This is a genomic window from Mycobacterium sp. NTMscope_MAC_269 (assembly GCF_976985695.1).
Genome location: NZ_OZ335668.1, coordinates 3,912,730 through 4,364,896, shown reverse-complemented (window position 1 = coordinate 4,364,896; position 452,167 = coordinate 3,912,730). Strand labels below are relative to the sequence as shown.

Annotated in this window: 444 protein-coding genes, 4 tRNA genes, 1 other RNA gene, 6 pseudogenes, 1 riboswitch and 1 other annotated feature (2 of these 457 running past the window's edge); of the genes and pseudogenes, 245 read left to right on the top strand and 210 right to left on the bottom strand. The window is 68.3% G+C overall.

Annotation, left to right across the window (positions count from 1 at the left end; genetic code table 11):
- The 3 genes from ACZ50Z_RS20690 to ACZ50Z_RS20680 all read left to right on the top strand — a co-directional run.
- On the top strand, positions 1–239 hold the 3' end of the coding sequence (locus ACZ50Z_RS20690) for a glycoside hydrolase family 3 N-terminal domain-containing protein (protein ID WP_464485218.1). It extends 916 nt beyond the left edge of the window; 239 of the gene's 1,155 nt are visible here — the last part of the coding sequence; the start codon falls outside the window, past its left edge; the stop codon is at positions 237–239.
- 65 nt (positions 240–304) lie between these two features.
- Complete coding sequence (locus ACZ50Z_RS20685; protein WP_464485217.1) at positions 305–949, top strand: TetR/AcrR family transcriptional regulator; 645 nt, start codon at positions 305–307, stop codon at positions 947–949.
- 27 nt (positions 950–976) lie between these two features.
- Positions 977–2,230 carry a chloride channel protein gene (locus tag ACZ50Z_RS20680; RefSeq protein WP_464485216.1) on the top strand — a complete coding sequence of 418 codons (1,254 nt, stop codon included), beginning with the start codon at positions 977–979 and terminating at the stop codon, positions 2,228–2,230.
- Positions 2,231–2,243: 13 nt separating this feature from the next.
- On the opposite strand, the gene ACZ50Z_RS20675 is transcribed toward ACZ50Z_RS20680, so the two are convergent.
- Both ACZ50Z_RS20675 and ACZ50Z_RS20670 read right to left on the bottom strand, forming a co-directional pair.
- On the bottom strand, positions 2,244–3,086 hold the full coding sequence (locus ACZ50Z_RS20675) for a MaoC/PaaZ C-terminal domain-containing protein (RefSeq protein WP_464485215.1): 843 nt from the start codon (positions 3,084–3,086) through the stop codon (positions 2,244–2,246).
- Between the two features lie 16 nt (positions 3,087–3,102).
- Positions 3,103–4,467 carry a 3-oxoacyl-ACP reductase gene (locus ACZ50Z_RS20670; RefSeq protein WP_464485214.1) on the bottom strand — a complete coding sequence of 455 codons (1,365 nt, stop codon included), beginning with the start codon at positions 4,465–4,467 and terminating at the stop codon, positions 3,103–3,105.
- Positions 4,468–4,618: 151 nt separating this feature from the next.
- Between ACZ50Z_RS20670 and ACZ50Z_RS20665 the strand changes: the two genes are divergently transcribed.
- Complete coding sequence (locus tag ACZ50Z_RS20665; RefSeq protein ID WP_464485213.1) at positions 4,619–5,965, top strand: acetyl-CoA C-acetyltransferase; 1,347 nt, start codon at positions 4,619–4,621, stop codon at positions 5,963–5,965.
- Between the two features lie 287 nt (positions 5,966–6,252).
- Here ACZ50Z_RS20665 and ACZ50Z_RS20660 read toward each other — a convergent pair whose 3' ends face one another.
- Entirely contained in the window at positions 6,253–8,088 is a 1,836-nt protein-coding gene (locus tag ACZ50Z_RS20660) for an acyl-CoA dehydrogenase (RefSeq protein ID WP_464485212.1), read from the bottom strand.
- Between the two features lie 160 nt (positions 8,089–8,248).
- Between ACZ50Z_RS20660 and ACZ50Z_RS20655 the strand changes: the two genes are divergently transcribed.
- Together ACZ50Z_RS20655 and ACZ50Z_RS20650 are read left to right on the top strand one after the other, a co-directional pair.
- Positions 8,249–9,319: an isopenicillin N synthase family dioxygenase gene (locus tag ACZ50Z_RS20655; protein WP_464485211.1), complete on the top strand. Its 1,071-nt coding sequence runs from the start codon at positions 8,249–8,251 to the stop codon at positions 9,317–9,319.
- A 95-nt stretch (positions 9,320–9,414) separates the two neighbouring features.
- A complete protein-coding gene (locus tag ACZ50Z_RS20650) occupies positions 9,415–9,903 on the top strand; it encodes a flavin reductase family protein (RefSeq protein ID WP_464485210.1) in 489 nt (162 codons plus the stop codon).
- Positions 9,904–9,930: 27 nt separating this feature from the next.
- Here ACZ50Z_RS20650 and ACZ50Z_RS20645 read toward each other — a convergent pair whose 3' ends face one another.
- From ACZ50Z_RS20645 to ACZ50Z_RS20625, 5 genes are all read right to left on the bottom strand, one after another.
- The gene (locus ACZ50Z_RS20645) at positions 9,931–10,095 is read right to left on the bottom strand and encodes a hypothetical protein (RefSeq protein WP_464485209.1); all 165 of its coding nucleotides are present in this window, start codon (positions 10,093–10,095) and stop codon (positions 9,931–9,933) included.
- Between the two features lie 123 nt (positions 10,096–10,218).
- Positions 10,219–10,965, bottom strand: coding sequence for a succinate dehydrogenase/fumarate reductase iron-sulfur subunit (locus ACZ50Z_RS20640; protein ID WP_464485208.1), 747 nt, complete (start codon positions 10,963–10,965; stop codon positions 10,219–10,221).
- The gene (locus tag ACZ50Z_RS20635) at positions 10,966–12,894 is read right to left on the bottom strand and encodes a fumarate reductase/succinate dehydrogenase flavoprotein subunit (RefSeq protein WP_464485207.1); all 1,929 of its coding nucleotides are present in this window, start codon (positions 12,892–12,894) and stop codon (positions 10,966–10,968) included.
- A gap of 45 nt (positions 12,895–12,939) precedes the next feature.
- On the bottom strand, positions 12,940–13,767 hold the full coding sequence (locus ACZ50Z_RS20630) for a hypothetical protein (RefSeq protein WP_464485206.1): 828 nt from the start codon (positions 13,765–13,767) through the stop codon (positions 12,940–12,942).
- Positions 13,768–13,861: 94 nt separating this feature from the next.
- Positions 13,862–14,176: a hypothetical protein gene (locus ACZ50Z_RS20625; protein ID WP_464485205.1), complete on the bottom strand. Its 315-nt coding sequence runs from the start codon at positions 14,174–14,176 to the stop codon at positions 13,862–13,864.
- A 105-nt stretch (positions 14,177–14,281) separates the two neighbouring features.
- Between ACZ50Z_RS20625 and ACZ50Z_RS20620 the strand changes: the two genes are divergently transcribed.
- Positions 14,282–15,043, top strand: a complete 762-nt coding sequence (locus ACZ50Z_RS20620) for an isocitrate lyase/PEP mutase family protein (RefSeq protein WP_464485204.1) — start codon at positions 14,282–14,284, stop codon at positions 15,041–15,043.
- Positions 15,044–15,109: 66 nt separating this feature from the next.
- Here ACZ50Z_RS20620 and ACZ50Z_RS20615 read toward each other — a convergent pair whose 3' ends face one another.
- Complete coding sequence (locus ACZ50Z_RS20615) at positions 15,110–15,550, bottom strand: Hsp20/alpha crystallin family protein (RefSeq protein WP_464485203.1); 441 nt, start codon at positions 15,548–15,550, stop codon at positions 15,110–15,112.
- Positions 15,551–15,777: 227 nt separating this feature from the next.
- Between ACZ50Z_RS20615 and nirB the strand changes: the two genes are divergently transcribed.
- Positions 15,778–18,372, top strand: coding sequence for a nitrite reductase large subunit NirB (gene nirB / locus ACZ50Z_RS20610; RefSeq protein WP_464485202.1), 2,595 nt, complete (start codon positions 15,778–15,780; stop codon positions 18,370–18,372).
- Positions 18,369–18,737 (top strand): nitrite reductase small subunit NirD, encoded by a 369-nt coding sequence (nirD, locus tag ACZ50Z_RS20605; protein WP_464485201.1) that lies wholly within the window; start codon positions 18,369–18,371, stop codon positions 18,735–18,737. The genes nirB and nirD overlap by 4 nt, the downstream gene beginning before the upstream one ends.
- A gap of 13 nt (positions 18,738–18,750) precedes the next feature.
- Here the strand turns inward: nirD and ACZ50Z_RS20600 are convergent, their stop codons facing one another.
- The 8 genes from ACZ50Z_RS20600 to ACZ50Z_RS20565 form a co-directional block, all read right to left on the bottom strand.
- Positions 18,751–19,203 (bottom strand): TetR/AcrR family transcriptional regulator, encoded by a 453-nt coding sequence (locus ACZ50Z_RS20600; protein ID WP_464485200.1) that lies wholly within the window; start codon positions 19,201–19,203, stop codon positions 18,751–18,753.
- Between the two features lie 31 nt (positions 19,204–19,234).
- Complete coding sequence (locus ACZ50Z_RS20595) at positions 19,235–19,990, bottom strand: sirohydrochlorin chelatase (protein ID WP_464485199.1); 756 nt, start codon at positions 19,988–19,990, stop codon at positions 19,235–19,237.
- A complete protein-coding gene (locus ACZ50Z_RS20590) occupies positions 19,981–21,132 on the bottom strand; it encodes a uroporphyrinogen-III synthase (RefSeq protein WP_464486331.1) in 1,152 nt (383 codons plus the stop codon). Before ACZ50Z_RS20590 ends, ACZ50Z_RS20595 begins: the two co-directional genes overlap by 10 nt.
- A gap of 89 nt (positions 21,133–21,221) precedes the next feature.
- Positions 21,222–22,670, bottom strand: a complete 1,449-nt coding sequence (locus tag ACZ50Z_RS20585; RefSeq protein ID WP_464485198.1) for a nitrate/nitrite transporter — start codon at positions 22,668–22,670, stop codon at positions 21,222–21,224.
- Positions 22,671–22,937: 267 nt separating this feature from the next.
- Positions 22,938–23,855 carry a 5-oxoprolinase/urea amidolyase family protein gene (locus tag ACZ50Z_RS20580; protein WP_464485197.1) on the bottom strand — a complete coding sequence of 306 codons (918 nt, stop codon included), beginning with the start codon at positions 23,853–23,855 and terminating at the stop codon, positions 22,938–22,940.
- A 74-nt stretch (positions 23,856–23,929) separates the two neighbouring features.
- The gene (locus ACZ50Z_RS20575; RefSeq protein ID WP_464485196.1) at positions 23,930–24,604 is read right to left on the bottom strand and encodes a 5-oxoprolinase subunit B family protein; all 675 of its coding nucleotides are present in this window, start codon (positions 24,602–24,604) and stop codon (positions 23,930–23,932) included.
- A 102-nt stretch (positions 24,605–24,706) separates the two neighbouring features.
- Positions 24,707–25,711: an ABC transporter substrate-binding protein gene (locus ACZ50Z_RS20570; protein ID WP_464485195.1), complete on the bottom strand. Its 1,005-nt coding sequence runs from the start codon at positions 25,709–25,711 to the stop codon at positions 24,707–24,709.
- Between the two features lie 105 nt (positions 25,712–25,816).
- Positions 25,817–26,770 (bottom strand): alpha/beta fold hydrolase, encoded by a 954-nt coding sequence (locus ACZ50Z_RS20565; RefSeq protein ID WP_464485194.1) that lies wholly within the window; start codon positions 26,768–26,770, stop codon positions 25,817–25,819.
- A gap of 380 nt (positions 26,771–27,150) precedes the next feature.
- On the opposite strand from ACZ50Z_RS20565, the gene ACZ50Z_RS20560 reads away from it, so the two are divergent.
- Complete coding sequence (locus ACZ50Z_RS20560; RefSeq protein ID WP_464485193.1) at positions 27,151–28,542, top strand: MFS transporter; 1,392 nt, start codon at positions 27,151–27,153, stop codon at positions 28,540–28,542.
- Here the strand turns inward: ACZ50Z_RS20560 and ACZ50Z_RS20555 are convergent.
- On the bottom strand, positions 28,539–29,804 hold the full coding sequence (locus tag ACZ50Z_RS20555) for a DNA polymerase domain-containing protein (protein ID WP_464485192.1): 1,266 nt from the start codon (positions 29,802–29,804) through the stop codon (positions 28,539–28,541). The genes ACZ50Z_RS20560 and ACZ50Z_RS20555 overlap by 4 nt on opposite strands.
- A 68-nt stretch (positions 29,805–29,872) precedes the next feature.
- On the opposite strand from ACZ50Z_RS20555, the gene fadD2 reads away from it, so the two are divergent.
- Positions 29,873–31,561, top strand: coding sequence for a long-chain-fatty-acid--CoA ligase FadD2 (gene fadD2 / locus ACZ50Z_RS20550; protein WP_464485191.1), 1,689 nt, complete (start codon positions 29,873–29,875; stop codon positions 31,559–31,561).
- Between the two features lie 2 nt (positions 31,562–31,563).
- Here fadD2 and ACZ50Z_RS20545 read toward each other — a convergent pair whose 3' ends face one another.
- Positions 31,564–31,926, bottom strand: coding sequence for an ATPase (locus ACZ50Z_RS20545; RefSeq protein ID WP_464485190.1), 363 nt, complete (start codon positions 31,924–31,926; stop codon positions 31,564–31,566).
- A gap of 545 nt (positions 31,927–32,471) precedes the next feature.
- On the opposite strand from ACZ50Z_RS20545, the gene ACZ50Z_RS20540 reads away from it, so the two are divergent.
- Complete coding sequence (locus ACZ50Z_RS20540; RefSeq protein WP_464485189.1) at positions 32,472–32,795, top strand: hypothetical protein; 324 nt, start codon at positions 32,472–32,474, stop codon at positions 32,793–32,795.
- 125 nt (positions 32,796–32,920) lie between these two features.
- Here the strand turns inward: ACZ50Z_RS20540 and ACZ50Z_RS20535 are convergent, their stop codons facing one another.
- The 3 genes from ACZ50Z_RS20535 to ACZ50Z_RS20525 form a co-directional block, all read right to left on the bottom strand.
- Complete coding sequence (locus ACZ50Z_RS20535; RefSeq protein WP_464485188.1) at positions 32,921–35,131, bottom strand: acyl-CoA dehydrogenase; 2,211 nt, start codon at positions 35,129–35,131, stop codon at positions 32,921–32,923.
- A gap of 428 nt (positions 35,132–35,559) precedes the next feature.
- The gene (locus ACZ50Z_RS20530; RefSeq protein ID WP_464485187.1) at positions 35,560–36,708 is read right to left on the bottom strand and encodes an alpha/beta hydrolase family protein; all 1,149 of its coding nucleotides are present in this window, start codon (positions 36,706–36,708) and stop codon (positions 35,560–35,562) included.
- A complete protein-coding gene (locus ACZ50Z_RS20525; RefSeq protein WP_464485186.1) occupies positions 36,692–37,342 on the bottom strand; it encodes a TetR/AcrR family transcriptional regulator in 651 nt (216 codons plus the stop codon). The genes ACZ50Z_RS20530 and ACZ50Z_RS20525 overlap by 17 nt, the downstream gene beginning before the upstream one ends.
- Positions 37,343–37,438: 96 nt before the next feature.
- On the opposite strand from ACZ50Z_RS20525, the gene ACZ50Z_RS20520 reads away from it, so the two are divergent.
- From ACZ50Z_RS20520 to ACZ50Z_RS20505, 4 genes are all read left to right on the top strand, one after another.
- Positions 37,439–38,020: a VOC family protein gene (locus ACZ50Z_RS20520; RefSeq protein WP_464486330.1), complete on the top strand. Its 582-nt coding sequence runs from the start codon at positions 37,439–37,441 to the stop codon at positions 38,018–38,020.
- A gap of 34 nt (positions 38,021–38,054) precedes the next feature.
- Entirely contained in the window at positions 38,055–38,603 is a 549-nt protein-coding gene (locus ACZ50Z_RS20515) for a hypothetical protein (protein WP_464485185.1), read from the top strand.
- 404 nt (positions 38,604–39,007) lie between these two features.
- On the top strand, positions 39,008–40,483 hold the full coding sequence (locus tag ACZ50Z_RS20510; protein ID WP_464485184.1) for a condensation domain-containing protein: 1,476 nt from the start codon (positions 39,008–39,010) through the stop codon (positions 40,481–40,483).
- 2 nt (positions 40,484–40,485) lie between these two features.
- Positions 40,486–41,841 carry a hypothetical protein gene (locus tag ACZ50Z_RS20505; RefSeq protein WP_464485183.1) on the top strand — a complete coding sequence of 452 codons (1,356 nt, stop codon included), beginning with the start codon at positions 40,486–40,488 and terminating at the stop codon, positions 41,839–41,841.
- A 15-nt stretch (positions 41,842–41,856) separates the two neighbouring features.
- Here ACZ50Z_RS20505 and ACZ50Z_RS20500 read toward each other — a convergent pair whose 3' ends face one another.
- The gene (locus tag ACZ50Z_RS20500; RefSeq protein WP_464485182.1) at positions 41,857–42,519 is read right to left on the bottom strand and encodes a TetR/AcrR family transcriptional regulator; all 663 of its coding nucleotides are present in this window, start codon (positions 42,517–42,519) and stop codon (positions 41,857–41,859) included.
- An 82-nt stretch (positions 42,520–42,601) separates the two neighbouring features.
- On the opposite strand from ACZ50Z_RS20500, the gene ACZ50Z_RS20495 reads away from it, so the two are divergent.
- Positions 42,602–43,510, top strand: coding sequence for an oxygenase MpaB family protein (locus ACZ50Z_RS20495; protein WP_464485181.1), 909 nt, complete (start codon positions 42,602–42,604; stop codon positions 43,508–43,510).
- A 92-nt stretch (positions 43,511–43,602) separates the two neighbouring features.
- The gene (locus ACZ50Z_RS20490; protein ID WP_464485180.1) at positions 43,603–45,186 is read left to right on the top strand and encodes a PPE domain-containing protein; all 1,584 of its coding nucleotides are present in this window, start codon (positions 43,603–43,605) and stop codon (positions 45,184–45,186) included.
- Here ACZ50Z_RS20490 and ACZ50Z_RS20485 read toward each other — a convergent pair.
- From ACZ50Z_RS20485 to rpmB, 5 genes are read right to left on the bottom strand one after another with little or no spacing between them, the layout of a single operon-like run.
- The gene (locus ACZ50Z_RS20485) at positions 45,183–45,572 is read right to left on the bottom strand and encodes a hypothetical protein (RefSeq protein ID WP_464485179.1); all 390 of its coding nucleotides are present in this window, start codon (positions 45,570–45,572) and stop codon (positions 45,183–45,185) included. The two genes, ACZ50Z_RS20490 and ACZ50Z_RS20485, sit on opposite strands and share 4 nt — an antisense overlap.
- Positions 45,569–45,832 carry a 30S ribosomal protein S18 gene (rpsR, locus tag ACZ50Z_RS20480; RefSeq protein ID WP_009952527.1) on the bottom strand — a complete coding sequence of 88 codons (264 nt, stop codon included), beginning with the start codon at positions 45,830–45,832 and terminating at the stop codon, positions 45,569–45,571. Before rpsR ends, ACZ50Z_RS20485 begins: the two co-directional genes overlap by 4 nt.
- Positions 45,832–46,137 (bottom strand): 30S ribosomal protein S14, encoded by a 306-nt coding sequence (rpsN, locus tag ACZ50Z_RS20475; protein WP_464485178.1) that lies wholly within the window; start codon positions 46,135–46,137, stop codon positions 45,832–45,834. Before rpsN ends, rpsR begins: the two co-directional genes overlap by 1 nt.
- 2 nt (positions 46,138–46,139) lie before the next feature.
- Positions 46,140–46,304 carry a 50S ribosomal protein L33 gene (gene rpmG / locus ACZ50Z_RS20470; RefSeq protein WP_003873955.1) on the bottom strand — a complete coding sequence of 55 codons (165 nt, stop codon included), beginning with the start codon at positions 46,302–46,304 and terminating at the stop codon, positions 46,140–46,142.
- On the bottom strand, positions 46,304–46,540 hold the full coding sequence (rpmB, locus tag ACZ50Z_RS20465) for a 50S ribosomal protein L28 (RefSeq protein ID WP_464485177.1): 237 nt from the start codon (positions 46,538–46,540) through the stop codon (positions 46,304–46,306). Before rpmB ends, rpmG begins: the two co-directional genes overlap by 1 nt.
- Positions 46,541–46,644: 104 nt before the next feature.
- Here rpmB and mrf point away from each other — a divergent pair, with 104 nt between their 5' ends.
- From mrf to eccE, 14 genes are all read left to right on the top strand, one after another.
- A complete protein-coding gene (mrf, locus tag ACZ50Z_RS20460; protein ID WP_464485176.1) occupies positions 46,645–47,844 on the top strand; it encodes a ribosome hibernation factor-recruiting GTPase MRF in 1,200 nt (399 codons plus the stop codon).
- A complete protein-coding gene (locus tag ACZ50Z_RS20455) occupies positions 47,841–48,095 on the top strand; it encodes a type B 50S ribosomal protein L31 (protein WP_464485175.1) in 255 nt (84 codons plus the stop codon). The genes mrf and ACZ50Z_RS20455 overlap by 4 nt, the downstream gene beginning before the upstream one ends.
- 81 nt (positions 48,096–48,176) lie before the next feature.
- Entirely contained in the window at positions 48,177–49,082 is a 906-nt protein-coding gene (locus ACZ50Z_RS20450; protein ID WP_464485174.1) for a class I SAM-dependent methyltransferase, read from the top strand.
- Between the two features lie 521 nt (positions 49,083–49,603).
- On the top strand, positions 49,604–51,457 hold the full coding sequence (gene eccA3 / locus ACZ50Z_RS20445; protein ID WP_464485173.1) for a type VII secretion system ESX-3 AAA family ATPase EccA3: 1,854 nt from the start codon (positions 49,604–49,606) through the stop codon (positions 51,455–51,457).
- Positions 51,454–53,073, top strand: a complete 1,620-nt coding sequence (eccB, locus tag ACZ50Z_RS20440) for a type VII secretion protein EccB (RefSeq protein ID WP_464485172.1) — start codon at positions 51,454–51,456, stop codon at positions 53,071–53,073. The genes eccA3 and eccB overlap by 4 nt, the downstream gene beginning before the upstream one ends.
- A complete protein-coding gene (gene eccCa / locus ACZ50Z_RS20435) occupies positions 53,070–57,050 on the top strand; it encodes a type VII secretion protein EccCa (RefSeq protein WP_464485171.1) in 3,981 nt (1,326 codons plus the stop codon). The genes eccB and eccCa overlap by 4 nt, the downstream gene beginning before the upstream one ends.
- Positions 57,051–57,052: 2 nt before the next feature.
- Complete coding sequence (locus ACZ50Z_RS20430) at positions 57,053–57,361, top strand: PE family protein (protein WP_067165003.1); 309 nt, start codon at positions 57,053–57,055, stop codon at positions 57,359–57,361.
- A 2-nt stretch (positions 57,362–57,363) separates the two neighbouring features.
- Positions 57,364–58,851, top strand: a complete 1,488-nt coding sequence (locus tag ACZ50Z_RS20425) for a PPE domain-containing protein (RefSeq protein WP_464485170.1) — start codon at positions 57,364–57,366, stop codon at positions 58,849–58,851.
- 64 nt (positions 58,852–58,915) lie between these two features.
- Positions 58,916–59,209: a type VII secretion system protein EsxG gene (gene esxG, locus ACZ50Z_RS20420; protein WP_008261664.1), complete on the top strand. Its 294-nt coding sequence runs from the start codon at positions 58,916–58,918 to the stop codon at positions 59,207–59,209.
- Between the two features lie 43 nt (positions 59,210–59,252).
- The gene (locus ACZ50Z_RS20415; RefSeq protein WP_008261663.1) at positions 59,253–59,543 is read left to right on the top strand and encodes a WXG100 family type VII secretion target; all 291 of its coding nucleotides are present in this window, start codon (positions 59,253–59,255) and stop codon (positions 59,541–59,543) included.
- Positions 59,544–59,563: 20 nt separating this feature from the next.
- Positions 59,564–60,487 (top strand): ESX secretion-associated protein EspG, encoded by a 924-nt coding sequence (locus tag ACZ50Z_RS20410; protein ID WP_464485169.1) that lies wholly within the window; start codon positions 59,564–59,566, stop codon positions 60,485–60,487.
- Between the two features lie 78 nt (positions 60,488–60,565).
- On the top strand, positions 60,566–61,990 hold the full coding sequence (gene eccD / locus ACZ50Z_RS20405; RefSeq protein WP_464486329.1) for a type VII secretion integral membrane protein EccD: 1,425 nt from the start codon (positions 60,566–60,568) through the stop codon (positions 61,988–61,990).
- Positions 61,987–63,405 (top strand): type VII secretion-associated serine protease mycosin, encoded by a 1,419-nt coding sequence (gene mycP, locus ACZ50Z_RS20400; protein WP_464485168.1) that lies wholly within the window; start codon positions 61,987–61,989, stop codon positions 63,403–63,405. The genes eccD and mycP overlap by 4 nt, the downstream gene beginning before the upstream one ends.
- Positions 63,402–64,430 (top strand): type VII secretion protein EccE, encoded by a 1,029-nt coding sequence (gene eccE / locus ACZ50Z_RS20395; protein ID WP_464485167.1) that lies wholly within the window; start codon positions 63,402–63,404, stop codon positions 64,428–64,430. The genes mycP and eccE overlap by 4 nt, the downstream gene beginning before the upstream one ends.
- On the opposite strand, the gene ACZ50Z_RS20390 is transcribed toward eccE, so the two are convergent.
- Positions 64,420–65,607: an alpha/beta hydrolase family protein gene (locus ACZ50Z_RS20390; RefSeq protein ID WP_464486328.1), complete on the bottom strand. Its 1,188-nt coding sequence runs from the start codon at positions 65,605–65,607 to the stop codon at positions 64,420–64,422. The two genes, eccE and ACZ50Z_RS20390, sit on opposite strands and share 11 nt — an antisense overlap.
- 175 nt (positions 65,608–65,782) lie before the next feature.
- Here ACZ50Z_RS20390 and ACZ50Z_RS20385 point away from each other — a divergent pair, with 175 nt between their 5' ends.
- Positions 65,783–66,562, top strand: coding sequence for a trans-aconitate 2-methyltransferase (locus tag ACZ50Z_RS20385; RefSeq protein ID WP_464485166.1), 780 nt, complete (start codon positions 65,783–65,785; stop codon positions 66,560–66,562).
- Between the two features lie 121 nt (positions 66,563–66,683).
- On the opposite strand, the gene ACZ50Z_RS20380 is transcribed toward ACZ50Z_RS20385, so the two are convergent.
- Entirely contained in the window at positions 66,684–68,123 is a 1,440-nt protein-coding gene (locus ACZ50Z_RS20380; protein ID WP_464485165.1) for a sulfatase family protein, read from the bottom strand.
- A gap of 69 nt (positions 68,124–68,192) precedes the next feature.
- Positions 68,193–68,861 carry a 5,6-dimethylbenzimidazole synthase gene (gene bluB, locus ACZ50Z_RS20375; protein ID WP_464485164.1) on the bottom strand — a complete coding sequence of 223 codons (669 nt, stop codon included), beginning with the start codon at positions 68,859–68,861 and terminating at the stop codon, positions 68,193–68,195.
- A 48-nt stretch (positions 68,862–68,909) separates the two neighbouring features.
- Between bluB and ACZ50Z_RS20370 the strand changes: the two genes are divergently transcribed.
- On the top strand, positions 68,910–69,194 hold the full coding sequence (locus ACZ50Z_RS20370) for a hypothetical protein (RefSeq protein WP_464485163.1): 285 nt from the start codon (positions 68,910–68,912) through the stop codon (positions 69,192–69,194).
- Here ACZ50Z_RS20370 and ACZ50Z_RS20365 read toward each other — a convergent pair.
- The gene (locus ACZ50Z_RS20365) at positions 69,178–69,660 is read right to left on the bottom strand and encodes a hypothetical protein (protein WP_464485162.1); all 483 of its coding nucleotides are present in this window, start codon (positions 69,658–69,660) and stop codon (positions 69,178–69,180) included. The two genes, ACZ50Z_RS20370 and ACZ50Z_RS20365, sit on opposite strands and share 17 nt — an antisense overlap.
- A gap of 79 nt (positions 69,661–69,739) precedes the next feature.
- On the opposite strand from ACZ50Z_RS20365, the gene ACZ50Z_RS20360 reads away from it, so the two are divergent.
- Positions 69,740–70,420, top strand: coding sequence for a phosphatase PAP2 family protein (locus tag ACZ50Z_RS20360; RefSeq protein ID WP_464485161.1), 681 nt, complete (start codon positions 69,740–69,742; stop codon positions 70,418–70,420).
- A gap of 60 nt (positions 70,421–70,480) precedes the next feature.
- Positions 70,481–71,140: a L,D-transpeptidase family protein gene (locus tag ACZ50Z_RS20355; RefSeq protein ID WP_464485160.1), complete on the top strand. Its 660-nt coding sequence runs from the start codon at positions 70,481–70,483 to the stop codon at positions 71,138–71,140.
- Positions 71,141–71,144: 4 nt separating this feature from the next.
- Here ACZ50Z_RS20355 and ACZ50Z_RS20350 read toward each other — a convergent pair whose 3' ends face one another.
- Both ACZ50Z_RS20350 and ACZ50Z_RS20345 read right to left on the bottom strand, forming a co-directional pair.
- Positions 71,145–71,621 carry a nuclear transport factor 2 family protein gene (locus ACZ50Z_RS20350; protein ID WP_464485159.1) on the bottom strand — a complete coding sequence of 159 codons (477 nt, stop codon included), beginning with the start codon at positions 71,619–71,621 and terminating at the stop codon, positions 71,145–71,147.
- 105 nt (positions 71,622–71,726) lie between these two features.
- A complete protein-coding gene (locus ACZ50Z_RS20345; RefSeq protein WP_464485158.1) occupies positions 71,727–72,362 on the bottom strand; it encodes a TetR/AcrR family transcriptional regulator in 636 nt (211 codons plus the stop codon).
- Positions 72,363–72,400: 38 nt separating this feature from the next.
- Between ACZ50Z_RS20345 and ACZ50Z_RS20340 the strand changes: the two genes are divergently transcribed.
- The 4 genes from ACZ50Z_RS20340 (at position 72,401) to ACZ50Z_RS20325 (ending at position 77,742) form a co-directional block, all read left to right on the top strand.
- Positions 72,401–73,630, top strand: a complete 1,230-nt coding sequence (locus tag ACZ50Z_RS20340) for a hypothetical protein (RefSeq protein WP_464485157.1) — start codon at positions 72,401–72,403, stop codon at positions 73,628–73,630.
- Between the two features lie 154 nt (positions 73,631–73,784).
- The gene (locus ACZ50Z_RS20335; RefSeq protein WP_464485156.1) at positions 73,785–75,776 is read left to right on the top strand and encodes an Hsp70 family protein; all 1,992 of its coding nucleotides are present in this window, start codon (positions 73,785–73,787) and stop codon (positions 75,774–75,776) included.
- A gap of 133 nt (positions 75,777–75,909) precedes the next feature.
- A complete protein-coding gene (locus ACZ50Z_RS20330) occupies positions 75,910–77,289 on the top strand; it encodes a DUF7159 family protein (RefSeq protein ID WP_464485155.1) in 1,380 nt (459 codons plus the stop codon).
- Positions 77,290–77,355: 66 nt separating this feature from the next.
- Positions 77,356–77,742: a hypothetical protein gene (locus ACZ50Z_RS20325; RefSeq protein WP_464485154.1), complete on the top strand. Its 387-nt coding sequence runs from the start codon at positions 77,356–77,358 to the stop codon at positions 77,740–77,742.
- Positions 77,743–77,756: 14 nt separating this feature from the next.
- On the opposite strand, the gene ACZ50Z_RS20320 is transcribed toward ACZ50Z_RS20325, so the two are convergent.
- A complete protein-coding gene (locus tag ACZ50Z_RS20320) occupies positions 77,757–78,407 on the bottom strand; it encodes a DUF3060 domain-containing protein (RefSeq protein WP_464485153.1) in 651 nt (216 codons plus the stop codon).
- A gap of 57 nt (positions 78,408–78,464) precedes the next feature.
- On the opposite strand from ACZ50Z_RS20320, the gene ACZ50Z_RS20315 reads away from it, so the two are divergent.
- Both ACZ50Z_RS20315 and ACZ50Z_RS20310 read left to right on the top strand, forming a co-directional pair.
- Positions 78,465–79,484: an NADP-dependent oxidoreductase gene (locus tag ACZ50Z_RS20315; protein WP_464485152.1), complete on the top strand. Its 1,020-nt coding sequence runs from the start codon at positions 78,465–78,467 to the stop codon at positions 79,482–79,484.
- Positions 79,485–79,599: 115 nt separating this feature from the next.
- Positions 79,600–80,427, top strand: coding sequence for a glycoside hydrolase family 16 protein (locus tag ACZ50Z_RS20310; protein WP_464485151.1), 828 nt, complete (start codon positions 79,600–79,602; stop codon positions 80,425–80,427).
- A 3-nt stretch (positions 80,428–80,430) separates the two neighbouring features.
- Here ACZ50Z_RS20310 and ACZ50Z_RS20305 read toward each other — a convergent pair whose 3' ends face one another.
- Positions 80,431–81,966: a glycosyltransferase family 39 protein gene (locus ACZ50Z_RS20305; protein ID WP_464485150.1), complete on the bottom strand. Its 1,536-nt coding sequence runs from the start codon at positions 81,964–81,966 to the stop codon at positions 80,431–80,433.
- Positions 81,967–82,039: 73 nt separating this feature from the next.
- Between ACZ50Z_RS20305 and ACZ50Z_RS20300 the strand changes: the two genes are divergently transcribed.
- From ACZ50Z_RS20300 to ACZ50Z_RS20290, 3 genes are all read left to right on the top strand, one after another.
- Positions 82,040–82,345, top strand: a complete 306-nt coding sequence (locus ACZ50Z_RS20300) for a hypothetical protein (RefSeq protein ID WP_464485149.1) — start codon at positions 82,040–82,042, stop codon at positions 82,343–82,345.
- A 37-nt stretch (positions 82,346–82,382) separates the two neighbouring features.
- Positions 82,383–83,057, top strand: a complete 675-nt coding sequence (locus ACZ50Z_RS20295; RefSeq protein ID WP_464485148.1) for a GAP family protein — start codon at positions 82,383–82,385, stop codon at positions 83,055–83,057.
- A 66-nt stretch (positions 83,058–83,123) separates the two neighbouring features.
- Positions 83,124–83,795, top strand: a complete 672-nt coding sequence (locus ACZ50Z_RS20290; RefSeq protein ID WP_464485147.1) for a GAP family protein — start codon at positions 83,124–83,126, stop codon at positions 83,793–83,795.
- Here the strand turns inward: ACZ50Z_RS20290 and ACZ50Z_RS20285 are convergent.
- Positions 83,783–84,556 carry a hypothetical protein gene (locus ACZ50Z_RS20285; RefSeq protein ID WP_464485146.1) on the bottom strand — a complete coding sequence of 258 codons (774 nt, stop codon included), beginning with the start codon at positions 84,554–84,556 and terminating at the stop codon, positions 83,783–83,785. The two genes, ACZ50Z_RS20290 and ACZ50Z_RS20285, sit on opposite strands and share 13 nt — an antisense overlap.
- Positions 84,557–84,597: 41 nt before the next feature.
- Between ACZ50Z_RS20285 and ACZ50Z_RS20280 the strand changes: the two genes are divergently transcribed.
- Entirely contained in the window at positions 84,598–86,106 is a 1,509-nt protein-coding gene (locus ACZ50Z_RS20280; protein ID WP_464485145.1) for a diacylglycerol kinase family protein, read from the top strand.
- On the opposite strand, the gene ACZ50Z_RS20275 is transcribed toward ACZ50Z_RS20280, so the two are convergent.
- From ACZ50Z_RS20275 to ACZ50Z_RS20260, 4 genes are all read right to left on the bottom strand, one after another.
- Positions 86,042–87,481 (bottom strand): FGGY family carbohydrate kinase, encoded by a 1,440-nt coding sequence (locus tag ACZ50Z_RS20275; RefSeq protein WP_464485144.1) that lies wholly within the window; start codon positions 87,479–87,481, stop codon positions 86,042–86,044. The two genes, ACZ50Z_RS20280 and ACZ50Z_RS20275, sit on opposite strands and share 65 nt — an antisense overlap.
- A complete protein-coding gene (locus ACZ50Z_RS20270; RefSeq protein WP_464485143.1) occupies positions 87,478–88,881 on the bottom strand; it encodes a mannitol dehydrogenase family protein in 1,404 nt (467 codons plus the stop codon). The genes ACZ50Z_RS20275 and ACZ50Z_RS20270 overlap by 4 nt, the downstream gene beginning before the upstream one ends.
- Before the next feature lie 44 nt (positions 88,882–88,925).
- On the bottom strand, positions 88,926–89,270 hold the full coding sequence (locus ACZ50Z_RS20265; protein WP_464485142.1) for a DUF732 domain-containing protein: 345 nt from the start codon (positions 89,268–89,270) through the stop codon (positions 88,926–88,928).
- A 144-nt stretch (positions 89,271–89,414) separates the two neighbouring features.
- On the bottom strand, positions 89,415–89,753 hold the full coding sequence (locus ACZ50Z_RS20260; protein WP_464485141.1) for a DUF732 domain-containing protein: 339 nt from the start codon (positions 89,751–89,753) through the stop codon (positions 89,415–89,417).
- Between the two features lie 415 nt (positions 89,754–90,168).
- Here ACZ50Z_RS20260 and ACZ50Z_RS20255 point away from each other — a divergent pair, with 415 nt between their 5' ends.
- Positions 90,169–90,666: a hypothetical protein gene (locus ACZ50Z_RS20255; RefSeq protein ID WP_464485140.1), complete on the top strand. Its 498-nt coding sequence runs from the start codon at positions 90,169–90,171 to the stop codon at positions 90,664–90,666.
- Between the two features lie 151 nt (positions 90,667–90,817).
- On the opposite strand, the gene ACZ50Z_RS20250 is transcribed toward ACZ50Z_RS20255, so the two are convergent.
- From ACZ50Z_RS20250 to ACZ50Z_RS20240, 3 genes are all read right to left on the bottom strand, one after another.
- On the bottom strand, positions 90,818–91,624 hold the full coding sequence (locus tag ACZ50Z_RS20250) for a L,D-transpeptidase (RefSeq protein WP_464485139.1): 807 nt from the start codon (positions 91,622–91,624) through the stop codon (positions 90,818–90,820).
- A 121-nt stretch (positions 91,625–91,745) separates the two neighbouring features.
- Complete coding sequence (locus ACZ50Z_RS20245; RefSeq protein ID WP_464485138.1) at positions 91,746–92,912, bottom strand: serine hydrolase domain-containing protein; 1,167 nt, start codon at positions 92,910–92,912, stop codon at positions 91,746–91,748.
- Positions 92,909–94,384, bottom strand: a complete 1,476-nt coding sequence (locus ACZ50Z_RS20240) for a biotin carboxylase (RefSeq protein ID WP_464485137.1) — start codon at positions 94,382–94,384, stop codon at positions 92,909–92,911. The genes ACZ50Z_RS20245 and ACZ50Z_RS20240 overlap by 4 nt, the downstream gene beginning before the upstream one ends.
- Before the next feature lie 511 nt (positions 94,385–94,895).
- On the opposite strand from ACZ50Z_RS20240, the gene ACZ50Z_RS20235 reads away from it, so the two are divergent.
- Entirely contained in the window at positions 94,896–95,954 is a 1,059-nt protein-coding gene (locus ACZ50Z_RS20235; protein ID WP_464485136.1) for a restriction endonuclease, read from the top strand.
- Between the two features lie 93 nt (positions 95,955–96,047).
- On the opposite strand, the gene ACZ50Z_RS20230 is transcribed toward ACZ50Z_RS20235, so the two are convergent.
- Together ACZ50Z_RS20230 and ACZ50Z_RS20225 are read right to left on the bottom strand one after the other, a co-directional pair.
- On the bottom strand, positions 96,048–96,296 hold the full coding sequence (locus ACZ50Z_RS20230) for a hypothetical protein (RefSeq protein WP_464485135.1): 249 nt from the start codon (positions 96,294–96,296) through the stop codon (positions 96,048–96,050).
- 9 nt (positions 96,297–96,305) lie between these two features.
- A complete protein-coding gene (locus tag ACZ50Z_RS20225; RefSeq protein WP_464485134.1) occupies positions 96,306–97,382 on the bottom strand; it encodes a hypothetical protein in 1,077 nt (358 codons plus the stop codon).
- A gap of 364 nt (positions 97,383–97,746) precedes the next feature.
- Here ACZ50Z_RS20225 and ACZ50Z_RS20220 point away from each other — a divergent pair, with 364 nt between their 5' ends.
- From ACZ50Z_RS20220 to ACZ50Z_RS20185, 8 genes are all read left to right on the top strand, one after another.
- Positions 97,747–97,917: a hypothetical protein gene (locus ACZ50Z_RS20220; RefSeq protein WP_464485133.1), complete on the top strand. Its 171-nt coding sequence runs from the start codon at positions 97,747–97,749 to the stop codon at positions 97,915–97,917.
- Positions 97,914–98,501: a hypothetical protein gene (locus ACZ50Z_RS20215; RefSeq protein ID WP_464485132.1), complete on the top strand. Its 588-nt coding sequence runs from the start codon at positions 97,914–97,916 to the stop codon at positions 98,499–98,501. Before ACZ50Z_RS20220 ends, ACZ50Z_RS20215 begins: the two co-directional genes overlap by 4 nt.
- Positions 98,502–98,817: 316 nt before the next feature.
- The gene (locus ACZ50Z_RS20210; protein WP_464485131.1) at positions 98,818–99,087 is read left to right on the top strand and encodes a hypothetical protein; all 270 of its coding nucleotides are present in this window, start codon (positions 98,818–98,820) and stop codon (positions 99,085–99,087) included.
- 296 nt (positions 99,088–99,383) lie between these two features.
- Positions 99,384–99,626, top strand: coding sequence for a hypothetical protein (locus ACZ50Z_RS20205; RefSeq protein WP_464485130.1), 243 nt, complete (start codon positions 99,384–99,386; stop codon positions 99,624–99,626).
- Between the two features lie 121 nt (positions 99,627–99,747).
- Complete coding sequence (locus tag ACZ50Z_RS20200; protein WP_464485129.1) at positions 99,748–102,048, top strand: AAA family ATPase; 2,301 nt, start codon at positions 99,748–99,750, stop codon at positions 102,046–102,048.
- Positions 102,049–102,407: 359 nt separating this feature from the next.
- On the top strand, positions 102,408–103,031 hold the full coding sequence (locus tag ACZ50Z_RS20195; protein WP_464485128.1) for a hypothetical protein: 624 nt from the start codon (positions 102,408–102,410) through the stop codon (positions 103,029–103,031).
- A gap of 96 nt (positions 103,032–103,127) precedes the next feature.
- Entirely contained in the window at positions 103,128–103,790 is a 663-nt protein-coding gene (locus ACZ50Z_RS20190) for a recombinase family protein (RefSeq protein WP_464485127.1), read from the top strand.
- Positions 103,791–103,894: 104 nt separating this feature from the next.
- Positions 103,895–105,328, top strand: a complete 1,434-nt coding sequence (locus tag ACZ50Z_RS20185; protein WP_464485126.1) for a tyrosine-type recombinase/integrase — start codon at positions 103,895–103,897, stop codon at positions 105,326–105,328.
- 10 nt (positions 105,329–105,338) lie between these two features.
- Here ACZ50Z_RS20185 and ACZ50Z_RS20180 read toward each other — a convergent pair whose 3' ends face one another.
- Entirely contained in the window at positions 105,339–105,872 is a 534-nt protein-coding gene (locus ACZ50Z_RS20180) for a CGNR zinc finger domain-containing protein (protein ID WP_464485125.1), read from the bottom strand.
- 40 nt (positions 105,873–105,912) lie between these two features.
- Here ACZ50Z_RS20180 and ACZ50Z_RS20175 point away from each other — a divergent pair, with 40 nt between their 5' ends.
- A complete protein-coding gene (locus tag ACZ50Z_RS20175) occupies positions 105,913–106,917 on the top strand; it encodes a hypothetical protein (RefSeq protein WP_464485124.1) in 1,005 nt (334 codons plus the stop codon).
- Here ACZ50Z_RS20175 and ACZ50Z_RS20170 read toward each other — a convergent pair.
- Positions 106,914–108,158, bottom strand: a complete 1,245-nt coding sequence (locus tag ACZ50Z_RS20170; protein WP_464485123.1) for a TRM11 family methyltransferase — start codon at positions 108,156–108,158, stop codon at positions 106,914–106,916. The two genes, ACZ50Z_RS20175 and ACZ50Z_RS20170, sit on opposite strands and share 4 nt — an antisense overlap.
- 223 nt (positions 108,159–108,381) lie before the next feature.
- A tRNA-Gly gene (locus ACZ50Z_RS20165) sits at positions 108,382–108,455 on the bottom strand.
- A gap of 173 nt (positions 108,456–108,628) precedes the next feature.
- On the opposite strand from ACZ50Z_RS20165, the gene ACZ50Z_RS20160 reads away from it, so the two are divergent.
- The 6 genes from ACZ50Z_RS20160 to ACZ50Z_RS20135 all read left to right on the top strand — a co-directional run bounded on the left by ACZ50Z_RS20160 (position 108,629) and on the right by ACZ50Z_RS20135 (position 116,370).
- Complete coding sequence (locus ACZ50Z_RS20160) at positions 108,629–109,264, top strand: hypothetical protein (RefSeq protein WP_464485122.1); 636 nt, start codon at positions 108,629–108,631, stop codon at positions 109,262–109,264.
- 29 nt (positions 109,265–109,293) lie between these two features.
- The gene (gene dcd, locus ACZ50Z_RS20155) at positions 109,294–109,866 is read left to right on the top strand and encodes a dCTP deaminase (RefSeq protein ID WP_464485121.1); all 573 of its coding nucleotides are present in this window, start codon (positions 109,294–109,296) and stop codon (positions 109,864–109,866) included.
- A gap of 106 nt (positions 109,867–109,972) precedes the next feature.
- Positions 109,973–112,105, top strand: coding sequence for a DUF7159 family protein (locus ACZ50Z_RS20150; RefSeq protein ID WP_464485120.1), 2,133 nt, complete (start codon positions 109,973–109,975; stop codon positions 112,103–112,105).
- 146 nt (positions 112,106–112,251) lie between these two features.
- Complete coding sequence (locus ACZ50Z_RS20145) at positions 112,252–113,349, top strand: DUF7159 family protein (protein ID WP_464485119.1); 1,098 nt, start codon at positions 112,252–112,254, stop codon at positions 113,347–113,349.
- 164 nt (positions 113,350–113,513) lie between these two features.
- On the top strand, positions 113,514–114,947 hold the full coding sequence (locus tag ACZ50Z_RS20140; protein ID WP_464485118.1) for a DUF7159 family protein: 1,434 nt from the start codon (positions 113,514–113,516) through the stop codon (positions 114,945–114,947).
- A 97-nt stretch (positions 114,948–115,044) separates the two neighbouring features.
- A complete protein-coding gene (locus ACZ50Z_RS20135; RefSeq protein ID WP_464485117.1) occupies positions 115,045–116,370 on the top strand; it encodes a UDP-glucose dehydrogenase family protein in 1,326 nt (441 codons plus the stop codon).
- A 54-nt stretch (positions 116,371–116,424) separates the two neighbouring features.
- Here ACZ50Z_RS20135 and ACZ50Z_RS20130 read toward each other — a convergent pair whose 3' ends face one another.
- The gene (locus ACZ50Z_RS20130; protein ID WP_464485116.1) at positions 116,425–117,081 is read right to left on the bottom strand and encodes a class I SAM-dependent methyltransferase; all 657 of its coding nucleotides are present in this window, start codon (positions 117,079–117,081) and stop codon (positions 116,425–116,427) included.
- A 107-nt stretch (positions 117,082–117,188) separates the two neighbouring features.
- Here ACZ50Z_RS20130 and ACZ50Z_RS20125 point away from each other — a divergent pair, with 107 nt between their 5' ends.
- From ACZ50Z_RS20125 to rfbA, 3 genes are read left to right on the top strand one after another with little or no spacing between them, the layout of a single operon-like run.
- Positions 117,189–117,944, top strand: coding sequence for a maleylpyruvate isomerase family mycothiol-dependent enzyme (locus tag ACZ50Z_RS20125; RefSeq protein ID WP_464485115.1), 756 nt, complete (start codon positions 117,189–117,191; stop codon positions 117,942–117,944).
- 29 nt (positions 117,945–117,973) lie between these two features.
- Positions 117,974–118,348: a nuclear transport factor 2 family protein gene (locus tag ACZ50Z_RS20120; protein WP_464485114.1), complete on the top strand. Its 375-nt coding sequence runs from the start codon at positions 117,974–117,976 to the stop codon at positions 118,346–118,348.
- 35 nt (positions 118,349–118,383) lie between these two features.
- Positions 118,384–119,259, top strand: coding sequence for a glucose-1-phosphate thymidylyltransferase RfbA (rfbA, locus tag ACZ50Z_RS20115; RefSeq protein ID WP_464485113.1), 876 nt, complete (start codon positions 118,384–118,386; stop codon positions 119,257–119,259).
- Here rfbA and ACZ50Z_RS20110 read toward each other — a convergent pair.
- The 5 genes from ACZ50Z_RS20110 to ACZ50Z_RS20090 all read right to left on the bottom strand — a co-directional run bounded on the left by ACZ50Z_RS20110 (position 119,256) and on the right by ACZ50Z_RS20090 (position 127,494).
- Positions 119,256–120,530, bottom strand: coding sequence for a YibE/F family protein (locus tag ACZ50Z_RS20110; protein ID WP_464485112.1), 1,275 nt, complete (start codon positions 120,528–120,530; stop codon positions 119,256–119,258). The two genes, rfbA and ACZ50Z_RS20110, sit on opposite strands and share 4 nt — an antisense overlap.
- Positions 120,531–120,562: 32 nt before the next feature.
- On the bottom strand, positions 120,563–121,867 hold the full coding sequence (locus ACZ50Z_RS20105; RefSeq protein ID WP_464485111.1) for a pyridoxal phosphate-dependent aminotransferase: 1,305 nt from the start codon (positions 121,865–121,867) through the stop codon (positions 120,563–120,565).
- Between the two features lie 32 nt (positions 121,868–121,899).
- Entirely contained in the window at positions 121,900–124,926 is a 3,027-nt protein-coding gene (locus ACZ50Z_RS20100) for a (Fe-S)-binding protein (RefSeq protein WP_464485110.1), read from the bottom strand.
- A 253-nt stretch (positions 124,927–125,179) separates the two neighbouring features.
- Complete coding sequence (locus tag ACZ50Z_RS20095) at positions 125,180–126,856, bottom strand: Hsp70 family protein (RefSeq protein WP_464485109.1); 1,677 nt, start codon at positions 126,854–126,856, stop codon at positions 125,180–125,182.
- A 95-nt stretch (positions 126,857–126,951) separates the two neighbouring features.
- Positions 126,952–127,494 (bottom strand): hypothetical protein, encoded by a 543-nt coding sequence (locus tag ACZ50Z_RS20090; protein WP_464485108.1) that lies wholly within the window; start codon positions 127,492–127,494, stop codon positions 126,952–126,954.
- Between the two features lie 780 nt (positions 127,495–128,274).
- Between ACZ50Z_RS20090 and ACZ50Z_RS20085 the strand changes: the two genes are divergently transcribed.
- Positions 128,275–129,624, top strand: coding sequence for a sugar porter family MFS transporter (locus ACZ50Z_RS20085; protein WP_464486327.1), 1,350 nt, complete (start codon positions 128,275–128,277; stop codon positions 129,622–129,624).
- A 47-nt stretch (positions 129,625–129,671) separates the two neighbouring features.
- Here ACZ50Z_RS20085 and ACZ50Z_RS20080 read toward each other — a convergent pair whose 3' ends face one another.
- The 5 genes from ACZ50Z_RS20080 to ACZ50Z_RS20060 all read right to left on the bottom strand — a co-directional run bounded on the left by ACZ50Z_RS20080 (position 129,672) and on the right by ACZ50Z_RS20060 (position 133,746).
- Positions 129,672–130,409: a hypothetical protein gene (locus ACZ50Z_RS20080; protein WP_464485107.1), complete on the bottom strand. Its 738-nt coding sequence runs from the start codon at positions 130,407–130,409 to the stop codon at positions 129,672–129,674.
- A gap of 116 nt (positions 130,410–130,525) precedes the next feature.
- Positions 130,526–131,254 carry a hypothetical protein gene (locus tag ACZ50Z_RS20075; RefSeq protein WP_464485106.1) on the bottom strand — a complete coding sequence of 243 codons (729 nt, stop codon included), beginning with the start codon at positions 131,252–131,254 and terminating at the stop codon, positions 130,526–130,528.
- Complete coding sequence (locus ACZ50Z_RS20070; protein ID WP_464485105.1) at positions 131,254–131,820, bottom strand: hypothetical protein; 567 nt, start codon at positions 131,818–131,820, stop codon at positions 131,254–131,256. Before ACZ50Z_RS20070 ends, ACZ50Z_RS20075 begins: the two co-directional genes overlap by 1 nt.
- Before the next feature lie 11 nt (positions 131,821–131,831).
- The gene (locus tag ACZ50Z_RS20065) at positions 131,832–133,037 is read right to left on the bottom strand and encodes a putative alpha/beta hydrolase (RefSeq protein ID WP_464485104.1); all 1,206 of its coding nucleotides are present in this window, start codon (positions 133,035–133,037) and stop codon (positions 131,832–131,834) included.
- A gap of 115 nt (positions 133,038–133,152) precedes the next feature.
- The gene (locus ACZ50Z_RS20060; RefSeq protein WP_464485103.1) at positions 133,153–133,746 is read right to left on the bottom strand and encodes a hypothetical protein; all 594 of its coding nucleotides are present in this window, start codon (positions 133,744–133,746) and stop codon (positions 133,153–133,155) included.
- Between the two features lie 318 nt (positions 133,747–134,064).
- Here ACZ50Z_RS20060 and dnaK point away from each other — a divergent pair, with 318 nt between their 5' ends.
- Genes dnaK through ACZ50Z_RS20040 form a run of 4 tightly spaced genes read left to right on the top strand, consistent with a single transcriptional unit; the run spans position 134,065 to position 138,191 of the window.
- Positions 134,065–135,930: a molecular chaperone DnaK gene (gene dnaK / locus ACZ50Z_RS20055; protein WP_464485102.1), complete on the top strand. Its 1,866-nt coding sequence runs from the start codon at positions 134,065–134,067 to the stop codon at positions 135,928–135,930.
- Positions 135,927–136,568 carry a nucleotide exchange factor GrpE gene (grpE, locus tag ACZ50Z_RS20050; protein WP_464485101.1) on the top strand — a complete coding sequence of 214 codons (642 nt, stop codon included), beginning with the start codon at positions 135,927–135,929 and terminating at the stop codon, positions 136,566–136,568. The genes dnaK and grpE overlap by 4 nt, the downstream gene beginning before the upstream one ends.
- A 49-nt stretch (positions 136,569–136,617) precedes the next feature.
- On the top strand, positions 136,618–137,796 hold the full coding sequence (gene dnaJ / locus ACZ50Z_RS20045) for a molecular chaperone DnaJ (protein ID WP_464485100.1): 1,179 nt from the start codon (positions 136,618–136,620) through the stop codon (positions 137,794–137,796).
- Complete coding sequence (locus ACZ50Z_RS20040; protein WP_464485099.1) at positions 137,796–138,191, top strand: heat shock protein transcriptional repressor HspR; 396 nt, start codon at positions 137,796–137,798, stop codon at positions 138,189–138,191. The genes dnaJ and ACZ50Z_RS20040 overlap by 1 nt, the downstream gene beginning before the upstream one ends.
- On the opposite strand, the gene ACZ50Z_RS20035 is transcribed toward ACZ50Z_RS20040, so the two are convergent.
- Together ACZ50Z_RS20035 and ACZ50Z_RS20030 are read right to left on the bottom strand one after the other, a co-directional pair.
- Positions 138,188–138,826 (bottom strand): HEAT repeat domain-containing protein, encoded by a 639-nt coding sequence (locus tag ACZ50Z_RS20035; RefSeq protein ID WP_464485098.1) that lies wholly within the window; start codon positions 138,824–138,826, stop codon positions 138,188–138,190. The two genes, ACZ50Z_RS20040 and ACZ50Z_RS20035, sit on opposite strands and share 4 nt — an antisense overlap.
- The gene (locus ACZ50Z_RS20030; RefSeq protein ID WP_464485097.1) at positions 138,823–140,133 is read right to left on the bottom strand and encodes a putative toxin; all 1,311 of its coding nucleotides are present in this window, start codon (positions 140,131–140,133) and stop codon (positions 138,823–138,825) included. The genes ACZ50Z_RS20035 and ACZ50Z_RS20030 overlap by 4 nt, the downstream gene beginning before the upstream one ends.
- Positions 140,134–140,221: 88 nt before the next feature.
- Here ACZ50Z_RS20030 and ACZ50Z_RS20025 point away from each other — a divergent pair, with 88 nt between their 5' ends.
- A complete protein-coding gene (locus tag ACZ50Z_RS20025; protein ID WP_464485096.1) occupies positions 140,222–141,346 on the top strand; it encodes a hypothetical protein in 1,125 nt (374 codons plus the stop codon).
- On the opposite strand, the gene ACZ50Z_RS20020 is transcribed toward ACZ50Z_RS20025, so the two are convergent.
- A complete protein-coding gene (locus tag ACZ50Z_RS20020; RefSeq protein ID WP_225324444.1) occupies positions 141,321–141,611 on the bottom strand; it encodes a WXG100 family type VII secretion target in 291 nt (96 codons plus the stop codon). The two genes, ACZ50Z_RS20025 and ACZ50Z_RS20020, sit on opposite strands and share 26 nt — an antisense overlap.
- 3 nt (positions 141,612–141,614) lie before the next feature.
- Positions 141,615–141,935: a WXG100 family type VII secretion target gene (locus tag ACZ50Z_RS20015; protein WP_464485095.1), complete on the bottom strand. Its 321-nt coding sequence runs from the start codon at positions 141,933–141,935 to the stop codon at positions 141,615–141,617.
- Positions 141,936–141,957: 22 nt separating this feature from the next.
- Between ACZ50Z_RS20015 and ACZ50Z_RS20010 the strand changes: the two genes are divergently transcribed.
- Positions 141,958–142,392, top strand: coding sequence for a hypothetical protein (locus ACZ50Z_RS20010; RefSeq protein WP_464485094.1), 435 nt, complete (start codon positions 141,958–141,960; stop codon positions 142,390–142,392).
- A gap of 3 nt (positions 142,393–142,395) precedes the next feature.
- On the opposite strand, the gene ACZ50Z_RS20005 is transcribed toward ACZ50Z_RS20010, so the two are convergent.
- From ACZ50Z_RS20005 to ACZ50Z_RS19990, 4 genes are read right to left on the bottom strand one after another with little or no spacing between them, the layout of a single operon-like run.
- Positions 142,396–142,743, bottom strand: coding sequence for a YbaB/EbfC family nucleoid-associated protein (locus ACZ50Z_RS20005; protein ID WP_464485093.1), 348 nt, complete (start codon positions 142,741–142,743; stop codon positions 142,396–142,398).
- Between the two features lie 9 nt (positions 142,744–142,752).
- Positions 142,753–143,655 (bottom strand): aldose 1-epimerase, encoded by a 903-nt coding sequence (locus ACZ50Z_RS20000; protein WP_464485092.1) that lies wholly within the window; start codon positions 143,653–143,655, stop codon positions 142,753–142,755.
- A 2-nt stretch (positions 143,656–143,657) separates the two neighbouring features.
- On the bottom strand, positions 143,658–144,860 hold the full coding sequence (locus tag ACZ50Z_RS19995) for an FAD-binding oxidoreductase (RefSeq protein ID WP_464485091.1): 1,203 nt from the start codon (positions 144,858–144,860) through the stop codon (positions 143,658–143,660).
- Between the two features lie 32 nt (positions 144,861–144,892).
- Positions 144,893–145,330 carry a DUF3060 domain-containing protein gene (locus ACZ50Z_RS19990; protein ID WP_464485090.1) on the bottom strand — a complete coding sequence of 146 codons (438 nt, stop codon included), beginning with the start codon at positions 145,328–145,330 and terminating at the stop codon, positions 144,893–144,895.
- 133 nt (positions 145,331–145,463) lie between these two features.
- Between ACZ50Z_RS19990 and clpB the strand changes: the two genes are divergently transcribed.
- The 8 genes from clpB (at position 145,464) to ACZ50Z_RS19950 (ending at position 154,779) form a co-directional block, all read left to right on the top strand.
- Positions 145,464–148,010: an ATP-dependent chaperone ClpB gene (clpB, locus tag ACZ50Z_RS19985; RefSeq protein ID WP_464485089.1), complete on the top strand. Its 2,547-nt coding sequence runs from the start codon at positions 145,464–145,466 to the stop codon at positions 148,008–148,010.
- Positions 148,011–148,164: 154 nt separating this feature from the next.
- On the top strand, positions 148,165–149,043 hold the full coding sequence (ttfA, locus tag ACZ50Z_RS19980; RefSeq protein WP_464485088.1) for a trehalose monomycolate transport factor TtfA: 879 nt from the start codon (positions 148,165–148,167) through the stop codon (positions 149,041–149,043).
- Between the two features lie 57 nt (positions 149,044–149,100).
- Positions 149,101–149,871, top strand: a complete 771-nt coding sequence (locus ACZ50Z_RS19975; protein ID WP_464485087.1) for an SDR family NAD(P)-dependent oxidoreductase — start codon at positions 149,101–149,103, stop codon at positions 149,869–149,871.
- Positions 149,858–150,397 (top strand): orotate phosphoribosyltransferase, encoded by a 540-nt coding sequence (gene pyrE / locus ACZ50Z_RS19970; protein ID WP_464485086.1) that lies wholly within the window; start codon positions 149,858–149,860, stop codon positions 150,395–150,397. The genes ACZ50Z_RS19975 and pyrE overlap by 14 nt, the downstream gene beginning before the upstream one ends.
- A gap of 177 nt (positions 150,398–150,574) precedes the next feature.
- Entirely contained in the window at positions 150,575–151,489 is a 915-nt protein-coding gene (locus tag ACZ50Z_RS19965) for a hypothetical protein (RefSeq protein ID WP_464485085.1), read from the top strand.
- On the top strand, positions 151,486–152,133 hold the full coding sequence (locus ACZ50Z_RS19960) for a TrmH family RNA methyltransferase (RefSeq protein WP_464485084.1): 648 nt from the start codon (positions 151,486–151,488) through the stop codon (positions 152,131–152,133). Before ACZ50Z_RS19965 ends, ACZ50Z_RS19960 begins: the two co-directional genes overlap by 4 nt.
- 160 nt (positions 152,134–152,293) lie before the next feature.
- Entirely contained in the window at positions 152,294–153,433 is a 1,140-nt protein-coding gene (locus ACZ50Z_RS19955; RefSeq protein WP_464485083.1) for a glycoside hydrolase family 76 protein, read from the top strand.
- Positions 153,430–154,779: a 3-oxoacid CoA-transferase gene (locus tag ACZ50Z_RS19950; RefSeq protein WP_464485082.1), complete on the top strand. Its 1,350-nt coding sequence runs from the start codon at positions 153,430–153,432 to the stop codon at positions 154,777–154,779. The genes ACZ50Z_RS19955 and ACZ50Z_RS19950 overlap by 4 nt, the downstream gene beginning before the upstream one ends.
- A 14-nt stretch (positions 154,780–154,793) precedes the next feature.
- Here ACZ50Z_RS19950 and ACZ50Z_RS19945 read toward each other — a convergent pair whose 3' ends face one another.
- Positions 154,794–155,486 carry a DedA family protein gene (locus ACZ50Z_RS19945; RefSeq protein ID WP_464485081.1) on the bottom strand — a complete coding sequence of 231 codons (693 nt, stop codon included), beginning with the start codon at positions 155,484–155,486 and terminating at the stop codon, positions 154,794–154,796.
- Between the two features lie 83 nt (positions 155,487–155,569).
- Here ACZ50Z_RS19945 and fbaA point away from each other — a divergent pair, with 83 nt between their 5' ends.
- Positions 155,570–156,601: a class II fructose-bisphosphate aldolase gene (gene fbaA / locus ACZ50Z_RS19940; protein WP_464485080.1), complete on the top strand. Its 1,032-nt coding sequence runs from the start codon at positions 155,570–155,572 to the stop codon at positions 156,599–156,601.
- 84 nt (positions 156,602–156,685) lie between these two features.
- On the opposite strand, the gene ACZ50Z_RS19935 is transcribed toward fbaA, so the two are convergent.
- Positions 156,686–157,558, bottom strand: a complete 873-nt coding sequence (locus ACZ50Z_RS19935) for an Rv0361 family membrane protein (RefSeq protein ID WP_464485079.1) — start codon at positions 157,556–157,558, stop codon at positions 156,686–156,688.
- A gap of 123 nt (positions 157,559–157,681) precedes the next feature.
- On the opposite strand from ACZ50Z_RS19935, the gene ACZ50Z_RS19930 reads away from it, so the two are divergent.
- The gene (locus tag ACZ50Z_RS19930; RefSeq protein WP_464485078.1) at positions 157,682–158,095 is read left to right on the top strand and encodes a DUF3151 domain-containing protein; all 414 of its coding nucleotides are present in this window, start codon (positions 157,682–157,684) and stop codon (positions 158,093–158,095) included.
- 4 nt (positions 158,096–158,099) lie between these two features.
- Here ACZ50Z_RS19930 and ACZ50Z_RS19925 read toward each other — a convergent pair whose 3' ends face one another.
- The 3 genes from ACZ50Z_RS19925 to ACZ50Z_RS19915 are packed head-to-tail and all read right to left on the bottom strand — an operon-like array spanning position 158,100 to position 160,404.
- On the bottom strand, positions 158,100–158,996 hold the full coding sequence (locus ACZ50Z_RS19925; protein WP_464485077.1) for a cation diffusion facilitator family transporter: 897 nt from the start codon (positions 158,994–158,996) through the stop codon (positions 158,100–158,102).
- Positions 158,997–159,036: 40 nt separating this feature from the next.
- Complete coding sequence (locus ACZ50Z_RS19920; RefSeq protein WP_464485076.1) at positions 159,037–159,819, bottom strand: site-2 protease family protein; 783 nt, start codon at positions 159,817–159,819, stop codon at positions 159,037–159,039.
- Between the two features lie 9 nt (positions 159,820–159,828).
- A complete protein-coding gene (locus tag ACZ50Z_RS19915; protein WP_464486326.1) occupies positions 159,829–160,404 on the bottom strand; it encodes a peptidase M50 in 576 nt (191 codons plus the stop codon).
- 308 nt (positions 160,405–160,712) lie between these two features.
- Here ACZ50Z_RS19915 and ACZ50Z_RS19910 point away from each other — a divergent pair, with 308 nt between their 5' ends.
- The 6 genes from ACZ50Z_RS19910 (at position 160,713) to ACZ50Z_RS19885 (ending at position 166,835) form a co-directional block, all read left to right on the top strand.
- Positions 160,713–161,594 (top strand): histidine phosphatase family protein, encoded by an 882-nt coding sequence (locus ACZ50Z_RS19910; protein WP_464485075.1) that lies wholly within the window; start codon positions 160,713–160,715, stop codon positions 161,592–161,594.
- Between the two features lie 263 nt (positions 161,595–161,857).
- Entirely contained in the window at positions 161,858–163,156 is a 1,299-nt protein-coding gene (locus ACZ50Z_RS19905) for an adenylosuccinate synthase (protein WP_464485074.1), read from the top strand.
- On the top strand, positions 163,153–163,809 hold the full coding sequence (locus ACZ50Z_RS19900) for a PaaI family thioesterase (protein ID WP_464485073.1): 657 nt from the start codon (positions 163,153–163,155) through the stop codon (positions 163,807–163,809). The genes ACZ50Z_RS19905 and ACZ50Z_RS19900 overlap by 4 nt, the downstream gene beginning before the upstream one ends.
- A 61-nt stretch (positions 163,810–163,870) precedes the next feature.
- On the top strand, positions 163,871–165,076 hold the full coding sequence (gene purT / locus ACZ50Z_RS19895) for a formate-dependent phosphoribosylglycinamide formyltransferase (RefSeq protein ID WP_464485072.1): 1,206 nt from the start codon (positions 163,871–163,873) through the stop codon (positions 165,074–165,076).
- 75 nt (positions 165,077–165,151) lie between these two features.
- Positions 165,152–165,592, top strand: coding sequence for a rhodanese-like domain-containing protein (locus ACZ50Z_RS19890; RefSeq protein WP_464485071.1), 441 nt, complete (start codon positions 165,152–165,154; stop codon positions 165,590–165,592).
- 7 nt (positions 165,593–165,599) lie between these two features.
- Entirely contained in the window at positions 165,600–166,835 is a 1,236-nt protein-coding gene (locus ACZ50Z_RS19885) for an O-succinylhomoserine sulfhydrylase (protein ID WP_464485070.1), read from the top strand.
- A 16-nt stretch (positions 166,836–166,851) separates the two neighbouring features.
- On the opposite strand, the gene ACZ50Z_RS19880 is transcribed toward ACZ50Z_RS19885, so the two are convergent.
- The gene (locus ACZ50Z_RS19880; protein ID WP_464485069.1) at positions 166,852–168,246 is read right to left on the bottom strand and encodes an NAD(P)/FAD-dependent oxidoreductase; all 1,395 of its coding nucleotides are present in this window, start codon (positions 168,244–168,246) and stop codon (positions 166,852–166,854) included.
- On the opposite strand from ACZ50Z_RS19880, the gene ACZ50Z_RS19875 reads away from it, so the two are divergent.
- On the top strand, positions 168,245–168,406 hold the full coding sequence (locus ACZ50Z_RS19875; protein WP_464485068.1) for a hypothetical protein: 162 nt from the start codon (positions 168,245–168,247) through the stop codon (positions 168,404–168,406). The two genes, ACZ50Z_RS19880 and ACZ50Z_RS19875, sit on opposite strands and share 2 nt — an antisense overlap.
- Positions 168,407–169,052: 646 nt before the next feature.
- Here ACZ50Z_RS19875 and ACZ50Z_RS19870 read toward each other — a convergent pair.
- From ACZ50Z_RS19870 to ACZ50Z_RS19850, 5 genes are read right to left on the bottom strand one after another with little or no spacing between them, the layout of a single operon-like run.
- The gene (locus ACZ50Z_RS19870; RefSeq protein ID WP_464485067.1) at positions 169,053–169,691 is read right to left on the bottom strand and encodes a hypothetical protein; all 639 of its coding nucleotides are present in this window, start codon (positions 169,689–169,691) and stop codon (positions 169,053–169,055) included.
- 5 nt (positions 169,692–169,696) lie between these two features.
- Complete coding sequence (locus ACZ50Z_RS19865) at positions 169,697–170,359, bottom strand: TetR/AcrR family transcriptional regulator (RefSeq protein ID WP_464485066.1); 663 nt, start codon at positions 170,357–170,359, stop codon at positions 169,697–169,699.
- 9 nt (positions 170,360–170,368) lie between these two features.
- Positions 170,369–171,514, bottom strand: coding sequence for an acyl-CoA dehydrogenase family protein (locus tag ACZ50Z_RS19860; protein ID WP_464485065.1), 1,146 nt, complete (start codon positions 171,512–171,514; stop codon positions 170,369–170,371).
- Positions 171,514–172,701, bottom strand: coding sequence for an acyl-CoA dehydrogenase (locus ACZ50Z_RS19855; protein WP_464485064.1), 1,188 nt, complete (start codon positions 172,699–172,701; stop codon positions 171,514–171,516). The genes ACZ50Z_RS19860 and ACZ50Z_RS19855 overlap by 1 nt, the downstream gene beginning before the upstream one ends.
- Before the next feature lie 27 nt (positions 172,702–172,728).
- A complete protein-coding gene (locus tag ACZ50Z_RS19850) occupies positions 172,729–173,475 on the bottom strand; it encodes an SDR family NAD(P)-dependent oxidoreductase (protein WP_464485063.1) in 747 nt (248 codons plus the stop codon).
- Between the two features lie 69 nt (positions 173,476–173,544).
- On the opposite strand from ACZ50Z_RS19850, the gene ACZ50Z_RS19845 reads away from it, so the two are divergent.
- Genes ACZ50Z_RS19845 through ACZ50Z_RS19835 form a run of 3 tightly spaced genes read left to right on the top strand, consistent with a single transcriptional unit; the run spans position 173,545 to position 175,325 of the window.
- Positions 173,545–173,916: a DUF3054 domain-containing protein gene (locus tag ACZ50Z_RS19845; protein WP_464485062.1), complete on the top strand. Its 372-nt coding sequence runs from the start codon at positions 173,545–173,547 to the stop codon at positions 173,914–173,916.
- A 7-nt stretch (positions 173,917–173,923) separates the two neighbouring features.
- A complete protein-coding gene (locus ACZ50Z_RS19840; protein WP_464485061.1) occupies positions 173,924–174,814 on the top strand; it encodes an SAM-dependent methyltransferase in 891 nt (296 codons plus the stop codon).
- Between the two features lie 7 nt (positions 174,815–174,821).
- Positions 174,822–175,325, top strand: a complete 504-nt coding sequence (locus ACZ50Z_RS19835; protein WP_464485060.1) for a GNAT family N-acetyltransferase — start codon at positions 174,822–174,824, stop codon at positions 175,323–175,325.
- 90 nt (positions 175,326–175,415) lie between these two features.
- On the opposite strand, the gene ACZ50Z_RS19830 is transcribed toward ACZ50Z_RS19835, so the two are convergent.
- Complete coding sequence (locus ACZ50Z_RS19830; protein ID WP_464485059.1) at positions 175,416–176,168, bottom strand: MBL fold metallo-hydrolase; 753 nt, start codon at positions 176,166–176,168, stop codon at positions 175,416–175,418.
- Between the two features lie 58 nt (positions 176,169–176,226).
- Between ACZ50Z_RS19830 and fgd the strand changes: the two genes are divergently transcribed.
- The 3 genes from fgd to ACZ50Z_RS19815 are packed head-to-tail and all read left to right on the top strand — an operon-like array spanning position 176,227 to position 180,505.
- Positions 176,227–177,237 carry a glucose-6-phosphate dehydrogenase (coenzyme-F420) gene (gene fgd / locus ACZ50Z_RS19825; protein ID WP_464485058.1) on the top strand — a complete coding sequence of 337 codons (1,011 nt, stop codon included), beginning with the start codon at positions 176,227–176,229 and terminating at the stop codon, positions 177,235–177,237.
- Positions 177,238–177,248: 11 nt separating this feature from the next.
- Positions 177,249–179,354 carry a phosphate acetyltransferase gene (gene pta / locus ACZ50Z_RS19820; RefSeq protein ID WP_464485057.1) on the top strand — a complete coding sequence of 702 codons (2,106 nt, stop codon included), beginning with the start codon at positions 177,249–177,251 and terminating at the stop codon, positions 179,352–179,354.
- Positions 179,351–180,505 carry an acetate kinase gene (locus ACZ50Z_RS19815; RefSeq protein ID WP_464485056.1) on the top strand — a complete coding sequence of 385 codons (1,155 nt, stop codon included), beginning with the start codon at positions 179,351–179,353 and terminating at the stop codon, positions 180,503–180,505. Before pta ends, ACZ50Z_RS19815 begins: the two co-directional genes overlap by 4 nt.
- An 84-nt stretch (positions 180,506–180,589) precedes the next feature.
- On the opposite strand, the gene ACZ50Z_RS19810 is transcribed toward ACZ50Z_RS19815, so the two are convergent.
- The 4 genes from ACZ50Z_RS19810 to glnX form a co-directional block, all read right to left on the bottom strand.
- On the bottom strand, positions 180,590–181,447 hold the full coding sequence (locus ACZ50Z_RS19810; RefSeq protein ID WP_464485055.1) for an endonuclease domain-containing protein: 858 nt from the start codon (positions 181,445–181,447) through the stop codon (positions 180,590–180,592).
- A gap of 251 nt (positions 181,448–181,698) precedes the next feature.
- The gene (locus ACZ50Z_RS19805; RefSeq protein ID WP_464485054.1) at positions 181,699–183,996 is read right to left on the bottom strand and encodes a serine/threonine-protein kinase PknG; all 2,298 of its coding nucleotides are present in this window, start codon (positions 183,994–183,996) and stop codon (positions 181,699–181,701) included.
- Positions 183,996–184,973, bottom strand: a complete 978-nt coding sequence (locus ACZ50Z_RS19800; protein WP_464485053.1) for a glutamate ABC transporter substrate-binding protein — start codon at positions 184,971–184,973, stop codon at positions 183,996–183,998. The genes ACZ50Z_RS19805 and ACZ50Z_RS19800 overlap by 1 nt, the downstream gene beginning before the upstream one ends.
- Entirely contained in the window at positions 184,973–186,292 is a 1,320-nt protein-coding gene (gene glnX / locus ACZ50Z_RS19795) for a protein kinase G-activating protein GlnX (RefSeq protein ID WP_464485052.1), read from the bottom strand. The genes ACZ50Z_RS19800 and glnX overlap by 1 nt, the downstream gene beginning before the upstream one ends.
- A gap of 153 nt (positions 186,293–186,445) precedes the next feature.
- Here glnX and ACZ50Z_RS19790 point away from each other — a divergent pair, with 153 nt between their 5' ends.
- Positions 186,446–187,078, top strand: a complete 633-nt coding sequence (locus ACZ50Z_RS19790; RefSeq protein ID WP_464485051.1) for an NUDIX hydrolase — start codon at positions 186,446–186,448, stop codon at positions 187,076–187,078.
- Here ACZ50Z_RS19790 and thiE read toward each other — a convergent pair.
- The gene (gene thiE / locus ACZ50Z_RS19785) at positions 187,050–187,733 is read right to left on the bottom strand and encodes a thiamine phosphate synthase (RefSeq protein WP_464485050.1); all 684 of its coding nucleotides are present in this window, start codon (positions 187,731–187,733) and stop codon (positions 187,050–187,052) included. The genes ACZ50Z_RS19790 and thiE overlap by 29 nt on opposite strands.
- Positions 187,734–187,895: 162 nt before the next feature.
- On the opposite strand from thiE, the gene thiO reads away from it, so the two are divergent.
- From thiO to ACZ50Z_RS19765, 4 genes are read left to right on the top strand one after another with little or no spacing between them, the layout of a single operon-like run.
- Entirely contained in the window at positions 187,896–188,918 is a 1,023-nt protein-coding gene (thiO, locus tag ACZ50Z_RS19780; RefSeq protein ID WP_464486325.1) for a glycine oxidase ThiO, read from the top strand.
- Entirely contained in the window at positions 188,915–189,112 is a 198-nt protein-coding gene (thiS, locus tag ACZ50Z_RS19775) for a sulfur carrier protein ThiS (protein WP_464485049.1), read from the top strand. Before thiO ends, thiS begins: the two co-directional genes overlap by 4 nt.
- Positions 189,105–189,863 (top strand): thiazole synthase, encoded by a 759-nt coding sequence (gene thiG, locus ACZ50Z_RS19770; protein WP_464485048.1) that lies wholly within the window; start codon positions 189,105–189,107, stop codon positions 189,861–189,863. Before thiS ends, thiG begins: the two co-directional genes overlap by 8 nt.
- The gene (locus ACZ50Z_RS19765) at positions 189,860–190,627 is read left to right on the top strand and encodes an SGNH/GDSL hydrolase family protein (RefSeq protein ID WP_464485047.1); all 768 of its coding nucleotides are present in this window, start codon (positions 189,860–189,862) and stop codon (positions 190,625–190,627) included. The genes thiG and ACZ50Z_RS19765 overlap by 4 nt, the downstream gene beginning before the upstream one ends.
- Positions 190,628–190,630: 3 nt before the next feature.
- On the opposite strand, the gene ACZ50Z_RS19760 is transcribed toward ACZ50Z_RS19765, so the two are convergent.
- A complete protein-coding gene (locus ACZ50Z_RS19760; protein WP_464485046.1) occupies positions 190,631–191,161 on the bottom strand; it encodes a serine/threonine protein kinase in 531 nt (176 codons plus the stop codon).
- A 337-nt stretch (positions 191,162–191,498) separates the two neighbouring features.
- Here ACZ50Z_RS19760 and ACZ50Z_RS19755 point away from each other — a divergent pair, with 337 nt between their 5' ends.
- From ACZ50Z_RS19755 to ACZ50Z_RS19735, 5 genes are read left to right on the top strand one after another with little or no spacing between them, the layout of a single operon-like run.
- Positions 191,499–191,846, top strand: coding sequence for a CD225/dispanin family protein (locus ACZ50Z_RS19755; RefSeq protein WP_464485045.1), 348 nt, complete (start codon positions 191,499–191,501; stop codon positions 191,844–191,846).
- Positions 191,847–191,858: 12 nt separating this feature from the next.
- Positions 191,859–192,287: a DUF2752 domain-containing protein gene (locus ACZ50Z_RS19750; RefSeq protein WP_464485044.1), complete on the top strand. Its 429-nt coding sequence runs from the start codon at positions 191,859–191,861 to the stop codon at positions 192,285–192,287.
- Positions 192,288–192,340: 53 nt separating this feature from the next.
- Complete coding sequence (locus ACZ50Z_RS19745) at positions 192,341–193,825, top strand: M28 family metallopeptidase (RefSeq protein WP_464485043.1); 1,485 nt, start codon at positions 192,341–192,343, stop codon at positions 193,823–193,825.
- Positions 193,822–195,294, top strand: a complete 1,473-nt coding sequence (locus ACZ50Z_RS19740; protein WP_464485042.1) for a M28 family peptidase — start codon at positions 193,822–193,824, stop codon at positions 195,292–195,294. The genes ACZ50Z_RS19745 and ACZ50Z_RS19740 overlap by 4 nt, the downstream gene beginning before the upstream one ends.
- 37 nt (positions 195,295–195,331) lie before the next feature.
- Positions 195,332–196,264 carry a 13E12 repeat family protein gene (locus tag ACZ50Z_RS19735; RefSeq protein ID WP_464485041.1) on the top strand — a complete coding sequence of 311 codons (933 nt, stop codon included), beginning with the start codon at positions 195,332–195,334 and terminating at the stop codon, positions 196,262–196,264.
- Between the two features lie 39 nt (positions 196,265–196,303).
- Here ACZ50Z_RS19735 and ACZ50Z_RS19730 read toward each other — a convergent pair whose 3' ends face one another.
- Entirely contained in the window at positions 196,304–197,536 is a 1,233-nt protein-coding gene (locus tag ACZ50Z_RS19730) for an IS256 family transposase (protein WP_464486090.1), read from the bottom strand.
- Between the two features lie 117 nt (positions 197,537–197,653).
- On the opposite strand from ACZ50Z_RS19730, the pseudogene ACZ50Z_RS19725 reads away from it, so the two are divergent.
- Both ACZ50Z_RS19725 and ACZ50Z_RS19720 read left to right on the top strand, forming a co-directional pair.
- Positions 197,654–198,193: pseudogene (locus ACZ50Z_RS19725) on the top strand (HNH endonuclease signature motif containing protein); the annotation flags it as partial.
- A 119-nt stretch (positions 198,194–198,312) separates the two neighbouring features.
- Positions 198,313–199,761 carry a neutral zinc metallopeptidase gene (locus tag ACZ50Z_RS19720; RefSeq protein WP_464485040.1) on the top strand — a complete coding sequence of 483 codons (1,449 nt, stop codon included), beginning with the start codon at positions 198,313–198,315 and terminating at the stop codon, positions 199,759–199,761.
- Between the two features lie 16 nt (positions 199,762–199,777).
- Here the strand turns inward: ACZ50Z_RS19720 and ACZ50Z_RS19715 are convergent, their stop codons facing one another.
- The 5 genes from ACZ50Z_RS19715 to thiC all read right to left on the bottom strand — a co-directional run bounded on the left by ACZ50Z_RS19715 (position 199,778) and on the right by thiC (position 204,356).
- Positions 199,778–200,653, bottom strand: a complete 876-nt coding sequence (locus ACZ50Z_RS19715) for an LLM class F420-dependent oxidoreductase (RefSeq protein ID WP_464485039.1) — start codon at positions 200,651–200,653, stop codon at positions 199,778–199,780.
- Positions 200,654–200,671: 18 nt separating this feature from the next.
- The gene (locus ACZ50Z_RS19710; RefSeq protein WP_464485038.1) at positions 200,672–201,106 is read right to left on the bottom strand and encodes a MarR family winged helix-turn-helix transcriptional regulator; all 435 of its coding nucleotides are present in this window, start codon (positions 201,104–201,106) and stop codon (positions 200,672–200,674) included.
- A gap of 46 nt (positions 201,107–201,152) precedes the next feature.
- Complete coding sequence (locus ACZ50Z_RS19705; protein ID WP_464485037.1) at positions 201,153–201,785, bottom strand: alpha/beta hydrolase family protein; 633 nt, start codon at positions 201,783–201,785, stop codon at positions 201,153–201,155.
- Positions 201,785–202,612 (bottom strand): bifunctional hydroxymethylpyrimidine kinase/phosphomethylpyrimidine kinase, encoded by an 828-nt coding sequence (gene thiD / locus ACZ50Z_RS19700; protein WP_464485036.1) that lies wholly within the window; start codon positions 202,610–202,612, stop codon positions 201,785–201,787. The genes ACZ50Z_RS19705 and thiD overlap by 1 nt, the downstream gene beginning before the upstream one ends.
- 103 nt (positions 202,613–202,715) lie before the next feature.
- On the bottom strand, positions 202,716–204,356 hold the full coding sequence (thiC, locus tag ACZ50Z_RS19695; RefSeq protein ID WP_464485035.1) for a phosphomethylpyrimidine synthase ThiC: 1,641 nt from the start codon (positions 204,354–204,356) through the stop codon (positions 202,716–202,718).
- A riboswitch (TPP riboswitch) is annotated at positions 204,349–204,459 on the bottom strand. It overlaps the preceding gene by 8 nt.
- Positions 204,460–204,564: 105 nt before the next feature.
- Here thiC and ACZ50Z_RS19690 point away from each other — a divergent pair.
- The gene (locus tag ACZ50Z_RS19690; RefSeq protein WP_464485034.1) at positions 204,565–205,260 is read left to right on the top strand and encodes a PAS and ANTAR domain-containing protein; all 696 of its coding nucleotides are present in this window, start codon (positions 204,565–204,567) and stop codon (positions 205,258–205,260) included.
- A gap of 136 nt (positions 205,261–205,396) precedes the next feature.
- Positions 205,397–205,744: an STAS domain-containing protein gene (locus tag ACZ50Z_RS19685; RefSeq protein ID WP_464486324.1), complete on the top strand. Its 348-nt coding sequence runs from the start codon at positions 205,397–205,399 to the stop codon at positions 205,742–205,744.
- 37 nt (positions 205,745–205,781) lie between these two features.
- Here ACZ50Z_RS19685 and ACZ50Z_RS19680 read toward each other — a convergent pair whose 3' ends face one another.
- Complete coding sequence (locus ACZ50Z_RS19680) at positions 205,782–206,057, bottom strand: hypothetical protein (RefSeq protein WP_464485033.1); 276 nt, start codon at positions 206,055–206,057, stop codon at positions 205,782–205,784.
- Positions 206,058–206,120: 63 nt separating this feature from the next.
- Between ACZ50Z_RS19680 and ACZ50Z_RS19675 the strand changes: the two are divergent.
- Positions 206,121–206,198: pseudogene (locus ACZ50Z_RS19675) on the top strand (hypothetical protein); the annotation flags it as partial.
- Here ACZ50Z_RS19675 and ACZ50Z_RS19670 read toward each other — a convergent pair.
- From ACZ50Z_RS19670 to ACZ50Z_RS19650, 5 genes are all read right to left on the bottom strand, one after another.
- Entirely contained in the window at positions 206,179–210,621 is a 4,443-nt protein-coding gene (locus ACZ50Z_RS19670) for an HAD-IC family P-type ATPase (RefSeq protein ID WP_464485032.1), read from the bottom strand. The pseudogene ACZ50Z_RS19675 and the gene ACZ50Z_RS19670 sit on opposite strands and share 20 nt — an antisense overlap.
- A 33-nt stretch (positions 210,622–210,654) precedes the next feature.
- Positions 210,655–211,128, bottom strand: coding sequence for a hypothetical protein (locus ACZ50Z_RS19665; RefSeq protein ID WP_464485031.1), 474 nt, complete (start codon positions 211,126–211,128; stop codon positions 210,655–210,657).
- Between the two features lie 127 nt (positions 211,129–211,255).
- Entirely contained in the window at positions 211,256–212,062 is an 807-nt protein-coding gene (locus ACZ50Z_RS19660; RefSeq protein ID WP_464486323.1) for an exodeoxyribonuclease III, read from the bottom strand.
- Between the two features lie 67 nt (positions 212,063–212,129).
- A complete protein-coding gene (locus ACZ50Z_RS19655) occupies positions 212,130–213,014 on the bottom strand; it encodes an N-acetylglutamate synthase, CG3035 family (RefSeq protein WP_464485030.1) in 885 nt (294 codons plus the stop codon).
- Entirely contained in the window at positions 213,014–213,607 is a 594-nt protein-coding gene (locus ACZ50Z_RS19650; RefSeq protein WP_464485029.1) for a peptide deformylase, read from the bottom strand. Before ACZ50Z_RS19650 ends, ACZ50Z_RS19655 begins: the two co-directional genes overlap by 1 nt.
- A gap of 203 nt (positions 213,608–213,810) precedes the next feature.
- Between ACZ50Z_RS19650 and ACZ50Z_RS19645 the strand changes: the two genes are divergently transcribed.
- The 7 genes from ACZ50Z_RS19645 (at position 213,811) to ACZ50Z_RS19615 (ending at position 219,099) form a co-directional block, all read left to right on the top strand.
- Complete coding sequence (locus ACZ50Z_RS19645; RefSeq protein ID WP_008261362.1) at positions 213,811–214,119, top strand: DUF3263 domain-containing protein; 309 nt, start codon at positions 213,811–213,813, stop codon at positions 214,117–214,119.
- 19 nt (positions 214,120–214,138) lie between these two features.
- Positions 214,139–214,609, top strand: a complete 471-nt coding sequence (locus tag ACZ50Z_RS19640) for a LytR C-terminal domain-containing protein (RefSeq protein ID WP_464485028.1) — start codon at positions 214,139–214,141, stop codon at positions 214,607–214,609.
- Positions 214,610–214,797: 188 nt separating this feature from the next.
- A complete protein-coding gene (sodC, locus tag ACZ50Z_RS19635; RefSeq protein WP_464485027.1) occupies positions 214,798–215,481 on the top strand; it encodes a superoxide dismutase[Cu-Zn] in 684 nt (227 codons plus the stop codon).
- Positions 215,471–216,601, top strand: a complete 1,131-nt coding sequence (locus ACZ50Z_RS19630) for a glutamate--cysteine ligase (RefSeq protein WP_464485026.1) — start codon at positions 215,471–215,473, stop codon at positions 216,599–216,601. Before sodC ends, ACZ50Z_RS19630 begins: the two co-directional genes overlap by 11 nt.
- Positions 216,601–217,239: an LON peptidase substrate-binding domain-containing protein gene (locus tag ACZ50Z_RS19625; protein ID WP_464485025.1), complete on the top strand. Its 639-nt coding sequence runs from the start codon at positions 216,601–216,603 to the stop codon at positions 217,237–217,239. The genes ACZ50Z_RS19630 and ACZ50Z_RS19625 overlap by 1 nt, the downstream gene beginning before the upstream one ends.
- Positions 217,240–217,261: 22 nt before the next feature.
- Positions 217,262–218,284: a TIGR03617 family F420-dependent LLM class oxidoreductase gene (locus tag ACZ50Z_RS19620; protein ID WP_464485024.1), complete on the top strand. Its 1,023-nt coding sequence runs from the start codon at positions 217,262–217,264 to the stop codon at positions 218,282–218,284.
- The gene (locus tag ACZ50Z_RS19615) at positions 218,281–219,099 is read left to right on the top strand and encodes an enoyl-CoA hydratase-related protein (RefSeq protein WP_464485023.1); all 819 of its coding nucleotides are present in this window, start codon (positions 218,281–218,283) and stop codon (positions 219,097–219,099) included. Before ACZ50Z_RS19620 ends, ACZ50Z_RS19615 begins: the two co-directional genes overlap by 4 nt.
- 11 nt (positions 219,100–219,110) lie before the next feature.
- Here the strand turns inward: ACZ50Z_RS19615 and ACZ50Z_RS19610 are convergent, their stop codons facing one another.
- Together ACZ50Z_RS19610 and ACZ50Z_RS19605 are read right to left on the bottom strand one after the other, a co-directional pair.
- The gene (locus tag ACZ50Z_RS19610; protein WP_464485022.1) at positions 219,111–220,031 is read right to left on the bottom strand and encodes an SDR family NAD(P)-dependent oxidoreductase; all 921 of its coding nucleotides are present in this window, start codon (positions 220,029–220,031) and stop codon (positions 219,111–219,113) included.
- 10 nt (positions 220,032–220,041) lie between these two features.
- Positions 220,042–220,866, bottom strand: a complete 825-nt coding sequence (locus tag ACZ50Z_RS19605; protein ID WP_464485021.1) for a hypothetical protein — start codon at positions 220,864–220,866, stop codon at positions 220,042–220,044.
- Positions 220,867–220,887: 21 nt separating this feature from the next.
- Here ACZ50Z_RS19605 and ACZ50Z_RS19600 point away from each other — a divergent pair, with 21 nt between their 5' ends.
- Positions 220,888–221,484, top strand: a complete 597-nt coding sequence (locus tag ACZ50Z_RS19600) for a TetR/AcrR family transcriptional regulator (RefSeq protein ID WP_464485020.1) — start codon at positions 220,888–220,890, stop codon at positions 221,482–221,484.
- Here ACZ50Z_RS19600 and ACZ50Z_RS19595 read toward each other — a convergent pair.
- The 3 genes from ACZ50Z_RS19595 to ACZ50Z_RS19585 are packed head-to-tail and all read right to left on the bottom strand — an operon-like array spanning position 221,458 to position 225,193.
- Positions 221,458–223,617 (bottom strand): AAA family ATPase, encoded by a 2,160-nt coding sequence (locus tag ACZ50Z_RS19595; RefSeq protein ID WP_464485019.1) that lies wholly within the window; start codon positions 223,615–223,617, stop codon positions 221,458–221,460. The two genes, ACZ50Z_RS19600 and ACZ50Z_RS19595, sit on opposite strands and share 27 nt — an antisense overlap.
- A complete protein-coding gene (gene pssA, locus ACZ50Z_RS19590; protein ID WP_464485018.1) occupies positions 223,614–224,474 on the bottom strand; it encodes a CDP-diacylglycerol--serine O-phosphatidyltransferase in 861 nt (286 codons plus the stop codon). Before pssA ends, ACZ50Z_RS19595 begins: the two co-directional genes overlap by 4 nt.
- The gene (locus tag ACZ50Z_RS19585) at positions 224,471–225,193 is read right to left on the bottom strand and encodes a phosphatidylserine decarboxylase (protein WP_464485017.1); all 723 of its coding nucleotides are present in this window, start codon (positions 225,191–225,193) and stop codon (positions 224,471–224,473) included. The genes pssA and ACZ50Z_RS19585 overlap by 4 nt, the downstream gene beginning before the upstream one ends.
- A 65-nt stretch (positions 225,194–225,258) precedes the next feature.
- Between ACZ50Z_RS19585 and ACZ50Z_RS19580 the strand changes: the two genes are divergently transcribed.
- Positions 225,259–226,470, top strand: coding sequence for an MFS transporter (locus ACZ50Z_RS19580; protein WP_464486322.1), 1,212 nt, complete (start codon positions 225,259–225,261; stop codon positions 226,468–226,470).
- 9 nt (positions 226,471–226,479) lie between these two features.
- Here the strand turns inward: ACZ50Z_RS19580 and moeA are convergent, their stop codons facing one another.
- From moeA to ACZ50Z_RS19565, 3 genes are all read right to left on the bottom strand, one after another.
- Positions 226,480–227,685 (bottom strand): molybdopterin molybdotransferase MoeA, encoded by a 1,206-nt coding sequence (gene moeA / locus ACZ50Z_RS19575; protein WP_464485016.1) that lies wholly within the window; start codon positions 227,683–227,685, stop codon positions 226,480–226,482.
- A gap of 19 nt (positions 227,686–227,704) precedes the next feature.
- On the bottom strand, positions 227,705–228,655 hold the full coding sequence (locus tag ACZ50Z_RS19570; RefSeq protein WP_464485015.1) for an SDR family NAD(P)-dependent oxidoreductase: 951 nt from the start codon (positions 228,653–228,655) through the stop codon (positions 227,705–227,707).
- A 118-nt stretch (positions 228,656–228,773) separates the two neighbouring features.
- Complete coding sequence (locus ACZ50Z_RS19565) at positions 228,774–229,265, bottom strand: cupin domain-containing protein (RefSeq protein ID WP_464485014.1); 492 nt, start codon at positions 229,263–229,265, stop codon at positions 228,774–228,776.
- Between the two features lie 29 nt (positions 229,266–229,294).
- Between ACZ50Z_RS19565 and ACZ50Z_RS19560 the strand changes: the two genes are divergently transcribed.
- From ACZ50Z_RS19560 to ACZ50Z_RS19550, 3 genes are all read left to right on the top strand, one after another.
- Positions 229,295–229,987 carry a M24 family metallopeptidase gene (locus ACZ50Z_RS19560; protein WP_464485013.1) on the top strand — a complete coding sequence of 231 codons (693 nt, stop codon included), beginning with the start codon at positions 229,295–229,297 and terminating at the stop codon, positions 229,985–229,987.
- Positions 229,988–230,220: 233 nt separating this feature from the next.
- Entirely contained in the window at positions 230,221–231,846 is a 1,626-nt protein-coding gene (gene groL, locus ACZ50Z_RS19555; protein WP_008261313.1) for a chaperonin GroEL, read from the top strand.
- 324 nt (positions 231,847–232,170) lie between these two features.
- Entirely contained in the window at positions 232,171–232,995 is an 825-nt protein-coding gene (locus tag ACZ50Z_RS19550) for an SDR family NAD(P)-dependent oxidoreductase (protein WP_464485012.1), read from the top strand.
- Here the strand turns inward: ACZ50Z_RS19550 and ACZ50Z_RS19545 are convergent.
- From ACZ50Z_RS19545 to ACZ50Z_RS19530, 4 genes and pseudogenes are all read right to left on the bottom strand, one after another.
- The gene (locus ACZ50Z_RS19545; RefSeq protein WP_464485011.1) at positions 232,984–233,547 is read right to left on the bottom strand and encodes a carboxymuconolactone decarboxylase family protein; all 564 of its coding nucleotides are present in this window, start codon (positions 233,545–233,547) and stop codon (positions 232,984–232,986) included. The two genes, ACZ50Z_RS19550 and ACZ50Z_RS19545, sit on opposite strands and share 12 nt — an antisense overlap.
- Positions 233,548–233,598: 51 nt before the next feature.
- On the bottom strand, positions 233,599–234,000 hold the full coding sequence (locus ACZ50Z_RS19540; RefSeq protein WP_464485010.1) for a pyridoxamine 5'-phosphate oxidase family protein: 402 nt from the start codon (positions 233,998–234,000) through the stop codon (positions 233,599–233,601).
- Between the two features lie 62 nt (positions 234,001–234,062).
- A pseudogene (locus tag ACZ50Z_RS19535) lies at positions 234,063–234,683 on the bottom strand (PPE family protein); the annotation flags it as partial.
- Positions 234,684–234,722: 39 nt separating this feature from the next.
- The gene (locus tag ACZ50Z_RS19530; RefSeq protein ID WP_464485009.1) at positions 234,723–236,453 is read right to left on the bottom strand and encodes an N-acyl-D-amino-acid deacylase family protein; all 1,731 of its coding nucleotides are present in this window, start codon (positions 236,451–236,453) and stop codon (positions 234,723–234,725) included.
- 47 nt (positions 236,454–236,500) lie between these two features.
- On the opposite strand from ACZ50Z_RS19530, the gene ACZ50Z_RS19525 reads away from it, so the two are divergent.
- The 3 genes from ACZ50Z_RS19525 to ACZ50Z_RS19515 are packed head-to-tail and all read left to right on the top strand — an operon-like array spanning position 236,501 to position 238,266.
- The gene (locus ACZ50Z_RS19525; protein WP_464485008.1) at positions 236,501–236,872 is read left to right on the top strand and encodes a VOC family protein; all 372 of its coding nucleotides are present in this window, start codon (positions 236,501–236,503) and stop codon (positions 236,870–236,872) included.
- A 10-nt stretch (positions 236,873–236,882) separates the two neighbouring features.
- A complete protein-coding gene (locus ACZ50Z_RS19520) occupies positions 236,883–237,401 on the top strand; it encodes a mycothiol transferase (RefSeq protein WP_464485007.1) in 519 nt (172 codons plus the stop codon).
- Between the two features lie 10 nt (positions 237,402–237,411).
- Positions 237,412–238,266, top strand: a complete 855-nt coding sequence (locus tag ACZ50Z_RS19515) for a hypothetical protein (RefSeq protein WP_464485006.1) — start codon at positions 237,412–237,414, stop codon at positions 238,264–238,266.
- An 8-nt stretch (positions 238,267–238,274) separates the two neighbouring features.
- On the opposite strand, the gene ACZ50Z_RS19510 is transcribed toward ACZ50Z_RS19515, so the two are convergent.
- Positions 238,275–240,011 carry a cytochrome c biogenesis protein CcdA gene (locus tag ACZ50Z_RS19510; RefSeq protein ID WP_464485005.1) on the bottom strand — a complete coding sequence of 579 codons (1,737 nt, stop codon included), beginning with the start codon at positions 240,009–240,011 and terminating at the stop codon, positions 238,275–238,277.
- A gap of 124 nt (positions 240,012–240,135) precedes the next feature.
- Between ACZ50Z_RS19510 and ACZ50Z_RS19505 the strand changes: the two genes are divergently transcribed.
- The 3 genes from ACZ50Z_RS19505 (at position 240,136) to ACZ50Z_RS19495 (ending at position 244,381) form a co-directional block, all read left to right on the top strand.
- Complete coding sequence (locus tag ACZ50Z_RS19505; protein WP_464485004.1) at positions 240,136–240,822, top strand: TetR/AcrR family transcriptional regulator; 687 nt, start codon at positions 240,136–240,138, stop codon at positions 240,820–240,822.
- Positions 240,823–240,938: 116 nt separating this feature from the next.
- A complete protein-coding gene (locus ACZ50Z_RS19500) occupies positions 240,939–241,454 on the top strand; it encodes an MmpS family transport accessory protein (protein WP_464486321.1) in 516 nt (171 codons plus the stop codon).
- Positions 241,451–244,381: an MMPL/RND family transporter gene (locus ACZ50Z_RS19495; protein WP_464485003.1), complete on the top strand. Its 2,931-nt coding sequence runs from the start codon at positions 241,451–241,453 to the stop codon at positions 244,379–244,381. The genes ACZ50Z_RS19500 and ACZ50Z_RS19495 overlap by 4 nt, the downstream gene beginning before the upstream one ends.
- Positions 244,382–244,473: 92 nt before the next feature.
- On the opposite strand, the gene ACZ50Z_RS19490 is transcribed toward ACZ50Z_RS19495, so the two are convergent.
- The 4 genes from ACZ50Z_RS19490 to ACZ50Z_RS19475 all read right to left on the bottom strand — a co-directional run bounded on the left by ACZ50Z_RS19490 (position 244,474) and on the right by ACZ50Z_RS19475 (position 248,308).
- Positions 244,474–244,926, bottom strand: coding sequence for a DUF5078 domain-containing protein (locus ACZ50Z_RS19490; RefSeq protein ID WP_464485002.1), 453 nt, complete (start codon positions 244,924–244,926; stop codon positions 244,474–244,476).
- A gap of 79 nt (positions 244,927–245,005) precedes the next feature.
- Entirely contained in the window at positions 245,006–245,911 is a 906-nt protein-coding gene (locus tag ACZ50Z_RS19485) for a crotonase/enoyl-CoA hydratase family protein (protein WP_464485001.1), read from the bottom strand.
- A gap of 2 nt (positions 245,912–245,913) precedes the next feature.
- Positions 245,914–246,240 (bottom strand): hypothetical protein, encoded by a 327-nt coding sequence (locus tag ACZ50Z_RS19480; protein ID WP_464485000.1) that lies wholly within the window; start codon positions 246,238–246,240, stop codon positions 245,914–245,916.
- Positions 246,241–246,250: 10 nt separating this feature from the next.
- Positions 246,251–248,308 carry a prolyl oligopeptidase family serine peptidase gene (locus ACZ50Z_RS19475; protein WP_464484999.1) on the bottom strand — a complete coding sequence of 686 codons (2,058 nt, stop codon included), beginning with the start codon at positions 248,306–248,308 and terminating at the stop codon, positions 246,251–246,253.
- A 65-nt stretch (positions 248,309–248,373) separates the two neighbouring features.
- Here ACZ50Z_RS19475 and exaC point away from each other — a divergent pair, with 65 nt between their 5' ends.
- Genes exaC through ACZ50Z_RS19445 form a run of 6 tightly spaced genes read left to right on the top strand, consistent with a single transcriptional unit; the run spans position 248,374 to position 253,008 of the window.
- Positions 248,374–249,906 carry an acetaldehyde dehydrogenase ExaC gene (exaC, locus tag ACZ50Z_RS19470; protein WP_464484998.1) on the top strand — a complete coding sequence of 511 codons (1,533 nt, stop codon included), beginning with the start codon at positions 248,374–248,376 and terminating at the stop codon, positions 249,904–249,906.
- A complete protein-coding gene (locus ACZ50Z_RS19465; RefSeq protein WP_464484997.1) occupies positions 249,906–250,412 on the top strand; it encodes a DUF779 domain-containing protein in 507 nt (168 codons plus the stop codon). Before exaC ends, ACZ50Z_RS19465 begins: the two co-directional genes overlap by 1 nt.
- A gap of 19 nt (positions 250,413–250,431) precedes the next feature.
- Positions 250,432–250,710, top strand: a complete 279-nt coding sequence (locus ACZ50Z_RS19460; RefSeq protein ID WP_464484996.1) for a putative holin — start codon at positions 250,432–250,434, stop codon at positions 250,708–250,710.
- Entirely contained in the window at positions 250,703–251,272 is a 570-nt protein-coding gene (locus ACZ50Z_RS19455) for a hypothetical protein (RefSeq protein ID WP_464484995.1), read from the top strand. The genes ACZ50Z_RS19460 and ACZ50Z_RS19455 overlap by 8 nt, the downstream gene beginning before the upstream one ends.
- A 49-nt stretch (positions 251,273–251,321) precedes the next feature.
- Positions 251,322–252,719, top strand: a complete 1,398-nt coding sequence (gene lpdA, locus ACZ50Z_RS19450) for a dihydrolipoyl dehydrogenase (protein WP_464484994.1) — start codon at positions 251,322–251,324, stop codon at positions 252,717–252,719.
- A gap of 7 nt (positions 252,720–252,726) precedes the next feature.
- The gene (locus tag ACZ50Z_RS19445) at positions 252,727–253,008 is read left to right on the top strand and encodes a hypothetical protein (protein ID WP_464484993.1); all 282 of its coding nucleotides are present in this window, start codon (positions 252,727–252,729) and stop codon (positions 253,006–253,008) included.
- On the opposite strand, the gene ACZ50Z_RS19440 is transcribed toward ACZ50Z_RS19445, so the two are convergent.
- Together ACZ50Z_RS19440 and ramB are read right to left on the bottom strand one after the other, a co-directional pair.
- On the bottom strand, positions 253,003–253,563 hold the full coding sequence (locus tag ACZ50Z_RS19440) for a carboxymuconolactone decarboxylase family protein (protein WP_464484992.1): 561 nt from the start codon (positions 253,561–253,563) through the stop codon (positions 253,003–253,005). The genes ACZ50Z_RS19445 and ACZ50Z_RS19440 overlap by 6 nt on opposite strands.
- A gap of 50 nt (positions 253,564–253,613) precedes the next feature.
- A complete protein-coding gene (gene ramB, locus ACZ50Z_RS19435; RefSeq protein WP_464484991.1) occupies positions 253,614–255,041 on the bottom strand; it encodes an acetate metabolism transcriptional regulator RamB in 1,428 nt (475 codons plus the stop codon).
- 181 nt (positions 255,042–255,222) lie between these two features.
- Here ramB and ACZ50Z_RS19430 point away from each other — a divergent pair, with 181 nt between their 5' ends.
- From ACZ50Z_RS19430 to ACZ50Z_RS19415, 4 genes are all read left to right on the top strand, one after another.
- Positions 255,223–256,020, top strand: a complete 798-nt coding sequence (locus tag ACZ50Z_RS19430) for an acyl-ACP thioesterase domain-containing protein (RefSeq protein ID WP_464484990.1) — start codon at positions 255,223–255,225, stop codon at positions 256,018–256,020.
- Between the two features lie 268 nt (positions 256,021–256,288).
- Positions 256,289–257,575 (top strand): isocitrate lyase, encoded by a 1,287-nt coding sequence (aceA, locus tag ACZ50Z_RS19425; RefSeq protein WP_202376737.1) that lies wholly within the window; start codon positions 256,289–256,291, stop codon positions 257,573–257,575.
- Positions 257,576–257,756: 181 nt separating this feature from the next.
- Positions 257,757–258,620, top strand: coding sequence for a 3-hydroxybutyryl-CoA dehydrogenase (locus ACZ50Z_RS19420; RefSeq protein WP_036454013.1), 864 nt, complete (start codon positions 257,757–257,759; stop codon positions 258,618–258,620).
- A gap of 100 nt (positions 258,621–258,720) precedes the next feature.
- Positions 258,721–259,581, top strand: a complete 861-nt coding sequence (locus tag ACZ50Z_RS19415; RefSeq protein WP_464484989.1) for a cyclopropane mycolic acid synthase family methyltransferase — start codon at positions 258,721–258,723, stop codon at positions 259,579–259,581.
- A gap of 60 nt (positions 259,582–259,641) precedes the next feature.
- Here ACZ50Z_RS19415 and pcaA read toward each other — a convergent pair whose 3' ends face one another.
- Positions 259,642–260,505 carry a cyclopropane mycolic acid synthase PcaA gene (pcaA, locus tag ACZ50Z_RS19410; protein WP_464484988.1) on the bottom strand — a complete coding sequence of 288 codons (864 nt, stop codon included), beginning with the start codon at positions 260,503–260,505 and terminating at the stop codon, positions 259,642–259,644.
- 181 nt (positions 260,506–260,686) lie between these two features.
- Positions 260,687–261,373, bottom strand: a complete 687-nt coding sequence (locus ACZ50Z_RS19405; RefSeq protein WP_464486320.1) for a TetR/AcrR family transcriptional regulator — start codon at positions 261,371–261,373, stop codon at positions 260,687–260,689.
- A 190-nt stretch (positions 261,374–261,563) separates the two neighbouring features.
- Between ACZ50Z_RS19405 and ACZ50Z_RS19400 the strand changes: the two genes are divergently transcribed.
- The 6 genes from ACZ50Z_RS19400 to deoC all read left to right on the top strand — a co-directional run bounded on the left by ACZ50Z_RS19400 (position 261,564) and on the right by deoC (position 265,774).
- Positions 261,564–262,946 (top strand): DUF445 domain-containing protein, encoded by a 1,383-nt coding sequence (locus tag ACZ50Z_RS19400; RefSeq protein ID WP_464484987.1) that lies wholly within the window; start codon positions 261,564–261,566, stop codon positions 262,944–262,946.
- 83 nt (positions 262,947–263,029) lie between these two features.
- Entirely contained in the window at positions 263,030–263,446 is a 417-nt protein-coding gene (locus ACZ50Z_RS19395; protein WP_464484986.1) for a helix-turn-helix domain-containing protein, read from the top strand.
- Positions 263,447–263,653: 207 nt separating this feature from the next.
- Positions 263,654–264,271, top strand: a complete 618-nt coding sequence (gene hbhA, locus ACZ50Z_RS19390) for a heparin-binding hemagglutinin HbhA (protein WP_464484985.1) — start codon at positions 263,654–263,656, stop codon at positions 264,269–264,271.
- A gap of 87 nt (positions 264,272–264,358) precedes the next feature.
- Complete coding sequence (locus ACZ50Z_RS19385) at positions 264,359–264,646, top strand: DUF2516 family protein (RefSeq protein WP_067248943.1); 288 nt, start codon at positions 264,359–264,361, stop codon at positions 264,644–264,646.
- Positions 264,647–264,650: 4 nt separating this feature from the next.
- The gene (locus ACZ50Z_RS19380) at positions 264,651–265,100 is read left to right on the top strand and encodes a DUF2599 domain-containing protein (RefSeq protein ID WP_464484984.1); all 450 of its coding nucleotides are present in this window, start codon (positions 264,651–264,653) and stop codon (positions 265,098–265,100) included.
- Positions 265,097–265,774 (top strand): deoxyribose-phosphate aldolase, encoded by a 678-nt coding sequence (gene deoC / locus ACZ50Z_RS19375; protein ID WP_464484983.1) that lies wholly within the window; start codon positions 265,097–265,099, stop codon positions 265,772–265,774. Before ACZ50Z_RS19380 ends, deoC begins: the two co-directional genes overlap by 4 nt.
- A gap of 13 nt (positions 265,775–265,787) precedes the next feature.
- On the opposite strand, the gene ACZ50Z_RS19370 is transcribed toward deoC, so the two are convergent.
- From ACZ50Z_RS19370 to ACZ50Z_RS19360, 3 genes are read right to left on the bottom strand one after another with little or no spacing between them, the layout of a single operon-like run.
- Positions 265,788–266,843, bottom strand: a complete 1,056-nt coding sequence (locus ACZ50Z_RS19370) for an LmeA family phospholipid-binding protein (RefSeq protein WP_464484982.1) — start codon at positions 266,841–266,843, stop codon at positions 265,788–265,790.
- Positions 266,840–267,667 carry a carbon-nitrogen hydrolase family protein gene (locus tag ACZ50Z_RS19365; protein WP_464484981.1) on the bottom strand — a complete coding sequence of 276 codons (828 nt, stop codon included), beginning with the start codon at positions 267,665–267,667 and terminating at the stop codon, positions 266,840–266,842. Before ACZ50Z_RS19365 ends, ACZ50Z_RS19370 begins: the two co-directional genes overlap by 4 nt.
- 35 nt (positions 267,668–267,702) lie before the next feature.
- Positions 267,703–268,227: a DUF2505 domain-containing protein gene (locus ACZ50Z_RS19360; RefSeq protein WP_464484980.1), complete on the bottom strand. Its 525-nt coding sequence runs from the start codon at positions 268,225–268,227 to the stop codon at positions 267,703–267,705.
- Positions 268,228–268,253: 26 nt separating this feature from the next.
- Between ACZ50Z_RS19360 and ACZ50Z_RS19355 the strand changes: the two genes are divergently transcribed.
- Together ACZ50Z_RS19355 and ACZ50Z_RS19350 are read left to right on the top strand one after the other, a co-directional pair.
- The gene (locus ACZ50Z_RS19355; protein ID WP_464484979.1) at positions 268,254–269,381 is read left to right on the top strand and encodes a UDP-N-acetylmuramate dehydrogenase; all 1,128 of its coding nucleotides are present in this window, start codon (positions 268,254–268,256) and stop codon (positions 269,379–269,381) included.
- A 71-nt stretch (positions 269,382–269,452) separates the two neighbouring features.
- Entirely contained in the window at positions 269,453–270,787 is a 1,335-nt protein-coding gene (locus ACZ50Z_RS19350; RefSeq protein ID WP_464484978.1) for a L,D-transpeptidase, read from the top strand.
- Here ACZ50Z_RS19350 and ACZ50Z_RS19345 read toward each other — a convergent pair.
- Complete coding sequence (locus ACZ50Z_RS19345; protein ID WP_464484977.1) at positions 270,771–271,520, bottom strand: SDR family oxidoreductase; 750 nt, start codon at positions 271,518–271,520, stop codon at positions 270,771–270,773. The genes ACZ50Z_RS19350 and ACZ50Z_RS19345 overlap by 17 nt on opposite strands.
- A gap of 259 nt (positions 271,521–271,779) precedes the next feature.
- Between ACZ50Z_RS19345 and ACZ50Z_RS19340 the strand changes: the two genes are divergently transcribed.
- The 6 genes from ACZ50Z_RS19340 to regX all read left to right on the top strand — a co-directional run bounded on the left by ACZ50Z_RS19340 (position 271,780) and on the right by regX (position 277,838).
- Positions 271,780–273,030 (top strand): ROK family protein, encoded by a 1,251-nt coding sequence (locus tag ACZ50Z_RS19340; protein ID WP_464486319.1) that lies wholly within the window; start codon positions 271,780–271,782, stop codon positions 273,028–273,030.
- 54 nt (positions 273,031–273,084) lie between these two features.
- On the top strand, positions 273,085–274,359 hold the full coding sequence (gene mshA / locus ACZ50Z_RS19335; RefSeq protein ID WP_464484976.1) for a D-inositol-3-phosphate glycosyltransferase: 1,275 nt from the start codon (positions 273,085–273,087) through the stop codon (positions 274,357–274,359).
- Positions 274,356–274,874, top strand: coding sequence for a type III secretion system chaperone family protein (locus ACZ50Z_RS19330; RefSeq protein WP_464484975.1), 519 nt, complete (start codon positions 274,356–274,358; stop codon positions 274,872–274,874). Before mshA ends, ACZ50Z_RS19330 begins: the two co-directional genes overlap by 4 nt.
- 95 nt (positions 274,875–274,969) lie before the next feature.
- Positions 274,970–275,719, top strand: a complete 750-nt coding sequence (locus ACZ50Z_RS19325) for a phosphoglyceromutase (protein ID WP_464484974.1) — start codon at positions 274,970–274,972, stop codon at positions 275,717–275,719.
- Positions 275,720–275,875: 156 nt separating this feature from the next.
- On the top strand, positions 275,876–277,105 hold the full coding sequence (locus ACZ50Z_RS19320; protein WP_464484973.1) for a sensor histidine kinase: 1,230 nt from the start codon (positions 275,876–275,878) through the stop codon (positions 277,103–277,105).
- A 49-nt stretch (positions 277,106–277,154) separates the two neighbouring features.
- On the top strand, positions 277,155–277,838 hold the full coding sequence (gene regX, locus ACZ50Z_RS19315) for a two-component sensory transduction protein RegX (RefSeq protein WP_464484972.1): 684 nt from the start codon (positions 277,155–277,157) through the stop codon (positions 277,836–277,838).
- Positions 277,839–277,841: 3 nt separating this feature from the next.
- Here regX and ACZ50Z_RS19310 read toward each other — a convergent pair whose 3' ends face one another.
- Positions 277,842–278,645 (bottom strand): DUF3109 family protein, encoded by an 804-nt coding sequence (locus ACZ50Z_RS19310; protein ID WP_464484971.1) that lies wholly within the window; start codon positions 278,643–278,645, stop codon positions 277,842–277,844.
- A 119-nt stretch (positions 278,646–278,764) separates the two neighbouring features.
- Between ACZ50Z_RS19310 and ACZ50Z_RS19305 the strand changes: the two genes are divergently transcribed.
- The 9 genes from ACZ50Z_RS19305 (at position 278,765) to ACZ50Z_RS19265 (ending at position 286,309) form a co-directional block, all read left to right on the top strand.
- Complete coding sequence (locus ACZ50Z_RS19305) at positions 278,765–279,781, top strand: Ppx/GppA family phosphatase (RefSeq protein ID WP_464484970.1); 1,017 nt, start codon at positions 278,765–278,767, stop codon at positions 279,779–279,781.
- Positions 279,778–280,734, top strand: coding sequence for a hypothetical protein (locus tag ACZ50Z_RS19300; protein WP_464484969.1), 957 nt, complete (start codon positions 279,778–279,780; stop codon positions 280,732–280,734). Before ACZ50Z_RS19305 ends, ACZ50Z_RS19300 begins: the two co-directional genes overlap by 4 nt.
- 15 nt (positions 280,735–280,749) lie before the next feature.
- Positions 280,750–281,592, top strand: coding sequence for a sugar phosphate isomerase/epimerase family protein (locus ACZ50Z_RS19295; protein ID WP_464484968.1), 843 nt, complete (start codon positions 280,750–280,752; stop codon positions 281,590–281,592).
- A 25-nt stretch (positions 281,593–281,617) separates the two neighbouring features.
- Positions 281,618–282,454, top strand: coding sequence for a thioesterase family protein (locus ACZ50Z_RS19290; protein WP_464484967.1), 837 nt, complete (start codon positions 281,618–281,620; stop codon positions 282,452–282,454).
- 27 nt (positions 282,455–282,481) lie between these two features.
- Positions 282,482–283,357 carry a pyrroline-5-carboxylate reductase gene (proC, locus tag ACZ50Z_RS19285; RefSeq protein ID WP_464484966.1) on the top strand — a complete coding sequence of 292 codons (876 nt, stop codon included), beginning with the start codon at positions 282,482–282,484 and terminating at the stop codon, positions 283,355–283,357.
- A gap of 139 nt (positions 283,358–283,496) precedes the next feature.
- Positions 283,497–283,754 (top strand): cell division/environmental response transcriptional regulator, encoded by a 258-nt coding sequence (locus tag ACZ50Z_RS19280; RefSeq protein ID WP_464484965.1) that lies wholly within the window; start codon positions 283,497–283,499, stop codon positions 283,752–283,754.
- A gap of 147 nt (positions 283,755–283,901) precedes the next feature.
- On the top strand, positions 283,902–284,003 hold the full coding sequence (locus tag ACZ50Z_RS19275) for a 30S ribosomal protein bS22 (protein WP_003402602.1): 102 nt from the start codon (positions 283,902–283,904) through the stop codon (positions 284,001–284,003).
- A gap of 108 nt (positions 284,004–284,111) precedes the next feature.
- Positions 284,112–285,239 (top strand): SDR family oxidoreductase, encoded by a 1,128-nt coding sequence (locus ACZ50Z_RS19270; protein ID WP_464484964.1) that lies wholly within the window; start codon positions 284,112–284,114, stop codon positions 285,237–285,239.
- Complete coding sequence (locus tag ACZ50Z_RS19265) at positions 285,221–286,309, top strand: lysophospholipid acyltransferase family protein (protein ID WP_464484963.1); 1,089 nt, start codon at positions 285,221–285,223, stop codon at positions 286,307–286,309. The genes ACZ50Z_RS19270 and ACZ50Z_RS19265 overlap by 19 nt, the downstream gene beginning before the upstream one ends.
- Positions 286,310–286,373: 64 nt before the next feature.
- Here ACZ50Z_RS19265 and ACZ50Z_RS19260 read toward each other — a convergent pair whose 3' ends face one another.
- From ACZ50Z_RS19260 to ACZ50Z_RS19230, 7 genes are all read right to left on the bottom strand, one after another.
- A complete protein-coding gene (locus ACZ50Z_RS19260; protein ID WP_163712771.1) occupies positions 286,374–287,297 on the bottom strand; it encodes a cyclopropane mycolic acid synthase family methyltransferase in 924 nt (307 codons plus the stop codon).
- The gene (locus ACZ50Z_RS19255; RefSeq protein WP_464484962.1) at positions 287,298–287,819 is read right to left on the bottom strand and encodes an FAS1-like dehydratase domain-containing protein; all 522 of its coding nucleotides are present in this window, start codon (positions 287,817–287,819) and stop codon (positions 287,298–287,300) included. It lies immediately after the preceding gene.
- A gap of 44 nt (positions 287,820–287,863) precedes the next feature.
- Positions 287,864–288,775 (bottom strand): HAD family hydrolase, encoded by a 912-nt coding sequence (locus ACZ50Z_RS19250; RefSeq protein WP_464484961.1) that lies wholly within the window; start codon positions 288,773–288,775, stop codon positions 287,864–287,866.
- 250 nt (positions 288,776–289,025) lie between these two features.
- Complete coding sequence (locus ACZ50Z_RS19245) at positions 289,026–289,691, bottom strand: hypothetical protein (RefSeq protein ID WP_464484960.1); 666 nt, start codon at positions 289,689–289,691, stop codon at positions 289,026–289,028.
- A 34-nt stretch (positions 289,692–289,725) separates the two neighbouring features.
- Positions 289,726–292,365, bottom strand: coding sequence for a TNT domain-containing protein (locus ACZ50Z_RS19240; RefSeq protein WP_464484959.1), 2,640 nt, complete (start codon positions 292,363–292,365; stop codon positions 289,726–289,728).
- A 4-nt stretch (positions 292,366–292,369) separates the two neighbouring features.
- Positions 292,370–292,660, bottom strand: a complete 291-nt coding sequence (locus ACZ50Z_RS19235) for a WXG100 family type VII secretion target (protein ID WP_464484958.1) — start codon at positions 292,658–292,660, stop codon at positions 292,370–292,372.
- Positions 292,653–292,961 (bottom strand): WXG100 family type VII secretion target, encoded by a 309-nt coding sequence (locus tag ACZ50Z_RS19230; protein WP_464484957.1) that lies wholly within the window; start codon positions 292,959–292,961, stop codon positions 292,653–292,655. Before ACZ50Z_RS19230 ends, ACZ50Z_RS19235 begins: the two co-directional genes overlap by 8 nt.
- Positions 292,962–293,020: 59 nt before the next feature.
- Here ACZ50Z_RS19230 and ACZ50Z_RS19225 point away from each other — a divergent pair, with 59 nt between their 5' ends.
- From ACZ50Z_RS19225 to ACZ50Z_RS19195, 7 genes are all read left to right on the top strand, one after another.
- Entirely contained in the window at positions 293,021–293,290 is a 270-nt protein-coding gene (locus ACZ50Z_RS19225; protein WP_464484956.1) for a glutaredoxin family protein, read from the top strand.
- A gap of 115 nt (positions 293,291–293,405) precedes the next feature.
- Positions 293,406–294,776 (top strand): glutamyl-tRNA reductase, encoded by a 1,371-nt coding sequence (locus ACZ50Z_RS19220; protein WP_464484955.1) that lies wholly within the window; start codon positions 293,406–293,408, stop codon positions 294,774–294,776.
- A gap of 13 nt (positions 294,777–294,789) precedes the next feature.
- Positions 294,790–295,737: a hydroxymethylbilane synthase gene (gene hemC, locus ACZ50Z_RS19215; protein ID WP_464486318.1), complete on the top strand. Its 948-nt coding sequence runs from the start codon at positions 294,790–294,792 to the stop codon at positions 295,735–295,737.
- A gap of 23 nt (positions 295,738–295,760) precedes the next feature.
- Positions 295,761–297,416, top strand: a complete 1,656-nt coding sequence (locus tag ACZ50Z_RS19210; RefSeq protein WP_464484954.1) for a bifunctional uroporphyrinogen-III C-methyltransferase/uroporphyrinogen-III synthase — start codon at positions 295,761–295,763, stop codon at positions 297,414–297,416.
- A 109-nt stretch (positions 297,417–297,525) separates the two neighbouring features.
- Positions 297,526–298,509 (top strand): porphobilinogen synthase, encoded by a 984-nt coding sequence (gene hemB / locus ACZ50Z_RS19205; protein WP_464484953.1) that lies wholly within the window; start codon positions 297,526–297,528, stop codon positions 298,507–298,509.
- Positions 298,510–298,564: 55 nt separating this feature from the next.
- Positions 298,565–299,095 carry a DUF3093 domain-containing protein gene (locus ACZ50Z_RS19200; RefSeq protein ID WP_464486317.1) on the top strand — a complete coding sequence of 177 codons (531 nt, stop codon included), beginning with the start codon at positions 298,565–298,567 and terminating at the stop codon, positions 299,093–299,095.
- Complete coding sequence (locus tag ACZ50Z_RS19195) at positions 299,092–299,352, top strand: hypothetical protein (protein ID WP_464484952.1); 261 nt, start codon at positions 299,092–299,094, stop codon at positions 299,350–299,352. Before ACZ50Z_RS19200 ends, ACZ50Z_RS19195 begins: the two co-directional genes overlap by 4 nt.
- Here ACZ50Z_RS19195 and ACZ50Z_RS19190 read toward each other — a convergent pair.
- Positions 299,336–299,776 (bottom strand): STAS domain-containing protein, encoded by a 441-nt coding sequence (locus tag ACZ50Z_RS19190; protein ID WP_464484951.1) that lies wholly within the window; start codon positions 299,774–299,776, stop codon positions 299,336–299,338. The genes ACZ50Z_RS19195 and ACZ50Z_RS19190 overlap by 17 nt on opposite strands.
- A 355-nt stretch (positions 299,777–300,131) precedes the next feature.
- Here ACZ50Z_RS19190 and ACZ50Z_RS19185 point away from each other — a divergent pair, with 355 nt between their 5' ends.
- Positions 300,132–301,370, top strand: a complete 1,239-nt coding sequence (locus tag ACZ50Z_RS19185; RefSeq protein ID WP_464484950.1) for an acyltransferase family protein — start codon at positions 300,132–300,134, stop codon at positions 301,368–301,370.
- Positions 301,371–301,460: 90 nt separating this feature from the next.
- On the top strand, positions 301,461–302,147 hold the full coding sequence (locus ACZ50Z_RS19180; protein WP_464484949.1) for an Rv0518 family GDSL lipase: 687 nt from the start codon (positions 301,461–301,463) through the stop codon (positions 302,145–302,147).
- 193 nt (positions 302,148–302,340) lie between these two features.
- On the opposite strand, the gene ACZ50Z_RS19175 is transcribed toward ACZ50Z_RS19180, so the two are convergent.
- Together ACZ50Z_RS19175 and ACZ50Z_RS19170 are read right to left on the bottom strand one after the other, a co-directional pair.
- Positions 302,341–304,464: an acyltransferase family protein gene (locus ACZ50Z_RS19175; protein ID WP_464486316.1), complete on the bottom strand. Its 2,124-nt coding sequence runs from the start codon at positions 304,462–304,464 to the stop codon at positions 302,341–302,343.
- A gap of 49 nt (positions 304,465–304,513) precedes the next feature.
- The gene (locus ACZ50Z_RS19170; protein WP_464484948.1) at positions 304,514–305,377 is read right to left on the bottom strand and encodes an alpha/beta hydrolase; all 864 of its coding nucleotides are present in this window, start codon (positions 305,375–305,377) and stop codon (positions 304,514–304,516) included.
- Between the two features lie 273 nt (positions 305,378–305,650).
- On the opposite strand from ACZ50Z_RS19170, the gene ACZ50Z_RS19165 reads away from it, so the two are divergent.
- Positions 305,651–307,021, top strand: coding sequence for an amino acid permease (locus ACZ50Z_RS19165; protein WP_464484947.1), 1,371 nt, complete (start codon positions 305,651–305,653; stop codon positions 307,019–307,021).
- 75 nt (positions 307,022–307,096) lie between these two features.
- Here the strand turns inward: ACZ50Z_RS19165 and ACZ50Z_RS19160 are convergent, their stop codons facing one another.
- Genes ACZ50Z_RS19160 through ACZ50Z_RS19150 form a run of 3 tightly spaced genes read right to left on the bottom strand, consistent with a single transcriptional unit; the run spans position 307,097 to position 309,599 of the window.
- Complete coding sequence (locus tag ACZ50Z_RS19160) at positions 307,097–308,014, bottom strand: ketopantoate reductase family protein (RefSeq protein ID WP_464484946.1); 918 nt, start codon at positions 308,012–308,014, stop codon at positions 307,097–307,099.
- Positions 308,011–309,192: an enolase C-terminal domain-like protein gene (locus ACZ50Z_RS19155; RefSeq protein WP_464484945.1), complete on the bottom strand. Its 1,182-nt coding sequence runs from the start codon at positions 309,190–309,192 to the stop codon at positions 308,011–308,013. Before ACZ50Z_RS19155 ends, ACZ50Z_RS19160 begins: the two co-directional genes overlap by 4 nt.
- Before the next feature lie 11 nt (positions 309,193–309,203).
- Entirely contained in the window at positions 309,204–309,599 is a 396-nt protein-coding gene (locus tag ACZ50Z_RS19150) for a nitroreductase family deazaflavin-dependent oxidoreductase (protein WP_464484944.1), read from the bottom strand.
- Positions 309,600–309,700: 101 nt separating this feature from the next.
- Between ACZ50Z_RS19150 and hemL the strand changes: the two genes are divergently transcribed.
- From hemL to ACZ50Z_RS19115, 7 genes are all read left to right on the top strand, one after another.
- On the top strand, positions 309,701–311,050 hold the full coding sequence (gene hemL, locus ACZ50Z_RS19145) for a glutamate-1-semialdehyde 2,1-aminomutase (RefSeq protein WP_464484943.1): 1,350 nt from the start codon (positions 309,701–309,703) through the stop codon (positions 311,048–311,050).
- Positions 311,050–311,658 (top strand): histidine phosphatase family protein, encoded by a 609-nt coding sequence (locus tag ACZ50Z_RS19140; RefSeq protein ID WP_464484942.1) that lies wholly within the window; start codon positions 311,050–311,052, stop codon positions 311,656–311,658. Before hemL ends, ACZ50Z_RS19140 begins: the two co-directional genes overlap by 1 nt.
- Positions 311,659–311,707: 49 nt before the next feature.
- Positions 311,708–312,301 carry a TlpA disulfide reductase family protein gene (locus ACZ50Z_RS19135; protein ID WP_464486315.1) on the top strand — a complete coding sequence of 198 codons (594 nt, stop codon included), beginning with the start codon at positions 311,708–311,710 and terminating at the stop codon, positions 312,299–312,301.
- On the top strand, positions 312,298–313,089 hold the full coding sequence (locus ACZ50Z_RS19130) for a cytochrome c biogenesis CcdA family protein (protein WP_464484941.1): 792 nt from the start codon (positions 312,298–312,300) through the stop codon (positions 313,087–313,089). The genes ACZ50Z_RS19135 and ACZ50Z_RS19130 overlap by 4 nt, the downstream gene beginning before the upstream one ends.
- 47 nt (positions 313,090–313,136) lie before the next feature.
- Positions 313,137–314,738 carry a cytochrome c biogenesis protein ResB gene (locus tag ACZ50Z_RS19125; protein WP_464486314.1) on the top strand — a complete coding sequence of 534 codons (1,602 nt, stop codon included), beginning with the start codon at positions 313,137–313,139 and terminating at the stop codon, positions 314,736–314,738.
- A complete protein-coding gene (gene ccsB, locus ACZ50Z_RS19120; protein WP_464484940.1) occupies positions 314,735–315,712 on the top strand; it encodes a c-type cytochrome biogenesis protein CcsB in 978 nt (325 codons plus the stop codon). Before ACZ50Z_RS19125 ends, ccsB begins: the two co-directional genes overlap by 4 nt.
- 73 nt (positions 315,713–315,785) lie before the next feature.
- Complete coding sequence (locus ACZ50Z_RS19115) at positions 315,786–317,084, top strand: MinD/ParA family ATP-binding protein (protein WP_464484939.1); 1,299 nt, start codon at positions 315,786–315,788, stop codon at positions 317,082–317,084.
- A gap of 51 nt (positions 317,085–317,135) precedes the next feature.
- On the opposite strand, the gene ACZ50Z_RS19110 is transcribed toward ACZ50Z_RS19115, so the two are convergent.
- The gene (locus ACZ50Z_RS19110; RefSeq protein WP_156660575.1) at positions 317,136–317,297 is read right to left on the bottom strand and encodes a hypothetical protein; all 162 of its coding nucleotides are present in this window, start codon (positions 317,295–317,297) and stop codon (positions 317,136–317,138) included.
- A gap of 46 nt (positions 317,298–317,343) precedes the next feature.
- On the opposite strand from ACZ50Z_RS19110, the gene ACZ50Z_RS19105 reads away from it, so the two are divergent.
- Positions 317,344–317,715, top strand: a complete 372-nt coding sequence (locus ACZ50Z_RS19105; RefSeq protein WP_464484938.1) for a DUF4229 domain-containing protein — start codon at positions 317,344–317,346, stop codon at positions 317,713–317,715.
- Between the two features lie 4 nt (positions 317,716–317,719).
- On the opposite strand, the gene ACZ50Z_RS19100 is transcribed toward ACZ50Z_RS19105, so the two are convergent.
- Entirely contained in the window at positions 317,720–318,727 is a 1,008-nt protein-coding gene (locus ACZ50Z_RS19100; RefSeq protein WP_464484937.1) for a beta-ketoacyl-ACP synthase III, read from the bottom strand.
- 82 nt (positions 318,728–318,809) lie between these two features.
- The gene (locus ACZ50Z_RS19095) at positions 318,810–319,682 is read right to left on the bottom strand and encodes a 1,4-dihydroxy-2-naphthoate polyprenyltransferase (RefSeq protein ID WP_464484936.1); all 873 of its coding nucleotides are present in this window, start codon (positions 319,680–319,682) and stop codon (positions 318,810–318,812) included.
- An 84-nt stretch (positions 319,683–319,766) separates the two neighbouring features.
- Between ACZ50Z_RS19095 and ACZ50Z_RS19090 the strand changes: the two genes are divergently transcribed.
- Both ACZ50Z_RS19090 and ACZ50Z_RS19085 read left to right on the top strand, forming a co-directional pair.
- Entirely contained in the window at positions 319,767–320,552 is a 786-nt protein-coding gene (locus ACZ50Z_RS19090; RefSeq protein ID WP_464484935.1) for an S-methyl-5'-thioadenosine phosphorylase, read from the top strand.
- On the top strand, positions 320,549–321,577 hold the full coding sequence (locus tag ACZ50Z_RS19085) for an NAD-dependent epimerase/dehydratase family protein (RefSeq protein ID WP_464484934.1): 1,029 nt from the start codon (positions 320,549–320,551) through the stop codon (positions 321,575–321,577). Before ACZ50Z_RS19090 ends, ACZ50Z_RS19085 begins: the two co-directional genes overlap by 4 nt.
- A 4-nt stretch (positions 321,578–321,581) precedes the next feature.
- Here ACZ50Z_RS19085 and ACZ50Z_RS19080 read toward each other — a convergent pair whose 3' ends face one another.
- Positions 321,582–323,291, bottom strand: a complete 1,710-nt coding sequence (locus tag ACZ50Z_RS19080; protein WP_464484933.1) for a DUF7937 domain-containing protein — start codon at positions 323,289–323,291, stop codon at positions 321,582–321,584.
- A 307-nt stretch (positions 323,292–323,598) separates the two neighbouring features.
- On the opposite strand from ACZ50Z_RS19080, the gene ACZ50Z_RS19075 reads away from it, so the two are divergent.
- From ACZ50Z_RS19075 to ACZ50Z_RS19065, 3 genes are read left to right on the top strand one after another with little or no spacing between them, the layout of a single operon-like run.
- Positions 323,599–325,281 carry a DUF7159 family protein gene (locus tag ACZ50Z_RS19075; RefSeq protein ID WP_464484932.1) on the top strand — a complete coding sequence of 561 codons (1,683 nt, stop codon included), beginning with the start codon at positions 323,599–323,601 and terminating at the stop codon, positions 325,279–325,281.
- A gap of 3 nt (positions 325,282–325,284) precedes the next feature.
- Positions 325,285–325,947 (top strand): glycosyltransferase family 2 protein, encoded by a 663-nt coding sequence (locus tag ACZ50Z_RS19070; protein WP_464484931.1) that lies wholly within the window; start codon positions 325,285–325,287, stop codon positions 325,945–325,947.
- Complete coding sequence (locus ACZ50Z_RS19065; RefSeq protein ID WP_464484930.1) at positions 325,944–326,609, top strand: TIGR04282 family arsenosugar biosynthesis glycosyltransferase; 666 nt, start codon at positions 325,944–325,946, stop codon at positions 326,607–326,609. Before ACZ50Z_RS19070 ends, ACZ50Z_RS19065 begins: the two co-directional genes overlap by 4 nt.
- Positions 326,610–326,615: 6 nt before the next feature.
- Here ACZ50Z_RS19065 and ACZ50Z_RS19060 read toward each other — a convergent pair whose 3' ends face one another.
- From ACZ50Z_RS19060 to ACZ50Z_RS19015, 10 genes are all read right to left on the bottom strand, one after another.
- Positions 326,616–327,980, bottom strand: coding sequence for a hypothetical protein (locus tag ACZ50Z_RS19060; protein WP_464484929.1), 1,365 nt, complete (start codon positions 327,978–327,980; stop codon positions 326,616–326,618).
- Positions 327,981–327,991: 11 nt separating this feature from the next.
- Positions 327,992–329,077, bottom strand: coding sequence for an o-succinylbenzoate--CoA ligase (menE, locus tag ACZ50Z_RS19055; RefSeq protein ID WP_464486313.1), 1,086 nt, complete (start codon positions 329,075–329,077; stop codon positions 327,992–327,994).
- Positions 329,078–329,145: 68 nt separating this feature from the next.
- A complete protein-coding gene (locus ACZ50Z_RS19050) occupies positions 329,146–329,448 on the bottom strand; it encodes a DUF3349 domain-containing protein (protein WP_464484928.1) in 303 nt (100 codons plus the stop codon).
- A gap of 68 nt (positions 329,449–329,516) precedes the next feature.
- On the bottom strand, positions 329,517–329,828 hold the full coding sequence (locus ACZ50Z_RS19045; RefSeq protein WP_464484927.1) for a hypothetical protein: 312 nt from the start codon (positions 329,826–329,828) through the stop codon (positions 329,517–329,519).
- On the bottom strand, positions 329,825–331,063 hold the full coding sequence (locus ACZ50Z_RS19040; protein WP_464484926.1) for an anion permease: 1,239 nt from the start codon (positions 331,061–331,063) through the stop codon (positions 329,825–329,827). The genes ACZ50Z_RS19045 and ACZ50Z_RS19040 overlap by 4 nt, the downstream gene beginning before the upstream one ends.
- 97 nt (positions 331,064–331,160) lie before the next feature.
- A complete protein-coding gene (locus ACZ50Z_RS19035; RefSeq protein WP_464484925.1) occupies positions 331,161–331,568 on the bottom strand; it encodes a VOC family protein in 408 nt (135 codons plus the stop codon).
- Positions 331,569–331,607: 39 nt separating this feature from the next.
- The gene (locus tag ACZ50Z_RS19030) at positions 331,608–332,504 is read right to left on the bottom strand and encodes an SDR family oxidoreductase (RefSeq protein WP_464484924.1); all 897 of its coding nucleotides are present in this window, start codon (positions 332,502–332,504) and stop codon (positions 331,608–331,610) included.
- An 88-nt stretch (positions 332,505–332,592) separates the two neighbouring features.
- Positions 332,593–333,495 carry a 1,4-dihydroxy-2-naphthoyl-CoA synthase gene (locus tag ACZ50Z_RS19025; RefSeq protein WP_464484923.1) on the bottom strand — a complete coding sequence of 301 codons (903 nt, stop codon included), beginning with the start codon at positions 333,493–333,495 and terminating at the stop codon, positions 332,593–332,595.
- Between the two features lie 13 nt (positions 333,496–333,508).
- Entirely contained in the window at positions 333,509–333,964 is a 456-nt protein-coding gene (locus tag ACZ50Z_RS19020; RefSeq protein WP_464484922.1) for a nitroreductase family deazaflavin-dependent oxidoreductase, read from the bottom strand.
- Between the two features lie 11 nt (positions 333,965–333,975).
- Positions 333,976–334,911: an aldo/keto reductase gene (locus ACZ50Z_RS19015; protein ID WP_464484921.1), complete on the bottom strand. Its 936-nt coding sequence runs from the start codon at positions 334,909–334,911 to the stop codon at positions 333,976–333,978.
- Between the two features lie 86 nt (positions 334,912–334,997).
- Here ACZ50Z_RS19015 and ACZ50Z_RS19010 point away from each other — a divergent pair, with 86 nt between their 5' ends.
- Positions 334,998–335,537: a TetR/AcrR family transcriptional regulator gene (locus tag ACZ50Z_RS19010; RefSeq protein ID WP_464484920.1), complete on the top strand. Its 540-nt coding sequence runs from the start codon at positions 334,998–335,000 to the stop codon at positions 335,535–335,537.
- 96 nt (positions 335,538–335,633) lie between these two features.
- Here the strand turns inward: ACZ50Z_RS19010 and fadD8 are convergent, their stop codons facing one another.
- On the bottom strand, positions 335,634–337,235 hold the full coding sequence (gene fadD8 / locus ACZ50Z_RS19005) for a fatty-acid--CoA ligase FadD8 (protein ID WP_464484919.1): 1,602 nt from the start codon (positions 337,233–337,235) through the stop codon (positions 335,634–335,636).
- Between the two features lie 216 nt (positions 337,236–337,451).
- Positions 337,452–337,853 (bottom strand): hypothetical protein, encoded by a 402-nt coding sequence (locus ACZ50Z_RS19000; RefSeq protein ID WP_464484918.1) that lies wholly within the window; start codon positions 337,851–337,853, stop codon positions 337,452–337,454.
- Positions 337,854–338,041: 188 nt separating this feature from the next.
- On the opposite strand from ACZ50Z_RS19000, the gene ACZ50Z_RS18995 reads away from it, so the two are divergent.
- The 6 genes from ACZ50Z_RS18995 to ACZ50Z_RS18970 are packed head-to-tail and all read left to right on the top strand — an operon-like array spanning position 338,042 to position 344,837.
- Positions 338,042–339,646 carry an amidohydrolase gene (locus ACZ50Z_RS18995; protein WP_464484917.1) on the top strand — a complete coding sequence of 535 codons (1,605 nt, stop codon included), beginning with the start codon at positions 338,042–338,044 and terminating at the stop codon, positions 339,644–339,646.
- A 50-nt stretch (positions 339,647–339,696) separates the two neighbouring features.
- Positions 339,697–340,614 carry an o-succinylbenzoate synthase gene (locus ACZ50Z_RS18990; RefSeq protein WP_464486312.1) on the top strand — a complete coding sequence of 306 codons (918 nt, stop codon included), beginning with the start codon at positions 339,697–339,699 and terminating at the stop codon, positions 340,612–340,614.
- A complete protein-coding gene (locus ACZ50Z_RS18985; RefSeq protein WP_464484916.1) occupies positions 340,611–341,396 on the top strand; it encodes an alpha/beta fold hydrolase in 786 nt (261 codons plus the stop codon). The genes ACZ50Z_RS18990 and ACZ50Z_RS18985 overlap by 4 nt, the downstream gene beginning before the upstream one ends.
- Before the next feature lie 49 nt (positions 341,397–341,445).
- The gene (menD, locus tag ACZ50Z_RS18980) at positions 341,446–343,095 is read left to right on the top strand and encodes a 2-succinyl-5-enolpyruvyl-6-hydroxy-3-cyclohexene-1-carboxylic-acid synthase (RefSeq protein WP_464484915.1); all 1,650 of its coding nucleotides are present in this window, start codon (positions 341,446–341,448) and stop codon (positions 343,093–343,095) included.
- Between the two features lie 11 nt (positions 343,096–343,106).
- Complete coding sequence (locus tag ACZ50Z_RS18975; RefSeq protein WP_464484914.1) at positions 343,107–343,631, top strand: DUF3592 domain-containing protein; 525 nt, start codon at positions 343,107–343,109, stop codon at positions 343,629–343,631.
- A gap of 51 nt (positions 343,632–343,682) precedes the next feature.
- Positions 343,683–344,837 (top strand): glycosyltransferase family 4 protein, encoded by a 1,155-nt coding sequence (locus ACZ50Z_RS18970; protein ID WP_464484913.1) that lies wholly within the window; start codon positions 343,683–343,685, stop codon positions 344,835–344,837.
- Between the two features lie 4 nt (positions 344,838–344,841).
- On the opposite strand, the gene ACZ50Z_RS18965 is transcribed toward ACZ50Z_RS18970, so the two are convergent.
- Positions 344,842–345,666, bottom strand: coding sequence for an SDR family oxidoreductase (locus tag ACZ50Z_RS18965; RefSeq protein WP_464484912.1), 825 nt, complete (start codon positions 345,664–345,666; stop codon positions 344,842–344,844).
- Positions 345,667–345,721: 55 nt separating this feature from the next.
- On the opposite strand from ACZ50Z_RS18965, the gene ACZ50Z_RS18960 reads away from it, so the two are divergent.
- Positions 345,722–346,414 carry a demethylmenaquinone methyltransferase gene (locus ACZ50Z_RS18960; protein ID WP_464484911.1) on the top strand — a complete coding sequence of 231 codons (693 nt, stop codon included), beginning with the start codon at positions 345,722–345,724 and terminating at the stop codon, positions 346,412–346,414.
- A gap of 7 nt (positions 346,415–346,421) precedes the next feature.
- Here the strand turns inward: ACZ50Z_RS18960 and ACZ50Z_RS18955 are convergent, their stop codons facing one another.
- Positions 346,422–346,832, bottom strand: coding sequence for a DUF732 domain-containing protein (locus ACZ50Z_RS18955; RefSeq protein ID WP_464484910.1), 411 nt, complete (start codon positions 346,830–346,832; stop codon positions 346,422–346,424).
- A 103-nt stretch (positions 346,833–346,935) separates the two neighbouring features.
- Positions 346,936–348,186 carry a menaquinone reductase gene (gene menJ / locus ACZ50Z_RS18950; protein WP_464484909.1) on the bottom strand — a complete coding sequence of 417 codons (1,251 nt, stop codon included), beginning with the start codon at positions 348,184–348,186 and terminating at the stop codon, positions 346,936–346,938.
- Positions 348,187–348,208: 22 nt separating this feature from the next.
- On the opposite strand from menJ, the gene grcC1 reads away from it, so the two are divergent.
- From grcC1 to ACZ50Z_RS18935, 3 genes are all read left to right on the top strand, one after another.
- A complete protein-coding gene (grcC1, locus tag ACZ50Z_RS18945; protein ID WP_464484908.1) occupies positions 348,209–349,225 on the top strand; it encodes a nonaprenyl/(2E,6E)-farnesyl/geranylgeranyl diphosphat synthase in 1,017 nt (338 codons plus the stop codon).
- Positions 349,226–349,321: 96 nt separating this feature from the next.
- Positions 349,322–350,185, top strand: a complete 864-nt coding sequence (gene htpX / locus ACZ50Z_RS18940) for a zinc metalloprotease HtpX (protein ID WP_067166923.1) — start codon at positions 349,322–349,324, stop codon at positions 350,183–350,185.
- A 69-nt stretch (positions 350,186–350,254) separates the two neighbouring features.
- Positions 350,255–350,515 carry a helix-turn-helix domain-containing protein gene (locus ACZ50Z_RS18935; RefSeq protein WP_464484907.1) on the top strand — a complete coding sequence of 87 codons (261 nt, stop codon included), beginning with the start codon at positions 350,255–350,257 and terminating at the stop codon, positions 350,513–350,515.
- A 22-nt stretch (positions 350,516–350,537) separates the two neighbouring features.
- Here the strand turns inward: ACZ50Z_RS18935 and ACZ50Z_RS18930 are convergent, their stop codons facing one another.
- From ACZ50Z_RS18930 to ACZ50Z_RS18915, 4 genes are all read right to left on the bottom strand, one after another.
- Complete coding sequence (locus ACZ50Z_RS18930) at positions 350,538–352,076, bottom strand: SulP family inorganic anion transporter (RefSeq protein ID WP_464484906.1); 1,539 nt, start codon at positions 352,074–352,076, stop codon at positions 350,538–350,540.
- A 245-nt stretch (positions 352,077–352,321) separates the two neighbouring features.
- Positions 352,322–353,347, bottom strand: coding sequence for an NAD(P)H-dependent glycerol-3-phosphate dehydrogenase (locus ACZ50Z_RS18925; protein WP_464484905.1), 1,026 nt, complete (start codon positions 353,345–353,347; stop codon positions 352,322–352,324).
- Between the two features lie 60 nt (positions 353,348–353,407).
- Positions 353,408–354,919 carry a flavin-containing monooxygenase gene (locus ACZ50Z_RS18920; RefSeq protein WP_464484904.1) on the bottom strand — a complete coding sequence of 504 codons (1,512 nt, stop codon included), beginning with the start codon at positions 354,917–354,919 and terminating at the stop codon, positions 353,408–353,410.
- Positions 354,920–355,104: 185 nt separating this feature from the next.
- Positions 355,105–355,596, bottom strand: coding sequence for a YajQ family cyclic di-GMP-binding protein (locus ACZ50Z_RS18915; protein ID WP_464484903.1), 492 nt, complete (start codon positions 355,594–355,596; stop codon positions 355,105–355,107).
- Positions 355,597–355,665: 69 nt separating this feature from the next.
- On the opposite strand from ACZ50Z_RS18915, the gene ACZ50Z_RS18910 reads away from it, so the two are divergent.
- Both ACZ50Z_RS18910 and ACZ50Z_RS18905 read left to right on the top strand, forming a co-directional pair.
- Positions 355,666–355,749 (top strand) — tRNA-Tyr (locus ACZ50Z_RS18910).
- Positions 355,750–355,953: 204 nt separating this feature from the next.
- On the top strand, positions 355,954–356,163 hold the full coding sequence (locus tag ACZ50Z_RS18905) for a hypothetical protein (protein ID WP_464484902.1): 210 nt from the start codon (positions 355,954–355,956) through the stop codon (positions 356,161–356,163).
- 143 nt (positions 356,164–356,306) lie between these two features.
- Here ACZ50Z_RS18905 and ACZ50Z_RS18900 read toward each other — a convergent pair whose 3' ends face one another.
- Positions 356,307–358,292 (bottom strand): molybdopterin-containing oxidoreductase family protein, encoded by a 1,986-nt coding sequence (locus ACZ50Z_RS18900; RefSeq protein ID WP_464484901.1) that lies wholly within the window; start codon positions 358,290–358,292, stop codon positions 356,307–356,309.
- Positions 358,293–358,378: 86 nt separating this feature from the next.
- Between ACZ50Z_RS18900 and ACZ50Z_RS18895 the strand changes: the two are divergent.
- Positions 358,379–358,558, top strand: a pseudogene (locus tag ACZ50Z_RS18895) (hypothetical protein); the annotation flags it as partial.
- Here ACZ50Z_RS18895 and ACZ50Z_RS18890 read toward each other — a convergent pair.
- From ACZ50Z_RS18890 to ACZ50Z_RS18880, 3 genes are all read right to left on the bottom strand, one after another.
- Positions 358,537–359,862 (bottom strand): hypothetical protein, encoded by a 1,326-nt coding sequence (locus ACZ50Z_RS18890; RefSeq protein WP_464484900.1) that lies wholly within the window; start codon positions 359,860–359,862, stop codon positions 358,537–358,539. The pseudogene ACZ50Z_RS18895 and the gene ACZ50Z_RS18890 sit on opposite strands and share 22 nt — an antisense overlap.
- Positions 359,863–360,150: 288 nt before the next feature.
- Positions 360,151–361,380: a cytochrome P450 gene (locus tag ACZ50Z_RS18885; protein WP_464484899.1), complete on the bottom strand. Its 1,230-nt coding sequence runs from the start codon at positions 361,378–361,380 to the stop codon at positions 360,151–360,153.
- 154 nt (positions 361,381–361,534) lie between these two features.
- Positions 361,535–362,416, bottom strand: coding sequence for an NYN domain-containing protein (locus ACZ50Z_RS18880; protein WP_464484898.1), 882 nt, complete (start codon positions 362,414–362,416; stop codon positions 361,535–361,537).
- An 80-nt stretch (positions 362,417–362,496) separates the two neighbouring features.
- Here ACZ50Z_RS18880 and ACZ50Z_RS18875 point away from each other — a divergent pair, with 80 nt between their 5' ends.
- Positions 362,497–363,366 carry an alpha/beta fold hydrolase gene (locus ACZ50Z_RS18875; RefSeq protein WP_464484897.1) on the top strand — a complete coding sequence of 290 codons (870 nt, stop codon included), beginning with the start codon at positions 362,497–362,499 and terminating at the stop codon, positions 363,364–363,366.
- Positions 363,367–363,437: 71 nt separating this feature from the next.
- Here the strand turns inward: ACZ50Z_RS18875 and ACZ50Z_RS18870 are convergent, their stop codons facing one another.
- The 3 genes from ACZ50Z_RS18870 to ACZ50Z_RS18860 form a co-directional block, all read right to left on the bottom strand.
- Positions 363,438–364,604, bottom strand: coding sequence for an FAD-binding domain (locus ACZ50Z_RS18870; RefSeq protein WP_464484896.1), 1,167 nt, complete (start codon positions 364,602–364,604; stop codon positions 363,438–363,440).
- Positions 364,601–364,723: a hypothetical protein gene (locus ACZ50Z_RS18865; protein ID WP_464484895.1), complete on the bottom strand. Its 123-nt coding sequence runs from the start codon at positions 364,721–364,723 to the stop codon at positions 364,601–364,603. The genes ACZ50Z_RS18870 and ACZ50Z_RS18865 overlap by 4 nt, the downstream gene beginning before the upstream one ends.
- 88 nt (positions 364,724–364,811) lie before the next feature.
- The gene (locus ACZ50Z_RS18860) at positions 364,812–367,040 is read right to left on the bottom strand and encodes an FUSC family protein (protein WP_464486311.1); all 2,229 of its coding nucleotides are present in this window, start codon (positions 367,038–367,040) and stop codon (positions 364,812–364,814) included.
- A 148-nt stretch (positions 367,041–367,188) separates the two neighbouring features.
- Here ACZ50Z_RS18860 and galT point away from each other — a divergent pair, with 148 nt between their 5' ends.
- The 3 genes from galT to ACZ50Z_RS18845 all read left to right on the top strand — a co-directional run bounded on the left by galT (position 367,189) and on the right by ACZ50Z_RS18845 (position 370,264).
- Positions 367,189–368,283, top strand: a complete 1,095-nt coding sequence (gene galT / locus ACZ50Z_RS18855) for a galactose-1-phosphate uridylyltransferase (RefSeq protein ID WP_464484894.1) — start codon at positions 367,189–367,191, stop codon at positions 368,281–368,283.
- Entirely contained in the window at positions 368,280–369,371 is a 1,092-nt protein-coding gene (locus ACZ50Z_RS18850) for a galactokinase (protein ID WP_464484893.1), read from the top strand. The genes galT and ACZ50Z_RS18850 overlap by 4 nt, the downstream gene beginning before the upstream one ends.
- A gap of 203 nt (positions 369,372–369,574) precedes the next feature.
- Positions 369,575–370,264: a PAS and ANTAR domain-containing protein gene (locus ACZ50Z_RS18845; RefSeq protein WP_464484892.1), complete on the top strand. Its 690-nt coding sequence runs from the start codon at positions 369,575–369,577 to the stop codon at positions 370,262–370,264.
- A 4-nt stretch (positions 370,265–370,268) separates the two neighbouring features.
- On the opposite strand, the gene ACZ50Z_RS18840 is transcribed toward ACZ50Z_RS18845, so the two are convergent.
- The gene (locus tag ACZ50Z_RS18840; protein ID WP_464484891.1) at positions 370,269–370,754 is read right to left on the bottom strand and encodes a hypothetical protein; all 486 of its coding nucleotides are present in this window, start codon (positions 370,752–370,754) and stop codon (positions 370,269–370,271) included.
- A gap of 124 nt (positions 370,755–370,878) precedes the next feature.
- Here ACZ50Z_RS18840 and ACZ50Z_RS18835 point away from each other — a divergent pair, with 124 nt between their 5' ends.
- A complete protein-coding gene (locus ACZ50Z_RS18835; RefSeq protein WP_464484890.1) occupies positions 370,879–373,515 on the top strand; it encodes a GH92 family glycosyl hydrolase in 2,637 nt (878 codons plus the stop codon).
- A gap of 7 nt (positions 373,516–373,522) precedes the next feature.
- Here ACZ50Z_RS18835 and ACZ50Z_RS18830 read toward each other — a convergent pair whose 3' ends face one another.
- Positions 373,523–375,898, bottom strand: a complete 2,376-nt coding sequence (locus ACZ50Z_RS18830; protein WP_464484889.1) for a lysylphosphatidylglycerol synthase domain-containing protein — start codon at positions 375,896–375,898, stop codon at positions 373,523–373,525.
- A gap of 144 nt (positions 375,899–376,042) precedes the next feature.
- On the opposite strand from ACZ50Z_RS18830, the gene ACZ50Z_RS18825 reads away from it, so the two are divergent.
- The gene (locus ACZ50Z_RS18825) at positions 376,043–376,987 is read left to right on the top strand and encodes a class I SAM-dependent methyltransferase (protein WP_464484888.1); all 945 of its coding nucleotides are present in this window, start codon (positions 376,043–376,045) and stop codon (positions 376,985–376,987) included.
- 308 nt (positions 376,988–377,295) lie between these two features.
- Here the strand turns inward: ACZ50Z_RS18825 and ACZ50Z_RS18820 are convergent.
- Both ACZ50Z_RS18820 and ACZ50Z_RS18815 read right to left on the bottom strand, forming a co-directional pair.
- Positions 377,296–377,448, bottom strand: a pseudogene (locus ACZ50Z_RS18820) (hypothetical protein); the annotation flags it as partial.
- Positions 377,397–378,637 (bottom strand): IS3 family transposase gene (locus ACZ50Z_RS18815; RefSeq protein ID WP_464482219.1). Its coding sequence is split into 2 segments (ribosomal slippage): positions 377,397–378,352 and positions 378,352–378,637, totalling 1,242 coding nucleotides; the frame shifts between segments, so codons are not numbered across the junction. The gene ACZ50Z_RS18815 and the pseudogene ACZ50Z_RS18820, both read right to left, overlap by 52 nt.
- Positions 378,246–378,362: a sequence feature (AL1L pseudoknot), on the bottom strand. Its footprint overlaps the gene before it by 117 nt.
- Positions 378,638–378,683: 46 nt before the next feature.
- Between ACZ50Z_RS18815 and ACZ50Z_RS18810 the strand changes: the two are divergent.
- Together ACZ50Z_RS18810 and ACZ50Z_RS18805 are read left to right on the top strand one after the other, a co-directional pair.
- Positions 378,684–378,764, top strand: a pseudogene (locus ACZ50Z_RS18810) (hypothetical protein); the annotation flags it as partial.
- 171 nt (positions 378,765–378,935) lie between these two features.
- Positions 378,936–379,397, top strand: coding sequence for a DUF2834 domain-containing protein (locus ACZ50Z_RS18805; protein ID WP_464484887.1), 462 nt, complete (start codon positions 378,936–378,938; stop codon positions 379,395–379,397).
- A gap of 235 nt (positions 379,398–379,632) precedes the next feature.
- Here ACZ50Z_RS18805 and ACZ50Z_RS18800 read toward each other — a convergent pair whose 3' ends face one another.
- A complete protein-coding gene (locus ACZ50Z_RS18800; protein WP_464484886.1) occupies positions 379,633–380,703 on the bottom strand; it encodes an ATP-dependent DNA ligase in 1,071 nt (356 codons plus the stop codon).
- Between the two features lie 26 nt (positions 380,704–380,729).
- Here ACZ50Z_RS18800 and ligD point away from each other — a divergent pair, with 26 nt between their 5' ends.
- The 3 genes from ligD (at position 380,730) to ACZ50Z_RS18785 (ending at position 386,116) form a co-directional block, all read left to right on the top strand.
- Positions 380,730–381,761 carry a non-homologous end-joining DNA ligase gene (ligD, locus tag ACZ50Z_RS18795; protein WP_464484885.1) on the top strand — a complete coding sequence of 344 codons (1,032 nt, stop codon included), beginning with the start codon at positions 380,730–380,732 and terminating at the stop codon, positions 381,759–381,761.
- 1,031 nt (positions 381,762–382,792) lie between these two features.
- The gene (locus ACZ50Z_RS18790) at positions 382,793–384,787 is read left to right on the top strand and encodes a glycoside hydrolase family 172 protein (protein ID WP_464486310.1); all 1,995 of its coding nucleotides are present in this window, start codon (positions 382,793–382,795) and stop codon (positions 384,785–384,787) included.
- Between the two features lie 126 nt (positions 384,788–384,913).
- The gene (locus ACZ50Z_RS18785) at positions 384,914–386,116 is read left to right on the top strand and encodes a cytochrome P450 (RefSeq protein ID WP_464484884.1); all 1,203 of its coding nucleotides are present in this window, start codon (positions 384,914–384,916) and stop codon (positions 386,114–386,116) included.
- 6 nt (positions 386,117–386,122) lie between these two features.
- Here the strand turns inward: ACZ50Z_RS18785 and ACZ50Z_RS18780 are convergent, their stop codons facing one another.
- Positions 386,123–386,707: a TetR/AcrR family transcriptional regulator gene (locus ACZ50Z_RS18780; protein WP_464484883.1), complete on the bottom strand. Its 585-nt coding sequence runs from the start codon at positions 386,705–386,707 to the stop codon at positions 386,123–386,125.
- Positions 386,708–386,865: 158 nt separating this feature from the next.
- Between ACZ50Z_RS18780 and ACZ50Z_RS18775 the strand changes: the two genes are divergently transcribed.
- Positions 386,866–387,255, top strand: a complete 390-nt coding sequence (locus tag ACZ50Z_RS18775; RefSeq protein WP_464484882.1) for a PPOX class F420-dependent oxidoreductase — start codon at positions 386,866–386,868, stop codon at positions 387,253–387,255.
- 12 nt (positions 387,256–387,267) lie between these two features.
- Here ACZ50Z_RS18775 and ACZ50Z_RS18770 read toward each other — a convergent pair whose 3' ends face one another.
- The 3 genes from ACZ50Z_RS18770 to ACZ50Z_RS18760 are packed head-to-tail and all read right to left on the bottom strand — an operon-like array spanning position 387,268 to position 389,150.
- Complete coding sequence (locus ACZ50Z_RS18770) at positions 387,268–388,254, bottom strand: NAD-dependent epimerase/dehydratase family protein (protein ID WP_464484881.1); 987 nt, start codon at positions 388,252–388,254, stop codon at positions 387,268–387,270.
- A gap of 6 nt (positions 388,255–388,260) precedes the next feature.
- Positions 388,261–388,977 carry a cutinase family protein gene (locus ACZ50Z_RS18765; RefSeq protein WP_464484880.1) on the bottom strand — a complete coding sequence of 239 codons (717 nt, stop codon included), beginning with the start codon at positions 388,975–388,977 and terminating at the stop codon, positions 388,261–388,263.
- On the bottom strand, positions 388,977–389,150 hold the full coding sequence (locus ACZ50Z_RS18760; RefSeq protein ID WP_464484879.1) for a CsbD family protein: 174 nt from the start codon (positions 389,148–389,150) through the stop codon (positions 388,977–388,979). The genes ACZ50Z_RS18765 and ACZ50Z_RS18760 overlap by 1 nt, the downstream gene beginning before the upstream one ends.
- A gap of 61 nt (positions 389,151–389,211) precedes the next feature.
- Here ACZ50Z_RS18760 and ACZ50Z_RS18755 point away from each other — a divergent pair, with 61 nt between their 5' ends.
- Together ACZ50Z_RS18755 and lipL are read left to right on the top strand one after the other, a co-directional pair.
- Positions 389,212–389,370: a hypothetical protein gene (locus ACZ50Z_RS18755; protein ID WP_464486407.1), complete on the top strand. Its 159-nt coding sequence runs from the start codon at positions 389,212–389,214 to the stop codon at positions 389,368–389,370.
- Positions 389,371–389,409: 39 nt separating this feature from the next.
- A complete protein-coding gene (gene lipL, locus ACZ50Z_RS18750) occupies positions 389,410–390,687 on the top strand; it encodes an esterase/beta-lactamase LipL (RefSeq protein WP_464484878.1) in 1,278 nt (425 codons plus the stop codon).
- On the opposite strand, the gene ACZ50Z_RS18745 is transcribed toward lipL, so the two are convergent.
- The 3 genes from ACZ50Z_RS18745 to ACZ50Z_RS18735 form a co-directional block, all read right to left on the bottom strand.
- Entirely contained in the window at positions 390,682–391,743 is a 1,062-nt protein-coding gene (locus ACZ50Z_RS18745) for an NAD(P)H-dependent amine dehydrogenase family protein (RefSeq protein ID WP_464484877.1), read from the bottom strand. The two genes, lipL and ACZ50Z_RS18745, sit on opposite strands and share 6 nt — an antisense overlap.
- A 67-nt stretch (positions 391,744–391,810) precedes the next feature.
- Positions 391,811–392,611 carry a hypothetical protein gene (locus ACZ50Z_RS18740; RefSeq protein ID WP_464484876.1) on the bottom strand — a complete coding sequence of 267 codons (801 nt, stop codon included), beginning with the start codon at positions 392,609–392,611 and terminating at the stop codon, positions 391,811–391,813.
- A gap of 90 nt (positions 392,612–392,701) precedes the next feature.
- A tRNA-Ser gene (locus tag ACZ50Z_RS18735) sits at positions 392,702–392,790 on the bottom strand.
- Between the two features lie 64 nt (positions 392,791–392,854).
- Between ACZ50Z_RS18735 and ffs the strand changes: the two genes are divergently transcribed.
- From ffs to ACZ50Z_RS18720, 3 genes are all read left to right on the top strand, one after another.
- Positions 392,855–392,951, top strand: an RNA gene (ffs, locus tag ACZ50Z_RS18730) — signal recognition particle sRNA small type.
- Positions 392,952–393,086: 135 nt separating this feature from the next.
- Positions 393,087–394,379: an aspartate aminotransferase type Ic gene (locus tag ACZ50Z_RS18725; protein WP_464486309.1), complete on the top strand. Its 1,293-nt coding sequence runs from the start codon at positions 393,087–393,089 to the stop codon at positions 394,377–394,379.
- Between the two features lie 185 nt (positions 394,380–394,564).
- Positions 394,565–396,415: a DNA polymerase III subunits gamma/tau gene (locus tag ACZ50Z_RS18720; RefSeq protein ID WP_464484875.1), complete on the top strand. Its 1,851-nt coding sequence runs from the start codon at positions 394,565–394,567 to the stop codon at positions 396,413–396,415.
- A gap of 7 nt (positions 396,416–396,422) precedes the next feature.
- Here ACZ50Z_RS18720 and ACZ50Z_RS18715 read toward each other — a convergent pair whose 3' ends face one another.
- Complete coding sequence (locus ACZ50Z_RS18715; RefSeq protein WP_464484874.1) at positions 396,423–397,733, bottom strand: class I SAM-dependent methyltransferase; 1,311 nt, start codon at positions 397,731–397,733, stop codon at positions 396,423–396,425.
- Entirely contained in the window at positions 397,730–399,133 is a 1,404-nt protein-coding gene (locus tag ACZ50Z_RS18710; protein ID WP_464484873.1) for an FAD-binding oxidoreductase, read from the bottom strand. The genes ACZ50Z_RS18715 and ACZ50Z_RS18710 overlap by 4 nt, the downstream gene beginning before the upstream one ends.
- Positions 399,134–399,214: 81 nt before the next feature.
- Between ACZ50Z_RS18710 and ACZ50Z_RS18705 the strand changes: the two genes are divergently transcribed.
- Positions 399,215–399,652 carry an SRPBCC family protein gene (locus ACZ50Z_RS18705; protein ID WP_026071057.1) on the top strand — a complete coding sequence of 146 codons (438 nt, stop codon included), beginning with the start codon at positions 399,215–399,217 and terminating at the stop codon, positions 399,650–399,652.
- A 16-nt stretch (positions 399,653–399,668) separates the two neighbouring features.
- Here the strand turns inward: ACZ50Z_RS18705 and ACZ50Z_RS18700 are convergent, their stop codons facing one another.
- A complete protein-coding gene (locus ACZ50Z_RS18700) occupies positions 399,669–400,430 on the bottom strand; it encodes an Rv3717 family N-acetylmuramoyl-L-alanine amidase (protein ID WP_464484872.1) in 762 nt (253 codons plus the stop codon).
- Positions 400,431–400,528: 98 nt separating this feature from the next.
- Here ACZ50Z_RS18700 and ACZ50Z_RS18695 point away from each other — a divergent pair, with 98 nt between their 5' ends.
- Positions 400,529–400,873, top strand: a complete 345-nt coding sequence (locus ACZ50Z_RS18695; RefSeq protein WP_026071056.1) for a YbaB/EbfC family nucleoid-associated protein — start codon at positions 400,529–400,531, stop codon at positions 400,871–400,873.
- A gap of 13 nt (positions 400,874–400,886) precedes the next feature.
- Positions 400,887–401,498, top strand: coding sequence for a recombination mediator RecR (gene recR / locus ACZ50Z_RS18690; protein WP_067173162.1), 612 nt, complete (start codon positions 400,887–400,889; stop codon positions 401,496–401,498).
- A gap of 6 nt (positions 401,499–401,504) precedes the next feature.
- Here recR and ACZ50Z_RS18685 read toward each other — a convergent pair whose 3' ends face one another.
- The 3 genes from ACZ50Z_RS18685 to ACZ50Z_RS18675 are packed head-to-tail and all read right to left on the bottom strand — an operon-like array spanning position 401,505 to position 403,877.
- Entirely contained in the window at positions 401,505–401,927 is a 423-nt protein-coding gene (locus ACZ50Z_RS18685) for a hypothetical protein (protein ID WP_464484871.1), read from the bottom strand.
- Between the two features lie 11 nt (positions 401,928–401,938).
- Positions 401,939–402,646 (bottom strand): type 1 glutamine amidotransferase, encoded by a 708-nt coding sequence (locus tag ACZ50Z_RS18680; RefSeq protein WP_464484870.1) that lies wholly within the window; start codon positions 402,644–402,646, stop codon positions 401,939–401,941.
- On the bottom strand, positions 402,639–403,877 hold the full coding sequence (locus ACZ50Z_RS18675; RefSeq protein ID WP_464484869.1) for a MurT ligase domain-containing protein: 1,239 nt from the start codon (positions 403,875–403,877) through the stop codon (positions 402,639–402,641). Before ACZ50Z_RS18675 ends, ACZ50Z_RS18680 begins: the two co-directional genes overlap by 8 nt.
- Before the next feature lie 80 nt (positions 403,878–403,957).
- On the opposite strand from ACZ50Z_RS18675, the gene ACZ50Z_RS18670 reads away from it, so the two are divergent.
- Positions 403,958–404,938: a DEDDh family exonuclease gene (locus ACZ50Z_RS18670; protein ID WP_464484868.1), complete on the top strand. Its 981-nt coding sequence runs from the start codon at positions 403,958–403,960 to the stop codon at positions 404,936–404,938.
- On the opposite strand, the gene leuA is transcribed toward ACZ50Z_RS18670, so the two are convergent.
- Entirely contained in the window at positions 404,939–406,738 is a 1,800-nt protein-coding gene (gene leuA, locus ACZ50Z_RS18665; protein WP_464484867.1) for a 2-isopropylmalate synthase, read from the bottom strand.
- 294 nt (positions 406,739–407,032) lie between these two features.
- Here leuA and ACZ50Z_RS18660 point away from each other — a divergent pair, with 294 nt between their 5' ends.
- The 11 genes from ACZ50Z_RS18660 (at position 407,033) to egtE (ending at position 418,221) form a co-directional block, all read left to right on the top strand.
- Entirely contained in the window at positions 407,033–408,298 is a 1,266-nt protein-coding gene (locus ACZ50Z_RS18660; RefSeq protein WP_008263260.1) for an aspartate kinase, read from the top strand.
- Positions 408,299–409,345 (top strand): aspartate-semialdehyde dehydrogenase, encoded by a 1,047-nt coding sequence (locus tag ACZ50Z_RS18655; RefSeq protein ID WP_464484866.1) that lies wholly within the window; start codon positions 408,299–408,301, stop codon positions 409,343–409,345. It abuts the gene before it with no gap.
- Positions 409,346–409,379: 34 nt separating this feature from the next.
- Positions 409,380–410,510, top strand: coding sequence for a DUF4185 domain-containing protein (locus tag ACZ50Z_RS18650; RefSeq protein ID WP_464484865.1), 1,131 nt, complete (start codon positions 409,380–409,382; stop codon positions 410,508–410,510).
- Positions 410,511–410,645: 135 nt separating this feature from the next.
- Entirely contained in the window at positions 410,646–411,047 is a 402-nt protein-coding gene (locus ACZ50Z_RS18645; protein ID WP_464486308.1) for a hypothetical protein, read from the top strand.
- 141 nt (positions 411,048–411,188) lie between these two features.
- Positions 411,189–411,725, top strand: a complete 537-nt coding sequence (locus tag ACZ50Z_RS18640) for a hypothetical protein (RefSeq protein ID WP_464484864.1) — start codon at positions 411,189–411,191, stop codon at positions 411,723–411,725.
- Positions 411,726–411,844: 119 nt separating this feature from the next.
- Positions 411,845–412,507, top strand: coding sequence for a sensor domain-containing protein (locus ACZ50Z_RS18635; protein ID WP_464484863.1), 663 nt, complete (start codon positions 411,845–411,847; stop codon positions 412,505–412,507).
- A 180-nt stretch (positions 412,508–412,687) separates the two neighbouring features.
- Positions 412,688–413,989 carry an ergothioneine biosynthesis glutamate--cysteine ligase EgtA gene (egtA, locus tag ACZ50Z_RS18630; RefSeq protein ID WP_464484862.1) on the top strand — a complete coding sequence of 434 codons (1,302 nt, stop codon included), beginning with the start codon at positions 412,688–412,690 and terminating at the stop codon, positions 413,987–413,989.
- 98 nt (positions 413,990–414,087) lie between these two features.
- Positions 414,088–415,404 (top strand): ergothioneine biosynthesis protein EgtB, encoded by a 1,317-nt coding sequence (gene egtB, locus ACZ50Z_RS18625; RefSeq protein ID WP_464484861.1) that lies wholly within the window; start codon positions 414,088–414,090, stop codon positions 415,402–415,404.
- Complete coding sequence (egtC, locus tag ACZ50Z_RS18620; RefSeq protein ID WP_464484860.1) at positions 415,404–416,114, top strand: ergothioneine biosynthesis protein EgtC; 711 nt, start codon at positions 415,404–415,406, stop codon at positions 416,112–416,114. Before egtB ends, egtC begins: the two co-directional genes overlap by 1 nt.
- Positions 416,114–417,079, top strand: coding sequence for an L-histidine N(alpha)-methyltransferase (gene egtD / locus ACZ50Z_RS18615; protein ID WP_464484859.1), 966 nt, complete (start codon positions 416,114–416,116; stop codon positions 417,077–417,079). The genes egtC and egtD overlap by 1 nt, the downstream gene beginning before the upstream one ends.
- A gap of 47 nt (positions 417,080–417,126) precedes the next feature.
- On the top strand, positions 417,127–418,221 hold the full coding sequence (gene egtE, locus ACZ50Z_RS18610) for an ergothioneine biosynthesis PLP-dependent enzyme EgtE (protein WP_464486307.1): 1,095 nt from the start codon (positions 417,127–417,129) through the stop codon (positions 418,219–418,221).
- Positions 418,222–418,269: 48 nt separating this feature from the next.
- On the opposite strand, the gene ACZ50Z_RS18605 is transcribed toward egtE, so the two are convergent.
- Positions 418,270–418,950 (bottom strand): class I SAM-dependent methyltransferase, encoded by a 681-nt coding sequence (locus tag ACZ50Z_RS18605; RefSeq protein ID WP_464484858.1) that lies wholly within the window; start codon positions 418,948–418,950, stop codon positions 418,270–418,272.
- A gap of 9 nt (positions 418,951–418,959) precedes the next feature.
- Positions 418,960–420,444, bottom strand: a complete 1,485-nt coding sequence (locus ACZ50Z_RS18600) for a glutamate-cysteine ligase family protein (RefSeq protein ID WP_464484857.1) — start codon at positions 420,442–420,444, stop codon at positions 418,960–418,962.
- Positions 420,445–420,579: 135 nt separating this feature from the next.
- Here ACZ50Z_RS18600 and glpK point away from each other — a divergent pair, with 135 nt between their 5' ends.
- Complete coding sequence (gene glpK / locus ACZ50Z_RS18595; RefSeq protein WP_464484856.1) at positions 420,580–422,106, top strand: glycerol kinase GlpK; 1,527 nt, start codon at positions 420,580–420,582, stop codon at positions 422,104–422,106.
- A gap of 31 nt (positions 422,107–422,137) precedes the next feature.
- Here glpK and ACZ50Z_RS18590 read toward each other — a convergent pair whose 3' ends face one another.
- Positions 422,138–422,869: a PadR family transcriptional regulator gene (locus ACZ50Z_RS18590; RefSeq protein ID WP_464484855.1), complete on the bottom strand. Its 732-nt coding sequence runs from the start codon at positions 422,867–422,869 to the stop codon at positions 422,138–422,140.
- A 200-nt stretch (positions 422,870–423,069) separates the two neighbouring features.
- Between ACZ50Z_RS18590 and ACZ50Z_RS18585 the strand changes: the two genes are divergently transcribed.
- The gene (locus ACZ50Z_RS18585) at positions 423,070–423,459 is read left to right on the top strand and encodes a hypothetical protein (RefSeq protein WP_464484854.1); all 390 of its coding nucleotides are present in this window, start codon (positions 423,070–423,072) and stop codon (positions 423,457–423,459) included.
- Positions 423,460–423,584: 125 nt separating this feature from the next.
- On the opposite strand, the gene ACZ50Z_RS18580 is transcribed toward ACZ50Z_RS18585, so the two are convergent.
- Entirely contained in the window at positions 423,585–424,460 is an 876-nt protein-coding gene (locus ACZ50Z_RS18580) for an RDD family protein (RefSeq protein ID WP_464484853.1), read from the bottom strand.
- A 91-nt stretch (positions 424,461–424,551) separates the two neighbouring features.
- Here ACZ50Z_RS18580 and ACZ50Z_RS18575 point away from each other — a divergent pair, with 91 nt between their 5' ends.
- Positions 424,552–425,544 (top strand): stage II sporulation protein M, encoded by a 993-nt coding sequence (locus ACZ50Z_RS18575; RefSeq protein ID WP_464484852.1) that lies wholly within the window; start codon positions 424,552–424,554, stop codon positions 425,542–425,544.
- An 11-nt stretch (positions 425,545–425,555) separates the two neighbouring features.
- Here the strand turns inward: ACZ50Z_RS18575 and ACZ50Z_RS18570 are convergent, their stop codons facing one another.
- Genes ACZ50Z_RS18570 through ACZ50Z_RS18550 form a run of 5 tightly spaced genes read right to left on the bottom strand, consistent with a single transcriptional unit; the run spans position 425,556 to position 430,838 of the window.
- Positions 425,556–426,878, bottom strand: a complete 1,323-nt coding sequence (locus ACZ50Z_RS18570) for a DUF58 domain-containing protein (RefSeq protein WP_464484851.1) — start codon at positions 426,876–426,878, stop codon at positions 425,556–425,558.
- Positions 426,878–427,855 (bottom strand): AAA family ATPase, encoded by a 978-nt coding sequence (locus ACZ50Z_RS18565; protein ID WP_464484850.1) that lies wholly within the window; start codon positions 427,853–427,855, stop codon positions 426,878–426,880. The genes ACZ50Z_RS18570 and ACZ50Z_RS18565 overlap by 1 nt, the downstream gene beginning before the upstream one ends.
- On the bottom strand, positions 427,852–428,991 hold the full coding sequence (locus ACZ50Z_RS18560; RefSeq protein WP_464484849.1) for a DUF4350 domain-containing protein: 1,140 nt from the start codon (positions 428,989–428,991) through the stop codon (positions 427,852–427,854). The genes ACZ50Z_RS18565 and ACZ50Z_RS18560 overlap by 4 nt, the downstream gene beginning before the upstream one ends.
- Positions 428,991–429,644, bottom strand: coding sequence for a DUF4129 domain-containing protein (locus ACZ50Z_RS18555; protein ID WP_464484848.1), 654 nt, complete (start codon positions 429,642–429,644; stop codon positions 428,991–428,993). Before ACZ50Z_RS18555 ends, ACZ50Z_RS18560 begins: the two co-directional genes overlap by 1 nt.
- Positions 429,645–429,668: 24 nt before the next feature.
- Positions 429,669–430,838 carry a DUF7847 domain-containing protein gene (locus tag ACZ50Z_RS18550; RefSeq protein WP_464484847.1) on the bottom strand — a complete coding sequence of 390 codons (1,170 nt, stop codon included), beginning with the start codon at positions 430,836–430,838 and terminating at the stop codon, positions 429,669–429,671.
- 150 nt (positions 430,839–430,988) lie between these two features.
- On the opposite strand from ACZ50Z_RS18550, the gene ACZ50Z_RS18545 reads away from it, so the two are divergent.
- From ACZ50Z_RS18545 to ACZ50Z_RS18520, 6 genes are all read left to right on the top strand, one after another.
- Positions 430,989–431,453, top strand: a complete 465-nt coding sequence (locus ACZ50Z_RS18545; RefSeq protein ID WP_464484846.1) for a GatB/YqeY domain-containing protein — start codon at positions 430,989–430,991, stop codon at positions 431,451–431,453.
- A gap of 56 nt (positions 431,454–431,509) precedes the next feature.
- The gene (locus ACZ50Z_RS18540; protein ID WP_464484845.1) at positions 431,510–432,496 is read left to right on the top strand and encodes an LLM class F420-dependent oxidoreductase; all 987 of its coding nucleotides are present in this window, start codon (positions 431,510–431,512) and stop codon (positions 432,494–432,496) included.
- Between the two features lie 12 nt (positions 432,497–432,508).
- The gene (locus tag ACZ50Z_RS18535) at positions 432,509–432,883 is read left to right on the top strand and encodes a malate dehydrogenase (RefSeq protein ID WP_464484844.1); all 375 of its coding nucleotides are present in this window, start codon (positions 432,509–432,511) and stop codon (positions 432,881–432,883) included.
- A gap of 38 nt (positions 432,884–432,921) precedes the next feature.
- Complete coding sequence (locus ACZ50Z_RS18530) at positions 432,922–433,476, top strand: type 1 glutamine amidotransferase domain-containing protein (RefSeq protein WP_464486306.1); 555 nt, start codon at positions 432,922–432,924, stop codon at positions 433,474–433,476.
- A gap of 107 nt (positions 433,477–433,583) precedes the next feature.
- The gene (locus ACZ50Z_RS18525; RefSeq protein WP_464484843.1) at positions 433,584–434,273 is read left to right on the top strand and encodes a HemK2/MTQ2 family protein methyltransferase; all 690 of its coding nucleotides are present in this window, start codon (positions 433,584–433,586) and stop codon (positions 434,271–434,273) included.
- On the top strand, positions 434,270–434,518 hold the full coding sequence (locus ACZ50Z_RS18520; RefSeq protein ID WP_464484842.1) for a CDGSH iron-sulfur domain-containing protein: 249 nt from the start codon (positions 434,270–434,272) through the stop codon (positions 434,516–434,518). Before ACZ50Z_RS18525 ends, ACZ50Z_RS18520 begins: the two co-directional genes overlap by 4 nt.
- Here the strand turns inward: ACZ50Z_RS18520 and ACZ50Z_RS18515 are convergent.
- The 6 genes from ACZ50Z_RS18515 to ACZ50Z_RS18490 all read right to left on the bottom strand — a co-directional run bounded on the left by ACZ50Z_RS18515 (position 434,466) and on the right by ACZ50Z_RS18490 (position 440,101).
- On the bottom strand, positions 434,466–435,467 hold the full coding sequence (locus tag ACZ50Z_RS18515; protein ID WP_464484841.1) for an iron-containing redox enzyme family protein: 1,002 nt from the start codon (positions 435,465–435,467) through the stop codon (positions 434,466–434,468). The two genes, ACZ50Z_RS18520 and ACZ50Z_RS18515, sit on opposite strands and share 53 nt — an antisense overlap.
- A 78-nt stretch (positions 435,468–435,545) precedes the next feature.
- Complete coding sequence (locus ACZ50Z_RS18510; protein WP_464484840.1) at positions 435,546–437,771, bottom strand: SpoIIE family protein phosphatase; 2,226 nt, start codon at positions 437,769–437,771, stop codon at positions 435,546–435,548.
- On the bottom strand, positions 437,768–438,394 hold the full coding sequence (locus ACZ50Z_RS18505) for a SpoIIE family protein phosphatase (protein ID WP_464484839.1): 627 nt from the start codon (positions 438,392–438,394) through the stop codon (positions 437,768–437,770). Before ACZ50Z_RS18505 ends, ACZ50Z_RS18510 begins: the two co-directional genes overlap by 4 nt.
- Positions 438,387–438,797: an anti-sigma regulatory factor gene (locus ACZ50Z_RS18500; RefSeq protein ID WP_464486305.1), complete on the bottom strand. Its 411-nt coding sequence runs from the start codon at positions 438,795–438,797 to the stop codon at positions 438,387–438,389. Before ACZ50Z_RS18500 ends, ACZ50Z_RS18505 begins: the two co-directional genes overlap by 8 nt.
- Positions 438,787–439,176 (bottom strand): STAS domain-containing protein, encoded by a 390-nt coding sequence (locus tag ACZ50Z_RS18495; RefSeq protein WP_464484838.1) that lies wholly within the window; start codon positions 439,174–439,176, stop codon positions 438,787–438,789. Before ACZ50Z_RS18495 ends, ACZ50Z_RS18500 begins: the two co-directional genes overlap by 11 nt.
- 22 nt (positions 439,177–439,198) lie before the next feature.
- A complete protein-coding gene (locus ACZ50Z_RS18490) occupies positions 439,199–440,101 on the bottom strand; it encodes an STAS domain-containing protein (protein WP_464484837.1) in 903 nt (300 codons plus the stop codon).
- A gap of 169 nt (positions 440,102–440,270) precedes the next feature.
- Here ACZ50Z_RS18490 and ACZ50Z_RS18485 point away from each other — a divergent pair, with 169 nt between their 5' ends.
- Together ACZ50Z_RS18485 and ACZ50Z_RS18480 are read left to right on the top strand one after the other, a co-directional pair.
- Entirely contained in the window at positions 440,271–440,639 is a 369-nt protein-coding gene (locus ACZ50Z_RS18485; RefSeq protein WP_008263316.1) for an STAS domain-containing protein, read from the top strand.
- Between the two features lie 20 nt (positions 440,640–440,659).
- Complete coding sequence (locus ACZ50Z_RS18480; RefSeq protein WP_464484836.1) at positions 440,660–441,160, top strand: DUF6328 family protein; 501 nt, start codon at positions 440,660–440,662, stop codon at positions 441,158–441,160.
- Here the strand turns inward: ACZ50Z_RS18480 and ACZ50Z_RS18475 are convergent, their stop codons facing one another.
- Positions 441,161–441,856, bottom strand: coding sequence for an HAD family hydrolase (locus ACZ50Z_RS18475; protein ID WP_464484835.1), 696 nt, complete (start codon positions 441,854–441,856; stop codon positions 441,161–441,163).
- Between the two features lie 314 nt (positions 441,857–442,170).
- Here ACZ50Z_RS18475 and ACZ50Z_RS18470 point away from each other — a divergent pair, with 314 nt between their 5' ends.
- Both ACZ50Z_RS18470 and ACZ50Z_RS18465 read left to right on the top strand, forming a co-directional pair.
- Entirely contained in the window at positions 442,171–442,473 is a 303-nt protein-coding gene (locus ACZ50Z_RS18470) for a DUF4193 domain-containing protein (protein WP_464484834.1), read from the top strand.
- Between the two features lie 122 nt (positions 442,474–442,595).
- On the top strand, positions 442,596–443,225 hold the full coding sequence (locus ACZ50Z_RS18465; protein ID WP_464484833.1) for a restriction endonuclease: 630 nt from the start codon (positions 442,596–442,598) through the stop codon (positions 443,223–443,225).
- Between the two features lie 54 nt (positions 443,226–443,279).
- On the opposite strand, the gene ACZ50Z_RS18460 is transcribed toward ACZ50Z_RS18465, so the two are convergent.
- From ACZ50Z_RS18460 to ponA2, 5 genes are all read right to left on the bottom strand, one after another.
- On the bottom strand, positions 443,280–443,969 hold the full coding sequence (locus ACZ50Z_RS18460; RefSeq protein WP_464484832.1) for a GAF and ANTAR domain-containing protein: 690 nt from the start codon (positions 443,967–443,969) through the stop codon (positions 443,280–443,282).
- 244 nt (positions 443,970–444,213) lie between these two features.
- Positions 444,214–444,290: transfer RNA gene (locus ACZ50Z_RS18455), tRNA-Pro, on the bottom strand.
- A 61-nt stretch (positions 444,291–444,351) separates the two neighbouring features.
- Positions 444,352–445,467, bottom strand: a complete 1,116-nt coding sequence (cds1, locus tag ACZ50Z_RS18450) for an L-cysteine desulfhydrase Cds1 (RefSeq protein ID WP_464484831.1) — start codon at positions 445,465–445,467, stop codon at positions 444,352–444,354.
- Positions 445,464–446,399, bottom strand: a complete 936-nt coding sequence (locus ACZ50Z_RS18445) for a metallophosphoesterase (protein ID WP_464486304.1) — start codon at positions 446,397–446,399, stop codon at positions 445,464–445,466. The genes cds1 and ACZ50Z_RS18445 overlap by 4 nt, the downstream gene beginning before the upstream one ends.
- 170 nt (positions 446,400–446,569) lie before the next feature.
- Positions 446,570–449,002, bottom strand: coding sequence for a transglycosylase/D,D-transpeptidase PonA2 (ponA2, locus tag ACZ50Z_RS18440; protein WP_464484830.1), 2,433 nt, complete (start codon positions 449,000–449,002; stop codon positions 446,570–446,572).
- A gap of 351 nt (positions 449,003–449,353) precedes the next feature.
- Between ponA2 and ACZ50Z_RS18435 the strand changes: the two genes are divergently transcribed.
- Complete coding sequence (locus ACZ50Z_RS18435; protein WP_008263340.1) at positions 449,354–449,704, top strand: WhiB family transcriptional regulator; 351 nt, start codon at positions 449,354–449,356, stop codon at positions 449,702–449,704.
- Positions 449,705–449,780: 76 nt separating this feature from the next.
- Here ACZ50Z_RS18435 and bagB read toward each other — a convergent pair whose 3' ends face one another.
- The 3 genes in view from bagB to ACZ50Z_RS18420 are tightly spaced (at most 9 nt apart) and all read right to left on the bottom strand, a layout consistent with a single transcriptional unit that may run on beyond the window.
- Positions 449,781–450,938 (bottom strand): ATPase BagB, encoded by a 1,158-nt coding sequence (gene bagB / locus ACZ50Z_RS18430; RefSeq protein WP_464484829.1) that lies wholly within the window; start codon positions 450,936–450,938, stop codon positions 449,781–449,783.
- Complete coding sequence (gene bagA, locus ACZ50Z_RS18425; RefSeq protein ID WP_464484828.1) at positions 450,935–451,954, bottom strand: ATPase BagA; 1,020 nt, start codon at positions 451,952–451,954, stop codon at positions 450,935–450,937. Before bagA ends, bagB begins: the two co-directional genes overlap by 4 nt.
- 9 nt (positions 451,955–451,963) lie before the next feature.
- Positions 451,964–452,167: the 3' portion of an IS481 family transposase gene (locus tag ACZ50Z_RS18420; protein ID WP_464484411.1), read on the bottom strand. Its footprint extends 786 nt past the window's final position; 204 of the gene's 990 nt are visible here — the last part of the coding sequence; its start codon lies beyond the right edge, outside the window; its stop codon occupies positions 451,964–451,966.

Below are 452,167 nucleotides of genomic sequence, written 5' to 3'. Positions count from 1 at the left end.
GCGACGACCTGTCCAGCATGGCCGCCATCTCTGACCGTTACGGCGTGTCGGAGGCGGTGCTGCGCAGCCTGCGCGCCGGCGTCGACGTCGCGCTGTGGGTCACCACCGACGAGGTGCCTGCGGTCCTGGACCGGTTGCAACAGGCGGTGGCATCCGGCGACCTCCCGGCCAAGCAGGTCGACGATTCGTTGGTGCGGGTGGCGACGATGAAGGGTCCCGGCCCGACCTGCGGGCACTAATCGCTGTGCGGCCCGGCGGCATTGCTTACTCTTGAGTCAGATAGACGGGCTAGAGAGGCGCAGCGATGGCGGGTGGTACCAAGCGGTTACCGCGTGCCGTCCGCGAGCAGCAGATGCTCGACGCCGCCGTACAGATGTTCTCGGTCAACGGCTACCACGAGACGTCGATGGACGCCATCGCCGCGCAGGCGCAGATCTCCAAGCCGATGCTCTACCTGTACTACGGCTCCAAGGAGGACCTGTTCGGCGCCTGCCTGAACCGCGAAATGAGCCGGTTCATCGACGTGGTGCGCGCGGACATGGACTTCGGGCAGAGCCCGAATGACATGCTGCGCAACACGATCGTGTCGTTCATGCGCTACATCGACGCCAACCGGGCGTCCTGGATCGTGATGTACACCCAGGCCACCAGCTCCCAGGCGTTCGCCCACATGGTGCGCGAAGGACGCGAGCAGATCATCGACCTGGTGGCGGGGCTGGTGCAGGCCGGCAGCCGCACCCCGCGGCCCGACCGTGAGCACGAGATGATGGCCGTGGCGCTGGTGGGCGCCGGCGAGGCGGTGGCCAATCGGCTGTCCACCGGCGACATCGATGTCGACGAGGCGGCCGAGCTGATGATCGACCTGTTCTGGTACGGCCTCAAGGGCTCGCCGGAGGAGCGGGAAGCGGCCCGGTCCCAGCCAGGTGGCCCGGACGCGGCCGGCGACTAGACTCCCCTTCTTCGTCAGGTGGCCCGAATGCCCGTCCCCCGCACGGACCGCGGCAACCTCGACTTCTTTTGCGCCGTAATCATCGTCGGGTTGCTGGCCGGCGTCGCCGGCTTGGCGACGACGTTCGTGCTGCGGGCCGTCCAGCACGCCACCTACCACTACAGCTTCGGCACGCTGCTGGCCGGCGTCGCCGCCAGCAGCCCGATCCGCCGAGTCGTCGGCCCGATGATCGGTGCCGCACTGGCCGCGCTCGGCTGGTGGCTGCTACGGCGCTGCACCGACGTGCCACCCCTGGCGGAAACCATCACCCGCCGCGAACGCGTGCCGCGGCTGTCCTGGAGCATCGACGCGCTGCTGCAGGTGGTGCTCGTCGGGTCGGGGGCATCGCTCGGGCGCGAAGGGGCGCCACGCCAATTCGCCGCGGCACTTGGCGATTTGGCGACCGGATGGCTCAAGCGGCTCTCCCCGCGCGACCGCGAGGTCCTGCTGGCCTGCGCGGCGGGGGCGGGGCTGGGCGCGGTGTATGCGGTTCCGCTGGCCGGGGCGCTGTTCTCGATCCGGATCCTGCTCACCACGTGGCAGCCGCGTGCGGTGGGCGGGGCGTTCCTGTCCTCCGGCTTGGCGGTCGCCGTCGGCTCGGCCATCACGCGTGATCAACCCAATCTGGCGTGGCCGATCGGGGAGTCGACTTATCTGCTGACCGCGCACGGATTGCTGTTGGCGCCGGTGGCTTTCGCGGTGGGGTGGGCCTTCAACCGGTTGACGGCCGCGGCGCGGCCCGCGCGCCCGATGCGAAGCTGGGTGCTGATCCCGGCGCTGGCCGGGGCGGGCCTGGTGATGGGTGTCTGTTCGCATTGGTGGCCCGAGTTACCCGGCAACGGCCGCAGCATCCTGACGGTCAGCCTGGACAGCGGCATGACCTTGGTGTCGGCGCTGGCGATCCTGGTGCTCAAACCGCTTCTGACAGCGCTGTTCCTGCGCGCCGGCGGGGCCGGCGGACTGTTGACACCGTCGCTGGCCACCGGCGCAGCCGCTGGAGCGGCGTTGGTGCTGGCGATCAACTGGGCGAGCGGGACGCATCTGCACGTGCCGGCGGTGTCGCTGGCCGGGGCCGCCGGCGTGCTTGCGGTGACCCAGGGCTCGCCGATCTGGGCGGCGATCTTCGTCTGGGAACTCGCGCGCCCGCCGCTGTGGTTGTTTGCGCTGTTCCTGCTGACCGCCACCGCCGCCCACGCGCTGAAAGTGCTTGCCTGCGGCCGTAGTTCGACGCACGCGGGCTAGCGGATCCCCGGCGCTAGAGCGGCCGGACCGTGCCGGTCAGGTGTGGGTAACCCTTGGCGATGTTGCGCAGCGAAAGGTCCCAGCCGTCGTCGTGTTCGTCGATGTAGAGGCCCGCCGTCGCGGGCAGCACCAACGGCTTGCCAAAGCGCACCGAGTACCGCACCGCATCGGGAATCTGCGCTTCGACATTGGCCAATACGGCTGCCGCGGTGAACATTCCGTGCGCGATCACCGTCGGGAACCCGAACAGCTTGGCCGCGACCGAGTTGGTGTGGATCGGGTTGTGATCGCCCCCGACGTCGGCGTAGCGCCGGATCAGCCCCGGGCTGATGCGCAGCACGGTGGACGGCGGAGCCAGCTTGGGCTGCTTCTGCGGGGGCGGCTTGGGTCCGTCGGACAGGCTGGTGCGCTGCTGGTGCAGGAACGTCGTCACCTGATGCCAGGCGGTGTCGTTGCCCACGCTGACGTCGGTCACCAAATCGACCAACAGACCCTTGCGGTGCTCGCGCAGGTTCTCGGCGTGCACGCGCACGCCGACGGTGTCGGTGACCGCGATCGGGCGGTACTGCGTGATGTGGTTCTCGGTGTGCACCGATCCCATTGCGGCGAAGGGGAAGTCGAAACCGGTCACCAGCGACATCAGCGCCGGAAAGGTCAGCGCGAACGGGTAGGTCAGCGGGACGTGATTGCCGTAGCGCAGGCCGGTCACCCCCGCGTACTCGGCCACATTGGCGCGCTCGATCGGCAGTTCCTCGATGGTCACCGTGCGGGTGGGCAGCTCGTTTCCACGGGACACCACCGGGAGCGCCCCGGCGGCCGCGCGCAGCATGTTCTTCAGACCGCTTGGCTGGTTCATCACTGTCTCCTGACGCTCAGGCGCCCAGCATGGCCTGGCCGCAGACGCGAATGACGTTGCCGGTCACCGCGTTCGACGCCGGGCTGGCGAAATAAGCGATGGCCTCCGCGACGTCCACCGGCTGGCCGCCCTGCAGCAGCGAGTTCATCCGGCGGCCGACCTCGCGGGTGGCCAGCGGAATGGCGGCCGTCATCTGGGTTTCGATGAATCCCGGTGCGACGGCGTTGATGGTGATGCCCTTGTCGTAGAGCTCGGGCGCCAGCGCCTGCGTCAGGCCGATCATCCCGGCCTTGGTGGTGGCGTAGTTGGTCTGGCCGCGGTTGCCCGCGATGCCGGCCATCGACGACAAACCGACCACCCGGCCCCCCTCGCCGATGCTGCCGTTGGCGACCAGGCCCTCGGTAAGGCGCAGCGGCGCAAGCAGATTCACCGCCAGGACGGCGTCCCAGCGCGCGTCGTCCATGTTGGCCAACAGCTTGTCGCGGGTGATCCCCGCGTTGTTGACCAGCACGTCGGCGCGGCCGCCGTGGTGCTCGCGCAGGTGCTCGGTGATCTTGTCGACGGCGTCGGGGGCGGTGACGTCGAGCCACAGCGCGGTGCCCCCGACCCGGCTGGCCGTCTCGGCCAGCGCCTCGGCGGCCGATTCGACGTCGATCGCGACGACGCGGGCGCCGTCGCGGGCGAACACCTCGGCGATCGTCGCGCCGATGCCGCGGGCCGCGCCGGTCACGATCGCGACCTTGCCGTCCAGCGGCCGCTCCCAGTCATTCGGGGGTGTGGAGTCCGCCTCCCCGACGTAGAAGACCTGGCCGTCGACGTACGCGGACTTGGCCGACAGGATGAACCGCATGGTCGATTCCAGGCCCGTCGCAGCGGGTTTGGCGTCCGGTGACAGATACACCAGCGCCACCGTGGTGCCGTTGCGCAGCTCCTTGCCCAGCGAGCGGGTGAAGCCCTCCAGGGCGCGCTGCGCGATCCGCTCGTGCGGGCTGGCGGCGCCGTCGGGCGTGGTGCCGACCACGGCCACGCGTGCGGAGTGGCCCAGGTTGCGCAGCAAGGGGGTGAAGAACTCGTACAGCCCCTTGAGCCCTTCGGGCGTGGTGATGCCGGTGGCATCGAACACCAGGCCGCCGAACTTGTCGGCCCAGCGCCCGCCCAGGTTGTTGCCCACCAGGTCGTAGTCGGCGTCCAGCGCCGCGCGCAGCGGCTCGACGACTCTGCCCTCCCCGCCGATCAGCAGCGACCCGGCCAGCGGTGGATCACCGGCGCGGTAGCGGCGCAGCGTCTCGGGTTGGGGGACACCGAGCTGCTTGGCGAGAAATGAGCCAGGACCGGAGTTGACGATCTGAGAGAACAGATCGGACGAGACCTTGGGAGCCACCGGAGCTACCTTCCATGTTCTTGCGAAGTCGGGGTATGCCTACACCACAACGGTATCGAGGACGAACTTACTGCAGAGTAAGAACAGTGGGTAGTATGGCCCCAGACGGGCGAATCCCAAACCAACAGACCGCGAAAGCACGGAGAAGACAGTGGCACCTGCAAGTTCTGAGGCAAGTACACCGGCTGCTCAGCGCAGCTCCGAGCGGCGTCGCGTCGCCATCCTGGGTGGGAACCGCATCCCGTTCGCCCGCTCCGACGGCGCCTATGCCGAGGCGTCCAACCAGGACATGTTCACCGCGGCGCTGGGTGGCCTGGTGGATCGCTACGGGCTGGCCGGGGAGCGGCTCGGCGTGGTGGTCGGTGGCGCAGTGCTCAAGCACAGCCGGGACTTCAACCTGACGCGCGAATGCGTGCTGGGTTCGCAGCTCGCGTCCTACACGCCGGCGTTCGATCTGCAGCAGGCCTGCGGGACCGGGCTGCAGGCGGCGATCGCCGCCGCCGAGGGGATCGCGGCCGGCCGCTACGAGGTGGCCGCCGCCGGTGGGGTGGACACCACCTCCGACGCGCCGATCGGCCTCGGTGACAACCTGCGTCGCACCCTGCTCAAGTTGCGCCGGGCCAAGTCGAACGTGCAACGGCTGAAGCTGGTGGGCACGCTGCCCGCGACCCTGGGTGTGGAGATCCCGGTCAACAGCGAACCGCGCACCGGGCTGTCCATGGGGGAGCACCAGGCGATCACCGCCAAGCAGATGGGCATCTCCCGCGTCGCCCAGGACGAGCTGGCCGCCGCCAGCCACCGCAACATGGCCGCCGCCTACGACCGTGGCTTCTTCGACGATCTCGTCACCCCGTTCCTGGGGCTGTACCGCGACGACAACCTGCGTGCGGACTCGTCGGCGGAGAAGCTGGCCAAGCTGCGGCCGGTGTTCGGCGTGAAGGCCGGCGACGCGACGATGACTGCGGGCAACTCGACCCCGCTGACCGACGGCGCGTCGGTGGCACTGCTGGGCACCGACGAGTGGGCGCAGGCGCACTCGCTGACCCCGCTGGCCTACCTGGTGGACTCCGAGACGGCGGCGGTCGACTACGTCAACGGGCGCGACGGCCTGCTCATGGCCCCGACCTACGCGGTGCCGCGGCTGCTCGCCCGCAACGGCCTGAGCCTGCAGGACTTCGACTTTTACGAAATCCACGAGGCATTCGCGTCGGTGGTGCTGTGCCACCTGCAGGCCTTCGAGTCCGAGGAGTACTGCAAGGGGCGGCTGGGCCTGGACGCCGCGCTGGGCTCGATCGACCGGTCCAAGCTCAACGTCAACGGCTCCTCGCTGGCCGCCGGCCACCCGTTCGCCGCCACCGGCGGGCGGATCCTGGCGCAGGCCGCCAAGCAGCTCGCGCAACGCAAGGCCGAGCAGAAGGGCGCGGGCAAGCCCGTGCGCGCCCTGGTCTCGATCTGCGCGGCGGGCGGCCAGGGAGTGGCCGCGATCCTGGAAGCCTGACCGCTGGGGCCCATGAGATGGGTCACATCGGGTTAGCGATCAGAGGCGACGGGTATCCGTGACCCCGGATAGCCCCGTGTTGTGGTCTGACCCCCCGACCCCGACGGCAATACGGGGCATCCCCCGGAACGACCGCCTGTCAGCCTTTGCCGACGGGCGTACGAAAAGGGCCGCCGCTGGAGTGAGGGGATCCAGCGGCGGCCTTTTTGGCTTTTCGGACGGTCGGCCTACGCAAAATCCCCCGCCTCGCACGCGAAGCGGGGGATTTGTGCGTGCTGTCGAGCGGCCTAGAAGGCGGCCTCGTCGAGCTCCATGATGTCGTTGTCCAGCGCCTCGACGACCTCGCGGGTGCTGGTCAGCATCGGCAGGAAGTTCTTCGCGAAGAACGATGCCACCGCGATCTTGCCCTCGTAGAAGGACTTCTCCTCGCCGCTGGCGCCGGCATCGAGCGCCGCCACGGCCACGGCCGCCTGGCGCTGCAACAACCAGCCGATGACCAGGTCACCGACGCTCATCAGGAAGCGCACCGACCCCAGGCCCACCTTGTACAGGCTGGTCACGTCCTCCTGGGCCGCCATCAGGTAGCCGGTCAGCGAGGCCGCCATCGCCTGAACGTCGGTCAGGGCCTTGGCCAGGTACTCCCGCTCGGTCTTCAGCCGCCCGTTGCCGGACTCGCTGTCGACGAACTTCTGGATCTGCTCGGACACGTGGGCCAGTGCCACACCCTTGTCGCGGACGATCTTGCGGAAGAAGAAGTCCTGCGCCTGGATGGCGGTGGTGCCCTCGTAGAGCGAGTCGATCTTGGCGTCGCGGATGTACTGCTCGATCGGGTAGTCCTGCAGGAAGCCGGACCCACCGAAGGTCTGCAGGCTCTCGGTGAGCTTGGCGTACGCCTGCTCGGAGCCCACACCCTTGACGACCGGCAGCATCAGGTCGTTGACCTTGACGGCCAACTCGGCGTCCACACCGTGCAGGGCCTCGGCGACGGCCGAGTCCTGGTAGGTGGACGTGAACAGGTACAGCGCGCGCAGACCCTCGGCGTAGGCCTTCTGGGTCATCAGCGACCGGCGCACATCGGGGTGGTGCGTGATGGTCACCCGCGGTGCGGTCTTGTCGGTCATCTGGGTCATGTCCGCGCCCTGGACGCGAGACTTCGCGTACTCCAGCGCGTTCAGGTAGCCCGTCGACAGGGTCGCGATGGCCTTGGTGCCGACCATCATGCGGGCCTGCTCGATCACGTCGAACATCTGCGCGATGCCGTTGTGCACCTCGCCGACCAGCCAGCCCTTGGCGGGGACGTCGTGCTGGCCGAAGCTCAGCTCGCAAGTCGCCGACACCTTCAGGCCCATCTTGTGCTCGACGTTGGTGACGAACACGCCGTTACGCTCGCCCAGCTCACCGGTCTCGAAGTCGAACAGGAACTTGGGAACGAAGAACAGCGACAGCCCCTTGGTGCCGGGTCCGGCGCCCTCGGGGCGCGCCAGCACCAGGTGGAAGATGTTCTCGAACAGGTCGCCGGAGTCGGCGGAGGTGATGAATCGCTTCACACCGTCGATGTGCCATGAACCGTCGTCCTGCTTGACGGCCTTGGTCCGCCCGGCGCCGACGTCGGAGCCGGCGTCCGGCTCGGTGAGCACCATGGTCGAACCCCAACCGCGCTCGGCGGCCAGGACGGCCCACTTCTTCTGCTCCTCGGTGCCGAGGTGGTACAGGATGTTGGCGAACCCCGCGCCACCGGCGTACATCCACACGGCCGGGTTGGCGCCCAGGATGTGCTCGTGCAGCGCCCACAGCAGCGACTTGGGCATCGCCACGCCGCCGAGGGCCTCGTCGATGCCGACCTTGTCCCAACCGGCCTCGATGACGGCGTGTACGGACTTCTTGAAGGATTCCGGCAGCGTCACCGAGTGCGTCTTCGGGTCGAAGACCGGCGGGTTGCGGTCGCCCTCGACGAACGAGTCGGCGATCGGCCCCTCGGCCAGTCGGCTGATCTCGTTCAGCATTTCGCGGGCGGTGTCGACGTCCAGGTCGGCGTATTCGCCCTGGCCTAACGCCTTGTCAACGCCCAACACCTCGAACAGGTTGAACGCCTGGTCGCGGACGTTGCTCTTGTAGTGGCTCACTACGGTCCTCCTCGTTGAGAATGCCACTTGTGGTTGGGTACTAGGTCTAAGTTACCCACCAGTAACAACACCTAAAATATCGTTAGCGTCAGTGGGATGCAAGCCGATGTGACCTAGATTTCATTGCCTAATTAACCAACCGGTTGGGAAGGACGTGCTGATGCCGGCGAAAACCGGATTTACCTGCGGTGACGGCGGCGGCACGACCGGTGTGCGAGGCGTCACTGCGGTGCCGACCGTCGACCTGCGGGACGATCCCGGGCGGCTACGGGATGGTCTGCGCGACGCCGGGCACCGGGTCGGATTCTTCTATCTGACCGGCCACGGGGTGCCACCGGAATTGGTGACGCGGGTGCTCGAGGCCGCGCGCCGGCTCTTCGAGCTGCCGCAGCGGGACAAGGACTCGGTCGCCATGGTGAACAGCCCGCATTTCCGCGGCTACACCCGGCTCGGTGGCGAGGTGACCCGCGGCGAGGTGGATTGGCGCGAGCAGATCGACATCGGGCCGCAACGGCCGCCGATCGGCGGGCTGGGTAGGTCCGACTACCGGTGGCTACAGGGCCCGAACCAGTGGCCGGCCGCGCTGCCCGAACTGCCCGGAATCGTCGAGGAGTGGGATGCCGCGCTGTCCTCGGTGGCGCGCACCCTGCTGCGACATTGGGCGGCCGCACTGGGCAGTCCGGCCGACGTGTTCGACCCGGCCTTCGCCGCCACCCCGGCCACGCTGATCAAGATCATTCGCTACCCGGGACGCGCGGCCAGCGCCCAGGGGGTGGGTGCGCATCGGGACGCCGGGGTGCTCACGCTGCTGCTGGCGGAGCCGGGCAGCCGGGGGCTGCAGGTGCGGCGAGGCGCCGACGACGACTGGATCGACGTGCCCCCGCGCGAGGGCGCGTTCATCGTCAACATCGGTGAGCTGCTGGAGGCGGCGACGCGCGGCTACCTACGGGCCACCGAGCACCGGGTCAACCTGGAGGGCCCGGCCGGTGTCCGGATCTCGGTGCCCTACTTCTTCAATCCGCGCCTCGACGCGCGGATACCGGTGCTGTCGCTGCCCCCGGAGCTACGGGCGCTCACGGCGCGCACCGACCGACCTTGGACGCCGTCGGACGATCCCGACGACCCCATCTTCTCGGTCTACGGCCGCAACGCCTGGAAGAGCCGACTGCGTTCGCACCCCGATGTCGCCTCCGCGCACGGATTTTCGGCTGGCCCGGACGAGCCGGAATGACGCAGAATGACTCAGGGTGGCTGCGACGGCGCGACGCGCGCCGGGTAGGGTCACACCCGTAAATACGTCTGGGGCTCTAGGGGCGAAAAAGTCCGGTGAACTCGAACAACAAGCTGACAGCGTCGTCACTTCGTGAGGCCTTCGGTCATTTCCCGTCAGGTGTGGTGGCGATCGCCGCCGAGGTGAACGGAACCCGCGAGGGCCTGGCCGCCAGCACCTTCGTTCCCGTCTCGCTGGACCCGCCATTGGTGTCGTTCTGCGTGCAGAACACCTCGACGACGTGGCCCAAACTCAAGGACCTGCCCATGCTGGGCATCAGCGTGCTCGGCGAGGAGCACGACGAGGCCGCCCGCACCCTGGCCGCCAAGACCGGCGACAGGTTCGCCGGGCTGGAGACGGTCTCCAAGACCACCGGCGCGGTGTTCATCAAGGGCACCGGACTCTGGCTGGAAAGCGCGATCGAGCAACTCATTCCGGCCGGGGATCACACGATCGTGGTGTTGCGGGTCAGCGAGGTGACCGTGGACGCCGAGGTGGCGCCCATCGTGTTCCACCGGAGCAATTTTCGCCGTCTCGGCGCCTGACGCGGGCTTTTCGGTTCCGACGGGCCGCTAGGGGCGGTGGCTCAGTTCTTCCCGAAAGCCTTGGATGCGGGTCTCGAGTTCGGCGGCGTCGTTGTGCCTGCCCTCTTTGTGTGCGAGCTGGGCGCGCACCGACAATTGCCTGATCGCGGTCCGAATGTTGTTGATGCTGGCGGTCTCTCGCCTCAGTTCCATGAGCTGCCTTTCCGGTCGTGGTCACATGGCCGCCTGGGGCGGCCCGACAGGATGCAGTTTGGTTACCCGGGTACCGCGGCGGCCTAACCCCGCGGATCGGGTGGGCGCGCGCGGCGCCCGCGCTCAGCGACGGAACAGCTTGTTACCGAGCCAGACCACCGGGTCGTACTTGCGCCCGGCGACGCGCTCCTTCATCGGGATGATCGCGTTGTCGGTGATCTTGATGCCCTCGGGGCAGACTTCGGTGCAGCACTTGGTGATGTTGCACATCCCGATGCCCGCGTCCTCCTGGGCGAGGTCGCGGCGGTCCCCGGTGTCGAGGGGATGCATCTCCAATTCCGCGATGCGGATGAAGAAGCGGGGACCGGCGAACGACTTCTTGTTGTCCTCGTGGTCGCGGATCACGTGGCACACGTTCTGGCACAGGAAGCACTCGATGCACTTGCGGAATTCTTGGGACCGCTGAACATCCTCCTGCGCCATCCGGTACTCGCCGGGCTGCAGGTCCTTGGGCGGCGCGAAAGACGGTATCTCGCGGGCCTTCTCGTAGTTGAACGAGACGTCGGTGACCAGGTCCCGGATCACCGGGAACGTCCGCATCGGCGTGACGGTGACGACCTCGTCCTCGGCGAACGTGGACATCCGGGTCATGCAGAGCAGTCGCGGATAGCCGTTGATCTCCGCCGAACACGAGCCGCACTTGCCCGCCTTGCAGTTCCACCGGACCGCCAGGTCGGGCGTCTGGGTCTGCTGCAGGCGATGGATGATGTCGAGGACGACCTCACCCTCGTTGACCTCGACGGTGAAGTCCTGCAGACCACCGTTGGCATCGTCGCCGCGCCACACCCGCATCGTCGCGTTGTAGGTCATTTACTTCTCCGTCCTGGGGGTCCGCCCTGGGTGCCCGGCGAGTTCCTCGTCGGTGTAGTACTTCTCCAGCTCGGCGATCTCGAACAGCTCCAGCAGATCGGGTCGCATGGGCGTCTGATCCTTCTTCGTGATGGTGATGTCGGGAATCACCTCGTCGCCGCCGGCCGCCTCGCAGACCAGCAACAGCTTGCGCCACGACGAGTCCATCGACGGGTGATCGTCGCGGGTGTGCCCGCCGCGGCTCTCGGTGCGCTGCAGCGCGGCCTTGGCGACGCATTCGCTGACCAGCAGCATGTTGCGCAGGTCGAGGGCCAGATTCCAACCCGGGTTGTAGCGGCGTTGCCCCTCCACGTACAGGTTCTTGAACCGCTCCCGCAGTTTGTCGAGCCGGGCCAGGGCCTCGGCGATCTCGTCGGCATTGCGGATGATGCCCACCAGGTCGTTCATCGACTGCTGCAGTTCGAGCTGCAGCGTGTAGGGGTTCTCGCCGGGGGCGCCGCCCGCCGGTGCCTCGAAGGGGGCCAGCGCCCGCTTCGCCGCCGTGTCGACGGCGCCTTCGCCGATCGTCGGACGGCTGCTCAGTGCCCGCACGTAGTCGGCGGCGCCCAGGCCGGCGCGCCGGCCGAACACCAGCAGGTCCGACAGCGAGTTGCCGCCGAGCCGGTTCGAGCCGTGCATACCGCCGGAGCATTCGCCGGCGGCGAAGAGCCCGGGCACGGTGGCCGCGCCGGTGTCGGCGTCGACCTCGATGCCGCCCATCACGTAGTGGCAGGTCGGCCCGACTTCCATCGGCTCCTTGGTGATGTCGACCCCCGCCAGCTCCTTGAACTGGTGGTACATCGACGGCAGGCGCCGGTTGATCTCCGCCGGCGTGAGCCGCGACGCGATGTCGAGGAAGACGCCGCCGTGTGGGCTGCCCCGGCCGGCCTTGACCTCGGAGTTGATCGCGCGCGCGACCTCGTCGCGCGGCAGCAGGTCAGGGGTGCGGCGGGCCGAGTCGTTGTCCTTCAGCCACTGGTCGGCCTCTTGCTCGGTTTCGGCGTACTGCCCCTTGAACACCGGCGGGATGTAGTCGAACATGAACCGCTTGTCGTCGGAGTTCTTCAGCACCCCGCCGTCGCCGCGGACACCCTCGGTGACCAGGATCCCTTTCACACTCGGCGGCCACACCATGCCCGTCGGGTGGAACTGGACGAACTCCATGTTGATCAGCGACGCGCCCGCCCGCAGCGCCAGCGCGTGGCCGTCGCCGGTGTACTCCCACGAGTTCGACGTGACCTTGAACGACTTGCCGATACCGCCGGTGGCCAGCACCACCGCCGGCGCCTCGAACAAGATGAAGTTTCCGCTTTCGCGGATGTAGCCGAACGCCCCCGCGATCGCGTCGCCGTCCTTGAGCAGCTCGGTGATCGTGGTTTCGGCGAACACCCTGATGCGCGCCTCGTAGTCGCCGAGTTCGGCGTAATCCTCCTGCTGCAGCGAGACGATCTTCTGCTGCATGGTGCGGATCAGCTCCAGGCCGGTGCGGTCACCGACGTGCGCCAGCCGCGGGTAGGTGTGCCCGCCGAAGTTGCGCTGGCTGATCTTGCCGTCCTTGAGGCGATCGAACAGCGCGCCATAGGTTTCCAGCTCCCAGACGCGGTCCGGGGCCTCCTTGGCGTGCAGTTCGGCCATGCGCCAGTTGTTGAGGAACTTCCCGCCGCGCATGGTGTCGCCGAAGTGGGTCTGCCAGTTGTCTTTCGGGTTGGTGTTGCCCATCGAGGCGGCGCAGCCGCCCTCGGCCATCACCGTGTGCGCCTTGCCGAACAGGGACTTGGACACCACCGCGACGCGCAAACCCCGTTCACGCGCTTCGATGACCGCGCGCAATCCCGCGCCGCCGGCGCCGATGACGACTACGTCGTAGGCATGCCGCTCGACATCAACCATGAAACCCTCGCTAGCTAAATTCTGATTCTTACGTCAAATGGCTTTTCAGCCAACAAATCGCAGGTCGGAAATGGCGCCGCTGGCCACCAGTGCGACGTAGAAATCGGTGAGCATCAGGGTGCCTAGCGTGATCCACGCGAACTGCTTGTGCCGGGTGTTGATGATGCTGACTTTGCTCCAGATCCAGTACCGCACAGGGTTTTTGGAGAAGTGCTTGAGCCGCCCGCCGGTGACGTGCCGGCACGAGTGGCAGGACAGCGTGTAGAACCACAGCATGATGACGTTGCCCAGCAGGATCAGATTGCCCAGACCGAAGCCGAATCCGCCCGGCCCGCTGTCGGAATGGAACGCGACGACTGCGTCGTAGCTGTTGACGATCGAGATGAGGCACGCGATATAGAAGAAGTATCGGTGGGTGTTTTGGACGATCAGCGGGAATTTGGTCTCGCCGCTGTAGTGCACGCGGGGCTCGGCCACCGCGCACGCGGTGGGCGACTGCCACACCGTGCGGTAGTAGGCGCCGCGGTAGTAGTAGCAGGTCAGCCGGAACAGCAGCAGGAACGGCAGCGACAACGCCGCATACGGCAGCCACCACACGTCCGGCAGGAACTGCGGCCAGATGTCGCCGGCCTCACCGCAAGCCTTGCTGACGCACGGCGAGTAGAACGGCGTCAGGTAGTGGTACTTCGGGACGAAAAAGTAATCCTGCTGAAACGCCCGGGCCGTCGCGTAGATGATGAATGCGGCGAAGCCGAGGTCGATCCTCAGCGGCGACATCCACCACCGGTCGGTACGTAGGGTCCGTTGCTGGATACGGGCGCGCGTGGGTGAAAAGACACCGGACGCAGGACGGTTCGCCGTGGGTGCGCTCATCTAGTTGTTCCTCTTCGAACGGGCTGTCTGTCGAAGGGTACACAGATGCAAGCCCCCCTCCTGAGGGGGGCTTGGGTCGGGGTGTTCGGCTAGTTCAGGACCTGTTGTGACCGCCGACGCCCTCGTCGTCGACATCACGCCAGAATTCGCTGTCGTACTGGGTGTCGGGAATGACGATCTTCTCGCCGGACTGCTGCACGGTGGCGCCGGCCAGGTCCAACTCCGACACGTCGGTGTCGAGCAGATCGACGTCGGACAGGATGCGGTCGGCGTCGATGACGATGCGACGCATCGCGGGGCTGTCGCCGTATCGCGACCGCAGGGAGCTCACGCACCGCCGCAGTCCGCCGATCAGGTCGTGCAGTTCGGCGAATTCGGTCGTGCCAGTGGTGGTCGGCGTGCTCCTCAAGGGATCTCCTCGGCAGTGTTTCGGATCACAGTACGTCCCCAATACTATCCACGGCACAGGCCGACGTCAGACCATTGAGCCCGGACGCCAAGGGAGCAAACACTTATGACGGGCCCCACCACGCCGGCCGAGCGCGCCGCCACCCTGTTGAAGCTGCACCGGCCGGGTGACCCGGTCATCCTGCCGACCGTGTGGGACGCCTGGTCGGCGCGGCTGGCCGCCGGCGCCGGGTTCGCCGCGCTGACCGTGGGCAGCCACCCGATGGCCGACTCGATCGGCAAACCCGACAACGAGGGCATGTCCTTCGACGACGTCCTCACCCGCGTCGCGCAGATCACCGCGGCTGTCGACGTCCCGGTGTCGGTGGACATCGAATCCGGCTACGGGCTGCCGGCGGAGCGCCTGATCGAGGGGCTGCTGAGCGTCGGGGCCGTCGGGCTGAACATCGAGGACACCGTGCACTCGGAGGGCCGGCGGCTGCGCTCGGCCGACGAACACGCCGAACTGGTCGGCGCGCTGCGGTCCGCCGCCGACGCGGCCGGAGTGCACGTGGTCATCAACGCCCGGACCGATCTGTTCCTGCGCCAAGACGGCGAGGAGTCTGATCGCATCGACCGCGCCGTGGCGCGGCTGAATCAGGCGGCCGCCGCCGGCGCCGACGTTCTGTATCCGGTCGGCCGCCACCACCCCGACACGTTGCGGCGCTTGACCGCGGAGTTGGCGTTGCCGGTGAACGCGATCGCGCTGCCTGACCAGGACGACCCGGCGTCGTTCGGTCCGCTGGGCGTGGCACGGATCAGCTTCGGCCCCTTCCTGCAGGCCGCGCTGACGGGCCGGGCCAACGAGCTGCTCGCCCGCTGGAGCTGAGGGCGAACAGACACAAAAGCCCCCGACACGCGGTGCGCGCGGGGGTCTTTGCGTCTTGGCGGCGACTTACTTAGTAATGGAGATGCGCTGCGCCTGGTTCCCGGCATACACACCGGCGACCCGCACCGTCAGCACACCGGCGTCGTAGGACGCCGTGATGGCGTCTCCGGTGACGTGGGCGGGCAGCTGGAACGACCGGCGGAACGAGCCGTACCGGATCTCCCGCAGCGTGCGGCCCTCTTTCTCTTCCGAATGTTCGTCGCGGTGTTCCCCGTGGATGACCAGACGGCCCCGGTCGACCTCGACGTTCACGTCCTGGTCGACGTCAACGCCCGGGAGCTCGACCCGTACGATCGCGTCGTCACCGTCCTTGACGATCTCGGCGGCGGGCTTGAAACCGCTGCTCGCCGGGGTATTCCAGTCCGCCGCGGCGGCGGGGCCGAAGAAGTCGCGCAGCCACCGGTCGGTGTCCCAGGCCGGTCGCGACCACAGTGCGAGGTTGCTCATGGTGCTTCCCTTTCAATTCCTTGATCTTCGTTGTGAGATTCCTGTGACCGGCGCTCCGACGACCGGCTACTAGTAGAAACATGAGTCGACCACGCTTAAGTTCCAGCTGGCCGTTCGCCGGCAGCGAACGATCAATCACAGCCGTCCCTGTGAGTTGTGAGATCCTCGTCATAGGACTGTCACATTGCGCGAAAAAGACGTAATTTCTGGCCGTTACTCTCAAAGCCATGTCTGCAGACGGGATTTCGCGCGCAAGCTGTGCGCCGCGTCACATCATCGTAGTCGGACATGGGATGGTGGGCCACCGGTTTGTCGAGGCGCTGCGCGCCCGCGACGCCGAGGGGCTTTGGCGCATCACGGTTTTCGCCGAGGAGAACGACGCGGCCTATGACCGCGTGGGGCTGACCTCCTACACCGACAGCTGGGATCGCAAGCTGCTCGCGCTGCCCGGCAACGAGTACGACGGCGACGAGATGGTCCGGCTGGTGTTGAACCAGCGGGTCACCGAAATCGACCGCGCGACAAAGTCGGTGCTCACCGCCGACGGCCGGCGCCACGGCTACGACACGCTGGTCCTGGCGACCGGGTCCTACGCGTTCGTCCCGCCGGTGCCCGGCCACGACCTGCCCGCGTGCCACGTGTACCGGACCCTCGACGACCTCGACGCCATCCGCGCCGACGCCGAGCGCGCGGCGAAAACCTCGCACGCGACCGCGGGCGTGGTCATCGGTGGCGGGCTGCTCGGTCTCGAAGCCGCAAATGCGCTGCGCCAGTTCGGGTTGCAGACGCACGTCATCGAGATGATGCCGCGGCTGATGGCCCAGCAGATCGACGAGGCCGGCGGTGCGCTGCTGGCCCGGATGATCGGCGACCTGGGTATCTCGGTCCACGTCGGCACCGGCACCGAGTCGATCGAATCGGTCGACCACCCGGACGGGTCCACGTCAGTGCGGGTACGCCTGAGCGACGGCCAGGTGGTCGACGCCGGCCTGGTGATCTTCGCGGCCGGCATCCGACCGCGCGACGAACTGGCGGTCGCCGCGGGGCTGACTCGCGCCGAGCGTGGCGGGGTGCTAACCGATGTGTCCTGCCAGACAAGCGATCCCGACATCTACGCGATCGGCGAGGTCGCCGCGATCGGCGGCCGGTGCTATGGCCTGGTGGGTCCGGGCTACACCTCGGCCGAGGTGGTGGCCGACCGCCTGCTGGACGGCGTCGCCGAGTTCGGCGAGGCGGACCTGTCCACGAAGCTCAAACTGCTGGGCGTCGACGTCGCCAGCTTCGGCGACGCGATGGGGGTCACCGAGAACTGCCTCGAGGTCGCCATCAACGACGCGGTCAACCGGACGTACGCGAAGCTGGTGCTCTCCGACGACGCCAAGACGCTGCTCGGGGGCGTCCTGGTCGGCGACGCCTCGACCTATGGGGTGCTGCGGCCGATGGTCGGCAGCGAACTGCCCGGGGATCCGCTCGCATTGATCGCGCCCGCGCAATCCGGCGGCGGTGAGGTGTTAGGCATTGGGGCGCTGCCGGATTCGGCCCAGATCTGTTCGTGCAACAACGTCACCAAGGGCGATCTGAAATGCGCGATCGCCGACGGCTGCGCTGACGTTCCCTCGCTGAAGTCGTGCACCTCGGCCGGGACGTCATGCGGCTCGTGCGTGCCGCTGCTCAAGCAGCTGCTGGAAGCCGAGGGCGTCGAGCAGTCCAAGGCATTGTGCGAGCACTTCAGCCAGTCGCGCGCCGAGCTTTTCGAGATCATCTCGGCCACCGAGCTGCGGACCTTCTCCGGGCTACTGGAGCGCTTCGGCCGCGGAAAGGGTTGCGACATCTGCAAACCCGTGGTCGCCTCGATCCTGGCGTCCACGGGCTCGGACCACATCCTCGAGGGTGAGCAGGCCTCGCTGCAGGACTCCAACGACCACTTCCTGGCCAACATCCAGAAGAACGGCAGCTACTCGGTGGTGCCCCGGGTTCCCGGCGGCGACATCAAGCCCGAACACCTGATCCTGATCGGCCAGATCGCCCAGGACTTCGGCCTTTACACCAAGATCACCGGGGGCCAGCGGATCGACCTGTTCGGCGCCCGGGTGGACCAACTGCCCGAGATCTGGAAGCGCCTGGTCGACGGCGGCATGGAATCCGGGCACGCGTACGGCAAGGCGCTGCGCACGGTGAAGAGCTGCGTGGGCACCGACTGGTGCCGTTACGGGCAACAGGATTCGGTGCAACTGGCGATCGACCTCGAACTGCGCTACCGGGGCCTGCGCGCGCCGCACAAGATCAAAATGGGCGTCTCGGGTTGCGCGCGGGAGTGCGCCGAAGCCCGCTCCAAGGACGTCGGTGTCATCGCCACTGAAAAGGGCTGGAACCTCTACGTCGGCGGCAACGGCGGGATGACCCCCAAGCATGCGCAGCTGCTGGTGAGCGACCTCGACACGGAGACGCTGGTCCGGTACGTCGATCGTTTCGTCATGTACTACATCCGGACCGCCGACCGGCTGCAGCGCACCGCGCCCTGGGTCGAGTCGCTCGACGGCGGTCTGGACCACGTGCGCGAGGTCGTCTGCGAGGACTCGCTGGGCCTGGCAGAAGAATTCGAGGCCGCAATGGAGCGGCATGTGCAGAACTACAAGTGCGAATGGAAGGGGGTGCTCGACGATCCGGACAAGCTGTCGCGCTTCGTGTCGTTCGTCAACGCCCCCGACGCCGTCGATTCGACGGTGACATTCACCGAGCACGCCGGGCGCAAAATCCCTGTGTCCATTGGCATGCCGACAGTGCGCGAGGAAAACTCCGAAGGAACGAGGAAGGTATCATGACGCTTCTCAACGACATTGCCGTGTGGACGAGTGCCTGCTCCTATGACCACCTCATTCCGGGCCGCGGCGTCGGCGTACTGCTCGACGACGGTTCCCAGGCCGCCTTGTTCCGGCTCGATGACGGGTCTGTGCATGCCGTGGGAAACGTCGACCCGTTCTCCGGGGCGGCCGTGCTGTCCCGCGGCATCGTCGGCGACCGCGAGGGCCGCGTCACGGTTCAGTCGCCGATTCTCAAGCAGGCGTTTTCCCTCGAAGACGGTTCCTGCCTGGACGATCCGACCATTTCGGTGCCGGTGTACCCGGTGCGGATCACCGCCGACGGCTTCGTCCAGGTCGCGCGGGACGACGAGGCCCGCGCCGCCTGAGCGCGCCGGCGACTCACCGGGTGATGTCGCCGACCAGGTAGCGCTGCATCGTCGGGCCGATCGCGTCGACGAGCGCGTCCACCGGCATCGAGTGCAGCGGCTCGGAGCGGATGCCGTAGCGCATGATGCCCAGCCCCACGAGCTGGGAGGCGCACAACGAGGCCCGCGTGGCGGCCTTGTCCGCGCCAAGGATTTGCAGCAGCGGGCCGAAGACCGGGCCCACGAAATTGGTTTGGACGATTTCGGCGGTCTTGGCCATGCCGGTGGACGCGACGGCGCTGGCCGCGAACGGCCCACCCCCGGCGGCATCCCAGGTGGTGATCAGCATCGCCAGGGTTCGGCGGCCAACCTGGTTGACCCCGCCGGTGACGATCCGGTCGATGAATTCCGGTGTGCCGAACGGCAACCGCAGCACCTTGGCGACCGGGTCAAGGAGCCCACGCGACGGCTCTTCGCGACGGGGCATGGTGTCAGGATCGCCGGTCGGAGCCCAAAGATCAAGGAATTGGCCGCAACGTGCGCATCTGGGGGGCCGATCGGCGGGGCGCATGCCGGGCCGTGGCGGCCAGGGCCGGCGGCAGCGCGCGGCGGAATCGATTCGCGATCAGGCGCGCCAGGCCGGGATGGGTGCCCAGCGGCTGACTGACCAGATCGGCGCCGCAGCCGTGCAGCCGTTGTTGGAACAGGCCGTCGGCCAACAGGTAGGAGGCAACCACCACGCGTCCACCGTTTCCGTGACGCCTCGCCTGGTCGACAGCCTCGTGCAGCGGCGGATCTCCGGTGGCCGCGAACGCCAGGCTGACCCGCGATCCGGTGAGCGCCGACACCAACGTCGCCGCGGTGTGCAGGTCGGTCCGGGCCTTGTCATCCGAGGTGCCTGCCGCAGCCAGGACCACCGAATCACCTGGCCGCCAACCGCATTTGAGCAGCTGATCGCCGACGATCCGCGCGACCTGGCCGCTCGGGCCCAGCGCGGGCGTCACGGTCACGTTCGGATGCCCGCTGATCGAGACGTGCGCGGGCAGGTCGGCGCGGACGTGATATCCGCGCGACAGGAACGCCGGCACCACGATCGCCGGCCGGCCGGCGGACTTCGCCTCGGCGAGCACCTCGCTGGGGGTGGGGCCCACCACATCCACGAACGCGACGTCGACCGTGTTTCCGACGAGCGTACTCACTTGTGCCGCAAGGTCTTCGATCATCGCCACGCCGCCGGGCTTGCGGGTGCCGTGCGCGACCAGGATCAGTGCCATGGGGACTCGCCCGGATGGTCGATCGCGAGCCGGTAGCCACGCTTGACCACCGTCGCGATGATGTTCTTGTCGCCCAGTGCCGTTCGCAGCCGCAGCACGGCCGTATCGACGGCGTGGGGATCGTTGCTGTTGCCGGGGAGCACCCGCAACAAGTCGTTGCGCGCGACAACGTCCCCGGGCCGCTCCGCCAGCGCCCGCAGTGTCGCCATTCCCGATCCCGACAGCGACCGCGGCGCCCCGTCGACCAGCACGCAGGTCCCCCGGATCTCCATCTCGTGACCGGCCGCGCGGATGGTGCACGACCGCAGCAACGGAAGCTCCTGGGCGATGTGACGGGCCAACGCCCCCAACCGCATTCGTTCGGGCGACGACGTGGGAACGCCGGCGCGGACCAACGGCTGCGCGGTGACCGGGCCCACGCACATCGCGTGTACGTCGCTGCGAAGCGCTTGCAGCAGTTGGTCTTCGACGCCCAATTCGCGGCCGCGCTCCAGCAGCGCCGCCCCGGCGGGCGCCGAGGTGAAGGTCACCGCGTCGAACTGTCGCCGGGCAATCGAGATGACGAGTTGGTCGAAGTCGCCGCCGGCCGGCGTTGGCTTCCAGCGGTATACGTGGATGGGAACCACCTCGGCGCCCGCGGCCCGCAGTCCGTTGAGGAACTCCGGGAACGGGTCCCAGCCGTCGGCGGCGCCGTGCAGCTGGACGGCGATCCGCTTGCCGGCGACATTCGACTCGAGCAGGTATCGCAAGACCTCGCGCGACGATTCGGATTTGGGGGACCACTCCTCGTGCAATCCCGCGGCGCGCAACGCGCCGGTCGCCTTCGGCCCGCGGGCCACGATCCGCGCCCGGGACAGCGACGCCAGCAGCTGGGTGGCCAGGCCCCAGCCGTCGGCGGCGGCCACCCAGCCGCGGAAGCCGATGCCGGTGTGCGCCACCAAGATATCGGGAGGCTGAGCGATGACCGCTTCGGTGTGGCGCTGCAGTTCTTCGTCCTCGGGCAGCGCGATGAGGTTGATGGCCGCGGCGCTGGACACCTCCGCGCCGTTGCGGCGCAGCAACGCGCACAGCTCTTCGGCCCGGTTCGCCGACGTCACGGCGATCCGGTAGCCGGTCAGCGGCGCGGAGTCTGGTGGGGCCAGTTGGGGGGCCATATGAAGTGTGTATGCCTGTGAGGTTTCGGTTGCGTTACCGAGCAATTGCTGTGGCATTGCCCGTGTTGCGAGTCCGCTCACACATGCGCGGCCTCGGCTTCCACTTGCGCGTCCGGCAGGCCCGGGGCCGTGACGGGACGCCGGACGTAGACCATCCAGGTCATGATCGCCACACCGACATAGGAGGCCAAAAACGCCCAGTACGCCGCCGTTTCGGTGCCGGTGCTCAGATAGGACTGCCGCAGCGCCAGGTTGATTCCCACGCCGCCGAATGCGCCGACCGCGGAGCAGATGCCGATCAGCGATCCCGACTGCGCGCGCGCCCAATGACGACGGTCGTCCTCGCTCATGTCCAGCCCGCGGCTACGCGCCTCGTAGACCGAGGGGATCAATTTGAACACCGACCCGTTTCCCATGCCGGACAGGACGAACAGCACCATGAAGCCGACGACGCAGCCGATCATGCTGACGGGGCCTGCCACGGCGTGGCGATCCTCGAGGGCGCTGATGGTGACCAACAGCGCGGCCCCCAGGGTCATCCCGGCGAGGACGCCGAGCGTGACGCGGCTGCCACCGACGCGGTCGGCCAGCCGGCCACCGTAGATGCGCGCCAATGAGCCCAACAGCGGGCCGACGAAGGCCACCTGCGCGGCGTGCAGGGCGGCGTGCTTGGCGCTTTCCCCGCTCTCCAGGAAATGCACCTGCATCACCTGCCCGAAGGCGAAGGAGAAGCCGATCCAGGAACCGAAGGTGGCGATGTAGAGCAGCGAGATCACGTGGGTATCGCGCTCGAACAGAATCGAGCGCATGGTGCTCAGCCCAGTGCCGTGGTGGATGTTGTCCATGACCAACGCGGCCGCGATCCCCACCGCGACCAAAAACACCAGGTAGATCGCGCACACCCAGTAGGGGGCCTGGTGCCCGGCGGTGGCCAGCACCAACAGACCGACCAGCTGGATCACCGCCACGCCGAGGTTGGCGACGCCGGCGTTGATCGCCAACGCGGCGCCCTTGAGGCGCTGCGGGTAGAAGGCGTTGACATTGGCCAGCGAGGCCGCGTAGTTGCCGCCGCCCAGCCCGGTCAGGGCGGCGCACGCCACGAAGAGCCATAGGGGCAGACCGGGATTGGCCAGCAACGCGATCGTGCCCGCCGTCGGGATCAGCAACACGAACGCCGAGAACGTGGTCCAATTGCGGCCGCCGAAGGCGGCGATACCCAGGGTGTAGGGGATCCGGGCGCAACCGCCCACCAGCGTGGCGACCGCGCCCAGCAGCAGCTTGTCGCCGGCGGAGAACCCGTAGACGGCCGCAGGCATGAACAACGCCATGACGGGCCACAGCGTCCAGATCGAGAAGGCCACGTGGTCACCGGCGATGGTGCCGAGCAGATTGCGCCGGGCGATCTTCTTATTGCCGGCCTCCCAAGCCGCCGCGTCTTCGGGATTCCAGTCCGCGATGTAGTGGTTGCGGTGTCGCAACGAAACCGCTTGGGCGCGTTGGTCTATCGACGTAGCGCGTGCGTGCATGCCGATCCCTCTCCTCGGAAGCAGGTCGGGGTCTGGCCGGCGACGCGTGTGGGCGCCCAGCGTGAAGGGGCATTCCCCGCCGTAGGCTCCGATGCTCACATCTAGGACGCGAGCGGGTCAACCGGAATCGGCCGATATGGGCTGTTAGTTGATTACCAGTTGTCTGGTAAGTCCCTGAAGGGGGCGAGTGCGCGAATATCGACCGCCGCCAAGTGATCTCACGCCGGTGCGCGCGCCGTTGTGAGCTGTTTTACAGCCGGACTTGCATCAGCCGAACGGCCAACTCGCTGCGCCGGCGCCGGCCACTGCGCCGACCGGAATCCGTGGCCGCGCCCAGTGCAGTCGCACCGATTGGCCGGGCCGCACCTGGGCGATCTTGTCGACGTCCCCGTCGACCACCACGCCCACCACCGGGTAGCCACCGGTGACGGGATGATCCGGACCCAGGATCACCGGTAATCCGTTGGGCGGCACCTGGATTGCACCGCGGGTGGCGCCCTCGCTGGGGAGCTGCCGGTCCGGGTGCAGGCATTGCAGGGGGCGGCCGACCAACCGCGTTCCGACCCGGTCGCTGCGATCGGACGCCACCCACGCGGTGCGCACCAGCGCATCGGGATCGAGGAACCAGTCATCGCGCGGCCCGGGCACCACGGACAGCTCGACGACGGTGCCGGTGATGGCCGCCACCGGCGCCTGGTCCAGCTCGGGGTAGTCCGCGGTGTGCTCGCCGATCGGCAGCCGGTCTCCAGCCTGCAGGGGCGCCGGGCCGATGGCCGACATGACGTCATAGCTGCGCGAGCCCAGCACCGGCTCCACACAGATCCCGCCGCGGACCGCGAGGTAGCTCCGCAAACCTGCACGCGGCGCGCCCAAGGAGATCACCTGGCCGTCGCGCACGTGCTGAATGCTGTTGGTGCCGAACTTGATTCCGTCGACGGTCGGATCGGCGTCGGCGCCCGTCACCGCGATGTCGACGTCGCAGCCCCGGACCCGGGCCGCGAACCCGCCGAACGTCACCTCCACGGTGGCGCGATCGTCGGGGTTGGCCACGAGCCGGTTGGCCAGTCGGTGCGCGCCCAGGTCGGCTGCGCCGGACCGGCTGACGCCGAGGTGCGCCAGTCCCGGCCGGCCGAGGTCTTCGACGACGGCGAACGGCCCGGTGCGGAGAATCTCCAGGATCGCCACGGTTGCCTCCTTGGTTATGGTGGTGATCCGCTTCGCCCGGCCGCGCCGCGCTCGCGATCACCACGGCTAGATGGCTAGACGGCTCGGAACTGAACCCACATGCCCTGCATCAGCAGCGCCGGGTCGGGGCGTTGCAGGTCCCACATGACCGCGTCGGTGTGGCCGATGAGTTGCCAGCCGCCGGGTGACTGCCGGGGGTAGATCGCACTGAATTCACCGGCCAGCGCGACGGATCCGGCCGGCACCGCGGTCCGCGGCTCGGGGCGCCGGGGCACCCGCAGGCGTGGGTCGCCGCCGACCAGATACGCGAAACCGGGGGCGAATCCGCAGAATCCGACCCGCCACGGGGTGGCCGTGTGGGCGTCGATCACCTGCGGGATGGTCAGCCCGGTGTGGCCGGCGACCTCGGGGAGGTCGGGACCGTCGTAGACCACGTCGATCACCACGTCGGCGCCGCGCTCGGACGGGGCCTGCTGCGTGGCGGTGACGCGCATGGTGCGCAGCCGCCGGCGGATGACACCCTGGCGGCGCGGGTTGTCCAGCTTGACCAGCACGGTGCGCGCGGCCGGCACAACATCGACGACGCCCGGCATCGGCTCGGAGCGCAGCGCGGCCGCCCACGCCAAAACCTCTGCGGCACTGCCACATTGCACCATCAGCGCTCGGTCGCCGTAGTCCAGGACGGTGTTGCCGGCCAGGTCGGTCGGCAGGTCGTGGGCCAGGTCGCTGCTAAGGTCCGTCACGCTCATTACTCGACGGTAACCCCGGCATCGGGGCTCGTGCGAGGGGCGGCGGCGGGATTTTCGAGCACTGCCAGAGCTGCCTTAGCAAACGCTCAAACAGCCGCGATGCTAGCCCAGGATTTTGGTGAGCAGCGGGGGCAACTGGTCGGCGACGAGCGGGTAGCTCAGCGGTGAGGCGAAGGCGATCGCGCCGGCCTGTTCCGGGGTGGTGAAGATGTGGCGGTTTCGCGCGGTGGTCAGCGACCCGGCCACCTCGGGGTCGGCCAGCAGCGCCTTTTGGTCGTCGGGGTTGCGGGTGGTCCAGATGACCACGTCGGCCGAATCGAGCACCGACTTGATCTGATCGCGCGGGATGACGGCGCGCTGATCGGTGCCGAACGCCTTGATGCTGTCGGCGATGACCAACCCCATCTGGTTCAGGAAATCCGTGCGCCAGCCCGCCATGGTGGCGACGACGGTGCCCTGCCACAGCGCGCCGTGCATCAGCAGCGCCTTCTTGCCCGTCCACTGCGGGTTCTTCTTGCCGATGTCGGTGAACCTCTGATCGACGCCGTCGATCAACGACTTCATCTGGTCCGCCTGGAACACCGCCTGCCCGACGGCGGTGGCCTGCTCTTTCCACGGCTCGAAGAAGGCGTCCCCGCCGGATTGCGCCACGGTTGGGGCGATCGCGGAGAGCTTCTGGTAGGTGTCGGCGTCCAGGCCGGCGTTGACGGCCACGATCAGGTCCGGTTTCAGGCCCGCGATCTGGTCGACCGGGATGCCGTTGTCCAGGTTCAACACCGCCGGCCGAGCCCCGCCGAGCTTGGGTGCGGCCCACGGCCAGACCGCGAACGGCTGGTCACCGAACCAGTTGGTCACCGCGATCGGCACCACACCGACGGCGAGCAGGTCGTCCTGCTCGGTGAAGCCGGCGCTGACGACGCGCTTTGGGGGTTCTTTGACGACGGTCTGACCGAACAGGTGGGTCAGCGTCACCGAGCCCGGGGTGGCTCCCGGAGCCGGTTTGCTCGACGAACACCCGGCCGAAAGCGCCGGGGACCCGGCGATCGCGGCGACGCCGGAAGCCCCTGCGAGCTGCAAGAATCCTCGTCGATTCCATCGCTGTCGCATCGCGTGAGAGTATCGCGTTCCGCCCGCGCAGGTGCACCGCCGCGGCGAACACCCAGCCTTCGAAATCGTCTGCTGCGCGGCCGGTCTTGATCCGCCGCACTCGTGTCAGCGGTCTGTCTGCGCCCCAACGATGCCGTCGGGCCGCGGCGCCGCGGTGGCCGCCGCCTGGCTGGCGAATTCGACGGCGGCGCGCACGGCCCTGGGGTAGCGCAGGATGCGGTAGTGCGCGAGGCGCCCAAGGCCGTGCGTGGCGGTCAGGCTCGCCCCCGGCCACGCGGAGGCCAACTCTTCGCTCATCGCGAAGGGACTGTCGGGGTCGTCCGGGTCGTGCAGGATCAGCAAGGGAGGCGGACCGTCGATGCACGATGCCAGGTGCATCAGGTCGGAATGCAGCAGTGGGAATCCCAGCCGGCGATCGAGTCGCTGGTGCAGGGCGTCGCGGATGCGTGGTCCGAAGCCGTGTCGCTGCGCGAACCAGTCGAGATAGAACATGAAGCCGCCCATCGGTGCCAGGAAGACCAGGCGGTCGGCGGATGCGCCCCACGACAGCGCCAGTGCGGTGGCTTTGGCGCCGAGCGAATGCGCGATGATCGCCCGCGCGGGCCCGTGGGCGTCCACCATGGCGTGCACCGCTCGGGCACACTCGGCGATCGTCGTGCGGCCCGGCGCCAGTCCGCCCGGCTCGGAGTCCTGGTGGCTGGGCAGGTCGAAGGCAATGACACGATGGCCGGCCGCCACCAGGGGCTTGACGAAGACTCCGAGGTGCGCGCGGCATCCGCCCCAGCCGTGTACCAGGTACACTGGCGGCCCCTGTCCCCAGGCTTCGCCGACGATTCGATGACCGGACCATGACGCTTCCACCGGTTGACTCGCGCTCAGACCGGGCGGCATCCGAGACGATGTCGTCTCGGGCGGCGTGCACCACAGTTCGATCGCCCAGCGCGCACCCAGGCGAGGGGCCAGCCGCTCCAGGATGCTGAATGCCTTGCGCACCCGGGGCGAGACGGGCGGCTCCAGACCCGATCCGTCGCCCGCGCGTGGGGCATCGCAATCGCTCATGACCGCAGTTCCCATCCGGCTACCTGCAATCGGGCCTCCTGCGAGGTGCGCACCGCATGGCGTGACAAGCCATGACGGTGCCGGAGAAGCGGGTCAGGCGCATCCGGTTCGCTCACCTGCCTGTCCTACGTCACATCACCCCGATTAGCAAACAAGCACTCAGGACACGACGCCCTGGGCGGCTCGCAATGCCGATGGTCGCGCCCATCTCGACTGTCGCGTTGCAGAGTTCTGACAAACGGGCACGGGCCGTTGCGATTTCTGCGTATCGCCCGCGTAACTGCGCACACCCGGACCGGTAACAGTGCGTCTCTAGCGTCAGGTGTCACCGCCCGGCGCGCGTTCACCCGCGCGCCTCGTCCGCAAGGGAGCCCCATCCGATGACCACAACCATCAGCCCGGCAGCGCAGCCCGCGCCGACGCGCGAGCGTCCCTCGGGACGGCACTGGATCGACGACTGGCGGCCCGAAGACCCCGAGTTCTGGGCGGCGACCGGTAAGGCCATCGCGCGCCGCAACCTGATCTTCTCGATCTTCGCCGAGCATGTCGGGTTCAGCGTGTGGATGTTGTGGAGCATCGTGGTGGTGCAGATGACCGCGGGCGCGCACGGGCAGCCCGCCGCGTCCGGGTGGGCGCTGACCGCCAGCCAGGCGCTGTGCCTGGTCGCCGTCCCCAGCGGTGTCGGCGCCTTCCTGCGGCTGCCCTACACCTTCGCGGTCCCGATCTTCGGCGGCCGCAACTGGACGACCGTCTCGGCGGCGCTGCTGCTGGTCCCGTGCCTGCTGCTGGCCTGGGCGGTCAGCCATCCCGGCATCCCGTTCGCGGTCCTGGTAGGCGTCGCGGCGACCGCCGGCTTCGGCGGCGGCAACTTCGCCTCGTCGATGGCCAACATCTCCTTCTTCTACCCGGAGAAGGACAAGGGCTGGGCGCTGGGCCTGAACGCGGCCGGCGGCAACGTCGGCGTCGCCGTGGTGCAGAAGATCATCCCGCCGATCGTCATCGCCGGCGGCGGGGTGGCCCTCTCGCGCGCCGGACTCTTCTATGTGCCGCTGGCCGTCGTGGCCGCGGTCTGCGCGTTCGGATTCATGAACAACCTGACCGAGGCCAAAGCGGACGTGAAGCCCGTGTGGCAGTCGCTGCGTCACCCCGACACCTGGGTCATGTCGCTGCTCTACATCGGCACGTTCGGCTCCTTCATCGGCTACTCGGCCGCCTTCCCGACCCTGCTCAAGACGGTGTTCGGCCGCGGCGACATCGCGCTGACGTGGGCCTTCCTCGGCGCGGGCATCGGATCGGTGATCCGGCCCCTCGGCGGCAAGCTGGCCGACCGGATCGGCGGGGCGCGCATCACCGCCGCCAGCTTCGCGCTGCTCGCCCTCGGGGCGGCGGCCGCGCTGTGGTCGGTGCGGGCGGTCAACCTGCCGATGTTCTTCGCCAGCTTCATGTTCTTGTTCGTCGCCACCGGCATCGGCAACGGCTCGACCTACCGGATGATCTCGCGGATCTTCAAGATCAAAGGCGAGCTGGCCGGCGGCGATCCCGACACCATGGTGCAGATGCGCCGCCAGGCCGCCGGCGCGTTGGGCGTCATCTCGGCGGTGGGCGCGTTCGGCGGGTTCATCGTGCCGCTGGCCTACGCGTGGTCGAAGTCGGAGTTCGGCAGCATCGAGCCGGCGCTGCGCTTCTACATCGCGTTCTTCCTCGCCCTGCTGGGTGTCACCTGGTACTGCTACCTGCGCAGGCACAACGCGGTCACCCGGGTGGGGATCTAGTTCGAGGGCCGCTGCCTGCCGCCATACGTCTCCCAAGGGCTGTAGTCGGCGATCAGTTCTTCCTGCGGTGGCCGCTGGCCCTCCGGAACATGCTGCAGGTTGATCCGGATCCGGTACCAGATCGAGCTGGGCCCGCGCATGCCGTCGACGAGGACGTCGACCGGCTGCAGCCGCTCGGCGACCGCGGGATAGCGGTCGCGCCAGGTGTCCAGCGCCGCCATCGCCTCGTCCTTGGTCTTGGTGCGGGCGATCTCGATCAGCGGCATCTTGGATTGTCTCCGGCCCGCCGCTCCGCTGCCGCGCTTGCCCGACCCTTTGGGCGCGCGCTCGGGGGGCCCCATCTCCTCGGTCAGCACCAGTAGACGGTCCAGCTCGCCGACCGCGTCGTCCATGCCCGCCCAGGGATCACCGATCTCGGCGAACCGGGCGGGCACGGTATCGATGGTGAAGGCCTCGGGGGCGCAGCCGGCGACCTCGTCCCAGTGCAGCGGCGTCGAGACCCGGGCGTCGGGGGTCGCCCGCACCGAATAGGCCGACGCGACAGTGCGGTCCTTGGCGTTCTGGTTGAAGTCGACGAACACACCCTCGCGTTCCTCCTTCCACCACCGGCTGGTCGCCGCCTCCGGAACGCGCCGCTCCACCTCCCGGGCGACGGTCTGCGCGGCCAGCCGCACCTGGCGAAACTCCCAGCGCGGGGCGATGCGGGCGTAGATGTGGAAGCCGCGCGACCCCGATGTCTTCGGCCAGGCGGTCAGGCCGTAGTCCTCGAGCACCTCGCGGGCCACCAGCGCGACGTCGACGATGCGCCGCCAGGAGACCCCGGGCATCGGATCCAGGTCGACGCGCAGTTCGTCGGGGTGGTCGAGGTCGTCGGCGAGCACCGGGTGCGGGTTCAGGTCGACGCAGCCCAGGTTGATCGCCCACGCCAGGCCCGCGGCGTCGCGGATGACCGCCTCCGCTGCGGAAGTGCCTCGCGCGTAACGGAGTTCGGCGACGTCGACCCAGTCCGGCCGGTTCGCCGGCGCGCGCTTCTGAAATACGGCCTCTTCGGAGATGCCCTTGACGAACCGCTTCAGGATCATGGGACGCCCGGCCACACCGCGCAGCGCGCCGTCGGCCACCGACAGGTAATAGCGGACCAGATCGAGCTTGGTGTGGGGGCCTGAGGTTTTGTGGCCCTCCGCGCGGGGGAACACGACCTTGTCGGGATGGGTGATGGTGACCTCGCGCCCGGCCACCTCCAGCAAAACCGGACGGGTCATGGGAGTTCATGTTAATTCGCCAGAATTTTCTGGCCGAGCTGAGACGGACGTCACATATGGTGGATTCCATGCCTAACCTCCTCGGCCTGCCCGGTCAGGCCTCTAAAGCGGTAGCAAAACTGCACCAGTACGTCGAGCGCGGCTCCGCCGAACTGCACTACGTGCGCAAGATCTTCGAGTCGGGCGCGTTCCGAATCGAGCCGCCGCAGAACTACGCCGCGATGGCCGCCGACATCTACAAATGGGGCGAGTTCGGCATGCTGCCCGCCCTCAACGCGCGGCGCCATCCCGACCGCCCGGCGTGCATCGACGAAGAGGGCGAATTCTCCTACCGGGAACTCGACGAGGCGGCGCACGCGGTGGCCAACGGGTTGATCGACAAGGGCGTCAAGGGGGGCGACGGCATCGCCATCCTGGCCCGCAACACCCGCTGGTTCCTGATCGCCAACTACGGGGCGGCGCGGGTCGGCGCCCGCATCATCCTGCTCAACAGCGAATTCTCCGGCCCGCAGATCAAAGAGGTGTCCGAGCGCGAGGGCGCCAAGCTGATCATCTACGACGACGAGTACACCAAGGCCGTCAGCAAAGCCTCGCCGGAGCTGGGCAAGCTGCGGGCGCTGGGGAACAACCCCGACAGTGACGAGCCGTCCGGCAGCACAGATGACACGCTGGCCGATCTGATCGAGCGCAGCAGCAAAGATCCCGCTCCCAAAGCGGCCAGGCACGCGTCGATCATCATCCTGACCAGCGGGACCACCGGCACGCCCAAGGGCGCGAACCGCAGCACCCCGCCGACCCTGGCGCCGGTCGGCGGAATCCTGTCGCACGTCCCGTTCAAGGCCGGCGAGGTGACATCACTGCCGGCGCCGATGTTCCATGCGCTGGGCTATCTGCACGGCACCATCGCGATGTTCTTGGGCTCGACGCTGGTACTGCGCCGCAAGTTCAAGCCGCCGCTGGTGCTGCAGGACATCGAAAAGTACAAGGTGACGGCGATGGTCGTGGTCCCGGTGATGCTGTCGCGGATCCTCGAAGCGGTCGAGAAGATGGACAAAAAGCCCGACCTGTCCAGCCTGAAGATCGTGTTCGTGTCGGGCTCGGCGCTCGGGGCCGACCTCGCGGAACGGTCGCTGAAGGACCTCGGCCCGGTGATCTACAACATGTACGGCTCGACCGAGATCGCCTTTGCGACCATCGCCGAGCCCAAGCACCTGGAATACAACTCCTCGACCGTCGGGCCGGTCGTCAAGGGCGTGCGCGTCAAGATCTACGACGACAACGGCAAGGAGCTCCCGCAGGGCGAGGTGGGCCGCATCTTCGTCGGCAACGCCTTCCCGTTCGAGGGCTACACCGGCGGGGGCAAGAAGCAGATCATCGACGGGCTGTTGTCGTCAGGCGATGTCGGCTACTTCGACGAGAACGGTCTGCTCTACATCAGCGGTCGCGACGACGAAATGATCGTCTCCGGCGGCGAGAACGTGTTCCCGGCCGAGGTCGAGGACCTCATCACCGGGCACCCGGACGTCGTGGAGGCCACCGCGATCGGCGTCGACGACAAGGAGTGGGGCCACCGCCTGCGCGCCTTCGTGGTGAAGAAGGACGGCGCCGACCTCGACGAGGACACCGTCAAGCACTACGTGCGTGATCATCTGGCCCGCTACAAGGTGCCGCGCGAGGTCGTCTTCCTCGAGGAACTGCCGCGCAACCCGACTGGCAAGATCCTCAAGCGCGAGCTGCGCGAAATGGAGATCGACTAGCCTCAGCGGCGTTCTTTGATGGCCCGGGTGATCTGGGCCGTCAGTTTGGGGTCGACCAGGAGCTGGTCGATCAGCGCGGTGAGCACCTCTTGCCCGGTCACCCGGGCGACGCCGAGCCGGTCGGCGGCTTCGCGCTGCCAGATGTCGAGGGCCCGGTGGGTGGCCGCCGCGAGGTCGACGGTCCGGCGGGTCCGCTGGGTGCGCCCCGCCTGGTTGGCCGATGGCTGGCTGGTGATCCGCTGGCCGCGTGGCTGCCCGAGGCTGAGGCGCTCGGTCGGCGCGGCGTCTCCGGCGGGGCCGCCGGCCGAGGTGGGGGCGCGAAAGGATCCGGCGCCGGGTCCGTTGGGACTGGGCTTGAAGTTCACTTCGGTGTCTTCCTCCGTGAGTGCGAATCAGTAAATCAGCGCTCGTCGCCTGTGTGTCAATACTGATTCTCTCACCGACGCCACCCTAAGTCGCGTCGCCGGGCCGCGGAGGGGTCGGGTGGGGCGTCGACGGATTGCGTGCGGTTGGACGCCTCGGTGTCCAGCTGAAACAGCAAATTATGCGTGATAGCTGATTCGGGTATAAAACGGCGCGTGGTGTCCAGATATATGTGGCTGACAATTCAGCACTGAATCAGTGGATCTGGCAAGGCGTAAATCCGGGTTTCAGTAAGTACGGCCCGGCGCGCAGTATATCAGTAGATGGCGTATCACCTGCGAATATTCTCGAAAATCCATCGTCGGCTCAGTATTCGCGGACAATTTAATTGCGGAAATACGGATTGATGTCGCCTTTCATAGGTGTCGCGGTAAGTCGCCTTTGTTGCGTAATTCACACCGCGAATAGACCGAATTAGCTTGTTTGCTTAGAAATGTCCGGTTAGCGTTTTAAGCATCGAATCGAGTCTTTGGAAGGAGCGCTCTCGATGATCTCGTCACCATCGCTACGCGGCGCGGCCGCAGGTGTTTTGGGCGCCGGGGCCCTGGCGGGCGCGTTGCTGTTCGGCGGCGCCCCGGTGGCTCAGGCTGCGCCCGGTCCGAGTCCCTCCACGAGTTTCTCCAGTGCCGGCCCGCACAGCGGACCGGGCTTCATTCCCGACCGCCCCGGCGGTCACGGATGGGGCGGCCATGATGGTCGGGGAAATGGCGGCTGGGGAAACGGCTGGGGGAACGGCTGGGGCAATAGCGGCTGGGGCCACGGAGGTGGCTATTGGGCCCACCCCCAGCACTGGGTGAACTGGTGGTGGTGACCACCATCTCCGCGCGGTAGCCGGCCATCACGACACGCCAACCCTCGGGATGGACGGCCCGCGTATGGGGGGACCCATGCCGGCTTGACTCAGGTCAGGCCGGCATGGCCCTTTTCAGGCCCGGTTTACGGATCGCGTGGCAGCCCCAACAACCGCTCGGCGATGATGTTCAGCTGCACCTCGGACGTTCCGCCGTAGATCGTGGTCGCGCGGCTGGCCAACAGGTACTCGCCCCATCTGCCGGGCAGTTGGTCGGTGTCGCCGATCGCGGCGTCGGTGCCGAACGAGGAGACCGCGAATTCGGCGTAACCCTGACCGGTACGCATCGACAGCAGCTTGGAGATCGCCGCCGACGGCATCGCGTCCCCGCCCGCCAGCGTCAGCAGCGTGGAGCGCAGGTTCAGCACCTTGGCCGCATGACCCTCGGCGATCAACTGCCCCGCACGGTGCTGCGCGACCTGATCGAACTGCCCGTCACGAACGAACTCGACGAACTGCGAGAGCGTGGCCAGGAAATTCGCCTCACTGCTGCCGATCGACACCCGTTCGGCGGTCAGGGTGTTGCGACTGACCTCCCAGCCCCGGTTCACTTCGCCGAGCACGCACTCGTCGGGCACGAACACGTCGTCGATGTAAACGGTGTTGAACATCGCGTTGCCGGTGAGCTCGCGCAGCGGCTTGACGTCGACGCCCTCGCTCTTCATGTCCAGCAGGAAGTACGTGATGCCACTGTGTTTCGGCGCGCTGGGGTCCGTCCGCGCGAGCAGCGCGCCCCACTGCGAGAACTGCGCGGCGGTGGTCCAGATCTTTTGGCCGGTGATGCGCCAGCCCCCGTCGGCCCGGGTGGCCTTCGTGGTGAGGCCGGCCAGATCCGAACCGGCGCCGGGCTCGGAAAACAGCTGACACCACACCATTTCGCCGCGGAAGGTCGGCGGCAGGAATCGCTGCTTTTGCTCCTCGGTGCCGAACGCCACGATCGACGGGACGATCCAGGTGGCGATGCCGGTCTGTGGCCGCTTGACCCGCCCGGAGGCGAATTCCTGGGCGATGATGATCTGTTCCACCGGCCCGGCAGCCCGCCCCCACGGCTTGGGCAGATACGGCAACACCCAGCCGCCCTCGGCGATGGCGACCTTGCGCTGCTCGCGCTCGATATCCTTGAGCGCCGCCACCTCGGACCGGATCTCCGCCCGCAGCTTCTCGGTGTCGGGGTCGAGGTCGATGTCGACCGCGCGCATCCCGGTGCTGGTCGCGGTGTCGACCACCTTTTGCGGGTAGTCCGAGCTCCGGCCGAAGGACGCGGCCAGCATCAGCGCCCGACGGTAGTAGACGCCTGCGTCGTGCTCCCAGGTGAAGCCGATGCCGCCGTGCACCTGGATGCAATCCTGCGCGCACCGCTGAGCGGCCGCCGGCGCCAGTGTCGCCGCCACGGCGGCGGCGAACTCGACGTGGGAACCTTCGGTGTCCCAACGGTTTTCGCGGGCCTCATCGATCGCGCGGGCGGCATCCCACACCGCCGCGGTGGCCCGCTCGGTGTCGGCGATCATCTCGGCGCACTTGTGCTTGATGGCCTGGAATTGGCCGATCGGCCTGCCGAACTGCTCACGGATCTTGGCGTAGTTCGACGCGGTGTCGGTCGCCCAGCGCGCCACACCGATGGCTTCGGCGGACAGCAGCGTCGTCATCAGGGCGTGCGCCGTGCCCATGCTCAGGTTCGTCAAGACGACGTCGTCGCCGACCTCGACGGCGTTGGCGCGCACGTCGGCGATGGGCCGCAACGGGTCCAGGCTTTTCACCGGCTCGATCTCGAGCTGCTCGGCGCGCAGCACCACCCACGCCTCGCCGCTGTCGATCGCGACGGGGAGCACCAGCAGCGACGCCTGCGCCGCGGCGGGGACCGCGCGGAGTTCGCCGCGGATCACCAGCGAGCTGCCCTGCCGGGTGGCGGTCAGCGCGCAGCAGTTCAGGCCGTACGCGGCGATCTCGGCGCCGGACGCCAGCCCGGCGAGCGCCTTCGCGTCCGGGTCGTGTGCGGCGATCAACGCGCTGGCGATCGCCGACGGCACGAACGGGCCGGGCACCGCGCCGTAGCCGAATTCCGCGAGCACGATGGCCAACTCGAGGATGCCGAAGCCCTGCCCGCCGACGGATTCGGCCAGATGGACGCCCTGCAGGCCCTGCTCGGCCGCGGCCTGCCAGTACGTGGGAGGGTTCTCCATGGTTTGCGGGGAGGTCTCCATCCACGCGTGCAGCGTCTCGGACGGCGCGATGCGCGCCACCAGCGATCGCACGGAATCGGCCAGTTCTTGATGCTCGGGATTTATTGCGATCGGCATTGGTCGCCTTCCGTTGCTGCAGGACGCCGTCTCGGCCAAGTACCTTCCAAGCTAACAACCAGTCGGTTGGTTGACGACATGGGCTCGTGGCGATCGCAAGCGCGGCGATGCCGGGCGCAGCGGGTCGCCACCATGGGCTCGTGGCGATCGCAAGCGCGGCGATGCCGGGCGCAGCGGGTCGCCACCATGGGCTCGTGGCGATCGCAAGCGCGGCGATGCCGGGCGCAGCGGGTCGCCACCATGGGCTCGTGGCGATCGCAAGCGCGGCGATGCCGGGCGCAGCGGGTCGCCACCATGGGCTCGTGGCGATCGCAAGCGCGGCGATGCCGGGCGCAGCGGGTCGCCACCATGAGCTCGTGGCGATCGCAAGCGCGGCGATGCCGGGCGCAGCGGGTCGCCACCATGGGCTCGTGGCGGGCCGGCATCTGCTAGCGCCACCGCTTGCTGATCCATCCGGCGATGATGTCGGCCTGCTCGGTGCGGGCCCCCGGGGTGGTGAAGTAGTGATCGGTGTCGACCGATGTCTGGGTTTTGTCCGGGCCGGCGAGGCCGTCGAAGATGCGTTGCGCGTCAGAGGGAAACACGCCGGTGTCGGCCTCGGCGTTGATCACCAGGGCGGGACAGGTGATGCGGGCCAGGTGCGGTTCGGCGCGGGTCTGGGCCACCCGCAGGCTCCACATGCTCAGCCAGTTGCGCAGCGTGCAGGCCGCCGCGATGCCGTGCGCCGAGCGGTTCGCCTTGGCCGGCACACCCGCATAGCACATGTTGGGTTGCCGTTTGCTCGGCTCGATACCGGCGTCGACCATGCGCGGATCGGCCCAGGTGCGCATCACGGAAAATGGCCGATCCGAAAACCCGGCCGCGCGAACGCGTTTGAGCTCTCGTTCGGCCCAGTCGGTGATGGCGTGGTTGCGCGCAACCTGCGCGTCGCGGTACCGGACGAGAAACTCGGGGGAAAAGGGCGGCCCGTTGCGCCCGGTGAACAGGTCGAGCTCGGCATCGGTGGCGACGGGATCGTTCTCGTCGACGACGGCGGCGTCCATCCAGGCGGTGAGCACCTCCGGTCGCCCGGGATGGGCGGCGGTGGCCACATAACCGTCGGCGGGTGGTAGCTCGGTCACCCCGGCTGCCGGGCGCATGCCTTCCAGCGGCGTCACGTTGGGCTCGACGGCCTGAGACTGGTAGGCGGCCATCAACGAACCGCCGCCGGAGTTTCCCAGCAGCACAACGGTATCGACTCCCTGCACCTCGTGTAGCCAGCGCACCCCGACGGCGATGTCCACCAACGCGTGGTCGAGCAGGAAGCTGCTTTCGAAGCCGCGGAACCTCGTGTTCCAACCGAGAAATCCGACTCCGCGGGTGGCCATGTAGTCGGCGAGATAGTGCTCGGAGAAGTCGATCTGGTAGTGCGCGGCGATCATCGCCACCTTGGGTTTACGCCCCACCCCCCGGTGATACAGCCCCTGGCAGGGGTGCCCGCCGGCGCCGGCGCGCCCGGCCGTGCGCGACGGCAGTCCGACGAACTCGCGGATAACTCCGGCACCGGTGCGACGAGTCAATTCAGCGGTCCCCTTCATTGGTGTAGATGGCCCGGTAATAGATGTTGGCCAGGGTTTGGATGCAGGCCTGGTCGTCGGGCTCGCCGGAACGCGCCGAACCGAGCTGGATGTAGCAGAACTGGTTGAACATCGCCACGATCGCCTCGGCGATCAGCTGCGGGTCGTCGTCGCGGCAATGGCCCTCGGCCTGTGCGCGGCGGACCGACTCGGCGATGAAAGAAATTGGTATCGCACAAATTTCGGCCCAATACTGCGCGAAGTCGTCGTTGATCATCGCCAGCTGTGACACGCTGATCATCTCGGCGAGCCGGTGGCGGTAAGTGTGCCAGTGCGCCGCCGCCGCCCCGTACGCGCGCTCACGATCGGTCACACCGTGCTCGGTCACCGACAGCGCGCGCTGGTTGGCCTCGTCGCGGAAGCGCAGCGCCCATTGGCGCACCATCGCCTCTTTGGACTCGTAGTAGTTGTAGAAGGAGGCCGCCGAGCGGCCGGCCTCCGCGGCGATGTCGGCGATGGTCGTGGCCAGGACACCCTTGCGAGCGATGACGGTGCGGGCGGCCAGATCGATCGCGGCCTGCGTCCGCCTGCCGCGATGCGTAGGCAGCTCCGCCGGCGGCCCGCGCCGCTCAGCAGGGGATGCCGCGGTCGACACCTACGCACCTCCCTGGGCCAAAACTAAATCTGATGTTAGATTCAGATTCGGATCTTGGCCAGGCTCGTCGAGCCGGGAACCGAGGGGAGCCACACGATGATCAAGCCGCACAACACCAACGCGGAATTCGAACTCGGCGGGATCAACCATGTCGCCCTGGTCTGTTCGGACATGGCCAAAACCGTGGACTTCTACACCAACATCCTCGGCATGCCGCTGATCAAATCGCTCGACCTGCCCGGCGGGGCGGGCCAGCATTTCTTCTTCGACGCCGGCAACGGCGACTGCGTCGCCTTCTTCTGGTTCGCCGACGCCCCCGACCGGGTGCCGGGTATCTCATCGCCGGGCGCGATCCCGGGCATCGGCGACATCACCAGCGCGGTCAGCACGATGAACCACCTGGCCTTCCACGTGCCCGCCGAGAAGTTCGACGCCTACCGCCAACAACTCAAGGACAAAGGGGTGCGGGTCGGCCCGGTGCTCAACCACGACGAAAGCCCCATGCAGGTGTCGGCGACCGTGCATCCCGGCGTCTACGTGCGCTCGTTCTACTTCCAGGACCCCGATGGCATTACCCTTGAGTTCGCCTGTTGGGTGAAGGAATTCGACAGCGGCGACGCCCAGGCCGTCCCCAGGACGGCGGCGGACCGCCGGCCCCGGGTGGGCGCCGGTCGCTGATCGCGCGCTGCGAGCAAGCCGGAGGATGCTAGGTATGACCGACGGCATTTTGACCGACGAACAGATCGCTGCACTGACACCCGGGCAGCGGCGGGACCTCATTTCCCGGCTGGAGCGGCCCCTGGGCGACGTCATCGATCCGGACTTCCTGGCCCGCGTGCGCCGCGTCCGGTTGAGCTTGATGATCGGCGGCTCCATGGCAATGGTCCCCTGGCTGGGGTATCTGTCCGTGACGCTGCCCGAGAAGTACGTCGCCCACAACTGGCCGGTCACCTGGATCGGTTTCGACGTGCTGCTGGTCGCGTTCATGCTGACGACGGCCGCCCTCGGGTATCTGCGCCGTCAGCTGCTGGTGCTTGCGGCGTTCACCACCGGGGTGCTGCTGATCTGCGATGCGTGGTTCGACCTCATGACCGCCGGCCCCAAGGACGTGTGGCTGTCGGTGATCACGGCGCTGCTGATCGAGGTGCCGTTGGCGATCTTCATGATCTTCAGCGCCATGCGCATCATGCGGCTCACCATGATGCGTCTGTGGCTGCTGCGTCCCGGCATGCGGCTCTGGGATCTGCCGCTGTTTCCATGAGGCGGTGAAGGTTTGGCCCGCGCAAGGCACGAGGCCGAACAACAGTATCCCGAGTCAAGGCCGTAGAGCGCCGAATCGGCGATAAATTGTCGCAAATCGACGTCGCCGGGAGCCGTTACGACCGGTGGAGCAAGAAAGGTTACTGCACCGCCGGCGATCTCGCGGGCGAATTCGAGTCTTCACAAAACCGCAAAATCTGCGCCTGCGTCAGCTAGCGTCCACAGCAGCGACATAGGGGGTATGAGCGGCGGGGTAGTTCAGCCACACAGGCGAAAGTCCGTCAATAAATTTCAAGCGCGACACACATCGACGATCCGCGAAAAGCCAAGCGCCAACCGCACTTCCAGCACCCCCCACACCGCACCACCAACGTCGTCAGCACCAAAGCACAAGGACTCGAGGAAATGGTCGCACTCGGAAACATCAACGAATGGCACCCGCCACACGGTCCGGTCACCATGTGGATGGCCGCGCCCGCCGCACGCGAAGCGGCACGGGCCGCGCGGCGAAGCGGCCTGGCACCGAGTTACCAACAGAATCAACATCTCTGGGCCTCTTTCCAAGGCAAGGCCATGAACCGGCAGTTGCCCCGCCTGATGATCGTCGCGTGGGACATCCACGGCACCTGCGACATTCCGGCGATGACGGCGACGGTCAACGCCCACGTCCGTCGTCAGGACACCTATCACAACTGGTTCGAATACGACAACGGCACCTTCGTGCGCCGGGTGATCGAGGATCCCGCAGCGATCGAGTTCGTTCCCGTGGCGCTCGGGCACAAGACCGCGGACCAGGTCCGCACCCACGCCTTGACCACGACCCCCGATACCCTCGAATGGGGCTGCTTCACATACGGAATCGTCCAGCACGCCGACTACTTCACGTTCTACGCGAGCGTCGACCACCTGCACATCGACGGGTTGTCCGCCGCCCTCATCTTCCTCGACATCCACCTGACGTACCAGGAACTGGCACAGACCGGTCACCAGCCCGCGGGTCTCCCGGAGATCCGGAGCTACCGCGACTACGTTGCGCGCCAACGCGAGAAGGCGGCGTCCTTGACGCTGTCGTCTCCGGAGATCAAGGACTGGATCGAGTTCGCCCGCGACACCGACGGTGACTGGCCGAGTTTCCCACTGCCCCTTGGTGATACGTGGTCCAGCACCAAAGGTGACCTGTTGACGGTCGAGCTGATGGATGCGGCCGACACGGAGTCGTTCGACGCCGCTTGCGTGGCCGCCGGCGCCCGGTTCATCGGGGGAGTACTGGCCTGCACCGGCCTGGCCGAGCACGAATTGACCGGCAAGAAGACCTATCACGGATTCACAGCCAAGGACACCCGGACAGCGGGCGTCGACTCGATGACTGTGGGCTGGTTCGCCAGCCTGATTCCGATCATCGTGCCGACCGCCGGCGAAACGTTCGCCCAGGCCGCCAGGGCGGCGCAGAAGTCGTTCGACGACGCTCAGCGCCTCGCCGATGTGCCGGTTGAGCGGGTGCTGGAACTGGCCACACCGGACGAATTGGGCATCAAACTGCCCACCCAGCTGCCGATGATGTTGTCGTTTCTCGACTTCCGGAAGATCCCCCTCAACGGGCTGTGGGCGGAGACGAAGTTCGGCACCTACGGCGACAGTCTGTCCCACGGCGGGGTCAACATGTGGATCAACCGCCAGGCCGCGAACACCACGGTGACGATGTCCTTCCCGGACAACGCGATTGCGCGGGAGTCGGTGCTCCGCTACATCGCGACGCTGATCCAGGTGTTCGCACGCATCGTCCGGCCGAGCGCTGACGAGCCGGTTGTGGTTGCGCCCCAGGCGAACCCGGACGACGCCTTCGCACCGGCGCCGGACACGGACGATCACGAAGCGGCGTAACGATGAGCAACGTGCTGGACCTGGCCGACCAGACCCTCTTTCTCGGTGAGCGGGCGACGGGAGCCACCAGCTTGCTGCAGTGTGTTTGGGTGTACGACCGCGCCGTCGACATCGACGGGCTGCGCGAGTTCCACCACCACCTCGGCCGGGGGCGACTGTCGCGACGGGTCGAGCGCTCCGCCTTGCCGTTCGGCCGTCATCGCTGGGTGGCGACCGGGGAGCACTCCGGCCTGGAGATCGTCGCGACGCCGCGGGCGCGCGAGGACATCGATGCGTGGCTGGACGAGCAAGCTGACAAACGGCCGGACGCCGAACGCGGGCCCGGATGGCATCTGGCGATGCTCCCGCTGAACGACGGCGGCGCGGTGGTGAGCCTGGTCACCACCCACTGCCTCACCGACGGCGTCGGGCTGTGTGAGGCCTTGGCCGACGCGGCTTCCGGACGCGACGACGAGACCCGCTGGCCGCCCGGGGGATCCCGGCGGCGGTGGCAGGCCCTGCGCGAGGACGCGCGCCAAAGCGCGCACGACACAGTCGATGTCGGCCGCGCCATCGGCGCCGCGGCCCGCATGCTCCGGCAGGACCGCGACGGTACGGCGGCCGTCACCCCGCCACGCGGGAAGCGGCCCGCTCCGCCTGCCGCGCCGGGGGACCGCATCACCCTCCCGATGGAGATGATCTTCGTCAGCGCCGACGACTGGGATGCGCGCGCAAACGCGCTGGGCGGCACCAGCAACGCGCTGCTGGCCGGATTGGCCGCCCATCTCGCCCAGCGGGTGGGGCGGGTGGCACCCGACGGCTCGGTCAACGTGGGCATGCCCGTCAACGAACGCGCCCCGGGCGACACGCGCGCCAACGCGGTCACCAACGTCGACGTCACGCTGGGCCCCGCGGCCATCACCACCGACCTGCGTGGGATCCGCGCCGCGATCAAGCAGGCGCTGGTCCGCCATCACGACGTGCCCGACGAGCGGTGGGCGTTGCTGCCGCTGGTCCCCCTGATTCCGAAGCCGGTGTTTCGGCGATTGCTCAGCGTGGTCACCGGCGGCGCCGCCACCGTGGTGTCGTCCAATCTCGGCGCGCTCGACCCGGCCGCCAACCGGCCGGATGGCACCGACGCCGACTATTTCGCGATGAAGTCGGTCTACCCGGGCGTGACCGCGGCGACGATGCACCGCACCAACGGGGCGCTGGCGCTGCTGTCGGGACGGGTGCACGATCGGGTCTTCATCTCGGTCCTCGCCTACGAGCTGGGTCGCCACAATTCGAATGAGGGGCTGCGGCAAGCGCTTTCGCAGACGCTGAGCGACTTCTCGCTGACCGCCACGACGGGCTGGCACACGGTCTGCCCCGTGTGAGCGTGACACGCGCCGCTAGGCCTCGGCGCGTGTTTCGCTGAGCCGGTACAGGTTTGGCTCGGCAAGCTCGTCCAGCAGCGCGGCGATGTGATCGACGAGCTCGTCGGGGCGGAGCCGGACATCACCGGCCAGCCAGGCGCTGATGGTCTGCCCGACCCCGCCGACCACGAAGTGTGCGGCGGCCTTGATGCGATCGTTTGCCGGTACCTGGAGCGCGTTGCCGACGTGCTGGCCGGACAACATCGCGAACAGAGCGCTGGACTCGGCGCGTTTGCGCACCACCACGGGATCGGCCAGCTGCATGCTGAACAGCAGACGGCCCACGCGGGCGTCGTCGGTGATGGTCCGCACGATATTGGCGATGCCCGCGCGGGTCTGCTCGTCGAGCGGCACCGCGGCGACCGCGGCCTGGGTGGTGGCGGCCAGCTCGGCAACCACCCAGTCGAAGACGCAGGAGACGAATTCGTCCTTGTCGGTGAAGCTCTCGTAGAAGTACCGGGCGGCGAGCCCGGCGCGGCGGCACACGCCGCGGACGGTGACCGCCGAGAGGTCCGGCCGCTGATCGCCGAGCAGGTCCAGTCCCGCGGCCAGTAGTCGGTTACGGCGGGTGGCCAGGCGCTCGGCCGCGTCGACCCCGCGATACGGCCGTGTGCTGGACGTCTCGCTCATGCAGACCATCTTGACACTTACGCCGCGGCGCGACAATATCAGGAAACAAGCGTTCGCACATTAGCGGGCCGCGCTGCGGGAGGATCTGACGATGGCAATTCACGAGCCGGTGCACCCACCGATCGGGCACGTCGAGCGCAGAGCCACCGATCCGCCGCGTCCGCAGCGGCGCAAGCGCGGCCGGGCGCTGGGCATCGACGAGGGTCTGATGGGCGTCGCCCTGCTGGCGGGCCCGGCGAACGTGATCATGCAGTTGGCGCAGCCCGGCGTCGGCTACGGCGTCATGGAAAGCCGCGTCGAAAGCGGCCGGGTCGACCGCCACCCGTTCAAGCGGGCCCGCACCACGTTCACCTACCTGGCGGTGGCGACCAACGGCAGCGACGCCCAGAAGGATGCCTTCCGCCGAGCCGTGAATAAGGCGCACGCGCAGGTCTATTCGACGCCCGAAAGCCCGGTGTCCTACAACGCCTTCGATCCCGCGCTGCAGCTATGGGTGGGGGCCTGCCTGTACAAGGGCGGCCTCGACATCTACCGGATGTTCATCGGTGAACTCGAGGGCGAGGATGCCGAGCGCCACTACCGCGAGGGGATGGCGCTGGCCACGACGTTGCAGGTGCCGCCGAAGATGTGGCCGGCCGACCGGGCGGCGTTCGACCGCTATTGGGAAGAGTCGCTGGCCAACGTGCACATCGACGACGCCGTGCGGGAGTACCTGTACCCGATCGCCGCCAACCGCATCCGGGGGGTGAAGCTGCCCGGCCCGCTGCAACGCCTCTCGGAGGGCTTCGCGCTGATGATCACGACGGGCTTTTTGCCGCAACGATTCCGCGACGAGATGCGGCTGCCCTGGGACGCGACCAAGCAGCGGCGCTTCGACAGGCTGATCGCCGTGTTGGCCACGGTGAACCGGTACCTGCCGCGGTTCATCCGGCGATTCCCGTTCAACGTCTTGCTGCACGATCTGGATCGCAGGATCAAGAAGGGCCGACCGCTGGTGTAGCGGCCGTCGGCGGGGCGCCCGCCGAGTTGATAACGACAATCATATTCATTAAGCTCCTTAGTCTGGTAAGCCCTCCAGCCCGAGGAGTACCTATGACGGCGCCGATCTTCATGGCCTCTCCGCCCGAAGTGCATTCCACGCTGCTCAGTAGCGGCCCCGGGCCCGCGCCGCTGCTCGCGGCCGCGGGCGCGTGGTCCGAGCTGAGCGCCGAATACGCATCCGCCGCGGAACAATTGACCACCCTGCTGGCGGGGGTTCAGGCGGGGGCGTGGGAGGGGCCCAGCGGGGAGTCCTACGTGGCCGCGCACGCCCCGTATTTGGCGTGGCTGACGAAATCCAGCGCCGACAGCGCGGTCACCGCCACGCAACACGAGGCGGCCGCGACCGCCTACACCGCAGCCTTGGCGGCCATGCCGACGCTGCCGGAACTCGCCACCAACCACGTCGTCCACGGAGCGTTGATGGCGACGAATTTCTTTGGCATCAACACCGTTCCGATCGCGGTCAACGAGGCCGACTATGCGCGGATGTGGACCCAGGCGGCGACCACGATGTCCACCTACCAGGCGGTGTCCACCGCCGCCGTCGCTGCGGCACCGCAAACCGATCCGGCACCGCCGATCGTGAAATCCGATGCGTCTAGCGATGATTCGGGTGACGTCGACCACGACCCCAAGATCGACAACCCGTTCAATCAATTCATCGCGAACATCCTGAAGAACTTCGGGATCAACTGGGATCCCGCCCAGGGCACGGTGAACGGGCTGGACTACGACGCCTACACGAACGCCGGACAACCGATTTTCTGGGTGGTGCGGGCCCTGGAACTCTTGGAGGATTTCGAGCAGTTCGGCTACTACCTGGTGCACAATCCGGCATTGGCCTTCCAATATCTGGTGCAACTCATCCTGTTCGACTGGCCGACGCACATCCTCGAGATCTTCCTCAGCCAACCGGAGTTGTTGGCGCCCGCGCTCCTGCTTGCCGCGGCCCCCTTCGCTGCCGTCGGCGGCTTCGCCGGGTTGGCCGGCCTGGCCGCCCTACCCCACCCCGCGGTAATCCCGGCGGTAGTCGCGGCACCGCCGCCGGCGCCGACGCCGAGCATCCCGCCCGCCATCGCCCTGGCCCCGACTCCCGTCGCGCCGGTCGCAGCTCCGGCGACGGCTCCGGCACCGGCACCCGCCCCCACGGCCACCACGGTGGCCACCGCTCCGGCGGCGCCCGTTCCGGCGCCGGCCGCAGCGGGGTTCTTCCCTCCGTACGTCGTCGGTCCTCCGGGAATGGGAACGGGCTCTGGGATGAGCTCCAGCGCTAGCTCGAGCGCCAAAAAGAAGGCGCCGGAACCGGATAGCGCCGCCGCCGCGGCTGCCGCGGCCGCGCGCACCCGCAAAGCTGCCCGGGCGCGCCGGCGCAGGCGTGCGACGGACCGCGGCTATGGCGATGAGTACATGGACATGAACGTCGGTGTCGATCCCGATTGGGGCGGATCGTCGGCGTCCGAGCGGGGCGCTGGGGCGCTGGGCTTCGCCGGCACCGCGGACCGCGAGGCGGTCGCCGCGGCGGCCGGTTTGACCACGCTGGCCGGGGACGAATTCGGCGGGGGCCCAAAGGCACCGATGATGCCGGGCACCTGGGGCGACGACGGTGCCGAAAAGGCGGCGGGGCGCGACGGCTAGTTGCGGCGGCGCGAGTCGCGTGCCCAACGGTGATGGCGCACCAGTTGCCTTGGGGCGGGCACGCTTTCCCATTGCCCGAGCTCGAGCCAGTCGCGCAGGGCCGCGGCTGCGCCGCTGTCGGCGATGGGTCCGATCCACTGGGCGGGACCGCTGGCCACGCGATCGTTCGTGCAGGGCTGGACCACGGCCATCACGCCGCTCCCGCTGGGGCGAGAGGCGCAGGTGAGCGGCCCGAGCATGCAGGCGGCCGAGACCAGCATGGAATGCGGGCAGCGCCGGATGGCGGGGCGCAATTCGTCGATGACCGACAGTTGGTCGTCGACGGCGCATGCGGCACAGACGATTACGGTGAATGGGCGATTGGTGCCGCGGCGTGGGGACGTCAAGGCGCCGTGTGCCGTCCGGGATAGGGCAGGAGCGCCATTTCGCGGGCGTTCTTGATGGCCGCCGCGACCTGTCGTTGTTGTTGGACGGACAGACCGGTCACCTGGCGAGAACGGATCTTGCCGCGTTCGGAGATGAACACCCGCAGCGTCGCTGTGTCTTTGTAGTCGACGGTGCGCAACCCGAGGCTGTCGAGCAGATTCCTCTTGGGCGAGCGGCCGGCCGGTGCTGTGGCCCGGCGGCGCGCGACTTTTCTGGCCATTACCAGCTCGCCTTCCGCACGCCCGGGAGCTGGCCGGCATGGGCCAGCTCGCGGACCCGGACCCTTGACAGCCCGAACTTGCGGAGGTGGCCGCGCGGTCGGCCGTCGACGGCGTCGCGGTTGCGCACCCGCACCGCGCTGGCGTCGCGCGGCTGGCGGGCCAACTCGTTTTGGGCCGCCGCTCGTTGCTCGGCGGTGCTCGCCGGTGCGCGGATGATCTCCTTGAGCTCGGCGCGGCGTTCGGCGTAGCGCGCCGCGATCGCGCGGCGGCGCTCATTCTTCACGACCTTGGATTTCTTGGCCATGCTCAGCGCTCCTCCCGGAATTCGACGTGACGGCGGATCACCGGGTCATACTTGCGCAAGACCAGCCGGTCGGGGTCGTTGCGCCGGTTCTTGCGGGTGATGTAGGTGTAGCCGGTGCCCGCGGTGGACCGAAGTTTCACCAGGGGACGGATCTCGTTGCGCGCCATCAGATTCGCTGTCCTTCGCGGCGCAACCGCGCGACGACCGCCTCGATGCCGTCGCGGTCGATGACCTTGATGCCTTTGGTGCTGACCCGCAGCCGGATCCGGCGGCCCTCCGAGGGCAGGTAGTACGTCTTGAGTTGGATGTTCGGCGACCACCGCCGCGCGGTTCGGCGATGGGAATGTGACACCGCGTTACCGAAACCCGGCCGCCGGCCGGTCACCTGGCAGTGGGCGGACACCGTGCACCTCCTGATCGCTTATTGAAAATCATTTTCGACAAGGCCCCCCACGGACGGTACCGTAGGAACGGCCTAGATGAAAATGATTATCAATAAGGAGCCTGATGCGGACCCCCGTCATCTTGGTCGCCGGCCAGCGGAACAGCGACGCCGTCGTGGGGGCGCTGCTGCGCACCCCGGGAACGCTGGTCGTCGAGCACCGATTCGACGGCCACGTAGTGCGCCGCACGACCGTGACGCTGTCCGACGGCATGTTGACCAGTCACGAGAGCGGACTGGAGCTCGCGCATGGCTGCGTGTCGTGCACCATCCGCAATGACCTGTTGGTGCTGCTGCGCCAACTGCACCGCCGCGACGACGTGAACCGGATCGTGGTGCACCTGGCGCCCTGGCTGGAACCCGAACCAATCTGCTTGGCCATCAAGCATGTTCGGGTGCGCGTGGCGCCGGGGTACATCGACGGGCCCGCGGCCCTGGACGTGGCGATCGCCGCCGTGGTGACGTGTATCGATTCGGCGGCCTGGCTGGATCAGGCCCTCGGGGAAGACGAACTCGACGACGGGCGCACCCAGGCCCAGGTGGTGATCGGGCAGGCCGAGTTCGCCGATGTCGTCGTGCTCGATCGCGCTAACCCGTTCGTGGCGGCCGTGCTGCGCCGCCTGTCTCCGCGCGCACGCGTCCGCGTGGGCGCCATCGGCATCGGGGACGCGTTGAACAATTTGTACCGCGACGCGCGCCGCGGCCGAAGCGACGACCCGCACGGCCCGCTGCTGGCCGGGCAGCCGCCGCTGGAGTCCCGCGGGCCGATCACCCTGGTGGAGTTCAACGCCCGTCGCCCCTTCCATCCGCAGCGCCTGCACGTTTGCCTGGATCTGCTGCTCGACGGCGTGATCAGGACCCGGGGGCGAATCTGGCTGGCCAGCAATCCGGACCGCGCGATGTGGCTGGAGTCGGCCGGCTCCGGGCTGCGGGTCAGCTCGGCCGGCAAGTGGCTGGCGGCGATGACCGGGGTGGAGCGCGACGGCGTCGATGCGGAGCGACGTGCGCTGGCCGGGCTCGGCTGGGACGACCGGCACGGCGATCGACATACCGCGATGGCCATCCTGGTGTGCGGCGCCCGGGCCGACGAGATTCTCGACGCCCTGCACGGCGCGCTGCTTACCGAGGAGGAGATGAGACACCCGCACGACTGGGTTACCTATGACGACCCGTTTGGGGACTGGCACGAGGATCCGTGCGCGGAATTGGCAGAGGCCGCCGACAACTCGGCCCGGCACACCCAGCAAGGCAAGGAGCCCTCATGAAGCCCGGCGTTCACCCCGACTACCACCCCGTCGTCTTCCAGGACGCCACCACCGGCGCCATGTTCTTGACCCGGTCGACTCGCACCAGCCCCCGCACCGTCGAGTGGCCGACGGCGCGGGGGACCCGGACCTATCCACTCGTCGTCGTCGACGTCACCGCCGACTCGCACCCGTTCTGGACCGGTGGCCGCCGCATCGTCGACAGCGCCGGGCAGGTGGAGAAGTTCCACCGCCGCTACGGCCGCCGGTAGGCAATAGCGCCCCGACGTGCGCCATTGCCGTTGCGCGCCAGCGGAAAAGGGGCCGCGTCGCGGCGGCGTACTGTGGGCGGGGTGCGAAGCGAAGGCGATACCTGGGACATCACCACGAGCGTCGGCTCGACCGCGCTGTTCGTGGCAACGGCGCGGGCATTGGAGGCGCAAAAGCCCGACCCGCTGGCCGTGGATCCGTACGCGGAGATCTTCTGCCGCGCCGTCGGCGGTAACGCCGCCGACGTCCTCGACGGCAAGGATCCCGACCATCAGCTGAAGACGGCCGACTTCGGCGAGAACTTCGTCAACTTCCAGGGCGCCCGCACCCGGTATTTCGACAACTACTTCCGGCGCGCCGCCGACGCGGGCGTGCGGCAGGTGGTGGTTTTGGCGGCGGGCCTGGACTCGCGCGCCTACCGCCTGGACTGGCCCGCCGCGACCACGATCTTCGAGCTCGACCAGCCGCAGGTGCTCGACTTCAAGCGTGAAGTGCTCACCGGCGTCGGCGCCCAGCCGCGCGCCGAGCGTCGCGAGATCGCCGTCGATTTGCGTGAGGACTGGCCGCAGGCCCTGCGCGACAGCGGCTTCGACCCGGCCAAACCGTCGGCGTGGATCGCCGAGGGTCTGCTGATCTATCTCCCCGCCAGCGCCCAGGAGCAGCTGTTCACCGGCATCGACGGGCTGGCCGGCCACGGCAGCCACGTCGCCGTCGAGGACGGCGCCCCGATGAAGCCCGAGGACTTCGAGACCGCCGTGGCCGAAGAACGGGCGGCCACCGCCCAGGGCGACGAGCGAGTGTTCTTCCAGCTGGTCTACAACGAGCAGTGCGCGCCCGCCACCGAATGGTTCGGTAACCGCGGCTGGACGGCGGTCGGCACCCCGTTGGCCGACTATCTGCGCGAGGTCGGCCGCCCGGTGCCCGGCCCGGAGACCGAAGCCGGCCCGATGATCGCGCGTAACACGTTGGTGAGCGCCGTCCGGGCCTGAGCCGGCGAGACGAAAACCGGCCGCGGACGCCGATCGCGGCCGGTTTTTTCGTTGGGTTTTCGGGAGCCGGGCGAATTAGCCCGCGGTAGCGACGGGCGGCGGAACTTTTTCGGTCCGTCAGCCGACTAGTGGCTGCGTGATCGTTCCGCCGGCCGCCCGGGTCGAGGCGATCGTCGAGTACCACCTGATCGTCGAGGAGTCGTCGCCATGACCGCGCCGGTCCGGACGGTGTCGTCCACTGTTCCGCTCGGCCGAGCCGGCGGGATCCAAGCCGCGAGCCGGGATTGATAATGAAAATGATTTTCAGTAAGGTGGGGCCTTGCTGTGAGGCCGCACGACGTGCGGCTGTGAGTATGCCGAAAATGCGGCTAAACCCTATCCAGAACGTCCTCATCGGCGGTAAAAGAAGGGCAGTGCAGTGGTGAGTCGGACAGGCCCAAACGCCTCGACAGTTAGCTTATGCAATGCTAACTTCAGGCGGGTCAGGTTAGGGGAGACTACATACATGAAAAGACGCGGCCGTGGAACACGGTGACATCGGCATGCTCACAGTTCAGCCAGTCAATTCGCGAGTGGACACGCGCGTTGACGGCGACGTCGTCAGCCGGTTCGCCACGTGCTGTCGCGCGCTGGGCATCGTCGTCTACCAGCGCCAGCGGCCGGCCGACCTGGCCGCGGCTCGCTCGGGTTTCACCGCGCTGACGCGCATCGCCCACGACCAGTGCGACGCGTGGACGGGGCTGGCGGCTGCCGGAGACGCGTCGCTGCGCGTGCTCGAGGCGGTGTCGCGCACCGCGGCCACCGCGGGCGTGCTGCAGCGCCAGGTCGACCTGGCGCCCGATTCGCTGGGGTTCCGCTACGACACGGGGCTGTATCTACAGTTCCGCGCGACGACCCCCGACGACTTCCACCTCGCCTATGCGGCCTCGCTCGCGACGGCGGGCCGGTTTGCTGAGGCCGACGCCATCGTCGCCGGCCTGACCGCCGACCGCCCGAACTGGCGCGAGGCCCGCTGGGTGTCCGTCGTCATCAACTACCGCGCCGAGCGCTGGTCGGACGTCGTCAAGCTGCTCACTCCGATCGTCAACGACACCGATCTCGACGACGCCTTCTCGCACGCGGCCAAAATCGCGCTCGGCACCGCCCTGGCCCGGCTGGGCATGTTCGCCCCGGCGCTGTCCTATCTGGAGGAGCCCGAGGGACCGGTCGCGGTGGCGGCCGTCGACGGTGCGCTGGCCAAGGCGCTGGTGCTGCGCGCGCACGTCGACGAGGACTCGGCGAGCGAAGTGCTGCAGGACCTGTACGCGGCCCACCCCGAGAACGAACAGGTCGAACAGGCCCTGACCGACACCAGTTTCGGCATCGTCACCACCACGGCGGCCCGCATCGAAGCCCGCACCGATCCGTGGGATCCCGAAACCGAGCCCAGCGCCGAGGATTTCGTCGATCCTGCCGCCCACGAACGCAAGGCCGTGCTGCTGCACGAGGCCGAACGCCAGCTCGCCGAGTTCATCGGCCTCGAAGAGGTCAAGAACCAGGTGTCGCGACTGAAGAGCTCGGTCGCCATGGAGCTGGTCCGTAAACAGCGCGGGCTCGCGGTCGCGCAGCGGGCCCACCACCTGGTCTTCGCCGGCCCGCCCGGAACCGGTAAGACCACCATCGCCCGCGTGGTCGCCAAAATCTATTGCGGCCTGGGGCTTTTGAAGCGGGAGAACATCCGGGAGGTGCACCGCGCCGACCTCATCGGCCAGCACATCGGCGAGACCGAGGCCAAGACCAACGCGATCATCGACAGCGCGCTTGACGGCGTGCTGTTCCTCGACGAGGCCTACGCCCTGGTCGCCACGGGCGCCAAGAACGACTTCGGTCTGGTGGCCATCGACACGCTGCTGGCGCGGATGGAGAACGACCGCGACCGCCTGGTGGTCATCATCGCCGGGTACCGGGCCGACCTGGACAAGTTCTTGGACACCAACGAGGGCTTGCGTTCCCGCTTCACCCGCAACATCGACTTCCCTTCCTACGCACCGTCGGAACTGGTCGAGATCGCGAACAAGATGGCCGAGCAGCGCGATTCCATCTTCGAAAAGGCCGCGCTCGACCACATGGAGGAGTTGTTCACCAAGTTGGCGACCGAGTCCACACCCGACGCCAACGGAATTTCGCGACGCAACCTGGACATCGCCGGTAACGGTCGATTCGTCCGGAACATCGTCGAACGCTCCGAGGAAGAACGAGAGTTCCGGCTCGACCATTCGGAACACGCCGGAACCGGCGAATTCAGTGACGAGGAGCTGATGACGATCACCGACGACGACGTCGCCAGGTCGGTTGAGCCGCTGCTGCGCGGCCTTGGGCTGTCGGTGCCGGCATGACGTCCAATCAGCAACCCGACGAGCGCCGTTCGTTCTCCTCTCGCACCCCGGTCAACGACAATCCCGACCAGGTCGAGTACCGCCGCGGCTTCGTCACCCGGCACCAGGTCAGTGGCTGGCGATTCGTCATGCGCCGGATCGCCTCCGGTATTGCGTTGCACGACACCAGGATGCTCGTCGACCCGCTGCGCACGCAGTCGCGCGCGGTGGCGATGGGCGCCGTCCTGCTGGTCACCGGCCTGGCCGGCTGCTTCGTGTTCTCACTGATCCGGCCCAACGGGACGGCTGGCACCAACGCCGTGCTCGCCGACCGGTCCACCGCCGCGCTGTACGTCCGCGTCGGCGAGGACCTGCACCCGGTGCTCAACCTGACCTCGGCCCGCCTGATCACCGGCCGGGCGGTCGATCCCACGATGGTGAAAAGCAGTGAGCTGGACCGGTTTCCGCGCGGCAACCTGATCGGCATCCCGGGTGCCCCGGAACGGATGGTGCAAAACCCGTCGGCCGACGCGAACTGGACGGTGTGCGACGCGGTCGGTGAGCCCGGTGGGCACGCCGCCCACAGCACCGGCGTCACGGTGATCGCCGGCCGGCCGGACAGCAGCGGCGCCCGTGCCGCCACGCTAGCGCCGCGGCAGGCGCTGCTCGCCGATCGCGACGGCACCACCTGGCTGCTGTGGGACGGCAAGCGCAGTCAGATCAACCTGACCGACCACGCGATCACGAATGCACTTGGCTTGGGACAGGGCAACTCTGAGATCCCGCCGCCCCGTCCCATCGCCCTGGGCCTGTTCAACGCGATACCCGAAGCGCCGCCGTTGACCGCTCCCGGCATCCCGAACGCCGGTGCGCCGGCGCCGTTTGCGGTGCCGGCCCCGATCGGCGCGGTGGTCGTGTCCTACACCCTGGACCAGAGCTCCTCGGGTGCGCCGCGCTACTACGCGGTCCTGCCCGACGGCCTGCAGCAGATCTCGCCGGTGCTTGCCGCGATCCTGCGGAACACGAATTCCTATGGGCTGGACCAGCCTCCACGCCTGGGCGCCGACGCGGTCGCCAAGCTGCCGGTGTCGCGGATGCTGGACACCGCGCGCTACCCCGACCAGCAGGTCGGCCTGGTGGACGCGGCCAAATCACCCGTCGCGTGCGCCTATTGGAGCAAGCCCGCCGGCGCAGCCAGCAGCTCGGTGAACTTGCTGTCCGGCTCGGCCCTGCCCGTGGCCGACTCGATCCGCACTGTCGACCTGGTGGGCGGGGGCTCGCCGGCCACCGCCACCCGCGTCGCCCTGGCGCCGGGCACCGGCTACTTCACCCAGTCCGTCGGCGGCGGCCCGAACTCACCGGGTGCGGGGTCGCTGTTCTGGGTCTCTGACACCGGTGTCCGCTACGGCATCGACAACGAGGCGGAGCACTCCGCCGCCGGACAGGGCAAAACCGTTGAGGCCCTTGGCCTTACCGGGTCGCCCGTCCCCATTCCGTGGTCGGTGCTGTCGCTGTTTGCGAGCGGCCCGACACTATCGCGCGCCGACGCGCTGCTGGCACACGACGGGCTGACGCCCGACCAGAAGCCCGGCCGCGTCGCTGCTGCCGCTAAGGAAGCCGAGGGAGCCCCCCGATGAGCCGTCTGATCTTTGAAGCGCGCCGCCGGCTGGCGCCGCCGGTGACCCGCAAGGGCACCATCGCCATCGAGGCGCCGCCCGAGCTGCCCCGGGTGATTCCGCCGTCGTTTTTGCGGCGCGCGATGCCGTACGTGCTGGTGATCCTGATCGTCGGCATGATCGTCGCCCTGTTCGCGACCGGCATGCGGCTGATCTCCCCGCAGACCCTGTTCTTCCCGTTCGTGCTGTTGCTCGCCGCGACGGCCATGTATCGCGGCAACGACAACAAGACGCGCACCGAGGAGGTCGACGCCGAGCGCGCCGACTACCTGCGCTACCTGTCGGTGGTCCGGGACAATATCCGCACCCAGGCCGCCGCGCAGCGCGCTGCCGCGCAGTGGTCGCACCCGGAGCCGGCGGGGCTGGCCGCCGTGCCCGGATCGCGCCGTCAGTGGGAGCGCGACCCGCACGACCCCGACTTCCTGGTGCTGCGGGCCGGGCGCCACCACGTGCCCCTGGCGACCGCACTGCGGGTCAACGACACCGCGGACGAAATCGACCTGGAGCCGGTGTCGCACAGCGCATTACGCAGCCTGCTCGACACCCACCGCACCGTGCGCGACGTGCCGACCGGCATCGACCTGGCCAAGGTCTCGCGGATCACCGTGCTGGGCTCCGAAGACGAGGCCCGCTCGGCGATGCGGGCCTGGGTCGCCCAGGCGGTCACCTGGCACGACCCGACGGTGCTCGGGGTCGCGCTGGTCACTCCCGACCTCGAGAGTGCGGACTGGTCGTGGCTGAAGTGGTTGCCGCACATCGACGTTCCCGGCGAGCTCGACGGTGTCGGGCCGGCCCGCTTCATGGCCACCAACGTCGACGAACTCGTCGCCAGCCTGGGTTCGGCGCTCGTCGACCGTCCGGCGTTCACCGGTGAACCCGCCGACGCGCTGCGGCACTTGCTGATCGTCGTCGACGACCCGGACTACGACCTGAACGCCTCGACCCTGGCGATGGGCCGGGCGGGGGTCACCGTCGTGCACCGCGGCGCCACCGCGCCGCACCGCGAACAGTATTCGGACCCGGAGAAGCCGATCCTGCGGATCAGCGGCGGGGACGACGGGGGCCACACCATCGAGCGCTGGCAGACCGGCGGCTGGCAGCCCTACATCGACGACGCCGATCAACTGGGCGCCGACGAGGCCGCCCACCTGGCGCGTCAGCTGTCGCGCTGGGACTCCAACCCGACCCACACGGGATTGCGCTCGGCGGCCACCCGCGGCGCCACGTTCACCACCATGCTGGGCATCCCGGATGCGTCGCAACTGGACGTGCCGACACTGTGGGCGCCCCGACGCCGCGAGGACGAGCTGCGCATCCCGATCGGGGTCACCGCGACCGGTGAGCCGCTGATGTTCGACCTCAAGGACGAGGCCGAGGGCGGGATGGGCCCGCACGGTCTGATGATCGGTATGACGGGGTCGGGTAAGTCCCAGACCCTGATGTCGATCCTGTTGTCGCTGTTGACGACTCACTCGGCTGACCGGTTGATCGTCATCTACGCCGACTTCAAGGGTGAGGCCGGGGCCGACAGCTTCCGTAATTTCCCGCAGGTCGTCGCGGTGATCTCCAACATGGCCGAAAAGAAGTCGCTGGCCGACCGGTTCGCCGACACGCTGCGCGGCGAGGTGGCCCGCCGGGAAACCCTGCTGCGCGAGGCCGGCCGCCGGGTGCAGGGCAGCGCTTTCAATTCGGTGGTCGAGTACGAGAACGCCATCGCGGCGGGGCACGACCTGCCGCCGATCCCGACGCTGTTCGTCGTCGCCGACGAGTTCACCCTGATGCTGGCCGATCACCCTGAATACGCGGAGCTGTTCGATTACGTTGCCCGCAAAGGCCGTTCGTTCCGCATCCACATCCTGTTCGCGTCGCAGACGCTGGATGTCGGCAAGATCAAGGACATCGACAAGAACACCTCCTACCGCATCGGGTTGAAGGTGGCCAGTCCCAGCGTTTCCCGCCAGATCATCGGCGTCGAGGACGCCTACCACATCGAGGCCGGCAAGGAGCATAAGGGCGTGGGCTTCCTGGTACCCGCTCCCGGCGCGACCCCGATCAAGTTCCGCAGCACCTATGTCGACGGCATCTACGATCCGCCGCAGAAGGCCAAATCGTTGGTGGTGCCGTCCATTCCGGAGCCCAAGGTGTTCACGGCCGGTCGGGTCGAACCCGATCAGGACACCGTGATCACCACCCCCGACGAGGTCGAACTGACCGGGCCGCCGCGCAAGCTCATCGCCACCATCGGCGAGCAACTGGCCGGTTATGGCCCGCGCGCGCCGCAGTTGTGGTTGCCGCCGCTGGACGAGCCGATCCCGGTGTCCGCAATGCTGGCTCGGGCCGGCGTGCCGCCAAGGCAGTGGCAGTGGCCGCTGGGCGAGATCGACAAGCCGTTCGAGATGCGCCGCGACCCGCTCATCTTCGATGCCGCGTCCTCGGCGGGCAACATGGTCATCCACGGTGGCCCCAAGTCGGGCAAATCGACTGCGCTGCAGACGTTCATGCTGTCGGCGGCCAGCCTGCACTCGCCGCGCGAGGTCACGTTCTACTGCCTGGACTACGGCGGCGGCAAGCTGCGCGCGCTGGAAGGATTGGCGCACGTCGGCAGCGTCGCCTCGGCGCTGGAGCCCGAACGGATCCGGCGCACCTTCGGCGAGCTCGAGCAGCTGCTGCTGTCGCGGCAGCGACGGGAGGCATTCCGGGATTCCCGCGGCGCGGTTCCCGACGACGGATTCGGCGAGGTATTCCTGCTCATCGACAACCTCTACGCGTTCGGCCGTGACAACACCGACCAGTTCAACACGCGGAACCCGTTGCTGGCCAAGGTCACCGAGTTGGTCAATATCGGCTTGGCGTATGGCATCCACGTCGTCGTCACCACCCCCAGCTGGCTGGAGGTGCCGCTTTCGATGCGCGACGGACTCGGGTTGCGACTCGAGCTCAAGCTGCACGATCCGCGGGACAGCAACGTGCGAGTGGTCGGCGCCCTGCGCCGCCCCGCCGAAGCGGTGCCGCACGACCAACCGGGTCGCGGATTGACCATGGCCGCAGAGCATTTCCTGTTCGCCGCGCCGGAGCTGGATCAGATCGCCGCCATCAACGACCGCTACCCGGGCATGGCCGCGCCGCCGGTCCGGCTGCTGCCCACCAACCTCGCTCCGGAGGCCGTCGGGTCGCTCTACCGCGGGCCGGAACAGGTGGTCATCGGCCAGCGCGAGGAGGATCTCGCGCCGGTGGTCGTCGACTTCGCCGACAACCCGCTGCTGATGGTTTTCGGTGACAGCAAGTCGGGGAAGACGACGCTGCTGCGCCACCTCATTCGCACGGTCCGCGAACACTCCACTCCGGATCAGGTGGCCTTCACGGTGCTGGATCGCCGGCTGCACCTCGTCGACGAGCCCTTGTTCGCCGACAACGAGTACACGGCCAACATCGACCGCATCATCCCCGCGATGCTGGGGCTGGCCAACCTCATCGAGTCGCGCCGACCCCCGGCCGGCCTGTCGCCGGCCGAACTGGCCCGCTGGACCTTCGCGGGCCAGACCCACTACCTGATCATCGACGACGTGGACCAGATACCGGATTCGCCGGCGATGAGCGGCCCGTACGTTGGCCAGCGCCCGTGGTCGCCGCTGATCGGGTTGCTTTCGCAGGCAGCTGATTTGGGGATCCGGGTGATCGTGACGGCCCGGGCGACCGGATCGGGGCATGCGTTGATGACGAACCCGCTGCTGCGCCGATTCAACGATCTGCAGGCGACCACGTTGATGCTGGCGGGCAACCCGCAGGACAGCGGCAAGATCCGCGGTCAACGATTCGGCCGGTTGCCGGCCGGGCGGGCGATCCTGTTGGGCGACAGCGACGGTCCGACGTACGTGCAGTTGGTCAACCCCTTGATCGGGGAATCCGTAATGGCAAGTGAAGGGCAACGGGAGGAGTAGAGATGACGCTGCGAGTGGTTCCCGAAGGACTGGCCGCCACCAGCGCCGCGGTGGAGGCGCTGACGGCGAGGCTGGCGGCCGCACACGCCGCGGCGGCCCCGGCGATCACGGCGGTGGTGCCGCCGGCGGTCGATCCGGTGTCGTTGCAGACGGCGGTCGGATTCAGCGCTCAGGGCCAGGAGCACTCGGCCATGGCGGCCCAGGGCGTCGAAGAGCTGGGCCGCGCCGGGCTCGGCGTCGGGGAAGCCGGCGCAAGCTATCTCGCGGGCGACACCGCGGCCGCTGCGACGTTCGGGATCGCGGGCGCCTGACGATGACTGCCCCCTTCGGCCCCATCTGGATGGCGTCGCCACCAGAGGTGCATTCGGCGTTGCTGAGCGCCGGTCCGGGACCGGGGCCGCTGTTGGCGGCCGCCGGTGCCTGGACCTCGCTCAGCGCCCAATACGCCACGGCGGCCGGAGAACTCAGTGCGCTGTTGGGCCAGGCACAGGCGGGGGCATGGGAAGGCCCGAGCGCCGAGCAGTACGTGGCGGCCCACCTGCCGTACCTGGCATGGCTGCAGCAGGCCAGCGCCGACAGCGCTGGCGCCGCGGCGCAACAAGAGGTCGCGGCGACGGCCTACACGGCCGCGCTGGCGGCCATGCCGACGCTGGGGGAGCTCGCCACCAACCACGCCGTGCACGGCGTGCTGGTGGGGACGAATTTCTTTGGCATCAACACCATTCCGATCGCACTCAACGAGGCCGACTACGCGCGGATGTGGATGCAGGCGGCCACCACCATGGGCACCTACCAGGCCGTCTCGGGCTCGGCGCTGGCCGCGGCACCGCGCACCATGGCCGCACCGTCGATCCTGAATCCCGGCGGCGAGACCAACAACCTCACGACCAACACCGCCCAGAACCCCGGTGATTGGTGGCAGAACTTTATCCAGCAGTTGACGAAGTTCCTGCAGGACTTCTTCCAGAACATCCAGCAGATGCTGCAGGACTTCTTCTCGAACCTGCCGGCGTTCCTGGCGGCCAACGGACCGTTGCTGTTCTTCGTCGCCTACCAGGTCTTCTTCAACGCGGTCGGCTGGCCGACCTGGGGCGCGATCCTGACCGCACCGTTTTTGATCCCGCTGCTGCTGGGCATCGGGCTGAGCTCGCTGCTCACCACGCCCGTCGAGGCCGCGCCGGAGGAGGCGCCGGCCGCCGTGGTCCCCGTCCTGACATCGAACAAACCGTCCATGCTGCCGGCGGTCGCCCTGGCCCCGACGGTGGCGACCCCCGCCGGAGCCCCGGCCACGACGGTCGCGGCCGGCACCGGCGCGCCCGCCGCCCCGGCCCCGGCAGCGGCGGCCGGACAGTTCGCCTACGTGGTCGCCTACGGCGCCGACCCGGAGACCGGCGTCGGACCCACCCTGGGTGGCCGCGGCGGCGCCAAGGCGCCCGCGGCGACGATCCCGGCGGCCGGCGCGGCGGCCCCGGCCCGCGCCGAGGCGCGAGCGCGGCGTCGCCGGAGGGCCGCGTTGCACGACCACGCTGACGAGTTCGCGGACATGGAATCCGATTTCGGTGTGTCCCCGGACTTCGGCGACGAGGAGGAGCTGGCCGCGGCGATGGCCTCCGCCCAGGGGGCCGGTCCGCTCGGATTCGCCGGCACCAAGCAGAGACACAAGGCGTTTCAGGCGGCGGGACTGACCAAGCTGGCCGACGACGACTTCGGCGGCGGCCCACGGATGCCAATGGTGCCCGGCACGTGGGAGCAGGACGCCGTCAACGGTACGGGCCCAACCGAGCCGGGAAAGGGGGGATAAGGCAGTCAGCCACATCCAGGTGAACTACTTCAAACCCCAACGGACGCAATAGAAAGGAATCACCATGAGTATGTTGGACGCTCATATCCCGCAGTTGGTTGCCTCGCAGTCGGCGTTCAGCGCCAAGGCCGCGTTGCTGCGCAGCACGATCAGCCAGGCCGAGCAGGAAGCGATGTCGGCGCAGGCCTTCCACCAGGGCGAGTCCTCGGCGGCGTTCCAGGCCGCGCACGCACGGTTCGTGGAGGTCGCCGCGCGGGTCAACACGCTCCTCGATATCGCCCAGGCCAACCTCGGCGACGCCGCCGGCACCTACGTGGCCGCGGACGCGGCGGCAGCCTCCGGCTACACCGCGTTCTGACACAGCCGCTTTTAGACGCCACCAACCCGCGAAAGGACTTGTGATGTCGCAGATCATGTACAACTACCCGGCGATGTTGAGCCACGCCGCAGACATGTCGGGCTACGCCGGCACGATGCAGGGGCTCGGCGCCGACATCTCCGCCGAGCAGGCCACGTTGTCCAACGCCTGGCAGGGTGACACCGGTATGACCTACCAGGTGTGGCAGGCCCAGTGGAACCAGGCCATGGAAAGCCTGGTGCGTGCGTACCAGTCGATGGCCAGCACCCACGAGGCCAACACCATGTCGATGCTGGCCCGCGACCAGGCCGAAGCCGCCAAGTGGGGCGGCTAGTCCGTGGCTGAACGAGCCTGATGGAACCAGCTCCCAACGCCGTCGAGCTGACGGTCGATCACGCGTGGTTCATCGCGGAAACGATTGGGGCGGGAAGCTTCCCGTGGGTATTGGCAATCACCTGCCCCTATCGTGATGCCGCGGAACGCAACGTGTTCCTCGACCGTCAGAGGGCGGAGCTCACCCAGATGGGCCTGGTATCAGAAGGCGGACTCATCAACCCCGCGGTTGCCGAGTGGATCAAAGTGGTGTGTTTTCCCGAGCGGTGGCTCGACCTGCGTTACGTCGGGCCCACCAACGACACGGATGCGGCCGGTGGCACCGCCGAGCTGCTGCGCGGCATCGTCGCGCAGCGCAGCGGTGCCGGCGGCCGGCCGGGAAGGACGGTGGTCGCGTTGCGCAGCGCGCAGCTGATCACGTTCACCGCCATGGACATCGATGATCCGCGTGCCCTGGTTCCGGTCCTCAGTGTGGGGCTCGCCCAGCGGCAACCCGCTCGGTTCGACGAGTTCAACATGCCGACCCGGGTGGGCGCCCGCGCCGACGAGCGGCTGCGGTCCGGCGCCCCGCTCGCCGAAGTCCTTGACTATCTTGGGATTCCGCAATCGGCGCGTCCGGTGGTGGAATCGGTGTTCAACGGGTCGCGAAGCTACGTCGAGATCGTCGCCGGCTGCCACCGCGACGGTCGGCACTCCACCACCGAGGTGGGCATGAGCATCGTTGACACGAGCGAGGGGCGGGTCCTGGTCAGCCCGTCCCGCGCGTTCGACGGCGAGTGGGTCTCGACCTTCGCGCCCGGCACTCCGTTCGCGATCGCCGTCGCGATCGAACAACTGACCGCCCAACTGCCCGACGCCGGATGGTTCTCCGAACACCGGTTAGCACGAGACTTTTCCGCTTCAACGCGAGATTTTTCACCTTCAACACTGTCCGTCCAACACTGAGAGAAATAGAGAAGAGAGCACGATGTTCCAGGAACGGCCGCAACATTCTTCGAGGGTCCGGTGACGTCCGGAACCGTCATGCCGATCGTCCGTGTGGCAATCCTCGCGGACAGCAGGTTGACGGAAATGGCCTTGCCTGCCGAGCTGCCGCTGCGCGAAATCCTGCCCGCGGTCCAGCGTTTGGTGGTTCCAGCCACCGCGAACGGCGACGCGGAGGATGCCTCCGGCTCACGCGGCGCCGCCGAGATCGGCGGCGCGACCCAACTGAGCCTGGCGCCCATCGGCGGCGCGCCGTTCAGTCTGGACGCGAGCCTGGACACGGTCGGCGTGGTCGACGGTGACCTACTGGCGCTGCAGCCGGTGCCGGTCGGCCCGGCCGCGCCCGGCATCGTCGAGGACATCGCCGACGCCGCCATGATTTTCTCCACCTCTCGGCTCAAGCCCTGGGGCGCAACTCATATCCAGCGCGGCGCGCTTGCCGCGGCGATCGTCGTGGCCTTCCTGGCAACCGGCCTGTCGGTCACCTACCGTGTCGCCACCGGCGCGCTGTCCGGGCTGGTTGCGGTCAGCGCGGTCGCGGCCGTGACCGCGATCGTCGGCCTGCTGGTCACCGCGCGCTCGGCGCGCACGGGCATGGCGCTGTCGATCGCCGCGCTGGTGCCCATCGCCGCCGCGCTGTTGCTGGCGGTGCCGGGCAGGTTCGGCCCGGCGCAGGTGATGCTGGCAGCGGCCGGTGTCACCGCGTGGTCGCTGATCGCCTTGATGGTGCCCAGCGCACAGCGCGAGCGCATCGCCGGATTCTTCACCGCGACTGCGGTGCTGGGCGCTGCGGTGCTGCTGGCCGCAGGCGCCGAATTGCTGTGGCACGTCAAGCTTGTCGCGATCGGCTGCGGGCTGATCGTGGCCGCGCTGCTGGTCACCATCGAAGCGGCGCAGCTGTCCGCGCTGTGGGCGCGGTTCCCGCTGCCGGTCATCCCGGCGCCCGGGGATCCCACGCCGTCGGCGCCGTCGCTGCAGGTGCTCGAGGACCTGCCGCGACGGGTCCGGATCAGCGACGCCCATCAGAGCGGATTCATCGCCGCCGCGGTGCTGCTCAGTGTCCTGGGTTCGGTCGCGATCGCGCTGCGCCCGGAGACGCTCAGCGGGGCGGGTTGGTACGTCGTCGGGGCGACCGCCGCGGCGTCGGTGCTGCGCGCCCGGGTGTGGGACTCGGCCGCCTGCAAGGCGTGGCTGCTCGCCCAGCCTTATCTGTCCGCCGGCGTGCTGCTGGTGATCTACACGGCGACGGGACGCTACGGCGCCGCGCTGGGTGCGGCGCTGGTGCTCCTGGCGCTCGTGGCGGTGTGGATCGTGCTGGCGCTGAATCCGGGTATCGCTGAGCCGGAGAGCTATTCGCTTCCCGTGCGTCGGCTGGTGGGCTTCGCCGCGGCGGGGCTCGATGCCTCGCTGATCCCCGTCATGGCGTTTGTGGTCGGCTTGTTCAGCCTGGTGCTCAATCGATGATTCGACCGCGGCAATGTCCAGCAGCCTGCCTCGCGGCGGTGTTGGCCCTGTTGCCGGCCACCGCGACGTGGACGAGTCCGCCGGCTTTCGCGATCAGCCCGCCGACGGTCGATCCCGGCGTCGCCCCACCGAGCGGGGCGCCGGGGCCGGTGCAGCCGATGGAGCAGCGCGGACCCTGCGTCACGTCCGGGGTCATTCCCGGCAGCGACCCGGGCGCCCCGACGGCCAGCCAGTCGGCACTGAATCTGCCGGCGGCATGGCAGTTTTCGCGCGGCGACGGCCAGCTGGTCGCGGTGCTCGACACCGGGGTGCGGCCGGGCCCGCGGCTGCCCCATGTCGAACCGGGCGGCGACTTCGTCGAGACCACCGACGGCCTGACCGACTGCGACGGGCACGGAACGCTGGTCGCCGGGCTCATCGCCGGCCAGCCATCGGCTGACGACGGATTCTCGGGCGTGGCGCCCGCCGCGCGGGTGGTCTCGATCAGGACGGCGTCGGCCCGGTTCTCCCCCCGCACCCCGGGCGGAGACCCACTGATGGCGCGGGTGTCGTCCGAGGTCACGACGCTCGCCCGGGCCATCGTGCACGCGGCCGACCTCGGCGCCCGGGTGATCGACATCGGCTCGGCCACTTGCCTTCCCGTCGACCGCCCCGTCGACCAGGCCGCCCTCGGCGCCGCCGTGCGCTACGCGGCGGTGGATAAGGACGCGGTGATCGTGGCCGCCGCGGGCAACAGCGGACCGACCGGATCGTTCGCCGGCGGGACGTCCTGCGAATCCAACCCACTGACCGACCTGAGCCGTCCGAACGACCCGCGCAACTGGGCCGGTGTCACCTCGGTGTCCATCCCGTCGTTGTGGCAGCCGTACGTGTTGTCGGTGGCGTCCCTGACCCCGGACGGCCAGCCGTCGAAATTCACCGTGGCGGGCCCGTGGGTGGGGGTCGCGGCGCCGGGCGAGCGCATCGTGTCGGTCGGCAACGGTGACGGCGCGGGCCTGGCTAACGGCCTGCCCGACGACCATCAGCAACTGGTCGGCCTCAAGGGCACCAGCTATGCGGCCGGCTACGTCGCCGGCGTCGCCGCGCTGGTGCGCAGCAAGTATCCCGACCTGTCGGCCGCCGCGGTGACGCATCGCATCACCGCTACCGCGCACAACGGCGCCCGCGACCCGTCCAACGTGGTGGGCGCAGGCAGCGTGGACCCGGTGGCCGCGTTGACCTGGCAACTGCCCGCCGGTGATCAACCGAGCGGGGCGGCGGCCAAGCAGGTCGCGCTGCCTCCGGCACCGGCGCCCAAGGACACCACACCGCGCAACGTCGCGGTGGCCGGCACCGCCGTGCTGGCCGTGCTGGTCGCCGTGGCCGCCGCGGTCACCACCATCGCCGCACGCCGTCGAAAGGACCCCACCCCGTGAGCAAGATCTCGATACCGACCCCCGGGAGCGGGCGAATCACGTTGGCGCTGTTGGCCATTGTGCCCGCGGTGATGGCCTACCCCTGGCGATCGCCGCGAGACTACTGGCTGATCGGCATCGCGGCGGCCGTCGTGATCGTGCTGTTCGGCGCCTGGGGCGGCCTGTATTTCACCACCATCCTGCGCCGCCGGCTGGCGATCATCGGGCGCCGCAACGCGTTCACCCCGCAGCCCGCCGCCACGGCGACCACCGCCCTGGTCCGGGTGGGCGCGCCGGAGGGCGACGCCGACGTGCTGCCGCTGCCGCTGATCGCGGGCTACCTGGACCGCTACGGCATCCGGGCGGACAAGATCCGGATCACCAGCCGGGACAACGCCTCCGACGCCTCGCGACGGGAGACCTGGATCGGACTCACCGTGTCGGCGCCGGAGAACCTGGCCGCGTTGCGGGCCCGCTCGTCTCGGATCCCGTTGCAGGAGACCGCTGCGGTCGCGGCGCGGCGGCTGGCCGACCACCTGCGGGAGACCGGATGGGAAGCCACCGCCGTCGCACCCGATGACGTCCCCCGGCTGGTGACGTCCAACCCCCGCGAGAGATGGCGCGGGGTGCAGCGGGGCGCGTCGGATTACATTGCGGCATACGAGATCCGGGTGGACGAGGCATTGCCGGAAACGCTGGATGCCATCCGGTCGTATGCGGCGCGCGAGACCTGCACCGCGCTGGAGATCGCCGGCGACAAGGCCCACCCCACCGTCGCGGTGGCGTGCGCGTTCCAGACCGACACCCCGCCGGACCGCAAGGCGCCGCTGGACGGGCTGACCCCGCAGCGCGGAAATCACCTGCCCGCACTGACGGCGCTGGACTTGTTGTCCACCACGCGGCTGGACGGACACACGACCGCTCCCGCGGACCTGCTCTCCGGTCTGCACTGGCCCACCCTGGTCGGTGGGGCCCATCGGGCGTCGTCGGCCACCGGCGCTCAGAGCGCTGAGACCACCGAAACCCTCGAGGCCGTCAGAACATGACCTCCTGCAGGAACGCGGTCATCCGGCGCAGGTAGTCCAACTGGCTCACATGCATCACGTGGCTGCCCGGAAACCAGTGCAGCGCACACTGATTCCAGTGGTGCCATAGTTTGACGGCATGATCCGGCGGCGCCATCCGGTCGCCGAGACCGGTGATGATCATCCGGCGGTCCCGCGGCAACAGCGGCGGGTAGTTGAGCGGGCAGTGGTAGGCCATGCCGGCGCTCAACTCCTCGTGGCTGATCTCGGAGAGGCGCAGGCCTACCCGCACCAGCTTGTTGGCCGGGAACCATTCGTCGAACAGCGTCGCGGGCGTGACCACGGGGCAGTTGGGGATGACGGCCTCGAGCCGGTCGTCGGCCGAGGCCACCAGCGCCGAGGTGTAGCCGCCCAGCGAGATGCCGGTGAGCGCGATCCGGTCGACCCCGGTGTGGCGCAGATAGTCGATGAGGGAACGAAAGTCGTGCACGGCCTGCGCCATCGCCTCGGCGAAGCCGGACAGGCCGCCGGCGAAATAGCCGAAACCGCTGAAAGGCGAGAACTTTTCGGCCCGCTTGCCGTGAAAAGGCAACGTGTACAGCAAAACGTCGTAGCCCGCCCGGTAGTACCAGGGCAGCGAAAAGAACCGTCCGTTGGCCAGATACCACGACCCCATGAAGCCATGGATCACGCACAGCGTGGGCCGCGGCCCGTCGTCGTGGCGCCAGTGCTGCGCGCGCACCATGTTGTTGGACCCCCACGCGCTCCAGCGGGCGCGCATGGCGGGGTTGATCGCGGTGAAGCTACTGGGGAATGCGATGTTGTCGACCGTGCCGCGCGCGACCCACTCCGCCAGGGGGCTGGCGCGCCGGGAGGTCACCCGGGGCAGTTCGGTGGGCGGCGGAAATGACCGCGTGGGGTCTCCCGCCGCGCCGAGCTCGGCGTAGAAGTCGAGGTTGCTCCGCTCGGTCGAGGCATCGGATTGCCGCAGGGCGTTGGCGACCACGAACGGCGCCACCGTCGTGGTGAGCAGCGAAGCCACCCACGTGCGCAGGGCCAGATCGCCGAGGGCCGATGCCTCGACTACCATTCGCTGACGGGACGACAACGCCGAGCGGGGGGGTAATCCGCCGGCGCCGGCCGGCACATCGGCGCCGGGAACGTCGGGAACGGGGACGGGCGGGTCGATCGGATCCATGTCGGGCGCCACGAACGCCGATGGTAGCGGGACGGGCGCGCGCTTCCAGGGAGTTTGACCGGTTTCGGTCGCCACGGTCCTATCCCGGACCACGGCGCTGGTGCCGGGGCACCATAGGAGTAATACGGTTTGCTATCAGCCGGCTAGCGACGGCGCGTTGATCAGGAGGACCGACATGTGGGACCCGGACGTCTACCTGGCCTTTGCCGACCACCGGGGCCGGCCCTTCTACGACCTGCTGTCGCGGGTGGGGGCCGAGCGGGCGCGCCGCGTCGTCGATCTCGGTTGCGGGCCCGGTCACCTGACGAAATACCTGGGCCGTCGCTGGCCTGACGCGGTGATCGAGGCGATGGACAGCTCCCCGGAGATGGTGGCCGCCGCCAAGGAGCGCGGCATCGACGCCGTCACCGGAGACCTGCGCGACTGGAAGCCCCAGCCCGACACCGACGTGGTGGTCAGCAACGCGGCCCTGCACTGGGTGCCCGAGCATGCCGACCTGCTGCTGCGATGGGCGGGCGAGCTGGCGCCCGGATCGTGGATCGGGGTGCAGATGCCGGGCAACTTCGAGTCCCCCTCCTACGCAGCGGTGCGGGCATTGGCCCGCCGCGAGCCGTACGCGAAGTTGCTGCGCGACATACCCTTTCGCGTCGGAGCGGTGGTCCAGCCGCCCGCGCACTATGCCGACCTGCTGCTCGATGCCGGCTGCCGGGTCGACGTCTGGGAGACCACGTACCTGCATCAGCTGACCGGCGAGCATCCGGTGCTGGAATGGATCACCGGCACGGCGCTGGTCCCGGTGCGCGAGCGGCTCGACGACGACACCTGGGAGCAGTTCCGCGAGGAGTTGATCCCGCTGCTGCGCGACGCCTATCCGCCGCGGTCGGACGGAACGACGATCTTCCCGTTCCGTCGGGTGTTCGTCGTCGCCGTGGTGGGCGAAGCGAAGCGCTCGTAGTGGCGATCGCTAGCGCGGCCGTGGCGATCGCTAGCGCGGCCGTGGCGATCGCAAGCGCAGCGGGTCGCCACTACAGGACCTAGCCGGGCGCAGCGGGTCGCCACCATCGGACCAGCCGCGGCTACCGCTGGGTGGGCTTACCTTCTTCGATGCCCCGGTCCGCGGCGATGGCGGATCGCGGGGTCGGCCGGGTGCCGTGATGAATCTGCAGGTACGTCTCGGTGTACCGCGCGGCGATTCGGGTGCCGGCGAACTCCGAGGGGATGACGTCGCCGGTGCGCTGGCGCCAATCATGCAGCAGGACGGCAAGATTGGCCGCGACGTCGTCGACGTCGGAGACGTCAGTGCCGTCGCGGGCCAGCAGGTTGGTGGTTTCGGTGGGATCGGCGCGCAGATCGTAGAGCTCGCGCTCGGGCCGTGGCGCCGTGACGAACGGCGCCACGGCCACCCCGGAGGGGCTTTCCTCGATGTCCCAGGGCAGATCCAGCAGCGGACGCGACGCGTAATTCTCGATGTAGCTGTAGTCCTTGGTGCGGACCGCGCGAATCGGATCGAACGAGTCGTGGTAGGTCTTCATCGTGAACACCTCGTCGCGCACCGGCGTGGAGGTCGGGTCCGGCTCCAGCAGCACGCCCGCGTGCGACACGCCTTCGACGTCGGCCGGGGCGTCGATTCCCAACAGCCCCAACAACGTTGGCACCAGGTCGACGGCGCTGAACAGCTCGTCGTAGACGCGCGGAGCCACGCCCCGGCCGGTGGGCGGGCGGATGATCATGCCGATGCCCGTGCCGGCGTCATAGAGCGTGGATTTCGCCCGGGGGAACGCCGGGCCGTGGTCGGTGAAGAACACCACCCACGTGGTGGCGTCCAACCCGGTATCGGCCAGCGTGTCCAGCAACCGCCCAACGGCGGCGTCGGCGGCGCTGATGGCCCCGTAGAAGGCGGCCAGGTCGCCGCGCACCTCGGGGGTGTCGGGCAGGTAGTCGGGCAGGTCGACGTCGGCGCGCTCGGCAGGGGAGTATCGGTCCTCGGGATAGGGCCGGTGCGTCTCGAAGAAGCCGGCGGTCAACAAAAAGGGTTGCCCCACAAGGCCATCGGCGCTCTGCCGCAGCCACTCGTCGGCCTTGTCGGCGACGTAGTCACAGTAGGAGTTCGATACGTCGAACTCGTCGAAACCCAGCCGCTTCGGGTAGGAGGTCTCGTGTTGCATACCGAAAAGAGCTGAATACCAACCGGATTCGGACAGGACTTGGGGGAGGGTGCGGATTCCGCTGCGGTACTCCCAGCCGTGGTGAGCCAGGCCGATCAGGCCGTTGGACTGCGGGTAGCGCCCGGTGAACAGCGATCCGCGCGACGGCGAGCACAACGGCGCGGTCGCGTGCGCTCGGGTGAACAGGATGCCCTCGGCCGCAAGGCGGTCCATTCGCGGGCTCGAGACGTCCGGGTGGCCGTAGACGCCGAGGTAGCGGCCCAGGTCGTGCCAATGCACGATCAGCACGTTGTCCTTGCGCCGCGTGTCGTCTTTCGTGTCCGCAGTTTCGCCCGGCGTCAATCGCGTCACCTCTCACCTTGCCTTGCGACCGGCGACGATACCTCAACATCCTGCGGCGATCCCCGCCGCGTCGGGACCTCAGGGTGAGGCGAGGCGGTCCCAACGGTTTTCGCAGACGAACTCCGAGAGCGGCCGCGCCACCGCCCAGCCGTCCAGTTCGAGGGCGGGGCGATCAGGGAATTCGGGCACCGGCCCCAGGCACAGGATGGCCACCGGCTCGGCGCCGGCGGGCATGTCCAGCAGCAAAGCCAGCCGCCTCGGGTCGAACAGCGACACCCAGCCCATGCCGAGGCCCTCGGATCGCGCTGCCAGCCACAGATTCTGGATGGCGCACGACACCGACGCCAGGTCCATCTGCGGCAAGGTCCGCCGCCCGAAGACGTGCTTGTCGCGGTCGTCGCCCAGCGCCACCACGAGCAGTTCGGCGCACTCGAGGATGCCCTCCACCTTGAGCGCCAGGAATTCGTCGGCCCGTTCGCCCAGGGCGGCGGCGGTCAGCGGGCGTTCCTCGTCGACCAGTGCGTGGATCCGTCGCCGCAGCGCACGGTCGGTGATCCGGATGAAGCGCCACGGCTGCATCAGCCCGACGCTGGGCGCCGCGTGCGCGGCCTGCAACAGGCGCGCCAGCACGTCCTCGTCCACCACCGCACCGGGAACGAACCGGCGCATGTCCCGGCGTTCGGAGATGACGCGATAGACGGCGCGCCGCTCCTGCGGGCTGAAGGCCTGACCGGTCACGTCAGCCATCGTAGGAAATCCGCATTAGCGTGGACGTGTCCTGAAGGGAGTGTCCGCGTGAAGCCTTCCGACGTACTCGAGCAGCTGGCCGCCGATCCCGCCGCCGGCCGCACCTACGGCGAGCCCTATCACACCCCCGACGGCACCACCGTCATCGTGGTTGCCAAACCGCTGGGGGTCTTCGCCGTCCGCGACGGCCAGGCCTCCTGGACGCCGGCGGTGGATGCGAATCGCATCGCCCTGATCGGGGTGCTCACCGGCCTGCTGGCCGCGGTGATCGGCAGCCTGGCGGTGCTGCGGCAGCCGCCGTGGCCGCGGATCACGATCAGGGACTATAGGTAACGCCGACCGCGCGGAACACGTAGTCCGGCGGCATGTCGAACGCCAGCGACCGCCGCGGCAGGCCGTCGAGCACGTCGGCCGGGATCGCGACCTTGTAGTGCAGCGACAACTCGCCGCTGAATTTCTCGTCGACCCGGGAGACGTCGACGTCGACCTGCAGGCCAGTCGAAGAGATCTCCACCGTCGCCCCACCGGTCTGCGGCGCGTTCCAGCGCACGTTGACCGTCGGCCCGGCCAGCCGGGGCAGCATGGACAGCGTTGCCAGAACCCGCTCCGAGGTGAAGGCCAGTGACCCCGTGTAGCTGGCGACGCTGTGCGGCAACCGCACGCCGGGGATGGTGCCGCTGAAGCGCCGGGTCACCGCGACGTAATCGGCAAGGTAGGTAAGGCCTTCCGATTCGACCTGGGCGTGCAGCTGGTCGGGCAGCTTGCCGATGCCGAACAACCTGCGGACAAAGACAGCCATACCGCCAGTATGACTGCGCGGGCCGATGTGTGGGGCGGCCGCACGACCGGCGCCGCGGCCGTGCTGGTATCGGTGGGTGATGACCCGCCCCAGGACGTCGTTGGCCGCCGGGATTGCCGCGCTGGCCGCGGCGGTGTACGCGCTCATGTGGGTGGGCTACCGCCAGCACTGGGCCTGGCTGTATCGCGTGGACTGGTCGCTGCTGGACGGGGCGCGCGCGTTCGCGATCAAGCACCCGGCGTGGCTGCGGTTCGCCGAATCGGTGTCGTTCGTGCTGGGCCCGGGGGTGCTGGCTGCGCTGGGGATCGCGGTGACGGTGCTCGCGCTGGTGATGCGCCGGCTGCGCGCCGCGTTGGTGCTGTTGGTGGCGTGCGCGCCGTGCAACGAGTTCGCGACCGCGGGCGCCAAGGCGCTGGCCAACCGCCCACGCCCGCCGACCATGCTGGTGCCGGCGGCCGGCACCTCGTTTCCGTCCGGTCATGCGCTGGAAGCGACGGCTGGGCTGCTCGCGATGCTGTGCTTTGCGCTGCCCATGATGAAGGTCGCGATGCGGCGCGTGGTGGTCGTCGCGGTGGCGGTGGCGTTGCCGGCGGTCGGGATCTCCCGCGTGGCGCTGAACGTCCATTACCCGTCCGACGTGCTGGCCGGCTGGTCGGTGGGATACCTGTATTTCCTGGTGTGCCTCTGGGTTTTTCGCCCCCGCTCCCGGCCGCTCGGGCTAAACCCCTGCGGCGGTGGCCATTTGGTCACGGCGCGGTGACCTAACCGGCGCTAAAGCTTTACTTGACCCCCAGGATGCGCGGGTCTGACGATGGAGTGCATGCACCGACTGCTCACGTCACTGTGCGCTGCGGCGTGCGTGATATTCGCCTCGGTGGTGCTTGCGCCGATGGGCGCGGCCGCCGGCGCTCCCTGGTTCGCGAATGCGGTTGGCAATGCGACACAGGTCGTTTCGGTGGTGAGCACCGGTGGTTCGAACGCGACGATGGAGATCTTCCAGCGCACCGGCGCCGGATGGCAGTCGCTGCGTTCCGGCATTCCCACCCACGTCGGTTCGGCCGGGATGGCGCCGCAGGCGAAGAGCGGCGTACCGGCGACCCCGATGGGCATCTACAGCCTGGACTCCGCCTTCGGCACCGCGTCGAATCCCGGTACCGGGCTGCCCTATACCCAGGTGTCCGGTCCGAACTACTGGTGGAGCGGTGACGACCACAGCGCCACCTTCAACTCGATGCAGGTTTGCCAGAAGGCCCAGTGCCCCTTCAACACCGCCGAAAGCGAAAACCTGCAAATCCCGCAGTACAAGCACGCGGTCGTGATGGGCGTCAACAAGAACAAAACCCCGGGCGGGGGAGCCGCGTTCTTCTTTCACACCACCGACGGCAAGCCCACCGAGGGTTGTGTGGCCGTCGACGACGCTCAGCTGGTGTCGATCATGAAATGGCTGCGGCCCGGCGCCGTCATCGCCATCACGAAGTAGCTTCTCAGTCGGTGGCGATCGCGCGACCGGGTTTGAGCGTGAAGTTCATGCCTTCCAATGACATTGTGGCGTCGTAGGTTCGGTCGTAGCCGGTGCCGCTGATCTTCCAGCCGGCCTCGGTGCGACGGTAGGTGTCGCGGTAGAAGGCCGCCCCGATCAACATGAAGTTCATGTCGGACACCATGACCCGGTCCTGCAGATACCAACTGCCCGTTGCGGTGTCGCCGGTGACGGTGATGTCCGGATGCGTCACCCGGTGCTCGGTGATGACGTTTGCGGGCAGCGACGTCCGCATGTACTCCACCAGCTCGGCACGGTTGGTGAAGTGCAGCTCGTTGCCGATCGACGGCCCGTAATCGGCCTTGATGTCCTCGGCCAGGGTGTCGGCGAAGTCGTCCCAATGCTTGGTGTCCAGTGCGCGCAGATACCGGTATTTGACTTGCTTGATCGCTTCGATATCGGCGAGATCGTCGAGGGTCATCAGGTCATTGCAGCACACGCTGGTGAGCAGCCCAAGTTCGCATCGAAGAGCCGGTCGCCGAGACTTAAACCACGGTCACATTGCGCGGCGTGTCGGGTGCGTGGTTTAAGTGTCGCGGTCAGCGAGGTAGGCGGCGGCCATGTCGATGAGGGCACGCCGTTCCAGGCTCCAATCGATCGCGGTGCCGGTGAGCATCTGCGCCAGCACCACGCCACGCAGCGTGGCCCAAATGACTTCGGCCACACCGGAATGCGCGGGATCGGTGGTGATCAACCGCCCCAGCTGTCCGATCGCGGCGTTCATGTCGAGCAGGTGGCGCCGCGACGACGGGTCGCCTTTGCCGCCGCGGGTCTCGCGCAAAATTTCGAAGGCGGCCATCGACGTCGGGCTGCTGTAGCAGCTCCACGCGGTGTCGACGACGACCTCGATGCGTTCCCGCAGCGGTAGCTCGCTGACATCGGCCGACGACAGGCTGTCCACCAGCCGGGCCACCCCGTCGTCGACCACGGCCATCAGCAGGCCGTTGCGGTCTCCGAAGTGGTACTGGATGACCCCCCACGTCACGCCCGCGCGTTCGGCCACGTGCTTGGCGGTGGCCGCGGAGAAGCCCTCCTCCACGATGCAGCGGACCGTCTCGTCGATGATTTTCGCCCGGGTGTCATCGCCGCGCTTGCGGGGCGCGGTGGTCCGCCTGGTGGGGCCGACGGGGCGGTCGGGCGTCTGGCCGGCGACGATGGACATTGTTGACTTTATAACATAGTCGAGTCTATTTTTGGGGCGTGAGCAGCCCCTCGCGATACGCGCAATTGTCCCGTGACGAGCTCGTCGTCCTGGTCCCCGAACTGCTGCTGATCGGACAGCTGATCGATCGATCCGGAATGGCCTGGTGCATCTCGTCGTTCGGCCGCGACGAGATGGTGCAGATCGCCATCGAGGAGTGGGCGGGCGCCAGCCCGATCTACACCAGGCGCATGCAGAAGGCGCTGAACTACGAGGGCGACGACGTCATCACGATCTTCAAGGGCCTGCAGCTCGACATCGGCGCGCCACCGCAATTCATGGATTTCCGCTACACCGTCTACGACCGCTGGCACGGCGAATTCCAGCTCGACCATTGCGGCGCGCTGCTCGACGTGGAGCCGATGGGCGAGCAGTACGTGTTCGGGATGTGCCACACCATCGAGGATCCGACCTTCGACGCCACCGCGGTGGCGACGAATCCGCGCGCGCAGTGCCGGCCCATCCACCGGCCCCCGCGCGAACCGGCAGACCGCAAGCCGCACTGCGCGTGGACCGTGATCATCGACGAGTCCTACCCCGAGGCGCAGGCCATCCCGGCTTTGGAAATCGTCAGCCAAACCCGCGCCGCGACATGGGAACTCGATCCCATCGACCGCGCCGACGAGGGGCAGGCGGACTACTCCGGTCCGTTGCTGTCCGACTTCGACTTCGCCGCCTTCTCGCATTCGGCCCTGGTCCGGATGGCCGAGGAGGTGTGCCTGCAGATGCACCTGCTGTACCTGTCGTTCGCGATCGCGGTGCGCGCGCGGGCCGCCAACGAGGACGAGGCCGTCGGCGTGTGCACCCGCGGCCTGATCGGCATCGCGGGCGTGGCCGCCGAACGCATTCACCGCGCGCTGAAGCTTCCGGGCGGAATCGAGGGCGTGCTGCGGGTGCTCGAGTTGCACCCACTGCTCAACCCCACGGGCTACGTGGTCGCCGAGACGGAGTCCAACCGCCTGCACGTCCGCCCGTCGCCGGCCCATGACGACCGGTCGTGGATCTCGTTGTGCTCGCCGGAATCCGCGCAGCCGCTGCAGGCGATCGCCACCGCGGTGGATCCGCGCATCGAGGTGCGAGTTAGCGGGACGGACCGTGACTGGACGGCGGAACTGGTCGAAACCGACTCGTCCACCGAGGAACTGCCAGAGGTTTCGGTGGTCAGAGTCAGTGGCGGATCGACCTTCCAGTTCGAGCCCAGGCGTTCGCTGCCGCTGACCGTGTTGTAACGAAAGGCTTCCTGTCAAGGGGTTTTCGGTACCGCTTCGGTGACGCAAGTGCATCGAGCGGATACCAATGACATTGCGAAGCATCGGCTTTGGGCGTGTCCGAGGCTATGGTTAACGCTGGCCACCGACCCCTATAGACGAAGGTTTTCGCTCTATGTACGACCCACTCGGGTTGTCGATCGGGACCACGAACCTGGTCGCTGCGCGTAATGGAAGCCCACCGGTTAACCGCCGCTGCGTGCTCACCCTTTATCCGCACTGTGCACCGAAAATTGGTGTGCCCGAAGAGAACCCGCCGATAGCCGAGCCCGGCGTGCCGATGAGGAATTTCGTCGAGCGCATCGGGGATTCGGTCGCGCTGGTCTCGCCCGACGGTTCCGCGCATGATCCGGAGCTGCTGACGGTGGAGGCCCTGGACGCGATGGTGCTCGCCGCCGGCGCGGACGCGGCGTCCTCCGAGATCTCCATCGCCGTTCCCGCGCACTGGAAACCGAGTACGGTGCAGGCGTTGCGCGACGCCCTGCGGACGCATGTGGGGTTCGTCCGGAGCGGGATGGCGCCGCGCCTGGTCTCGGATGCGATCGCGTCGGTGACGGCGGTGAAGGCCGAGCTCGGGCTGCCCGACGAGGGCGTGGTCGGACTGCTCGACTTCGGCGGCAGCGGCACCTCGGCCACGCTGGTGAACATCGCCGGGGACTTCGAACTCGTCAGCGCCACAATGCGCTACGCCGCGTTGTCCGGAGACGAGATCGACCAGGAGTTGCAGCTGCGCGCCTTCGAGGAGCTGGGCCACGGCAGCGGCCTGGACCCGGGCAGCACCGCCGGCGTCGGGCAGCTCGGCGAGCTCAGGGAGCAGTGCCGCTCGGCCAAGGAGCGGCTGTCGGTCGACATGGCCACCGACATCGCCGCCGAGTTGGGCGGGCGCAGTTGCAGCCTGACGGTGACGCAGGACGACCTCGAGGAGCTGATCCAGGATCGGCTGACGGGCTTCATCTATGCCTTCGACGACATGCTGGTGCGCTACCGCAAGAGCTGGTCGGACCTCGCGGCGGTGGTCACGGTCGGCGGCGGTGCGCGCATTCCGCTTGTGACCGAACGGCTTTCGATGCACGGGCGTACGCCCGTCCTGACGCCGTCGCAACCGGCCTTCGCTGCGGCCTGCGGGGCGCTGATCCTGGCTTCCCGCGGGGGAGAGCTGGATCTGCGCACCCGCACGTCGATCGGGCTGCTCGCGACGGCCGACGCCGCGGGCGACGTCGTGGACCTCGGTGCCGGCGACGTGCTGGTGATCGACGACGAGGCACTCACCGATCGCGAACTGGCGTGGTCGCAGACGGACGACCCCGGCGACCTGCGGATGCGATTCGGCGGCGAAACCTACGACGAAGACGGTCCGGCCGGCTGGTCGATGCGGCTCAACGTCATCGACCCGCCGCGCGAACGCCGGCCTTGGCGGCGCCTTCGGTTCTCCCAGTTGATCATCGGGATGTCCGCGGTGGTCGCGATGACGGCCGTCGGCGGCGTGGCCTACACCCTGACCGGGATCGAGAACCGTCAGGCCCCCCCGGCGCCGGCCGTCGCGCCGCCGCCGGCCCCGTCCGTCAAACCGGCCGCGCCGGCCCCGGCCGCCCCGCCGCCCACCGCGGTGCCGCCACCCCCACCGCCGAGCGCGCAACCGATCCCGAGTCCGCCGCCGCCGCCGCCCGAACCACCACCGTCGCCACCGCCACCCCCGCCACCGCCCCCGGTCGTGGTGACGTCTGCTCCGGCGGCACCGCCGGCGCCGGTCTACACCCCGAGGCACACGGCGCCACCGACGACGACCGTGCCGCCGCAGCCGACGGTCACCACCACGGTGCCGCCCCCACCGACGGCCACGACGACACCGCCGCCTCCGCTCACGAGTGAGGCGCCGGTCACCACCAGCACCACGACGACGGTGCCGATGACGACGGAGTGGATCCACGTCCCGCTGCTGCCGGTACCGATACCGATCCAGGTCCCGCAGAAGCAGGCTCCCGCAACCCCCCAGTACCCGTCCCAATACCCGTCGAACGAGTATCCGCAGTATCAGCCGTATCCGGGGAACGAGTATCCGCAGTATCCGGGGAGCTCCCAGAATCCCTTCCTGGGTCCGGGTTATTAGCGTCGTTCCTGCTTAGGCAGTCCGTCTGCGCGGCTGACCGCGCACGGGTAACGTTTGTGTCACCAAGTTCGGATGGGGTTTACCCCGTCATGCCCTCCCTGAGGGGGCTTTCAGAAGACCTTGGAGGCGTTACGTGGACATCGTGCTTGGGGTGTCGATGGCTCCCGGGACGGTCCGCCTGGTAGCGATCGAAGGCCAAGACGCCGACGGGGTGACCGTCGAACAAGAAGAGTTCGAGGTAGCCACCGCCGGCAATGCGGTCGATCGGGTGATCGACGCGCTCAGCGGCACCTGCGAAGGGGTGTTGGAGGGCGGCCACCGGTTGAGCTCCACCGGGGTCACCTGGACGAATCCCGCCGACGTCGCCGCGCTGCGCGAGGCCATCAACGCCAGCGACCTCGGCAACGTGATGATGGTCGCCCCGTTGCTGGCGGCGGCCGCACTGGCGCAGACGGTCGGTTACGCGCTGGCCTACGAGCGCATCGCGATGCTGTTCGTCGAGTCGGCGAGCGCCACGCTGGCCGTGGTCGAGGTCGGTGACGGTTCCATCGTCGATCTGCACCGGCGCCGGATCAGCGGCACCGCGGCCCCCGCCGAGCTGGCCAAGATGGTCGCCGGTCTCGACGCGGGCGGCTCCGAGGCCGACGGCGTGTTCATCGTCGGCTGCGGGGCCGACATCGTTTCGCTGAAGCCCGCGGTCGAGGCGGCCACCTCGCTGCGGGTCACCGGTCCCGAGGAGCCGGACATGGCGCTGGCCCGCGGGGCCGCGCTGGCGTCGGCGAACGCGCCGCTGTTCGCGTCGTCGACGGCGGCGCTGGCCTACGCGCTGGACCCCGGCACCGGGGAATTCAGCCCGCCGGCGCTCGGCCCCAGCTACCTCGACGTGTGGGGTGAGGGCGGCACGGGCACCGGTTTCCGCGCCTACAGCGCCCTCGCCGACGAAGCCGACGAAGAAGTGGACAGGCCCGCGCGCCGGAGCCGGGCCATGCTGCTGGCCGGTAGCGCCCTGGCCGGCATCGCCGCCGTGATCGGCGGGGTCGTGCTGGTGACGCTGACGTCGGATCAGCCGACGGGTGCGGGGCACAATGCGGGCGCCAATGTGGCCACCCCGGGCATCCAGCTGCCGGCCGCACCGCCGAGCACCCCGCCGCAAGCGCAGCCGCCCGCCCCGAGCACGACCCCGCCGGCGCCCGCGCCCACCGCGGAGGTGGCCGCCCCCGCCCCCGCACCGATCGCGCAGCAGCCGGCGCCGCAGACCACGGCCACGTCGGCGCCCCCCGCGCCGGTCCGTCGCGCCCCGACCCATCAGACGCCGCAGTACGTGCCCCGACCGGTCGAGAAGGCCGCACCCGCGCCGGCCGCGCCGCCCCCGGCGCCCCCACCGGCTGCCCCGCCTCCGCCGCCGGCCGCGCCGCCGCCGCCCCAGCCGGCGCCGGTGACCATGTACCTGCACTTCCCGTTCGTCACGGTGCCCATCCCGATCACCCCACCGGCACCGCCCCCGGGCCCCTGAGGCGTGGCGCACGCGCCCGGTTGAGCGCACACTGGCAATGACGGCACGCGCTGGCGAGGAGGTCGGATGGGCGAGCACGGTGGGTTCGGATTCGACCCCGATGAATTCGATCGAATGATCCGCGAAGGCAGCGAAGGGCTGCGCGACGTGTTCGAGCGCGTCAGCAGGTTCGTCGCCGCCCCCGGCGCCCGGACGGGCTGGTCGACGATCTTCGAGGACCTGACGCGGCGTCCCCGCCCCGAGCCGGAGACCGCCGGCGAGGCCGGCGAGGGCGTGTGGGCCATCTACACCGTGGACGACGGCGGCGGCGCGCACGTCGAACAAGTCTATGCGAGAGAACTCGACGCGTTGCGCGCGAACAAGGACAACCTCGACCCGAAACGTAAAGTGCGTTTCCTGCCCTACGGCATCGCGGTCAGCGTCCTCGACGACGATTCCGAAGAGCCTGCATAGCAGTCGTTTTCGGCTCAGCCCCGGGCGACGACGTTCGAGTCGCCGGAGTTGCTGATCTTCGGCGTGCCCGAGTGGTAGGTCACCTTGTTGTTGAAGCCCGACGCGGTGATGTCATCGGCGGCCTCGATGGTGATCGCGTTCTGCACGCCGGAGACCGAGAGGCTGGCGCAGTGCCCGGTGATCGTCACCGTGTTGGACACCCCGCTGACGCTGACGATGTTGTCGTTGCAGGCGATGGTCCGGTTCTCGTTGATGCCGGCGACGCTGAGCCGGGTGCCGCGCGGCGGGGTGGGTGAACTCGACGGCGATGTTCGCCGCGAGGCCGGCGGGGCGGGGCTCGTCGACACGCTCGGCGGCGGGGTGATCAATGATCTCACCCCGGAAACCTGGTGTGCGGCAAAGGCGGCGATGCCTCCCGCGAGTGCGACCACGCCGATAGCGATGACGGTGCCCACGATCCACCACACGCGGTTGCCCGAGGGGCTCTGCGGGGGCGGTCCGGGGATCGGGCCGCTGAAGGACCACGGCGGCGGGGTGCCCGGGGCGGGCGGCGGCTGATCCCGGCCGGCGGACTGGGCGCTCGTCTGCTCTGAGGCCCAGGCCGACTCGGCGAGCGGGCGCTCGAGTTCCCGGATCCGCTCTTCCGGGTCATCGTTTGCTGCCATGCATTGAATATGCCATTCGCTTCTGTGTTTTCGGCCCGTTCGGTAGTTTTGGGGATCGTGCCCGATTTGCCGAACCGCCAGGTGTTGTTGCGTCGTCGCCCGTCCGGGCTCGTCCGGCCCGACGACACGGAAATGGTCACCGCGGCCGCACCCGAACCCGCCGAGGGGGAGGCGTTGCTGCGCACCACCTACGTCGGCATCGACGCGGCCGCCCGCACCTGGCTCGACGACCAGCCGAGCTACCTGCCGCCGGTGCAGCTGGGTGAGGTCATCCGCGCGGCCGGCATCGGCGAGGTGGTCGCGTCGCGGTGTGACGCCTTCGCCGTCGGCGACGTCGTCACCACGCTGACCGGATTTCAGGAATACGTGATCGTCCGCGATGACATTTTCAGCACACCGATCCCGGGCGAGGACGACCAGCTGGCGATCATGTCGGTGTACGGGCCGACCGGCGCCACCGCCTATTTCGGGATGACCGACATCGGCCGGCCGCAGCCCGGGGAGACGGTCGTGGTGTCGGCGGCCGCGGGCGCCACCGGGTCGGTGGCCGGGCAAATCGCCAAGATCGCCGGCGCCCGGGTGGTGGGCATCGCGGGCGGTGAAGAGAAATGCCGGGCGGTGGTGGAGGACTTCGGGTTCGACGCGTGCATCGACTACAAGAACGACGACCTCGTCGCGGCGCTCAAAAAGCATTGCCCGCAACGGGTCGACGTCTACTTCGACAACGTGGGCGGACCCATCCTCAACGCCGTGCTGGGCCGGCTGGCCTCCCGTGCGCGCGTGGTGCTGTGCGGCGTCATCTCCAGCTACCTGACCGGGGACCATCCGGGGCCGGCGAACTATGTGAACCTGTTGTCCAAGACAGCGTTGATGCAGGGCTTCAACGCGCTGGATCAGTGGGGCCGCTTCGACGAGGCGTTCGCCGCGCTGCGGGGGTGGGAGGCCGAGGGGCGACTTCACCACCGGCAGACCATCTTTGAGGGTATCGAGTCGTGTGTCGATGCCCTCAACGGCCTGTTCACCGGCGTCAACGTCGGCAAGACGCTGGTCAAGATCAGCGAACCCGGCGCGCGCTGAGGCGCAGGATGCGCCACACCCCCACCGCGTGGTGTTATAACACCGTTTGCGAGAGTTGCCTGGGGAGATCGTGCCGGGCTTGACGGGCCGGCTTTCAACGATGGGTGGTTTGTAAATGGATCGTCGCAGCATGATGTTGATCTCGGGGCTGGGCATGCTGGGGGCCGCGATGCGCTTGCCGGGCGCCTGGGCCACCCCCTCGGCGCCGCAGGCGCCGCCGGCCGCCGGCGGCGGGCCCTACATCTTCGCCGACGAGTTCGACGGGCCCGCGGGCTCGCCGCCCGATCCGGGCAAGTGGACGATCCAGACCTGGCAGGACGACGTGTTCCCGCCCGTGGAGGGGATCTACCGCGACGACCGCCAAAACGTCTTCCAGGACGGAAATTCCAACCTTGTCCTGTGCGCTACCCACGATCTGCTGAGCAACACCTACTACAGCGGCAAACTGCGCGGCAACTTCCGCAGCATGATCAACCAGACCTGGGAGGCGCGGATCAAGCTCGACTGCCTGTTCCCCGGCCTGTGGCCGTCGTTCTGGGGCGTCAACGAGGATCCGCTGCCCGACGGCGAGGTCGACATCTTCGAGTGGTACGGCAATGGTGACTGGGCCCCCGGCACCACGGTCCACGCCGCGTCCAACGGGAAGACCTGGGAGGGCAGGTCGATTCCCGGCCTGGTCGACGGCAACTGGCACACCTGGCGAATGCATTGGGGCGAAGAGGGATTCGAGTTCTTCCGGGACGGGGCGCAGTACTACAAGGTGCCCAACAAACCCATCCACGTCGCCGGCGGCGCCCCCGACGACTTCCGGTGGCCGTTCAACAACCCGGGCTACTGGATGACCCCGATGTTCACGCTCGCCGTCGGCGGGGTGGGCGCCGGTGATCCCGCCGCGGGTGTCTTCCCGTCGTCCATGCTGGTCGACTACCTGCGCATCTGGTAGCCGTCATTTCGTCGCTTTGAGCACCTGAACCAGGCTGAACTGCCACCGCTCGACCAGTCGGAAGCCCAGGTCGTGCGGCACCGCGAACGCCGGGGTCGTCCCGTAGCGGGGGCCGGGCGGCAGCGCCGCGCCCCGCTCGTGCGCCGGCTGTGACGGGTCGGCCTGGGTGATGATCCAGACGATGCCGCAGCGGCTCAACGGCGCGGCGACGACCTCGGGGATGAGGTTGGTGTCGAAGACGTCGTTGCGGTCGGTCGCGCGTTGCCACAGCGTCAGGTCGACCAGCTTGCGATAGGCATCCGGGCGCGCCGCCAGCAGCGGGCGCATGGGGGCCGGCATGAACGTCACCGTGTCGTTCACCAGCAGGCAGTCACCCGGCGCCGCCTGCGCGGTGATCAGATCCGCCACTCGGCTGTAGTCCATCCCGTACTTGGCATACGGATTGCGCTGTGCCCGAACATAATTCGGTGCCGCTGCCACGGCGAACAGGACGACCAGCGCCGTGGCCACCCAGGTCCTGGCGGCCACCGCGCCGACGCAGACGCCCAGGATCAACGCCATCGCGGGCGCGGTGAACGACAAGTAGCGCGGGGTATAAATCGAGTGCACCAGCGCCGAATAGGTCAGGATCGCCGCGGTGGGGAGGGCAAGCCATCCCGCCGCGAGGACCAGCGATTGGCGCTCCGATGGCGCCAACCGCGCGGACCCGCTGAGCCACAACACGATCGCCGCGCCCATCAGCAGCGCCGACAGGATGGCGAACGGGGGGCTGCGCTCGAAATACTGTTGCATCACCACGTCTTCGATGGTGCGGTGACCGATCGGGGCGACCCAGCTGATCTGGTGCGCCTGCCCGGCGACAGTCAGCAGGAACGGCAGCAGGCCACCCACCGTCGCGGCCGAGGCAATGGCGAAGCGCGCCAACACGGTTCGGCCGCGGTGGAAGACGCCGACGAACACGCCGTACGCTACCAGCAGCAGCGCCAGGTAGGCGTCGAGCACGATCGAGAAGGCCAGCGCGACACCGTAAGACAGCCACAGCCGCCGGGCGTCGCGGCGCGTGGCGTAGACGAGCAGGACCGTCAACCACACCGCGGCCATCATCGACATGGCGTAGGGCCGCGCCTCGATACCCGCCCACGTGGCCCGCGGCAGGATCGCGCAGAACACCCCGGACGCCAGTGCGACGGTCCGCGACGAGAACTGCTTGCCCAGCACGACGACGCCGGCCGCCGCCCCTCCCACGGCCAGGCCACTGGGCGCGCGCGACCAGAACTCGGTGGGCGGAAAGACCTGGAACCACCCGTGCATGAGCAGGTAGTACAGGCCGTGGACGGCATCGACAGTGCCCAGCATGTGCCACATCTGGGCCAGCGAACGGCTGTAGGAGGCGGAGATGGTCGCGGCCTCGTCGTACCAGAACGAGGGCCGGGCGGCCCCGGCCATGCTCACCGCGACGGCCAGCGCCGCGACGAGCAACGGGTCCAGTGCGACCACTGCGGCCGGTCGGCGGCCGCCAAGCACGCCGGGGCTGAACACACCGTTATGGTGCCAGAGCCGAACCCGGGCGATCGGCCGACTCGGGCCGTTGATTCGAACGTATGATCGATCGATGGGACCGCTGGCATCGATCGGGTACAACGGCCAACCGGTCCGTAGCCCCTTTCGGGTGGTCCGCCCGCCCATCGCCGTGCTGGTTGACCTGACGGTGCTGTTCCCGCGCGAGCCGCACCGCTCGGGGCGCTATCAACCCAACGGCCTGCAGCTGCACAAGGTCGTCGAGGGATGGCTGAGCTGTTGGGGCCTGTGCGAGCAGGGCGACTGGTGGGGGCTGGTCACCTATCCCGTCGCCTACGGATCCCAACGCAAGACCGTGACGCACTGGGTGCCGGCCTGGACGCTGCGCCGCAAACCCTGACTGCGCGGCCGCCCGGCCAATGCGATGATTGCTGCCCGTGGAAGCAAGTTGGGCGTCGGTCCTGAGCAAGCTCATCGCGTTGGCGGCCGTCATTGCGCTGTCCCCGATCACGGTCATTCCCGCGGTGCTGGTGCTGCACGCGCCCCGGCCGCGCCCGGCCAGTCTCGCCTTCCTCGGCGGCTGGCTGCTGGGGCTGGTCGCGTTCACGGCCGCATTCGTCGCCGGCTCGGAGGCGCTCAGCGGTTTCCACGCGACCCCACCGAAATGGGCTTCCTGGGTGCGCCTGGCCTTTGGGGTGGCGTTGCTCGCGCTGGCGGCGTTCCACTGGTTCACCCGGCATCGCAACCGCAGCATGCCGCGCTGGATGCGGTCGTTTTCCACGCTCTCCCCGACGCGCGCCGGGGTGGTGGGCGCGGTCCTGGTGCCGCTGCGGCCCGAGGTGCTCATCTTGTGCGCGGCGGCCGGTCTGGCCGTCGGCAACAGCAGCCTGAGCGCCGGCGCCGAGTTGGTCGCGGCCGCGATCTTCGTCGTCGTCGCCGCGTCGACGGTGGCCATCCCGATCCTGGCCTATGCCGGCGCCGGTGACCGCTTCGAGGGAACGTTGGAACGCCTCAAAGCCTGGATGGAGGCCAACCACGACGCGATGCTGGCCGTGATCCTGTTTCTGATCGGGTTGATCGTGCTCTACAACGGGATTCGCGCGCTGGCCTGACCCCGGTCCGGCCGACACCGGCGCGTTTCGGCGTCACTTGGGCGCGGCAATGGGAGGATGCCGCGCATGGCAGGAAGCTGGGGGACCGTGCTGACCGGGCTGGTTCCGCTCGGACTGGTCATCTCGCTGTCGCCGCTCACGGTCATCCCGGCGGTGCTGGTGCTCGAGGCGCCGCGGCCGCGGCCGAGCAGTCTGGCGTTCCTGGGCGGCTGGTTGCTCAGCCTGGCCGCGCTGACGGCGCTGGCGGTCGCGGCGTCCGGCCTGCTCGGCGGCCTGGACAAGGCGCCGCCGCGGTGGTCGTCGTGGCTGCGGGTGGTGCTGGGGGCGGCGCTGATCGCGTTCGGTGTCTTCCGGTGGGTCCGCCGGCACGGCCAGGCCGAGTCGCCGGCGTGGATGCGCTCGTTCGCCAACATCACCCCCGCCCGCGCCGGGGTGACCGGCGCGGTGCTGGCCCTGGTGCGCCCGGATGTGGCGCTCATCTGCGTGCCGGCCGGATTGGGCATCGGCACCAGCGGGCTCGGCGTCGCCGGCGACTGGGCGGCGGCCGCGTTCTTCGTCGCCATCGCGGCCTCGAGCGTCGCGATCCCGATCCTGGCCTACGTGGCCGCCGGCAGCCGCCTCGACGGCACCCTGGCACGCCTCAAGGACTGGATGGACCGCAACAACGCCGCCCTGCTCGCGGCCGTCCTAGTGGTGATCGGCGCCATGGTGCTCTACCACGGCATTCACGCCCTGTAGCCGCCGTCGGCAAGCCCGGCGTCGGCTTCGAGCCGGTTGACCGCCCCAAAGGCCAACTCGCGGAACAGTTCCCGGCCGTAGCCGGCGAGCATGCCCAGATAACCCCGGGCCGCCCATTGCTGCGCGTGCCGCTCTTCGTGGTGCAACACCCGGTCCAGGTCCAGGCGGCTGCAGCGGGGCGCGCCGCGCCCGTCGAGGCACCAGGTGTGCCCGGAGGCGACGATCCCGCGCAGCTGCTCCGCCGGGTCGTCCAGCCGGCCCAGGTTCACCATAAAGATGTCGCCCCACGTGGTGCCGCCCCGCTGGCTGAACAGCCGCTGGATCCAGTTGCCGCCCAGCCCCATCAGCATGCCGTTGGGCGTGGTGACCAGGCGACCCCCGTTGCGGTGCACGAACGGGACGTCGCGGGCGTAGCTCCAGCCGTTTGCCTGCTGGCGCAGGCGGATTCGCGTCACCTCGGCGGCGCAGTGGGGGATGGCCGGAAAGTCGGTGGCCGGCTTGCCCGCCGCGCCGTAGTCGGTGCCGGCGTTCAGGATGTAGGTCATCAGCGCCGCCGCGCGGGCGTCGCCGCCGCGGGCGCCGCGCGGCAGCAGGAAGAAGGATTGGCCGGCCGGGTCCGTGATCTCCTGCATCCTCGCGAGGACCGCGAAGCTGGTACGCGTGATGTCGTGGCGGTGGCCGATCTCGGCGACCGCGTGCGGGGGCACGCCGCGGCGTTCGGCGTTCTCCCGCCATCTCCTGCAATAGTCCTGTGCGTCCATGTCTTTCCGGTCAATTGTTATCCATGGATAGGGTGGAGCGAATGAACAGGCGGCCCTGGCGACGCGCGCGCGGCATCAAACAGATCACCCGAGGACTGGGCACGCTCGATCGCGAACTGTTCGACGCGATCGCCGAGACGGACACCCCGCTGCTGGACACGGTGATGCCGCCGCTGACCCGGGCGGCCGACCATTCCAAGCTGTGGTTGGCGATCGGCGCGGCGCTGCTCGCCACCGGCAGGCAGAGCGCGCAGCGCGGCGCGACCCGCGGGGTGATGACGCTGGCCGCCACCAGCCTGGTCACCAACCAGTTCGCCAAGCGCATCCGGCGGCGGCCGCGTCCCGGCTACGACCTGGTGCCGTTGGTCAGGCAGGTACGCCGCCGCCCGACGTCGAATTCCCTGCCCTCGGGACATTCGGCCAGCGCCGCGGCGTTCGCCGTCGGGGTGGGCCTGGAGAACCCGCCGGTGGGCTTCGGGCTGGCGCTGCTGGCCGGGCTGGTCGGCCTGTCGCGGGTGGCGACCGGCGCGCACTACCCGGGCGACGTCATCGCCGGGTTCGGGATCGGGTCCGGCCTGGCCGTGCTCGGCGGCCGGCTCGTCCCGCCCATCGTCGAAACCGCCCTTCCGCGAACGGAACCGCTGCGCGTCGAGACGCCGCCGCGGCCCGACGGCGCCGGGGTGGTCCTGGTCATCAACCCGGAGTCGGGCAGCGGCACCGGAGCTCGCGTCGTCGACGAGGTGCGCGCCGCGCTGCCGAAGGTGGACATCCGCGAACTGGGTCCCGACGACGACCCCGTGGAGGTCTTGCGCGCCGCGGCATCCGGCGCCGAGGTGCTCGCGGTGGGCGGGGGCGACGGCACCGTGGCGACCGCCGCGGGGGTGGCCATCGACGCGGGGCTGCCGCTGGCCGTCTTTGCGGCCGGCACGTTCAACCACTTCGCCAAGGACATCGGCTGCGACACCGTGGCCAAGACGGTCGACGCGATTCGGCGCGGCACCGTGGCGTGCGTAGACCTGGTGTGCCTCAACGACTCTCAGATGGTCCTCAATACCGCCAGTATCGGCGCGTACCCGGCGTTTGTGCGGCGTCGCGAAAAGCTCGAGAAGCGCATCGGCAAGCCGCTGGCCGGTCTTTACGCGATGCTGCGCACGCTGCGCAAGGACGAGCCGGTGCGCATCTGCTACGACAACAAGACCTTGCTGACTTCGCTGTTCTTCCTGGGCAATTCGCTGTACTTGCCCAGGGGCTTCGCGCCGGCGCGGCGGACCCGCATGGACGACGGGCTGATCGACGTCCGCATCCTCGAAGCGGGTCGGCCGTGGGCCAGGACCCGGATTCTGACCGCGCTGGCGTTGGGACGGGTCGAACGCAGCCCGCTCTACCACGAGTTGCAGGTGCCCGAATTCAGCTTCGACGCCGTCGACGGCCCCACCGTCGTCGCCTGCGACGGCGAGGTCTGCGACCGCCACGACAAGGCCGTCTTCACCGCGAAATACCGGATTCTTCCCGTGTTTCGTCCGCTTCCCGACGTGCGACTCCCTCGGTGAGGTCGCGCACCTGCGCGTAGCGCGCCGCCACCTCGGGCGAGGGGTCGGCGGTGTATTCGTGCGTCGGCGGCGGATTCCACGCCGGTGGTCGGGGCGAGCCGCTCAATGCCCACGCCGCCTGCCGCGCCGCTCCCGCCGCGACGTACTGTGCCGGCGCGGGCGCCAGCACCGGCACGCCGAACACCGCCGGGGCGATCTGGCGCAGCGCGCTGGATTGGGCGCCGCCGCCGACGAGCAGGATGCGGCGCGCGACGCCGCCGCGCGCGGCCAGGTGCGCCATGCCGTCGGCGAGCGAGCACAGCAGTCCCTCCACCGCGGCGCGGGCCAGGTTGGACGGGGTTGCATTGGCGACCCGCATGCCGTGCAGCGCGCCAGTCGCGTTGGGCCGGTTGGGGGTTCGCTCACCTTCCAGGTAGGGAACCATCACCAGCCCCTCGCCGCCCGGCGGCGCCGACAGTGCAAGCCGGGACAGCTCGTCGTGGTCGACGTGCAGCATTGCGGCCGCGGCGTCGAGCACCCGCGCGCCGTTGAGCGTGCACACCAGCGGAAGGTAGCGCCCGGTGCCGTCGGCGAATCCGGCGACGTAGCCCGCGTCGTCGCGGACCGGATCCGCGGTGACGGCGGCCACCACCCCTGACGTGCCGATCGAGACGATCACGTCGCCCTCTTCGGCGCCGAGGCCCAGCGCCGCGGCGGCATTGTCGCCGAGGCCGGCACCGAATGTTGTTGCGCCGCTGGTTGTTCCGGTCGACGGCGCCAGCACGGTGGGCAGGCGCGGGCGGCGGCCGCGCAGGGCGAGTTCCAGCAGATCGAGGCGGTAGTCGCCGGTCGCGGCGTCGTAATAGCCGGTGCCGCTGGCGTCGCTGCGATCGGTGGTCAGCGCCGCGATCTCGGCGTCGCGGCGCAGCCGCCACGTCAGCCAGTCGTGGGGCAGGCAGACCGCCGCGGTGCGGTCGGCATGGTGTGGCTCGTGGTCGGCGAGCCAGCGTAACTTCGCCACGGTGATCGCGGCCAGCGGCACGACGCCCACAGCCCGGGCCCACGCCGACGCCCCGCCCAGCTCGCGCACGAGTGCGTGCGCGGCGTCGGCCGAGCGCACGTCGTTCCACAGCAGCGCGGGCCGCACCACCCGGCCGGCTGCGTCCAGGCACACCATGCCGTGCTGCTGCGCGCCGACGGCCAGCGCGTCGACACCGTCGAGCCCGCCCGCCGCCGCGATGGCCTCGCGCGCGGCGGCTTCCCATGCGGCCGGGTCGATTTCGGTTCCCGGCGGGTGGGCGGCCTGTCCCTCGCGGACCACCTCGCCGGTCGCGGCGTCACACACCAGCACCTTGCAGGACTGGGTCGAGGAGTCGATCCCGGCGACCAGCGTCATGACCCACCCTCTTCGATCAGCGCCCGCAGCGTGGCGCGCGCGCCGCGCCGGCGCAGGCTGTCCAGCGCCCACCGGTAGGCCTCGCGGAAGCGCGGGGCGTCGACGAGGTCACCGAACACCGAGCGGTTGGCCAGAAACGCGTCCGGGTGTTCGCGTTGCGAGCGGGCGATCGGGATCAGCGTGTCGGCTAGCCGGTCAACCACTTCGATCGGTTGGCCCTGTTCGTCGGCGCCCTCGGCGTACCGGGCCCAGCTCGCGACGGTCGCGGCGGACAACCGCACCGGACCGCCGGTGCGCAGATTGTCGTGCACGACGGGTAGCAGCCATTTCGGGATGCGGTCCGAGGAGTCGGCGCACAGCCGGGCGATCGTGTCGCGCACCTGGGCGTTGGCGAAGCGGGGGAGCAGTTCGCCGCGGAACTCGGCCAGCGCCGGGATGGGTGTCAGCGTCGGCATCGCCTCCGAATCCAGATAGCGGGCAAGGAATTCGGCGATCAGCGGATCCTGGGCGGCCTCGTGCACCAGCCGGTACCCGGCCAGGTAGCCGAAATAGCACAGGCCCTGGTGGCCGGCGTTGAGCAGCCGCAGCTTCATCGCCTCGTAGGGCGCCACGTCGTCGACGAGCTGCACCCCGGCCTCCTCCAGCGGTGGGCGTCCGTCGGCGAAGTCGTCCTCGATCGCCCACATGGCGAACGGCTCGGCGACGACGGGCCGGTCGTCGCGCACGCCGAATTCGGAGTCCAGCCGCTCCGCCACGTCGGGGGTGGTCACCGGTGTGATCCGGTCGACCATCGAGTTGGGGAATCTCGTCGCCTCGCGCATCCACTGCGCGAGTTCGGGATTGACCCGTTGCGCGTAGGACGTGAACGCGTGCCGCGCCACATCCCCGTTGCCGACGATGTTGTCGCAGGACACGATGGTCGGGCAGGGCAGGCCGCGCGCTCGGCGCCGGTCGCACGCCTCAGTCACCAACCCGAACACCGCGCTCAAGGGCTCTTGGTAGCCGCCCTCGGTGATGGTGAGCGAGATGATCCGGGTGGCCGGATCGGCCAGCAGCTCGATGACAGCGTCGGGATCCTCAGGCGCATAACGGAAGTCGACGATGGAGCCGATAACTCGGGGCTCGCGGGTGCCGTCGGGGTGTTCGAGGATCAGCGTGTACAGGTGGTCCTGGTCGCGCAGCGCGTCGCGCATCTGTTGGTCGCCCGGCAGCACGCCGACACCGCAGATGCCCCAGTCCCGGGCGAGCCCGGCGTTGAGCAGCCGGTCGATGTACATGGCCTGGTGGGCGCGGTGGAAGCCACCGACGCCGAAATGCGCTATGCCGACGCCGATTTGGCTTCGGTCATAGGTCGGGACGGGGATGTCGAGACCGGTCAGGTTCCGTGCGTTCAGCTTCACTCGAGTGTCACCTTAGCGCGGAGGCCGCCGCGGCTAGCGCATTGCTAGGCGTTGGGGCAGAGGTCGCGCAGGGCGAAGATCACCACGTCCGCGGCCTGGCGGCCGTTGATCCCGCCGGAACCCTGGTCGGCATCGGAGCGCTGCAGGGCAAGCACCTCGAGCTGCTGCGGGGAAGCGCCCCACGAAAGCTGCTGACAGAGATCGGCGCCCATCTGCAATAGCGCTTCGTCGCCGCCGCCGACGGCGTGGATTCCGGCGCTGTGCAGGTCGTTGAGGAAGGCGGCCTGGTCGGCCCGCGCCGGCCCCGCCCAGATGATCCCGGAGATCAGAAGCGAAGTTATCGTCAGCGCCGCGCCGACGAACCGGGCGTGCAGCGTGCGTGCCGCCATCCAACGTTCTCCTTGTTTCTTTGCGCGATGCGGATGATGCACCTTTACACAACAGTGCATGAGCCGCCGCGCAGAAAATCCGGAGGATGAACAGTCGGCGAAGATTGGGCGCGCTGCTAGGCGCGCGGACTCAGCTCGGCGTGGCTAGCTTGGGCACAGATCGCGCATGGCGTAGACGACGATGTCGCCGGCCTGCTGGGGGCTGAGGCCACCGGCACCCTGCCGCTCGTCGGAGCGCTGCAGCGCCAGGCCCTGGAGCTGCGCGGGCGGGGCGCCCCAGGATATTTGCTGGCAGATGTTCAGGCCCGCCTCCAGGAGCGCGGCGTCGCCACCGCTCACGGCGTGGACCCCGTCCTTATGCATGTCATTGAGGAAGCTGGCAGCGTCGGCCTGCGCGGGGCTGGCCCACACGAGACCGGCGAGAAGTGGGGCACCGAACAGCGCCGAGGCGATGAAACCGCCAGCTAGACGACGTGGTGACATATGCCCTTCCCCTCTGTCTGTCAACGGTTGCTCTAACGGTGTTCACTTCTATGTAACCTCCTGGACAGACTTTGTGCATCAAAATTTTCCTGTGAATGACCTGCGGGGAAATTGAGTCCGCGGGATTCGAAGTCGGCCACGGGCCCCGGGCCGCGTGTCGGCGCGACGCGCCGAGTGGGCCAGACATGCGGGCGTATTGGTGCAGGTCAGCGAGGTCTTCCGGCGGAATTCTGATTCGTGACACCGTTGTGACGTCACCATTTGGAAACGGCGCGGTGCGGCGCGGCTCGTGTCGCGTGTCGGCTGCCGACAATTGGCCCGGTCGTGAAAAGACGGCCTCGGTACGGCTAGGCGGGCCTGCTGCACTGATTGATTGCGGAAATAGCTGAGCGTGAATAAAGGAGAGTTGGCGCTGATGGCGATCGTCGATCGGTTCAACATGAAAGTAGTTGCCGGCGCTGGGTTGTGCGGAGCAGCTATAGCGTTGAGCCCCGATGCGGCGGCCGCCCCGCTGATAACGGGCGGCCACGCGTGCATCCAGGGGCAAGCGGGCGATGCGGCGCCGGCCGCCGGAGGTCCCGTCGCCGCGGGCGCCCCGGCGGACATGTGCGCGGCGCCGCTCACGGACATGTCGGGCGTGCCCATGGCCGTCCCGGGACCCCTGCCGCTCGGTGCTCCGGTGCCGATCGTGCCGCCGCTACCGCTCGCGCCGCCCGTGCCGGTGGTGCCGCCGGTGCCGGTGGTGCCCGCAGGTGCGCCGCTGATTGCGCTGGGCGGGCCGGTCGCGGGTGCTCCGCTGGAGGCGGCCGCTCCGATCATCGACATGTCCGGGGTGAAGGACGCCCCGACCGGTCCGGCGCCCACGGGCGGGCCGACGTCCGGTCAGCCGACTCGTCCCGGCCCCGCGAGCTGAGATCAACTCAAGCGGGCCCGCTGGTTTCGTACCAGCGGGCCCGTTGCGTTGTGCGAGGCTAGCGCGTTGAAAAGTATGTGCCCTCAACACAATCGAAGCTCCGCACCCGTCGTTCATGTGGGTGCGGAGCCTCGTGAAGATTGCGCTGCCGCTATTCCTGCACGATCACCGGGTCGCCGACGTTGACGTGGTTGTAGTACCACTCGGCGTCATCGGGGCTCAGGCTGATGCAGCCGTGGCTGACGTTCTCGAGCCCCAGTGATTGGACGGCCCAGGGGGCCGAGTGCACGAACAGGCCGCGGCTGGTGATGCGGACGGCGTAGTTGACCGTGAGCAGGTAGCCATTGGGGTCGTCGACCGGGATGCCGACGCTGCTCGAATCCATGGTCACCGCAGGCTCTTTGGAGAGCACGGTGTAGGAGCCAACCGGCGTCGCGTATTCCGGCCTGCCCAGCGAGGCGGGCATCACGCCCTGCTCGCCGAAGTGGGGCCGATGATGCGGCGCCGGGAGTTGGGTCGGTGGTCCCGCCTCGACTCCGTCGATGCTCACGGTGAACGTGTGCTGCGAGATGCTGGCCACGCCGATGACCGAGGGGCCCGTCTTGATCTCCGAGGTCGCCTGGCCCACCGTCAGCGCAATTGTGCTGTGCGCCGGCCAGTATCGGTCCGGCACCCACTGGACGACCCTGTTGTCGAGCCATTCGAACTTGCCCGTCATCGCGGGCGTCGACTTGATGCCGACGGCGCGCTCGGCCGCGCGCCGGTCGGCGACGGGAGCGCGGAACGTCACTACCACGGGATGCGCCACGCCGACCACTTCGCCGCGTGTCGGTGAAACCGACGCGATCCCAGGCCCATGCGACAGGTTGGCCGACGCCAGGCTCACACCGGCCGGCATCACGACCACGCTCGTAGCGACCCCGACCATCGCAAGAACACACCGAACACCGGTCCGCATGGCCTCAATTCCTTTTAACTGACATCGTTGCAATAGGGATGATAAATGGCCGCTGACCTGCGAAAGCGCAAGGGCACGTAGATATTTGGCCACGCCTTGGTCACGTTTTAGATACGGGCGTTTAGTTCAGTTCGTGCGCCACCGCATCGAATGCGCGCAGCGTGTCTAACAGCATCTGCGGATCCCCGGCGTCCGGCTGGCTGGACAACTTGGCGGCGACCAGCTCCGCTGCGCGGTTGACGTAGATCATCTGACCGCACATGCCCTGGCACAGCGCGATGTTGTTGCCCGGGTAGGGAAACCACACTTGGTTGCGGTACATGCCGCCGGGCATTTGGGTGTCGTCGGGGCTGGCGGCGAACGCCTGGCGCGAGTCGGGACCGCCGTTAAGCGTGTCGGCGATCCATGCGGCCGGCACCACTTGTTCGTCGGTCAAGGAGGCGCCGTCGCGCAGGAACAGCGACCCGAATCGGACCGTGTCAGTGAGGCAGGCGTTGATGCCGCCGTCGAAGAACCCGGTGCCGGCCGTGTCCACGCCAATGGTGGCGTCGCATTGGGCGCCGATCCGGCTCCACAGCACTTCCGACATCAGCTCGGGCATTCGCTGGCCGCCGGCGACCTCGCAGATCCAGCCGAGCACATCGGTCTCGCACGAGCGATATTCGAAAGGGCCGCCGTGAGGAGACTTCTGGCGCAAGGTCAGCAGAAAGTCGCGCAGCGTCGCGGGGACGTCCGGATGGCTCCGGGGCGCCCACCCGACCGCCTGGTCCAGGACGTGTATCTCTGCGGTCGGGTGAAGGTAATTGTCCGAGAACGCGATCCCCGACCTCATGTCGAGCAGCTGGCGCACCGTCGCACCGGCGTAGCCGCAGTTCGCCAGGGCGGGAACGTATTTCGTCACCGGCGCGCCGAGCTCGATCGCACCGGCGCCGTGCAGCGCACCGACCACGGCGGCCACCACCGACTTGCTCACCGAGAACAGCAGGTGACGCGTCCGAGCCCCCATGCCGTCGAGGTATTCCTCGGCCGCCATCGAACCGCGGTGGCTGACGGCCCATCCGTCGGTGGCGGTGCGGGCCATCACCGCGCCCACGGTGGTGGCCACGCCGTCAGTGCCGGTCACCCCGATGTCGGCGATCGCCGCACTCGCTGCGGGCAATGCCGCCGTCGGCCCGGTCCCGCGCGAGATCACCGCGGTCGGCACGAAGTCTTCGACGTGCTGGAAGGACCAGTGCGCGTACGGCGGTGACAGCCAGTTGTCCAGCGAGATACCGGGCGGGCGGCTCACGCCCGTGCGACGAGCCGAGAGACGATCGGCGCGGCCGGTGTCAGGGGCGTCGAGACGAACTTCGCCTTCATGCCCTTGACCCAGCGCTGGCAGCGCTCGCTGAGCTTGTAGTCGTCCGTCTGCAGGTGTGAGCGGGTGACGAGCACGCCGAGTTGGGCTCCCTCGGAACGTAAGTCGCCGGGCGCCGCGACCCGCATGTAAAAGGCCTCGGAGCCATCGAGCAGCGTGGCCCAGTCGTTGGCGGTCCGCGCGAACGAGACCCGACCGTCGTCGTCGATGCGCCAAACCCCGGTGCGTGGCGTCGCCGTGAACAGCTCGACGTCCGGCGACGTCTCCGTGATGATCACCTGGCCCCAGACCTCGTCCTCGCCATAGCCGCGCTCCCAGCGTGCGTTGATGTCATCGATGTCGAGCTCGTACTCCACGTCCATGTACTCGAGCAGATGAAAGAGGAACAGCGGCATGTCGGCGTAGGCCTCGGTGGTCAGGTTCGTCATCGGGCTGGCGCCGGATAGGCGCGGGTTCACTTCGCCGAGGTAGAGCTCGTTGGAGTCCAGGTCATGCAGGAGGTCCACCTCGAAGTAGCCGAGGTAACCCTCGCGGCGCATGACGTCGCCCAGCTTTGCCACCATTTCCCGCGCGGCGTGGGTCTGGGCGGGGGGCAGCACCTCGCGCCAGATGTCGTTGCCACACCAGCTGCCCCGGCTCGGGGTCAGCTCCGAGTAGCCGACGAGACTCGTCATCGCGGGGCCGATCACCGTGCCGTGGCGGGTCACGGCGCCCTCGAGGCACACCTCGACATTGCGGATGCGCTTCATGACTTTGACTTCCTGCCCGGCCAGGTCCGCGGCGTGCTCGTCCCAGCCGCGCTGACCGTGCAAAAAGAACGTCCCGCTACCGGCGTTGCCATATGCGGCCGAGATGACGAGGTCATCTCCTAATCCGGCATTCTGCGCGAGCGTCAGCAGTTCGTCGTAGGAGCCGGCCCGCCCGATCGCGTGCGGCACGCTCGGTACGCCCGCCTCGTCGGCGAGGCGCGTCATGACGATCTTGGAGCCCAGGCGCTTGCGCAGCTCCACCGGGGGATGCATGACCTCGAGACCCGCCTGGCGCGCGAGGGCCTGCGTCTCTTCGTCGAGCATCACGAAGCAGGCCTTGCCGCCGGGCCCTCTGCTCGCGATGAACTCGAGTGTCTCGGGATCACGCAGGAGGTGATTGCACACGTCTCCCATGGAGTCGAAATCAATGCGGTCGCGCCGACGGGGCACGAACACGCGCGAATGTATGCCCTCGAACGAGTCAAAGTACGTCAGGTAAAAGAAGTTTCGTATCCAGCGATCGACGCCCAGCAGGTTGAACGGGGTCGGCGAGATGAAATACAGCGGCATGGTGTTGGTGTGAAAGAACGCCCGTACGTCGGAGATGCCGTTGAGCACCCGGCCCGGGCACGGCCCGCCGGCGGACGCGGTCACGCCGACCGCGCAAGCAGGGGCGCTATGGGGATGAGCTCACATTCCTGCATCCCACAAGTCTGCACCCGCCCATGACCGTGTGGAAGTGTAAGCGTTTCGCTGGACGAATCCGGCTGCGCCGCTGGGCTTCCCGCTCGGCCTGCTGCACCAGCTAGCGCGCTGGTTCGGGCGACCTGCGGCATTGCGAGCGAGCACGCGCCGAGGCGTGTCTCAGTTCATCGTGGAAGCCGATGACCGGAATCGAACCCGCGTATTCAGCTTGGGAAGTATTTTCGACGCCCGAACAGGTGAGCGATCGGTGCTGGTAGGCGTGCTGTCCGGCACCAACGTTTGCACTGCTCATCGGCACTTTCGGTACGAATAGCGGACGCCTCCGGTACGGCGTCGGTACGCCCTCAGTTCGGCTGCGTCTACGGGACCGTTACGGGACCGTCGTCCGCTGGACAGACACCCGCGCGCCAGATTCGGGCACCGCGTGCCTTCCGGGATCGACAAACGCAAGAATGAAGAGATGACGCAGGCGTGGGTAATTCGGTCCGGTCGACACGGCGAGCGCGATGCATGGGCGCTGCAATCGGGCTGCTCGGGAGGGGGCTGGGCGGAAATTCCAGACCTGACAAAGAGTTCGACGCCTGACGCAATAGCTCAGCTGGTCGCCGAGACTTATCCGGGTCAGAAGGACGGCTATATGAAAACTCAAACGCACCAGCTTTGGGCTCTGCGCGGGCGAATCGAGGCAGGGAGTCTCATCGCCATGCCGATGAAGACCACGAAGCAGATTGCGCTAGGCCGCGTGACTGGCCCGTACGAATATCGGTCTCACGAGCAAGATGAAGCTAAACGGCACGTTGTGCCAGTCGAGTGGAAACGGGTCGACCTGCCGCGTTCGGCGGTAAAGCAAGATTTGTTGTTCACTCTCGGTAGCGCACTAACAATCTTCAGCCCCAGCAAAAACAACGCCGTGGCTCGCTTAGAGCACCTCATGGAGCACGGGATCGATCCCGGGCAAATCGCCAACGTGGCACCTCAGAAGCACTCAAAATCCGGGGCTTCAGTCGACTCCACGGACGACGTAGACGAGCCAGAGCTATCGCCTGACATTGAAGAGGTAGCGAAGGATCAGATCACCAGCAGGATTGCCGAAGACTTCGCCGGACACGGCCTCGCAACACTCGTGACTGCGTTACTAAGCGCCGAAGGAATGCGCTGTACCCAATCGCCTCCGGGTCCGGATGGCGGCATCGACATCATCGCCGGTCGCGGACTCTTGGGTTTGGATGATCCGATTCTTGTGCAGGTGAAGTCTGGCGCTCAGGTCGGTTCGCCTGTCGTGTCTCAGTTGCACGGGGTGATGTCAACGTACGGTGCGAAGCAAGGATTGCTCGTGGCCTGGGGCGGCGTGTCCAAGCAAGCGCAAGATGCGCTCAAGACCAACCAGCTGCGAGTGCGGGTTTGGCAGGCCGCCGATGTTGTCGACGCAGTGTTGGCGAACTACGACCGCCTCGATGATGAGATCCGCAGCCAACTGCCACTCAAGCGGGTGTGGATGCTGGCCGACGTAGGTTCGTGACAGCGACAGGTCGGCTATGCCTGGTAGGGCAGCCGGCCACGGGGCGTCGAAAGGCAGTAACTCCGCCCCGTGACCGGGCCGATCTTGGGAGCCTCAGCCGACGCGCTCGCCGGGATAGCCTCGCGGCGGGTCGCCCGGACGCCAACGAGCCTCTCGCGCCTGCACACTGAGATCGTCGCTGCGGGTGAGTTCGACCGGTGGGCACTTCGCCCGATACACACCGCCCTCGCGAATCGGCGCGGTCTCCTTGCCGGGCGCGACCGGCCCTGGCCCGAAACCGAACTCAGACTTGTCGCGGTAGTCCTTCTCAGGGTCGCGCGAGAGGCTGTTGCGCTCGAACATGTCCGGCCCCTACGTCTGGATGGTCGGCGCGGTGTACGAGCCGTTCGTCGTCACCTGCATGACGACGGCTGCGCCTCGGTGCCGAACTCCAACACCGAACCCGCGCGCATAGAAGCTGTCCGTAAGGGGATACGGGCCACGACCCGGAATATGGCGCAACCCCTGATAAGCCGGATTGATGTGCTCGCGGAAACCGATCGGGTTGCGGTCGGAGTCGAGCCCACCCGTCGCGGCCACGATCACGTACCCGAAAGGCACGTAGTGTGACTCGATGAGCCAGGCGTCGCCGTAGCTGCCGAGCACCTGCAGCCCCTCGAACTCGCTCGGTGCGACCGCGCCGACGAGGTGCTCTGTGGTGAAGTACGCCGGGGCGGCCTGCGACGGCACGAAGTCGAACTTGGGCACCTTGCCGGCGGCGTACTCGACGCCCGCCCGCCAGAACGTCATGTCCTCAATCTCGTTCGGGTGGGCGAGGATGATCAACTGCCCGCCTTGGTTGCCGAACCGACCGTAGCCGTGTTCGGTGATGTGGCGGAGCATGTCCTCGATGTCTTGCGAGTCGATGTGCGTTGATCCGGACGTCAGGTAGTGAGTGTGGTTGCCGTCGAACGACTTACCAAGGTGCGCGGGTGGGACCATCGAGTCGCCTGACCACAACCCGTAGCAGGTGTGCTGCCACTCGTTGAATCGGGGTGCGGGGTCGAGCAAGCGGCGCAGGATCGTACCTGACACCAAACGGTTATCCGCCTCGAAGATGCGCGTGATCTGCGCTTCGACCTGTTCGGCGGTGGCGCTGCGGAGGAACTTCCACGAAGCCGACAGACGCTTGTCATAGTCCTGGAACGAATATCCAAGACGGAGATAGTCGGCGGGCTCGCGCAAAGCGGTCGGAATGCCCATCTCCGTTGCAATCTCGAAGGATTCACCCTCGACGCTCTGGGGGATGACGTCAGCAACCGCCGTTGTCGGATACGAAAGCAGCCGCACGATCGTGGACCGGTGCTCGTTGTAGACACCCAGCGCCGCCTGGATCTCGTTCCAGATGTCGTTGAGGTTGACGCCGTCGCTCGTTTCGTTGACGAGCACGTCGCCCGCGACGCTGACGCCCTTGCGGCGACCCTCACCGCCCCAGATATGCAGCCGTTCCAGAGTATTTGACATCTCGTATTCCGTTCGTCGGGTAGCCGTTTCGACCGAGCGTAGCGCCGAGACGCGCGGAGCCGGTCGAATAACGTTTCAGCGCAGCGCTATTGGTACGAACTGCGGTCGTCTTAAGTCGGCTTAGGTACGGAATCGAACGTAAGCTACGGAGCGAGAAGAGGCGAAAACTGTGGCGAGAATTGAAATCCCTGTACGTGTACCAGACCCGCCAGCGCACTTGGACGTGTCCCCGGTCCCGGACAAGACAGTGGCTGATGCCGTCGCTTGGTACGCGGCTATCGGCGTCCCGGTGACCGAGCGATGGATCAAGACGGTAACCGACCGGCGAGAGTTGGCCTGCCGGATCGTCGCGGGACGGCGCATGTACTCGACCGAGGAACTGTGGCGCTTCATCGTCACGCGGCCTACCCGAACAGCCGGGGCGGCGCGTTACAACCAGAAAGGCAATAGAACAGCATGAGCATCAACGATTCTGATCTGCGGGCGAAGTACGGTATGGATCAACCGCCGCAGCCCGATCACCCGATTGTGAGCGCGATACAGGTAGTTGAGAGCACGCGAGCGCTGGTAACGCGCGAGGCCGATGACACGGCATGGCTGTTCGACCCGTCGTGGAGCCCGGACATGTGGATGCTCGCCCAGCGGACCATGCGGGACATGAGAGAACGGTTCGGCGACCGCATCGAGGCTGCGGCTAATACCGATACGTTCCTCTACTACCCGTGCATCCCGAACCTCTACGTGTACGACGACGCCATGGAGCGCTTCTCGTACATGATCACGACTCGGGTGCCGATGCCTCACGCGGTGGGGGAGCGCGGCTGCGATGTGCAGCTGGCGCCCGAGGGGTGCAGCGGGCGTGCCGTCTATCTGCCGCATGAGCACGGGCCGTTCATTGTCGTGTTCGGTATCTGTCGCGCCTGCGACGCTTGGGCACGGGAGACCGCCGAGGTGCGGTTTCGATCGAACGTCATCGGTGCGCAGGTACACCTTCCACCGAGCGCGCGTATCGACCCCGGCTCGCCGGTCCCGCCGACGCCGTAGACGGCGGCGCGCGGGCCGCTCATCGCGACGAGGACGTGATGCGGGGTGTCGGGCGGGGGATCGGATGGGTACGGCGCGGCATCGGCCTACGGCGCTGGACGCGGTGGGGTTCCTTGGCTACCATCGTCGTCACCAGCGGTGGCCGACAGCCGTTCGGTTCAAGATCAGCTCAAGTCTTCATCACCGAGCGCAAGCGTCGAAGGTTAGCCCCGGACAAGGTCCTTGGTCTCCTGACCGAAAGGGGCGGCCATCGGTGTTTGCGCTTTTCTGCTCTCCGAGGGTCTGCAACTTTCAATCGCCTATATGAGGAGAGACCGTGAGCGATCAAGAAGCCGAGATGGTGGATGAACAAGAAGAGTCGATTACCGACCACGCTGTGAGGCTGGCGGCCCATGGCGTGAAGCTGGCAGCGTTCTGGAATAGCGTCGGTCCGATGAAAGCCGAGGGACTTGTCGATGTCCTGGCAGCCGCCTATGAACTCGGCAATCCGAAGCAGTTCGCTAGTGTCTTGTGCGAAGTCGCCGCGCCAGATGACGCCTACGCACTGGACATTGTGAAGGCGTTTGTGCAGCGCGTTGCAACGTAAGCTGTTGGACCACATATTATTTCGCTCGTCGTAACTTCGGCGCGAGCGCGGCGGTTCCGCTACTATCGAAGTACGACCGGCGACGAGCCGGGATAACCGAATATCGGTCTTTCGTGGAGGCATCGGCCTGATCAGAGCCGGGGACCTGAAGCCACTGATCGAGGGTGCAGCAAGCTGACGCAGGGTGCCCTCGGAGAGACAAACCCAATCTGTTCGAACTACGTGCAGAACGAGTTTGCTTCTTCGAGGGCACCTTTTGGTTTCTTCGGAGAACACGACGCCGAAGGAACTGAGAGATGGACGATGACGAGAAGCCCACTCTGAACGAACAGGAACTGTACGAGTACCTGCATTTTGACGAGGGCCTGCCGGTAACGCGGCGCGCGATCAAGTACGCGGTGCTTCGCCGCGAGATTCAGCCAACCCGCCTCGGTGGCGGAAACTTCTACAGCAAGCGCGACGGCCTCGAATGGGTCAAGTCGCGTAAGCAGACTGGCGTCTACCGTGCGCCAGAAAGCCGTGCGGCGGTGGGTGAGTGAGGGCCGGAACGCCTGTTGCCCGGTCAACCGACTAGGCCAACCGGGCAACAGAGCAACCACCCGAGGAAAGGGACGTGCATGCCGAGGAACATGAACGACCCGCGACCCGTAGGACGCGACGATGAGTCTACCGAACGAGAACGAGCCGCGAAAGCGGCTACGCCGCAACGATAGTCGAGCCACTGAACCGCCAGACGTACGTGGCCTGGCCGCCGACGAGTTCGATACGGCTGCAGATACATTGATAGGCAACGGCTTGCACCCAGTTGCCATAGGGAAGGCCAACGCGAGCAAGCCGGACAAACCGGCGGGCAAAGCGCCCTGGCACTCAGGCGTAACCGGATACAACGGCCGAGACCCACATCGCGATCAAGTGATGCGCTGGGCGGCGAACGTCGCCGGTCGGATTGAACGTGGCGAACGCGGCGTGCTTAACCTCGGCATGCGGATGCCGGTTGGCGGGATCGGACTCGACGTCGATGCGTATGACGGGAAGTGCGGCGTTGAGACCATCGCTGAGCACCAAGCCCGTCTTGGGGCGCTGCCGCCGACTTACCGGATCACCGCCCGACCGTATCCGCAAGGCAGCGGCATTCGGCTCTACCGCGTACCCGACGACTGGCACGGCACGACCCTCCTCAAGGCCGATGACGGTCGCGACGGCAACGTTGAACTGATCCAGCGGCACCACCGGCTCGCGGCGGTACCACCAAGTCACCACCACACGGGCCAGCGATACCGCATCTACGACGAGACCACCGGCCAGGAATTGGTGGGTGGTTCCGTGCCGCCGCTGGAGGATTGGCCGAAACTCCCCGACACGTGGCTTGACGGATTGCGGCGAGCGCCGGCCAAGGCGGCTGGCGGTGAGGCGACGGACGAGCAGGTGGAGAGGTTCGCTGCCGAGTACACCCGTAGCGAGCAGCCGTGGCACCTCGCGGAGTACATCGTGCCCTCGGTGCGGAACGCGGACGGAACTACCCGCAACGCCGCGTTCAAAGCCCTGCAAGAGGCTGCCCGTGATGCGTTGGTCGGCTGGTGCTCCTGGGCCGAGGCCACGAAGCAGATCGAGAAGGCGGCGCGGCACAGTTACGCCGAGCGCGGCGACACATTCGACCCGGCTGACTTTGCACGGTCGGTCAGCGCTGCCGTGCACGCGGCAAAAGCGGAGAGCTTGCCCGAGCTTGAGGAACGGTATGCGAGACGGCTTGCCGATGAGGAGGCCAAGAGGCGCGCCGTGGCCGGCATTGAGGACTGGTTTGCGGGCGTCCAGATCATTGCGACCGACCCCGCACCAACTGGTCGCTTCCGACTGGTGTCGGCGAGGGAACTGGGCCAACCGATCAAGCCGATGCGGTGGCTTGTGCGCGGCATCTGGCCCGAACGATCGGCCGGGGTACTCGGCGGTGACAAGAAATCGTTGAAGACGTGGAACCTTCAAGCTATAGCGCTTGCGGTCGCGACCGGTTCGGCGCTGTTCGATGAGTGCCCAGTCGGGTCACCGGGGAGTGTCCTCTATCTGTGCGGCGAGGGCGGGCAGGACACGTTCGCGAATCGCCACCAGGTCATCGCGGCGCGCTACGGGATAACTCCAGACCTGCTGTTGGAAGTACCGCTTGGGGCTGAGTTCGGCGTCGGCATGCTCACCGACCGCGAGTTCACCGAGGCGGTGAAGCGACACCTTGACGAGTTGCAGCCCAAGTTGGTGATTCTCGATCCGCTCTACGCCTACCACCCGAACGACGTGGAAGTCAGCAATATCTACGCGCGGGGACCGATGCTCGCAAACCTACGGACGCTGATCGGCGGCGAGGCGGCGCTGATAGTCGGGGATCACTTCAACAAGACCGCTGGGAAGAGTCTCGACCTCGACAACATCGCCCAGGCGGGTATGGCGCAGTGGGCGGACTCATGGATTCTTCAGAAGCACCGCAGCGCGTCACCTGATCTGGAGAACGGCAAATTTCTTCTTGAGGTCGAGACCGGCAGCCGCCGGGGCGGTGGGAAGCATCTTGAAGTCGACTGGACGCTCAATCGGGACGCCAGCGACCCGGACGCGATTGTGTGGACGGGCGTCGAGTGGGAGGCGCGACCGATCAACGTGACAACGGCTGCCGGCCAAACGGACAAAACGGTGGAGCAGATTCTGCAGATTGTGAAAGACAACAACTTTGAGATGACCGAAAGCCAGGTCGTCGGCGAGGTCAAGGGCAATCGCCAGAAGGCGTTCGACACGCTGAACGGCCTGAAGGTCAACGGGTTACTCGTCATTGAGAGGCTGCATCGGACGGAGGGAGGGAGGAAGCGAGAGCGCGATTTGGTCGGACTCGGGACGCGAGCGCGCGGCTCATCGGTTCCGGGCCTCGGAACCGATGAGGAGACCGGTTCTAGGGGACCGGAACCGGTCGGAACCGATGAGTAGGGCAGTCGGATGAAAGCCCTGCTAGCGAGCGGTTTCTCACCAGTTCCGGACGCCGGAACCGGTGAGACTACCGAGGCGGGCGGGCGGGAACCGGTTCCGCTACCGGTTCCCCGCCTAGGGGGAACCGATGAGTCGGAACCGATGAGAGCTGCTCGACGGTCGTCGCGCCGCCCGCCCTGGGGCAGTGCGTGGAGACCAACGACTGACCGCAGGAGGTGGCGACCTATGGAGGATGGAAAATCGCCGATTAGGCAGCCTCACACCCCCGGAACTGCCTCGAAAACCATCGGATCGGCAAAACCGTTGCGCAGCAACGACTCTGAAAGAACATGTAAAACAACAAGATTGGAGGCCAAGACGTGCCTAGCGAAGACGTGTACTCGGACGATTGGTGGCTCGATCGCAACGATCAAAACCGTTGCGTAGCAATACGAAAGAACGGTGAGCGCTGCCTCAAGCCTGCCAACCGCGGCATGACGGTCTGTCGAACGCACGGTGGCGCGGCCCCGCAGGTCCAGCGTAAGGCCAAGGAGCGCTTGGAGCTTGCGGCCGACCGGATGGCGCGCGAACTGCTCGGCATGGCGACCGGTGCGGAGTCAGAAGCGGTGAAGCTCAACGCCATTCGCGACGCACTCGACCGCGCGGGTCTCGGTGCCAAAACTGAAGTCTCCGTGGAGCTTAAGCCGTATGAGCAGCTACTCGGCGACATCAGCGGTGTTGCCAGCATATCCCGCGCCGAGCACAGAGCACTACAAGGCCGTCCCATCATCGACGCCCCCGCCCTGGCCGACCCGCTCGATGTCGAGGTAGTCGAGCCCGCCGACGAGACCGGCCCCGCCCGCCCCGCCGAGCGGCCCGCAGGCGATATGCGCGAACCCGGCGAGGGGAACGACGACGGCGACGATATGCCGCGCGATAGCGGGCTGATGACCTTGGAAGAGGCTGCCGAGACCGTACAGCGGGATCATGGCTACATGAGCTAAAAGGCCAGACCAGAGCATTTCAAGAGTTTGCTGCTGGCGTAGAATCGAGGCGTAAGGCGGAACCGAACGGTTACGCCCCAACCCTAGGGGGACGACATGGAATCGAAGCTGTATTTCGGATACTCGCGCGTGAGCACCGACGAGCAAGCGGACAGTCGCAACGGCCTCGAAGCGCAACGGTCGGCCATCGACGCAGAGGCTGCCCGGCGGGGCTGGACGGTGGAACACCTCGCAGACGAAGGCGCAAGCGGTAAGTACATCAACGCCAACCTGCAGGAGGCGCTGCAGCTGCTCGCCTCGGGCCAGGGCGACGGGTTGATTGTGGCGAAGCTGGACCGGCTCGCGCGGTCAATCGTCCATGCCGCCAACATTATTGATGCAGCGCAGGCGCAAGGTTGGTCGCTGGTCGTGCTTGATATCAACCTGGACCTGTCGACGGCTGCGGGTCGCATGATGGCGCGGACGGTCGTCAACTTCGCCGAGTACGAGCGCGAGCTCATCAGCGAGCGCACCAAGGCGGGGCTCGCCGCTAAGAAGGCACGCGGCGAGCGCATCGGTCGGCCACGGCTCGCGACCGCTGGCGTCGTGCGGCGCATCGTGCTCGACCGCAACGCGGGCCTGAGCTTCGGCCGCATCGCCCGCGCCTTGGAAGCCGAGGCCGTCCTGTCGCCCGCTGGCCGGCCAACCTGGCAGCCGTCCACCGTTCGCCGCATCTACCAGAGTGCCACGGCGACAGTGGAATTTGACGCCGCCTCATGAGTGGGGGCGTGCCCGAGAAGGGGTAGGGGTGTGTTGGGAGGGGCTGCCCTCCCCGCGTAGCGTGCACGAATTTTCCATCAGTAGTTAGCAAGGAGCGAGGACCAATGGCCGGGATTCAGAAGCGCGTACGCGCCAGCGGCACAACAACGTACGTCGTACGGTGGTACGCCGCAGACGGTACCGAGCGGAGCAAGGGCGGGTTCCGTACCCGCAAGGACGCCAAGGCGTTCGCGGCCAAGGCCGACGCCGAAACGCTGACGGGCATGGAGTTCGACCCCGGCAAGGGCAAGATGCTGTTCCGGGACGCGGCGGCGATCTGGCTGGAGTCGCGCAGAGCCGACACCCGCAACAACGCCGAGAACCACCGCTACGCGCTCGCCCCGGCCGCAACCCGTCGCGGCGACGGCAAGATGCTCGGCATTGATGCGGTGTTCGGCGGCTACCCGCTGAACAAGATCACCCGCGAGTACATCCAGGCGTGGCTCAACCGGCTCACCGAGGCGGGCAAGAAGCCCTCGACCGTCCGGCACGCGTTCTGGACCGTCCGCATGGTGCTGGAGCAGGCGGTGGTGGATGGCCGGCTGGCGAAGAGCCCCGCCGAGTACATCAAGCTCCCCACCGAGACCGGCACCAACGGCGGTCAGGTGGGCGTAGTAGTGGACCGGGCGCAGTTCCTCACGCCCGCACAGGTTTCGGCGCTCGTTGCGGCGACGCCCTGGCCCTACAACGTCCTGGTGCACGTTGCCGCTTGGGCGGGTCTGCGGGCGGCGGAACTCGGCGGGCTCACCATCGTGAACGTCGATCTGCCGGACCCGCCGTTGAACCCGAACGCCCCGGCAAAGCCGGGCTTGCTGCGGGTCGAGCAGGCCGCGCGGGCGAAGGGGGCGGCCATCGAGTACGGCCCGCTCAAGACCAAGCAGAGCTACCGCCGCGTGCCGCTCACCGCCGAGACGACCGAGTTGCTGCGGGACTACCTCGCGGAGCACCCGCGCTCGGACGAACCGACAGCCCCGCTGTTCCCCGGTACGACGTTGACGCGTCCTCGGCCTACCGGCGTAACCGCGACGGCCCCCGCATCGGGAACAGCGACGACGGACAGCGCAGACGCACCACCGAAGTCCACCGCGAAGGTCCGCGCGCGACGACAGGCGGACGCCTTGGCCGAACTCGCCGTGGCGGAGGCCGAGGGGCGGCTGGTGCTCGACTGGTCGACGCCGCTTCGCCATGCGACGTTCTACAAAGCCGTGTACCGCCCGGCAGTGCTGCGGGCTAACCGCCTCACGCCGACCGCGAAGCTCGACACCGAACAGTCTTTCCACTCGCTCCGCCACACCTACGCGAGCTTGTGCCTCGCGGCGGGTATCCGGCCCATCGACATCGCGGAGCTAATGGGGCACCGCGACGTGAAGACGACGCTTACCGTCTACGCCCATCTGATCAATACCGACGACCACACGGGCAACATGGCCGCACTCGGCGCACTCGCCGCCCCGGCGCAGGACCCCAGCTACAGCAATGTGATTCCGCTACACGGATAGTCGATGAGCGTTAGATAGCGCGGCGCGCGCGATACGCATTGACTGCGGCGCGGTTGCTGCACGCCCTACTGCAGAAGCGCCGAGAGCGATTGCGCGACATATCAAACACGAGACCAATGCACCCCTCATCGGCGCACACGCTGAGTCGGCTCATCTCATCCATTCGAATGACATCGGCCATAGCCATGGCGGTCTCTACGGCGATCCGTGTAGCCAGAGGTCGGTCGCTATCTACAGCATGCAGATGCCAGTCGACGTCTCCGTGTCGAACAAGCTGAGGGAGTGCGCCCTCCTCACGAAGGATCTTGTTCGTGGTGACTACAGCGTCGTCGCGGGTAGATGTGAACAACGACCGAAGTCGGGGACGCAATTGTCGGACAGCTTGCAACTCGGCCTGGTCTGCGTCGAAGCGGCCCGTATAACCGTACTCCGCATAGAAGAGCGCGAGCTGGTGCAAATCCACGAGAGTGTCGGGGTCGATCGCTGAATTAACCAGCGCGACAGCAGCCTGCATGCCTTCGGCTGTGTCGTGCGCGAAGAGCATATTGACATTTTACGTGGTCTCTGACGTAACGTGTCGCCACATGGCGGACGTATCGGACTTGCTGACAGGTGATGACGAGCGGGACGAGCGGATTTCGGAGATCTTCTACCACTTCGAGAAGCTAACGACACTGCAATCCGGACGTACGGTAGGCCGGAAGATCGGCGTAGTACAAGAAACTTTGATCCGGAAGTATCTGGAGCAAGACGGCGAGATTCGGCGCCGAATGTATTTGGAGCAAGCTCTTCTGGGGGCAAGCGGTGCTGCCCACAAGGTCGAGTTTTCCTTTCATCCGCTGGAGACATACACGGGCCTTACGGCGGGAGACGTCATACCGGGCACGGAAGGCGTCACGATACAGAAAGTCTCACCTGAAGTCGAGACTTTGCGCCTGGCAGCGCCAGGATGTCGAGCAGAACTCGCGGGCCCAACAAGGCTGATTAGCCCCAATGGCGAGCTTAGGAAGCATCTGCAGAAGAGTGTGACCGACCTCCGCATCGTTGACGTCGGGCTCGACGGCGTGACCGTCGACGTCGTAGATCGGTCCCGACTGCTCGCTTCGATCGAGAGCAAGCGTGTTGGTGCGCAGCGCTTTTCAGGGTCAAGCAAGCTTGGCTCCGGAATCCAAACGATCGAGAAGGCGAAGCAGGCATCGCTAGTTGCCATTGACTTGGATCTCAGACACAACGGAAGCATCAAACCGCTTCAGCCGCAGGACAAATCGAAGCAACTTATAAGTATCGTCGCTCTGGGCAACGGTGTGCACTGGACGAAAAAGGATAAGGCCGTCCTAGGGACGTATGTTGACTTCACGTGGCTTGTTCGCGACGAAGCAATAATTCGATACGCGGAGCATGTGCGAGAGCTGGCCGGTGATGCAGATTTCCTAGAGTATTTCAGCGCCTACTTCGTCGGGATGACGAAGCAACCTCCGGATGATTTCGAAGTGACACACGACGATTTCGCCATCATTACGCCGGAGGGCGAGCAGCGGACATTCCGCGAAGTTCTCAAGAACCACATCGTGGCAGTGGATCTAGACTAGGTAATCTTTCGGAAGAACAGGATCGCATCCTTCTTGACTGCTTCGCCATGGTAGTCGGCGCGGTGCGAATAGGCGTACTTACCAATGCCGTAATGCGTTGTGCGGTACCAGACTTCGCTTGGCTCCAATCCAAGAGTGCTCAACGAATCGGCCATCTCGCGGTGGACCGGCTCCAATGTCCCCTTGATGGTGGCATCACCCACTACGACAGCAACTGCGGCACCCAGCGATATGCGGTCGACAGCGGTCTTCATGGTCGAGGCAAAGTCGTCATAGTAATTTTTCACGAGATTGCCGTCGGTCGCTGGCCACGCCTTATGCTCCGCTGCGCGGATGTCTCGTTCTGACACCCCGCGCCAGACGATGTTTAGATCCTCGGCCCAGTAGAACTCTAGGCTGAAGACGCTCAAATAGTTGAACGAGTTCAAGTATGGCGGGTGCGCGACAAGAAGACCGATGTCGTCGTCAATGAAGTCGTACGCCGCAGGGGACCTGTTGTCGTCGTTGGTAGTCCGCGACTTGATGCTCGGGGGTCTCATCGTATCGAGTTCGATCAGACCCTGGATCATATCGGCCACCTTGCCCTCGAACGCATCGATGGGAGTTCGAGGCTTTTTGTCCGGATTGATATGCGGGCGAACCTCCCCGTCATAGGCGTTGCTGCATCGCCGAACGATGCCAAGGAACGCGACTACGACGAACTCGGTGTACTCATCGTCGGGAAGCTTGTCGATGGCGGCACGAAGCCGGCCAAGTTCATCTTGTGCTCGCGCAGTGAACCACTTATCCAACTTCGCCGCGGCAGTCTTTGACGGCGTCCACGGTTCTAGCGTGTCACGCGCAGCTTTAGCCACGGTGGCCGCGCGACGCCGAATTAAGTCGACATCGAAGTAGTTGGTCTTGACGTTGCACGCGAGCACCGCCAACGGATTGATGTCTACTCCGTACGAACGGCTACCTGCGATTTGCGCCTCTACTAACGTTGTGCCGGAGCCTGCGTAGCAGTCCAGGACCGCTCCAGTTCCCGGTGGGAAACGCGTGACGATCTCACGGCCGACGATCGAGGGAAACTTGCCGTAGTAGCGGAAGAATTGATGAGAGCCATAACCGAGCTGCGGGATCGACTCCGGAACATCAAGGACGTATCCAGGCACACCCAGATCCGAATCGCCGAGAGGGACGAGCCGCTCTACAGGATCGAAGAGCGTCGGGTTGACGGCGTTGCGTCGTCGAGTGGCCAACCTTCGTCTCCTAGTTCTCATTCGAGGTGCTCGAACGATAGCTCTGTGCATGGGCGATCCGATCAAGGCGCGCGAGGAAATCGTAGCTCTGAACTGAGACATCAGGCCTAGCCTCATGCGGGGCCTGTGGATAACCGCGTCGCTCGGCTTTCTATGCACGGGACCGATACGGGACCGCCCGCTTCGGCGGAGCGGCTACCGGGAGAGAAAGCCCTGGTAGGCGTGGAGCCGATGACGGGAATCGAACCCGCGTATTCAGCTTGGGAAGCTGATGTTCTGCCATTGAACTACATCGGCACAGTCGCCCCAGCAGGCTAGCATCCATCGGCGGGCCGCCCCGCCTGCCCGGGCGGGCTGACCTCCGGCAACGTCTCGATTAAGAGCGCAACCGCGGAATCTAAGACGCCCATCTAACTATTCTCATAACGCTCAGATTTATTATTTCGTTATCGCAACGTAATGTGCTCCGGGTGGGTCGACACGAATTAGCCAGGAAGCGGCGCAGGCCGCCTGCCGCCCTGGCTGCAGTGCTCGCCCCCGCGGCGGTGTTCTTCGCGGTCTCCGGAGACGTGCATCCATTTGTCGCTCGCCAGGCGCCCGAACCCGTTATCAGCGACGTCGCCCCCTGTTGCGTGCAAATCGTGACAGCAGCGTCGAAGCGGCCCGCTCGAGGACTCGATGACGGCGAGCCCACCGCGGCATCGCGCTACCACACGCGCTCGCGCTTCTTGCCCGTCGGCATCGCGCCCGAGCAGGGGCTACAAGTCCGGACGATCCTGGTCGAGCGCAGCATCAGCGCGGAGTTCCCCCAGATCCACGAGATCGGTGGGGTGCGGCCCGATTCGCTGCCCTGGCACCCCCGGGGGTTGGCGCTCGATGTCATGATTCCCAACCCCGGCAGCGCCGAGGGCATCGCGCTGGGAGACTCGATCGTCGCCTACGTGATGCAGAACGCCACCCGGTTCGGGATCCAGGACGCGATTTGGCGGGGCGTCTACTACACGCCCGGCGGGTCGCAGGCCAGCCGGCTCGGCCACTACGACCACGTCCACGTCACCACCCTCGGTGGCGGATATCCGACCGGCGACGAGGTCTATCTCCGCTGAACCCATTCAGCAGCGGATAGGCTCGTCGCGTGCTGCTCTCCGATCGCGACCTCAGGGCCGAAATCAGCGCCGGGCGGTTGGGCATCGATCCCTTCGACGACGCCCTGGTGCAGCCGTCGAGCATCGACGTTCGCCTTGACTGCATGTTCCGGGTGTTCAACAACACCCGCTACACCCACATCGACCCGGCGAAGCAACAGGACGAGCTGACCACCTTGGTCGAACCCGTCGAGGGGGAGCCGTTCGTGCTGCATCCCGGCGAGTTCGTGCTCGGTTCGACGCTGGAGCTCATCACCTTGCCCGAGGACCTCGCGGGCCGGCTGGAGGGCAAGTCGTCACTGGGACGCCTCGGCCTGCTGACGCACTCGACCGCCGGCTTCATCGATCCCGGCTTCAGCGGTCACATCACCCTCGAGCTGTCCAACGTCGCGAACCTGCCGATCACGCTGTGGCCGGGCATGAAGATCGGTCAGCTGTGCATCCTGCGGTTGACCAGCCCGGCCGAACATCCTTACGGCAGTTCGCGAGTGGGGTCGAAGTACCAGGGCCAGCGAGGGCCCACGCCGTCGCGCTCCTACCAGAACTTCATATCGTCTACATAGGTTCTGCGGGGCCCACTCGCCCACGTTCTGCGCGATACTTAGTTAGCCATGGTTTTTACCTCCGCCTGGCCGTGGTTCACCGCAATGCCTTTTGGAGGGGTTTGTTTTGGATATCGTGCTCGGGGTGTCGATGGCGCCGTCGTCGATCCAAATGGTTGTCCTGCAAGGCGAATACGCCGATGGCGCCACGGTAGAAGAGGACGCGATCGACGTCACCGCCGCCGATGACGCAGCCACCACGAGCGCGCCCGACCGAGTGATCTCGGCGATCCTGGGTACCCGCGAGGGCGCCGCCGATGCCGGCCTCGAGCTGTCGTCCATCGGGGTGACGTGGACCGATCAATTCGAGGCCGCCGCCCTTCGCGACGCGCTGACCGCTCACCGGCTCGACAATGTGATGTTGGTCTCGGCGTTTCTCGCCGCGGCGGCGCTGGCGCAAAACGTCGGCGGTGCAATGGGTTACGAACGCACCGCCGTCCTCCTGGTGGAGCCCGACACCGCGACGCTGGCCGTGGTGGAGTCCTCCGACGGTTCTATCCCGGATGTCTATAAGCAGCAGATCCGCGCGGAGTCCTACGGCGCCGCGGCCGAGCAACTCAGCGCGATGGTCACCGGGCTGGAGAAGCTCGAGTCACCACCGGGTGGGCTGTTCGTGGTCGGTTCGGGCGTCGATGTCGCCCCGCTGAAGCAGGTATTGCAGTCGACGACGTTGCTCGACGTGAGTGTGGCTGAGGAACCCGAGACGGCGCTGGCCCGCGGGGCCGCGCTGGCGTCGGCGAACGCCCCGCTGTTTGCCTCCTCGACCGCCGCGCTGGCCTATGCGCAAGACCCCGGCACCGGCGCGGTCGACCAATACTCCCTGCCCGAATACCTCTATGTTCCTTTCGCCCCGGAGTCCGGCGACGACGAGCTCGCCTACAGCGCGGTGGGCGACGAGGACGCCGATTCGCCGACCGTCGTCATCGAAAAGCTCTTCCTTCCTGAAGAGAGTCAGCCGCAGCGGCGGCCGGCGCTGCTGATCGGTAGCGGGCTGGCCGTGGCCGGCATCAGCGCGGTGTTGGCGCTCGAGATCGCCCTGGCGATCGGCATCCGAACGACGGGCACCGTCGCGTTGCAGCCCACCCCGAACCAGCATCTGATCGTTCCGACCGAGCAGGCCCCGGCCCCGCCGGTGCAGGCGTCGGCGCCCGAGCCGAAAAAGATCAGCCCGCCGGCCCCGGTGGCGGCGCCCAAGCCGTTGAACCCGCCCGCCGCCGCGCCGCTGCCCGAGGTTCCACCGCCGGCGGCCCCTCCCGTTGCCGCGGCCCCGCCGGTGATCCCGCTTCCCGTTGTCGTTCCCCCGGTGCCGGTCCCGGTGCCGATCCGCATACCGATTCCCAACCCGGTGGTCAGGCCTCCGGAGTTCGTCGCCCCGCCGCGTGTGTCGGTCCCTCAACCGGCGCTGCCCCAACCGCCGGTGCACCTTCCCCAGCCGCCGACGCCCCCGAAGGCGGGCGGCACGGTTCCGCAGTCGCCGCCGCACCAAAAGCCTGCCGGTGAAGGCATTCCGCCCAAGCCGAGCGCTCCAGGTAACTCCGGTGGCGGGCACGTTCCGACGCCGGGTTCGGGTGGCTCGGGTAACTCCGGTGGCGGCCACGTCCCGACGCCGGGTTCGGGTGGCACGGGTGGTGGGCACGTGCCGACGCCTGGTTCTGGTGGCTCGGGTGGTGGGCACGTGCCGACGCCTGGTTCGGGCGGATCCGGTGGTGGGCATGTGCCCACGCCGGGTTCGGGTGGCGGCCACGTCCCGACGCCGGGCTCGGGTGGTGGGCATGTGCCCACGCCGGGTTCGGGTGGCGGCCACGTCCCGACGCCGGGCTCGGGTGGTGGGCATGTGCCCACGCCGGGTTCGGGTGGCGGCCACGTCCCCACGCCCGGTTCGGGTGGCGGCGGCCACGCACCGAAGCCCGGTGGGGGCGGCACCGGTGGATTTGGTGGCGGGCACGCTCCCGCTCCCGGCGGCGGCCTGGGCGGATTCGGCGGCGGGCATAGCGGCGGCGGCTTGGGCGGTGGCCACGCTCCGGCACCTAGCGGCGGCGGCGGCTTTGGCGGCGGTCACAGCGGTGGCGGCTTGGGCGGCTTCGGCGGTGGCCACGGAGGCGGTCACGGAGGCGGCGGCCTCGGCGGCTTCGGCGGTGGTCACGGGGGTGGCGGCGGCTTTGGCGGCGGTCACGGCGGCGGTGGCGGCGGCCACAAATAGTCTCGGCTCGGCGAACCTCGCCGCAGGAAGCGGTCACGCCCACCGACGACGCAGCACGCTAGGGTGGCGTCGCGAACCCCATGTGGCGCCGGCGCAGCTGTTCTGGCGCAGCACAGCAACCAAGCGTCGGGCGATTTGGAGGAGCGGTGGAGGTCGTACTCGGTGTGTCGCTGGCACCTGAGACAGTCCGCATGGTCCTCGTCGAAGGCGCGGCCGCCGGCGGGGTGACCGTCGATCAGGACGGCTTCGACGTCATAGGCGACCCCACGCCCGCCGCCGCCGCGGATCACGTCGTGGCGGCCATCCTCGGCACCAGGGATAGTGCCGCCCAAGGCGGATACCAGCTCAAATCGAGCGGGGTGAGCTGGACCGACCCGGTCAAGGCGGCCGCCCTGCGAGATGTCTTGGCGGCCCGCAGGATTGAGAACGTGATGCTGGTCTCGGCGGTGATGGCCGCGGCGGCACTGGCACAGGCGATGGGAAGCGCGACCAATTGGGCCCGCACCGCGTTGCTGCTCGTCGAACCCACCAGCGCGACCCTGGCGGTCGTCGACACCGCCGACGGGACGGTCACCGACGTGCATCGGCACCCGCTGCCCGGCCGCGACGACGTGGCGCTGGCGAAGCTCACCGCGATGGTCTCGGGCGCCGAAACGATGCGCGCGCGGCCGGACGGAGTGTTCCTGGTCGGCTCGGACGTGGACATCCCGTCGATCAAGCCGACTCTGGAGGCCGCGACGTCGCTCTCGGTGACCACACCCGAGGAACCCGAGATGGCCCTGGCCCGGGGCGCCTCGCTGGCCGCGGCGAACGCGCGGTTGGGCGCACCGCGGACGACCACGATGCCCTCCGCGCGGATCTCCTCGACCGCGGCGGCAGGGTTCGCCCACGATGAGGCGCGCGATACGCGCGGCCGGCACAGCCGAAGGCCGGCGGCCACGGTCGTCGCCGTGATGGCCATTTTCGTCACCGGCTTCGTGGCGTTGACGCTGGCGCTGGTCTTCGGCAGCGGCCCGGACGCGGACCAAGCGCCCGACGCCACCACGAACGTTGTGGCCCCGCAGGCCCCGCCGCCACCGAACAACGCTCCGCCGGGTCCGCCCCCGCCGTCGGCCTCAGCGCCGGCGACGCCCGAGGCGCCTCCGTCACCCGAAGCGCCCGCGCCCTCGCCGCCCTCCGGCGACCACCAACACTGGGACGACTGGCTGCATCGCCATTTGGGGCCCGATTTTCCAGTCCCGTAGACCGACCGCGGACAGGTCCCGGCTCACCCCCCGACCTCAGATCACGCGTAAAATTGGGGCACTAGGGGAATAACGGTGGGGACTCAGCGATGTCGCACGCCATCATTTCGTGCGACGGCGACGCCCTCACCGCGAATGACTAGCAACCGACTATTGGAGGAGCTTTGGACACCGTACTTGGTGTGTCGATGGCGCCGACCGCAGTCCGGATGGTGCTGGTCGAGGGGGAAAACGGCGACGGTGCCACCGTCGACGAAGACAATTTCGACGTGTCGACGGCTGCTGACGCAGCAACTGTCACCGCCTCGGACCAGGTAGTCTCCGCCATCTTGGGGACCCGTCAGGGCGCAGCGGAAGGTGGCTACCAACTGGCGTCGACCGGGGTCACGTTCACCGACCCCGTCGAGGCCGCCGCGCTGCGCGACAAGCTCGCCGCCCACAAGGTCGAAAATGTGATGCTGGTCTCGGCCTTCCTGGCCGCGGCCGCGCTGGCCCAGGCGGTCGGCCACCGGACCAACTACGCGCAGACCGCGCTGCTCTACATCGAGCCCGACACGGCCACGCTGGCGATCGTCGACAGCGCTGACGGCTCCATCGCCGACGTCCGCCGCCAAGTCCTCCCCGAAGACGACGAGGCGGCCGTGGCCGAGCTGACCCGCATGGTCTCCGGCGCGGAGAACATGGAAAACCGCCCCGACGCCGTGTTCGTCGTCGGCTCCGGCATCGACGTCCCGCTGATCAAGCCCGCGCTGGAGGCGGCGACCACCCTGCCGTTGACGGCGGCCGAGGAGCCGGACACGGCACTGGCCCGCGGCGCGGCCCTGGCCTCGGCCCATGCGCCGCTGTTCGCGTCGTCCACCGCCGCGCTGGCCTACGCGCAGGACCCCGGCACCGGTGCGATCAACCCGCTCGCCGTCGCGCCCGGCTACTTCGATGCGCCCGGTGACGCCGGGGTGGACGCCCTGGCGTACAGCGCCGTGCCCGACGACCCCGACGACTTCTTCACCGGCTCGCAGACCGCGGCCACCGAGCTCGTCGGCGCGGACTATCGCGGGCGCAACTTCAAGCTGGTGGGAAGCGCCGTGGCGGCAATTTTCGTCGTCGGCGTGGTGGCGCTGGTCGTCTCCCTGGCCATCGCCATCCGGCCGACGGCGAACGTGCGGCCCAGCCCGAATGAGAACGTCGTGGTCGCGCCCACCCGGCCCGCTCCGGCGCCCGCGGCCCCGGCTCCTGCCCAGGCGCCCGCGGCTCCCGCGCCCGCCCCGGAGGCCCCGGCCCCCGCACCAGAGGCGCCCGCGCCGGCCCCGGCCGCCCCGGCACCTGCCCCGGTGGCCCCGGCGCCGATCCCGGTTCCGGCGGCCCCGCCACCCGCGCCGCCTCCAATGGCGCCCGTTCCGGTGCCGATCCCGCTGCCGATCCCGGGCCTTGGCCCGCCTGGTGGCGGGTGGGGTCCCGGTCACGGTGGAGGTCATGGGGACGACGACGGTGGCTTCCCCGGCGGACCGCGCGGCGGTTTCGGTGGCGGTCGCGGTGGCGGTCATGGTCACGGCGGCTTCGGCGGTCCCCACATCGGCATCCCGGGCATCCCCGGGCTGTAGCACGCCCGCGGCGTCGGCGGCCACCCGTCATCTGTCGTTTGCCTCCCGCTTAACCCGGGGATGCAGTTAGCTCATCGAGGTCGCTTACACCAGTGGTATGCGATGCACCGTGTTCGGCACGGGATACCTCGGTGCCACCCATGCGGTGGGGATGGCGGCGCTGGGACACGACGTCCTCGGGATCGACATCGACCCGGGCAAAGTGGCCAAGCTCGCCGGGGGTGACATTCCGTTTTACGAGCCAGGCTTGCGAAAGTTGTTGAGCGAGAACCTGGCTGCGGGCCGCCTGCGCTTCACCACCGACTACGACGCGGCCGCCGAGTTCGCCGACCTGCACTTCCTGGGCGTGGGCACACCGCAGAAAAAGGGCGAATACGGCGCCGACCTGCGCCACGTCTATGCGGTGATCGACGAGCTGGTGCCCCGGTTGACGAGTTCGGCGGTGCTGGTGGGCAAATCGACGGTCCCGGTGGGCACCGCGGCCGAGTTGAACCAACGCGCAGCCGCGCTGGCGCCGCGCGGTGTGGACGTCGAAATCGCGTGGAACCCGGAGTTCCTGCGTGAAGGCTATGCCGTGCAGGATACCCTGCGTCCGGACCGGATTGTGCTTGGGATCCATCAGGATTCGGCGCGCGCCGAGTCCGCCGTTCGTGAGCTGTACGGACCGCTGCTGGACGCGGGAGTGCCGTTCCTGGTGACGGATCTGCAAACGGCGGAACTGGTCAAGGTCTCCGCCAATGCCTTTCTGGCAACCAAGATTTCGTTCATCAACGCCATTTCCGAGGTGTGCGAGGCCGCTGGCGCCGACGTCAGCCTGCTGGCCGACGCGCTCGGATACGATCCCCGGATCGGGCGCCAATTCCTCAACGCCGGTTTGGGTTTCGGCGGTGGATGCCTGCCCAAGGACATCCGGGCGTTCATGGCGCGCGCAGGCGAATTGGGAGCCGACCAGGCGCTGACCTTCCTGCGCGAGGTGGACAGCATCAACATGCGGCGCCGCACCCGCATGGTCGAACTGGCCAGCGCGGCGTGCGGCGGCTCGCTGTTGGGTGCCAACGTCGCGGTGCTCGGTGCGGCGTTCAAACCCGAATCCGACGACGTGCGTGACTCACCCGCGCTCAACGTGGCGGGGCAACTGCAGCTCAACGGCGCCGCGGTCAACGTCTATGACCCCAAGGCGCTGGACAACGCGCAGCGCCTGTTCCCGACCCTGAACTACGCGGTCTCGGTCGAAGAGGCCTGCGAGCGCGCGGATGCGGTGCTGGTGCTCACCGAGTGGCGACAATTCGTCGAGCTCGATCCCGACGACCTGGCCGATGGGGTGCGGGCCCGCGTCATCGTCGACGGCCGCAACTGCCTAGACGTGGCCCGCTGGCAGCGGGCTGGCTGGCGGGTCTATCGCCTCGGCGCGCCCCGACCCTAACGTAGGGTCCAGCACAATCAGCCAAATACGCTGCGGCTCAAGAGATCTGATCCGCTAGTGGATGACCGTGGCGCGCAGCATGGCTCGGGGGTATTCGCCGCCGTCTTCGGATAGGTCGATCTGGACCTCCTCGAACCCGACCGAGCGCAGCGCGTCGGCGACGGGCACAGGGTCGGAGAGTTCACGGAAGGGCAAGGTGGCCACGACATCGTCGGCGTAGTGGTGGCCTGCCACGTGCGGGTTCAGCGAGACGTCGGCGACCAGCATTGCGCCCGGGGCCAATACCCGGCGCCATTCCGCGAAGGCCTTGTCCGGCTCGAGCAAGGTCCAGATGAAGTGCCGCGCCGTCACCGCGTCGAAGCTGGCATCGGCGAACGGCAGCTTCTCGGTCACCCCCTCCACGAACGTCACATCCGCCGCGGACGCGGCGGCCTTGGCGCGCGCCCGCGCCAACATCGCTTCCGAGGCGTCCACTCCGGTCACCCGGTGGCCGAGCTCGCCCAGCAACAACGCAACAAAGCCTGTGCCCGTGGCGATATCGAGCACCCGCGAACGAGGGGGGAGCGAGCTCAGAGCCGCCGTCCACAGTCGGCGTTCCGGCTCCGAAGAGATACCGTGCGCGGGCCGCTGGTCGTATTCCGAACCCTCGCGCTCCCAAAAGGCGCGGATCGCTGCGCGCGCGCCCGGAAGGCCCGCGCTGTCAGCGGGCATGAGCACGGCACGCGGCCCATCGTCTGATCATCGACGACAAGTCTGCAGTGGGCGCGATCGTCACCGCAAGGCGGGCGGGAGCAACCCACGCGAGTAGCCTGACCGGCGTGGACTATGCCGGCGCATTCCTCGACGAGAACCGGGCTTTCGCGGAGTTGTTCGACGGTGTCGACGAGTCCACACCGGTGCCCACCTGCCCGGACTGGACGCTGCGGCAACTGTTTCGTCACGTCGGGCGCGGCGACCGCTGGGCGGCCCAGATCGTGCGCGACCGGCTCGACACCTACCTCGACCCCCGCTCGGTGGAGGGCGGCAAGCCGCCGCCCGACCCCGCCGACGCGATCTCCTGGCTCCGAGGCGGCGCTCAGCGGCTGATCGACGCCGTGGAGCTGACCGGGGTCGAGACACCGGTGTGGACGTTTCTCGGGCCGCGCCCGGCGAACTGGTGGATCCGGCGACGGCTGCACGAGGTGGCCGTGCACCGGGCAGACGCGGCGATAGCGCTGGGCGGCGAATTCACCCTCGAACCCGACATCGCGGCCGACGGAATCACCGAATGGCTGGAGCGGATCGCGATCCAGGCGGGCGGCGAGGGGGCGCCGCTGCCGCTCGAGGAGGGGACCACGTTGCACCTGCACGCCACCGATCCCGGCCTCGGCGAAGCCGGGGAGTGGACCGCCGCCGTCGAAAAGGGCCGGGTGACGTGGTCGCACGAGCACGGCAAGGGCAGCGTTGCGCTGCGCGGCGGCGCCACCGAGCTGCTGCTGGCGATCCTGCGCCGCCGCCCGCACGCCGACACGGGTGTCCAACTATTCGGTGACGAGGCCGTGTGGGAGCGCTGGTTGGACCGTACGCCTCTCTAGCCGGGGAGCCGCACGGTAATTTGCACACCATGACCACATCGGAGATCGCGACCGTTCTGGCATGGCACGACGCGCTGAATGCCGAGGACATCGAGACCTTGGCGTCCCTATCCAGCGACGACATCGAGATCGGCGACGCGCACGGGGCCGCACAGGGCCACGAAGCGCTGCGCACGTGGGGGGCCTCGCACCGGCCGTCCACCGAGCTCGGCCGGATGTATGTGCACGACGGCGTCGTGGCCGTCGAACTAAAACCCAACAGCTCCGGCGAAGCGGGGGCCGCCACCGGCGCCGCGCTGACGTTCCGGGTGGTCCGCGACCACGTCACCTCCGTGTTCCGGCACGACAGCCTGGCGTCGGCGCTGGCGGCCACCGATCTCACCGAATCCGACGCCATCGACTAGGGCCAGACTAGGACCACAGGCACGAGGAGCTATCCATGCGCGGAATCATCTTGGCCGGCGGGTCGGGCACTCGCCTGCACCCGATCACCACGGGCATCAGCAAGCAGTTGCTGCCGGTCTACGACAAACCGATGGTCTACTACCCGCTGTCCACCCTGATGATGGCCGGAATCCGCGACATCCTGGTGATCACCACCCCGCACGACGCGCCCGGTTTCCAGCGACTTCTGGGCGACGGCTCGCAATTCGGCGTCAACATCACCTACGTGACGCAGGAGCGGCCCGACGGCCTGGCCCAGGCGTTCGTCCTGGGGTCCGGCCACATCGGCAACGAGTCGGTGGCTTTGGTGTTGGGAGACAACATCTTCTACGGCCCCGGGCTGGGAACCAGCCTGAGGCGCTTCCAAACCATCAGTGGGGGAGCGGTTTTCGCGTACTGGGTGGCCAACCCGTCGGCCTACGGCGTGGTCGAATTCAGCGACGATGGCCTGGCGCTGTCGCTGGAAGAGAAGCCCCAGACGCCGAAATCGAATTACGCGGTCCCGGGTTTGTACTTCTACGACAACGACGTGATCGAAATCGCCAAGGGTCTCAAGAAATCGGCGCGCGGCGAGTACGAGATCACCGAGGTCAACCAGATCTATCTCAACCGGGGCCGGCTCGCGGTCGAGGTGATGGCCCGCGGAACGGCCTGGCTGGACACCGGCACATTCGATTCGCTGCTGGACGCCAGCGACTTCGTCCGCACGCTGGAACGACGGCAAGGCCTCAAGGTCAGTGTGCCCGAAGAGGTGGCGTGGCAGCAGGGCTGGATCACCGACGAGCAGTTGGCCGAGCGCGCGCACAGCCTCCTCAAGTCCGGGTATGGCTCCTATTTGCTGAATCTGTTGGAGCGGAGCCGATTTCACTAGGCCGGTGGCGGCGGCCCGCTGCGCCCGGGGACGCCGCGCTTGCGACCGCCGCTAGGCCGGGCCAGCACCGCGGCGATCCCCGTCGTCAACGGCACCGACAGCGCCAACGCCATCCCACCGACGGCCGAGCGGGCGATCTCGATGGCCACACTCTCGCCGGTCAGCACGTCCGTCAACGAGCGGTTGGCGACGCTGAACAGCAACAGCAGCGGCAGCGAACTGCCTGCGTAGGCCAGCACCAGCGTGTAGACCGTGCTGGCGATGTGATCGCGCCCCACCCGGAGGGCGCCGGTGAAGATCGCCCGCCGCGAGCCCCCGAAGTGGGCGAGCTCGAACACCGTCGAGGCCTGTGTCACCGTCACGTCGTTGAGCACACCCAGCGAGCCGATGATGAAGCCGGCCAGCAGCAGTCCGCCGATCGACACGTTGCCCAGGTACGCGCTGACCGTGGTGTTCTGTTCGTCCGAAAGTCCGGTGAGATGCGCCAGCTGTATTGCCGCCCAAGATAATCCGGCGGCGAGCAGCAGTGCCGACAGGGTGCCCAACAGTGCGGCGCTGGTCCGCAGGCTGACCCCGTGGGCCAGGTAGATGACCGCGTAGAGGATCGCCGCCGACGCCACCAGCGCCACCGGCACCGCGGGCGCGCCGTCGCGCAGGGCCGGCAGCAGGAACATGACCAGCACGACGAACGCGACCAGGATGCCCACCAGCGCGAGCAGCCCGCGCCAGCGCGCCACGGCCACGATCACCACCGCGAACGCGATCGCCAAACCGGCCAGCGCCCAACCCCGTTCGAAATCGTAGAACGCGTAGCTGGTGGCACCCTGGTCGTCGACCTGCCGCACGACCCGAATGCGGTCGCCCACCGCGAACTTCGGCTGGCCGGGCCCGGGCGAGGACTCCAGCAGCGTGTCGGCGCCCGCGTTCGGTCCGGAATCGATGGCAACCTGAGTCAATACGCAGCGCCCGGCGCCCGGTGCGGCGGGTTGCGGCGGCCCGGTGAGGACCTGACTGACCGACGGGCTGCCGCAATCGCCCAACCCGCTGGTCAGCACGTGCCCGGCCTGCGTGCTCACGGCGCCGCCGGACGCGCTCTGCAGCGGCATCGGTATGTCGACGCGCTGCCGAGTGGGCCATAGCAGGACCGCACCGACGGCCACCGCCACGCCGATCGCGACCAGCAGTCCGACAACGATTCTGGCGGGCAACGGATCAATGCCGGACGGGCCCTCCAATGGGCGGGCCATGCCGTGCGAGTGGGAGTGCGTCACCCGCTCTACCGTAGAGGCGGTTTCCTGGGTGCTTACGGGCGATAGCCGACGAGGAAGTTGCCCAGCCGCTCGATCGCGGCCGCCAGATCGCGGGCCCACGGCAGCGTCACGATGCGCAAGTGATCCGGTGCGGGCCAATTGAAGCCGGTGCCCTGGGTGACCAGAATCTTCTCCTGCAGCAACAAATCGAGGACGAGCTGCTCGTCGTCGTCGATGTCGTAGACCTCGGGGTCCAGCCGCGGGAAGGCGTAGAGCGCCCCGTCCGGCTTGACGCAGGACACCCCCGGGATCTCGTTGAGCTTGGTCCAGGCGACGTCGCGCTGCTCGAGCAGCCGCCCGCCGGGCAGGACCAGGTCGTCGATGCTCTGGTAGCCGCCGAGGGCGACCTGGATCGCGTGCTGCGCAGGGACATTCGGGCACAGCCGCATGTTGGCCAGCAGGTTGATTCCTTCGATGAAGCTGCCGGCGTGGTCCTTGGGCCCGGTGATCGCCAGCCAGCCGGCGCGATACCCGGCCACCCGGTAGGCCTTGGACAGGCCGTTGAAGGTCAGGCACAGCATGTCCGGCGCCAGCGAGGCCAGGTTGATGTGCTCGGCGTCGCCGTAGAGGATCTTGTCGTAGATCTCGTCGGCGAGCAGCAGCAGCTCGTGCCTGCGCGCCAATTCGACGATCTGCGTGAGGACTTCGCTGGTGTAGACCGCGCCGGTCGGATTGTTCGGGTTGATCACCACCAGCGCCTTGGTGCGATCGGTGATCTTCGATTCCATGTCGGCGATGTCGGGCTGCCAGCCCTGCGTCTCGTCGCACAGGTAGTGCACCGGGGTGCCGCCCGCAAGCGAGGTCGATGCCGTCCACAGCGGATAGTCGGGCGACGGGATCAGCACTTCGTCGCCGTTGTCGAGCAGGGCCTGCAGCGTCATCGTGATCAGCTCGGAGACCCCGTTGCCCAAGTAGACGTCGTCGACGTCGAAGCGGGGGAATCCGTCGACCAACTCGTAGCGGGTGACCACTGCGCGGCGCGCCGGCAGGATGCCCTGCGAGTCGGAGTAGCCCTGCGCGTACGGGAGGGCCTGGATCATGTCGCGCATGATCACGTCGGGCGCCTCGAAGCCGAATGGCGCCGGGTTGCCGATGTTGAGCTTGAGGATGCGGTGACCCTCGGCCTCGAGCCGCGCGGCCTGCTGGTGTACCGGGCCGCGGATCTCGTACAGGACGTCCTGAAGCTTGGACGACTGCGCGAAACTACGCTGCTGCCGGTGATGAGCCGACGGGTGCGGTGGCAGCTGGTGAGGCAGCTGATGGGTGGTCACATCACCAATGGTGCCATCACTGTCCACTGAAATTTGCTGTCAAGCGTTAAAATCCCAGGTCAGCGCTTGCCCGGCGGACGCGCCCCGCGGGCGATGCCCAGCCCTTTCACCGGCGGCTGAGGCGGTGTGTCGTCGCCGTCGGTCTGCTTTGCCGGCTCCGCCTTCGGTGCCGGCTCGGCCGCGGGCTGGGAAGCCTCGGCCTGTTCGGCGGGCTCAGCCTCGGCCTTGGGGGCCTCTGCCTTGGGTTCCTCCGCCTTCGGGGCCGCCTTCTTGGCGCCGGGTCGCTTGGCGCCCGCGGCGATGCCCAGGCCCTTCACCGGCGCGGCGGGCGCCTTGGGTGCCTCCGCCTTGGCTTCCGGTCCCGCCTCGGCCTTCGGAGCCTCGGCGGCAGGAGCCTCGGCCTTGGCCGGCGCAGCCTTCTTCGCACCGGGTCGCTTGGCGCCCGCGGCCAGGCCCAGGCCCTTCACCGGCGCCGCCGGTGCCTCGGCTTCCGGGGCCGCCGCTTCGGCCTTGGCTGCGCTGCCTTCTGTGGCCGGTGCGGCTTTCTTGGCGCCGGGCTTCTTGGCGCTGCCGGCGATGCCCAGCCCCTTGACGGGCGCGGCGGGTGCCGCCGCCTCAGCCTTGCCTTCGGCGGCCGGTGCGGCCTTCTTGGCGCCGGGCTTCTTGGCGCTGCCGGCGATCCCCAGTCCCTTGACGGGTGCGGCGGGCGCGGCGGCCGCGGTTTCAGCTTTCGGGGCCGCCTCGGCGGGTGCCTCCTCGGCCTCCTCGGCGGGAGCGGTCGCCGTCGCCGTCGCGGCCTTGGGCGCCGCCGCGGCCTGCTGGGCCGCCCGCTTCTCGGCTTCCTTGGCGGCCGTGCCCTTTTCGGGCAGCGTCGCCTTGTCGTACTCGAGGGAGGCGAGCAGGATCTGGGCGACGTCGAGCACCTCGACGCCGCTGCGCCCGGCCTCCTCCTGCCGGTCGTTGACGCCGTCGGTGACCATCACCCGGCAGAACGGGCAGGCGGTGGCGATGGTGGTGGCCCCGGTGGCCAGCGCCTCGTCGACGCGTTCGTGGTTGATCCGCTTGCCGATGTGCTCTTCCATCCACATCCGCGCGCCGCCGGCGCCGCAGCAGAAGCTGCGCTCGGCGTGCCGCGGCATCTCGGTCAGGTTCGCCCCGGAGGTCCCGATCAGCTCACGCGGCGCCTCGTAGACCTTGTTGTGCCGGCCGAGGTAGCAAGGGTCGTGGTAGGTGATGTTTTGCGACACCGGGGTCACCGGCACCAGCTTGTTGTCCCGGGTCAGCCGGTTGAGCAGCTGGGTGTGGTGCAACACCGAGTAGTTCGCGCCGAGCTGGCGGTACTCGCGGCCCAGGGTGTTGAAGCAGTGCGGGCAGGTCACCACGATCTTGCGGTCGACCGTCTCGACGCCCTCGAACACCCCGTCCAGGGTCTCGACGGCCTGCTGCGCCAGTTGCTGGAACAGGAACTCGTTGCCGGAGCGGCGCGCGGAGTCGCCGTTGCAGGACTCGCCGGTGCCCAGCACCAGGAACTTCACCCCGGCAATGGCCAGCAGCTCGGCGACGGCCTTGGTGGTCTTCTTGGCCTTGTCGTCATACGCGCCGGCGCAGCCCACCCAGAACAGGTACTCGTAGCCGTCGAAGCTCTCGACGTCCTCGCCGTAGACCGGCACGTCGAAGTCGACCTCGTCGATCCAGTTCGTGCGGTCCGACGCGTTCTGGCCCCACGGGTTGCCCTTGGTTTCCAGGTTCTTGAACAGCACCGACAGTTCCGAGGGGAACTCGGACTCCATCATCACCTGGTAGCGGCGCATGTCGATGATGTGATCGACATGCTCGATGTCCACCGGGCACTGCTCGACGCAGGCGCCGCAGGACACGCACGACCACAGCACGTCGGGGTCGATGACACCGCCCTGTTCCTCGGTGCCGACCAGCGGCCGGGTGGCCTGCTCCGGGCCGGAACCCATGATGCGGCCGAAGCCCGACTCGGGGACGTGGTGGGCCTCGGCGTGCTCCTCGCCGGACAGTTCCTCACCGAGTCCGCCCGCGGGCGTGCTCTCGAGCGGGCTCTCCTTATCACCCAGGATGTAGGGCGCCTTGGCCATCCAGTGGTCGCGCAGGTCCATGATGACGAGCTTGGGCGAGAGCGGCTTGCCGGTGTTCCACGCCGGGCACTGCGACTGGCAGCGCCCACATTCGGTACACGTGGCGAAGTCCAGCATGGCCTTCCAGCTGAAGTCCTCGACCTTGCCCCGCCCGAATGTCGCGTCGTCGGGCGGGTTTTCGAAGTCGATCGGCTTGCCGTCGTATTCCAGCGGCAGCAGCGGACCGAGCCCGTCGGGCAGCCGCTTGAAGATGACGTTGATCGGCGCCGTGAAGATGTGCATGTGCTTGGAGTGCAGCACGATGATCAGGAACGCCAGCATGACCGCGATGTGCAGCAGCAGGGCCGTCGTTTCGATGATCTCGTTGGCGGGCTGGCCCAGCGGACGCAGGATGACGCCGAACAGCTGCGACAGGAAAGCGCCGTTGCCGTAGGGCAGCGTGCCGTTGTTGACCGCGGCACCACGCACGAACACGTAGGTGAACACGACGTTGAAGATCATGAACAGCACGAGCCAGGCGCCGCCGGTGTGGGAGCCGTAGAACCGTGACGAGCGGCCGATCTCCTTCGGGCTGCGCATCAGCCGGATGATGGCGAAGGTGACGATGCCCAGGAAGACGGCGGTGGCGAAGAAGTCCTGCAGGAAGCCCAGCGCGTCCCACCGCCCGATGAACGGGATGTGGAAGTTGTCCTGGAAGAGCAGACCGTAGGCCTCGATGTACACCGTGAGCAGGATGAAGAAGCCCCACATGGTGAAGAAGTGCGCGAGGCCGGGGATCGACCACTTCAACAGCTTGCGCTGCCCGAACACCTCGGATAGCTCGGCCCAGATTCGCTTGCCGGGTTCGTCGGTGTGTCCCGGGGACGGCTTGCCGGACGTGATCAGCTTGAACAGCCACAGGACCCGTCGTGCGGCGAGCGCGGCCACGACCAGCGTCATGCCCATGCCCACGACCAGCCTGATGAGCATCTGCGTTGTCACAGAAGGTCTCCCCAATGCATAGATAATTCGGCCTGTGCTTTATTTGCCTGCTTAAGCCCCGCTCATAGTTACATCTTCGTGGCTTTCGGCGCGAGAAAGGCTGCCCTAACTTGGGAGTTCGCCGACGCCTCTGGCCTGCTAGTTGATACCCACTCGCCTCATGTGACGTTTGTCGGAGTGACCAGCGCCACCAAATTTCGTTCAATGACCCTTTTCCGGCGCCCTTTTCCGGGCCCGGACGCAATCGTTCGCCTCAGCGCCCGAATGGGGGCTGGAAGATCGGCGGCAGGGGACGTACCCGCGTGGTCGTTGTCGGCGCCGCGGACGTGGTGGTCGCCTGCGACGTCGTGGTGGGCGGCGCGGTGGTGGTCGTCGTGGTGGTCGGCGGGGGCGTCGTCGTTGTCGTTGTCGACGGCTGCGGGGGCGGTGTCGTAGTGGTCGTGGTGGCCGGCGCTTCGCTGGACGGCGGCGGGGCCGGAACCACGGTGACGGTGGTGCTGTCGTTCGGTCCGGTGATGGTCACCGTCTGCGGCGATGGCGGTGGACTGGACGGCGACTTCGGCGGGGCCGGGGTGGACTTCGTCATCAACAGGCCGATGGCCAGGACCACGGCCACCAGCACCGCCACCACCGCTCCGGCGACGGTCAACACCAGCGCCGTGCGCTTGTACCAGGGCAGGCCACCCTGCGCGGGGTACTCGAATTCCCTTGCCTCACTGGCGTATTCGCCGGTGGCGTCGCGACCGGTGTAGGGCACCGGTTCGTCGGAGTCGGCGTCTTGTGACCATGCCAGGGCGTCATCCACATCGGTGGCCTGGGCGGCCCACGCGGCCTGGGTCACGCCGAGCCCCGCGGTGCCGACCATTTCGGTCGGTGTCTCCACGGCGGCGGCCGCGGCGGTTTCAGCGCCCCCCGCCGCGTACTGCGCACCGAGTGCCGCCGCGCCGAGCGCGGCCAGCGACGCCGGCTGCCCCGCGCTGCGGACCGGAACCCCGAAGCGCTGCGACAACCGCTCGGCGATCAGCGGAATGCTCGCGCCGCCGCCGGCGATCGCCACCGCGCGCAGGTTGGCGTTCGCAATCCCGTTGCGCTGCAACGTGTCTTGCAGAGAGGCGATGAACCGGTCCAGCGGCGGGGAGATCAGTTGCTCGAACTCGGTGCGGGTCAGTTGTGCGGCCTCCCCGGTCGCCCCCGCGACGGTGCTCACCGCGGCCGTCGACAGTTGCTCCTTGGCGCGCCGGCAGGCGGCGAGCAGGCGCGTCTGTGATCCCATCCGCGCGCTGCCGCCCAGGACGGCCGTGCTGACATCGGAGGCCAGCAGGTGATCGACGATGAGTTGATCGATCGCCTCGCCGGAGAAATCCGTGTGCCGCACGGCCGGGCCGACGGGCGCAAAGCCGGCGTGGGCGTCCAGCGCCGTGACGGTGGTGCCGCCGGCGCCGAAGTCGCACAGCGCAACGACACCGTCGGCCGGAAATCCCGGCGTGCCGCGCAGGGCCGCGACCGCGGCCGTGGCGTCGGAAACCAGCATCGGCGCGACCCCACCGCGCGCGAGGTCGGATTGGGCGAAGAACTCCTCGCGCAGCGCCGCGAACTGTTCGTCGGACCAGTAGGCGGGCACCGCGATGCTGATCGGTGTCCCGTAACCGACCGTGCGGGCCATCGCCTCGATCGCCTCGACCGTCAGCGCCGCGCCGAGGTACTTGGTGCCGTCGGCCGCCACCAGCGGAGCCCGGTCGCCGACCCGCTCGACGAACCCGCGCAGCACCAGGCCGGGTGTGGTCAGGTTCGGGTTCTCTTCCGGCAGGCCAACTTCGGTGGGACGGTGCTCGAATAGGGTCAGCACCGAGCTGCGGGTGACCGGAGCGCTGCCGGCGCGGGCCGCCACCAGGTTGGCCACCCCGATCGATAGCCCGAGCGACTGGCTCATGTCCGCACCCCTGTGTCCGTTGTCCCGTGGATCCCAGCGAGTCTAGGGGCGCCGCGGCGCCGCGTCGCCGAGGGTGATCGGCCTGGCGTCGACTCTTAACGCAGGCCCGGCGGCACCGTGATGACCGTCGGCACCTGCGGGATGGTGATCACCGGCGGCAGCTGCGGCAGATGGTGGTGATGCGTGGGCTGCTGCGTTTGTTGTCCGGTGGGCTTCTGCTGCGTCGGCTGCTGGGCCGGCGGCTGTTCTTCGGCGCTACTGCTGGGCTCGGTGGTGGTCGCCGTGGTCGTCGGCGTCGTTGTTGTCGTGGTGGAGCTCGTCGTGCTGGTCGTCGACTTAGGGGCGTGGTTGACGGTCTGGTCGCCGTTGATGAGTTCGATGATGCCGAACACGATCAGGCCGATCAGGATGACGACGGAGATCAGCCAGGCGATGAGCATCGCGGGCTTGCGATACCAGGGCGTCGGCTCGGGTTCCTGGTCGAACGGGTCGACGCCGTGGGGTTGCTCGAACCCGTGGGGCGGCGCGGGCGGGAAGTTCGGCGGCGGGACTTCACCGGTCGGGGGCTCGCTCACGCCGAAATCGGCATGCTGAGTCGGCCGGTTGTGGAAGTCATCGCGTGGACCGTTGGATGCCACGGGACCGATGGTACTGACCGCACCTGCCAGTCTGCTGATGCCAGCCCCTAAGAGTGTCGATCGCTTGACTCAGGAGGACGGGCGTGTTCGGTGCGTGCGGTTAATTCGAGGGCTGATCTCGTCGGTCATAGAAGGGCGCACTCAGGGTTTTGGAACTTACCGCCGCTAGACTGTGGCGCTCAACACATCCGCTACCCCATTCTAGCCGAATGCTGTTGTCGTACAGTCGAATTCGACAGTCACGCCATCTTTGACTTATAAGAAAATTCGTGACAGGGTCTTTGTCCGAATCGCTACGGAAGTCGAGCGGCAAGACCGCACCAGGCGCGGCGCTGCCGGGCCTGAGTAGACCAGCGAGTACGCCGAGCGGAGTCGCTGGATACGCGAATACCTTGACCGCGCCGGCGTGCCACATGCACCCGAGTCACAGCAGCGACGCTCGTTATGGCATCGGGGCCCTGACGCCGCGGCGAGCGAGCATGAAATCCGAGTGCAGGGTAGGGAGACGATGACGATGTCCGGCCGGTCCGCCGATCAGCACCGGGTTCGTCATCTCCGCTACGACGATCGGCGCTGCTAGTGGTCGCAGACGATTGGGCAGACCGCGAATGGTGGTCAGAGGCCGGCGATGACGCTCCGACCGTGGCGAGTCAGCGGTATCGCATGGCGGAGTTACGCAATGGGACCGACCCGGCCAACTGCACAGATGCGACTCACGAGGATGCGTCACAGAGCGCCGTCGGCGCCGGCACTGAGGTGGGAAAGCAACTGACGAGCGCCGTGGTCGTCATCGCGCTCGTCTCGGCGATCTCGGGCCTGCTCTACGGCTACAACACCGGTGTCATCTCCTGGGCCCTATTGCAGCTCACCGATGAGTTCAACATCAGCGCGGCCTGGAAACAGGTGGTCGCCGGCAGCATCCTGCTCGGCGCCATCATCGGGGCATTGTCGTGCAGCTGGCTTTCCGATCGGTTCGGCCGGCGCGGCACGCTGTTGATGCTGGCGGTGGTGTTCATCGTCGGCGCGCTGTGGTGTGCCGACGCGCCGGATGTCGTTGTGTTGTCGCTGGGAAGGCTGGTCCTGGGCTTCGCGGTCGGCGGGGCGACGCAGACCGCACCGATGTATGTCGCCGAGCTCTCGCCGACGGCCTACCGGGGGCGGTTGGTCCTGTGCTTCCAAATTGCCATCGGGGTGGGCATCCTGGTCGCTAACCTCGTCGGGATCTCCGACTCGGTCTCCTGGCGGGGGCCGACCGGCATCGCGTGCGTACCGGCCGCGATCATGCTGTGGCTGTTGCTGCGCCTCCCGGAAAGCCCGCGCTGGCTGGTCAAGCGAGGCGATCGAAACGCCGCACGAGCCGTGTTGGAGCGGGTCCGGCCCGACGGCTACGACGTGGGCGCCGAGCTGGACGAAGCGACCGAACTCGCGCGCATGGAAAGCCAGGCCAGCACCCGCGGGTGGAGTGGGCTGCGCGACGCCTGGGTGCGCCCGGCCCTGGTCCTGGGTTGTGGCATTGCGGTGTTCACCCAGCTCAGCGGCATCGAGATGATCATCTACTACGCGCCGACCATATTGACCGACAGCGGCGTGTACAGGTCCGTGGCTCTGCAGGTGTCGCTGGCGTTGGGTGCGACGTACGTGATCGCCCAATTGGTCGGGTTGGCCATCATCGACCGGGTCGGTCGGCGCCGGCTCACCCTCATCATGGTGCCGGGTGCGGCGATCAGCCTGTTCGCGCTCGGCCTGCTCTTCGTCACCGCCGACAGCGGTCACGATGTGATTGCCCAGATCATGATCTGCCTGATCGCCTTCATGGTGTTCAACGCGGGCGGCCTGCAGCTGATGGGATGGCTGACCGGCTCGGAGACCTATCCGCTGGCGGTGCGCCCGGAGGGCACCGCAGTGCATTCGGCGACGCTGTGGGGGACCAACCTGCTCATCACGCTGACGCTGCTGTCACTCATCAATGCGATCGGGCCCGGCCCCTCGATGTGGCTCTACGCGCTGTTCAACGTGGCGGCGTGGATCTTCGTGTTCTTCCGCATGCCCGACCTCACCGGTAAAAGCCTGGAGGAAATCGAAAAGAAGCTGGCGGAGGGGAAATTTCGGCCTTCAGACTTCTCCCGCTGACGAATTCAGTTGTGGGGCAGGTTGTTTCGGGCTGCTGTGCAACGCGGTCACACGCCAGCCGTTGAATGGCCTCGCAGGATCCGTTCGATCCGATCCAGCAGCTCGCTCGGGTGTTCGTGGGCGCCGTCTTTCCAGGCGACGAGGGCGTGGAGCAGGTTGATCGGCTGAACACTCAGATACATCCCGAGCATCACCGTCGAGGTCGTCTCGTTGCTGACATCAGCGGGCTGGTAGGCGATTTCGACCTGCAACCGCTCGGTACCAGCCGCCGCGTTCGAGACGAGCTTGGGCTCGATCGAACGGACGTGCTCGCGCCGGATGTCGGTCAACTCGCTGCCGCGCTCTGCTATTCGCACGGTCAGCACCGACGGTGTGATACGAAGAAGTGATCGCCGCCAAATCCAAATGGCAACTACCACCAGCAAGGCAAAAATCGCGAGCAGGACGATCCCGCTGTACCACAGCCAAGCCGGATTACCGGGAGCACATCCTGCGGCGATAGCGACGGCACTCATCAGCGGAAAAAAAGTGCCGAAAACGTATGTGTTTCCCTCGTACCAAGGAATGTAGCGGCAGACGATCGCGTCCCCGGTGCGACTGACCCCAGCGCCAAAGATTCGGCGGCCGCTTCCATAAATGATGCCGACACCGCACGCAGCAGCGCCCACAGGCAGATACCAAGCCGATCCAACCAGCACATTGATGACCGCCAACAGGCATAGGGCACCACCGACGGCGTAGCGCAGTTTCGGCACGCGTCGGCCTTTCGCCGCGCGGTCGGCCATCAGTGACCGTCTTGAGTTGCGATTACGGGTCTCCTGTACAGCTGTGATGATCCGTGACTGTGACGCGCCGTCGATCGTGGCGAGCATTCTGCGCCGATGCGTCGCGCGTGACACGGTTACACACCGACGGTGGAGTGGCCCCGGAGAATCGCTTCGACCCGATTGAGTAGCTCGCTCGGGTATTCGTGAGCGCCGTCTTTCCAGGCCACAAGTGCGTTAAGCAGGTTAATCGGCTGGACACTCAACTGCAGGCCCAGGAGCAGAGTCTTGGCATCGCCGCTCAAATCCGTTGCACGGTAGGTGATTGCGACTTGCAGCGATTGCCCGCTCACGCCATTTGGGACGATCTTGGGCTCGATCGACACAACACACTCACGCCGGATTTCGGTCAACTCGTCCTTGGGTCCAGCCAAACGCACGGTCAAAACCGACGGGGAAATACGCAACAGGCACCGACGCCACATGCGCACGGCGCTGAACACGAAGAGTGGCGTCAGAACCAGCAGGATGATCCCGCCGAACCGAAGCCACGCAGGGTTGCCCGAATCGTTGGATGCGGCAAGCATGGCGACTCCCATCAGCGGGAGCAACACATTCAGGAAGTACGCGTTTCCCTCATACCAGGGGACGTAGTGACACATAATCTCGTCGTACGTCCGGGTGATACCCGCCCGGAAGATTCGGCGCCTGCCGAGGGCGATTAAGATCGCTCCGCAGAGCACCACCACAGACAAGTACCACTGCAGTCCCGCCCGCGCTGCCACCACAGTCAAGAGGCACAACGTGCCGCCGAAGGTGTAGCGCAGTATCCGTCCCCACCGGGCGCTGTTCTCACCGTTCGCCATCAGTGACCGTCTCGTGTCGTGGTTGCGGGAGCTTTACGGGGGTGATTGTCCGAAGCCGGACCTGCCGGCGCGGGACCCATTCGGACAGACAGCCAGATATTCGCCTGTTTTACAGGTGATTCATGTAGTGCGGTCATCGTGAGTTGCGCGATCAGCGTCTCCTGTCCTTCCGTGATGATCCGCGATCGTGAGACGCTGTCGATGGTGCCGAGCTCGTGGGCAATCTGCATCGCGAGCAATCCTTGAACTCCAACACATTCACCGGCGGGGCCAAGTTCGCGGCGCACCTCGTGAGATCCCGGCGCCGACTGCAACTGCTGCTCGGCCAGCATCGCGAACGCCTCCCTCGCATCCAGTGGGGCCGCCACTTTATGCATCGTCAACACCGCGTTAGCACCGAACACGTTGATGCACGGGTCGTTGCGACAGGCCCACACACGAGCACCGAAAGCCGAGTCGAAGGGTTCCCAGCCCGAGGGCACCCCCACTTCCACGACAAAACCGACAAACCGCTCGACCGGAGATACCACAATGTCGCTGGTCTGCACGAACTCATCGAATCGCATCGAACATGCCCCTACCCGAAACCGAAGATCGATTCCACGCCGTGCACCGCGCTACCGACGGCATTCGCGACCGGCTGCCAGGCCACTTCAACCGCTTTGGATGCCCCGAAGGCAGCGCCCGCTCCCACGACTGCGCCCACCACCAGACCAATCGCCGTCCCTGCTCCTGGGACGACCGACCCGATCGCTGCACCAGCTGCCATATCCGCGGCAAATCCTCCAGCCGCCGCGCCCGCGTAGAGCCCGAATGCAGTTCCGACACCCTCCCGCGTGACGGCCTCTGGCACCGAGTTCCCGTCGTGGATATCGGACATGGCAGCGGGTACCGCGCTGGCCGCACCAACCACCCGGGCGACACGGGAGAATCCTTTCAGCTCGAAGCCGCCGATCTTCGGATCCTCGAACCACCGCAACAATCCCGGATCGGCCTTGCCGGGCCCCGTACCGGGGGACTCGGCGATCAACCTGGTCGTCGCCCCACTCACACCGTCGGCGGTGCCACCGGCGATCGCGCCCGCGGCCCCGGTCAGCACCTCGCCCTTCGTCGGGGACAAAGCGGGTCCGCCGCCGGGTTGGTCGGCCGGCGCCGGGGCGGGTCCTGCAGGGGCAGGCGTGAGGTCGTATCCGTCCGCGTGCAGGGTCCCCATCGCGTTCTGAAACGAGTTGGCGTAGCCGTCCCGGGTCGATTGCAGCTGGCCCAGCGCGGCTTTGGTGTCGCGGATCGCGTCGTCTTCGCGTCCACTGATGAACGCGTCGAGGGCATGTCGATCTTCCGCGGTGAGGGTGGGGTCCTTTTCCAACTCCACCGCTTGGCCGATGAAGCCGTCCAGCTGCTGCAACTGACCTTCCAGCGCCGTGATCTGTCCGGCCGCGGCCTTTTGCGCCTCGGCCAGGTTGGCGGCGATGTTCTCCAGGTCTGCAGCGATCTTGGGCAGCTGCAAGGACTGCGCCCCAAGGGTTTTCGTGACTCGCTGCACTTCGTCGGACCCAGTGATCGGATGGTCCCCGTTTTGGTGGTTCCAGGCAGCGTCGAAGCGGCTACGGGCCTGGTCGAACGCATTGGTGGCCTCGGCGGTGCATCGGCCGGCTTTGAGAAAGGCCTCCGCGAGCTGAGATATCTGAAACGGGCTACCGGCCTGCAGGCTCTGATTGACTGCCCATGGATCACCGCCGGCTTCGGCGATCAGCGCCGCGATGCTGATGTAGCGGAGTTGCATGGAGTCGTGAGGGCTTCTTGGTTAGGCCGGGCCTGAGCGAGCACCGGTGACTGGGCGGTGACACAACGCGGCAGACCGATATCCCCCCGCCACGCTGCCGACAAGGGTACTGCCCCTAGAAGGTGTTGACCTTCTCGATGCTGACGAACATGCCGTGCTTGGTCTGGTCGTTGGTGAAACGGGTGCCATCGGCGTTGGCGATGATCGTCCAGCCCTGGGCGGCGTAGGTCTGGTAGTCGATCCTGACGGTCGGGATGGCCCCCAGGTTGCCCAGCACCCACTGCACCTTGCCGGCGGTGGTGATGCTGACGCCGTTGGCGTGCTCACCGTCCTGCAGCGGGGAGTTGGTGAAGGGCGCCTCGCAGCCGACGGTGTCCTTGTTGATCTGGCAGCGGGTCACGCCGGATTTGGTCTCGATGAAGACGTAGCCGTTCTGGTCGGGCGGCAGCGGAATGGCGCCGGCCGGATTCGTGGGGCCGGTCGGGGCGGCCGGAGCCGTTGGGGCCGGAGCGGCGGTGGCCGACGGCGGCGACGGCGTGGATCGAGGCGTGGGGAACGACGGTTCGCCTGCGCCCGCCCCGGGCGACGCCACCGGCCGGCCGCCGATGACTGAGCTGCAGCCGGACACCAGCCCGGGACCGGCGAACAGGGCTACAAGCAGCAACGAACCACCGGCCAGACTCCGCCGCGCATTATCCGATAACCGCACCCGCCGCTCCCCAGACGATTCGAATGGCGGCACTCAGGTTACTCACCCCCCGGCGACAGTCGCTGCACTCGAGTGCCTATCGATGCGGCGCCGATGGTGAAGTTTTATCGCCGCGTGACCGACTCACGGGGCGACGATGCTCCGCCACTGCTGCCCCCGGGAACAACACGGGACCGCGGGCCGTTAACATGATCGACAAGTTGAGTGAACCAGACTCAAGACTAGGTTGACAGCCGAACGCCCCTAGGGGCAGGCTTGAGCGGGGTTCACTCAGCATAGTGGCACCAAACAAGCTCTACACAATCAGGAGGAATCACTATGGCTCGTGCGGTCGGTATCGACCTCGGGACCACCAACTCCGTCGTCGCAGTCCTCGAGGGCGGTGACCCCGTCGTCGTCGCCAACTCCGAGGGATCGCGGACCACCCCGTCCATCGTCGCGTTCGCGCGCAACGGCGAGGTGCTCGTCGGCCAGCCCGCCAAGAACCAGGCGGTCACCAACGTCGACCGCACCATCCGTTCGGTGAAGCGGCACATGGGCACCGACTGGTCCATCGAGATCGATGACAAGAAATACACCGCCCAGGAGATCAGCGCGCGCGTGCTGATGAAGCTGAAGCGCGACGCCGAGGCGTACCTGGGTGAAGACGTCACCGACGCGGTCGTCACCGTGCCGGCGTACTTCAACGACGCCCAGCGTCAGGCCACCAAGGAAGCCGGCCAGATCGCCGGCCTGAACGTCCTGCGCATCGTCAACGAGCCGACCGCCGCCGCGCTGGCCTACGGCCTGGACAAGGGCGAGAAGGAACAGACCATCCTGGTCTTCGACCTCGGTGGCGGCACGTTCGACGTGTCGTTGCTCGAGATCGGTGAGGGTGTGGTCGAGGTCCGCGCCACCAGCGGTGACAACCACCTCGGTGGGGACGACTGGGACGACCGCGTCGTCGAGTGGCTCGTCGACAAGTTCAAGGGCACCAGCGGAATTGACCTGACCAAGGACAAGATGGCGATGCAGCGGCTGCGTGAGGCCGCGGAGAAGGCCAAGATCGAGCTGTCGAGTTCGCAGAGCACCTCGATCAACCTGCCCTACATCACCGTCGACGCGGACAAGAACCCGCTGTTCCTCGACGAGCAGCTCACGCGCGCCGAATTCCAGCGCATCACACAGGATCTGCTGGACCGCACGCGCCAGCCCTTCCAGTCCGTGATCAAGGACGCCGGCATCTCGGTCTCCGAGATCGACCACGTGGTCCTGGTGGGTGGTTCCACCCGCATGCCCGCGGTGACCGAGCTGGTCAAGGAGCTCACCGGCGGCAAGGAGCCCAACAAGGGCGTCAACCCCGACGAGGTTGTTGCCGTGGGTGCCGCGCTGCAGGCGGGTGTCCTCAAGGGTGAGGTGAAAGACGTTCTGCTGCTTGATGTTACGCCGCTGAGCTTGGGTATCGAGACCAAGGGTGGCGTGATGACCAAGCTCATCGAGCGCAACACCACGATCCCGACCAAGCGGTCGGAGACCTTCACCACGGCCGACGACAACCAGCCGTCGGTGCAGATCCAGGTCTACCAGGGTGAGCGCGAAATCGCCTCGCACAACAAGCTGCTCGGCTCCTTCGAGCTGACCGGCATCCCGCCGGCGCCGCGCGGAGTCCCGCAGATCGAGGTCACCTTCGACATCGACGCCAACGGCATCGTGCACGTCACGGCCAAGGACAAGGGCACCGGCAAGGAGAACACGATCAAAATCCAGGAGGGCTCCGGCCTGTCCAAGGAGGAGATCGACCGGATGATCAAGGACGCCGAGGCACACGCCGAGGAGGACCGCCAGCGCCGCGAGGAGGCCGACGTCCGCAACCAGGCGGAATCGCTGGTCTACCAGACGGAGAAGTTCGTCGCTGAACAAAGGGGTGCAGCGTCCGAATCCGGCGGGTCGAAGGTCCCCGAGGACACGCTGTCCAAGGTCGACGCCGCGATCGCCGAGGCCAAGACGGCCCTGGGCGGCACCGACATCACCGCGATCAAGTCCGCGATGGAGAAGCTGGGCCAGGAGTCGCAGGCGCTCGGGCAGGCGATCTACGAGGCCACCCAGGCCTCGGGCGAGCAGGCCGACGCGACCGGCGGGCCGGCGGGCTCCGCTGACGACGTCGTGGACGCGGAGGTGGTCGACGATGACCGGGAGTCCAAGTGACAGAAGGCAATCCATCCGAACAGGTGACCGTCACCGACAAGCGGCGAATCGATCCTGAGACCGGCGAAGTACGGCAGGCTCCTCCCGGCGATACGCCGGGAGGGCCGGAGCCGGCCGCCGAGGCGGCGGTCCAGGGCGAGGGCAAACTCGCCGAGCTGACCGCCGACCTGCAACGCGTGCAGGCCGACTTCGCCAACTACCGCAAGCGGGCGCTGCGCGACCAGCAGGCCGCGGCGGACCGGGCCAAGGCCGCCGTCGTGAACCAATTGCTGGGCGTGCTCGACGATCTCGACCGGGCGCGCAAGCACGGCGACCTCGAGTCGGGTCCGCTGAAGGCGGTGGCCGACAAGCTGGAAGGCGCGCTGACCGGGCTCGGTCTGACGGCGTTCGGCGAGGAGGGCGAGGACTTCGACCCGGTGCTGCACGAAGCCGTGCAGCACGAGGGCGACGGCTCCCGCCCGGTGATCGGCACCGTCATGCGGCAGGGCTACAAGCTCGGCGATCAAATCCTGCGCCACGCCATGGTCGGCGTCGTCGACACTGTCGATGACGACGGGGACGAATCGGCATCTGCTGGTGAGGCCGACGAGACCGGGCCGGTCGAATCGGACGATAACGCCGGCACATCCGGTGACTAGAACAGACAATCAGCACAACAAAACAAGAAAGGTGAGGGGGTGACGCGACATGGCCCAGCGTGAATGGGTCGAAAAAGACTTCTATAAGGAGCTGGGCGTCTCCTCTGACGCCAGTCCCGAAGAGATCAAGCGCGCCTACCGCAAACTGGCGCGCGATCTGCACCCGGACGCCAACCCGGACAATCCCGCCGCCGGTGAACGATTCAAAGCGGTGTCGGAGGCGCACAACGTGCTCTCCGATCCGGCCAAGCGCAAGGAATACGACGAAACCCGAAGGCTGTTCGCCGGCGGCGGTTTTGGCGGGCGGCGGTTCGATACCGGCGGCTTCAACGTCGGTGGCTTTGGCTCTGACGGGGCGGAGTTCAACCTCAACGATTTGTTCGATGCCGCCGGCCGCAGCGGCGGCACCAACATCGGCGACCTGTTCGGCGGGTTGTTCGGACGCGGCTCGAGCGCCCGTCCCAGCCGGCCGCGCCGCGGCAACGACCTCGAGACCGAAACCCAGCTGGATTTCGTCGAGGCGGCCAAGGGCGTGGCGATGCCGCTGCGGCTGACCAGCCCGGCGCCGTGCACCAACTGCCATGGCAGCGGGGCGCGGCCGGGCACCAGCCCGAAGGTGTGCCCCACCTGCAACGGCTCCGGCGTGATCAACCGCAACCAGGGCGCGTTCGGTTTCTCCGAGCCCTGCACCGATTGCCGGGGCAGCGGCTCGATCATCGAGCACCCCTGCGAGGAGTGCAAGGGCACCGGGGTCACCACCCGCACGCGCACGATCAACGTGCGGATCCCGCCGGGCGTCGAGGACGGTCAGCGCATCCGGCTGCCCGGCCAAGGTGAAGCCGGTCTGCGCGGCGCGCCGTCGGGCGACCTGTACGTGACGGTGCATGTGCGCCCGGACAAGGTGTTCGGCCGCGACGGCGACGACCTGACCGTGACGGTTCCCGTCAGCTTCACCGAATTAGCCTTGGGCTCAACGATTTCGGTGCCAACGCTGGACGGCAAGGTCGGCGTTCGGGTGCCCAAGGGCACCTCCGACGGTCGCATCCTGCGGGTGCGCGGACGCGGTGTGCCCAAGCGCAGCGGCGGCAACGGCGACCTGCTGGTCACCGTAAAGGTCGCCGTCCCACCGAATCTGGAGGGGGCGGCCCAGGAGGCGCTGGAGGCGTACGCGGCCGCCGAGCGCTCCAGTGGGTTTGACCCACGAGCCGGATGGGCGGGTAATCGATGATGGCCAAGGGCTCGAGGAACTCTAGGGAAAACGATGCGCGGACCTTCCTGATCTCGGTCGCCGCCGAACTGGCCGGCATGCACGCCCAAACGCTGCGCACCTACGACCGGCTCGGCCTGGTCAGCCCGCGCCGCACTTCCGGTGGGGGACGCCGCTATTCGGAGCACGACGTCGACCTCCTGCGAGAGGTGCAACGGCTCTCGCAGGACGAGGGGGTCAACCTCGCCGGGATCAAGCGCATCATCGAGCTGACCAATCAGGTCGAGGCGCTGCAGGCGCGGATCAAGGAGTTGAGCGAGGAGTTGGCGCAGACGCGCGTCAGCCAGCGCCGCGATGTGGCGGTGGTGCCCAAGAGCACCGCGCTGGTGGTGTGGCAGCCGCGCAGGGGGCGTTAATCCTCGGGAAGTTTGTCGAGGGTTTTGCGTGCTTCCTTGCGGAAGATTTCGTGTTCGTCGTTGAGGTATTTGGCGACCGCGTCGCGGACGCCGGATGCTTTTTGGCGGACCAGGGCGCGCATCGCGGGGATTCGTGTTGCCGGCTTGGAGAGTTGGCTGACGGCAAGCTCTTTGGCTTCGTCGGTTTTGATCTGGCCGAGCCATTGCACCAGCACCGATTTGGTGGGGAAGTCTCGCTCGGAGCGGATCAGGGCGGCGATACGCGGGAAGTCGGAGCGCTCGCAGATTTCGGCTAGCGCAAAGCCGGCAGCCTCGAGCTCCTCGTTGCTCAGCGGTGGTTCGATCTCGAACTGATGGAACAGGATATCGATCGCGGCGCGGTTGCCTTTCGCATACTTTGTGATCAGGTTGCGGATCAAGCCGGCTCGCATCGCCCGGCGCGGTTCGCCGGATGGAACACGTCCGTCGAGGTGTTGCAACCAATCCACCATGATCGGGACTGCCTGCGGATAGTCATTGCGTGAATTGACTAGTTGCCACACGGTGTCTTCGGTGATGCCTACAGCATCCAAATCGCGCTTCATTGCTTGCCGATATTCCGGCCATGTCTTGGGGTCGTCTCCGTATGCCGTCATGACAGGTTCCTGCTCGCGTCGATCTCAACATCCAACCCATACTTTTGTTTCATGGTTTCTATAAATCCCATGTAGTCGGTGCGGCCTTTGTCCACGACAATGACAAATTTGTATCCGTTGTCTCGAGCCCACTGGGCCATGTCACGTATCTGCTGGGTGGCGTCCAGCTTCTGCACGTTTTTGACCTCGCGCACCAGGCGGGCATCTCTGTCGATTTCGTCTGGTATGCGGGTTCGCTGCGCGCCGGTGACCGGGTCGGTCACCTGGATCTGCTGTTTCGCCCCCTGATCGATTCCCGCGATCTGCTCGGCGCGCCGGCCTTTGCGACGGTTGTCGTTGACCCGTTGAGTCGGCGTCGGGTTTACCCGCCGCGGCACCAGCGTGAGAAGCGTCTTGACCGCAGGCAGCGCGGGGCCCATCGCGGCGGCCGCCGACCCGAGGTCCTTCATCGACGCCGTGGCCGTGACGCGCAGCGAGGCGTTGAGTCCGTTGATCTGAGTGACCGCCGTCGCGATGAACGTTCGCTTGATCGCATCGGAAATCAGGTGCAGCGCGGGCGGGTAACCGTCGAGGATCTTGACGATCATGTCGAGACAGTGCACGACGAAGGCCATGTCCTCCTTGACCGACTTGAGCTTGTCGCCGTAATCCTTGGATGCGCGTGACAGGTCGCCAGCTGCGCCGGCAATATCGGTGCTCACGCCGCGCGCTTCGTTGAGTCGGTCGACGACGAAGGCGATTTCAGCCGCCTCCACGTCGACGATGAGTCGCTGTTCCTCCGGCCCAGGCTGATCGTCGATGCGGACCAGGTCGTGGCCGAAGCTCTCCCACGCCGCCGCGGCTGCCTGCAATCGGTCGGCGTGCCCGTCGGGCCACCCATCGGTGATCTGACCCCGTACCAAATCCCAATGCGGCGGCTCCGGATCACCGCCTCCGGCAACGGAACCGATGTCGACCGCCGCGTCGATGAATGTCCCCGTCGATTGACCCGGAGGTGTGATCGGCGCTCCGTAGGCGTCGCGCTGATTCAGCGTGGAGGCCTGTTCGGTCTCGTCGTGGTTGATGCCATCTTGGCGCAGCAGGCTCCCCAGGTTGTCGAACACGTTGACCAACCGGAAGGCGACCTGACCGACCTCGTCGGCCGCGGTGTCGTACGCGGTCGCCCATTCGGGACCGACCCCGTGCGTCCCGGCAGCGTTGGCGGCGCCGACGCTGGCCAGTTTGCGTAACGCGGCGGCGGCGTGGTCGCTGTTCTCCTTATAGGCAGCGGCCGCGTCGTAGAACAACTCAGGATCAACGTCCGTCACGGCCCGCCCGCCCCACTCTCACGCCAGCGAACCGATTCTATGGCAGCCTGGGATTTCATGATTGCGCCCGACGAGGAGCCCCGACGCCATGTCCTACGACCTGTCAGTCTATGCGGCCAGCAATCTCGACGATGAGGAGCTGGAAACGGTCGTCGAGTCCGTCCCCGGCTTGTCGGTGGGGGACAGCGGGGAGCGCGAGGTAACGGTCCTGCGGGGCGAGCATGGACAGTACGCATTCACCGTGTTCGGACCGCACGAGATCGACCCCCAGGATGTACCCGACGACGTCGTGCCGTACGTCCTTGAGCCAACTACCAGTTGGCAGGTCAGTGTCGAAGGGAGCAATCCCGCCGAGGTCCGGCCAGCGCGACGGTTCGCCAAAGCGTTGGCCATCGCCGCGGGGGGCGTGGCAATCGATGAACAGACCGAGGACATCCTCGGTGTCCGGGGGGCCCGCCGGACGAGCCGGCCCGCCAATGGGGAACTGATCCGCGTCCTGGATCTGCATTGGTATTCGCCATTGGCGGCAGCGGACGCGGCGAAGCTGTGGCTAGAACTCGCCAGAAAGCTGCTGCCCGAAGCGCTTCCGCGCCGGTTTGGGAATGTGTATCCGCTTCGGTATCGCCTCGATCGGGACGGCGACGACCAATTCATCGCGACTTATTCGGACGTGGCATGGTTCAGCGCGACGCTGCCCTGCCTGGAGGGGGGACTGTACTCGAACGAATGGGGCGGCATCTCCGTGGACCATTTGCGGATGGTGGCCGCGCCGCTGGACGACCCGCCGTGGCGAAACGCCGTACGGCGCTTCTTCATCGATTACGCCCGTCGGCGCGGAAGCGTGCTCGCTACCGGCGAGGTGCTCCGCAATCACAAGCTGGCTGGGCCCCCCAGCTCTGATCAGGACGTCAGCGGTTCGTTGCGCGGTGCCGACGGGATCCTGGGGCTGCCGGCCCACCCCATATGGTGGACTTGGCTGGGCAACGATTACCTCCCGTTGGTGCGCGAGTTCCTGCCGCTCGACAAAACCACCTTTTACCCCGAGGGGGCGCTCTACGCTCCCACCGACGAGCCCGTAGATAGGGGTCAACTCGCATCGGTGGCGGATCCGTTTCCAAGTGCCTTCCGTGTGACGGTCATCCCGCCGGAATACGGCCCGCCGAATAGTCCGACGAATCGGCCGGCCGCTAGCCGCCCCACATTGCGCTATTGATTTCGGCGTTGTGAACGTAGTTGTGGTGAGCGACGTGCGCGTTGAGATGCATGTCAAAAACCAGCTCGCCGGTCTCGTCCGCCCAGCGCTGCCACTGCTGCACCCGTTCTAGAAAGGCGTCGAAGGCCACCCCCTCCCACGTCCGCTGCAAACCCTTCAAATCTGCGGCTACCTCGGCGAGACGCTCCTTCATCACCAAACAGAATTGACGCATCGCGTCGGCCGCATCTACCAACTGGTCCTCGTTGACGGTCCGTCGGGCCACGGTCTACTGCCCCCGTGCCGGCGGTTCGATCGCGCGAAATGCGTTGGCGCCGACGTCTTCCATCTGCGCGTACGCCGCGGCAGCGGCGGATAACGATTCGCCGATCCAGCGCAAGTCCGTGAGCATGGCGCCGCATTCGTCATCGATGTCGGCCCACACGTTCAAATATGCCGCTGCGGCTTGGCCGGTCCAGGTCCGTGCCAGACTATCCATCTGCATTGCCAGTGAGCGCCGCATGCTGTCGATCTCATTTGCGGCGCCCGTGGTCGCTTCAGATGCGTGGGCTAGCTGGGTGCAGTAGACCCGCAGCTCGTTGGCCCCCATGCGAGCAGGCTACTCTCGACCCGTGGGTTGGCGCGACACAGTGACCGAGCAGGCGCAAGCCGACCTCGACGGTCTTGTCGACGCCGCAGTGGCATTCGCGGTCGAGCGAGTAAAGGCCGCCGGTGAGTTCCTACCGTTCGCGTTCGCCGTATCCACTCACGGTCAGCTTCAGGCCATTACGCCGAACTACCCGCGTGGTGGGGATCTGCAGGTTGTCGATCAGCTTGCCGCCCAGTGGAGGGCCATCGCCGAGGTGAAAGCCTCCCTGCGGGCAGCCGTCGTGGCGGTGAACGTGACGTTGCCGGAGCAGAAGCAGGACGGTATTGAAGTCACCGCCGAGCATCGCGAGGGCGTAGCCATCGGGCTGATATTTCCCTACCGCCTTGGCGCCGACGGCCACTGCGCGCTGGAATCGCCATCGGCCCACCGGGAAGACCGCCGCGTCTGGGCCGCATAAGCACTAGGTCGGTGGCGGTAGATCTCGCAACTCCATCAGCGCGTCAACGACCCTGTCTTCCAATTCGCAGACGTCTTCCTCGACCCACTCATTCACGAAATCTCTTGCCGCCACGAGCGCTTCGTTGATCCTCCTGCTCACTTCCTGAGCCCCAAGGCTAAAGATTCCAGGATCGATGACCAGTCCGGTGAGACGCAGGTGGCCGTTCATTGTCACCTCGATGGTCTCTGTCTCATCGCTGACGACGAACGATGCCGTCTGCATCCGTCGAACCTGTTGATCGAGCAGCGACATCACCATTTGGAACTGCTCGACCATCCGCGCGATCGAGGGGTGAGCAGGGTCGCGCATGCTGAATCTCTATACCCGGATCGAAAACTGCGTCACCGCCGGCTCGCCCGGCGAAGCACAGCGGTACCCGCCGCGGCGCAGCGCATCCGTCGGTGCGGCCATCGGCTCGAAGCAGACGATGGCCTTGTCGGGGTCGTCGACCGGTGGTGCGAAGATCTGCGCCGCCGGATAGCCCCGCTCGAAATGCACCTCGATGCGCCGTCCACCCCCGGACACCGCGAACACCGCGCCGTCGTCCACCTGGTCGAAGGCGTCGTCAAAGGTCTTGTCGCCCAACGTCTCTTCGAGCGCCGGCTGCGGCTCGGAATCGCCGGTGGGCAGCCCCCTGTCGTCGAGAGCCAGGTGCCGCAGCGTCGGTGTCTCGATGATCCAGTCGCCGCGGGGGACACCCGGGAGCTGCAGGTAGGGGTGAAAGCCGAAACACAGTGGCACCGCCGAGGCGGCGGTGGCGGCGACGGTGGTCCGCACCGTCAGGGCCCGGTCGGCCAGCCGCGCGGTCACTGTGAGCACGTGCGGGTACGGGAAGCTGGCCAGCAGTTGGGGATCGGCGCCGAAATCCACCTGCGCGGTCAGCTCGTTGGCGGTCTCGTCCGTCACCCGCCAGCCGGGATAGGCGGCCAGCACGCCGTGGATGGGCAGCCCGTTGGGGTCGGCGCGCACTCCGTTGTCGCCCGGCGTCAGGTCCACCGTCGCGCCCTGCGCGGTATAGGTGCTCTCGCCCAACCGGTTTGCCCACGGATACAGGATCGGGATCCCCATCGTCTTGCCGTCGCTGATGTAGGCGGCCAGGCCGCGGCGTTGGCCGAGCAACTCCACGTCGCCGTCGCGCAGCGACGTGCCGATCATCCCGGCGCCGGGGACGAACCGGGCAACCAGCGGCGACGAAGGATCGCGCAGGGTGACGACGTGCATGGCTACCTCCAGAGCGGATCGTGCTGAATGCGTTCGGGCGGGGCACCTTTGGCGAGCAGGGCGGACTTGGTGGCGCTGACCATCGCCGGCCCGCCGCAGATCAGGATCTGCCGATCGCCCCAGCCGCCGTACTTGGTCACCACGTCGGGCAGCCGGCCGATCTGGTGCACGTGCAAGCCGCGCGGCGGGGTGGCGTCGGGATAGTCGGCGGCCCAGGCGGGGTCGGCGCTGTACTCCGAGACCGGCGAGACCGACAGCCACGGATTGTGCGAGGCGACCTGCCACAACGTGGGCAGGTCGTAGAGCTCACAGCGGTAGCGCGCGCCGAAGAACAGATGTATGCGCGGGTTCACCGCGTAGCGGGACAGGTCCATGATGAGCGCCCGCAGCGGGGCCAGACCCGTGCTGCCGGCGACCATCAGCACGTCGCCGCCCTCCCGGTCGATGCCCAGGCCGCCGTGCGGGCTCGACAGCCGCCACCGGTCGCCCGGCCGGGTTTCGTTGACGATCGCGGTGCTCACCAGGCCGCCGGGCACCAATCGCACGTGGAACTCGATCCCGCCGCCGGGATCGGCGGGAATGGCGGGGCTCAGATAGCGCCAGCGCCGCGGGCATTGCGGCACATGGGCGTTGACGTACTGGCCGGGGTGGTAATGCATCGGCTGATCGAGCTGCAGCCGGACGACCGCCAGATCGCGCGACACCCTCAGGTGCTCGATGACGGTCCCGTCCCACCAGGCGGGTCCCTCCTCGGCGTCCGCGGCGCCGCTCATCACCCCGGTGATCAGGTTCAGCGACTGCCTGGCCGCGTCGTCGACGGCACCGGTCCACGCCGCCCCCAGATGGGAGCGCAGCGTCGCCAGCAACGCACGCCCCAGGGTGTCGTAATGGTGCGGCAGCACACCGTATTTGCGATGGTCCCGCCCGAGCTGGGCCAAAAACGCCACCGGCTCCTGCGCGCGCCGCGCGACCAGTTCGCCGTACACCCAGTGCAGGGCGTGGCCGAAAGCGGTGCGCTGGGCGCTCATTTCGGGTGGGAAAAGATCGCGCACCGAGGTGTCGAGGGCGAACCACTGGGTGTAGAAGCGGTGCACGAGCTCACCGGAGTCACCCTGGAAGCCTGACTGGAAGCCTGAGTGGCCCGCGCCGTCCGGGGAGAAGGCGTCGCGCAGCACGGCCAGCGCTTGGACGTCCTCGAGGCTCACGGGCCCCGATTCTAGGCTCGGATTCCGTGGATTCAGCCCTGCCGGACGACGTTGGCGGTCCCGGCGCTGACGATCTTTGGTGAACCCCAGTGGTAGACAACGACGTTGCCCGTTCCGGACGCGCTGAGCGCGTCCGTGCTGTCGACCGCGACGTGATTGCCGTTGCCGGAGACGGTGACGCTGGTGCAGTGGCCGGTGAGGGTGATCGTGTTGTTCTTGCCGCTCACGGACAGGTAGCCGGCGTGGCAGGGCAGCGTCTTCGTCGTGCCGGCGCCGCTGACCTGCAGCGTCCCGGCATCGGGCACCTCGGTCGACTGGCTGCCGTGGGCGAGGTCGGTGTGCAACCCGACTGAGACAAGGCCCGCAACCGCCAGCCCGGTGGCGAGGGCGGCCAGCCATAAGCCCGTGCCGCGGCGCGGGGTTCGGGTGGATTCGGCGGCCTGGTCGGGGCGGTGCATCGTCTGCGTCATCGCTACGGGGGTACCCCGTACGCCGTATCGCTCAAAACTCGATAGGGTTGAGCGGAACACACTCAACCTTGACGACGTTGAACAAGCAGACAAGCATTTTTGCCAGCTCCTTTTCGACCCGAATGGAGGCGTCGTGGACTCTTTCAACCCGACCACCAAGACCCAGGCGGCGCTGACCTCGGCGCTCCAGGCGGCCTCGGCCGCCGGTAATCCCGAGATCCGGCCCGCCCACCTGCTGATGGCGTTGCTGACGCAGGCGGACGGCATTGCCGCACCGCTGCTTCAGGCCGTGGGCGTCGAGCCCGCCACCATCCGCGCCGAAGCCGAGCGCCTGCTCGAGCGGCTGCCGCAGGCCAGCGGCGCCAGCTCGCAGCCGCAGCTGTCGCGCGAGTCGCTGGCCGCCATCACCAGCGCCCAGCAACTGGCCACCGAGATGGACGACGAGTACGTCTCCACCGAACACCTGATGGTTGGCCTGGCCACCGGCGACTCCGAGGTCGCCAAGCTGCTCACCGGGCACGGCGCCTCACCCCAAGCGTTAAGGGAGGCGTTCGTCAAGGTCCGCGGCAGCGCCCGGGTCACCAGCGCCGACCCTGAGGCCACCTACCAGGCGCTGGAGAAGTACTCCACCGACCTGACCGCGCGCGCCCGCGAGGGCAAACTCGATCCGGTTATCGGCCGCGACAACGAGATTCGCCGCGTCGTGCAGGTATTGAGCCGGCGCACCAAGAACAACCCGGTGCTCATCGGCGAGCCCGGCGTCGGAAAGACCGCGATCGTCGAGGGCCTGGCCCAGCGCATCGTCGCCGGCGACGTGCCCGAAAGCCTGCGCGACAAGACCGTCATCAGCCTGGACCTCGGCTCGATGGTGGCCGGCGCGAAGTACCGCGGCGAGTTCGAGGAGCGGCTGAAGGCCGTCCTCGACGACATCAAGAACTCGGCGGGCCAGATCATCACCTTCATCGACGAGCTGCACACCATCGTCGGCGCCGGGGCGACCGGCGAGGGCGCGATGGACGCCGGCAACATGATCAAGCCGATGCTGGCCCGCGGCGAGCTGCGCCTGGTCGGCGCCACCACGCTCGACGAATACCGCAAGTACATCGAGAAGGACGCGGCGCTGGAGCGCCGCTTCCAGCAGGTGCTGGTCGGCGAGCCGTCGGTGGAGGACACCGTCGGCATCCTGCGCGGGCTGAAGGACCGCTACGAGGTGCACCACGGTGTGCGCATCACCGACTCGGCCCTGGTGGCCGCGGCGACGCTGTCCGACCGCTACATCACCGCACGCTTCCTGCCGGACAAGGCCATCGACTTGGTCGACGAGGCCGCCAGCCGGCTGAAGATGGAGATCGACTCGCGGCCCGTCGAGATCGACGAGGTCGAACGCCTGGTGCGCCGCCTCGAGATCGAGGAGATGGCGCTGGCCAAGGAGGAGGACGAGGCGTCCAAGGAGCGGCTGGAGAAGCTGCGCTCCGAGCTGGCCGACCAGAAAGAGAAACTCGCCGAGCTCACCACCAGATGGCAGAACGAGAAGAACGCGATCGACGTCGTGCGCGAGCTCAAGGAACAGCTCGAAGTGCTGCGTGGGGAGTCCGATCGCGCCGAGCGCGACGGCGACCTGGCCAAGGCCGCCGAGTTGCGGTACGGCCGCATCCCCGAGGTCGAGAAGAAGCTCGAGGCAGCACTACCGCAGGCCGAGGCCCGCGAGAACGTCATGCTCAAGGAGGAGGTCGGCCCCGACGACATCGCCGACGTGGTGTCGGCATGGACCGGCATCCCCGCCGGCCGGATGCTCGAGGGCGAGACCGCGAAGCTGCTGCGGATGGAGGACGAGCTGGGCAAACGCGTCATCGGGCAGAAGAAAGCGGTGACCGCGGTGTCCGACGCCGTGCGGCGTGCGCGGGCCGGTGTCGCCGACCCCAACCGGCCGACCGGATCGTTCATGTTCCTCGGCCCGACCGGTGTCGGCAAGACCGAGCTGGCCAAGGCGCTGGCGGAATTCCTGTTCGACGACGAACGCGCGATGGTCCGCATCGACATGAGCGAATACGGCGAGAAGCACTCGGTGGCCCGGCTGGTCGGCGCCCCGCCCGGCTACATCGGTTACGACCAGGGCGGACAGCTGACCGAGGCGGTGCGGCGGCGTCCGTACACGGTGATCCTGTTCGACGAGATCGAGAAAGCGCACCCGGACGTGTTCGACGTGCTGTTGCAGGTGCTCGACGAGGGCCGGCTCACCGACGGACAGGGCCGCACGGTCGACTTCCGCAACACCATCCTGATCCTGACGTCCAACCTGGGATCGGGTGGCACCGAGGAGCAGGTGATGGCCGCGGTGCGCTCGGCGTTCAAGCCGGAGTTCATCAACCGGCTCGACGACGTCATCATCTTCCACGGCCTGGAGCCCGGTGAGCTGGTGTCCATCGTCGACATCCAGTTGGCCCAGCTGCAGAAGCGGCTGGCCCAGCGCCGCCTCATCCTCGAGGTATCGCTGCCGGCCAAGCAGTGGCTGGCGCAGCGCGGGTTCGACCCGGTCTACGGCGCGCGGCCGCTGCGCCGGCTGGTGCAGCAGGCCATCGGCGACCAGCTGGCCAAGCTGTTGTTGGCCGGCGACGTGCACGACGGTGACACCGTCCCCGTCAACGTGAGCCCGGGCGGCGACTCGCTGATCCTGGGGTAAGTCGTCCCGTGAGCAGACGCAGAATCGCACCAGCGGAGCCTCGTGCGTGCGATTCTGCGTCTGCTCGCCAGGAAGCTGGGCGCAGCAAACCTTGATTGGGTTGTGACCTGGTCGCCTTCTGTGTTCCGGGCCAATAGCAGATACCCTGTTTTGGATGGTCCCCCTCTGGTTCACGCTCTCCGCGCTGTGCTTTGTCGGCGCGGGGGTGCTGCTGTACGTCGATGTCGATCGTCGGCGCGGCCGCAGCAGGCGCCGCAAGTCGTGGGCGCGGTCGCACGGATTCGACTACGAGCGTGAATCGACCGACATCCTCAAGCGCTGGAAGCGCGGCGTGATGTCGACGGTGGGCGACGTGGCCGCCCAGAACGTGGTGCTGGGCCAGATCCGCGGTGAGGCGGTGTACATCTTCGACCTCGAGGAGGTCGCCACGGTGATCGCGCTGCACCGCAAGGTGGGCACCAACGTCGTCGTGGACCTGCGGCTCAAGGGGCTCAAAGAGCCTCGGGAGAGCGACATTTGGCTGCTCGGCGCGATCGGGCCGCGGATGGTGTACTCCACCAACCTGGACGCCGCCCGCCGGGCCTGCGACCGCCGCATGGTCACCTTCGCCCACACCGCACCGGATTCCGCCGAGATCATGTGGAACGAGCAGAACTGGACGCTGGTCGCCATGCCGATCACGAGCACCCGCACGCAGTGGGACGAGGGTCTGCGCACCGTGCGCCAGTTCAACGACCTGCTGCGGGTGCTGCCGCCGCTGCCGGAGGAGACCCCGCAGGAGGCCGGGGCCCCGGCGGGACTGCGTAACACGTCGCCGAGCCGCCCGCTGGCGCCGGCGGGCCGCGCCGAGCTGCCGCCCAGGCGCGCGCAGCAGGATGTGGCCGGCCTGCTCGGCCCCGACGTCCAGCCCGGTCGCCGCGCGCCCGAGCCGGTGCGCCGCGATCAGCCGCGACCTGAGGGGCGCCCCGACACCCTGCGCCGCCCCCCGCCGTCCGGGCGCAACGGCCACCAGGCCAGCAACTATCAGCGCTGACGGCGAGCCCCGGGTAGCCCGGGGGCCGTTGGCCCCGCCGTCATTAAGATGTCGCTCATGCCTCGCCCCGTCGCCCTGATCTCCGGGCCCACCTCCGGGATCGGCGCCGGGTACGCGCGACGCTTCGCCCGCGACGGCTACGACCTGGTGCTGGTCGCCCGCGACGCCGACCGCCTGACGAGGCTCGCCGACGAATTGAAAAGCGGCGGCAACGTCGAGGTTCTGCCCGCCGATTTGGGCGATGCGGCCGACCGGCAACGGGTTTGCGATCGCCTCGCCGCCGGGGTGCGCGTCCTGGTGAACAACGCCGGCTTCGCCACCTCCGGCGACTTCTGGTCCACCGACCCCGCGCTGCTGCAATCCCAGCTCGACGTCAACGTCACCGCGGTCATGCATCTCACCCGGGCGGCGCTGCCGCGCATGCTCGACGCCGGCGCCGGCACGGTCATCAACATCGCCAGCGTCGCCGGCCTGGTGCCGGGGCGGGGCTCGACGTATTCGGCGTCCAAGGCGTGGGTGGTCTCCTTCAGCGAGGGTTTGTCCGTCGGGCTGCAGGGCACCGGGGTTTCGGTGCACGCGGTGTGTCCGGGCTACGTGCGCACCGAGTTTCACGCCCGCGCCGGGATCGACATGTCCAAGTCGCCGTCGTTCATGTGGCTCGAGGTCGACGACGTGGTGAGCCAGAGCCTCGCCGATATCGCCCGCGGCAAGGTGATCAGCATTCCCGGTCTGCAGTACAAGGCGATCATCGCCGCCGAGCGGATGATCCCGCGGACCCTGATGCGCGCGGTCACCAAACGAATCGGTGGTGGCCGTGGCCGAACCTGAGCTCGAGGAGCTGGCCGAACTGGTGCGCCGCCTGGCGGTGGTGCACGGCCGGGTCACGTTGTCGTCCGGAAAGGAGGCCGACTACTACGTCGACCTGCGCCGGGCCACCCTGCACCATCGCGCCTCGGCGTTGATCGGCACGCTGATGCGGGACCTGACCAGCGACTGGGACTACGCGGTTGTCGGCGGCCTGACCCTGGGCGCCGACCCGGTGGCCACGGCCATCATGCACGCCCCGGGGCGGCCGATCGACGCGTTCGTGGTGCGTAAGTCCGCCAAAACCCATGGGATGCAACGACTTATCGAAGGGTCCGAGGTCTCCGGCCAGCGAGTGCTGGTGGTCGAAGACACCAGCACCACCGGCAATTCGGCGCTCACCGCGGTGCGCGCAGTGCGGGAGGCCGGCGGTGAGGTGCTGGGGGTCGCCACCGTGGTGGACCGCGCCACCGGCGCCGCCGAGGCCATCGAGGCCGAGGGGCTGCCGTACCGCAGCGTGCTGGGCCTCGCCGAGCTGGGGCTGAGCTAGTTGCCGGCGGATCTTCGTAGGCATCACTTGTCACATACGCCGCAGGAGTCCCTGGCGCGGGCATTGTTGGTCATGCCCGCTTCACAGCGACAAGGACGTCGTGGCGCGGGGGCGCCCGAGTTGTCGCTGAAAGGCGGGCAATTCGTCCACCGCGGCTCGACCTCGAGCCGCTGAATCATGCGCACCGTCCTTGCGATCGCCGCGTGCCTGGCGCTGTGCCTGACCGGCTGCTCGTCGGCCAACCATGCCGCGGGGCCCTACGGGGCCCAGGGCGCGCGGCTCGGCGACTCGCTGGCGCTGCTGGGCTGGAACATGTCCGTGTCGAACCTGCGCTGGGACGGCGACTACGTGCTGGTCGACGTCGACGCGAGCCCGGCCTCGGAAAAGGGCCCGCACGCCAAACCCGAGGACGTCCGCTTCGGCCTGTACGGCGCGCTGGCCCACCCTATGGAGGCCGACGGTCTGGGCAGTTGCGACAAATCCTTCCAAGCGAGGACCACCAATGTGCGCGACATTCCCGCGCCGCTCTCGGCGCCGCGCGACCGGCTCACCGGCACGGTTTGCCTTGGGCCGCTGAAGGATCGCAGCCAGGTCCGCGGCGTCTACAGCTACTCGCCGCGCGACCGGATCCCGAACAGCTCGTCGGCCTACCCGGTCGCCTTCCCTGTCGGCCTGTTGCCGACCAACCCCAACGACAGCGGCGGCCTGGCGGTCAAGACCGCGAGCCTGACGGCGTGGCGGGCCGACGGCAAACCGGTGACCAAGGCACAGCTGGGTGATCCGGGAGCCTTCGCCGGCAACGGCTACATGCTGCTCGGGCTGGAAGCCAGCGCGATTGCGGCCCGCTATCGGGACGAGTCCGCCAAACGCGGCGGCCCGATGATGCTGCTGGCCTCGCCGACGCTGCCGGCCCCGGGACTCAATCCGGCCTGCGCGACCTACGGGTCGTCGGTGCTGATCCTGCCCGACGCGTCCTTGGACGCAGTCCACGTCAACGCCTCGCTGTGCACCCAGGGCGAGATCAACGACGCGCTGTTCTACGCGACGTTGGCCATCGACGGCACGCACGCCGGCGTGTGGACGCAGCGATGAGCGGTCCCGGGCCCACCGAATGGTCCGCGACCCCGCCGGCCGGTGTCGGGCCGTGGCCGGGCGAGGCGCCCGACGACCCACGGTATGACCCAATCCTGTTGCGCGACGGTGATACTCGCAACGTCGTCGACGCCTACCGGTACTGGACCCGGGAGGCGATCATCGCCGACATCGACCGGCGACGGCATCCTTTGCACGTGGCGATCGAGAACTTCGGTCACGACGCCAACATCGGTTCGGTGGTGCGCACCGCCAACGCCTTCGCCGTGCACACCGTGCACATCGTCGGGCGGCGGCGGTGGAATCGCCGCGGCGCCATGGTGACCGACCGCTATCAACGGTTGTGCCACCACGACAGCACCGCCGAGCTGCTGGATTTCGCGGCGGACGCCGGTCTGGCCGTCGTCGCGGTCGACAACGTCCCGGGCGCGGCGCGCCTCGAAAAGACCGCGCTGCCGCGCGAGTGCCTGCTGGTGTTCGGTCAGGAGGGGCCCGGCATCACCGACGACACCCGAGCCGGCGCGACGCTGACGGTGTCGATCGCGCAGTTCGGCTCGACGCGCAGCATCAACGCCGGCGTCGCCGCCGGCATCGCCATGCACACCTGGGTCGAGCAGCACGCCGACCTGTCCCAAGCCTGGTGAAACCCGAGAGGGCGCGTTGAGTGTGAACTGGCGGCGTCGGATGTGAGCCCGCGGCGGGGCTGCCCGGCGTGTCGCCGCCGCACATTCACACCGAAAGCCCGGTGTTCACACTCGACACCCTCACCGCACGCTCAAACCCGATGGGGCAGGATCGGCAGGTATGGATCAGCTATGGGCCAACCGGGCGGCCAGCTGCGAAGCCGCTGTCACACAACGACACCTGAAGCGGCTGTGGGGACTTCCCGCCACTCAGCTGGGGGTGGTGGCCTGGCCGGCGCTGCGCAAGGACCGCCTGTTCGGCACCTGGCACTACTGGTGGCAGGCGCATCTGCTGGACTGCCTCGTCGACGCGCAGGCGCGCGATCCGCAGCCGCACCGGCACACCGAGATCAACCGGCAGGTCCGCTCGCACCGGCTGCGCAACAACTTCTCCTGGATCAACAACTACTACGACGACATGGCCTGGCTGGCGCTGGCGCTCGAACGCGCCGCCCGCATCGCCGGCGTGCAGCGCCGAAAAGCGTTGCCGAAGCTCGCTAATCAATTTCTCACGGCGTGGTCGCCCGTGGACGGCGGCGGCATCCCGTGGCGCAAACAGGACAAGTTCTTCAACGCCCCGGCCAACGGCCCCGTGGGGATCTTCCTCGCCCGGTACGGCGATCACCTGAACCGGGCCGAGCAGATCGCGAATTGGATCGACCACACACTGATCGACCCGCAGACGCACCTGGTGTTCGACGGCATCAAGGACGGTTCCCTGGTGCGCGCGCAGTACACCTACTGCCAGGGCGTGGTGCTGGGCCTGGAGACCGAACTCGCCGCGCGTACCGCGGTCGAGATCAGGCAGCGGCACGCAGCCCGGGTGCATCGGCTGGTTGCGGCCGTGCATGAGCACATGGCCCCGGCGGGCGTGCTCGCCGGCGCCGGCGGCGGCGACGGCGGCCTGTTCGCCGGCGTGACCGCCCGCTACCTGGCGCTGGTGGCGACGGCGCTGCCGGGGGATTCGCCGGAGGACGCGGTGGCCCGCGACACCGCCGCGCGGATCGTGCTGTCCAGCGCGAAGTCGGCGTGGGACTACCGCCAGACGGTCGACGGGCTGCCGGTGTTCGGCCCGTTCTGGGACCGCGACGCCCAAGTGCCCACCGCGGGCGGTAAAGAGGCGGAATTCGTCGAGGGCGCGGTAATGGCCTCCGAGGTGCCCGAACGGGACCTGTCGGTGCAGCTGTCGGGGTGGATGCTCATGGAGGCCGCCTGTAACGTCTCCGCCGAATCGTCGCACGAGGACAGGAGCGCCCTGTGAAGAAAGTCCACCCCGACGCGGAGTCGGCGCTGCACGGCCTGCTGAAGGACGGCATCACCATCGCCGCGGGGGGCTTCGGCCTGTGCGGCATTCCGGAGAAGCTGATCCGGGCTCTGGTGGACAGCGGCATCAAGGACCTCACCATCGTCGGAAACAACGCCGGCGTCGACGATTTCGGCATGGGCCTGCTACTCAAGGGTCGCCAGGTGAAAAAGGTGATCGCCTCCTACGTCGGCGAGAATAAGGAGTTCGAGCGCCAGGTGCTGGCCGGCGAGCTCGACCTGGCGCTCACGCCGCAGGGCACGCTGGCGGAAAAGCTGCGTGCCGGCGGCGCGGGGATTCCCGGCTTCTACACGCGGACGGCCTACGGCACCAATCTCGCCGAGGGCAAGGACACCCGGGTCTTCGACGGCACGGAATACGTTCTGGAAGAAGGCATCCGGGCCGACGTGGCGCTCGTCAAGGCGTGGAAGGGCGACACCGCCGGCAATCTCGTCTACCGCAAGACCGCACGCAACTTCAACCCGATGATCGCCACCTGCGCCGCGGTGACGGTGGCCGAGGTCGAAGAGCTGGTCGAGGTCGGCGAGCTGGATCCGGACCTGATCCACACCCCCGGCATCTACGTGGACCGCATCATCGTGGGAACCGGCTACGAGAAGCGCATCGAGTTCCGCACCACGAGCGGCGGCGCCGCGCTGAAGAACGACAGCCCCATCCGCGAGCTCATGGCCCAACGCGCCGCCGCCGAATTGCGCGACGGCTACTACGTGAACCTGGGCATCGGCATTCCGACGTTGGTGGCCAACTTCATTCCCGACAACATCAACGTCACCCTGCAGTCGGAGAACGGCTTGCTCGGCATCGGGGCCTACCCGAGCGAGGACACCGTGGACCCCGACCTCATCAACGCGGGCAAGCAGACCATCACGAGCCTGCCCGGCTCCAGCTTCTTCAGCAGCGCCGACTCCTTCGCGATGATCCGCGGCGGCCACATCGACCTGTCCATCCTGGGTGGGCTCGAGGTGGCCGAGAACGGCGACCTGGCCAACTGGATGGTCCCGGGCAAGATGGTCAAAGGACCCGGCGGCGCAATGGATCTCGTGTCGGGCGTCAAGCGGGTCATCGTCGTCATGGACCACACCGCAAAGGACGGCAGCCCCAAAATCCTCAAGCAGTGCTCGTTGCCGCTGACGGGCAAGGGTGTGGTCGACATGATCATCACCAACCTGTGCGTCTTCGACGTCGAGCCGGGGCAGGGGCTGGTGCTCACGGAACTGCATCCCGGGGTGACGGTCGAGGACGTCCGCGCCAAGACCGGCTGCGATTTCACCGTTGCGGTCTGACCCCGCGCGGCAGGCTACTCGGAGGCAGGCAGCCGCTCGGGTTCCCGGGCCTCGGTGTCCGTCGCGCGGCGCCGGCCCCGATAGCCGCGCCAGGCCGCGATGAACGCCGGGATCATGGACACGAACAGGATGCCCAGGATGATCTTTTCCAGGTTGTGGTGCACGAACGGCACGTTGCCCAGGAAGTAGCCCGCCAGCGTCGCCCCGCCGCCCCAGGCGATGCCGCCGACGATGTCGAACCCCAGGAACAGCGGATAGCGCATGTAGGACACCCCGGCGATCACCGGGACGAACGTCCGCACGAACGGCGCGAACCGGGCCAGGATGATCGCCCAGGGCCCGTACTTCTCGAAGAACGCGTGTGACTCGGTCACGTAGTGCTTCTTGAAGAACCGGGAGTCTTCCTTCTTGAACAGCGCGGGCCCGATCCGCCGTCCGATGAAATACCCGGTCTGATCACCCAGCACCGCGACCGTGGCGACGCAGGGCGCCAGCACCCAGATGCTGACCGGTGGGTGCGGATGCGCGGCCAGCAGGCCGCCGGTGAACAGCAGCGACTCGCCGGGCAACAACGGGAACAGCAGCCCGGTCTCGATGAAGACGATGACCAGAATCCCGGGCAGCACCGCCGACCCGAAGACGCCGTCGGCGCCCAACCAGTACATCGGGTCGAGGATGGCGGGCAGGGCCGTCACGGCGGTGCTCATGATGCATCAACATACCGGCCCGGGGTGAGCCGCCGAGCCACCTGGACGATACTGAGGGGACCCGGCCGCAGAAGGGGGTTGCCATGCCCATCGCCACGCCCGAGGTCTACGCCGAGATGCTGCGACGCGCCAAGGAGCACTCGTACGCCTTCCCCGCGATCAACTGCACCTCGTCGGAAACGGTGAACGCCGCCATCAAGGGCTTCGCCGACGCGGGCAGCGACGGCATCATCCAATTCTCCACCGGCGGGGCCGAATTCGCGTCCGGTCTGGGGGTCAAGGACATGGTGGCCGGCGCGGTGGCGCTGGCCGAGTTCACCCGATCCATCGCGGCCCGATACCCGGTCAACGTCGCCCTGCACACCGACCACTGCCCCAAGGACAAGTTGGACACCTACGTCCGCCCGCTGCTGGCGATCTCGGCCCAGCGTGTGGCAACTGGCGAGGGTCCGCTTTTTCAGTCGCACATGTGGGACGGTTCGGCGGTGCCGATCGACGAGAACCTGGTGATCGCGCGGGAACTGCTCAAGGAGGCGGCGGCCGCCAAGATCATCCTCGAGATCGAGATCGGCGTGGTGGGCGGCGAGGAGGACGGCGTCGCCAACGAGATCAACGACAAGCTCTACACCACGCCGGAGGACTTCGAGAAGACCATCGACGCGCTGGGCCACGGCGAGCACGGCACGTATCTGCTGGCCGCCACGTTCGGCAACGTCCACGGCGTCTACAAGCCCGGCAACGTCAAGCTGCGCCCCGACATTCTGGCCCAGGGCCAGAAGGTGGCGGCGGCCAAGCTGGGGCTGCCCGACGACGCCAAGCCGTTCGACTTCGTCTTCCACGGTGGTTCGGGCTCGGAGAAGTCGGAGATCGAGGAGGCGCTGCGCTACGGCGTGGTGAAGATGAACGTCGACACCGACACCCAGTACGCCTTCACCCGCCCGATCGCCGGCCACATGTTCAGCAACTACGACGGCGTGCTCAAGGTCGACGGCGAGGTCGGCGCCAAGAAGGTCTACGACCCGCGCAGCTACCTGAAGAAGGCCGAAGCCTCGATGTCCGAGCGTGTCGTCCAGGCGTGCACCGACCTGCACTGCGCGGGAAAGTCGCTCGGCTGATCAATCGCTCGAACGTGAAGCTGGTTTCACGCTCGGCGCCCAGTGTGAAGTTGGTTTCACGCTGGGCGGAGCGACCTGGCCCGCTTAGCCGCTGGCGGACTGGCAGACCTTCCACTGGTCGTCGCGGTACTGCAGGTCCAGGCTGCGGGTCGAGCGCAACTGCGGGTCGTAGGCCATGAACGTGGTGACGTTGGCCTCGGCGTGCTGGCCGTTGACGACGACCTGGTCGATGCTGGCGATCACCGGATACTGCTTGGCCGCCGAGACGCGCCGGTACGTTTCGTCCCAGGCACGCTCGTCGTAGTCCGCGTAGCCGTCGCGGGTGGTGCCGCAGGTAATGGTGCGCAGCGTGGTCAGATCGCCGCGCTGAATCGCGACGTCGAGGTCGCTGATGGTGTGCCGGACCTGGTCTTCCTGCGAAACACCGGTGTGCTTGCCCCGGGTGAGCAGCACCGTGCCCAGGATCGCGATCGCGGCCAGCGCCAGCACGATCACGACGATCGCCAGTATCCAGCCCCAGTTGAACTGCCGGGAGGTGCGTAGTTTCCCGCCGAGTCGGGGTGGGATCGATTGCGGGACAGCGGCTTTGGGTGGGCCCCCGAATTGCGCGGTGCCGTCCGGTCCCGGCGGCGTGGCGAAGACCTCGGTGGCGGGTTCCGGCGTGGTGGAGATGATCGTGGTTTCTTTCGCGTCGAAGCCCGGCGCGGTGAAGCGGCGTTCGCGCTGCGGTGAGTCCGGCACTTCTTGGGGACCGCTGCGCGGATCGGGTTTGTTGATCACCACGGTCTCGGTCTCGGCGTCGCTGGGGACCAGGGGCACGCTCTCGGTGGCGTCGTCACTGGTCTCGGGGTCGGATTCGGCCCCCCACTCGTCGCTCGGTTCGTTGCGGGACTCACGTGGGTCGAACCCGGGCCGTTTCGGCGCGCCGCTGCGGTCGGGCTCGGATGGGTTGGGCATGAGTACTACTGTCCTCCCGCCGTCGAGTGGGGTAGTTGCAGAGCTTAGCGACCGAGACCGCGGCCCGGGGCGATGGCCGAGGTGCGTCCCGCGGGCAAAACGGGCGAGCTGCAGAATAGAGCCATGACGCCGATGAAGGATCTGCTGGGGCCCGACCCGATCCTGCTGCCCCGTGACCCCGATACCGAGGCGGAGCTGCTGGCCGGCGAGAAGCCGGGCATCGTCGCCGCCGCGCATCCGACGGCATCGCTGGCCTGGGCGGCGCTGGCCGAGCAGGCGCTGGCCGACGATCAGGCCATCACCGCGTACGCGTACGCCCGCACCGGCTATCACCGCGGCCTGGACCAGCTGCGCCGCAACGGCTGGAAGGGCTTCGGCCCCGTCCCGTATTCGCACGAGCCCAACCGCGGCTTCCTGCGTTGTGTGGCCGCGCTGGCGCGTGCCGCCGACACGATCGGCGAAACCGACGAGTACGCACGGTGCCTGGACCTGCTCGACGATTGCGACCCCGAGGCGCGCAAAGCGCTTGGGCTGTAAGGCTTTAAAAGCTCTCCGAACAATCGGTGTCGTCGGCGCAGTCGATTTGGACGGTGGCGTGTTCCAGCCCGCGGGCCGATAACACCGCCCGCGCGTCGTGCAGGACCAGGGCGGGGTCCCCGCTGCTGGTCAGGTGCGCCGTGCACATGTCTTTGCCGGGCGACAGCGTCCACACGTGCAGGTCGTGCACGCCGGTCACCCCGTCGACGGCGCCGAGTGCGGAGCGCAGCTCCTCGACGTCGATGTGCGTCGGCGACGATTCGGAAAGGATCCGCAGCGCGTCGCGCGCCAGCGCGATCGCCCGGGGCAGCACCCACAGTGCGACCAGCACGGCCACCACCACGTCGGCATACGGCCAGTGCGTCGTCACCGTGACCACGCCGGCGATCAGCACGCCCAGGCTGCCCACGGTGTCGGCGACGACCTCCATGTAGGCGCCCTTGACCGCGAGGCTCCCCGAGGAGTGGGAGCGCAGCAGCAGCGCGACCGCGAAGTTGGCGGCGAGGCCGGCCAGCGCGACCACGATCATCGGCACGCCGGGGATCGCGGGCGCTTCGCTGAGCCGATGGACGGCCTCGTAGAGGATGAACAGCGCCACCCCGATCAGCAGCCCCGCGTTGGCGACGGCGGTGAACACCTCGGCGCGGTGCCAGCCATACGTGCGGCCGGGCGACGAGCTGCCGCGGCGGGCCAGGGTGACGGCGGCCAGGCCCATGAAGACGGCGACGACATCGGTCAGCATGTGGCCGGCGTCGGCGAGCAGCGCGATCGAGTTGATCAGCAACGAGGTGACCAGCTCGACGACGAAGAAGGCCGCCAGAATCGCCGCGGCCATGACCATGCGCGGGATCAGCCGAGAATCGCCCGTCCCGGCGGGGGTGTGGTTGTGGCCTGCGCCCATGCCCCGAAATATATGCGCAACGACGCATATATAGCAAGGGTCAGAACCAGCGGCTCCAGAAGCGGGTGAGCGCGTTGCCCCAGCCCACCAACACGTCCGGGAGACCGGACAGGTCGAACAAGGACAGCACGACCCCGAAGAACCAGTGGTTGAGCACCGGCGCCAGGAGCAGGAACAGCACGATGACAAAGCCCCACTGCTTGGCCGGCGCCAGCGCGCGCTGCGTCTCCGGACTCAGGTGCGGCTCCAGGGCGTCGTAGCCGTCCAGCCCCGGGATGGGCAGCAGGTTCAGCACGACCGCGGTGAGCTGGAGGAACGCCAGGAACGCCACCCCGGCCCACAGCACCACGTGCGTCGGGTCGAAGAACAACCGGGTCAGCGCCAGCAGCAGCGCCGCCAGCACGAGGTTGGCCGCCGGGCCGGCCAGGCTGACCAGGGTGCGCCGGGCGGGCGTCATGAACCACGTCCGCACGTAGACCGCCGCCCCGGGCAGGCCGATCCCGCCCAGCGCGACGACCACCAGCGGCAGCACGAGCGAGAGCGCGGGGTGGGCGTAGCGACGCGGATCGAGCGTCAGGTATCCACGCACCGCCGCGTCGTGATCGCCGAACCGCCAGGCGGTCACCGCGTGCCCGAATTCGTGCAGGCACAGCGACACCAGCCAGCCGGCGATCACGAAGATGAACACGCCGGCATAGGCCAGTGGCCGCGCGCTGTACCCGGCCTGCCAGGCCAGCACACCGCCGACAGCCGTCAACCCGAGCAGGGCCAGGAAGATCGGGCTGGGCCGTACCGATTCGCGTTGGGGCGAGGGGAAGCTCACGGCACGAAACTATCGGACCAGCAGCCAGCCCTCGATGTTGCGGTAGAACGCCGATCGGCGGCCGGGGCGGGCCGACAGAACGCCGTCGCGCAGCACGACGACACCGGTGCTGCCCAGCTGGGCCGCGCGGCCGGTGACCCACCGGCGCCGGCCGCCCTGGAGCGAGGCCCGCAGGCCGGGCATGGCCAGCGTCGGCTCGACGTAAACGGCACCGGCGTCGCCGTCGAACAATGTGGTGTCATCGACGACCGCCTCGCCGTGGATGACCCGCTCGCCATCCGGGGGTGCCCAGACCGCGCGACCGACGACCACCGAGCCGGTCTCCTCGCGGATCAGCGTCACCCGTTGCGCGCGACCGCGCAGGGCCCGGCGCGCCGCCCGCCGCCCGGCGGGCAGGCGATAGATCCGGGATGCCCGGGTGCGGCGCCGCGGCACGTAGGCCACCTCGACGTCGAGCCGCTCCGCGCGCAGCAGCCGGGTCAGCACGGCGGCCAGGTCGGCGTCGCCGCCCACGACGACCAGCCGCCGGGCGAGGTCTATCGCGGCGTCGATGGCGGGGCCGCCGGCGTCCCGATGGGCGGGCATGTCGCGCAACGGCCCGTAGGTTCGCCCTCGCCCGAACAGCAGAACCGCGGCAACCCGATTGTCTTGCGTCACAAGCTATCCAATCAGACTTGGCCCAATTATTTTGACTTCCAACGACTCTGGTCCGATCAATGGTCCATAACGACACAGTCACAAGATGGCGTCGGACTACGAAAGTTATTGCGGCGCCTCCTGGAAACAACCGGATACTTTACTCCGGCCACACAGCCGTTGTTGTGCGGAATCCCGCCAACGAGTGGTTGAGAGAACGGAGAACGACCATTCGCCGACTCCGCTCTCCTTGCGCCGTGCTCCTTTCGGCCGTCCTGCTGTGCCTCGCATCGGCGAGGGCCTCGGCCGACGAATCGATCGTGATCGACCTGGTGCGCCACGGGCAGTCGGTGGCCAACGCGGCGAAACTGATCGACACGGCGGTGCCCGGCGCGGCGCTCACCGCGCTCGGCCAACAACAGGCGCAAAACGTCGCCAACGTGCTCGCGACGAGGGGCCCGGTGGCCGCGATCTTCGCGTCGCAGTTGATCAGGACGCAGCAGACCGCGGCGCCCCTGGCCGCCGCGTTGGGCATGAATGTGCAGGTGCTGCCCGGGCTCAACGAAATCGACGCCGGCATTTTCAACGGCATGCCGCAGATCAGCCTCGCCGGACTGGCGTACCTGCTGGCCCCCGTCGCGTGGCTGCTCGGGCTGCGCATCGTGCCGATGCTGGCCCCCGGCTCCGCCGACCCGAACGGGTACGAGTTCCACAAGCGTTTCACCGGCGCGCTGCAAACGATGGATGGCAACGCGGCGACCAGCGCCGGCCGCTTCAACGACATGCTCACAACGATGTACGGCAGCGCGCTGGCCAACCCGGTCCGCGCGTCCGACGGCAGGATCAGAGAGGTCGCGTTCTCCAGCGAATTCGACATCGGTATCGGGACGATGACAACCGTCAAAAACCCCCAACAGTTGCTCCTGCTGTTCGACCCGCTGCCCAACACCGGCATCGTCGAGATCCAGGGCAATCCCCACGATGGCTGGACGCTGGTCAGCTGGAACGGCAAACCGGCGTGGTCCGGGTGGGCGGCCAAACGGCCCAACCGTGACACGAACGGCCTGTGCCTGATGTTGGACGCGCCGACCCGCGACGGCGTGTGCGCGGCCAAACCGCCGGCGACGGCGAGCCCCTGACCACCGCGCACCGGGCCTTGGTGCGACACGGGCGGGGATCAACGGGCCTTGCGGCAAGCCCGTCGTCGCCCGACGTCTAGGATCGCCACGTGAGCGCGGCAAGCAAAGACGCGTGGAGCAACGCGCACGGTCACGGGGCGGCCAACCGAGGCGCCGCCACCGCAGGGCAGTACCGGCCCTCGGGCGATGCCGAAAACCGTTGCAGCGGTGCACGATCTGGCGTCTTGCCAGCAGAACCACAGTAAGCAGGCGGGAGCAAACTCATGCCGGCAATCGTCCTCATCGGCGCCCAGTGGGGCGACGAGGGCAAAGGTAAGGCCACCGACTTGCTCGGTGGGCGTGTTCAGTGGGTGGTGCGCTACCAGGGCGGCAACAACGCCGGGCACACCGTCGTCCTGCCGACCGGGGAGAATTTCGCCCTGCACCTGATCCCCTCGGGGGTGCTCACCCCCGGCGTCACCAACGTCATCGGCAACGGCGTGGTGATCGACCCCGGGGTGCTGCTCGACGAGCTCAAAGGCCTCGAAGACCGCGGTGTCGACACCTCCAGGCTGCTGATCTCCGCCGACGCGCACCTGCTGTTGCCCTACCACGTGGCCATCGACAAGGTCACCGAGCGCTACATGGGCAACAAGAAGATCGGCACCACGGGCCGCGGCATCGGGCCCTGCTACCAGGACAAGATCGCCCGGATCGGCATCCGCGTCGCCGACGTCCTCGACCGGGAGGTGTTGACCCACAAGGTCGAGGCCGCGCTGGAACTGAAGAATCAGATCTTGGTCAAGATCTACAACCGCAAGGCGCTCGACCCGCACCAGGTGGTCGAGGCGTTGCTGGAGCAGGCGCAGGGCTTCGCCCACCGCATCGCCGATACCCGGCTGCTGCTCAACACCGCGCTGGAATCCGGCGAAACCGTGTTGCTGGAGGGCTCCCAAGGCACCCTGCTCGACGTCGACCACGGCACGTATCCCTATGTGACGTCATCGAATCCGACGGCGGGCGGGGCGGCGGTGGGTTCGGGGATCGGTCCCACCCGGATCACCGCGGTGCTGGGGATCCTCAAGGCCTACACCACCCGCGTGGGGTCGGGCCCGTTCCCCACCGAGTTGTTCGACGAGAACGGCGAATACCTGTCCAAGACCGGCGGCGAATTCGGCGTCACCACCGGGCGGCGCCGCCGGTGCGGCTGGTTCGACGCCGTCATCGCCCGCTACGCCACCCGGGTCAACGGCATCACCGACTACTTCCTGACCAAGCTCGACGTGCTGTCCAGCCTGGAAACCGTTCCCGTGTGCGTCGGCTACCAGATCGACGGGGCGCGCATCCACGAGATGCCGATGACCCAAAGCGACCTGCACCGCGCGGAGCCGATCTACGAGGAGCTGCCCGGCTGGTGGGAGGACATCTCGCACGCGCGGGAGTTCGACGACCTGCCCGCCAAGGCGCGCGACTACGTGCTTCGGCTCGAAGAGCTTGCGGGAGCTCATGTTTCGTGCATCGGGGTGGGACCCGGCCGCGAACAGACCATCGTGCGCCGCGACATCCTGGCGGCCCGCCCGTGACGCGATCTGACCAAGCCGAGCCCAACCCGATCGACCTCGATCCCGAATACGAACACCACGGCGGCTTCCCGGAGTACGGCCCGGCCAGCCCCGGTCCCGGCTTCGCCCGCTTCGTCGCCTCCATGCGCCGGCTGCAGGACCTCGCCGTGTCGGCCGACCCCGGGGACGACGTCTGGGACGACGCCGCCGACCGGGTCGCGGCGCTGACCGAGCTGCTGGGGCCGTTCCAGGCCGAGGTGGAGGGCCGGGCGCCCGCGGGCCGCACCCCCGACCTGCCCGGCATGGGCAGCCTGTTGCTACCGCCGTGGGTCCTGACGCGGTACGACCCCGAGGGCGTCGAGATGACCGGTCACTTCAGCCGGTTCCACGTCGGCGGAAACCACGCGGTGCACGGCGGCGTCCTGCCGCTGCTGTTCGACCACATGTTCGGCATGATCTCCCACGCCGCCAACCGGCCCATCAGCCGCACGGCCTTCCTGCACGTCGACTACCGCAAGGTCACCCCGATCGACGTTCCGTTGCTGGTGCGTGGCCGGGTCACCGGCACCGAGGGCCGCAAGGCGTTCGTCTCCGCCGAATTGGTCGACCGCGACGAGACCGTGCTGGCCGAGGGCAACGGTCTGATGGTCCGGCTGCTTCCCGGCCAGCCCTGAGGAGCCGGGCAATCAGCCCTAGTCAGGGCCCGCACCCTTCGACCCGACCTATCCTTGAGCCGTGACTGACGGCGTGACGGACGGACGCGACGACGAGACGACGGCGCTCGTCGTGCCCCCACCAGCCCCCGCCGACGCGCGCCCCACGGTGTTGCTGCTGGGTGCCGGCGAGATCAGCCGGGAGCTGGCGATCGCGCTGGGACGCCTCGGGGCGCGCGTGATCGCCGCCGACCGGCACCCGCACGCCCCCGCGCACGGGGTCGCCGACCAGGCGCTGGTGGTCGACATGGCCGACGCCGACGAACTGGCGCGCGCGATTGGACGGCTGCAACCCAACCTCGTCGTCACCACCACCGACGCGGTCGCCACCCAGGCCCTCGACGCACTCGATGGCAACCGCACCGAGCTGGTGCCCAGCGCCCGCGCAGCGCGGCTCACCGCCGACCGCGAGGGGCTGCGCCGGCTGGCCGCCGACGAGCTGGGTCTGCCCACCGCGCCGTTCTGGTTCGTCGGGTCGCTGGGCGAACTCGAGGCGGTCGGCGCGCACGCCGGATATCCGTTGCTGGTCAAGCCGGCGGCCGGTCCGGCCGGGCAGCGGCAGTCCGTGGCGGCGCGCCGCGAGGACATCGAACCCGCCTGGCATCGCGCGGTGGGAGAGGAGCCCGCCGCCCGGGTGCTGGCCGAAACCGTCGTCGAAGTCGAATTCTCGGTGACCCTGCTGGCGGTGCGCAGCGAGGGCCCGTCGGGGCCGACGATCGAATTCTGCTCACCCATCGGGCATCGCGAATCCGGCGGGCAGGTGCTGGAATCCTGGCAACCCCAGAAGATGAGCGCGTCCGCGACGGACGCCGCGCGGTCGATCGCCGCGCGGATCGTCAAGGCGCTGGGAGGGCGGGGCGTGTTCGGGGTCGAATTGATGGTCAACGGCGACGAGGTGTATTTCGCCGACGTCACGGCGCACCCCGCCGACAGCGCCTGGGTGACCCTGCGCAGCCAGCGCCTTTCGGCGTTCGAGCTGCAGGCCCGCACCATCCTGGGCCTGCCGGTGGACACCATGATGGTGTCGCCGGCCGCCACCCGCCTGGCAGGACCGTCCGAGTCCCGTGACCCCGCCGCGCTGATCGGCGCGCTGAGCGTGCCGGAGAGCGACCTGCGCGTCTCCGGACGCGGGTTCCGGGCGTTGGCGACCGCGCCGGAGGTGGCGGCCGCCCGCCAGCGCGCCGGCCAGGCTGCCGAAAGGCTGGCCGCCCCGGGCTCCCGCGGCTGAGCCCCGGGATGCGCGCGGCGGCGGTCTCGATACGATCGCGCTGACGATGCGTACGAAGGACGAGGGAATACGAGCATGAGCACACAGCGCGGACACTCCTACGCGGGCGACATCTCGCCGCTGGAGGCATGGAAACTGCTCAGCGACAATCCGAACGCCGTGCTGGTCGACGTTCGCACCGACGCCGAATGGCGATTCGTCGGGGTGCCCGACCTGTCCAGCCTCGGGCGCGAGGTGCTGTTCCTCGAGTGGAATTCCTCCGACGGGAGGCCCAACGCGAATTTCGCCGACCAGCTGCGCGAGCAGGTGGCGCCGGCCGAAACCGAGGCGGACCGCCCGGTGCTGTTTTTGTGCCGATCCGGAAACCGCTCCATCGGCGCCGCCGAGGTGGCGACCGAGCTGGGCATCACCCCGGCCTACAACATCCTGGACGGCTTCGAAGGCCAGCTCGACGCCAACGGTCACCGCGGTGATTCGGGGTGGCGGGCGATCGGATTGCCTTGGAAGCAAGGCTGATTCACCCATGACCCCCGCCGACCACGATTCGGTCCGTACGCCCGCATCGCTGCCCGAAGGCGTCAGCCAGGCGACCATCGGCGTGCGCGGCGGGCTGCTGCGTTCGGGTTTCGACGAGACCGCCGAGGCGCTGTACCTGACTTCTGGCTATGTCTACGAGTCCGCGGCGGTGGCCGAGAAGTCGTTCACCGGCGAGGTCGACCACTTCGTCTACTCGCGGTACGGCAACCCGACCGTGACGATGTTCGAGGAGCGGTTGCGCCTGCTCGAAGGCGCGCCGGCCGCATTCGCCACCGCGAGCGGGATGGCCGCGGTGTTCACCTCGCTGGGCGCGCTGCTGGGCGCGGGGGACCGCTTGGTCGCGTCGCGCAGCCTGTTCGGCTCGTGCTTTGTGGTGTGCAACGAGATCCTGCCGCGCTGGGGCGTCGAAACCGTCTTCGTCGACGGCGACGACCTGGCCCAGTGGGAGCAGGCGCTCACCGACCCCTCCAAGCCCACTCGAGCAGTGTTCTTCGAGACACCGTCGAATCCGATGCAGTCGCTGGTGGACATCACCGCGGTGACCGAGCTTGCCCACGCCGCGGGCGCAAAGGTGGTGCTGGACAACGTTTTCGCCACACCGCTACTGCAGCAGGGCGTCCCGCTCGGCGTCGACGTGGTGGTGTACTCGGGCACCAAACACATCGACGGCCAGGGCCGCGTGCTGGGCGGGGCCATCCTCGGCGACAAGGAATACATCGACGGCCCGGTGCAGAAGCTGATGCGCCACACCGGCCCGGCGATGAGCGCGTTCAACGCCTGGGTGTTGCTGAAAGGCCTTGAGACGATGGCCATCCGGGTCGAGCACAGCAACTCCTCGGCGTACCGGATCGCCGAATTCCTCGAGAGCCATCCGGCGGTGAGCTGGGTCCGCTACCCCTACCTGTCCTCACACCCGCAATACGATCTGGCCAAGCGCCAGATGTCGGGCGGGGGAACGGTGATCACCTTCGCGCTCGACTGCCCCGACGCCGTGGCGAAACAGCGGGCCTTCGAGGTGCTGGACAAGCTGACGCTGATCGACATCTCCAACAACCTCGGCGACGCCAAATCCCTTGTCACACATCCCGCGACCACCACTCACCGGGCGATGGGCCCGGAGGGCCGCGCGGCGATCGGGCTCGGCGACGGCGTGGTCCGCATCTCCGTCGGCCTGGAAGGCACCGACGACCTGATCGCCGACATCGATAGGGCCTTGAGCTGACCGCTTTCCCGGCGCGTCAGCCGGCCGCCTTCTGCTCGGCCGTCTCGGCGCGTTCGGCCGCCGCGAGCGTTCCCTCCGCGGCCTGTTGCTCCACCCAGTTCACCAGGGGCCGGGCGTAGATCATCTGGCTGGTGATGGCCATCTGGCCGCGGGTGCGGCCCAGGAACGAGATCCCCCAGGCGAACATGGCGGCGAGCCGGTTGCGGTGGCCGATCAGGTAATACAGGTGCAGCACCAGCCACGCCAGCCAGGCGAAGAATCCGGCGAATTCCACCTTGCCGACCTGCGCGACGGCGCTGTAGCGGGAGATGAGCGCCATGCTGCCCTTGTTCACGTAGCGGAACGGCTTGCGATCGGCGGGGTTGTCGTCGCCCTTGACCGCCTGCTTGATGACGGCGGCGGCGTATTTCGCGCCCTGGATCGCGCCCTGCGCCATCCCGGGGACGCCGGGAACCGACATCAGGTCACCGACGACGAACACGTGCGGGTGGCCCTTGACGGTGAGGTCGGGCTCGACGACCACCCTTCCGGCGCGGTCGGTTTCGGTTCCGTCGGACTGTTCGGCGAGCATCGCGCCCAGCGAGCTGGCCTGCACGCCCGCCGCCCACACCTTGCACGCGCATTCGATGCGGCGCTGGGCGCCGTCCTTCTCCTTGATCGTGATGCCCATGTAGTCGACCGCGGTCACCATCGCGTTGAGCTGGACCTCGACGTCCATCTTCTCCAGCCGCCGTTGCGCCTTGAGGCCCAGCTTGTTGCCCATCGGCGGCAGCACCGCGGGCGCCGCGTCGAGCAGGATGACGCGGCATTCGCTGGGGGTGATCGTCCGGAACGCGCCGGCCAGGGTGCGCTCGGCCAGCTGGACGATCTCGCCGGCCAGTTCGACGCCGGTGGGCCCGGCCCCGACCACCACGAAGGTCAGGCGGCGTTGACGTTCCGCCGGGTCGATGGCGACCTCGGCGGCCTCGAATGCGCCGAGGATGCGGCCGCGCAGCTCCAAGGCGTCGTCGATGCTCTTCATCCCGGGCGCAAAGGCCGCGTACTCGTCGTGGCCGAAGTAGGACTGCTGCGCCCCGGCCGCCACGATCAGGCTGTCGTACGGCGTTACGGTTTCCATGCCCATCAGGTGGGACGTGACCGTTTTGGCGGTGAGGTCGACGGCGGAGACTTCCCCCCACAGCACCCGGACGTTGCGCTGGCGGCGCAGGACGAGCCTGGTGGTCGGCGCGATGTCGCCTTCGGACAGGATGCCGGTGGCCACCTGATAGAGCAGCGGCTGAAAAAGGTGCGTGGTCGTTTTCGAGATGACGGTGACCTCGACCTGGCTGCCCTTGGGGGCGCGTTTGAGCGCCTTTGCCGCAGTCAGCCCGCCGAAACCGCTTCCGATGATGACCACACGATGGCGCGACATGACTCCACCGTACGACGCCGCACCCTTGAAAGGCGAGGCCGACGTGCGCACCGATGCACGGCGCGTCAAGGCCGCCGGGCAGTGGCAGGAGCCGCACACGACGAAAATGCTTGTGACCAAGCCGGTCTCGGCGCCGTGGCGCCCGCGTGACCCGAAATAGCGTGTGTGGCAAAGGATCCCGACCGGAGCCGCGGCATGGACCAGGCCATGCCGCGACCCCGGTCGGTCACCTTGTGGTCTTCGCTACGCGAAGCGTGATGTGAGTGAAGGGCCCGAATTGAACTCGAGGCCCGTTCGGTTTACTGCTATCCGGTGCAGGTCAAACCGGGTCCACAGTCGATAACAAGCGGAACCGTGCACGCCGAGGTCATTGGAGCTGCGAAAGCCAGCACCACGGCGACGACGATTTTGCTAGTACGACGTGACATTAGAACCCCCTACGTCTGGGAGGACGATATTCTAAGGCCCGATGTCGGCGAGTTTACGTCGTCAATGACTCGCAGATAAGCGATTTCGCGAATATTTCACGGCGATTCGTCAAATGGATGACCGACCAACGCCGGCATGGTGCGACCGCCTGGCCCCGAACGGAATTCAGCAAAATCCAGTGGCGGGATGAATTGGAATTATCCTGCGCGGGACCCATGCCGCGGCTATATTGGAACGCTATTTACCCGCTGCTCACCGGCGCGGCTGCGCAAATTGGATATGAATTCAAATACGCCCCGAACGTGCGCCGCCGGTCACGCGGCGAAACCAACGGGATGACAATTGGTTTCAGCGACGGCGGGGGGCCCGCGGCGCGGCTAGAACGGCCACCCGCCGGCGTCGCTCTTGTACTTGGCGTTGAGGTCGCTGCAGAAGTCGGCGGCGGTGCCGGCGAGCAAGATGTAATAGGTCTCGCCGCGGCGGCTTTCGTAGGCCGTCGGCGTGGTCCAGCCGTTGTTGCACATTGCGGTTTCGCCGCCGGCCGCCGTCCTTCGCCAATTGGTCTTCACGCAGCCGACCAGGTTGTCGAGGCTCGGCGTGGCGCTCTTGGCCGCGACCAGCATCGCTCCGCCCCACTGCCCATCGTTGCGCCGATAGGCGCGTGCGCCGAATCCCGCCCCCGACCCCGAATTGTCGGTCTGGCATGCCAACGCTCGGCGCAGCAGCGAGAAGGGGCCCGCGAGTTGCTGGTTGGTGGCTCCCGCGGCGGACGTGATGAACTGCGCCGCGTCCGAGCCGTCGACCTCCTGCACGACGTTAGGATTGCCAAAGCTAAAGAGCTGCTGGGTGATTCCCTGGGCCGCCGCGGAGCCCCCGCCGATGATCGGCCCACTGCCGCTGGACACCATCGGGGGCAGCCCCGCGGCCGGGTCGGCGCCCGCGGCCGGCGGACCGGCGGCGGCTCCCAGGGCCAACAGCGCGATCACGGCGCGGGCTCGGCGTGCGGAGACTCGCATGCCTCTTATTTCAGCACGTGTGCGTAGTCGCCGCGGCGGTCGTCGGCGATCAATCCGCCCAGCACGTGGCGGGTCTGCAACACGATGTATTCGTCGAGGGTGTAGATCGGCCCGAAGTGCCAGTGCTTGAGCGCCCACCCGTGGGCGAGCAGCATGATGTCGAACACGGTGAGGTCGACGTCGACGCTGCGGAAGACTCCCTGGGCGATGCCGACCTCGATCACCGCGCGCAGCGGTGCGGCCGTGGCGATTTCGAGGTCCTTGATCTGGGTGCGCCCGGGCGCCCCGAGAGTCCGGCTCTCTCGGTAGCTCAGCACCACGCCGTCGAGGTTCTCGTCGACGATCTGGATGTAGCGGCGGACCCCCGCGGTCAACTGGTCCACGACGTCGTCGCCGGCTGCGTCGATGACCGGCGCCAGCTGATCGCGGAACACGTCGAGGATGCGCACGATCGTGGCGAGCAGCAGGTCTTCCTTGCCGCCGAAGTATTTGTAGAGCAGGCCGACGCTGACCTCGGCCTCGGTGGCCAGATCTTGCATGGACATCTGGTGAAACCCGGTCCTGCCCATGACTTTGACCGCGGCGTCGAGCACCTGGCGCCGCCGCGAGCTGACGCGCGCCGCGCGCACCGCCTCCTCGGCGGGAAGATCGCTGTAATCGATGGCCACCGGATGCGCCTAGAGGCCCAAGTCCTTGGCGATGATCGTCTTCATGATCTCGTTGGTGCCGCCGTAGATGGTTTGGATGCGGGCGTCGACGAACGCGCGCGCCACGCTGTACTCGCGCATGTAGCCGTACCCACCGTGCAGCTGCAGGCAGCGGTCGGCGGTGCGCACCTGCAGGTCGGTGGTCCACCATTTCAGCCGGGCGGCCCGGGCGGCCGTCAGCGCACCCTCGAGGTGCTCGGCGAGGCAGTCGTCGAGATACGTTCGGGCGATGTCGATCTCGGTTGCCAGTTCGGCGAGCACGAACTGGCTGTGCTGGAAGCTGGCGATCGGTGACCCGAAGGCCTTGCGATCACGGACGTAGTCGAGGGTTCCGGCCAGGATCGCCTCCGCGGCGGCCACCGCACCGACGCCGAGCGCGAGCCGCTCCTGGGGCAGGTTCTTCATCAACTGATAGAAGCCGCGGCCCTCTTCGTCGAGCAGGTTTTCTTTCGGCACCCGCATATCGGTGAAGGTGAGCTCGCTGGTGTCCTGGGCGTGCAGGCCGATCTTCTCCAGGTTGCGGCCGCGGAAAAAGCCCGGGGTGTTCGCGTCGACCACCAGAAGTGACAGTCCCTGATGGCGATCGGGCGAGGTGCGCGCGGCGATGACGAACAGGTCCCCGGCCTGACCGTTGGAGATGAACGTCTTGGCGCCGTTGATCACGTAGTCGTCGCCGTCCCGCACCGCCGTCGTGCGGATGCCGGCCAGGTCGCTGCCGGTGCCGGGCTCGGTCATCGCGATGCCGAGCACCGTCTCGCCGGTGACCACGCCGGGAAGCCAGCGCTGTTGCTGCTCGGGGGTCGTCAGATCGGTGAGATAGGGCAGTACCACGTCGTTTTGCAGCGTGAAGGCGATTGCCTCGGCCGCCGCCCCGACGCGCTGCAACTCGTCGATCACGATCGCGTTGTAGCGGAAGTCGTGCACGCCCGGGCCGCCGAGGCGCTCGGGCACCGAGAAGCCGAGCAGCCCGAGCTTGCCCGCCTCGAGAAACAGCGCGCGGTCCCACTGTCCGTCGCGTTCCCAGTTCTCGTGGTTGGGCACGACCGTCTGCTGCACGAAATCCCGCACCAGTTCCCGGAACTGGTGATGCTCTGGCGCGTAGGTCAGGCCGCTCATCAGCGGAAGGCGTCGCTGCCGGTGAACGCCTGGCCGAGGACGAGCTGGTGCATCTCCGGTGTGCCCTCATAGGTCAGCACCGATTCGAGGTTGACCATGTGCCGGATCACCGGGTATTCCAGCGATATCCCGTTGCCGCCCAGGATCGTTCGGGCGGTCCGGCAGATCTCGATCGCCTCCCGGGTGTTATTCAGCTTGCCGAAGCTCACCTGCTCGGGACGCAGGCCCACCCCGTCCTTGAGGCGGCCGAGGTGCAGCGAGAGCAGTTGGCCCTTGTGCAGCTCGACGGCCATGTCGACGAGTTTGGCCTGGGTCAACTGGAATCCGGCGATCGGGCGGCCGAACTGGGTGCGCTGCGTGGCGTAGTCGAGGGCGGCCTGCCAGGCCGAGCGCGCCGCTCCCATCGAGCCCCAGATGATGCCGTAGCGGGCCTCGGACAGACACGACAGCGGCCCGCGCAGCCCCTTGGCCTCGGGCAGCATCGCCTCGGCGGGCAGCCGCACGTCGTCGAGCACCAGCTCGCTGGTGATCGATGCCCGCAGCGACAGCTTGTGGTGAATGGTGTTGGCGGTGAAGCCCGGAGTCTTGGTGGGCACGATGAAACCCCGAATCCCGTCGTCGTCCGTGTTGGCCCACACGACCGCGACGTCGGCGACCGAGCCGTTGGTGATCCACAGCTTGCGGCCGTTGAGCACCCAGTCCGAACCGTCGCGCCGCGCACGGGTTTTCATCGCGGCCGGATCGGATCCGACGTCGGGCTCGGTCAGCCCGAAGCAGCCGAGCAGTTCGCCGGCGGCCATGCCCGGCAGCCATTCCTGCTTCTGCTCCTCGGACCCGAAGTTCCAGATCGCGAACATCGCCAGCGAGCCCTGCACCGAGACCATCGAGCGAAGGCCGGAGTCGGCGGCCTCGAGCTCCACGCAGGCCAGCCCGTAGTGCACGGCGGAGGCCCCGCCGCAGCCATACCCGTCCAGGTGCATGCCCAGCAGGCCGAGCTGGCCGAACCCCTTGGCGAGTTCGCGGACCGGAAGGTCGCCGATCTCGAACCATTCCGCGACGTGGGGAAGGACGTGCTCGGCGCAGAATTCCCGGACGGTGTCGCGCACCGCGCGTTCGTCGTCGGACAGGGAGGCGTCCAGGCCCAGCGGGTCGTAACGGTCGAAGGCCGGTGGCGTCTTGGTACTCATAGAAGTCAGCCTGCCACTAGCCGGCTCTCAACCGGCCATCGTGAGGCCGCCGCTGACGCTGATCACCTGGCCGGTGATGAACGAGGCGGCCTCGGAAGCGAAGAACAACACCGGCGCGGCCACCTCGTCGGGCCGGGCCAGCCGGCGAAACGGGATCGCTTTGACCAGTGCTTCCTTCAGCTTCTCCGGCTGCGCGTGAAACAGCGGCGTGTCGGTGGGCCCCGGGCATACGCAGTTCACCGTGATCTGGTGACGCGCCATCTCGCGGGCCAGCGACTTGGTCAGGGCGATCACCCCGCCCTTGGCGCCGGCGTAGATGCTCTCGCCCGCGCTGCCCACCCGACCGGCATCGCTGGCGAGGTTGACCACGCGCCCGCCGCCGTGTGTCTCGATCATCCCCGGCAAAAACGCCGAGCAGACGTGCACCGGCCCCAGGTAGTTGATGGCCACCACCTTCTGCGCGAATTCCGCTGTGGCATTGAGGAATTGGTCGGTGCGGTCCCATCCTGCGGCGTTGACCACGATATTGGGCACCCCGAGATCGGCGTGGATGCGATCCCGCAGCGCGCAGACTTGCTCCGGGTCGGCCACGTCCACCGCAAGCGCGGTGATCGTCTCGGGGTGTTCCGCGGCGGTGGCCGAGGCGCCCGCCTCGTCGAGGTCGGCGGCGACGACGCGCTCGCCGCGGGCGGCGAGTCCCAGCGCGATCGCCCTGCCGATGCCGGAACCGGCGCCGGTCACCACCGCAAGGCCAGCTGGTGAATGAGTATTCATCGCTGACGAATGTAGGTTCACCGCGGCCGTGGGGTCAAGGATCGAGGCCCCGCCCGGTAGTCTCGCTGCATGCTTAGGCTCTGGTGGCTGGGCTGGCTCGCCGTGGACGTCGTCGGTGTGCTGGTGTTCTGCGCCGTGGGGCGCCGCAGCCACGACGAAGGCCTCAACGTCACCGGCGTCGCCGCGACGGCATGGCCGTTTCTCACCGGCACGGCCCTCGGGTGGCTGGCCGCGCGCGGCTGGCGGCGGCCCACGGCGGTGGCCCCCACCGGGGTCGTCGTCTGGCTGTCGACCGTGGCCGTCGGCATGGTGCTACGCAAGGCGACCTCTGCGGGGGTGGCCGCAAGTTTCGTGGTGGTGGCGACGACGGTGACCGCGTTGTTGTTGCTGGGCTGGCGCGTGGCCCTCGGGCTGACCCTGCGGCGCCGCTCCGACGTCTGAGCGCGCGATGGCACCGACGGCCGACGTGGAGGTGACCGCGACCTTCGGCGCCGCCGCGCGGGCCGTGGCCACCGACAAGGGGCTGCTGAACGACCCGTTCGCCGAGCCGTTGTTGTGCGCCGTCGGCATCGAGTACCTCACCCGGGCGATCAAGGACCACGTGTTCGCGGCCGATGGATCGTCGGTCGGCGACGACCCGGCGATGACGACGCTGATGGACGCGCTGGCGGCGCACACCCGCTTCGTCGACGAGTTCCTCGCCGACGCGGGCAGGGCGGGCATCCGTCAGGTGGTGATCCTGGCGTCGGGCCTGGACACCCGGGCGTACCGGCTGTGGTGGCCGCGCGGGACGACGGTCTACGAGATCGACCGGCCGCAGGTGCTCGACTTCAAGTCCGGCGTGCTGCGCGGGCTGGACGCCACGCTGGCCGCCAACCGGTGCGCGGTCGGCATCGACCTGCGCGACGATTGGCCGGCGGCCTTGCGGCGGGTGGGTTTTGACGCCGCGCAGCCCACGGTGTGGGTCGCCGAGCAGCTGCTCGTCGGGTACCTGCCGCCCCAGGAACAGAGCCGGTTGCTGCACAGGGTCACCGGGGCCAGCGCCCCGGGCAGCCGGCTGGCCGCCGATCACATGCCCACCTGGAATCCGTTGCAGCTGGGGGCCGAGCGCGCCTTTGTGGACGGCTGGCGGCGGCGCGGCCTCGACGTCGATCTGGCCAGCCTGACCTATCCGGGCGAATACCACTATGTTCCCGAGTATTTGGCGGCCCATGGCTGGGAAACGCGCGGGCGCGACATCGCCGACGTGCTGCGCACCGTGGGGTGGGACAAACGGAGGCGCACCGGGCGCGGCGACGCGGAGTTCATCCCGGAATACGTCACCGCGACACGCGTTTGAGTCTTCGATGATGCCGGAATCCTTTTCGCCGGACGGCGGGCTGCGGTTCGTCTCGGCGACTCACGATGACCCGCTGGCGCAACCGCTGCTGGCCGAGTTGGCCGTTGAGTATGCGGAGCGCTACGGGGGTACGCCGAGCACGCACCTGTCCTGGCTGCCGGTGCCCGCGGCCGAGTTGGCCCCGCCGGACGGCGGGTTGCTGATCGGCGTCCTGCGCGGCGTGCCGGTGACCGGCGGCGCGTTTCGCCGCTACGACGCCCACACCGCCGAACTCAAGCGGATCTGGACCGACGCGGCCCACCGGCGCCGCGGCTACGCGCGGGCGTTACTGGCCGCGCTGGAGGCCGAGACGCTGGCCCGCGGGTACCGCCGGCTCTACTTGATCACCGGCAACCGGCAGCCCGAAGCCGAGGCGCTCTACGACGCGACGGGCTATATCCGGGTGCCCCCCGACCCGCTGCCGTCCTGGGGGCCGTTCATCCCGATCGCCTTCGAGAAGTGGCTGACTTAGCCGGCGTCACAACGGATCTCTGTCACCGAGCGTGGGTGCTATGGACGAATGCAGAGCACTTTGTGTGCGTAAGGCCCACACTCGGCGCGGCTAGTGCCGCTCGGCCAGCGAGGTAGCCCGGCCGGTGGCTTCGCGGATCGGGCCGCGCCACACGTCGCCGTGCCCCGGCAGCAAGACCTCGGTGTCGAGCAGGGCCAGCGCGTCGAGGCTGCGCAGCGAATTCTGCTGGCTGTGGCTGAACACCTCCGGCAACAGCTGCGGCCCGTCGTGCTTGAGCAGGGGGTGGCCGGTGATCAGGGCGTCACCGCTGACCAGGACCCCGTCGACCACATACGAGCAGTGCCCGCTGGTGTGCCCCGGGGTGAACACGGCCATCGGATGGCCGGGCAGCCCGGCGGCCACGTCGGCGGTCAACGGCCGCGTCGACGGGATGCCCTCGCGGATCAGACCGCCGCTGCGCACCACGTGCAGTCCCCACGCCGCCCAGCGCGGCCGCCAAATACGCAGGGCCACATCGAAAACCGAGGCCTGCTCCAGGTATTCGCGCTTGGCGTGACCCACCTCTTCGGCGTGGCAATACACGTCGGTGCCGTACTCGTTGGCGAACCAGATCGCCGACCCCAGGTGGTCGATGTGGGCGTGGGTCAGCAGGATGGCGCGCACGTCGCCGGCATCGAAGCCCAGCTGTCGCAGCGACGCCAGCACGTCGGCGCGGTCGCCGGGATAGCCGGCGTCGATCAGCATCACGCCGGTGTCATCGGCGACGATCGTCCAATTGACGGCGTCGCCTCGGGCGAGGTGCACCGCGTCGGTGACTTGAACAAGAGTCGGCGCCGGTCCCATGCCCGCGAGTGTAGAAGCCAGACAGTCGCGACCATCGGCACAGGAGTAGAAAGAACAGGTGGCTGAACTGAAACTCGGATACAAAGCGTCCGCTGAACAATTTGCACCGCGCGAGCTCGTCGAGCTTGCTGTGGCCGCCGAAGGTCACGGCATGGACAGCGCAACCGTCAGTGATCATTTCCAGCCGTGGCGGCACGAGGGCGGGCACGCGCCGTTCTCGCTGGCCTGGATGACCGCGGTCGGCGAACGCACGAAGCGGATCACGCTGGGCACTTCGGTGCTCACCCCGACCTTCCGCTACAACCCCGCGGTGATCGCGCAGGCGTTCGCCACCATGGCCTGCCTGTACCCCGACCGCATCTTCCTCGGGGTGGGCACCGGCGAGGCGCTGAACGAGATCGCCACCGGATACGAGGGGGACTGGCCCGAGTTCAAGGAACGCTTCGCCCGGCTGCGCGAGTCCGTGCGCTTGATGCGCGAGCTGTGGCGCGGTGACCGCGTCGACTTCGACGGCGAGTACTACCGCCTCAAGGGCGCCTCGATCTACGACGTGCCCGAGGGCGGAGTCCCGATCTACGTCGCCGCCGGGGGCCCGGCGGTCGCCAAATACGCCGGGCGTGCCGGCGACGGCTTCATCTGCACCTCCGGCAAGGGCGAGGAGCTGTACAAGGACAAGCTGATCCCCGCGGTCAAGGAGGGCGCGGCGATCAACGAGCGCAACGTCGACGACATCGACAAGATGATCGAGATCAAGATCTCGTATGACCCCGATCCCGAACTGGCGCTGGAGAACACCCGATTCTGGGCGCCGCTGTCGCTGACCGCCGAACAGAAGCACAGCATCGACGACCCGATCGAGATGGAGAAGGCCGCCGACGCGCTGCCGATCGAGCAGGTCGCCAAGCGCTGGATCGTGGCGTCGGATCCCGACGAGGCGGTGGAGAAGGTTGGCCAGTACGTGAAGTGGGGCCTCAACCACCTGGTGTTCCACGCGCCCGGACACGACCAGCGCCGGTTCTTGGACCTCTTCGAGAAGGACCTGGCGCCGCGGCTGCGGCGGCTGGCCTGAGGGGCGGACGGGTGGTCTCGGGCTCCGCAACGGCAATCTACATCGCCGCGCCCGAGCCGGAGACCGGAAAATCGACGATCGCGCTGGGCCTGCTCCACCGGCTAACCGCGACGGTGGCGAAAGTCGGTGTGTTCCGGCCGATTACGCGCTCCCCGCAGGACGCGGGCGATCGCGACTACATCCTGGAACTGCTGCTGTCGCGCACCACCGCGGGCCTGTCGTACGAGCAATGTGTCGGCGTCACCTACCAGCAGCTGCACGCCGACGGTGACGCGGCGATCGCCGCCATCGTCGACGCCTACCACGCCGTCGCCGAGCAATGCGACGTCGTGGTGATCGTCGGCAGCGACTACTCCGAACTCGGACAGGCGATCCGGCCCGCGGAGCTTTCCACCAACGCGCGCATCGCGGTCAACCTCGGCGCGCCGCTGCTGTTGACGGTCAGCGGCAAGGGCAGGACCGCCGGTGAGCTGGCCGACGTCGTCAAGGTCTGCCTGGCCGAGCTGGACACCCAGCACGCCCACACCGCGGCGGTGGTGGCCAACCGCTGCGAACCGGCCGAGTTGGACGCCATCGCAGCGAAGTTGGACGAGGCGCTACGGCCGTCTTCCTTGCGCAGCTACGTGCTGCCCGACGAACCGCTGTTGTCGGCGCCGACGGTTGCCGAACTTCAGAGCGCGGTGAGCGGGACGCCGGTCAGTGGCGAGGAGTCGCTGCGGGAGCGCGAGGTGACCGGCGTGATGGTCGCCGGGATGACCGCCGACCACGTCCTGGAACGGCTGCGCGACGGCATGGCGGTGATCACCCCCGGGGACCGCTCCGACGTGGTGCTCGCCGTCGCCAGTGCCCATGCCGCGGAAGGTTTTCCGTCCCTGTCATGCATCGTCCTCAACGGCGGCTTCGAGCTGCACCCGTCCATCGCGGCCCTGGTCGCCGGGCTGCGGCTGCGGCTGCCCATCGTCGCCACCGCGCTGGGTACCTACGACACCGCCAGCGCGGCGGCCTCCGCACGGGGCCGGGTCACGGCGACGTCGCAACGCAAGATCGACACCGCGCTCGAGCTGATGGACCGCCACGTCGACATCACCGATCTGCTGGCGCAGCTTGCCATTCCGATCCCCACCGTGACCACGCCGCAGATGTTCATCCATCAGCTGACGCTGCAGGCGCGTTCGGATCGCAAGCACATCGTGCTGCCCGAGGGTGACGACGATCGCATCCTGCGGTCGGCCGGGCGGGTGCTGCAACGCCGCGTCGCCGACCTGACCATTTTGGGCGACGAGGCCCAAATCCGCCAGCGCGCAGGCGAACTCGGGGTGGATCTGGCCGACGTCAAGGTGATCGATCCGCGTGCCAGCACGTTGCGCGACGAGTTCGCCGACCAGTACGCGCAGTTGCGCAAGGCGAAGGGCGTCACCGTCGAGCAAGCCCGCGAGATCATGCGCGACACCACGTACTTCGGAACCATGATGGTGCACAAGGGGATGGTCGACGGCATGGTTTCCGGCGCCGCGCACACCACCGCGCACACCGTGCGGCCCGCGTTCGAAATCATCAAGACGGTCCCGGACGTCTCCACCGTGTCCAGCATCTTCCTGATGTGCCTGCCGGATCGTGTCCTGGCCTACGGGGACTGCGCGATCATCCCGAACCCGACACCGGAGCAGCTGGCCGACATCGCGATCTCCTCGGCGCGCACCGCCGCACAGTTCGGCATCGAACCGCGGGTGGCGATGCTGTCCTACTCGACCGGCGACTCCGGCACCGGCGCCGACGTCGACAAGGTCAGGACGGCAACGCAATTGGTGAGAGAGCGCAACCCCGGCCTGCCGGTCGAGGGCCCCATCCAGTACGACGCCGCGATCGAACCGTCGGTGGCCGCCACCAAACTTCGCGACTCAGCGGTGGCCGGACGCGCCACGGTGCTGATCTTCCCCGACCTCAACACCGGCAACAACACCTACAAGGCGGTGCAGCGTAGCGCCGGGGCCCTGGCCATCGGACCGGTGCTGCAGGGCCTGCGCAAGCCGGTGAACGACCTGTCGAGGGGCGCGCTGGTGGAGGACATCGTGAACACCGTTGCCATCACCGCGATTCAGGCGCAGGGTAGCCCATGACGGCTCGCCTGGTGCTGGTGATCAACTCCGGATCCTCGTCCCTGAAGTTCCAGCTGGTCGATCCCGATTCGGGCACCGCACGTTCGACCGGGCTCGTGGAACGGATCGGAGAGGCGGGGTCGCAGGTCCCCGACCACGACGCCGCGCTGCGCCGCGCATTCGACACGCTGGCCGACGACGGCATCGACCTCAAGACATGCGGCGTGGTGGCGGTGGGTCATCGAGTGGTGCACGGCGGCAACACCTTCTATGAGCCCACACCGCTGGACGACGCGGTGATCGCCAGGCTCGGCGAACTGTCGGACCTGGCGCCGCTGCACAATCCGCCCGCCCTGGCGGGAATCGAGGTCGCGCGACGGCTGCTGCCCGACATTCCGCACATCGCGGTCTTCGATACCGGATTCTTCCACGACCTTCCACCCGCGGCCGCGACCTACGCCATCGACCGTGAACTGGCGCAGCGGTATCAGATCCGCCGGTACGGGTTCCACGGCACCTCGCACCGCTACGTCAGCGAGCAGGCCGCCGCCTTCCTGGAGAGGACGCCCGGCGACCTGAAACAGATTGTGCTGCATTTGGGTAACGGGTGCTCGGCCTCCGCGATCGCCGGCACCCGCCCGATCGACACCTCGATGGGCCTCACCCCGCTGGAGGGGCTGGTGATGGGCACCCGCAGCGGTGACATCGATCCCAGCATCGTCAGCTACCTGTTCCACACGGCCGAGATGGGCGTCGATGACATCGAGACCATGCTCAACCAGCGGTCCGGGGTGTGGGGCCTGTCCGGCGAACGCGACTTCCGGCGGCTGCGGACGATGATCGAATCTGGCGACCAGGCAGCACAATTGGCTTACAGCGTGTTCACGCACCGGCTGCGCAAGTACGTCGGCGCCTACCTGGCGGTGCTGGGGCACACCGACGTCATCAGCTTTACCGCCGGGATCGGAGAGAACGACGCCGCGGTGCGCCGCGACGCGGTCGCCGGCATGGAGGAGCTGGGCATCGTGCTCGACGAGCGCCGCAACCTCGGCGGCGGCAAGGGAGCGCGCCAGATCTCCGCCGACGATTCGCCGATCGTCGTGCTGGTGATCCCGACCAACGAAGAACTCGCCATCGCCCGCGACTGCGTGAACGTGCTGGCGTCGTCCTAGCCGTTGTCGTCGAGTGTGAATCCTGGGCTTTCATTGTGAGCCCTGGGCGGCGACACGCCGGTAAACACCGCCGTGGGTTAACAGTCAAAGCCGCTGTATCACAGTTGATTTCGCGACTGCATCGCGGACTCGGCGGAGGATGGCGGCCGGCCCGTCCTCCGCGACGACGCGGATGATTGTCCAGCCCATCGCCTCAAGCATCTCCATGCGCCGTATGTCCTTGGTGAATTGGCGCCGGTCGGTGCGATGGTGGTCGCCGTCGTACTCGACGGCCACCAGTGACTCCTCCCAGCCCAGATCCAGGTAGGCGAACGGTAGGCCGTCGGTGCCCAGCACCGGGATCTGAGTCTGCGGCCGGGGCAGGCCGGCCTCGATGAGGAGCAGTCGCAGATAGCTTTCCCTGGGGGACTGGGCGCCCGGGTCGACCAGGTCGAGCGCGGCCTCGAGTCGCCGCAGGCCGGGTGCGCGAGGGTGTGCCGCCGCGACACCCAGCACGTCATCGACTTTGAAACCCGTTGCCCGGGCGAGCGCGTCCAGCCGCACCACGGCCGAACGCACGGCGCCGCGGCGGCCGATGTCGAAGGCGGTCCGTTCCGGAGTGGTGACCGCGAGCCCATCGCGGATCTGGGTCTCGCCGGCGCACAGCGTGTCCCGGCGCGTCAGCACACCGTCGGGGGGATGAGTGTTGGTGTGTATCAGCTCGACCGGGACGTTGTCGGGGATCCACAGGGCGCCGTGCAATGCGGCCGCGGCGGCTCCACCGATGATCGCCGTGCGCCCCGACCACAGCCAGGCCGCGCGGATGCGCAATTCGAGTGATAGCTCCGCGTGCATCGGCACGTAGACGTTGGGAAACACCGGTCGGTAGCCCGCCCTCAGCTGGTGGCGGCTGAGGTTTCCCGACGCCAACTCCTCGCTGCCGATGAACGGCACTGGTCTCATGCCGGGAACCATTGCACGTCAACCGAGGTCGGCGAGTACGGCTGTGCACAGGGCGCGCCATTGCACGAGTAAGGCGCCCGGCCGGTATCGTGCGCCGGGTGCGCGCGGCCCTGGCGAAATCGACTGTGAACCTGCGACTTTCGGTGTGAACCTACGGCGGGGATTCTCGGTGTGTCGCCGCCCGGTGTTCACACTCAAAGCCCAGGATTCACACTCGACGGAAAAAGCGAACTGCCTAACCGGCCAAGCCGTCAGAACGTGCTGGTCGGCCGCACCCGGTTGGCCATGTCCACCAGCTCGTAGCGGTGCCGCTGCGTGGGGGCGACGCGGGCCAGGTTGCGCAGCGCCGCCTCGACGCCCAGCCGCAGCCCATGCTCGGTGAACGGGAAGCCCAGGATGTGATTGGTGCTGGCCTTGTTGTCCTCCAACCAGTCCATCGCGCAGCCCAGCACCAGCGCGCGGATCTGCAGCACGCGGGGCTCGGTGGGCGGCAGCGCCTCCACCCGTCGCGCCGCGTCCCGGATGTCCTCTTCGGTGATCTCGGTCTTGCTTCGGCCGGACAACAGCGTCACCGCGCTGGTCAGGCGGGCGGTGGTGAAGTGGCGGGAGGTGGCCGGCACCTCGTCCAGGGTGCGCACCGCGGCGCCCCGATCACCTTCCGCGGACAGCGATCTGGCCAACCCGAACGCCGCCGAGATCACGCCGTCGTTGGTCTTCCACACCGTCTCGTAGTGCTTGTGCTCGTCGATGTCGCCGGCCAGCTCGGCGGTGGCGGCCAACGCCAGCTTGGGCGCGAGCTCACCCGGGAACGTGTCCAGCACCTCGACGAAATGCGTTGTGGCCGACTCGTAATCGCCGTTGAGTAGGTCGGCGACGGCCTTGTACCAGACCAGCCGCCATTGCCAACCGACCCGCTCGGCCAGGTCCTCGAGCTTGCGGGTGGCCTTGGCGACGTCGCCCAGATCGAGCAGCGCGCGCACCTCCATCAGCGGCAGCTCGACCGACTCGGACAGCTCGGCACCGTCGGCGTCCAGCGTCCCGTGCCGGGCCGCGCGCAACGAGTCCAGGGTCTGCACCGGCTGCGACAACACCGTCGCCTGCAGCACCGACGCGGCGACGTCGGCCGGATCGACCAGCGGCACCTGCAGCGCGGTGACGATTTCGCGGGCCGTCAGCTTCTCCGAATGGACCTGCCCGTCCAGGTACACGTCGGTGTGCGCGACCAGCAGGTCCACCCCGAACGTCGACCGGCTGGGCGAGAAGATCGTCGACAGGCCAGGTCGCGGCACCCCGCTGTCGTGGGCGACCACCTCGCGCAGCACGCCGATCAGCTGCGCCGACATCTCCTCGGTGCTGGCGAACCGGCGGCGCGGGTCGGGATCGGTGGCGCGGCGCAGCAACCGGTGGAACGAGTCGTAGGTGCTCAGCACCGGGTCGTGCTCGGGCAGGCCGTCGACATAGCGGCCGTTGCGGGTGCGCAGGTTGAGCGTGAGCGCCGCCAGCGTGCGGCCCACCGTGTAGATATCCGTGGCGACCGTCGGTCCGGTGCGCACGATCTCCGGTGCCTGGAAACCCGGTGTGCCGTAGAGGTATCCGAACGAATTGATCCGCGACACCGCGCCCAAATCGATAAGCTTGAGCTGCTCTTCGGTGAGCATGATGTTCTCCGGCTTCAGGTCGTTGTAGACCAGGCCGATGGAGTGTAGATAGCTCAACGCGGGCAGGATTTCCAGCAGGTAGGCGATGGCCTCGGCGACGGGAAGCTTCTCGCCCTTCCCGTGCTTGAGCGACTGCCCACCGACGTACTCCATGACGATGTAGCCGACCGGATTGCCGTGCTGGTCCTTGTGTTCGACGAAGTTGAAGATCTGCACGATCTGCGGGTGGACCACCTCGGCCAGGAACTGCCGTTCGGCCATCGCGATCGCCTGCGCCTCGGCGTCGCCGGAGTGGACGAGGCCTTTGAGAACGACGGGACGGTCGTTGACGTTTTTGTCGACGGCCAGATACACCCAGCCCAGCCCGCCGTGCGCGATGCAGCCCTTGACCTCGTATTGGTTGGCGACGATGTCGCCGGGGTTGAGTTGCGGCAGAAACGAATACGGGCTACCGCAGGCCGGGCACCAGCCCTCGGAGGTGCCCTTGGTCTTCTTGCTGGACCGGCCCACCGGTTTTCCGCAGTTCCAGCAGAAGCGCTTGGACTCGGGGACCACCGGGTTGGTCATCAGCGCTTCGCGCGGGTCGATGTCGCGTCCCCGGGGGATCTCGACGAGTCCACCGCCGAGCTGCCGGACCGCGGGCAGCGCCCGCGTCGCGATCGTCATGCGGTCGGGGGTATCCGTGTCCAGGCCGCCCAGCGAGATATGCGGAAAGTCGTCGTCGTCATCGTCGAAGTCGGGCCGGAACAACGCCTGCGTGGCCTGCAGCCGCCCCGTCGAGGCGCCCGTTTGGACCTCCGCCGGCTGCGTGCCGGGGTTCACCTCTGCCGCGTCTGCCACGTCCTCCGAGCCGGGTTCCGGCTGCTCGGTTGGCTTATCCGGCTCGGCCATCAGTCCAGATACCTCGGGGTGGGCGGGGCCGGCGCCGGGCCCAGCACGGTTAACCACTTGCGGTACAACGTGTTCCACGTGCCGTCGCGGCGGATCCTTTCCAGTGTCCCGTTGACGAACCGCACCAGCGCAGTGTTGTTCAGGTTGACGCCGATGCCGTAGGGCTGGGTGGCCATGTTCGGCCCGACGATGTGCAGGTAGGGGTCCTCCTCGACCAGCCCGGCCAAGATCGAATCGTCGGTGCTGACGGCGTCGATCTCGCGCTGCTGCATCGCCACCAGGCAGTCGGCCCAATTCACCACCGAGACGATGACCGGCGGCGGGGCGATCTGGCGGATGCGGTGCAGCGAGGTGGTGCCTTTGGCCACGCAGACGCGTTTGCCGGACAGGTCGCTCACCTTGACGATCGACGAGTCGCGCGGCGCGAGGATGCGCTGGTTGGCATCGAGATAGACGGTGGAGAAGTTCACCAGCTTGCGTCGGTCGCAGGTGATGGTCATGGTCTTGACCACGACGTCGACCTCGCCGCGCTGCAGCGCAGTGACCCGCTCGTCCGACGACAGGATCCGGTACTCGACGTGGGACGGGGCGCCGAAGATGTCGCGTGCGATCTCGCCGGCCAAGTCGACGTCGAAGCCGGTGATCTCACCGGTGATCGGGTCGCGGAAGCTGAACAGGTTGCTGCCGATGTCGAGGCCGACGATCAGCCTGCCCCGCGCGCGGATGTCGGCGACCGCGGCGTCGGCCTCGGCCTTGGTGGGGAAGGGCCGCAGGCTGGCCGTCAAGTCGCAGTCCTGATTGGGGCCGTCGGGCGGCAGCGGTGGCTGCGGGGGCAGCTGCTCCATGCCGACCGGCGTGGGCGGCGGCAACGTCGGGACGCTGGCCACGTGCAGCGATTCGGTGTGCCCGCAACCTGCCAACACGAAAACCGCGGCGGCCACGGTGCACGCCCGGCGCAGCATCGGCAGGCGGGTCATTATCGATACTCTTTCAGCCGCGGCCACAGGCCCAGCGCCACCGCGATGGCGGCCCCGAGGCTGAGCACCACGCCGCCCACCTGGGCGCCGGACAACCCGCTGCGCGCGTTGATGACGTCGTTGCGCAGGTGGATGCGGCCCTGGTCCATGGCCTTGACCAGCTCGTCTTCCAGCTTGTCGAACGCCGGGGTGGAGTCCTCCTCGCTGCTGCCCAGCGCGACCTGGGTGGCGGCGCGGTAGTTACCCACCGAGATGTAGGAGCTGATCCGGTCGTTGGCCTGACGCCAGCGCAACAGCAGCTGATCGGCGCCTTCCAAGTCGGGTTTGTCCACGGCGTCGCTGCGGGACATGTACTGGTCGAGCTGGCGGTGCATCGAGTCGATGCGCTGATAGAACGACTGCTTGCGCTTTTCTTCGTCGCCGCGGCGGATCAGCGACAGCGTCTCGTCGGCACGCGCCTGCTGGGCCGTGATCGCGACGTTGGTGACGGTCTTGAGGGACTCGGCGGCGGTGTCCTTCGCACTACGACTCGCCGTCGTAGAGATGGTTAGCGCAGTCCCGACCCACACCACCATGACGAGAATAGCGAGCGCGCCCACGACCAGGCCCGGGTTGATGCGGCGCCGGGTGCGCCGGGCCAGCCAGCGATGCGAGAACGCGCCGAAGACGACCGTGGTGGCGACCACCATGATCACCGGCGCCGGGATCTGGGTGGACGCGGTGGTTTCCATGTCCACCCGCTCCGAGGTGGCCCGGTACAGGCGCGCCGCGTCGGGCAGGATCGTCGACTGCATCAGGCCCGACGCCTCCGACAGGTACGACGAACCGACCGGGTTGCCCGCCCGGTTGTTGGTGCGGGCGATTTCGATCAGGCCGGTGTAGACGGCCAGCTGCGCGTTGATCCGGCCCAGCAGCTGCACCTGTGGTTCATCGGTGAGCCCGCTCGACGCCCTGGTCACGGCCACGGCCGCGTCGGTGATGGCCTGCTCGTAGCGCTGCCGCACGGGCGGCGGTTCGGCCTCGGCGATGAACGCGGTGGCCGCCGCGGCGTCGGCCACCGACAGCGTGGTGTAGAGCCGCCCGGCGGCAAACGAGAGCGGCTCGGTGTGGTTGAGCACCGTGGTGAGCACCTGTTGCCGGTGGTTGATGGTGGTCGAGGTGGCGAAGGCGCTGACCCCGCCGAGCGCCGCCAGGACGATGCCGATGGTCAGGATGCGGCCCGGCGTGGTCGAGATGAACCACCAGCGCGGATGGGCTGGTTCGGCCGGTGACCGCGATCCCTGCGGCTCGGTCGACGGGTGCGCCAGCTCAACCGTCACGTCTGATCAGCCCTCATCTCTTGGCCACTGGATTTCGCTGCACGGACCTCTATAAGCGAAGTCTAAGAGCATGTTCGGGTGGATGGGTGGAGGCCGACGCAATTGCCGACGCGCCGAAGACCGCCAAGAACCAAGTCTGCCTATCCTTGATCCGTGCAGGGCGACGGCGACGGTTGGGTGATCTCGGAGCGCGGCGCCCACTATTGGGGTCGGTACGGCGCCGCCGGTCTGCTGCTGCGCGCCCCGCGCACCGACGGCACGCCCGCTGTGCTGCTGCAACACCGGGCGGTGTGGAGCCATCAGGGCGGGACCTGGGGTCTGCCGGGTGGGGCCCGGGACAGCCACGAATCCCCCGAGCAGACGGCGGTCCGCGAAGCGAACGAGGAGGCCGGCCTGCTCGGCGACCGGCTCGCCGTACGCGCGACACTGGTCACCGCCGAGGTCGCCGGGATCGGTGGCACCCGGTGGAGCTACACCACCGTCGTTGCCGACGCCGACGAGTTGCTGCACACCGTGCCCAACCGGGAGAGCGCCGAAATGCGCTGGGTGGCCGAGGACGAGGTGGCCGACCTGCCGCTGCATCCGGGCTTCGCGGCCAGCTGGCAGCGGCTGCGCACCGCGACGGCGCTGGTGCCGCTGGGCCAGTCCGACGAACGCCGGCAGTATCTGCCGCGCACGATCGAGGTCGAGGCCGGCGTCTTCGTGTGGTGCATGCCCGGTGACGCCGACGAGGTGCCGTCGCAGCTGAGCCGCCGGATCAGCTCGCTGCTGCCAGCGCCGAACTGAGCCGGCGCGCGGCGGCCCGCGGGTCGTCAGCGGCGGTGATCGCGCGGACCACCACGACGCGGCGCGCGCCGGCGCCGAGCACCTCGGGCAGGCGTTGCGCGTCGATTCCGCCGATCGCGAACCACGGCTTGTCGGTCCCGAGCCCGGCGGCGGCGCGCACGAGTCCCAGGCCCGGGGCCTCGCGGTTCGGCTTGGTGGGCGTCGGCCAGCAGGGGCCGACGCAGAAGTAGTCGGCCTGGTCGACGGCCGCGGCGGCGGCCTGCTGACGGTCGTGGCTGGACAGTCCGAGCAGCGTCTCCGGCCCGACGAGCTCGCGCGCGACATCCAGCGGCAGGTCGCCCTGCCCGAGGTGCAGGACGTCGGCGCCGGCCGCGCGGGCGATGTCGGCGCGGTCGTTGACCGCGAACAGGGCGCCGTGCCGGCGGGCGGCGTCGGCCAGGATCTCGCACGCCGCCAGCTCCTCGCGCGCCTCGAGCGGCCCGAACTGCTGCTCCCCGGCCGACCCCTTGTCGCGCAGCTGGATGATGTCCACGCCGCCGGCCAGGGCGGCGTCGGCGAACTCGGCCAGGTCGCCGCGCTCGCGGCGGGCGTCGGTGCACAGATACAGCCGCGCCGCCGACAGGATGGAAAGCCGTGTATCAAAGGGACGCTGCACACCGAGACGCTAGCGCGCTAGCGTGGAGCGCAGAGAATCACCAGACACGGGAGTCCCGGGAGCGGGGCTGAGAGTGGGCACAACCGGAGCGAGGCGGACCTGCCCTTACCGTCACACCTGATCCGGATCATGCCGGCGAAGGGAGGCTCGACAATGACCGGGATGCCCTCGGGGCCACCGCTGGGGTCGCTGGCCGTCATCGGCGGCGGCGTCATCGGGCTGGCGGTGGCGCGCCGCGCCGCGCGGGCCGGCTGGTCGGTGCGGGTGCACCGCAGCGGGGAGCGCGGGGCGTCCTGGGTGGCCGGCGGCATGCTGGCCCCCCACAGCGAAGGCTGGCCCGGCGAAGAGCGGCTGCTGCGGCTGGGTTTGGAATCCCTGCGGCTGTGGCGCGAGGGCGGTTTCTTAGACGGCCTGCCGGCGGGGGTGGTCACCGCTCGCGAGTCGCTGGTGGTGGCCGTCGACCGCGCCGACGCCGCCGATCTGCGCACTGTTGCGGACTGGTTGTCCGCGCAGGGGCATCCCGTGGTCTGGGAGTCGGCCGCTCGCGACGTGGAACCCTTACTGGCGCAGGGCATCCGGCACGGCTTTCGGGCGCCTACCGAGCTGGCCGTGGACAACCGGGCGGTGCTCGACGCGCTGGAGACCGACTGTGAGCGGCTCGGGGTGCGGTGGGCGCCGCCGGTTCGCGAGCTGCCGGCGGCCGAGGGCGACGCGGTGGTGATCGCCAACGGCATCGACGCGCCGGCGTTGTGGCCCGGGCTGCCGGTGCGCCCGGTGAAGGGTGAAGTGCTGCGACTGCGGTGGCGGAAGGGCTGTATGCCGTTGCCGCAGCGGGTTATTCGCGCCCGGGTGCACGGCCGGCAGGTCTATCTGGTGCCGCGCGCGGACGGGGTGGTGGTCGGCGCCACGCAATACGAGCACGGGCGCGACACCGCCCCGGTCGTCTCGGGGGTGCGCGACCTCCTCGACGACGCGTGCGCGGTGCTACCGGCCCTGGGTGAGTATGAACTCGCCGAGTGTGGTGCCGGGCTGCGCCCGATGACACCCGACAACCTGCCGTTGGTGCACCGCCTGGATGCGCGCACGCTGGTCGCCGCCGGCCACGGTCGCTCGGGGTTCCTGCTGGCGCCCTGGACGGCAGAACAGATCGTGTCCGAACTGGCACCGGTGGGAGCGAACCGATGATCGTCATGGTCAATGAGAAAAAGGTGGACGTCGACGCGCACACCACGGTGTCCGCGCTGCTCGATTCCCTGGGCTTCGGCGGCCGCGGCGTCGCCGTGGCGATGGACGACGCGGTGCTGCCCCGATCACGATGGTCGACAGAACTTTTCGACGGTGCGCGACTCGAGGTGGTGACGGCGGTGCAAGGTGGCTGATTCGAAACTGACAATCGCGGACCGCAGCTTCGCCTCGCGGCTCATCATGGGGACCGGGGGAGCGAGCAACCTGGCGGTGCTGGAAGAGGCGCTGGTCGCCTCGGGCACGGAACTGACCACCGTCGCGATCCGCCGCGTCGACGCCGAGGGCGGCACCGGATTGCTCGATCTGCTCGGCCGGCTCGGCATCACGCCGCTGCCCAACACCGCGGGATGCCGCGGTGCCGCGGAGGCGGTGCTCACCGCGCAGCTGGCGCGCGAGGCGCTGAACACCAACTGGGTCAAGCTCGAGGTGATCGCCGATGAGCGCACCCTTTTGCCCGATGCGGTCGAATTGGTGCGCGCCGCAGAGCAATTGGTCGACGACGGATTCGTCGTCCTGCCCTACACCAACGACGACCCGGTACTGGCGCGCCGGCTCGAGGACGCCGGATGCGCGGCGGTCATGCCGCTGGGATCGCCGATCGGGACCGGGCTGGGCATCACCAACCCGCACAACATCGAGATGATCGTCGCCGGGGCCAACGTTCCGGTGGTGCTCGACGCCGGCATCGGCACCGCCAGCGACGCCGCGCTGGCCATGGAATTGGGTTGCGACGCCGTGCTGTTGGCTTCCGCGGTGACCCGCGCCGCCGATCCCGCCGCGATGGCCGCGGCGATGTCGGCCGCGGTCACCGCCGGCTATCTGGCCCGCCGGGCCGGGCGGATCCCGAAGCGGTTCTGGGCTCAGGCCTCGAGCCCGCAGCGATGAAACGCTATGTTGCGCTGGGCAGTTCGATGGCCGCCGGTCCCGGCATCCGGCCTCGCGCCCCGGGCGCCCCGCGGTGGTCGGGCCGGTCCGCGCGCAACTATGCGCACCTGATCGCCCGGCGATACGACTACGACCTGGTCGACGTCACGTTCTCCGGCGCGACCACCGCGAATGTGCTCGCCGAACGGCAGCGCGGCGCGCAGCCGCAAATCGACGCCCTGGACGGTTCGGAGAGTCTGGTCACCATCACCATCGGCGGCAACGACGTCGGCTACGTCCCGCTGTTGATGGCGGCCTCGCTGCCGCGCCCGCTGCGGCGCGTGCCGCTGCTGGGCGAGCGCATCCGCGAACTGCTCGATCCCGGCGCGCGAAATCAGGCCCTTGACGCGGTGTTCGAATCGCTGTGCGCGGTCGGCCGCGCGGTGCGTCAGCGCTCCGCCGGGGCGCGGATCTTCTTCGTCGACTACCTGACCATGTTGCCGCCCGCGGGCACGCCGGCCCCACCTCTGTCGCCCGTGGACGCCGACCTGGGTCGGCATGTGGCCGCCACGCTGGAACGGATGACGGCCGACGCCGCGGCGGCGAGCGGCTGCGAAATCATCCACGCCGCCGCGGCCAGCCACGAGCACCACGCGTGGTCGGCCGAGCCATGGACGACGTTGCCGTCCCGCTACGGTGTTCCGCTACCGGGTCGCCCCGCACCGTTGCACCCGAACCCCGCCGGGATGCGCGCGGTAGCGGATTTGCTTGCGGCTCAGCTGTAAACGTCAGCCGTTGGCGCGCCACCACTGGTAGAGCGCATTGACGTCGGTGTTGGACGCGCGCAGGTAGCTCAGCGTGTTTTTCGCGTCCGTCGTCCAGATGATCTCGGCGGCGTTTTGGTAGGTGCCGCACGCCGCCTGCCCGGCGCTGGCGCCCGAACCGTCCTTGTGCCAGCTGGACGGCGACTGGTTGGCGTCCCCGCACGGCGTCAGGACGTCCTCCTTGATGGTGGCCCTGAACGCGGTCGCCATGTTGTCGGCGCTGGTGAACAGGACGTACTTGGCCTGCGCCGGTCCCTTCGGGTCGGGGCTTTGCCCGCAGGTGAGCACGGCCAGTTGCCTGCCGCGGTCGATGTTCTGCGCGGTGCAGTTGTTCAGGCCGTAGCCCTTCGACAGTGTGGCCGCGAGTGTGTTGAGGTCCGATGAGCTGCCGGCGCCGGCGGGGTCCGCGGCCGCCGTGACGCTGCCCGCTAACGCGGACCCGGCCGCGAGCGCCGCTGCCATTGCCACCTTCAGCGCGTTGCTGAAATCAGACATGAATGGCTCCTTAACGGCCGCTGCTAACACGGATAGTAGGGCGATGTCGTGGTAATGCAACACGTTCCGGCGGCAATTGTCTGTGTGGGCATCTTTCCCGCGGCATCGCCCGCAAAGTCCCAGTGCAACTGGCCTGGGGCGCATTTCATCACAAGGATATCGAATGACGTTGAGACCGAGGATTAATCAGCCCTTCACGCCGCTGCGCCGACGCCGCCGACACGCTGCAGGCGCCGTTGTGCGGAGCAGATTTTTTCATTGCTGATGCCGATGCGACGCCGAGCAGGTATGGTTAGCACCGCTTTACGCCAGCTAACTTCTCTTGACTGGAGAGTTCATGACACAACCCCCTCCCCCGCCCGGCTACCCGCCACCACCGCCTCCCGGTTACCCGCCGCAGCAACCGGCCGGCGAAGCGCCGAATAACTATCTGGTGTGGTCGATCCTGGTGACCCTGTTCTGCTGTCTTCCGTTCGGGATCGTGGCGATCGTCAAATCCAGCCAGGTCAATGGGTTATGGGCGCAGGGCCGCTACGCCGAGGCGCAGGCGTCGGCGGAGAGCGCCAAGAAGTGGGCGATCTGGTCGGCGGCCATCGGCGTCGTCGTCGGCATCATCTACGTCATCTTGATGTCGGTCGGCGCGCTGAACACGGACACCAACGCGGCTCTTGCCGCGATGTTCTGAGCCCGGGTCTCGATGTCGGTGACCCGCCGGGGGGCGGCGCACGCGGGCTTGGGTGCACCACTGGTGGTGGCCGCATCCACGACGTTGATGTGTGCCGCCATCTGGGCGGGTGACCCGACCACCCCGAACGGCCCGCTGCCGGTGTGCCCCACCAAGGCGTTGTTGGGGATCGACTGTCCCGGCTGCGGCAGCCTGCGCATGCTGTATTCGCTCATGCACGGCAATGTGGTGGCGGCCGCCAGGTTCAACGCGCTGGGCCTGGCGGCGGTCGTGCTGTTGGTGTGGGCGTACCTGGCCTGGACCTACGGCAACGTCGTGGGCCGGCGGGTCCGCAGTTGGCAACACCGCCGCTGGGCCGCCGCCGTAACACTCTCGTTGGTGCTGGCGTGGTTCGTGGTGCGCAACATCCCGTTTGCCCCCTTCACCGCGCTGTACGTCTGATCCCGACGTGTCCTGATCCCGGCCACCGGAACCGCGGTCTAACCTGGGGCGCGATGCTGAAAAAACTCGCGACGTTGCCGGCGGCGCTCGCCCTGATCGCCCTGACCGCATTGTCAACCGGTTGCTCCCACCGCTCCGGCTCGGAGCAGACGATGGGCGCGGCTGAGTTCGCGTCCGCGTTGCGCGGCAAGGTGACGACCGACGCCATGATGGCCCACCTGTCCAAACTGCAAGACATTGCCAACGCCAACAACGGCACCCGGGCGGTTGGCACCCCCGGATACGACGCTAGCGTCGACTACGTCGTGAAAACCTTGCGCGACAGCGGGTTTGACGTTCAGACGCCCGAGTTTTCGGCAAGGGTGTTCCACGCCGAGAAGCCGGAAGTGACCGTCGGCGGCAGGCCGGTAGAGGCGCGCGCGCTGGACTTCAGCCTGGGAACGTCGCCGGGCGGGGTGAGCGGGCCACTGGTCGCCGCACCGGCGAACAGCTTGGGGTGCGCGGCCGCCGACTACGGCGATCTCCCGCTGCGGGGCGCAGTAGTGCTCGTCGACCGCGGCACCTGCCCGTTCGCTCAAAAGGAAGACGTCGCGGCGCAGCGCGGAGCCGTGGCGATGATCATCGCCGACAACGTCGACGAAGAACAGATGGGCGGCACGCTCGGGCCGACCACCGACGTGAAGATCCCGGTACTCAGCGTGACGAAATCCCTCGGGGTGCAGCTGCGCGGCCAGCCGGGGCCCACGACGATCAAGCTCGATGCCAGCGCGCAAAGCTTCAAGGCCCGCAACGTGATCGCGCAGACCGCAACCGGTTCCGACGCCAACGTGGTGATGGCGGGGGCGCATCTGGACAGCGTGCCCGAGGGTCCCGGGATCAACGACAACGGATCGGGAGTGGCCGCGGTTCTGGAAACCGCCGTGCGACTGGGCAATTCGCCGCAGGTGCACAACAAGCTGCGATTCGGCTTCTGGGGCGCGGAGGAGCTCGGGCTCATCGGATCGCGAAACTACGTCGAGTCACTGGACCTGGCCGCGCTGAAAAACATTGCGCTGTACCTCAACTTCGACATGCTGGCATCGCCGAACCCCGGCTACTTCACCTACGACGGGGACCAGTCGCTGCCGATGGATGCCCGCGGCAAGCCGGTGGTCCCCGAAGGCTCGGCCGGCATCGAGCGCACGCTGGTCGCCTACCTGAAATCGGCCGGCAAGACCGCGCAGGACACCTCCTTCGACGGCCGCTCCGACTACGACGGATTCACCCTGGCGGGCATCCCCGCCGGCGGCCTGTTCTCGGGTGCCGAAGGGAAAATGTCCGCGGATCAGGCCAAGCTGTGGGGCGGGACCGCCGACCAACCGTTCGACCCCAACTACCACCAAAAGGGCGACACCCTGGACCACGTCGACCGCACGGCGCTGGGGATCAACGGGGGAGGGGTGGCCTACGCGCTCGGGCTCTACGCTCAGGACCTCGGCGGACACAACGGCGTCCCGGCCATGGAAGATCGCACCCGGCACGTCCTCGCCAAGTCATGATCTTCCGCTGGGGCGCAACGCTGTTGTTGATGACGGCGCTCGTGGTCGGTTGTTCGTCGGCCCGCCCCGGCCCGCCCACCGCGACACCCGACCTCGGGCACGGCCTCGCCAAAAAGATCACCGCCGAGGGCATGGTCAGCCACCTGCGCGCCCTGCAGGACATCGCCAACGCCAACGGTGGCAACCGCGCGGACGGTACGCCGGGCTTCAACGCCAGCGTGGACTACGTAGCCAAGAGGCTGCGCGACAAGGGATTTGACGTACAGACGCCGCAGTTCGACCGGCTGTACACCGTGTCGATGGGTAAGCCGTCGATGACCGTCGCGGGCCGCACCTATCCCGTCGACCAGGCCTCGCTGCTGGTCCAGACGCCGCCCGGCGGCCTGACGGCGCAACCGATCCGGCCGGCGCAGCCGTCGGGTTGCGCGGCCCACGACTATCCGGCCGCGATGCCCAAGGGCGCGATCGCCGTCGTCGACGACACCCGCTGCTCGGTGGTCGACAAACAGAACAGCGCGCTGGCCAAGGGGGCGAGCGCGCTGATCGTGCTGAGCGCCCCCAACGGGCGGGGCGCTCCACCCACGTTGTTCAACCCCGGGTACTTCAAGCAACTGACCGTGCCGGTCGCCGTCGTCAACTCCTACGGCGCCTCGGCGCTGACCGGTGCGACCGCACCGATCCGCTTGGTGCTGGATGCCGTCAACACCAAGATCACGTCACGAAATGTCGTGGCGCAGACCAAGACCGGGTCATCGCACGAGGTCGTCGTGGTGGGCGCGCAGCTCGACGGTTCACGGGCCGGGCCCGGCATCAACGACGACGGCTCCGGTGTGGCGGCGGTGCTCGAGACGGCGTTGCAGCTGGGGCCGCTGGCTCCGGTGAACAACGCGGTGCGGTTCGTCTTTTGGGGAGCAGAATCCGAGGGGCTCAACGGAGTCATGGATTACGTGTTCGGCATGGACCGTGATCAGCTCAACGACATCGCGCTCTATCTGAACTTCACCATGCTCGGGTCGCCCAACGCGGGCTTCTTCACCGATGACGGCGACCAATCCGGCCCGCCCGGGCCCGGGGTCTTCGCCGCCGACGTCCCCGAAGGCTCGGCGGGCATCGAGCGCACCCTGGCCGGCTATCTGAACCTGGCCGGCAAGCGCCCTGCGGACATGCCGCTGAATTCGCGGGCCGACTACCACCCCTTCATGGTCGCGGGCGTGCCGATCGGGGGCCTGACGACCGGTTCCTCGCAGACGAAAACCACCGTGCAGGCCCGATTGTGGGGCGGCCAGGCCGGTGTGCCGTTCGATCCGAACTTCCAGAGCCCGCGGGACACCGTCGACAACATCAACCGGGAAGCCTTGGGCATCACGGGTTCTGGCGTCGGGTTCGCGGTCGGCCGCTACGCCGAGTCGATCGGCGGGGTCAACGGCGTGCCCTCCCACGACAAGAGGCATCGCACCCGGATGCCGTAGTGGCGGGTTGTCGGTGACCCGTGGCATAATCGAACGTATGTTCGAATATGGGTCTGCCTCGCGGCCGGCGACGGAGTCGGCGCTGCTGGACCGGGCGCGCGAAGCCGGGCGCGTGGAGGCGCGAGCGGCTGCAGATCGCCTGGCGGCGGCAGGGGAGTTGTTGGTGATGCGTTGCCGCGAGTCCGGTGAGCGGGCGGAGTGGTGGGCGGACGCATGGGATGCGTCGGCCGCGGAGCTGGGCGCGGCGCTGGGATGCAGCGTGGCGATGGGCCACAGTTATCTGCGCTATGCCATGGCGATGCGCGAGCGCCTGCCGCGGGTGGGCGAGGTGTTTCGGGCCGGGGGTATCGATTACCGGTCGTTTCAAACGATCGTGTTCCGCACGGATTTGATCGACGATGCGCAGGCGCTGGCCCGCGTCGACGCGCAGGTCGCAGCCATGGTGTCGCGGCGCCCCTCGCTGAGCCGCGGCGGGTTGAGTGCAGCGGTGGACCGGGTGGTGGCCTTTGTGGATGCCGATGCGGTGCGCCGGGCGCAGCAAGCCGCCAGCGATCGCTATGTGGATGTGCTCGATAACGAGTCGGGCATGGCGTATCTGAGCGGCAGCCTGTTGGCCGCCCACGGGCGCGCCCTGGACCGCCGCCTCGACGAGTTGGCCGCCACGGTGTGTGAGGCGGATCCTCGCACGGCCACTCAGCGCCGCGCGGACGCGGTGGGGCCGTTGGTCGCCGGGGATGGGCGGCTGGTGTGCGGCTGCGGGCGTGCCGACTGCGCGGCGGGGGCGCCGGCGCGCACGAGCAACGTGATGATTCACATAGTCGCCGAGCGGGCGAGTGTGGAGGGCCGCGGGTCCGCGCCGGCGGTGTTACCCGGCGTGGAGGGCCTGATCCCGGCTGAAGTGCTCGCAGAGCTGGCCACCTCGGCGCGTCTGGTTCCGCTGGACATGCCGGCGGGGGGCTTGTCAAGATAACTGTGTAAGTAGTTGTGGCCGTTGGTGTTTAGTGGGTTGTCATAGTGGGAGTCGGTCGGGGAATTGGATCGCGAAAGCATTGAGCGCTTCGGTCCAGCGGTAGGTTCCTTGTCCTTGGGCTGATCCTCGTTTCTGGTTGATGTTGCGGATGGCCAGATACAGCAGTTTCATCGCCGCGGCGTCAGACGGGAATGAGCCGCGGGCCTTGGTGACTTTGCGCAGCTGGTAGTTCAGCGATTCGATGGCGTTGGTGGTGTAGATGATCTTGCGGATCTCGACGGGGAAGGCCAAAAACGGCACGAACTCCGCCCAGGCCCGGTCCCAGACCGCGACCGCCCCCGGGGATTTGGTCTTCCATTCAGACCGAAACTGCTCCAGGGCGACCGCAGCGGCCTGTTCGGTGGCTGCGGTGTAGATCGGGCGCAGCGCGGCGGCCATCTTCTTGCGGTCGGTATAGGAGGCGTAGCGCATGCTGGCCCGCAACAAGTGCACGACACAGGTTTGGATGACCGCCTGGGGCCAGACGGCGGCGATCGATTCCGGCAGCCCGGTCAGCCCGTCACAGCAGACGAACAACGCATCCCGGCACCCCCGATTGCGCAGCTCGGTGAGCACGCCGTGCCAGAACTTCGCCCCTTCGGTCTGCTGAATCCACACCCCCAAGACCTGCTTGATGCCCTCGACATCGACCCCGATCACCACGTGGGCGGCCTTGTTGGCCACCACGCCGCCATCGCGGATCTTGAGCCGGATCGCGTCGATGTAGAGGATCGGATAGACCGGATCGACCGGCCGGGACTGCCAGGCGGCGATCTCGTCGGCCACCACCTCGGTGACCCGCGAGACCGTGGCCGCTGAGACACTGGCGCCATAGACCTCGGCCAGGTGCTCGGTGATGTCACGGGTGCTCATGCCGCGCGCGTAGAGCGACAAGATCATGTCCTCGACCTGGCCGAGCCGGCGTTTGCGCTTAGGCACAATGACCGGATCGAAGGTGCCATTGCGGTCGCGAGGCACTTCCAGATCCACCGGGCCGGCGGTGGTCAGCACGGTCTTGCGTCCGTGGCCATTGCGCGAATTGCCCGAGCCATTGCCGGCCGGATCGCCGTGCTCATAGCCAAGGTGATCGGCGATCTCGACATCGAGGGCGCGTTCGAGAACACTCTTGGTGATCTGGGACAACAGCCCATCAGGGCCGTCGATAGGCATGCCGGAGGCCTCGGCGTCGGCAAGCAAGGCATCAAGTGCCGCCGGGGGCAGCACCTGCGCCAACTGCTTGGCAGCCTCATCGCGCGATGGATCCGATCGAGACAAAGCGATTCACTCCTGTCCGGTGGCCAGCATGCCTGACCACCATTCAGGCCCAACCACTTACACAGTCAATGAGACACGCCCCCGGCGGGTGCCGAACCCCGCTATCGTCCCTCGACCAGTCTGGCCGACTTTGTGCGCTGCCGGGACTTGACCTGTCGCGCCCCAGGTTGTGACCGCCCGGCCACCGAATGCGACCTCGACCACACGATTCCGTACGCCGATGGCGGGCCCACTCACGCCTCGAACCTCAAGTCCCTGTGCAGGATTCACCATCTGATGAAGACTTTCTGGGGCTGGCGCGACAAACAGCTGCCCGATGGCACGGTGATCTGGACGCTGCCCGACGGGCACACCTACGTCACCACCCCGGGTAGCGCACTGCTGTTCCCCAGCCTGTGTGCGCCCACCGGCGACATCGACCCGCCCGCAGCCCTTAGACCCCGACCGTGCGGCGACCGCGAGGCGATGATGCCCCGGCGCGCCCGCACCCGCGCCCAAAACCGGGCTCACCGCATCGCCACCGAACGCAAACACAACCGCCGAATGCGATTAGCCGCCGAGGTGATACACGCCGAGGCGCCGGCCGAAGGCGACGGCGAACCACCGCCTTTCTAGTGCAGCCGTTTCCGGCCCGTGTTTGCTGGGTCTCTCGATTTCGCCTGCCGCGCACGGCCGGCACCTCTAGAATGAGTCCCCTTGGTGCTGCCGTGTCGCCGGTCGGGATGAGGTTGGTCATGAATAGCCACGCGCTCAGGTCGGCACTCGTGTGGGCGGCGGCGGTGCTCGTGGTGGCCGGCTGCACGACGTTCGTTGACGGGCGCGCGCTGTCGATGCTCAACGACCCTTTCCTGGTCGGCGGGCTGCCGGCGACCAACGGGCCCAGCGGGATTCGCGCGAACGCGCCCAGCCCCACGGGCAAGGTGCTCAACACTGACGACGGGCCCATCGACAGATTGGCGTTGCTCTCGGTCAACGACATCGAGGACTATTGGCAGTCGGCGTACAGCCAGTCGCTGAAGGGCAGGTTCGTCCCGGTCAGCAAGATGGTGTCCTACGACTCCAACGACCCGAGCAGCCCGATCGTGTGCCACAACGACACCTACAAGCTCGTCAACGCCTTCTACACGTCGCGCTGCAACCTGATCGCCTGGGACCGCGGCGTATTCATGCCCGTCGCGCAGAAATACTTCGGCGACATGTCCGTCACCGGCGTGCTCGCCCACGAATTCGGGCACGCGCTGCAGCAGATGGCGAAGCTGGTGACCAGACGGGACCCGACCATCGTCCACGAACAGCAGGCCGACTGCTTCGCCGGCGTGTATCTGTTCTGGGTCGCCGACGGCAAGTCGCCGCGCTTCACGCTGAGCACCGCCGACGGGCTCGACCACGTGCTGGCGGGAATCATCACCACGCGTGACCCGGTCATGGACAGCGAGACCGAAAACGACGACGCACACGGCTCGGCCCTGGACCGGATCAGCGCCTTCCAAATGGGTTTCCTCACCGGCCCTTCGGCCTGTGCGGCGATCGACCGCGGGGAAATCGAGCAGCGGCGCGGCGATCTGCCGAACGCGTTGCGGGTCGATTCCAGCACCGGAGCGTCCGAGACCGGCGAGGTCCCGATCAACCAGGACACCCTGTCGACCCTGATGGAGCTGCTGGGAAAGATCTTCGCCCCGGCCAATCCGCCGGTGCTGTCCTATCGGCCCGCCACTTGCCCGGACGCCAGGCCCACGCCGCCGGTGTCGTACTGTCCGGGCACTAACACCATCGGGGTCGATCTGCCCAAGCTCGCCGTTGTGGGCAGGGTCGCCGACGAAAGCGAACAGACGCTGCCGCAAGGCGACGACACGGCCCTGTCCGTCGTGATGTCGAGGTACGCGCTTTCCGTGCAGCATGAACGCGGCCTGTCGATGCAGAGCCCGTGGACCGCGCTGCGCACCGCATGCCTGACCGGTGTGGTGCACCGCAAGATGGCCGAACCCATCGAACTGGCTTCGCGCAACCAATTGCAGCTCACCGCGGGCGATCTCGACGAAGCGGTCGCCGGGCTGCTCACCAACCACTTGGTGGCCAGCGACGCGGACGGCACCAGCGTTCCCGCCGGTTTCACCCGGATCGCGGCGTTCCGCGGCGGCGTCACCGGCAACGCGGACGCATGTTACTCCCGCTACCCGGGATGACGAAAGACCGTCCGGATCAACCTATTTCGGCGAGCCGGGGAATCACCTCGTCGCCCAGGCGGCGGACGAACCCGACCGGGTCCGGGTTGCCGGGCAGCGGGCCGACATTGATCATGTCGACACCGAGCTTGGCGAAGCGTTCCGCGGTCTTCAGGTACTCGTCGATATTCGCGAAGGGATCTGTCGTCGCGAGGCCGCCGGACGTCTTACGGATATCGGCTGGATTCCTGCCCACCGCGTCGCAGTGCCGGTGCAACACGTCGATCTTGTGTTCGAGCTCGCCGACGTCGTTCGACATGCTGTTCCAGATGTCGGCGTACTGCGCGACCAGGCGCAGGGTCTTTTTCTCGCCATCCCCTCCGATCAGGACCGGGGGACGCCGAATCGGTTGCGGCACACAGATCGTCTCGTTCAGCCGATAGTGCGTGCCGCGGTAGGGGCCGTCGTCTTCGCTCCACATCTGCCGGCAGATCTGCAGCGTCTCCTCGAGCATCTCGAAACGCGTGCTCAGCGGCGGATACGGAATGCCCAGTGCGGTGTGCTCGCGCTCGTACCAGGCCGCGCCGAGCCCCAGCATCGATCGGCCCTGTGACAACACGTCCAACGTCGTGACTGTCTTGGCCAACACGCCGGGGTGACGGTAGGTGACCCCGGTGACCAGTAGGGTCAGGTCGATCGTGGCGGTCTGGGCGGCCAAAAACCCCAACGACGTGTAGCCCTCGAGGAATGGATCCTGCGCCGGGCCAAGCTCTTCCATCTGGAAAAAGTGATCGGCCAGCGTGAACAGGGTGGCGCCACCCTGCTCGGCGGCCTTGGCCGCGTCGGCCAGCGTCGGGCCCAGGTTGGCCGGGTTTCCGGGGAGGAAGTCGATGAAATGCAATCCCAATTCCATTGCGATGACGTCCCTTTCTTATTGTTCGGTCAAGCGCTCGAGCAGCGACAGCGCGTCGACGATGACACGCCGCTCTGCCTCGGTATAGCGCTCCTGGATGGTCCGGGCCAGCCACTCCTCCCGGGCGCGACGGTCACTCTCGGCGCGCCTTCGCCCGGCCGCCGTCAGCGAGACCACCTGTCGCCGCCCATCATTCGGATCCGGGGACCGTTCGATGAGCGCCCGCTGTCCCAACGCGGCCAGGATGGTGGCCATCGACTGGGGACGTACCTGTTCCGCGCCGGCCAATGCGCTGGCCGACGATGGCCCCTCTTTCCATAGCCGGGTCAGCACCGCCGTCTGTGACGGTGTCAAGCCGTCGACCGCGATGTCTTTCAACCGGCGCCGCAGCCGGCTGAACACCACCCGGATATCGCGAGCCGCCGCTACCGCGGAGTCGCTGATGCCATCCACAGCACCACTCTAAATTAGACAGTTAAAACTGTCCAGTTATGGCTGCCTATTCGCGTCCGAGCAGCTGCAGCGCCGCGTCGACGGCCAGGGCCGGGACGTTTAACGTCTTGGACCGCAGATCGTGTCGGGCGCTGGCGATCTCGACGACTGCCGTCGTTCCGCTGATCAGCGCGGCCGCGGTGCGCAGCTCATCGGGCGTGCCGAAGGGATCCGAGGTTCCGTGGGTGAACACCGTCGGCACCGTGATGTCGGGCAGGTGCTCGGTGCGCAGGCGGTCCGGCTTGCCCGGCGGGTGCAGCGGGTAGGAGAACAGCGTCAGCACGTCCACCGGGGCCTCGCCGGCCGCAACCACCATGGATGTTTGCCGGCCGCCGTAGGAATGCCCGCCGGCGATCAGCGGGCCGCCGGCCAGGCCGCGGCACAGCGTGATCGCTTCGACGACGCCGGCGCGATCGGTGGCGGCCGACCCGGAGGGCGGGCCGGTGGGCCGTCGCCGCCGGTAGGGCAGGTTGTAGCGCACCGCCAGCCAGCCGCGCTGGGCCCACTCGTCGCAAACCTGTTGCAGCAGTGGAGAATCCCGATTACCGCCGGCGCCGTGGGTCAATGCGACCACGCCCTTCGCGATACCGTCGGGTTCGTGCGCGATACCCGCGATCCGATCGAGATTCGGGCGAGCCATCAGGACAGCCTAAACAGCGGGGAGACGGGGCCGTGGCCCCGGCCCAGCGGATAGGAGGCGCGCAGACATTCGGTGACCCAACGCTTCCCGAAACCCACCGCGTCCGGCACGGTGAAGCCGTGCGCGAGCGCGCAAGCGGCCGCGCTGGCCAGGGTGTCCCCGCCGCCGTGGTCGTTGCCGGTCGCGATCCGCTCCGCATCGAATTCGTGGTAGGAGGTGCCGTCATAGAGGAGGTCACAGCTGCGGTCCGACGAGCGCAGATGGCCGCCCTTGACCAACACCCACCGCGGGCCGAGCGCATGCAGGGCCTGGGCCGCTGCGCGCTGCGACGCCGGGTCGACGACGTCGATGTCCACCAGCAGCCGCACCTCGTCGAGGTTCGGCGTCACCAGCGTGGCCAATGGAAACAGTTGATTGCGAAGCGAATCCAGGGCAGCCGGCGCCATGAGGGCGTCGCCGTGCATGGACGCCGCCACCGGGTCGACGACGAGCGGGACCGTCATTTTGAGCCGGCGCCAGGTGGTGGCCACGGTGTCGATGATGCGCGGCGATGCGAGCATCCCGGTCTTGGCGGCCTGAATGCCGATGTCGCTGATCACGGCATCGATCTGCCCGGCGACGACGTCGTCGGGAACCTCGTGAAAGCTCTTGACTCCCACCGTGTTCTGCACGGTCACCGCGGTCACCGCGACGCACGCGTGCACACCCAACAGTGCCATAGTGCGCATATCGGCTTGGATGCCCGCGCCGCCCCCGGAGTCCGATCCGGCGATGGACAACACCCGTACGGGCGTCGCGCCCGGCGGCGGAACAGGCAGGAACGTCACTGCGTCAGAAGGTGTCGACCCGCCGCGCCCGGCTGCGCCGCGCTTGCGATCGCCACGGCCAGAAGGTGTCGACCCGCCGCGCCCGGCTGCGCCGCGCTTGCGATCACTGCTGCGCCAGCGGCAGATACACCTGGTTGCCGTGCTCGGCGAACTCGCGAGACTTCTCCGCCATGCCCTCGGACATAACCGCCTCGATCGCTTCCTCGCTGTCCAGGCCGTGTTCCGCCGCGTACGCCCGCACATCAGCGGTGATGCGCATCGAGCAGAACTTCGGCCCGCACATCGAGCAGAAGTGCGCGGTCTTGGCGGGTTCGGCGGGCAGCGTCTCGTCGTGGTACTCCCGCGCGGTGTCGGGATCCAGCGACAGGGCGAACTGGTCATTCCAGCGGAACTCGAAACGCGCTGTGCTCAACGCGTTGTCGCGTTCCTGGGCGTGCGGATGCCCCTTGGCCAGATCGCCGGCGTGCGCCGCGATCTTGTAGGCGATCACCCCGTCCTTCACGTCCTTGCGGTCGGGCAGCCCGAGGTGTTCCTTGGGCGTCACATAGCACAGCATCGCGGTGCCCGCCTGGGCGATGATGGCCGCGCCGATCGCCGAGGTGATGTGGTCGTAGGCCGGCGCGATGTCGGTGGCCAGCGGGCCCAGCGTGTAGAACGGGGCCTCCTCGCACCACTCCTCTTCCAGCCGCACGTTCTCGACGATCTTGTGCATCGGGACGTGTCCCGGGCCCTCGATCATCACTTGCACGCCATGGGATTTCGCGATCTTGGTCAACTCGCCGAGGGTGCGCAGCTCGGCGAACTGCGCGGCGTCGTTGGCGTCGGCGATGGAGCCCGGTCGCAGCCCGTCACCGAGGGAGAAGGTGACGTCGTAGCGGGCGAAGATCTCGCAGAGCTCGTCGAAGTTGGTGTAGAGGAACGACTCCCGGTGATGGGCCAGGCACCAGGCGGCCATGATCGAGCCGCCACGCGACACGATGCCGGTGACCCGCTTGGCGGTCAGTGGCACGTAGCGCAGCAGCACACCGGCGTGCACGGTCATGTAGTCCACGCCCTGCTCGCACTGCTCGATCACGGTGTCGCGGTAGATCTCCCACGTCAGCTCGGTCGGATCGCCCTTGACCTTTTCCAGTGCCTGGTAGATCGGCACGGTGCCGACCGGCACCGGCGAGTTGCGCATGATCCACTCGCGGGTTTCGTGAATGTTCTTGCCGGTGGACAGGTCCATGATGGTGTCCGCACCCCACCGGGTGGCCCACACCATCTTGTCGACCTCCTCGGCGATCGACGACGTCACCGCCGAGTTGCCGATGTTCGCGTTGACCTTGGTCGCAAACGCCTTGCCGATGATCATCGGCTCGATCTCGGGGTGGTTGTGGTTGGCCGGGATCACCGCCCGCCCGCGGGCGACCTCGTCGCGCACCAACTCGGCGGGCATGCCCTCGCGCGCGGCGATGAACGCCATCTCCGCGGTGATCTCGCCGGCGCGGGCGCGCTGCAACTGGGTGCCGCGGTCGCGGATCACGCCCGGCCGCGCCGGCAGTCCGGCCGCCAGATCGATCGTCGCGTCCGGATCGGTGTAGGGGCCCGAGGTGTCGTAGAGGTCGAAGTGGTCGCCATTGGACAGGTCCACCCGGCGGAATGGAACCCGCCCGCCGGCGACATCGCGATAGATCTTGTGGCTGCCTGCAATCGGGCCGGTGGTGACGGACGGTGCAGCGGTTCCCGACAACGTTTCGGTCATTTATTCATCTCCCTACGCCGGCATTACCCGGTCAGGTTCGTACGGTCGACGGCCCCGAGCCGTCCTCTCAGCGCACTGGGCATGCGCTCCCGCGTTGATGGATGGGTCCGCACGCGACGTTACCCCCACCCCGGACCACACGGCAGGGCGACAGCCCTTTCTTCCGGGGCAGTAGCCGAGGACGTTCCCCGAGTGGAAAAATGCAAACGTGCAACAGCCCCGGCGAACAGGAGAGCCGTCCACCAATGGCGACGGCATCGGATCCGAGCCGCCGGCCGACTACCTGAACATCGGCACCTTCCGATTCTGGTTCGTGGGCCAGCGCTGGGAATGGTCCGACGAGGTCGCCAGAATGCACGGCTACAAACCGGGCGATGTCGAGCCGACGACGCAACTGCTGTTGTCGCACAAGCATCCCGACGATCGCGCGCACGTCCAGGAGTTGCTCGACTACGCGCTGCAGTCAGAGGGATCGTTCTCGAGCCGACACCGATTCATCGACACCGCGGGCACCGTGCACGACGCGATCGTCGTCGCCGACCGCATGCTGGACGAGTCGGGAGCTGTGCTGGGCACCGAGGGCTACTACATCGACCTCACCGACACGCTCGACGAAACCCGGCAAGAGGTGCTCGACGAGGCGCTGCCGGACCTGGTCGAGAGCCGCGCGGCCATCGAACAGGCCAAGGGCGTGCTGATGTCCGTCTACCGGGTCAGCGCCCAACAGGCCTTCCGCGTGCTGCAGTGGCGCTCCCAGCAGACCAACGTGAAACTGCGCGCGCTCGCCAAGCAGCTGCTCGCCGAAACGGCCACCTTGCCCGCGCCGGCGGCCGCCGTGCAAAGCCAATTCGATCATTTGCTGCTGACGGTGCACGAAAGGATTTCGGCCGAGTCCGCCGGGTAACCCGCAATTCGCTAAACGGCCAGTTCGGGTCCGGGTTAATCTCTGGTGGTCTGCGGTGCGCGAACGCGCATCCCCGCCGCGTCATCGGGCTTAGCGGCTGCAGATCCCACCGGTGGCTGCGGCGAAAGGCACGAACTTGTTGGCGGTCGAACACGAGGCGCATCAGGACGCGGTCGTCGTGCGGGTCAAAGGTGCTGTCGACTCCAGGACCGTCGGTGAGCTCACCGCTCACCTGGCGACCGCGGTGGAGCTGGCCGCAACGCAGCCGGCCCATCCGCTGATCATCGACCTGCGGGATGTCGACTTCTTCGGGAGCGCGGCGTTGAATGCGGTGCTCGACTGCCACGAGGGCGGCATGGCCCGTGGGACGTCGGTCCGTCTGGTCGCCGATGACGACCAGGTGCTCCGACCGATTCAGGTCACCGAGTTGGATCGCGTCTTCGACATCTATCCGACGCTGTCGGCGGCGTTGCAGCGCGGATGACGACGATGAACGCGGGACCGCCTGCCGAGCCGAGCGGTTAGGCCTCCTCCATCGCCTCGCCGAGCTCCTCGAGGAGCTTGTTGTGGTGATTGCTCGCCAGCAGGTGTCCGGCGGCGATCACCACGGCCACCGGCCAGTCGATGAGTTCGAGCGCCGCCAGGGCGGCCAGCCCCCCGAAGTAGGCCAGCTGCTCGGGCCGGGGAATCTCCACCTGCCCGATCGCCGGCAGATTCACCACAAAGGTTTCACCCTCGCGGATCTTGTCCACCGCATCGCGCTGGGACGTGTCGCGCCGCGACTTCTTTTCCGCCATGATTTGCCTTTCAGTAACGAAGGGTTTCCCGCCTCGCTGGGTGACGCGTACAACGTCGGACCTATGTCGACGATGACCGACACCGGGGGCGATCCGCTAGTTTCGTCGATTGCTTCGGTGCTCAGGGTGCCGTTACTGGAACTCTATGCGCTGATGTGGCGCGTCGGGGTGATCGAGATTCGGAACCAACAGCGGGAGACTCGGCGAGATCCGACGGAGGCTCGGGGTTTGGTTTGTCCGGACCCGTCAGCGCACGCGACAACACGCCGGTCGCGACCGTCGCCACCGCGGCGGCGCCCAGGCCCTGGGCCCAGCCGAACGGCCCGAGTGGTGTACAGCCGAGCAGCTGGCTGACGCCCGGCGTACTGATCAAGACCCCGACCAGGCCGAGTGAGCCCAGCGCGGTGAGCAGCACCAGCGGGGCCTGAGACTCCACCAGCGTCTGGCCCAGTTCGGTCCCCACCAGCGCGACCAGCGCGACTGTCGACGCGCGCTGCGGACTACTCAGCGGACCGGTGAGGCCCGCCATCGCCCACGCCGCCGTCGTTGCCGCGGCCGTGGTCACGCCGCGGATGGCGACCGCCTGCCACAACGCGTCCTGATCCGCTCCGCGCAGCCGCGGGTCGATCGGGCCGCTGGGCTTGCTGACCGCGAGCGCCGCGGCGGGCAGCGCGTCGGTCATCGTGTTGACCAGCAAGAGCTGGCGCGTGTTCAGGGGCGACGTGCCGGTGATGGCGCTGCCGATGATCGCGAAGATCACCTCGCCGGCGTTGCCGCCGAGCAGCACCGACACGGCCGCCTGCACCCGCCGCCATAGCTGGTGTCCTTCCCGGATGGCCTCCATCAGCGCCTCGATCCGGCCGTCGACCAGCACCACGTCGGCCACCAGATGGGCCGGGTCGCTGCCGTGGGCGACGACGCCGATGCCGACAGTGGCGGCCCGGATGGCGGCGGCGTCGTTGGCGCCGTCACCGACCATCGCGGTCCGCACGTCGGCGTTCTCGAGCGTCTGGACGACCTGGACCTTGTTCTCCGGCGTCATGCGGGCGAAGATCACCCGCTCCGCCACGACGCGCTCCTGGTCCTTGCGCGACAAGGCCTCCCATTCGGCGCCGCTGATGACCTGATCGGCGGCCACCTTCAGCCCCAGCTCCGCGGCGATGGCCTTGGCGGTGATCGGATGGTCACCGGTGATCAGCTTCACGCCGACGCCGAGGCCGCCGAGATCGGCGAGCAATTGCTTGGCTTCGGCGCGCGGGGTGTCGGACAGACCGAGGAATCCGATCAACGTGAGCCCGCTGGCGCAGTACTCGGCGATGTCATCGGGGTTGTCCGCGATCGCTCGAGCCTGTTGCGGATCCAGCCGGCGCTGCGCCACCGCGATGACGCGCAGCCCGCCGGCGGCGAGTTCGGCGACCGTGCCTTCCATGGCGCCGGTGTCGCCACACGCGGCCAAGACCACTTCGGGCGCGCCTTTGACGGTCAGCTCGGTGCCGGTCACCGAGGCCGAGAACGACCTGCCGGAGCGGAAGGGCAAGTGTGCGGTGCGCGGCGCGGATGCCGAGCCGTCAACGGACGCCGCGGCCGAACCCGCCTCGACGATGGCGACGTCGGTGGCGTGCACCTGCGTGCCGCCGCTCGTCACCGGGGCGGCGTGCACGGCGCAGCGCAGCACCTCCTCGCGCGAGTACCCGGCCACCGGATGGACCTGCGAGACGCGAAGGCGGTTTTCGCTGAGCGTCCCGGTCTTGTCGAAACACACCACCTCGATGCGGCCGAGCGCCTCCACCGAGCGCGGAACCCGCACCAGTGCACCGAATTTCGTAAGCCGTCGCGCCGACGACGCCTGCGCCAGCGTGGCCACCAGTGGCATTCCCTCGGGAACGGCGGCGACCGCGATGGCGATGGCGCTCGACACCGCGTGCTGCAGGGGGAGGCGGCGCAACAGCCCGAGGGCGCCGACGAGCGCGCCACCGGTGATGCTCACCGGAAGTGCCTTGGTGGTCAGCTGGCCGAGCTGGTGCTGCAGGCCGATGTCGGAGGACAGCTCGCCCGAGATGAGGTCGGCGGCGCGACGCTGCTGGGTGTCGGGCCCGACCGCGGTCACCAGCGCCACCGCGGTGCCGGCCACCACGGTGGTCCCGGCGAACACCATGCAGCGACGCTCGGCGAGCGGCGCCCCCGGTGTCGCCTCGACCTGCTTTTCCACCGACAGCGACTCACCGGTCAGCGTCGACTCGTCGACCTCGACGTCGACCTCTTCGATGACGCGGGCGTCGGCGGGCACCACCTCATGGGTGCGCACCTCGATGACGTCGCCCGGCCGCAGTTGGGCGGCGTCGACGAGCGCGTACGATCGCTCACCGTCCGCCCCGGCGACGACCTTTCGGGCAGGCGGAATCTGTTGGGCCAGCAGATAACTCAGGCGCTTTTCGGCGCGCAGCCGCTGCGCGGCGGCCAGGATCGAGTTTCCGGTCAGCACGGTGCCGACCAGCATCGCATCGACGGGCGAGCCGAGCACCGCGCTGGCCGCCGAGCCGAGCGCCATCACAGGGGTCAGCGGGTCGGACAACTCGGCGCGCACCGCCTTAACGAGCTGCCACACCGCCTGAGCGGGCGTCTCCGCCAGCCGCAGCGCGCCGGGGGTGTCTCCCTCCGCCGGGGCGGGCGATGCGGACTCCGTCGCGGGCAACGCCTTACGGACCTGCTCGACCGACATCGCATGCCATTCGTGCAAAGCCGCCGGGCGCGGGGTGTCGGCGCCCAGGACCCCGCGGGCGAGCAGGTATCCCGAGAGCAGACCGGCCGCCGCGCCGACGTTCACCGTTTCGGATCCGAGGTTGCCCCGGACGCCTGGGATCATGAACAGCGATCCCATCGCGGTGGCGCCGGCTGATATCCCGATGCCGCGCTGGGTCGCGGCAGTGGCCGCGGGCAGCGCGTGCAGCACCCGCCACACGGCCGCGAGGTCCGGCAACAGCAGGTCGGCGTTCCACAGCGGGGCGCCGCCGCCCGGCCCTGGCAGCACACCCAGCGCCAGGTGCGCCGACGAAATAGCCTGTGCGGCAGTCGATGACAGCACCGCCACCGTGCGGCCATCCTCCTGCAGCTCGTCCACCGCGGCCGCCAGGGCATCGTCGATCGATTTGTCCGTCCCGCTCTTCAGCGGTCGGACGTCGTCGAACGCCGGCCGCAACTCGTCGAGTGACTCGTGGTCGACCGAGACCAGTTGCGCCCCGGCGCGGTTGGCCTCGCCGACCACGGCCGAGGCCAGCGGGTCGTGGGCGGGCAGGAACAGGGCCTCGACCTTCGCGTCGGGCCGGCTGCCCGAGATCCCGGGCACCTTGCGCCATCCGGCGCGCAGGCCGCTGTTCTCCAGCATGAGCTGGGCGCGACTCCACGCCGCGGGCAGCTCGCTGTCGTCCGCGCCGCGGATGCGCGCCACCCGCAACGTGTCGGTGCACAACACGCGGGGGTCGATGACGATCGCGTCGATTTTGTTCAGCCGGCGCAGGCTTTCGGGCCGCAACGGCAACACCGAGTGTCGCTCGGCCAGACCCCGGCCCAGCGTCGCGGCGAACGCCTCGGGGGTGGTCCGGTTGGCCTTGGGGGTGGTCACTTGCACCGCGGTGGCGGCCATGTTCAGGTTGCGGGTACCGGCGCCGATCGCGCCGGCGGCGAGCGCCTGCAGGAGGGCGAAGCGACCGGGAGCGCGCTCCATGCCCCTCGACGGCTGCGGCCGCGGCGACCGGTGGGTCAGCGGTTGGTCTGCGTGCAGCGCCAGCTCGGGTTCATGCTGTTCCCACGCTCGCGCCTCGGCTCGGCACTCGGCGACCTTCAGCGACTGCATCGTCAGCCCCAGCGACAGCGACGTCGGCGACTGCGAAAGCGTTTGGCTGGTCGCCTGCACAAGCGTCATCACGGTGTCGGTGGCGGGGCCGCCGATGCGGTCTTCGAGCCGGCGGCGCAGCCAGGGCTGGTAGTCGAAGAAGGTGATGCTCGCGGCGATGGTGACCGGCAGCCGGGGCAACCGTGTCGCCTGGCCGAAGAGCGCTACGCCCAGCCCGGCCGCATTGGCGGCCACGGTGACCGCCCGCGTGGCCAGCACCAGGCCGTCGCCGGGCAAGCTCGCCGACGCCGTCACGGGCCGGTCGGCGTCTTGTGATGGCGCACAACGGTTTTCGGCTTCCTCGACGACGCCGCACAGCTCGCTCAGCGAGGTGTCCGGGTCGTCGAGGTCCACGACCACCCGCGACAGCGGATAATTCAGCTTTGCTGAAGCCACGCCGGGATGGCCCAGGATCGCCTCGAGCACGGCCGGACCGAGCGGGCCGTCGGCCGCGTCGGCCAGACCGCGCACCTCGATCCACGCGCGGCTGTTGCCGCGCCAGCAATGCCGACGCAACGTGGCGCGGGTGAGTTCGCCGGAGAGCGCCTTGGCTCCCTCGCGCAAGGGGATCGTCGCGACTTCGATACCGGTTTCGATCCCGGCTCGCGCCAGCTCGGTGGTCGCCTGTAGGCCTGCAAAAATCATTCGCGACGGCAACGACCGTCGCAGAGACATTGTGATACTCAAGAGTTCAGTAAGGATTCCGTGTCAGTTGGTGCTGCGCAGCGCGGCGCTGCCGGCGCGGCGGCCGGTGGCCTTCTTGGCCGGTTTACTGGCGGCCGCCCGTTTGGTGGGGGCCTTTTGCGGGGGCGATTTGTGTGCCTGGGGCGTGGGCTCCGGCTTGGTCGGCACCGTCGTCAGCTTTGCCCGGGCCGGCGGGGCCGACTCTTTTTGTTGGCGGGCGATCCGCTGCAACACCAACGCGCCGCCGCCGACCGCCAGCAGCACCGGCCACTCGATCACGCCGATGGCCCCGAGCGCCCCCAGGCCCACCGCGGCGGCCGTCGTCGATTTGCTGCCCTTGCTGATGCCCTGCTGGATGCCGTCCGCGGCGCCCTTGATGCCGCCGACGACACCGTTCACCGCGGCGCCGCCGACCGCGCCGGCGGTGGCGGTGGTGACCGATGCCGCACGATTCAGGGTTCGACCCACGCTGCGAACCGCTCCGTCGACGACACCCATGTTCACTCCCTGGCCCATTTTCGTATTCATGCAATTCGCGTTCGCTGTTTTCATATATACCGCGGATCGCACAGTTGAGGGGATCTACGGAATTGTGCTGCCAGTTAGCCTACGCCGGGTCGCAACGTCAGTCGACGCGCAGATCGATGAGCACGGGCGCGTGATCGCTCGCGGCTTTTCCCTTGCGTTCCTCGCGGTCGATCTGCGCGTCGGTCACGCGACGCGCCAGCGCCGGTGAGCCGAGGATGAAGTCGATGCGCATGCCCTGGCGCTTCGGGAAACGCAACCGGGTGTAGTCCCAGTACGTGTAGACACCGGGACCCGGCGCGAAAGGCCGTACCACGTCGGTGAATTGCGCTTCGACCATCGCATGGAACGCGCGGCGCTCCGGCGCGGAGACGTGCGTGGCGCCGGCAAAAAACTCCATGCTCCACACGTCGTCGTCCTGCGGGGCGATGTTCCAGTCACCGGCCAGCGCGATCGCCGCGCCGGGATCGTCGCGTAGCCATCCCTGTGCCGAATCACGCAGGGCGGCAAGCCAATCGAGCTTGTAGGCGTAGTGCGGGTCGCCCAGCGCACGGCCGTTGGGAACGTAGAGGCTCCACAACCGCACACCGCCGCAGGTGGCGGCCAGCGCGCGGGCTTCCGCGACGGCGGCGACCTCCGGCTTGCTGCTCCACGTCGGCTGGCCGTCGAATCCGATCTGCACGTTGTCGAGGCCGACGCGCGACGCGATCGCCACGCCGTTCCACTGGTTGAAACCGACGTGGGCGACTTCGTAGCCGAGCTCGAAAAACGGCAGGGTCGGGAATTGGCTGTCGGAACACTTGGTCTCCTGCATGGCCAGCACGTCGACGTCGGCGCGGGCCAGCCAGTCGACGACGCGCGGCAGCCGGGAGCGGATCGAGTTCACGTTCCAGGTGGCAAGCCGCAGCGGCGATCGCAAGCGCGGCTGACCGCCATCGCTAACCGTGCCGTCGGGCATGGGATCAGACGGTATCTCAGGTGCCCTGCCGGACCGGGAAGTAGCGGCGGTGGTGGTGCAGCCGGAAGCCCAGCCATCCGGTGTCGGCCTCGGTGTTGGGGACGGCGACGTAGCCGCGCGTCGCGCCGCGACCGGCGCCCCAGGCCAACAGCGCTTCGCACAAGGCGGTTGCGGCCCGGTCGTCGTCGCCGCGTATCGCCGAGAGCCCGACCCAGCGCGCGCCGTCGGGCGCGTCGGTCACCGCGGCACGCGCGACCGCCGCGCCGTCCAATGTCCCGAACATGAGCTCGCCGTTGCCGACCGCGGTGAGCACGTCGACGTCGACGTCGGGCCCGGATATCCGGAGCCAGGCGTCGTCGGGGCGCGCCGACAGGCGTACGGACGGGTCGGGATCGCGCGTCGCCAACTCGGACACGTCGCGCACCAGGACGCTCTCGGGATGTTCACCCGTCGAACCGGTCGGCACCGACAACAACCGATCGGGAATGGCCAGTCGCGGTGTCAGGCCGCGGCGCTCGTACCACGCCACGATCGCGGGTACGGAACTGAGCCGGGACGAAAGATCCAGCGGCACTGCGGAATTGGGGGGGAGTTCGAACCCGTGGCCGGCCCGCAGCAGCCAGCCCTCAAGCCAGGCGTGTTCGATGCCGGGCCAGGCCATGGCCGCCGCGTGCTCGAGCGCCCGGATATCCGAAGTGCGTACCGGCGCGAAGGTCAGCACCCGCAGCATGACCACCTCGGCGGGCGAGCATTCGACGACCGCGCCCGTTTTCGTCTGCAGTCGCACCACCGGATCGACCGCCAGCAGGTGTCCCACCGCGTCGGTCAGCGGCGGTACCGATCCTTCGGCGCGCCGGTAGCGAACCATCACCCGCGTTCCCAGGGCCGGCCACGAGATCATCAGTGACCGAACGGGTCCGGTCCCTCGCCGGGCATCCAGGACAGGCCGGGGACGCCCCAGTTGTGGGACTTGACGGCCCGTTTCGCGCTGCGCGCATGCCGGCCGACCAGGCGATCCAGATACAGGAAGCCGTCCAGGTGCCCGGTCTCGTGTTGCAGCATCCGGGCGAACAGGTCGTTGCCCTCGAGCGTGACCGGGCTGCCGTCGGCGTCGACCCCGGTGACCCGGGCCCACGTGGCCCGGCCGGTGGGGAACGACTCGCCGGGGACCGACAGGCAGCCCTCGTCGTCGTTGTCCGGGTCGGGCATGGTCTCGGGTATTTCGGAGGTTTCCAGGACCGGGTTGACGACGACTCCGCGCCTGCGCTCGGCGCGCCCGCGTTCGTCGGCGCAGTCATAGACGAAGACTCGCAAGCCGACCCCGATCTGGTTGGCCGCCAGCCCGACCCCGTGCGCGGCGTCCATGGTGTCGTACAGGTCGGCGATCAGCGCGGGCAGTTCCGCGGGCAGCGAACCGTCGGCACCGACAGGCACCGGTTTCGTCGGGGTATGCAGGACGGGATCTCCCACAATGCGGATCGGAACGACTGCCATGGTCGGCTAAGCTACCGCACGCCCGTGGGCTGCTCAGCCGCCGATCTTCGGGGGTGGGCAATTGAGCCAATCGGCCGACTCGCGGGTCTGGATGACGGCTTGAGGGTTTGGGGCGTGTTTCAATATTCGCCGAAACACGCCCTTAGCTAAGTCAAGTCATTCGAGCAGTTCGGAATTCGCCGAAAGGGTCCAGGGGAAGCGATATGGACAGCGCCATGGCGCGGGCAAATCGATCGGGGGACGACTCTGAGGTCGCAGATGGACTTACCCGCCGCGAGCACGACATCCTGGCCTTCGAACGCCAGTGGTGGAAGTTCGCCGGTGTGAAGGAAGACGCCATCAAAGAGTTGTTCTCGATGTCGGCGACGCGGTACTACCAGGTGCTCAACGCGCTCGTTGACCGGCCTGAGGCGCTGGCGGCCGATCCGATGCTGGTGAAACGGCTGCGCCGCCTGCGCGCCAGCAGGCAGAAGGCACGGGCGGCGCGGCGTCTCGGCTTCGAGGTGACCTGACTCGTTACAGTAGGGCTCGATGAAAGAACGAGTTCCCGACTCCACCGGGCTGCCCCTGCGGGCCATGGTGATGGTGCTGTTGTTCCTCGGCGTCATTTTCCTGCTTCTCGGTTGGCAAGCCCTGGGCACCTCCGGGAGCTCTGACGACGATTCGGCGTCGCCGGTCTCCAGCGCGACCGCCACCGCGTCGGCCACGTCGACGACCAACAAGCCCGCCACCCAAGCCGACGTGCAGGTGTACAACATCTCCTCGACAGAGGGCGTCGCCGGGCGTACCGAGAAACAGCTGACGTCCGCCGGTTTCAAGGTCACCAAGGTCGACAACATGACCGTGCCCGACGTGTCGGCCACCACCGTCTACTACACCGACGCCGACGGCGAGCGTGCCACCGCCGAAGCGGTCGGCAAGAACCTGGGCGCGCCCGTCGAACCGCGCATCCCCGCGCTGAGCGGAGAGCCGCCCGGTGTCATCGTCCTCGTCACGGGCTAGTTAGACCCCGATTCGATCGCCCGGCTCCTCAGCGAGCCGTTCCGGCTCGCATCGTCACCGGGTCGGGTTTGATCGCCCGGCTCCTCAGCGAGCCGTTCCGGCTCGCATCGTCACCGGGTCGGGTTTGATCGCCCGGCTCCTCAGCGAGCCGTTCCGGCTCGCATCGTCACCGGGCTAGGCTGCTGGCTATGCGGAAGCTGCCCCCTTCTCTGGTTCTGGCCGGTTGCGTCGCGCTGTTGGGCGCCTGCTCGACCCCGCAGTACGCATCGTCTGTCCCGGGCACCACGCCCGCGGTCTGGACGGGATCGCCGTCGCCGTCGGGCGCCAAAGCCGCGGAGGGCGGGCCCGCCGAGGTGCCGACCGTCGCCACGCACCTGAAGGCGCCGGACGGCACTCAGGTCGCGGTCGCGAAGTTCGAATTCAACAACGGGTACGCGACCGTCACCATCGAGACGACCGCCAACGGCGTACTCGCGCCCGGGTTTCACGGCGTCCACATCCACAAGGTGGGCAAGTGCGAGCCCAACTCGGTCGCCCCGAACGGCGGCGCGCCCGGCGACTTCTTGTCCGCCGGTGGGCACTTCCAGGTGCCCGGCCACGCCGGCGCGCCAGCCAGTGGAGACCTGTCCTCCCTGCAGGTGCGCAAGGACGGTTCCGGGACGTTGGTGACCACCACCGACGCGTTCGCCATGGAGGATCTGCTCACCGGGCAGAAGACCGCGATCATCATCCACGCCGGCGCGGACAACTTCGCCAACATCCCGGCGGAGCGCTACAACCAGGCCAACGGAACGCCCGGCCCCGACGACATGACGATGAGTACCGGTGACGCCGGCAAGCGGGTGGCATGCGGTGTCATCGGTGCCGGCTAAAAGGCGTGACGCGCGCATCGATTTCGCCCGTTCGTCACGACCGACCATCGGGGTGGAGTGGGAGTTCGCGCTCGTCGACGCGCAGACCCGCGACCTGAGCAACGAAGCCACCGCGGTGATCGCCGAGATCGGCGAAAACCCGCGAGTGCACAAGGAATTGCTGCGCAACACCGTCGAAGTGGTCACCGGCATCTGCCATTCCGCGGGCGAGGCGATGGAGGACCTGCGGCAGACCCTGAGGCCCGCGCGGCGCATCGTGCGCGATCGGGGCATGGAGCTGTTCTGCGCCGGCGCACATCCGTTCGCGCAGTGGACCTCCCAGAAACTCACCGCCGGCGCGCGCTATGCGGAACTGATCAAGCGCACCCAGTGGTGGGGACGGCAGATGCTGATCTGGGGTGTGCACGTGCACGTCGGGATCTCGTCGCCGAACAAGGTGATGCCGATCATGACGTCGCTGCTGAACTATTACCCGCACCTGCTGGCGCTGTCGGCGTCCTCGCCGTGGTGGACCGGCGTGGACACCGGCTACGCCAGCAACCGGGCGATGATGTTTCAGCAGCTGCCCACCGCGGGGCTGCCGTTCCAGTTCCAGACCTGGTCGGAGTTCGAGGGGTTCGTCTACGACCAGAAGAAGACCGGCATCATCGACCACGTCGACGAAGTCCGTTGGGACATCAGGCCTTCCCCACACCTGGGCACGATCGAGATGCGGATCTGCGACGGCGTGTCCAACCTGCGGGAGTTGGGCGCGCTGGTGGCCCTGACGCATTGCCTGGTGGTCGATTTGGATCGCAGGCTGGAAGCCGACGAGTCGTTGCCCAACATGCCGCCGTGGCACAACCAGGAGAACAAGTGGCGCGCGGCGCGCTACGGCCTGGACGCGGTGATCATTCTCGACGCCGACAGCAATGAGCGACTGGTCACCGAGGATCTCGATGACGTGCTGACGCGATTGGAGCCGGTCGCGAAAAAGCTCAATTGCGTCGACGAGCTGGCCGCGGTCGCCGAGATACCCCGGCAGGGCGCCTCCTATCAGCGCCAGCGCCGGGTCGCCGAGGAACACGACGGCGACCTGCGCGCGGTCGTCGACGCACTGGTGTCCGAGCTGGAAATCTGATGACGGAATCCCTTGAGCTGGCGATGTTTCCGCTCGAGTCGGCGCTGCTGCCCGACCAGGACCTGCCGCTGCGGATCTTCGAGCCCCGCTACGGCGCGCTGGTGCGGCACTGCGTGGACACCGGCGACCCGTTCGGCGTGGTGCTGATCTCGCAGGGCCGCGAGGTGGGCGGCGGTGACGCGCGGTGCGACGTCGGCGTCCTGTCGCGGATCACCGAATGCGTTGACCAAGGCGCGGGCCGGTACGCGCTGGCTTGCCGGACCGGGGAACGGATCCGGGTGTGCGAATGGCTGCCCGACGATCCCTATCCGCGGGCGCGGGTCACGCCGTGGCCCGACGAGGCGGGGCCCGAGGTTTCGCCGGGGGAGTTGCTCGACGTCGAGGACCGCGCGGTGGCCCTGTTCGAGCGGATCGCCGAGGCGCGCGGGATCACACTGCCGGGTCGCGAGGTGCTGCTGGGGCAGGGCACCGACGGACCGGCGGGGCAGCGGCTGTTCGCGTTGGCCTCGCGCATCCCGATCGGCACGGCCGACCGCTACACGGTACTGGCGGCGCCGACGGCCGCCGAGCGCCTCGCCGCGCTGCGCGAAGCCGTGAACGCGGTCGCCGAGGTGGTCGAGTTTCAGCTTTCCGAATAACACTGCGCGACAGGAGCTTGCGATGAAAGTTCACCTCCAGGTGGACGGCTCACCGACGGGGGCGGCGGCAAGCGCCGCCGACATCGCCGCGACGGGCGCGGATGGCCTGTTCACGTTCGAAGGACAGCACGACGTCTTTTTCCCGTTGCTCCTCGCCGCCGGCGCGACCGGCCTGGACCTCATGACGAACGTGGCGATCGCGCCGCCGCGCAGCCCGCTGCACCTGGCGCACTCCGCCTATGACCTGCAGCTCTACAGCGGCGGCCGGTTCCGCCTCGGCCTTGGCTCGCAGATCAAGGTGCACATCGAAAAGCGTTACGGCAGTAAATGGGACAGGCCCGCGGCGCGGATGGCCGAGGCGGTCGCCGCGATCAAGGCTATCTTCGCCGCCTGGGAGGGCCGGGGGCGCCTGGACTTTCGCGGCGAGTTCTACACGCACACCGTGATGGCGCCCAACTTCAATCCCGGCCCCAACCCGTTCGGGCCGCCGCCGGTGCTGCTGGGCGCGCTGGGCCCGGTGATGACCCGCACTGCCGCCGAAGTGGCCGACGGGTTGTTGGTGATGCCGTTCAACAGCGCCCGCCACTTCGCCGAACGCACCGTGCCCGCGATCGGCGAGGGGCTGCGTCGCTCGGGACGGGCGTTCGGTGAGTTCACCGTCATCGCCCAGGCCATGGTGGCCGTCGGCCGCGACGAGACCGATCTGGCGGCCGCCGTCAACGGGGTGGCCTCCCTCATCGCGTTTTACGGCTCGACGCCGGCCTACCTGCCGGTGCTGGAGGTGGAGGGTTGGGCCGATGTCCAGCCCGAGCTCAACGCGCTGTCCAAGCAGGGCCGCTTCGCCGAGATGCGCCGGCTGATCAGCGACGAGATGGTGGCCCGGATCGGGATCGTCGGCACGCCCGAGCAGTGCGCGCAGCAGATCGCCGCCCGCTTCGGCGAGCACGTTGGCGAGGTGTGCTGTTATTTCCCGGGATACACGCCGCGCGGCGCCGACATCGCCGACCTGATCGGTGCCCTGCACCGGGCGCCGGCCCTGCCATGAGCGATGACCTGACGGTCGAAATCGGCTCGGGCGTGGCGATACTCACCCTCAACCGGCCCGAACAGCTCAACGCCTATACCGCCGAGATGGGCGCGCTGCTGAGCCGGGCCTACCGGGACTGCGACGAGGACGACGACGTGCGGGCCATCGTGGTGACCGGAGCGGGACGCGCCGTTTGCGCCGGCGCGGACTTCTCCGGTGGCTCGAGCCCGTTCGACGCGCCCGCGGATGACGGCACGTTTTCGGCGTCTCCGATCACCCCGGCCGCGTTCGAGTTGCGCAAGCCGGTGATCGCCGCGGTCAACGGCCACGCCATCGGGATCGGCCTTACGCTCGCCTTGCAGGCGGACATCCGCGTCGTCGCGCAGGACGCCAAATACGGTGTGGTGCAGGTCCGCCGGGGCGTGATCCCCGACTGCATGGCGCACTGGACGCTCACCCAGCTGACCACCCTGGGGGTCGCCGCCGACATCCTGCTCACCGGGCGGACGTTCGGCGGGGCCGAGGCCGTGAAGCTCGGGATCGCCAATCGCGCCGTGCCCGCCGAAGAGGTGCTCGAGCACGCGCTGACCGTGGCCCGCGACATCGCGGTCAACGTGGCGCCGGTGTCGGCCGCGCTGTCCAAACGCCTGTTGTGGGACAGCGCGATCCATCGCTACACGCCGAGACAGGTCGCCGCGCTGGAGACCCGGCTGCACGAGCGGGTGATGGGCACCGCCGACGCCGCCGAGGGCGTCGCCGCGTTCCTGGATCGCCGGCCGCCGAACTTCACCGCGCGGCTGTCCCACGATTGGGCGCCGCTTCCCGAGCCGTAGGCGAAGCTCGGTTACCTTGCGGCGCAAAGCTTCTCGGAAAGGTCCCACAGTTCGGTCGCGCGCCGCTCGTCGCGGGCGTGGGGCGCGGCCCCGCCGATCCGGCAGTCTTCCAGGTAGAGGCCGCCCCGGCCGCCCAGCTCGGGGCTGACCGCGGCCCAGACCTGTGTCGCCGCGCCTTGCTCTGGCATCACGAAATCGAGGAAACCGTCGGAGGGTTCGGGGCTGTTCTCGACGATGAGGCCGCGCAGCTGAGAGAAGTCCGAGCGCGACATGTACCGCGCGAGCGAGGTGGCCACGGTACCCGGATGCACGGCGTAGGCGCGGATCTCCGCGTCGCGCAGGCGTCGGTCGGCTTCGATCGCGTGCAAGATGTTCGCCGTCTTGGAGGCGCCGTAGGCGGTGAACTTGTCGTATTCGCGACGCTCCCAGTTGGGATCGTCGATGTCGACGTCACCCATCACGTGACCACCGGAAGACAGGACCACGATCCGAGCCCCGCCGGCGGCGGTCAGTTGGGGGATGAGTAGCCTGGTGAGCTCGAAATGTCCGAAATGGTTTGTCCCGATTTGCAATTCGAAGCCGTCCCGGGTCCGTCCGAACGGTGTGAACATGACGCCGGCGTTATTCATCAACACGTCGACAACCGGCGTGATGTCGGCGATCGTGCTCGCCGCCGCGCGCACGCTGGACAGATCGGTGAGGTCGAGCAATACCGTCGACGTCCGGGCACCGTTAGCCTCGGCCGCGATCCACTCGGCGGTCTCCGCCAGCGCCGCAGGGTTGCGGGCGGCCAGGACGACGTGTGCGCCCGCGGCGGCCAGCGCCCGCGCCGACTCGCGTCCCAGTCCCGACGACGCGCCGGTGATCACGCATGTCTTGCCCGACAGGTCAATGCCCTCGACGATCTGCAACGCGGTCGGATGGTCGGTCACGCGGACCAACTTATCGCGCCGGGGCCAGCCCACCGCGGGCGCTGCGCTGCATCAGCCGCGGGGCCACGATCCGGTGCAGCGGACCGATCAGCGCCCAGACCGTGCGCGCGGCGAGTTTCTGGCGGTAGTGCAGGCGGGTGGTGAGGACGGCGCGCCGACCGTCCTGGCGACGCAGCGTCAGCTCGCCGCGCATGAGCGGCCCGCACGTCGCCAGCACGAGCTCGTCGGGGTCGGAACGGACGATCGGCCAGCCGATGAGGTGGTGCGGGGAGCGGGCCGGGCCGAGGCGCAATCTCAGCACGTGGCGGTGGACCCATAAGACGAGCTTTCCGCGTACCCCCGGTTTGTCGCCCAGCCCGTCGCGAAAGGCTTGTTCGGCAGTGCGCGCGTCGCCGACGGCGATAGGGACTTCGAAGATGTCCGCGTAATCGGCGGCCGCCTCGCCGGTCTGGGTCCGCGCGGCAAGCACCGACGCCGCAACGCGTTTCAGCGTCCTGCGCACGACGACGCGATGCGCGCCGGTGCCGATGACCAGCGCCCGATACGCCTTCCCGTGGATGCCTGGGAAGGCCGCCCAGGTCGCCGCGCGCAGCCGGGTGCGCACGGCACCGTCGAGTTCGTCCAGCTCGAACACCCACCGGTAGACCGCGAACCAGTGGCGCCCCTTGAGGGCGAACCGGACCGGCGCGCACGCTTCGTCCAGGACGAAGCCGACCGGCACGGTTTTCGCGTCGCGCGGATCGCGGCACATCACCCGCAGCAGCGCAGACCACGTGTCTGCGCGGTTTGCGTCGATGGTTATGGCATGCTCATCGATATAGGGTAAACGCTCCATATAGAAGGACTGTACTAGATCATGGCGCCTCCGCGGAAGCACGAAACCGATGTGATCCTCGACGCAGCGCGGGCGCTGGTGCTCGACGGTGGACCGCGCGCGGCCAGTGTGGCCGCCATCGCGAAAACCAGTGGCGCACCGGCGGGCACGCTGTATCACCGGTTCGGCAACCGCGACGGCATCCTGACGGCGGCGTGGCTGCGCGCGCTGGAACGCTTTCAGGCGCGGGCGCTGGCCGCCGACGGGCACACCCCGGCGGAGACGGCCGTGGCGATGGCCGTGGCGGCCGTCGGCTTCGCGCGCGCCCTGCCCGAGGACGCCCGGCTGTTGTTGACGATCCGGCCGGGTGACCTGCTCGACGACGAGCCCGACGCGGCGTTCCGGCAGACGCTTGCCGCGATGAACGCCCCGCTGACCGAGCGGATCGCGGTGCTGGCCCGGCAGTTGTATGGGAACGCCAGGCCGCGTTCGGTCGACGCCGTCGCGCGGGCGGTCGCCGACCTGCCCTACGCGGTGGTGCGGCGCCACGCGTACGACGACCCGATGCCCTCCTGGCTCGAAAAGGACGTCGCGGCCTCGGCGGCGGCCGTACTACAGAGCTTTGGCGAACGCCCGTAGGGACTCGACCTGCGCGGGATCCAAAGAGGGACGGACGGTTTCGCGCGCAGCCGCGAGGTCGGCGGCCGTCACGTCGGTCGCATCGAGGGATCGGCGCATCGCCGTCAGTGCGGCTTCCCGCAGGAGCGCCACGCAATCGGCGGCGCTGTAGCCGTCGAGTCCGGCGGCCACCTCGCCGAGGTCGACGTCGTCGCTCAGCGGAACAGATTTGCCCGCGGTGCCCAGGATCTCGCGGCGGGCGGCGGCATCGGGGGGTTCGACGAACACCAGCCGCTCCAGCCTGCCGGGACGCAACAGCGCCGGATCGATCAGGTCCGGCCGGTTGGTGGCCCCGAGGACGACGACGTCGCGCAGGGGATCGACTCCGTCGAGCTCGGTCAGCAGCGCGGCCACGACCCGATCGGTGACGCCGGAATCGAAGCTCTGACCGCGCCGCGGCGCCAGCGCGTCGACCTCGTCGAGAAAGACCAGCGAGGGCGCCGAATCCCGCGCGCGCCGAAACAGCTCGCGCACAGCCTTTTCCGAACTGCCGACCCACTTGTCCATCAGCTCGGAGCCCTTGACGGCGTGCACCGACAGCTGCCCGGTGCTGGCCAGCGCGCGCACGACGAAGGTCTTGCCGCAGCCGGGCGGCCCGTACAGCAGCACGCCGCGCGGCGGGTCGACGCCCAGCCGGGCGAAGGTGTCCGGATGCTGCAGCGGCCACAGCACGGCCTCGGTCAGCGCTTGCCGCGCCTCGGCCATGTCGCCGACGTCGTCGAGGGTGATGTCGCCGACGCTCACTTCCTCGCCGGCCGAGCGCGACAGCGGCCTGATGACGGTCAGCGCGCCGGCCAGGTCCTCCTGGTTCAGCTCGGGGGGCCGGCCGTCGGCGCTGGCCCGCGACGCCGCCCGCAGCGCCGCCTCCCGCACCAGCGCCGCCAGGTCGGCCACGACGAAACCCGGTGTGCGTGAGGCGATCTCGTCCAGATCCAAATCGCGGGCAGGGACGTTGTTGAGCAGCGACTCCAACAGCGCCTTGCGGGTGGCGGCGTCGGGCAGCGGCAGCCCCAGCTCGCGGTCACACAGATCGGGCGCCCGCAGCCGGGCATCGAGCTGATCGGGCCGCGCGGAGGTGGCCACCAGCGCGACGCCGTCGCTGGCCACCGCGCTACGCAGCTCACCCAGAATCAGCGAGGCCACCGGGTCGGCGGTGGCCGGCAGCAGGGCGTCGACGTCGGTGATCAGCAGCACGCCACCGCCGTCGCGCACCGTCTGCACCGCGGAAGCCACCGCCTTGAGCCGGTCTTCGGCAGCCAACGCGCCGACCTCCGGGCCGTCCAGCGTGACCAGCCGCCGATCGCCGCACACCGCACGAACCAGGGTCACCTTGCCCACTCCGGCCGGGCCGGACACCAGCACGCCGAGGTTGGCGCCCGCGCCCAAGGCCTGGAGCAGGTGCGGTTCGTCGAGCGCGAGCTTGAGCCACTCGACGAGCTTGGCGGCCTGCGGCTGGGTGCCCTTGAGCTCCTCGACGACCATCTCCGGCCGGGCGACTTCGACAAAGACCCGTGACGGCCGCCCGGCGCCGGCGCCCCAGGTGACCAGCGAGTTGGGCTGCACGCTGACCGGCCCCTCCGGATCGACGCCGGTGACCGTGAGCAGCTCCGAGGTCCAGCTGATGCCGACGGCCGTGGCCAGCGCGCGGGTGGCCTCGGACGTCGATGTGCCCGGCCCCAGGTCGCGGGGCAGCAGCGACACGGCGTCGCCCACCGTGAGCACCTTGCCGAGCAGCGCCTGGCGCAGCGTGCCCGGCGTGATCGACTGGGTGGCCAGCGTCGAGCCGGACAGCGTCACCGACCGCGCGCCGTACACGGTGACCGCGCCGACGACCACCGGCGTGCCCTCCCGCAATCCGGCGTTGGACAGTGCCACGTCGTCGAGCAGCACGGTGCCGACCGGCGTGCCCGGCCCGGCCAGCCCCGCGACCGCGGCCGTGGTCCGCGACCCGATCAACGAGACCGCGTCCCATTCCCGAATCCCCAGCGCGGCAACGGCACTCGGGTGCAACCGGATGACGCCGCGACGGGAGTCGGCCGCGGAGGTGTTCAGCCGAGCCGTCAGCGTGAGCTGACGGGCCGGGCCGCTCGTCACGGCACGCGCCTGCCCGGCTTGCGCAGCCCCAGCCGCGCGACCGACCGGCGGTTGGGCTGCGCCCGGCGGATCGCGCGGCGCGTGGCGCGACGCTGTTTGGGTTCGTCGTCCCATGCCTCGGGGTGGGCGGCCAGCCAGCGTGAGTTGCGGATGGCGAACGGCACGTGGCACAGGTAGGCGACGATGATCACCCAGATCAACAGGTAGGGCGCCAGCACCGCCGCCGCCGCGCAGATCGCCAGGATCGCCAGCAGCGGGGCGGCCCAACTCGGCGGCACCGCGACCGCGTGCATCTTGCGCATCGGGATCTTGCTGACCATCAGGATCGAGGTGCCGGTGATCCAGATGCACAGGAACAGCGGCGACGTCCACCAGCCGTCGCCGAACTGCAGCTTGAGCCCGATGAGGCCGATCATCGAGATCGCACCGGCCGGCGCGGGCATCCCGACGAAGAATTCGTGCGTGTAGGCGGGCTGGCTGCCGTCGTCCTGCAAAGCGTTGAATCGGGCCAGCCGCAACACGACGCAGACGGCGTAGAGCAGGATCACCACCCAGCCGGCCGGCGAGTTGGTCAACAGCGTCACGTAGAGCACGATCGCCGGGGTCACGCCGAAGTTCACCGCGTCGGCCAGCGAGTCGATCTCTTCGCCCATCCGCGACTGGGCATCCAGGATGCGCGCCACCCGCCCGTCCAGCCCGTCCAGGATGGCCGCCGCCGCAATCAGCGCCATCGCGGCCTTGGGCTGATGTTCGAGGGCGAACCGGATCGAGGTCAACCCCGCGCACACCGAGAGCACCGTCATCGCGCTGGGCAGGATCTGCAGATTGACCGCCCGTCCGCGCGGCTTGCTGATCATGGCAGCTCGGCCAGTACGGTCTCGCCGGCGATGGCGCGCTGGCCGACTTTCACCAGCGGTTCGCAGCCCGCCGGCAGGTAGGTGTCCAGCCGGGAGCCGAACCGGATCAGCCCGTAGGTGTCGCCGATCGACACCTTGTCCCCGACGTCTGCGTCGCAGATGATGCGCCGGGCCAGCAGGCCGGCGACCTGCACCGCGACCACGTCGGCCCCGCCGGCGGTGCGGATGCGCAGGCTGGTGCGTTCGTTTTCGGTGCTGGCGGCGGCCAGGTCGGCCGACCCGAAGCGGCCCGGCCGGTGCTGCACGGCGATCACCTCGCCGCTGACCGGTGCGCGCTGCACGTGCGCGTCCAGCAGCGAAAGGAAGATGCTGACGCGCGGCAGCGCTGTGTCGCCCATGCCCAGTTCGGCGGGCGGCGTGGCGAAGTCGATCACGCAGACCTCGCCGTCGGCGGGAGCGACGATGGCCCCGGCCCGGGTGGGCGGCACCCGTGGGGGGTGGCGGAAAAAGCCGGCGCAGGCGCCCGCCGCCAGCAGGCCCGCCCGTCGCACCCAGCGGTGACGGCGGCCCGCCAGGGCCAGGGCCAGCCCGGCGCCGATGAACGGACGCCCGGCCGGGTGCACCGGCGGAATGGCGGAGCGCACCAGCTCCAGCGCGTGTTGGGGACTGAAGCCCGGGTCCGAAGCCGTGGGGCCGATAGTGCGGGGGCGTCGTGCCACGCGGCCATCTTACGGAGCCCGCGGTTGATTCGTGGACGGCCGCTGAGGGAACGTTGAGCATCGACATGCAACCACACAGTGTTGATCGGTGGGCGGCACCGGTGCGTCGGGCGAAACGCGGTGTCACCGCCGCATTCATCGCCCACGGTCTGGTGTTCTCGTCGTGGGCCGCCCACATCCCGCGGGTCAAGGCCGAGCTGGGTCTTTCCGACGCGGCGCTGGGAACGGCGCTGTTCGGCGCGCCGCTGGGATCGGTCGTGGCCACGCTGGCCAGCCACTGGGCGCTGCGCCGCTGGGGTAGCCACCGGCTGATCGCGGTGATGGTCGCCGGCTACGCGGCCGCCGGAACGACCGTGGGACTGGCCAGGTCCGGGCCCGCGCTGTTCGGTGCGCTGGCGTTGTGGGGGACGTTCCAGGGCGCGCTGGACGTCGCGATGAACACCCAGGCCGCGACGGTCGAGCGGGCCGCCCGGGCGCCGATCATGGCGCGGTTTCACGGCATGTGGAGCGTCGGGACGCTGGTGGGGGCGGTGGTCGGTGCGGCGTGCGTCGGCGCGGGCGTCGGGCTGACCGCTCAGCTGACGGTCCTCGGGGCGGTTGTGCTGGTCGCGGTGGGAGCGCTCACCCGCCGGCTGATCCCCGATGCGGCCGATGCGTCCGTCTCGTCGGAACGGGCCCGCGGCGGACGGGCCTGGATGACGCCGACGGTCGCGATCCTGGCCGCGGTCTCGTTCGCGTCATTTCTGTGCGAGGGTGCGGCCACCGACTGGTCGGCCAACTACCTGCGCAACGTCGTCGGCGCGGGCCCGAGCGTCTCGGCGCTGAGCTACGCGGCCTACACGTTGACGATGGTGATCACCCGGTTCGGCGCGCCCCGGTTGCACGCGCGGGTCCCCAGCCGCCGGCTGCTCCCGGCCCTGGCGCTGGTGGCCGTGGTGGGCATGAGCGTGGCCCTGGCGACCGCCAACGCGGGCCTCAGCGTCCTCGGTTTCGCCGCGCTGGGTGTCGGGGCTGCGTTGTTGGTGCCGACCGCGTTCAGCGCGGCCTACGGCGCGAGCGAGGCGGGATCGGCGATCGCCATCGTCGCGGCGACCGGCTGGCTGGGCTACCTGCTCGGCCCACCGCTGATCGGTCACCTGTCCGGCCGGGTGGGGCTGTCGGCGGCGCTGATCACCATCCCGGTGATGATGTCGATCGTCGCCCTCGCGATCCGCTGCACCCCGGCCTTCGACAAGGCCGACGAGTTCCACCGCGACGTGGCAACACCAGCCGGCTGAGCCCGCCGGTTAGCGCAGATCCCAGACCTGCAGCGGGGTTCCCTCGGGCACCTCGACGACGTCTTCGGGGATGTCGAGCAACCCGTTCGCCGACGCCAGCCAGCGCAGGTGGTGCGAGGCCGGAGGGCCGTAACTGGTGACCGAGCTCGCGTCGTCGCTGAGCACCGCGCGCCGGAACTGCCGCTTGCCCCGCGGCGAGGTCAGCGACTCGGCGAGGACGGCCGAGCGGTGGGGCCGTTCGGGATCCGGCAGGCCCATGGCCGTGCGCAGCGCGGGCCGGATGAACACCTCGAAGGACACCAGCGCGCTGACCGGGTTGCCGGGCAGCGTGACGATCGTCGCGCCGGCGACCCGGCCCACGCCCTGCGGCATGCCGGGCTGCATGGCCACTTTGACGAATTCCACGCCCTGGTCGCCCTCGCGCCCGAAGGCGTCCTTGACCACCTCGTAGGCGCCGGCGCTGACGCCGCCGCTGGTGATGATCAAATCCGAGTCGGCCGCGTACTGGTCGATGACCGAACTGAATTGGGCCACATCGTCTTCGGCGGTCGCGACGGCGACCAGTTCGGCGCCCGCATCCCGAACCGCTCCGGCCAGCATGATCGAGTTGGACTCGTAGATCTGTCCGGGCTGCAGCGCGGTCCCCGGGGTCACCAACTCCGATCCGGTCGAGATCACCAACACCCGCTGGCGCGGGATCACCGACAACGCGGCGATGCCCAGCGCGGCGGCCAGGCCGAGCACGGCCGGCGTCACGACCTGGCCCCGGCGCAGGACGGTGGTGCCGGGGGCGACGTCCTCGCCCGCCCGCCGGATGTGCTTGCCCGCCTCGCGGGGCTCGCGGATCGACACGACGTCCACGCCGCCGTCGGTGGCCTCGACCGGGACGATCGCCGTCGCGCCCGCCGGCAGCGGGGCGCCCGTCATGATCCGGTGCGCCGTCCCCGGCTGCAGCGTCAGCTCGTCGGTGCGCCCGGCCGGAATGTCCTCGGCCACCGGCAACACCACCGGGTGTTCCGAAGTCGCGGATGACGTGTCCTCGGCGCGCACCGCGTAGCCGTCCATCGCGGAGTTGTCGAAGACCGGCAGCGCCAACTGCGCGACCACGTCCTCGGCCAGGACCAGGCCCTGGGCTTCGGCCAGCGCGACCGAAGCCGGTGGCCGGGAACGAATCAACTCGGTGACGACACGCTGATGTTCCGCGACTGATCGCATCGGGGCCATTATCCGCGCGTCAGACCGGGAAGCTGACGCCGGTGAGCTCTTCGGAGACGGCCCACAGCCGGCGTTGCAGGTCCGCGTCGTGGGACTGGGCGCTGGACTTGACGAGCTTCGGGTGGCCGCGCTGCTCGAGGAAGCCGTCCGGTCCGAAGTACTGTCCGCCCTGGACGTCCGGATCGGTGGCGGCCCGCAGCGTCGGCAGCGCGCCCATGGCCGCGCTCTGGAACAGCACCGGGCCCAGCGCGGCCGCGGCGGGCCGGAAGATCGCCGGCAGGTTGCGGGTCAGCTCGGTGTTGGAGCCGCCGGGGTGCGCGGCGACGGCGATGGTCTTCGCGTCGGGCGTGGCCGCCAGCCGGCGCTGTAGCTCGTAGGTGAACAGCAGGTTGGCCAGCTTGGATTGCCCGTAGGCGGCGATCCGGTCGTACCGGCGTTCCCACTGCAGGTCGTCGAAGTGGATCGCGGCGCGCAGCCGGTGGCCGAGGCTGCTGATCGTCACCACCCGCGAGTCCCGGACGGGGAGCAGGTGGTCGAGCAGCAACCCGGTCAGCGCGAAGTGGCCCAGATGGTTGGTGCCGAACTGCAATTCGAACCCGTCCGCGGTGACCTGCTTGGGCGTCCACATCACCCCGGCGTTGTTGATCAGCAGGTCGATGCGGGGGTAGGCCGCGCGCAGCGCGTCGGCGGCCGAGCGCACCGCGTCCAGCGACGTCAGATCCAGCTGTTGCAGCGTGACATCTACTTCTCGGGAGCCCTGGCCCCCGGCAGCGACGATGCGCGACAGCGCCGCGTTGCCCTTCTCGAGGTTGCGCACCGCGAGCACAACGTGGGCGCCGCGGTGGGCGAGCACGGCGGCCGCCTCATACCCGATGCCGGTGTTGGCGCCGGTGATGACGGCGACGCGGCCGCTCTGATCCGGGACGTCGCCGTCCGACCAGGTGCGGTTCTCTTTGTCGTTGGAAGCCATGGCCCAAAACATACTCATCCGGACCCGATGCCGCCGGGTGGGCGAGGCCCAGCAAACCGCCGCGGCGATGCCGTCCTTGCCGTCACAGATGCTGGGGTTTCGACGGCGACCTGAGGGGTCAGACCCAGTAGTTGTCGTGGCGGACGAACCACTCCCGGCGTTCTTCGTCGGTCATGTCGGCCAGCGCCGCGAACCCTTCGAAGTAGGCCTCGCGGGGGGCGCCCGGCGCGAACAGCATCAGGATCGACGCCGGCTCGTCGGCTTCGTTGCGGAAACCGTGGACGCCACCGGGTGGGACGTAGAGAAAGTCGCCCTGGTGGCCGTCGGCCCATTCGGTGCCGTCGTAGAGCTTCATCGTCCCGGACAGCACGAAGAAGGCCTCCGACATGGCGCGGTGGAAGTGGGCCGGGGGTCCGCCGCCGGCCGGGGCGATGTCGACGCGGTAGAGGCCGTAGTCGCCGGCGGTGTCTTGCTGGTTGGCCAGGTAGTGGTATCGAACCCCGGATGTTTCGTAGTCCGGGGGCTGGTCGGCCCGCTTGAGCCAGGCGCTGATCTCCGGCTCTTCCTTGGTGTAGCGGGCCGGCGGGTAGGGCGGCACGACGAGGGACATGGCTCCAGTGTGCGCATAGCATCGCGTGGATGGAGGCCGCCGAGGAAGTGCGCGTGGAACGGCTGTTGGACGCCGAACGCAAAGCGGCGCAACTGTTCGACGAAATCGAGCGGCGGGCCATGATTCGCCCCGGCATCGGGGAGAAGGCGCTCTCCGACGAGATCCACCATCTCGCCGGAGAGATGTTCGGGGTGACCCGCCACTGGCATCGCCGGATCGTGCGCGCCGGGGAGAACACGCTGCAACCGTTCCACGAGCGCCCGCCGGAACGGACGATCGTCGACGACGACATCGTCTTCCTCGACCTGGGGCCCATCTTCGAGGAGTGGGAGGCCGATTTCGGCCGGACGTTCCTGCTGGGCGACGACCCGCACAAGAAGGCCGTCCGCGATGCGCTGCCCCGGGTGTGGCAGGCCGGCCGCGATTACTTCGCCGGCCATCCCCACGTCACCGGCGCCGAACTGTTCGACGTTGTCGTCGGGGCGGCCCGTGCGGAGGGCTTCGAGTGGGCCAGCCGCATCGCGGGTCATCTGGTCGGCGAGTTCCCGCACAAGAAGATCGCCGGTCCCGGCATCGAGTGGTACATCATGCCCGGCTCGGACAAGCGGATGCGCCGGACCGACCCGCGCGGGCGCATCTGCCACTGGATCCTCGAGATCCATCTCGTCGACCGCCCGCGCGGCTTCGGCGGCTTCTACGAGCAGCTGCTCGACCTGCCCTGAGCGGCTCCTTCGTCCGTCCTTCTTCTTGCACTCGGCATAGGCGAGTGCTAAGAATGACTTGGCACTCACGACCAGTGAGTGCTAGGTCGGGACGGTGAGGCCTGGGCCGCGTCAGCGGGAGACACCCACAGGCCGTCCGTCGCGGGCACTGCGCCCGGCCACAGCGTCCAATGGGGCGAACCGACAACGGTCGCCCCGTGTGTCACCCCATATTTCGGAGGAATCACTTCGCAATGGCCAAGACAATTGCGTACGACGAAGAGGCCCGTCGCGGCCTCGAGCGGGGGCTCAACGCCCTCGCCGACGCGGTAAAGGTGACGTTGGGCCCCAAGGGTCGCAACGTCGTCCTGGAGAAGAAGTGGGGTGCCCCCACGATCACCAACGATGGTGTGTCCATCGCCAAGGAGATCGAGCTGGAGGACCCGTACGAGAAGATCGGCGCCGAGCTGGTCAAGGAAGTCGCCAAGAAGACCGACGACGTTGCCGGTGACGGCACGACGACGGCCACGGTGCTGGCCCAGGCGTTGGTCCGCGAGGGCCTGCGTAACGTCGCCGCCGGCGCGAACCCGCTGGGCCTGAAGCGCGGCATCGAGAAGGCCGTCGAGAAGGTCACCGAGACCCTGCTCAAGTCGGCCAAAGAGGTCGAGACCAAGGACCAGATCGCTGCCACCGCTGCGATTTCGGCGGGCGACCAGTCGATCGGTGACCTGATCGCCGAGGCGATGGACAAGGTCGGCAACGAGGGCGTCATCACCGTCGAGGAGTCCAACACCTTCGGCCTGCAGCTCGAGCTCACCGAGGGCATGCGGTTCGACAAGGGTTACATCTCGGGCTACTTCGTCACCGACGCCGAGCGTCAGGAAGCGGTCCTCGAGGACCCCTTCATCCTGCTGGTCAGCTCCAAGGTGTCGACCGTCAAGGACCTGCTGCCGCTGCTGGAGAAGGTCATCCAGGCGGGCAAGCCGCTGCTGATCATCGCCGAGGACGTCGAGGGCGAGGCTCTGAGCACCCTGGTCGTCAACAAGATCCGCGGCACCTTCAAGTCGGTGGCCGTCAAGGCCCCCGGCTTCGGTGACCGCCGCAAGGCGATGCTGCAGGACATGGCCATCCTCACCGGTGGTCAGGTCATCAGCGAAGAGGTCGGCCTGTCGCTGGAGAGCGCCGACGTCGCCCTGCTGGGTAAGGCCCGCAAGGTCGTCGTCACCAAGGACGAGACCACCATCGTCGAGGGCGCCGGTGACTCCGACGCCATCGCCGGCCGGGTGGCCCAGATCCGTAGCGAGATCGAGAACAGCGACTCCGACTACGACCGCGAGAAGCTGCAGGAGCGCCTGGCCAAGCTGGCCGGCGGTGTTGCGGTGATCAAGGCCGGGGCCGCGACCGAGGTCGAGCTCAAGGAGCGCAAGCACCGCATCGAGGACGCCGTGCGCAACGCCAAGGCGGCCGTCGAGGAGGGCATCGTCGCCGGTGGTGGCGTGGCCCTGCTGCACGCCACCCCGTCGCTGGACGAGCTGAAGCTCACCGGTGACGAGGCGACGGGTGCCAACATCGTGCGCGTCGCGCTCGAGGCTCCGCTGAAGCAGATCGCCTTCAACGGCGGTCTGGAGCCTGGCGTGGTGGCCGAGAAGGTCCGCAACTCGCCCGCCGGTACCGGCCTGAACGCCGCCACCGGTGAGTACGAGGACCTGCTCAAGGCCGGCGTTGCCGACCCGGTGAAGGTGACCCGCTCGGCGCTGCAGAACGCGGCGTCCATCGCGGGTCTGTTCCTGACCACCGAGGCCGTCGTCGCTGACAAGCCGGAGAAGGCCGCCGCTCCTGTCGGCGACCCGACCGGTGGCATGGGCGGCATGGACTTCTAAGTCTGAGCACGGGAAAACCCGGCCCGCTTCGCGCGGGCCGGGTTTTTTCGTGCGCGCCGAGGCTTTTTCGTGCGCGTCGCGCGTGAACTCACGGGGGAATTCGCGATTTTCCGCCTTGGCTGCACGTTCGGCGGTTGGGCCGCCGCGCCGCGGCATCGAGTGTGAGCTCATGGCTTTGAGTGTGAAGCCCGGGCTTTGAGTGTGAGCGTAGGGCGGGATTTTCGCGATTTTTCCGCCCTGTCTTCACACTCGATGCCCGGGCTTCACACTCGACGCCCAGGCTTCACACTCAAGGCCCGACACCCGCCTTGTACGTTTAGACGCGTGGCGCTTCCGACTCCCTCACCCACCAGCACCGCCGTTGTGACCGGCGCGTCGTCGGGCATCGGCGCCGACATCGCGCGCGAACTGGCCGACCGCGGCCACGGCGTGACGCTCGTCGCCCGCCGCGAAGACCGGCTGCGCGGTCTGGCCGACGAACTTGCCGGCCGGGTTCGCGTCGAGGTAATCGCCTGCGACGTCGCGGATTCCGCCGCCCGCGCCGGCCTGTTCAACGAGGTCGAGCGCCGCGGGCTGACGACCGACATCCTGGTCAACAACGCCGGCATCGGCACCATGGGCTCGGTGACGAAGATTCCCGTCGCCGACGAGGTCGCTCAGGTGCGGGTCAACGTCGAGGCCGTCATCGACCTGTCCACCCGCGCGGTTCAGCAGATGGTGCCGCGCGGCCGGGGCGCGATCCTCAATGTCGGGTCGACCGCGGGCTACCAACCCTTCCCCGGGCAAGTCGGGTACGCGGCCACCAAGGCGTTCGTCAACAGCTACACCCAAGGGCTGCGCGGTGAACTCGCCGGCACCGGCGTCACCGTCGCGCTGCTGTGTCCCGGCCCGGTGCGCACCGAGTTCGTGCAGAGCGCCGGCATGGACGAGCGAGACTTCGCCGACGCGTTCCCGAAGTTCATGTGGAAGCCATCGCGTGAGGTGGCGCGCGACGGAGTCGACGCGCTGGAGCGCGACCGGGGCACCGTGATTCCCGGGCTGCCCAGCCAGATCAGCACCCGCTTGTTTCAGTTCATGCCGCGACGGATCCTATTGCCGCTCCTGAAAAGTCAGCATCCGAGCCTCAAAAGAGACCGCTCAGCCCGCTGACCCCGGCCACGGCCGCATCCAGCCCTCCACCGGAAGCGCGAGCGCGTTGCACAGCGTGCAGATGGTGCGGTACCAGCCGACGGCCGTGAGCAATTCGATGCGCTGCTCGTCATCGAGGAAGCCGCCCAGCGCTTCCCACGTCGCCTCCGACCACGAGCCGGTGCGCTCGCACTCGTCGACCGCCGCGATCAGCGTCCGCTCGGCCGGGCCCCACCGCGGATCGTCGGGACCGGCTAACACCAGCGCATCGCACTCGTCGTCGCTGACACCGACGATCGGACCCCAGAAGGCGGCCTGCCCGCCCCACTCGTAGGCGCAACCCAGCAGCGCGCAGATCCGAAGGATGGCGATCGTCCGCGTCCGGGGCGGCAAAAGCGCTGCGGTGTAAAGGGATTCACCAAGCTTACGCAACCGGGAGGCCAGCGCCGGATGGCGCTGCAGGCACCGCACCAACAGCAGCGGTTCGTAGGTGCGGTCCGGGTGGCCCCAGCCGTTGATGCCGGCGGCATCCTCTTCGCTCCACGGTGGGGCAAGGGGTGCGACGCGGCTCACGGATGAGACTGTACGGCGTCAGGCCCGACGGCGGCGACCCGCTGCGCCCGGCTAGGCCGGCAGCGAGAACACAACGCAGTCGTGCAGGCAGCCCTTGGCCGCATCGGGGGAGTCGGCGTCGCGGTGCAGCAGCGCGCGCGTGGGCGCGACCGCGAGCCGGACGGCGTCGCCGCCCGAACCTTCGGGGGACACCTCGGCGGTGCCGTCGACGATCAGCGAGTAGCCGCCGGGTTCGGCCGGGGGCCACAGCAGGGTGACGTCGCGGCGCCGCGCCAGGTTCTGCTGCGTGCGGCCGCCGATGAGGCCGACCTCGAGGGTCTGTCCGCGCAACTCGGGTTCGACCGTCACAGTGTGCGAGCGGTAGTCGTCGTCGACGGTGATCAGGTACGCGTACGGGTAATCGGCGAGTGCGTCGGCCAGCGCCGGAAAATCGACCTTCTTCTTGCTGCGCATGATGTTCCAGGATAGGCGCGAACCGAGGCGGGCTTGCGCTATTGCGGTGCGGGGGGCGTGAGAAACCCGGCGATGCGCGACGTGTAGCCGCGGGCCACGGCGCCGGAACTGGCGGGGCGCGTCACGGCAGTGCTGGCGTTGGGGAATCCGAGGTTTTGCAGTACCTGATTCCAGGGCGGCAACTTGGCCACGGCCGCCGACGCGTCGGCGTGATACCCGAACATCGCCGCCACATCCGAGGCCCACATCTGGTCGTAGGCCGCCTCGATGTCGGCGATCGCGGGGGTGTTCTGGCCCAGATGATTGTTGGCCGCCAACGCCGACACCAAGGCCCGGTTGGCCGCCACCACCGCGGGCTGAACCGTGGCCGCCAGTGCCACCTCGAACGCCGTCGCGATGGCCGAGGCTTGGTGGGACACCTCTTCCGCCTGTGCGGCCGCCGCGCTGAGCCAGCTCACGTATTGGCTGGCCACGGTCATCATGGCGGCCGACGACGCGCCCTGCCAGGACCCGCTGGCCAGGTCCGACGTCACCGATGAGAATGACGACGCCGACGACGCCAGCTCCCCGGCCAGCCCGTCCCACGCCGCCGCGGCAGCAAGCAGCGGCCCGGGACCAGGACCGGAGAAAATTAGTGCCGAGTTGACTTCCGGCGGCAACCACGCAAAATGCGGGTTCGTCACGGGACCCAACTTAGCTGGTATATGCCACTTTTGGTGGCGTTATTGCAACGCCGCCGGACGGGGCTGACGGCCGCGCACCAACTTGCCCGGACGCGCGGCGGTGGGGACGCCATGTTCAGCGATGATTTCCCCGGACACAATCGTGGCGACGTACCCGTCCGCGGTCTGATCCAGGCGCCGCCCGCCGGCAGGCAGGTCGTAGCTGATGACCGGCTTGTGTAGCCGCAGCGCGGCGTGGTCGATGACGTTGAGATCGGCCTTGTAGCCCACCGCGATACGGCCGCGATCACTGAGCCCGGCGATGCGGGCCGGCACCGAGGTGAGTTCGCGAACCGCGTCGGGCACCGTGAACCGTCCGGACTTGCGGTCCCGCGCCCAGTGCGTCAGGAAGTACGTCGAGTAGCTGGCGTCGCAGATCATGCCGTAGTGCGCGCCGCCGTCGCCGAGGCCGAGCACCACGTCGTCGCGGTGCAGCAGCTCCCCGACGGTGTCCAGCGAGTTGCCCTGCAGGTTGCTGGTCGCGACCAACAGCATGGCGCGGCCGTCGTCGTCGAGCAGTCGGTCGTAGGCCTCCTCCATCGGTTCGACGCCCTTGGCCCGGGCGCGGGCGCCGATGCTGGTCGACGGGTCGGGCTCGTAGTCGGGGTCCTCGCCCAGCGGGTAGATCCAGTCCCACATCTGGGCGACGTACAGGATCGGATGGCCCTGGCCGGGCTTGTCGGCCAGGATGCGGGCGCGGACCTCGGGCTTGCGCATCTCGGCGACCCGCTCGGCCAGCGGCAGGTCGGCGATCTCGCGATAGCTGGGGTAGAGCACGAACGGGTTCGCCGACAGTTGCAGCCCGATGATCAACCCGATGGGTCGCGGCAACAGCTGCGCGGTGATGTCACCCCCTGCCGCGTTGGCCTTCTCGATCATGGTGATGGCGTCCGGCCACGACGGGTCGCCCGCGTTGGCGACGACGAGGGTGAAGGTCAGCGGCAGGCCGACGTCCTCGGCGACATCGAACACCGTCTGCAGCACGGGTTGGTAGCCGCCGGAGGGGATGTCGGGAACGAACTGCAGCAGGCCGCCGCCGCCGTCCACGACACCGCGGGCGATCTCCTCGATCTCCTCGCGGGCGGCGTCGTAACTCGGTATGGGCGAACCACTTTCGGTCTTGTGGATGGTCAGCCGAGACGACGCGAAGCCCAGCGCACCGGCCTCGATCGCCTCCTTGGCCAGCGCCCTCATCTTCGCCAGGTCGTCCGCGGTGGCCGGCTCGCGGTTGGCGCCGCGCTGGCCCATCACGTACACGCGTAGCGGCGAGTGCGGCAGGTACGCGGCCACGTCGATGTCACGCCTGCCCGCGTCGAGCGCGTCCATGTATTCGGGGAAGGTCTCCCACGTCCACGGCAGGCCGTCGGTCATGACGACGCCGGGGATGTCCTCGACGCCGGCCATCACGTCGACCAGGACGTCGTGGTCGGCCTGGCGGCACGGCGCGAAGCCGACCCCGCAGTTGCCCATCACCACGGTCGTCACCCCGTGCGCCGACGACGGTGTGAGCCGCTCCGACCAGATGGACTGGCCGTCGTAGTGGGTGTGCAGGTCGACGAAGCCGGGCGTGACCAACAGCCCGGTGGCGTCGATCTCGCGGGCGGCGGCGGCGCCGTTTATCGCACCGACCGCCTTGATGACGTTGTCGGCCACCGCCACGTCACCGACGTACGGCTCACCTCCCAGCCCGTCGACGATGGTGCCGTTGCGGATGATGAGGTCGTAAGTCATCCAAACAATCTACGACCGTGTCGGTGGGTCGTGCCAGGATCTTGTCCGTGATCGACCACGTGGGCATCAACTGCGCCGACTACGAGAAATCCCAGCGCTTCTACGACGCGGTGCTGGGGACGCTGGGCTTCTCCCGGCAGCTGGATGTGGGCCCCGCCGTCGGGTACGGCCGCTCGGGCAAACCGACCTTCTGGATCTCGGGCGCGCTGGCGGGGGCCAACCGCGAGGTCCACCTGGCGTTCGAGGCCGCCGACGAGGAGGCGGTGCGCGAGTTTTATCGGGTGGCCGTCGAGTTGGGTGCCGAGCCGCTGCACGCGCCGCGGCTGTGGCCCGAATACCATCCCGGCTATTTCGGCGCGTTCGTGCGCGACCCCGACGGCAACAACGTCGAGGCTGTTTTCCACCGCGCGCTCCCGTAGGGTCGCGAGTATGGCCAGCACCGACGATGCCGCCGTGATCCAAGACCTGCTGCGCGACGCGTTCACCCGGTTGATCGAACACGTTGACCAGATCACCGAGGGATTGACCGAGGAGGTGTCGACCTATCGGCCGACGCCGGACGCCAACAGCATCGCCTGGCTGCTCTGGCACAGCGCGCGGGTGCAGGACATCCAGCTCGCCGACGTGGCCGGGGTCGAGCAGGTCTGGCTCCGCGACGGCTGGGTGGACCGGTTCGGACTGGACCTTCCGCGCAACGATATGGGCTACGGGCATTCACCCGACGACGTGGCCAAGGTGAAGGCACCCGCGGATCTGCTGTCCGGCTACTACCACGCGGTGCACCAGCTCACGTGCGGCTACATCGACGGGGTGACCGCCGAGGAGCTGGCCCGCGTCGTGGACACCAACTGGGATCCGCCGGTGACGGCGAGCGCGCGTCTGGTGAGCATCATCGACGACTGCGCCCAGCATCTCGGGCAGGCCGCGTACGTGCGGGGGATTGCGTAGATTCGCAGGCGTGCGATTCGCGGCGAGCGTGCTGTTGTGGCTCACCACCACGCTTGCGCTGGCGGTGACGATTCCCGCGGCGTGGACGCAACTGCACGTCATTGACACCGGCGGCTACGCCGCGATGGCGCGCGCCGCGGCGACCGACCCGGACCTACAGTCCGCGATGGCGGCCGAATTATCCACGCGGGCAATGGCTCTCATCGCCGAACATGGCGGGGGCCGCTATCCCGTTGACAGCTCCGAAGTGCGGGACGCGGCCAGCGCGTTTACCGCCGGGCCGGCCTTTCCGCCGTTGTTCGCCCAGGCCAACCGTGCGGCGCACGGCTGGCTGTTCGGCGACCCGGGGGCCGGCGAGAACGCCAATCAATGGGCGGTCGACGTGGCCCCGATGCTCAACGACGACTCGATCCGGCCGCTGCTTAGCCAGCACAACGTGACGGTCCCGGCAAAACTGACTGTCCCACTGACGGTTTCGTTGCCGCCTGCGCTGGGCGAGGGGCGGCTGAGCCGGCTGTCCACCTGGGGGCCGTGGGTGAGCGTGGGGGCGGCGGCGTTGTGCGGTGTCTGTGCGCTGCTCACGCTGGCCGCCGCGCGCCGCCGCGGCAAGGCGCTGAGCAGTCTGGGGGTGTCCGCGCTGCTGGTCGGCGCGGCTGGCTGGGCCGGCCTCGAGGTCGCCCGCCGCTACATCGACAAGGCGCTCAACCGCACCACCGGCGACATCCGGCGCGTCGCTGAGGTAATGGTCGGGCACGCCGAAGCCGGTCTGCACCAATGGCTTAACGTCACGTTGCTGGCGGGCGCCACCTTGGTGGGACTCGGCGTGGTCGTCGCGATGGTGGGCAGTCTCTGGAAGAAGCCCTGAGGCGCCCGCTACCCGAACGTGAACGAGAACACCTGCAATCCCTTGCTGACCCGCATGTCCAGCTGGTCGCGGTGCGCGGAGTCGTTTGCGACGATCCGGTGCAGGGTGGGCGCTCCGCCGATCGGCGTCGCGGTGGTCTTCCCGTCGCGGGTCACGGTGAGCGTGCCGGTGCCGCCGACGACGGCGTAGACATCTTTCGCGGTGTAGTTGAGCCGGATGGCGGAGTCGTCGCCCTCGGCGGTGGCGCCCTGGTCGTCCAGCGTCCAGCGGCCCTGCAGGGCGAACCTGTCCTCGGCCAGGGTCGGCGGGAAGCTCAGCGCGACGGTCCCCGCCTTGTAATCGCCACTGCCGCCGTAGTTTCCGGCGCGCTCGACGCCGAGGTAGGTCTCGGGCGTGAGCCGGGTCTGCGGGGTGGTGTCGGCCGAATTCGTCGGTGCGGGCAACCGCGCGTCGGGATGGGCGTTCGCGAGCAACTGGCGGATCAGTTTCTCGGTGCCGTCGTAGTCACCCTCGCCAAACTTCGTGTGCCGCACTTGCCCGTTCGCGTCGATCAGGTATTCGGCCGGCCAGTAGAGATTCTGGAAGTTGTTCCACGTCACGTAGTCGTTGTCCAGGGCGATGGAGTAGGGGATGTGCAGGTCAGCGGCGCCGCTGGCCACGTTCTCGGGAACGCGCTCGAACGCGTACTCCGGGGTGTGCACCCCGATGACGAGGAATCCGGCGTCGTGATACCGCTTGTACCAATCGATTACGTGTGGGATCGCGCGCTGACAGTTGATGCACGAGTAGGCCCAGAAGTCGATCAAGACGACCTTGCCGCGCACCTCGGCGGGGTCCAGCGGTTTGCCGTCCGGGGTGTTGAGCCACCCGGTGACGCCGGCCAGGGCGGGCGCCGGCCCGCACTGTTGCAGTTCGGCCGAACCGCTGGAGCAGTCGCTCAGCGCGCCGTCGACGGTGGTGCCGGGCGCGCTGAGCTGCAGCCCGCTGCCGTGCTTCGGCTGCTGTACGGGGTTCAGGCTGCGCCCGATGTCGTTGGCTCCCAGCTTGTTCTGCATCGCGGTCGTGTAGTCGGGGACGGCCCGCTGGAGCATCGCGGGCAGGTTGAACACCAACGCCACGGCCAGCACGATCATCGCGATCCCGCCGGCGATCTGGATCGCACGCTGCCGTCGCCGGAACGCGGCGACACGCTCGGCGACCCGCCGCCCGGCCAGCGCGAAGGCCAACAGCGGCAAGGCATTTCCGAGGGCGAACGTCGCCGTCAGTACCAGCGCGCCGGGACCGATCGACGACGTTCCGCCGGCGACCACGATCGCGGCCAGCACCGGACCCGCGCACGGCACGTAGAGCGCGCCCAACGTCAGGCCGAGGCCGAAACCGTCCGCGTTGGCGCCGATCTGGCGCTGCGGGAGGTAGGCGAACGGCCGCTCGATCAGGTGTTGGACGGGCGGGAAGATCAGCCCAAGGCCGATGAGGGTCAACACCACCAGCGCCGCCCACCGGATCGCGTCCTGCGGCAGGTGCAGCGCCGTCAGCAGCGCGGAGCCGAGCAGCGTGGCCAGGCTGAAGCTGCACACCAGTCCCGCGATCACCAAGTAGGGGCGGGCCACGGAACTCAGGCGGCGGGCGTCGGCTCGGGTACTGCCCGCACCGGAGAGCAGGAGCACGGGCAGCACCGGCAGGATGCACGGCGAGATACCGGTGATCAGGCCGCCGAGAAACCCGATCAGGGCGATGGTCTGCACGCGCTATCTCCAAGGACGCGACGGGCGCCGGACGGTGAGCATGGTTCCACCTTTACCCGTGTGCGCCACCGGTGAGAGTGACCTCACGCAAATCACGCGACGTGCGTTATACAAATCACACGATGTGCGTTACGCTCAGCCGGTGGCGCAACTAACATTCCAGCGCGCCCGCACTGAGGAAAAAAAGCGCCAACGTGCGGAGGCCCTCGTGGAAGCCGCACGCTCGCTGGCGCTGGAAACGGGCGTCGCGTCGGTCACCCTGACCGCGGTCGCCAGCCGCGCCGGAATTCACTATTCGGCGGTGCGTCGCTACTTCACCTCGCACAAGGAAGTGCTGCTGCGCCTGTCCGCCGAGGGGTGGGTGCGGTGGTCGAATACCGTGTCGGACAAGCTCGCCGAGCCCGGCGCCAAGTCGCCGTCGCACATCGCCGGGACGCTGGCCGAGGCGCTGGCCGACGATCCGCTGTTCTGCGACCTGCTGGCCAACCTGCACCTGCACCTCGAACACGAGGTGGACGCGGAGCGGGTCATCGAGGTCAGGCGCATCAGCACCGCCGCCACGCGCTCGCTCGCCGATTCCATCGAGAGCGCGCTGCCCGAACTGGGGCGGTCAGGGTCGCTCGACATCCTGCTGGCCGCGTACTCGCTGGCGGCTACCCTGTGGCAGGTTGCGAACCCGCCGGCTGACCTCACCGACGTCTACGCCGAGGAGCCGGAAGTGGCTCCGCCGGAGTGGAATCTGGACTTCGCGACCGCGCTGACGCGCCTGCTGACGGCCACGTGCATCGGCCTTATCTCGGGATCGGAATGAACAGGAAGGGAGGCCGCGGCGCTGTGGCTTGGCGAACTGCAACCGGTGTAAACGGTCCCGAGGTGTCCGAGCGCCCGGAACCTGAACCGACCGCGCAAGCCTCCGCCGCAAGCGGTATGGCGCAGGGCTCGGCCGGCAGCGAGGGCAAAAAGGTCGCTCCGCAGCGCTCCAGGACAAAGGCGTTTCTGGGGCGTTTCTGGCTGGTGCTCACGATCGTAGCCGTCGTCGCGCTCTCAGGATTCGTCGTATACCGATTGCACGGCGTCTTCGGCGTTCACAAAGGTTCGTTCGGTGGCGGCACCTCGGGTGAGGTTCTCGACGAGTTCAACGCCAAGACGATCACTCTCGAGGTCTGGGGTCCACCGGGCAGCACGGCAACCATCAACTACCTCGACGAAAACTCCCACCCGCAGCAGGCACTCAACGTGCCCTTGCCCTGGAGCAAAGTATTGAGTTCAACGAAGCCCGGCATCCCGGCAAACCTGGTGGCCCAAGGAGACGGCAGTTGGATCGCCTGCCAGTTCGTGGTGAACAAGCACGACGGGAGCGGTGACGTCATCAAGACTCCGAACCGCTCAGATCCCAACCAAACCGTGAACGCCTTCGTCTATTGCCTGGACAAGTCCGCATGAGCGAGCCAAGCGAGGCTCCGCCGCGCGTGGATCAGCCGCTGATCCCGCCGTTCCTGCCGCGAATGATCCATCGGCTGGCCCTGCCGATCGTCCTGGTGTGGTTGGGCATCGTGTTCGTCACCAACACCGTGGCCCCGCAGCTGGAGGTCGTCGCCAAGACCCACTCGGTGTCGATGAGCCCGACTGACGCGGCGTCCTTTCAGTCGATGATGAAGGTCGGATCGACGTTCAAAGAATTCAACTCCGACAACTCGGCCATGATCCTGCTGGAGGGCGACAAGCCGCTCGGGGCCGAAGCGCACCGGTACTACGACGAGATCGTCAGGCGCGTTGAGCAAGACAAGAAGCACGTTCAGCACGTCCAGGATTTCTGGAGTGATCCGCTGACGGCGGCGGGTTCCCAGAGCCACGACCAAAAGGCCGCGTACGTCCAGGTTTACCTCGCCGGCAACATGGGCGGCGGGCTGGCCAACGAGTCCGCCGCGGCGGTCCGCAAGATCGTGGACTCGGTGCCCGCACCGCCGGGAATCAAGGCCTACGTCACCGGCGCGGGCCCGTTGTTCGCCGACCAGTCCCACGCGGGTGAGAAGGGCGTAGCGAAGGTCACGCTCGTCACGTTTTTGGTGATCATCGTGATGCTGCTGTTCGTGTACCGGTCGGTGAGCATCGTCCTGATCATGCTGGCCATGGTGTTCATCGAGCTGGCAGCCGCCCGCGGCGTCGTCGCGACGCTCGGTAACTACGGCATCATGGGGCTGTCGACGTTCGCCAACAACATGCTGGTGCTGATGGCGATCGCTGCCGGGACGGATTACGCGATCTTCGTGGTCGGCCGCTATCACGAGGCCCGTGGGCTGGGCGAGACCCGCGAACAAGCGTTCTACACCATGTTCCACAGCACCGCGCATGTCGTGCTGGGATCGGGCCTGACCATCGCCGGCGCGATGTACTGCCTGAGTTTCTGCCGGCTGCCGTACTTCCAATCGCTGGGAGTGCCTTGTGCGGTCGGCATGCTGGTCGCGGTCCTCGCGGCGTTGACGCTGGCTCCGGCCGTGCTCACGGTGGCGTCGTTCTTCAAGCTCATGGATCCGAAGCGCAAGCTGCAGACCCAGGGCTGGCGTCGCATGGGCACCGCGGTCGTCCGCTGGCCCGCGCCCGTTCTCGCGGTGACCATCGCGGTCGCATTGGTCGGCCTGCTCGCCCTGCCCGGTTACAAAACGGACTACGACAACCGCCACTTCCTGCCGGCGGACACCCCGGCCAATGTCGGCTACGCCGCCGCGGACCGGCACTTCGACCAGGCTCGGCTCAATCCTGAGCTGTTGATGATCGAAACCGATCACGACCTGCGTAACCCCGCCGACTTCATCGTCCTGGACAAGGTCGCCAAGGCGGTCTTCCACATCCCCGGTATCGGCCGGGTGCAGACCATCACCCGGCCGCTGGGCACGCCACTCGACCACAGCACCCTCGGCTTTCAGATGGGCGCGCAAGCCGCGGGCCGGATCCAGACCCAGCACTACCAAGAGGAGCAGGCGAACAATCTGCTCAAGCAGGCCGACGAGCTGCACAAGACGATGGCGACGCTGCACGAGCAGATGCAGGTGACCCAGGATCTCAGCAACACCACGCACGAAACCACCAAGCTCACCAGAGAAACCGTGGAGATCACCGAGAGGTTGCGCGACGACATCGCCAACTTCGACGACTTCCTCCGGCCGATCCGCAGCTACTTCTACTGGGAGAAGCACTGTTACGACATCCCGGCCTGCTGGGCACTCCGGTCGGTCTTCAACGCGCTCGACGGCATCGACCAGGTGGCCCAGAACATCGTGAACCTGAGCGCGAACCTGGACAAGCTGGACAAGATTCAGCCGAAGCTGGTGGCGCTGATACCGCCGCAGATCGAGAGCCAGCAGCGCAACCTCGACACCATCATGTCGAACTATGCGATCACGCAGGGCCTTAACGAACAGGCGAAAGCGCAGGCCGACAACGCCACCGCGCAGGGCGATGCCTTCGACAAAGCGAAGAACGACGACACGTTCTACCTTCCGCCGGAGGCGTTCAAGAGCCCGGACTTCGCGCGAGGTCTCAAACAGTTCATCTCGCCGAACGGGCACGCCGTCCGGCTGATCATCTCCCATGAAGGCGACCCGGCGACTCCTGAGGGCATCAAGCACATCGAACCGATCAAGCAGGCCGTGCACGAGGCGATCAAGGGCACCCCCTGGGAGGGCGCCAAGGTCTACCTCGGCGGCACCGCCGCGACGTACAAGGACATGCACGACGGTTCCGACATCGACCTGCTGATCGCCGGAATCGCCGCCGCCACACTGATTTTCATTATCATGCTGGTGATCACCCGAAGCGTCGTGGCGGCCGTCGTGATCGTCGGTACGGTGTTGCTGTCGCTGGGCGCCTCATTCGGACTCTCCGTGCTCTTATGGCAGTACATCCTGGGCATGAAGTTGCACTGGATGGTGCTGGCGATGGCGGTCATCCTGCTGCTGGCGGTCGGCTCGGACTACAACCTGCTGCTGATATCGCGGTTCAAAGAGGAAATCCACGCCGGACTCAAAACCGGGACGATCCGCGCGATGGCCGGTTCGGGCTCGGTGGTGACATCCGCCGGACTGGTGTTCGCCGCCACGATGGCCACGTTCATGTTCAGCCCGCTGCTGGTGATGGCCCAGGTGGGTACGACGATCGCGCTGGGTCTGCTGTTCGACACCTTGATCGTGCGGTCGTTCATGACACCGTCGCTGGCCACCTTGCTCGGGCGCTGGTTCTGGTGGCCCCAGCACGTGCGCCCACGACCGGCCAGCACGATGCTGCGACCGTACGGACCGCGTCCCGCCGTGCGCGAGCTGATCCTCAACGACGTCGACGAGCACCCGGCAGGCGGAGTGGTGCAGCCGCGCTGATTCGCCTTCGCCGGAAAATGCAACTGCCGACGCCCCTCCTGGGAAACGCGCCGGCAGTTGTACTTTCGCGGGCCGTCAGGCGGCCGTGCGGATTACGACCAGTTCCACACCGACATGTCGCCGGGCGGGTACGTGTTGCAGATGTCGGTGGCCTTGGCCACCACGCCCTTGTTGTTCCAGAAGATCTTCATGTGGTTGGGCCAGGCCAGCCACAGCGGATCGGCCTGCGGCGCATAGAAGTTCTCGGAGTAGTTCCGGCGGTCCGCCGGCGACAACGCGTAGAACCAGTGCGCCTTGTCGATCGCGGCCTGGTTGACGTTGGGGTGGTTGTTGAAGTCGATCATGTAGCGCTGGTAATACACGGGGCTGGTATCCCGGGCGGCCGCCAGGATCTGCTCAGCGTCACACGTGGTGTTGATCATCCGGCGGGGGATGGGAAAGTCCTCCGTGGAGTCGGCTACCGCGGTCGACGGGAAAATCGCAGCGGTAACACCCAGAGCAAGGAACGCGGCGCCTGCACGCAGGCCGGTACTCAGCCGAGACATAGCTGTTACGGTAGCACTTTTTGGGGCCCCGGGGACATTTCCCAGGTCACTGCCAGGATTTGGCTAGCCTGTCTCAGTATCAGTCCCGATCAGGGACGATGACGTGCGTGGGGTCGGGTCGCAGCTCCGGTGGGGCCTGGCTGTAGTCCCCGAAAGGGCCGTCGCGGCGCTCGACGGCGGCCCGCACGCCCTCGGTCTCGGCGATCTTGATGAAGCCGAGCGCGTCGGGCGTATTGCGCATCAGGCCGTCGAGGATCCCGCCCAGCGTCTGGGTGGAGGCCAGCCCCATGTTCTCGTAGGCCTGGTTGACGATCAGCTTCTGCGCCTGCAACTGCGACAACGGGATCTGCGCCAGTTCGGCCGCGATCTCGGCCACCCGCGCTTCCAGCCGCTCGAAGGGCACCGCCTCGTTGATCAGCTCGATCTCGGCGGCCTGCACGCCGGTCAGGGGGCGCCCGGTCAGCGAGTGCCACTTCACCTTGGCCAGGCCCAGCCGGTAGAGCCACATCCCGGTCAGGTACGCGCCCCACATCCTGCTGTAGGGTGTGCCGATCACGGCGTCCTCGCTGGCGATGACGAGATCGGCGCACAGCGCGTAGTCGCTGGCCCCGCCGACGCACCAGCCGTGCACCTGGGCGATCACCGGTTTGGATGCCCGCCAGATGGCCATGAATTTCTGCGTCGGCCCGGTCGCGCGGGCGCTGACCATCGCGAAGTCCTTGCCGGGATCCCACTTCCCGTCGGTCATCATCGACTCACCCCAGTGCTGGAACCCGCCACCGAAGTCGTAGCCGCCGGAGAACGCCCGGCCCGCCCCGCGCAGCACGATGACCTTGACCGCCGGGTCGCGCTCGGCCAGGCCGACGGCGGCCTCGATCTCGTCGGGCATGGGCGGCACGATCGTGTTCAGCTGCTCGGGCCGGTTCAGGGTGATGGTGGCGATCGGGCCGGCCGTCGTGTACAGCAGCGTCTCGAAGTCGGGCATCGCTAGCGCTCCTCGGTGGGCGGGTCGGCCTCACGGTTCTCCGGCGAGGAGGCGTAGATCCGGCCGCCGATCTTCAGATACGGCGTGGTGAGGTAGGCCGAGAAGGCGACGATGGCCGAAAAGATCGTCGCCGCGGCGACGCCGTTGGGCCACAGCTGTCCGGTCCCCACCGCGAAGCAGACGATGCCGATGATCGCGGTCGCCCAGTAAAGCCGGCGGCCGGCGCGTCGGTGCTTGACGAAGCGGTAGCGCGCCTGTGCCGCCGAGGCCAGGATGAAGATCAATCCTGTCGCCAGCAGGGTGAGTTCGATGCGTTGGATCGCTGACACGTCGACGATCCTATGTGCGCGCGAGCGTCTGCCATAGGAACGAATACGTCAACGCCGACTTGAACGCGACCTGCTCGTTGTCGGCGGCACCGGCGTGACCCCCCTCGATGTTCTCGTAGTAGAACACCGGATGGCCGGCGGCCTCGAGCGCCGCCGTCATCTTGCGGGCGTGACCCGGATGCACCCGGTCGTCGCGGGTGGAGGTGGTCATCAGCACCGGCGGATACCGGCGCGTCGCCGAAATGTTCTGGTAGGGCGAGTATTCGGCGATGAATTCCCAGTCATCGGGATTGTCCGGGTCGCCGTATTCGGCCATCCACGAGGCGCCGGCCAGCAGCAGGTGGTAGCGCTTCATGTCCAGCAGCGGCACGCTGCACACCAGCGCGCCGAATTTCTCGGGGTACCGGGTGAGCATGATGCCCATCAGCAGGCCGCCGTTGCTGCCGCCCTGCGCGCCGAGCTGGCCGACCGTGGTGATGCCGCGCTCCACCAAATCGGTTGCCACGGCGGCGAAGTCCTCGGCCACTTTGTGCCGGCCCTCGCGGATCGCCTGGGTGTGCCACGCGGGACCGTATTCGCCGCCGCCGCGAATGTTGGCCAACACGTACGTGCCGCCGCGGGCCAGCCACAGCCGGCCCAGCACGCCGCTGTAACCGGGTGTGTTCGACGATTCGAATCCGCCGTAGCCGTAGAGCAGGGTGGGTGCCGGCCCATCGGACGTCGCGCCGCGGGGCCGCACCACAAAGTAGGGGATCGGCGTGCCGTCCTTCGACTTCACGAAATGCTGTGCCACGGAGATGTTTTCGGCATCGAAGAATGCCGGAGCGGACTTGAGCTGTTCGAGTGCCCCACCGTCGGTGCCCCGCATCAGTCGCGACGGGGTGTCGAATCCACTGGAATCGAGGAAGAATTCGTCCCCGGTGTCGTCGGCGGAGACGACGACGGTGTTGGTGGCCGGGGGAATTCCGGCCACCGGTTCGCGTCGCCAGTCGCCCCGTGACGATCGCGATGGCGGCGTCGCGATCTCGACGCGGCTGGCCACGTCGACCAGAGAGACGATCAACAGACGGTCGCGGGTCCACGCGTAGTGGTTGAGCGCCGTGTGCTCATCGGGTTCGAAGACCACGTGCAATTGGGCTGTGCCGGCGAGGAACTCCTCGTAGCCGGCGGCCAGCAGCGACCCGGCGCCGTAGGTCGTGTCGTTAAAGAACCAATCGCTGCGCAACTCGACCAGTAGCCATTCGCGGTGCAGGCTCACGCTGGCGTCGGTGGGGGCGTCGATGCGGATCAGTTCGGAGCCACGCAACTCGTAGAGTTCTTCGTTCCAGAAGTCCAGGGCCCGGCCGATCAGGGTGCGTTCGAAGCCGGGAATCCGGCTGGCGCTTGCCGCCACGTTCACGTCGGAACGCGCACCCTCGAAGACCGTCTCGGCCTCGGCCAGGGGCGTGCCCCGGCGCCACCGCTTGACCACCCGCGGATAGCCGGAATCGGTGAGCGTGTCGGGGCCGAAGTCGGTGCCGACCAGGACGGTGTCGGGGTCTTCCCAGCTGACCTGCGACTTGGCTTCCGGCAGCTCGAACCCGTCGGTGACGAATTCCCTTGTCAGCATGTCGAATTCACGCACGATGGAGGCGTCTGAACCGCCTCGGGAGAGGCTGACCAGCGCGCGGGTGTACTCGGGGTAGATGACGGCGGCACCGGCCCATACCCATTTCTCGCCATCGGCCCGGCCCAGCTCGTCGATGTCGATCAGCACGTCCCACTCAGGGGTTTCGGTGCGGTAGCTGTCCAGGGTGGTGCGCCGCCAGAGCCCGCGGGGGTTGGCGGCGTCACGCCAGAAGTTGTAGAGGTACTCGCCGCGGCGCACCACATAGGGGATGCGGGCGTCGGTGTCGAGCACCTCTAGCGCCTCGGTGCGCATCCGCTCGAAATCGGCGTCGCGGAAGCGGGCCAGCGTCGGCTCGTTGCGCGCCCGAACCCAGTCCAGCGCCTCGTCACCGCTGACGTCCTCGAGCCAGAGGTACGGGTCCTCGTTGTCTTGCGGGTCGGTGCGGGCTTGTGACGTCATGGAAGCCATTGTGTCTCCGGCGGTACTGTGAGGTGTATTACATAGCCGAACGAGGAGTGAGAGCAGTGACCGTTTTCGCACGTCCAGGTGCTTCCGGGGCGTTGATGTCGTATGAGTCTCGCTACGAGAACTTCATCGGGGGGCAGTGGGTTCCGCCGGCGCAGGGTCGCTACTTCGAGAACCCGACACCGGTCACCGGCCAGACGTTCTGCGAGGTGGCCCGCTCGGATGAGGCCGACGTCGACAAGGCGCTCGACGCCGCCCACGCGGCCGCACCGGCGTGGGGCAAGACGGCGCCTGCCGAACGCGCGGCGATCCTGAACAAGATCGCCGACCGCATCGACGAGCACACCGCCGCGCTGGCCGTGGCCGAGGTCTGGGACAACGGCAAGCCGATCCGCGAGGCACTGGCCGCCGATATTCCCTTGGCGGCCGACCACTTCCGGTACTTCGCCGCGGCGCTGCGCGCGCAGGAGGGCTCGCTGAGCCAGATCGACGACGACACCGTCGCCTACCACTTCCACGAGCCGCTCGGCGTGGTCGGGCAGATCATTCCGTGGAACTTCCCCATCCTGATGGGCGCCTGGAAACTGGCGCCCGCCCTGGCGGCCGGCAACGCGGTGGTGCTCAAACCCGCTGAGCAGACGCCGGTTTCGGTCCTCTACCTGATGTCGCTGATCGGTGACCTGCTGCCGCCCGGGGTGATCAACGTCGTCAGCGGGTTCGGCGCCGAGGCCGGTAAGCCGCTGGCGTCGAGCAACCGGATCGCCAAGATCGCGTTCACCGGCGAGACCACCACCGGGCGACTGATCATGCAGTACGCGTCGCAGAACCTGATCCCGGTCACCCTGGAGCTCGGGGGCAAGAGCCCCAACATCTTCTTCTCCGACGTGATGGCCAAGGGCCCGGAAGGTCAGGCCTATCAGGACAAGGCGCTGGAGGGCTTCACGATGTTCGCCCTCAACCAGGGCGAGGTGTGCACCTGCCCGTCGCGCAGCCTGGTCCAGGCCGACATCTACGACGAGTTTCTGGAGCTGGCCGCGATCCGCACCAAGGCCGTCCGGCAGGGCGATCCGCTGGACTCCGAGACCATGCTGGGATCGCAGGCCTCCAACGATCAGCTGGAAAAGGTGTTGTCCTACATCGAAATCGGCAAGGGCGAGGGCGCCAAGGTGATCACCGGTGGCGAACGCGCCGAACTCGGCGGCGACCTGTCCGGCGGCTTCTACATGCAGCCCACGATCCTGGGCGGCGACAACTCGATGCGGGTCTTCCAGGAGGAGATCTTCGGGCCGGTGGTGGCGGTGACGTCGTTCTCCGATTACGACGACGCCATGTCGATCGCGAATGACACCCTCTACGGACTGGGCGCGGGGGTGTGGAGCCGCGACGGCAACACCGCCTACCGGGCCGGCCGCGACATCCAGGCCGGCCGGGTGTGGGTGAACTGCTACCACGTCTATCCCGCCCACGCGGCGTTCGGCGGCTACAAGCAGTCCGGCATCGGCCGGGAGAACCACAAGATGATGCTCGACCACTACCAGCAGACCAAGAACATGCTGGTGTCCTATTCCGAGAAGGCGCAAGGGTTCTTCTGATGCAGCGGCGCCGTGATGCCGCCGGGCCCCCAGCCGGGGTCGCCATCACCGCCCCGGCCGCCGAACTGCTGGCGCGGCTGCAGGCGGCCCACGGCCCGGTGATGTTCCACCAGTCCGGCGGCTGCTGCGACGGATCGTCGCCGATGTGCTACCCGCTGGGCGACTTCCTCGTGGGCGATCGCGACGTCCTGTTGGGCGTGCTCGATGTCGGGCCCGAGGGGGTGCCGGTGTGGATTTCGGGACCGCAATACGCGGCCCACTATCGCGACAAGCACACCCAATTGGTGATCGACGTGGTGCCCGGTCGCGGCGGCGGATTCAGCCTGGAAGCGCCTGAGGGGGTGCGGTTTCTGTCTCGCGGCCACGCCTTCACCGCGCAGGAACAGGCGTTTTTGGCCGGCGCGCCGGTCATCACGGGCGCCGGTTACGAGCGTGGTGAACGCCCCGCGGCACGGGGTCCGGTACTGGCCGACGCCGGAGCCCAGACATGCCCTCCGCGTGGGTAGCCGCAGTACAGTCGAGAAAGTGATTCCCCTGCCCCGTCCCTGGTTACTGGCCGGCGCGATGCTGATCGGAAGCGCGGTCGGGGCATTGGCCTGCGTGGCGTACACCGTGGTGGTCCACGCCAGCGTCCGCCCGGATATCGCGATCGCGTCGGTGGTCGGCATCCCCAGCGTCGTCGGGCTGACGATGATTCTGTTTTCCGGGCGCCGGTGGGTCACCATGCTGGGCGCGTTCATCCTGGCGGTGGCGCCGGGCTGGTTCGGTGTGCTCGTCGCGTTGCGGGTGACCGCCGGTGCCTGACGACAAGGACGCCGCGAGCCCCGGGACCGAAGCCTTCGTGCCGGATTTCTCCGACGATGACGCCGAGGACACCGGCACCCAGTCCTGGGTCCCCGATTTCGACTCCGATTCCGACGACGACGACGTGGGCACCCGCGAGCGGCCCGCGGCGACTGAGACCGAACCGGCGGAAGAGCCCGAACCGGAGGTCGCCCCCGGATCCGCCGGCCCCGTGCAGTCGGTCACCGTCCCCGGTCGCTACTTCTCCGTCAAGTGGTGGAAGTTGGCCCTGGTGCTCCTCGGCGTGTGGGCCGTCGCGGCCCTGGTCGGGCTGGGCCTGTTCTCGTGGTGGTACGACTCGATCGACAAGACTCCCGCGCTGTTCGCGGTGCTGGTCTACGTCGCGGTGTGCGTGGTCGCCGGTGTGCTGCTCGCGATGGTGCACGGCAGGCCGCTGGTCTCCGCGCTGTCGGTGGCGGTCTTGTCCGGGCCGTTCGCCGCCGTGGCCGGCGCGGCGCCGTTGTACGGCTATTACTACTGCGAGCGAGTGGGCCACTGTCTCGTCGGCGTCATTCCGTATTGACGCCTCGCCCGGGCGGCCACCAGCGGGCATGGCCCACTAGGGTGGGCTCGTGACTTCTCACTATGACGTCGTCGTCCTCGGAGCCGGTCCCGGTGGATATGTCGCGGCCATTCGCGCCGCACAACTGGGGCTCAGCGTCGCGGTCGTCGAGCCGAAATACTGGGGTGGAGTTTGCCTCAACGTCGGCTGCATTCCGTCCAAGGCGCTGCTGCGCAATGCCGAACTCGCGCACATCTTCACCAAAGAGGCCAAAACCTTTGGCATCAGCGGCGAGGCGACCTTCGACTACGGGGTCGCCTTCGACCGCAGCCGCAAGGTGGCCGAGGGCCGCGTCGCCGGCGTGCACTTCCTGATGAAGAAGAACAAAATCACCGAGATCCATGGCTACGGCCGGTTCACCGACGCCAACACGATCTCGGTCGAGCTCAACGAGGGCGGCACCGAAACCGTCACCTTCGACAACGCCATCATCGCCACCGGCAGCAGCACCCGCCTGGTCCCCGGCACCTCGCTGTCGGCCAACGTGGTCACCTACGAGGAACTGATCATGTCCCGGGAGCTGCCGGAATCGATCATCATCGCCGGTTGCGGAGCGATCGGCATGGAGTTCGGCTATGTGCTGAAGAACTACGGCGTCGACGTGACCGTGGTCGAGTTCTTGCCGCGCGCCCTGCCCAACGAGGACGCCGACGTCTCCAAGGAGGTCGAGCGGCAGTTCAAGAAGCTGGGCGTCAAGATCCTCCTCGGAACGAAGGTCGAGTCCATTTCCGACAACGGCTCGGAGGTGACCGTCGCCGTCAGCAAGGACGGTGACTCACAGGAACTCAAGGCCGCGAAGGTGTTGCAGGCCATCGGTTTTGCGCCCAACGTCGAGGGCTTCGGCCTGGAGGCGGCCGGGGTCGCGCTGACCGACCGCAAGGCCATCGGCATCACCGACTACATGCGCACCAACATCGAGCACATCTACGCGATCGGCGACGTCACCGGGAAGCTGCAGCTGGCCCACGTCGCCGAGGCCCAGGGCGTGGTGGCGGCCGAAACCATCGCCGGCGCAGAGACTTTGGCGCTCGGTGATTACCGGATGATGCCGCGCGCGACGTTCTGCCAGCCCAACGTCGCCAGCTTCGGGCTGACCGAGGAGCAGGCCCGCGAGGAGGGCCACGACGTGGTGGTGGCGAAGTTCCCGTTCACCGCGAACGGCAAGGCTCACGGTGTCGGCGACCCCAGCGGGTTCGTCAAGCTGATCGCCGACTCCAAATACGGTGAGCTGCTGGGCGGACATCTGGTCGGCCACGACGTCTCCGAGCTGCTCCCGGAGCTGACGCTGGCGCAGAAGTGGGACCTGACGGCCACCGAGCTGGCCCGCAACGTGCACACCCACCCGACCATGTCCGAGGCGCTGCAGGAATGCTTCCACGGCCTGACCGGACACATGATCAACTTCTGAGCCGCCCATGATTCGCACCGTCACGCCTCAGGCGATCGCGGGGGCCCTCGGTGGCCTGGCGACCGGTTATGTCGTGTGGTTGCTGGGCATTTCGACCGGGGACAACGCCACGGCGGGCCAGTGGGGTCCGCTGGTGTTGCTGGCCTCGGTGGTGCTGGGAATCGGCGCGGGGATCTGGGGCGCCTGGCAGCTGCGGAGGGGGAAGCAGGGCTGGGCCGCTTTCGCCTTCGGCCTGCCGGTACTTCCCGTGATCCTGACGCTGGCCATCCTGGCCGACGTCTACCTATAGCTGCCTCGGATTGTCCAGCGGAATCTCGAGCGCGGCCATCGTCGCGGCCAGACCGTCGTATTGGCTTGCGAGCAAGCAGAATTCGATCAGTTGCCGCCGGTCCAGGTGAGTCGCCAGCTCGCGCCAGGTGCTGTCGGTGACGGTGCGGCCGTTGACGAACTCGTCGGTCGCCGCCAGCAGCGCCTGCTGACGCACGGTGAGGCGACCCTCGACCGGGTCCAGCCGTTGCGGCCACGCGAAGATCGCGGCCTGCGTGTCCGCGTCCAGCCCGGCCCTCCGCGCCATTCGGCGATGGTGCTGCAGTTCGTATTCGCAGGCCCGCAGGTGCCCGACCCGCAGGATCACCAGCTCGGTATCGATGGTCGGGAGCTTGCCGCGCAGCAGCCGGCCCCCGTAGGCCAGCCACGTCCAGAACAGCAGCTGGCGCTGGCCCAGCGTGGTGAACAGGTGCATCTCCGGCGCGCGCACCGTGCGCGCGCCCAGCTTCGCGATCACCCAATTGATCGGTCCCAGTTGGCGGAATCGCCCGGGCGGGATGCGGCCCTCGGAACTCATGCGCCGCTCCTCCTCATCGCTTCGCTTTGCATCGTCGTCGGCGGGTCGGCTCACGGTTGGGTCACCAGGTAAGGGGACACGGTGCTGCGATGCTCGTCGAGATCGAGCGCGCGCCCGAGCGCCGGGAAGGCGCGCTGCGGGCAGTTGTCGCGTTCGCAGACACGGCATCCCGCGCCGATCGGTGTGGAGATCTCCCCCGACAAGTCGAGTCCTTCCGAGTAGACGAGCCGGTGAGCGTGGCGAAGCTCGCAGCCCAGGCCGATCGCGAAGGTCTTACCGGGCTGACCATACCGGGCCGCGCGTCGTTCCACGGTGCGGGCCACCCACATGTAGTTGCGGCCGTCGGGCATCTGGGCGATCTGGACCAGGATCTGGCCCGGATTGGCGAACGTTTCGTAGACGTTCCACAGCGGGCAGGTGCCACCGCTGGAGGAGAAGTGAAAACCGGTGGCGGACTGGCGTTTCGACATGTTTCCGGCGCGGTCGACCCGGACGAACGAGAACGGCACGCCGCGCATCGACGGGCGCTGCATCGTCGAAAGCCGGTGTGCGATGGTCTCGTAACTGATCGAGTAGAACGACGACAACCGCTCGACGTCATAGCGGAAATTCTCTGCGACGTCGTGGAATTGGCGATAGGGGAGCACGGCGGCCGCGGCGAAGTAGTTGGCCAGACCGAGCCGGGCGAGCGTGTGCGACTCGTCGCTGGTGAATTTCCCTTGCGCGACCAGGCTGTCGATCAGATCCCCGAACTCGAGGTAGGCCAGTTCGGCGGCCATCTTGAACACCTGCTGCCCCAACGACAGGTGATTGCTGATCTCCAGCGTCTTGGTGGCGGGGTCGTAGCGGTGCAGCACGGTGTCGCCGAGGTCGATGCGGCGGTTGATGTGCACCCCGTGCACCTCGGTGAGCCGGCGGGTCAACTCCCGGGCCAAATCGCCGTGGTGCAACCGCATTTTGATGGTGAGGTCCTCGGCGGCGGTGTCCAGCTCGTGCAGGTAGTTCTGCCGTTGGTAGAAGTAGTCGCGCACTTCCTCGTGCGGCATGGAAATGGACCCAGACCCAGAGCTTGAGCCGCTGCCGTCGGAGTACCGCTCCTCGGTGGCGGCCGCGAGCTGTGCGGTGGTGATCCGGTAGCGCCGGTGCAGGTTGACGACCGCGCGCGCCAGCCCAGGATGGGCGCTGACCATCTCCGCGACCTCGGTCGGGTCGACATCGATGTCCAGGTCCCGGTCCATGGTGACCTCGCGCAGCTCGGCGACCAGCCGGGTGTCGTCCTGCGAGGAGAAAAAGGTGGCGTCCACCCCGAACACCTCGGTGATGCGCAGCAGCACGGCCACCGTCAGGGGGCGAACGTCATGCTCGATCTGGTTGAGGTAGCTCGGCGAGATCTCCAGCATCTGCGCCAGCGCGGCCTGGGAAAATCCGCGCTCGTTGCGCAGCTGGCGGATGCGCGAGCCGACGAACGTCTTGGACACTTCTCCGAGGTTACCGGGCCTTGCGAAGCTATGGTTCGCAGAGTTGGCATCGGGTCTCCCGCGTCGCGATCGGTGTCGATTGGTGTTCGGCGGGCCCCGTTGGCATGATTCGACCGGGGCCTTGGGCCTTAGCCTGGGGTGACCACGAGGAGGAAACGGGGAGCTAGTGGGGACGGTGGCCGTGAGCCTGGACAAACAACTGATGCCGGTGCCCGACGGTCACCCTGACGTTTTCGACCGCCAGTGGCCGTTGCGGGTCGGCGATATCGACCGCACAGGCCGGCTGCGGCTGGACGCCGCGTGCCGGCACATCCAGGACATCGGCCAGGACCAGCTGCGCGAGATGGGTTTCGAGGAGACCCACCCGCTGTGGATCGTCCGGCGCACCATGGTCGACCTGATCCGGCCCGTCGAGTTCAGCGACATGCTGCGGATGCGCAGATGGTGCTCGGGCACCTCGAACCGGTGGTGCGAGATGCGGGTCCGCATCGACGGCAAGCGCAAGGGCGGCCTCATCGAGTCCGAGGCCTTCTGGATCAACATCAACCGCGAAACCCAGATGCCCTCCCGCATCGCCGACGACTTCCTGGCGGGGCTGCACAAGACGACGTCCGTGGACCGGTTGCGGTGGAAGTCCTATCTCAAGCCGGGCAGCCGGGACGACGCGGTCGAGATCCACGAGTTTCCCGTCCGGGTCACCGACATCGACCTGTTCGACCACATGAACAACTCGGTGTACTGGAGCGTGGTCGAGGACTACCTGGCCTCGCACACCGATCTGATGCGGACGCCGTTGCGCATCACCATCGAGCACGAGGCGCCGGTGGCGCTGGGGGACAAGCTGGAGATCATTTCGCACGTCCACCCCGCCGGATCGACCGAGCAATTCGGTCCCGGCCTCGCCGATCGCACTGTTACAACGCTCACATACGCCGTCGGTGACGAGACAAAAGCCGTCGCCGCCTTGTTTGCTCGGTAGCAGGACAAGCGTCCCGGTTAAATCACGCTGTGACCTGCGGCTTTGGGGTTACTGACGGGTAGCTTCTGAAACGGTCAAGCTTGTTAGCAACTTAACAAGATTCGCAAATTCGCGCGTTCCCGTTGCTGAAATTGGCAACTGAAACGGGTGGACCGCCCCCCTTGAGCTGTGCCATCTTCGAGTTAGCACACCAGTGAAGTTGAGCCACTAGCTACCGCCGGTGAGGCGTTCAGCAACTCAGTAGTGAAGATCGTGAAGGAGCATGCCCATGTCTGTCGTTGGCACCCCCAAAAGCGCCGAACAGATCCAGAAGGACTGGGACACCAACCCGCGATGGAAGGACGTCACCCGCACCTACAGCGCCAAGGACGTCGTCGCCCTGCAGGGCACCGTCGTCGAGGAGGCGACCCTGGCCCGTCGCGGCGCCGAGGTGCTGTGGGAGCAGCTCCACGACCTCGAGTACATCAACGCCCTGGGCGCGCTGACCGGCAACATGGCCGTCCAGCAGGTGCGCGCCGGCCTGAAGGCCATCTACCTGTCGGGCTGGCAGGTCGCCGGTGACGCGAACCTGTCCGGGCACACCTACCCCGACCAGAGCCTCTACCCGGCCAACTCGGTGCCGCAGGTGGTCCGCCGGATCAACAATGCGCTGCTGCGCGCCGACGAGATCGCCAAGGTCGAGGGCGACACCTCGGTGAAGAACTGGCTGGCGCCGATCGTCGCCGACGGTGAGGCCGGTTTCGGTGGCGCGCTCAACGTCTACGAGCTGCAGAAGGCCATGATCGCGGCCGGTGTGGCGGGCTCGCACTGGGAAGACCAGCTGGCCTCGGAGAAGAAGTGTGGTCACCTGGGCGGCAAGGTGCTGATCCCGACCCAGCAGCACATCCGCACCTTGACCTCGGCCCGCCTGGCGGCCGACGTGTGCGACGTTCCGACCGTCGTCATCGCCCGGACCGACGCCGAGGCGGCCACGCTGATCACCTCCGACGTCGACGAGCGCGACCAGCCGTTCATCACCGGTGAGCGCACCAAGGAAGGCTTCTACCGGGTCCGCAACGGCCTGGAGCCCTGCATCGCGCGGGCCAAGGCGTACGCGCCGTACTCCGACCTGATCTGGATGGAGACCGGCACGCCGGATCTCGAGCTCGCCGCCAAGTTCGCCGAGGGCGTCAAGTCCGAGTTCCCCGACCAGATGCTGGCCTACAACTGCTCGCCGTCGTTCAACTGGAAAAAGCACCTCGATGACTCGACCATCGCGAAGTTCCAAAAGGAGCTTGGCGCAATGGGATTCAAATTCCAGTTCATCACGCTGGCCGGCTTCCACGCCCTGAACTACTCGATGTTCGATCTGGCCTACGGTTACGCCCGCAACCAGATGAGCGCCTACGTCGAGCTGCAGGAGCGCGAGTTCGCCGCCGAGGAGCGTGGCTACACCGCCACCAAGCACCAGCGTGAGGTGGGTGCCGGCTACTTCGACCGTATCGCCACCACCGTGGACCCGACCTCGTCGACGACCGCGCTGACCGGCTCCACCGAAGAGGGCCAGTTTCACTGAGCCCGCTTGCCGCGCCGAGTGTGCACCTGCTGCGAGAATTCGGCCGAATTTTCGCGCTGGCTACACGCTCGTCGCACCGAGAATGAGATGAAGTAGCGTAGGCCCCGCCCAGGCCAACCCTGGGCGGGGCCTATTGCGGTGCAAGACGATACGGCCACCGCAGAGAACCGGAGAGAATTCAGTGAGTGACGCAGCGATTCAGCGAGTAGGCGTCGTCGGCGCCGGCCAGATGGGATCCGGCATCGCCGAGGTCTCGGTCCGCGCCGACGTCGACGTGACGGTGTTCGAGACCACCGAGGCCCTCATCACGGCGGGGCGCAACCGCATCGTCAAGTCGCTGGAGCGCGGCGTCAGCGCGGGCAAGGTCACCGAGCGCGAACGCGACCGCGCGCTGAGCAAGCTCACCTTCACCACCGACCTCAACGACCTCGCCGACCGCCAGCTGGTCATCGAGGCGATCATCGAAGACGACGCCGTCAAGGCGCAGGTCTTCGCCGAACTCGACCGCGTGATCACCGATCCCGACGCGGTGCTGGCCTCCAACACCTCCAGCATCCCGATCATGAAGATCGCCGCGGCCACCAAGAACCCGCAACGCGTGCTGGGCCTGCACTTCTTCAACCCGGTCCCGGTGCTGCCGCTGGTCGAGCTGGTCAGCACGCTGGTCACCGACGAGGCGGCCGCCGCCCGCACCGAAGAGTTCGCGAGCGCGGTCCTGGGCAAGCAGGTGGTGCGCTGCTCGGACCGCTCCGGATTCGTGGTGAACGCGCTGCTGGTGCCGTACCTGCTGTCGGCGATCCGCATGGTGGAAGCCGGCTTCGCCACCGTCGAAGACGTCGATAAAGCGGTGGTGGCCGGGCTGTCGCACCCGATGGGCCCGCTGCGCCTGTCCGACCTGGTCGGCCTGGACACCTTGAAGCTGATCGCGGACAAGATGTTCGAGGAGTTCAAGGAGCCGCAGTACGGACCGCCGCCGCTGCTGCTGCGCATGGTGGAGGCCGGCCGGCTCGGCAAGAAAACCGGCCAAGGTTTCTACAAGTACTGATCCAGCTGTCCTGACATACCGCGGGGCGCCGGACACCGCTTGCTGCTATGCCGTCGGTTAGTATGCGTGCGTTGAACAGGACGAAAGGTATGTACCGAGAATGACGAAGCTCGAGCCGTATTACGAGGAGTCGCAGTCCATCTACGACGTGTCGGACGAATTCTTCGCGTTGTTTCTCGACCCCACGATGGGTTACACGTGCGCCTACTTCGAGCGCGACGACATGACCCTCGAAGAGGCTCAAATCGCGAAATTCGATCTGGCGCTGGGAAAGCTGAACCTCGAGCCGGGGATGACGCTGCTGGACATCGGCTGCGGCTGGGGCGGCGCGCTCAAGCGGGCCGTCGAGCGCTACGACGTCAACGTCATCGGAATCACGCTGAGCCGCAACCAATTCGAGTACAGCAAGAACAAGCTGGCCGGACTGCCGACGGAACGCAACATCGAAGTGCGCCTGCAGGGCTGGGAAGAGTTCGAGGACAAGGTCGACCGCATCGTGACGATCGGCGCCTTCGAAGCTTTCAAGATGGAGCGCTATCCCGCATTCTTCGACCGCGCCTACGACATCCTTCCCGACGACGGCCGGATGCTGTTGCACACGATCTTGATGCATCACTGGCGGGACTATCCCGCACTCGGCGTCACATTGACGATGAGCGACATCCGGTTCGCGCGATTCATCGGCCAGGAGATCTTCCCGGGCGGACAACTGCCGGCGCAGGAAGACATTTTCAAATTCGGTGAGGCCGCGGGCTTTTCGGTCGAGCGGGTGCAACTGCTGCAAAAGCATTACGAGCGGACGCTCAACATGTGGGCGGCAAACCTGGAAGCCAACAAGGAAAAAGCGATCGCCCTCCAGTCCCAGGAGGTCTACGACAAGTACATGCACTATCTGACGGGGTGCGAGAATTTCTTCCGCAAGGGCATCAGCAACGTGGGCCAATTCACGTTGGTCAAGTAGCACAGTCAAGTCAGCCCCGAACGGTGTATCCGTTCGGGGCTGTTTGTTTTCGTTGAGCGGTTACTTCTCCATCGTGAACTGATTGACGTCGGTGTACCCCTCGCGGAACAGCTTGGCGCAGCCGGTCAGGTACTTCATATACCGGTCGTAGACCTCTTGCGACTGGATGGCGACGGCCTTGTCGCGGTTCGCCTCGAGCGCCTCGGCCCACAAGTCCAGCGTCCTCGCGTAGTGCAGCCGCAGCGACTGCACGCGGGTGAGCTCGAAGCCCACCGTGACCCCGTGCTCGCCGACGGTCTGTGGCGTCGGAAGCCAGCCCCCCGGGAATATCTCGGCCAGGATGAATTTCGAGAACTCGACGATCTCGTGGGTCAGGCTCAGCCCGTTTGCCCGGGCGTCCTTGAAGGAGGGCCGAACGATGGTGTGCAGCAACATGATTCCGCCGGGTGGCAGCGCATTGTAGGCCATCTTGAAGAAGCGGCCGTAGCGTTGGCGGCCGAAATGCTCGAAGGCGCCGATCGAGACGATGCGATCCACCGGCTCGTGGAACTTCTCCCAGCCCTCCAGCAGCACCCGGCGGGTGCGGGTGGTGTCCATCTGGTCGAAGGATTTCTGCACGTGCTCGGCCTGATTCTCCGACAGCGTCAGGCCCACCACGTTGACGTCGTAGCGCTCGATGGCTCGCCGCATGGTGGCGCCCCAGCCACATCCGATGTCCAGCAACGTCATCCCCGGTTCGAGCTTCAGCTTGCCCAGCGCCAGATCGATCTTGGCGAGCTGCGCCTGCTCCAACGTCATGTCGTCGCGTTCGAAGTAGGCGCAGCTGTAGGTCTGGGTAGGGTCCAGGAACAACCGGAAGAAATCGTCAGACAAGTCGTAGTGGGCTTGCACGTTTCCGAAATGCGGCGTGAGCTGCACAGACATGTCGACAAGAGCCTTTCTCGTTGCGGGGGGTAGGGAACGCAAAGCCGAACAACAACCCCGCTTCGTCCCCCGACGCTCCCCTGCATGCTAGTCCCTGAGGCCGGCCAAGTCGTATTCCCCGGGGCGCCTCCCAGCCTCACACGACGCGTGCGCGAATCCAAAAGCCGCCGGCGGCGCGGCCTTAGAGGCGAGACCCCTCGTCGCGGTCCCGGGGCGGGACGATCGGCGACGGGTGCGGCTCCTCGCGGAATTTCTCCAGCGATCCGCCGACCTCGACGATCCCTTTCAGCGCATTCCAGCTCAGCATCGTCAGGTAGTCGATCAACTCGTCGCGCGTCATCCGCGGATATGACATCCAGGAGTGGGTGGCCAGCTGCACGCCGCCGACGATCAGGTAGGCCCACGGCTCGGCGCCGCCGGTGTCCATGCCCGCCTGTTGCATGCGCCGCCGCATCAACACCGCGAGCATGCGGGCGATGATCCGTTCGGAGTCGGCGATGACCTTGCTCTTGCTGGCGGAGCTGTTGGCCATCACGAAGCGGTACGGTTCGGGTTCGTTCGCAACGGTTTCGACGTACACGCGGATCACCTCGCGGGTCAGGTCGAAGCCGTCGAGGTTAGACGTCAGCGCCGCAGCCATATTGGGAATCAGGGTGGTCTGGGTGAACCGCATCATCACGGCGGTGGTGAGGTCGTTCTTGTCGACGAAATAGCGGTAGAGCACGGTCTTCGAGACACCGATCTCCGCGGCGATCTCATCCATGCTCAAATTGCCGCCAAGCCGGCGAATGGCGTCGATCGTGCCGTCAACGAGTTCGTTACGACGCTCCACCTTGTGCTGATGCCAGCGCCGCTTGCGCCCATCCATTTTGGCGCGCACAACCGTGATCTGCTCTGTCACTGTCGCCGATTTCCCATTCCCTAGACGCCCTCGATACTACGGCGTGGGCCCGTCGGTTTGTGGTCCTGGCCGGGCATGGAGTGGACTTCGAGCGGTCTGCGCGGGGCTCGGGGCAACCAGTGTCGTCACACCAATTGCCGGGAACATAGATGATGAAGTGGTGGCACACAGAGCCTCGGTGCGAGGCGACGCGTCCGGCCCGCCGACGGCGAGGCCCGGTTCGGCGACGCCGTTGACGGCCACGGGCCGGGGCCGCACCTCCTTCGCCGAATCCTTCGCGGGCGCCGATCGCGAGGCCGACGCGCAGCGACGGGTGGCGCTGCGCCGGATGAAGATGGTGGCGCTGAGCTTTTTGATCGGCGCCTCCGGCGTGTTCCTCGTCTGCCGCTGGGCCCAGGCGCACGCCGGTGTGGGCGTCTGGGTGGGCTATGTCGGTGCCGCCGCGGAAGCCGGGATGGTGGGCGCGCTGGCGGACTGGTTCGCCGTGACCGCGCTCTTCCGGCACCCGCTGGGCATTCCCATCCCGCACACCGCGATCATCAAACGCAAGAAAGACCAGCTGGGCGAGGGTCTGGGCGCGTTCGTGCGGGAGAACTTCCTGTCAGCGGAGGTCGTGGAAACCAAGCTGCGCGACGCCGAGGTGTCCGGCCGGTTGGGGAAATGGCTGTCGGAAGCCGCGCATGCGGAACGGGTCGCGAGCGAGACGGCCACGGTGCTCCGCGTGCTGGTCGAACTGCTGCGCGACGAGGACGTCCAGCAGGTGATCGACCGGATGATCGTGCGTCGCATCGCCGAGCCCCAATGGGGTCCGCCGGTCGGCCGGGTGCTGGCGACGCTGCTTGCCGAGAATCGGCAGGAGGCCCTGATCCAGTTGCTGGCCGACCGGGCCTTTCAGTGGTCGCTGAACGCCGGCGAGGTCATCCAGCGGGTGGTCGAGCGTGACTCGCCGACCTGGTCGCCACGGTTCGTCGACCATCTCGTGGGCGATCGCATCCACCGCGAGCTGATGGACTTCACCGACAAGGTGCGCCGCAACCCCGACCACGAACTGCGCCGGTCGGCGACCCGCTTCCTGTTCGAATTCGCCGACGACCTGCAACACGACCCGGACACCATCGCGCGCGCCGACACGATCAAAGAGCAGCTCATGGCGCGTGATGAGATCGCCAACGCCGCCGCGACCGCGTGGACGACGCTCAAACGGCTGGTGCTCGAGGGTGTGGACGACCCGTCCAGCGCGCTGCGCACGCGGATCGCCGACACGGTCGTGCGCATCGGGGAGTCGCTGCGCGACGACGTCGACCTGCGTGACAAGGTCGACAACTGGCTCGTTCGGGCGGCCCAGCACCTGGTCTCCCAATATGGGGTGGAGATCACAGCGATCATCACCGACACCATCGAACGCTGGGATGCCGAGGAGGCCAGCCGGCGCATCGAACTCCACGTCGGCCGTGACCTGCAATTCATCAGGATCAACGGAACGGTGGTCGGCTCGCTGGCGGGCCTGGTGATCTACGCCGTCGCCCAGCTGCTTTTCTAGCAGTGCTAACAAGTGCTTGCAATAGCAAGCACTTGTTGTACCCTGGTGGCGTCAAGATCAACCGACCGACCCAGGAGCACGCCATGGCACCCGAGGAGAAACTCTCCGCCAAGGTGTCCAATGCCGCCTCCGACATGGCCTCTGACATCGGCAGCTTCATCCGCAGCCAGCGTGAACTCGCGCAGGTCTCGGTGCGGCAACTCGCCGAGAAGTCCGGGGTCAGCAATCCATATTTGAGCCAGGTGGAGCGTGGATTGCGCAAACCCTCCGCCGACGTCCTGAACCAGATTGCGAAGGCCCTGCGGGTTTCCGCCGAGGTTCTCTATGTGCGCGCCGGAATTCTCGAACCCACCGACAAAAGTCAGGTGCGGGACGCGATCGTCACCGACACAGCGATCACCGAGCGCCAAAAGCAGATTCTGCTCGACATCTACGCATCGTTCACCCAGCAAAACGAATCGACCCACGAGGAGTGTGCGACCCAATCCGAGACCGAGTGAACAGTCGCTCTCGGTTGGTGATGTATAGACGACCGGCCGCCGGGGTTACCCCGTAGGGAGGGATCCACCGATTCCAGCTCAAGCGCTGGACGAACTACCCCGGCTCTGGTGGCCCCAGCTGCGAAGGAGACTTTTGCACCGAACTTCCCGACCAGACACATGACAACGGATACGCCAAAGCCAAACCACACCATGAAAGGAAAAACCATGGCGGAAAACTCAAACATCGAAGACTTGCGGGCCCCTTTGCTCGCGGCCCTGGGCGCGGCCGACCTGGCCCTGGCCACGGTTAACGACCTGATCGCCGGCCTGCGCGAGCGCGCCGAAGAGACCCGCGTCGAGACCCGCACCCGGGTGGAAGAGCGCCGCGCTCGCCTGACCAAGCTTCAGGAGGACCTGCCCGAGCAGTTCACCGAGCTGCGCGACAAGTTCACCACCGAGGAGCTGCGCAAGGCCGCCGAAGGCTACCTGGAGGCGGCGACCAGCCGGTACAACGAGCTCGTCGAGCGCGGCGAGGCCGCCCTGCAGCGGCTGCGCAGCCAGACGGCGTTCGAGGACGCCTCCGCGCGTGCGGAGGGCTACGTCGACCAGGCCGTCGAGCTGACCCAGGAGGCTCTGGGCACGGTCGCGTCGCAGACCCGCGCCGTCGGTGAGCGCGCCGCCAAGCTGGTCGGCATCGAGCTGCCCGGCAAGGCCGACGCGACCGCCAAGAAGGCCCAGAAAGCCGTCGCCAAGGCGCCCGCGAAGAAGGCCCCCGCCAAGAAGGCTCCGGCCAAGAAGGCTCCCGCCAAGAAGGCGGCGGCCAAGAAGGTCACCCAGAAGTAGTACGACACTCACACGACGTTCGGCTCCGAGTCGCCCACCGGTGACTCGGAGTCGACGTTTCGGAGGGTGCCCGCCTACGCTTGAGGCGTGAACCACCTCGTGGGTACCGTCATGCTGGTTTTGCAGATCGCCGTCTTGGTCACGGCGATCTACGCGTTCGTGCACGCCGCGTTGCAGCGGCCCGACGCCTACACCGCCGCCGAGAAGCTGACCAAGCCCGTGTGGTTGCTGATCCTGGCCGGGGCCGTCGCCCTGACATCGATTTTGGGCTTCGTCTTCGGTGTGCTCGGCATGGCGATCGCGGCCTGCGCGGCCGGTGTGTACCTGGTCGACGTGCGGCCCAAACTCCTGGAAATTCAGGGCAAGTCGCGCTAGCGGGATGAGGGTGCTGCTGACGGCGCCGGCCGCCGCGCTCGTCGTCCTGTGCTGTGCGCCGCCGCACGCGATCGCCGCGCCCGATCCCGACCCCGGCACCGGGGTGGCGAACCCGCCCGCGATGTCCCCGCCTTTCGTCGACCACACCCAGTGGGCGCAGTGGCAGGGCCGCAGCAGCCTGCGGGTCTTCCCGACGGCGGCCGGCCGGACCGCCTCCCGCGCCCCCGCGACCATGGCCTGGGCCGACGAGGCGTGGGCCGAGGTGCTCGCCCTGGCGCCAGACGCCGACACACCCGGGATGCGCGCGCAGTTCCTGTGCCATTGGCAGTTCGCCGAACTGGCTCGGCCCGGCAAGACCAGCTGGAACCTGGAGCCGTGGCGCCCGGTCGTCGACGACGCCGAAATGGTTGCCTCCGACTGCAATCCGGGCGGTCGGGAAGAATCGTTCGGATGACCAGCCACCCCACCCGGGCGGAGTTGGCGGCCTTCGTCGACCACACCCTGCTCAAACCCGAAGCCACCGCCGCCGACGTGAGCGCCCTGGTCGCCGAAGCGGCCGAACTCGGCGTCTACGCGGTGTGCGTCTCGCCCCCCATGGTTCCCGTCGCGGTGCACGCGGGCCCCGGCGTGCGGGTGGCCGGCGTGGCGGGATTCCCGTCGGGCAAGCATCTTTCGGCGATCAAGGCGCACGAGGCCGCCGTGGCCGTGGCGTCGGGCGCCTGCGAGATCGACATGGTCATCGATGTCGGCGCGGCGGTGGCGGGCGACGTCGCAGCGGTGCACTCCGACATTCGGGCGGTGCGGAACGCCGTCGGGGGCGCCGTGCTCAAGGTGATCGTCGAATCGTCAGCGCTGCTGGCGCTGGCCGACGAGCGCACGTTGGCACAGGTGTGCCGGGTCGCCGAAGACGCCGGCGCCGACTTCGTCAAGACCTCGACGGGGTTTCACCCGACCGGCGGGGCGTCCGTGCGGGCCGTCGCGCTGATGGCCGAGGCGGTCGGTGGCCGGCTGGGCGTCAAGGCCAGCGGCGGCATCCGGACCGCCGCGGACGCGCTGGCGATGCTGAATGCCGGCGCGACCCGACTGGGCCTCTCGGGCACCCGCGCGGTGCTCGACGGGCTGGGCTGAACGGGCTGAACCGTCAGAGATTCGCGAAGCAGGGATTGTTGTTGTCGCCGGCGGGAATGCTGGCGTTGCGCGTCGAGAAGTGGCTGGTCACACCCTTGTCGGTGACCTGCACGCTGTCGGCGTGGATGCCCAGCGGGTAGTTCTTGGTCAGGTTCGAGGTGAAGTCGTCCAGCGTCGACTGCACGGATTCCTTGGGCATGGTGAACCCGAGCGCGTTGAAGCTGACGATCTGCAGCTTCAGGCCGGTGCCGTCCACCACCGGCTTGGCGGTGATGTTGTCCAGCATGCCCTTCAGCTCGACGGTGCCGTCGGCGGGATGGGTGGTCACGGTGTTGGTGACGAACGGGCCCAGCACCGGGATCGCGTTCTGCACTGACTCCTTGATGCCGTCACTCGTCCAGCTGATGGTGGCGTCCAGCGAGCCGATGGTGCCCTTCGAGTTGGCCGTGTCCTTGATCCGGACGTCGTTGATGTTGAGCGAGAGCTTCATGCCCTTGGCGTCGCGGATGTTGTTGCCGGCCGTCTGCACCGAGATGTTGGTGTAGTGCTTGGTCGCCTGCTGCCACAGCATCAGTGGCGTCACCCCGAAGGACGCGGTCGCCTGGTCCTTGACCTCACAGGCCACCGCCTCGGCGACCTTGGTGTCAGCGACGTGGCGCACGTACAGCTCGGCTCCGATGAGCCCGGCGATGATCAGCGCGAACACGATGACGAAGATCAGCAGGACCGACACCGGGTCGCGACCGAAGCGGCGCTTCTTCTTCCCCGCCGTGGCGTCCTCGCCGGGCTGGGCGGAAAGCCGCTCCGTCGGACCGGCGGGTGGGGTGGGCGGGGGCGGGTAGCCGCGTTGCTGCATGTTCGGCTCGGGCGTCCCGAATCGCTCGGTCTGTCCCGGCGGGGGAGGAGCCTGGGTATGCGGCGGCGGGGGTGGTGGGGGCATCTGACCTGGGCCGCCGGTGCTGATCCGTTCGGTCGGGCGTTCCGTGGGGGGCTGGCCGAACGGTCCCTGGTTGGCGGGACGGGCCCACTTCGACGGGTCCTGGTTCGGGGGTCCTTGTGGGTTCGTCACCGTACCGATTCTGCCCTATCAACCTGAGCAAAGGCCGAGCGGTTGCTGAGGACTGCGATGGCTTTGCGCGCCTCGGCGACCCGGTCGACGTCGACGTCGGCCACCACGAGCCGGGGCTCCGCACCGGCCGACGCGACGACCTCCCCGAGTGGTGAAGCGACCAGGCTTCCCCCGACCCCGGTCGGTGCGCCCGATCCGGATTCCGCCTGCGCGGCACCGGGGTCCGCCTGCCCGGCGGCGGCGACGTAGCTCATCGAGTCGAGCGCGCGGGCGCGCGCCAGCAGCGTCCACTGGTCGAGTTTGCCCGGGCCCGCGCCCCAGGACGCGCAGACCGCGATCACCTGGGCGCCGCGGCGGGCCAGTTCGGTGTAGAGCTCGGGGAAACGGATGTCGTAGCAAACGGTCAACCCGACCCCGACGCCGTCGACCGTGATCACCACCGGCTCGTGTCCCGGCGCGACCGTGCGCGATTCGGTGAACCCGAACGCGTCGTAGAGGTGGATCTTGTCGTAGTGGGCGCCGGACTCGTCCGGGCCTGCCGCGAGCAGCGTGTTTTTCACCCGCCCGTCGCCTGCCGGGGTGAACATGCCGGCGACGACGGTGATCGTCGATTCGGCGGCGATGCTGCGCACCGCGTCTGCCCAGGCGCCGTCGATCGGCTCGGCGATCGGGCCCAGCGGGACGCCGAACCGGCACATGGTGGCCTCGGGGAACACCACCAGCTTCGCGCCGGCGTCGGCGGCGCGGCGGGTGTAGTCGCGCACCAGCTGTAGATTTGCTGCGGGATCGGTGCCGCTGAGGATCTGCGCCAGGGCGATTCGCATGAAGGCCAGCTTAGAGCGTGCCGACGATCAGGCGCTCAGGCCGTTTTGGCGATCCACTCCGTGGTGAAGCGCTGTTCTGCGGCGATCAGTTCGGCCAGGCGGGCGCCGATGATGTTCTCCAACTTGCCGCCGATGATCGGGACGCGCACGTGGACGGTGGCCCGGAACGTCAGGCGGGCCCCACCGGCCCCGCCGATCGGCTCCAGGACGGCGGTGCCCTCGAGGTTCACGGGCGCATCCACGATCGAGCCCGAGACCGAACCCGTCGCGGCCCCGCCGGTCACCGGCCCCCACGTCTCCTCGCGCCGGATGCGCAGGTCGCCGCTGTGCAACTGCGTGACCATGCCCGGCAGCTTGTCGCTGCGGATCACCTGCAGCGTGACGACCTCGACGGTGTCGTCGACGCCGGACTCCCCGCCGACCCGCATCGACTCCAGCGTGGCGATGTCGACCCCGGACCCGGCCAGCCTGGCCCGCCAATAGTCCGCATCGGTGAAGGCCCGGTGCACCTCGTCAACGCTGCCGTCGTAGTCGGCCGACAAGTCGAATGAACGCGGCATAGCAGGTCAGGCTACCGTTACGGGCCATGAAATCCAGCGGTGCCGGTTCGGTGTTCGCCGGCGCGTCGGTGGCCGAATCGGTGCCACTGGCGCCGCTGACGACGCTACGGGTCGGACCGATCGCACGGCGCCTCGTCACCTGCACGAACAGCGACCAGGTCGTCGCCACGCTGGGTCACCTGGACGCCGAAACGCGCGCCGGGCAAGGCGGCCCGGTGCTGGTGTTCGCCGGCGGCTCTAACCTGGTGATCTCCGACACGGGCACGGACCTGACCGCGGTGCGGCTGGCCAACGACGGCATCACGGTCGACGGCAACCTGGTCCGCGCCCAGGCGGGCGCGGTGTGGGACGACGTCGTGGTCACCGCCATCGAGCACGGCCTCGGCGGGCTGGAATGCCTGTCCGGCATCCCCGGCTCGGCCGGGGCCACGCCGGTGCAGAACGTCGGGGCCTACGGCGCCGAGGTCTCCGACACCATCACCCGGGTCCGCGTGCTCGATCGCGGCAGCGGCGAGGTGCGCTGGGTGCCCGGCGGCGAGCTGGGCTTCGGCTACCGCACCAGCGTGTTCAAACGCGGTGGCGCCACGGGGTTCGAAATCCCTTCCGTCGTACTGGAAGTCGAATTCGCGCTGGACGCCTCGGGGCGCAGCGCGCCACTGCGCTACGGGGAGCTGGCGGACGCGCTGGGCGTGGACAGCGGCGAGCGTGCCGACCCGCGGGCGGTGCGCGACGCGGTGCTGGCCCTGCGGGCGCGCAAGGGCATGGTGCTCGACCCGGCCGATCACGACACCTGGAGCGTGGGTTCGTTCTTCACCAACCCGGTCGTGTCCCCGGACGTCTACGAGCGGCTGGCCGCGACCGTCGGGGATCTCCAAGGGCCCGTCCCGAACTATCCGGCGCCCGGCGGCGTCAAGCTGGCCGCCGGCTGGCTGGTGGAGAGGTCCGGCTTCGGCAAGGGCTACCCGCAGCCGGAACCGGCCGGTCGCGAAGCGCCCTGCCGGCTGTCCACCAAGCACGCGTTGGCGCTGACCAACCGCGGCGGCGCCAGCGCCGAGGACGTGATCGCGCTGGCCCGCGCCGTCCGCGACGGCGTCCGGGCTGTGTTTGGTGTCACACTGGTTCCCGAGCCCGTCCTGCTGGGGTGCAGGCTGTAGCTGGAAAATCTGCCGACGCGTGCCGGGCCCCGTTTTGTCGTGGCCGGGCCGGCGGATTTTCCCCGGTATCTTTGATTTTCGTGACCCCGTCCCGCGCCCCGCGGCCGTTCAACCGGCGCGTGGCTTTGGCGACCCTCGGGCTCGGCGTGCTCGCCCCCAACGCGTTGGCCGCCTGCGGCGGCACCTCGGCGAAACAGGCGGAAAAGAAAGAGCAGCCGTCGCTGCAGCTGAAGTACCAGCCCGCGGACGCCACCCAGAACGTGGTGCCGATCGCCCCGGTCAGCGTCCAGGTGAGCGATGGATGGTTCCAGCACGTCACGCTGTCGAATTCGTCGGGCAAGGCCGTCACCGGAGCGTTCAACCAGGACCGGACCGTCTACACGACCTCCGAGCCTCTCGGCTATGACACGACCTACACCTGGAGCGGCTCGGCCGTCGGGCACGACGGCAAGGCGGTCCCGGTCGCGGGCAAGTTCACCACGGTCTCGCCCAGCAAAAGGATCGGCGGGGCGTTCCAGCTGGCCGACGGCCAGACCGTCGGCGTCGCGGCGCCGATCATCCTGCAGTTCGACGCCCCCATCACCGACAAGGCCGCCGTCGAAAGGGCGCTCACCGTCACGACGAATCCGCCCGTCGAGGGCAGTTGGGCCTGGCTGCCCGACGAGGCGGCCGGCGCCCGCGCGCACTGGCGCACCCGCGAGTACTACCCCGCGGGCACCACGGTCAGCGTCGAAGCCAAGCTGTACGGCCTGCCGTTCGGTGACAGCGCGTACGGCGCCGAGGACATCTCGCTGAACATCGCGATCGGCCGCCGGCAGGTGGTGAAGGCCGAAGTCTCGTCGCACCGCATCCAGGTGGTCCGGGACGAGGGGGTCATCATGGACTTCCCGTGCAGCTACGGCGAAGCCGACAAGGCGCGCAACGTCACCCGCAACGGCATCCACGTGGTCAGCGAGAAGTACGCCGACTTCTACATGTCCAACCCGGCGGCCGGCTACAACCACATCCACGAGCGCTGGGCGGTGCGGATCTCCAACAACGGCGAGTTCATCCACGCCAACCCGGCCAGCGCCGGCGCGCAGGGCAACACCAACGTCACCAACGGCTGCATCAACCTGTCCACGAACGACGCCGAGCAGTACTACCAGACGGCGATGTACGGCGACCCGGTCGAAGTGACCGGTAGCTCGATCCAGCTGTCCTACTCCGACGGCGACATCTGGGACTGGGCGGTGGACTGGGACACCTGGGTGGCCATGTCGGCGTTGCCGCCGCCCACCGCGCGCCCGCCGTCGACGCAGATCCCGGTCACCGCACCGGTGACGCCGTCGAACGCGCCGACCCTCTCGGGCACCCCGACCACGACGACACCCGCCACGACCGGTCCGGCTACGCCCGGCGGTTAAAGCGGCTGGCCGACGCCTGGTCGCGCGGCTTCATCACGATCAGGTCCAGATCGACGTGGGCCGGGCGCGAGGCGACGAACCCGATCACCTCGGCCACGTCGGCCGCCGCCAACGGGGTGATGCCGGTGTAGACGGCGTCCGCGCGCTGTTGGTCGCCGTCGAAGCGCACCAGCGAGAATTCTGTTTCGACGGCGCCCGGGGCGATCTCGGTCAGCCGCACCGGCTTGCCCAGGAGCTCGCCCCGCAGCGTGCGGTGCAGTGCCCCCTGGCCGTGTTTGGCCGCCGTATAGCCCGCGCCGCCGTCGTAAACCTCAAGTGCCGCAACGGAAGTGACGGTGACGATCAGCCCGTCGCCGGACTCGATCAGCTTGGGCAGCAACGCGCGGGTGACCCGCAGCGTGCCGATCACGTTGGTCTCCCACATCCAGCGCCAGTGTTCGAGGTCGGAATCGCTGACAGGTTCGAGCCCGCGGGCGCCGCCGGCGTTGTTGACCAGCACGTCGACGCCGCTCAGCTTGCCCGCCAACTCGTCGACGGAGGCGTCGTCTGTGACATCGGCCACAATCGCGGTGCCGCCGATCTCCTTGGCCAGGTCATGGATCCGGTCGGCCCGGCGCGCCACCGCGACGACGTGAAAGCCCTGTGCAGCCAGGGTTCGGGCGGTCGCCGCGCCAATTCCGGAGCTGGCTCCCGTGATCAGCGCGACGCGTTCATTCCTGCCAGTTTTAACCATCGAAACAACCTTAGTGAACGTGCTAAATTTTCCGTGTGCTTCACAGCGCCCTGTCCGACATCACCACCGCCGCGTGTCTGTGCGCGGCGGGTGCGTGTTGTTGCTGCGCATTTTGCCGCTCCTGACCTCATGCCAGGTGTGGCCGAGACGGCCAGCAAAAATCGGACAAAGGACGCTCGTGTCTACCAATACCCTCACCCATACCCATCTTTCGCCTAGTCGCGTCGTCGGCTACTCGGGCCAAAAGGGTCACCGCGCGGTGCGCCGCCAGATCGTGCCGCCGGCCTTGCACATCCCCGACTCCGCGGCGGCTTCGGTCTTCCGGGCCGTCCGGCTGCGCGGGCCCGTCGGCCGTGACGTCATCGCCGGCGTCACCTCGCTGAGCATCGCGACGGTCAACCGTCAGGTCATCGCGCTGCTGGGGGCGGGCCTGCTGCGGGAGCGCGCCGACCTGGCGGTCTCCGGCGCGATCGGCCGCCCGCGCGTGCCGGTGGAGGTCAACCACGAGCCGTTCGTGACGCTGGGCATCCACATCGGTGCGCGCACCACCAGCATCGTGGCCACCGACCTGTTCGGCCGCACCCTCGACACGGTCGAGACCCCGACGCCGCGTAACCCGGCCGGGCCCGCGCTGGCGTCGCTGGCCGACAGCGCCCGGCGGTACCTGCGGCGTTGGCATCGGCGGCGGCCGCTGTGGGTGGGGGTCGCCATCGGTGGCACCGTCGACGGCGGCACCGGCCAGGTGGACCACCCGCGGCTGGGCTGGCGGCAGGCGCCGGTCGGACAGGTGCTGGCCGACGCGCTCGGCCTGCCGGTCTCGGTGGCCTCGCACGTGGACGCCATGGCCGGGGCCGAGCTGCTCCTGGGCATGCGGAGGTTCCTGCCCAGCTCGCCGACCAGCTTGTACGTCTACGCGCGCGAGACCGTGGGCTATGCGCTGGTGATCGGCGGGCGGGTGCACTGCCCGTCCAGCGGCCCGGGCACCATCGCGAGCCTGCCCGCGCACTCCGAACTGCTGGGCGGCACCGGAGCGCTGGAATCCACCGTCAGCGACGAAGCCGTGGTGGCCGCCGCGCGCCAGCAGCGCATCCTGCCGTTCGCCCCGGCTAACCGCACCAGCGGGCCCGCCACCGGGATCGCCGACCTGTTGCGGGTGGCGCGGGCCGGCAACCAGCAGGCCAAGGGCCTGCTCGCCGAGCGGGGCCGGGTGCTGGGCGAGGCGGTGGCGTTGCTGCGCGACATGCTCAACCCCGACGAACTGGTGGTCGGCGGACAGGCATTCACCGAATATCCCGAGGCGATGGAGCAGGTGGAGGCGGCGTTCGCCGCCCGCTCCGTGCTGGGGCCGCGCGACATCCGCCTGACCGCCTTCGGCAACCGGGTGCAGGAGGCCGGCGCGGGGACCGTGTCACTGTCCGGGCTCTACGCCGACCCGCTGGGTGCGATGCGGCGGGCCGGCGCGCTGGACGCCCGGCTGCACGAGGTCACCCGGGACGAGTCGTCCGACTGACGCGTGTCGTGCGCGCTTGCGGGCCCCGGCGAGCCGTCCTGTAAAGATGACAGGGTGCGGCACGATGACGTTTTCCGGCTGAACGAACCGCGCCGCGTCGCAGTGTTGGCGGTCCACACCTCCCCACTGGCCCAGCCCGGCACCGGTGACGCGGGCGGCATGAACGTCTATGTGCTGCAGACCGCGTTGCATCTGGCGCGCCGCGGCATCGAGGTGGAGATCTTCACCCGGGCGACCGCGTCCGCCGACCCGCCGGTCGCGCGGGTGGCGCCGGGGGTGCTGGTCCGCAACGTGGTGGCGGGGCCGTTCGAAGGGCTGGACAAATACGACCTGCCCACCCAGCTGTGCGCGTTCGCGGCCGGGGTGTTGCGCGCCGAGGCGTCCCACGAGCCGGGCTACTACGACATCGTGCACTCGCACTACTGGCTGTCCGGGCAGGTCGGCTGGCTGGCGCGCGACCGCTGGGCGGTGCCGCTGGTGCACACCGCGCACACCCTGGCCGCGGTCAAGAACGCGGCGCTGGCCGAGGGCGACTCGCCCGAACCGCCGCTGCGCACGGTGGGGGAGCAGCAGGTCGTCGACGAGGCGGACCGGCTGATCGTGAACACCGATGACGAGGCCAGGCAGCTGATCTCGATTCACCGCGCCGACCCGGCGAGGATCGATGTCGTCCACCCCGGCGTGGACCTCGAGGTGTTCCGGCCCGGCGACCGTCGGGCCGCCCGGGCCGCGCTGGGGCTGCCGCCCGACGAACACATCGTGGCGTTCGTCGGCCGGATCCAGCCGCTCAAGGCGCCCGACATCGTGTTGCGTGCCGCCGCGAAGCTGCCGGGGGTGCGGATCGTGGTGGCGGGCGGACCGTCGGGCAGCGGCCTGGCGTCCCCGGACGGGCTGGCCCGGCTGGCCGACGAACTGGGCATCACCGCGCGGGTGACCTTCCTGCCCCCGCAATCCCGGCCGAACCTGGCCACCTTGTTCCAGGCCGCGAATGTTGTTGCGGTTCCCAGCTATTCGGAGTCATTCGGCCTGGTCGCCCTCGAGGCGCAGGCGTGCGGCACACCGGTGGCGGCGGCCGCGGTCGGCGGGCTGCCGGTGGCCGTGCGCGACGGCGTCACCGGCACGCTGGTCGCCGGGCACGACGTCGACCGGTGGGTGGCCGCCCTGGACGGGCTACTGCGCCGGCCCGCGAAGACGGCCGAGGAGATGGGCCGCGCGGCAACCGCGCACGCGGCGACGTTCTCCTGGGATCACACCACCGATGCGCTGCTGGCCAGCTATGGCCGCGCGATCCGCGAGTACACGGCCGAACGCCGCGGGGTGGGCGCGTGAGTTCCTCCGACGACGTGTCGCGGGTGATCGAGGACGCCCTGCAGGCGAGCGGGCTGACCTACTCGAAACACGCTGGCGCACATGGCGGTCCGCCGGGCTTGGTGGTGGAACTGCCCGGCGAACGCAAGCTCAAGACCAACACCATCCTGAGCGTCGGCGAGCATTCGGTGCGGGTCGAGGCGTTCGTGTGCCGCAAGCCGGACGAGAACCACGAGGGCGTCTACCGCTTCCTGCTCAAGCGCAATCGCCGGCTCTACGGGGTGGCCTACACGCTGGACAACGTCGGCGACATCTACCTGGTGGGCCGCATGTCGCTGCCGTCGGTGGACGCCGACGAGATCGACCGAGTGCTTGGACAGGTGCTCGAAGCGGTGGACTCGGACTTTAATACGTTGCTGGAGTTGGGTTTTCGCTCGTCGATCCAGAAAGAGTGGGAGTGGCGGGTGTCGCGCGGCGAGTCGCTGAAGAACCTGGAGGCCTTCGCTCATTTGATCGACGACGAGGACGATGACTAACCCGCGAGCGTAACCACACAGCGAAAATCCGGGCCGGATCTCGCAGTGCGGTTACGCTCGGCGCGTCTTTTCGGGTGCGTGAGAGACTAACCGGCATGGGTGACTCTGCCACGCTGGTCCTGCTCCGCCACGGCGAAAGCGAATGGAACTCGCTGAATCTCTTCACCGGTTGGGTCGATGTCGGGCTGACCGACAAGGGCCGCACCGAGGCGGTGCGCAGCGGCGAGCTGCTCACCGAACACGATCTGTTGCCCGACGTCGTCTACACGTCGCTGCTGCGCCGGGCCATCTCCACCGCCCACCTGGCGCTGGACGCCGCCGACCGGCTCTGGATTCCGGTGCGGCGCACGTGGCGGCTCAACGAACGCCATTACGGGGCGCTGCAGGGCCTGGACAAGGCCGAGACCAAGGCGCGCTACGGCGACGACCAGTTCATGACCTGGCGACGCAGCTACGACACGCCGCCCCCGCCGATCGAGAAGGGCAGCACCTACAGCCAGGACGCCGATCCCCGCTACTCCGACATCGGCGGCGGCCCGCTGACCGAGTGCCTCGCCGACGTGGTCGTCCGCTTCCTGCCTTATTTCACCGACGTCGTCGTCCCGGACCTGCGCAGCGGCAAGACGGTGCTGATCGTCGCGCACGGCAACTCGCTGCGGGCCCTGGTCAAGCACCTTGATCAGATGTCCGACGACGACATCGTGGGCCTGAACATCCCGACCGGCATCCCGCTGCGCTACGACCTGGACGCCCACCTGCGGCCCCGGGTGCCCGGCGGCACCTACCTGGACCCCGAAGCCGCCGCCGCCGGCGCCGCCGCGGTCGCCGGCCAGGGGCGCGGCTGAGGTTTGGCGCCCCGGCGCAAATCGGTGCGCGAACGGCCCCGTTAGCCAAACATCACGTGAACGGGAGCGGAACACCTGTGACGCAAGGTGTGACTTGTCCGATTTTGGCCTCGTTCTGCTAGGGCAGCGTTCAGGAAGATTTGTAGGATTTGCTATGTGACTGTGTTCTCGGCGCTGTTGCTGGCCGGGGTGTTGTCCGTGCTGGCACTGGCCGCAGGCGTTGCGGTCGGGGCGAAGCTGTCCCCGCACGCGGTGCAGCGCCGCCAGCGGGTGAGCACCGAATGGACCGGGATCACCGTCGGGCAGATGCTCGAATGCATCGTGGCGCTGATGCCGGTGGGCGCGGCGGTGGTGGACGTCCACCGCGACGTCGTCTATCTCAACAACCGGGCCAAGGAGCTGGGCCTGGTGCGCGACCGCCAGCTCGATGACCAGGCCTGGGAGGCGGCACAGCAGGCGCTGACCGGCGTCGACGTCGAATTCGACCTACAGCCGTCGAAACGCACGGGCGCCCGGTCCGGGCTCTCGGTGCACGGGCAGGCCCGACTGCTCAGCGAAGAGGACCGCCGGTTCGCCGTGGTCTTCGCCCACGATCAGTCCGACTATGCGCGAATGGAAGCGACCCGGCGCGACTTCGTGGCCAATGTGAGCCACGAGCTCAAGACCCCGGTGGGCGCGATGGCCCTGCTTGCCGAGGCCCTGCTGGCCTCGGCCGACGACTCCGAAACCGTGCGGCGGTTCGCCGAAAAGGTGCTCGTCGAAGCCAACCGCCTGGGGGACATGGTCGCCGAGCTGATCGAGCTGTCCCGGCTGCAGGGCGCCGAACCGCTGCCCAACGTCGTCGACGTCGACGTCGATAACGTTGTGAGCGAAGCGATTTCGCGCCACAAGGTGGCGGCCGACAACACCAACATCGAGGTCCGCACCGACACCCCCAGCGGTTTGCGGGTGCTCGGCGACGAAACGCTGTTGATCACCGCGCTGGCCAACCTGGTGTCCAACGCCATCGCCTATTCGCCGCCGGGTTCGCCGGTGTCGATCAGCCGCCGCCGCCGCGGCGAGAACATCGAGATCGCCGTCACGGACCGCGGCATCGGGATCGCCCTGGAAGACCAGGAGCGGGTCTTCGAGCGCTTCTTCCGCGGTGACAAGGCGCGTTCACGGGCGACCGGCGGCAGCGGGCTGGGCCTGGCCATCGTCAAACACGTCGCGGCCAACCACAACGGCACCATCGGCGTGTGGAGCAAGCCCGGAACCGGGTCGACATTCACCCTGTCCATTCCGGCGGCCAAGCCGTCTCCTCGAGACGAGGGTGAAGCCGAGCAACCGCAGGGCCGCGACGTGCGGCCCAGCCGGTCCCAACGAGAGGAAGAACTAAGTCGATGACAAGCGCGTACGACGATGCAGAGCGCAGCGATGAGGAGGAATCGCGCCCATGACAAGCGTGCTGATTGTGGAGGACGAGGAGTCGCTGGCCGATCCGCTGGCGTTCCTGCTCCGCAAGGAGGGCTTTGAGGCCACCGTGGTGACCGACGGGACGGCCGCGCTCGCCGAGTTCGATCGGGCCGGCGCCGACATCGTCCTGCTCGACCTGATGCTGCCCGGAATGTCGGGCACCGACGTCTGCAAGCAACTGCGCGCCCGTTCCAGCGTGCCGGTGATCATGGTGACTGCCCGGGACAGCGAGATCGACAAGGTCGTGGGTCTCGAACTCGGCGCCGACGACTACGTGACCAAACCCTATTCGGCGCGTGAGCTGATCGCGCGGATCCGGGCGGTGTTGCGCCGCGGCGGTGACGACGACTCCGAGATCAGCGATGGCGTGCTCGAGTCGGGCCCGGTGCGGATGGATGTCGAACGCCACGTCGTGTCCGTCAACGGCGACGCGATTACGTTGCCGCTCAAGGAATTCGACTTGCTCGAGTACCTGATGCGCAACAGCGGTCGGGTGCTGACCCGTGGGCAGCTGATCGACCGGGTGTGGGGTGCGGACTACGTCGGCGACACCAAGACGCTCGACGTCCACGTCAAGCGCCTGCGCTCCAAGATCGAAGCCGACCCGGCCAACCCGGTGCACCTGGTGACGGTGCGGGGCCTGGGCTACAAGCTGGAAGGCTAGCCGCTACTCGGCGATGCGAGTCGCCGGGTGCACCGCGATGAGCCCTAACTTGCTGCGGCGCTTGCACATTGCGGCCAGCTCCGCATAGGCCTTGCTGCCCAGCAGCTCGGTGAGTTCGTCGGCCAGGCTTTCCCACACCTGCTTGGCGCCGACATGAGCGGCCGGGTCGCCGGTGCAATACCAGTGCAGGTCGGCGCCCCCGGAACCCCAGCCGCGGCGGTCGTACTCGGTGACCCAGGTCTTGAGGATCTCGGTGCCGTCGGGCCGGGTCACCCACTCCTGGCTGCGGCGGATCGGCAACTGCCAGCAGACATCCGGCTTCATGGTCAGCGGCGGCACGCCGAGCTTGAGTGCCTTGCTGTGCAGCGCGCAGCCGACGCCGCCCGCGAAACCGGGCCGGTTCAGGAAAATGCACGCGTCCTTGTGCTTGCGGGTGCGGTACTGCGGCTGGCCCTCATGCTCGTCGAGCTCCAGATATCCCTTGCGGCCCAAGCCTTTTTCGCGATACTGCCAATCGGCAGCGGTCAGCTTTTTCACCGCGTCGTCCAGGCGGGCGCGGTCGTCGTCGTCGGACAGGAACGCGCCGTGCGAGCAACACCCGTCGTCCGGGCGGCCCTCCACCGTGCCCTGGCAGGCGGGCGTGCCGAAGACGCACGTCCACCGCGAGAGCAGCCAGGTCAGGTCGGCGGCGATCAGGTGCTCGGGGTTGTCGGGGTCGTAGAACTCCACCCATTCGCGGGCGAAATCCAGCTCGACCTCGTTGCCCGACTGTCCGGGTTCTGGGTGCGAATTCGCCACGGAGTCCACGTTAGACCACATTTCGGCGCAGCCGGGCCGCTGACACTCGCGGCCCGTATGGCCGTGATCACGGCGGGTTAACCGGGTCGCGCAAGACCGTGCCGGCAACGCCCCGTTAGGTTGTCTACGTGCGATTGGGCGTTCTCGACGTGGGCAGCAACACGGTGCATCTCCTGGTGGTCGATGCCCACCGGGGCGGTCATCCGACGCCGATGAGTTCGACGAAGGCCACGCTGCGGCTGGCCGAGGCCACCGACAGCGCCGGCAAGATCACCAAACGCGGTGCCGAGAAGCTGATCTCCACGATCGACGAATTCGCCAAGATCGCCGACAGTTCGGGCTGCGAGGAGCTGATGGCCTTCGCCACCTCCGCGGTCCGGGAGGCCGGTAATTCCGAGGACGTACTGAGCCGGGTGCGCAAGGAGACCGGCGTCGAGCTGCGGGTGCTGACCGGCGTCGATGAGTCGCGGCTGACCTTTTTGGCGGTGCGCCGCTGGTACGGGTGGAGCGCGGGACGGATCATCAACCTCGACATCGGCGGCGGCTCGCTGGAGATGTCCAGCGGCCTGGACGAGGAGCCCGAGATCGCGATGTCGCTGCCGCTGGGCGCCGGCCGACTGACCCGCGAATGGTTGCCCGACGATCCGCCCGGGCGGCGCCGGGTGGCGATGCTGCGGGATTGGCTGGACGCCGAACTCGCCGACGCCAGCGCGAAGATCCTCGACGTTGGCGGTCCCGACCTGGCGGTGGCGTCGTCGAAGACGTTCCGCTCGCTGGCGCGGCTCACCGGCGCGGCCCCGTCGGGCGCCGGGCCGCGGGTCAAGAGGACGCTGACAGCTAACGGCCTCAGGCAACTCATATCTTTCATCTCTAGGATGACGACCGCTGACCGGGCGGAGCTGGAAGGGGTGAGCGCCGAGCGCGCGCCGCAGATCGTGGCGGGTGCGCTGGTGGCGGAGGCGAGCATGCGAGCGCTGTCGATCGAATCGGTGGATATTTGCCCGTGGGCATTACGGGAAGGTCTCATTCTGCGCAAACTCGACAGCGAAGCCGACGGAACCGCCCTCGTGGGCCCGGCGGTGCGTAATGCTGGAGGTCAGGTAGTTGATCGGAATCAGAACCGATCGAGAGGCGACAAACCATGACCGGACCGCACTCCGAGACCGAGAGCGCCGGCACTCGGCCGATCTCGGTGGCCGAATTGCTGGCCAGAAACGGCACCATCGGCGCCCCGGCGGTCACCCGGCGGCGCCGCCGTCGCCGCGGTGACAGCGACGCGGTGACCGTCGCCGAGCTCACCGGCGAAATCCCGGTGATCCGTGACGACGACGACGCCGAACACGGCGCTACCGACACGATCGAGGCCGTCGAACCCGCCGAATCCCCCGTCGAGAACGCCGCCGAGGCCCCCGCCGAGCCGGCCACCGAAGGCAAGCCCAAAACCGCCTACTGGTCCGAACCCGAGCCCCGCTGGCCCAAGTCGCCGCCGCAGCCCAGGCGGGTACCGGGCCCCGAGCGCAGCGCATACCCCCGGCCGCTGGCCAACGGGACCGCCAAGCCCGGGGAACCCTCGGGTGCCGAGGACATGAGCCCTGACCCGATGGACCACTACGCCGACATCCCCGTGGACGTGATGGACTCCGACGTTCGCGAAGCCGAACCCGCGCTGGAGGACTCGGCCTACGTGCGCTCCTACCTGCGGTCCTCGGACTCGCTGGAGGAGGACCTGGAGCAAGAGGACGCCGCGGGGTCGCTGAGCGCCGGATTGCTCGGCGACGAGGAGCACCTCGAGGGCGAGGGCGCGGAAGACGCTCACCCGGCGGAGGGCAGGCTCGACGCGCTGTGGCGCGGCGCCGTGGTGGTGTTGCAGTCGATCCTGGCCGTCGCGTTCGGCGGCGGGTTGTTCGTGGCCTTCGACCAACTGTGGCGCTGGAACAGCATCGTGGCGTTGGTGCTCTCGGTGCTGGTCATCCTCGGCCTGGTGGTCGGGGTGCGGGTGGTCCGCAAAACCGAGGACATCGCCAGCACGTTGATCGCGGTCGCGGTGGGTGCGCTGATCACCCTGGGGCCCCTGGCGCTGTCGTTGCAGTCGGGCTAGCGGCGCCCACATACAGTGCGCCCAGCCATCAAAGTCGGCCTCTCGACGGCTTCGGTGTACCCGTTGCGGGCCGAGGCCGCGTTCGAGTACGCGGCCCGGCTGGGGTACGACGGCGTCGAGTTGATGGTCTGGGCCGAGTCGGCGAGCCAGGACGTCGCGGCCGTCAAGAAGCTGTCGCGGCGCTATCGCGTCCCCGTGTTGTCGGTGCACGCGCCGTGCCTGCTGATCTCGCAGCGGGTGTGGGGCCCCAACCCGATCCCCAAGCTGGACCGCAGCGTGCGCGTCGCCGAACAGCTGGGCGCGCAGACCGTCGTCGTGCATCCGCCGTTCCGCTGGCAGCGGCGCTATGCCGAGGGGTTCAGCGAGCAGGTGGCGAAACTTGAAGCGTCGAGCGACGTGATGGTCGCGGTGGAAAACATGTTCCCGTTCCGCGCGGACCGGCTCTTCGGTGCCGGTCAGTCGCTGGAACGGATGCGCCGACGCGGCGGCGGCCCCGGCCCGGCGATCTCGGCGTTCGCGCCCTCCTACGACCCGCTCGACGGCAACCATGCCCACTACACGCTGGACCTATCCCACACCGCGACCGCGGGCACGGACTCGCTGGACATGGCGCAACGGATGGGAGCGGGGCTGGTCCATCTGCACCTGTGCGACGGCAACGGCCTGCCCGCCGACGAGCACCTGGTGCCGGGGCGCGGCACGCAGCCCACCGTGGAGCTGTGCCAGATGCTGGCCGGCAGCCATTTCGCCGGGCACGTCATCCTGGAGGTGTCGACGTCCGGCGCGCGTTCAGCCAACGAGCGCGAAGCCATGCTCGCCGAGTCGCTGCAGTTCGCCCGCACGCATCTGCTGCGCTGATCATCCAGGAGACCCGCGAAAGTCCATGAACGCGTTATTCACCACCGCAATGTCGTTGCGGGAGGCCGGTTCAGGCGTCTACGAAGGAGAACTCGACAAGCGCTGGACCATCGGTCCCAAGGTGCACGGAGGGGCGATGCTGGCGCTGTGCGCCAACGCCGCGCGCACCGCCTGCGGCGGTCCGTCGGGCGGGCCGGCACTGGAACCGGTCGCGGTGTCGGCGAGCTTCCTGTGGGCGCCCGATCCGGGCCCGGTGCAGTTGGTCACGTCGATCCGCAAGCGCGGCCGCCGGATCAGCGTCGTCGACGTCGAACTCACCCAAGGCGACCGCACCGCGGTGCACGCCGTGGTCAACCTCGGCGAGCCCGAACACTTTCCGCCCGACGGTCCGGTGCAGCCGTTGCTGTCGGCCAACCCGGTGGCCGACCTGATGGCGCCCGAACCGCCCGATGACATCGAGCCGATCGGCCCGGGGCATCCGCTGGCCGGCCTGGTGCACCTGGGCGAGGGCTGCGACGTGCGGCCGGTGTTGTCGACGATGCAGGCCCGCGCCGACGGGCGCCCGCCGGTGATCCAGATGTGGGCGCGCCCCCGCGGTGTGGCCCCGGACGCGCTGTTTGCGCTCATGTGCGGCGATCTGTCGGCGCCGGTGACCTTCGCGGTGGACCGCACCGGTTGGGCGCCCACGATCCAGCTGACCGCGTTTCTGCGGGGGCTGCCCGCCGACGGCTGGCTGCGCATCATCGCGACCTGCACCGAGATCGGGCACGACTGGTTCGACGAGGACCACACGGTCGTCGACAGCCTGGGGCGCCTGGTGGTCCAGGCTCGCCAGCTGGCGTTGGTCCCTGCCGCTCGCTAGCGGGTGGTGTCTGCGATGCTGTCCGGCATGGCAAGAATCGCGATCGTCGGTGGCGGCAGCATCGGGGAGGCACTGCTGTCGGGTCTGCTGCGCGCGGGCCGGCAGGTCAAGGACCTCGTGGTGGTCGAGCGGGTGCCCGAGCGCGCCAAGTATCTGGCCGACACCTATTCGGTGCTGATCACCTCGGTGGCCGAGGCGGTGGAAAACGCGTCGTTCGTCGTGGTCGCGGTGAAGCCCGCCGACGTCGAATCGGTGATGGCGGAGGTCGCGCGGGCGGCCGCCGCGGCGGAAAGCGACACCGCCGAGCAGGTGTTCGTCACCGTCGCGGCCGGTGTCACCATCGGCTACTTCGAATCCAAACTCCCGGCCGGGACGCCGGTGGTGCGGGCCATGCCGAACACGGCGGCGCTGGTCGGCGCCGGGGTCACGGCCCTGGCCAAGGGCAGGTTCGTCACCCCGCCGCAGCTCGAGGGGGTCTCGGCCCTGTTCGACTCAGTCGGCGGGGTGCTGAGCGTTCCCGAGGGCCAAATGGACGCCGTCACCGCGCTGTCGGGCTCGGGGCCGGCGTATTTCTTCCTGATGGTCGAGGCCCTCGTGGATGCCGGCGTCGCCGCGGGCCTGAGCCGCGAGGTGGCCGGCGACCTGACCGCGCAGACCATGGCCGGCGCGGCGGCGATGCTGCTGGAACGCATGGACGCCGATCGCCGGCGCGGCGAGGCCGAGGCGCCCGGGGCGCGCGTGGACGCCACGGCGACGCAGCTGCGGGCGACCGTGACCTCGCCCGGCGGCACCACGGCCGCGGCCCTGCGCGAACTGGAACGGGGGGGCCTGCGAGCGGCCGTCGACGCAGCGGTTCAGGCCGCCAAAATGCGCTCTGAGCAGCTAAGAATTACATCAGAGTAATCCAAGATTTTTGAACTGATTGTCCCCCACCAGTACCAGTAACCCCATCAGTCCCGCTATTCTCCTCTTTGTAAGCACGTGTGGGTGCCAGCGGAGGGGAAGCCGCTGGCATGCGCGTGCCTGACACGATTGGGTAGCGATGACGTCTACGAATGGGCCATCAACGCGAGATTCTGCAGGTAAGCCACGGGACACCAGTTCCGTCGATGGCCAGCAGGGCAGGGCGCAATTCCTCACCGTCGCCGAGGTGGCGGCGCTGATGCGGGTCTCCAAGATGACGGTCTACCGGTTGGTGCACAACGGCGAACTACCCGCGGTCCGGGTGGGTCGGTCCTTCCGGGTGCACGCCAAGGCCGTCCACGACATGCTGGAGACGTCCTACTTCGACGCCGGCTGACCTGAACCGGTGGCCGCTCGCGGGCGGCACCTGGCTTCGCGGCCGGGCGGCGATCAGGCGACGCCGGTTTGGCGTTGGGTGCGTCGGGCTGGGTAAAGTGACCGGGTCCAATCTTTGAAGCAGGTCTCGGTCTAGATAGCGGAGTTCATGGGTTCAGTAATCAAGAAGCGGCGCAAGCGTATGTCGAAAAAGAAGCACCGCAAGCTGCTGCGTCGCACCCGGGTGCAGCGCAGAAAACTCGGCAAGTAACCCCCGCTGGCGGCCTTCCTAAGGCCGTCATAAGGCCACCGTAAAAAGGCCGTAACTGGTCGCAACGCGCCATAGTGCGGCCGTCTCACCGACCGCTAGGCTGTCTGGGTGGATGCGTCGAATGGGGAGAACACCGGGTCGGACGACACCACCGGCAGCGCGGCGCATTACCCCAAAATCGTCCTTGTCACCGGTGCCTGCCGGTTTCTGGGCGGCTACCTGACCGCTCGGCTCGCGCAGAACCCGATGATCAAAGGGGTCATCGCGGTGGACGCGATAGCCCCCAGCAAGGACATGCTGCGCCGGATGGGGCGCGCCGAATTCGTCCGCGCCGACATCCGTAATCCCTTCATTGCCAAGGTAATTCGCAACGGCGATGTCGACACGGTGGTGCACGCGGCGGCCGCGTCGTACGCGCCCCGCTCCGGCGGCACCGCGGCGCTCAAAGAGATCAACGTGATGGGCGCGATGCAGTTGTTCGCTGCCTGCCAGAAGGCGCCCTCGGTGCGCCGCGTGGTGCTCAAGTCGACGTCGGAGGTGTACGGCTCGAGCGCCCACGATCCGGTGATGTTCACCGAAGACAGCACCAGCCGGCGGCCCTTCCGCGACGGTTTCGCCAAGGACAGCCTCGACATCGAAGCCTATGCGCGCGGATTGGGACGGCGCCGGCCCGACATCGCCGTGACGATCTTGCGGCTGGCCAACATGATCGGCCCGGCGATGGACACCACGCTGTCGCGTTATCTCGCCGGGCCTTTGGTGCCGACGATGTTCGGCCGCGACGCCCGGCTGCAACTGCTGCACGAGCAGGACGCACTCGGCGCCCTGGAGCGCGCGGCCATGGCCGGCAAGGCGGGAACGTTCAACATCGGCGCCGACGGCATCATCATGCTGTCGCAGGCGATCCGTCGCGCGGGCCGGATCCCTTTGCCCGTACCGGGTTTCGGTGTTTGGGCCCTCGACTCGTTGCGCCGCGCCAACCGCTACAACGAGATCAGTCGCGATCAGTTTGATTATTTGAGTTACGGCCGCGTCATGGACACCAGCCGGATGCGCTCAGAACTCGACTACCAGCCGAAATGGACGACGGCGGAGGCCTTCGACGACTACGTTCGCGGCCGAGGCCTGACTCCCATAATCGACCCACATCGGGTACGCTCCTTGGAAGGTCGCGCCATATCTCTAGCTCAGCGCTGGGGTAGCCGAAATCCAATTCCGTGGGGTGGGGTCAGGTAGGTATCGTGGCGGGTGAATCCAGAGCGAATGTCATTCCACTGCACACGAATCGGGGCCGGGTAGCAGCGCGCCGGAGAGCCGACCAACGAACCGAGTCGGCCCGCCAGCACCCATCCTTCCTGACCGATCCGCGCGGGCGCGCGTCGGCGGAGCAGATCGCCGCGGTGGTTCGCGAAATCGACGAGCACCGTCGCGGTGCGGGGGCCACGTCCGGCGAGGCGCCGCTGAATGAGCTGGCGCAGCGCGTCGCGTCCGTCGCCGGATTCCTGCGCCAGCGGCTGACGGGCGACTACAGCGTCGACGAGTTCGGCTTCGATCCGCACTTCAACAGCGCGATCGTCCGGCCGTTGCTGCGGGTGTTCTTCCGGTCCTGGTTCCGGGTCGAGGTGAGCGGCATCGAGAACCTGCCCGCCGACGGCGCCGCGCTGGTGGTCGCCAATCACGCCGGGGTGCTGCCGTTCGACGGGCTGATGCTGTCGGTGGCCGTGCACGACGAGCATCCAGCGCAGCGCGAGCTGCGGCTGCTCGCCGCCGACATGGTGTTCGACCTGCCCGTGGTGGGCGAGGCGGCCCGCAAGGCCGGCCACACCATGGCCTGCACGACGGACGCGCACCGGCTGCTCGCCGCCGGCGAGCTCACCGCCGTGTTCCCCGAGGGCTACAAGGGGCTGGGGAAGCGTTTCGAGGACCGCTACCGGCTGCAGCGCTTCGGCCGCGGCGGATTCGTCACCGCCGCGCTGCGGACCAAGGCGCCGATCATCCCGTGCTCGATCATCGGTTCCGAAGAGATTTACCCGATGCTGACCGACGTCAAGCTGCTGGCGCGGCTGTTCGGGCTGCCGTACTTCCCGATCACGCCGCTGTTCCCGTTGGCCGGGCCCATGGGCCTGGTGCCGCTGCCGTCGAAATGGCACATCGCGTTCGGTGAGCCGATCTACACCGACGACTATGCGGCCTCCGACGCCGACGACCCGATGGTCACCTTCGAGCTGACCGATCAGGTGCGCGAGACCATCCAGCAGACGCTGTACCGGTTGCTTGCCGGCCGCCGCAACATCTTCTTCGGCTGAGTCTTCGCCCAAAAGGAAACGCCACCACGGAAACCCGTGATGGCGTTGACCTTTCGGCAGCCGGCTACTTCACCATGGTGAACTGGCAGACGTTCGTGTAGCCGTCGCGGAACAGATCCGAGCAGCCCCGCAAGTACTTCAGGTAGATGTCGTAGGTCTCTTGCCCCTTCAGCGCGATCGCCTCGTCCTTGTGCGCCTCGAGAGCGTCGCCCCACGCCGTCAGCGTCGGGACGTAGTTCTTGCCGATGAAGTGGTGTCGTTCGATCTTGAAACCCGCGTCGGTCGAGTACTTGTCGACCAGGTCGACCTGGGGCAACTTCCCGCCCGGGTAGATCTCCTTCAAGATGAAGCTGATGAACCGCAGCAGGGTCATGTTGACCTTCAAGCCCATCGCGTTGCCCTCTTCGCGGCTGGGGACCACGATCGAGTGCAGCAGCATGCGGCCGTCGTCGGGCAGCAGGTCGTAGTACTTCTTGAAGAAGGTGGCGTAGCGCTCGTACCCGGCGTCACCGGCGCCGTCGGCGAAGTGCTCGAACGCGCCCAGCGACACGATGCGGTCGATCGGTTCGTCGGGGAATTCCTCCCAGCCCTGGATCCGCACCTCTTTGCGGCGGGGGCTGTCCATCTTGTCGAACTCGGCCACACAGTGGGCGTACTGGTTCTCGCTCAGCGTCAACCCGATCACGTTGACGTCGTACTCGGCCACGGCGTGCCGCATCGTCGAGCCCCAGCCGCTGCCGATGTCGAGCAGCGTCATGCCGGGCTCGAGGTTCAACTTGTCCAGCGCGAGCTTGCGCTTGGCGTACTGCGCCTCTTCCAGCGTCTTGGTCAGGTTCTGCGGGTCCGGATTCTCGTCGAAGTAACCGCAGCTGTAGGTCATCGACGGGTCAAGCCAGAGCTTGAAGAACTCGTTCGACTTGTCGTAATGGGATCGCACGGCCTCGACCGGCGGATGGAGCTGCGTTCCCGTTTCCCCCTGTGGTGACATTTACGACGCCCCTAACTTTCCTGCGGATATTGATGCAACCGCCGCGGCGGTTGCTTCGGTCTCGGCTTGGTTTGCGGCTTCCCCCAGCATCGTGACAACGCTGGTGACTATCGGCTTTCCATCGGCATCGGTCACTTCGCTGCGGATCTCCGCCAGCACGGTGCCGTGGGACTCGATCACCGAGTCGAGATAGGTGTCGAAGTAAAGCCTATCGTGAGCCAGGATCGGGCGGTAGAACTTGAACTTCTGGTCGCGGTGGATGACCCTGGCGATGTTGATGGGGATGCTGAACTTGGTGAAGATCTCCAACTGAACGCGACGCCCGGCGATCGCGAGGAACGTCAGGGGCGCCACCATGTCGGTGTACCCGGCCCTCTCGGATTCATTCTCGTCGAAGTGTGCCGGGTGGTCGTCTTTGATCGCCAGGGCGAACTCACGGATCTTTTCGCGCCCGACCTCGAAGTAGTCCGGGGCGCGGTAATGGCTGCCGATGAGTCCTTCGGCTTCTTTGGGGACTGTCATGCCGCTGTGCTCTCCGCTCGAAGATGTCTGCGCGGCGCAGCCTATCAGCGCGATTGCCGACGAGAGGCCACCGCGGCCAGCGCACCCCCGGCCGCGCCCAGCGCCAACGCCGACGGCACCCCGATCCGCGCCGCTTTGCGAGCGGTGCGGAAGTCGCGGATCTCCCATCCCCGCTCCCGGGCCAGGGCGCGCAGGCGGGCGTCGGGATTGATGGCGACCGCCGTCCCCACCAGCGACAGCATCGGCACATCGTTGTAGCTGTCAGAGTAGGCGGTGCAGCGTTTCAGGTTGAGCCCCTCGCGAATTGCCAGCGAGCGCACCGCGTGCGCCTTGCCGGTGCCGTGCAGGATATCGCCGACCAGCCTGCCGGTGAAGACGCCGTCGACCGACTCCGCGACGGTGCCCAGCGCGCCGGTCAGGCCAAGCCGCCGCGCGATGGTCGCGGCGAGCTCGTAGGGCGTGGCGGTGATCAGCCACACCTGCTGGCCGGCGTCCAGATGCATTTGGGTCAGCTCGCGAGTGCCGGGCCAGATCTTGTCGGCGATGATCTCGTCGTAGATCTCCTCGCCCAGGGCCACCAGCTGCTCGACCGATCGGCCCTCGATGAAGGCGAGCGCCTTGCGCCGGCCCGCGGCGACGTCATTGCTGTTTTCCTTGCCGAGGACCTGAAACTTGGCCTGGGCGTAGATGAATCCGAGCACATCGCGATAGGTGAAGTAGTTGCGCGTCGCCAGCCCACGCCCGAAGTGCACCGCCGAGGAGCCCTGCACCAACGTGTTGTCGACGTCGAAGAACGCGGCGGCGGTGAGGTCTATCGGGGGCTGCGGGCGGTCCGGGGCGGCGGCGGCTTCCTCCTGCATGCCCTCGATCGCGCGGGCCGCACTGGCGTCCGCGCCCAGCGACTCCAAATCAACGTAACCGGTGTGGTCAGCGTTGACCGGGTCAAAGGAAGTCATCGCCCAACCTCCTAGATCGCTGTGCTGCCTGGTGACCCGGCGGGTGCCCGATACCCAACCCTATCGGGCAGATGGCGCGGGGGCGTTGATGCCTGGGGGTGCCTCGGCCCGGGCCGCCGCCTCGGGCCGCGGCTTGGGCTCGCCTCGCGCTGCCGAGCGTGACGCTGCAGTCACGTTCGACGCCGAGTGTGACTGCAGCGTCACACTCGGGGCTGGCCGGCGTCTGAGCTCGATGCCCTTGCAGGCACGATCACTGTCGCCAGTTCGAAACCTGAGACGTGATGCTGTCCGGCATGTCCTCAAGCAGTGCTGTGGTCAATTCCTCGAACGACAGCGCAAGGACTTCCATCCGCGGCTGATCTTCCGGGAATGCAAATCCATAGGAGCTAGGATCGCTTTGGAGTGTGTAGCGTTTGAGGTATTGTTCCGCAAACCCCTTTTTAAGGGTTGGGCACTCCTTGTTCATAAAGTCAACGGCGTCTCGATCTGCGGGCTCGATTAAAATGTGTGAATCAAGTCCACCGTCCTCCCATTTGACGAACTGCGTTCTTAGGCGAAGGTCGACACGGACACCATCACCGATGCGCATAATGATATATTTGCCTGCGTCCGAGAACTTCGAAAACATAACTTTGATATCCTCATCGCGCCGTGACTCTCGTTCATGCTTCAGTGAACTTAATACACTAAAGTAACCTCCGCTCGTGGGCGCGATTATCCAAGCTCCCCAGTCGCCGAATTCGGCCCATTCCGGCCATGTTTTCAGTTTCTCTGAGTAGTTTGAACGGAAGTATAGGCGGCCACCTTGTCCGTCGGGTGCGTCATACGTCCCTCCGCTGGCACCGTTAGCAATTCCCCGCCAGAAGTTGTAATGCTCGACGACTTCGGCAAATTGGTCTTCTGCGCTGAAGTTCATAGCCAACTTTCAAAACCACCCTTTTGGTAGCTCACTATCCCCAATCCAGATAGCCGTTCTCGAGTAACCATTTGATAAGCACATATTTTCCAGATTTGTCGACGACCACCCATTGCGTCCCCCCGCCCGACTGCCCAAAGGCGTCACCCACTTTTCCATATCTGACTTCCCATCCTTCGGGCAATTCTTTGCCTGTACCGTGAAATCGATTGTAATCACCGGATGAACCCGGCGCCAGACCGCGGTCAGGATAGCTGTCGCCGACTGCGCCCATAAAATCACCTTTATCGTCGCTGACCTCTCCAATCCTGTCCAGCGAAGTATCCTTGGGTATGCTGCGAGTTGTGTCATACATGCCATCTGCGAAACCGTCCACTCTTGGCCAATCCCACGTGCCTTTTGCAGGGTCCCACCATTTGTTCAAGATTTCTTGAGCGGTCATTCCCGCATAAGGGCTGTGCGCCCCGGCTGATTCGGCGAGTTCTCGAGGGCATCCGTGCTCAATTAGATCCTTGACAAGCTGCTCGGGTGATTCCGCGAGCGCCAGCTGCGCCTGGTGCCAGGGCTTCAAGTCTGACGGTGCGGGGATTTCTGGTGGATGCGCGTCGGCGGGGTCATCGGGGGGCGTGCCGTCATGGGGCTTGTGTGATCCGGGCGGTTCGTGGCTGTCAGCGGGCGGGTGTGGCCCATTTACGTCCCCGGGGGTATGGCCGTCGCCTGGCTGGTGTGGCCCGCCGCCGTCGCCGGGCGGAGGTGGATGGCCTTCGCTGGACGGATGTGGACCGCCATCGCCGGGCGGATGGGGAGCCCCGTCATGCGGCTCTACCGGATGAGCGGCGGGTTCACCGGCGTGGGGTACCTCGCCTAGGCCGGGAGGTACTTCGGCGGGGATCCCACCGCCCATAGGAGCCGATGATGGTGACGGGAGGTGGGGCGCCGCCGAAGCTGCGGGTGCGGCTTCTGAGGGCAGCCCAGCGTGGGGAACTGCTCCGACCGGCTCGCCGCCGGGAGAAGCCGGCACGTGGGCGGGAACCGGCTCGTGCGACTGCGGATGGGGTGGTGGCGTGCCTTCTGCGGGGGCCGATACGTGCGGCTTACCGCCCGATTCTGGCGGAACCCCAATGGGTTTCGGTTCGCCGCTGTGAGGTGCCCCGCCAACCGGCGGCTTGGATTCGGTGGGGCTGTGCGGCAGCGGACCGTCGGCTGGGCCGGGCGCCGGCTTTCCCGAAGGCCCTGGCTTGCCCTCGGGCGCCGGCGCGGGGTGGCCCGATTCCGGTGGTTTGGGCGCGGCCGGGGGAGGCTTGACCTCCGGAGGCTTTACCGACGGAACCTTCGGAATTTCGGGCGGCTTCTTCAAGCCTTTCAGCGCGTCAGCGGCGCCGTGCCCAACTTTGCCCAGCTTGGAGAGCGGTCCGCCGGGCAAGGCCAGCGTCGCCACGTCGAAGAGCGATTTTCCGAGCGCTTCGGCAGGGTTCTTGCCCCACTCGTCCCAATGGGTGACGTCCTTGCCCAGCGCTTTCCAGGCCTCGGCGACGCCGGGTCCGCCGTCGGGACCCAAGCCGACGAGCGTGCCAGCTCCTTCGGCCATGCCACTCATCGTTTTGGCGTAACCAGCCGGGTCGAGCACGGCGTGGAATTGGCTGATGTCGTAGAAACCCTTGACGAGATCCCAGCCCTCGACACCGATTCCTTTGAATGTCTGGCCCACCTGATTGAGGGCCCTGCCGACCGGCGTCCCGTGCAAAAAGTGGTCCCACTCTTTATCCACCCAGTGGGCCATGTTCTTGGCGGCGGTTTCGGCTGCCGACATGGCGGCCTCGATCTGCCCGCCCAGCGTTTCGGCTTCCTGCGCAAAGTTGTTGACGACGGTCCGGATGTCGTCGGCGATCCTTTTGATCTCGTCTTCGTCTTCGTCGGTCAAGAGGTCCCAGACCTCTTTTATGCCGGTCAGCGGATCGCAGATGCGGGACAACAGATCCAGGATCGCCGCGTGGACCTTGTCAACCTTGGCTGCGTAGCTATTGAGCTGCGCAGCGATTGTTTGGCATTGCTGCGCAACGCTGCTCGTGGCGCCGGAGGCATCAGCCAACGCTTTGTTGATGGCAGCGACCTCGGGAATCTGCTGCGCGGCAATGGCGGCCATCGTGCCGCCGCCCGCCGCGATCTCGGTGGTCATGAAGTTGACACCCGCGGTCGTCCATGCCGCCGCGGCGGCGCGCAACTTCGCGGAATCGCCTGTGGGCCAGATCATTCCGATATAGGGCGCGACCCAGCTCCAGCCCGCCGGTGCGCCGCTACCGGCACCGACGGCCGACGGCGGCGAAGCCCCGACGGTCAACGGCCCGGTCACCGGCGGCGTGGGCAGGCCCTCAGCGCGGCCCGTCACATCCGACATCGCCTCGGCGATCGCATAGTTGTGTGCCGACATCCGCACGCCGTCGCCGATGCTGCACAACCCATTGCGGGTACTGGTCATCGCCTCGATCACCTTGGCCGCCGCACCGTTGTAAGCGCGGCCCACCGCGGCGCCTACCGGATCGTCACCGGCCATGCCGGCACTGCCGGCCAGCGACGAGGTCAAGGCCGAGATCACCGATCCCAGCGACTCGCCCGTGGCCACCACCGTGGCGCCGGCGCGGTCTAGGGCAGTCGGATCACACGCCAGCGGCGCCATCTGCTCACGACCACATACCGAGATTCATTGACATCGCGCCGGTGTAGTTGCCGTGCGCGGTCGTGGCCACCTTCTCGAGCTGCGCCAGCGCCTCGCGCATCATCGCCTCGCCGCGCACCCAGTGCTGATGCGCCTCGGCGTGGGCCGCGGCCGCCTGTCCTGTCCACGTGCCATGCAAACGCGTTACGCGAGAATCGATTTCGGCAATCATGTCTTCGGCATAGCGTTGGAACGCCGCCATCCGCTGCACCGCGTCGGCCAACGCCTGCGGATCAACCCGAAACGCCTCAGCCACCGCGCACCGCCCGCTCCGCCTGGGCGGACCCGGCCTCGTTGCTCTGATACGCCCCGCCGGCCTGGCCCACCAGCTGCGCCAACATCGACAACCCGAGCTCGACCTCGCGGGCCCCCTTGCGCCACAGCTCCCACGCCGACCCGTACGCCGTGCCCGCCGCGCCCTGCCAACCGCCCAACATCTGACCCACCTGATCATCGAGCTGGGACAGCTGGGCCGAAAGATGCTCGGCCGCACCGGTCAGCGAGGCGGCGGCGCCCTGCATCACTACCGGATCGACCCGCACCGTGTTGTCGGCCATAGGCGGAACATAACTCCTGGTAGGCGGCCCCACAAGTCGCTGATGACACACTGGTGCCCATGACCCAAGCGACCGGCCGGCCGCAGGTGGAGTTGCTGACCCGCGACGGGTGCACCATCTGCGAGCGCCTCCACGCCCGGCTGGTCGTTTTGGCCGGTGAACTGGGCTTCGAGCTGACGACGACCGACGTCGACGCCGCGGCCGCCGACGGCAACCCCGCGCTGCGGGCCGAGTTCGGTGACAGGTTGCCGGTGGTCCTGCTCGACGGCCGCGAACACAGCTACTGGGAACTCGACGAGCCCCGGCTGCGCGCGGACCTCGCCCGCTGACGAGGCGGCCAAGCGGCCGCGGGGCAATTATTTGGTAGCCCAGCTGATAAACGTTTACCGTGGACAGCAGTTCAGTTACTGGAGGATGCAAGGGAGCTGGCCAGGTGATGCTGCCGTGAGCGTCTTGCTCTTCGGGGTTTCGCACCGCAGTGCGCCGGTCTCCGTCCTGGAACAACTCAGCATCGACGAGTCCGATCAAGGCAAGATCGTCGACCGGGTGTTGCAGTCGCCGCTGGTGACCGAGGCGATGGTGCTGTCGACGTGCAACCGGGTCGAGGTCTATGCGGTGGTGGATGCGTTCCACGGCGGGCTCGCGGTGATCGGGCAGGTGCTGTCGGAGCATTCCGGGATGTCGATGACCGACATCACCAAATACGCCTACGTCCGCTACAGCGAGGCCGCCGTCGAGCATCTGTTCGCGGTGGCCAGCGGCCTGGATTCGGCGGTGATCGGCGAGCAGCAGGTGCTCGGTCAGGTGCGTCGCGCGTACGCCACGGCTGAAACCAACCGCACCGTCGGCCGCGTCCTGCACGAGCTGGCCCAACGCGCGCTGTCGGTCGGCAAGCGGGTGCATTCCGAAACCGCCATCGACGCCGCCGGCGCCTCCGTGGTGTCGGTCGCCCTGAACATGGCCGAACGCCGGCTGGACGGGCTGTCGGGCCGCACCGCCGTGCTGGTCGGCGCCGGTGCGATGGGCGCCCTGGCCGCTGGGCACCTGTCTCGCGCCGGCATTGGCCAGGTTCATGTGCTCAACCGGTCGCTTTCCCGGGCGCAGCGCCTGGTCCGCAAGATCCGCGAAACCGGTGTGCGGGCCGACGCGTTGCCGCTGGAGCAGCTGACCGACGTCCTGGCGGGCGCCGACGTCGTGGTCAGTTGCACCGGGGCGGTGACCCCGGTGATCTCCCTGGCCGACGTGCACCACGCGCTCGCCGCCGCCGATCGCGATGAAACGACCGACCCGCTGGTCATTTGCGACCTGGGCATGCCGCGCGACGTCGACCCTGCCGTGGCCGGGCTGCCCGGCGTCTGGGTCGTCGATGTGGACCGCGTCCAGCACGAGCCCTCCGCCCATGCCGCGGCCTCCGACGTCGACGCCGCCCGCACCATCGTGGCCACCGAAGTTGCTGCGTACCTGGCCGGCCAGCGGATGGCCGAGGTCACACCGACGGTGACGGCGCTGCGCCAGCGGGCCGCCGATGTGGTCGAAGCCGAGCTCCTGCGGCTGGACAACCGGTTGCCCGGGCTGGCCAGCGCGCAACGGGAAGAGGTCGCCCGCACCGTGCGGCGGGTGGTGGACAAGCTGCTGCACGCGCCGACGGTGCGCATCAAGCAGCTCGCCAGCGCCCCCGGGGGCGACAGCTACGCCGAGGCTTTGCGTGAGCTTTTCGAACTCGACCAGACCGCCGTCGACGCCGTCGCCGCGGGCGAATTGCCCGTCATAGCAAACGGATTCGACGCGGGCACCCCGCAGCAATCCGCCGAGTAGCCGATTGGCGAACGTGATCCGGATAGGCACCCGGGGCAGCCTGCTGGCCACCACCCAGGCCGGGGTCGTCAGAGACGCCCTCATCGCGCTGGGGCACCCGGCGGAGCTGGTGACCATCACCACCGCCGGGGACCGGTCGTCGGGACCCATCGAATCTCTGGGCGTGGGTGTCTTCACCACCGCACTGCGCGAGGCCATGGTTGAGGGCCGCGTGGACGCCGCGGTGCACTCCCATAAGGACCTGCCGACGGCCGACGACCCGAGGTTTGCTGTCGCGGCCATACCCCTGCGCAACGACCCCCGTGACGCGGTGGTCGCCCGCGACGGATTGGTGCTCGGGGAGTTGCCGCCGGGTTCGCTGGTGGGTACCTCCTCGCCACGCCGGGCCGCGCAGCTTAGAGCATTGGGTCTCGGTTTGGAAATCCGCCCCCTACGAGGCAACCTAGATACCAGGTTGAACAGGGTAAGCAGTGGTGATCTCGACGCGATCGTGGTGGCCCGGGCGGGTCTGGCCCGACTCGGTCGCCTCGATGACGTCACCGAGACGCTAGAGCCGGTGCAGATGTTGCCAGCACCGGCTCAGGGCGCGCTCGCCGTCGAATGCCGTGCCGGGGACACCCGGTTGGCGGCAGTGCTGGCGGAGCTGGACGACGCCGACACGCGTGCGTCGGTCACCGCGGAGCGAACTCTGTTGGCCGAACTGGAGGCCGGCTGCTCCGCACCGGTGGGCGCGATCGCTGAAGTGGTCGAGTCCATCGATGAGGAAGGCCGGATCTTCGAAGAGCTGTCGCTGCGCGGCTGCGTGGCGGCGCTGGACGGGTCCGATGTGATCCGCGCGTCCGGCATCGGCACTCCCGGTCGGGCACGAGAGCTTGGGCTTTCGGTGGCCGCGGAGCTGTTCGAGCTTGGCGCCCGAGAGCTGATGCGCGGAGCGCGGCAAGACCCGACGCGAGGAAATTAAGTGCGAGTTACGTGGGAGCGACAATGACGACGCGAGGGCGTAAGCCGACACCCGGCCGCATCACGTACGTGGGCTCCGGCCCCGGTGACCCGGGACTGTTGACGACCCGGGCCGCCACGGTGCTGACGAACGCCGCTCTGGTGTTCACCGACCCTGACGTGCCCGATGCGGTGCTGGCGCTGATCGGTAAAGACCTACCGCCGGTTTCCGGGCCGGCCCCGGCCGAGCCGGCCGCCTCCAGCGGCGATGGCGCCGACCAGGGCCAGACGCAGCCGGCGGTGATCTCCGGCGGCCCCGACATCCGCCCGGCGCTGGGTGACCCGGCCGAGGTGGCCAAGACATTGGCCCACGAGGCGCGGACCGGCGTCGACGTGGTGCGCCTGGTGGCCGGTGACCCGCTGACCGTCGACGCGGTCATCACCGAGGTCAATGCCATCGCGCGCAGCCACCTGCACATCGAGATCGTGCCGGGCCTGGCGCCCACCAACGCCGTCCCGACGTATGCGGGGCTGCCGCTGGGCTCCTCGCACACGGTGGCCGACGTGCGCGGTGACGTCGACTGGGAGGCGCTGGCCGCGGCGCCCGGACCGCTGATCCTGCAGGCCACGTCGTCGCATCTGGCCGACGCGGCGCGCACCCTGATCGAGCATGAGCTCGCCGAAAACACGCCGTGCGTGGTGACCGCGCAGGGCACCACCTGCCAGCAGCGTTCCATCGAGACGACGCTGCACGGCCTGACCGACTCGGCTGTGCTGGGCGGCACCGACCCGGCCGGTCCCCTGACCGGTCCGCTGGTGGTGACCATCGGCAAGACGGTGTCCAGCCGGGCGAAGCTCAACTGGTGGGAGAGCCGCGCCCTGTACGGCTGGACCGTGCTGGTGCCCCGCACCAAGGATCAGGCCGGCGAGATGAGCGAGCGGCTGACGTCCTACGGCGCGCTGCCGATCGAGGTGCCGACCATCGCCGTCGAGCCGCCGCGCAGTCCCGCCCAGATGGAAAGGGCCGTCAAGGGATTGGTCGACGGCCGCTTCCAGTGGGTGGTGTTCACCTCCACCAACGCGGTACGTGCGGTGTGGGAGAAGTTCGGTGAGTTCGGTCTGGACGCGCGCGCGTTCTCCGGGGTGAAGATCGCCTGTGTGGGCGAGTCGACCGCCGACCGGGTCCGGGCGTTCGGGATCAGCCCCGAGCTGGTGCCGGCCGGCGAGCAGTCCTCGCTGGGGCTGCTGGACGACTTCCCGCCCTACGACAGCGTTTTCGATCCGGTCAACCGGGTCTTGCTGCCGCGTGCCGACATCGCCACCGAGACGCTGGCCGAGGGTCTGCGCGAACGTGGTTGGGAGATCGAGGATGTCACCGCCTACCGGACGGTGCGCGCCGCGCCGCCGCCGGCGGAGACACGGGAGATGATCAAGACCGGCGGGTTCGACGCGGTGTGCTTCACGTCCAGCTCCACGGTGCGCAACCTGGTCGGTATCGCCGGCAAGCCGCACGCGCGCACGATCATCGCCTGCATCGGTCCCAAGACCGCCGAGACGGCCGCCGAGTTCGGTCTGCGGGTGGATGTGCAGCCCGAGACCGCCGCGGTCGGCCCGCTGGTCGACGCTTTGGCCGAACACGCCGCGCGGTTGCGCGCCGAGGGCGCGTTGCCACCGCCGCGCAAAAAGAGCCGCAGGCGCTAGTGGCGATCGCAAGCGCGGCGGAGCCGGGCGCATCGGGTCGCCACTCATGGGGACTGGGTGCGATCACAAGCGCGCTGCAGCGCGCGCAGCGGGTCGCCACTCAACGAGCATGAGTGTCTACCCGCGGCACCGTCCGCGTCGGCTCCGCTCAACCCCGGCGTTGCGCCGTTTGGTCGCGCAAACGTCCTTGGAGCCAAGGCATTTGGTGCTGCCGATGTTCGTCGCCGACGGCATCGATCAACCCCGGCCGATCGCCTCGATGCCGGGGGTGGTGCAACACACCCGCGACTCGTTGCGCAGCGCCGCCGCCAGTGCCGTCGCCGCCGGGGTGGGCGGGTTGATGCTGTTCGGTGTGCCGCGTGATGAGGACAAGGACTCGGTGGGGTCGGCCGGTACCGACCCCGACGGCATCCTCAACGTCGCCCTGCGTGACCTGGCCAAGGACCTCGGCGAGGCCACGGTGCTGATGGCCGACACCTGCCTGGACGAGTTCACCGACCACGGCCACTGCGGTGTCCTCGACGACCGCGGCCGGGTCGACAACGACGCGACCGTGGCCCGGTATGTGAAACTCGCTGTGGTGCAAGCCGAATCGGGTGCTCACGTGGTGGGCCCGAGCGGGATGATGGATGGTCAGGTGGGCGCGATACGCGACGGGCTGGACGCCGCCGGCCATACCGACGTGGCGATCCTCGCTTACGCCGCCAAGTTCGCGTCGGCGTTCTACGGCCCCTTCCGCGAGGCGGTCGGTTCCAGCTTGTCCGGAGACCGGCGCACCTATCAGCAGGACGCGGGCAATACCCGCGAGGCGCTCCGCGAAATCCAGCTCGATCTGGACGAGGGCGCCGACATCGTGATGGTGAAACCGGCGATGGGTTATCTGGACGTGGTGTCGGCGGCGGCCTCGATGTCGCCGGTGCCGGTGGCCGCCTATCAGGTGTCGGGGGAGTACGCGATGATTTGCGCTGCGGCCGCGAACAATTGGATCGACGAGCGCGCCGCGGCCCTGGAGTCGTTGACGAGCATCCGCCGCGCCGGAGCCGATATCGTTCTCACCTATTGGGCTGCGGATGCGGCAGGGTGGCTTTCGTGAGACGGGGCTTGCTGTGAGATCAGAGACGACCGGTAGCGATGCCCGAGCGAGGCCGTTGTTCTACGAACCCGGCGCCACCTGGTGGTGGGTGGCGTCCGGCCCGGCCTCGGCGGCGGCCATGGTCCTGGTCGAAATCTGGAGCGGCGCCAAGATCTCACTCGTGGTCCCCGCGATCTTCTTGGTCCTCGTCTCGGCCTTCGTCGGGTTGCAGGTCAAGGCGGCACGGATCCACGTCTCGGTCGAGCTCACCGAAGATGCCTTGCGGCAAGGCACCGAGACGATCTTGGTGCGCGAAATCGTCAGGGTGTATCCCGAGCCCGAGAACCACGAAGCCTCCGGCAAGGAGCTGGCACGCTGGCAGTCGGCGCGGGCGCTCGGTGAATTGGTCGGGGTGCCGCGCGGGCGCATCGGTATCGGCCTCAAGCTCACCAATGACCGCACCGCCCAGGCGTGGGCGCGTCGTCACCGCCAGCTGAGGGCGGCCCTGACCCCACTGGTCCAAGAGCGGGTCGAGCCCACCGGGACCGATCTCGTCGACGGGGATCGGGACGACGCCGCCGGCAACGAAGCGGGACCCGGGCAATGATCGTCAGCTATCGGGCGGTGGTCGAGCTCGTCGTGGCGGTCGTCGCGCTGGCGGGCTCGGGAATCAGCTGGACGCACTCGCACCACACGGTGGCCGTCGCACCGATCGCGGAGGGGCAGCCCTTCACCACGTCGGTGGTTTATGACCCGCAGCTGTTGCTGCTGACCCTGGTGCTGTTGACGAGCGCCGGTGTGCTGGCGGTCGTCGGCGTCGCCAGGCTGCGGCGCGCCCGCTCCGGCGCTACGACGTCTTCCTGACCAGCGGCAACGCCATCCGACGGCGGATCCTGATGGCGTCGGCCCGATCGCGCAGAGCCTCCTGAACCGAGCGCATCAGCGGGAAACTGTCGTCATGACCGGCGTCTTCCAGGGCCTCGGTTACCGCTGAGCTGGCCACCAGCGTCCACTCCACCCCGGCGGCCCGACAATCGGCGTCGAACGCGTACAACAACGAAATACCGGCCTCAGCAAATTGACTGACATCGGCGACGTCGAGGACCAACGGGTTTTCCCCGAGCGTGAAACGCCGAATGTGGTGACTGACGCGGTCGACATTGGCGTCGTCGATTTCGCCGCGGATATGGACCACCGTCGCCAGGTGGCGGTAGTGCGCGCGCACCTGGGCGCCGTCGCACTCGAACACGCAGTTGTCGTGGCGACTCTCGGTGCCTGCGATCGTCATGAGGACCCCTCACTCTCCGTGCCGCTCGCGCTGGCCTTGGGGGCGCGCCTCCCGCTCACCAAAGCTGCCTTGAACGCTAGGCCGCAAGCCTAAGGAGACCGGTAGCCGCGCTTAACTCTTTGCTAAGAAGCAAATGCGGGTTCTCCGTGGAGCAAACCTTCGTCATCGGTGTCGAGCGCTCCGGGCGCCCCTGAAGGCCGTGTGCCACACCACAACCGTCCACGCATGTCGGCGATTGCGCTGCTAGGCTGCCATGGCTGCCGGTTGCTAGTCGGGGGGCTTGCGAAATGGCGAGATCGCCCGCTCAGCCGATAGCAGGAGAACGGAACGGCAGAATCCAGACGGGAAGAGCAGCGTGCGGGGCGGAGAGATCCGGGGCGAAATCAAGGCCCTGACGGGACTCCGTATCGTCGCGGCGCTGTGGGTGGTGCTGTTTCACTTCCGGCCGATGCTCGGCGACGCGTCGCCCGATTTCCGCGATGCGCTGGCCCCCATCCTCAACTGCGGCGCCCAGGGCGTCGACCTCTTCTTCATCCTCAGCGGGTTCGTGCTGACGTACAACTATCTCGACCGGATGGGCCGTTCGTGGTCGACCCGCGCCACCCTGCATTTCCTGTGGCTGCGGCTGGCCCGGGTATGGCCGGTGTATCTGGTCACGTTGCACCTCGCCGCCCTGTGGGTGATCTTCACGCTGCATGTCGGCCACGTGCCGTCGCCGGACGCCGCTTCGCTCACCGCGATCAGCTATGTGCGCCAGATCCTGTTGGTGCAGTTGTGGTTTGTGCCGTTCTTCGACGACTCGAGCTGGGACGGGCCGGCCTGGTCGATCAGTGCGGAATGGCTGGCGTACGTGCTCTTCGCCCTGCTGGTGTTGGTGCTGCTGCGGATGAAGCAGGCGACGCGGGCGCGCTGCCTGATGGTGCTGGCGTTCGCGGCGTCGCTGCCACCGGTGGTGATGCTGCTGGCCAGCGGGCACTTCTACACGCCGTGGAGCTGGCTGCCGCGGATCGTCACGCAGTTCACCGCCGGCGCCCTGGCCTGCGCCGCCGTCCGCAGATTGCGGCTGACCGACCGTGGCCGCCGCGCCGCAGGGTACATCTCGCTGCTTCTCCTGGCCGCCATGGTGGGCGTCCTGTATTGGTTTGGGGCGCACCCGATATCCGGTGTGGTGGAAAACGACAGCGGCGGCGTCGTCGATGTCTTGTTCGTTCCGCTGGTCATCTCGCTGGCCGTCGGCCTGGGGAGCCTGCCGCGGGTGTTGTCGACCCGGGTGATGGTGTACGGCGGACAGATCTCGTTCTGCCTGTACATGGTTCACGAATTGGTGCACACGTCCTGGGGTTGGGCCGTGGAACAATTCGAGCTCGCCACGCAGGACAACCCGTGGAAATGGAACGTCATCGGGCTGCTCGCGATTTCCGTGGTCCTGTCGATCGTGCTGTATCACGCCGTCGAAGAGCCCGCCCGCCGCTGGATGCGCAAGATGGTCGATGTCAGGGCCGTGAACGCGCGAAGTGATCCTGGCGAGTCGACGAACGGCAAGCCGCATCCGATCGACCGTCCGCTGGAAGCGATTTCGGTCCGCGCGGTGTGATGGCCGCTTTTGCGCCCGGCCGCGAATCGCGGGCAGTATTCGATGAGAACACGGCGGCAGCAGACCATGCCGTTGACAGTGGAGGTAAGAGTGAGTCGTCTGGCCACCTTTCTCATTGGGTTGAGCTTTCTGGGGGGCGTGGGCATCGCATACCCGGCGCACGTGCGCACTTACGAGACGCTGACGCTCGACTTCCGGCTGAATCACCTGGCAGTCATCGGGGATTCGTACACCACCGGCACCGATGAGGGCGGACTGGGCGCTCGGTCATGGCCGACGCGCGCCTGGCAGACCCTCGGCGCGCGAGGTTCGCGGGTGTCGGCCGATGTTGCCGCCGAGGGACGCGCCGGTTATGGCATGCCCGGCGACCACGGCAGCATGTTCGAGGACCTGACCGCGAGGGCGGTCAAGCCCGACGACGCGCTGGTGGTGTTCTTCGGCTCCCGCAATGACCAGGGTGTCGATCCCCTTTTCCTGACCGAAAAGACGCACGCCGCTTTGGATCTCGCGCGCCGGCTCGCACCCGCCGCGCGGTTGCTGGTGATCGGGCCGCCCTGGCCGACCGCCGACGTCCCGCCCTCGATGTTCCTCATCCGCGACATCCTCGGCGGCGCGGCGAGTGCGGCAGGGGCGACGTTCATCGACCCGATCGCCGAGCACTGGTTCGTCGGCCGGCCCGACCTGATCGGCGCCGACGGCGTGCACCCGAACGACGCGGGGCACCAGTACATGGCGGACAAGATCGCGCCGCTGATCCGCACTCAGCTGTCGACCTAGATGGGCGCTCTAGTCCTCCGCGTGCCGCTCGTAGTCCCACCGCTCCAGGCGATCTTGCAGGTGGAGCAGGCCGACTCCCGCGAAGGGCGCGGCGACTGCGATGCAGACCAGCAGCAGTGGAGACATGTCTTTAAAACCTCCGAAAACCCTTCACTGATCTGACGTTCGCCCGCCACGAGAAGTTCATTGCCGTTCACCCGCCCGCCGTGGCGCGGTCCGCCAAGGTGTCCATCACCGGCGCCAGCAGTCGCGCGTATTCGGTCGTCACGTGGTTGTCGTCGCGGAACACCAGGGTGTTGCCGACGATCAGCGGGCAGCGGTCGGGGGAGCAGAACAGGTCGGTCAGATCGGCGTAGTGCCCGCCGTTGGCGACGGTCGCGGCGCGCTCGGCGGCGATCCCGTCGTCGTTGACGGCCACGGATCGCGTTGGCGCACAAGCGGTTACGTCGTCGAGGTGGGCCGACAGGCAGGTCGGTGCGGACGCATGCGGATCGGCGACCGGCCCTAGCACCAGGACGGTGGCGCCGCTGTCGCGCAACTGCGCCACGGTGCGCCCCAGGGTGTCGATCCACGCCGGATCGTAGGAGCTGAAACCGAAGTCCCCGCCGTAGCGACGGCTCATGTCCAGCACCACCAGGCGCGGATGTTCGGCGTTCATCCGGGCCATGATCTGCGCGCGCCACTGCTCGCATTCGGTGTACTCGCGACCCAGATAGGGGCTCACGATGTGCAGGTCCTGTAGCGGGCAGGTCACTTTGGCCAGCGTCTCCAGCCGCCAGTGCCGCTGCTCGGCGAGCTGCTCGAAAGCCGGGTTCCACATGGCGGCGTGCGAGTCGCCGATCAGGGCCACGGTGGTCGGCGAGCCGGTGTCGCCGGTCGCGCACTCGCTTTGGCCGACATCGCGCCAGGACCGCACGCAGCCGTTGACGAACACGGCGGCCTTGTCGCCCGGCGCCTGGGCCAGCGGCGGATCGAGGTTCGACGGGACGGCGCGCAGGTCGGCGGCCCCCGCGAGTATGACGCGCGCCTGGTCGAATGCCTGACGCACCGCCGCCTCCTGGGGGCTGACGGCGGGGACGCCGGCCGGGGGCGCCGCGACGATGTTGGCCCGCGGGGCCGCAACCCCATGGCCTACCGGCGCGGGAATCACGTTGAGCAGCAGCATGCATGCGCAGGCGGTGGCGGCGCTGGCACCGCCCGCCACCGCCAGGCTGACTTTCGCCGAGCGGCGCAGCGCCGCGGCGAAGCGGCCGGGGTTCTCCACCAGATGCAAGGTGATGACGGCCAGCCCGGCGGACACGGCCGTCGCGCTCAGCCTGGCCGGCAGCCCCGGCGGCTCGCCGAGTAGCGCCGGCATCAGCAGCAGCACCGGCCAGTGCCACAGGTACCACGAGTAGGAGATGCGGCCGATGGCCCGCATCGCCGGGCGGCACAGCAGCCGGCCGGGCCCGAGCCCGCCGGTGACGGCGCCGCCGCCGATGATCAGCGCGGTGCCCAGCACGGGCAGCAGCGCCTCGACGCCGGGATAGGGGGTGTGGGCGTTCAGCTGGGTGCAGGTCAGCAGGATCAACGCCAGGCCGCCCCAACCGGCGATCGACGCGGTCAGCAGCGACAGCCGGCGCCACTGCTGGATCGACAGGGCCACCAGGCCGCCGGCCGCCAGTTCCCAGGCCCGCGTCGGCAGCGAGAAGAACGCCCACGATGGCGACGTGCGGGTCCACAGCGCGCCGGCCGTCAACGACGCGGCGGCGACCACCGCAAGCACCACCGCGTACGGCGCCGCGCGCTTCGCGGCGCCACGCAGGAGCGGGATGCGCCGGACCAACCACGCGGTGGCGATGATCAGCACCGGCCACACCAGGTAGAACTGCTCCTCGACGCCGAGCGACCAGTAGTGCTGGAACGGCGATGGCGCCTCGGCGCTCAGATAGTCGGTGCCGCGCAGGGCGAAGCGGTAGTTGCCGACGTACAGGGCGCTGGCAATGCCGTCGAGGAACACGCTGCGGGCCTGCAGCGGCGGCAGCACCGCCGCGGCGGCGATCGCGGTGACGGTGCCGACGATGGCCGCGGCCGGCAGCAGCCGGCGGGCGCGCGCACCGTAAAACCGGCCCAGCGCAACGGTATTCGTGGCGGCCGCTTCCCGAAAGAGCAGACCGGTGATGAGGAAGCCGGAGATGACGAAGAAGACATCCACCCCGATGTAGCCGCCGCTGACCCCGGGTATGCCCGCGTGGTAGAGCACGACGGCGATCACCGCGACCGCGCGCAGTCCCTCGATGTCGGGCCGGAATCCCCTTCGGGAAGTCCGCCGCTCCACGTGGTGTGGGCTGCCGGCGACTGATTCCTCCCGAAGTGTCATCGTGGGCTCAGGTCGCCATCCAGGCCAGTTCGCCGGGTAGTTGGCTGCGCCAATAGGCGACGTCGTGACCGCCGAGCGAGAAGCTGCCCGCTGGCTGCGTCTTCAACTGGTAGACGAATTGCTTTGTGGCGAAGTAGAAGCGGTCGAAGTTGCCGCAATCCACCCGCAGCGGAATCGAATTCAGCGCCGGTTGACCCATCACGCTGTTCTGCACGAAGTCCTCGTTGCTGTCGAAGGCGCCCGGGGCGCTCGTCGCGTAGGAGGTATACAGGGCCGGGCTGATCGCGCAGATGCCGGCGGTCCGTGATGGTCCCAGCTTGGCGCCCAGGCGAAGCGCCCCGTAGCCGCCCATCGACCACCCCATGAAGCCGACCCGGGAGGTGTCGAAACCCATCGTGGACAGCATGGGCAGCAGCTCGTCGAGCACCATCGCGCCGGAGTCCTCGCCGGAAGTCCTTTTGTGCCAATAGGTGTTGCCGCCGTCGACGCCGACGACCGCGAACGGCGGCTTGCCGTCTTTGGCCAGCCGGGCCAGCCCGTCGGGGACGCCCATGTCGATCATCTGGTTGGCGTCGCCGTCCACACCGTGCAGCGCGATCACCGGCCGCAGCATCTTGGTCTGGCCGGGCGGCATCGCGATCACATAGTTGGTCTTGATGCCCCCGCGGGCCGCCGACACGAAGGACCCGGTGAGCCTGTTCGGCAGGGTGCTGCCCGCCGCCGGCGGCTCGAACGGGGCCGGCGCTTGCGGCAGCGTCGCGGCGCGCGACGTCTCCGGAGCCAGCAGCGAGCTGAAGGCGAACACGCCGGCGGCTCCGAGGCTGGCACCGGCGCCCATCCGGAGCACCGCCCGGCGTGTGAGGTCAGGCATGATCGCAATGATGCCGCCCGAAGCGGGGATTACCCGCCGAGCCACGCCGTATTGGAAGCATTGTGTGATCTGGCGTGACCTTTCGGTCACGAAGCGGTGATCTTTCGCGCCAGACCGGTTCACATCGTAGCGGCGGCGATGACGGTTGCCACCACCGGAAACGTTGCGATCGTATTGCCTTCTGGCGCAGCGCGAGACCCGGTCCCAGAGGGGATGCGATCTCGAAAATGCCGCTGGGCTGGTGTCGCGGCGCCCGATGTGCTGTGGTTAACCATGGCCGGCACTTCGCAACTGCGCCAAGGGCTATCGCAACGCCAACTCAGCATGATCGCCCTCGGTGGCGTGATCGGTGCCGGCTTGTTCGTCGGGTCGGGTGTCGTGATCAAAGACACCGGGCCGGCCGCATTTTTGACCTACGCCCTGTGCGGCCTGCTCGTCGTCCTGGTCATGCGGATGCTCGGCGAGATGGCGGCCGCGAACCCGTCGACGGGATCGTTCGCCGACTACGCGGCCAAAGCTCTGGGTCGCTGGGCGGGGTTTTCGGTCGCCTGGCTGTATTGGTACTTCTGGGTGATCGTGGTGGGCTTCGAGGCGGTCGCCGGCGGAAAAGTCCTCACCTACTGGCTTCACGCACCCCTGTGGTTGTTGTCGCTGGGTCTGATGGTCTTGATGACCGCGACCAACCTCTTCTCCGTGACGTCGTTCGGCGAGTTCGAATTCTGGTTCGCCGGAATCAAAGTCGCGGCCATCGCCGTCTTCCTTGCCGTCGGCGCGGCGTACGTCCTGGGTGTGCTGCCCGGCCACCACGGGGGACTGGCCAATCTGCACTCACACGGCGGATTCTTTCCCCACGGCGTGGGCGCGGTGTTCGCCGCCATCGTGGTGGTGATCTTTTCGATGGTGGGCGCCGAGATCGTCACCGTCGCCGCGGCGGAAAGCCGCGACCCCGAGCTCGCGGTCCAAAAAGCGACCAGATCGGTCGTGGCGCGCATCGGGATCTTCTTCGTCGGTTCGGTCTTTCTGCTCGTGGTGATCCTGCCGTGGGACTCCGTGCAACGCGGCGCCTCGCCGTATGTGGCCGCGCTCAAGCACATGGGACTGCCTGGAGCGGATCAGGTGATGAATGCGGTCGTGCTCACCGCGGTGCTGTCCTGTTTGAACTCCGGGCTGTACACGGCGTCGCGCATGCTGTTCGTGCTCGCCGATCGCGGCGAGGCGCCGATGCGGTTGGTCAAACTGAGCGGCCGCGGCGTTCCCCACCTCGCGATCCTGTGTTCGTCGGCCGTCGGATTCGTGTGCGTCATCATGGCGTGGGTCGCACCCCACACGGTATTCCTGTTCCTGCTCAACTCATCTGGCGCCGTCATCTTGTTCGTCTACTGGCTGATCGCGCTGTCGCAGATCGTCCTGCGCCGCCGCACGCCCGCGGAAAAACTGACGGTGAAGATGTGGTTCTTCCCGGTGCTGTCACTGATCACCCTGACCGGAATCACTGCGGTGCTGGTGCAGATGGCCTTCGATCGCACGGCGCGCAGCCAGCTCTGCCTCAGCCTGCTGTCCTGGGCGATGGTGATCGGCATCTACTTCGTCACGCGCGGCCGCGCTCGGCTCAGCAGCGGGGTACGGCTAACTGAAAAGCGCTAGCGCATAAGCTATTAACTCACATGTCGGGCCTGGCCGAGGCCGCCGTGACCCTGTGACGGCGAAAGCCCGGCGAAATCAGCCCCACCGCCGTTCGGTCGCCTTGATCACGGCGGTCAGCGTCGCGTTCACCGGCGCCGCCACGCCCACCCGAGCGCCCTGGCGTGGCACCGCGCCGTTGATAACGTCGATCTCGCTGACCCGGCGGGCTTCGTGGTCCAGCAGGGCCGACGGTTTGGCGTCCGGCATCTGCGCGCCGAAGGCGCGAACGTGGGCGACGGGGTCGGTGACGGCGACCGCGATGCCCGACGCGCGGGCGACGGTCCAGGCTTCGGTCGCGGCGGCCTGGCTGACCGGCCCCATCTCCGGGTCGTCCATCACCTGGCCGACGGTCATGCCGGTCAGCGCGCACGGCGCGCTGTAGGCGGCATTGCAGATGAGCTTCTCCCATTGCATGGCAGCGATGTCGGTGACCGCGGCGGCGTCGAACCCGGCGTCGGCCCAGGCCCGCGCGATCGCTTCGACCGTCGCATGCGGCAGCGACGAATACGCGCCGAAGCGCATAGCGCGCATGGCGTTGTGATGCACGCGACCCGGGGCCACGCGAGATGCGCCGAACCCGCTGGCGATCCCGACGGCGACCCGCTCGGCGCCGACGATGCCCGCGACGACCTCCGCCGACCCCAACCCGTTCTGGATGGTCAGCACCGGGGTGGCGGCGCCGAGCATCGGAAGGGCTTGCCGCGCACCAACACTCACGTCGGCCGCCTTGACCGCCAGCACGATCAAATCCATCGGCTCGTCCGGAGCGGTGGTGCTCGCCCGCAGCGCCACCACGCGGTCATAGCCCGGGCCGGTGACCCGCAGGCCCTCGCGGCTGATCTGTTCGATGCTGGGCTCGTGGCGGTCGATGGCCAGCACGTCGTTACCCGCGCCCGCCAGCCTGGCGGCATAGATGGAACCCATTGCTCCGCAACCGATCACCGCGATCTTCATCCTGGCCCTCCAGTCAGCTCCGCGATCAGGTCGGCCAGGCCGGCCTGCTGTTCGAGCCCGAACCCGGCTGCGTCCGTCGGCGCGATGCGACCGTCCGACACCACGCAGGCCTCCGAATAGCCGCCGAACGGCGCGAACACTCCGGGATAGGCCTCACACCCGCCCAGGCCGAGCCCAGCGGCGACGTGCAGGTTGATCAGGTGCCCGCCGTGCGGGAAGGCGAAGCGGCGATCGAAACCCCGGTCTTCCAGGACGCCGAGCATCCGCAAGTACTCGCCCAGTCCGTAGCTCAGGCCCGGATCCATCTGGAAGACATCATGATTGGGCCGCATACCCCCGTAGCGGACCAGGTTGGTCACGTCCGGCACCGAGAACAGGTTTTCGCCGGTGGCCACCACGCCGTCGTAGCAGTCCGTCACCGCGTGGTGCAGCGCGTAGTCCAACGGGTCGCCCGGCTCCTCGTACCAGCGCAGGCCGTAGGGGGCCAGCGCGGCCGCCCAGCGGGTGGCCTCGTTCCGGTCGAAGCGGCCGTTCGCGTCGACGGCGACCCGGCCCGCGTCGGCGACGGTGTCGATGACGGCCTCGATGCGCGTCAGGTCCTCGCCGAGCGCGGCGCCGCCGATCTTCATCTTGACCGCGTCATAGCCCAGGTCGAGGTACCCGCGCATTTCGCGGCGCAGCTGATCGGCGCCGCCCTGCGCGTAGTAGTAGCCGCCGGCGGCATACACCGGCACCGCCGGCGCGGGTTCTCGCCCGGCGTGGCGGGCGATGGTCACGCACGCGGGCTCGTCGCGCAGTTTGGCGTTCAGGTCCCAGCACGCCAGTTCCAGCGCTCCTGCCGCGGCCGCCCGGTCCCCGTGGCCGCCGGGTTTCTCGTCGGTCAGCGCGCGGGCCACGACCGCGGCAGGGTCGAGGAACCCGGACGCATCCAGCAGCGAGTCGGGGGGCGCGGCCAGCACCCGCGGGATCATCCGGTCGCGCAGGATCCCGCTCTGGGCGAACCGCCCGATCGAGTTGAACGCCACGCCGGCCACGGGCCGCCCGCGCCGGATCACATCGGTGATCACCGCGACCAGCGAGACGGTATGGGCGGAGAAGTTGACCACCGCGTTGGCGGGCCCGCCGCGCCCACCGCTGTCGAGGCCGACCGCCCGCTCGACGATCGCCTCGATCCGCATCGCCCGCGGTGTCAGGACGCCAGGGTGAGCAACACCGCTTGCTCGAACGGCAGCCTGGCGAAAACCCGTCGCACCCCGGGCGTCACGTACGCGGCCGCTTCCGCCTTGGTGACCACGTGCGGATCGGCGATCTCCACGGTCTTGCCCCGGCTGCGCAGGCGCCCGCCGCCCGCCGCGGTCAGGTTCTTCAGCCAATCCCGGTCGGGGCCGTAGGTGAGCAGGATCGCCACCCCGGGTTTGCCGTTGACCTCGGTGCTGAACACGTTGATTGGTGTGCGATACGGCTTGCCGGAGCGCCGCCCGACGTGCTCCACGATCCCGAACGACGGGAGCCAGCCGGCCCACATCCGCTGAATCGGGTTGGTGACGTGACGGTTGAACCGGGCAAGTCCTTGTGGGAGCTGCATCCCCTTATCCAACTCGCAGGCGCCGGGCCAGGACAACCCCGATACCCGTCCTGCTACACCCTGTAGTTGAACGGTCCGCGAAGGCTGGGACACTGGTCGGCATGGGAAGCAGTGATCGGGCGACCGCGCACGCCACCGGGAACCCCCGGGCCACGGCGGCGTCGGCGCGGCTGTTCGAGGACGCCTGCGCCGTCATTCCCGGTGGGGTGAATTCTCCCGTTCGCGCGTTCACGGCGGTGGGCGGGACGCCGCCGTTCATCACGCAGGCCCGCGGGTGCTGGCTGACCGACGCCGACGGCAACCGCTACGTGGACCTGGTCTGCTCGTGGGGCCCGATGATCCTGGGCCACGCCCACCCCGCCGTGGTCGACGCCGTCGCCACGGCCGCCGCCTCGGGCCTGTCGTTCGGGGCGCCCACCCCGGCGGAGAGCGAGCTGGCCGCCGAGATGATCGGGCGGGTGGCGCCGGTGGAACGGATCCGGCTGGTCAACTCCGGCACCGAGGCCACCATGAGCGCGGTGCGCCTGGCCCGCGGCTTCACCGGCCGGGCCAAGGTCGTCAAGTTCTCCGGCTGCTACCACGGCCATGTCGACGCTCTGCTCGCCGACGCGGGCTCCGGGGTGGCCACCCTGGGTCTGCCGTCCTCGCCGGGCGTCACCGGGGCGACGGCGGCCGACACTATTGTGTTGCCCTACAACGACATCGACGCCGTACGCCAGACGTTCGCCCGGTTCGGCGACGAGATCGCCGCGGTGATCACCGAAGCCAGCCCCGGCAACATGGGGGTGGTTCCCCCCGCGGCCGGTTACAACGCGGCGCTGCGGGCGATCACCGCCGAACACGGCGCTCTGCTGATCATCGACGAGGTGATGACGGGTTTCCGGGTCAGCCGAAGCGGTTGGTACGGAATCGATCCCGTCGACGCCGACCTGTTCACCTTCGGGAAGGTGATGAGCGGCGGCTTGCCCGCCGCCGCCTTCGGCGGGCGGGCCGAGGTGATGGAGCGGCTGGCGCCGCTGGGCCCGGTGTATCAGGCCGGCACCCTGTCGGGAAACCCCGTCGCGATGGCCGCCGGGTTGGCGACCCTGCGCAACGCCGACGCCGCCGCCTACGCCGCGCTGGACGCCAACGCGGATCGCCTGGCCGGGCTCTTCTCCGAAGCCCTGACGAACGCCGGTGTGGCACACCAGATTCCGCGTGCCGGCAACATGCTCAGCGTGTTCTTCTCGGAAACGCCGATCACGGACTTCGCCGCCGCCCGGGCCAGCCAGACGTGGCGCTATCCACCGTTCTTTCATGCGCTGCTGGACGCGGCTGTCTACCCGCCGTGCAGCGCCTTCGAGGCGTGGTTCGTCTCGACCGCGCTGGACGACGGCGCCTTCGACCGGATCGCCGACGCCCTGCCGGCCGCGGCGCGGGCCGCCGCCGAAGCCGAGGAGGGGACATTCTGATGGCCGAACAAACCCGGGTACACGTCGTGCGGCACGGCGAGGTGTACAACCCGAGCGGCATCCTCTACGGGCGGCTGCCCGGGTTTCACCTGTCCGAGACGGGCCGGGAGCAGGCGGCCGCGGTGGCCGGCGCGCTCGCGGGCCGCGACATCGTCGCGGTGATCGCTTCGCCCCTGCAGCGCGCCCAGGAAACCGCCGCGCCCATCGCCGCCGAGCACGGCCTCCCCGTCGACAGCGACCCGGACCTGATCGAGTCCGCCAACTTCTTTCAGGGCCGCCGCGTCAGCCCCGGCGACGGCGCCTGGCGCGACCCGCGGGTGTGGTGGCAGCTGCGCAACCCGTTCCGGCCGTCCTGGGGCGAGCCCTATGCCGAGATCGCGGCGCGCATGGAGACCGGCGTGGACAAGGCCCGCGCCCGTGGCGCCGGCCACGAGGTGGTGTGCGTGAGCCACCAGCTGCCGGTGTGGACGCTGCGCCTGCACCTGACCGGTCAGCGGATGTGGCACGACCCGCGGCGCCGCCAATGCGGCCTGGCGTCGGTGACGACCCTGGTCTACGACGGCGACCGGCTGGCCGGCGTCGAGTACTCCGAGCCGGCGGCTCCATGACCGCGTCGCGACGATGCAGAGCGAAGCGATGAGGAGGAGCGGCGCCATGATGGCCCCGTGGCGACGGGCGATGGCCGGGGCCCTGCTGACGAGCCTGCTCGCCGGCTGCTCCTCCGGCCATGACGCGGTCGCCCAGGGCGGCACCTTCGAATTCGTCTCGCCCGGGGGCAAGACCGACATCTACTACGATCCGCCGTCCAGCCGGGGCCGCCCCGGCCCGCTGTCGGGCCCCGACCTCGCCGACCCCGCCCACACGATGTCGCTGGACGACCCGATCTTCGCCGGCCGGGTTGTGGTCATCAACATCTGGGGGCAGTGGTGCGGGCCGTGTCGCGCCGAGGTCACCCAGCTGCAGCAGGTGTATGACGCCACCCGCGGGGCCGGCGTGTCCTTTCTCGGCATCGACGTCCGCGACAACAACCGGCAGGCGGCGCTGGACTTCGTCAACGACCGCCATGTCACGTTTCCGTCGATCTACGACCCGGCCATGCGCACCCTGATCGCGTTCGGCGGCAGGTACCCCACCACCGTGATCCCGTCCACGCTGGTGCTGGACCGCCAGCACCGCGTCGCGGCGGTCTTCCTGCGCGAAATGCTGGCGGCCGACCTGCAGCCGGTGGTGCAGCGATTGGCCCGGGAATGACCGGCTTCACCCAGATAGCCGCCGCCGGACCACTCCTGGTGGCGCTGGGCGCGTGCCTGTTGGCCGGGCTGGTGTCGTTCGCCTCGCCCTGCGTGGTGCCGCTGGTGCCCGGGTACCTCTCGTACCTGGCCGCCGTCGTGGGCGTCGACGAGTTGGACGGCGCCGGCGCCGGCCAAAGCCCAGTCAAAGCCCCGCCGGGCGCGCGCTGGCGGGTCGCCGGTTCGGCGGCGCTGTTCGTCGCCGGGTTCACCACGGTGTTCGTCCTGGGCACCGTTGCCGTGCTCGGCATGACGACCACGCTGATCACCAACCAGCTGCTGCTGCAGCGGGCCGGCGGTGTGCTGACCATCGTGATGGGGCTGGTGTTCGTCGGGCTCATCCCGGCCTTGCAGCGCCAGGCTCGCTTCAGCCCGCGGCAGCTGACCACGGTCGCCGGGGCCCCGGTGCTGGGCGCGGTATTCGCGTTGGGCTGGACGCCGTGCCTGGGGCCGACGCTGGCCGGCGTGATCACCGTCGCCTCGGCCACCGACGGCGCCAGCGTGGCGCGCGGGATCGTGCTGGTGATCGCGTACTGCCTGGGCCTGGGAATCCCGTTCGTGCTGTTGGCATTCGGCTCGGCGGGAGCGGTGGCAGGCCTGTCCTGGCTGCGCCGCCACACCCGGGCCATCCAGGTGTTCGGCGGCCTGCTGCTGATCACCGTCGGCGCCCTGCTGGTCACCGGCGTGTGGAACGACTTCATCTCCTGGCTGCGCGACGCGTTCGTGTCCGACGTGAGGCTCCCGATTTGAGGCAGCTCCTCGCCTGGACGCGCAACACCTGGCGCGCGCTGACCTCGATGGGCACCGCGCTGGTGCTGCTGTTCCTGCTCGCGCTGGGCGCGATCCCCGGCGCGCTGGTGCCGCAGCGCAGCCTCAACGCCGGCAAGGTCGACGACTACCTCAAAGCCCACCCGGTGATCGGGCCCTGGCTCGACCGGTTGCAGGCCTTCAACGTGTTCTCCAGCTTCTGGTTCACCGCCATCTACGTGCTGCTGTTCGTGTCCCTGGTCGGCTGCCTCACCCCACGGATGATCGAGCACGTCCGCAGCCTGCGGTCCATCCCCGTCGCCGCCCCGCGCAACCTCGCCCGGCTGCCCAAGCACGCCAGCCACCAGATCCAGGCCGGCGCCGAGGAACTCAACACCCTGGCGAACGCGATCACCGAACGGCTGCGCGGCTGGCGCACCGCCATCCGCCACGACGACGACGACGCGGCCGCCTCGGAAGCCGTGGAGGTGTCGGCGGAAAAGGGCTACCTGCGCGAATTCGGCAACATCGTCTTTCACTTCTCGCTGCTGGGCCTGCTGGCCGCGGTGGCCGTCGGCAAGCTGTTCGGCTACGAGGGCAACGTGATCGTCATCGCCGACGGCGGCCCCGGCTTCTGTTCCGCGTCGCCGGCCGCGTTCGACTCGTTCCGGGCCGGCAACACCGTCGACGGCACCTCGCTGCACCCGCTGTGCATCCGGGTCGACGACTTCGTGGCCCACTACCTGCCCTCGGGGCAGGCCACCTCGTTCGCGGCGAACATCGCCTACCAGTCCGGCGAGGACCTGGCCGCCGACACCTGGCGGCATTACCGGCTGGAGGTCAACCACCCGCTGCGGCTCGGCGGTGACCGGGTGTACCTGCAGGGGCACGGCTATGCGCCCACGTTCAGCGTCACGTTCCCCGACGGGCAGGTCCGCACCTCGACCGTGCAATGGCGACCCGACAATCCGCAGACCCTGCTCTCGTCGGGCGTGGCCCGCATCGATCCGCCGGCCGGCAGCTATCCCACTGCCGCGGAGCGCCGCCAGCATCAGATCGCGATCCAGGGTCTGCTGGCCCCGACCGAGCAGCTGGACGGCACGCTGCTGTCGTCGCGGTTCCCGGCCCTGAACGCCCCCGCGGTGGCCGTCGACATCTACCGCGGCGACACCGGCCTGGACACCGGACGCCCCCAGTCGCTGTTCACCCTGGATCCCCGGCTGATCGAGCAGGGCCGGTTGACCAAGGAGAAGCGGGTCAACCTGCGCGCGGGCCAGGCGGTCCGGATCGACCAGGGGCCGGCGGCGGGCACCGTGATCCGTTTCGTCGGCGCCGTGCCGTTCGTCAACCTGCAGGTCTCCCATGACCCGGGCCAGACCTGGGTGCTGGTGTTCGCGATCACGATGATGGGCGGCCTGTTGGTGTCGCTGCTGGTGCGCCGCCGCCGGGTGTGGGTCCGTCTGACGCCCGACGCCGGCGGGGCACCCGGTACGGTGAACGTCGAGCTGGGCGGGCTGGCGCGCACCGACAACTCCGGGTGGGGCGACGAGTTCGAGCGATTGACCGAGCGGATGTTAAACGGACTGGGCGAGGCCGGCCGCGCCGAGACGCCCCCCGCGTCCCAAAGGAGTTCTCAGGTGGACGTCACATGAACACGCTGCACGTCAACGTCGAGCTGGCGCGCTACTCGGACTGGGCGTTCACGTCGGCCGTCGTCGCGCTGGTCATCGCGCTGCTGCTGCTGGCCTTCGAGCTGGCGTATGCCGGCGGGCGCCGCGCGGAGCATCGCGATCGGGTGCTGGCCGGTGCGGTCGGCGCCGACTCCGCCACCCCGGGCGTGGTCGAGGAAGCGCCCGGGCGTCCGATCGACGAGCGTGTCGGGCGGGCCGGGTTGTCCGTGGTGTACCTGGGCATCGGCCTGCTGTTCGCCTGCCTGGTGCTGCGCGGCCTGGCCACGGTGCGGGTGCCGTGGGGCAACATGTACGAATTCATCAACCTGACCTGCCTGTGCGGATTGATCGCCGGGGCGGTCGTGCTGCGCCGGCCCCAATACCGCCCGCTGTGGGTCTTTCTGCTGCTGCCGGTGCTGATCCTGCTCACGGTGTCCGGGCGCTGGCTCTACACCAACGCCGCGCCGGTGATGCCCGCGCTGCAGTCCTACTGGCTGCCCATCCACGTGTCGGTCGTCAGCCTGGGATCCGGGGTGTTCCTGGTCGCCGGAATCGCCAGCATCCTGTTCCTGTTGCGCACGTCGCGATTGGGGGAGCCCGGCACCCAGAGCGCCGTGGCGCGGCTGGTGCGGCGCTTCCCGGACGCGGAAACCCTGGACCGCATCGCCTACCGGACCACGATCTTCGCGTTCCCGGTCTTCGGATTCGGGGTCATTTTCGGGGCCATCTGGGCCGAAGAAGCCTGGGGCAGGTATTGGGGCTGGGACCCGAAAGAGACCGTGTCCTTCGTCGCGTGGGTGATTTACGCCGCCTACCTGCACGCCAGGTCGACCGCCGGATGGCGGGACCGCAAAGCCGCCTGGATCAACGTCGCGGGATTTGTGGCGATGGTCTTCAATTTGTTCTTCGTTAATCTGGTGACTGTCGGCCTGCATTCTTATGCGGGCGTCGGGTGAGAGCGAACAACCGCCCCGAATAACGCACACAACGAAATAGCGCACGACAAAGCGCACAACAAGGGGGAATGCAGTGTCCGAGCATCCAACGGCGGGCGTGGGGGCCCCCGAACAACCAACCACGCAAATTCCCCCACAGACGTCATCGGCGGCCGAACCGCAGCCGGAGTCGGGCGGCTCAGGTGCCGAAGCCCCGACCCGCGCCTTCGCCGGATTTCGGACCGAACGCCGCGGCCCCGGCTCCGAGCACCAGGAGGCGGCCCCGCCCACCGCGCCCCGGCCCGGCGCCATGCCGCCGTGGGACTCCACCCCGGTGACCGGCATCCCGCGCGTGGACCCGACGGCCTACGGCGCCTACTACGCCGGGCCGGACGCCCCGCCCACCCAGATCCAGGGGGCGCCGCATCGTCCCGAGCACCTGCCGCACACGCCGTATCCGGAGTTGTCCACCGGCATGTTGTTGCGGCCGGTCCAGCCGCCGCCGTCCGACGGGTGGCGCCTGCTGCTCTACAAGATGTCCGGCGGGCTGATCAACCTGGGCGAAAGCCCACGCGCCAGCCGCTACAACAATCTGGTCGCGCAGGTGAATCGGCCGTTGCGGGGCTCGTATCGGGTGGCGTTTTTGTCGCTGAAGGGCGGCGTCGGCAAGACGACGATCGCCGCGACGCTGGGCGCCACCTTCGCCTCCATCCGCGGTGACCGAGTGGTGGCCGTGGACGCCAACCCCGACCGCGGCACGCTGAGCCAGAAGATCCCGCTGGAGACGGCCGCGACGGTGCGTCAGCTGCTGCACGACGCGGGGACCATCGAGCGCTACAGCGACGTGCGCCGCTACACCTCGAAGGGCCCCAGCGGTCTGGAGGTGCTCGCCTCGGAGACCGATCCCGCCATCTCGGAAGCGTTCAGCGCCGAGGACTACGGGCGGATCCTGGACATCCTGGAACGGTTCTACGGCCTGGTGCTCACCGACTGCGGTCCCGGCCTGTTGCACTCGGTGATGACGTCGGTGCTGGACAAGGCCGACGCCCTGGTCGTGGTCAGCTCGGCCTCCATCGACGGCGCGCGCAGCGCGTCGGCCACGCTGGACTGGCTGGACGCCCACGGGCACGAAGACCTGGTCCGCAATTCGATCGCGGTCATCAACGGGGTGCGCCCGCGCCCCGGCAAGGTCGACATGAACAAGGTGATCGAGCACTTCTCGCGGCGTTGCCGCGCGGTCCAGCTGGTGCCGTTCGACCCGCACCTGGAGGAGGGCGCCGAGATCGATCTGGAGCGGTTGCGCCGGCCGACCCGCGAGGCACTCACCGAGCTGGCCGCCATCGTCGCCGACGGCTTCCCCGGCGACCAGCGCAACCCGGGCGTCCTGGGCTAGCGCGGCGGGCCGGGCGCAGCGGGCCGCCGCCATCGCGCTAGCTATAGGTACCTAGCGCGGGTTGTTGTCGCCGTGGCCCAACCGCCGCAGGAAATCCGGATCGTCGTCGGGCCCGATGACGCGCGTCTTCGGTCGATGAACCTGGGACCGCGCGGCACGCCAGCCGACGTAGATCAGCGTTCCCAAAATCACGACGAGCAGCAGGTAGAGCACGCAACACCTCCTTCGGGCGAATATACCCGCGCCGTAGGCTTTGGCTGTGTCACAAGAAGGTAGCGACAACAGCACTGGGGGCCCCGGACACGACGCCGGCGGCACAAGCACCGAAAACCACGTCGTCGTCCCTGTCTTGGCATACATGGCGGCGCGGTTGCTGCTGGCGGTCGTGCTCACCGCCGTGATCTACGGCGTCGCGCGGCTGGCCGGCATCACGCAGTTCCCCCTCGTGGTGGCCGCGCTGTTCGCTCTGATCATCGCGATGCCGTTGGGCATCTGGGTGTTCGGGCCGCTGCGGCGCCGCGCCACCGCGGCGCTGGCGATCGCCGGCGAACGGCGCCGACGGGAGCGTGAGATGCTGCAGGCCCGGCTGCACGGGGACGCGGCGCCCGACGAGCCGCGCGAGGACGGGTGAGGGCTCAGCCGTTGGGCAGCCGGACGACCTGGGCGGCATAGCTCAGGCCTGCGCCGTAACCGATCAGCAGGGCCAGGTCGCCGGCCTTGGCGGCCCCGGTCCCCAGCACCTCGGCCATGGCCAACGGGATGGACGCCGCCGAGGTGTTTCCGGTGTGCTCGATGTCGTTGGCCAGCACCGCGTCCGGCCGCAGCTCGAGGCTCCTGGCCAAAATCTCGTTGATTCGGCTGTTGGCCTGGTGCGGCACGAAGACGTCGATCTCGTCGGGCCGGATTCCCGCCGCGTCCATGGCCTGCTGGCCGACCTTGCCCATCTCGAATGCCGCCCACCGGAACACCGCGCTGCCCTCGAGCCGCAGGTACGGGCGCTCGCCGGTGCGGTTGTCCAGGAAGTCGATCCACTCGATGTCCTGACGGATGGCTGTGGCCTGGCTGCCGTCGCTGCCCCAGACGGTCGGCCCGATGCCCTGCGTGGGCGTCTCGCCCACCATGACTCCGGCCGCGCCGTCGGCGAAGATGAAGCAGTTGCTGCGGTCCTGCATGTCCACGGTGGGTGACAGCTTTTCCGAGCCCAGGACCAGCACCTTGGCGGCCGTCCCGCCGCGAACCATGTCGGCCGCGACGCCGAGCGCGTAGCCGAAGCCGGCGCACCCGGCCGAGACGTCGAAGGCGGGCACGCCACCCGCGCCCAGCGCCGTCGCGACCGCCGGCGCGCACGCGGGGGTCTGCGTGAAATGGGTGCTGGTGGCGACGATGACGCAATCGACGTCGGACGGCTCGAGGGACGCCTTGGCGATGGCCTCCTGGCCGGCCGCGGTCGCCATCGAGGTGACGGATTCGTCGCGCGCGGCGAACCGGCGCGTCTTGATCCCGGTCCGCGAAAAGATCCACTCGTCGGAGGAGTCGATGTTTTCGCAGAGCTCGTCGTTGGTCACCACGCGTTCGGGACGGTATGACCCGACGCTGAGCAGGCCGATGTTGGTGGGCCCGCTGGTCGCGGAAATCTGCTTCATTGCGGTCCTTCGCTATCCCCCAAGCCGTCGCAAAAGTACCCCACCAGCGCGGTTTTCGGGGGCCTTTGCGTCTGCTCGCACTTTAGCTACCCATCGCCAGCGCCGCCGCCACCGCGATCGCCCACACCACCATCGCCAGGCCGGTATCGCGCAGCACCGGGATCAGCTCCGCGCCGCCGCGCCCGGATCGCACCGGGCCCGCCGCGCGCACGGCCAGCGGCGTGGCCACCAATCCCGCCGCGCACCACGGGGTGGCCGCCATGAGCACCAGGGTCAGCGCCCCGGCGGTGCCCAGCAGCGCCTGATACAGCACGCGGGTGCGGGCGTCGCCCAACCGCACCGCGAGGGTGATCTTGCCCGACCGCGCGTCGGTGGGGATGTCGCGCAAGTTGTTGGCCACCAGCACCGACGACGACAGCGCCCCGATCGACACCGCCAGCAGCAGCCCGACCCAGTCCACCCGCAGCGCCTGCGTGTACTGGGTGCCCAGCACCGCGACCACGCCGAAGAACAGGAACACCGCGACCTCGCCAAAACCGGCGTAGCCGTAGGGTTTCGAGCCGCCGGTGTACAGCCACGCCCCGGCGATGCAGGCCGCACCCACCGCGATCAGCCACGGCGCGCTGAACAGCGCCAGTACCACGCCGGCGAGCGCGCCGACCGTCAGGCTCGCGACGGCGGCGCCCAGCACCGCCCGCGGGGCCGCCAGCCGCGAGCCGACCAGGCGCACCGGGCCGGCCCGGTCGTCGTCGGTGCCGCGGATGCCGTCGGAGTAGTCGTTGGCGAAGTTGACGCCGATGGTCAGCGCGAGCGCGACGGCCAGCGCCAGCAGCGCCTTCCACCACACCGCGGATCCCAGCCAGGCCGCGGCGCCCGTACCGGCGACCACCGGCGCCACCGCGTTGGGCAACGTCCGCGGCCGCGCACCCGAAACCCACTGCCCGAGATTGGCCACACCGCCATCCTGCCAGGATGCGTGCCGCGCAGCCGCGGGCCCCGCACCCGCGGTCACGCCGGGGTCATGCACCACAATGGTCGGATGCTCGGAGTCATCGGCGGCAGCGGCTTCTACACCTTCTTCGCATCCGACGCCGACGACGTCACGGTCGACACCCCCTACGGGCAGCCCAGCGCCCCGGTCACCGTGGGCGCGATCGAGGGACACGAGGTCGCGTTTTTGCCCCGCCACGGCGCCAAGCACGAATTCTCCGCGCACACCGTGCCGTACCGCGCCAACATGTGGGCGCTGCGCAAACTCGGCGTGCGCCGGATCCTCGCGCCGTGCGCGGTCGGCAGCCTGCAACCCGAACTCGGGCCCGGGGCCATCGTGGTGCCCGATCAGCTGATCGACCGCACCCGCGGCCGCGCCGACACGTATTTCGACTCCGGCGGGATCCACGTCGACTTCGCCGATCCGTACTGCCCGACGCTGCGCGCCGCGGTCACCGACCTGCCCGGCGTGCCTCGCGTCGTCGATGGCGGCACCATGGTGGTGATCCAGGGGCCGCGCTTTTCCACCCGCGCCGAAAGCCGGTGGTTCGCCTCGGCCGGGTTCTCGCTGGTGAACATGACCGGATACCCGGAGGCCGTGCTCGCCCGCGAACTCGAAATCTGTTATGCGGCAATAGCGTTGGTGACCGACCTGGACGCCGGTGTGAGCGTGGGGCAGGGCGTCAAGACCGTCGACGTGTTCGCCGAATTCGAACGCAACATCGGGCCGTTCAAGGCGTTGGTGCGCGAGGCCATCGGCCGGGTCGCCGCCGACCGCACCTGCACGCACTGCCTGCCGCACACCGGCGTGACGCTGCCCGTCGAGTTGCCATGAGGGTGCTGTTGACCGGCGCGGCCGGCTTCATCGGCTCGCGGGTGGGCGCGGCGCTGCGGGCCGCCGGGCACGACGTCGTCGCTCTCGACGTCCTGCTGGCCGCCGCGCACGGCCCAAACCCGTTGTTGCCGAAAGATTGTCACCGGGTCGACGTGCGCGACGCCGACGCGCTGGCCCCGCTCCTGGACGGCGTGGACGTGGTGTGTCATCAGGCGGCGATGGTGGGTGCGGGCGTGGACGCCGCCGACGCGCCCGCCTACGGCGGCCACAACGATCTGGCCACCACGGTGTTGCTGGCGCAGATGTTCGCCGCCGGGGTGCGGCGCCTGGTGCTGGCGTCGTCGATGGTCGTCTACGGGCAGGGGAATTATCACTGCGGGCGGCACGGGCGGGTGGACCCGCTGCCGCGCCGCCGCGCGGACCTCGACGCCGGGACCTTCGAGCACCGGTGCCCGGTCGGCGGGGAGGAGCTGGCCTGGCGCCTCGTCGACGAGGATGCCTGCCTGCGCCCGCGCAGCCTGTACGCGGCCAGCAAGACCGCGCAGGAGCATTACGCGCTGGCGTGGTCGGAGGCCACCGGCGGCTCGGTGGTCGCGCTGCGCTACCACAACGTCTACGGCCCCGGCATGCCGCGCGACACCCCCTATTCGGGGGTGGCGGCGATCTTCCGGTCCTCACTGGAAAAGGGCGAGCCGCCAAGGGTTTTCGAGGACGGCGGCCAGATGCGCGACTTCGTGCACGTCGACGACGTGGCCGCCGCCAACGTCGCGGCGCTACAACACGGCGACGGGTTCCTCGCGGTCAATGTCTGCTCGGGGCAACCCATTTCGATCCTGGAGGTGGCCGCCGCGCTGTGCGACGCGCGGGGGAGTTCGATGTCGCCGGTGATCACCGGCCAGTACCGCAGCGGCGACGTGCGCCACATCGTCGCCGACCCGTCCCGGGCAGCCGAGGCGCTGGGGTTCCGGGCGGCCGTCTCACCGGGCGACGGGTTGCGCGACTTCGCGTTCGCGCCGCTGCGGTGAGCCCCTACGCCTGCGGCGGTCGGTAGATCTGCGGCCCGCGGACAGGCATCTGCCGCGTCCCGGAGTCGTCGCCGCGGAAGATCCTGGGTGAGCCGCCCAGCGGCGGTATCTCCGCGGTGGGCGGGTCGCTCTCCGCGCCGGGGCCCCCGGTGTTTATGCGGGTGGTCTCCGCGGCTGACGGTCCGGCGGCCTGGCCCACGCGGACCCGGGTCGTCGGTGCCGCCGCATTCGCATCGGCCGCGCGCTTGCGGGCGGCGCGGCGGGCCAGGCGACGCCCGCTGAGTTGGCCGGCCACGATGGCGGCCGCCAGGATGCCCAGCGCCAGCCCGCACAGCGTCACGTCGAAGGCGCTGGTGATCTGCTGGGCGAGGTCGTTGCCGTAAACCGGGTGCCGCGCAGGAGAATTCGGCGAGTCCGCGAACCGCGGCGCCAGCGCGACGCCGACGACCACGCGGGCAACGCTGAGGGCGGCGACCAGCCCGCACAGTGATGAAACCAAGCGCGCCGACAGGTGGGCCAGGCTGCGGCGCAGCCAGATCGCCAGGGCCGCGGTCACCAGGTCGAACGCGGCCAGCACGAGGCTGTCGTACCGGGAGAACGGATAGTTCAAGGTGATGCCGACAACAAGGTCGGTGAGCCGCATCGCGATCGACCCCACGGCCCAAACGGCGATGAGCAGCAAGCCATTTCGGGTCATCGCCCGCCACGCGGATTCCTCCGTCGGCGACGGGTTTCGGTGACCGAACAGGGACCGCGGCGCGAAGATGGCCGCGCCGGCCGCCCACGCCAGGTAGCCCTCGAACCCGACCCCGGCGGTCGAGGTGTTCTGCGCGATGCCGTGGAACGCGTCGAGGTCGCGACCGGCGGGCAGGACCCACACCAGGATCCCCGCGGCCAACGCCGACGCACCGAGCGCGACAATGGTCAGCCGGCTCGCCCGGGTGCGCTGCAATAGCCAGCGGGAGGCGACCAGGACCGCGACCAGCGCCACCACCCCGTAGACCACCGCGGTGGCGACCACCGCGATGTTCTGCTTGCCGAATTCCGCCGCGCCGCCGGCGCTTTGCAGCGCGTAGCGCACCCGCCAGTACAGGTTGTAACCGAAGCTCAGCACGGCCGCCAGCATCGACACCGCCCCGATGATCCGGGCCGATCGATGCCAACCGGTGTGCTCGTCGCCCGCCGGGACCGGCCCGCCCGGCACCGCCTGGGCGCTCAACAGCGAGCCGGCGACACCGACCCACGCCCCCGGCCCCACGCCGCCGGGCACGGTGACCGTGCCACCGAACCGGACGGTCTCGTACGCGTCGAACCCGACGACGGCGAGCACCAGCAGCAGATAGGGGGCGTTGAGCGCCAACCGAAGCCGCGCCGCCGGCGCCGGGTTGAACCGCGCGCCGGCCGACCTCCACGAACCGGCCACCGCGACGGCGGCGACGGCCAGCACCGTCACCGCGAGCAGCACCGCGAACAGGGCCGGATTGCTGTCGGGAATCCCGACGCCGACGTACAGATTCCACGGCAGGAACACGGCGACCACCAGCAGCACCACGGCGGTCGCGTCGCTGAGGAGGGGACGGCGCCGACCCGCCCCCGCGGGGGCGGCCGGCGTGCCGCCGGTGGCGTGCGGGCGGATGATGCGGGGCGCGGCCGCCTGCGGGGCCCGACCGCCGATGGGGCCGGTCGGCGTGTCGTCGCTGCTCTGGCTCACCATGCCCCCCGGGATTCAAGGACAACTACTTTCGGTGCTGTTGCCGGTGTCCGGCGGGGGAATACCCTGCCGAGCCCCATGCACTGCTCGCTTGCGAACATATTCTCCGTTCGGCCGCCGTGGCAGTGGCTGGGAACGGCCGCGGGCGGACGTGATTCCGCGGCGACCGTCCTGTCGTTCGAAAAGCTGGTTACGCTGCGCTAGTAGGCGAACCTTGCCGCCGAATGACTGATACTGCCGACGGTATCGCAAGTGTAATGATGCCGGGACATTGCTGGTTGCGGGGTAGCCGGGGTGAAGGAGAAGCGGGATGGACGTCGTTTTGGGGGTCGCGGTCACCGGTCCCGTCGCCCGCTTGGCGCTTCTCGGGTCGGGCTCCCAGGGCACCGACGTGATCGACCAATCCGTGATCGATCTCGCTGACAACCCGGTCGGCACGCTGGCCGAGACCGTGGCCGGAACCAATCGGTTGTTGGCCGACGAGAATCACCGGTTGGTCGGCACCCGGCTGTGCTGGTCCGACGAGCCCCGCGCCGAGCAGTTGCGGCGCGCGCTGGAGGATTCCGGCGTTCACAACGTCGCGGTGCTCTCGGAGTCGCAGGCCGTGGCCGCCCTCATGCGCGCGGCCGGGCGGCCCGGCGCCGCGCTGGTGATGGACGACGCCACGGCCACCCTGTCGGTGGTGGGCCCGGACAGCGGCGATCCCGACGCCCCGCCGACCGTGTTGGCCAGCCAGCCGCTGGCCGCCGGGCCGGACGCCACCGCCGCGTTCCAGACGATGATGGCGAACCTCGGCGCGCATGCGGATGCGCCGGGGGAGGTGTACCTCCTGGGCGCCTCGCCCGACCTCAACCGGGTCGCCGATGAACTGCGCGACGCGTCCACCATGCGGGTGCAGGTCGCCGACGACCCCACGTTTGCACTCGCCCGGGGCGCCGCTATCGCCGCGGCGGCGCTGTCCGCGGGGGATGCGACGGCCATGGCGCCGGCGGTCGGTCTGACCGGCGACGCGACCGCGATGGCCCCCGCGGTCGGGGACGCGACGACGGTGGTGCCCGCCCCGGAGGCCGAGGAGCCGCAGCTGGCGTATTCGATGGCCGACGAGGGCGGGGTCTATCCGGGCGAGATGGACGAATACGACCCGGAATTCGACGATTACGACTACGGCCCCGAATTCGGCGGTGACTACGCCGACGCCGATGAGGACGCGCCGACGAAGCTGTCGCGGCGGTCGCTGGTGATCGGCAACGCCGTCATCGCCTTCGCGGTCATCGGATTGGCGTCGCTGGCCACCGCGATCGCGGTGGCCGTCCGCCCGACCGCCGCCCAGCAGCCGGTGGTCGGCGTCCAGAACGGCACCCCGGGCAAGTTCATGCCGATCTTGCCGAGCCAGCAGCAGGCCCCGCTGCCCCCACCGCCGGCCGACCAGCCCAACGCCGGCTTCCAGGGCGGCACTGTTCCAGCTCCCGAGCATGTGGCGCCGCCGTCGGGAGGGGGCCCGCAGGTCGCCCCCGTTCCCGAGGCGCCGAGCAACCCCGGTGTCGTGCCCAACCCCGATCCGGGTTGGGCGCCCCGCCCGAATCCGATTGTGCCGGTTCCCATTCCGATTCCGATTCCGATCCCAGGATGGCAGCCGCCGTATAACCCGCCGTATAACCCGACGACGCCGTACACGCCGCCGACCACCACACCATCGCAGCCGCCGACGACCACGTATTCGCCCCCGACGACCACCTATTCGCCGCCGACGACGACGTATTCCCCTCCGACGACGACGTATTCGCCGCCGACGACGACCACGCACGAACCGCCGACCACCACCTATTCGCCGCCAACCACCACCTATTCGCCGCCGACGACGACGTATTCGCCGCCGAGCACCAAAGCAACCACCCAGGCGCCGACGCAGACGCACACCCAGCAGACCGCGCCGCCGACGCATTCGCAGCAGCCACTGTTCCCGCAGGAACCCCGCACCCACCGCGGGTTCTGACGCGTGCCCGATACCGACGGCCTGGTCACGGTGGTCCTGCCGTGCCTCAACGAGGAGGAGTCGCTGCCGGCCGTGCTGGCCGCCATCCCGGCCGGCTACCGGGCGCTGGTGGTCGATAACAACAGCACCGACGACACCGCCGGTGTCGCGAAACGCCATGGCGCCCAGGTCGTTACCGAGCCGCGCGCCGGGTACGGCTCGGCCGTGCACGCGGGCGTCGTGGCCGCGACGACCCCGATCGTGGCGGTCATCGACGCCGACGGCTCGATGGACGGCGGCGATCTGCCGCGGCTGGTCGCCGCGCTCGAGCAGGGCGCGGACCTGGTGACAGGCCGGCGCCGGCCGGTGCCCGGGCTGCACTGGCCGTGGGTGGCCCGCGTCGGCACCGTCGTCATGAGCTGGCGGCTGCGCACCCGGCACGGCCTGCCGGTGCACGACGTCGCGCCCATGCGAGTGTCCCGGCGTGAGGCGCTGTTGGCGCTGGGCGTCGCCGACCGCCGATCGGGTTATCCGCTGGAGCTTTTGGTGCGCGCCGCGGCCGCCGGCTGGCGCGTCGTCGAACTCGACGTCAGCTACGGCCCGCGCACGGGCGGCAAGTCGAAGGTCAGCGGATCGCTGCGCGGCAGCATCACCGCGATCCTCGACTTCTGGAAGGTGATCTCGTGACCGCCGTGCCGGTGACCCTGCTGGTGGTCGCCAAGGCACCCGAGCCGGGCCGGGCCAAGACACGGCTGGCGGCCAGCGTCGGCGACCGCGTCGCCGCCGAGATCGCCGCCGCCGCCCTGCTCGACACGCTGGACGCCGTGGCCGACGCGCCGGTGGCGGCACGGGTGGTCGCGCTCACCGGGGACCTGGACCGCGCCGCGAGTGCCGACGACATCCGGCGGCGCCTGGCGTCGTTCACCGTGATCGTCCAGCGCGGCGACGATTTCGCCGCGCGGCTCGCCAACGCGCACGCCGACGCGTCGTCGGACGGATTGCCGGTGCTGCAAATCGGGATGGACACCCCCCAGGTGACCGCCGAGCTGTTAACCGGTTGCGCGCGCCGGCTGCTCGAGGTGCCGGCCTTGCTGGGGCCGGCCCGTGACGGCGGCTGGTGGGTGCTCGGCGTGGCCGCACCGGCGATGGCCGAGTGCCTGCGCACCGTGCCGATGTCGGCGCCCGACACGGGGGAGCTGACGTTGAAGGCGCTGCGCGACACGGGCATTGACGTCGCAACGGTGCAGACGCTGGCTGACGTCGACGAGGTCGGCGACGTCGCGGCGGTGCGCGACGCCTGCGGGCCCGACAGCCGCTTCGCGCGGGTCACCCGCGCGGCGGGCCTGTAGCCGTTCCTACCAGTTGGTCAAGATGATCGTGTTGAGCGCCAGGGCGCCGATGGCGTTGAGAGCCAGCCAGATTCGGTGCGACCGGACCGGCAGCAGCGCGGCCGCCGCGGTGAGCCAGATGGTGAACGGCAACCAGATGCGTTCCACCTCGGCCTTGCTGAGCATGCTCAGGTCCGCACACGCGATGGCGGCCAGCGCGCCGCAGAGCACCAGATGAAACCCGGAGCGGCGGCGCAGGGCGGCCCCGTCGAACACCCGGGCGACCCCGGCGACACCGCCCAGACCGATCGCGCACACCACACACGCCAGGTTGGCCCAACTCCAATACTGGAACGGTCGGTCCTTGGCAATGCCCTGCCAATAGCGTTGCTGCACAAGGTGATAGCCATCAAACCAGTAAAACCCCGCGACGGCGAAGGTCACCGCCACCGCGATCGCGGCCAGCGCCGCCGGGCCAAGGGACCGCAGGATCGCGCGCCAATCCCTCGCCGACGCCAGCACCGCCAGCGCGGGCAGCCCCATCAACATCAGCCCGTAGTTGCAGAACACGCCCCAGCCCAGCAGCAGCCCGGCGCCGGCGGCGGTCAGGGCGGGGAACCGGACCGGGCGGTGCACCGCCACGGCCAGCAGCGCGATGCCCCATGCGGCCACCCCGGCGAAGTATCCGTCGGCCGAGACCGCCACCCAGATCGCCGTCGGCGCCAGCGCCACGAGCGGGGCAACCCGCCGCGCCGTCGCCTCGTCCGCGAGCGCGCGCACGGCGATCACCACCGCGGCGGCCGCGCTCGAGCCGGCCAGCAGGCACAGCAGCCCGGCCCAGGCGCCGCCGTGCAAACCGATGCGGTCCAGCCAGACGAACGTCAGCAGCGCGCCGGGCGGATGCCCCGACACGTGGGTGGTCCACGAATGCGGTTGGTAGTCCACGATCCTGCTGGCGAAGGTGCGCAGCGTGGCTGGAATGTCGGTGATGCCCGGCACCTGCGAGAGGTATTCGTCGCGGGTGGTCAGCCGGCCGGCAAAGCCGCGCTGCCAGCCGTCGATCATCGCCAGCGCGAACGCCCACCCGGCGGCGACGGCCCAGCTGCCCAGCGTCAAAGCCCGCCACGAAAGGCGTTGCGCCAGAAGGGGTCCCCACGCGATCATGACGACCGCCAGGGCAATCGCCGCGCCGGTTCCCCAGCCGGCGTGGATCAACCATTCGCCGAAGATCGGTGCCGAGCCGGCGTGAGTGGCGAATTCTTCCCGGCCGATGTCGAGGCGCGGGCGCACCCCGAGGTTCATCCGCGGCAGCAGGAACGCCGCCGCCACCAGTACCGCGCCGGTGACGACCGCGACCGCGTCCCGCACCGCCTCCCGTCGAGCGACCCTCACGGACGCACAGCCTATTGATCGCTCGCGCCGCCGAAGCGGCGCACCAACGCCGCGCGGTCGATTTTGCCGATGCCGCGGTGCGGCAGCGCGTCGACGACGTGCACCTCGCGCGGCGCGGCGGTGGCGTCCAGGGCGCGCGTCACCTGCGCGCGCAGCGCCTCCACACTCGGCGGCAGGCGGCCCTCGTGCACGACGATCGCGGCGACCACGCGTTGCCCCAGGCGTTCGTCGGGCAGGCCGAACACCGCGCACTCGCTGACGGCGGGGTGGCCGCACAGCGCCGCCTCGACCGGCTGCGGCAGCACCGTCAGCCCGCCGGTGCTGATCGCGTCGTCGGCGCGGCCCAGGACCGTCAGCACGCCCGCGCCGTCGAGGGCGCCGAGGTCGTCGGTCATAAACCAGCCGGGTTCGGCGAACGGGTCCGGGTCGACGGGGTTGCGGTAGCCCTTGGCCACCGTCGCGCCCCCGATGACGATGCGCCCGTCGGCCACCTTCAGTCGCACCCCGGCCAGCGGGACGCCGTCGTACACGCACCCCCCGGCGGTCTCGCTCATGCCGTAGGTGCGCACGACGGTGATGCCGGCCCCGGCCGCGGCGTCCAGGATCGGCCGGGGGGCAGGCCCGCCGCCGAGCAGCACGGCGTCGAGTTCGGCGAGCGCGGCCGCGGCCGCCGGGTCGGTGAGCGCCTTGGACAACTGCGCGGCGACCAGCGAGGTGTACCGTCGGCCGGGGCCCAAAGCGCCGATGGCGCTGGGCAATTCGGCGACATCAAAGCCGTCCGAGACATCCATCTCGACCGGCGACGTGCCGGCGAGCAGGCTGCGGACCAGCACCTGCACCCCGGCGATGTGATGCGGCGCCAAGGCGAGCAGCCAGCTGCCCGGCCCGCCGAGACGGTCATGGGTGGCCGCGGCGCTGGCCCGCAGGGCGGCGGCGGTCAGCAGGGCGCCCTTAGGGGTGCCGGTGGTTCCCGACGTCGCCGCCACCAGGGCGACGTCGTCGTCGATGGCGTCCCCGACCCGCAGCCCCGCCCGCAGCGCTTCGGACTCGCGATCGTCGGCCACGGCCACCAGTGCGGGTTCACGCCCCCGCAGCACGCCTTCCAGGGCGGGCAACAGCGTCGCGGCCGCCGCGCCCGGCGGGACGTGCAGCGCGCGCAGTACGGCTATGCCGGATCCCCGGCCTGGTCGGCGTCGTCGAACGGCCAGCCCTGGGCCGCCAACCGCACCCGCACCCGCTCGACGTCCTGCGGCGACGGCAGCTCGTCGGTGATCTGGGTGATCAGCACGCCGATGTCGACGTCGTCGAACTCACCGCGCCGAACCAGCTCGCAGGCCACGGCCTTGGCTTCGTCGTTGGACAGCCGGCGGGCCAGCAGCGCGAGCACCGGGAAGGTGTCGGTGGGCGGCACGCCGTCGGGGTAGCCCGCGCGGAGCCACGAAACGATGGAATTGAGAAATCCATTCACGCGGATACAGCTCTCCCCGGCGTCCGGTTCGCCAACTCGGTGGGCAACTCGGTGGGCATTGAACGATGCTACTTGGGTTTCGCTCCGAGCAGCGGATAGCCAGTGTGATGGGCGATGAAGTCGCGAGCAATGTAGAGCAAGGCCAACGCGATCACCGCGATGACCAGCGCGTAGATGGTCCACGCCAGCGCGGTCAGCATCGGGTTGCGCCGGGGGGCGCCGGCGTTGCTGGCGCCGTCCAGATTGATGTCGCCCGCACCCGCGGACTGCAGCCGGATGCCGAGGGCGAACAACCCCGGCAGGGCGGCCCCCGCCAGCATGGCGAAGACCAGAATCTTCAAGCTGGCCTGGTAGTTGAACCAGTCGCCGATGTGGCTCATGAGGCGTTCGCTTTCAGCGACGGGTCGTCGGAGTCATACCCGGCGGACATGCCGCCGAGCGTGGGCCCGTCATCGCGGGGTGGCAATTGATCGGCGGCCTGCAGCCCGCTGGTCAGGTCGCCCTTCCATTCGGCGTTGACGTTGTGGTGGTCGACCTTGACCTTGCGCGACCGGATGTAGATGGTGGTCGCGACCGCGACCAGCAGCGCGAAACCGATGATCGCCCCCGGGTAGCCGCCGATCAGGTGCACGATCCCGTACGTGAGGGCGCCCACCAGACCGGCCAGGGGCAGGGTGACCAGCCAGGCCACCCCCATGCGGCCGGCGACGCCCCAGCGGACCTCGCCGCCGGGCTTGCCCAGCCCGCTGCCCAGCACCGAACCGGTGCACACCTGGGTGGTCGACAGCGCGTAGCCGAAGTGGGCGGAGAGCAGGATCACCGCGGCCGACGAGGACTCCGCGGCCATGCCCTGGGGCGACTGGATCTCGACCAGGCCCTTGCCCAGGGTGCGGATGATGCGCCACCCGCCGAGGTAGGTGCCGGTCGCCATCGCGAGCGCGCAGCTCACGATGACCCACAGCGGCGGCATGGTGGCGGTCTTGCTGACCGAGCCGTAGGAGATCAGCGCGAGGAAGATGATGCCCATGGTCTTCTGCGCGTCGTTGGTGCCGTGTGCCAGCGAGACCAGCGACGCCGAGCCGATCTGGCCGCGCCGGAAACCCGCCTCGGTGCGCGCCTTTGGGACGCCGCGGGTGATCCGGTAGACCAGCCAGGTGGCGACCGCGCCGATCACGACGGCCAGGATCGCCGACACGACGGCCGGGATGATGGCCTTGGAGATCACGCCCTTCCAGATCACGCCGTGCGCGCCGACGGCGGCGATCGTGGCGCCGACGATTCCGCCGATCAGGGCGTGCGACGAACTCGAGGGGATGCCGAGCAGCCAGGTGAGCAGGTTCCAGACGACGCCGCCGACCAGGCCGGCGAACACCAGCTCGAGCGTCACGATGTTGGAGTCGATGAGGCCTTTGGCGATCGTGGCGGCGACGGCGGTGGACATGAACGCGCCGACCAGATTCAGTACCGCCGAGAGCAGAACCGCCGTTTTGGGCTTGAGGGCGCCGCTGGCGATAGAGGTCGCCATCGCGTTGCCCGTGTCATGGAAGCCGTTGGTGAAATCGAAAGCCAGTGCCGTGATTACGACAATGATCAAGAGGAACAATTGGATGTTCACAGGGCCTGATTCTGGTGGTAGGGGCAATCCATTGTCGAATGCGGCATGAGGTGAAACGCGGGTGTATTTTGAGTCGTCGCCAGATGTTACCTTTCAGTTAACCGGAATTTCCCTGCCGTTCACCTCGGGTGTCGCGGCGCAACGGGTGGTCCGCGGGGATCTGGATGAAGATGAGCGTGATTCCGTCGGGGTCCAGCACGTGCATCTCGTGCAGGCCCCAGGGTTCCTGGCGCGCCTCGCGGGCGATCGACACGCCGCGGCCGCGTAGCTCGGCCTGGGTCGCCTCGAGGTCGCGGACCTGCAGCCACAGTGCGCCCGGGAACGGGCCGCGGGAGTGGTCCGGGGAGCCGTATCCGGCCAGCTCCAGCAGCGACTGCCCCGCGAAAAACACTGTGCCACCGCCATATTCACGGGCTATCGCCAGGCCGATCTGGTCGCGGTAGAAGGCCAGCGACTGCTGATAGTCCGCAGGCCGCAGCAACATCCGGCTGGCCAGGATCTCCATAATTCGTGTCTATCACACGGCCCGATCGAGGCGGTCCGGTCAGTTATCGCCCTTGCGGTTGGGCTGGATGCGCTGGCGTTGCATGACGGCGTTGACCCAGCGGGGGCCGAAGGTGTCCAGCGCCTTGGCGGCGATCGCCATCCGCGGGGCGATCCGCACCGGCCGGGTGCGCGCGGCGGTGATCATCCACTCGCCGGCCTCCTCCGGTGTCAGCGCCGGCATACCCTGGTAGGCCTTCGTGGGCGCGATCATCGGGGTGGCCACCAGCGGGTAGTACAGCGTTGTGGAGTGCACACCCGCCTCGCCCCACTCCGTTTCGACGACCCGGCTCACCGTCGACAGCGCGGCCTTCGACGCGTTGTACACCGAGAACAGTGGCGACGCCTCGGAGAGCACCCCCCACGTCGCGACGTTGATGATGTGGCCGTCGCCGCGCTCGAGCATGCCCGGCGCCAGCCCGCGGATCAGCCGCAGCGGCGCGTAGTAGTTGAGCACCATGGTGCGCTCGACGTCGTGCCAGCGTTCCAGCGACTCGGCCAGCGGCCGGCGGATGGACCGGCCGGCGTTGTTGATCAGGATGTCTATTCCGCCGAGACGCTTTTCGACGTCGGCGACCAGCGCGTCGACGGCGTCCATGTCCGAGACGTCGCACGGGATCGACAGCGCTTCACCGCCGGCGGTGGTGATCCGTTCGGCCAGCGCGTCCAGCAGCTCCTGGCGCCGGGCGACGACGACCACCGTGGCCCCCTCGCGGGCGAACTGCTCGGCCGCGGCCTCGCCGATGCCCGACGACGCCCCGGTGAGCAGGATGCGCTTGCCCGCCAGCTCGATCGGCTTGATCAGCGGACGGTTGACCAATACTTGCGGCGCCATGGGGGGTCGCATGGTGGCCAGCACCAGCTGGTCGGTGATCCGGCGGAGGGGGCTCTTGCTCACTGACGGGAGTCTAGGCGGGCGCGGGCGGGCGGGCGCGGTGCCCAGAGTCACGCCAGCGTGGCACCGGGCGCGCAACGCCTGGGCGGCCTCAGAAATACCGGGGAAACCGGCTCCAGTCCGGATCCCGCTTTTCCAGGAAGGCGTCGCGGCCCTCGACGGCCTCGTCGGTCATGTACGCCAGCCGGGTGGCCTCGCCCGCGAACAGCTGCTGACCCACCAGCCCGTCGTCGAGCAGGTTGAACGCGAACTTCAGCATGCGTTGCGCCTGAGGGGATTTGGCGTTGATCTCGCGCGCCCACCCGATGCCGACGCGTTCGAGGTCGGCGTGGTCGACGACCTCGTTGACCGCGCCCATGTGGTGCATCTGCTCGGCGGTGTAGGGCCGGCCCAGGAAGAAGATCTCGCGGGCGAACTTCTGGCCCACCTGGCGCGCCAGATACGCGCTGCCGTAGCCGCCGTCGAAGCTGCCGACGTCGGCGTCGGTCTGCTTGAAGCGGGCGTGTTCGCGGCTGGCCAGCGTGAGGTCGCAGACCACGTGCAGGCTGTGCCCGCCGCCGGCCGCCCACCCGTTGACCAGGCAGATGACCACCTTGGGCATGAACCGGATCAGCCGCTGGACCTCGAGGATGTGCAGGCGCCCGGCGCGGGCGGGGTCGACGGTGTCGGCGGTCTCGCCGCTGGCGTACTGGTAGCCGCTGCGCCCGCGGATGCGCTGATCGCCGCCGGAGCAGAACGCCCAGCCGCCGTCCTTGGGGGAGGGGCCGTTGCCGGTCAGCAACACCACGCCGACTCCCGCGGACATCCGGGCGTGGTCGAGCACCCGGTAGAGCTCGTCGACGGTGTGCGGCCGAAACGCGTTGCGCACCTCGGGACGGTTGAACGCGACCCGCACCGTGGCGTCGTCGATGTGGCGGTGATAGGTGATGTCGGTCAGCTCGTCGAAGCCGCCGACGGGACGCCACGCCTGGGCGTCAAAGGGGTTGTCACTCAACGTTTTCGAACTCCTATGCCGGGTCCAGCCGGAATACCGGACACACGCCGGCCAGCGCCTCGAACTCTTCGGGGCGACCGTCGGTGACCAACCCCGAGCGTTTCATGAAGCCGACCCCGGTCGGCACCTCGGTGGGAAACGCGCGCAGGAACGGGCGCGCCGCGTCGGCCGGGAGCTCCACCATCCGCACCCGCTCCAAGTGCCGGCCGCGGGCCAGCGTCACATAGTCGGCGGCGCGGACGTTGCGGATCCAATCCGCGCCCGGAAACCCGCCCACCACATAGCGTTTGCCGTCCACCGTCATCGGTGTCACCGGCGTCGACCGGGGCGTTCCGGACTTGCGGCCGGGCACCGTCAACACCACCGGGCTCTCACCGCCGAAGCTCAGGCCCAGCCGCGACATCCGGATGAAGACCTTGTTGGCCGGCTTCAGCCACCACGGCGGCCGGACATTTTTGCCGCTTCCCATAGGCAGCGACGTTACCTCTGAAAGGGCTCGGCGCCATGCGGCCGGGGCTCCGTCGTGCCCAGGGCGTCGAGCCGTGCCAGCGCGCCGGCGTCCAGGGACACCTCGGCCGCGGCGAGGTTCTCCTCGAGGTGGGCGATCGAGCGGGTGCCGGGAATCAGCAGCGTGTTCGGCGCGTGCGCCAAGATCCAGGCCAGCCCGACCTGGGCGCCGGTGACGCCCAACTCGCCGGCGATGGCGGCCACCACCGGGTCGTCGGCGACCTTCGGGAATCCCGGGAACGCCGAGCCGAGCGGGAAGTACGGCACCCACGCGATGCCCTGCGCCTTACAGAGTTCGAGCGTCGCCTCCTGGGAGCGGTCCAGCACGCTGTAGGCGTTCTGCACGCAGACGATTCCGGCGGGCAGCGCGCGGCGCACCACCTCGAGCGGCACGGCGCTGATCCCGATCCCGCCGATCTTGCCCTCGTCGCGCAGGGCGATCATCTCGGCGAGCTGGTCGTCGAGGTCGACGATCTGGTCTCCCTCGGCGGCCAGGCCCGGACCGAGATCGAGCCGGCGCAGGTTCACCACCGGAATCTGGTCCAGGCCGAGTTGGCGCAGGTCGTCGTCGACGGCGGCGCGCAGTTCGGCCGGTTTCTGGGCGGCGGCCAGCGGAATGGGGTGCTCGCCGGTGTAGCGGGCGCCGACCTTGCTGACGATGACGAGGTCGTCCGGGTAGGGGGCCAGCGCCTCGCGGATCCGGCGGTCCACCTCCCCGGGACCGTAGAACGACGCGGTGTCGATGTGGTTGACGCCGAGTTCGATCGCGCGACGCAGCACCTCCCTAGCTGAAAAGGCCGCGTCGTCGACGGTCGGTGCCTCGAACAGTTGCATGGCGCCATAGCCCATGCGGGCGACGGCTCTAGCGCCGAGAGTGCCGGTGTCGCCGGGCCGGGGTTGGTCTGTCATGGTGCTCCCTCGCATCGTGAGACACTGGACAAATGCGGAGGGTCCTCCGCTTTCGTCAGCGTAGCAGAAACGGAGGGTCCTCCGCTTTGGTCGGCAGATCGGATGCGCGCCGCAATCGCGAGCGGCTGCTGGAGGCGGCCACCGCCGCATTCACCGAACGCGGCGCGTCGGCCTCGCTCGAGTCGATCGCCCGCGACGCGGGCGTGGGGATCGGCACGCTGTATCGCCACTTCCCCAATCGGGAAGCGCTCGTCGAGGCCATCTACCGCGCCGAGCTCGCCGAGGTGGCCGCGGCCGCCGAGAAGCTGCTCAAGCGGCATCCGCCGACGACCGCGCTGCGCCGCTGGATGGACCGCTACGCGAGCTTCGTGGTCGCCAAGCGCGGAATGGCCGAGTCGCTGCACGCGATCTTCGACTCCGGCGCAATGGAACCCAGCCAGACCCGCGACAGCATCGTCGGCGCCGTCGAGTTGCTGTTGCGGGCGGGCGCCGACGACGACACCCTGCGCGCCGACGTGCGGGCCGACGACGTGGTGTCCAGCCTCATCGGCATCTTTGTGGCCAGCGGCTCACCCGAGCAGACCGGCCGCATGCTCGACCTGCTGGTGGCCGGCGTCGCGGCCTAGCGTCGCCTCCTCGCCGAACGTGAAGTTAGTTTCACGCTCGGGCGCGAGTGTGAAGTTAGTTTCACGCTCGCCACGCGCGAGCGGAAAGCGCGGCCGTCAGCCCACCGAGCGCTCGGCGCCCTCCCAGAACTGCGCCCGCACGGCCTTCTTGTCCGGCTTGCCCAGCCCGGTCAACGGCAGCGAGTCGGCGAGCACCACGCGCTTGGGCGACTGCACCGAGCCCTTGCGGTCCTTGACCGCGGCCTGGATCTCGGCGGTCATCTTCTCGATCGCCGCGTCGTCGCGGGGCGCGTCGGAACGCAGCACCACCACCGCCGTGACGGCCTCGCCCCACTTCTCGTCCGGCGCGCCGACCACGCACACCTGGGCGATCGCCGGGTGCTCGGCCACCACGTCCTCGACCTCGCGGGGGAACACGTTGAAGCCGCCGGTGACGATCATGTCCTTGACCCGGTCGACGATGAAGTAGAAGCCGTCCTCGTCCTCGCGGGCCATGTCGCCGGTGTGCAGCCAGCCGTCTTTAAAGGTCTCGGCCGTGGCCTCCGGCAGGTTCCAGTAACCGCCCGCCAAAAGCGGTCCGCTGACACAGATTTCGCCCGGCTCACCCTGCGGCACCGGCTTGCCGTCCTCGCCCAGCAGGGCCACGCGCGCGAACAGCGTCGGGCGCCCGCACGAGGTGAGCCGCTTCTCGTCGTGCTCGTTTTTGGCCAGGTAGGTGATGGCCATCGGCGCCTCGGACTGCCCGTAGTTCTGGGCGAAGATCTTGCCGAACCGACGGATCGCCTCGGCCAGCCGCACCGGGTTGATCGCCGACGCGCCGTAATAGACCGTCTCGAGCGACGACAGGTCGCGGGTGTGCGAGTCCGGGTGGTCCATCAGCGCGTACAGCATCGACGGCACCAGGAACGTGGCCGTAATGCGTTTTTCCTCAATGGTTTTCAGCACGTCGGCCGGGTCGAACTTGGGCAGCACATGCATCTCGCCGCCCTTGATCAAGGTGGGCAGGAAATAGGCCGCCCCCGCGTGCGAGAGCGGGGTGATCATCAAAAACCGCGGCTCCTCGGGCCACTCCCACTCCGAGAGCTGGATCGAGGTCATCGACGAGATCGACTGCGCGGTGCCCATCACGCCCTTGGGCTTGCCGGTGGTGCCGCCGGTGTAGGTCAGGCCGATGACCTGATCCGGCGGCAGGTCCGCGGCGGCCAGCGGCTGCGGGTCGTACTTGGCCGCCTCGGCCGCCAGGTCGACCGCCACCCCGCTGAGCGCCTCGGGCACCGGGCCGATGGTCAGGATCTGCTTGAGCCCGGGCACCTTTTCCAGCAGGGCCAGCGCGCGCTCGACGAACATCGGGTTGGGGTCGATGATCAGCGAGCTGATGCCCGCGTCGTTGAGCACGTATGCGTGGTCGTCCAGCGAGCCCAGCGGGTGCAGGGCGGTGCGCCGGTAGCCGCGGGTCTGGCCGGCGCCGATGATCAGCAGCACCTCGGGGCGGTTGAGCGAGAGCAGGCCGACGGCCACACCGGTGCCCGCGCCGAGCGCCTCGAACGCCTGGATGTACTGACTGATCCGCTCGGCCATCTGACCACCGGTCAGCGTGGTGTCGCCGAGGAACAGCACCGGCTTGTTCTTGTGGCGCTTGAGGGCGCCCACGAGCAGGTGGCCGTTATGGGTCGGGTTGCGCAGCAGCTCGTCCGTCATGTGGCAAGACTAGAACGTGTTGCAATTTGAGTCAGCCGCACCCTCTAAGACCTCGCGGACCCGCTGCTTCCCACACCGTAAGACCGCTTCCGCCAACTTGAGCGAGTAGCCATTCCTCGCCGAAGGAACTGAGGTCTCGTTGTACAGAAGTGCGAGCCACTTGCTGTCTCGCATCGACACGAGATCAGGTCGACCGCCGCCTCCATTCCCCGCTAGCTATGCCGGTGCCAGCCACGGGTAGACCACGTCGACGTAGTCGTCGCGCGACACGACGAGCGTTTTGGTGGGCGCGGCCATGTCGACGTAGAAGTGGCCCGTGGCAGGACGACCTACGCTGCCCTCGTCGCTGAGAACAGCGAGGTCTTCAATGATTTCGGCCGCCTTCGCTTCGTCGAGCCGCCACACCACGTGGACGGGATCGAGTTCTACATCGGCAGCGCCGGACTCCAGACGGAACTCGTGCGTAACTCCGTCACGCTCGAGTCGCGATGCCCCGTGCTGCTTGGCGTCACTGAGTGCGGCTTTGAGCTCATCGACTCCGCCGCCGTCCAACGTCAATAAAACTGCGTCGTCCCCGAAATAAAACTCGGGAAGAAAGTTGACGCGAATGATGCTCATGGGTCCCCACCTACGGCCGATTTCCGCTGGTCCTGCTGGGTTTAATGTAGTTGTCAACGAGGTAGGTTCTGGGCGGCAATGCCGTCTGATTGTGCGGCAACGACTGCCAACATCACGAACAGCTCCGTCGCTTGGCTGCCACCGAAGAACTCGTGCATGAATCGCCACCCGGTTACTAGGATCCCCCCATGGGGCAGGCAGATCTCGTCGTGACCGGAACCATCCTGACCGTCGACGAGGCGCGGCCCACCGCCGAGGCGCTCGCCGTCGCCGACGGCCGCATCATCGCCGTCGGAACCCGCGCGCAGGTCGCGGACCTCACCGGACCCGATACTCAGACCGTCGACGTCGGAGACGGCTGCGTCATGCCGGGATTCGTTGAGGCCCATGGCCATCCGCTGATGGAGGCGGTCGCGCTGTCGGATCGCCTCGTCGACATCCGCCCGGTCACCATGCGAGGCGCCGACGACGTCGTCTCCGCGGTGCGCTCCGAGGTCGCGCGGCGCGGATCCGACGGCGCCTACCTCAACGGCTGGGATCCACTGCTGCAGAACGGTCTTCCCGAACCGACGCTGGGCTGGCTCGACGGCATCGCGCCCGACACCCCGCTGGTGATCATGCACAACTCGGGGCACAAGGCGTATTTCAATTCGACCGCCGCCAAGCTGCACGGCCTCAACCGCGACACCCCCGACCCCAAGGGCGCCAAGTATGGCCGCGACGCCAACGGCGAACTCGACGGCACCGCCGAAGAGACCGGCGCGGTGTTCCCGCTGCTGGGCGGGGTCATCGACTTCGCCGACTACCCGCGGATGCTGCTCGCCGAGTGCGCGCGGCTCAACCGTGCCGGGCTGACCACCTGCTCGGAGATGGCGTTCGACCCCGGCTTCCGGCCGCTGGTCGAACAACTGCGCCCCCAGCTGACGGTCCGGCTGCGGACCTACGAGATCTCCAACCCGCAGATGTCCACCGACGCCACCCCCGGGCAGGGCGACGACCTCCTGCGCCAGGTCGGCATCAAGATCTGGGTCGACGGCTCGCCCTGGATCGGCAACATCGACCTCTCGTTCCCCTACCTGGACACCGAGGCCACCCGCGCCATCGGCGTCGTGCCGGGGTCCTGCGGCTGCGCCAACTACACGAAGGAACAGCTGCACGAAATCGTCGGCGCCTACTTCCCGCTCGGTTGGCCGATGGCCTGCCACGTGCAGGGCGACGCCGGTGTCGACACCATCCTCGACGTCTACGAGGAGGTCCTCAACCGCCACCCGCGCGGCGACCACCGGCTACGCCTCGAGCACGTCGGCGCCATCCGTCCCGAGCAGCTGCGCCGCGCCCACGACCTCGGCGTCACCTGCAGCATCTTCGTCGACCAGATCCACTACTGGGGTGACGTCATCGTCGACGGGCTGTTCGGCGAGGAGCGCGGAACACGTTGGATGCCAGCGGGATCCGCGGTGGCCACCGGCATGCGGATCTCGCTGCACAACGACCCGCCGGTCACGCCCGAGGAGCCGCTGCGCAACATCAGCGTGGCCGTGACCCGGACGGCGCCCAGCGGCCGGGTGCTCGGGCCCGAGGAGCGGCTGACGGTCGAGCAGGCGATCCGCGCCCAGACCATCGACGCCGCCTGGCAGCTGTTCTCCGACGACGCGATCGGCTCGCTGGAGGTCGGCAAGTACGCCGATCTGGTGGTGCTCTCGGCCGACCCGCGCAGCGTCCCGCCCGAGCGGATCGCCGACCTCGAGGTGCGGACGACGTATCTGGCGGGCCGCCGGGTCTACGGCGCGTGAGCCCGCCCCTCGAGGACCTGCTGGACCGCCTGCACGTGGTGGCGCTGCCCATGCGGGTGCGGTTCCGCGGCATCACCACCCGCGAGGTCGCGCTGATCGAGGGCCCGGTCGGCTGGGGCGAATTCGGGGCGTTCGTCGAGTACGAGCCACCCGAGGCCGCGCACTGGCTGGCCTCGGGCATCGAGGCCGCCTACCGGCGGCCGCCACCGGCACGCCGCGACCGCGTCCCGATCAACGCCACGGTGCCGGCCGTGCCCGCCGCCGGCGTTGCAGAGGTGCTGGCCCGCTTTCCCGGCGCCGCGACGGCCAAGGTGAAGGTCGCCGAGCCCGGGCAGACGCTGGCCGACGACGTGGCCCGGGTCAACGCCGTGCGCGAGCTGGTGCCCACCGTGCGGGTGGACGCCAACGGCGGCTGGACCGTCGAACAGGCGGTCGCCGCCGCGTCCGCGTTGACCGCCGACGGCCCGCTGGAGTACCTCGAACAGCCGTGCGCGACGGTCGGCGAACTCGCCGAGCTGCGGCTGAGGGTCGACGTGCCGATCGCCGCCGACGAAAGCATCCGCAAGGCCGACGACCCGCTGGCCGTGGTCCGCGCCGGCGCCGCCGACATCGCGGTGCTCAAAGTCGCTCCGCTGGGCGGGATTTCGGCCATGCTCGCCATCGCCGACCAGATCGACATCCCCGTGGTGGTCTCCAGCGCGCTGGACTCGGCGGTGGGCATCGCCGCCGGGCTGTGCGCCGCGGCGGCCCTGCCGCGGCTGCGGCACGCCTGCGGTCTGGGCACCGGCGGGCTGTTCGTCGAGGACGTGGCCGAGACCGCGGCCCCCGTCGACGGGGCCCTGGCCGTCGGCCCGGTGACGCCGGATCCGGCGCGGCTGCGCACGCTGGCGGCGCCGCCGCAGCGCCGGCAGTGGTGGATCGACCGGGTCAAGGCGTGCCATCGGCTGCTTGTACCGTCGTCCGGGTGATCAACCTGGCTTACGACGACCGCGGCTCCGGTGAGCCCGTGGTCTTTATCGCCGGCCACGGCGGCGCCGGACGGACCTGGCACCCCTATCAAGTCCCCGCGTTCCTGGCGGCCGGATACCGCGTCATCACCTTCGACAACCGCGGGATCGGCGCCACGGAGAATGCCGACGGCTTCTCGACGCAGACCATGGTCGCCGACACCGTCGCGCTGATCGAGGGGCTGAACGCCGCACCCGCCCGCATCGTCGGGATGTCGATGGGCGCTTTCATCACCCAGGAACTCATGCTCGCCCGGCCCGATCTGGTCAGCGCGGCGGTCCTGATGGGCACCCGCGGCCGCATGGACCGTGCGCGGCAGTTCTTCCGCGACGCCGAGGCCGAGCTGTCCGACGCCGGCGTCACACTGCCGGCCGCCTACGAGGCGAAAATCCGCCTGCTGGAAAACTTTTCCCGCAAGACGCTCAACGACGACACCGCGGTCGCCGACTGGATCGCCATGTTCTCCACCTGGCCCGTCAAGTCCACCCCGGGCATGCGCGCCCAGCTGGACGTCGCGCCCTACACCAGCCGGTTGTCGGCCTATCGCAGCATCGCGACGCCCGTGCTGGTGCTCGGCTTCTCCGACGACGTCCTGACGCCGCCGTATCTGGGCCGCGAGGTCGCCGACGCGCTGCCCAATGGCCGCTACATGCAGATCCCCGACACCGGGCACCTCGGCTTCTTCGAACGGCCCGACGCCGTCAACGCCGCCATGCTCAAGTTCTTCGCCGAGCCGCGATAGGCGCCCAACGTCTCGGCGGGCGGCAAGTCGGCTGTGACACCCTGTAGGAGTGAACCCCTCGACGACACAGGCTCGCGTCGTCGTTGACGAGCTGATTCGCGGCGGTGTCCGCGATGTGGTGCTGTGTCCGGGTTCGCGCAACGCCCCCCTCGCCTTCGCGCTGGCCGACGCCGACCGGTCCGGCCGGATCCGGCTGCACGTCCGCATCGACGAGCGCACCGCCGGGTATCTGGCCATCGGCCTGGCGATCGCCGCCGGTGCCCCGGTGTGCGTCGCCATGACGTCCGGCACCGCCGTTGCCAACCTGGGCCCGGCCGTGGTGGAGGCTAACTACGCCCGGGTGCCGCTGATCGTGTTGTCGGCCAACCGGCCCTACGAACTGCTGGGCACCGGGGCCAACCAGACCATGGAGCAGCTGGGCTACTTCGGCACCCAGGTCCGCGCCACCATCAGCCTGGGCCTGGCCGAGGACGCGCCCGAGCGGCTGGACGCCCACAACGCCACCTGGCGCTCGGCCACCTGCCGGGTCCTGGCGGCCGCCACCGGGTCTCGCACCGCCAACGCCGGCCCCGTCCAGTTCGACATCCCCCTGCGCGAGCCCCTGGTGCCGGATCCCGAACCCCACGGCGCGGTGATCCCGCAGGGCCGCCCGGGTGGCCGGTCGTGGACCTACACCCCGCCGGTCACCTTCGACCAGCCGCTGGAGATCGACCTCACGCCCGACACGGTCGTCATCGCCGGCCACGGCGCCGGCGCCCACCCCGCCCTCGCCCAGCTGCCGACCGTGGCCGAACCGACGGCCCCGGCCCCGGAAAATCCCCTGCACCCGCTGGCGCTGCCCCTGCTGCGGCCCAAGCAGGTGATCATGCTCGGCCGCCCCACCCTGCACCGCCCGGTGTCGACGCTGCTGGCCGACCCCCAGGTGCCGGTGTACGCGCTGACCACCGGCCCCCGCTGGCCTGACGTCTCGGGAAACTCGCAGGCCACCGGCACGCGGGCGGTCACCACCGGAACGCCGAACCCGGCGTGGCTGCAGCGCTGCGTCCAGACGAACCGGCACGCGAACGACGCGGTGCGCGGCCAACTCGCGGCGCATCCCCTGACCACCGGGCTGCACGTCGCGGCGGCCGTGGCCGACGCGCTGCGCCCCGGCGACCAGCTGGTGCTCGGGGCGTCCAACCCGGTCCGCGACGCGGCGTTGGTCGGGCTGGACACCCACGGCATCCGGGTGCGGTCCAACCGCGGGGTCGCCGGCATCGACGGCACGGTGTCCACGGCGATCGGGGCGGCGCTCGCCCACGAACGCGAGGGCGACCCGGACATCCCGGCGCGCACCGTCGCGCTGATCGGGGATCTGACCTTCGTGCACGACAGCTCGGGGCTGTTGATCGGCCCCACCGAACCCACCCCGCGCCGCCTGACCATCGTGGTCTCCAACGACAACGGCGGCGGCATCTTCGAACTGCTCGAGCAGGGCGACCCGCGGTTCTCCGACGTGTCGTCGCGGGTCTTCGGCACCCCGCACGACGTCGATGTGGGGGCGCTGTGCCGCGCGTACCACGTGGAGAGCCGCCAGATCGAGGTCGACGAACTGCACGCCGCCCTCGACGAACCCGGCCCCGGGATGCGGGTGCTCGAAGTCAAGGCGGACCGCTCCTCGCTGCGGCAGCTGCACGCCGCCATCAAGGCGGCGCTGTGAGGCGCGCATAGATGGCGAGATCCCCAAAGGTTCTGCTGCACATATTGATTCACGGACGCAGTGACGAACCTCCGAAAACCCGCGCCAGGATCGCGTTGCGGTGGGCCAGGATCGCGGTGCTGATCGTCACCGGCCTGGTCACGCTGCAGTCGGTGCTGCTGGTGGCCGGCGCCTGGCGCAACGACCTTGCGATCACCCACAACATGGGCGTCGCGCAGGCGGAGGTGCTCAGCGCCGGGCCGCGCCGTTCCACCATCGAATTCGTCACCCCCGAGCGGGTCACCTACCGCCCCGAGCTCGGCGTGCTCTACCCGTCCCACCTGGCGACCGGGATGCGCATCTACGTCGAGTACAACAAGAACGACCCGAACCTGGTTCGCGTGCAGCACCGCAACGCGGGCCTGGCGATCATCCCGGCGGGATCCATCGCGGTGGTGGCCTGGCTCGGGGCGGCGGCGCTGCTGGTCGCGCTGGCGCTGGGAGACAAGTGGCTGGACCGCCGCGCCGAAAGCGCCGAACCTGCAGATTTCGCGTGACGGACGCCCGCAGGCAACCTTGCCGACAGGCGGCGCTGACACGGTGGTGACGTGCGCGTTGCCATCGTCGCGGAATCTTTCCTGCCGGAAGTCAACGGTGTCAGCAACTCGGTGATCCGGGTGCTCGAGCACCTACGCCGCACAGACCACGAGGCCCTCGTCATCGCCCCCGACACGCCACCGGGGGAACCGCCGGCGGAGCGCATTCACGACGGCATCCGCGTGCACCGGGTGCCGTCACGGATGTTCCCGAAAGTGACCACGCTGCCGCTCGGCGTGCCGACGCCTCGTCTGGTGAGCGTCCTGCGCGGGTTCGACCCGCACGTCGTGCATCTCGCGTCGCCGGCGCTGCTCGGCTACGGCGGGGTCCGTGCGGCGCGGTGGCTGGGGGTGCCGACGGTCGCGGTGTATCAGACCGATGTCCCGGGTTTCGCGGCCAGCTACGGCATCCCGATGACGGCGCGGGCCGCGTGGGCCTGGTTCCGGCATCTGCATGGCCTCGCCGACCGCACCCTGGCGCCGTCCACCGTGACGATGGAAGCGCTTGTCGCCCATCGCTTTCCGCGGGTGCACCGGTGGGCGCGCGGGGTCGACGTGCTGCGGTTCGCGCCGTCGGCGCGCGACGAGGCGCTGCGGCGACGGTGGTCGCCGCGCGGCAAGCCCATCGTCGGCTTCGTGGGCCGGCTCGCGCCTGAGAAACATGTCGAACGACTCGCAGGGCTGGCCGCCGGCGGCGCGGTGCAGCTCGTCATCGTGGGCGACGGAGTCGATCGCGACAAACTGCAATCGGCAATGCCGTCAGCGGTTTTCACGGGTGCGCTCTACGGCGACGAGCTCGCCGCGGCGTACGCCAGCATGGACGTATTCGTGCATCCCGGTGAGCACGAGACGTTTTGTCAGGTCGTGCAGGAAGCGCTGGCGTCGGGGCTGCCGGTCATCGCCCCCGACGCCGGCGGCCCCCGCGACCTGGTCACCCCGTGGCGCACGGGCCTGCTGTTGGGGGTCAACGAGTTCGAGACCCGGCTGCCCGAGGCCGTCGCCCACCTGATTGCCGAACGGTCGCGCTACGCGCCGGCCGCCCGGCGCAGCGTGGTCGGCCGCAGCTGGCCGGTCATCTGCGACGAGCTGCTCGGCCACTACGAGGCGGTGCTGTCGCCGTTCGTCCGGCGGCGGATGTTCGCCAAGCGGTACGCGCAGGGTCAGTGACCGGCTAGCCCTGCGCCAGCTCGGCGACGGGTTGCCATTCCTCCCAGTTGCGGAGCCGGCTCTCGTAGTCGGTCCTGGCCGTCTCCAGCGGGGACGAGCCGAAGAACACTCGCAGCGGCGGCTTTTCGGCGTCGACCACCTTGAGTAGTGCGGCCGCCGAGGCGGACGGGTCGCCCGGGCTGGCCCACCGCCGGCCGCGTTCGGCCGCAACAACGGCGCGCACGTCGTCGTAGGCCGAAATCGGATCGGCGTGCCTGGCCGACGGGCCCGCCCAGTCCGTGTCGAAGCCGCCCGGCTCGATCAGCGTGACGTGCACACCGAATGGGGCGACCTCCTGGGCCAGCGCCTGCGAAAAGCCTTCCAGCGCCCATTTCGACGCGTGGTAGATGCCGACCAACGGGAACGCGGTGATGCCCCCGATCGAGGACACCTGGATGATGTGGCCGCTGCCCTGCTCGCGCAGATACGGCAGCGCGGCCTGGGTGATCCACAGCGCCCCAAAGACATTGGTCTCGATCTGGTCGCGTGCGTCTTGCTCGGAGAGTTCCTCGATGAACCCGAACTGTCCGTAGCCGGCGTTGTTCACCACGATGTCGAGCCGGCCGAAGTGGTCGTGCGCCTGGGCGACCGCCGCGAAGTCCGCGTCGCGGTCGGTGACGTCCAGTCGGATGGGCAGCAGCGTGTCGCCGTACTCGCGCGCCAAGTCGTCCAGCGACGCCGTATCGCGCGCGGTGGCAGCGACCTTGTCGCCGCGCTCCAGCGCCGCGCTCGCCCACGCCCGCCCGAAACCGCGTGATGTACCGGTGATGAACCACACTTTGTCAGTCACGCAGAGGTGCAACGCTGCTGTCGCCGCGTAATTCCCGAGGGGTACCGTCCGTGTGGTGAGCCGCGCCGAGTTGGACAAGGACCCCCGCGACGTCGCGTCGATGTTCGACGGCGTCGCCCGGCGCTATGACCTGACCAACACCGTGCTGTCGATGGGCCAGGACCGGTACTGGCGCAAGGCCACCCGGGCGGCGCTGGAGATCGGGCCCGGCCAGCGGGTGCTGGACCTCGCCGCGGGCACCGCGGTGTCGACCGTCGAGCTGAAGAAATCCGGGGCGTGGTGCGTGGCCGCCGATTTCTCCGTGGGCATGCTGGCGGCGGGGGCCGCGCGCGACGTGCCGAAGGTCGCCGGCGATGCCACCAGGCTGCCGTTCGATGACGACGTATTCGACGCTGTCACAATCAGTTTCGGGTTGCGCAACGTTGTCGACACCCAGGCCGCGCTGCGCGAGATGGCTCGGGTCACGCGCCCGGGCGGCCGGCTGGTGGTGTGCGAGTTCTCCACCCCCACCAACGCGCTGTTCGCCAAGGTCTACAAGGAGTACCTGATGCGCGCGCTGCCGCGGGTGGCGCGGGCGGTGTCCAGCAACCCCGAGGCCTACGTGTACCTCGCGGAGTCGATCAGGGCGTGGCCCGACCAGGACGGGCTGGCGCAGCAGCTCACCCAGGCCGGCTGGGTGGGGGTGCGGTGGCGCAACCTGACGGGCGGCATCGTCGCCCTACACGCCGGGCACATGCCCGTGCGCTGAGTCGGTTCTAGTGGTTGCCGGCCGCCTGGACGACGTCGATGTGCTCCGGGCAGTAGTGGTCGACCGCCGCGCCGAGGAACTGCAGCGACTGGCCCTCGGAGGTGCCGCGCGGCAGGTTGCGCTGGATGAAGGTCGCGGATTGGTGCGCGTCGTGGTCGACGCCGTGGTCGATGCGGTCGCAGGTGATCTTGCCCAGCCACGCCAGTTGGTCCTGCGGCTGGTAGATGCCGAAGCCGTTGACGGTGTTCTTGAACGGCGCGTCGTAGTCGCTCGGGGGCGACGGCGTGCGCGGGGTCGGGTACGGCGCCGTCGGCGGCGGATCCGCCTGCGCCGGCACGGAGAGCTGCGCCGGCGCGGCCAGCGCGAAAGCAGCAACAGCAGCAGCGGCACCGATAGTAGCCAGCATCGTTCCCTTCATTAGCTGGACTATACACGCCCGGTATGAGGCGCGCCGACAAACGGTGAGCGCCGATCGAGCCTCCCGCCGGGCCCGTCCGCGCCGCCGACCAGGGGCGATGCGCTCAGCTGAACGGCGTGCGGCGGTCGATCAGCCGCGACAACCGGCCGCCGCCCCGCCAGGCGCGCGCCACCCAGTCGGCGTCCTCGTCGGTCACCAGGTTGGCCATCACCCGCACCGCGATGGTCATCAGCGTCGTCGAGCGCATCGCGATCGGCCCGGTCGCGGGCAGGAATCGCTGAAAGGTCAGCAGCAGGGCCAGCCTGCGCGCCACCGAGAAGCCGCGACCGTAGTGCTGCCGCAGCAGCGACGGCCACACCTGCGACAGGTCTTGAGACAGGCCACAGCCGTCCAGCAACTCAGACGCCAGCCGGCCCGTCTCCAGCCCGTAGTCGATGCCTTCGCCGTTGAGCGGGTTCACGCACGCCGCGGCGTCGCCGATCAGCATCCAGTTGGGCCCGGCCACCCCGGACACCGCGCCACCCATCGGCAGCAGCGCCGACGACACCGCCCGGGGCGAGCCAGAAAAGCCCCACTCGTCGCGGCGCAGGTCGGTGTAGTAGTCGATCAGCGGCCGCAGCGCCAGATCCGCCGGCCGCTTCGACGTCGACAACGCCCCGACGCCGATGTTCACCTCGCCGTTGCCGAGCGGGAAAATCCAGCCGTAGCCGGGCAGCACTTTGTCCTTGGAGCCGTCGGGTCCGCGGAGCTCCAGATGCGAGGTCAGCCAGGGGTCGTCGGCGCGCGGCGTGCTCAGGTACCCGCGGGCGGCGACGCCGTACACCGTCTCCTGATGCCACCGCCGGCCGAGCTTGCGCCCCAGCGACGAACGGGCGCCGTCGGCCACGATCAACTGGCGGCATTCGACGTCGGTGCCGTCGGCCAGGGTCAACGACGTCACCCTGCCCGATGAGTCATGTTGCACCCCAACGGCTTTGGTTCCGAGTAGCATTCGCGCCCCGGAATCCTCGGCGACTTTGCGGATGCGGTCGTCCAGCTCGACGCGGGCCACCGCGCTGCCGGTCGACGGGAAGGAGGGGCCGGGCCAGTCCACTTCCACCTCGCCGCCGAACCCGCTCATCCGCAGGCCCCGGTGCCGGATGCGGGTGTCCAGCCAGTCCCCGAGGCCCAGGCGTTCGCACTCGGCGACCGCGCGCGGGGTCAGGCCGTCACCGCACGCCTTGTCGCGGGGAAAGCTCGCCGAATCGATGACCAGGACGTCGTGGCCCGCGCGCGCAGCCCAGGCCGCCGCCGCCGAACCGGCCGGTCCGGCGCCCACGACCACCACCTGGGCTCGGGTCGCTCCCGTCTTCATGCACACCAGTATGTTTGGTGCCGTGAATACTCCGGCGACGGTGGTGGCGGGCGTTGATCTCGGCGACGCGGCCTTCGCGGCGACGGTGCGCGATGGTGTCGGGCGGATCGAGCAGCTCATGGACACCGAGCTGCGCAGCGCCGATGAGATCATGACCGAGTCGCTGACCCATTTGTTCAAGGCCGGCGGCAAGCGGTTCCGCCCGCTGTTCACCGTGTTGTCGGCGCAGCTGGGACCGAATCCCGACGCCGCGGACGTGACGATCGCCGGTGCCGTGATCGAGCTGGTGCACCTGGCCACGCTGTATCACGACGACGTGATGGACGAGGCCGAGGTCCGCCGCGGCACGCCCACCGCGAACGTGCGGTGGGGCAACAACGTCGCGATCCTGGCCGGGGACTATCTGTTCGCCACCGCGTCGCGGCTGGTGTCGCGGCTGGGGCCCGAGGCGGTGCGGCTCATCGCCGAGACCTTCGCCCAGCTGGTGACCGGGCAGATGCGCGAGACCCGCGGCCTGACGGGGGCGGCCGAGGGGGCGGACCCGATCGAGCACTACCTCAAGGTGGTGTACGAGAAGACCGCGTGCCTGATCGCCGCAGCGGGCCGCTTCGGAGCGATGTTCTCCGGCGCCGACGCCGACCAGGTCGAGCGGCTGAGCCGCCTCGGCGGCATCGTGGGCACCGCCTTCCAGATCTCCGACGACATCATCGACATCGATAGCGACTCCCACGAGTCGGGCAAGCTGCCCGGCACCGACGTGCGCGAGGGCGTGCACACCCTGCCGATGGTCTATGCGCTGCGCGAACCCGGCCCCGACGCGGCGCGGCTGCGCGAGCTGCTCGTCGGGCCCATCGACGACGACGCGGTGGTGGCCGAGGCGCTGGCGCTGCTGAGGGCGTCGGCGGGCATGGCCAAGGCCAAGCAGTCGCTGCAGGACTACGCGGCGCAGGCACGCCGAGAGCTGGCCCTGTTGCCCGACGTGCCCGGCCGCCACGCGCTGCAGACGCTGGTCGACTACACCATCAGCCGGCACGGCTAGCGGGCTCGGAACTCCTCGAGCCGTTCCGGGCGTTCAATAGTCGACAATGAAACGACTGTTCCGGAGTGTGCTCCGATATGTCCTAGGAGGACATCGATGACCTGGCATCCGCACACCAACAGGCTCAAGACCTTCGCCCTGTTGGTCGGCATGTCCGCGTTGATCGTGTTCGTGGGCTCGCTGTTCGGCAAGACCGCAATGTTTCTCGCGGTGCTGTTCGCCATCGGCATGAACGTCTATACGTACTACAACAGCGACAAGCTGGCGCTGCGCGCGATGCACGCGCAGCCGGTCTCCGAGCTGCAGGCGCCGGCGATGTACCGGATCGTTCGGGAGCTGGCCACCGCCGCGCACCAGCCGATGCCGCGGCTCTACATCAGCGACACCAATGCGCCCAACGCGTTCGCGACCGGCCGCAATCCGCGCAACGCCGCGGTGTGTTGCACCACCGGCATTTTGGGCATCCTCACCGAGCGCGAGCTGCGCGCCGTGCTGGGACACGAACTCTCGCACGTCTACAACCGCGACATCCTGATCTCGTGCATCGCCGGCGCGATGGCGTCGGTGATCACCGCGCTGGCCAACATGGCCATGTTCGCCGGCATGTTCGGGGGCAACAACCGCGACGGCGAGAATCCCTTTGCGCTGCTGTTGGTTTCGTTGTTGGGCCCGATCGCCGCGACGGTCGTGCGCCTCGCGGTATCCCGGTCGCGCGAATACCAGGCGGACGAATCGGGCGCGGTGCTGACCGGTGACCCGCTGGCGCTGGCGTCGGCCCTGCGCAAGATCTCCGGCGGGGTCCAGGCCGCCCCGCTTCCGCCCGAGCCCCAGCTCGCCAGCCAGGCGCACCTGATGATCGCCAGCCCGTTCCGGGCCGGCGAGCGGATCGGGTCGCTGTTTTCGACGCACCCGCCGATCGAGGACCGCATCCGCCGGCTGGAGCAGATGGCCGGGCGGTAAACGCCGCGTGCACATCGCCCGAACCGCACGTAACATCGAGGTTAGCTGTAGTCCTTGGGCTGACCGTTGATGAAAGCGGTGATTGCGATGTCGGACTCGAATTCGATCGATATTCACGAAGCTGGGCTGGCGCTGAACCTGCCCGACTTGATTTTCGAAACCCGTGCCGGTGCCGGGATGAACCAGGAGCAACTGGCGCAGGCACTCGGCACCACCCGGGAGGCCGTGGCGGCGTGGGAGAGCGGTGACGAGGTGCCGCGCGTCGACGTGCTGCAGCACCTGGCGGAGGTGTGCGGCAAGCGGCTGCACATCAGGATCGACGTCGACTGACCGGACGGCGCGCCGCGCGCAATTAGGCGGCGGCTCCGGGCCTTTGCGCTTCGACCAGCGGTTCGGCCGCGGTGCGGTGACCCGTTTCGACCACACCCCGGATGTGAACGGTCCCGCCCGTCGCCTCGTGCTGACGCTGCCAATCGGTAATCGCTTGGTGCGCAGCGTGATCGAGGTAATGCACCGAGATGACCACCGTCACCGTCGCCCCCTGCGGAACCGAGGCCAGCATCCGCGTTAGCCTCGGTAGCGCCAGGAAGGTGCAGGCCGCGCCCTCGATGACGATCCGCCATTCGTCGTCAACCGGCTCCGCCTCGATCTTGGCCCGGATCACCCGCCATCCGGTGAGCGCGATGGCCAGCGCGAGCCCGATCAGCACGCCGTGCAGCAGGTTGAGGAAGACGACGCTGACGGCCGTCACCACGTACACCGCGAGATCGCCGTGCTTCATTGCGGTTTCGATGTGGGCCGGTTTGAGCAGCTGGATGCCGATGACGATTAGCAGGCCGGCGAGCGCGGCGGTGGGGATCTGTTCGACCAGCCCGGCGAACGGGATGGTGAACAGCAGGATCCAGACCCCGTGCATGATCGCGGACGCCCGGGATTTGGCGCCCGCGTTGACATTTGTGGAGCTGCGGACGATGACCCCGGTGATCGGCAGCCCGCCGACGGTCCCGGAGATGATGTTGGCGGCGCCCTGTCCCACCAACTCGCGGTTGAAGTCGGTGCGCGGCCCGTTGTGCATCCGGTCGACCGACACCGCTGACAGCAGGCTCTCGACGCTGGCGATGAGCGCGACGGTGATCACTCCGATGGTGAACGCGCCCCAGTTGCCGTGGGGGAGGTCGGGCAGCCGCAGCGCGTCCAGCGGTGACCCCTCGAGGTCGATCCGGCGCACGTGGAATCCGAAGACGACCGAGATCACCGTGACCGCCACGATGGCGACCAGGGGACCCGGAACGCGGCGCGCCTTGGCGGGCACCCACCGCCAGGCGACCAGTATGACGATCACGAGGACGCCCAGGATCACCCCGGGCCGGTGCGCACCGACGATCTGACCCGGCAGGCCGATCAGGTTGTGCCAGGCCGTGCTCTTGGACTTTCCGCCCAGCAACACGTGCGCCTGTTGCAGCGCGATCGTGATGCCGATGCCGGCCAGCATGGCGTGCACGACGACCGGCGAAATCGCCAGGGCGGCGCGCGCCACGCGGCTGAGCCCCAGCCCGACCTGCAGGGTTCCGGCGGCGACGGTGATCAAACACGTGATGCCCCAACCGAACTCGGCAACGAGGCCGGCGACGACGACGGTCAGCCCGGCCGCGGGACCGCTGACTTGCAGCGGGGACCCGCCCAGGGCGCCGACGACGATGCCCCCGACGATCGCGGCGATCAGGCCGGCGAGCACCGGGGCGCCCGAAGCGATCGCAATGCCCAGCGACAGGGGGAGCGCGACCAGGAAGACCACCAGCGAGGAGGGCAGGTCATGCCGGATGACGCCGCGCCACCGGTCGGCGCGCGGCGCGGTGGGGAGCCGATCGCCCGCCGTTTGCATGTCTTGCATCGGTCCCGTCCCTCGGTGGGAGTTTGCGGGGGATGTTCCGATATCCGCCGCGTCTCGCGGCCAGTTACATCTTCGTAACGGGTTGGCGTGCAGCGGATTACATTCGGATGACCCGGGGGAGCGCAACCGGAAAACCGCTGACTACCTGGTCTGACGGTATTTTGCTGGCAAACACCGGTCAAGCCGACGTGGCCGGCCCATAGAGAACGCAAAGATTTGAATTTGGCCAGTGCAAGTGGCCCAGGTCAGAAGCCCGCGCCGTGCACCTCGTGGCCGGGCACCTCGGCGATCAGGCCGCGGTAGGCCTCCTCGACCGACGAGCTGTGGTTGATCACGGCGTCGACCTCCCGGGCGATCGGCATGGTGAGCCCGAACTCGTTGGCGAACTCCATGATCACGCTGGCGGCCTTGACGCCCTCGGCGACCTGGTTCATCGAGGCGATGATTTCGTCGATCGGCTTGCCCGCCCCCAATTGCTCACCGACGTGGCGGTTGCGGCTGCGCTGGCTGGTGCACGTGACGATCAGGTCGCCCAGCCCCGCCAGCCCCGGGAAGGTGTCGGGGTCCCCGCCCACCGCGACGCCCAGCTTCGTCATTTCCCGCAGCGCGCGGGCGATGACGAGCGCGCGGGTGTTTTCGCCGATGCCCAGCGAGTAGCCCATGCCGACGGCGATGGCGAACACATTTTTCAGCGCCCCGGCCATCTCCGCCCCGATGACGTCGTCGGTGGTGTAGACGCGGAAGCGCCGGGTGCGGAACAGACCGGACAGTCGCGTCGCCAGATGCTGGTCGGGCATGGCCAGCACCGCGGCGGCGGCGTAACCCTCGGCCACCTCGCGCGCGATGTTCGGCCCGGCCAGGATGCCCGCGGGGTGCCCGGGCAGCACCTCCTCGACGATCTGGGACATTCGCATGTTGGTGCCCTGCTCGAGCCCTTTGACCAGCGACACCACCGGCACCCACGGCCGCAGTTCCCTGGCCAGTTCGGTGAGCACCCCGCGGAAGCCGTGCGAGGGCACGCCCATGACGACGACGTCGGCCGAGTTGGCCGCCTCGGCGAAGTCGGTGGTGGCGCGCAGGGTCTCGCTCAGCACCACGTCGTTGCCGAGGTAGCGGCTGTTGCGGTGGTTGTCGTTGATGTCGGTGGCGGTCTCCTCGGAGCGCACCCACTGCAGCGTCGGCCCGCGGCGCGCGCAGATTGAGGCCACGGTGGTGCCCCAGGAACCGCCACCGAGGACAACGACTTTGGGTTCGCGCTTCTCAGATGCCATGGCGATCAGCGTATTGCCGACATCTGGGTTTTAGAAGCAGTTCACGAACTCCCGTGCGCCCTATCCGGCCAGCGCGGTGCGGTCGGCGGCGCGGCCGAACACCATCGCCTCCTCGATGCGATCGAAGCGGTAGTCGATCGCGTCGGCGAGATAGTTCTGCCGCACATTCCACGGTCGCTTGGTGCCCGACTTGGGCAGCGCGTGCACCGAGCGCAGCACGTAGCCGGCGTTGATGTCCCACGACGGCTTCTCGGTCATCGGCTCGTTGCCGCGATGCGGGGCGGCGCGTGTGAAGCCGTGAGAGGTCATGTGTTCCATGAGTTTTGCCGTCGCGCGGGCGGTGATGTCGGCCCGCAGCGTCCACGACGCGTTGGTGTAGCCCACGCACCAGAACAGGTTCGGCACGTCTTCGAGCATGTGCGCCTTGTAGACGAAGCGGTCGCTGGTCTTGATTTCGTTGCCGTCCAGGCTGATCGTGGCCCCACCGAGCGCCTGCAGCTGCAGGCCGGTGGCGGTGACGATGACGTCGGCGTCGAGATGCCTGCCGGATTTGAGTGCGATGCCGGTCGCATCGAAGTGGTCGATGTGGTCGGTGACCACGTCGGCTCGCCCCGCGCTGATGGCCTCGTACAGGTCGGCGTCGGGGATCAGGCACATCCGCTGGTCCCACGGGTTGTACCGCGGCTTGAAGTGGGTGTCGACGTCGTAGCCGGCCGGCAGGCTGTTGATCGCCTTGCGGCGCAACAGCCACCGCACGAACCCCGGCGCCTTGCGGGACAACGCGAAGAACACCGCCTCGGTCAGCGCGCTGTACATGCGGACAACGAGGTGAGCGGGCTTGCGGGGCAACAGTTTCCGAGAGACGGCGGCGACCGTGCCGTACTTGGATGCCGAGATGAGATAGGTGGGCGAGCGCTGCAGCATGGTCACCTGCGCGGCGCGGTCCGACAGCGACGGCAGCAGCGTCACCGCGGTCGCCCCGCTGCCGATCACCACGACCTTCTTGCCGGCGTAGTCGAGGTCCTCGGGCCAGTGCTGGGGGTGCACCACCGTGCCCTTGAACTCCTCGATGCCCGGGAAGTCGGGGGTGTAGCCCTCGTCGTAGTTGTAATAGCCGCTGCCGAAGAACAGGAAGCGGGCGCGGTAGAGCTTGCGCGTCCCGTCCTGTTCGACGGTGACGGTCCAGGTGTCGGTCGCGGAGTCCCAGTTCGCCGAGCGTACGTAGCTGTTGAACCGGATGTGGCGGTCGATGCCGTACTTGCGCGCGGTGGTACTCAGGTACTCGCGGATGTGCACGCCGTCGGCCACGCCCTCCTCACGGGTCCACGGCTCGAACGGGAAGGACAGTGTGAAGATGCTGCTGTCGGAGCGCACCCCGGGGTAGCGGAACAGGTCCCACGTTCCGCCGATCTGCGCGCGCCGCTCCAGGACGGCATATGTCAGCTGGGGATTGCGTTCGGTGATCCGGTAGGCCGCGTCGATGCCGGAGATGCCGGCGCCGACGATGATGACGTCGAAGTAGTCGGTCTCGGTCGCGCCGGGGCCGGCGGCCTCCTGGGGAGTCACGGTCATCGTGAACCTCGCTCAAATTGTGGGACTCGTCACTAGCGTAGAGACCCACCGGTTGGTCGGGCTAGTAACTGGCGAATCCGCATTAACAACGCGCGAGCGGGGACTCGCCTTTGGACCGCGAGCGTAACCGCACCGCGAAAAAACACGCCGGAACCCGCAGTGCCGTTACGCTCGCGCCGCGGGGATCACCGGTAGTTGACGAACTGCAGCGCCACGTCCAGGTCGGCCTGCTTCAGGAGCGATTGAACGGCCTGCAGGTCGTCACGCTTTTTGCTGGTGACCCGGATTTCGTCGCCCTGGATCTGGGTCTTGACGGATTTGGGGCCGTCGTCGCGGATCAGCTTGGTGATCTTCTTGGCGTTCTCGCTGCTGATGCCCTGCTTGAGGGACCCGCTGACCTTGTAGCTCTTGCCGGAGGCCTGCGGTTCGCCGGCGTCGAAGGCCTTCATGGAGATGTCGCGGCGGATCAGCTTCTCCTTGAAGACGTCGATGGCCGCCTTGACGCGTTCCTCGGTGGACGACGTCAGCTCGATAGCCTCCTCACCCTTCCAGGCGATCGTGGTGTCGGTGCCGCGGAAGTCGAACCGGGTGGCCAGCTCCTTGGCGGCCTGGTTGAGCGCGTTGTCGACCTCCTGGCGATCCACTTTGCTGACAATGTCGAACGATGAGTCCGCCATGCGTTCCGTCCCTTCATCCGGTGATAGGCATTTGTGCTTTGTCTACCCGCTCGTTGTAACCTGTCTGGCGGCAGGTTGCCCGAGCGGCCAATGGGAGCGGACTGTAAATCCGTCGCGAAAGCTTCACAGGTTCGAATCCTGTACCTGCCACCACAGTTTTTTGTAGGGCCGCGGCTGCCCGCAACCGGTGCGTTTGGTTTGCTCTGCGCCCGCGTCCCGCTCGCCAACCAGCACCGCCGCCGCCGTTGTGCGACACGTGCGCAATTTCTACAAACTCGTTGTAAAAATTTGCGCCTCGCCAGTGTGGCGGATGCCGGGGCGGGTATCTCTGTGACAGCGCGATTTCTAGGGGGCGACATGTCTATCAGTCCCGCCACCATCTCAGTACTCCGCGAGTGCCGCACGGCACTGACGACCGCGCGCGAATCGGCCCTCTCCGCGCAGACCGGCCTGGTCGGCGTCCGCAAGGCCCGCGCCGCCGAGCTGGCCGAGAAGATCGCCGATGCCATCGCTTTCGCCGACCGGCTTTGCTTCGTCGTCCAATGCGACCTGCGCGCCGGGCAGTGAGGTCTGCGGATGAAACGCCTCCCCACAACACTTTTCACACCGGCGCCGCGGCAGTGACCGGGCCAGGCACCCTCCCGGTTCGACTCCTCCAACCCATCGACCGGGAGGGTGTCTTCTGCCCGTAGCCGCGTCGACCGCGCGGTTCAGGCGGGGTGCAGGCTGACCGGTATCCCCGAGTAACGCACCATGCCGGTCACCACGTCGATGTCGTCCTTATTGGTCAGGTGGTTGACGTTGGCGACGTGGTGGCCGTGCGGGATCGACACCGCCCCGCGGCGGATGGAGCCGTCGACCTTCGCGATGCCGGTCAGTTCGCCGTTCGCGCTGCGGACGGTCACCTTCTGCCCGTCGGCGACTCCCGCGTCGGCGCCGTCCTGGGGATGGATGAGGATCTCGGGGGCTTCCCCGAGGAAATCGAGCTGCCCGTTGAGCTTTCGGCGCTGCCGGCGCGGCACCATCACCAGCGGCGCGGGCGGTTCCAGCCCCGCGAGTTGGTCCACCAGCAGCGGCGGCGCCAGCCGCCAGCCGCCCATCCGCGCGACGTGCTCGTCGACCCACGGCGCCGGCAGCTCGCGCGGGGCTTCGGCCCACCCCACGGCCGCCACCTCGTCGAATCTCGTTCGGGCGCCGGCCAATAGGACGGCCAGCACGTCGTCGTCGGTGCTGCTGTCGGGGTCGCCGAGACTGCCGAGCTCGTAGCCCAGCCGGCGGCCGAGTTCGGCGAACACCCACCACATCGAGCGCCGTTCGCCGACCGGTTCGACGACGGCCGGGCTGTATTGCACCGACACATGCGAACTCAGGATGTCGTGGATGGTGATGTCGGGCCGTTCCAGCGGGTCCTTGGTGGGCAGGACGTGGGTGGCCAGCTCGGTGGTCTCGTTGTCGATGATCTCGGTGGTGGCGAACAGCTCGAGGCTCTGCAGGGCCGGCACCAGCTTGCCGGTCTCGGGGAAGCTGGTGACCAGGCTGCCGCCGACATTGATCAAGGCGCGGATGTTGCCGGCGGCGATCTCGTCGGGCAGCACCGCGCAGGGCCACTCGTTGATGAACGCCCGCGCCTCGGGGCGGCTGCGCGGCCCCGGACCGAACGAACCCTCGATCGGCGTGACGGGCAAGAACTCGCCGAAAGTTTCGAGCTGGTAGGCGAATCCGGGGTGAAACCACGTCCCGCCAGGCCGGTTCATCGCGCCGGTGAGGATCATCAGCACCCACGCGAGCCACTGCGTGACGTTGGCGCGCTCGGCGGTCATCGTGACACCGGTGCCGGTTTCGACCGCGACGCACTTGGCGGCACGCACCCCGGCGCACAGCCGGACCAGATCGGCCTCGGCGACATCGGCCAGCGTCGCGGTGTGTTCGAGCGTGAACGGCTCGACCGCACGCGCCAGCGCGTCGATACCCTGCACGGGTACATCGGATTTCATTCCGTCGCGCAGGATTTCGCGCACCAAGTAGGCGAGCACCGCGTGGTCGGTGCTGGGTCGCGGCGCCAGGTGGGCGGTGGCCAGCCGGGCGGTCTCGGTGCGGCGCGGATCGATCACCCACACCTGCCCGCGTCGCGCGATCTCGCGGACCGTGCCGGTCGGGTTGGGCATCGAGATCGCATGCCCATGCGACACAACGGGATTGACGCCGACGAGCATCAGGAAGTCGGCGTCGTCCAGGTCGGTCCGGCCGGACAGCCCCATGAACCCGCCCACCAGATCCGAGACCAGGGGCTTGGCGGTGCCGTCGATGGTCAACGGGCTGAACTTGGCCGGTGTGCCGATCGCGGCGTGCAGGGCCTCGGCCATGCGGAAGCCGGCGCTTTCCATCGTGGAGAAGTAGAACGCGACCGATTCGGGCCCGTGGCGGTCGATGATGTCCTTCAGCCGCGCGCCCAGGTCGTCCAGGCAGGCGTCCCACGTGGTGTCCCGCAACCGGCCGTCCACCCGCATCCTGGGGCGTTCGAGCCGGTCGGGGTGGTGATGCAGCAGCGGCAGGGCGCGACCCTTCGGGCAGGTGTAGCCGCGCGAGAAGGGATGGTCCTGATCGCCGCGGACGCGGACCACCTCGTCGCCGTCGACGTCGACGAGGATGCCACAGACGGACGTGCAGACGCGGCAGAAGCTACGCACCGTTTGCATACTTGGGCAACGTACTCTCGCGATTCGAGAACGCCTATCGCATTTTCGAGAATGGCGGCACATTTTTAGCCAATGTCGCTCTCGCTGGGCCTGCTGCTGCGCTGGAAGCCAGGGCGCTGCCCGAGCAGTGGGGCATGCGGGGACCGCACAAATACATCACCCGCGCGCTGTGCGTCGTGATCATCGGCTTCGGCCTGTGCGTGGTTCCCGCGGACCCTCGGCTGGATCTGAGCTCGGCTGACGGTCAGAACCAGGGCCCGGGGTAGTGGCCATCCTGGTCCTGCACCATGACGATCTCCTTGCACTCGCCATTGGACGACGGCGCGGTCTCGCTGCGACACACCAGCGTCCAGCCGGATAGCCGCTCGAAAGGGCGTGTCGACCAGCCGGACGCGACGGGATCCGTTTTGGACAGGGCGATTACCGAGAAGGTCCCACCGGTGCCGGTGACGTAGAGGTGGTCTTCGAAGAACGCCAGCTTGGAAATCGATAGCTTCTTGGCCTCGTCGCGACTCTTGAGGAAGTCCCACTGTTGGCTGCGCAGGTTCCACACTCCGAAGCCAAAGGAGGAGTTGTCCGAATTGTGGCCGTCGACAAAGAGCTTCCCGCCGGACAAGACCGCGGTCAGCCCGCCGCCGGAAATCCGATCCGAATCGCCGATCCGGATGACGGACTTCGTGTCGAGGTCATAGAACATCGTCGACACCGCCGCGGGGGTGTGCGACTCCCGATGGGTGATCTGCACCAGTTTATTTGGGCCATCGGTCAATTCGGCGTCCACGGATTGGGCGTCGTTGTCCTGATAGATCGACTCCCCGTTCGGACGGCGCAGCTCGGCCCCCGACGGCTTGCCGGGCTCGGTGTTGCGCTGAAACGCAAGGACGTCCTGCCATACCCGGGCGGGCTGGGGGTCGTCCCACATGATCGACAGGTCGGCGCCGGACAGGACCACGGTTCGGGGCGGGGATGCGGCGGTGTGGCCGTCGGTGAAGGCGTTCACCCACGCCACACCCGAGGCGGTCGGGGCCAGTCCCCATTCCTTCGGCGCGGTCAACGTCAAACCGGGCGCCGGCGGCTGCAGTTCTTTGGTGGCGACTTGGCGGCCCGACGCCCAGTCGTAGGAATACGCGGTGGTTTTTGAGATTTCGGGCGCCGGGGTCTGGGCGGGCTTGACGGTGCTGACCACGTAGACGACCTTCATGTCGGTGGCTGCGCCGGACAGCGCGCACATGGCGCCGGTCAGGTTCTCGCCGGCGGCGATCGCGGGGATGGCCGGCGCGACGTACTGCCCCGTCTTCGGGTCGAAGATTTTCGGCCGGATGTCGTCGAGCGCGGATTTGCCGGCCGAAAAAACCTGCGGGCAACCGAAATACGCCGTGCCGCCGTAGCTTTTCCAATCCTTTTCCAGCGGTCCTGTGATCGGGGCGGGTCCCGCGGCCGCGCGGTTTTTCGACGCCGACGCCGATGTCGGCGCGGTGGGGGTCAGCGGCGGCGCCGAGACGGTTTCCGAACAGGACGAGGCGGCCAGGCAGGCGACCGTCGCGACCGCCGGTCCCCAGGTTGCGCGCATCGAAAACCCCCATGACGTTCGTGTAACCCCAGGAGCGTAAAGCCGCCCCGACGCCGCCGCGACTCGGCGGGATGACCAAGGATCGCGGCGGCTGGTCGCATTGGCGGTGTGAAGGCGTGGCGTTTGGTGTGAAGCCACGGCTTTCGGTGTGAAGCCACGGCGGCGCGATACGGCGTGTCGTCGCCCTGAGCGCACAGTCAAAGCCGTGGATTCACACTCGGCGCCCTGAGCGCACACTCGGCGCCCACAGCACCCTCGACGCCCTGAGCGCACACTCCGCGTCGGCAACTAGCGGTCGAACTCCAGGGGCAGGCTCAGCGGGCCGCTCAGGGTTCCCATCGGCTTCCACGGCGCCGGCCCGGCGACGCGCGGATTGCGCAGGCGGGCGGTCAAGACGGTCAGCGCCTCGGCGATCTCGCGCCTGGCCAGGTTGGCGCCCAGGCAGTAATGCGCGCCGCCGCCGAACGTCAGGATGGGCGGAGCGCCCTCGCGGGTGATGTCGACGCGGTCGGGGTCGTCGTAGACCGTGGGGTCGCGGTTTGCCGCCCCGGTGTTCAGCAGCACCATCGTGCCGGCGGGGAACACGTAGCCGTCGACGTCGGCGTCCTCGGCCACCAGCCGCAGCGTCCCGCACACGATCGGCGAGTGGCGCATGGTCTCCTCGACGGCACGCATCGCCAGCTCGGGCCGCCGCCGCAACAGCTCCCACTGCGGCGGATGCTGACACAGCAGGTGCACCGAGGCCGCGACCTGATTGCGGGTGGTGTCCGTCCCGGCCAGCAGCAGCCCGCCGGCGAGCATCCGCAGTTCGGCGGCGTTGAGGCGGTCGCCCTCGTCCTCGGCGCGAATGAGGTCGGACAGCAGGTCATCGGTCAGGCTGTGCCGGCGCCGGGCGACCATCTCGTCGACGTAGGCGTCGAGCTCGCGCCACGCACGCATCACGACGGGCTCGACCTCGGTGAGGTCGACGGTGAAGCTGAACGCCTTGAAAACGTCGTCCGCCCACAGTGAGAACCGTTGCCAATCCTCGCGGGGCGCACCGAGCAACGCGCAGATGATCGGGACGGGATACGGGCGCGCGATGTCGGTGACCACGTCACAGCGCCCGGCCTCGGCCACCTGATCGACCAACCCGTTCAGCACGCCGACCATGGTGTCGTGCAGGCGCAGGGTGGCCTTCGGCGTGAACGCCTTGGAGGTCAGGCTGCGCAGCCGGTGGTGCTCGGCGCCCTCGAGGCACAGCAGGCTGTTCACGACCTTGTCCCACAGCGGGCCCGAAGTGATGCCCTGGACAAGGAGATTCAGGCCGGGCGGGATCTGGAATCGCGTATCCCGCAGCACGGACCGGACCATGTGGTAGCCGAGCACCTCGGGGCCGTGCGGTCCCAGCGCGACGGGCGCATGCCGTTGCGCCTCTCGCAGGCGCGGGTAGATCTGGGCGGGGGTTTCGTCGTCGCGGTAGGACAGGATGGGCAGATCGGCATCGAAAACGCTTGGGGGAGCGGCACCGACGGTCATGACGGTCTCCTCATCGATCCCCCACCAACTGCGGACGACTTTCAGACAATGTATGGCCACCGCAGGAGGCTGTCAACGACATTGCGTCTCGGCTCCGGGGAAACGCCATACACCAACAAGAAAATGCATTGCCGCGACGCGCGCGTCGCACCGCTCAATCCTGCGCGCGCAGCCGCACCATCCGCGTCGTCGACGTCTCGTCCAGCTCGACGACATCGGATCGCGAACGCAAGAAATCACTGAATGACCGGAAACCCAAAGACCTTTCGCTGAACGACGGGTCCATGCGCCGCATCTGTGCCTTCACCGCGGAGTTGTGCAGCCAGTCGACGTCGTCTTTCTCCAGGCCGATCTGCAGCGCGCGCGTCAGCAGGGCGGTGGCGGCGGCTTGCGCGTCGGGCGGCTCCGGCTCCTCGGCGTCAGCCGCCTTGGCGCGCCCGCCGCGCCGCTTCGGCGGGTCGGCCTCGGCCGGCGCGGGCTCGCGTTCGAGCGCCGGGACCCCCGGCAGCGCGTCGTACACGACGAACTCCTCGCACGCGGCGGCCAGCGCCCGGCTCGACGCGCCGGCCACCCCGATGCCGACCACGTACCGGCCCAGCCTTTTGCAGCGCTGGGCCAGGGGGATGTAGTCGGAGTCGCCGGCCACGATCACCACGTGGGTCAAATCGGGCAGCCGGAACATGTCCTCGACCGCGTCGACGGCCAGCCGGATGTCGGCGCCGTTCTTGCCGTAGGCCGCGGCGGGGAACAGCTGCACCAGGTCGACCGCGCGGCCCACCAGCTGTCCGCGGTACCCGGCGTTGATATCAGCCGACCAGTCGGCGTAGGCGCGGGTCAGCACCAGGGTCCCGAACGACGACGCGTAGTCAAGGATCGCGCCGACGTCGACCGTCGCTTGGTCCAGCCGCTCGGAATCGAGCCCCTTGGCTTTGTCCTTCTGAAACGAATTCCGCCCGTGAATCTGGTCGTAGCGGGAGATCACGATGTTGTCGAAGTCGAGGTAGACGGCCACGCGGGTCGCAACCGGTTCGGTCATGCACTAGATCATTGCTCAACCGGCGAACATTTGCCCCGACCCCGCGTCGTGAGCAGCACCAAAGCGGGTACACAGCCGCAATGAATGACCTGAAGTTTCTCGAGCTACATGGCGATCGCATCGCCTACCGCGACGACGGTGACGGCGAGGTGCTGCTGCTCATCCACGGCATGGCGGGCAGTTCGGATACCTGGCGATCGGTCATACCGGCCTTGTCGAAGAGGTTCCGGGTCATCGCGCCCGATCTGCTCGGTCACGGCGAGTCGGCGAAGCCCCGCACGGACTACTCGCTGGGCGCGTTCGCCGTGTGGCTGCGGGATTTCCTCGACCAAGTCGGCGTCAGCCAGGCCACCGTGGTCGGTCACTCGCTCGGCGGTGGGGTCGCGATGCAGTTCGTCTATCAACACCCCGACTACGCCAAGCGGTTGATCCTGATCAGCAGCGGGGGGCTCGGTCCCGACGTGGGATGGGTACTGCGGCTGCTCTCCGCCCCCGGAGCGGAACTGGTGCTGCCGATCATCGCGCCGACGCCCGTGCTGTCCGCTGGCAACAAGCTCAGGTCCTGGTTGAGAAGCGCCGGCATCCAGTCGCCGCGCGGGGCAGAGCTGTGGAGCGCCTACTCGTCGTTGTCCGATGGTGAGACGCGGCAGTCTTTCCTGCGAACGCTGAGGTCGGTAGTCGACTACCGAGGCCAGGCGGTCAGTGCGCTCAACAGACTCTCGCTGCGCGAGGACTTGCCGGTCATGGCGATCTGGGGAGAGCGCGACGGCATCATCCCCGTCGACCACGCGTACGCCGCGCACAAGGCTCGTACCGACGCCAGGCTCGAAATCCTGCCCGACGTAGGTCATTTCGCGCAGGTGGAAGCGCCGAACCAGGTGGTGGAGCTGATCGAGGACTTCATCGCCACCGATCGCCGCGATGCGGAGACCAGCCGGCTGCCCTTGTGATCTAGGCGCCCGGCGAAGCAACCCCGCTTATGCGCGGGGCGGTCGTAGAACTGTGGCGATGCGCGCGGTAGTCATATGCCGTAGTCGGGCAGCTCGAAGTCGTCGCGCACGTCACCCGCGAGAAGCCTTGCCATCGGGGCGAAATTCATGGTGCGCAGGGCCAGGTTGCGCAACCACAGCCCGGATCGGGTCCGGGTGGCGAAGAATCCGATGAACCGCGCGGCGCCGGCCTGCTTGCTCTCGATGAAGGGTCGCAGGCGCTTCTCATAGGCGTCGAACGCGCGGCGATGGTCACCCCCGGCGCGCGCGAGTTCGCCGGCCAGCACGTAAGATTCGGTGATCGCCAGGCCGGTGCCCTCGCCGCCGAGCAGCGAAATGCACCCGGCCGCATCCCCCATGAGTAGCACCCGCCCCCGCGACCAGCAGTTCATGTGGATCTGGCTGACGACGTCGAAGTAGAGGTCGCCAACGTCGTCGAGCGCGGCCAGCATGTCGTTGGCTTCCCACCCGCAGTCACGAAACGTGTTGCACAGCTGGGCTTTCGGCGGCACGTCGGTGTCGCCGTGGTCGGCCCGGAAGATGAACAAGAACGTGGTGCGGTCGCCGCGCAGCGCGAAACGCGCCAACTGCCGCCCGGGCGTCGCGTAGGTGACGTAGGCGAGCTCGTCGCGCGGCCGGTAACCGTCGACCACGCAGGCCCCCACCTTGCAGCCCAGGTAGCGCTCGAATTCGCGCTCGGGCCCGAACACCAGGCGGCGCACGTTGGAGTGCAGCCCGTCGGCGCCGATCAACAGGTCGAAATCGCGCGCGGCGCCGCGCTCGAAGCCGAGTCGCACCCCGCCGTCGCGCTCGTCGACGGTGGCGATGCTGTCGCCGAAGACCGTCTCGACCTTGTCCTCGACGGTGGCGTAGATCGCCGCCGCCAGATCGCCGCGCGGCAGGCTGGTGAAGTCGGTGCCGAGCAGGCGGCGAAAGACCCCGACGTCCACGTCCGCCTTGATCTCGCCGCGCGCGCCGACCGAGCGGAGCCGTTCCATCTCGTATCCGGCGGCGCGGATGGGACTTTCGATGCCCATCCGCTTGGCCACCTGGTAGCCGACGCCCCAGAAGTCGATCATGTAGCCGCCGGTGCGGAAGTGGGGCGCCTGCTCGATCAGCGTGGGCGCGTGGCCGGCGCGGTGCAGCCAGTGGGCAAGCGCCGCCCCGGCCACGCCGGCACCGCTGATGGCGATTCTCATGACGCGACGGGGTGGCAGCCTCGGTAATCGACGTGCCAGTGCTTGACGCCGTTGACGAACGACGACCGCAGTCGCTCGGGGTCGCCCAGCGGGGCCGGCGGAAGGTTCGGTGTGGCCATGGGATTTCTCCTCGGCTCCTGGCTACGGACCGCGGCGGTCAGCACGATGGTAGCCGCGTGCGCGCGAGATCGGTAGCAAAGCGGGGCGTCAGCGTGACGCGGGGATGACCGCCTGGACGCGTTCGCGCCCACCGAGGTTGGTGGCGGCGGTGATAACGGCCCGCTCGATCTGGCGCAGGGCGTGCACCGCGGTGAGGAATCGCCGCGTGTCGGGCCGGGATTCGCCGCGGTGGCCGTCGCCGTCCTGTTGGCGCGCAAGGGTTTCCGCGGCGTCGAGTTCGTCGGCCGCCGAGACCAGCGTCGGTGCGTGTCCACCCTCGATGGCCTCCTGCAGCGCCTCGATGTTGCGTCGCGTCTGGGCGGCGGCCGCCGAAAAGGCCTGGGCCCGTTGCGCGGCGAGAGGCGGCGACCCGACCGGGTCCCGATACTGTTCGCTGCTGCGCGCCAGGCTGCGGCCGTACCGGTCGCACGCGGTGAAGATGCGCAGTGCGCGGCGAATGCTGCGCCGGCCCGCGAGGCCGGCGACGCCCGCCACGAGCGGCTTGGCGGTGACCCGGAATTGCTGCAGATCCCGATCGACCTGACGCGCCCGTTCGGACGGGCTGGCGCCGTCCTGCTCACCGCACATGGTCGCGGTGCAGGCCTCGATCAGCGCCGACAGGCTCGTCAGGAAGGCGCGGGTGTCGGTGCGGATCGCGGTTCTGGTGTTGGTTGGCAACACCACGACGGCCACCGTGGCCCCGATGACGGCGCCGATCGCGGTCTCTTCGATCCGCAGCATCAACACGCCGAAGGAGAACTGGCCGAGCAGGCCGTACAGCAGCGCCAGCATCGTGGTGATCCAGAAGGTCATCAGGCTGTAGGTGACGGTCATGAAATAGAAGGCGCAGAACAGGCACACGAAAATGCCGGCGAGCGCCGCGATTTCGTGACCGGTCAGCAGCGTGGCCACCAGCACGCCGGCGGGCACGCCGAGCAGGGTGCCGAGCAGGCGTTGCCAGCCCTTGGTCAGGGTTTCGCCCCAGGAGCTGGTGCCGGCGAAGATGACGAACGCGGCGATCACGGCCCAATACCAGCGGGCCGGCGAGACCAGCTCCCCGGTGACGATGGCCAGCGCAGCGGCGATACAGACCTGGATGGCTTGCCGGGTGGTCGGCAGCAGTCCGCTGGGGTGGGCCTTTTCGGCGGTCTCCTCCGGCGCGGCTTGCTCGGCCGCCGGCGGGCGCTCGCTGTCGGTGTCGTCGAGGGGGGCGCCGGCGGCAATCCGGTCGACGATCGCCCGCACGTCGGCCGTCGCCCCCGCGGCGTTGATGATCGCCAGTGCGAGGCGGCGGACCGCGGTGGCGCCCGGGTCATCGTCGACGGCGGCTTCGGCGGCGCCGGGCTGCTCGTCCAGCAGCCGTTGCGCGTGGTCCGCCGCCCGTCGCAGCCCCTCGGGTTCGGGAAGACGGATCGCCCGGGCCAGCTGGGAGAGCGCGTCGACGAGCGCGACCCGGGTGGGGGCGGGGATGGATTCCGGGGCCTCGCCCGCCACCACCGCCGCCCGCCGGCCGGCGGTGGCGACCCATTCGATGGCCAGCTCGGCGTCCAGCAGCCACGGGGCCAGCTGTTCGGCCGTGACACCGGGCCACAGCGCGCCGGGGTCGGCTTTGTCCTCGATCTGGCTCTGCACCAGCAGGGCGGTCTCGTTGAGCCGCGTGGTGCGCGCCCGCATGCGGCGCCGCCGCCGTTCGTCGAGGCGGCCCGTCCGCACCGCTTCGGCGGTGGTGTCGATGACGATCGCCATCCGCGCCCGCAGCGCCCGGATGGTGGCGCGCAGCACCCGCTCGGGCCGGTCGGGCAGCACGTAGGTGGTCATCACGTAGGTGCACACCGTGCCCACCGCGACCGCCCCGATCATCCAGGGCAGCTCCGAGACCCGGGCCCGCAGATACAGCGTGAAGAAGTACGACATGAACGCGACCATCCCCAGGGCCCTGCCGCGCGCCCCGAAGCGGCGGATGTAGGCGGCGGTGAACACGATCACGACGAATACGGCGTCGCTGGCCACCACGTGCGGGGCCAGCAGGGCGGCAGCGGTGATGGCCACCGCGGCGGGAACGGGCAACAGCGCCATGGTGATTCGTTGCTGGCGCGGATCGGGCTCGTTGACGGATCGCGACGCGACCATGGTGATGACGACGCCCAGCAGCGCGACGGTCAGGGGCTGTCCGGTCGCCCTGGTGAGGACGAAAAGGACGAGCAGTGAAAGCCCCAGCGCGGCCGTTGTCCGAGTCGCCATCCGCAACCGAAGCAAGCCGGGATCGGAACCGATCACCCAGTTGCGGGCGCGTTCGTACAGGACAGTTATCGGTGACCCCCTCATATCCGCGAGCAGACGCAGAATCGCACTCTCAGGCCATCTTGCGTGCGATTCTGTGTCTGCTCGCCGGGATACATATCTGACCACGCTAGTCTTCGACATCGTGACTCCGCCGACGCGAGCGAAGCTGGCTGACGGTCGTGACCTGCTGTTCTTCTCGCTGCCCGGGCACCGTCCGGCGCCGGTGCGGGACCGCCGGCCGCTGCCACCGCGCTCCGCCGAGGGCCCGCCCCAGTCGCAGTTGCGGTTCGACGGGACCACCGGGCAGTGGGTGATCATCGCGGCGCTGCGCCAGGACCGCACCTACAAGCCCCCACCGGAGGCGTGCCCGCTGTGTCCGGGCCCGACTGGGCTGACCAGCGAGGTGCCCGCCCCCGACTACGACGTCGTCGTGTTCGAGAACCGCTTTCCCAGCCTGTCCGGCGCCGCGACACCGCTTCCCGACCCCGGCGGCGCCGACGGCTTCGTGTCGGCCCCGGCGCATGGCCGGTGCGAGGTGATCTGCTTTTCAGCCGACCACACCGGCTCCTTCGCGGGGCTGACGCCGGCACACGCGCGACTGGTGGTCGATGCGTGGCGCCACCGCACGGCCGACCTGATGGCCACGCCGGGCATCGAGCAGGTGTTCTGCTTCGAGAACCGCGGCGAGGAGATCGGTGTCACCCTGACCCATCCGCACGGCCAGATCTACGGCTATCCCTATCTGACACCGCGGACGGCCGCCATGCTGGAGCAGGCTCGCACACACCGAAAAGAACACGGCAGCAACCTGTTCGGTGATCTCCTGGCCCGCGAGGTCACCGACGGTGACCGCCTCGTCGCGCGCAACGAGTTGTTCACCGCGTTCGTGCCGTTCGCGGCGCGCTGGCCGGTCGAGGTGCACATCTACCCGAACCGGTTCGTGCCCAACGTGTTAGGCCTCGACGAGGACGAGCTGAACGCGTTCGTGGCCGTCTATCTCGACGTGCTGCAACGCTTCGACCGGATGTATGCCTCACCGCTGCCCTACATTTCGGCATTGCACCAGTATTCCGGCACCGGGGCCCAGGCGGACGGATACTTCCACGTCGAACTGATGTCCATTCGGCGCAGCGCCACCAAGCTCAAGTACCTGGCGGCCTCCGAATCGGCGATGGACGCCTTCATCGGTGACGTCACCCCCGAAAGCGTCGCCCAGCGGTTACGGGAACTGCGGTGACGGTGCGCTACGGCGCGCCAGGGCGGATCAACCTGATCGGCGAGCACACCGACTACAACCTGGGCTTCGCGCTGCCCATCGCCCTGCCGCAACGCACGGTGGCGACCTTCGCGCCCGGTCCCGACGACGCGATCACCGTGACCAGCGACCGCGCGGACGCCGCCGTGCGCATTGCCATCGGCACCGCCCCGGGGGAGGTCACCGGCTGGGCGGCCTACGTGGCCGGGGTGATGTGGGCGCTGCGCAGCGCCGGCCACCCGGTGCCCGGCGGCACGATGTCGATCACCAGCGACGTGGAGATGGGCTCGGGCCTGTCCTCCTCGGCGGCGCTGGAATGCGCGGCGCTGGGGGCGATCGCCTCGGCCGCGGGCGTGCGCATCGACCGCAGGGAGCAGGCCCGGCTCGCCCAGCGGGCCGAAAACGAGTATGTCGGCGCCCCAACGGGCTTGCTCGACCAGCTCGCCGCGCTGTTCGGCCGGCCGGCGACGGCCGTGCTGATCGACTTCGCCGACCTCGCCGTCACGCCGGTGCCTTTCGACCCCGACGCGGCCGGCGTCGCCTTGCTGCTGATCGACTCCCGGGAGCGCCACAGCCATGCCGGCGGCGACTACGCGGCGCGGCGCCTGTCGTGCGAGCGCGCCGCCGCCGACCTCGGGGCATCCTCGCTGCGCGAGGTCGGCGATCGCGGGCCCGTCGACCTGGCCTCCGTGCGGGATCCGGCCGACGCCCGGCGCGCGCGCCACGTGCTCACCGAGAACCGGCGGGTCATCGATTGCGTTGGGGCACTGAGCGAATCGAACTATGCCGAGGCCGGGCGGATCTTTACCGCCTCGCACGCCTCCATGCGCGAGGACTTCGAGATCACCACCGAACGCATCGACCTGATCGCGGATACCGCGGTGCGCGCGGGGGCGCTGGGGGCGCGGATGACCGGCGGCGGATTCGGCGGCTGCGTGATCGCGCTTGTGCCGATCGGGCGCGCCGGGACGGTCGGCCAGGCGGTGCGCCGCGCCGTGGTCGGGGCGGGTGGCGAATCACCCGTCGTCACCGGGATCCGGGCGGCCGCCGGCGCGGGCCTGTGCGAGTGAGGGTGCCGAAAACTTACTCGCGCGGCAATTTTTTGATTCCGCAGTGACCACCGGTCAGAAACTGTAACCTTCACGCCCATGGGGGTAGCCCACTGCTGCACGCGCAGTGCCAACTTTCCCGCCCGGGCAGCGACGATCCATCCCGGATCGTCGCCGCTGCGTGCCGCCGCCCGTCCGCTTGCCGTCGACGCGAAACATCCACCGTGGCTTGGGAATTAGAGAGCCAGGCCGCAGCGATCGAGCGCGGTTTGGCCGGCGCCGTCCCGCAGCGCGCGGGCTGGTTCCGCTTCTACTTCGAGGGCCAGCGCTGGGTGTGGTCCGACCAGGTCCAGCGCATGCACGGATACGAGCCCGGCACCGTGACCCCCACGACCGAGCTGGTGCTGTCGCACAAACACCCCGCCGACCGCCCCCAGGTGGTCGACGGCATCAACGACATGATCAGGCGTCGTCAGGCGTTCAGCACGCGGCATCGCATCGTGGACACCGGCGGCATCATCCATCACGTCATCGTGGTGGGCGATCGATTCTGCGACGACAACGACGTGGTGATCGGGACGCACGGCTTCTACATCGAAATCACGCCGGCGCCCGCCCGCAACCGCGAGGAATCCATCAGCGCCAAGGTCGCCGAGATCGCCGGGCGCCGCGGCGTCATCGACCGCACCAAAGGGATGCTGATGCTGATCTACGGCATCGACGAGGACGCCGCGTTCACCATGCTCAAAACGCTGTCGCAAGCGGGAAACACGAAGCTGGGGCTGCTCGCCCAACGCATCGCCGAAGACTTCACGGCGCTGGGCAAGGAAGTCATCACCGCGCGGTCGCGATTCGACCAGCGCCTGCGCGGCGCCCACCTGCGTGCGCCCGACGGCGACGGCCCCGCCGGCTGAGCGGCTAGCCGACCGCGCTGAGCCGTACCGCCCCCAGGTGGAGCCGGTCGACCGCCTCGGCGAACTCGTCGCGGGTCGGGATGCGGTGATCGCGGAACTTCAGTCCGATCATGCGCTGCGCGCGCGCCACGCCATAAGACTCGGCGGCGCGCACCAACAGATCGGACACGACCGCCCGGTCGCGGATGAGCTCGCCGCGCATGGCCGTCGTCGTGCCGTCGTACACCACGTCGACGGGACCGCCGTCGCGGAAGTTCTGCTTCCACGGCGCACCGGACAGTGCGTAAAGCTGACCGTCAATCACATGCGCGCTCAATGGAATTGAATACGGACGCCCAGTCTTGCGCCCGGTGAACCTCAACACCATGAATTGCCTGCGCGCGGCTCCGGCGAGGGGGCTGCGCAACAAAAGCCCCATCACCGGGTTGATGAGGCGCAGTAGCGCCGACGGTGGATGCCCGGCATCGACCGCGTATGACTGCTCTGTCATGCGTTTACCGTAGAGCGCGGCCGTCCTTTGGTACATGCCCGCGGCTGCCCGGCCTGGAAAATTCTGGGTGAAAACGCCACCGCAATGCGCCGCTGCGCGGTCGTTATCCAGTAAGAGACTTCCTATGCGGTCACGAAGGGCGCTGATTGCCGTCATCGCGGCGTCGGCCGTCTTCATGACCTTCGTCGCGGCCGCCCCGCCGAAGGGGTATGACGGGCCACCCGTGCTCGTGGCGAATCCCGTCGATCACGTCGCGACGCTCATCGGCACCGGGACGGGCGGCGAGACGGTCGGCGAGATCAACAACTTCCCCGGTGCCACCGTTCCGTTCGGGATGGTGCAGTACTCGCCGGACACCGTCGGCAACTACGCCGGCTACAACTACGACAACTCTCGCGCGACCGGGTTCAGCATGACCCACGCGTCGGTGGGATGCGCTGCGTTCGGCGACATCTCGATGCTGCCGACCACCGGCGGGGTCAGCCCGCAACCCTGGAACGCCTGGGAGATGATCGCCCACGACGACACCGAGCAGGGCGTGCCGGGCTACTACACGGTGCGGTTTCCCGACACCGGGGTCAAGGCGGAACTGACCGCCACCGCACACACGGGCGTCGGGCGATTCAGCTACCCGCGCAACGGCCGCCCCGCGCTGTTGCAGGTGCGCTCGGGTTCGTCGCTGGCGGGCAACTCGCGCGCGACCATCCAGATAGGGGAGGACAACACCACCATCACCGGCTGGGCCACCAGCGGCGGGTTCTGCGACAAGCCGAACGCCTACACGGTGTATTTCGCCATGAAATTCAGCCGGCCCTTCACTGCGTACGGATCCTGGGACGGCGCAACGGTGTACGCCGGGGCCCGCAGCGCGAATGCGCCGTACAGCGGGGGTTACGCGGAGTTCCCGGCCGGCTCGGTGCTCGAGGTGCGCACCGCGATCTCCTACGTCGGCATCGAGGGCGCGCGGGCGAACCTGGCGGCCGAGGACGCGTCGGGCTTCGACGACGTGCGCGCCGCCGCCGCGCGGGAATGGAACGCCGCCCTGTCCCGTGTCTCGGTGGCCGGCAGGAACGTCGACGATCTGACGACCTTCTACACCGCCCTGTACCGTTCCCTGTTGCACCCCAACATGTTCAACGACGCCGACGGGCGCTACGTCGGTTTCGACGGCGCCATCCACACCGTGGCCGCGGGCCACACGCAGTACGCCAACTTCTCCGACTGGGACACCTACCGGTGCCTGGCGGCGTTGCAGGCGTTGCTGTTTCCGGACCGGGCCAGCGATATGGCCCAATCGCTGGTGAACGACGCGGAGCAGAGTGGTTCGCTGCCGCGCTGGGCGTTCGCCAACGCCGCGACCGGCGAGATGACCGGCGACAGCGTGGTGCCGCTCATCGTCAATCTGAACACCTTCGGCGCCAAGGACTTCGACGTCCGTGCCGCGTTGCGCTACATGGTCGACGGGGCGACCAAGGGCGGGGTGGGGCGGGCCGGCTACGTGGAGCGGCCGGGTATCGAGACCTACCTGCGGTTCGGTTACGCGCCGTTCACCCTGGAATTCGGGCGCAACGGCTGGATCGCCGACGCCTCGATCACGCTGGAGTGGTCGGTCGACGACTTCGCCATCTCCCGATTCGCCGACTCGCTCGGGGACGCCGCGAGCGCCGTCGAATTCCAGAATCGGTCGCAGTACTGGCAGAACCTGTTCAATCCCACCACCCGCTCCGTGGTGCCCCGCAGCTGGAGCGGATTCTTTCGCCCCGGTCCCGCGGTCGTGGTGTCGCCGGAGAACTTCGGCCAGGTCGGGTACGACGAGGGCAACGCCGAGCAGTACGTCTGGTCGGTGCCGCAGAATGTCGCGGGGCTGGTGACCGCCCTGGGCGGCCGCTCGGCGGTGGCCGACCGGCTCGATCGCTTCACCGAGAAGCTCAACGTCGGCCCCAACCGGCCGTATCTGTGGGCGGGCAACGAGCCGAGTTTCGGTGTGCCGTGGCTGTACAACTACATCGGACAACCGTGGAAGACCCAGCGCACCGTCGATCGGGTGCGGGGACTCTTCGCGCCGACCGCCGACGGCGAGCCGGGCAACGACGACTTGGGCGCGCTGGCGGCCTGGTACGTGTGGGCGGCGCTGGGCCTGTACCCGGTCACCCCTGGCACGCCGATTCTCACCGTGGGCGCCCCGCTTTTCGATCGGGTCGACATTGCGCTGCCGGGCGACAAATCGCTGCGGATCTCCGCCCCGGGCGCGTCGGGACCGCATCACCTCGCCTACATCAGCGGCCTGAAGATCGACGGCCGACCCACCGAGCACACGTCATTGCCGGAGTCGATCATCACCACCGGCGGCACCCTGGCGTTCTCGCTCGCCGCCTATCCCGACAAGCGTTGGGGCACAGCCGAAGCGGACGCGCCGCCGTCGTTCGGGGTGGGTAGTTCGGCGTTGACCGTCAACGTTTCTCAACCCGTCGTGACCATCGGGCCCGGACACACGGGCACGGTCACCCTCGACGCGCAACGCATGCTCGACGGCCCCGACGTCTACACCGTCTCCGGCGCATCCTCCGATGCCGGCATCACCGTGGCGCCCACGACCGGCCCATTCGGCAACGACGGATCGGCCGCGGTTTCCGTCCCGATCACCGTGGCGCAGTCGGTGCCCGAGGACTACCACCTGGTGTATTTGACCACCAGGGCCGGCCAAAGCGCCCGCACGTCAACGGTTCTCGTCGTAACCCAGACCGAATCCGCCAACTCCTGAGCGGGAGTCAGATCATCTCGTTGGTGGTCAACCACCGCATCACCGGCCACCCGACGAAGACCGGCAGCCAGCAGGTCAGCATCCGGTACAGCAGCACCGACGGCACACCGACGGCCGCGGGCACGCCGAAGGCGGCCAAGCCACCGATCAGCGCCGCCTCGACGGCACCGACGCCGCCCGGCGTGGGGGCGGCCGAGGCCAGCGTCCCACCGACCATGGTGACCACGGTGACGGCGACGAATGTCGTTCCGCCGCCGAAGGCTTCGATGCTGGCCCACAACGCGAGCGCCGCGCCGAGGGTGGTGCCCGCGCACCCCAGCAGGATCAGCGCCAGCCGCCGCGGCTCGCGGGCGAGCTTCGTCAGGTCGCCGACCACCTCGTTCAGCTTCGGGCGCACCTCGGTGGACAGCCACCGGCGCAGCGTCGGCACGAAAAGGAACGTCCCGATGATGCCCAGCGCCACCCCCGCGATCAGATACAGCAAGGTCGCGCTCGGGACGAAATGCGAGAGATTCATCGAGGCGCCGGCGGCGGCGCTGAACACGACCAGCAGCGCGATGTGCGCGATCACCTGCACCGACTGCTGCAGCGCCACCGCCGCGGTCGCCCGCATGGCCGGCAGGCCGCTCTTCTGCAGAAACCGCGTCGACAGCGCCAGGCCGCCGACCCCGGCGGGCGTGGTGGTCGCGGCAAAAGTGTTGGCTACCTGGGCGATTGACAGCGTCCAGAAGTTGACCATCCCGTCGGCACAGGCCCAGAGCGCGGCGGCCGCGCCGACGTAGGTCAGCGCTGAGACCAGCAAGCCCACCAGCGCCCACGACCAGTTCGCCGTCTTAAGCTCCGAAAAGAACGTCGGCGCCGTGCTGATGAACGGATACGCGACATAGACCAGCGCGCCGAAGAGCACCAGCTGGATCATCTGGCTGCGGGTGAACCGAGTGATGGTTTGCGGCTTGATCTGATCGGCGCCGGTTTGGCGCTTGACCTCCGCGCGCGCGGCGGAGATGACGGTGCCCGCGTCCGGCACTGACCGCCGAATAAACCGCGGCACAGCGACTTTGGTGAGCCGGCGCGACGCCGACAAAATCGTGTCCGCGCCGAACACTTCGATCGCCGCGCGCACAGCGGCCTTCGGGTCATACAGCGCCGACGTGGTCACCAGCAACTGCGCGATATCCGACTGGAGCTGGGCGTCGGTCGCGCCGTACTCGGCGCTGCCGAAGCTGCCGAACAACACCGCGTCGTCGTCGACCGTGATGTGCTGGCTGCGCAGGTCGCCGTGCGCGATCTGCCGGTCGTTGAGGGTCCGCAGCGCATCCCACAGCCGGTGCACGGGCGTCGCCGTCGCGCAGCGGTCGATCGGCGTCCCGCGGGCGGGCTGGTGCGCGTGCAGCATCCATCCCCGGTCCAGGGGAGCGAGGGTGACCGTGGCGGTGTTGGCCAGGCCGGCGTCGCCGATGGCAATCGCCATCAACGCGCGATGCTCCACCGCGCGGCGCATGGACGTCACCAGGGGAGCGGTCTCGGCGTCGCGGAGCTTGAGCTTCCCCCACAACTGGCGCAGCGCGCCGCCGCTGCGTTGATGCGGGCCGTACAACTCGACCAGCGCCGTCCGGCCGGAGTCGTCGCCGTCGGCCGACAGAATGAGCGGGCCACGCCCGGCCGGCCGGACCACGGTGAGCCGCGAGACGACGAAGCCGGCTTTGGCCATCGCGCGCACCGCGGCGTCCAGCGGCACCTCGAGCGCGGGGGTGCCGACGACCAGCACCACCAGCGCTCCGACCACCCACCCGACCGCCAGACCCACCAGCGATCGCGCCGGAACGATCGCGCTGATCACGAGGTGGATGGGGACGAAGGCCAGCAGCAACGCCCACCACCAGTGCCGCCACCGCGCCGGCAGCCAGGGACCCGACACCGTCAGCACCGCCGCCAGCATCCCGATCCACCGCGGGTCGTCGAGCAACTGGGCCGGCAGCGTGCTCAGCCGGTCGTGGACGTCGAAGTGCCATCGCGGCGCGGCCAGGCCGGTGCCGCTGATCGACAAGAGCACGATCGCACTCAATCCCGCGGTCGCGTAAGCGCCCAGCAGTTTCCACTGCCCGGCGACGATCAGGCCGATGAGGATCATGAACGGCAGCGCCACGATCGCCAGTCCGTACGCCAGGTACACCACATCGGACTGGGTGGGGGATAAGACGCCGACGATCTGCGAGACGGATTTCTCCAGCGCGACCCACTGCGGGCGGGTGATCACCGAACCCGTGATCACCAGCGCGAGAAAGAGCGAGGCCAGGAGCAGCCGCAGGATGTCGTTGGTCCGCCGGGTCAGTGGCTGCAGCAGGCTGCCGGAAACGGGGATGTCGCGCCCGTCAACTCGCATGTATCAACGATCCTTCGGATTCGCCCCTGCCGATGGGCTCGCCGACAACTTAACTTCAAACCCGGCTCGGGGACAGCTCCCGCTGTGCCGCCGCGCGTAGGGTCGGGTAGGTAGCCGTGCTAGCGAAGTGGGAAGGACGTGCGCGTGGCCAGGACCGACAACGACAGCTGGGAGATCACCGAGAGCGTGGGGGCGACCGCGCTGGGCGTGGCCGCGGCCCGGGCCGCCGAGACCCGCGGCGAGAACCCGTTGATCAGCGATCCGTTCGCACAGGTTTTCCTCGATGCCGCCGGTGACGGCGTGTGGAACTGGCATGCGGCGGGCCAACTACCTGACGCGGTCGTCGAAGCCGAGCCGAGCCTGCCGCTGCAGATGCAGGCGATGGTGGGCTACATGGCCTCGCGCACCGCGTTTTTCGACAAGTTCTTCCTCGACGCGACCGGCTCCGGCATCCGGCAGGCGGTGATCTTGGCGGCCGGTCTGGACGCGCGGTCGTGGCGGTTGCCCTGGCCGGCGGGGACGACGGTCTACGAGCTCGACCAGCCCCGGGTGCTGGACTTCAAGGCGTCGACGCTGGCCGAGCACGGCGCACAGCCCGCCTGTCACCGCGTTCCCGTCGCAGTGGACCTGCGCCAGGATTGGCCGGAGGCGTTGCGACAGGCAGGTTTTGACGCCACCGCGCCCAGCGTGTGGTCGGCCGAGGGGTTGATGCCGTATCTGCCGGCCGCCGCGCAGGAGCTGCTGTTCGACCGCGTTCAGGGGCTCACCGTCCCCGGTAGCCGGGTCGCCGTGGAGGCGCTGGGGCCCAAGTTCCTCGACCCGCAGCTTCGCGCGAGGCGCCGCGAACGGATGGACCGGATCCAAGCGCTGATGGCCGAGGTCGATCCCGACCGGCAGGTCCCGAGGACCGACGAGCTGTGGTACTTCGAGGAGCGCGAGGACGTCGGCGAGTGGTTCGGCCGTCATGGCTGGGACGTGACGGTGACACCGTCCGACGAGTTGATGGCCGGCTACGGGCGCGCGGCGGCCAAGGAGGTCCAGGACAACGTGCCCGGGAACCTGTTCGTGGCGGCGCAGCGGGCGGCTTAGCGGCTTTCCGCAAGCTCGGCGAAGCCGGGAGCGACGGGGCCGGCGCCATCTAGCTAGCAATGTAATCCGTTGTGCCACTGGCGCTGCTCGCCGCCACCGCGGCGGTGACGTTGCTGGTCGCTGGTTCCGAGGCGCCGGCTGCCGTCTCTCTTTACGCCACAGATCAACCGGTTACATCGTGTGTGATTGGCCGTCGGTTCCGATGTCCACCACGCGGTGGGCGGCCGGGGGTGCTAACGAATTCCTTTATGTTCCAATGTATTTTCGCTTCGATACATTGCCGGTAATGACCGGTCCCACTAACCAAGTTAATTGGTTGTCGGTGGTGGTTGGGGTTGGAAGGGGTCGTACCACCACCAGTGGGCGCGCTCGCCGGTGGGTCCGGGGTGAAGTACCCCAGGTTTTGTTCCTAGTCGGTTGCGAGGGCCGGGGTCGGCTGGCTCGCGGGGTGTGAGGTGCCGGTCAGGGCGGCCTCGTACTCGGCTGGGGTTTGATAGCCGAGGGCTTCGTGCAGGCGTTCCTGGTTGTACCAGGCCACCCATTCGGCTGTTGCCAGTTCGACGTCGTCGATGCAGCGCCAGGGTTTAGCGCGGTTGATCAGCTCGGTCTTGTAAGCGGCATTGACCGCCTCGGCGAGGGCATTGTCATAACTATCGCCACGCGAGCCCACCGAGGGGGCGATCCCGAGCTCGATCAGGCGGTCGGTATAGGTCACCGATAGGTACTGCGATCCGCGGTCGGAATGATGCACCAACTCAGATAGAGTCGAGTTAGACTGCCACACAGCATGATTGAATGCCTGTAGCGGAAGGTCCTCGGTGCGCATGGTTGCCGAGACCGCCCAACCGACGATCTTTTTCGTGGCGGCATCGGTGACGAACGCGGTGTAGCAGAATCCCTGCCAAGTCCGCACGAAGGTGATATCGGCGACCCACAACCGGTTTGGTGCCGGCGCCCGGAACTGCCGGTTGACCAAGTCGGCGGGTCGCGCTGAGGCGGGATCGGTGACGGTGGTGAATACCGGCTTGCCGCGCTGCACCCCGCGCAGCCCAGCTTTGCGCATCAACCTGCGAGTTTGTTCTCTACCTAGTGTCCAGCCACGCCGGGTCATGGCCTGATGCATCTTCTTGACGCCATAGACCGAGTAATTCTGCTGGTGCACCGCCTGCAGGTCGGCGATCAGTTGCTCATCGCGAATCTCACGATCTGAGGGCGGCCGGGTCAACGCTGCGCGATACCCCCGTGAGGTGAAAAATCCCGGGATTGGCGCCCGCAAGACACGGCAGATGAGCTCGACCCCGAACTGATCGCGATGCGCGTCGATGAAGGCGATCATTTCGGTGCGGGGCGGTCGAGCTCCGCTGCGAAAAACGCGGATGCAGACTTCAAAATCTCATTGGCCCTACGCAATTCGAGATTCTCTCGCCTAAGGCGGCGTATCTCGGCGTGCTCAGAACTGGTCGTGCCGGGACGCTCCCCGGTATCGACCTGCGCTTTGCGCCGCCATCGACGCACCGACTCCTGCGCAATACCGAGTTTGCTGGCCACCGACCTGATGGCCTCAAACTCCGATATATCCGAGGTTTCCAACATGGTGTCCAACAACCGCAACGCACGAGAGCGAAACTCCGGCGGATACTGACGGGGCATAGCTTCCAATCCTCCTATAAGGATCGGAACAAAACCTGGGGTACTTCACCCCGGACCCACCGGCGAGCGCGCCCACTGGTGGTGGTATGACCCCTTCCAACCCCAACCACCACCGACAACCAACTAGGTAGCTCACCGCTGCGGCTAAAGACTCGCACCGGATCAACGCTTAAAAAGGTTGAGAAATCACGCGATTCGCATGAACGGCAGCATTAACCACGCTCTTGGACATGGGCATCATCGGCATTGAAGTCGCGATTTTGTGCCGTCGCCCGTTTGGTTCGTTCTACCTTGAGGCATGACAACAGCCGACCAAGCGGACCAAGCATCATCGGTCCCTACGTCCCGCAAAATTCTTTGCATCGTCTATGGCGCTATCGCAGTCGCCGCGCTCATCGCGACATGGAGCCAGACACTCACGTATGTGCACAGCCCGACCGACTTTTTCGTCAATTTCTGGCGCGACACCAAAGCGACTACGGCCTCACGAAACATCACAGCCGACGCCCTGATGCTGGCCCTGAGCGCTGTCATTCTGATGGTGATCGAAGCCAGGAAATATAACCTGCGATTCGTCTGGCTTTACGTTGTCGGATCGTTCTTCATCGCCGTAAGCGTGATGTTCCCGCTTTTTCTGATCGCCCGCGAATTACGCCTGGGCGCAGCCGACGTGCCCCGCCTTCGCAGGACAGACACGATTCTGCTCGCGGTCGTCGCCGTCTTCGCCGTGGCCCAGACTATTTGGATCGACATCGGGTGACCACTTACAGCGTTCTTCGTTGACCTTTCACGCGGGGCGGTGCGACCGACAGTGGTCTGACGCCACTACGGTGTGGACCTGACCGAGCTAGCCGGGCAAGTTGGGTTTGATTTTGCAAGTTATGTCTGCCGCGGGCGAATTGACCAGTGCCGCAGGGCACTTCCGGACGCACGCTCGTCGCCGAACGCAACGTCGCAGGCCGCAACGTCGCCGAACGCAACCAGGCGCCGCCCTTTTAGCCCGTTCCGAGGCCCGGCACGATCTCGCCCAGGCTGAAGGTCACCGGCTGCTCTAGCTGTTCGTAGGTGCACGAGCGGGGGTCGCGATCCGCACGCCACCGATTGAACTGCGCGGTATGACGAAACCGCCGCCCCTCCATGTGGTCGTAGCGCACCTCGACCACGCGCTCGGGCCGCAGCGGCACGAACGAGAGGTCCTTGCCGGCGTTCCACCGCGAGTATTCGTTCTTGCGGGGCGTTCGCTCGCCGGCCTCATGCGCGGCCCAGTTCCAGGGGTGGTCCTCGAAGTCGGTGACGAGCGGCTGGAGTTCGCCGAACAGCCGCCGCCGTTCGGCCATCGGGAAGGCGCCGATCACACCGACGGACGCGAGCTGGCCATCATCCTGGTAGAGCCCCAGCAGCAGCGACCCGATCGCGTCGGCGCCGGACTTGTGGACCCGATAGCCGGCGACCACACAGTCCGCGGTCCGTTCGTGCTTGATTTTGAACATGACGCGCTTGTCCGGCTGGTAGGTGACGTTCAGGGGCTTGGCGATCACGCCATCGAGGCCGGCGCCCTCGAATTCGTCGAACCAGCGCTGCGCGGTGCCCATATCGGTCGTCGCGGGCGTGACATGGATCGCGCGCCCCGATCCGCTCACCGCGTCGACGAGGGCCGCGCGCCGCTCGCTGAACGGCCGCCGGGTGTAGTCATCGTCGCCGAGGGCGAGCAGGTCGAACGCAATGAAGGACGCGGGCGTCGTCTCGGCGAGCATCCGCACCCGCGAGTCGGCCGGGTGGATGCGTTGCTGCAGCGCCTCGAAGTCCAGGCCGTGGTCGGTGGCGATGACGATCTCCCCGTCGATGACGCAGCGCGCTGGCAGCTCGGCCTTGACCGCGGCGACCAACTCGGGGAAGTAGCGGGTCATCGGCCGCTCATTGCGACTGCCCAGCTCGACGTCATCGCCGTCGCGAAAACAGATCGACCTGAAGCCGTCCCACTTGGGCTCATACGACGCGTCGGGCGGAATTGAGCGAACCGACTTGGCCAGCATGGGCGACACCGGCGGCATGACAGGGAGGTCCATAGCCTGATTGTGCTGGAATCGATGGTATGGCTGCTGCAGAAGAGCTAGACGTCGACGGTGTTGCGGTTCGCCTGACGAATCCCGACAAGGCGTATTTCCCCAAGCTGGGATCGAAGGGGACCAAGCGGCACCTGGTCGAGTACTACCGCGCCGTCGCGGGCGGACCGATGCTCGACACGCTGCGCGACCGGCCCAGCCACCTGCAGCGTTTCCCGGACGGCATCGACGGTGAGGAGATCTACCAGAAGCGGATTCCCCAACACCATCCCGACTATTTAAAGACGTGCCAGGTGACGTTCCCGTCCGGGCGGACCGCCGACGCGCTGAAGGTCACCCACCCCGCCGCGATCGTGTGGGCGGCGCAGATGGGCACGATCACCCTGCATCCGTGGCAGGTGCGCTGCCCGGACACCGACCACCCCGACGAGCTGCGTATCGATCTGGATCCGCAGCCCGGCGTCGCGTTCGAACAGGCGCGCACCGTGGCGGTCGACGTGTTGCGTCCGCTGCTCGACGAGCTCGGTCTGGTGGGATACCCGAAGACATCCGGGGGCCGCGGGATCCACGTCTTCCTGCGGATCGCCACCGACTGGGATTTCATCGAAGTGCGCCGCGCGGGCATCGCGCTCGCCCGCGAAGTGGAGCGCCGCGCACCGGACGCCGTTACCACGGCGTGGTGGAAGGAAGAACGGGGCGAGCGCATCTTCGTCGACTTCAACCAGAACGCAAGGGACCGCACCATGGCGTCGGCGTATTCGGTGCGACGCACGCCGATCGCGACGGTGTCGATGCCGCTGACATGGGATGAGCTGGCCGGCGCCGAGCCCGACGACTACACCATGGTGACCGTGCCCGACCTGGTTTCGCGGCGGGAAGATCCTTGGGCCGCAATGGATGACAACGCGCAGTCGATCGCATTGCTGTTGGAAATGGCCGAGGCCGACGAAGAGCGAGGCCTCGGCGACATGCCCTATCCGCCGAACTATCCGAAGATGCCCGGGGAGCCCAAACGCGTTCAGCCCAGCCGGGATACGGATCGCAAAGATGGGAAAAAATAGCCCGAAGCCCGTCAGGTGACTGCGGATCAGCCTGAGGTGAGGAGCTTGCGGCCCGCGATTAGCCCTCTCACATGGATGAGCCGCCTGACGATGTGAGCATCTCAACGGTATCACTCGGCGGCAACAATGGTTGTAAGTAATCCTCTTGTGCCCCAGTGGGTTAGGGGATGCGGATTTGGGCCACACGAATTTCCCCACCCGAACTGCCAGGTGTCGGGGCCAGCCGCTTCAGCGCTGTTTCGCTGAGGCGATTAGTTTACCGCGAAGACGCGCAAAGGTCAGCAAGGAATTCGCTAGGAACGCACGCACGGCCCGAAGGGGCGCACGCCCGCGCATCGCTGAGGTGCCGGCCATCGTCGAAGGTCGGCCGGAACGGAACCAGCGCGAAGCGATAGACCCTTGGGGCCCAGCGATTTTCACGCCGCAAGGTCACACTGGTGTAGTCACCGCGTCTTCCGATACACGAGGGGATGTATCGGCTTCAGCCGTGCGAGGAACTGGCACCCAATGCCATTTAGGGGGCCAAAAAGGGTGCTGGTGACCTACGGAGTGCAGGTGAGATTGGGTCCGCAGTCGATGGTGATCGGCACCATGCATCCCGAGGTTGTCAATGCGGTGGCGGCGAGAAATAAGCCGAGAACAACTCTGTACTTCAAACGAGACATGACCACTCCATTCGTCGAGAAGGAATGCTTCGCCCGAGGAGCGTTATATTACGTGAGTACAATGCGGAATGCTATGGGATCCAGCGAAATAGCGCCGATTTACGTCAACTGATTGAAATGCGTGGGGCGCATCTTTTGGCCGGTTTATGGGCTCGCTGTGGGCCGTACCGGCAACCTACATTCCTGCGTCACCGGACGTCGTCAAACGCCTTGCGGGGAGCCGGGATACAGGCTGTCCGGTAGGTGACCAAATGCCAGCACCGAATGCGTTTCGTGACCGGGAGAAATCTGGTCAACCGATCGTCAAAAGTAAGCTCTGTTGCTATGCGTCTGGCTTCACGAGCGTGGTCTGCGGTCTGCGCGCTGATGCTGGTGGCAGCCGCGGGTGTGGGTGTCGCGGCACCGATATCGGCCGAGCCCAGGGGCGACGGCCTAGGCGAAAAGATGGTCGGCTGGGACACGTACCGTCGGCTGGATCGGCTGCCCTATCTGGACACCGAATCGCAGACCCTGCAGGTATCGAGTTTCGACCGCAGCGGCGGCGACTTCGACATTTCCACCGGTAACCGAAACGGCACCGGCGGGTGTTTGGCGCCGGGCGGGGCCGGCTGCGTCATCGCGGAGGATCGCGGCGCCGGGGAGGTCGATTCGATCTGGTTCACCCGTGACGGGGGCAATGTGCGTGCCATCGGAAACATCCGCATCGAACTGGATGGGCAGACCGTCGTCGACGCGCCATTGCAATCGCTGGTCGACGGCGAACTGGGCGCCCCGTTCGCGTGGCCCCTGGTGGCCAACTCCGCCCAGTCGCCGGGCGGGGTCTATATCAAGGTGCCGATGCCTTACCGGTGGTCGATGCGGATCAGCGTCGCATCCCATTTGGAGTATTACCACGTCGACTATCGGCAGTTCTCGAATGCCGATGGGATAAGCACCTTTTCGCGCGCCGATCCCGCGCTCGATGTGCTGGACACCCTGCGCGCCGCGGGAACCGTCGACCCCAAACCGACGACAGGCACTGCGACACAGAGCAATCGGGTCATCGACCTTGCCGCGGGAAGCGAACAATCCGTCGCCGAATCCAGTGGTCCAGGCAGCATCTCGGCGCTGCGGCTGCAACTGCCGGTGGTGGCGGATCTGACTGGATTGCGCCTGCGGATCGAGTTCGACGGCCGGACCACGGTCGACGTGCCCGTCGGGGAATTCTTCGGCGCGGGACTCGGCGCCAACCCCGTGCGATCGCTGATGTTCGCCGCCGCTCCTCAGCCCGACGGGTCGCTGGTGTTGTGGGATTGGTGGCCAATGCCTTTCGTGAATTCGGCCCGCGTCACCCTTGTCAACACCACCGCCTCCGACGTGTCGGGGATAGCCGGCGACGTCACGACCACCCGCGACGCCCGATGGGTGGCGGCGCTGGCCAGCGGTCGCGCCGGCTACTTCACCGCCCGCGCCCACGCGGGCCCGACCGTCCAGGGCCAGGACTGGGTGTTCGCCGACGAGGAAGGCCACGGCAAGTTCGTCGGCGTCAGCCACACCATACGAGGGCAGCGGACCGAAACGGCGTTCAGTGACGGCGCCCCTTACTTTCTCGAAGGAGCCGAGCGGGTCTACACCGACGGCGCCGCATCCCCGCAGTGGTACGGCACCGGCACCGAGGACCTCTACGAGGGCGGCTGGTACTTCAAAGACGGCACCCACTTCAGCGACCCGCTCAACGGCCAACCCGACCAACGCACGGCAACCGGCGGGTGCGCGGACTACTGCGTCGCCGTCTACCGGCTCATGCTCGCCGACGCGATCGGCTATCACTCCGCGCTTCGCTTCGGCATCGAGCACGGCAAGCGCAACATGGTCCAACCCGACTACAGCTCAACCGCATTCCTCTACACACAGCCGACAGCCGTCCTGACCGGCAGCGACGACGTCCGCCCGGCCGATCCCGTCGATCGCGTCCTGCACGGCTACGCCGACACCGACGCCGCCGATCAGCTGCTGGTCAGCGAATACGAGGGCACCGAAGACGCCCTGCCCGTCGCCGGCTCGGTCCGCAGCGCCCAGGGCCCGATCACTTTCCATGTCCAGGTAAATCCGGACAACCACGGTGTATTGCTGCGGCGCACATCGGACCAGGCAACCGGTTTTCAGGCGGCGGGCGTCGCGGTGGACGGCATGCCCGCGGGCACGTGGCTGCAGCCGCGCAGCAACACCTTTCACCGCTGGCTCGACGACACCTACCTGGTCCCGCAAGCCGTCACCGCGGGCAAAGCGCAGCTGACGATCACCCTGGCGCCCACCGCGGATTCGCCGCCGTGGACCGCCGGCCGCTACCACGTCGACATCCTCCGGGGCCCGACCGGTTGAATCCGGGTCGTCATCGCTCACGGCCCGGCGCTCTTGACGAATTCGCGGAGATGCTGCTAGACATGGCCAGCGCCGCGCTTTTGGGCGATCGCCCAAAAGTTGGCGGGTTGAGTAAGGGAAGCATCGATGACCGTCACCAACGACACGGATGTCTACTACGACCCCTACGACGTGGGCATCAACGCCGACCCGTATCCGACCTATGCCCGGCTGCGCGACGAAGCCCCGATCTACTACAACGACAAGTACGACTTCTGGGCGCTGTCACGGCATTCCGACGTCGAGCGCGGATTGGCCGGCTGGGAAACCTTCTCCAACAAGCGAAGCGACATCCTCGAGTTGGTCCAGTCGAAGTTCGACATGCCCGGCGGGGTGATGATGTTCCAGGACCCGCCCGAACACACGAGGCTGCGCGGCCTGATGTCGCGCGTCTTCACACCGCGCCGGATGGCCGCCCTCGAGGACCAGATCCGGCAATACTGCGTTCGCTGCCTTGACCCCCTCGTCGGGTCGGGAGGATTCGACATCATCGCCGAGCTAGCGTCGATGATGCCGATGCGGGTCATCGGGATGTTGCTGGGGATCCCGGAATCCGAGCAGGTTTCGGTGCGCGACGCCAACGACGCCAACCTGCGCACCAAGCCGGGGGCGCCCCTGAAGGTCGCTGACGCCGACTCCATCGCCGACGGCAGGATCTACGCCGACTACGTCGAATGGCGTGCCAAGAATCCGTCCGACGACCTGATGACGACGCTGCTCAACGTCGAGTTCGACGACGACCAGGGCGTGCACCGCAAGCTGACCCGCAAAGAGGTGCTGCACTACACCCAGGTCGTCGCCGGGGCGGGCAACGAGACGACCGGCCGGCTGATCGGCTGGCTGGCCAAGGTGCTCGCCGAGCACCCCGATCAACGCCGTGAGGTGTACCAGGACCGGTCACTGTTGACCCGCACCGTCGACGAGACCTTGCGATTCGAACCTACCGGCCCGCACGTCGCCCGTTGGATGGCACAGGATTTCGAATGCTACGGCACGACGGTTCCGGCCGGCAGCGCCATGCTGCTGTTGTTCGGCGCCGCCAATCGCGACCCCCGCCGCTACACCGATCCCGACACCTACAACATCCGCCGCGAGAACATCTCGCACATCACGTTCGGCAAGGGCGTGCACTACTGCCTCGGTGCCAACCTGGCGCGCCTGGAAGGCCGCGTCGCGCTGGACGAGCTCCTCAACCGGTGGCCCGAATGGGACATCGACTACGAGACAGCACAATTGGCGTCGACGTCCACGGTTCGCGGCTGGGAGCGTTTGCGGGTCGTGCTGCCTTAGCGGGCGCTAACTGGGCAACTCGAATCGATCGATGAGCCGGTTGACCAGGGCGACGGCCTCCTTGTGGCCTCCCGTGGTGCCGAGCGCCTGCTCCAGGATGAGCATGCGACCGATCGCCGCGATGATCACCGCGATCCCGGCGGGTGGAAATTCATCGGTGTCCAGCCCCTGTTCGCCGACGATGAAGCTCAGTGCGGCGGTTTGGGTTTCGCGCCATCGCTCCGACCAGGCGGCGATTTCGGCGCCGATCTCCTTGCGATGATTGGCGAGCCCCATGAACTCCAACAGCAGTCGGGTGTCCTTCGGCTCGATGAGCGAGTCCCAGAAGGCGTGTAGTGGGCGGTCGGAGGCCAGCGCCTGCTTTTGTCGCTCCAAATAGACGGCCGCCCCGCGCCGGAAGACGTCGAGATACAGCTCGTCCATGGTGGGGAAGTAGTAGTGGACCAACGCCGGTTTGACGCCGGCTTCGTTCGCTACCCGCCGCGAGGTGGCCGCGGCGTATCCGTCCTCGACCATGACCCGGATCGTCGCGTCGATCAGCATGTCGCGAGTGTTGGAGTCGCGCGCCTTCGGCCGTCGGGAGGTGGTCATCGTCTACGTCTTTCCCGCAAAGGATGGTGAGAGCCGGCTTTTGCGCAATCGCCCAAAGCTTAGCCCAGCGCGGGCCGGCCCACGATTAGGAAGTCGGGCGATCGGGCAATTGAGTTGCTATTGCTGTAATCCAGAGACACCCGTAGGAAGGCACGGCAGTGGCCCCCAGCTTCACCGACGTCATTCAATCCAAGTACTTGCTGTTGACCACCTTCACCAAAGACGGCCGACCGAAGCCGACCCCGATCTGGGGAGCGCCCGACGGCGACGGCAAGCTGTTGGTGATCACCGATGACGGCTCGTGGAAAACCAAGCGGATCAACAACACACCCAGGGTGACGATCGCCAAGAGCGCGGCGCTGGGCAAGCCCAAGAGCGACGAGGTCGAGGCGAAAGCCCGGGTGCTGCCGAAGTCTGAGACGCGGCGCGTCTACAACGCCGTCCTCAAGCGGTACTGGTATCACGCGTGGTGGTTCTATGCGCACACGGTCATCCGCGGTGGCATCGACAAGGTGCACGTCGGCCTGGAGATCACGCCCGCCGCCTGAATAGCGTTGCGACTATTGGCTTTCCGCGCGCATCGCCGCGAACGTGTCCGCCACCGTCTGGTGGGGATCGCGATAGGTGATGCCCAGTTCTCGTTCGCTCGGGGAATCGTCGGACGCCGGCATCTGGGTGTAGTACTGCATTCCCGCCCAGGTGAACGGGGTTTCGAAGGGCAGGAAGCGGTTCGCTCGATCCAGCACCGCCCCGGCGACCCGCAGCGCGGTGTCGGGGATCGGGACGGCCACCATCGGTGTCGCCGCGACCTGGCCGAGCAGGTTCGCGAGGTCGGCCGCAGGCACCCGGTGGCCGCCGGCGGTGTAGCGGCGCGGCCCGCGCCCAGGCTCGAGCAGCGCCGCGTGCAGGGCGGCTAGGTCGCGGACGTCGACGATCAGCCAGGCCGCGCTGCGCCCCGGGATCGCATGCATCTGCACGGCCGCCCGCACGCCCTCGCCGGCCTCACCGAACTGGTCGCCGACCGGCGGACCGAGCACCATGCCCGGATACGTGATGTTGACCGGCGCGCCCGCATCCTGCAGTCCACGGGCGTAGATGTCGACCTGCGCCTTGGACGTTCCGTAGCCGTCGGCCCCGCCCACCACCGGAAGGTCGGCCGTCAGCGTCTCCAGGTCGGGATGGAAGAGCGCGGTGAAACTCGACACGTGGACGATGGGATCCAACCCGAGCTCGACCGACTGACCGAGCACGTTCTGGGCGCCCTGCATGTTGGTGGCGAGCATCTCCGGTGTCTGGCGCGGATCGGTGGCCACCAGCGCGGCGCTGTGCACGACGGCGTCACACCCCTGCAGTGCCGCCCGCACCGCGACGCGGTCGGTGATGTCGGCGACGGCGAAGTCCGCGACGTCCACACCCAGCTTCGCGACGCTGGTCCGCAGCTTTCCGGGGTTGCGGACCAGAAACCGCACCGAGTGCCCCGCATCGGAAATGGCCTTGGCGGTCCACCCGCCGACGAAGCCCGTACCGCCCGTGATGAGAACTCGCATGACGGCCTAGAGGTGGTTGGCGGCGAAGTCGGCGGCTTGGTTGGTCATGCCGTTCGCGCCATAGGAGGTGTGCGCGGCCAGTCCCCCGTCGCCACCGCTGGCGCAGACCGGGTCGGCCGGCGCGCACAGTTGGATCGTCTTGGGCTGGTACAGCGGTCCGATGGCCAGCGGCGGCGCGTGGTATTTCTGCAGGAACTGCCCCGATGGCGTGCCGAACAGGGTGACCGCGGCGACGTGTTGGGCGACGCCCGGCGGCATCGGCGGCGGCTCCGCGGAGGCGGGAACGCCGGGTGGCACGGTGGCCGAGGTGGTGTAGCCCGCCACCGCGGCGCCCTGCGAGTAGCCGCCGAGCACCTCACGGGTGTTGGGGCAGTTCGCCACCATGGACTCGATGTGCGAACTGGCGTCGCGGATTCCGTCGATGACGGTCGCCGGGAAATCGGGGCTGTCGAAGTCGGTGCTGGCGGGGTAGTTGACCGCATACACCGTCAGTGACCTGGGGCCGATCTGCGAGCGCAGCGTATCGACGAACGGCCGGCCGATGCCGCCGATGCCGGGTGGCTCGCCGGATCCGCGGGCAAACACCACCTCGACGTCGGGACATGGTTCCGCCGTCGCCGAGGGCGCGCTCGCGAGCGGTGTGCCGAATACGGCTGCCGCTGCCAACATGGGCAGCGGCAGGCGACGCATCGACCGGACGGTCAACACATTCCGAATTGTCATTACTTCTTGAACGCGTCCTTCACCTTTTCGCCGGCGTCCTTCATTGCGGACTTCGCTTGATCGGCGCGACCTTCGTCCCGGGTTTCGGGATTGCCGGTGGCTTTGCCGAGGGCTTCCTTGGCGCGGCCGCCGAGGTCCTCGATCTTATTCTTCAACTTGTCTTCGGCGCTCATGGCGTGCTGGCTACCCGGCGGCGGGAGATATCGAAACCCCGGCCCTGTCATCATGGACTGCGTGAGCACCGCGATCGTGGTGGCAGTAGTGGCGGGGCTGATGCTGCTGGGCATCGGCATGGTGGTCAATCAGCTGCTGCGGCTGCGGCGCTATTTGAGGGACCAGCCGCCCGATCAAGCCCCGGGGATCGATCCCGAACCCCCGCGGCACCTTGACTGATAGCTTCATTCGGATGAGCGCTGAAGGCGTCGCGGCGCGGTGACGCCGTCCACCCTGCTGGTCACCGACGATGGTTTGCCACGCGGTGTGTCCGGCGCTGCCGACCCGCGCTTCGCCAGTGTCATCAAGGTGTTCTCCCAGCTGTTCCCCGGTCGGCGGTTCGGCGGGGGAGCACTGAGCGTCTACGTCGACGGGGTGTCCGTCGTGGACGTCTGGACCGGCTGGTCGGACCGGGCCGGCACCCAGCGCTGGACCGCCGACACCGGCGCGATGGTGTTCTCGGCGACCAAGGGCATCGCGTCGACGGTGATCCACCGGCTCGCCGACCGCGGCCTGCTGTCCTACGACGCGCCCGTCGCGCAATACTGGCCCGAGTTCGGCGCCAACGGGAAGGCCGAGATCACGGTGCGCGATGTCCTGCGGCACCGATCCGGGTTGTCGCACCTGCGGGGCGTCACCAAAACCGAGCTGATGGACCACCTTTTGATGGAGGAGCGGCTGGCGGCCGCGCCCGTCGATCATCTGCGCGGCGTGCAGGCCTACCACGCCCTCACCTACGGATGGCTGTTATCCGGTCTGGCCCGGGCGGTGACCGCCAAGGGCATGCGCGAGCTGATCCGCCAGGAGGTCGCGCGTCCACTCGACACCGACGGGCTGCACCTGGGCCGGCCCCCGCAAGGCGCACCCACCCAGGCCGCCGAGATCTTGATACCGCAGGGACGGCTGCGCGCCCCGGTGTTCAACTTCATCGCACCGAGATTGGCGGGTCTGCCCTTCTCCGGCGCGTTGGGCGCGATGTACTTTCCGGGCGTCATTTCGCTGGTCAAGGGCGACACCCCGTTCCTGGACGGCGAGGTCCCCGCCGCCAACGGCGTGGTGACCGGGCGGGGCCTGGCCAAGATGTTCGCCGCCCTGGCCAACGACGGCCGCATCGACGGCAAGAAGTTCCTGTCCGACGAGCTGGCCCGGGGGCTCGCCGGGCAGGCGCGACGGAAGTGGCCCGACGCAAACATGGTGGTGCCCATGCCTTTTCACCTTGGCTACCACGAGTCGCCGGTTCCGGGATTGCTCCGCGGCTTCGGTCACGTCGGGCTGGGGGGAACGCTCGGCTGGGCCGACCCCGAGACCGGCAGTTCCTTCGGTTTCGTGCACAACCGGCTGCTGACGCCGCTGCTGTTCGACATGGGATCCTTTGCGGGCCTTGCCCGTCCGCTGCGCAATGCCATCGAGGCGGTCCGGGATCAGGGTCCGCTCGCGGTGCCGTCGCTGGGCGCCCGCTACACCAAAACCGCGAGGCGGCGCAGCGCGGCCCTATGAGCCGATGTAGGCGTTGCCGCGGGGCAGCGTCAGCGGAAGGTCGGCGTAGGTGGCGATGCCGGGCGCGGCGGCGACGACGGCGGGGATTGCGTTGATGGCCGGCATCGCGGTCATGATGTGACCGAGGTCCATGAATTCTTCGATCGTGGTGGCTTCGAAGTACGGCGGTGGCAAAAAGCCCACCTTGGTGGTCACCGTGGGCTGCCCGTCGATCTGGATGACCCAGCCGTCCTGCTCGATCTTCCAGTCCGGGTCGAGCGTCTGCCCCTTGCGCCAGCGCACATTCAAGTCGATCAGCGTCTCGCCGTTGACGATTCCCTGCCAGCTGATGTAGGTGCCCGCGACGTGTCCCGCGGGGATGGTCCAGGACGCCATGACGAGGTCCTCGGTGGTCTGGGCGAACTCGGCGACGCAGCGCACCTCGTCGAGCTCGACGCCCAGGGCGTCGCCCACCAGCCGGACCGCCTCGCCGAAGATCGCCGTCCCCTTCGCCGCCATCGCCCGCAGGTCCGGATGGTCGATCGGCTGGCCGAAGCCCACCGGCTTCTCGGTCTCGGGTGAGTCGTAGAACGTGGTGTCGGCGGCCTCGTTGACCGTCACCTTGTCGATCCGGTTGCACACCATCGCCGACACGATGGCCAACAGCTCGGCGAAACCCGGGCTGACCCCGGACCCGAAGATCGTGGCGCCGCCCTTCTGGCAGGCTTCCGAGATCCGGTCGCGGTCGGCGCCGAGGTTCCCGCCCGTGATGAACGACGCGGTGGTCACCACGTTGACGCCCGCGGACAGGATGCGGACCAGCTCGTCGACGTCGAACCACATCGGGTTGTAAACCACGCAGTCCGGCTTGAGGGCCAGGAGCTCGTCGACGTCGTTGGTGGCCGCGACGCCCACCGGCGCGATCCCGACAAGCTCACCGGCGTCGCGGCCGACCTTGTCCTTGGACCAGGCGAAGCAACCCACCAATTCCAGCGTGGGGTTGGTGACGATCGACTTCAGCGAGCTCTTGCCGACGTTGCCGGTGTTCCACTGAACCACTCGATAGGTGTTGGGCACTCGCTCAGCATAGGGGAACCGCAGGGTTCTTAGTAGGCCTAATAGGAAGATTGGGGGGCCGAGCCGGCTAGCTTTCGTCGGTGGTGTTGTCCACGGTTTCGTCTACCGCGGTGCCGGCCCGAGTCCTGCGCCGCATCCGATGCGATCCCTTGCCCGTCGGGCGCCGGTTCTGCAACTTGGCCCGCGACTCGTCGCTCTCCTCGGTGGCCTCGGCGGTGTCGGCTACCGGCGCCGCCTCGGTCTCGATGGGTTCGTCGCTCGCCCGGGTCTCGACGGCTTCGTCGGTCTCGTCCGGCTCGCTCGCTTCGGCTTCCTCGGTTTCGGCTTCGGCTTCGGTGTCGTCGGCGGCCACTTCCGCGTCGGGCTCCTCGGCCTTCTTGCGGCGGATGGCCCTCTTCTTGGTTTTCTTCGGCTTCTTCGCCTTGATCGGTTTGGGCGGTGGCGGTGGCAATTCGGCGACAAAGGAGAGATAGAAGGCAAAGAAACCGAGCAACGCGATCGCCGCGGCCGCCCCGTAGATCCCGAACAACCACCGTCCGGCGACGTCCAGACTCAGCCAGATCTCGCTGATCGCCGTCCCGATGATCAGCACACCGGCCAGCACGTGGGCCACGATCGAGACGACCCGGATGGACAGCGCCATCTGCGGGGTGCCCAGTTCCGGCTTGCGGGTGCGCAGCAGGGTGAACACCACCGGCAGCGCCGCGAGCGCGACAAGCGCGCCCGTCACGATGCGCGTCGCCGTCCCCAACGAGTGCGCGGTGTCACCCATCAATTCAGGCCAGCGGGGCAACACGAAAAAGAAGTAGAGGAAGCCTGCGGCGATCGTGAATGACGCGTGCCACGGGATGGCGACCTTGCGCCCCATAAGCCTCCTCATGCTGGGTTGGCCCGAGCCAGCCTAAGGGCGACCGACTCGATACCAAACCGCTTCGTCCGTGTCCGCAGGGCGGACCGATGGCGGAGGATGCGGGATTTGAACCCGCGAGGGCTGTTAACCCAACCCGCGTTCCAGGCGAGCGCCATAGGCCACTAGGCGAATCCTCCGTGGCCATGGTAACCGAGGGGCAGACCGCCGCCGCCGGTTGCTCCGGCTCACGTATTAGACTCTCGGTGGACCCCGCGCGGCGTCTATCCTGTGAACTCCCCCAGGGCCGGAAGGCAGCAAGGGTCAATGGGCTCTGTCGGGTGCGCGGGGTCCCCTAGGTCAAAAGGGTGCCGACCCGCTGCGCCCGGCTCCGCCACGCTTGCGATCGCCACGATGCCTGACTAGTGGCGGCCCGCCGCGCCCGGCTCCGCCGCGCTTGCGATCGCCACTCGTGTCGACAGCGAAAGGGTCCATCGTGTCGCTGGAGTCCCTCGGCCCTGCCGAGCTTGCCGCTGCACACGCTCGCCACCAGCAGGACTACACGGATCTGCAGGCCAAAAAGCTGGCCCTGGACCTGACCCGCGGCAAACCGGCTCCTGCGCAGCTGGACCTGTCCAACCAGCTGCTGAGCCTGCCCGGCGATGACTACCGCGATGGCGAGGGAACCGACACCCGCAACTACGGCGGCCTGCACGGCCTGCCGGAGTTGCGAGCCATCTTCGGCGAGCTGCTCGGCATCCCGGTGCAGAACCTGATCGCGGGAAACAACTCCAGCCTGGAGCTGATGCACGACCTCGTCGCCTTCTCGATGCTTTACGGTGGCGTGGATTCGCAGCGGCCCTGGAAGGATGAGGCCAGCGTCAAGTTCTTGTGTCCCGTCCCCGGCTATGACCGCCACTTCGCCATCACCGAGACGATGGGCATCGAGATGATCGGTGTCCCGATGCTCGCCGACGGACCCGACGTCGACCTGATCGAGGAACTGGTCGCCGCGGACCCCGCCATCAAGGGCATGTGGACCGTGCCCGTGTTCGGCAACCCCACCGGGGTCACCTACTCCTGGGACACGGTGCTGCGGCTCGTCCAGATGAGGACCGCGGCGCCCGACTTCCGGCTGTTCTGGGACAACGCGTACGCGGTGCACACCCTGACGCACGACTTCGTCCGGCAGGTCGACGTGCTCGGCATGGCGGCCGCGGCCGGCAACCCCCATCGGCCTTACGTGTTCGCGTCGACCTCCAAGATCACCTTCGCCGGCGCCGGCGTCAGCTTCCTGGGCGGATCGCTGGGCAACATCGCCTGGTACCTGCAATACGCGGGGAAGAAGTCGATCGGACCGGACAAGATCAACCAGCTGCGACACCTGCGCTTCTTCCGCGACGCCGACGGGGTGCGCCTGCACATGCTGCGCCACCAGCAGATCCTGGCGCCGAAGTTCGCGCTGGCGGCCGAGATCCTGGATCAGCGGCTCAGCGATTCCAAGATCGCCTCCTGGACCGACCCCAAGGGCGGCTACTTCATCAGCCTCGACGTCTTGCCCGGCACGGCCAAGCGGACCGTCGCGCTGGCCAAGGACGCCGGTATCGCGGTGACCGAGGCGGGTGCGTCGTTCCCGTACCGCAAGGATCCCGACGACACGAACATCCGGATCGCCCCCACGTTCCCGTCGCTGCCGGATCTGCGCGACGCGGTCGACGGCCTGGCCACCTGCGCGCTGCTGGCGGCCTCGGAATCGCTTCGGGCGTCATCCACGTCGAGTGTGAACTGACGGCTTCGACTGTCCCGTGACGGCGTCGACACGCCGGGCGGCCCCGCCGTAGGTTCACGCCGGAAGCCGCTGCTGCACACCCGATGCCAGCCGCGCCGTCGTCGGACGGCGTTGCCCGATTGCCCGCCTCCTCAGCGGACCCTGGCGGGTCCGCATCGTCACCGGGCCCGGGTAGCCTGCTGACCGTGGCCCTCTACCGCAAGTACCGTCCGGCAACCTTCGCCGAAGTGGTGGGGCAGGAGCACGTCACCGAGCCGCTGTCGATCGCGCTGGAAGCGGGCCGGATCAACCACGCCTACCTGTTCTCGGGCCCGCGCGGCTGCGGAAAGACGTCCTCGGCGCGCATCCTGGCCCGGTCGCTGAACTGCGCCCAGGGGCCGACGGCCACCCCCTGCGGGGTCTGCGACTCGTGCCTGGCGCTGGCGCCCAACGCGCCCGGCAGCATCGACGTGGTCGAGCTCGACGCCGCCAGCCACGGCGGCGTGGACGACACCCGCGAGCTGCGGGACCGGGCCTTTTACGCGCCGGCGCAGTCGCGCTACCGGGTGTTCATCGTCGACGAGGCGCACATGGTGACCACCGCGGGTTTCAACGCGCTGCTCAAGATCGTGGAGGAACCCCCCGAGCACCTCATCTTCATCTTCGCCACCACCGAACCGGAGAAGGTGCTGCCGACGATTCGGTCGCGCACCCATCACTATCCGTTCCGGCTGTTGCCGCCCAAAACCATGCGGGCGTTGATCGGGCGGATCTGCGAGCAGGAGGGCGTCGTCGTCGACGACGCCGTCTACCCGCTGGTGATCCGCGCCGGCGGCGGCTCGCCCCGCGACACCCTGTCGGTGCTGGACCAGCTGGTGGCCGGGGCCGAGGGCGCTCACGTGACCTACCAGCGGGCCCTGGGCCTGCTGGGGGCCACCGACATGGCATTGATCGACGACGCCGTGGATGCCCTGGCCGCCGCCGATGCCGCGGCGCTGTTCGGGGCGGTGGAGTCGGTGATCGACGCGGGCCATGACCCGCGGCGTTTCGCCACCGACCTGCTGGAGCGGTTCCGCGATCTGATCCTGCTGCAGGCCGTCCCGGACGCGGCGGCCCGCGGCGTGGTGGACGGGCCCGAGGACGTGCTGGAGCGGATGCGCGACCAGTCGACGCGGCTCGGGACGGCGACCCTGACCCGTTACGCCGAGGTGGTGCAGGCGGGGCTGGGGGAGATGCGGGGTGCGACGGCGCCACGCCTGCTGCTCGAGGTCGTGTGCGCGCGCCTGCTGCTGCCCTCGGCCAGCGACACCGAAGCCGCGCTGCTGCAACGCGTCGAGCGGATCGAGACCCGGCTGGACATGTCCATTCCCGGCGCCGAAACCGCCGCGGGTGCTCCCCGCGGCGCGCCGGCCGAGGCCGCCGACCGGCCGGTCCGCTTCACCCGGCCGTCCGCGTCTGCCGCCAAGCAAGAGCCGAAGCCCGAGCCGAAGCAAGAGCCGAAGCCCGAGCCCGCACCGGCGCCCGAGCCGGCCGCGCCCGCTCCCGCTCCCGCGCCCGCTCCCGCGTCTCTCCCCGTAGCCGAAACACCCTCTGCGCCTGGTGAACTCAACGCCGCCGCGGTGCGCAGCATGTGGTCGACGGTGCGCGACAAGGTGCGTCAGCGCAGCCGCACCACCGAGGTGATGCTGGCCGGCGCGACCGTGCGGGCGATCGAGGACAACACGTTGGTGCTGAGTCATGAATCGGCGCCACTGGCCAAGCGGTTGTGCGAGCAGCGCAACGCCGACGTCATCGCTGAGGCGCTCAAAGACGCCCTGGGAGTCAACTGGCGGGTGCGGTGTGAGGCCGGCCCGCCGGCGCCGGCCGTGCCCGGACCGTCAACCCCCAAGCCGGAAGACCCTGCCCCCGAACCGGATTCAGCCCGACAGGCCGAAGAAGAACACATGCTCGCCGAGGCGGTCCGCGACGAGCCGTCGGCCCCGCGCCGCGATCCGGAAGAGGTTGCGCTCGAACTGCTTCAGAACGAGCTGGGCGCCCGTCGCATCGACAACGGCTGAACCGAGCTCAGGCCGTCCACCACGGCCGCAGCGGCAGGTCGTCGTCGCCCCGCGTGTCGGTCTTGGCCGCCAGCACGTGATGCAGCTGAAGGTTGTTCTGCTCGAAGGCAACTCGTGACGCCGCCATGTACAGGCCCCACACCTTGGCGGTCGGCAAGCCGACCTCGCCGACCGCGGCGTCCCAGTTCTCGACCAGGTTCCGGCACCAGTCGCGCAGCGTCATCGCGTAGTGGTGGCGGAAGTTCTCCGCGTGCAGCACCTCGAAGCCGCAATCCTGGACGTCGCTGGTGATGCGGCCCGAGCCGGTCAGCTCCCCGTCCGGGAAGACGTAGCGATCGGTGAATCCGCCGGCGAACGACGTCGAGGTGTTGTCGTGGCGGGTGATGCAGTGGTTGAGCAGCAGGCCGCCGGTGCGCAGCTTCGACTTCAAGAACCCGAAGTAGGCGGGGTAGTTCTTGACGCCAATGTGCTCGGTCAGCCCGATCGAGGACACGGCGTCGAACGCCGCCTCGCCCACGTCGCGGTAGTCGGTGTGGCGCACCTCGGCCAGGTCCGCGAGGCCTTCCTCGGCGATCGCCTTCTGGGCCCACTTCGCCTGCTCGGCCGACAGGGTGGCACCGGTCGAACGGACGCCGCGGCGCGCCGCGTAGCGCACCATGCCGCCCCAGCCGCAGCCGACGTCGAGCAGCCGGTCACCCGGCTTCAGCCGAAGCTTCTCGAAGATCAGCCGGTACTTGTTGTCCTGCGCCTCTTCCAGCGTCGCGTCGGCATCGGGATACACCGCGCAGGTGTAGGTCATCGACGGCCCCAACACCAGCTCGTAGAAGGCGTTGGACACGTCGTAGTGGTGATGGATGGCCTCGGCGTCCCGGGTCTTGGTGTGCATCAGCCCGTCGGCGACGCGGCGCCACCGGGGCCGCGTCTCCTGCGGGGGTGGCGCGACCGGCAACAACCGCTCGATCCCGAGCGACCGCACCACGTTGGCCAGCACCCGCGCCGGCGGGCGCTTGAATTCCACGCGGTCGGTCAGCGTCTTGAGCAATTGGTAGGGGTCGCCGGGATGGACGCCGTACGCCTGCAGGTCGCCCGACACGTAGGCCCGGGCGAGACCGAGTTCGCCGGGGGCCGTGGCCAGGTAGGTGGCGCCGCGGGGGCTGCGAAGGTCCAGGCCCAGTTCGGCGTCCTCGCTGCCGGCGGTGCTGCCGTCGTAGGCGGTGAACTTCAGCGGATGTCGGCCGGTAGCGGCGAAGACCTCCAAGATCTCGGCCATGCTCAGTTTCCCGGTCGACGAGTGGTGGGGTTGTTTCGTCGTCGTCATCGCCGTTGTACCGCCTTTGCGTAGAGGTCGAGTAAACGAGAATCGGGGTCATAGGTTTTCTTGACGGTGTTGTAGGCCTCGCCGCCGTACAGCTCGTCGAAGTCCTCGCGGGAGTAGAAGGAGTCGGAGTACAGGGACTTGTGCCCGTCGAGTTCGCCCACCTTGTCTTCGATCATCCGGTTGGTGGCACCCTCGGTCGTGCCCCCCGGCACCGACGACCAGAAGCCGACGTTGACGTACGTGTGATCCGGTCGCATCGGATACAGCGGCCAGCCATCGTGGTCGCGAAGACGCAACGGGCACAACCAGATTGGCGTGATGGGCACGTTGTCCAGGAACCACTCCAAAAAGTCGCAGGTCCGTTCGACCGGAACCTCGACGTCCTGCACCACGCGTTCGCGTAGCGGGCGGCCCGGCGATCGGAGACTCCGCGCTTCGATGCGGTCGGACACCCCGAAGCGCCGGTCCACGGCGATCAGCTTGGAGTAGACGCTGCTGCGCCGATAGCGCCGCGGCCACCAGCGCCGCAGCCGCGGATTCTGCACGCCGAACGCGCGCGAGCACCAGAACCAATCGGTGTCCCAGCGCCAGAAGTAGTCGTGCATCGTGAGCCGGTCATCCTTGGTCGCCTCCACACCCGCGGAGTCGTGCCGGATGGACTGGTAGTAGATGTCTTTGCCCGTGTAGTCGCTGACCGGGCCGGGCGTGGTGGTCCGCCGGCCCACGCACAGGTAGCTTTCGTCGGCGCTGAAGACCACCCCGTCGAGATAGTCGACCGGCGTTCCGCCCTGCCCGCCGGTGTCGATGATGCGTTCGGCCGCCGCGATCAGAGCGGGCAGCGAACGGAAGCGGATGTGGCGCAGCGCCACAAACGGTGCGACGGGTTCCAGTTCGATCCGCAGCCGGGTCGAATAGCCAAGTGTCCCATAGGAATTCGGGAAGGCGCGGAACAGATCCGGGTGTTGCGTGCGTGATGCGGTGAGCAAATCGCCGGCGCCGGTGAGGATATCCATCTCCAGCACCGATTCGTGCGGGAGCCCGTTGCGGAACGACGACGACTCGATCCCCAGGCCGCTCACCGCCCCGCCGAGGGTGATCGTCTTCAACTGCGGGACGACCAGCGGCGAAAGGCCGTACGGCAGCGTCGCGGCGACCAGGTCCGCGTAGGTGCACATGCCGGCGACGTCGGCGGTGCGCGTTTCGGGATCCACGCCCAGCACGCCGGTCAGCCCCGAGGTGTCCAAACCGGGCGCGTCGCGTTTGGTGCGGGCGCGGAACAGGTTTGACGTCGGCTTGGCCAGGCGGACCGCGGACGTCGCGGGGATGGATCGATAGCTTGCCAGCAGCCGGTCAACGCCCGACTTGTGGGCCGAGAGTGCAGATCCAAGGACAGGCACCACATATACCCTAGTCTTCGACAACAGCCCGTGCATCCATCGCGAGCGGCTGCACCGGGGAATTCATCACGAGGAGGGGTCGCCTTGGGACAGGTGAGCGCCGACAGCACCATCTTGATCAACGCCGAGCCGGCGGCAACCCTTGCCGCCGTCGCGGACTATCAGACGGTGCGTCCGAAAATTCTCTCGCCGCAGTACAGCGACTACCAGGTGTTGCAGGGCGGGCAGGGGGCCGGCACGGTCGCCAAGTGGAGGCTGCAGGCCACCAAATCACGGGTGCGCGACGTGCAGGTCAACGTGGACGTGGCCGGGCACACCGTCATCGAGAAGGACGCGAACTCGACCATGGTGATCAACTGGACGGTGGCGCCCGCCGGGCCCGGCTCCAGCGTCACCGTGAAGACCACCTGGACGGGCGCGGGCGGCGTCAAAGGCTTCTTCGAAAAGACCTTTGCGCCCTTGGGGCTGAAGAGGATTCAGGGGGAGGTACTGGCCAACCTGAAGAAGGAACTCGAAGGCTAGCTCCGGGCAATCAGCTTCAGCGCGCCTGGCCCTGCGAGGCCAGGAAACCCGCGACGCCGCGGACCATCGCGTCGGCGTATTTCTGCCGGCCCTCCGCGGACTGCATCAGCGCAGAGTCCGCAGGATTCTTCATGTTGCCGCACTCGACCAGAACCGACGGGTACTGCGCGAGGTTCAGGCCGGCCAGATCCGAGCGCCCGTACAGCCCGTTCTGCCCGATGTAGTTGGCCGGCGGGATCCCCGACGCCTGCATCTGGTCGCGCATGATGCGGGCGTACTGCACGGAGGGGCCGGCCTGCGCCTGGTTGAGTGGCGGCGCCGAATAGTTGACGTGGAACCCGCGGCCGGACGGCGGGCCGCCGTCGGCGTGGATGGACAGGATCGCGTTGGGATGCAGCGCGTTGGCCATGCTGGCGCGCTCGTCGACACACGGTCCCAGCCCGGTGTCGTTGGCCCGTGCCAGGGCGGTCCGAACGCCCAACGCGGTCAACTCGGCGCGGACCCGCAGCGCGGTGTCCCAGGTGAACGTGTGCTCCTGGTAGCCGGCGGTGGACGCCGTCCCGCTGGCCTGGCAGTTTTTGGTGCCGCCGCGGCCGGTGGGCACCTGCCGGCTGATGGACGCGTCATTGGAGCCGTTGTGACCCGGATCGATGAAAACCACCATGCCGGCGATGTTGGAGGGAACACCCCACGCGGCCGGGGCAATCGCCGTCGACGCAGCAACGAGCGCACCGACCGCCAATTTGATCCCGACACGTCTGCTCAGTCGTAGGTCCACGGCGCAAAGGTAACGTCGCGCGGTTTACGCTGGGTGTTCCGAATCGCCGGAGACTCACGAGCGAAATCAAGTCGAGACCAAGATGCGAGGGGACTGTCATGCAACCCGGAGGCGATATGTCGGCGCTGCTGGCCCAGGCGCAGCAGATGCAGCAAAAGCTCATGGAAGCCCAGCAGCAACTGGCGAACGCCGAGGTGCATGGTCAAGCCGGTGGGGGTTTGGTCAGCGTCGTCGTCAAGGGCAGCGGTGAGGTGGTCGCCGTGAAGATCGATCCCTCCGTCGTCGACCCGTCGGACGTCGAGACCTTGCAGGACCTGATCGTCGGCGCCATGGCCGACGCGTCCAAGCAGGTCACCCGGATGGCGCAGGAGCGGCTCGGATCGCTGGCCGGCGGGTTCGGGCCGCCGCCGGGGCAACCGCCCGCGCCGGCGCCGGGGATTTAGCTCCCGCTCCGACATGTTCGAAGGACCCGTCCAGGATTTGATCGACGAGCTGGGCAAGCTGCCGGGCATCGGGCCCAAGAGCGCCCAGCGCATCGCCTTTCACCTGTTGTCGGTGGAACCGCCGGACATCGACCGGTTGACCGCGGTGCTGGCAAAGGTGCGCGACGGCGTGCGGTTCTGTGCGGTGTGCGGCAACGTCTCCGACAACGAGCGGTGCCGGATCTGCGCCGACCCCCGGCGGGACGGCTCGCAGGTGTGTGTCGTCGAGGAGCCGAAGGACGTGCAGGCCGTCGAGCGCACCCGCGAATTCCGTGGCCGCTACCACGTGCTGGGCGGCGCGCTCGACCCGCTGTCCGGGGTGGGGCCCGAGCAACTACGGATCCGCGAGCTGCTGAGCCGGATCGGGGAGCGGGTCGACGACGTCGACATCACCGAGGTGATCATCGCGACCGACCCGAACACCGAGGGTGAGGCGACGGCCACCTACCTGGTCCGGATGTTGCGCGACATCCCCGGCCTGACCGTGACGCGGATCGCGTCCGGGCTGCCGATGGGCGGGGACCTGGAGTTCGCCGACGAACTGACGCTCGGCCGCGCGCTGGCCGGCCGCCGGGCCATGGTCTGACGTTCGTCAGGCCTTGCTCAATTGGAAGGACCGGGTAACGGTCCGTCCCGCCTCTCCGCCACACGCGTCCGTCGTGGTCTGCCGGCCTTCTCCGGCAAGCGACACGGCATCGAAGCTGTAATCGACGGTCACCGGAGCGGATGCGCCGTTCGGGCACGGCGCCTGTGCCGTGCCGCTGTGAGTCCATCGCCCATGAGCAAGGTGGAATTCCCAGCTGATGACGAACGTCCCGCCGTCTTGGGAGGTCGCCAGGATGCAGTCCGATCCGCACGGGACGAAAAGCCAGGCGGTCGGCTTGTCGTTGTCCGCGTAGAGCACGTTGTACCGGCCGTTGAGGACTTCAGGGTTGGCGTGCGACGGTGTCGACGACGCGATGAACGCGGCCACCAGCGCGGAACCGGCGGCCAGTCTGGGGCGAATTTTCGTCATCTCGGCAAGGCCTAACGCGCCGCTAACCGCTCGCGGCGCAGCAGGTCCACTTCCGGCATCGGCAGCGGGGGCAGCTCACCGACCACCATGCTCAGCAGCAGGTCGGCCAGCTGCGGGTTGCGGGCCAGGCACGGCCCGTGCATGTAGGTCGCGATCACGCTGCCCTGCACGACGCCGTCGAAACCGTCCCCGGCGCGGTTGCCGGCGCCCTTGACCACCGTGCCCAGCGGTGACGCCGACGGGCCCAGCACGGTGCCGCCGCGATGGTTCTCGAACCCGGTGAGGCGCTCGGTCAGGCCCGCCAGCAGCGGCTTGGTTGCCAGCTCGCCGATGGTGCGCGCCTCTTGCGGTGACGTCGTCGCGTCGAGCATGCCCACGCCGTCGACGCGTTCCCCGGCCGACGTTTCATACCACTGCCCGAGCACCTGCACGGCCGCGCAGATCGCCAGCACCGGCGCGCCCCGATCCGCGGCGCGCTGCAGGCCCGGGTGTTTGATCAGGTGCCGGGTGGCCAGCCGCTGCGCGTAGTCCTCGGCCCCGCCCAGCGTGTAGAGGTCCAACGACTCGGGCACCGGGTCGGCCAGGGTGATCTCGATGATCTCGGCGGCAATACCGCGCAGCCGCAGCCGCTCGCGCAGCACCAGCGCGTTGCCGCCGTCGCCGTAGGTGCCCATCACGTCGGGCAGGACCAGCCCGATCCGCAGCGTCGAGTCAGCCATGGCGCGCCAACGCTCGTTGCAGCTGAAGGAACGCGGTGTAGTTGGCGACGACCTCCACCCGCCCGGGCGGGCACGACGCGATCGCGGCGACGGTGTCATGCACCAGGGTGTGCTCGACGCCCGCGTACCCGAGGCGCACCGCGAGGTCGGTGCCGCGCTCACCGGCGGCCACCACTTCCCCTTTGAAGGTCTCGTCTACGTGCTCGAAACGCACGTCCCACAACCACGACAGGTCCTCCCCGTCGGGCACCTGGCCGTTGACGGAGATGACCACCCCGGCGGCGTGCTTGTCCACCATCGACAGCGCTTCCTGCCAGCCCGCCGGGTTTTTCGCCAGCAGCATCCGCACCTCGTGCTCGCCGACGCGGACCCTCCGGTAGCGCCCCGCGACCTCGTCGACCGCCGAGACGGCGGCCACGGATTTGGCGGGATCCGCGCCCAGGGCGACGGCCGCGGCGACGGCCTGAGCGGCGTTTCCCCGATTCACCGCGCCCGGCAGCACCAACCGCATCGGCAGGGACAAGCCGTCGGGGCCGTGAAGTGTGTGGTCGTCGAACCACCACTGCGGGCTGGGCCGCTTGAACTCGGCGCCGGTGGAGAACCAGTGGCCGTGCTCGCGGACGATGACCTCGCCGCTGCGCGGGCAGCTCACCGAGTCGTTCGACCAGGAACCCCCGGCGGCCACCCACACCACGTTGGGGCTGTCATAGGCCGCCGACGTCATCAGCACGTCGTCGCAGTTGGCGACCACGACCGCGTTCGGGTGCCGGGCCAGGCCCGTTCGCAGGGTCCGTTCGATGACGTTGATCTCGCCGACCCGGTCCAACTGGTCGCGCGACAGGTTGAGCAGCACGACGACGCTGGGCTCGACGGCGTCGGAAACGTGCGGGACGTGCATTTCGTCGACTTCCAGCGCCGCCAGGGATGCCTGCCGGTTGGCGGCCAGCGCGGCCACCAGGCCGGCGTCCATGTTGGCGCCCTCGGCGTTGGTGGCGACCGGGCCCAGCGTTTCCAGCGCGGCCGACGTCATCCGGGTGGTGGTGGATTTGCCGTTGGTGCCGGTGACGACGACCGTGCGGCGTCCGGAGGCGAGCTGGCTGAGAACCGAGCGGTCCAGCGTCATCGCGACCAGGCCGCCGATCATCGCCCCGGCCCCGCGACCGGTCACCCGCGATGCCCAGCGCGCGCTGGCTCCCGCGGCGAGAGCCAGACGGGCGCGGGTGGTGACCACCCGGAGAGTTTATGTTTAGTGCCGACACGGCGCCGCGTGACACCGATCATGTCGGTCGCGCGTGCCATCCTCAGTGCGCGGTGCATGCTCGGCCTGCCAGCGAGCCGGACGCGGGCTGGGCCGTCGTCGACGTCGAAACCTCGGGCTTTCGGCCAGGTCAGGCCCGGATCATCAGCCTCGCGGTGCTCGGCCTGGACGCCGACGGCGAGGTCGAGCAGTCGGTGGTGAGCCTGCTCAACCCAGGCGTCGATCCGGGTCCCACACACGTGCACGGCCTGACCGCCGCCATGCTGGAAGATCAGCCGCAGTTCACCGACCTCGCCGCAGACGTGATCGACGTGCTGCGCGGCCGCACCCTGGTGGCCCACAACGTGGCGTTCGACTACGCCTTCCTGGCCGCCGAGGCCGAACTCGCCGACATCGAACTGCCCATCGACTCGGTGATGTGCACGGTCGAGCTGGCCCGGCGGTTGGACCTCGGCGTCGACAACCTGCGGCTGGAAACGCTGGCGGCGCATTGGAGCGTGACCCAGGAGCGCCCCCACGACGCCTTCGACGACGCCATGGTGCTGACCGGCGTGCTGGCCTCGGCGCTCAAGCTCGCCCGCGACGGCGACATCTGGCTGCCGGTGCACCCGGTGACCCGGCGCCGCTGGCCGAACGGCCGGGTCACCCACGACGAGCTGCGCCCGTTGAAGGTGCTGGCCTCCCGGATGCCCTGCCCGTACCTCAACCCGGGCCTCTACGTGGGCGGACGGCCACTCGTCCAGGGCATGCGGGTGGCGCTGGCCGCCGAGGTCGGCCGCACTCATGAGGAACTCGTCGAGCGGATCCTGCATGCCGGGCTGGCCTACAGCGACGCCGTCGACCGGGAGACCTCCTTGGTGGTCTGCAACGACCCCGCCCCCGAACAGGGCAAGGGCTACCTGGCCCGGAAATTGGGGGTCCCGGTGATCTCCGACGCGAAGTTCATGGACTGTGTCGGCGCCGTCATCGGTGGCACCAGCATGGACGAATTCACCGACACCACCGATACGGACCCGCAGCTCGCGCTGTTTTGATCAGGCGCGAGCGGCGCGATTCACCGCCGACACGACCGCCCGCAGCGACGCCGTGGTGATGGACGGCGCAATGCCGACCCCCCACACTGTGCGGCCGTTGACCGACGCCTCCACGTAGGCGGCCGCCTGGGCGTCGTCACCGGAGCTCATCGCGTGCTCGGAGTAGTCCAGGACGGCCACGTCGAAGCCGACGCCGCCCAGCGCGTGGACGAACGCGGCCAGTGGCCCGTTGCCGGTCCCACTGATCTCGGTCTCCACGCCGTTCATCTTGACCGTCGCGGCGATGCTGGTGACGCCGCTGTCCTCCTCCGAAGCGTCGACGCGCTGCTTTACCCGTTCCAGCGGCCAGACCGGGGCCAGATACTCCTCGGAGAACGCGTCCCACATCTCCTTGGGTGAGACCTCGCCGCCCTCACCGTCGGTGATCTTCTGCACCACCTGGGAGAACTCGATCTGCAGCCGTCGCGGCAGGGCCAGGCCGTGATCCGCCTTCATGATGTAGGCGACCCCGCCCTTGCCGGACTGCGAGTTGACCCGGATCACCGCCTCGTAGGTGCGTCCGACGTCCTTAGGGTCGATCGGCAGGTACGGCACCTGCCAGAGCATGTCCTCGACGTCGGTGCCGGCGGCGTCCGCGTCGACCTTCATCTGGTCCAGTCCCTTGTTGATGGCGTCCTGGTGGCTGCCGGAGAACGCGGTGTAGACCAGGTCCCCGCCGTAGGGGTGGCGCTCGTGGACCGGCAGCTGGTTGCAGTACTCCACCGTGCGGCGGATCTCGTCGATGTTGGAGAAGTCGATTTGCGGGTCGACGCCGCGCGAGAACAGGTTGAGCCCCAGCGTCACCAGACAGACGTTGCCGGTGCGTTCGCCATTGCCGAACAGGCAGCCCTCGATGCGATCGGCGCCCGCCTGGTAGCCCAATTCCGCTGCGGCAACGGCGGTTCCGCGGTCGTTGTGCGGGTGCAGGCTCAGGATGACCGATTCCCGGTTGGCCAGGTTGCGGCTCATCCACTCGATCGAATCGGCGTAGACGTTAGGGGTGGCCATCTCCACGGTGGCGGGCAAGTTGAAGATGATCGGGTTTTCCGGTGTGGGCGCGATGATTTCGCCGACGGCGTCGCACACCTGCTTGGCGTACTCCAGCTCGGTTCCGGTGTAGGACTCCGGCGAATACTCGAACCGCCACCGCGTGCCGGGATACTTGGCGGCCTGTTCGACGCACTTGCGGGCGCCTTGGGTCGCGATGTCCTGCACGGCGGCCCGGTCGGCGCGAAATACGACGCGGCGCTGCAGGATTGACGTCGAGTTGTAGAAGTGCACGATGGCCTGCGGCGCGCCTTGGCACGCCTCGAATGTGCGCTCGATCAGTTCCGGCCGGCACTGGGTCAGTACCTGGATGGTGACGTCGTCGGGGATGGCGCCGTCGGTGATGATCTCGCGGACGAAGTCGAAATCGGTTTGGCTGGCCGACGGGAACCCGACCTCGATCTCCTTGTAGCCCATGCGAACCAGCAGATCGAACATGCGGCGCTTGCGGGTCGGGCTCATCGGGTCGATCAGCGCCTGGTTGCCGTCACGCAGATCCACCGCACACCACAGCGGCGCGCCGGTGATCACGCGATCCGGCCAGGTGCGGTCGGGCAGCCGGATGGGCTCGACCTCTTCGGCGAAGGGCCGGTACCTGTTGACCGGCATCGACGAGCCCCGCTGGGGATTCCACGCGGGCTGTCCGGGGCCCGGGGGACCCACGGGCTGAACGATGGTTCGTGTCGAGCTGTATGCGTCGGGATTGGAAGTCACGGTGATTGCTCCGGGGGTATCAGAAGGGGAACCTCAGACCGGCGCATCGCGAACACCCGCGACGGGAAGCCGGTCTGGATCAGACCCCGTCGCGGCGTCCGAGGAGGAGCACCCGCTGCACGTCCTGCACTTTACCGCTTTTGGCGCCCCGGTAAAAATGCCGCCGGGACCGTTGCGAATCCGCAGGCCGGGGGACCAGGTATCGCGACGTAAATCACCATGCGGTGGCACGTATTCTGTTGTGGACTTATTCCCGAAATCGAAGTGTCCAGGGCCGGAGAGGCAGGAAAAAACGTGGCGCTCGTCGTGCAGAAGTACGGCGGATCCTCAGTGGCGAACGCCGATCGGATCCGGCGCGTGGCCGAGCGCATCGTCGCCACCAAGAAACAGGGCAACGACGTGGTCGTCGTCGTCTCCGCGATGGGCGACACCACCGACGACCTGATGGATCTGGCCCAACAGGTGTGTCCGGCCCCGCCGCCGCGCGAACTCGACATGCTGCTGACCGCAGGTGAGCGCATCTCCAACGCCCTGGTCGCGATGGCCATCGAATCGCTGGGTGCCCAGGCCCGCTCGTTCACCGGTTCGCAGGCCGGCGTGATCACCACCGGCACGCACGGCAACGCCAAGATCATCGACGTCACCCCCGGACGGCTGCAGGCCGCTCTCGACGAGGGACGCGTCGTGTTGGTCGCCGGATTCCAGGGCGTCAGCCAGGACACCCGGGACGTCACCACCCTGGGCCGCGGCGGCTCGGACACCACCGCGGTGGCCCTGGCCGCGGCGCTGCGCGCCGACGTCTGCGAGATCTACACCGACGTCGACGGCATCTTCAGCGCCGACCCCAGGATCGTGCACAACGCCCGCAAGCTGGACACGGTCACGTTCGAAGAAATGCTCGAGATGGCGGCTTGCGGCGCCAAGGTTTTGATGCTGCGGTGCGTGGAATACGCGCGCCGCTACAACATTCCGGTGCATGTCCGATCCTCTTATTCGGAAAACCCAGGCACCGTCGTCGTCGGATCGATCAAGGACATCGCCATGGAAGACCCCATCCTGACCGGAGTCGCGCACGACCGCAGCGAGGCGAAGGTGACCGTCGTCGGCATTCCCGACATCCCCGGATACGCCGCTCGCGTCTTCCGGGCGCTCGCCGACGCCGACGTGAACATCGACATGGTGTTGCAGAACGTCTCCAAGGTCGAGGACGGCAAGACCGACATCACCTTCACCTGCTCGCGCGACAGTGGACCCACCGCGGTGGCCAAGCTCGACGCGCTCAAGGACGAGATCGGGTTCAGCCAACTGCTCTACGACGACCACGTCGGCAAGGTGTCGCTGATCGGGGCGGGCATGCGCAGCCACCCCGGGGTCACCGCCACCTTCTGTGAATCCCTGGCCGAGGTGGGCGTCAACATCGAGCTGATCTCCACCTCCGAGATCCGCATCTCGGTGCTGTGCCGCGACACCGAACTAGACAAGGCCGTCGTGGCGTTGCACGAGGCGTTCGGGCTCGGCGGCGAGGAGTCGGCGACGGTGTACGCGGGAACGGGTAGATAGATGGTTGACCATCGGGTGTCGATAGGCGTGGTAGGGGCCACCGGCCAGGTCGGCCAGGTGATGCGCAGGTTGCTCGACGAGCGGGACTTCCCGGCGACCTCGGTGCGGTTCTTCGCCTCGGCGCGTTCGCAGGGCCGCAAGCTGGAATTCCGCGGCCAGGAGATCGAGGTCGAGGACGCCGCGACGGCCGACCCCAGCGGCCTGGACATCGCGTTGTTCTCCGCCGGTAAGACGATGTCGCTGGTGCAGGCGCCGCGGTTCGCCGCGGCCGGGGTGACGGTGATCGACAACTCGTCGGCCTGGCGCAAGGATCCCGACGTGCCCTTGGTGGTGTCCGAGGTGAACTTCGCGCGCGATGCCGCCAACCGGCCCAAAGGCATCATCGCCAACCCGAACTGCACCACCATGGCCGCGATGCCGGTGCTCAAGGTGCTGCACGAGGAGGCCGGGCTAGTGCGCCTGGTGGTGTCCAGCTATCAGGCGGTGTCCGGCAGCGGGATCGCCGGGGTGGAGGAGCTTTCCACCCAGGCGCGCGCGGTCGTCGACGGCGCCGAGCAACTCGTGCACGACGGCGACGCCGTGCAGTTCCCGGCGCCCCAGACCTACGTGGCGCCCATCGCCTTCAACGTGATTCCGCTGGCCGGCTCGCTGGTGGACGACGGTTCCGGGGAGACCGACGAGGACCAGAAGCTACGCCACGAGAGCCGCAAGATCCTCGGCATCCCCGACCTGGCGGTCAGCGGCACCTGCGTGCGCGTGCCGGTGTTCACCGGACACTCGCTGTCGATCAACGCCGAGTTCCAGCGGCCGCTGTCGCCGCAGCGCGCCCGCGAGTTGCTCGATCACGCCCCCGGCGTCAAGGTGGTCGACGTGCCGACCCCGTTGGCGGCCGCCGGCGTCGACGAATCCCTGGTCGGCCGGATCCGGCAGGACCCGGGAGTGCCCGACGGCCGCGGCCTGGCCCTGTTCGTCTCGGGAGACAACCTGCGCAAGGGGGCGGCGCTGAACACCATCCAGATCGCCGAGTTGCTGGCCGCCCAGCTGTGATCAGCGGGTGAACACCGCCCACACTCGCCGGGTCATGCGGTGCTCCCTGTTCGCCGTATCGGCAGTGTGTTTGGTTGTGCCGCAATGGTTTTGCAATTTCGCGCGGGCCGACCCGGCCGCCCCCGCCCCCGAGCCGATCATGCAACCGCTGGCGCCCGGTCAGGTGTTGCGGATCGGCCCCACCGCCGGAACCGGCACTCCCACAGGCGATTACGGCATCGGCGCGACCGACCTGTGTGAATTCGTCGAATTCCCCACCGAACTGCTGCAGGTCTGCGGCGACAGCTTCGCCGGCCAGGGCGTGGGTTTCGGCGGCTGGTATGCGCCGGTGGCGCTGCACGTCGACACCGCGTCGGTCGACGACCCCGCCGGCGTGCGCTACACCGGCGTCACCGGGATCGCCCATCCGCTGCTCGCCGATCCCACCCCGCCGGACGCCTCGCAGCTGCCCGCCGGAGTGGTGCAGATCAACCGGCGCAACTACCTGATGGTGACGACGACGAAGAACCTGGAGCCGCAGAGCTCCCGGCTGGTGACCGCCGAACCGGCGCGCGCGGGCTGGCAGACGATCCCGGGTTCCGCGCGACCCGCGTCGTATCAAGGCGGCTCGCAGACGCAGATCAGCGGGTATTACGACCCGATCCCGACCCCGGAGTCGCCCACCGGATGGGTGTACATCGTGGCCGACAGCTTCACCCGTCGCGACCCCGTCGTCCTGTATCGCGCCGCGCCGCAGGCGTTCACCGACAGGTCCCGCTGGCAGGGCTGGGCGGCCGGCCCGCACGGGGGCTGGGGCAAGCCGCCGACACCGCTGTGGCCGGAGGCGGTGGGCGAGATGTGCATCAGGCAGATCGACGGCAAGGCCGTGTTGTCCTACTTCAATGCCGTCACGGGCAATATGGAGGTCCGGGTGGCCGACGACCCGACGGCGCTGGGCGACGCGCCGGTCACCACCGTGGTGCAGCACGACGAGTGGCCGGAGCCCGCCGAAAGCCTGCCGCCGCCCGACGATAACCGGCTCGCGCAACCGTATGGCGGCTACATCTCACCCGGTTCCACGCTTGACGAGCTGCGAATCTTTGTGAGCCAGTGGGACACTCGCGCGCGGGTGTCCGCTCCGTACCGGGTCATCCAGTTCGCGGTCAATCCGCTGCGGCCCGAGTAGGCGGCTTATTCGGGCGCTATATGCGCGCTGAGCGGCGGCTTTAGTTCACAGCTGCTACATAAGTCGCGCATAGCCGCCACTACTGTTAACGGCTTCATCATTTGTCTCATGAGTGAAACATCTGAAACCCCCACAGTGCGGACCTCCACCGCAACTGCACCGGCCGCGGCTGCCGCCGCAGCCTACCGGGCCCCGCGCGTCTTCCAACTCGCCGCGTGGGTCGCCATCGTCGCCGGGATCGTGTTCATCGTCGCGGTCATCTTCTTCACCGGCTTCATCCTGGGCCACCGCGGCGGCCATCACGGCCACCACCACAAGCACCACCACCACGCGATGCTGCATCACCGCGGCCCCGGCGGCCCCGGTGGACCTGGTGGCGTCGCCCCGGGTGGTCCAGGCGGACCTAACGGCCCGGGTGCCACCACCGCGCCGTCGGCTCCGTCGTCGGTGCGGCCCAGTGGCATGGCCCCGGGACAGCTCCCGGCGTCCGTTTTCCACTCCGCGGCGGCCCCGAGCGTCATGGTCCTGACCAACTAGAACCCCAACCCACGAGTGGCCCGGCGCTCCCAGCGAGCGTCGGGCCACCTGTCATTGGCGGTCACCGCCGCGTCTCGATTCACAGCAATTTTGTCGCCGGGGCCTGTTACGGACATCGTGTGCGGGGCAATATGGCATGGCATGAGCGAGACACCCGAACCACACGCTGAGCCGACCCCCGCCGCCGCGGCCACTCCGCCTCCGCCGCCACCCCCGCAGCGGGTGAAGCCGCCGCGGCTCTATACGGCGGCGGCCTGGGTGGTGATCGTCGCGGGGATCGTGTTCATTCTTTCGTCGGTGTTCTTCGTCGGCGCCTTCATCTGGAAGCACCACTACCACTGCCACCATCACCACGGCATGTTCCACCCGGGCGGACCCGGGCCGGGCAACGGGCCCTGGCAGTACGGCAACCCCGGGCCAGGCAACGGACCGTGGGGACCCGGGCCCGGAAATCCCGGCCCGTGGTACGGCGGCCCCGGTGGTCCCGGACCCGACAATGGGCCCAATGGGCCCAATGGGCCGTGGGGACCCGGGCCCGGAGGCCCCGGTTTGATCGTTCCGATGCCTCCCGGCGGCCCGGGTGGGCCCGGCGGTCCGGTCTCGGGCCCCGGGATCAGCGGCCCCGGCCAGCCGACGGCTGTCAGCCCGGTTCCCGGCACACCCGCGCCGCGCCCCTGAGCTTCCCGCCACTGGGAAACGCTGGCGCACAACAGGATTGACCGTTCCTGCGCGCTCGTTTGCGGTGCCGATGCTGCACGGGGCTGACCGAACGTCCCGGCGCCTGGCATGATCGCTGCATGACCATGCGGGCTACGCAGGTTTACCGAGCCGTACTCGCCGCCGGCTTCGCGTTGGCGGGCACGGTCGCGCCTCCGGTCGCGGCCGCGCACCCCTCGGAGCCGGGCGTGGTGAACTACGCCGTCCTCGGCAAGGGGTCGGTCGGCAACATCGTCGGCGGGCCCATGGGCTGGGAGTCGGTGTTCACCCAGCCGGGACCGGGCCCCTGGGTGGATCTCCCGGAGTGCAACAACTGGGCGGACATCGGGCTTTCCGAGGTCTACGACGACCCCGATCTGGCGTCGTTCAACGGAGCCGTCACCCAGACGTCGGCGAGCGATCAAACGCACCTGGTCAAGCAGGCGGTCGGGGTGTTCGCCACCACCGACGCCGCGGCTCGGGCATTCCACCGGGTGGTGGATCGAACGGTCGGCTGTTCGGGACAGACGACCGCGATACACCTGGACAACGGCAGCACGCAGGTGTGGTCCTTCGACGGCGGGCCGGCCGGGCCTGCCGACGAGAACTGGACCAAGCAGGAGGCGGGCACCGACCGGCGGTGCTTCGATCAAACCAGGCTGCGCGAAAACGTGTTGCTGCAGGCAAAAGTGTGTCAATCGGGCAACGCCGGGCCCGCTGTGAACGTGCTAGCTGGGGCGATGCAGAACGCGCTGGGTCAATAGTCGAGCGATTGGGTATCCGTCCTTGCCGTCCACCCACGTAGCGCGGAAAGGGAATATGTCGGGGGCGTCTGATAGATGAAGCACTAGACGAAGTAGTGCCGGATATCGTTCGATTAGCTGCGCAGGGAAGCGGTCCGCAGGTGCATGGTGAGGCCTGGTCGGGCCCGAAGGGATCGTGATATGACGTTCGCGCCGATCACTGCGGCGGACTCGCGGTTGACCGGTGCCGACCCTGCCCCGGAGCTGAAGATCGCCGAACTGACCGACTCCGCGGCCGTCGCGCACTACGTCGCCGAGGGCTGTCTGGTGGACGCGCCGCTGGGGCAGGTGGGTCTGGAACTCGAGGCCCATTGCCACGACCCGGCCGCCCCACACCGCAGACCCGGCTGGGACGAAATCGCCGCGGTGCTCGACGCCCTTCCTGCGCTGCCGGGCGGCAGCAGGATCACCGTGGAACCCGGTGGCGCGGTCGAACTTTCCGGGCCGCCGGCAAACGGCGTCCTGCCCGCGATCGCGGCGATGCAACGCGACCAGGCCGTGCTGCAGCCGGCGTTCACCGACGCCGGCCTGGGCCTGGTCTTCCTCGGCGCCGACCCCCTGCGACCGCCTCAGCGCATCAACCCCGGCGCCCGGTATCGCGCCATGGAACAGTTTTTTGCCACCAGCCGCTCGGGCGAAGCGGGCGCGGCGATGATGACGTCCACCGCATCGATTCAGGTCAACGTCGACGCCGGGCCGCGCGAGGGTTGGGCGGCGCGAGTCCGCCTGGCGCATGCCTTGGGGCCCACCATGATTGCGATCACCGCCAACTCGCCGATGCTGGGCGGCGACTTCACCGGCTGGGTTTCCAGCCGCCAGCGGGTGTGGGGACAGATGGACTCGGCGCGCTGCGGCCCCATCCTGGGCGCCAGCGGCGACGACCCGGGCACCGACTGGGCGCGCTACGCGCTCAAGGCTCCGGTGATGCTGGTGCACACCCCCGACGCCGAGGCGGTCACGCATTGGGTGCCCTTCGCCGACTGGGTCGACGGCCGGGTCTTGCTCGGTGACCGCCGCCCCAGCGTCGCCGACCTGGAATACCACCTGACCACCTTGTTCCCTCCGGTCCGTCCGCGCCAGTGGCTGGAAATCCGCTATCTGGACAGCGTCCCGGACGCGTTGTGGCCCGCGGTGGTGTTCACCCTGGTGGCGCTGCTCGATGACCCGGTCGCCGCCGACGCCGCGGCCGAGGCCGTCGAACCGGTGGATACCGCCTGGGATGTCGCGGCCCGGCTCGGGCTGCGGGACCGGCGGCTCCACGCGGCCGCCAAAGCGTGCGTGGCCATCGCCGCCGAGAAGGCGCCGGCCGAACTCGGTGACGCGATGCAGCGGCTGGTCCGCCTCGTCGAACAGGGCCGGTGTCCCGGCGACGATTTCGCCGACCGGGTCATCGCCCATGGCGTCGCCGCCGAGGTCTCTCGGGAGGCGCGGGGGAGACTGTGACTTCGCCTTTTGATTCCGAGCCGCTGCGCCCGGCTGCGCCGCGCTTGCGATCGTCATGGCCTGGGGATGCCGACCCGCTGCGCCCGGCTGCGCCGCGCTTGCGATCGTCATGCCGCCAGGCCCTTGCCGACCAGTTGGCGCAAACGCGGACGCGGACGTTGCGGCTGGTCGACTTCGACGATGCCGAACTGTGCCGGCAGTACGACCCGCTGATGAGCCCGCTGGTGTGGGACCTGGCGCACATCGGCCAGCAGGAAGAGCTGTGGCTGTTGCGGGGCGGTGATCCCGCCCGCCCGTCGATGTTGTCGCCGGCCGTCGAGGGACTCTACGACGCCTTCGTGCACTCCCGCGCCAGCCGGGTCGACCTGCCGCTGCTGTCGCCGGACAAGGCTCGCGCGTACTGCCGGACGGTGCGGTCCGCGGTGTTCGACGCCCTGGACGCGCTGCCTGACGACCCCGCGGGCGACGAGGCCGCCTTCGCGTACGCGATGGTGGTCAGCCACGAAAACCAGCACGACGAAACCATGCTGCAGGCCTTGAATCTGCGCAGCGGCGCACCGCTACTACGGGACGTTTCGGTGCTGCCGCTCGGCCGCCCCGGGCTGGCCGGCACCTCGGTGCTGGTGCCCGGCGGTGAGTTCGTGCTCGGCGTGGACCCCACCGCCGAACCCTTCGCGCTGGACAACGAGCGCCCGGGCCACGTCGTCGACCTGCCCGCGTTCCGGATCGGCCGGGTCCCGGTCACCAACGGCGAATGGCGGCACTTCGTCGACGACGGCGGCTACCACCAGCCGCGCTGGTGGACGGCGCGCGGCTGGCAGCATCGCCAGGCCGCCGGCCTGACCGCGCCGCAGTTCTGGAACCCCGACGCCGCCACCCGCACCCGGTTCGGCCATGTCGAAGACATCCCCGCCGACGAACCCGTCCAGCACGTCAGCTATTTCGAGGCCGAGGCGTACGCGGCCTGGGCCGGCGCACGACTGCCCACCGAGATGGAATGGGAGAAGGCCTGCGCGTGGGACCCGTCCACCGGTACGCGTCGCCGTTATCCCTGGGGCGCCCGGGAGCCGCGCGAGGCGCTCGCCAATCTCGGCGGCACCGCTCTGCGGCCCGCGCCCGTCGGCGCCTATCCCGCCGGCGCTTCGGCGTACGGCGCCGAGCAGATGCTCGGCGATGTGTGGGAGTGGACGAGCAGCCCCCTGCGGCCCTGGCCGGGATTTGTCCCGATGCTCTACGAGCGCTATTCGCAGCCGTTCTTCGACGGCGACTACCGGGTGCTGCGCGGCGGATCGTGGGCTGTGGAGCCGGGCATCCTGCGGCCCAGCTTCCGCAACTGGGACCACCCCTACCGGCGCCAGATCTTCTCCGGCGTCCGGTTGGCCTGGGACGTTTCCGACGACGAGGAGATCGCCTGATGTGCCGGCATCTGGGGTGGCTCGGGGCCGACGTCACGGTCTCCTCCCTGGTGCTCGACCCGCCGTTCGGGCTGCGGGTGCAGGCCTACGCGCCGCGTCGCCAGAAGCACTGTCTGCTGAACGCGGACGGTTGGGGCGTCGGGTTTTTCGACGCTTCTTCGGGTGACCAGGTGCCCCGGCGCTGGCGTAGCCAGCTGCCGCTCTGGGGCGACGTGTCGTTCGAATCCGTCGCGCCGGCGCTGCGCAGCCGCTGCGTGGTGGCCGCGGTGCGCTCGGCGACCGTCGGCATGCCCATCGAAACCAGTGCGACCGCGCCGTTCACCGACGGGCAGTGGTTGTTGTCGCACAACGGAGTTGTCGACCGGGCCGTGCTGCCGGCGACGTCGCGGGCCGAATCGGTCTGCGACAGCGCGATACTGGCGGCCGTCATCTTCGAGCGTGGCCTCGACGCGCTGGGCGACACCATCGCCGAGCTCGCCGCGTCCGACCCCCGCGCCCGGTTGAACATATTGGCCGCCAACGGATCTCGCATGCTGGCGACGACTTGGGGGGACACGCTGTCCATCCTGCGTCGCCCGGACGGCGTGGTCTTGGCCAGCGAACCCTATGACAACGACTCCGACTGGGAGGACGTGCCGGACCGCCACCTCGTCGAAGTCACTGCCGGCGGCGTCACGATGATGCCGCTGGATCATCCGGAAGGGTCTTGATGACGCTGTCGCTGTCGAACCACCTCGCCGCCGACTCGGCCTACCACGCGTTACGCCGCGACGTGCTCGAAGGCCTGCAGATGACGCCGAAGTCGTTGCCGCCCAAGTGGTTCTACGATGCGGTGGGCAGCGACCTGTTCGACCAGATCACCCGGTTGCCCGAGTACTACCCGACCCGGGCCGAGGCGGAGATCCTGCGTGTGCGGGCGGCCGAGATCGCCTCGGCCAGCGAGGCCGACACCCTGGTGGAGTTGGGCAGCGGGACATCGGAGAAGACGCGGGTGCTGCTCGACGCCCTGCGCGCACGCGGTTCGCTGCGCCGGTTCGTCCCGTTCGACGTCGACGCCAGCATCCTGTCGACGGCCGCGGCGGCCATTGCGCGGGAATACTCAGGAGTCGAAATCAAGGCCGTGTGCGGCGATTTCGAAGAACACCTGACCGAGATCCCGGTCGGCGGGCGACGGCTGTTCGTGTTCCTGGGGTCGACGATCGGTAACCTCACGCCCGGACCGCGTGCGGACTTCCTCACCGCGCTGTCCGCCCAAATGCGGCCCGGCGACAGCCTGCTGCTGGGCACCGACCTGGTCAAGGACATCGAGCGGTTGGTGCGCGCCTACGACGATTCCGCCGGGGTGACGGCGGCGTTCAACCGCAATGTGCTCGCAGTGGTAAATCGGGAACTGGACGCGGATTTCGACGTCGACGCCTTCGGGCACGTGGCGCGGTGGAACCCGTCCGAGGAACGTATCGAGATGTGGTTGCGGGCCGAGCGTCGCCAGCGGGTGCGTGTCGGTGCGCTCGAGCTGATCGCGGACTTCGAGTCCGGTGAGGAGATGCTCACCGAGGTGTCGTGCAAGTTCCGCCCGGAAAAGGTGAGTGCCGAATTGGCCGCCGTGGGACTGCGGCGCACGCGGTGGTGGACCGACGGCGCGGGGGACTTCGGGTTGTCGTTGGCCGTCAAGTGACCGTCGGTGACTCGCTGGCCGACCAATGGCGGGCGGCCCGGCCACCCATGGCCGGCCTGCATCTGGACAACGCCGCCTGCTCGCGGCAGAGCCTCGCGGTGATCGAGGCCACCGCGCAGCACGCCCGCAACGAGTCCGAAGTCGGCGGGTATGTCGCGGCCGAGGCGGCTGCGCCGGTGTTCGACGCCGGGCGTGTCGCGTTCGCCGCGCTGACCGGGATGACCGACGCCGAGGTGGTGTACACCACCGGCTCGCTCAACGCCCTGGATCTGCTGTTGGGCGGCTGGCCGGCCGAGCGCCGGAAACTAGCGTGCCTGCCCGGCGAATACGGACCCAATCTTGCGGTGATGGCCGCCCACGGGTTCGATCGCCGGCTGCTGCCGACCCTGGACGACGGCCGCGTCGCGCTGGACGACGCGGCGCTGGCCCTCGACACCGACCCGCCGGACCTGGTGCACCTGACCGCGGTGGCCAGCCATAGCGGTGTGGTGCAACCGGTTTCGATGGTCGCCGAGCTGTGCCGCGAGCTGGGGCTGCCACTGGTCGTCGACGCGGCGCAAGCTCTGGGGCAGGTGGATTGCGCGGCCGGGGCCGATGCGACGTATTCCTCGTCGCGCAAGTGGATCGCCGGGCCGCGCGGTGTCGGGATGCTCGCGGTCCGCCGGGAGCTGATGGAGAGTCTGCGCCCGAGGCTGGCGGCCCCACAGTGGGCATCGGACGTCACGGTGGCCCAGCAGCTGGAATTTGGCGAAGCCAATGTGGCTGCGCGGGTGGGGTTTTCGCTGGCGCTGGGCGAGCATCTGGCATACGGGCCGGCGGCCGTCTGTGCACGTCTGGCCGCCCTCGGCGGCCTGAGCCGCACGGTGCTGGCCGACGTGGCCGGGTGGGCGGTGGTCGAGGAGGTCGAAGAACCCAGCGCCATCACGACTTTGGCGCCGACCGACGGCGCCGACCCGCAGGTGGTGCGGGATTGGTTGCTCGCCGAACGACGGATTCTGACCACATTCGTCGGCGTGCAGCGGGCGCCGCTGGAGCTGCCGGGGCCGCTGCTGCGGATCTCGCCGCACCTGGACACCACGGCCGAGGAGCTGGAGACGTTCGCCGAGGCGCTGATCGCCGCGACGGCGGTCTCGTCGACTTGAGCGCAGTGGCGATCGCGCGCGGGGCGAAGCGGGTCGCCGCCATCAGGCCTAGCCGGCCTTGTGCGCCGCCAGCAGGTAGGCCGGCATCTTTATCCGGCCCTTCTCGTCGCGATCGTGCGGCGGGAATTCGAATGGCGCATCGGGGATGTTGACGACGTTCGACAGGATGAAGGACGGGCGAATCTCGTCGACTTCCCAGTACTTGCCCACCGCGGCGCGCAGTTCGTCTTCGTCGACCTCGTTGGGCTTGGGTTCCATCTCGGCCGGGAAGGCGCCCTTGGCGAACACCAACACGAAGTAGCCGGCGCCCGGGGCTGCGGCGCGGTGGACCGAGCTCAAGTAGCCGTCGCGGCCCTCCACGGGCAGCGAGTGGAACAGCGTGCTGTCGACCACGGTGGCGAACCGTCCGTCGTAGCCGCGCAGCGACGTGATGTCGGCCTGCACGAAGCTGGCCGTGGTCAAGCCGCGCTCTTGGGCGGACTTGGTGGCCGCCGCGACGGCGGTCGGGGTGAGGTCGACACCGACCACGGTGTAACCCTGCGCGGCCAGGCTCAGTGACAGCTCGGCGACCCCACAGCCGGCATCCAGCACGTCGCTGCGGAACTTGCCGGCCGCGGCCAGCGCCGCCAGTTCCGGTTGTGGCTCACCGATATTCCACGGCGGCGGACCCTCGAAATGGGCCTGCCCGCGGTAGGCGCTGTCCCAGTCCATCACGTGATCAGACGTCATGGAATCAACCTACTCCCAGGTGTGCACCGGCTCGTTGGCGTGCATGTATTCGCAGTAGCGGCGCAACATCTCGGCCAGCGCGGCGGACCGGCTCATGCCTGCGTCCTGCAGAGCCCGCACGGTGGACACCTGCCAGGTGGCGCCGTTGCGGCCCGCGCGGGCGCGACCCTCGATCACCCCCAGGAACCGGTCGCGCACCTCGGCGTCGACGCCCCAGCGCCGCAATCCTTCGTCGGCCATCGGCAGCAACGTGTCCAGCACCAGTTCGCGGGCCGTCACCTCCTTCATCCCCGAGCGCCCGTCGGGCCAGTGCAGCCGGGCGTCGATGCCATAGCGCGCCGCCGCCAGAAAATTGGCCTCCGCCACCGCGAAATCCATGCCGGCCCACAATGGCTCGTCGGCCTCGGACAAGCTGCGCAGCATGCCGTAGAAGAAGGACGAATTCGCCAGCATGTCAACGACCGTCGGCCCGGCCGGCAACACCCGGTTTTCCAGTCGCAGATGCGGCCGCCCGTCGACCACGTCGTAGACCGGGCGGTTCCACCGGTACACGGTGCCGTTGTGCAGGCGCAGCTCGGACAGGTGCGGGGTGCGTCCGGCCGCCAGCTCGGCGACCGGATCCTCCTCGGAGACCTCCGGTAACAGCGACGGAAAGTAGCGGATGTTCTCTTGATACAGGTCGAGGACCGACGTGATCCATTGTTCGCCGAACCACACCCGAGGGCGCACGCCCTGGGCTTTCAGTTCCTCCGGCCTGGTGTCGGTGGACTGGGTGAACAGCTCGATGCGGGTTTCCGCCCAGAGTTGGTGGGAGAAGAAGTAGGGCGAGTTGGCACCCAGCGCCAGCTGCGGGCCGGCCACGATCTGTGCGGCGTTCCAGTTTGCGGCGAACGTCTCCGGGGCCAACTGCAGGTGTAATTGCATGCTGGTGCAAGCGGATTCGGGCGCTATCGTCGCGGCGTGCCAGTTCAATGGCTCGGGGCCGTCGATGTCGATGGGGAGGTCTTCGCCGCGGGCGGTGAAGATCGAGTCGTTGAGGGCGGCATACCGCGTCGACTCGCTCATCCAGTCGTGATCGAGGTGTTCGGGCATCAGCGTGGGCAGGATGCCGATCATGACGATGTGCGCACCGTCGGCGGCGCCGGCCTTGATCTCCGCCTCGTTCAGGCTGGCCCGCACCTCCGCCTCGAGATCCAGCCCGGTGTGCCCGGGCAGCGCGTGCGGCGGGACGTTGAATTCGATGTTGTAGGCGCCCAATTCGGTCTGGTACGCGGGATCGCCGATGGCGTCCAGCACGTGGCGGTTGGACATGGCCGGCTGGTAGTCGGCGTCGACCAGGTTGCACTCGATCTCCATGCCGGTGAGCGGCTGTTCGGAATCGAAGCACGACTGGGCGAGCATCGTCTCGAACACGTTCAGGCACAGCTGAACCTTGCGCCGGTATTCGCGGCGGTGTGCGCTGTCGTACGTGGTGCGCTTGACCTCTTCGCCCACACCGCAGATGCAACAGGGTTACCGCCCGTAACGCAAGTTCTCCGGCGTCGCGGTTCCGGCCTCGCGTGCGGATCGGGTAGACCATGATGGACTTTTGCCGCAAAAGTGTCGGAGCTCACGGGTGGAGGAGAGCAGTTGGCCGAGTTCGCCGAATTCGTGGCCGCCATCGACCAGGGAACGACCAGCACCCGCTGCATGATCTTCGATCACGAGGGTGCGGAGGTGGCCCGCCACCAGCTCGAGCACGAACAGATCCTGCCCCAGGCGGGCTGGGTCGAGCACGACCCGGTCGAGATCTGGGAACGCACTTCCTCGGTGCTGACCTCGGTGCTCAACCGCGCCGACTTGGTTCCGAAAAACATTGCCGCGCTGGGTATCACGAACCAGCGCGAGACGACGCTGGTCTGGAACAGCAGGACCGGACGTCCCTACTACAACGCGATCGTCTGGCAGGACACCCGTACCGACCGGATCGCGTCGGCGCTCGAACACGATGGCCGGGGCGAGGTGATCCGCCGTAAGGCGGGACTTCCGCCGGCGACGTACTTCTCCGGCGCCAAGCTGCAATGGATCTTGGAGAACGTCGACGGGGTGCGCGAGGCCGCCGAGCGTGGCGACGCGTTGTTCGGCACCCCCGACACCTGGCTGTTGTGGAATCTGACCGGGGGACCGCGGGGCGGCGTGCACGTCACCGATGTGACCAACGCGAGCCGGACCATGCTGATGAACCTGGAGACCCTGGACTGGGACGACGAGTTGCTCTCGTTCTTCGCCATTCCGCGCGCGATGCTGCCGCGGATCGGGCCGTCGTCGTCGCGGCAGCCACACGGGGTGACGATCGCGACGGGCCCCGCCGGAGGTGAGATCCCGATCACCGGCGTGCTCGGTGACCAGCACGCGGCGATGGTGGGTCAGGTATGTCTGGCCGAGGGGGAGGCGAAAAACACCTATGGCACCGGCAATTTCCTGCTGCTCAACACCGGCGAGACGATCGTGCGGTCCGACAACGGGCTGCTGACCACCGTCTGCTACCAGTTCGGGGATGCCAAACCCGTTTACGCACTTGAGGGTTCGATCGCGGTGACGGGGGCGGCCGTGCAGTGGTTGCGCGATCAGCTGGGCATCATCAGTGGCGCTGCGCAAAGCGAGGCGCTGGCCCGCCAGGTCGACGACAACGGCGGGGTGTATTTCGTCCCGGCGTTTTCCGGGTTGTTCGCGCCCTACTGGCGATCCGATGCCCGCGGCGCGATCGTGGGGCTGTCCCGGTTCAACACCAACGCGCATCTGGCGCGGGCCACGCTGGAGGCGATCTGCTACCAGAGTCGCGACGTGGTGGACGCGATGGCGGCGGATTCCGGTGTGCGCCTTGAGGTTCTGAAAGTCGACGGCGGCATCACCGGCAATGACCTGTGCATGCAGATTCAGGCTGACGTGCTGGGCGTGGACGTGGTGCGGCCGGTGGTCGCCGAGACGACCGCGCTGGGCGCGGCGTACGCGGCCGGTCTGGCCGTGGGGTTCTGGGCCGATCCGGCGGACCTGCGCGCCAACTGGCAGGAGGGCCGGCGGTGGTCGCCGGCCTGGAACGACGAGCAGCGCGCCCAGGGGTATGCGGGCTGGCGCAAGGCCGTGCAGCGAACCCTGGATTGGGTCTCCATCACCTGAGGTGACCTGATCCAGGGTCCGCCGACGGGAATCAGTCTTCGCCGAGGATGCCGTAGATCTCGCGTCGTGCGTTGTTGAGAATGTCGACGATGCGCTGCTGCTGCTCGGCGGACGCGGTGTGGGCGGACTGCCCAACCGCGCCGAACAACTGGCCGACGGCCGCGCGCAGGTTCATGTGACCCGGGTCCACGCCTTCGGTGATCTCTTCCCACGGCGGGGTCTCGATCTTCGCGGCGGCCCCGCGGCCCTCCTCGGTCAGCTCGAAAAGCTTTTTGCTGCCCGCGGTTTCGCTCGCGGTGATCAGTCCTTCGTCGTCGAGCAGTTGCAGGGTCGGGTAGACCGAGCCGGGGCTCGGCTTCCACAGCCCGTTACTGCGTTCGGCGATCTGCTGGATCATCTCGTAGCCGTGCATCGGCCGCTCGGCGAGCAGCGTCAGGATGGCCGCTCGCACGTCGCCGCGCTTGCCGCGGCCCGGCCCGCCGCGGCGCCAACCGCCGCGTCGGCCACCGGGTCCAAAGCCGAATCCGGGGCCGAATCCCGGCCCGAAACCCGGCCCGAATCCGGGACCGAACCCGAACGGGCCTTCGTGGCCGCCGGGGTGGCCGCCGCCGGCGTGGTCGCGGAGATGTTCGCGAAAGTCCCGGCGGGCCTGGCGCCGTGCCTCGTGCAGCGCGCGCCGGTCAACGGGGCCGGAGCCAAAGCCGAAGCCGATACCGGGCCGGCCGCCGAATGGTCCCTCGGGGGGAGTGAATGGGTTGCTCATCTTCTGTCCTTACGTTCGTGGGTTGCGCACCGAGCGTGCGCTTCGGAATATCACGATATATCGGAAACTAACGCGATGCAACGAGATATGTTGACAAATATCGGGTAGCGGCGATGACCTGGGGAAATCCGCGCCCCAGGGGGAGGGCCCGACCCGGTGGGCCGGTTTGCCGAGGGCGGGCGGCGGGTAGGAACTGATGGATGGACGCTAACAACAACGTGACCGTCGATCGCGGCGCCGCCGGTGCGGGTTCGTTCGGCGACCCCGATGGCGCACCGCGCCGGAACCCGTGGCCGTGGGTCAACTGGGGATTGGCACTGGCGACGGTGCCGGCCGCCGCGATCGTGATGCTGTTCGCGCTCGGCGGCGTGATGAGCACCGCCGGCTGCAGCGACCGCAGCTGCCCCAACCTGGGCCACGGCGGCATCGATTTCGGCGTCGCGTTCTACGGCGCGCCCGCGGTGGCGGTCGTCGTCATCGTCCTCTCCGTTTTCACCGCCAAACACCGCGCCGGCCTCGCGGTCCCGCTGCTCGGCTGGGCGCTGCTGATCGCCGACGTGGCCCTCATGGCGGCCAGCGTCGCCGGCTAGCGGTGCGTCTCACCGAGCGTGTGGGATACGGACGAAAAATGAGGGGGACTCGTGCCTAAGCCCCACGCTCTCGTGCCTAAGCCCCACGCTCGGCGGCCTCACGGCGCAATCCGATTCGGTTCTGGTCAGTGAGGCGGTGCGAAGCCGCCCGGTGAACCGCCGTAGTCCTGCCCCGGGGCGGGCGGCCCCGGCTGCGGCCACGGCCCCGGGTAGCCCGGCGCCGCCCCCGGCGGCATGACCGGCCACCCCGGAGGTGGTGCGACCGGGCGCAGCCGGGCCAGTTCGCGGCGGTGTCGCTCGGCGAGAACGGCGGCCAGCACCAATTCCGGCGGGGTGCCGGGCGGCGGTGGCGGCGCGATGCGGGCCACGACGTCGCCGGCGATGCGGTAAGCCATCTGCGTGCGCAGCTGGCGGTCGAGCTGCGGTGCCCGGGAAAGGAATTGGCGTGCGACTTCGGCCTGACCGACGGACAGTCCCGACAACTGCAGCGACGCGGCCCACCACGCCAGCGCCGGAGGCATCGCCGGGGGAGGCCCCAGCCGGGGTCCGCGTTCGTTGACCACCACCGTGCCGGCGAAGATGTCGCCGATCCGTTTGGCCTTGGGCGACAAGATGCTGCAGATGACCGCCGGGCTCCCGAACAGCATCCAGATTTCCACCAGCGAGGCCAGGGCGCGAAAGAGCGCCTGGCGGAAGCGTTCTGGGCCGCCGTCGTCGGACACGACGCGCAGGCCCAGGGCGATCTTGCCCACCGAACGTCCCCGCGTCGCGGTCTCGAGGATCAACGGGTAGCCCACAATTACCAGCACCGTAAATATAAGCAGGATGGCGTTACTCAACGCCGTGTCGAACTCAGTCAGGGTGGCGGCCCACAGCATCAGCCCGAGCAGGTAGCCGATCACCATGACGGCGATATCGATCAGCGCGCTCAACGTCCGGACCGGCAGCTGGGCGATCTGCACGTCCAGCACCACGGCGTCCCCGGTCACCACCTCCGACATAACTTCGAACGGTACAGGCCGGGCCGGTGCGACCGGCCGGGTTGTGCTGCGCCCGCGGGGCCGCGCCCGCCGGGCGATTAGGCTGCCCAGGGTGGACGTCGACGCATTCGTGCTGGCCCATCGCGGCACGTGGGACCGCCTCGATCGATTGACCGGCCGGCGCCGGTCGCTGTCCGGCGCGGAAATCGACGAACTCGTCGAGCTGTATCAGCGGGTGTCCACGCACCTGTCGATGCTGCGCTCGGCGTCTTCGGATTCGATGTTGGTCGGCCGGCTCTCGAGCCTGGTCGCGCGGGCGCGTTCCGCGGTGACCGGCGCCCACGCACCGCTGAGCAGTACGTTCACCCGGTTCTGGACGGTGTCCTTCCCGGTCGTCGTGTACCGCAGCTGGCGGTGGTGGCTGGCCACGGCCGCGGCGTTTTTCGCGGTCGTCGTGGTCATCGCGCTGTGGGTCGCCGGCAGTCCCGAGGTGCAGTCAGCGCTCGGAACCCCCGGTGACATCGAGCAATTGGTCAATCACGACATCGAGTCGTACTACAGCGAACATCCGGCCGCCGCGTTCGCGCTGCAGATCTGGGTGAACAATTCCTGGGTTTCCGCTCAATGCATCGCACTTTCCGTGGTGCTGGGGGTGCCCATTCCCTTTGTGCTGTTTGAGAATGCCGCCAATCTGGGCGTGATCGCCGGCCTGATGTTCCCGGCCGGCAAGGGCGGCGTGCTGTTGGGATTGCTTGCCCCGCACGGGCTGTTGGAGCTGACGGCGGTCTTCCTCTCGGGCGCGGCGGGAATGCGGCTGGGCTGGTCGGTGATCTCGCCCGGCGACCGGCCCCGGGGGCAGGTCCTCGCCGAACAGGGCCGCGCCATCGTCTCGGTGGCCGTGGGCCTGGCGGTCGTGCTCGGTGTCTCCGGGTTGATCGAGGCGCTGGTGACGCCGGCGCCGTTGCCGACTGCCGTACGGGTCGGCATCGGCATCATCGCCGAGGTGGCGTTTTTGACCTACATCGTCTACTTCGGCCGCCGTGGGGTCAGAGCCGGTGAAAGCGGGGACATCGAGGACGCGCCGGACGTGGTCCCGACAAGCTGAGCGCACCAAAGTTACAGTCGTCCGGTCGCTTTCATCGCCAGGTAGTGGTCGGCGAGGGCGGGCGCCAGTTCGGCGGGCGGGGCGTCGACGACTTCCACCCCGGTGCGGCGCAGCCGCGTGGCCATGGCGCCGCGGTCGTTGCGGGATCGTTCGGCCGCGGCGGCGTCGTATACCGCGGCGGCATCCGACCGGCCGGCGGCCATCTGATCGACCCGCGGGTCGGAGACCGCGGCCAGCAGCAGGTGATGCTTGGCCGACAGCTGCGGCAGCACGGGCAGCAGACCCTCGTCGAGGGCGGTCGGATTGAGGTCGGTCAACAGCACCACCAGTGAGCGGCGACGGGCGCGCAGTGCGATAGCGGAAGCCATTGCCCGCCAATCGGATTCGACCAGGGCGGGCTGCAGTGGCGCCATCGCGTCGACGAGCTGGGCGAGCAGCTCGGTGCGTGAGGCGCCGAAGACTCCGGCCCGGCTGACCCGGTCGTGGGCGAGGAAGTCGACATTGTCTCCCGCCCGCGACGCGAGCGCGGTCAGCAGCAGCGCGGCGTCCATCGACCAATCCAGCCGCGGCCAGCCCGCGGGATCCGAAGCGGTCGGGTCGACCCCGACACGGCCCGCCGCGGTACGGCCCGTGTCGAGCGCGATCACCACGCGCCGGTCGCGTTCGGGGCGCCAGGTGCGCACCACCACATCGGCGCGACGCGCGGTCGCGCGCCAATCGATCGAGCGCACGTCGTCACCGACGACATACTCTCGCAGCGAATCGAATTCGGTGCCCTGCCCGCGCACCAGGGTGGGCAGCAGGCCGTCGATCTCGCGGAGCCTGGCGAGCCGCGACGGCAGATGTTTGCGCGACAGGAAGGGCGGCAGGACCCGTAGCTGGCCGGGCACCGCTTGCGAACCTTGCCGTCCCGCCAAGCCCAGCGGCCCGATCGATCGCGCCGTGATCACCGTGGCGCGCTGATCGCCGCGGCGCACCGGTTCCAGCCGGGTCTGGACGAGCTGATCTTGCCCGGCGGGGATGTCCACCGGGTGCGTGCGCGGCTGCGCGCGGGCGCTGGGCGGCCACGCGTCGCGGATGTGGCCGCGGAAGCGGCGCCGGCCGTCGTTGTGGATCGACAGCTCACAATCCACCTGCTGGCCCAGCCGGGCGGAGCGATCCGGAGAGCGGGCGTAGCGCAGCCCGGCGGTGTTGGCAGCCAATCCGACGTCGACGACGACGGCGACGGCCAGCGCCACCAGCAGGGCCACGAAAGCCGTTGCTGGCCAAGGAGAAACCGCGATAGGCAGGACGCAGATCAGTGCGACCAGCCCGGTGCGTCCGGTCAGGATCACTAGCGGGGCACCGGAGCCGACGCCAGAATCCCGTCGAGCACGCCGTCGGGCGTGGCCCCTTCGAGTTCGGCTTCGGGTCGCAGCATCACGCGGTGCCGCAGCGTCGGGCGGGCCATGGCCTTCACGTCGTCGGGGGTGACGTAGTTGCGGCCCGACAGCCAGGACCAGGAGCGCGCCGTGGCCAACAGGGCGGTCGCCCCCCGGGGGGACACGCCCAGCTGCAGCGCGGGGGAGGAGCGGGTGGCCCCGACGATGTCGACGATGTAGCCGAGCACCTCGTCGGCGACCAGCACGTGTCGCACGGCGTCGCGGCCGGCGGCCAGGTCGGCCGGCCCGGCCACCGGCTTGATCGCCGACAGATCGCGGGGGTCGAAGCCGTGCGCATGCCGGTGCAGGATGGCGATCTCGGCGTCGCGCGGGGGCAGCGTCACATTCAGTTTGAGGAGAAAGCGGTCGAGTTGGGCCTCGGGCAGCTGGTAGGTGCCCTCGTACTCGACCGGATTCTGGGTCGCGGCGACGATGAAGGGGTCCGGCAGCGGCTGGGGTTCGCCCTCGACGCTGACCTGGCGCTCCTCCATCGCCTCGAGCAGCGCGGCCTGGGTCTTGGGCGGGGTGCGGTTGATCTCGTCGGCGAGCAGCAGGTTGGTGAACACCGGACCGGGCCGGAACACGAACGCGGCGGTGCGCGCGTCGTACACCAGGGAACCCGTCACGTCGCCGGGCATGAGGTCGGGGGTGAACTGCACCCGCTTGAACTCCAGCTGCAGCGCCGCGGACAGCGCGCGGACCAGCAGCGTCTTCGCCACTCCCGGAACGCCTTCCAGCAGCACATGTCCGCGGCACAGCAACGCGATCACCAGGCCGCTGACCACGCCCTCCTGCCCGACGACGGCCTTGGCGAGTTCGGCGCGCAACGCCAGCAGCGCCTCACGTGCCGATTCAGCGGTGGGGGATTCGGCGGTGGTGGGTTGCGTCACGGGTGTGCGACCTGCCTTTCGATGTCGTCGAGCGCACGGGCCAGTTGTAACAGGTCGTTGTCGGTCGTCGGCGGCGGGCCGAACAGGTGGTAAGAGACCAAACCCGGGTCGGACCCAGTGCGCTGGGCCACGGTGGACACCACCGCCGCCGGTGCAGCGCCGGCGCCCAGGCCGAGCCGCGGCAGCAGCCGCGCCAGCGTGGCCGTCCGCAGCGCCGCGGCGGCGCGATCGCGTGCGCGCCGGGACCGATACAGCCTGCCGCGACCCTCGACGGTCTCCGATGCGCGCACCACCACGGGCAGTTCCTCGGCCACCAGCGGGCCGGGCCGGCGGCCCTTCCACGCGGCGACCAGCAGCACCACCAGCGCCAGTTGCCACACGATCCAGATCACGTTGGGTGGAATCAGGTCGAATAGTGATGCCTTGGCGGAGGGTTCACCCTCGACGTGATGGGGCGCGTACCAGACGAGCCGGGGCCGGTCCCCGGCGAGGTTCATCGCCAGCGCGGCGTTGCCCGCTTGCAACAGGCTGCCGTTGGTCATGAAGTCGGTGCTGCCGACCGCGGTGATGATTCGCCCGTCGTCCCGGAAGCGGATCAGCGCGCCGTGGTAGCAGCGCGACATCGTCCGGCCGTCTTTGGACGAATAGGTATTAGTCGGGCCGAAGCGGACCGAACCGGACCGAACGGCTTCGCGCAGAGTGCAATTCGGGCCGGTGTCGAAGCCGCTGGCGCCGGACACATCCACGCCAGGCAGCAGCGCCTCGCGGACCCGCGCCGTGGGCTCCACCAGCAGCAGATCCGAACGGATCTTCGCCAGCCGGTGGGCCACGGTGTCGGTCAGGTACTGGGTCTGTGCCACCAGGACGAGCGCGTCCGGGCGCGCCGCGTGTTCGACGTCGGCGATGTTGTCGGCCACGACGACGTCGACGCCGCCGTTGCGGAGCAACTCCACCAGCGCGTGGGCGCCGTCCGGGCCGGTGGCGGCCGGGTCCATCCGCGCGCCGGGGCGTGGTGCGCTCAGATAGGCATCGACCCCGGCGACGACGGCGAGAATCAGCAGGGTGACGACCACCCAGCGCCAGGAGCGCCAGCGCCGGGGCGCGGCCCCCCGGCGGGCATCGGTGATCGTGGCCATCACCGCACCTGCGCCCACGACTCGGAGACGGCGGGCCGGCCGGTCTCCGCCGGGACGCCCTGCCAGCGGGACCGCAGATGATCGTCGAGGTCGGCGATCATCTGGTAGGCGGCCTGGGTTCCGGGCTGCTCGCCATAGGTGACGTCGTTGAAAGCCGTTGCCGATCCGGACAATTCACCGGCCAGGTGGGGCAACGCGGCACCGGCGTCGCGAGCCAGCTCGTTGGCCGTTCGGCCGGGGGCCGCCGCCAGCACACCGGTCTCCTCGAGTTGGCGGGCGACGGCGCGCAACCGGTGCCGTATCGCCGCCGCCCAATCACCCTCGGCCGCATAGCTTTCGGCCGTCGCGCGATGCTGGGCGGCCGTCAATTGCGTGGCCTCGAACAGCAGATGGTCGCCGCCGCGGCGGGCGCGCATGGTGCGCCGCGCGAGGTGGACGGCAACCACCACCGCGATCGCCAGCAGGATCAAAAGCACTGTCGCCGTGAACCATCCGCCCGGCACCGTGGAGGCCTTGTGCAGCATCCGGTAGATCAGGTCGTTGAGCCAGTCGAGGAACTGGTCGGCCGCCGAACCCTTGGAATAGATCGGCTTGTTGAGTTCGTCCTGTGCGGCTTGGTGCGCGGCATCGCGGTCGATGTCGATGGAAGGCATGCTCAGCTAGTCCTCACTCGGCCGTTACAGCGGCCGCGTGAGCCAGAGGTGGTCGGTGGACGCGGCCGCATAAGGCCCCTGGGCGGCTCCGGTCTGTAATACCAGGTCGAACGCCTCGGCACGCATCCGGCGGTCGGTGTACAGCAGGACGATGACTCCGGCGTTGAACGGGGCGGTGATGATCTCGCCGATCGCCGCCCCGACGGACAGGACCGCGGTGCTGATGAGGAAAGCCGCGCCGGAGGAGGTGATCTGGAAAAACTGGCCGGCGATGCTGAACGGCACGGCGACGGCGTTGGCGACGATGGAGGCCACCAGGAAGGTGAGCGTGCGGATGCCCAGCACCCGCCAGAAGCCGTTGCGGATCAGCTTGAACGAACGGGTGACCGCGTCGAGCACGGGCAGCCGCTCCAGCACGATCAGCACCGGGGCGAACAGCACCACGGTGTACAGGTACACCAGCGCCGCAAGGACGACCAGCAGCAGCGGGATGCCGAGCACGACGGCCGCCGCGGCGTTACCGATCGCGGCCAGCACACCGATGATCACCGCGACCAGTCCGGCAAGGGCCGCCACCACGACGGCCTCCAGCACGGCCAGCCCGAGCAAGGCGAGCAGTCGCCCGCGGATCTTGGCCCAGGTTTCACCGATGGTGATCGGCGACCCGAACACCGCCCGGCCGACGATGACGGTGAGCATCCCGGACAGCAGCATCCCGCCCAGCCAGCCGACGAGGAGGCCGGCCCCCACCGACGCCGTCCAGGCGCCCAGGACCCCCGCGGTCAGGGCGTCGGGGTCGTCGCTGGTGAACCGGCCGTGGGCGGCCAACGGCCCGAAGAAGGCGACCTTGGTGATGATCTGCATGACCACCACGACGATCGCGGTCAGGCCCAGGGTCGCTTTCGGGTTGGCGCGGATGTAGCCGACCGCGCCGTTGAAGATGTCGCCGAGGGTCAGCGGCCGCAGCGGGATGATGCCGGGTTTGACCGTTCCGTAGCCCGCCGGCGGGCCGAAGGTGGGCGGGGGCCCGTAGCCCGGCGGCGGTCCGTAGCCGGGCGGCGGTCCGTAGCCGGGTGGGGGCGGATAACCGGGCGGGGGACCGTAGGGCGGGTAAGCCGGGGGTGGGCCATATTGAGGTGGCGGGCCGGATGCCGGCGGCGGGCCTACCGGATAACCAGGCGGCGGCGCGCTCACCGAACGCCGGGGCCTTGAAAACCAGCTCCGCAGCCGGGCGCGTCGATCGTCATGGGCTCCATCCTGTCGGCGGTCGTGGCATTTCACAATGCTGACCGCGTTCGCCCGCGTTGACCGCGTTGACCCCCGCGCCCGCGTAGCGTCTCAGACATGGCGGAACTCAAATCCCGGCTCCGGACGGACCTGACGGCGGCGATGAAGGCCCGGGACAAGCTGCGAACGGCCACCCTGCGCATGCTGCTGGCCGCGATCCAAACCGAGGAAGTGTCCGGTAAGCAGGCCAAAGACCTCACCGACGACGAGGTCATCAAGGTGCTGGCCAAGGAATCCCGCAAACGCGGCGAATCCGCGGAGATCTACACCCAGAACGGGCGCGGAGATCTCGCCGCCAACGAGCACGCCGAGGCCCGGATCATCGACGAGTACCTGCCCACCCCGCTGACCGAGGCGGAGGTGGCCGACGTTGCCGACACCGCGATCGCGCAGGTAGCCGAGGAAATCGGCGAGCGCCCGAGCATGAAACAGATGGGCATGGTGATGAAGGCCGCCACCGCGATCGCGGCCGGCAAGGCCGACGGCGCGCGCTTGTCGGCCGCCGTCAAAGAGCGCCTGTAGCCGGACCGATCGGATGGTGTCGTTTGCCCTCGGGGCGGCCGGGTACCCAATTGCGCATGACCAATTTTGGCTACACTTTGATGACCGAGCAGAGTGGACCCAAAGAGCTTGTCCAGTATGCCATTTCGGCTGAACAGCGCGGTTTCGACTTCCACGTCTGCAGTGACCACTTTTCACCGTGGCTCACTTCTCAGGGACACGCGCCCAACGCCTGGGCGGTTTTGGGTGCGGTGGCGCAGGCCACCGAACGGGTAGACCTCTACACCTATGTGACGTGCCCGACGATGCGGTATCACCCGGCCATCGTCGCCCAGCAGGCCGCCACCGTGCAGATCCTGTCCGACGGACGGTTCACCCTGGGTCTGGGCAGCGGCGAAAATCTCAACGAGCACGTCGTCGGCAAGGGTTGGCCGGCCGTCACCCGTCGGCAGGACATGCTGCGTGAGGCCATCAAGATCATCCGGGAACTGTTCGGCGGGCAGCTGGTGGACTTCACCGGCGACTATTTCCAGGTCGACTCCGCCCGGTTGTGGGATGTGCCCGACATCCCGGTCGGCATCGGGGTGGCCATCGGCGGCACCAAGGCGATCGACAAGTTCGCCAAGTTGGCCGACCACCTGATCGCCACGGAGCCCAAGGCGGAACTCGTCCACGGCTGGCACGGGGCCCGGCAGGCCGCCAACCTCGCCGGCGGCGGGCGGGTCATCGGCCAGATACCGGTGTGCTGGGACCCCGACCGCGACACCGCGGTCAAACGCGCGCACGACCAGTTCCGCTGGTTTGCCGGCGGCTGGAAGGTGAACGCCGACCTGCCGACCCCCGCCGGCTTCGCCGGCGCCACCCAATTCGTGCGCCCCGAAGACGTCGCCGACACCATTCCCTGCGGCCCCGACCTCGACGCGATCGTCGAGAGCGTCCGACCCTACTGGGAAGCCGGGTTCACCGACATCGCGCTGATCCAGATCGGCGGGGAAACTCAGGAGAGGTTCCTCAAAGAGGCCGCCGAGCCGCTGCTGGCCGCGCTGCGCGAGGCAGCAAACTGATCGGCGGGAACGATGATGAGCGACCAATCAGACGGCACGACAGCCACATTGGTCAAGGCACTCGCCGGTGTCAGCTTCGCCCTGGGGATCAGCGAACTCGTGGCCCCGAGCGCAGTGGCTGCTATCGCGGGGGTGGACGACACCGCCCGGTCGCGGCGGGTGATCCGTGCGCTCGGGGTGCGCGAGTGCGGTCACGGCGCGGCACTGCTCGGCGGACCCGACAAGCTTTTATGGACACGTGTGGCGGGTGATGTCCTCGATATGGCCCTGTTGGTCGCGGGTGTCGCCGCGCGCGGCCCTGGGCGGCGACGGCAGGGCACCATCTGCGCCGCCGCCCTTTCCGGGATCGCCGGCCTCGACCTCTACACGGCGTTGCGAACACTTTGATCCGACGCGAAGCGTCGATCGCAGGAAGGAAAACGGCGATGTCAAACGAATTGCAAGGCAGGAAGATAGCGTTTCTCGCGGCCGACGGCGTGGAAAAGGTTGAGCTCGAAACGCCGCGCGCGGCGCTGCAGGAGGCCGGAGCTCAAGTCGAGGTGCTGTCGCTCAAGGACGGCGAAATCCAGGCGCGCAACCACGATCTCGAACCCGCCGGGACCTTCGCCGTCGACCGGAAAGTGTCCGAGGCGTTGGTGGACCAATTCGACGGCCTGGTGCTTCCGGGCGGCACCGTGAACCCGGACAAGCTGCGCCTCGACGACGATGCCGTTTCGTTCGTCCGTGATTTCGTCGATTCGGGCAAACCGGTGGCGGCCATCTGCCATGGCCCCTGGACACTGGTGGAAGCCGGTGTGGCAGTGGGTCGGACGCTGACGTCCTACCCGAGCATCCGTACGGATCTGCGTAACGCGGGCGCCCACGTAAAAGACGAAGAGGTCGTCATCGACGGCAATTTGATCACCAGCCGCTCGCCGTCGGACCTCCCGGCCTTCTGCGCGGCGATCCTTGAGCAGTTTGCCCGCGCGGCGGCGGGGTAGCCGTGGCGACTTTACGGCCGGTCGGTTTGAATGCGCTGGTTTGCGGGCATTATCCCGCCAGGCCGTGATCAGCGGCGATTCGTATAGGGGTTCTCGAAAGGCCAACCGTGACGACCACATATCCCGAGCCCACTGTCTTGCCCGCCCGCAACGTGTATCAGCCACAGGAGGATTCCAGGCTGCTGGTCGACGTGATGCACGACACCGGTCTGATTCCGGGGCGGCGCGTTCTGGATCTGTGCACGGGGAGCGGTTTCGTCGCGATCGCGGCGGCGGCCATGGGCTGCGCCGACGCGACGGCCTTCGACATCTGCCCACAGGCCGTTCGCTGCGCCCGGGAAAACGCCGAGGCCGCGGGTGTCGAGGTCGACGTTCGCGAGGGGTCGTGGGTAGCGGCGGTGGAGTGCGCGCCGTTCGACGTCGTGGTGTCGAATCCGCCCTATGTGCCGACTCCCCCGGGTGCCGAGCTGGAAGAGATCTGCCCCGCCGCCGGGCCGTCGTGGGCGTGGAATGCCGGCCAGGACGGCCGCCTGATCCTTGACCCGCTGTGCGAGTCGGCGCCGAAGTTGTTGCGCGACGGCGGATCCCTGCTGCTGGTGCACTCAGCGCTTGCCGGTGTCCAACAGTCGCTCGATTCCCTCAAGTGGGCCGGTATGGACGCGGAAGTTATTGCCTCGAAATGGATTCCGTTCGGGCCGGTGATGACATCGCGGGCGCGGTGGTTGGAAGATGTCGGCCTGATACCGCGCGGACGCCGCGAAGAGGAACTGATCGTGATCCGGGCCGAAAAGCGATGAGTCCCACCCGGGTTCAGGTGGTCCCCAACGGGCCGGTGCTGGTATCGGGCCCGGTGCGCATTGAAATGCCCGGCGGCGAGGTCGTCGAGTCCGACCGTTTCATGGTGGCGATCTGTACCTGCCGGCGCAGCGGCAGGTACCCCTTGTGCGACACGAGCCACCGCCGATGCAAGCGCCTCAACAAGACGAGTGCTACGGCAGCGGCTGCCGCAACGACGTCTGATCCTGCTTCCACGACTCCATAATCGTTTCCGCCAAGCGGTTTTCGACCGCGGCATGTGCGCGGATGCCGAAAATGACGTCCTGCTCGAGCCCCGGCTCCCTCGCGACGAGGTCGCCGACGACATCGCTGCGCACGACGTGTTCGTGCACGGCGTCGGCCTCGACGTGCTCGCTGTAGAACTCGATGCAGTCCGGCGGCGCCTGCAAACGCTCCAAAGCCTGCACCATGCGCTGGGATCCGGGCGGGGAGGTGATCTCGGTCGACGCGAAGTGCCCGATCGCGGCGCCGCGCAACGAGCGGTGCAGTCCGAACAGCGACATCAGATTGACCACCGCCAGCGATTCGGCGGGAACGGCGTCAATGTAACCCCAATACGTCGCGTCCAGCCCGGCAGCCGCCAGCAGATCGGCGAACAGCTGCTGATGCAGTCGCGGGCCCTGCCCGGCGCCGTACTCGTCGAACTCCACCGCCACGAAGGCCGCTTTGGCGGTGCCCGTCAGGCGGGGAATGGCCCAGGCGTGCGGATCGCCCTCTTTGAGGTGATACAGCGAGCGGTGCACGAAATATTCGCACATCTGTTGCCACGTTCCGGTGTCCCGCAGGAAGTACGACGGTCCGGTGCCGTCGACGGGTTCGAGCGAAATCGCTTCCATTTCGGCCGCCGCCGTCTGATCGGGCTCGATGGGCCCGACGTCGCGGCGCACACCGGCCAGGAAGACGCGCTCCAGTTCGGCGCGCAGCGCCAATAGCGCCGGATTCCACTCCCACGCGGGGTCGACACCGGCGAAACCGCGGTAGTGCAGCTCGTAGCACACCGACAGCGCCAGCTGTAGATCCAGACCGTAGGGGTCCGAATCGCGCACGGAGGCGCCGATGCGCGCGAAATGGTCTACGGACGGCGGGCCCGCCAGCGCGCAACGAACGGCTGTCGACAGGGGCCCGTGTGCCGCTGGCAGGACGGGTTCAGTCATGGTCGATGTGCGGGTCACGCCGGTGACTACCCGTAACGGGGGCCCGGCAAACGGCGCCGCAACACTTTTGGCTGCCCACTAGCCGGAATCGGTCGGCAATCGGAAGGTGATGTCGACGGTGGTGCCGGTGGCCGCGGCCTCGAGTTCCGTCGCATGGCTGAGCGCTTGGATCAGCGGTAAGCCGCGCCCGCCGTTGACGGGGTTGGCGGCCGGCGTCTTCCACGAACCGTAATCGGTGATCCGGGTGTGTACTTCGCCGTCGTCGAGGCTGGCCTCGACCACCATGGTCCCGGCGACGAATCCCCGGTAGGCGTGCTCGACGCAATTGGTGCAGGCTTCGTTGACGACCAACACGATGTCGGCGGCCAGCTCACCGGTGATGTGGGCGGCGCGCAGCCAGTCCGCGAGGCGGTGCCGGATGCGAACCAATTGATCTGCGGTGGCGTCACTTTCGATGCGCAGCGGCGTCTGGTGGTGGCGGTAGATCACCATCGCCACGTCGTCGTCGTACCCGCCCTCCGGCGCCAGTTCGCGCAGCATCTCATCGGCGACGGCGTCCAGCGGCAATGGCATCGTCTGCGCCAGAACATCTGCAGCACGGGCGATTCCGTCATCGATCGACTCGTGCTTGCGTTCCACCAGCCCGTCGGTGAACAGCATCAGGGTCGAGCCGGGCGGCAGCACCTGGGTGGTCTGCGGCCGCGGCTCATCGCGGCGGACCGCGAGCGGGACCGAGGCCGCGTCAGTCAATAGAGTCGTCGTCCCGGGCTCGGGCCCGGTGAGCACGGCGGGCATGTGCCCGGCGTTGCTGTACTGCAAGACGCCGGTTTCGGTGTCCAGGATCGCGAGAAAGACGGTGGTGCAGTAGGCATTCGGGATGAGCGAAGCCGCCGAGTCGAGTTGATCGAGCAGCACCGCGGGCTCGGCGCCGTTGATCAACAGCGCTCGCGCGGAACTGCGGAGCTGTCCCATGATGGCGGCGGCCGGCAGGCCGCGACCGACGCAGTCGCCGACGACGATGCCGATGCGGTGATCTCCGATCGGTAGCACGTCATACCAGTCGCCACCGATCTCCAACGGCAACACCGCGGGTTCGTAGCGCACCGTGAAACCCGGCGGCGGTTGGACCGGCGGGAGCATGGCACGCTGCAATGTCAACGACGTCTCGCGCGCGCTCTCGAACTGACGGACGTGCTGCATGGCCAGACTGAGGTGGCTGATCAACACGGTGACCAGCAGGCGGTCTTCGCCGCTGACCCAGCGAGGTGTGCGCAGCTCCAGCCACAGGGCGAGGTCCCCGGTGCCCGAGAGCACCGCGACCAATCCCTGCGCCTTACCCGGATGACCGGGCGACTCAACGGTTTTCGCCGTCAACGGTAGTTGCTGACGCGCGTCGGCGAAGGTGTGACGCAACCACGGATCCAGCTTCCGCCACGACGTTTCCCGGGGTTCGCCCGCGGAGTGGACCGCGGGGTCGCCGTCGCCGCCGGGCCACATCACCGCGACCACGCGTTGTGCGTCGATTGCCGCGCGGCATTCGTCGAGCGTGATCGACAGCAGCTCGTCCACGCTCTTGGCCACCGCTACCGCGGTGGCCAGACGCAACACCGCGCTCTCGCGCGCGGCGAAGGCGCGTTCCGCGGTGATGTCTCGAACGGTCCCGACGTAGGCGTCGCGGTCGCTGCCGGATTCCTTGACCGCGTTGATGCTCACCTTCACCCAGGCGAGATGCCCGTCGCCGTGGCGGATCGGCGTTTCGTAGTCGGCCCTGCCGTGGTTGAGCACCAGGCCTATCTGCTCGGCCGCGGTCTTGGTGTCGACCAGCCACGGGTGCGGCCACCGATAGGGCAAACCCTCGTTGGGAAACCCGATGATGTCGATGAAGGCGCTGTTCATTTCGATCACGGAGCCCTCGTGGTCTGCGACGAAAAACCCCTCCTGCAGCGAATTCACCAGTGCGTTGCGGAATTTGTCGCGGTCGGCCAGCCCCTCGGCGCGAGCCCGCTGTTCCGCGTAGCGCTTGTTGCCGTCGATGAAGCCGCGCATGGCAACGTCAAGGGGAACCAGCAGCTGCAGCAGGAATTCCAGCGCGATCGGCCCATCTATGCGCACGTCTTTGGCGATCTCGAAAACCAGCCGGACGTGGTTCTCGACGATTTCGAGCAGGCTGACTTGATCCTGCAGGGCCGTGCGACCGAGCTCGTAGCCGATCGCCAGACTGGCCTCGTCGCGGGTGTCCAAGTAGGCGCGCAACGCGGCGGCGTACTGGGCGTGGAAGCTGTACGTGGAGATGTGGTCGCTCATGTCGAGGCCCCCCTGTGACGTGCGGTCAGCACCATCGCATCGTCGGATTCCTTGGCGTGCTTGCCGAGAAGTTCCTCGGCGATGGCCGCAGCGGGGGCCGCGAAGTCGATGTGGTCCAGGCAATCTTCGGCGATTCCATCGGTTCTCATCACGAGTAGGTCGCCGGGGCGAATCGAAACTACCTGCGCGGGCCTGATTTCGGGTATGCGGTAGCCGACGATGCCCGCGGTGAGGCGTGTGCTGGAGCGGATGGTGATTCCGGTCGGTGCCTTGGCCACCAGATCGGCAGAGACGTTGCCGACACCGGTCCACGTCAGCGTGTTGGCGGCAAAATCCAACCGCGCCAACGTCATTGCGACTCCACGGGTGCCGGTCAACACTCGGTGGCAGAGCTGAATCAAAACCTCGATCCGCTCGGAACGGGCGCGGTGGACCGCATCGATGGCGCGCAGCGCGGCCTCCGCGGCGGCAGGCCCGTGGCCGAGGCCGTCCAATACGCCGAACAGCGCCGCCCGCCCGTCGATGTCGACGGCGATACCACGATCGCCGGAGGTGTACTCGCTGGGCAATGGGCGGCCCGCCCTCGCCCACTCGATGGGTCCGAACCGGCCGCTTTCATGCACGGGGTGGGACCCATTTCCACATTTCGATCACGGTGCCCTGACCGACCGTGGATTCGACCACCAACCGGTCCATCAGCCGGCGCGCGCCCGGTAGCCCCATCCCCAGTCCGCGGCCGGTCGAATATCCGTCTTCCATCGCGCGTTCGATGTCGACGATCCCGGGCCCCTGATCCTCCGCGCGCACCACCAGCGCCTTGCGGCCTTCCCGGTCGGCCACCCCGACCCGGACCGAGCCGCGGCCGGCGTAGCTGGTGATATTGCGGGCGATTTCCGAGATCGCCGTGGCGATCATCGTGACGTCGGTCAGCGAGAATCCCAAGTCAAGGGCGAGCTGGTGTCCCGCCTTGCGGGCGTCGACGATGTCGTCGGGATTGTCGATGGCGACGACGATATCAGCCGCCACCATCGCGCCCGATCGTCGGTTTCCGCTGTGTCAGTTGACGATTCAGCAGGGACAGGCCCTCTTCGAGGTCCAGAGCGGTGTTCATGTCGTCGAAGGCCAGACCGAGCTGGACCATCGCGAAGGCCACCTCCGGCTGCAGGCCGACGATCACCGTGTCGGCGCCGCGCAGCCGGGTCATGTGCGCGATCGTGCGCAGCGACCGGGCCGCGAAGGAATCCATGACGTCGATCGCGGTGACGTCGACGATGATGCCCTGCGCGCGGAACCGGCTGACGCGCTCCATCAGGTCGTAGCGCAGCCGTTCGGCGTCGGAGTCGGACAGCGCGGCCTGCACCGAGGCGATGAGGATCGAACCCTGCTTCAGGATCGGTACTGGCATGCGGCGCTCGCGTTCCTAACTGTCACCCGGTCTGCTCGCCGGTACGAGTCACCTCGTAACCCAGCAGTCGCTCGGCTTCCTCGATACCGCCCTGCAGGTCACCGACCGCGTTCATCTTCGACAGGTCCAGGCCGATCGTCACCAGCGTCAGCGCAATTTCGGAGGACAGGCCGGTGATGATCACGCTGGCGCCCATCAACCCCGACGCGTCGACGGTCTGCACCAGGTGGTTGGCCACCGTCGAGTCGATGGTCGGTACACCGGTGATGTCGATGACCACCACCTTCGCGCGGTTCGCGCGGATGGCGCGCAGTAGCTGTTCGGTGACCTGGCGGGCGCGCTGGCTGTCCAGCACGCCGATGATCGGCAGGATCAGCAACTGCTCACGCACCTGCAGCACCGGGGTGGAGAGTTCCCGGATCGCCTCCTGCTGCTGGCGGATGATGCGCTCACGTTCCTGCACGAAGCTGACGGCCACGGTGTTGGCGATCCGGTTGGCGGCCGGTTCGTAGGCGTCCAGCACCCGGTTGAGCATCTCGAACTCGGCCTGGTACTTCTCGAACAGCGAGCGCGCCAGCACGTCGCGGAGCAGCAGGACGATGCCGACGACCTCGTCGGTTTCCACGCCCCGCGGGATGATGCGTTCGGACAGGTCGCGGGCGTAGGCCTGCAGCGCCTCGACGCTACCGGTCTCGAGCACCTCGACGTAGTTGTCGTAGACGGCCGTCGCTTCGGAGAAGAGTTCCTCGGGGGTCATCGCGGTGAGCAGCTCGGCCTCGGTGATGCGGCGGGCCCATTCCTCCCTCAGGACGGTCCGATTGCGCCGCAGGTGCTGGACGAGCTGGGGCAACAGCCCCTCGCTGGAAATGCCGACGACTTGCGCTGTGGTGCCGGTACTGTTGAAATCCGACGGCGAATCTGACATCTGGCCTCCCGAATGACCGGTCACGCCCTGCGGTCTGCAGTTCCTTTTTGCGAGACTAGCCTGGGTTGTCGCGGGGCACGTGTAGAGGGCATATTCTTCTCGCAGTTCGTAACGCAGGCTAGGGTTGAACCACGCTTAGGCACCCAAGGCCCAGGACAAAGGATTGCCATTGTCAGCTCCTGATTCGATTACCACGTTGGTTGAGGACCACGACGGCGTTTCCGTGGTCAGTGTCAGCGGCGAAATCGATTTGGTCACGGCTCCTGCGCTGGAACAGGCCATCGGCGCGGTCGTCGCGGAAAGTCCCACCGCATTGGTCATCGATCTCTCGGCGGTGGAGTTCCTCGGTTCGGTCGGGCTGAAGATCCTGGCCGCGACGTACGAGAAGCTGGGCAAGGACACCGGGTTCGGCGTGGTCGCGCGCGGCCCGGCCACCCGGCGGCCGATTCATTTGACCGGTCTGGACAAGACCTTCCCGCTGTATCCGACGCTCGATGACGCGCTGACCGCGGTGCGGGACGGCAAACTCAACGGCTAGCCACCGGGCCGCCGCGCGCCATGGGTGTCGATCATCCGGAAGACGATCAGCGATGGGACCGCAGCCAGCGCGGTGAAACCGAAATCGAACGGCTGGACCGCAATTGGAACAGCCTGCTGCAGGAGCTGCGCGTGGTGCAGACCGGCGTCCAGCTGCTCACCGGGTTCTTGTTGACACTGCCGTTCCAGCAGCGCTTCGACGTTCTCACCGGGCCGATGCGGATCGTGTATTTGGCGACGGTGGGTTGTTCGGTGGGCGCAACGGTGCTGCTGATCGCCCCGGTCGCCATTCACCGGCTGCTGTTCAGGCGGCACCGCCTCCAGGCGCTGGTGTCGGCCGCGCACCGGTGTGCCTACGCCGGGCTGGCGTTGCTGGGCGCGGCGCTGACCGGGGTGACGGTCATCATCTTTGTCGCGGTGGCCGGGGCGACGGTGGGGTTCATCGCCGGAGCGTGCGCACTGGGGCTGTTTGCCATCTTCTGGTGGGCGTTACCCCTGTCGCTGCGCACGCATGGAATGTAGTCAGCCGCCGGACGCCAGCTCGGCGATCCGGGTGGTTTCCAGGTGGTCGAGCAGGTCTTGCGGGTCGGCGAAGATCGGGTCGGCCCCGGCCTCCTGCAGCTCCGCGCGGGCGATGCCGCCGCTGAGCAGCCCGATGCACGGCACGTGCGCGCCCGTCGCGGCATGCGCGTCCCATACCGCGTCGCCAACGAACACGGCGTGCCCGGCATCCACCCGGGCCCGGTCCAGCGCGACCCGCACGATGCCCGGCTCGGGTTTGGCGGTGTCGACGTCGCGCGACGACGTCGTCTCGGAGATCACGTCATCGCAATCGAGCACCTTGCGCAAGATCTCCAACTCGTCCTCGGGCGCCGAACTGGCGAGCACGACCTGCAATCCCAGCTCGGCGACGCGGCGCAGCAACGCGCGCGCTCCGGGCAACGGTTCCAGCAGCGCGGTGATCTCGCGGTAGTACCGGCTGTGCTTGTCGCTGAGGCGCTCCTGCACGTCATCCGGCGCGTCATCTGACAGCGTCCGCACCAGCCTCGAGCCGTCCATGCCGATGCAGCGGTGGATCTGCCACGACGCCACCACGATGCCTTCGTCCTCGAACGCGCGCTGCCACGCGTGGACGTGCAGGTAGTTGGAATCCACCAGGGTTCCGTCGACGTCGAACAGAACGGCGGGTGCGCCGCCGGCGTCCGGTCGCAACGTCATGTGGCGGGCATACCCATGCCGGGGCGCGCTGACACCAGCCAGCCGCCAGGCCTGGCGGAGAACCGCGAAACCGCAGCGGCTTTCGGCTCCCCTTCCGTGCCAATAGCGCTGGCGCTCAGCGGTTCTCGCGGGTGCCGCCCGGTCGGTGAGGCCCGATCCGCGGAGCAGACCTCCTGGCGCGGGAACGGAAGCGTAGCGCGGCCGAAATTTCTTTCCCCGGATTGGTGTAGGGCGTGCGTGAACGGGGTACTGCCTGCGCCACGGGTGAGTACAGGAAAGTGCGTCAGCCCGTTTGAGAGCAGGGAGGAACTCCGATGGCGACCACCACTGACTACGACGCACGCCGTGTATCCGACAACGACACCCAGGACAAGTCCTCGCTGCGCGAGCTGGCACCGACCCTGCACGGGACCGGCACCACCGTGGTCGACGAAGACCCCAATGATGTGCACTTCTTCGAGCTGCCCGGCGCCGACCTGTCCTCAGAGGAGCTGACGGTGACCGTGATCCCCCAGCGCTCCGACGAGTTCACCTGCTCGAGCTGCTTTTTGGTGCAGCACCGCAGCCGGTTGCGTCGCTCCAGCTCCGGCCTCCCGGTCTGCGCCGACTGCGCCTGACGGCCGATAACTTCCCCTTCGGCCGCGCGGCAGCGCTGCCTCGCGCCTGCGCCGAAATGTCAGGGCCTTGAACTAGGTTCACGGACAAGTCTGCGTCGGCGCGAACGGCACGTTGAGGAGTCATGGAGAAGGTTCTCGGGTCGCTCCTCTTGCCGGGGTTAGCTCTCCCTTGGTATTTCACGCAGAAGGCCACCGGCAGCCCGCCGGCGGGATTCCTGGCCGGCCTCGCCGGGCTCGCGCTCGCGGTCGCCGTCCTGTGGTGGCTTTCGGTGCAGCGGGACCGCCATCTGGCCGACGCGCACCGTCGCCGCGACCTCAAATACGCGAAATCCGGACTGCGGGCGATCGATCGAATGTCGGGCACCGAGTTCGAGGAATTCGTCGCCGCGCAGCTGCGCGTCGCCGGCTACGGCGTCACGCCCACGGCGAGCACCGGCGACTACGGCGTGGACCTCATCGCCAAGAAGGACGGCATCCGCATGGCGGTGCAATGCAAAAGGCTGGGCAAGGCCGTCGGCATCGCCGCGGTGCAACAGGTCGTCTCCGGGTCGCGCCATCACGGCTGCAATCGGACGGTCGTGGTGACCAACCAGACGTTCACCAAGGCGGCACGGCAGTTGGCCAACACCCACCAATGCCGTCTGGTAGCGCGCACGCAACTGCAGAACTGGACGCGGGTGGCGCCCATCCCTGCGCGAGACCCTCGCCGCGCGCCCGGCGTCACGCCGGGCAGCGGCGCCGGAAATCGGTAGAACCCGCGAGATACCCTGGCTCGCAGAGGATTCGATGGCGCCGATGCGTTCGCCTCAGCGCCGCGTTGCGTCCTCGATGACCCGGCGCGCGATATCGCGCAACGGGGTGTTCATGCTCTGCGACAGTTTGATCAGCGTGTTGAACGCCGTGTGGTCATCGAGGTCATAGCGCTCCATCAGGATGCCTTTGGCCTGCCCGATCTTGTCGCGGGTGCTCAGGGCTTCCCTGAACTGTTGGGTGCGCACGACGTTGCTCCACGCCAGGGCGCCCAGCGTGGCGAAGACGGCGGCCACCCGGCGAGAGTCGTCGGAAAACGCGTGCGGGCGTTCGGCATAGAAGTTCAGCGCTCCCATGCTGAGCTCGTCGGCGTACATCGGCAACGACAGGACGCTGCGAACCGGCGTGTGCGCGAGCGCGTCGGCCTGATACTTCGGCCAACGCGAGTCGGTACCGAGGTCGTTGATGATGACGACCTTGCGGGTCCACGCGGCGTGCACGCACGGCCCCTCGAGGTGGCGTTGCTGGAACTCGTCGAGCAACCTGGCGCAGTCGTCGGTGACCGAGGGGGTGCTGACCTCGTTGTGCCGGCTGGTGACGGTGATCCCCGCCTCCTGCGCCCCGGGCACCCAACGCGCCGCAGCCCTGGTCAGCTCATCGAGCACCTGAGGGAAGTCGGCCGCGTCCGCCGAATAGATGTCGCGCAGAACGTCGGTGAGCAGGGTGAAATCGTCAAAATTGGTCAATGAATATCGCCTTCGTGCGTCGAGACCGGTTACAGGCAAAATCCCGCGCCGTTCCAGCAGCCTGCGGTCTCGCGAGGCGATCATGTGTCAGTTATGACGGCGACGAATGTCAATGCTGTCTGCTCAGCATTACGGTGAGATGCACTATATCGGCCGGGTTTTGGGCGATTGCGCCCGACACCGGCCCGGGCAGATGATCCGGCCCGGCGATGACCCGCAGGGCAGCGGATGAGCGATACCTGACTGGTCGGGGTGGCGGGATTCGAACCCACGGCCTCTTCGTCCCGAACGAAGCGCGCTACCAAGCTGCGCCACACCCCGCCTGAAGCTCCGACAGCCTATCGCACCGGGCCATCGGCTGGCCAAACCGCGGTGCGCCACGTCACTTCCACGAGCACGAACGCTCGAATTCCAGCAGCGCCGCGGCCGGGCCCGTCGGGTCCAGTCCCTGCGCCGCGACCCAGTCGTCGCTGAAGTAGGTGTCGCGGTAACGGTCGCCGCTGTCGGCGAGCAGCGTCACCACCGAACCGCTGCGGCCCTCGGCGACCATCTCGGCGAGCAGGCCGAACGCGCCCCACACGTTGGTGCCCGTGGAAGGCCCCACCCGACGCCCCAAAACCGCGCTGACATGGCGAGCGGCCGCGACCGAGGCCGCGTCCGGGACGGCCACCATGCGGTCGACCACGCCGGGGAGAAACGATGGCTCTACCCGCGGGCGCCCGATGCCCTCGATCCGCGACGAGCCGGGCATCACTACGTCGTTTAGGTCGTCCCGCCCGTGGGCGTAGGCGGGGAAGAAGGCGGAGTTCTCGGGGTCGACGACGCACAACCGGGTGGCGTGGCGCCGATACCGGATGTAGCGCCCGATCGTGGCGCTGGTTCCGCCGGTGCCGGCGCCGACCACGATCCATTCCGGAATGGGAAAGCGTTCCTCGCGCATCTGCTCGAAGATCGACTCGGCGATGTTGTTGTTGCCCCGCCAGTCGGTGGCGCGTTCGGCGTTGGTGAACTGGTCGAGGTAGTGCCCGCCGGTTTCGCGGGCGACGTGCTCGGCCTCCGCGTACACCTCGCTGGCACTCTGCACGAAATGGCAACGGCCGCCGTGGCCTTCGATCAGCGCCACCTTCGACGCGCTCGTCGCCGCGGGCATCACCGCGACGAACGGCAAGCCCAGCAGGGCCGCGAAATAGGCCTCCGACACCGCCGTCGACCCCGACGACGCCTCGACCACGGTGGTGCCCTCGTCGATCCAGCCGTTGCACAGCGCGTAGAGAAACAGCGAGCGGGCCAACCGGTGCTTGAGACTGCCGGTGATGTGTGTCGTCTCGTCCTTGAGGTACAGCGCGATGTCGGCGCTGGTGCCCCACGCCGATGGCAGCGGATAGCGCAGCAGGTGGGTGTCGGCGCTGCGACGGGCGTCGGCGTGGATCAACCGGATCGCTTCGTCTGTCCAGCAGCGTGATCGGCTGCGGACCGCGATCCGGCTCCCGTCGGTCAACGCACCGAAGCTGTTGGCTGCGAACGGCTCAGGTCACTGGCCGCGTCGCGGTCGCCCATCGGGGTGGCGATCAACGTCAGCATGGTCGCCTCCGGCCGACAGCAGAACCGCACCGGCGCGAACGGTGAGGTTCCCATCCCCGCGGAGACGTGCAACTGCATGTGCGCGCCCCACCGCGACGGCCCCTTCGCGCGCGAGCGGTCCAGGCCGCAGTTGGTCACCAGGGCGCCGTAGAACGGCAGGCAGACCTGGCCGCCGTGGGTGTGCCCGGCCATTACCAGTTGATAGCCGTCGGCGGCGAAGCGGTCCAGCACCCGGGGCTCCGGGGAATGCGTCAGCCCCAGCCGCAGGTTCGCCGCCGGACTGGCCGGCCCCGCGACGGTGTCGTAGCGGTCCCGGTCGAGGTGCGGATCGTCCACGCCCGCGGCCGCGACGTGCAGCCCCGCCACCTCGAACTCGCGCCGAGTGTGGGTGAGGTCGAGCCAGCCGCGTTCGGTGAACGCCGCACGCAGGTCCTGCCAGGGCAGCGGCTCGCCGCGCACCCGGTGCGACGGGTTGGTCACGTAGTTGATCGGGTTCTTCAGGCGCGGCCCGAAGTAGTCGTTGCTGCCGAACACGAAGACCCCCGGGCGCGAGAGCAAGTCACCCAGGGCCTGGACGACCGCGGGGACGGCCTTCGGGTGGGCCAGGTTGTCGCCGGTGTTGACCACCAGGTCCGGCTCCCAGCCGGCCAGCTCTCGCAGCCACGCTTGTTTGCGCCGCTGGCCCGGCGTCATGTGGAGGTCACTGATGTGCAGCACGCGCAGCGGGGTGGAGCCCGGGCTCAGTACCGGCATCGTGATCTCGCGCAGGACGAAGGCGTTGCGCTCGATGATCGCGGCATAGCCGAGGCCGGCGACGGTCGACGCGAGCGTGGCGGCGCCGGCACGCATCAGGACGGGCACGGCTCGGCGACGATGCGGGCCGCGAGGCGGCCCGGGGAGGAGCCGGGCAATCGGGACTTGAGCATCAGCCATGGTGGCAGCCTACTGCCGGTCGCGGACCGGCAGCGTATCTCGTGCGTCACGCCTCGCCGTAGGACGATGCGGCCGCGAAGCGGGGCTTACGGGGGCGGCGCGCCGGGCGGGGCCGGCGGTGGCGGCGCCATCAGGGGGATGGTGATCGGCGGCAGCCCCGGGATCTCGACGACCTGCGAGCCGACCGGCACCGGCGCCCCCTCGGGCGGTGGCGGCGGGGCGGGCGGAATGCCGTTGCTGACCTGAATGGTGATGATCGAGCCCGGAATCGTTGCGCCGCTTGGTGTCGTGCCGACCACCTCGCCCTGCTTTGCGCTGCTGTTGACGAAGTTGTTCTGGTCGGCGACCTGGAAGCCCGCCTCCTTGATGCGCTGGCGCGCCGCGTCGATGTCCAGGCCCGCCACACTCGGCACCCGCGACCCGGGTGAACCGTCGACGTAGCGCGGGTCCGTGGGCGGCAGCTGCACCGGCCCGAAGTTGGTGGCGATCGGCTTCATCGCGGTGAACCACGTGCGCGCGGGCTCGTTACCGCCGTACAGGTCGCCCTCGCCGCAGTGCCGCAACGGGGACGAACACAAATCCGTGGGGTTCGTGGAGTCGTCGTAGATGTAGTTGGCCGCCGCGTAGTGGTTGGTGAAGCCGACGAAGCCCGACGAACGGTGGGCTTCGGTGGTGCCCGTCTTGCCGGACATCGGCAGATCCCAGCCCGCCGCGCCGGCCGAGCCGGCCGCCGTCCCACCGCCCAACGCGTCCTTGCTCATCGCGTTGGCCAGGGTGTTGGCCAGACCCTCGGGGACGACCTGATCGCAGGTCTCGGTCGTCACCGCGACCTCATTGCCCTTGCGGTCGACCAGCTTGTCGATCGGGTTCGGCGGGCACCAGGTGCCGCCCGAGGCGAGCGTGGCCGCGACGTTGGACAGTTCCAGTGCGTTCACCTCGATCGGGCCCAGGGTGAACGAGCCGATGTTCTGCCGCTTGACGAAGTCGGCCAGGCTCTCGTTGCTGTCGGGGTTGTAGTCGCGGGCGGTGCCCGGATCGGCGTAGGACCGCAACCCGAGTTTGATCGCCATGTCTACCGTGCGCGTCACGCCGACCTGCTGGATCAGCTTGGCGAAGGCGGTGTTCGGCGACGTGGCCAACGCGTCGGTCACGTTCATCGACCCGCGGTAGTTACCGGCGTTGACCACGCACCAGTTGTCCTTCGGGCAGCCCTTGGCCCCGCCGCTACCCATGCCTTTCGCCTGGAATCGGCCCGGCACCTCGAGGGTGGCGTTGATGCCCATCCCCATGTCCAGGGCCGCGGCCGTGGTGAAGATCTTGAAGACCGATCCGGCGCCGTCGCCGACCAGGGAGAAGGGCTGCGGACGCATGGTTTGACCGGCGTCCACGTCCAGCCCGTAGGTGCGGTTGCTGGCCATCGCCATCACCTTGTGCGATGTCTTGCCGGGCTGGATCACGCTCATCACGCTCGAGATGCCCGGCAGCGTGGAGCTGGCGAACTTGTCGATGGCCGACTTGACCGGGAGCTGCACGTCCGGGTCCAGCGTCGTCTTGATCAGATAGCCGCCCCGGGCCACCTGCTCCTTACTGATCCCGGCCCGGGAGAGGTACTCCTGCACGTAGTCGCAGAAGAACGCCCGATCGCCCGCCGCGATGCAGCCACGGGGCAGCTCGTTGGGCTGCGGCAGGATGCCCAGCGGCGCGGCCTTGGCGGCCTGCAGCGCCTCGGCTTCCTGCGGGATGTTTTCGATCATGGTGTCCAGCACCAGGTTTCGCCGGGCGAGAGCGCCCTCGGGGTTGGTGTACGGGTTGAGCGCGCTGGTCGATTGCACCATGCCGGCCAGCAGCGCCGCCTGCTGCCAGTTCAAGTCGGCGGCGTTGATGCCGAAGTAGGTCTGGGCGGCGTCCTGCACCCCGAACGAGTTGTTGCCGAACGAAACCAGGTTCAGGTAGCGGGTCAGGATCTCGGGCTTGGTGAAGGTCTTGTCCAGTGTCAGCGCCATCCGGATCTCGCGCAGCTTGCGCGCCGGCGTGGTTTCCACCGCCGCACGCTTCTCCGCGTCGGTCTTCGCGGTGACCAGCAACTGGTAGTTCTTGATGTACTGCTGCTCGATGGTCGAACCCCCGCGGGTGTCCACGTCACCGCGCGCGTAACCCGCCAGCCCGGTCAGGGTGCCCTTCCAGTCCACCCCGTTGTGGTCGGCGAACCGCTTGTCCTCGATGGAGACGATCGCCAGCTTCATCGTGTTGGCGATCTTGTCGCTGGGCACCTCGAACCGGCGTTGCGAATACAGCCACGCGATCGTGTTGCCCTTGGTGTCGACCATCGTCGTCACCGCCGGTACCTCGCCCTCGAGCAGCTGCGCGGAGCCGTTGGCGACCACTTCCGACGCCCGATTGGACACCAGTCCTATGCCACCGGCGACGGGAAACAGGAGGGCGGTGGCGACGACACTGGCCAACAAACAGAACCCCGCGAGCTTCAAAATCGTGAGCGCGGCCGGGGGGCGGTCTGACATGGGTACTACAGTAGCGGCCCCCAGTCACGCCGCCACGCTGCAACTTCAGGCAAAAATTTCGGTGCCCGCGCGCCCCGGGCGCGCGTCGAAAATTTGCGGTTGCGTCACAGGTCAGACGGGTAGCCCAGTGTGCAAGATCACTTCGCCGGCCGATTTTTTGTACGAGACGGCACGCTCGTCCCAAAAAAAGCGTTATCGGACTGTTGCGCAATTGGCACCTGACCACCTAACTTAGACACACGGTGAGATTCAGGTAACACCGATGTACATGGTGAGGCGTAGATCGCAGGGTTGGATCTGCACCCAAGGAGGGCGGCCGTGACGGGCGGCCGGTAGGGAAAGGGAACGTTCGTGTCACCAATACGGCCGGCGGCGCGTAGGACAAACATTGCAGCCGCACAAGGTGTACTCCGCAGTGTCGATGCTGAAGAACGAATCGCTTGGGTCTCGAAGGCGCTGTGTCGCACCACCGATCCCGACGAACTGTTTGTCCGCGGGGCGGCTCAGCGCAAGGCGGCAGTGATCTGCCGGCACTGCCCGGTGATGCAGGAGTGCGCGGCAGACGCGCTGGACAACAAGGTCGAGTTCGGGGTGTGGGGCGGGATGACCGAGCGGCAACGCCGCGCGCTGCTCAAGCAGCACCCCGAGGTGGTGTCCTGGGCGGACTTCTTCGACAAGAGCAGAAGCCGCACCGCGGGCTGACCCGGCGCCGCAGCGCTGACGGCTCAACCCGCTATTGGGATGCGCCTTGAGCGGCGTGGCCGGACGGGTCGGTTCCTCAGCGGGCCGCTGCCCGGCCCGCATCGTCACCGACCGAAGTGATCTGGTCGGCGAGTGCCCGCAGCGCTTCCAGATCCGAAACGTCAAACGGCAGCGACGGGACGCCGACGACCGGGACGTGCGGATTGGCTCCGGTGAATCGGGACAGCAATCGGACTTCCCGCTTGGCGGTCTGCGCGCGGTCGGCATGAATCCGCAATACGGCCGCGGCCAGCGACGCGGCGTCGGAATCGCCCTCCTGTTCCAGCATCTCGGTGGCGTCGATCGCCCGCTCGGCCGGCAGGGAGCACAACGTTGGATGCGTGCGGTTCAAGACCAGCCCGGCCAGCGGCATCCCTTCCTGCGATAGCCGGTCGACGAAGAAGGACGCCTCGCGCAACGCGTCGGGCTCGGCCGCCGACACCACAACGAATTGCGTGCCACGCCTTTTCAGCAGCGCATACGTGCGATCCGCCTTCTCCCGGAAGCCACCGAAGGTGGCGTCCAGCGACTGCACGAACGCCGCGGCGTCGCCGAGCATCTGTGAACCCAGGATCGTCGACATCGCCTTCATGGCCAAACCCATTGCGCCGGTGACCAACCGGCCGATGCCACGGCCCGGTGCGAGCAGTAGACGCCACAATCGGCTGTCCATGAAGCTGCCCAGTCGCTTCGGCGCGTCCAGGAAGTCGAGCGCGTTGCGCGACGGCGGGGTGTCGACGACCACCAGGTCCCAGCGATCCTCGGCCAGCAGCTGACCCAGCTTCTCCATCGCCATGTATTCCTGCGTGCCCGCAAGCGAACTGGCGACGGTCTGATAGAACTGGTTGTCCAGAATCGCTTGTGCGCGACCGGGTCCGGAGTACTGGACCACCATTTCGTCGAAGGTGCGCCGCATGTCGAGCATCATCGCGTGCAGCTCGCCGGCAACCTCTGCCGCAAGCGGGACGCGCTGCGGCGTGTTGCCGAGGTCGTTGACCCCCAGCGCCTGCGCCAGCCGCTTGGCCGGGTCGATCGTCAACACGCAGACGTTGCGGCCGTATTCGGCGGCGCGCAGAGCGATCGCGGCAGCGGTGGTGGTCTTGCCCACGCCGCCCGCACCGCAGCACACCACCACCCGGTTGGATGTGTCGGCCAGGATAGCGGCCATATCAAGCGGTTTCGGTGTGGTGCTCATTGAACTCCCTGCTGTGCAAGCGATTCCGACAGTTCGTAAAGGCTACCCAGGTCGACGCCGTCAGAGATCGCGGGAAGTTGTAGCCGTGGCACCTTCAACGCGTCGAGCTGTTGGGCGATCTCGGAGCGCGTGGCGATCACCGTGGCATGCTCGATGGTCTCGGTCAGCAGCCCGGCGAAGTCGTTGTCGTTCAACGTGATTCCAGACTTTTCCAGTCCGGCCCGCACCGAGTCGGCGTCCACGTCGCCCTCGGCGGCCTTCGCCAGATCCGCCTGCTGCAGGTAGGACGGAATGTTGCGGTTCACGATCACGCTGCCGATCGGCAGCTGCATGTCGGCGAGCTCCTCGATGGCTTCGAGTGTCTCTTGGACCGGCAGCGCCTCCAGCAGGGTGACCAGGTGGATGGCGGTCTGCTCGGAGTGCAGCAGCTTCACCACGCCGTCGGCCTGCGAGTGCACCGGGCCGCCCTTGGCCAGATCGGAGACGGCCTTGGTGACATCCAGGAAGCGTGCGATACGTCCCGTCGGAGGGGCGTCGACGACGATCGCGTCGTAAACCGGGAGCCGGTTCTTGTCGTCGCGGATCACCGTCTCTTTGATCTTTCCGGTGAGCAGCACGTCGCGCAGGCCGGGTGCGATGGTCGTCGCGAATTCGATCGCGCCGATGCGGCGCATCGCGCGGCCCGCGATGCCCAGGTTGTAGAACATGTCGAGGTATTCCAGGAACGCGGCCTCGATGTCGATCGCCAGGGCGTTGACCTGACCGCCGCGCTCGGCGGTCGCGATCTTCACCTCCTGATACGGCAGGGGAGGGACGTCGAAGAGTTGCGCAATCCCTTGGCGGCCCTCGACTTCCACGAGCAGGACCTTGCGGCCCCCGGCGGCCAGCGTCAGCGCCAGCGCCGCCGCGATCGTCGACTTGCCCGTACCGCCTTTGCCGGTCACGAAATGTAAGCGGGCCTTGGTCAAGCGCGCCGGCCAGCCGACGGCGCTACCGCCGCTCGATGTGGTTGCCACCTTCGCATGCTAGCTGTACTGACCTGAGAGGTTAGGTACGCGGGTCGCGGGTGGTTGGCCGCCGAGTGCTGTGTGGCCGCGGTGGTGATTGTAGGTGTGTAGCCATCGGGGGAATTCGTCGCAACGTTCGGCGTCGCTGGTGTAGAGCCGGGCATAGGCCCACTCATCGGCCAGGGTGCGGTGAAAGCGTTCCACCTTGCCGTTGGTTTGTGG

Bases quoted from the DNA above. Each gene is read 5' to 3' on its own strand.
- ACZ50Z_RS19735 (WP_464485041.1), top strand. From the start codon at position 195,332: ATGTTCGAATATGGGTCTGCCTCGCGGCCGGCGACGGAGTCGGCGCTG.
- ACZ50Z_RS19625 (WP_464485025.1), top strand. From the start codon at position 216,601: ATGACGGAATCCCTTGAGCTGGCGATGTTTCCGCTCGAGTCGGCGCTG.
- ACZ50Z_RS18555 (WP_464484848.1), bottom strand. From the start codon at position 429,644: ATGCCTTCCATCGACATCGACCGCGATGCCGCGCACCAAGCCGCACAG.
- ACZ50Z_RS18510 (WP_464484840.1), bottom strand. From the start codon at position 437,771: ATGAGCGACCACATCTCCACGTACAGCTTCCACGCCCAGTACGCCGCC.
- ACZ50Z_RS19815 (WP_464485056.1), top strand. From the start codon at position 179,351: ATGACGGCTCGCCTGGTGCTGGTGATCAACTCCGGATCCTCGTCCCTG.
- ACZ50Z_RS20390 (WP_464486328.1), bottom strand. From the start codon at position 65,607: ATGGATCCGATCGACCCGCCCGTCCCCGTTCCCGACGTTCCCGGCGCC.
- ACZ50Z_RS19465 (WP_464484997.1), top strand. From the start codon at position 249,906: ATGCAGCGGCGCCGTGATGCCGCCGGGCCCCCAGCCGGGGTCGCCATC.
- ACZ50Z_RS20260 (WP_464485141.1), bottom strand. From the start codon at position 89,753: ATGTCACCACGTCGTCTAGCTGGCGGTTTCATCGCCTCGGCGCTGTTC.
- hemB (WP_464484953.1), top strand. From the start codon at position 297,526: ATGAGTGTCTACCCGCGGCACCGTCCGCGTCGGCTCCGCTCAACCCCG.
- ACZ50Z_RS19580 (WP_464486322.1), top strand. From the start codon at position 225,259: ATGCAACCACACAGTGTTGATCGGTGGGCGGCACCGGTGCGTCGGGCG.
- ACZ50Z_RS19565 (WP_464485014.1), bottom strand. From the start codon at position 229,265: ATGTCCCTCGTCGTGCCGCCCTACCCGCCGGCCCGCTACACCAAGGAA.
- ACZ50Z_RS19085 (WP_464484934.1), top strand. From the start codon at position 320,549: ATGAGGGTGCTGTTGACCGGCGCGGCCGGCTTCATCGGCTCGCGGGTG.
- ACZ50Z_RS19230 (WP_464484957.1), bottom strand. From the start codon at position 292,961: ATGGCCGACAACACGGTGCGGGTCGATCCGGTAGTGATGCAGGGCGCC.
- ponA2 (WP_464484830.1), bottom strand. From the start codon at position 449,002: ATGTCAGACCGCCCCCCGGCCGCGCTCACGATTTTGAAGCTCGCGGGG.
- ACZ50Z_RS19530 (WP_464485009.1), bottom strand. From the start codon at position 236,453: ATGACTTACGACCTCATCATCCGCAACGGCACCATCGTCGACGGGCTG.
- ACZ50Z_RS19380 (WP_464484984.1), top strand. From the start codon at position 264,651: ATGAGGGTGCTGCTGACGGCGCCGGCCGCCGCGCTCGTCGTCCTGTGC.
- ACZ50Z_RS20280 (WP_464485145.1), top strand. From the start codon at position 84,598: ATGAACAGGCGGCCCTGGCGACGCGCGCGCGGCATCAAACAGATCACC.
- ACZ50Z_RS18790 (WP_464486310.1), top strand. From the start codon at position 382,793: ATGCTGGTGGCAGCCGCGGGTGTGGGTGTCGCGGCACCGATATCGGCC.
- ACZ50Z_RS20365 (WP_464485162.1), bottom strand. From the start codon at position 69,660: ATGGCTGTCTTTGTCCGCAGGTTGTTCGGCATCGGCAAGCTGCCCGAC.
- ACZ50Z_RS19745 (WP_464485043.1), top strand. From the start codon at position 192,341: ATGCTGAAAAAACTCGCGACGTTGCCGGCGGCGCTCGCCCTGATCGCC.
- bluB (WP_464485164.1), bottom strand. From the start codon at position 68,861: ATGGCTGACGTGACCGGTCAGGCCTTCAGCCCGCAGGAGCGGCGCGCC.
- ACZ50Z_RS19150 (WP_464484944.1), bottom strand. From the start codon at position 309,599: ATGCAGCTCCCACAAGGACTTGCCCGGTTCAACCGTCACGTCACCAAC.
- ACZ50Z_RS20335 (WP_464485156.1), top strand. From the start codon at position 73,785: ATGTACGACCCACTCGGGTTGTCGATCGGGACCACGAACCTGGTCGCT.
- ligD (WP_464484885.1), top strand. From the start codon at position 380,730: ATGGCTGCTGCAGAAGAGCTAGACGTCGACGGTGTTGCGGTTCGCCTG.
- regX (WP_464484972.1), top strand. From the start codon at position 277,155: ATGACAAGCGTGCTGATTGTGGAGGACGAGGAGTCGCTGGCCGATCCG.
- thiS (WP_464485049.1), top strand. From the start codon at position 188,915: ATGATCGTCATGGTCAATGAGAAAAAGGTGGACGTCGACGCGCACACC.
- ACZ50Z_RS19850 (WP_464485063.1), bottom strand. From the start codon at position 173,475: ATGAATACTCATTCACCAGCTGGCCTTGCGGTGGTGACCGGCGCCGGT.
- ACZ50Z_RS18840 (WP_464484891.1), bottom strand. From the start codon at position 370,754: ATGACAGAGCAGTCATACGCGGTCGATGCCGGGCATCCACCGTCGGCG.
- ACZ50Z_RS18955 (WP_464484910.1), bottom strand. From the start codon at position 346,832: ATGAAGGGAACGATGCTGGCTACTATCGGTGCCGCTGCTGCTGTTGCT.
- ACZ50Z_RS20415 (WP_008261663.1), top strand. From the start codon at position 59,253: ATGTCGCAGATCATGTACAACTACCCGGCGATGTTGAGCCACGCCGCA.
- ACZ50Z_RS19670 (WP_464485032.1), bottom strand. From the start codon at position 210,621: ATGTCTCTGCGACGGTCGTTGCCGTCGCGAATGATTTTTGCAGGCCTA.
- ACZ50Z_RS20325 (WP_464485154.1), top strand. From the start codon at position 77,356: ATGGGCGAGCACGGTGGGTTCGGATTCGACCCCGATGAATTCGATCGA.
- ACZ50Z_RS20205 (WP_464485130.1), top strand. From the start codon at position 99,384: ATGGACGATGACGAGAAGCCCACTCTGAACGAACAGGAACTGTACGAG.
- ACZ50Z_RS19360 (WP_464484980.1), bottom strand. From the start codon at position 268,227: ATGCCGCGTTCATTCGACTTGTCGGCCGACTACGACGGCAGCGTTGAC.
- ACZ50Z_RS20600 (WP_464485200.1), bottom strand. From the start codon at position 19,203: ATGCCCCGTCGCGAAGAGCCGTCGCGTGGGCTCCTTGACCCGGTCGCC.
- ACZ50Z_RS18805 (WP_464484887.1), top strand. From the start codon at position 378,936: ATGACAACAGCCGACCAAGCGGACCAAGCATCATCGGTCCCTACGTCC.
- ACZ50Z_RS20035 (WP_464485098.1), bottom strand. From the start codon at position 138,826: ATGACGGCATACGGAGACGACCCCAAGACATGGCCGGAATATCGGCAA.
- ACZ50Z_RS18870 (WP_464484896.1), bottom strand. From the start codon at position 364,604: ATGAGAATCGCCATCAGCGGTGCCGGCGTGGCCGGGGCGGCGCTTGCC.
- dnaJ (WP_464485100.1), top strand. From the start codon at position 136,618: ATGGCCCAGCGTGAATGGGTCGAAAAAGACTTCTATAAGGAGCTGGGC.
- ACZ50Z_RS19600 (WP_464485020.1), top strand. From the start codon at position 220,888: ATGGCGCCTCCGCGGAAGCACGAAACCGATGTGATCCTCGACGCAGCG.
- ACZ50Z_RS19155 (WP_464484945.1), bottom strand. From the start codon at position 309,192: ATGCGGATCGAGGCGATCGTCGAGCGGGCGGTCGGCCTCGACAGCGGT.
- ACZ50Z_RS20250 (WP_464485139.1), bottom strand. From the start codon at position 91,624: ATGCGGACCGGTGTTCGGTGTGTTCTTGCGATGGTCGGGGTCGCTACG.
- ACZ50Z_RS18605 (WP_464484858.1), bottom strand. From the start codon at position 418,950: ATGACGTCTGATCACGTGATGGACTGGGACAGCGCCTACCGCGGGCAG.
- rpsN (WP_464485178.1), bottom strand. From the start codon at position 46,137: ATGGCCAAGAAATCCAAGGTCGTGAAGAATGAGCGCCGCCGCGCGATC.
- ACZ50Z_RS19160 (WP_464484946.1), bottom strand. From the start codon at position 308,014: ATGAAGATCGCGGTGATCGGTTGCGGAGCAATGGGTTCCATCTATGCC.
- ACZ50Z_RS19445 (WP_464484993.1), top strand. From the start codon at position 252,727: ATGATTCGCACCGTCACGCCTCAGGCGATCGCGGGGGCCCTCGGTGGC.
- ACZ50Z_RS18890 (WP_464484900.1), bottom strand. From the start codon at position 359,862: ATGCGCGCAACCTGGGGACCGGCGGTCGCGACGGTCGCCTGCCTGGCC.
- ACZ50Z_RS18740 (WP_464484876.1), bottom strand. From the start codon at position 392,611: ATGGGGCGCAAGGTCGCCATCCCGTGGCACGCGTCATTCACGATCGCC.
- ACZ50Z_RS19640 (WP_464485028.1), top strand. From the start codon at position 214,139: ATGAAAGAACGAGTTCCCGACTCCACCGGGCTGCCCCTGCGGGCCATG.
- egtD (WP_464484859.1), top strand. From the start codon at position 416,114: ATGACGCTGTCGCTGTCGAACCACCTCGCCGCCGACTCGGCCTACCAC.
- ACZ50Z_RS19260 (WP_163712771.1), bottom strand. From the start codon at position 287,297: ATGTCACCACAGGGGGAAACGGGAACGCAGCTCCATCCGCCGGTCGAG.
- bagB (WP_464484829.1), bottom strand. From the start codon at position 450,938: ATGAGCACCACACCGAAACCGCTTGATATGGCCGCTATCCTGGCCGAC.
- ACZ50Z_RS20070 (WP_464485105.1), bottom strand. From the start codon at position 131,820: ATGCGATTCGATGAGTTCGTGCAGACCAGCGACATTGTGGTATCTCCG.
- ACZ50Z_RS19300 (WP_464484969.1), top strand. From the start codon at position 279,778: ATGACCGGACCGCACTCCGAGACCGAGAGCGCCGGCACTCGGCCGATC.
- ACZ50Z_RS18515 (WP_464484841.1), bottom strand. From the start codon at position 435,467: ATGACTGAACCCGTCCTGCCAGCGGCACACGGGCCCCTGTCGACAGCC.
- ACZ50Z_RS19990 (WP_464485090.1), bottom strand. From the start codon at position 145,330: ATGACGCAGACGATGCACCGCCCCGACCAGGCCGCCGAATCCACCCGA.
- ACZ50Z_RS18715 (WP_464484874.1), bottom strand. From the start codon at position 397,733: ATGACGACGACGAAACAACCCCACCACTCGTCGACCGGGAAACTGAGC.
- ACZ50Z_RS19750 (WP_464485044.1), top strand. From the start codon at position 191,859: ATGTCGGTGACCCGCCGGGGGGCGGCGCACGCGGGCTTGGGTGCACCA.
- ACZ50Z_RS19035 (WP_464484925.1), bottom strand. From the start codon at position 331,568: ATGGAGATCCTGGCCAGCCGGATGTTGCTGCGGCCTGCGGACTATCAG.
- ACZ50Z_RS19075 (WP_464484932.1), top strand. From the start codon at position 323,599: ATGGACGTCGTTTTGGGGGTCGCGGTCACCGGTCCCGTCGCCCGCTTG.
- ACZ50Z_RS19760 (WP_464485046.1), bottom strand. From the start codon at position 191,161: ATGTCTGATTTCAGCAACGCGCTGAAGGTGGCAATGGCAGCGGCGCTC.
- ACZ50Z_RS20565 (WP_464485194.1), bottom strand. From the start codon at position 26,770: ATGAGCGATTGCGATGCCCCACGCGCGGGCGACGGATCGGGTCTGGAG.
- ACZ50Z_RS20515 (WP_464485185.1), top strand. From the start codon at position 38,055: ATGACCGACGGCATTTTGACCGACGAACAGATCGCTGCACTGACACCC.
- ACZ50Z_RS20255 (WP_464485140.1), top strand. From the start codon at position 90,169: ATGGCGATCGTCGATCGGTTCAACATGAAAGTAGTTGCCGGCGCTGGG.
- ACZ50Z_RS18975 (WP_464484914.1), top strand. From the start codon at position 343,107: ATGGCGAGATCCCCAAAGGTTCTGCTGCACATATTGATTCACGGACGC.
- ACZ50Z_RS19135 (WP_464486315.1), top strand. From the start codon at position 311,708: ATGGCCCCGTGGCGACGGGCGATGGCCGGGGCCCTGCTGACGAGCCTG.
- ACZ50Z_RS18695 (WP_026071056.1), top strand. From the start codon at position 400,529: ATGCAACCCGGAGGCGATATGTCGGCGCTGCTGGCCCAGGCGCAGCAG.
- ACZ50Z_RS19000 (WP_464484918.1), bottom strand. From the start codon at position 337,853: ATGAGCATCATTCGCGTCAACTTTCTTCCCGAGTTTTATTTCGGGGAC.
- ACZ50Z_RS20000 (WP_464485092.1), bottom strand. From the start codon at position 143,655: ATGCACGTCGTCACCCTGCGCGATCCTTCGTCGCCGCTGGTTGCCCGG.
- dnaK (WP_464485102.1), top strand. From the start codon at position 134,065: ATGGCTCGTGCGGTCGGTATCGACCTCGGGACCACCAACTCCGTCGTC.
- ACZ50Z_RS18470 (WP_464484834.1), top strand. From the start codon at position 442,171: ATGGCGACCACCACTGACTACGACGCACGCCGTGTATCCGACAACGAC.
- ACZ50Z_RS19015 (WP_464484921.1), bottom strand. From the start codon at position 334,911: ATGACAGACCAACCCCGGCCCGGCGACACCGGCACTCTCGGCGCTAGA.
- ACZ50Z_RS19880 (WP_464485069.1), bottom strand. From the start codon at position 168,246: ATGTCGCGCCATCGTGTGGTCATCATCGGAAGCGGTTTCGGCGGGCTG.
- ACZ50Z_RS20645 (WP_464485209.1), bottom strand. From the start codon at position 10,095: ATGGAACTGAGGCGAGAGACCGCCAGCATCAACAACATTCGGACCGCG.
- ACZ50Z_RS18475 (WP_464484835.1), bottom strand. From the start codon at position 441,856: ATGACGTTGCGACCGGACGCCGGCGGCGCACCCGCCGTTCTGTTCGAC.
- ACZ50Z_RS19805 (WP_464485054.1), bottom strand. From the start codon at position 183,996: ATGGCCGAGCCGGATAAGCCAACCGAGCAGCCGGAACCCGGCTCGGAG.
- ACZ50Z_RS20355 (WP_464485160.1), top strand. From the start codon at position 70,481: ATGCACCGACTGCTCACGTCACTGTGCGCTGCGGCGTGCGTGATATTC.
- ACZ50Z_RS20510 (WP_464485184.1), top strand. From the start codon at position 39,008: ATGGTCGCACTCGGAAACATCAACGAATGGCACCCGCCACACGGTCCG.
- ACZ50Z_RS20015 (WP_464485095.1), bottom strand. From the start codon at position 141,935: ATGGGGGCCAACGAGCTGCGGGTCTACTGCACCCAGCTAGCCCACGCA.
- ACZ50Z_RS19125 (WP_464486314.1), top strand. From the start codon at position 313,137: ATGGGCACCGCGCTGGTGCTGCTGTTCCTGCTCGCGCTGGGCGCGATC.
- ACZ50Z_RS19165 (WP_464484947.1), top strand. From the start codon at position 305,651: ATGGCCGGCACTTCGCAACTGCGCCAAGGGCTATCGCAACGCCAACTC.
- ACZ50Z_RS20535 (WP_464485188.1), bottom strand. From the start codon at position 35,131: ATGCCGATCGCAATAAATCCCGAGCATCAAGAACTGGCCGATTCCGTG.
- ACZ50Z_RS19325 (WP_464484974.1), top strand. From the start codon at position 274,970: ATGGGTGACTCTGCCACGCTGGTCCTGCTCCGCCACGGCGAAAGCGAA.
- ACZ50Z_RS19680 (WP_464485033.1), bottom strand. From the start codon at position 206,057: ATGGCGGAAAAGAAGTCGCGGCGCGACACGTCCCAGCGCGATGCGGTG.
- ACZ50Z_RS18900 (WP_464484901.1), bottom strand. From the start codon at position 358,292: ATGCAAACGGTGCGTAGCTTCTGCCGCGTCTGCACGTCCGTCTGTGGC.
- ACZ50Z_RS20410 (WP_464485169.1), top strand. From the start codon at position 59,564: ATGGAACCAGCTCCCAACGCCGTCGAGCTGACGGTCGATCACGCGTGG.
- ACZ50Z_RS18875 (WP_464484897.1), top strand. From the start codon at position 362,497: ATGAATGACCTGAAGTTTCTCGAGCTACATGGCGATCGCATCGCCTAC.
- htpX (WP_067166923.1), top strand. From the start codon at position 349,322: ATGACCTGGCATCCGCACACCAACAGGCTCAAGACCTTCGCCCTGTTG.
- groL (WP_008261313.1), top strand. From the start codon at position 230,221: ATGGCCAAGACAATTGCGTACGACGAAGAGGCCCGTCGCGGCCTCGAG.
- proC (WP_464484966.1), top strand. From the start codon at position 282,482: ATGGCAAGAATCGCGATCGTCGGTGGCGGCAGCATCGGGGAGGCACTG.
- ACZ50Z_RS20615 (WP_464485203.1), bottom strand. From the start codon at position 15,550: ATGAGCAACCTCGCACTGTGGTCGCGACCGGCCTGGGACACCGACCGG.
- recR (WP_067173162.1), top strand. From the start codon at position 400,887: ATGTTCGAAGGACCCGTCCAGGATTTGATCGACGAGCTGGGCAAGCTG.
- ACZ50Z_RS20635 (WP_464485207.1), bottom strand. From the start codon at position 12,894: ATGGTTGATGTCGAGCGGCATGCCTACGACGTAGTCGTCATCGGCGCC.
- ACZ50Z_RS19490 (WP_464485002.1), bottom strand. From the start codon at position 244,926: ATGTCTCGGCTGAGTACCGGCCTGCGTGCAGGCGCCGCGTTCCTTGCT.
- fbaA (WP_464485080.1), top strand. From the start codon at position 155,570: ATGCCCATCGCCACGCCCGAGGTCTACGCCGAGATGCTGCGACGCGCC.
- ACZ50Z_RS20350 (WP_464485159.1), bottom strand. From the start codon at position 71,621: ATGACCCTCGACGATCTCGCCGATATCGAAGCGATCAAGCAAGTCAAA.
- ACZ50Z_RS19395 (WP_464484986.1), top strand. From the start codon at position 263,030: ATGGCACCCGAGGAGAAACTCTCCGCCAAGGTGTCCAATGCCGCCTCC.
- ACZ50Z_RS18905 (WP_464484902.1), top strand. From the start codon at position 355,954: ATGTCTATCAGTCCCGCCACCATCTCAGTACTCCGCGAGTGCCGCACG.
- ACZ50Z_RS19650 (WP_464485029.1), bottom strand. From the start codon at position 213,607: ATGGCAGTCGTTCCGATCCGCATTGTGGGAGATCCCGTCCTGCATACC.
- ACZ50Z_RS18760 (WP_464484879.1), bottom strand. From the start codon at position 389,150: ATGAGCGCCGAAGACAAGTTGAAGAATAAGATCGAGGACCTCGGCGGC.
- ACZ50Z_RS20655 (WP_464485211.1), top strand. From the start codon at position 8,249: ATGCCGGCGAAAACCGGATTTACCTGCGGTGACGGCGGCGGCACGACC.
- ACZ50Z_RS20455 (WP_464485175.1), top strand. From the start codon at position 47,841: ATGAAGCCCGGCGTTCACCCCGACTACCACCCCGTCGTCTTCCAGGAC.
- ACZ50Z_RS19720 (WP_464485040.1), top strand. From the start codon at position 198,313: ATGAATAGCCACGCGCTCAGGTCGGCACTCGTGTGGGCGGCGGCGGTG.
- ACZ50Z_RS19020 (WP_464484922.1), bottom strand. From the start codon at position 333,964: ATGGGAAGCGGCAAAAATGTCCGGCCGCCGTGGTGGCTGAAGCCGGCC.
- egtA (WP_464484862.1), top strand. From the start codon at position 412,688: ATGACGTTCGCGCCGATCACTGCGGCGGACTCGCGGTTGACCGGTGCC.
- ACZ50Z_RS19855 (WP_464485064.1), bottom strand. From the start codon at position 172,701: ATGAGTACCAAGACGCCACCGGCCTTCGACCGTTACGACCCGCTGGGC.
- ACZ50Z_RS20040 (WP_464485099.1), top strand. From the start codon at position 137,796: ATGGCCAAGGGCTCGAGGAACTCTAGGGAAAACGATGCGCGGACCTTC.
- ACZ50Z_RS19800 (WP_464485053.1), bottom strand. From the start codon at position 184,973: ATGACCCGCCTGCCGATGCTGCGCCGGGCGTGCACCGTGGCCGCCGCG.
- ACZ50Z_RS18915 (WP_464484903.1), bottom strand. From the start codon at position 355,596: ATGGCGGACTCATCGTTCGACATTGTCAGCAAAGTGGATCGCCAGGAG.
- sodC (WP_464485027.1), top strand. From the start codon at position 214,798: ATGCGGAAGCTGCCCCCTTCTCTGGTTCTGGCCGGTTGCGTCGCGCTG.
- ACZ50Z_RS18560 (WP_464484849.1), bottom strand. From the start codon at position 428,991: ATGGCCACGATCACCGATGCCCGCCGGGGGGCCGCGCCCCGGCGCTGG.
- ACZ50Z_RS20560 (WP_464485193.1), top strand. From the start codon at position 27,151: ATGACCACAACCATCAGCCCGGCAGCGCAGCCCGCGCCGACGCGCGAG.
- ACZ50Z_RS19885 (WP_464485070.1), top strand. From the start codon at position 165,600: ATGACCCCCGCCGACCACGATTCGGTCCGTACGCCCGCATCGCTGCCC.
- ACZ50Z_RS19130 (WP_464484941.1), top strand. From the start codon at position 312,298: ATGACCGGCTTCACCCAGATAGCCGCCGCCGGACCACTCCTGGTGGCG.
- ACZ50Z_RS19190 (WP_464484951.1), bottom strand. From the start codon at position 299,776: ATGACGATCGCAGGCACCGAGAGTCGCCACGACAACTGCGTGTTCGAG.
- ACZ50Z_RS18480 (WP_464484836.1), top strand. From the start codon at position 440,660: ATGGGTGTCGATCATCCGGAAGACGATCAGCGATGGGACCGCAGCCAG.
- ACZ50Z_RS19280 (WP_464484965.1), top strand. From the start codon at position 283,497: ATGACGTCTACGAATGGGCCATCAACGCGAGATTCTGCAGGTAAGCCA.
- pcaA (WP_464484988.1), bottom strand. From the start codon at position 260,505: ATGTCTGTGCAGCTCACGCCGCATTTCGGAAACGTGCAAGCCCACTAC.
- eccB (WP_464485172.1), top strand. From the start codon at position 51,454: ATGACGTCCAATCAGCAACCCGACGAGCGCCGTTCGTTCTCCTCTCGC.
- ACZ50Z_RS19955 (WP_464485083.1), top strand. From the start codon at position 152,294: ATGGATCAGCTATGGGCCAACCGGGCGGCCAGCTGCGAAGCCGCTGTC.
- ACZ50Z_RS19765 (WP_464485047.1), top strand. From the start codon at position 189,860: ATGAAACGCTATGTTGCGCTGGGCAGTTCGATGGCCGCCGGTCCCGGC.
- fadD8 (WP_464484919.1), bottom strand. From the start codon at position 337,235: ATGACGGACGAGCTGCTGCGCAACCCGACCCATAACGGCCACCTGCTC.
- ACZ50Z_RS20065 (WP_464485104.1), bottom strand. From the start codon at position 133,037: ATGCAACTCCGCTACATCAGCATCGCGGCGCTGATCGCCGAAGCCGGC.
- ACZ50Z_RS18590 (WP_464484855.1), bottom strand. From the start codon at position 422,869: ATGAGCAACCCATTCACTCCCCCCGAGGGACCATTCGGCGGCCGGCCC.
- ACZ50Z_RS19440 (WP_464484992.1), bottom strand. From the start codon at position 253,563: ATGAGTTCCGAGGGCCGCATCCCGCCCGGGCGATTCCGCCAACTGGGA.
- mycP (WP_464485168.1), top strand. From the start codon at position 61,987: ATGATTCGACCGCGGCAATGTCCAGCAGCCTGCCTCGCGGCGGTGTTG.
- ACZ50Z_RS20310 (WP_464485151.1), top strand. From the start codon at position 79,600: ATGGATCGTCGCAGCATGATGTTGATCTCGGGGCTGGGCATGCTGGGG.
- ACZ50Z_RS18780 (WP_464484883.1), bottom strand. From the start codon at position 386,707: ATGACCACCTCCCGACGGCCGAAGGCGCGCGACTCCAACACTCGCGAC.
- ACZ50Z_RS19665 (WP_464485031.1), bottom strand. From the start codon at position 211,128: ATGGGTGTCGTCGACGGAGCGGTTCGCAGCGTGGGTCGAACCCTGAAT.
- ACZ50Z_RS18830 (WP_464484889.1), bottom strand. From the start codon at position 375,898: ATGCGAGTTGACGGGCGCGACATCCCCGTTTCCGGCAGCCTGCTGCAG.
- ACZ50Z_RS18990 (WP_464486312.1), top strand. From the start codon at position 339,697: ATGCGGGTGCGGTTCCGCGGCATCACCACCCGCGAGGTCGCGCTGATC.
- ACZ50Z_RS19975 (WP_464485087.1), top strand. From the start codon at position 149,101: ATGCCTCGCCCCGTCGCCCTGATCTCCGGGCCCACCTCCGGGATCGGC.
- ACZ50Z_RS18995 (WP_464484917.1), top strand. From the start codon at position 338,042: ATGGGGCAGGCAGATCTCGTCGTGACCGGAACCATCCTGACCGTCGAC.
- fadD2 (WP_464485191.1), top strand. From the start codon at position 29,873: ATGCCTAACCTCCTCGGCCTGCCCGGTCAGGCCTCTAAAGCGGTAGCA.
- ACZ50Z_RS20685 (WP_464485217.1), top strand. From the start codon at position 305: ATGGCGGGTGGTACCAAGCGGTTACCGCGTGCCGTCCGCGAGCAGCAG.
- ACZ50Z_RS19290 (WP_464484967.1), top strand. From the start codon at position 281,618: ATGAACGCGTTATTCACCACCGCAATGTCGTTGCGGGAGGCCGGTTCA.
- ACZ50Z_RS19540 (WP_464485010.1), bottom strand. From the start codon at position 234,000: ATGCGCAGCAAGAAGAAGGTCGATTTTCCGGCGCTGGCCGACGCACTC.
- ACZ50Z_RS19500 (WP_464486321.1), top strand. From the start codon at position 240,939: ATGGCGCAGGGCTCGGCCGGCAGCGAGGGCAAAAAGGTCGCTCCGCAG.
- ACZ50Z_RS20275 (WP_464485144.1), bottom strand. From the start codon at position 87,481: ATGACGCTGGTCGCCGGGATCGACTCCTCGACCCAGTCCTGCAAGGTG.
- ACZ50Z_RS19475 (WP_464484999.1), bottom strand. From the start codon at position 248,308: ATGACGTCACAAGCCCGCACCGACCCGCAAGACAACGAGGACCCGTAC.
- ACZ50Z_RS18835 (WP_464484890.1), top strand. From the start codon at position 370,879: ATGCGGTCACGAAGGGCGCTGATTGCCGTCATCGCGGCGTCGGCCGTC.
- ACZ50Z_RS18680 (WP_464484870.1), bottom strand. From the start codon at position 402,646: ATGGCTGACTCGACGCTGCGGATCGGGCTGGTCCTGCCCGACGTGATG.
- rpsR (WP_009952527.1), bottom strand. From the start codon at position 45,832: ATGGCCAGAAAAGTCGCGCGCCGCCGGGCCACAGCACCGGCCGGCCGC.
- ACZ50Z_RS19520 (WP_464485007.1), top strand. From the start codon at position 236,883: ATGGCCAGCACCGACGATGCCGCCGTGATCCAAGACCTGCTGCGCGAC.
- ACZ50Z_RS19245 (WP_464484960.1), bottom strand. From the start codon at position 289,691: ATGAACTTCAGCGCAGAAGACCAATTTGCCGAAGTCGTCGAGCATTAC.
- ACZ50Z_RS19415 (WP_464484989.1), top strand. From the start codon at position 258,721: ATGACGAAGCTCGAGCCGTATTACGAGGAGTCGCAGTCCATCTACGAC.
- ACZ50Z_RS19405 (WP_464486320.1), bottom strand. From the start codon at position 261,373: ATGGATGGGCGCAAGCGGCGCTGGCATCAGCACAAGGTGGAGCGTCGT.
- ACZ50Z_RS19655 (WP_464485030.1), bottom strand. From the start codon at position 213,014: ATGATCTCGTGGCCGGCCCTGGGAACGCGGGTGATGGTTCGCTACCGG.
- ACZ50Z_RS18545 (WP_464484846.1), top strand. From the start codon at position 430,989: ATGGCGGAACTCAAATCCCGGCTCCGGACGGACCTGACGGCGGCGATG.
- rfbA (WP_464485113.1), top strand. From the start codon at position 118,384: ATGCGCGGAATCATCTTGGCCGGCGGGTCGGGCACTCGCCTGCACCCG.
- ACZ50Z_RS18465 (WP_464484833.1), top strand. From the start codon at position 442,596: ATGGAGAAGGTTCTCGGGTCGCTCCTCTTGCCGGGGTTAGCTCTCCCT.
- ACZ50Z_RS20025 (WP_464485096.1), top strand. From the start codon at position 140,222: ATGTCCTACGACCTGTCAGTCTATGCGGCCAGCAATCTCGACGATGAG.
- ACZ50Z_RS20190 (WP_464485127.1), top strand. From the start codon at position 103,128: ATGGAATCGAAGCTGTATTTCGGATACTCGCGCGTGAGCACCGACGAG.
- aceA (WP_202376737.1), top strand. From the start codon at position 256,289: ATGTCTGTCGTTGGCACCCCCAAAAGCGCCGAACAGATCCAGAAGGAC.
- ACZ50Z_RS19210 (WP_464484954.1), top strand. From the start codon at position 295,761: ATGACGACGCGAGGGCGTAAGCCGACACCCGGCCGCATCACGTACGTG.
- ACZ50Z_RS20575 (WP_464485196.1), bottom strand. From the start codon at position 24,604: ATGAGCGTGACGGACCTTAGCAGCGACCTGGCCCACGACCTGCCGACC.
- ACZ50Z_RS19250 (WP_464484961.1), bottom strand. From the start codon at position 288,775: ATGACTTCCTTTGACCCGGTCAACGCTGACCACACCGGTTACGTTGAT.
- ACZ50Z_RS18785 (WP_464484884.1), top strand. From the start codon at position 384,914: ATGACCGTCACCAACGACACGGATGTCTACTACGACCCCTACGACGTG.
- ACZ50Z_RS20540 (WP_464485189.1), top strand. From the start codon at position 32,472: ATGATCTCGTCACCATCGCTACGCGGCGCGGCCGCAGGTGTTTTGGGC.
- ACZ50Z_RS18685 (WP_464484871.1), bottom strand. From the start codon at position 401,927: ATGACGAAAATTCGCCCCAGACTGGCCGCCGGTTCCGCGCTGGTGGCC.
- ACZ50Z_RS19840 (WP_464485061.1), top strand. From the start codon at position 173,924: ATGGCACCGACGGCCGACGTGGAGGTGACCGCGACCTTCGGCGCCGCC.
- nirB (WP_464485202.1), top strand. From the start codon at position 15,778: ATGTCTGCAGACGGGATTTCGCGCGCAAGCTGTGCGCCGCGTCACATC.
- ACZ50Z_RS18770 (WP_464484881.1), bottom strand. From the start codon at position 388,254: ATGCGAGTTCTCATCACGGGCGGTACGGGCTTCGTCGGCGGGTGGACC.
- ACZ50Z_RS20425 (WP_464485170.1), top strand. From the start codon at position 57,364: ATGACTGCCCCCTTCGGCCCCATCTGGATGGCGTCGCCACCAGAGGTG.
- ACZ50Z_RS18530 (WP_464486306.1), top strand. From the start codon at position 432,922: ATGTCAAACGAATTGCAAGGCAGGAAGATAGCGTTTCTCGCGGCCGAC.
- ACZ50Z_RS18885 (WP_464484899.1), bottom strand. From the start codon at position 361,380: ATGACCGTCGGTGCCGCTCCCCCAAGCGTTTTCGATGCCGATCTGCCC.
- ACZ50Z_RS20505 (WP_464485183.1), top strand. From the start codon at position 40,486: ATGAGCAACGTGCTGGACCTGGCCGACCAGACCCTCTTTCTCGGTGAG.
- ACZ50Z_RS19915 (WP_464486326.1), bottom strand. From the start codon at position 160,404: ATGCCCGCCCATCGGGACGCCGGCGGCCCCGCCATCGACGCCGCGATA.
- esxG (WP_008261664.1), top strand. From the start codon at position 58,916: ATGAGTATGTTGGACGCTCATATCCCGCAGTTGGTTGCCTCGCAGTCG.
- ACZ50Z_RS18540 (WP_464484845.1), top strand. From the start codon at position 431,510: ATGACCAATTTTGGCTACACTTTGATGACCGAGCAGAGTGGACCCAAA.
- ACZ50Z_RS20185 (WP_464485126.1), top strand. From the start codon at position 103,895: ATGGCCGGGATTCAGAAGCGCGTACGCGCCAGCGGCACAACAACGTAC.
- eccCa (WP_464485171.1), top strand. From the start codon at position 53,070: ATGAGCCGTCTGATCTTTGAAGCGCGCCGCCGGCTGGCGCCGCCGGTG.
- ACZ50Z_RS19080 (WP_464484933.1), bottom strand. From the start codon at position 323,291: ATGGTGAGCCAGAGCAGCGACGACACGCCGACCGGCCCCATCGGCGGT.
- egtC (WP_464484860.1), top strand. From the start codon at position 415,404: ATGTGCCGGCATCTGGGGTGGCTCGGGGCCGACGTCACGGTCTCCTCC.
- ACZ50Z_RS19605 (WP_464485021.1), bottom strand. From the start codon at position 220,866: ATGGAGCGTTTACCCTATATCGATGAGCATGCCATAACCATCGACGCA.
- ACZ50Z_RS19870 (WP_464485067.1), bottom strand. From the start codon at position 169,691: ATGCGAGTCTCCGCACGCCGAGCCCGCGCCGTGATCGCGCTGTTGGCC.
- ACZ50Z_RS20495 (WP_464485181.1), top strand. From the start codon at position 42,602: ATGGCAATTCACGAGCCGGTGCACCCACCGATCGGGCACGTCGAGCGC.
- nirD (WP_464485201.1), top strand. From the start codon at position 18,369: ATGACGCTTCTCAACGACATTGCCGTGTGGACGAGTGCCTGCTCCTAT.
- ACZ50Z_RS18880 (WP_464484898.1), bottom strand. From the start codon at position 362,416: ATGACCGAACCGGTTGCGACCCGCGTGGCCGTCTACCTCGACTTCGAC.
- ACZ50Z_RS19355 (WP_464484979.1), top strand. From the start codon at position 268,254: ATGAAATCCAGCGGTGCCGGTTCGGTGTTCGCCGGCGCGTCGGTGGCC.
- ACZ50Z_RS18635 (WP_464484863.1), top strand. From the start codon at position 411,845: ATGACCATGCGGGCTACGCAGGTTTACCGAGCCGTACTCGCCGCCGGC.
- ACZ50Z_RS18865 (WP_464484895.1), bottom strand. From the start codon at position 364,723: ATGGCCACACCGAACCTTCCGCCGGCCCCGCTGGGCGACCCCGAGCGA.
- ACZ50Z_RS20285 (WP_464485146.1), bottom strand. From the start codon at position 84,556: ATGGACGCACAGGACTATTGCAGGAGATGGCGGGAGAACGCCGAACGC.
- ACZ50Z_RS20120 (WP_464485114.1), top strand. From the start codon at position 117,974: ATGACCACATCGGAGATCGCGACCGTTCTGGCATGGCACGACGCGCTG.
- ACZ50Z_RS19835 (WP_464485060.1), top strand. From the start codon at position 174,822: ATGATGCCGGAATCCTTTTCGCCGGACGGCGGGCTGCGGTTCGTCTCG.
- ACZ50Z_RS18765 (WP_464484880.1), bottom strand. From the start codon at position 388,977: ATGACAATTCGGAATGTGTTGACCGTCCGGTCGATGCGTCGCCTGCCG.
- ACZ50Z_RS19045 (WP_464484927.1), bottom strand. From the start codon at position 329,828: ATGAGCCACATCGGCGACTGGTTCAACTACCAGGCCAGCTTGAAGATT.
- ACZ50Z_RS20320 (WP_464485153.1), bottom strand. From the start codon at position 78,407: ATGGCAGCAAACGATGACCCGGAAGAGCGGATCCGGGAACTCGAGCGC.
- ACZ50Z_RS19905 (WP_464485074.1), top strand. From the start codon at position 161,858: ATGCCGGCAATCGTCCTCATCGGCGCCCAGTGGGGCGACGAGGGCAAA.
- ACZ50Z_RS19225 (WP_464484956.1), top strand. From the start codon at position 293,021: ATGACCCAAGCGACCGGCCGGCCGCAGGTGGAGTTGCTGACCCGCGAC.
- ACZ50Z_RS19925 (WP_464485077.1), bottom strand. From the start codon at position 158,996: ATGGGCGCAGGCCACAACCACACCCCCGCCGGGACGGGCGATTCTCGG.
- ACZ50Z_RS19810 (WP_464485055.1), bottom strand. From the start codon at position 181,447: ATGAGACCAGTGCCGTTCATCGGCAGCGAGGAGTTGGCGTCGGGAAAC.
- egtE (WP_464486307.1), top strand. From the start codon at position 417,127: ATGGCCGGCCTGCATCTGGACAACGCCGCCTGCTCGCGGCAGAGCCTC.
- ACZ50Z_RS20500 (WP_464485182.1), bottom strand. From the start codon at position 42,519: ATGGTCTGCATGAGCGAGACGTCCAGCACACGGCCGTATCGCGGGGTC.
- ACZ50Z_RS20130 (WP_464485116.1), bottom strand. From the start codon at position 117,081: ATGCCCGCTGACAGCGCGGGCCTTCCGGGCGCGCGCGCAGCGATCCGC.
- ACZ50Z_RS20290 (WP_464485147.1), top strand. From the start codon at position 83,124: ATGGCAGGAAGCTGGGGGACCGTGCTGACCGGGCTGGTTCCGCTCGGA.
- ACZ50Z_RS18930 (WP_464484906.1), bottom strand. From the start codon at position 352,076: ATGCAAGACATGCAAACGGCGGGCGATCGGCTCCCCACCGCGCCGCGC.
- eccD (WP_464486329.1), top strand. From the start codon at position 60,566: ATGCCGATCGTCCGTGTGGCAATCCTCGCGGACAGCAGGTTGACGGAA.
- ACZ50Z_RS18935 (WP_464484907.1), top strand. From the start codon at position 350,255: ATGAAAGCGGTGATTGCGATGTCGGACTCGAATTCGATCGATATTCAC.
- ACZ50Z_RS19935 (WP_464485079.1), bottom strand. From the start codon at position 157,558: ATGCCCAACCCATCCGAGCCCGACCGCAGCGGCGCGCCGAAACGGCCC.
- thiC (WP_464485035.1), bottom strand. From the start codon at position 204,356: ATGACCGAAACGTTGTCGGGAACCGCTGCACCGTCCGTCACCACCGGC.
- ACZ50Z_RS20430 (WP_067165003.1), top strand. From the start codon at position 57,053: ATGACGCTGCGAGTGGTTCCCGAAGGACTGGCCGCCACCAGCGCCGCG.
- ACZ50Z_RS20360 (WP_464485161.1), top strand. From the start codon at position 69,740: ATGACCCGCCCCAGGACGTCGTTGGCCGCCGGGATTGCCGCGCTGGCC.
- ACZ50Z_RS18585 (WP_464484854.1), top strand. From the start codon at position 423,070: ATGGACGCTAACAACAACGTGACCGTCGATCGCGGCGCCGCCGGTGCG.
- ACZ50Z_RS20135 (WP_464485117.1), top strand. From the start codon at position 115,045: ATGCGATGCACCGTGTTCGGCACGGGATACCTCGGTGCCACCCATGCG.
- ACZ50Z_RS19930 (WP_464485078.1), top strand. From the start codon at position 157,682: ATGACGCCGATGAAGGATCTGCTGGGGCCCGACCCGATCCTGCTGCCC.
- ACZ50Z_RS20005 (WP_464485093.1), bottom strand. From the start codon at position 142,743: ATGCGCGACCCTGCTCACCCCTCGATCGCGCGGATGGTCGAGCAGTTC.
- ACZ50Z_RS20200 (WP_464485129.1), top strand. From the start codon at position 99,748: ATGAGTCTACCGAACGAGAACGAGCCGCGAAAGCGGCTACGCCGCAAC.
- ACZ50Z_RS19255 (WP_464484962.1), bottom strand. From the start codon at position 287,819: ATGACAGTCCCCAAAGAAGCCGAAGGACTCATCGGCAGCCATTACCGC.
- ACZ50Z_RS19240 (WP_464484959.1), bottom strand. From the start codon at position 292,365: ATGGCGCCGCTGGCGTGTGATCCGACTGCCCTAGACCGCGCCGGCGCC.
- menJ (WP_464484909.1), bottom strand. From the start codon at position 348,186: ATGAAGACGGGAGCGACCCGAGCCCAGGTGGTGGTCGTGGGCGCCGGA.
- ACZ50Z_RS20095 (WP_464485109.1), bottom strand. From the start codon at position 126,856: ATGAGCCAGTCGCTCGGGCTATCGATCGGGGTGGCCAACCTGGTGGCG.
- ACZ50Z_RS18535 (WP_464484844.1), top strand. From the start codon at position 432,509: ATGATGAGCGACCAATCAGACGGCACGACAGCCACATTGGTCAAGGCA.
- ACZ50Z_RS19645 (WP_008261362.1), top strand. From the start codon at position 213,811: ATGGACAGCGCCATGGCGCGGGCAAATCGATCGGGGGACGACTCTGAG.
- ACZ50Z_RS19965 (WP_464485085.1), top strand. From the start codon at position 150,575: ATGCGCACCGTCCTTGCGATCGCCGCGTGCCTGGCGCTGTGCCTGACC.
- ACZ50Z_RS19195 (WP_464484952.1), top strand. From the start codon at position 299,092: ATGATCGTCAGCTATCGGGCGGTGGTCGAGCTCGTCGTGGCGGTCGTC.
- ACZ50Z_RS19715 (WP_464485039.1), bottom strand. From the start codon at position 200,653: ATGGAATTGGGATTGCATTTCATCGACTTCCTCCCCGGAAACCCGGCC.
- ACZ50Z_RS19620 (WP_464485024.1), top strand. From the start codon at position 217,262: ATGAAAGTTCACCTCCAGGTGGACGGCTCACCGACGGGGGCGGCGGCA.
- ACZ50Z_RS19755 (WP_464485045.1), top strand. From the start codon at position 191,499: ATGACACAACCCCCTCCCCCGCCCGGCTACCCGCCACCACCGCCTCCC.
- ACZ50Z_RS20235 (WP_464485136.1), top strand. From the start codon at position 94,896: ATGACGCAGGCGTGGGTAATTCGGTCCGGTCGACACGGCGAGCGCGAT.
- ACZ50Z_RS18445 (WP_464486304.1), bottom strand. From the start codon at position 446,399: ATGCGTGCCGGCGCCGCCACGCTCGCGTCGACCGTCGCCGGCCTCGGC.
- ACZ50Z_RS19495 (WP_464485003.1), top strand. From the start codon at position 241,451: ATGAGCGAGCCAAGCGAGGCTCCGCCGCGCGTGGATCAGCCGCTGATC.
- ACZ50Z_RS19890 (WP_464485071.1), top strand. From the start codon at position 165,152: ATGAGCACACAGCGCGGACACTCCTACGCGGGCGACATCTCGCCGCTG.
- ACZ50Z_RS18495 (WP_464484838.1), bottom strand. From the start codon at position 439,176: ATGCCAGTACCGATCCTGAAGCAGGGTTCGATCCTCATCGCCTCGGTG.
- ACZ50Z_RS20555 (WP_464485192.1), bottom strand. From the start codon at position 29,804: ATGACCCGTCCGGTTTTGCTGGAGGTGGCCGGGCGCGAGGTCACCATC.
- ACZ50Z_RS18520 (WP_464484842.1), top strand. From the start codon at position 434,270: ATGAGTCCCACCCGGGTTCAGGTGGTCCCCAACGGGCCGGTGCTGGTA.
- ACZ50Z_RS20265 (WP_464485142.1), bottom strand. From the start codon at position 89,270: ATGGCGGCACGCACGCTGCACGCCCGGTTCGTCGGCGCGGCGCTGACG.
- ACZ50Z_RS19945 (WP_464485081.1), bottom strand. From the start codon at position 155,486: ATGAGCACCGCCGTGACGGCCCTGCCCGCCATCCTCGACCCGATGTAC.
- ACZ50Z_RS19875 (WP_464485068.1), top strand. From the start codon at position 168,245: ATGACTCCACCGTACGACGCCGCACCCTTGAAAGGCGAGGCCGACGTG.
- ACZ50Z_RS20640 (WP_464485208.1), bottom strand. From the start codon at position 10,965: ATGACCTACAACGCGACGATGCGGGTGTGGCGCGGCGACGATGCCAAC.
- ACZ50Z_RS20530 (WP_464485187.1), bottom strand. From the start codon at position 36,708: ATGAAGGGGACCGCTGAATTGACTCGTCGCACCGGTGCCGGAGTTATC.
- ACZ50Z_RS20215 (WP_464485132.1), top strand. From the start codon at position 97,914: ATGAGCATCAACGATTCTGATCTGCGGGCGAAGTACGGTATGGATCAA.
- deoC (WP_464484983.1), top strand. From the start codon at position 265,097: ATGACCAGCCACCCCACCCGGGCGGAGTTGGCGGCCTTCGTCGACCAC.
- ACZ50Z_RS19845 (WP_464485062.1), top strand. From the start codon at position 173,545: ATGCTTAGGCTCTGGTGGCTGGGCTGGCTCGCCGTGGACGTCGTCGGT.
- ACZ50Z_RS20595 (WP_464485199.1), bottom strand. From the start codon at position 19,990: ATGGCACTGATCCTGGTCGCGCACGGCACCCGCAAGCCCGGCGGCGTG.
- ACZ50Z_RS19090 (WP_464484935.1), top strand. From the start codon at position 319,767: ATGCTCGGAGTCATCGGCGGCAGCGGCTTCTACACCTTCTTCGCATCC.
- ACZ50Z_RS19365 (WP_464484981.1), bottom strand. From the start codon at position 267,667: ATGCGAATCGCCCTGGCGCAGATCCTCAGCGGCACCGATCCCGCAGCA.
- ACZ50Z_RS18920 (WP_464484904.1), bottom strand. From the start codon at position 354,919: ATGACCGTGACTCCCCAGGAGGCCGCCGGCCCCGGCGCGACCGAGACC.
- ACZ50Z_RS20080 (WP_464485107.1), bottom strand. From the start codon at position 130,409: ATGGCCGACCGCGCGGCGAAAGGCCGACGCGTGCCGAAACTGCGCTAC.
- ACZ50Z_RS20520 (WP_464486330.1), top strand. From the start codon at position 37,439: ATGATCAAGCCGCACAACACCAACGCGGAATTCGAACTCGGCGGGATC.
- ACZ50Z_RS19275 (WP_003402602.1), top strand. From the start codon at position 283,902: ATGGGTTCAGTAATCAAGAAGCGGCGCAAGCGTATGTCGAAAAAGAAG.
- ACZ50Z_RS19705 (WP_464485037.1), bottom strand. From the start codon at position 201,785: ATGGCTCGCCCGAATCTCGATCGGATCGCGGGTATCGCGCACGAACCC.
- ACZ50Z_RS19570 (WP_464485015.1), bottom strand. From the start codon at position 228,655: ATGGCTTCCAACGACAAAGAGAACCGCACCTGGTCGGACGGCGACGTC.
- ACZ50Z_RS19740 (WP_464485042.1), top strand. From the start codon at position 193,822: ATGATCTTCCGCTGGGGCGCAACGCTGTTGTTGATGACGGCGCTCGTG.
- hbhA (WP_464484985.1), top strand. From the start codon at position 263,654: ATGGCGGAAAACTCAAACATCGAAGACTTGCGGGCCCCTTTGCTCGCG.
- ACZ50Z_RS18490 (WP_464484837.1), bottom strand. From the start codon at position 440,101: ATGTCAGATTCGCCGTCGGATTTCAACAGTACCGGCACCACAGCGCAA.
- ACZ50Z_RS18650 (WP_464484865.1), top strand. From the start codon at position 409,380: ATGCGGTGCTCCCTGTTCGCCGTATCGGCAGTGTGTTTGGTTGTGCCG.
- ACZ50Z_RS19140 (WP_464484942.1), top strand. From the start codon at position 311,050: ATGGCCGAACAAACCCGGGTACACGTCGTGCGGCACGGCGAGGTGTAC.
- ACZ50Z_RS18655 (WP_464484866.1), top strand. From the start codon at position 408,299: ATGGTTGACCATCGGGTGTCGATAGGCGTGGTAGGGGCCACCGGCCAG.
- ACZ50Z_RS20300 (WP_464485149.1), top strand. From the start codon at position 82,040: ATGGGACCGCTGGCATCGATCGGGTACAACGGCCAACCGGTCCGTAGC.
- ACZ50Z_RS20675 (WP_464485215.1), bottom strand. From the start codon at position 3,086: ATGAACCAGCCAAGCGGTCTGAAGAACATGCTGCGCGCGGCCGCCGGG.
- ACZ50Z_RS20570 (WP_464485195.1), bottom strand. From the start codon at position 25,711: ATGCGACAGCGATGGAATCGACGAGGATTCTTGCAGCTCGCAGGGGCT.
- ACZ50Z_RS20180 (WP_464485125.1), bottom strand. From the start codon at position 105,872: ATGCTCTTCGCGCACGACACAGCCGAAGGCATGCAGGCTGCTGTCGCG.
- ACZ50Z_RS18800 (WP_464484886.1), bottom strand. From the start codon at position 380,703: ATGGACCTCCCTGTCATGCCGCCGGTGTCGCCCATGCTGGCCAAGTCG.
- ACZ50Z_RS19485 (WP_464485001.1), bottom strand. From the start codon at position 245,911: ATGCCCGACTTCGAGACGCTGCTGTACACGACGGCCGGCCCGATCGCC.
- ACZ50Z_RS20585 (WP_464485198.1), bottom strand. From the start codon at position 22,670: ATGCACGCACGCGCTACGTCGATAGACCAACGCGCCCAAGCGGTTTCG.
- ACZ50Z_RS20680 (WP_464485216.1), top strand. From the start codon at position 977: ATGCCCGTCCCCCGCACGGACCGCGGCAACCTCGACTTCTTTTGCGCC.
- ACZ50Z_RS18640 (WP_464484864.1), top strand. From the start codon at position 411,189: ATGAGCGAGACACCCGAACCACACGCTGAGCCGACCCCCGCCGCCGCG.
- ACZ50Z_RS19100 (WP_464484937.1), bottom strand. From the start codon at position 318,727: ATGAAGCAGATTTCCGCGACCAGCGGGCCCACCAACATCGGCCTGCTC.
- rpmG (WP_003873955.1), bottom strand. From the start codon at position 46,304: ATGGCGCGCAACGAGATCCGTCCCCTGGTGAAACTTCGGTCCACCGCG.
- ACZ50Z_RS20075 (WP_464485106.1), bottom strand. From the start codon at position 131,254: ATGGCGAACGGTGAGAACAGCGCCCGGTGGGGACGGATACTGCGCTAC.
- ACZ50Z_RS19830 (WP_464485059.1), bottom strand. From the start codon at position 176,168: ATGGGACCGGCGCCGACTCTTGTTCAAGTCACCGACGCGGTGCACCTC.
- ACZ50Z_RS20385 (WP_464485166.1), top strand. From the start codon at position 65,783: ATGTGGGACCCGGACGTCTACCTGGCCTTTGCCGACCACCGGGGCCGG.
- ACZ50Z_RS19615 (WP_464485023.1), top strand. From the start codon at position 218,281: ATGAGCGATGACCTGACGGTCGAAATCGGCTCGGGCGTGGCGATACTC.
- ACZ50Z_RS19560 (WP_464485013.1), top strand. From the start codon at position 229,295: ATGGAGGCCGCCGAGGAAGTGCGCGTGGAACGGCTGTTGGACGCCGAA.
- mrf (WP_464485176.1), top strand. From the start codon at position 46,645: ATGCGGACCCCCGTCATCTTGGTCGCCGGCCAGCGGAACAGCGACGCC.
- pssA (WP_464485018.1), bottom strand. From the start codon at position 224,474: ATGATCAGCAAGCCGCGCGGACGGGCGGTCAATCTGCAGATCCTGCCC.
- ACZ50Z_RS19170 (WP_464484948.1), bottom strand. From the start codon at position 305,377: ATGCCTGACCTCACACGCCGGGCGGTGCTCCGGATGGGCGCCGGTGCC.
- ACZ50Z_RS20175 (WP_464485124.1), top strand. From the start codon at position 105,913: ATGGCGGACGTATCGGACTTGCTGACAGGTGATGACGAGCGGGACGAG.
- hemL (WP_464484943.1), top strand. From the start codon at position 309,701: ATGGGAAGCAGTGATCGGGCGACCGCGCACGCCACCGGGAACCCCCGG.
- ACZ50Z_RS18925 (WP_464484905.1), bottom strand. From the start codon at position 353,347: ATGGCATCTGAGAAGCGCGAACCCAAAGTCGTTGTCCTCGGTGGCGGT.
- ACZ50Z_RS20630 (WP_464485206.1), bottom strand. From the start codon at position 13,767: ATGAGCGCACCCACGGCGAACCGTCCTGCGTCCGGTGTCTTTTCACCC.
- ACZ50Z_RS20490 (WP_464485180.1), top strand. From the start codon at position 43,603: ATGACGGCGCCGATCTTCATGGCCTCTCCGCCCGAAGTGCATTCCACG.
- ACZ50Z_RS19345 (WP_464484977.1), bottom strand. From the start codon at position 271,520: ATGGTTAAAACTGGCAGGAATGAACGCGTCGCGCTGATCACGGGAGCC.
- ACZ50Z_RS19860 (WP_464485065.1), bottom strand. From the start codon at position 171,514: ATGAGCGGCCTGACCTACGCGCCAGAGCATCACCAGTTCCGGGAACTG.
- thiO (WP_464486325.1), top strand. From the start codon at position 187,896: ATGCCCTCGGGGCCACCGCTGGGGTCGCTGGCCGTCATCGGCGGCGGC.
- ttfA (WP_464485088.1), top strand. From the start codon at position 148,165: ATGGTCCCCCTCTGGTTCACGCTCTCCGCGCTGTGCTTTGTCGGCGCG.
- ccsB (WP_464484940.1), top strand. From the start codon at position 314,735: ATGAACACGCTGCACGTCAACGTCGAGCTGGCGCGCTACTCGGACTGG.
- ACZ50Z_RS20620 (WP_464485204.1), top strand. From the start codon at position 14,282: ATGACGGGCCCCACCACGCCGGCCGAGCGCGCCGCCACCCTGTTGAAG.
- ACZ50Z_RS19960 (WP_464485084.1), top strand. From the start codon at position 151,486: ATGAGCGGTCCCGGGCCCACCGAATGGTCCGCGACCCCGCCGGCCGGT.
- ACZ50Z_RS20345 (WP_464485158.1), bottom strand. From the start codon at position 72,362: ATGTCCATCGTCGCCGGCCAGACGCCCGACCGCCCCGTCGGCCCCACC.
- ACZ50Z_RS20230 (WP_464485135.1), bottom strand. From the start codon at position 96,296: ATGTTCGAGCGCAACAGCCTCTCGCGCGACCCTGAGAAGGACTACCGC.
- ACZ50Z_RS18580 (WP_464484853.1), bottom strand. From the start codon at position 424,460: ATGTCGGAGGTGGTGACCGGGGACGCCGTGGTGCTGGACGTGCAGATC.
- moeA (WP_464485016.1), bottom strand. From the start codon at position 227,685: ATGCGATCAGTCGCGGAACATCAGCGTGTCGTCACCGAGTTGATTCGT.